General features: G+C 66.4%; 388 protein-coding genes, 2 tRNA genes and 6 pseudogenes (1 of these 396 cut by a window edge). 243 read left to right on the top strand and 153 right to left on the bottom strand.

Going from position 1 to position 461,373, the window contains the following annotated elements; all coding sequences use genetic code 11:
• Positions 1–85 precede the first annotated feature (85 nt).
• The 7 genes and pseudogenes from NFH66_RS03160 to NFH66_RS03190 all read right to left on the bottom strand — a co-directional run bounded on the left by NFH66_RS03160 (position 86) and on the right by NFH66_RS03190 (position 10,700).
• On the bottom strand, positions 86–1,492 hold the full coding sequence (locus NFH66_RS03160) for a sigma-54-dependent transcriptional regulator (protein ID WP_349608309.1): 1,407 nt from the start codon (positions 1,490–1,492) through the stop codon (positions 86–88).
• Entirely contained in the window at positions 1,489–2,931 is a 1,443-nt protein-coding gene (locus NFH66_RS03165) for a sensor histidine kinase (protein WP_349608311.1), read from the bottom strand. The genes NFH66_RS03160 and NFH66_RS03165 overlap by 4 nt, the downstream gene beginning before the upstream one ends.
• Before the next feature lie 51 nt (positions 2,932–2,982).
• A pseudogene (locus NFH66_RS03170) lies at positions 2,983–4,134 on the bottom strand (PQQ-dependent sugar dehydrogenase).
• 106 nt (positions 4,135–4,240) lie between these two features.
• Complete coding sequence (locus NFH66_RS03175) at positions 4,241–5,116, bottom strand: AEC family transporter (RefSeq protein WP_349608313.1); 876 nt, start codon at positions 5,114–5,116, stop codon at positions 4,241–4,243.
• A gap of 70 nt (positions 5,117–5,186) precedes the next feature.
• Positions 5,187–6,095, bottom strand: a complete 909-nt coding sequence (locus tag NFH66_RS03180; RefSeq protein ID WP_349608315.1) for a LysR family transcriptional regulator — start codon at positions 6,093–6,095, stop codon at positions 5,187–5,189.
• Between the two features lie 169 nt (positions 6,096–6,264).
• Complete coding sequence (locus tag NFH66_RS03185) at positions 6,265–8,394, bottom strand: TonB-dependent receptor domain-containing protein (protein WP_349608317.1); 2,130 nt, start codon at positions 8,392–8,394, stop codon at positions 6,265–6,267.
• 233 nt (positions 8,395–8,627) lie between these two features.
• Entirely contained in the window at positions 8,628–10,700 is a 2,073-nt protein-coding gene (locus NFH66_RS03190) for a TonB-dependent receptor domain-containing protein (protein ID WP_349608319.1), read from the bottom strand.
• 273 nt (positions 10,701–10,973) lie between these two features.
• On the opposite strand from NFH66_RS03190, the gene NFH66_RS03195 reads away from it, so the two are divergent.
• The 5 genes from NFH66_RS03195 to NFH66_RS03215 all read left to right on the top strand — a co-directional run bounded on the left by NFH66_RS03195 (position 10,974) and on the right by NFH66_RS03215 (position 16,767).
• Positions 10,974–11,912, top strand: coding sequence for an ABC transporter substrate-binding protein (locus tag NFH66_RS03195; RefSeq protein WP_349608321.1), 939 nt, complete (start codon positions 10,974–10,976; stop codon positions 11,910–11,912).
• A gap of 56 nt (positions 11,913–11,968) precedes the next feature.
• Positions 11,969–12,937 carry a FecCD family ABC transporter permease gene (locus NFH66_RS03200; RefSeq protein WP_349608323.1) on the top strand — a complete coding sequence of 323 codons (969 nt, stop codon included), beginning with the start codon at positions 11,969–11,971 and terminating at the stop codon, positions 12,935–12,937.
• An 88-nt stretch (positions 12,938–13,025) separates the two neighbouring features.
• Positions 13,026–14,093, top strand: coding sequence for a FecCD family ABC transporter permease (locus tag NFH66_RS03205; RefSeq protein WP_349608325.1), 1,068 nt, complete (start codon positions 13,026–13,028; stop codon positions 14,091–14,093).
• Complete coding sequence (locus NFH66_RS03210) at positions 14,090–14,893, top strand: ABC transporter ATP-binding protein (protein ID WP_349608327.1); 804 nt, start codon at positions 14,090–14,092, stop codon at positions 14,891–14,893. The genes NFH66_RS03205 and NFH66_RS03210 overlap by 4 nt, the downstream gene beginning before the upstream one ends.
• A gap of 71 nt (positions 14,894–14,964) precedes the next feature.
• Complete coding sequence (locus NFH66_RS03215; protein WP_349608329.1) at positions 14,965–16,767, top strand: ABC transporter ATP-binding protein; 1,803 nt, start codon at positions 14,965–14,967, stop codon at positions 16,765–16,767.
• Between the two features lie 685 nt (positions 16,768–17,452).
• Here NFH66_RS03215 and NFH66_RS03220 read toward each other — a convergent pair.
• The 22 genes from NFH66_RS03220 to NFH66_RS03325 all read right to left on the bottom strand — a co-directional run bounded on the left by NFH66_RS03220 (position 17,453) and on the right by NFH66_RS03325 (position 48,758).
• Positions 17,453–18,418 carry a tetratricopeptide repeat protein gene (locus tag NFH66_RS03220; RefSeq protein ID WP_349608331.1) on the bottom strand — a complete coding sequence of 322 codons (966 nt, stop codon included), beginning with the start codon at positions 18,416–18,418 and terminating at the stop codon, positions 17,453–17,455.
• On the bottom strand, positions 18,418–22,044 hold the full coding sequence (locus NFH66_RS03225) for an eCIS core domain-containing protein (protein WP_349608333.1): 3,627 nt from the start codon (positions 22,042–22,044) through the stop codon (positions 18,418–18,420). The genes NFH66_RS03220 and NFH66_RS03225 overlap by 1 nt, the downstream gene beginning before the upstream one ends.
• Before the next feature lie 2 nt (positions 22,045–22,046).
• Positions 22,047–23,948 carry an ATP-binding protein gene (locus tag NFH66_RS03230; RefSeq protein WP_349608335.1) on the bottom strand — a complete coding sequence of 634 codons (1,902 nt, stop codon included), beginning with the start codon at positions 23,946–23,948 and terminating at the stop codon, positions 22,047–22,049.
• 1 nt (position 23,949) lies between these two features.
• Positions 23,950–25,332 carry a hypothetical protein gene (locus NFH66_RS03235; RefSeq protein WP_349608337.1) on the bottom strand — a complete coding sequence of 461 codons (1,383 nt, stop codon included), beginning with the start codon at positions 25,330–25,332 and terminating at the stop codon, positions 23,950–23,952.
• A 139-nt stretch (positions 25,333–25,471) separates the two neighbouring features.
• Positions 25,472–29,134, bottom strand: a complete 3,663-nt coding sequence (locus NFH66_RS03240; RefSeq protein ID WP_349608339.1) for a hypothetical protein — start codon at positions 29,132–29,134, stop codon at positions 25,472–25,474.
• Between the two features lie 10 nt (positions 29,135–29,144).
• Positions 29,145–30,875 carry a hypothetical protein gene (locus NFH66_RS03245; RefSeq protein WP_349608341.1) on the bottom strand — a complete coding sequence of 577 codons (1,731 nt, stop codon included), beginning with the start codon at positions 30,873–30,875 and terminating at the stop codon, positions 29,145–29,147.
• Positions 30,876–30,937: 62 nt separating this feature from the next.
• Complete coding sequence (locus NFH66_RS03250; protein ID WP_349608343.1) at positions 30,938–31,837, bottom strand: hypothetical protein; 900 nt, start codon at positions 31,835–31,837, stop codon at positions 30,938–30,940.
• Positions 31,838–31,846: 9 nt separating this feature from the next.
• The gene (locus NFH66_RS03255; RefSeq protein ID WP_349608345.1) at positions 31,847–34,210 is read right to left on the bottom strand and encodes a phage tail protein; all 2,364 of its coding nucleotides are present in this window, start codon (positions 34,208–34,210) and stop codon (positions 31,847–31,849) included.
• A gap of 13 nt (positions 34,211–34,223) precedes the next feature.
• Entirely contained in the window at positions 34,224–36,416 is a 2,193-nt protein-coding gene (locus NFH66_RS03260) for a putative baseplate assembly protein (RefSeq protein ID WP_349608347.1), read from the bottom strand.
• A 174-nt stretch (positions 36,417–36,590) separates the two neighbouring features.
• On the bottom strand, positions 36,591–36,968 hold the full coding sequence (locus NFH66_RS03265; protein WP_349608348.1) for a GPW/gp25 family protein: 378 nt from the start codon (positions 36,966–36,968) through the stop codon (positions 36,591–36,593).
• 30 nt (positions 36,969–36,998) lie between these two features.
• Complete coding sequence (locus NFH66_RS03270; protein ID WP_349608349.1) at positions 36,999–38,654, bottom strand: hypothetical protein; 1,656 nt, start codon at positions 38,652–38,654, stop codon at positions 36,999–37,001.
• A 12-nt stretch (positions 38,655–38,666) separates the two neighbouring features.
• A complete protein-coding gene (locus tag NFH66_RS03275; protein ID WP_349608350.1) occupies positions 38,667–39,305 on the bottom strand; it encodes a phage baseplate assembly protein V in 639 nt (212 codons plus the stop codon).
• On the bottom strand, positions 39,302–40,354 hold the full coding sequence (locus NFH66_RS03280; protein ID WP_349608352.1) for a phage late control D family protein: 1,053 nt from the start codon (positions 40,352–40,354) through the stop codon (positions 39,302–39,304). The genes NFH66_RS03275 and NFH66_RS03280 overlap by 4 nt, the downstream gene beginning before the upstream one ends.
• A gap of 10 nt (positions 40,355–40,364) precedes the next feature.
• Complete coding sequence (locus NFH66_RS03285) at positions 40,365–40,532, bottom strand: hypothetical protein (RefSeq protein WP_349608353.1); 168 nt, start codon at positions 40,530–40,532, stop codon at positions 40,365–40,367.
• A gap of 40 nt (positions 40,533–40,572) precedes the next feature.
• Complete coding sequence (locus tag NFH66_RS03290) at positions 40,573–41,532, bottom strand: CIS tube protein (RefSeq protein WP_349608355.1); 960 nt, start codon at positions 41,530–41,532, stop codon at positions 40,573–40,575.
• Positions 41,529–42,026 carry a phage tail protein gene (locus tag NFH66_RS03295; RefSeq protein WP_349608357.1) on the bottom strand — a complete coding sequence of 166 codons (498 nt, stop codon included), beginning with the start codon at positions 42,024–42,026 and terminating at the stop codon, positions 41,529–41,531. The genes NFH66_RS03290 and NFH66_RS03295 overlap by 4 nt, the downstream gene beginning before the upstream one ends.
• Entirely contained in the window at positions 42,019–43,524 is a 1,506-nt protein-coding gene (locus NFH66_RS03300) for a hypothetical protein (protein ID WP_349608359.1), read from the bottom strand. Before NFH66_RS03300 ends, NFH66_RS03295 begins: the two co-directional genes overlap by 8 nt.
• A 10-nt stretch (positions 43,525–43,534) precedes the next feature.
• On the bottom strand, positions 43,535–43,996 hold the full coding sequence (locus NFH66_RS03305; protein WP_349608361.1) for a phage tail protein: 462 nt from the start codon (positions 43,994–43,996) through the stop codon (positions 43,535–43,537).
• Positions 43,997–44,023: 27 nt separating this feature from the next.
• Entirely contained in the window at positions 44,024–46,177 is a 2,154-nt protein-coding gene (locus tag NFH66_RS03310) for a phage tail sheath subtilisin-like domain-containing protein (RefSeq protein WP_349608363.1), read from the bottom strand.
• A gap of 21 nt (positions 46,178–46,198) precedes the next feature.
• Positions 46,199–46,990 (bottom strand): hypothetical protein, encoded by a 792-nt coding sequence (locus NFH66_RS03315; protein WP_349608364.1) that lies wholly within the window; start codon positions 46,988–46,990, stop codon positions 46,199–46,201.
• On the bottom strand, positions 46,990–47,577 hold the full coding sequence (locus NFH66_RS03320) for a Pvc16 family protein (protein ID WP_349608366.1): 588 nt from the start codon (positions 47,575–47,577) through the stop codon (positions 46,990–46,992). Before NFH66_RS03320 ends, NFH66_RS03315 begins: the two co-directional genes overlap by 1 nt.
• A 158-nt stretch (positions 47,578–47,735) precedes the next feature.
• Positions 47,736–48,758 (bottom strand): CNNM domain-containing protein, encoded by a 1,023-nt coding sequence (locus tag NFH66_RS03325; protein ID WP_349608368.1) that lies wholly within the window; start codon positions 48,756–48,758, stop codon positions 47,736–47,738.
• 152 nt (positions 48,759–48,910) lie between these two features.
• Here NFH66_RS03325 and NFH66_RS03330 point away from each other — a divergent pair.
• Positions 48,911–48,987: transfer RNA gene (locus NFH66_RS03330), tRNA-Ile, on the top strand.
• 115 nt (positions 48,988–49,102) lie between these two features.
• On the opposite strand, the gene NFH66_RS03335 is transcribed toward NFH66_RS03330, so the two are convergent.
• Both NFH66_RS03335 and NFH66_RS03340 read right to left on the bottom strand, forming a co-directional pair.
• Entirely contained in the window at positions 49,103–50,017 is a 915-nt protein-coding gene (locus NFH66_RS03335) for a nucleotidyl transferase AbiEii/AbiGii toxin family protein (RefSeq protein WP_349608369.1), read from the bottom strand.
• On the bottom strand, positions 50,007–50,828 hold the full coding sequence (locus tag NFH66_RS03340) for a type IV toxin-antitoxin system AbiEi family antitoxin domain-containing protein (protein WP_349608370.1): 822 nt from the start codon (positions 50,826–50,828) through the stop codon (positions 50,007–50,009). Before NFH66_RS03340 ends, NFH66_RS03335 begins: the two co-directional genes overlap by 11 nt.
• 265 nt (positions 50,829–51,093) lie before the next feature.
• Here NFH66_RS03340 and NFH66_RS03345 point away from each other — a divergent pair, with 265 nt between their 5' ends.
• The 5 genes from NFH66_RS03345 (at position 51,094) to NFH66_RS03365 (ending at position 60,072) form a co-directional block, all read left to right on the top strand.
• The gene (locus NFH66_RS03345; protein ID WP_349608372.1) at positions 51,094–53,073 is read left to right on the top strand and encodes a type I restriction-modification system subunit M; all 1,980 of its coding nucleotides are present in this window, start codon (positions 51,094–51,096) and stop codon (positions 53,071–53,073) included.
• A gap of 136 nt (positions 53,074–53,209) precedes the next feature.
• A complete protein-coding gene (locus NFH66_RS03350) occupies positions 53,210–54,190 on the top strand; it encodes an Abi family protein (RefSeq protein WP_349608374.1) in 981 nt (326 codons plus the stop codon).
• On the top strand, positions 54,187–55,599 hold the full coding sequence (locus NFH66_RS03355; protein WP_349608376.1) for a restriction endonuclease subunit S: 1,413 nt from the start codon (positions 54,187–54,189) through the stop codon (positions 55,597–55,599). The genes NFH66_RS03350 and NFH66_RS03355 overlap by 4 nt, the downstream gene beginning before the upstream one ends.
• Positions 55,600–56,200: 601 nt before the next feature.
• Complete coding sequence (locus tag NFH66_RS03360; RefSeq protein ID WP_349608377.1) at positions 56,201–59,437, top strand: type I restriction endonuclease subunit R; 3,237 nt, start codon at positions 56,201–56,203, stop codon at positions 59,435–59,437.
• Positions 59,438–59,745: 308 nt separating this feature from the next.
• Positions 59,746–60,072: a hypothetical protein gene (locus NFH66_RS03365; protein ID WP_349608379.1), complete on the top strand. Its 327-nt coding sequence runs from the start codon at positions 59,746–59,748 to the stop codon at positions 60,070–60,072.
• A 287-nt stretch (positions 60,073–60,359) separates the two neighbouring features.
• On the opposite strand, the gene NFH66_RS03370 is transcribed toward NFH66_RS03365, so the two are convergent.
• Positions 60,360–61,721, bottom strand: coding sequence for an IS1380 family transposase (locus NFH66_RS03370; protein WP_349608381.1), 1,362 nt, complete (start codon positions 61,719–61,721; stop codon positions 60,360–60,362).
• Between the two features lie 158 nt (positions 61,722–61,879).
• On the opposite strand from NFH66_RS03370, the gene NFH66_RS03375 reads away from it, so the two are divergent.
• Positions 61,880–62,506, top strand: a complete 627-nt coding sequence (locus tag NFH66_RS03375; RefSeq protein WP_349608383.1) for a hypothetical protein — start codon at positions 61,880–61,882, stop codon at positions 62,504–62,506.
• A 60-nt stretch (positions 62,507–62,566) separates the two neighbouring features.
• Positions 62,567–64,027 (top strand): hypothetical protein, encoded by a 1,461-nt coding sequence (locus NFH66_RS03380; RefSeq protein ID WP_349608384.1) that lies wholly within the window; start codon positions 62,567–62,569, stop codon positions 64,025–64,027.
• A 241-nt stretch (positions 64,028–64,268) separates the two neighbouring features.
• Here NFH66_RS03380 and NFH66_RS03385 read toward each other — a convergent pair whose 3' ends face one another.
• Positions 64,269–65,624 (bottom strand): IS1182 family transposase, encoded by a 1,356-nt coding sequence (locus NFH66_RS03385; protein ID WP_349608386.1) that lies wholly within the window; start codon positions 65,622–65,624, stop codon positions 64,269–64,271.
• Positions 65,625–66,628: 1,004 nt separating this feature from the next.
• Here NFH66_RS03385 and NFH66_RS03390 point away from each other — a divergent pair.
• A complete protein-coding gene (locus NFH66_RS03390; protein WP_349608388.1) occupies positions 66,629–66,799 on the top strand; it encodes a hypothetical protein in 171 nt (56 codons plus the stop codon).
• Between the two features lie 141 nt (positions 66,800–66,940).
• Positions 66,941–67,393 (top strand): META domain-containing protein, encoded by a 453-nt coding sequence (locus tag NFH66_RS03395; protein WP_349608390.1) that lies wholly within the window; start codon positions 66,941–66,943, stop codon positions 67,391–67,393.
• A 345-nt stretch (positions 67,394–67,738) separates the two neighbouring features.
• Here the strand turns inward: NFH66_RS03395 and NFH66_RS17710 are convergent, their stop codons facing one another.
• The gene (locus tag NFH66_RS17710) at positions 67,739–68,053 is read right to left on the bottom strand and encodes a GreA/GreB family elongation factor (protein ID WP_502878661.1); all 315 of its coding nucleotides are present in this window, start codon (positions 68,051–68,053) and stop codon (positions 67,739–67,741) included.
• A 318-nt stretch (positions 68,054–68,371) separates the two neighbouring features.
• Positions 68,372–69,178, bottom strand: a complete 807-nt coding sequence (locus NFH66_RS03400; protein WP_349608392.1) for a ribonuclease H family protein — start codon at positions 69,176–69,178, stop codon at positions 68,372–68,374.
• Between the two features lie 193 nt (positions 69,179–69,371).
• Here NFH66_RS03400 and NFH66_RS03405 point away from each other — a divergent pair, with 193 nt between their 5' ends.
• On the top strand, positions 69,372–70,544 hold the full coding sequence (locus tag NFH66_RS03405; RefSeq protein ID WP_349608394.1) for an ATP-binding protein: 1,173 nt from the start codon (positions 69,372–69,374) through the stop codon (positions 70,542–70,544).
• 36 nt (positions 70,545–70,580) lie between these two features.
• On the opposite strand, the pseudogene chrA reads toward NFH66_RS03405, so the two are convergent.
• From chrA to NFH66_RS03420, 3 genes and pseudogenes are all read right to left on the bottom strand, one after another.
• Positions 70,581–71,782 (bottom strand): annotated as a pseudogene (gene chrA / locus NFH66_RS03410) (chromate efflux transporter).
• 94 nt (positions 71,783–71,876) lie between these two features.
• Positions 71,877–72,200, bottom strand: a complete 324-nt coding sequence (locus tag NFH66_RS03415; protein WP_349608396.1) for an AzlD family protein — start codon at positions 72,198–72,200, stop codon at positions 71,877–71,879.
• A complete protein-coding gene (locus tag NFH66_RS03420) occupies positions 72,197–72,904 on the bottom strand; it encodes an AzlC family ABC transporter permease (protein WP_349608398.1) in 708 nt (235 codons plus the stop codon). Before NFH66_RS03420 ends, NFH66_RS03415 begins: the two co-directional genes overlap by 4 nt.
• Positions 72,905–73,290: 386 nt before the next feature.
• Here NFH66_RS03420 and NFH66_RS03425 point away from each other — a divergent pair, with 386 nt between their 5' ends.
• Entirely contained in the window at positions 73,291–74,331 is a 1,041-nt protein-coding gene (locus NFH66_RS03425) for an Ldh family oxidoreductase (protein WP_349608400.1), read from the top strand.
• A 27-nt stretch (positions 74,332–74,358) separates the two neighbouring features.
• On the opposite strand, the gene NFH66_RS03430 is transcribed toward NFH66_RS03425, so the two are convergent.
• A complete protein-coding gene (locus NFH66_RS03430) occupies positions 74,359–74,589 on the bottom strand; it encodes a hypothetical protein (protein ID WP_349608402.1) in 231 nt (76 codons plus the stop codon).
• Positions 74,590–74,927: 338 nt separating this feature from the next.
• Entirely contained in the window at positions 74,928–75,860 is a 933-nt protein-coding gene (locus NFH66_RS03435) for a LysR family transcriptional regulator (protein WP_349608404.1), read from the bottom strand.
• Between the two features lie 156 nt (positions 75,861–76,016).
• Here NFH66_RS03435 and NFH66_RS03440 point away from each other — a divergent pair, with 156 nt between their 5' ends.
• From NFH66_RS03440 to NFH66_RS03450, 3 genes are read left to right on the top strand one after another with little or no spacing between them, the layout of a single operon-like run.
• On the top strand, positions 76,017–76,229 hold the full coding sequence (locus NFH66_RS03440) for a hypothetical protein (protein WP_349608406.1): 213 nt from the start codon (positions 76,017–76,019) through the stop codon (positions 76,227–76,229).
• Positions 76,222–77,682 carry a sodium:solute symporter family protein gene (locus tag NFH66_RS03445; RefSeq protein ID WP_349608408.1) on the top strand — a complete coding sequence of 487 codons (1,461 nt, stop codon included), beginning with the start codon at positions 76,222–76,224 and terminating at the stop codon, positions 77,680–77,682. Before NFH66_RS03440 ends, NFH66_RS03445 begins: the two co-directional genes overlap by 8 nt.
• A 20-nt stretch (positions 77,683–77,702) precedes the next feature.
• The gene (locus NFH66_RS03450) at positions 77,703–79,025 is read left to right on the top strand and encodes an amidohydrolase (RefSeq protein ID WP_349608410.1); all 1,323 of its coding nucleotides are present in this window, start codon (positions 77,703–77,705) and stop codon (positions 79,023–79,025) included.
• A gap of 82 nt (positions 79,026–79,107) precedes the next feature.
• On the opposite strand, the gene NFH66_RS03455 is transcribed toward NFH66_RS03450, so the two are convergent.
• The 5 genes from NFH66_RS03455 to NFH66_RS03475 all read right to left on the bottom strand — a co-directional run bounded on the left by NFH66_RS03455 (position 79,108) and on the right by NFH66_RS03475 (position 85,650).
• Positions 79,108–80,487 carry an L-serine ammonia-lyase gene (locus NFH66_RS03455; protein WP_349608412.1) on the bottom strand — a complete coding sequence of 460 codons (1,380 nt, stop codon included), beginning with the start codon at positions 80,485–80,487 and terminating at the stop codon, positions 79,108–79,110.
• A 70-nt stretch (positions 80,488–80,557) separates the two neighbouring features.
• Positions 80,558–81,673 (bottom strand): glycine cleavage system aminomethyltransferase GcvT, encoded by a 1,116-nt coding sequence (gene gcvT, locus NFH66_RS03460; RefSeq protein ID WP_349608414.1) that lies wholly within the window; start codon positions 81,671–81,673, stop codon positions 80,558–80,560.
• A 325-nt stretch (positions 81,674–81,998) separates the two neighbouring features.
• Positions 81,999–82,313: a monooxygenase gene (locus tag NFH66_RS03465; protein WP_349608416.1), complete on the bottom strand. Its 315-nt coding sequence runs from the start codon at positions 82,311–82,313 to the stop codon at positions 81,999–82,001.
• An 80-nt stretch (positions 82,314–82,393) separates the two neighbouring features.
• A complete protein-coding gene (locus tag NFH66_RS03470) occupies positions 82,394–84,127 on the bottom strand; it encodes an isocitrate/isopropylmalate family dehydrogenase (protein ID WP_349608418.1) in 1,734 nt (577 codons plus the stop codon).
• A gap of 275 nt (positions 84,128–84,402) precedes the next feature.
• Positions 84,403–85,650 (bottom strand): threonine ammonia-lyase, encoded by a 1,248-nt coding sequence (locus NFH66_RS03475; protein ID WP_349608420.1) that lies wholly within the window; start codon positions 85,648–85,650, stop codon positions 84,403–84,405.
• Between the two features lie 181 nt (positions 85,651–85,831).
• Here NFH66_RS03475 and NFH66_RS03480 point away from each other — a divergent pair, with 181 nt between their 5' ends.
• Both NFH66_RS03480 and NFH66_RS03485 read left to right on the top strand, forming a co-directional pair.
• Positions 85,832–86,578 (top strand): tellurite resistance TerB family protein, encoded by a 747-nt coding sequence (locus NFH66_RS03480; RefSeq protein WP_349608422.1) that lies wholly within the window; start codon positions 85,832–85,834, stop codon positions 86,576–86,578.
• The gene (locus NFH66_RS03485; protein ID WP_349608424.1) at positions 86,578–87,051 is read left to right on the top strand and encodes a phosphatidylglycerophosphatase A family protein; all 474 of its coding nucleotides are present in this window, start codon (positions 86,578–86,580) and stop codon (positions 87,049–87,051) included. The genes NFH66_RS03480 and NFH66_RS03485 overlap by 1 nt, the downstream gene beginning before the upstream one ends.
• On the opposite strand, the gene NFH66_RS03490 is transcribed toward NFH66_RS03485, so the two are convergent.
• From NFH66_RS03490 to NFH66_RS03505, 4 genes are read right to left on the bottom strand one after another with little or no spacing between them, the layout of a single operon-like run.
• Positions 87,036–88,976, bottom strand: coding sequence for an alkaline phosphatase D family protein (locus NFH66_RS03490; protein ID WP_349608426.1), 1,941 nt, complete (start codon positions 88,974–88,976; stop codon positions 87,036–87,038). The two genes, NFH66_RS03485 and NFH66_RS03490, sit on opposite strands and share 16 nt — an antisense overlap.
• 14 nt (positions 88,977–88,990) lie before the next feature.
• A complete protein-coding gene (locus NFH66_RS03495) occupies positions 88,991–90,379 on the bottom strand; it encodes a sensor histidine kinase (protein WP_349608428.1) in 1,389 nt (462 codons plus the stop codon).
• A complete protein-coding gene (locus tag NFH66_RS03500; RefSeq protein ID WP_349608430.1) occupies positions 90,376–91,047 on the bottom strand; it encodes a response regulator transcription factor in 672 nt (223 codons plus the stop codon). Before NFH66_RS03500 ends, NFH66_RS03495 begins: the two co-directional genes overlap by 4 nt.
• Positions 91,044–91,421, bottom strand: coding sequence for a PepSY domain-containing protein (locus tag NFH66_RS03505; protein ID WP_349608432.1), 378 nt, complete (start codon positions 91,419–91,421; stop codon positions 91,044–91,046). The genes NFH66_RS03500 and NFH66_RS03505 overlap by 4 nt, the downstream gene beginning before the upstream one ends.
• Before the next feature lie 112 nt (positions 91,422–91,533).
• Here NFH66_RS03505 and NFH66_RS03510 point away from each other — a divergent pair, with 112 nt between their 5' ends.
• On the top strand, positions 91,534–92,001 hold the full coding sequence (locus NFH66_RS03510) for a PepSY domain-containing protein (RefSeq protein WP_349608434.1): 468 nt from the start codon (positions 91,534–91,536) through the stop codon (positions 91,999–92,001).
• Positions 92,002–92,098: 97 nt separating this feature from the next.
• Here the strand turns inward: NFH66_RS03510 and NFH66_RS03515 are convergent, their stop codons facing one another.
• From NFH66_RS03515 to NFH66_RS03530, 4 genes are all read right to left on the bottom strand, one after another.
• A complete protein-coding gene (locus NFH66_RS03515; protein WP_349608436.1) occupies positions 92,099–93,763 on the bottom strand; it encodes an FMN-binding glutamate synthase family protein in 1,665 nt (554 codons plus the stop codon).
• Positions 93,764–93,846: 83 nt separating this feature from the next.
• Positions 93,847–94,638 carry a TSUP family transporter gene (locus NFH66_RS03520; RefSeq protein ID WP_349608438.1) on the bottom strand — a complete coding sequence of 264 codons (792 nt, stop codon included), beginning with the start codon at positions 94,636–94,638 and terminating at the stop codon, positions 93,847–93,849.
• Positions 94,638–95,210, bottom strand: a complete 573-nt coding sequence (locus tag NFH66_RS03525) for a gamma-glutamylcyclotransferase (protein ID WP_349608440.1) — start codon at positions 95,208–95,210, stop codon at positions 94,638–94,640. Before NFH66_RS03525 ends, NFH66_RS03520 begins: the two co-directional genes overlap by 1 nt.
• 75 nt (positions 95,211–95,285) lie before the next feature.
• Positions 95,286–96,194: a LysR family transcriptional regulator gene (locus NFH66_RS03530; RefSeq protein ID WP_349608442.1), complete on the bottom strand. Its 909-nt coding sequence runs from the start codon at positions 96,192–96,194 to the stop codon at positions 95,286–95,288.
• Between the two features lie 164 nt (positions 96,195–96,358).
• Here NFH66_RS03530 and NFH66_RS03535 point away from each other — a divergent pair, with 164 nt between their 5' ends.
• The 5 genes from NFH66_RS03535 to NFH66_RS03555 all read left to right on the top strand — a co-directional run bounded on the left by NFH66_RS03535 (position 96,359) and on the right by NFH66_RS03555 (position 102,334).
• A complete protein-coding gene (locus tag NFH66_RS03535) occupies positions 96,359–97,870 on the top strand; it encodes a CoA-acylating methylmalonate-semialdehyde dehydrogenase (RefSeq protein ID WP_349608444.1) in 1,512 nt (503 codons plus the stop codon).
• Positions 97,871–97,941: 71 nt separating this feature from the next.
• A complete protein-coding gene (locus tag NFH66_RS03540; protein ID WP_349608446.1) occupies positions 97,942–99,588 on the top strand; it encodes a GMC family oxidoreductase in 1,647 nt (548 codons plus the stop codon).
• Positions 99,589–99,838: 250 nt separating this feature from the next.
• On the top strand, positions 99,839–100,045 hold the full coding sequence (locus tag NFH66_RS03545; RefSeq protein WP_213312394.1) for a cold-shock protein: 207 nt from the start codon (positions 99,839–99,841) through the stop codon (positions 100,043–100,045).
• Between the two features lie 148 nt (positions 100,046–100,193).
• A complete protein-coding gene (locus NFH66_RS03550; RefSeq protein ID WP_349608449.1) occupies positions 100,194–100,862 on the top strand; it encodes an alpha/beta hydrolase in 669 nt (222 codons plus the stop codon).
• Between the two features lie 134 nt (positions 100,863–100,996).
• Entirely contained in the window at positions 100,997–102,334 is a 1,338-nt protein-coding gene (locus NFH66_RS03555) for a sensor domain-containing diguanylate cyclase (protein WP_349608451.1), read from the top strand.
• A gap of 133 nt (positions 102,335–102,467) precedes the next feature.
• On the opposite strand, the gene NFH66_RS03560 is transcribed toward NFH66_RS03555, so the two are convergent.
• The 3 genes from NFH66_RS03560 to NFH66_RS03570 all read right to left on the bottom strand — a co-directional run bounded on the left by NFH66_RS03560 (position 102,468) and on the right by NFH66_RS03570 (position 105,928).
• Entirely contained in the window at positions 102,468–103,862 is a 1,395-nt protein-coding gene (locus tag NFH66_RS03560) for a PhoH family protein (RefSeq protein ID WP_349608453.1), read from the bottom strand.
• Positions 103,863–104,101: 239 nt separating this feature from the next.
• The gene (locus NFH66_RS03565; RefSeq protein WP_349608455.1) at positions 104,102–105,127 is read right to left on the bottom strand and encodes a patatin-like phospholipase family protein; all 1,026 of its coding nucleotides are present in this window, start codon (positions 105,125–105,127) and stop codon (positions 104,102–104,104) included.
• A 78-nt stretch (positions 105,128–105,205) separates the two neighbouring features.
• Positions 105,206–105,928, bottom strand: a complete 723-nt coding sequence (locus NFH66_RS03570) for a murein L,D-transpeptidase catalytic domain family protein (RefSeq protein ID WP_349608457.1) — start codon at positions 105,926–105,928, stop codon at positions 105,206–105,208.
• Positions 105,929–106,036: 108 nt separating this feature from the next.
• Here NFH66_RS03570 and NFH66_RS03575 point away from each other — a divergent pair, with 108 nt between their 5' ends.
• Positions 106,037–107,620, top strand: coding sequence for a L,D-transpeptidase family protein (locus tag NFH66_RS03575; protein ID WP_349608459.1), 1,584 nt, complete (start codon positions 106,037–106,039; stop codon positions 107,618–107,620).
• Here NFH66_RS03575 and NFH66_RS03580 read toward each other — a convergent pair whose 3' ends face one another.
• From NFH66_RS03580 to NFH66_RS03590, 3 genes are all read right to left on the bottom strand, one after another.
• Positions 107,621–109,477 (bottom strand): ABC transporter ATP-binding protein, encoded by a 1,857-nt coding sequence (locus NFH66_RS03580; RefSeq protein WP_502878629.1) that lies wholly within the window; start codon positions 109,475–109,477, stop codon positions 107,621–107,623. It abuts the gene before it with no gap.
• A gap of 89 nt (positions 109,478–109,566) precedes the next feature.
• A complete protein-coding gene (locus NFH66_RS03585) occupies positions 109,567–111,366 on the bottom strand; it encodes a peptidoglycan DD-metalloendopeptidase family protein (RefSeq protein ID WP_349608461.1) in 1,800 nt (599 codons plus the stop codon).
• 229 nt (positions 111,367–111,595) lie between these two features.
• Positions 111,596–112,453 (bottom strand): pirin family protein, encoded by an 858-nt coding sequence (locus tag NFH66_RS03590; RefSeq protein ID WP_349608463.1) that lies wholly within the window; start codon positions 112,451–112,453, stop codon positions 111,596–111,598.
• Between the two features lie 101 nt (positions 112,454–112,554).
• Between NFH66_RS03590 and NFH66_RS03595 the strand changes: the two genes are divergently transcribed.
• The 4 genes from NFH66_RS03595 to NFH66_RS03610 all read left to right on the top strand — a co-directional run bounded on the left by NFH66_RS03595 (position 112,555) and on the right by NFH66_RS03610 (position 117,326).
• Positions 112,555–113,469: a LysR family transcriptional regulator gene (locus tag NFH66_RS03595; RefSeq protein ID WP_349608465.1), complete on the top strand. Its 915-nt coding sequence runs from the start codon at positions 112,555–112,557 to the stop codon at positions 113,467–113,469.
• A 96-nt stretch (positions 113,470–113,565) separates the two neighbouring features.
• Complete coding sequence (locus NFH66_RS03600; protein WP_349608466.1) at positions 113,566–114,570, top strand: glutathione S-transferase family protein; 1,005 nt, start codon at positions 113,566–113,568, stop codon at positions 114,568–114,570.
• Between the two features lie 43 nt (positions 114,571–114,613).
• Entirely contained in the window at positions 114,614–115,489 is an 876-nt protein-coding gene (gene hslO / locus NFH66_RS03605; RefSeq protein WP_349608468.1) for an Hsp33 family molecular chaperone HslO, read from the top strand.
• Positions 115,490–115,772: 283 nt separating this feature from the next.
• Positions 115,773–117,326, top strand: a complete 1,554-nt coding sequence (locus tag NFH66_RS03610; RefSeq protein WP_349608470.1) for a phosphoenolpyruvate carboxykinase — start codon at positions 115,773–115,775, stop codon at positions 117,324–117,326.
• A gap of 391 nt (positions 117,327–117,717) precedes the next feature.
• On the opposite strand, the gene NFH66_RS03615 is transcribed toward NFH66_RS03610, so the two are convergent.
• Complete coding sequence (locus tag NFH66_RS03615) at positions 117,718–119,427, bottom strand: AMP-binding protein (protein WP_349608472.1); 1,710 nt, start codon at positions 119,425–119,427, stop codon at positions 117,718–117,720.
• A 205-nt stretch (positions 119,428–119,632) separates the two neighbouring features.
• Here NFH66_RS03615 and NFH66_RS03620 point away from each other — a divergent pair, with 205 nt between their 5' ends.
• From NFH66_RS03620 to NFH66_RS03635, 4 genes are all read left to right on the top strand, one after another.
• Positions 119,633–121,996, top strand: coding sequence for a Tex family protein (locus NFH66_RS03620; RefSeq protein WP_349608473.1), 2,364 nt, complete (start codon positions 119,633–119,635; stop codon positions 121,994–121,996).
• Between the two features lie 96 nt (positions 121,997–122,092).
• On the top strand, positions 122,093–123,703 hold the full coding sequence (gshA, locus tag NFH66_RS03625; RefSeq protein WP_349608475.1) for a glutamate--cysteine ligase: 1,611 nt from the start codon (positions 122,093–122,095) through the stop codon (positions 123,701–123,703).
• Positions 123,704–123,708: 5 nt separating this feature from the next.
• Positions 123,709–124,215 (top strand): disulfide bond formation protein B, encoded by a 507-nt coding sequence (locus tag NFH66_RS03630; protein WP_349611647.1) that lies wholly within the window; start codon positions 123,709–123,711, stop codon positions 124,213–124,215.
• 1 nt (position 124,216) lies between these two features.
• The gene (locus tag NFH66_RS03635; RefSeq protein WP_349608477.1) at positions 124,217–125,083 is read left to right on the top strand and encodes an alpha/beta hydrolase; all 867 of its coding nucleotides are present in this window, start codon (positions 124,217–124,219) and stop codon (positions 125,081–125,083) included.
• On the opposite strand, the gene NFH66_RS03640 is transcribed toward NFH66_RS03635, so the two are convergent.
• The 5 genes from NFH66_RS03640 to NFH66_RS03660 all read right to left on the bottom strand — a co-directional run bounded on the left by NFH66_RS03640 (position 125,068) and on the right by NFH66_RS03660 (position 129,746).
• Positions 125,068–125,748 (bottom strand): ABC transporter ATP-binding protein, encoded by a 681-nt coding sequence (locus NFH66_RS03640; protein WP_349608478.1) that lies wholly within the window; start codon positions 125,746–125,748, stop codon positions 125,068–125,070. The two genes, NFH66_RS03635 and NFH66_RS03640, sit on opposite strands and share 16 nt — an antisense overlap.
• 5 nt (positions 125,749–125,753) lie before the next feature.
• Positions 125,754–126,497, bottom strand: coding sequence for an ABC transporter ATP-binding protein (locus tag NFH66_RS03645; RefSeq protein ID WP_349608480.1), 744 nt, complete (start codon positions 126,495–126,497; stop codon positions 125,754–125,756).
• Positions 126,490–127,446 carry a branched-chain amino acid ABC transporter permease gene (locus NFH66_RS03650; protein WP_502878662.1) on the bottom strand — a complete coding sequence of 319 codons (957 nt, stop codon included), beginning with the start codon at positions 127,444–127,446 and terminating at the stop codon, positions 126,490–126,492. The genes NFH66_RS03645 and NFH66_RS03650 overlap by 8 nt, the downstream gene beginning before the upstream one ends.
• A 70-nt stretch (positions 127,447–127,516) precedes the next feature.
• Entirely contained in the window at positions 127,517–128,437 is a 921-nt protein-coding gene (locus tag NFH66_RS03655) for a branched-chain amino acid ABC transporter permease (protein ID WP_349608484.1), read from the bottom strand.
• 166 nt (positions 128,438–128,603) lie between these two features.
• On the bottom strand, positions 128,604–129,746 hold the full coding sequence (locus NFH66_RS03660) for an ABC transporter substrate-binding protein (RefSeq protein ID WP_349608486.1): 1,143 nt from the start codon (positions 129,744–129,746) through the stop codon (positions 128,604–128,606).
• Positions 129,747–129,996: 250 nt separating this feature from the next.
• Here NFH66_RS03660 and rsd point away from each other — a divergent pair, with 250 nt between their 5' ends.
• A complete protein-coding gene (rsd, locus tag NFH66_RS03665; RefSeq protein WP_349608488.1) occupies positions 129,997–130,500 on the top strand; it encodes a sigma D regulator in 504 nt (167 codons plus the stop codon).
• Between the two features lie 102 nt (positions 130,501–130,602).
• Here the strand turns inward: rsd and NFH66_RS03670 are convergent, their stop codons facing one another.
• Both NFH66_RS03670 and NFH66_RS03675 read right to left on the bottom strand, forming a co-directional pair.
• Positions 130,603–133,674: an efflux RND transporter permease subunit gene (locus tag NFH66_RS03670; protein ID WP_349608490.1), complete on the bottom strand. Its 3,072-nt coding sequence runs from the start codon at positions 133,672–133,674 to the stop codon at positions 130,603–130,605.
• Position 133,675: 1 nt separating this feature from the next.
• Entirely contained in the window at positions 133,676–134,794 is a 1,119-nt protein-coding gene (locus tag NFH66_RS03675) for an efflux RND transporter periplasmic adaptor subunit (protein ID WP_349608492.1), read from the bottom strand.
• A gap of 221 nt (positions 134,795–135,015) precedes the next feature.
• Here NFH66_RS03675 and NFH66_RS03680 point away from each other — a divergent pair, with 221 nt between their 5' ends.
• Positions 135,016–135,990 carry a malate dehydrogenase gene (locus NFH66_RS03680; protein ID WP_349608494.1) on the top strand — a complete coding sequence of 325 codons (975 nt, stop codon included), beginning with the start codon at positions 135,016–135,018 and terminating at the stop codon, positions 135,988–135,990.
• 139 nt (positions 135,991–136,129) lie between these two features.
• On the opposite strand, the gene NFH66_RS03685 is transcribed toward NFH66_RS03680, so the two are convergent.
• Complete coding sequence (locus NFH66_RS03685) at positions 136,130–136,786, bottom strand: histidinol-phosphatase (RefSeq protein ID WP_349608496.1); 657 nt, start codon at positions 136,784–136,786, stop codon at positions 136,130–136,132.
• A gap of 155 nt (positions 136,787–136,941) precedes the next feature.
• On the opposite strand from NFH66_RS03685, the gene NFH66_RS03690 reads away from it, so the two are divergent.
• Both NFH66_RS03690 and ptsP read left to right on the top strand, forming a co-directional pair.
• Positions 136,942–137,433: an RNA pyrophosphohydrolase gene (locus NFH66_RS03690; protein ID WP_349608498.1), complete on the top strand. Its 492-nt coding sequence runs from the start codon at positions 136,942–136,944 to the stop codon at positions 137,431–137,433.
• A 51-nt stretch (positions 137,434–137,484) separates the two neighbouring features.
• A complete protein-coding gene (gene ptsP / locus NFH66_RS03695) occupies positions 137,485–139,743 on the top strand; it encodes a phosphoenolpyruvate--protein phosphotransferase (protein WP_349608500.1) in 2,259 nt (752 codons plus the stop codon).
• A gap of 215 nt (positions 139,744–139,958) precedes the next feature.
• Here ptsP and NFH66_RS03700 read toward each other — a convergent pair whose 3' ends face one another.
• Entirely contained in the window at positions 139,959–140,720 is a 762-nt protein-coding gene (locus NFH66_RS03700) for an NRDE family protein (protein ID WP_349608502.1), read from the bottom strand.
• A gap of 107 nt (positions 140,721–140,827) precedes the next feature.
• Between NFH66_RS03700 and NFH66_RS03705 the strand changes: the two genes are divergently transcribed.
• From NFH66_RS03705 to NFH66_RS03745, 9 genes are all read left to right on the top strand, one after another.
• Positions 140,828–141,826: a response regulator gene (locus tag NFH66_RS03705; protein ID WP_349608504.1), complete on the top strand. Its 999-nt coding sequence runs from the start codon at positions 140,828–140,830 to the stop codon at positions 141,824–141,826.
• On the top strand, positions 141,823–142,617 hold the full coding sequence (locus tag NFH66_RS03710; protein ID WP_349608506.1) for a sulfite exporter TauE/SafE family protein: 795 nt from the start codon (positions 141,823–141,825) through the stop codon (positions 142,615–142,617). The genes NFH66_RS03705 and NFH66_RS03710 overlap by 4 nt, the downstream gene beginning before the upstream one ends.
• Positions 142,618–142,738: 121 nt before the next feature.
• Positions 142,739–143,527 (top strand): prolipoprotein diacylglyceryl transferase, encoded by a 789-nt coding sequence (lgt, locus tag NFH66_RS03715; protein ID WP_349608508.1) that lies wholly within the window; start codon positions 142,739–142,741, stop codon positions 143,525–143,527.
• A 20-nt stretch (positions 143,528–143,547) separates the two neighbouring features.
• Entirely contained in the window at positions 143,548–143,847 is a 300-nt protein-coding gene (locus tag NFH66_RS03720) for a nucleotidyltransferase domain-containing protein (protein WP_349608510.1), read from the top strand.
• Entirely contained in the window at positions 143,844–144,377 is a 534-nt protein-coding gene (locus tag NFH66_RS03725) for a hypothetical protein (RefSeq protein ID WP_349608512.1), read from the top strand. The genes NFH66_RS03720 and NFH66_RS03725 overlap by 4 nt, the downstream gene beginning before the upstream one ends.
• A 91-nt stretch (positions 144,378–144,468) precedes the next feature.
• Positions 144,469–145,242, top strand: a complete 774-nt coding sequence (locus tag NFH66_RS03730; RefSeq protein ID WP_349611649.1) for a thymidylate synthase — start codon at positions 144,469–144,471, stop codon at positions 145,240–145,242.
• On the top strand, positions 145,239–145,787 hold the full coding sequence (locus NFH66_RS03735) for a dihydrofolate reductase (protein WP_349608514.1): 549 nt from the start codon (positions 145,239–145,241) through the stop codon (positions 145,785–145,787). Before NFH66_RS03730 ends, NFH66_RS03735 begins: the two co-directional genes overlap by 4 nt.
• Positions 145,788–145,865: 78 nt before the next feature.
• A complete protein-coding gene (locus NFH66_RS03740) occupies positions 145,866–146,948 on the top strand; it encodes a ProQ/FINO family protein (protein ID WP_349608516.1) in 1,083 nt (360 codons plus the stop codon).
• Positions 146,949–147,351: 403 nt separating this feature from the next.
• Positions 147,352–148,404, top strand: a complete 1,053-nt coding sequence (locus tag NFH66_RS03745) for a porin (protein ID WP_502878663.1) — start codon at positions 147,352–147,354, stop codon at positions 148,402–148,404.
• Positions 148,405–148,576: 172 nt separating this feature from the next.
• Here the strand turns inward: NFH66_RS03745 and NFH66_RS03750 are convergent, their stop codons facing one another.
• Positions 148,577–153,220, bottom strand: coding sequence for an ExeM/NucH family extracellular endonuclease (locus NFH66_RS03750; RefSeq protein ID WP_349608520.1), 4,644 nt, complete (start codon positions 153,218–153,220; stop codon positions 148,577–148,579).
• 197 nt (positions 153,221–153,417) lie between these two features.
• On the opposite strand from NFH66_RS03750, the gene NFH66_RS03755 reads away from it, so the two are divergent.
• From NFH66_RS03755 to NFH66_RS03790, 8 genes are all read left to right on the top strand, one after another.
• Positions 153,418–155,760 (top strand): DUF4214 domain-containing protein, encoded by a 2,343-nt coding sequence (locus NFH66_RS03755; RefSeq protein ID WP_349608522.1) that lies wholly within the window; start codon positions 153,418–153,420, stop codon positions 155,758–155,760.
• Between the two features lie 176 nt (positions 155,761–155,936).
• Complete coding sequence (locus NFH66_RS03760) at positions 155,937–157,727, top strand: type I secretion system permease/ATPase (RefSeq protein WP_349608524.1); 1,791 nt, start codon at positions 155,937–155,939, stop codon at positions 157,725–157,727.
• Positions 157,728–157,765: 38 nt separating this feature from the next.
• Positions 157,766–159,121: an HlyD family type I secretion periplasmic adaptor subunit gene (locus NFH66_RS03765; RefSeq protein ID WP_349608526.1), complete on the top strand. Its 1,356-nt coding sequence runs from the start codon at positions 157,766–157,768 to the stop codon at positions 159,119–159,121.
• Complete coding sequence (locus tag NFH66_RS03770) at positions 159,121–160,614, top strand: TolC family protein (RefSeq protein ID WP_349608528.1); 1,494 nt, start codon at positions 159,121–159,123, stop codon at positions 160,612–160,614. Before NFH66_RS03765 ends, NFH66_RS03770 begins: the two co-directional genes overlap by 1 nt.
• Positions 160,615–160,628: 14 nt before the next feature.
• On the top strand, positions 160,629–162,008 hold the full coding sequence (locus tag NFH66_RS03775; protein WP_349608530.1) for an undecaprenyl-phosphate glucose phosphotransferase: 1,380 nt from the start codon (positions 160,629–160,631) through the stop codon (positions 162,006–162,008).
• Between the two features lie 18 nt (positions 162,009–162,026).
• A complete protein-coding gene (locus NFH66_RS03780; RefSeq protein WP_349608532.1) occupies positions 162,027–164,906 on the top strand; it encodes a putative bifunctional diguanylate cyclase/phosphodiesterase in 2,880 nt (959 codons plus the stop codon).
• A gap of 117 nt (positions 164,907–165,023) precedes the next feature.
• On the top strand, positions 165,024–166,478 hold the full coding sequence (locus NFH66_RS03785) for a mannose-1-phosphate guanylyltransferase/mannose-6-phosphate isomerase (RefSeq protein ID WP_349608534.1): 1,455 nt from the start codon (positions 165,024–165,026) through the stop codon (positions 166,476–166,478).
• 89 nt (positions 166,479–166,567) lie between these two features.
• Positions 166,568–167,710, top strand: a complete 1,143-nt coding sequence (locus NFH66_RS03790; protein ID WP_349608536.1) for a glycosyltransferase — start codon at positions 166,568–166,570, stop codon at positions 167,708–167,710.
• Here NFH66_RS03790 and NFH66_RS03795 read toward each other — a convergent pair.
• From NFH66_RS03795 to NFH66_RS03805, 3 genes are all read right to left on the bottom strand, one after another.
• Complete coding sequence (locus tag NFH66_RS03795) at positions 167,644–168,906, bottom strand: glycosyltransferase family 4 protein (RefSeq protein ID WP_349608538.1); 1,263 nt, start codon at positions 168,904–168,906, stop codon at positions 167,644–167,646. The genes NFH66_RS03790 and NFH66_RS03795 overlap by 67 nt on opposite strands.
• A 139-nt stretch (positions 168,907–169,045) precedes the next feature.
• Positions 169,046–170,194, bottom strand: coding sequence for a hypothetical protein (locus tag NFH66_RS03800; RefSeq protein ID WP_349608540.1), 1,149 nt, complete (start codon positions 170,192–170,194; stop codon positions 169,046–169,048).
• Between the two features lie 10 nt (positions 170,195–170,204).
• A complete protein-coding gene (locus NFH66_RS03805) occupies positions 170,205–171,653 on the bottom strand; it encodes an MBOAT family O-acyltransferase (protein ID WP_349608542.1) in 1,449 nt (482 codons plus the stop codon).
• A gap of 109 nt (positions 171,654–171,762) precedes the next feature.
• Here NFH66_RS03805 and gmd point away from each other — a divergent pair, with 109 nt between their 5' ends.
• The 8 genes from gmd to NFH66_RS03845 all read left to right on the top strand — a co-directional run bounded on the left by gmd (position 171,763) and on the right by NFH66_RS03845 (position 183,682).
• The gene (gmd, locus tag NFH66_RS03810) at positions 171,763–172,743 is read left to right on the top strand and encodes a GDP-mannose 4,6-dehydratase (protein WP_349608544.1); all 981 of its coding nucleotides are present in this window, start codon (positions 171,763–171,765) and stop codon (positions 172,741–172,743) included.
• Positions 172,743–173,738: a GDP-mannose 4,6-dehydratase gene (locus tag NFH66_RS03815; RefSeq protein ID WP_349608546.1), complete on the top strand. Its 996-nt coding sequence runs from the start codon at positions 172,743–172,745 to the stop codon at positions 173,736–173,738. The genes gmd and NFH66_RS03815 overlap by 1 nt, the downstream gene beginning before the upstream one ends.
• 7 nt (positions 173,739–173,745) lie before the next feature.
• Positions 173,746–174,522 (top strand): ABC transporter permease, encoded by a 777-nt coding sequence (locus NFH66_RS03820; protein ID WP_349608548.1) that lies wholly within the window; start codon positions 173,746–173,748, stop codon positions 174,520–174,522.
• A 9-nt stretch (positions 174,523–174,531) separates the two neighbouring features.
• Entirely contained in the window at positions 174,532–175,758 is a 1,227-nt protein-coding gene (locus NFH66_RS03825; protein WP_349608550.1) for an ABC transporter ATP-binding protein, read from the top strand.
• A complete protein-coding gene (locus NFH66_RS03830; RefSeq protein ID WP_349608552.1) occupies positions 175,742–177,199 on the top strand; it encodes a class I SAM-dependent methyltransferase in 1,458 nt (485 codons plus the stop codon). The genes NFH66_RS03825 and NFH66_RS03830 overlap by 17 nt, the downstream gene beginning before the upstream one ends.
• Positions 177,196–178,302: a glycosyltransferase family 4 protein gene (locus NFH66_RS03835; RefSeq protein ID WP_349608553.1), complete on the top strand. Its 1,107-nt coding sequence runs from the start codon at positions 177,196–177,198 to the stop codon at positions 178,300–178,302. Before NFH66_RS03830 ends, NFH66_RS03835 begins: the two co-directional genes overlap by 4 nt.
• Positions 178,303–178,416: 114 nt before the next feature.
• Positions 178,417–181,860, top strand: a complete 3,444-nt coding sequence (locus tag NFH66_RS03840; protein ID WP_349608554.1) for a glycosyltransferase family 4 protein — start codon at positions 178,417–178,419, stop codon at positions 181,858–181,860.
• Positions 181,850–183,682 (top strand): CHASE2 domain-containing protein, encoded by a 1,833-nt coding sequence (locus tag NFH66_RS03845; RefSeq protein WP_349608556.1) that lies wholly within the window; start codon positions 181,850–181,852, stop codon positions 183,680–183,682. Before NFH66_RS03840 ends, NFH66_RS03845 begins: the two co-directional genes overlap by 11 nt.
• Positions 183,683–183,759: 77 nt before the next feature.
• Here the strand turns inward: NFH66_RS03845 and NFH66_RS03850 are convergent, their stop codons facing one another.
• From NFH66_RS03850 to NFH66_RS03860, 3 genes are all read right to left on the bottom strand, one after another.
• Complete coding sequence (locus NFH66_RS03850) at positions 183,760–184,584, bottom strand: DUF4214 domain-containing protein (protein WP_349608557.1); 825 nt, start codon at positions 184,582–184,584, stop codon at positions 183,760–183,762.
• A 152-nt stretch (positions 184,585–184,736) separates the two neighbouring features.
• Positions 184,737–185,390, bottom strand: a complete 654-nt coding sequence (locus tag NFH66_RS03855) for a cyclic nucleotide-binding domain-containing protein (RefSeq protein WP_349608558.1) — start codon at positions 185,388–185,390, stop codon at positions 184,737–184,739.
• A gap of 2 nt (positions 185,391–185,392) precedes the next feature.
• Positions 185,393–186,811 carry a FecR family protein gene (locus NFH66_RS03860; protein ID WP_349608559.1) on the bottom strand — a complete coding sequence of 473 codons (1,419 nt, stop codon included), beginning with the start codon at positions 186,809–186,811 and terminating at the stop codon, positions 185,393–185,395.
• 260 nt (positions 186,812–187,071) lie between these two features.
• Here NFH66_RS03860 and NFH66_RS03865 point away from each other — a divergent pair, with 260 nt between their 5' ends.
• The 11 genes and pseudogenes from NFH66_RS03865 to NFH66_RS03915 all read left to right on the top strand — a co-directional run bounded on the left by NFH66_RS03865 (position 187,072) and on the right by NFH66_RS03915 (position 199,895).
• Entirely contained in the window at positions 187,072–188,334 is a 1,263-nt protein-coding gene (locus NFH66_RS03865) for a tetratricopeptide repeat protein (RefSeq protein ID WP_349608561.1), read from the top strand.
• A gap of 284 nt (positions 188,335–188,618) precedes the next feature.
• Positions 188,619–192,134: a DUF4214 domain-containing protein gene (locus tag NFH66_RS03870; protein ID WP_349608562.1), complete on the top strand. Its 3,516-nt coding sequence runs from the start codon at positions 188,619–188,621 to the stop codon at positions 192,132–192,134.
• 103 nt (positions 192,135–192,237) lie between these two features.
• Positions 192,238–193,014, top strand: a complete 777-nt coding sequence (locus NFH66_RS03875) for a SapC family protein (RefSeq protein ID WP_349608563.1) — start codon at positions 192,238–192,240, stop codon at positions 193,012–193,014.
• Positions 193,015–193,025: 11 nt separating this feature from the next.
• Positions 193,026–193,229: a DUF6447 family protein gene (locus NFH66_RS03880; RefSeq protein WP_349608564.1), complete on the top strand. Its 204-nt coding sequence runs from the start codon at positions 193,026–193,028 to the stop codon at positions 193,227–193,229.
• Positions 193,230–193,410: 181 nt separating this feature from the next.
• Positions 193,411–194,022, top strand: coding sequence for a hypothetical protein (locus tag NFH66_RS03885; RefSeq protein ID WP_349608566.1), 612 nt, complete (start codon positions 193,411–193,413; stop codon positions 194,020–194,022).
• A 31-nt stretch (positions 194,023–194,053) separates the two neighbouring features.
• Positions 194,054–195,127: a hypothetical protein gene (locus tag NFH66_RS03890; protein WP_349608567.1), complete on the top strand. Its 1,074-nt coding sequence runs from the start codon at positions 194,054–194,056 to the stop codon at positions 195,125–195,127.
• Between the two features lie 57 nt (positions 195,128–195,184).
• Positions 195,185–196,132 carry an Rpn family recombination-promoting nuclease/putative transposase gene (locus NFH66_RS03895; RefSeq protein WP_502878630.1) on the top strand — a complete coding sequence of 316 codons (948 nt, stop codon included), beginning with the start codon at positions 195,185–195,187 and terminating at the stop codon, positions 196,130–196,132.
• Between the two features lie 81 nt (positions 196,133–196,213).
• Positions 196,214–196,905 (top strand): annotated as a pseudogene (locus NFH66_RS03900) (IS3 family transposase); the annotation flags it as partial.
• 188 nt (positions 196,906–197,093) lie between these two features.
• On the top strand, positions 197,094–198,068 hold the full coding sequence (locus tag NFH66_RS03905) for an Rpn family recombination-promoting nuclease/putative transposase (RefSeq protein WP_349608568.1): 975 nt from the start codon (positions 197,094–197,096) through the stop codon (positions 198,066–198,068).
• A 201-nt stretch (positions 198,069–198,269) separates the two neighbouring features.
• Positions 198,270–198,746, top strand: a complete 477-nt coding sequence (locus NFH66_RS03910; protein WP_502878664.1) for a SapC family protein — start codon at positions 198,270–198,272, stop codon at positions 198,744–198,746.
• A 138-nt stretch (positions 198,747–198,884) separates the two neighbouring features.
• Complete coding sequence (locus NFH66_RS03915) at positions 198,885–199,895, top strand: Rpn family recombination-promoting nuclease/putative transposase (RefSeq protein WP_349608570.1); 1,011 nt, start codon at positions 198,885–198,887, stop codon at positions 199,893–199,895.
• Positions 199,896–200,133: 238 nt separating this feature from the next.
• On the opposite strand, the gene istB (NFH66_RS03920) is transcribed toward NFH66_RS03915, so the two are convergent.
• From istB (NFH66_RS03920) to NFH66_RS17715, 4 genes are all read right to left on the bottom strand, one after another.
• Positions 200,134–200,907 (bottom strand): IS21-like element helper ATPase IstB, encoded by a 774-nt coding sequence (istB, locus tag NFH66_RS03920; protein ID WP_133483961.1) that lies wholly within the window; start codon positions 200,905–200,907, stop codon positions 200,134–200,136.
• A complete protein-coding gene (istA, locus tag NFH66_RS03925) occupies positions 200,900–202,423 on the bottom strand; it encodes an IS21 family transposase (protein WP_349608571.1) in 1,524 nt (507 codons plus the stop codon). The genes istB (NFH66_RS03920) and istA (NFH66_RS03925) overlap by 8 nt, the downstream gene beginning before the upstream one ends.
• A gap of 36 nt (positions 202,424–202,459) precedes the next feature.
• The gene (locus NFH66_RS03930) at positions 202,460–202,588 is read right to left on the bottom strand and encodes a hypothetical protein (protein ID WP_349608572.1); all 129 of its coding nucleotides are present in this window, start codon (positions 202,586–202,588) and stop codon (positions 202,460–202,462) included.
• 199 nt (positions 202,589–202,787) lie between these two features.
• Positions 202,788–202,973, bottom strand: a complete 186-nt coding sequence (locus NFH66_RS17715; RefSeq protein WP_502878685.1) for a hypothetical protein — start codon at positions 202,971–202,973, stop codon at positions 202,788–202,790.
• Here NFH66_RS17715 and NFH66_RS17720 point away from each other — a divergent pair.
• Positions 202,947–203,024 carry a hypothetical protein gene (locus NFH66_RS17720; RefSeq protein ID WP_502878665.1) on the top strand — a complete coding sequence of 26 codons (78 nt, stop codon included), beginning with the start codon at positions 202,947–202,949 and terminating at the stop codon, positions 203,022–203,024. The two genes, NFH66_RS17715 and NFH66_RS17720, sit on opposite strands and share 27 nt — an antisense overlap.
• Positions 203,025–203,216: 192 nt before the next feature.
• Positions 203,217–203,771, top strand: a complete 555-nt coding sequence (locus NFH66_RS03940) for a UbiA prenyltransferase family protein (RefSeq protein ID WP_349608573.1) — start codon at positions 203,217–203,219, stop codon at positions 203,769–203,771.
• Between the two features lie 36 nt (positions 203,772–203,807).
• On the opposite strand, the gene NFH66_RS03945 is transcribed toward NFH66_RS03940, so the two are convergent.
• Positions 203,808–205,039 (bottom strand): IS3 family transposase gene (locus tag NFH66_RS03945; protein WP_502878658.1). Its coding sequence is split into 2 segments (ribosomal slippage): positions 203,808–204,772 and positions 204,772–205,039, totalling 1,233 coding nucleotides; the frame shifts between segments, so codons are not numbered across the junction.
• Between the two features lie 46 nt (positions 205,040–205,085).
• Between NFH66_RS03945 and NFH66_RS03950 the strand changes: the two genes are divergently transcribed.
• The 6 genes from NFH66_RS03950 to NFH66_RS03975 all read left to right on the top strand — a co-directional run bounded on the left by NFH66_RS03950 (position 205,086) and on the right by NFH66_RS03975 (position 209,815).
• Positions 205,086–205,430: a UbiA prenyltransferase family protein gene (locus NFH66_RS03950; RefSeq protein WP_349608575.1), complete on the top strand. Its 345-nt coding sequence runs from the start codon at positions 205,086–205,088 to the stop codon at positions 205,428–205,430.
• On the top strand, positions 205,427–206,398 hold the full coding sequence (locus NFH66_RS03955) for a lysylphosphatidylglycerol synthase transmembrane domain-containing protein (protein ID WP_349608576.1): 972 nt from the start codon (positions 205,427–205,429) through the stop codon (positions 206,396–206,398). Before NFH66_RS03950 ends, NFH66_RS03955 begins: the two co-directional genes overlap by 4 nt.
• On the top strand, positions 206,395–207,696 hold the full coding sequence (locus tag NFH66_RS03960; RefSeq protein WP_349608577.1) for an FAD-binding oxidoreductase: 1,302 nt from the start codon (positions 206,395–206,397) through the stop codon (positions 207,694–207,696). The genes NFH66_RS03955 and NFH66_RS03960 overlap by 4 nt, the downstream gene beginning before the upstream one ends.
• Complete coding sequence (locus NFH66_RS03965) at positions 207,693–208,448, top strand: SDR family oxidoreductase (protein ID WP_349608578.1); 756 nt, start codon at positions 207,693–207,695, stop codon at positions 208,446–208,448. Before NFH66_RS03960 ends, NFH66_RS03965 begins: the two co-directional genes overlap by 4 nt.
• The gene (locus NFH66_RS03970; protein WP_349608579.1) at positions 208,445–209,083 is read left to right on the top strand and encodes an HAD-IB family hydrolase; all 639 of its coding nucleotides are present in this window, start codon (positions 208,445–208,447) and stop codon (positions 209,081–209,083) included. Before NFH66_RS03965 ends, NFH66_RS03970 begins: the two co-directional genes overlap by 4 nt.
• An 84-nt stretch (positions 209,084–209,167) precedes the next feature.
• Entirely contained in the window at positions 209,168–209,815 is a 648-nt protein-coding gene (locus tag NFH66_RS03975) for a hypothetical protein (protein ID WP_349608580.1), read from the top strand.
• Between the two features lie 215 nt (positions 209,816–210,030).
• Here the strand turns inward: NFH66_RS03975 and NFH66_RS03980 are convergent, their stop codons facing one another.
• Positions 210,031–211,392 carry an IS1380 family transposase gene (locus NFH66_RS03980; protein WP_349608581.1) on the bottom strand — a complete coding sequence of 454 codons (1,362 nt, stop codon included), beginning with the start codon at positions 211,390–211,392 and terminating at the stop codon, positions 210,031–210,033.
• A gap of 238 nt (positions 211,393–211,630) precedes the next feature.
• Between NFH66_RS03980 and NFH66_RS03985 the strand changes: the two genes are divergently transcribed.
• Positions 211,631–212,011, top strand: a complete 381-nt coding sequence (locus NFH66_RS03985) for a hypothetical protein (RefSeq protein WP_349608582.1) — start codon at positions 211,631–211,633, stop codon at positions 212,009–212,011.
• A 164-nt stretch (positions 212,012–212,175) separates the two neighbouring features.
• The gene (locus NFH66_RS03990) at positions 212,176–212,433 is read left to right on the top strand and encodes a DUF4214 domain-containing protein (RefSeq protein ID WP_349608583.1); all 258 of its coding nucleotides are present in this window, start codon (positions 212,176–212,178) and stop codon (positions 212,431–212,433) included.
• Positions 212,434–212,601: 168 nt separating this feature from the next.
• On the opposite strand, the gene NFH66_RS03995 is transcribed toward NFH66_RS03990, so the two are convergent.
• On the bottom strand, positions 212,602–213,963 hold the full coding sequence (locus NFH66_RS03995) for an IS1380 family transposase (protein ID WP_349608584.1): 1,362 nt from the start codon (positions 213,961–213,963) through the stop codon (positions 212,602–212,604).
• Between the two features lie 85 nt (positions 213,964–214,048).
• Here NFH66_RS03995 and NFH66_RS17725 point away from each other — a divergent pair, with 85 nt between their 5' ends.
• Positions 214,049–214,225: a DUF4214 domain-containing protein gene (locus tag NFH66_RS17725; protein WP_502878666.1), complete on the top strand. Its 177-nt coding sequence runs from the start codon at positions 214,049–214,051 to the stop codon at positions 214,223–214,225.
• Positions 214,226–214,503: 278 nt separating this feature from the next.
• On the opposite strand, the gene NFH66_RS04000 is transcribed toward NFH66_RS17725, so the two are convergent.
• Positions 214,504–215,823, bottom strand: a complete 1,320-nt coding sequence (locus tag NFH66_RS04000) for an IS1380 family transposase (RefSeq protein ID WP_349608585.1) — start codon at positions 215,821–215,823, stop codon at positions 214,504–214,506.
• Between the two features lie 33 nt (positions 215,824–215,856).
• On the opposite strand from NFH66_RS04000, the gene NFH66_RS04005 reads away from it, so the two are divergent.
• On the top strand, positions 215,857–217,923 hold the full coding sequence (locus NFH66_RS04005) for a DUF4214 domain-containing protein (RefSeq protein ID WP_349608586.1): 2,067 nt from the start codon (positions 215,857–215,859) through the stop codon (positions 217,921–217,923).
• 215 nt (positions 217,924–218,138) lie between these two features.
• Here the strand turns inward: NFH66_RS04005 and NFH66_RS04010 are convergent, their stop codons facing one another.
• The gene (locus NFH66_RS04010) at positions 218,139–219,500 is read right to left on the bottom strand and encodes an IS1380 family transposase (RefSeq protein ID WP_349608587.1); all 1,362 of its coding nucleotides are present in this window, start codon (positions 219,498–219,500) and stop codon (positions 218,139–218,141) included.
• Between the two features lie 29 nt (positions 219,501–219,529).
• Complete coding sequence (locus NFH66_RS04015; protein WP_349608588.1) at positions 219,530–220,216, bottom strand: NUDIX hydrolase; 687 nt, start codon at positions 220,214–220,216, stop codon at positions 219,530–219,532.
• Positions 220,217–220,407: 191 nt separating this feature from the next.
• Here NFH66_RS04015 and NFH66_RS04020 point away from each other — a divergent pair, with 191 nt between their 5' ends.
• The 12 genes from NFH66_RS04020 to NFH66_RS04075 all read left to right on the top strand — a co-directional run bounded on the left by NFH66_RS04020 (position 220,408) and on the right by NFH66_RS04075 (position 231,400).
• On the top strand, positions 220,408–220,932 hold the full coding sequence (locus NFH66_RS04020; RefSeq protein ID WP_349608589.1) for a DUF6036 family nucleotidyltransferase: 525 nt from the start codon (positions 220,408–220,410) through the stop codon (positions 220,930–220,932).
• Between the two features lie 70 nt (positions 220,933–221,002).
• Positions 221,003–222,178: an RNA-guided endonuclease InsQ/TnpB family protein gene (locus tag NFH66_RS04025; protein ID WP_349608592.1), complete on the top strand. Its 1,176-nt coding sequence runs from the start codon at positions 221,003–221,005 to the stop codon at positions 222,176–222,178.
• A 175-nt stretch (positions 222,179–222,353) separates the two neighbouring features.
• On the top strand, positions 222,354–222,782 hold the full coding sequence (locus NFH66_RS04030; protein WP_349608594.1) for a hypothetical protein: 429 nt from the start codon (positions 222,354–222,356) through the stop codon (positions 222,780–222,782).
• A 144-nt stretch (positions 222,783–222,926) separates the two neighbouring features.
• The gene (locus NFH66_RS04035; RefSeq protein ID WP_349608596.1) at positions 222,927–223,292 is read left to right on the top strand and encodes an RpnC/YadD family protein; all 366 of its coding nucleotides are present in this window, start codon (positions 222,927–222,929) and stop codon (positions 223,290–223,292) included.
• A gap of 384 nt (positions 223,293–223,676) precedes the next feature.
• Positions 223,677–225,200: an IS21 family transposase gene (istA, locus tag NFH66_RS04040; protein ID WP_502878631.1), complete on the top strand. Its 1,524-nt coding sequence runs from the start codon at positions 223,677–223,679 to the stop codon at positions 225,198–225,200.
• Complete coding sequence (gene istB / locus NFH66_RS04045) at positions 225,193–225,966, top strand: IS21-like element helper ATPase IstB (protein ID WP_133483961.1); 774 nt, start codon at positions 225,193–225,195, stop codon at positions 225,964–225,966. The genes istA (NFH66_RS04040) and istB (NFH66_RS04045) overlap by 8 nt, the downstream gene beginning before the upstream one ends.
• Before the next feature lie 139 nt (positions 225,967–226,105).
• The gene (locus tag NFH66_RS04050) at positions 226,106–226,339 is read left to right on the top strand and encodes a DUF2281 domain-containing protein (protein ID WP_349608597.1); all 234 of its coding nucleotides are present in this window, start codon (positions 226,106–226,108) and stop codon (positions 226,337–226,339) included.
• The gene (locus tag NFH66_RS04055) at positions 226,336–226,686 is read left to right on the top strand and encodes a type II toxin-antitoxin system PemK/MazF family toxin (RefSeq protein WP_349608600.1); all 351 of its coding nucleotides are present in this window, start codon (positions 226,336–226,338) and stop codon (positions 226,684–226,686) included. The genes NFH66_RS04050 and NFH66_RS04055 overlap by 4 nt, the downstream gene beginning before the upstream one ends.
• A gap of 670 nt (positions 226,687–227,356) precedes the next feature.
• Entirely contained in the window at positions 227,357–228,226 is an 870-nt protein-coding gene (locus NFH66_RS04060) for an Rpn family recombination-promoting nuclease/putative transposase (RefSeq protein WP_349608602.1), read from the top strand.
• Between the two features lie 222 nt (positions 228,227–228,448).
• A complete protein-coding gene (locus NFH66_RS04065) occupies positions 228,449–228,688 on the top strand; it encodes a hypothetical protein (protein WP_349608604.1) in 240 nt (79 codons plus the stop codon).
• A 168-nt stretch (positions 228,689–228,856) separates the two neighbouring features.
• The gene (locus tag NFH66_RS04070) at positions 228,857–230,059 is read left to right on the top strand and encodes an ISL3 family transposase (RefSeq protein ID WP_349607353.1); all 1,203 of its coding nucleotides are present in this window, start codon (positions 228,857–228,859) and stop codon (positions 230,057–230,059) included.
• Between the two features lie 153 nt (positions 230,060–230,212).
• Entirely contained in the window at positions 230,213–231,400 is a 1,188-nt protein-coding gene (locus NFH66_RS04075) for a DUF4214 domain-containing protein (RefSeq protein WP_349608606.1), read from the top strand.
• 76 nt (positions 231,401–231,476) lie between these two features.
• Here the strand turns inward: NFH66_RS04075 and NFH66_RS04080 are convergent, their stop codons facing one another.
• Together NFH66_RS04080 and NFH66_RS04085 are read right to left on the bottom strand one after the other, a co-directional pair.
• On the bottom strand, positions 231,477–232,307 hold the full coding sequence (locus NFH66_RS04080; RefSeq protein WP_349608608.1) for a helix-turn-helix domain-containing protein: 831 nt from the start codon (positions 232,305–232,307) through the stop codon (positions 231,477–231,479).
• Position 232,308: 1 nt separating this feature from the next.
• Entirely contained in the window at positions 232,309–233,352 is a 1,044-nt protein-coding gene (locus tag NFH66_RS04085; protein WP_349608609.1) for an AraC-like ligand-binding domain-containing protein, read from the bottom strand.
• Between the two features lie 461 nt (positions 233,353–233,813).
• Here NFH66_RS04085 and NFH66_RS04090 point away from each other — a divergent pair, with 461 nt between their 5' ends.
• A complete protein-coding gene (locus NFH66_RS04090; protein WP_349608611.1) occupies positions 233,814–234,587 on the top strand; it encodes a hypothetical protein in 774 nt (257 codons plus the stop codon).
• A 200-nt stretch (positions 234,588–234,787) separates the two neighbouring features.
• On the opposite strand, the gene NFH66_RS04095 is transcribed toward NFH66_RS04090, so the two are convergent.
• Positions 234,788–236,107: an IS1380 family transposase gene (locus NFH66_RS04095; protein WP_349608612.1), complete on the bottom strand. Its 1,320-nt coding sequence runs from the start codon at positions 236,105–236,107 to the stop codon at positions 234,788–234,790.
• Positions 236,108–236,140: 33 nt separating this feature from the next.
• On the opposite strand from NFH66_RS04095, the gene NFH66_RS04100 reads away from it, so the two are divergent.
• The 11 genes from NFH66_RS04100 to NFH66_RS04145 all read left to right on the top strand — a co-directional run bounded on the left by NFH66_RS04100 (position 236,141) and on the right by NFH66_RS04145 (position 251,203).
• On the top strand, positions 236,141–237,043 hold the full coding sequence (locus tag NFH66_RS04100; RefSeq protein WP_349608613.1) for a hypothetical protein: 903 nt from the start codon (positions 236,141–236,143) through the stop codon (positions 237,041–237,043).
• A gap of 66 nt (positions 237,044–237,109) precedes the next feature.
• On the top strand, positions 237,110–237,466 hold the full coding sequence (locus NFH66_RS04105; RefSeq protein WP_162900037.1) for an IS5 family transposase: 357 nt from the start codon (positions 237,110–237,112) through the stop codon (positions 237,464–237,466).
• Positions 237,442–237,648, top strand: a complete 207-nt coding sequence (locus NFH66_RS17730) for a transposase (protein WP_502878632.1) — start codon at positions 237,442–237,444, stop codon at positions 237,646–237,648. Before NFH66_RS04105 ends, NFH66_RS17730 begins: the two co-directional genes overlap by 25 nt.
• A gap of 62 nt (positions 237,649–237,710) precedes the next feature.
• The gene (gene istA / locus NFH66_RS04110; protein ID WP_502878633.1) at positions 237,711–239,018 is read left to right on the top strand and encodes an IS21 family transposase; all 1,308 of its coding nucleotides are present in this window, start codon (positions 237,711–237,713) and stop codon (positions 239,016–239,018) included.
• Positions 239,018–239,812 (top strand): IS21-like element helper ATPase IstB, encoded by a 795-nt coding sequence (istB, locus tag NFH66_RS04115; RefSeq protein WP_349608615.1) that lies wholly within the window; start codon positions 239,018–239,020, stop codon positions 239,810–239,812. Before istA (NFH66_RS04110) ends, istB (NFH66_RS04115) begins: the two co-directional genes overlap by 1 nt.
• A 107-nt stretch (positions 239,813–239,919) precedes the next feature.
• Positions 239,920–244,302 (top strand): beta strand repeat-containing protein, encoded by a 4,383-nt coding sequence (locus NFH66_RS04120; RefSeq protein WP_349608616.1) that lies wholly within the window; start codon positions 239,920–239,922, stop codon positions 244,300–244,302.
• Between the two features lie 118 nt (positions 244,303–244,420).
• The gene (locus NFH66_RS04125) at positions 244,421–245,020 is read left to right on the top strand and encodes a peptidoglycan-binding domain-containing protein (RefSeq protein ID WP_349608617.1); all 600 of its coding nucleotides are present in this window, start codon (positions 244,421–244,423) and stop codon (positions 245,018–245,020) included.
• A 31-nt stretch (positions 245,021–245,051) separates the two neighbouring features.
• Entirely contained in the window at positions 245,052–245,645 is a 594-nt protein-coding gene (locus tag NFH66_RS04130; RefSeq protein ID WP_349611654.1) for a peptidoglycan-binding domain-containing protein, read from the top strand.
• Between the two features lie 14 nt (positions 245,646–245,659).
• Positions 245,660–246,382 carry a SapC family protein gene (locus tag NFH66_RS04135; protein ID WP_349608618.1) on the top strand — a complete coding sequence of 241 codons (723 nt, stop codon included), beginning with the start codon at positions 245,660–245,662 and terminating at the stop codon, positions 246,380–246,382.
• Positions 246,383–246,767: 385 nt separating this feature from the next.
• Positions 246,768–249,941 (top strand): putative bifunctional diguanylate cyclase/phosphodiesterase, encoded by a 3,174-nt coding sequence (locus NFH66_RS04140; protein WP_349608620.1) that lies wholly within the window; start codon positions 246,768–246,770, stop codon positions 249,939–249,941.
• 14 nt (positions 249,942–249,955) lie between these two features.
• Positions 249,956–251,203 carry a sensor domain-containing diguanylate cyclase gene (locus tag NFH66_RS04145; protein WP_349608622.1) on the top strand — a complete coding sequence of 416 codons (1,248 nt, stop codon included), beginning with the start codon at positions 249,956–249,958 and terminating at the stop codon, positions 251,201–251,203.
• A gap of 6 nt (positions 251,204–251,209) precedes the next feature.
• Here NFH66_RS04145 and NFH66_RS04150 read toward each other — a convergent pair whose 3' ends face one another.
• The 6 genes and pseudogenes from NFH66_RS04150 to NFH66_RS04175 form a co-directional block, all read right to left on the bottom strand.
• A complete protein-coding gene (locus NFH66_RS04150; RefSeq protein WP_349608625.1) occupies positions 251,210–252,208 on the bottom strand; it encodes a family 8 glycosyl hydrolase in 999 nt (332 codons plus the stop codon).
• A gap of 77 nt (positions 252,209–252,285) precedes the next feature.
• Positions 252,286–252,801, bottom strand: coding sequence for a cellulose biosynthesis protein BcsD (gene bcsD / locus NFH66_RS04155; RefSeq protein WP_349608626.1), 516 nt, complete (start codon positions 252,799–252,801; stop codon positions 252,286–252,288).
• Positions 252,801–256,952: pseudogene (locus NFH66_RS04160) on the bottom strand (cellulose biosynthesis protein BcsC). The gene bcsD and the pseudogene NFH66_RS04160 overlap by 1 nt, the downstream one beginning before the upstream one ends.
• The gene (gene bcsA, locus NFH66_RS04165; protein WP_349608627.1) at positions 256,949–261,418 is read right to left on the bottom strand and encodes a UDP-forming cellulose synthase catalytic subunit; all 4,470 of its coding nucleotides are present in this window, start codon (positions 261,416–261,418) and stop codon (positions 256,949–256,951) included. Before bcsA ends, NFH66_RS04160 begins: the two are co-directional and overlap by 4 nt.
• Positions 261,402–262,178, bottom strand: coding sequence for a cellulose biosynthesis protein BcsQ (gene bcsQ, locus NFH66_RS04170; RefSeq protein WP_349608628.1), 777 nt, complete (start codon positions 262,176–262,178; stop codon positions 261,402–261,404). Before bcsQ ends, bcsA begins: the two co-directional genes overlap by 17 nt.
• Before the next feature lie 843 nt (positions 262,179–263,021).
• A tRNA-Arg gene (locus NFH66_RS04175) sits at positions 263,022–263,098 on the bottom strand.
• Positions 263,099–263,221: 123 nt separating this feature from the next.
• Here NFH66_RS04175 and NFH66_RS04180 point away from each other — a divergent pair.
• Positions 263,222–264,049, top strand: coding sequence for a methyltransferase domain-containing protein (locus NFH66_RS04180; protein WP_349608629.1), 828 nt, complete (start codon positions 263,222–263,224; stop codon positions 264,047–264,049).
• Positions 264,049–265,104, top strand: a complete 1,056-nt coding sequence (locus tag NFH66_RS04185; RefSeq protein ID WP_349608630.1) for a methyltransferase — start codon at positions 264,049–264,051, stop codon at positions 265,102–265,104. The genes NFH66_RS04180 and NFH66_RS04185 overlap by 1 nt, the downstream gene beginning before the upstream one ends.
• Before the next feature lie 12 nt (positions 265,105–265,116).
• On the opposite strand, the gene greB is transcribed toward NFH66_RS04185, so the two are convergent.
• A complete protein-coding gene (gene greB, locus NFH66_RS04190) occupies positions 265,117–265,656 on the bottom strand; it encodes a transcription elongation factor GreB (RefSeq protein WP_349608631.1) in 540 nt (179 codons plus the stop codon).
• Positions 265,657–265,792: 136 nt separating this feature from the next.
• Between greB and NFH66_RS04195 the strand changes: the two genes are divergently transcribed.
• The 9 genes from NFH66_RS04195 (at position 265,793) to NFH66_RS04235 (ending at position 272,388) form a co-directional block, all read left to right on the top strand.
• On the top strand, positions 265,793–266,440 hold the full coding sequence (locus NFH66_RS04195; protein ID WP_349608632.1) for a tetratricopeptide repeat protein: 648 nt from the start codon (positions 265,793–265,795) through the stop codon (positions 266,438–266,440).
• Between the two features lie 71 nt (positions 266,441–266,511).
• Positions 266,512–267,153, top strand: coding sequence for an NUDIX domain-containing protein (locus NFH66_RS04200; protein WP_349608633.1), 642 nt, complete (start codon positions 266,512–266,514; stop codon positions 267,151–267,153).
• 1 nt (position 267,154) lies between these two features.
• The gene (locus tag NFH66_RS04205) at positions 267,155–267,604 is read left to right on the top strand and encodes a DUF1249 domain-containing protein (RefSeq protein ID WP_232912009.1); all 450 of its coding nucleotides are present in this window, start codon (positions 267,155–267,157) and stop codon (positions 267,602–267,604) included.
• A gap of 100 nt (positions 267,605–267,704) precedes the next feature.
• Positions 267,705–268,451 carry a metallophosphoesterase gene (locus tag NFH66_RS04210; protein ID WP_349608636.1) on the top strand — a complete coding sequence of 249 codons (747 nt, stop codon included), beginning with the start codon at positions 267,705–267,707 and terminating at the stop codon, positions 268,449–268,451.
• A gap of 112 nt (positions 268,452–268,563) precedes the next feature.
• Positions 268,564–269,529, top strand: a complete 966-nt coding sequence (gene cysD, locus NFH66_RS04215) for a sulfate adenylyltransferase subunit CysD (RefSeq protein ID WP_349608637.1) — start codon at positions 268,564–268,566, stop codon at positions 269,527–269,529.
• Positions 269,529–270,974 carry a sulfate adenylyltransferase subunit CysN gene (cysN, locus tag NFH66_RS04220; protein ID WP_349608638.1) on the top strand — a complete coding sequence of 482 codons (1,446 nt, stop codon included), beginning with the start codon at positions 269,529–269,531 and terminating at the stop codon, positions 270,972–270,974. Before cysD ends, cysN begins: the two co-directional genes overlap by 1 nt.
• Positions 270,975–271,182: 208 nt before the next feature.
• Entirely contained in the window at positions 271,183–271,857 is a 675-nt protein-coding gene (locus NFH66_RS04225; protein WP_349608639.1) for a zinc metallopeptidase, read from the top strand.
• Positions 271,858–271,889: 32 nt separating this feature from the next.
• Positions 271,890–272,132 carry a DUF4160 domain-containing protein gene (locus tag NFH66_RS04230; protein WP_349608640.1) on the top strand — a complete coding sequence of 81 codons (243 nt, stop codon included), beginning with the start codon at positions 271,890–271,892 and terminating at the stop codon, positions 272,130–272,132.
• Entirely contained in the window at positions 272,113–272,388 is a 276-nt protein-coding gene (locus NFH66_RS04235; protein ID WP_349608642.1) for a DUF2442 domain-containing protein, read from the top strand. Before NFH66_RS04230 ends, NFH66_RS04235 begins: the two co-directional genes overlap by 20 nt.
• Positions 272,389–272,460: 72 nt before the next feature.
• Here NFH66_RS04235 and NFH66_RS04240 read toward each other — a convergent pair whose 3' ends face one another.
• The 3 genes from NFH66_RS04240 to cmoA form a co-directional block, all read right to left on the bottom strand.
• Positions 272,461–272,709, bottom strand: a complete 249-nt coding sequence (locus NFH66_RS04240; protein ID WP_349608643.1) for a GlsB/YeaQ/YmgE family stress response membrane protein — start codon at positions 272,707–272,709, stop codon at positions 272,461–272,463.
• 71 nt (positions 272,710–272,780) lie between these two features.
• Complete coding sequence (cmoB, locus tag NFH66_RS04245) at positions 272,781–273,773, bottom strand: tRNA 5-methoxyuridine(34)/uridine 5-oxyacetic acid(34) synthase CmoB (RefSeq protein ID WP_349608645.1); 993 nt, start codon at positions 273,771–273,773, stop codon at positions 272,781–272,783.
• Between the two features lie 3 nt (positions 273,774–273,776).
• Complete coding sequence (cmoA, locus tag NFH66_RS04250; RefSeq protein ID WP_349608647.1) at positions 273,777–274,619, bottom strand: carboxy-S-adenosyl-L-methionine synthase CmoA; 843 nt, start codon at positions 274,617–274,619, stop codon at positions 273,777–273,779.
• A 93-nt stretch (positions 274,620–274,712) separates the two neighbouring features.
• Between cmoA and pgi the strand changes: the two genes are divergently transcribed.
• From pgi to NFH66_RS04290, 8 genes are all read left to right on the top strand, one after another.
• On the top strand, positions 274,713–276,395 hold the full coding sequence (pgi, locus tag NFH66_RS04255) for a glucose-6-phosphate isomerase (RefSeq protein WP_349608648.1): 1,683 nt from the start codon (positions 274,713–274,715) through the stop codon (positions 276,393–276,395).
• A 28-nt stretch (positions 276,396–276,423) separates the two neighbouring features.
• Positions 276,424–277,044 carry a YqiA/YcfP family alpha/beta fold hydrolase gene (locus NFH66_RS04260; protein ID WP_349608650.1) on the top strand — a complete coding sequence of 207 codons (621 nt, stop codon included), beginning with the start codon at positions 276,424–276,426 and terminating at the stop codon, positions 277,042–277,044.
• A gap of 21 nt (positions 277,045–277,065) precedes the next feature.
• Positions 277,066–278,946, top strand: coding sequence for a DNA topoisomerase IV subunit B (gene parE / locus NFH66_RS04265; protein WP_349608651.1), 1,881 nt, complete (start codon positions 277,066–277,068; stop codon positions 278,944–278,946).
• A gap of 176 nt (positions 278,947–279,122) precedes the next feature.
• Positions 279,123–280,163 carry an IS110 family RNA-guided transposase gene (locus tag NFH66_RS04270; protein ID WP_023006782.1) on the top strand — a complete coding sequence of 347 codons (1,041 nt, stop codon included), beginning with the start codon at positions 279,123–279,125 and terminating at the stop codon, positions 280,161–280,163.
• 381 nt (positions 280,164–280,544) lie between these two features.
• Positions 280,545–282,806, top strand: coding sequence for a DNA topoisomerase IV subunit A (gene parC, locus NFH66_RS04275; protein ID WP_349608652.1), 2,262 nt, complete (start codon positions 280,545–280,547; stop codon positions 282,804–282,806).
• 119 nt (positions 282,807–282,925) lie between these two features.
• Positions 282,926–284,155, top strand: a complete 1,230-nt coding sequence (serB, locus tag NFH66_RS04280; RefSeq protein WP_349608654.1) for a phosphoserine phosphatase SerB — start codon at positions 282,926–282,928, stop codon at positions 284,153–284,155.
• Positions 284,156–284,477: 322 nt separating this feature from the next.
• Complete coding sequence (locus NFH66_RS04285; protein WP_349608655.1) at positions 284,478–284,648, top strand: hypothetical protein; 171 nt, start codon at positions 284,478–284,480, stop codon at positions 284,646–284,648.
• Between the two features lie 6 nt (positions 284,649–284,654).
• Entirely contained in the window at positions 284,655–285,092 is a 438-nt protein-coding gene (locus tag NFH66_RS04290; RefSeq protein WP_349608656.1) for a type II toxin-antitoxin system death-on-curing family toxin, read from the top strand.
• An 87-nt stretch (positions 285,093–285,179) separates the two neighbouring features.
• Here the strand turns inward: NFH66_RS04290 and NFH66_RS04295 are convergent.
• Positions 285,180–285,494: pseudogene (locus tag NFH66_RS04295) on the bottom strand (IS1634 family transposase); the annotation flags it as partial.
• Positions 285,495–285,897: 403 nt separating this feature from the next.
• Between NFH66_RS04295 and NFH66_RS04300 the strand changes: the two are divergent.
• A complete protein-coding gene (locus NFH66_RS04300; RefSeq protein ID WP_349608657.1) occupies positions 285,898–286,722 on the top strand; it encodes an ion transporter in 825 nt (274 codons plus the stop codon).
• Between the two features lie 336 nt (positions 286,723–287,058).
• Positions 287,059–288,765 (top strand): 2-isopropylmalate synthase, encoded by a 1,707-nt coding sequence (gene leuA / locus NFH66_RS04305; protein ID WP_349608658.1) that lies wholly within the window; start codon positions 287,059–287,061, stop codon positions 288,763–288,765.
• Positions 288,766–288,933: 168 nt separating this feature from the next.
• Here leuA and epmB read toward each other — a convergent pair whose 3' ends face one another.
• Complete coding sequence (gene epmB, locus NFH66_RS04310) at positions 288,934–289,965, bottom strand: EF-P beta-lysylation protein EpmB (RefSeq protein ID WP_349608659.1); 1,032 nt, start codon at positions 289,963–289,965, stop codon at positions 288,934–288,936.
• A gap of 94 nt (positions 289,966–290,059) precedes the next feature.
• On the opposite strand from epmB, the gene efp reads away from it, so the two are divergent.
• Together efp and epmA are read left to right on the top strand one after the other, a co-directional pair.
• The gene (efp, locus tag NFH66_RS04315; protein ID WP_349608660.1) at positions 290,060–290,626 is read left to right on the top strand and encodes an elongation factor P; all 567 of its coding nucleotides are present in this window, start codon (positions 290,060–290,062) and stop codon (positions 290,624–290,626) included.
• A gap of 193 nt (positions 290,627–290,819) precedes the next feature.
• On the top strand, positions 290,820–291,806 hold the full coding sequence (epmA, locus tag NFH66_RS04320) for an EF-P lysine aminoacylase EpmA (protein ID WP_349608661.1): 987 nt from the start codon (positions 290,820–290,822) through the stop codon (positions 291,804–291,806).
• Here epmA and asd read toward each other — a convergent pair.
• From asd to rsgA, 3 genes are all read right to left on the bottom strand, one after another.
• Positions 291,803–292,639 (bottom strand): archaetidylserine decarboxylase, encoded by an 837-nt coding sequence (gene asd / locus NFH66_RS04325; RefSeq protein ID WP_349608662.1) that lies wholly within the window; start codon positions 292,637–292,639, stop codon positions 291,803–291,805. The genes epmA and asd overlap by 4 nt on opposite strands.
• Positions 292,640–292,903: 264 nt before the next feature.
• Positions 292,904–293,734 (bottom strand): sulfurtransferase, encoded by an 831-nt coding sequence (locus tag NFH66_RS04330; RefSeq protein ID WP_349608665.1) that lies wholly within the window; start codon positions 293,732–293,734, stop codon positions 292,904–292,906.
• A 16-nt stretch (positions 293,735–293,750) separates the two neighbouring features.
• Positions 293,751–294,779: a small ribosomal subunit biogenesis GTPase RsgA gene (rsgA, locus tag NFH66_RS04335; RefSeq protein WP_349608666.1), complete on the bottom strand. Its 1,029-nt coding sequence runs from the start codon at positions 294,777–294,779 to the stop codon at positions 293,751–293,753.
• Between the two features lie 94 nt (positions 294,780–294,873).
• Between rsgA and orn the strand changes: the two genes are divergently transcribed.
• A complete protein-coding gene (gene orn / locus NFH66_RS04340) occupies positions 294,874–295,479 on the top strand; it encodes an oligoribonuclease (protein ID WP_349608667.1) in 606 nt (201 codons plus the stop codon).
• Positions 295,480–295,829: 350 nt separating this feature from the next.
• On the opposite strand, the gene NFH66_RS04345 is transcribed toward orn, so the two are convergent.
• Positions 295,830–296,870, bottom strand: coding sequence for an IS110 family RNA-guided transposase (locus tag NFH66_RS04345; RefSeq protein WP_023006782.1), 1,041 nt, complete (start codon positions 296,868–296,870; stop codon positions 295,830–295,832).
• A gap of 218 nt (positions 296,871–297,088) precedes the next feature.
• Positions 297,089–298,192 (bottom strand): tRNA epoxyqueuosine(34) reductase QueG, encoded by a 1,104-nt coding sequence (gene queG / locus NFH66_RS04350; RefSeq protein ID WP_349608668.1) that lies wholly within the window; start codon positions 298,190–298,192, stop codon positions 297,089–297,091.
• A gap of 127 nt (positions 298,193–298,319) precedes the next feature.
• On the opposite strand from queG, the gene NFH66_RS04355 reads away from it, so the two are divergent.
• The 11 genes from NFH66_RS04355 to NFH66_RS04405 all read left to right on the top strand — a co-directional run bounded on the left by NFH66_RS04355 (position 298,320) and on the right by NFH66_RS04405 (position 311,651).
• Complete coding sequence (locus NFH66_RS04355; RefSeq protein WP_349608669.1) at positions 298,320–299,837, top strand: NAD(P)H-hydrate dehydratase; 1,518 nt, start codon at positions 298,320–298,322, stop codon at positions 299,835–299,837.
• A 17-nt stretch (positions 299,838–299,854) separates the two neighbouring features.
• Entirely contained in the window at positions 299,855–300,364 is a 510-nt protein-coding gene (gene tsaE / locus NFH66_RS04360) for a tRNA (adenosine(37)-N6)-threonylcarbamoyltransferase complex ATPase subunit type 1 TsaE (RefSeq protein ID WP_349608670.1), read from the top strand.
• Positions 300,361–301,809 carry an N-acetylmuramoyl-L-alanine amidase gene (locus NFH66_RS04365; RefSeq protein ID WP_349608673.1) on the top strand — a complete coding sequence of 483 codons (1,449 nt, stop codon included), beginning with the start codon at positions 300,361–300,363 and terminating at the stop codon, positions 301,807–301,809. The genes tsaE and NFH66_RS04365 overlap by 4 nt, the downstream gene beginning before the upstream one ends.
• 165 nt (positions 301,810–301,974) lie before the next feature.
• A complete protein-coding gene (gene mutL, locus NFH66_RS04370) occupies positions 301,975–303,936 on the top strand; it encodes a DNA mismatch repair endonuclease MutL (RefSeq protein ID WP_349608675.1) in 1,962 nt (653 codons plus the stop codon).
• A 169-nt stretch (positions 303,937–304,105) separates the two neighbouring features.
• Positions 304,106–305,044, top strand: a complete 939-nt coding sequence (gene miaA / locus NFH66_RS04375) for a tRNA (adenosine(37)-N6)-dimethylallyltransferase MiaA (RefSeq protein ID WP_349608677.1) — start codon at positions 304,106–304,108, stop codon at positions 305,042–305,044.
• 100 nt (positions 305,045–305,144) lie between these two features.
• Complete coding sequence (hfq, locus tag NFH66_RS04380) at positions 305,145–305,393, top strand: RNA chaperone Hfq (RefSeq protein ID WP_161431466.1); 249 nt, start codon at positions 305,145–305,147, stop codon at positions 305,391–305,393.
• 8 nt (positions 305,394–305,401) lie between these two features.
• On the top strand, positions 305,402–306,724 hold the full coding sequence (hflX, locus tag NFH66_RS04385) for a ribosome rescue GTPase HflX (RefSeq protein ID WP_349608678.1): 1,323 nt from the start codon (positions 305,402–305,404) through the stop codon (positions 306,722–306,724).
• Positions 306,725–306,807: 83 nt separating this feature from the next.
• Positions 306,808–308,034, top strand: coding sequence for an FtsH protease activity modulator HflK (hflK, locus tag NFH66_RS04390; protein ID WP_349608679.1), 1,227 nt, complete (start codon positions 306,808–306,810; stop codon positions 308,032–308,034).
• Positions 308,035–308,919 carry a protease modulator HflC gene (gene hflC, locus NFH66_RS04395; RefSeq protein ID WP_349608680.1) on the top strand — a complete coding sequence of 295 codons (885 nt, stop codon included), beginning with the start codon at positions 308,035–308,037 and terminating at the stop codon, positions 308,917–308,919.
• Between the two features lie 199 nt (positions 308,920–309,118).
• A complete protein-coding gene (locus NFH66_RS04400) occupies positions 309,119–310,294 on the top strand; it encodes an ATP phosphoribosyltransferase regulatory subunit (protein ID WP_349608681.1) in 1,176 nt (391 codons plus the stop codon).
• Positions 310,295–310,355: 61 nt separating this feature from the next.
• On the top strand, positions 310,356–311,651 hold the full coding sequence (locus tag NFH66_RS04405) for an adenylosuccinate synthase (RefSeq protein ID WP_349608683.1): 1,296 nt from the start codon (positions 310,356–310,358) through the stop codon (positions 311,649–311,651).
• Positions 311,652–311,727: 76 nt separating this feature from the next.
• On the opposite strand, the gene cobO is transcribed toward NFH66_RS04405, so the two are convergent.
• A complete protein-coding gene (gene cobO, locus NFH66_RS04410; protein ID WP_349608685.1) occupies positions 311,728–312,327 on the bottom strand; it encodes a cob(I)yrinic acid a,c-diamide adenosyltransferase in 600 nt (199 codons plus the stop codon).
• Between the two features lie 67 nt (positions 312,328–312,394).
• Positions 312,395–313,891, bottom strand: coding sequence for a RimK family ATP-grasp domain-containing protein (locus NFH66_RS04415; RefSeq protein ID WP_349608686.1), 1,497 nt, complete (start codon positions 313,889–313,891; stop codon positions 312,395–312,397).
• Between the two features lie 176 nt (positions 313,892–314,067).
• Here NFH66_RS04415 and NFH66_RS04420 point away from each other — a divergent pair, with 176 nt between their 5' ends.
• From NFH66_RS04420 to pepN, 4 genes are all read left to right on the top strand, one after another.
• Positions 314,068–314,571 carry a GNAT family N-acetyltransferase gene (locus tag NFH66_RS04420; protein ID WP_349608687.1) on the top strand — a complete coding sequence of 168 codons (504 nt, stop codon included), beginning with the start codon at positions 314,068–314,070 and terminating at the stop codon, positions 314,569–314,571.
• Between the two features lie 214 nt (positions 314,572–314,785).
• Positions 314,786–315,271, top strand: a complete 486-nt coding sequence (locus tag NFH66_RS04425; RefSeq protein ID WP_349608689.1) for a YajQ family cyclic di-GMP-binding protein — start codon at positions 314,786–314,788, stop codon at positions 315,269–315,271.
• Positions 315,272–315,378: 107 nt separating this feature from the next.
• Positions 315,379–315,750, top strand: a complete 372-nt coding sequence (locus NFH66_RS04430; RefSeq protein ID WP_349608690.1) for a YbaN family protein — start codon at positions 315,379–315,381, stop codon at positions 315,748–315,750.
• Positions 315,751–315,816: 66 nt separating this feature from the next.
• The gene (pepN, locus tag NFH66_RS04435; RefSeq protein WP_349608691.1) at positions 315,817–318,447 is read left to right on the top strand and encodes an aminopeptidase N; all 2,631 of its coding nucleotides are present in this window, start codon (positions 315,817–315,819) and stop codon (positions 318,445–318,447) included.
• A gap of 263 nt (positions 318,448–318,710) precedes the next feature.
• Here the strand turns inward: pepN and NFH66_RS04440 are convergent, their stop codons facing one another.
• Together NFH66_RS04440 and NFH66_RS04445 are read right to left on the bottom strand one after the other, a co-directional pair.
• Positions 318,711–318,998, bottom strand: coding sequence for a hypothetical protein (locus tag NFH66_RS04440; protein ID WP_161431478.1), 288 nt, complete (start codon positions 318,996–318,998; stop codon positions 318,711–318,713).
• Between the two features lie 80 nt (positions 318,999–319,078).
• On the bottom strand, positions 319,079–320,677 hold the full coding sequence (locus NFH66_RS04445; RefSeq protein ID WP_232912043.1) for a cation:proton antiporter domain-containing protein: 1,599 nt from the start codon (positions 320,675–320,677) through the stop codon (positions 319,079–319,081).
• 216 nt (positions 320,678–320,893) lie between these two features.
• Here NFH66_RS04445 and NFH66_RS04450 point away from each other — a divergent pair, with 216 nt between their 5' ends.
• The 3 genes from NFH66_RS04450 (at position 320,894) to NFH66_RS04460 (ending at position 324,194) form a co-directional block, all read left to right on the top strand.
• Positions 320,894–321,490 (top strand): LemA family protein, encoded by a 597-nt coding sequence (locus NFH66_RS04450; RefSeq protein ID WP_232912044.1) that lies wholly within the window; start codon positions 320,894–320,896, stop codon positions 321,488–321,490.
• 13 nt (positions 321,491–321,503) lie between these two features.
• A complete protein-coding gene (locus NFH66_RS04455) occupies positions 321,504–323,414 on the top strand; it encodes a M48 family metalloprotease (protein WP_349608693.1) in 1,911 nt (636 codons plus the stop codon).
• A gap of 63 nt (positions 323,415–323,477) precedes the next feature.
• Positions 323,478–324,194 (top strand): hypothetical protein, encoded by a 717-nt coding sequence (locus NFH66_RS04460; protein WP_349608694.1) that lies wholly within the window; start codon positions 323,478–323,480, stop codon positions 324,192–324,194.
• A 126-nt stretch (positions 324,195–324,320) separates the two neighbouring features.
• Here NFH66_RS04460 and NFH66_RS04465 read toward each other — a convergent pair whose 3' ends face one another.
• Entirely contained in the window at positions 324,321–324,527 is a 207-nt protein-coding gene (locus NFH66_RS04465; protein WP_349608696.1) for a cold-shock protein, read from the bottom strand.
• A 253-nt stretch (positions 324,528–324,780) separates the two neighbouring features.
• Here NFH66_RS04465 and NFH66_RS04470 point away from each other — a divergent pair, with 253 nt between their 5' ends.
• Both NFH66_RS04470 and NFH66_RS04475 read left to right on the top strand, forming a co-directional pair.
• The gene (locus NFH66_RS04470) at positions 324,781–325,197 is read left to right on the top strand and encodes a TM2 domain-containing protein (RefSeq protein ID WP_349608697.1); all 417 of its coding nucleotides are present in this window, start codon (positions 324,781–324,783) and stop codon (positions 325,195–325,197) included.
• Positions 325,198–325,207: 10 nt separating this feature from the next.
• Positions 325,208–325,852, top strand: coding sequence for a LysE family translocator (locus tag NFH66_RS04475; protein ID WP_349608698.1), 645 nt, complete (start codon positions 325,208–325,210; stop codon positions 325,850–325,852).
• Positions 325,853–325,964: 112 nt separating this feature from the next.
• Here NFH66_RS04475 and NFH66_RS04480 read toward each other — a convergent pair whose 3' ends face one another.
• Positions 325,965–327,911, bottom strand: a complete 1,947-nt coding sequence (locus tag NFH66_RS04480; RefSeq protein ID WP_349608699.1) for a transglycosylase SLT domain-containing protein — start codon at positions 327,909–327,911, stop codon at positions 325,965–325,967.
• Between the two features lie 162 nt (positions 327,912–328,073).
• Between NFH66_RS04480 and NFH66_RS04485 the strand changes: the two genes are divergently transcribed.
• From NFH66_RS04485 to sixA, 9 genes are all read left to right on the top strand, one after another.
• Complete coding sequence (locus NFH66_RS04485; protein ID WP_349608700.1) at positions 328,074–328,418, top strand: YkvA family protein; 345 nt, start codon at positions 328,074–328,076, stop codon at positions 328,416–328,418.
• A gap of 51 nt (positions 328,419–328,469) precedes the next feature.
• Positions 328,470–328,967 carry a PaaI family thioesterase gene (locus tag NFH66_RS04490; RefSeq protein ID WP_349608702.1) on the top strand — a complete coding sequence of 166 codons (498 nt, stop codon included), beginning with the start codon at positions 328,470–328,472 and terminating at the stop codon, positions 328,965–328,967.
• The gene (locus NFH66_RS04495; RefSeq protein WP_349608703.1) at positions 328,960–329,430 is read left to right on the top strand and encodes a PaaI family thioesterase; all 471 of its coding nucleotides are present in this window, start codon (positions 328,960–328,962) and stop codon (positions 329,428–329,430) included. The genes NFH66_RS04490 and NFH66_RS04495 overlap by 8 nt, the downstream gene beginning before the upstream one ends.
• A 106-nt stretch (positions 329,431–329,536) precedes the next feature.
• The gene (htpG, locus tag NFH66_RS04500; RefSeq protein ID WP_349608704.1) at positions 329,537–331,444 is read left to right on the top strand and encodes a molecular chaperone HtpG; all 1,908 of its coding nucleotides are present in this window, start codon (positions 329,537–329,539) and stop codon (positions 331,442–331,444) included.
• Positions 331,445–331,719: 275 nt separating this feature from the next.
• On the top strand, positions 331,720–333,255 hold the full coding sequence (locus tag NFH66_RS04505) for a catalase (protein ID WP_349608706.1): 1,536 nt from the start codon (positions 331,720–331,722) through the stop codon (positions 333,253–333,255).
• Between the two features lie 348 nt (positions 333,256–333,603).
• A complete protein-coding gene (locus NFH66_RS04510; RefSeq protein ID WP_349608708.1) occupies positions 333,604–335,175 on the top strand; it encodes a Re/Si-specific NAD(P)(+) transhydrogenase subunit alpha in 1,572 nt (523 codons plus the stop codon).
• Between the two features lie 16 nt (positions 335,176–335,191).
• Complete coding sequence (locus NFH66_RS04515; RefSeq protein ID WP_349608709.1) at positions 335,192–336,634, top strand: NAD(P)(+) transhydrogenase (Re/Si-specific) subunit beta; 1,443 nt, start codon at positions 335,192–335,194, stop codon at positions 336,632–336,634.
• Between the two features lie 122 nt (positions 336,635–336,756).
• Entirely contained in the window at positions 336,757–337,836 is a 1,080-nt protein-coding gene (locus NFH66_RS04520; protein WP_349608710.1) for an NAD(P)H-dependent glycerol-3-phosphate dehydrogenase, read from the top strand.
• Positions 337,829–338,305, top strand: a complete 477-nt coding sequence (gene sixA, locus NFH66_RS04525) for a phosphohistidine phosphatase SixA (protein ID WP_349608711.1) — start codon at positions 337,829–337,831, stop codon at positions 338,303–338,305. Before NFH66_RS04520 ends, sixA begins: the two co-directional genes overlap by 8 nt.
• A gap of 81 nt (positions 338,306–338,386) precedes the next feature.
• Here sixA and NFH66_RS04530 read toward each other — a convergent pair whose 3' ends face one another.
• Positions 338,387–339,334: an AEC family transporter gene (locus tag NFH66_RS04530; RefSeq protein WP_349608712.1), complete on the bottom strand. Its 948-nt coding sequence runs from the start codon at positions 339,332–339,334 to the stop codon at positions 338,387–338,389.
• Between the two features lie 205 nt (positions 339,335–339,539).
• On the opposite strand from NFH66_RS04530, the gene NFH66_RS04535 reads away from it, so the two are divergent.
• From NFH66_RS04535 to NFH66_RS04545, 3 genes are read left to right on the top strand one after another with little or no spacing between them, the layout of a single operon-like run.
• Positions 339,540–340,352: an alpha/beta fold hydrolase gene (locus NFH66_RS04535; RefSeq protein WP_349608713.1), complete on the top strand. Its 813-nt coding sequence runs from the start codon at positions 339,540–339,542 to the stop codon at positions 340,350–340,352.
• Complete coding sequence (locus NFH66_RS04540) at positions 340,349–341,245, top strand: alpha/beta fold hydrolase (RefSeq protein WP_349608714.1); 897 nt, start codon at positions 340,349–340,351, stop codon at positions 341,243–341,245. The genes NFH66_RS04535 and NFH66_RS04540 overlap by 4 nt, the downstream gene beginning before the upstream one ends.
• Positions 341,242–342,333 carry a patatin-like phospholipase family protein gene (locus NFH66_RS04545; protein WP_349608715.1) on the top strand — a complete coding sequence of 364 codons (1,092 nt, stop codon included), beginning with the start codon at positions 341,242–341,244 and terminating at the stop codon, positions 342,331–342,333. The genes NFH66_RS04540 and NFH66_RS04545 overlap by 4 nt, the downstream gene beginning before the upstream one ends.
• A 28-nt stretch (positions 342,334–342,361) precedes the next feature.
• Here the strand turns inward: NFH66_RS04545 and NFH66_RS04550 are convergent, their stop codons facing one another.
• Positions 342,362–342,931, bottom strand: a complete 570-nt coding sequence (locus NFH66_RS04550; protein WP_349608716.1) for a Smr/MutS family protein — start codon at positions 342,929–342,931, stop codon at positions 342,362–342,364.
• Between the two features lie 126 nt (positions 342,932–343,057).
• On the opposite strand from NFH66_RS04550, the gene prmB reads away from it, so the two are divergent.
• From prmB to phaC, 5 genes are all read left to right on the top strand, one after another.
• Positions 343,058–344,011, top strand: coding sequence for a 50S ribosomal protein L3 N(5)-glutamine methyltransferase (prmB, locus tag NFH66_RS04555; protein WP_349608717.1), 954 nt, complete (start codon positions 343,058–343,060; stop codon positions 344,009–344,011).
• 32 nt (positions 344,012–344,043) lie between these two features.
• Entirely contained in the window at positions 344,044–345,129 is a 1,086-nt protein-coding gene (aroC, locus tag NFH66_RS04560) for a chorismate synthase (RefSeq protein ID WP_349608718.1), read from the top strand.
• A gap of 101 nt (positions 345,130–345,230) precedes the next feature.
• Positions 345,231–345,662, top strand: a complete 432-nt coding sequence (locus NFH66_RS04565) for a hypothetical protein (protein ID WP_349608719.1) — start codon at positions 345,231–345,233, stop codon at positions 345,660–345,662.
• Positions 345,663–345,796: 134 nt separating this feature from the next.
• On the top strand, positions 345,797–346,219 hold the full coding sequence (locus NFH66_RS04570; RefSeq protein WP_349608720.1) for a phasin family protein: 423 nt from the start codon (positions 345,797–345,799) through the stop codon (positions 346,217–346,219).
• Positions 346,220–346,358: 139 nt separating this feature from the next.
• Positions 346,359–348,197 carry a class I poly(R)-hydroxyalkanoic acid synthase gene (gene phaC, locus NFH66_RS04575; RefSeq protein WP_349608721.1) on the top strand — a complete coding sequence of 613 codons (1,839 nt, stop codon included), beginning with the start codon at positions 346,359–346,361 and terminating at the stop codon, positions 348,195–348,197.
• A gap of 129 nt (positions 348,198–348,326) precedes the next feature.
• Here the strand turns inward: phaC and lnt are convergent, their stop codons facing one another.
• The 5 genes from lnt to miaB all read right to left on the bottom strand — a co-directional run bounded on the left by lnt (position 348,327) and on the right by miaB (position 353,770).
• Positions 348,327–349,796 (bottom strand): apolipoprotein N-acyltransferase, encoded by a 1,470-nt coding sequence (gene lnt / locus NFH66_RS04580; RefSeq protein WP_349608722.1) that lies wholly within the window; start codon positions 349,794–349,796, stop codon positions 348,327–348,329.
• Between the two features lie 23 nt (positions 349,797–349,819).
• Positions 349,820–350,689: a CorC family transporter gene (locus NFH66_RS04585; RefSeq protein ID WP_349608724.1), complete on the bottom strand. Its 870-nt coding sequence runs from the start codon at positions 350,687–350,689 to the stop codon at positions 349,820–349,822.
• Entirely contained in the window at positions 350,686–351,174 is a 489-nt protein-coding gene (gene ybeY, locus NFH66_RS04590) for an rRNA maturation RNase YbeY (protein ID WP_349608726.1), read from the bottom strand. The genes NFH66_RS04585 and ybeY overlap by 4 nt, the downstream gene beginning before the upstream one ends.
• Positions 351,171–352,274, bottom strand: coding sequence for a PhoH family protein (locus NFH66_RS04595; protein ID WP_349608728.1), 1,104 nt, complete (start codon positions 352,272–352,274; stop codon positions 351,171–351,173). The genes ybeY and NFH66_RS04595 overlap by 4 nt, the downstream gene beginning before the upstream one ends.
• A 152-nt stretch (positions 352,275–352,426) precedes the next feature.
• On the bottom strand, positions 352,427–353,770 hold the full coding sequence (gene miaB / locus NFH66_RS04600) for a tRNA (N6-isopentenyl adenosine(37)-C2)-methylthiotransferase MiaB (protein ID WP_349608730.1): 1,344 nt from the start codon (positions 353,768–353,770) through the stop codon (positions 352,427–352,429).
• A 442-nt stretch (positions 353,771–354,212) separates the two neighbouring features.
• Here miaB and NFH66_RS04605 point away from each other — a divergent pair, with 442 nt between their 5' ends.
• Together NFH66_RS04605 and NFH66_RS04610 are read left to right on the top strand one after the other, a co-directional pair.
• Positions 354,213–354,851, top strand: a complete 639-nt coding sequence (locus NFH66_RS04605) for a TIGR04211 family SH3 domain-containing protein (protein WP_349608732.1) — start codon at positions 354,213–354,215, stop codon at positions 354,849–354,851.
• 22 nt (positions 354,852–354,873) lie between these two features.
• Positions 354,874–355,515, top strand: a complete 642-nt coding sequence (locus tag NFH66_RS04610; RefSeq protein WP_349608734.1) for a class I SAM-dependent methyltransferase — start codon at positions 354,874–354,876, stop codon at positions 355,513–355,515.
• A gap of 3 nt (positions 355,516–355,518) precedes the next feature.
• On the opposite strand, the gene NFH66_RS04615 is transcribed toward NFH66_RS04610, so the two are convergent.
• Positions 355,519–356,109: a YajG family lipoprotein gene (locus NFH66_RS04615; protein WP_349608736.1), complete on the bottom strand. Its 591-nt coding sequence runs from the start codon at positions 356,107–356,109 to the stop codon at positions 355,519–355,521.
• Positions 356,110–356,227: 118 nt separating this feature from the next.
• Here NFH66_RS04615 and NFH66_RS04620 point away from each other — a divergent pair, with 118 nt between their 5' ends.
• Positions 356,228–356,656 carry a GNAT family N-acetyltransferase gene (locus NFH66_RS04620; RefSeq protein WP_349608738.1) on the top strand — a complete coding sequence of 143 codons (429 nt, stop codon included), beginning with the start codon at positions 356,228–356,230 and terminating at the stop codon, positions 356,654–356,656.
• Between the two features lie 58 nt (positions 356,657–356,714).
• Here the strand turns inward: NFH66_RS04620 and msrQ are convergent, their stop codons facing one another.
• The 6 genes from msrQ to cysP all read right to left on the bottom strand — a co-directional run bounded on the left by msrQ (position 356,715) and on the right by cysP (position 362,327).
• Entirely contained in the window at positions 356,715–357,356 is a 642-nt protein-coding gene (msrQ, locus tag NFH66_RS04625) for a protein-methionine-sulfoxide reductase heme-binding subunit MsrQ (protein ID WP_349608740.1), read from the bottom strand.
• On the bottom strand, positions 357,356–358,372 hold the full coding sequence (gene msrP, locus NFH66_RS04630) for a protein-methionine-sulfoxide reductase catalytic subunit MsrP (RefSeq protein WP_349608742.1): 1,017 nt from the start codon (positions 358,370–358,372) through the stop codon (positions 357,356–357,358). Before msrP ends, msrQ begins: the two co-directional genes overlap by 1 nt.
• 157 nt (positions 358,373–358,529) lie before the next feature.
• A complete protein-coding gene (locus NFH66_RS04635; protein WP_349608744.1) occupies positions 358,530–359,621 on the bottom strand; it encodes a sulfate/molybdate ABC transporter ATP-binding protein in 1,092 nt (363 codons plus the stop codon).
• Entirely contained in the window at positions 359,618–360,445 is an 828-nt protein-coding gene (gene cysW / locus NFH66_RS04640) for a sulfate ABC transporter permease subunit CysW (protein WP_349608746.1), read from the bottom strand. Before cysW ends, NFH66_RS04635 begins: the two co-directional genes overlap by 4 nt.
• A complete protein-coding gene (gene cysT / locus NFH66_RS04645; RefSeq protein ID WP_349608747.1) occupies positions 360,445–361,299 on the bottom strand; it encodes a sulfate ABC transporter permease subunit CysT in 855 nt (284 codons plus the stop codon). Before cysT ends, cysW begins: the two co-directional genes overlap by 1 nt.
• Before the next feature lie 17 nt (positions 361,300–361,316).
• Positions 361,317–362,327 (bottom strand): thiosulfate ABC transporter substrate-binding protein CysP, encoded by a 1,011-nt coding sequence (gene cysP, locus NFH66_RS04650; RefSeq protein WP_349608748.1) that lies wholly within the window; start codon positions 362,325–362,327, stop codon positions 361,317–361,319.
• Between the two features lie 190 nt (positions 362,328–362,517).
• On the opposite strand from cysP, the gene rpe reads away from it, so the two are divergent.
• Entirely contained in the window at positions 362,518–363,216 is a 699-nt protein-coding gene (gene rpe / locus NFH66_RS04655; RefSeq protein ID WP_349608749.1) for a ribulose-phosphate 3-epimerase, read from the top strand.
• 2 nt (positions 363,217–363,218) lie between these two features.
• Complete coding sequence (locus NFH66_RS04660) at positions 363,219–363,515, top strand: GIY-YIG nuclease family protein (protein WP_349608750.1); 297 nt, start codon at positions 363,219–363,221, stop codon at positions 363,513–363,515.
• Between the two features lie 115 nt (positions 363,516–363,630).
• Here NFH66_RS04660 and NFH66_RS04665 read toward each other — a convergent pair whose 3' ends face one another.
• Positions 363,631–364,929 (bottom strand): NAD(P)/FAD-dependent oxidoreductase, encoded by a 1,299-nt coding sequence (locus NFH66_RS04665; RefSeq protein WP_349608752.1) that lies wholly within the window; start codon positions 364,927–364,929, stop codon positions 363,631–363,633.
• Positions 364,930–365,035: 106 nt separating this feature from the next.
• On the opposite strand from NFH66_RS04665, the gene NFH66_RS04670 reads away from it, so the two are divergent.
• The 5 genes from NFH66_RS04670 (at position 365,036) to trpC (ending at position 369,964) form a co-directional block, all read left to right on the top strand.
• Entirely contained in the window at positions 365,036–365,701 is a 666-nt protein-coding gene (locus tag NFH66_RS04670; RefSeq protein ID WP_349608753.1) for a phosphoglycolate phosphatase, read from the top strand.
• A gap of 255 nt (positions 365,702–365,956) precedes the next feature.
• Positions 365,957–367,453 (top strand): anthranilate synthase component I, encoded by a 1,497-nt coding sequence (gene trpE, locus NFH66_RS04675; RefSeq protein ID WP_349611656.1) that lies wholly within the window; start codon positions 365,957–365,959, stop codon positions 367,451–367,453.
• A 22-nt stretch (positions 367,454–367,475) separates the two neighbouring features.
• Entirely contained in the window at positions 367,476–368,087 is a 612-nt protein-coding gene (locus tag NFH66_RS04680) for an anthranilate synthase component II (RefSeq protein ID WP_349608754.1), read from the top strand.
• A 10-nt stretch (positions 368,088–368,097) separates the two neighbouring features.
• Positions 368,098–369,117 carry an anthranilate phosphoribosyltransferase gene (trpD, locus tag NFH66_RS04685; protein WP_349611658.1) on the top strand — a complete coding sequence of 340 codons (1,020 nt, stop codon included), beginning with the start codon at positions 368,098–368,100 and terminating at the stop codon, positions 369,115–369,117.
• Positions 369,118–369,160: 43 nt separating this feature from the next.
• Entirely contained in the window at positions 369,161–369,964 is an 804-nt protein-coding gene (gene trpC, locus NFH66_RS04690) for an indole-3-glycerol phosphate synthase TrpC (protein ID WP_349608755.1), read from the top strand.
• Positions 369,965–370,072: 108 nt separating this feature from the next.
• Here the strand turns inward: trpC and NFH66_RS04695 are convergent, their stop codons facing one another.
• Complete coding sequence (locus tag NFH66_RS04695; RefSeq protein ID WP_349608756.1) at positions 370,073–373,291, bottom strand: FAD-binding and (Fe-S)-binding domain-containing protein; 3,219 nt, start codon at positions 373,289–373,291, stop codon at positions 370,073–370,075.
• 366 nt (positions 373,292–373,657) lie between these two features.
• Here NFH66_RS04695 and serS point away from each other — a divergent pair, with 366 nt between their 5' ends.
• Together serS and NFH66_RS04705 are read left to right on the top strand one after the other, a co-directional pair.
• Complete coding sequence (serS, locus tag NFH66_RS04700; RefSeq protein WP_349608757.1) at positions 373,658–374,935, top strand: serine--tRNA ligase; 1,278 nt, start codon at positions 373,658–373,660, stop codon at positions 374,933–374,935.
• A gap of 133 nt (positions 374,936–375,068) precedes the next feature.
• On the top strand, positions 375,069–376,172 hold the full coding sequence (locus tag NFH66_RS04705; RefSeq protein WP_349608759.1) for an AI-2E family transporter: 1,104 nt from the start codon (positions 375,069–375,071) through the stop codon (positions 376,170–376,172).
• Positions 376,173–376,245: 73 nt separating this feature from the next.
• Here the strand turns inward: NFH66_RS04705 and trxA are convergent, their stop codons facing one another.
• Positions 376,246–376,569 carry a thioredoxin gene (gene trxA, locus NFH66_RS04710; protein ID WP_305795743.1) on the bottom strand — a complete coding sequence of 108 codons (324 nt, stop codon included), beginning with the start codon at positions 376,567–376,569 and terminating at the stop codon, positions 376,246–376,248.
• Between the two features lie 244 nt (positions 376,570–376,813).
• Here trxA and cysB point away from each other — a divergent pair, with 244 nt between their 5' ends.
• Entirely contained in the window at positions 376,814–377,785 is a 972-nt protein-coding gene (gene cysB / locus NFH66_RS04715) for an HTH-type transcriptional regulator CysB (protein ID WP_349608761.1), read from the top strand.
• A gap of 114 nt (positions 377,786–377,899) precedes the next feature.
• On the opposite strand, the gene NFH66_RS04720 is transcribed toward cysB, so the two are convergent.
• Positions 377,900–378,520, bottom strand: coding sequence for a phosphoadenosine phosphosulfate reductase domain-containing protein (locus NFH66_RS04720; RefSeq protein ID WP_349608763.1), 621 nt, complete (start codon positions 378,518–378,520; stop codon positions 377,900–377,902).
• Positions 378,521–378,629: 109 nt separating this feature from the next.
• Positions 378,630–380,006, bottom strand: coding sequence for an aminodeoxychorismate synthase component I (pabB, locus tag NFH66_RS04725; RefSeq protein WP_349608765.1), 1,377 nt, complete (start codon positions 380,004–380,006; stop codon positions 378,630–378,632).
• 226 nt (positions 380,007–380,232) lie between these two features.
• Between pabB and NFH66_RS04730 the strand changes: the two genes are divergently transcribed.
• The 5 genes from NFH66_RS04730 (at position 380,233) to prpF (ending at position 387,100) form a co-directional block, all read left to right on the top strand.
• Positions 380,233–380,943: a GntR family transcriptional regulator gene (locus NFH66_RS04730; RefSeq protein ID WP_349608766.1), complete on the top strand. Its 711-nt coding sequence runs from the start codon at positions 380,233–380,235 to the stop codon at positions 380,941–380,943.
• Between the two features lie 31 nt (positions 380,944–380,974).
• Positions 380,975–381,880: a methylisocitrate lyase gene (prpB, locus tag NFH66_RS04735; RefSeq protein ID WP_349608767.1), complete on the top strand. Its 906-nt coding sequence runs from the start codon at positions 380,975–380,977 to the stop codon at positions 381,878–381,880.
• 43 nt (positions 381,881–381,923) lie between these two features.
• Positions 381,924–383,051 (top strand): bifunctional 2-methylcitrate synthase/citrate synthase, encoded by a 1,128-nt coding sequence (gene prpC, locus NFH66_RS04740; RefSeq protein WP_349608768.1) that lies wholly within the window; start codon positions 381,924–381,926, stop codon positions 383,049–383,051.
• A 2-nt stretch (positions 383,052–383,053) separates the two neighbouring features.
• Positions 383,054–385,684 carry a Fe/S-dependent 2-methylisocitrate dehydratase AcnD gene (gene acnD / locus NFH66_RS04745; protein ID WP_349608769.1) on the top strand — a complete coding sequence of 877 codons (2,631 nt, stop codon included), beginning with the start codon at positions 383,054–383,056 and terminating at the stop codon, positions 385,682–385,684.
• Positions 385,685–385,909: 225 nt separating this feature from the next.
• Positions 385,910–387,100: a 2-methylaconitate cis-trans isomerase PrpF gene (gene prpF, locus NFH66_RS04750; RefSeq protein ID WP_349608770.1), complete on the top strand. Its 1,191-nt coding sequence runs from the start codon at positions 385,910–385,912 to the stop codon at positions 387,098–387,100.
• A gap of 137 nt (positions 387,101–387,237) precedes the next feature.
• Here prpF and ettA read toward each other — a convergent pair whose 3' ends face one another.
• The 4 genes from ettA to NFH66_RS04770 form a co-directional block, all read right to left on the bottom strand.
• Complete coding sequence (gene ettA / locus NFH66_RS04755) at positions 387,238–388,899, bottom strand: energy-dependent translational throttle protein EttA (RefSeq protein ID WP_349608771.1); 1,662 nt, start codon at positions 388,897–388,899, stop codon at positions 387,238–387,240.
• An 89-nt stretch (positions 388,900–388,988) separates the two neighbouring features.
• Entirely contained in the window at positions 388,989–389,192 is a 204-nt protein-coding gene (locus NFH66_RS04760; RefSeq protein ID WP_161431032.1) for a PA3496 family putative envelope integrity protein, read from the bottom strand.
• Between the two features lie 190 nt (positions 389,193–389,382).
• The gene (locus NFH66_RS04765; protein ID WP_232912348.1) at positions 389,383–389,817 is read right to left on the bottom strand and encodes a PAS domain-containing protein; all 435 of its coding nucleotides are present in this window, start codon (positions 389,815–389,817) and stop codon (positions 389,383–389,385) included.
• A 158-nt stretch (positions 389,818–389,975) separates the two neighbouring features.
• Positions 389,976–391,289, bottom strand: coding sequence for an MFS transporter (locus tag NFH66_RS04770; RefSeq protein ID WP_349608773.1), 1,314 nt, complete (start codon positions 391,287–391,289; stop codon positions 389,976–389,978).
• 104 nt (positions 391,290–391,393) lie between these two features.
• On the opposite strand from NFH66_RS04770, the gene NFH66_RS04775 reads away from it, so the two are divergent.
• Positions 391,394–392,284 (top strand): DMT family transporter, encoded by an 891-nt coding sequence (locus tag NFH66_RS04775; RefSeq protein ID WP_349608774.1) that lies wholly within the window; start codon positions 391,394–391,396, stop codon positions 392,282–392,284.
• Here NFH66_RS04775 and NFH66_RS04780 read toward each other — a convergent pair.
• Genes NFH66_RS04780 through NFH66_RS04790 form a run of 3 tightly spaced genes read right to left on the bottom strand, consistent with a single transcriptional unit; the run spans position 392,269 to position 393,594 of the window.
• On the bottom strand, positions 392,269–392,616 hold the full coding sequence (locus NFH66_RS04780) for a type II toxin-antitoxin system RelE/ParE family toxin (RefSeq protein WP_349608775.1): 348 nt from the start codon (positions 392,614–392,616) through the stop codon (positions 392,269–392,271). The genes NFH66_RS04775 and NFH66_RS04780 overlap by 16 nt on opposite strands.
• On the bottom strand, positions 392,613–392,876 hold the full coding sequence (locus NFH66_RS04785) for a type II toxin-antitoxin system Phd/YefM family antitoxin (protein ID WP_349608777.1): 264 nt from the start codon (positions 392,874–392,876) through the stop codon (positions 392,613–392,615). Before NFH66_RS04785 ends, NFH66_RS04780 begins: the two co-directional genes overlap by 4 nt.
• 40 nt (positions 392,877–392,916) lie before the next feature.
• On the bottom strand, positions 392,917–393,594 hold the full coding sequence (locus NFH66_RS04790) for an arylesterase (protein WP_349608778.1): 678 nt from the start codon (positions 393,592–393,594) through the stop codon (positions 392,917–392,919).
• On the opposite strand from NFH66_RS04790, the gene NFH66_RS04795 reads away from it, so the two are divergent.
• The 17 genes from NFH66_RS04795 (at position 393,593) to NFH66_RS04875 (ending at position 411,571) form a co-directional block, all read left to right on the top strand.
• Complete coding sequence (locus NFH66_RS04795; RefSeq protein ID WP_349608779.1) at positions 393,593–394,309, top strand: ABC transporter ATP-binding protein; 717 nt, start codon at positions 393,593–393,595, stop codon at positions 394,307–394,309. The genes NFH66_RS04790 and NFH66_RS04795 overlap by 2 nt on opposite strands.
• Entirely contained in the window at positions 394,306–396,894 is a 2,589-nt protein-coding gene (locus NFH66_RS04800) for an ABC transporter permease (protein WP_349608781.1), read from the top strand. Before NFH66_RS04795 ends, NFH66_RS04800 begins: the two co-directional genes overlap by 4 nt.
• Positions 396,895–396,932: 38 nt before the next feature.
• Positions 396,933–398,093, top strand: coding sequence for a hypothetical protein (locus tag NFH66_RS04805; RefSeq protein ID WP_349608782.1), 1,161 nt, complete (start codon positions 396,933–396,935; stop codon positions 398,091–398,093).
• 128 nt (positions 398,094–398,221) lie between these two features.
• Positions 398,222–399,487: a serine hydroxymethyltransferase gene (gene glyA / locus NFH66_RS04810; protein WP_349608784.1), complete on the top strand. Its 1,266-nt coding sequence runs from the start codon at positions 398,222–398,224 to the stop codon at positions 399,485–399,487.
• 200 nt (positions 399,488–399,687) lie between these two features.
• Entirely contained in the window at positions 399,688–401,097 is a 1,410-nt protein-coding gene (locus NFH66_RS04815) for an MBL fold metallo-hydrolase RNA specificity domain-containing protein (protein WP_349608785.1), read from the top strand.
• A 78-nt stretch (positions 401,098–401,175) separates the two neighbouring features.
• Positions 401,176–402,147, top strand: a complete 972-nt coding sequence (locus NFH66_RS04820; RefSeq protein ID WP_349608786.1) for an arsenic resistance protein — start codon at positions 401,176–401,178, stop codon at positions 402,145–402,147.
• Between the two features lie 197 nt (positions 402,148–402,344).
• Positions 402,345–402,938, top strand: a complete 594-nt coding sequence (locus tag NFH66_RS04825) for a rhodanese-like domain-containing protein (protein WP_349611660.1) — start codon at positions 402,345–402,347, stop codon at positions 402,936–402,938.
• Positions 402,939–402,978: 40 nt separating this feature from the next.
• Entirely contained in the window at positions 402,979–403,467 is a 489-nt protein-coding gene (locus tag NFH66_RS04830; RefSeq protein WP_349608788.1) for a DsrE family protein, read from the top strand.
• A gap of 23 nt (positions 403,468–403,490) precedes the next feature.
• Positions 403,491–403,685, top strand: coding sequence for a YgaP family membrane protein (locus tag NFH66_RS04835; RefSeq protein ID WP_349608789.1), 195 nt, complete (start codon positions 403,491–403,493; stop codon positions 403,683–403,685).
• A 250-nt stretch (positions 403,686–403,935) separates the two neighbouring features.
• Entirely contained in the window at positions 403,936–404,802 is an 867-nt protein-coding gene (locus NFH66_RS04840; protein WP_349611661.1) for an MBL fold metallo-hydrolase, read from the top strand.
• Positions 404,803–404,806: 4 nt separating this feature from the next.
• Positions 404,807–406,621, top strand: coding sequence for a SulP family inorganic anion transporter (locus NFH66_RS04845; protein WP_349608791.1), 1,815 nt, complete (start codon positions 404,807–404,809; stop codon positions 406,619–406,621).
• 116 nt (positions 406,622–406,737) lie between these two features.
• Positions 406,738–407,211, top strand: a complete 474-nt coding sequence (locus tag NFH66_RS04850; protein ID WP_349608793.1) for a YeeE/YedE family protein — start codon at positions 406,738–406,740, stop codon at positions 407,209–407,211.
• Positions 407,208–407,651 (top strand): DUF6691 family protein, encoded by a 444-nt coding sequence (locus NFH66_RS04855; protein WP_349608794.1) that lies wholly within the window; start codon positions 407,208–407,210, stop codon positions 407,649–407,651. Before NFH66_RS04850 ends, NFH66_RS04855 begins: the two co-directional genes overlap by 4 nt.
• A gap of 159 nt (positions 407,652–407,810) precedes the next feature.
• A complete protein-coding gene (locus tag NFH66_RS04860; RefSeq protein WP_349608796.1) occupies positions 407,811–408,500 on the top strand; it encodes a response regulator in 690 nt (229 codons plus the stop codon).
• Positions 408,497–409,825: an ATP-binding protein gene (locus NFH66_RS04865; protein WP_349608797.1), complete on the top strand. Its 1,329-nt coding sequence runs from the start codon at positions 408,497–408,499 to the stop codon at positions 409,823–409,825. The genes NFH66_RS04860 and NFH66_RS04865 overlap by 4 nt, the downstream gene beginning before the upstream one ends.
• Before the next feature lie 44 nt (positions 409,826–409,869).
• Positions 409,870–410,520, top strand: a complete 651-nt coding sequence (locus NFH66_RS04870) for a c-type cytochrome (protein WP_349608799.1) — start codon at positions 409,870–409,872, stop codon at positions 410,518–410,520.
• Between the two features lie 13 nt (positions 410,521–410,533).
• The gene (locus tag NFH66_RS04875; RefSeq protein ID WP_349608800.1) at positions 410,534–411,571 is read left to right on the top strand and encodes a c-type cytochrome; all 1,038 of its coding nucleotides are present in this window, start codon (positions 410,534–410,536) and stop codon (positions 411,569–411,571) included.
• Between the two features lie 108 nt (positions 411,572–411,679).
• On the opposite strand, the gene dsbG is transcribed toward NFH66_RS04875, so the two are convergent.
• Positions 411,680–412,441, bottom strand: a complete 762-nt coding sequence (gene dsbG / locus NFH66_RS04880; protein ID WP_349608801.1) for a thiol:disulfide interchange protein DsbG — start codon at positions 412,439–412,441, stop codon at positions 411,680–411,682.
• Positions 412,442–412,493: 52 nt separating this feature from the next.
• Positions 412,494–413,315 (bottom strand): prolipoprotein diacylglyceryl transferase family protein, encoded by an 822-nt coding sequence (locus tag NFH66_RS04885; protein WP_349608802.1) that lies wholly within the window; start codon positions 413,313–413,315, stop codon positions 412,494–412,496.
• A gap of 183 nt (positions 413,316–413,498) precedes the next feature.
• Between NFH66_RS04885 and NFH66_RS04890 the strand changes: the two genes are divergently transcribed.
• The 10 genes from NFH66_RS04890 (at position 413,499) to lon (ending at position 423,640) form a co-directional block, all read left to right on the top strand.
• Positions 413,499–413,957 (top strand): copper chaperone PCu(A)C, encoded by a 459-nt coding sequence (locus NFH66_RS04890; protein WP_349608803.1) that lies wholly within the window; start codon positions 413,499–413,501, stop codon positions 413,955–413,957.
• Between the two features lie 74 nt (positions 413,958–414,031).
• Entirely contained in the window at positions 414,032–414,505 is a 474-nt protein-coding gene (gene nrdR, locus NFH66_RS04895; RefSeq protein WP_349608805.1) for a transcriptional regulator NrdR, read from the top strand.
• 13 nt (positions 414,506–414,518) lie between these two features.
• Positions 414,519–415,667, top strand: a complete 1,149-nt coding sequence (gene ribD, locus NFH66_RS04900; RefSeq protein WP_349608807.1) for a bifunctional diaminohydroxyphosphoribosylaminopyrimidine deaminase/5-amino-6-(5-phosphoribosylamino)uracil reductase RibD — start codon at positions 414,519–414,521, stop codon at positions 415,665–415,667.
• Between the two features lie 397 nt (positions 415,668–416,064).
• Positions 416,065–417,234: a bifunctional 3,4-dihydroxy-2-butanone-4-phosphate synthase/GTP cyclohydrolase II gene (ribBA, locus tag NFH66_RS04905; protein ID WP_349608809.1), complete on the top strand. Its 1,170-nt coding sequence runs from the start codon at positions 416,065–416,067 to the stop codon at positions 417,232–417,234.
• 89 nt (positions 417,235–417,323) lie between these two features.
• The gene (gene ribH, locus NFH66_RS04910) at positions 417,324–417,818 is read left to right on the top strand and encodes a 6,7-dimethyl-8-ribityllumazine synthase (RefSeq protein WP_349608810.1); all 495 of its coding nucleotides are present in this window, start codon (positions 417,324–417,326) and stop codon (positions 417,816–417,818) included.
• Positions 417,815–418,312, top strand: coding sequence for a transcription antitermination factor NusB (nusB, locus tag NFH66_RS04915; RefSeq protein ID WP_349608811.1), 498 nt, complete (start codon positions 417,815–417,817; stop codon positions 418,310–418,312). The genes ribH and nusB overlap by 4 nt, the downstream gene beginning before the upstream one ends.
• 11 nt (positions 418,313–418,323) lie before the next feature.
• Positions 418,324–419,289, top strand: coding sequence for a thiamine-phosphate kinase (thiL, locus tag NFH66_RS04920; RefSeq protein WP_349608812.1), 966 nt, complete (start codon positions 418,324–418,326; stop codon positions 419,287–419,289).
• Positions 419,286–419,759, top strand: coding sequence for a phosphatidylglycerophosphatase A family protein (locus tag NFH66_RS04925; RefSeq protein ID WP_349608814.1), 474 nt, complete (start codon positions 419,286–419,288; stop codon positions 419,757–419,759). The genes thiL and NFH66_RS04925 overlap by 4 nt, the downstream gene beginning before the upstream one ends.
• Positions 419,760–419,854: 95 nt before the next feature.
• Positions 419,855–421,096 carry a DUF945 family protein gene (locus NFH66_RS04930; protein ID WP_349608816.1) on the top strand — a complete coding sequence of 414 codons (1,242 nt, stop codon included), beginning with the start codon at positions 419,855–419,857 and terminating at the stop codon, positions 421,094–421,096.
• A gap of 99 nt (positions 421,097–421,195) precedes the next feature.
• The gene (gene lon / locus NFH66_RS04935; protein ID WP_349608817.1) at positions 421,196–423,640 is read left to right on the top strand and encodes an endopeptidase La; all 2,445 of its coding nucleotides are present in this window, start codon (positions 421,196–421,198) and stop codon (positions 423,638–423,640) included.
• A 124-nt stretch (positions 423,641–423,764) separates the two neighbouring features.
• Here the strand turns inward: lon and NFH66_RS04940 are convergent, their stop codons facing one another.
• Positions 423,765–424,493, bottom strand: a complete 729-nt coding sequence (locus NFH66_RS04940; RefSeq protein WP_349608819.1) for an SDR family NAD(P)-dependent oxidoreductase — start codon at positions 424,491–424,493, stop codon at positions 423,765–423,767.
• A 95-nt stretch (positions 424,494–424,588) separates the two neighbouring features.
• On the opposite strand from NFH66_RS04940, the gene NFH66_RS04945 reads away from it, so the two are divergent.
• The 4 genes from NFH66_RS04945 (at position 424,589) to ilvD (ending at position 429,863) form a co-directional block, all read left to right on the top strand.
• Entirely contained in the window at positions 424,589–425,554 is a 966-nt protein-coding gene (locus NFH66_RS04945) for a TAXI family TRAP transporter solute-binding subunit (protein WP_349608821.1), read from the top strand.
• A complete protein-coding gene (locus NFH66_RS04950; protein ID WP_349608823.1) occupies positions 425,554–427,365 on the top strand; it encodes a TRAP transporter permease in 1,812 nt (603 codons plus the stop codon). The genes NFH66_RS04945 and NFH66_RS04950 overlap by 1 nt, the downstream gene beginning before the upstream one ends.
• An 8-nt stretch (positions 427,366–427,373) precedes the next feature.
• Positions 427,374–427,922, top strand: a complete 549-nt coding sequence (locus NFH66_RS04955; RefSeq protein WP_349608824.1) for a transporter substrate-binding domain-containing protein — start codon at positions 427,374–427,376, stop codon at positions 427,920–427,922.
• Between the two features lie 96 nt (positions 427,923–428,018).
• The gene (gene ilvD / locus NFH66_RS04960; protein ID WP_349608826.1) at positions 428,019–429,863 is read left to right on the top strand and encodes a dihydroxy-acid dehydratase; all 1,845 of its coding nucleotides are present in this window, start codon (positions 428,019–428,021) and stop codon (positions 429,861–429,863) included.
• Positions 429,864–429,985: 122 nt separating this feature from the next.
• On the opposite strand, the gene nudE is transcribed toward ilvD, so the two are convergent.
• Positions 429,986–430,570: an ADP compounds hydrolase NudE gene (gene nudE, locus NFH66_RS04965; RefSeq protein ID WP_349608827.1), complete on the bottom strand. Its 585-nt coding sequence runs from the start codon at positions 430,568–430,570 to the stop codon at positions 429,986–429,988.
• Positions 430,571–430,643: 73 nt separating this feature from the next.
• Here nudE and yrfG point away from each other — a divergent pair, with 73 nt between their 5' ends.
• A complete protein-coding gene (gene yrfG / locus NFH66_RS04970; RefSeq protein ID WP_349608828.1) occupies positions 430,644–431,357 on the top strand; it encodes a GMP/IMP nucleotidase in 714 nt (237 codons plus the stop codon).
• Positions 431,350–431,736: a ribosome-associated heat shock protein Hsp15 gene (gene hslR, locus NFH66_RS04975; protein WP_349608830.1), complete on the top strand. Its 387-nt coding sequence runs from the start codon at positions 431,350–431,352 to the stop codon at positions 431,734–431,736. The genes yrfG and hslR overlap by 8 nt, the downstream gene beginning before the upstream one ends.
• Before the next feature lie 178 nt (positions 431,737–431,914).
• On the opposite strand, the gene NFH66_RS04980 is transcribed toward hslR, so the two are convergent.
• A complete protein-coding gene (locus NFH66_RS04980) occupies positions 431,915–432,364 on the bottom strand; it encodes a YaiI/YqxD family protein (protein ID WP_349608831.1) in 450 nt (149 codons plus the stop codon).
• A gap of 456 nt (positions 432,365–432,820) precedes the next feature.
• On the opposite strand from NFH66_RS04980, the gene NFH66_RS04985 reads away from it, so the two are divergent.
• Both NFH66_RS04985 and NFH66_RS04990 read left to right on the top strand, forming a co-directional pair.
• The gene (locus NFH66_RS04985) at positions 432,821–434,524 is read left to right on the top strand and encodes a DEAD/DEAH box helicase (protein WP_349608832.1); all 1,704 of its coding nucleotides are present in this window, start codon (positions 432,821–432,823) and stop codon (positions 434,522–434,524) included.
• Between the two features lie 113 nt (positions 434,525–434,637).
• Positions 434,638–435,621 carry a DMT family transporter gene (locus NFH66_RS04990; RefSeq protein WP_349608834.1) on the top strand — a complete coding sequence of 328 codons (984 nt, stop codon included), beginning with the start codon at positions 434,638–434,640 and terminating at the stop codon, positions 435,619–435,621.
• A 3-nt stretch (positions 435,622–435,624) separates the two neighbouring features.
• Here the strand turns inward: NFH66_RS04990 and NFH66_RS04995 are convergent, their stop codons facing one another.
• Entirely contained in the window at positions 435,625–436,341 is a 717-nt protein-coding gene (locus NFH66_RS04995) for a glutamine amidotransferase (RefSeq protein ID WP_349608835.1), read from the bottom strand.
• A gap of 35 nt (positions 436,342–436,376) precedes the next feature.
• A complete protein-coding gene (gene argE, locus NFH66_RS05000) occupies positions 436,377–437,531 on the bottom strand; it encodes an acetylornithine deacetylase (protein WP_349608836.1) in 1,155 nt (384 codons plus the stop codon).
• Here argE and NFH66_RS05005 point away from each other — a divergent pair.
• The gene (locus NFH66_RS05005; protein ID WP_349608838.1) at positions 437,530–437,679 is read left to right on the top strand and encodes a hypothetical protein; all 150 of its coding nucleotides are present in this window, start codon (positions 437,530–437,532) and stop codon (positions 437,677–437,679) included. The two genes, argE and NFH66_RS05005, sit on opposite strands and share 2 nt — an antisense overlap.
• A gap of 169 nt (positions 437,680–437,848) precedes the next feature.
• On the opposite strand, the gene NFH66_RS05010 is transcribed toward NFH66_RS05005, so the two are convergent.
• Positions 437,849–438,259 (bottom strand): DUF2442 domain-containing protein, encoded by a 411-nt coding sequence (locus NFH66_RS05010; RefSeq protein WP_349608839.1) that lies wholly within the window; start codon positions 438,257–438,259, stop codon positions 437,849–437,851.
• Positions 438,246–438,494: a DUF4160 domain-containing protein gene (locus NFH66_RS05015; RefSeq protein WP_349608840.1), complete on the bottom strand. Its 249-nt coding sequence runs from the start codon at positions 438,492–438,494 to the stop codon at positions 438,246–438,248. The genes NFH66_RS05010 and NFH66_RS05015 overlap by 14 nt, the downstream gene beginning before the upstream one ends.
• A gap of 246 nt (positions 438,495–438,740) precedes the next feature.
• On the opposite strand from NFH66_RS05015, the gene NFH66_RS05020 reads away from it, so the two are divergent.
• Positions 438,741–439,052: a hypothetical protein gene (locus NFH66_RS05020; protein WP_349608842.1), complete on the top strand. Its 312-nt coding sequence runs from the start codon at positions 438,741–438,743 to the stop codon at positions 439,050–439,052.
• A gap of 224 nt (positions 439,053–439,276) precedes the next feature.
• Here NFH66_RS05020 and istB (NFH66_RS05025) read toward each other — a convergent pair whose 3' ends face one another.
• Positions 439,277–440,050, bottom strand: a complete 774-nt coding sequence (istB, locus tag NFH66_RS05025) for an IS21-like element helper ATPase IstB (RefSeq protein WP_133483961.1) — start codon at positions 440,048–440,050, stop codon at positions 439,277–439,279.
• Positions 440,043–441,566, bottom strand: coding sequence for an IS21 family transposase (gene istA, locus NFH66_RS05030; RefSeq protein WP_502878634.1), 1,524 nt, complete (start codon positions 441,564–441,566; stop codon positions 440,043–440,045). Before istA (NFH66_RS05030) ends, istB (NFH66_RS05025) begins: the two co-directional genes overlap by 8 nt.
• A gap of 169 nt (positions 441,567–441,735) precedes the next feature.
• Here istA (NFH66_RS05030) and NFH66_RS05035 point away from each other — a divergent pair.
• The 11 genes from NFH66_RS05035 (at position 441,736) to NFH66_RS05085 (ending at position 457,117) form a co-directional block, all read left to right on the top strand.
• A protein-coding gene (locus NFH66_RS05035) for an IS3 family transposase (protein WP_502878658.1) occupies positions 441,736–442,967 on the top strand; the annotation gives its coding sequence in 2 pieces (ribosomal slippage) (positions 441,736–442,003 and positions 442,003–442,967; 1,233 coding nt in all).
• A gap of 343 nt (positions 442,968–443,310) precedes the next feature.
• Positions 443,311–443,715, top strand: a complete 405-nt coding sequence (locus tag NFH66_RS05040) for a hypothetical protein (protein ID WP_349608844.1) — start codon at positions 443,311–443,313, stop codon at positions 443,713–443,715.
• Entirely contained in the window at positions 443,708–444,577 is an 870-nt protein-coding gene (locus tag NFH66_RS05045; RefSeq protein WP_349608845.1) for a PhzF family phenazine biosynthesis protein, read from the top strand. Before NFH66_RS05040 ends, NFH66_RS05045 begins: the two co-directional genes overlap by 8 nt.
• A 23-nt stretch (positions 444,578–444,600) precedes the next feature.
• A complete protein-coding gene (locus NFH66_RS05050) occupies positions 444,601–445,053 on the top strand; it encodes a hypothetical protein (protein ID WP_349608846.1) in 453 nt (150 codons plus the stop codon).
• A 452-nt stretch (positions 445,054–445,505) separates the two neighbouring features.
• A complete protein-coding gene (locus tag NFH66_RS05055) occupies positions 445,506–446,606 on the top strand; it encodes a YkvI family membrane protein (protein WP_349608847.1) in 1,101 nt (366 codons plus the stop codon).
• A gap of 397 nt (positions 446,607–447,003) precedes the next feature.
• Positions 447,004–450,540 carry a type I restriction-modification system endonuclease gene (gene hsdR / locus NFH66_RS05060; RefSeq protein WP_349608848.1) on the top strand — a complete coding sequence of 1,179 codons (3,537 nt, stop codon included), beginning with the start codon at positions 447,004–447,006 and terminating at the stop codon, positions 450,538–450,540.
• A gap of 188 nt (positions 450,541–450,728) precedes the next feature.
• A complete protein-coding gene (locus tag NFH66_RS05065; RefSeq protein WP_349608849.1) occupies positions 450,729–451,889 on the top strand; it encodes a Fic family protein in 1,161 nt (386 codons plus the stop codon).
• The gene (locus NFH66_RS05070) at positions 451,886–453,553 is read left to right on the top strand and encodes a class I SAM-dependent DNA methyltransferase (RefSeq protein ID WP_349608850.1); all 1,668 of its coding nucleotides are present in this window, start codon (positions 451,886–451,888) and stop codon (positions 453,551–453,553) included. Before NFH66_RS05065 ends, NFH66_RS05070 begins: the two co-directional genes overlap by 4 nt.
• Positions 453,550–454,929, top strand: a complete 1,380-nt coding sequence (locus tag NFH66_RS05075; RefSeq protein WP_349608851.1) for a restriction endonuclease subunit S — start codon at positions 453,550–453,552, stop codon at positions 454,927–454,929. Before NFH66_RS05070 ends, NFH66_RS05075 begins: the two co-directional genes overlap by 4 nt.
• A complete protein-coding gene (locus tag NFH66_RS05080; protein ID WP_349608852.1) occupies positions 454,926–456,656 on the top strand; it encodes an SWIM zinc finger family protein in 1,731 nt (576 codons plus the stop codon). The genes NFH66_RS05075 and NFH66_RS05080 overlap by 4 nt, the downstream gene beginning before the upstream one ends.
• A complete protein-coding gene (locus NFH66_RS05085) occupies positions 456,653–457,117 on the top strand; it encodes a hypothetical protein (RefSeq protein ID WP_023006321.1) in 465 nt (154 codons plus the stop codon). The genes NFH66_RS05080 and NFH66_RS05085 overlap by 4 nt, the downstream gene beginning before the upstream one ends.
• Positions 457,118–457,146: 29 nt before the next feature.
• Here the strand turns inward: NFH66_RS05085 and NFH66_RS05090 are convergent, their stop codons facing one another.
• The 4 genes from NFH66_RS05090 to NFH66_RS05105 form a co-directional block, all read right to left on the bottom strand.
• The gene (locus NFH66_RS05090) at positions 457,147–457,464 is read right to left on the bottom strand and encodes a CcdB family protein (protein ID WP_349608853.1); all 318 of its coding nucleotides are present in this window, start codon (positions 457,462–457,464) and stop codon (positions 457,147–457,149) included.
• Entirely contained in the window at positions 457,464–457,709 is a 246-nt protein-coding gene (locus NFH66_RS05095) for a type II toxin-antitoxin system CcdA family antitoxin (protein WP_349608854.1), read from the bottom strand. Before NFH66_RS05095 ends, NFH66_RS05090 begins: the two co-directional genes overlap by 1 nt.
• Positions 457,710–457,804: 95 nt before the next feature.
• Positions 457,805–458,668 carry an SDR family oxidoreductase gene (locus NFH66_RS05100; RefSeq protein ID WP_349608855.1) on the bottom strand — a complete coding sequence of 288 codons (864 nt, stop codon included), beginning with the start codon at positions 458,666–458,668 and terminating at the stop codon, positions 457,805–457,807.
• A gap of 152 nt (positions 458,669–458,820) precedes the next feature.
• The gene (locus NFH66_RS05105) at positions 458,821–459,102 is read right to left on the bottom strand and encodes a DUF503 domain-containing protein (RefSeq protein ID WP_349608857.1); all 282 of its coding nucleotides are present in this window, start codon (positions 459,100–459,102) and stop codon (positions 458,821–458,823) included.
• Between the two features lie 141 nt (positions 459,103–459,243).
• Between NFH66_RS05105 and NFH66_RS05110 the strand changes: the two are divergent.
• Positions 459,244–461,169: pseudogene (locus NFH66_RS05110) on the top strand (ribonucleoside triphosphate reductase).
• A gap of 111 nt (positions 461,170–461,280) precedes the next feature.
• Positions 461,281–461,373, top strand: partial view of an anaerobic ribonucleoside-triphosphate reductase activating protein gene (locus NFH66_RS05120; protein WP_349608862.1) — the 5' portion only. It continues 633 nt past the right edge of the window; the window shows 93 of its 726 coding nt (coding positions 1–93); its start codon is at positions 461,281–461,283; the stop codon falls past the right edge of the window.

Genomic DNA, 461,373 nt, shown 5'->3' on the forward strand with positions numbered 1-461,373 from the left:
TATTCCCTTCCGAACGGCCCGGGATGTGACTCTTGGCCCCCGCCGCGGCGGGGGCTCTTTGCGCCTGTTCAGCGCATTGGCCTGGCTACTCCTCCTCGAGGCGACGGTAGAGGGTGCGCCGGGCGATCCCCAGCACCTCGGCGGTACGCCGCTTGTTGCCGCCCGTGGCCTCCAGCACCTTGCGAATATAGCGCTTCTCCACCTCTTCCAGGCTCGGCCAGTCCGCCCGCGCGGCTGCGTTCGCCAGCGTTCCCTCGGCTCGGGTCTCACGGCAGTGGTGCCGTTGTGCTTCGCCCTGATCGCGGATCCGCTGGGGTAGGTCGGCGTGGCAGAGCTGACCCGCCTCGGCCAGGGTCACCGCCCGCATGATGGCGTTCTCCAGCTCGCGCACATTGCCCGGGTAGGCGTAGCCGAGCAGGGCCCCCAGGGCGGCGGGCTCGATCCGCTGGATGCCCTTGTCCTGTTGGCCGGCATGCTTGTCGATCAGCGCCGGGATCAGTCGTGCAATGTCTCCCTCTCGCTCGCGCAGCGGCGGGATGCGCAGCGAGAAGGTTTCCAGCCGATAGAAGAGGTCGTTGCGGAAGCGGCCTTCCTCGATCTCCTGTTCCAGGTGACGGTGGGTAGCGGCGATGATGCGCACATCCATCGCTTCCTCCCGTTCGGCGCCTACCGGGCGCACGCTCCTCTCCTGCAGGGCCCGCAACAGCTTGGCCTGCAGCGCGACGGGCATCTCGCCGATCTCGTCGAGGAAGAGACTGCCGCCCCGCGCAGCCTGGAAGAGCCCCTGGCGGGACTCGTCGGCACCGGTGAAGGCGCCCTTCACATGGCCGAAGAACTCGCTCTCCATCAGCTCGGCGGGAATGCTGGCACAGTTCACGGCGATGAAAGGGCCATCGCGACGCGGGCTCTCGGCATGCACGGCCCGCGCCATCAGCTCCTTGCCGGTGCCGCTCTCGCCGAGCAGCAGCATGGGCGCGTCGCTGTCGGCCAGCCGGGCGGCGTCGCGGAACAGTGACTGCATGGCCTCGCTCTCGCCGACGATGCCGTGGAAGGTGTTCGCCGCCCCGTCGCTCGCCAGGTGCGGGGCCAGCCGGCTCTCCAGCACCCGGTAGACCGCCTCGCGCAGCCCCTCCAGGTCCAGCGGCTTGGTCAGGAAGTCGTCGGCACCCTGCTTGAGCGCCTCCACCGCCTGGTCGATGGTGCCGAAGGCGGTGATCACGATGAAGCCCACCGAGCTGCCCTCGCGCCTCAACCGCTCGAGCAGCTGCATCCCGTCGATGCCGGGCAGGCGCACGTCGCAGATCACCAGGGCCACCTCGCTGTGGCTGAGCGTGGCCAGGGCCTGCTCGGCACTGGTCGCGGTCAGGGTCGGGTAGCCGGCGTCGGCGAGCTCCTCCTCGAGCAGTTCCAGAATCGCCGGATCGTCCTCGACGACCAGCAGGGGCAGGGTGGGCGTGTCGTGTTCCGTGTCTGGCGTGGCGTGTCCATTCATGGGGGGGTGTCCTCGAGTGGCAGCAAGATCTCGAACCCGGCTCCTCCCAGCGCGCTTTCGAAGGTGCCGATGGATCCGCCGTGGTCGTTGATGATGCGATGGACCATGGAGAGCCCGAGGCCGCTGCCCTGGCCCACGGGCTTGGTGGTGAAGAAGGGGTCGAAGACGCGGGGCCGGTCGGCCTCGGCAATGCCGCGGCCATCGTCCTCGACGGTCAGGCAGAGGGTGTCATCGTGACGGCGGGCCGTGAGCCGCACGTGCCGGACGCCCTCGGCCTGGGTGGCGTTGCACAGCAGATTGGTAAGGACCTGGACCAGCTGCTGGCCGTTGACCAGCAGCATCAGCGGCGGGTTCGGCAGCACCGGCTCGAGATGAATATCGCGCGCCTCGAGGTCGGCCTCGACCAGTTGCCGGGCATCGTGGACGAGGTCGTCCAGGACGAGCCACTCCTTCTCGACATTGTGCTGGCGCCCGAGGTCCATCAGCTGGCGCACGATCTCGACGATGCGCTGTACCTCACCACGGACGCGCGTCAGGCGCCGCCGTTCGTGCTCCCCGATGCCATCGCAACGCGCCAGGCGCTGGGCCTGGCCCTCGATCACGGTGAGCGGCGTGCCGATCTCGTGGGCCACCCCGGCGGCCAGCACCCCGAGCTCGGCCAGCTTGCGCGACTTGCGCAGCCGCCGCTCCAGCTCGATCTCGCGCCGCTGGCGAGCCTCGATGTCGGCATCCTTTTCGGCCAGGGCGTCGAGCATGTGGTTGAGGGCCAGGCCGAGACGGCGGAACTCGTCCAGGCCGTGGATCGTCGCCCGTTGGCGGTGCTCGCCGCGGGCGACTCGCTCCATCACCTTGAGCAGCCGTCTCAGCGGGCGCTCGATATGGCGCCGGAACATCCACCAGATGCCCAGCACGATGCCCGCGGCACCGATGCCGAAGGCGACCAGGGCGACCTGGCTGAGAAAGCCGATGTAGTTCTCGATGCCGGTATTGAGGCGGTTGACCTGCAGCACGCCGAGGATATTGCCGTCGGGGGATCTCAGCGGCATCAGGGTCGAGAAGTAGGTCCAGCCGTCCTCCTCGCGATGGTCGCTGTGCATCTCCCCCTCGGCGACCACCGCCTGCAGCTCGGAGGCGTCGTAGAGCGCCTCGCCAAGCCCCAGGCCATTGATCTCGTTGCCCTTGATGTCGAAGACATAGGCACCGTAGATGCGGTTGTAGGAGAAGGCCGACTGCAGGGTCTCCTGCAGCGACTCGGGGCTCTCGCGAGTCAGGGAGTAGCCCAGGGAGGTACCGATGGCGCGGCTGATGGTCTGGACCTCGGTCTCCAGTTTGGAGCGTACGTTGTCCTCCAGCGACTTGATGGCCACCAGGCTGAAGACCATCAGCACCAGGAAGAGCGGCACGATAACCGTGACGATGATCAGGTTGCGCAGGCGCATGGGGGATCCCTGTGGTCGTCAGGGCCGCGTCCGGTGCGGCCCGTGGCATGGCTAGTCGGCGGGCATCAGGCGGTAGAGCCCGCCGTCGACGTGGTCGCTGAGCAGGTAGAGGGCGCCGTCCGGGCCCTGGCGTATGTCGCGGATGCGGCCGATCTCGCCCTCGAGGATCACTTCGTGTTCGACCACGCTGTCGCCATCCGGGACCAGGCGTACCAGCGACTCGCTGGCCAGGCCGCCGGCCAGCAGGTGACCCTACCAGGCGGGGAAGGTCTCGCCGGTGACCTCGGCTAGCCCCGAGGGGGCGAAGCGCCCCGCGAAGACATGCACCGGGTCGCGCATGCCCGGGGCGCTGTCGCGGCCGATGGGCAGGTTGGTGGCGTAGTCGTTACCGCGGCTGACTACCGGCCAGCCGTAGTTCTCGCCGGGCACCAGCCGGTTGAGCTCGTCGCCGGTGCGCGGGCCATGCTCCGTGGACCAGGCGGAGCCATTCGCCGCCACGGCCAGCCCCTGGGGGTTGCGATTGCCCAGGGTGTAGAGTTCGTCGAGCACCGCGCCGTCGGCGACGAAGGGGTTGTCCTGGGGCACGCCACCGCTCTCAGTTAGGCGCAGCACGCTGCCGGCGTGGTCGCCGCCATCCTGGGCCCGAGGCGGTTCGCGGCCGCGGTCGCCGATGCTCATCAGCAGGCTGCCGTCGGGTAGCCAGGCGAGCCGCGAGCCGTAGTGGCGGCCGGGGTCGGAGAAGCGGTCCTGGGCGAACAGCGTCTCGATGTCGGTCAGGGTGTCCTCGGCCAGGCGGGCGCGGGAGAGGGTGGTGGCGCTGCCGCCGCTCCCGGGCTGGCTCCAGGTGAAGTAGAGCCAGTTGTCCTCGCCCTCACCGCTGCCGAAGTCGGGATGCAGGGCCAGGTCGAGCAGCCCGCCCTGGCCGCGGGTGCTGACCTCGGGCACGCCGTCGAGGCGGGTGATCTCCCCCGCCTGGTCGATGCGAGCCAGGCGTCCGGGGCGCTCGCTGACCAGCAGGTCACCATCCGGAAGGAAGGCCAGTGACCAGGGGTGTTCGAGGCCCGTGGTGATCCGCTCCAGGCGCAGTTCGTGGTGGTCGCTCTCGAGTCGTTCGACCAGCGTCTCGGCGGCCGTGGCCTGGCCGCCGAGGGCGAGTCCGCCCGCAAGCAGCGCCGCGGACAGACGGTGCAGAGTGGCAGGCATGGCGTGTCCCCCTCGTCAGGTGGTGCTCTCGCTTGTGTGAGCTTGCCTCAACAGGGTAGGGACTGCGCCATGGAATCGATGTTCCCTGTCGCCATGCCGCGACGAGCTACATCAGCCAGGCCAGCAGCAGCGGCAGGTAGAGCAGCGAGAGCAGGGTCGAGCAGAACACCAGGCTCGCCACGTACTCTGGTTCACGCCGCGCCTGCTGGGCGAACAGGTAGTTGAATACCGCCACCGGCATGCTCATCTGCAGCACCAGGATGCCCTGGGCCATGGCCGGTAGCCCGAGCAAGGCGCCGATGCCCCAGGCCAGCGCCGCTGCCACCGGAATACGCAGTAGGCTGAAGCCGACCCCGGACTTGAGGCTGCGGACCTGGATGCTGGCCAGCGAGACCCCCAGAGTGATCAGCATCAGCGGCACGGTGAAGCCCGAGATCAGGTCGACGCTGTTGGCCAGCCAGCGCGGCAGGGCGGTATCGGTGAGCAGCAGCGCCAGCGAGATGACAATGGCGTAGACCGTGGGGGTTCGCGCCAGGGTGCGCAGCGGGTTGTCCCGGCTGGCCATCACCGAGCCCAGGGTGAACTGGAACAGCGACACCGTGACCATCACCGTGATGCCGTAGGCGAAACCGGCACTGCCGAAGGCGTAGAGCACCACCGGCAGGCCCATGTTGCCGGTATTGGGGTACATCATGGGGGCGAGCACGACCCGCCACTCCTTGCCCAGCAGGCGCGCCATCAGCGGAGTGGCCGCCGCCATGGCGGTGATCACCAGGGCGACGGCCAGCATGGTGCGGCCGACGTTGCCGGCATCGATCTCGGCATTGGCCAGCGAGGCGATGATCAGCGCCGGGGTGCCGATATTGAAGACCAGGCGGGTGACGAACTCTACCGGGTAGGGCTGACCCCGGCGGATCCAGATATAGCCCAGGCCGGCACCGGTGAGCACCGGGGCCATCACGGCGAAGAGTTCGGCAAGCATGCGGTCGTCCCTGAGGCGAGGAGTGGGAGACTATTGTCGGAAGCGGCAGCCGGCCTGGCAAGGCGAGTGCTCACTGGTGGGTCTGCCAGGCATCGGGCACGGCCCGGCGCAGGCAGTCGAGCAGGGCGTTGACCCGGCGCGGGCGCTGGCCGTAGGGGTAGAGCAGGGTCACCGCCAGCGGCGTCGGTCGCCACGCGGGCAGGCAGGCCACCAGTTCGCCGGGATGGTGGGCCTCGCGGGCGGCCACGATCCACTCCGGCAGCACCCCGATGCCCTGGCCGCGAGCGATGGCATCCACATGCAGCACCGGCAGGTCGACCCGCAGCCGTGAGCGTGGCGGACGGAAACAGAAGGCGCCCTGCTCAGGATGATGCAGCGTCAGCCCCGCGTGCGTCGCGCCCAGCAGGTCGATCCAGGGGTGATGCGGGAGGGTCTCGGGATGTGCCGGCGCCCCGTGGCGTGCCAGGTAGTCCGGGCTGGCATAGAGATGACGCGAGAGTCGCCCCAGCGGCTCTGCCCTGAGGCCGGCCTCGGTGGGCACCGCGCCCAGCCACACCTGCACACACTGGCTCTCCGGCGAGCACTCCGGTTGCTCACGCGTCTGCAGGGTCAGCTCTACCTCCGGATGGCGTGCCAGGAAGCTCTCCACTACCCCCGCCGCCCAGCTGCGCGCCAATCCGCAGTGCACCCCGAGGGTGAGGCGCCCGCGGACCGCCTCGGAGAGGTCGGCCAGCGCCTCGCGGCTGCGGCTGGCCAGGCGCAGCATCTCGCGGCAGTAGTCGTGGAACAGCAGCCCCGCCTCGGTGGGAATCAGGCGGTTGGCCTGGCGGCGCAGCAGGGGCTGGCCGAGCCGGCTCTCCAGCTGGCTGATACGCCGACTCAGGGTCGACTTGGCCAGGCCCAGCTCCCGCGCGCTGCGGGTCAGGCTGCCCGAGGCCATCACTGCATCGAAGGCGGCCAGCTCGTCGAAGTCATGCATGGCGGTAAAGGCTCGCGATGGCGATGGCGGCAGTATGGCATGCAAGCAAAATAATACAAATCATTGCCATTTGGCTTTGGGATGCATTCGTCTGTCATCAAAAAGCCCCGGCGTGGCCAGGGCGAAGGGACGGATCGATCGAAACAGCGAGACAGTGTCTCGGTCGTGCTCAGAACTCGTAGCGGGCGGAGAGCCAGAGGCGGCGACCTTCCTCGCTGTTGGCGTAGACGTTGCCGTAGCTGGCGCCGCCATCGTAGGCACGGTAGTCGACGAAGTCCTTGTCGAACAGATTCTGGACCGTGGCGCTGACGGTAAAGGCATCGGAGACCTGATAGCTGCCGCCCAGGTGGAACAGGGCATAGGACTCGAAGTCGCCCAGGTCATCGAAGGAGGGTGCGCCGCGTACCCGCTCACGGTTGCGGTAGCGTTCGCTGCGGTACTCGCCGGAGAGCCAGGTGCTGAGCCGTTCGGTAGTCTGCCAGCGCAGGGTGCCATTGACCGCATGCTCCGGGGTATCGGTCAGCGGCTCGCCCTTCTGTGCACCGCTCTTCTGCTCGCTGTCGGTATAGGTGTAGTTGGCGCTCAGGTTGACGCTCTCCGAGAGCTGGATGCGCGTGGAGAGCTCGATGCCCTGGGTCTCGGCCTCGTCGATATTGATATCCTGAGAGTAGGTGCCATCGGGGATCATCGGGTCACCGCTGACCACGATATCCGGGCCGGAGGCGATCTTGTCGTCGAAGCGGTTATGGAACAGCGTGGCGCTGGCCATGAAACCCTCGCCGTTATCGTACTGGGCGGCGAGTTCGCTGCTGGTGCTCGTCTCCGGCTGCAGGTCCGGGTTGCCGATGGTCAGGATGGTGCCCTGGCCGGTGACGCCGTTGACCCCATTGTGCAAGTCGTTGAGTGAGGGTGTCTTGTAGCCGCGGCTGATGCCGCCCTTGAGCGTCCAGTCGTCGGTAGCGCTCCATACCAGGTAGCCGCGCGGGCTGAACTGGCTGCCGAAGGCGTCGTGGTGGTCGTAACGGCCACCCAGGGTCAGGGCCCAGTCCTCGGCCAGCCACCACTCGTCCTCGGCGAACAACGCCCAGGTGGTCTGGGAGAACTCCTCGGTGGCTAGCCCATCGGTCAGCTCGGAATCCATCCACTGGCCGCCGAGCGTAGTCATATGGTCGCCCAGCGGCATCACGAACTTGCTGTCGAGCACGGTATTGGTGGTCTCAAGCTCGCGGGCCCCGCCACCGATGATGCTCGGGAAGCCGGCATAGGGTTGCCCAATGGTGCCGGGGATGGTGCGCCCGGTGGTCTCGGTGGTGTTGTGCATCAGGCTCGATTCCAGGGTGCCGGAGGCGAAGCGCCCGGTATGCCCGATGGCGAGCTGGTGGCGCTCGAAGCGCAGCTCATCGCTGTAGCCGTTGGCCTTGCCCGGGGCGGGTTCGCAGCTGCGGGTGCGCCCGTCCAGGGTGCCCAGCTGGCAGTCATCGTTGTTGAAGCGCTGGCGACTGGTCTCGCCATCGAGCCACAGCTCGTGATCCTGGTGGGGGGTCAGGGTCAGCTTGGCCCCCAGGCTATAGATGTCGCCCTCCACGGGGCTTGGACCGCGCTGACTGACCGGCACCTCGGTACCGTCCGCCTCGGTATAGGTGAGGCTCGAGGCATCACGCTCATAGAAGCGGCCGCGGACCTGTAGCCCCAGGGTCTCCTCGACCAGTGGGCCGCTGGCATAGACGCTAGTCTCGCGGCTGTCGCCGAACTCGTCGTGCTCGTTGAGGGTGGTTTCGGCCTGTACCGAGCCGCTCCATTCATCGCCCACCTTGCGGGTGATGATATTGATCACCCCGCCCATGGCATCGGAGCCGTAGAGGGTCGACATCGGGCCGCGGATCACCTCTATGCGCTCGATCGCCGAGACCGGCGGGAAGAAGCTGGTGGAGGTCTCGCCGAAGCCGTTGGGCGTCACGCTGCCGGCGGTGTTCTGACGGCGACCGTCGATCAGGATCAGGGTGTAGTCGCTGGGCATGCCGCGGATGCTGATGTTGCGACCGCCGGTCTTGCCCACCTGGCCGCCCACGTCGACGCCCTCCACGTCGCGCAGGGCATCGGCGATGCTGGTGACCCGCTTCTCCTCCAGCTCCTGGCGGCTGATCACCGAGATGCTGGCCGGTGCCTCGGCCATGGCCTGCTCGAAGCCGGCGGCGGTGACCACGATGTTATCCAGTTGCTGGCTCTCCTGGGCCAGGGCGGTGGAAGCGGTGGCCAGGGCCACGGCGCTGACCAGGGCATGAGGGGTGAAGCGGTTCATGGCATTCCTTGAATGATAGTGATTATCAGAAGTGTTGAGAGTCTATAAGAGAAAGCTCCCTAATTGATAGCCTTTCTCATGAAACGCCGTGTTGCAGGGAGTGGAACGTCTGGCGTAGGGGCGATACGAGCCACGACAACGCCCCGGCGTGGCCGGGGCGCAGCATCGGGGGGAGGTTGGGAGGATAGGAGGCCTGGCGGTGAGGCGGCGGGGACCGCGGCAGGGCGCGAGGCCTAGAAGTCCACGGTGAGTCCCAGGTTGAGCTGGCGACCATCGAGCACGACCTCGTAGTCGTCGTTGGTGACCTCCTTGTCGCCGATGTTGTAGAGGCCGGCCTTGACGCGGGCCTTGTCATTCAGGGCGTAGACCAGGCCGGCATCGACGAAGCCGTAGCCGGGGGTGCCGTCGCTCATGCTGCTGCGGCCCAGGTAATCGCTGGTCTCGCCGCGAATATTGTTCTGCACCCAGAGGTTGAGGTCGCGGGTGGCCTGCCAGTCGAGCAGCACGTTGAACATGTGCTCGGGGATCTTGTTGAGCGGCTCACCGGCGAACTCCCCGGTCTTCTGCTCGGAGTCGGTGTAGGTGTAGCTGGAGGTGAGGCTCAGCCGGGGCGTGATGTCATAGCCCAGCGCCAGCTCCACCCCCTGCATCTCCGCCTCGTCGATGTTCTTGCGGGTGCTCAGGAAGACGAATTCGTTGCCGGCGTAGGAGCAGGTCCAGGTGGCGGGGTCGTTGCGGTCGGCATCGGGGGTCTCGCAGAGGCGATCCTCGGCGATCTTGTCATCGAAGCGGGTGTGAAACAGCGTCGCGCTGGCGTTCAGGCGCCCTGCGGCATCGTTGTAGGCGACACCGAGCTCGTAGTTGGTGCTGGTCTCCGGGTCGAGGTCCGTGTTGCCGATGATCAGGGCGCGCGGATGCGGGGCGGGGGAGCCGCCGCCGCCGGTGCCGCGTCCGAAGCCTTCGGTGGCATCCGATAGGCTTGGCTGCTTGTAGCCGGTGGAGACGCCGCCCTTGAGGGTCCACTCCGGGGTCAGGTGATAGTTGGCGTAGACGCGGGGCGAGAGGTGGCCGCCGAACAGTTCGTCGTCGTCGTAGCGCACCCCGGTGGTCAGGTTGAGGTCGTCGGTGAGGCTCCACTCCATCTCCATGAACAGCGAGGCGAGCCAGCGATCCACGCGATTGACGGCGCCGGGCACGTTGGAAGAGAGCAGGCCATTGGTGTCGTCGGTCAGGTCCTCGTACTTGTACTGGCCGCCGAAGGTCAGCATGTGATCGCCCCAGAAGTAGGTCGACTGGGTGTTGAAGGTGGTCATTTCATTGGTCTTCTCCTCACCGGCCTCGCTGAGGTGGCGGTCGGAGATATCGTGCTGCAGGTAGGTATCGGTCAGGAAGCCGCCGTAGTTGCCTTTGTGCGACAGGGTGTAGACGTCCTTGTCGTAGCGGGTGGTGTTGGTTTCCGCCGGGTTGCCGCGGCTATCCACCAAGTCAATGCTACGCCCGGGCGTATGGGTGTACTCCTTGGTGGAGGAGGTATAGCCCAGGGAGAACTCGTTGCGCTCGTCGGGTGTCAGGATCAGCTCGATGCCGCCCTGGCGGGTATCGCTCTCGGGGGTGCTCTCGGCGTTGTCGCCGCCACCTATATGGTCGCTCTCCTCATGGCCGACCCAGCTGCCGTGGAAGCGGGCGCCGAGCAGCCCTTCGATCAGCGGGCCGCCGGTGAAGAAGTTGACCTGCTGGCCATTGTTGTTGATGTCGTTGAGCGAGTGGGTGTACTCGGTGGTGACCGAGCCCATCCACTCGTCGCTGACCTTCCTGGTGATGATATTGACGACGCCGCCCATGGCCTGGGAGCCATAGAGCGACGACATCGGCCCGCGAATGATTTCCACCCGCTCGATCATCGAGATCGGTGGCAGGCCGATCTGCTTGCCGCTGTCGGTGCCGTTGGTGTTGACCGTGCGGCCGTCGTTGATCGGGCGGCCATCGATCAGATACAGCGTATAGCTGTCATCCATGCCGCGGATGCTGATGTCCTGCGACAGTCCCCCACCGGTGACATAGACACCGGGAATGTTGTCCATGGCATCCACGATGCTCGAGTAGGACTGCTTGTTGAGCTCCTCGCCACTGATCACCGAGATGCTGGCCGGGGCATCGGAGATCGCCTGCTCGAAGCCCGAGGCGGTGACCACCACGGGCTCCAGCTCGGCGCCCTCCTGCGCCAGGGAGGCGCCACTGGCGCAGGCGGCGGAGATCGCCAGGGCCAGGCTGGAGCGTCGAAAGAGAAGGGGGGGTGAGGCTGACATTTGCGGGTTCCTTGCTCGTGGAGATTGTGTTGGTCGGTGACCTTATTCTCAAAAAACGATAAAGATTCGCATTTGTTTTTGAAAGTCTGTTTCATCGAAGGCCCTGTTCCGAGTGTTGCAACGCGTTAACGGGTATGCTTTCTCCAGTTGTTGCGACAAATTCCCATTAAGAGGTGGTCGTTGCACGATGCTGAACGACGTGTTGCCAATTCGGCTACATGCAAGAGATTCTGATAGTCATTATCATATCGGCCAGCCAAGGAGCCCCCATCGATGCACAAGTTACCCCCCATTGCCGCCGCGATCGCCGGCTTGACCACCCTGTTGACCCTGGCGACGGCCCAGGCCGCCAGCGTCACCACCGCCCACGGCGAGGTCGAGGTCCCCGAGGCCCCCGAGGCCCCCGAGCGGGTGGTGACCCTCTATGAGGGTGCCCTGGATGCAGCCCTGGCGGTGGACGTGACGCCGGTGGGTGCCGTTACCACCCGCGGCGGCGATGGCGTGGCGCGCTATATCGAGGCCCACCTCGAGAATGAGGCCCGCCCGGCCATCGTCGGAGTGGTGCGCGAGATCAACCTGGAGGCGGTGCTGGCCGAGCGGCCGGACCTGATCCTGGCGGCGCCGCAGCTCTCCGCCGAGCAGTACGCGCTGCTGTCGCGGATCGCCCCCACCGTGGTGCCCCAGGCCCGTGAGCTGGCCGCCGACAACTGGAAACATGAGGCACGCCTGTTCGGCGAGGCCCTGGGGCGTGGCGAGGCGCTGGAGAAGGCCATTACCGAGGTGGAGGAGCGCGCCGCCGCCCTCGCCGTGGACCTCGCCGAGGCGGGGGTGGACGGCAGCGCCAACCTGGTGCGCTGGATGCCCCAGGGGCCGCTGGTGATGTCCGAGGCGCTGTTCGCCAGTGGCGTGCTGGCGGCCGCCGGCCTGCCGGTCGACGCCGCCGGCCTGGTCAATCAGCGCGGGGTGCACAGCGATCCGCTGAGCCTCGAGAACCTCTCGCGGCTGGAGGGCGACTGGCTGTTCCTGGCTACGCTGAACGAGGAGGGCGACGAGGCCCTGGAAGCGGCCAAGCAGTCAGCCGCCTTCGCCCGCCTGCCGGTCGTGGAGAGCGATCGAGTGGTTCCGGTGGATGGTCAGCTGTGGACCAGCGCCAGTGGCCCGCTGGCCGCCCAGGCGATCCTCGACGATATCGAAGCCGCGCTGCTGCCCTGATGGCGGCGAGCGGCTTGTGTCTTCACCCCCGCCGCCCGGCGGGGCTTTGGCGTGTCATGATGTTTCTGCTGGTGCTGCTGGCAGCGGTTGCCATCGTCAGCCTGTTGCTGGGCGCCGGCGAGGTAACCCCGGGTCGCGCCTTGGCCGTGCTGACAGGGCACGGTGATGACGAGGCGACCTTCGTGGTGGGCGCGCTGCGTGCACCGCGCACCCTGATCGGCATCGTCATCGGTATCTCACTGGGGTTGGCCGGGGCGCTGCTGCAGGCCGTCTCGCGCAACCCGCTGGCCGAACCCGGCCTGCTCGGGGTCAGTGCCGGCGCCGCCTTCGCCGTGGGGGTGTCGCTATGGCTGGGAGCCAGCGCCGCCACCCTGCGTATCGCGGTGGGGCAGCTGGGGGCGCTGCTGGGCTGTCTGGCCGTGCTCGGCGTGGTGCGCCTGCGCGGCATGGGCGGCGACCCGGTGCGCCTGGTGCTGGCCGGTGCCGCCTTCTCGTCGCTGCTCGCCTCGCTCACCTCGCTGCTGTTGCTGTTCGATCAGCGTACCGCCGACGAGATCCGCTTCTGGGTGGTGGGCAGCCTGGCCGGGCGTCGTCTCGAGGAGCTGATCGCGGTGCTGCCCAGCCTGGCATTGGCGCTAGGGATCATCGCCGTCATCGCCCGCCCCCTGGCCGCCCTGGCGCTGGGTGAGCGGGTGGCATCGGGCCTGGGGCACCACCCGGGACGCGTGCGCCTGCTGGTGATCCTGGCGGTGGCGCTGCTGGTGGGGGCAGCCACCGCCGTGGCCGGCCCCATTGCCTTCGTCGGCCTGGTGGTGCCCTTCGCCGCCCGGGCCCTGGCCGGCCCCGACATCCGCCGCACCCTGTGGCTCTGTCTGCCGCTGGGGCCACTGATGGTGCTGGTCGCCGATATCGTCTCGCGCCTGGTGGTGGCCCCCTCGGAGCTGCCCATCGGGGTGCTCACCGCACTGCTCGGCGCCCCGGTGCTGGTGGCCGTGGTGCGTGCCCGGCGTTTGCCGACCCTGTGAGGAAGCAAGCATGAACACGGAGCTGAACTCGTGGGGGCAGCCCCCGGCCCAGTCTGCCTGCCTGTCGAGAGGTCCTTGGCGAGGGGGCTTGCCGCTGCCGGGGGCTGATCCCGGCAGCGGCGGGGTCCCTTCCGGCTACTGGCACCTCACCCTTGGGCGCGCCAGCCTGCTGCTCGAGCGCCGAGCCCTGTGGGTTGGCGTGCTGCTGCTGTCGGCCCTGCTGTCGGCGTCGCTGGCCTACCTCGTCCTGGGCACCGAGCGGCTGCCGCTGGCGGCGCTGTGGCCTGCCCTGCAGGGCGGCGGCGACCCCTTCGCCGCCTTCATGGTCCAGGAGCTGCGCCTGCCGCGGCTGGTCGCCGCCTGGCTCAGCGGTGCCGCCTTCGCCCTGGCCGGCTGCCTGATGCAGACCCTGGCCCGCAACCGCCTGGCCACTCCGGGCATCATCGGCATCGATAACGGCGCCACCGCCTTCGCGGTGGCCTCCATCGTGGGGCTTGGCGTCTCCCTGGCGCCGCCTGCCATGGCCCTGGCCGGGGGGGCCACCGCGGCCGCCATCACCTTCGGCCTGGCCAGCGGCGGCGACACCCGCGGCTACCGCTTCATCGTCGCCGGCATCGGTATCGGCGCGGCCTTCGGCGCCGTGACCCAACTGCTGTTGGCCCAGGTGGATATCGACAGCGCCAACGCCGCCTACCCCTGGACGGTGGGTACCCTCAACGCCCGCTCGCCGGGGGCGGTGACGGCGCTGGCCGCGGGGCTGGCGCTGGGACTACCGCTGGCTCTCGCCCTGGGCCGTTCGCTGGCCGGCCTGCGTTTCTCCGATGCCGTGGCCAGCGGCCTGGGCATTCCCCTCAAGCGCCGGCGACTTCAGGTACTGACCCTCGCGGTGCTGCTCACCGCGCTGGCGGTAGCGGTCGCCGGCCCGGTGGGCATGGTGGGGTTGATCGGTCCGGAGATCGCCCGCTCGCTCTCCCCGCCGCGTGGCGTGCCGCTGCTCGCCTCGGCCCTGGCCGGCGCCCTGGTGATGGTGCTGGCCGATCTGGTGGGGCGCCTGCTGCTGGCGCCCATCGAGCTGCCGGTGGGCATCGTCACCGCCATCGTCGGCGGCCCCTGGCTGCTGTGGATCCTGCTGCGCCCCTCGAGGAGCCCCGCATGAACGCTTCTGCCCACCCCCCCAACCTGCTGCAGGCCAGCGAGCTGTGCCTGGCCCATGGCCGTACCACTATCATCGACGACCTGGCCCTGACCCTGCCGCCGGGCCGGGTCACCGCCATCGTCGGTCCCAACGGCTGCGGCAAGTCGACCCTGCTGGCCGGCCTGGCGCGCCTGCACGCCCCCGTCGGTGGGGCGGTGCTGCTCGACGGCGAGGATATCCAGCGCCTGCCGGCGCGGGAGCTGGCGCGGCGCCTGGCGCTGCTACCCCAGGAGGCCAGCGCCCCCGAGGGGCTGAGCGTGGGCGACCTGGTGCGTTTCGGTCGCCAGCCCCACCAGGGCTGGCTGCGGCAGTGGTCGGCAGACGACCGCCATGCGGTGGCCGAGGCGCTGGCCGCAGCGGGCCTCGAGGCGCTGGCCGAGCGCCCCCTGGAGGCGCTCTCCGGCGGCCAGCGCCAGCGCGCCTGGATCGCGATGACCATTGCCCAGCAGACTCCGCTGCTGCTGCTCGACGAGCCCACCTCGGCGCTGGACCTGGGCCACCAGTTGGAGGTGTTCGAGCTGGTGTGCTCGCTGGCCAGCCGCGGGCGTACCATCGCCCTGGTGCTCCACGACCTGGCCAGCGCCTGCCGCTACGCCGACCACCTGGTGGCCATGCGCGATGGATGCATCGTCGCCCAGGGCGCGCCGGAGGAAGTGGTCACCGAGGCGCTGGTGGCGGAGCTCTATGGCGTCGCCTGCACCCTGCTCCACGACCCGGCGACGGGCACCCCCATCCTCACCGACCTGCGTCGGCTCCCCTAATCCCCCGGCGTTCATGTTGGAGGCGCGAGGGCGAATCGCTATCCTGACCGGGCCAACCACAAGGACACGCCATGACCACCGCCACTCCCAGCAGCTTCCAGGCACTCGTACGCCTGCTGCGCTACGCTCGCGGCTACCGCCGGCGCATCATCGCCGCCACCGGCTGCTCGATCATCAACAAGCTCTTCGATATCGCCCCGGAGATCCTGATCGGCGTGGCCATCGACGTGGTGGTCAACCAGGAGGCGAGCTTCGTGGCGCGCCTCGGCTTCACCTCGGCCGAGCAGCAGATCATGATCCTGGCCGTGCTCACCTTCTTTATCTGGGCCGGCGAGTCGATCTTCGAGTACCTCTACAAGATCCTGTGGCGCAACCTCGCCCAGCGGCTCCAGGCGGACATGCGCCTGGATACCTACGAGCATGCCCAGCGCCTGGACATGGCCTACTTCGAGTCGATGAGCTCGGGGCAGTTGGTCGCCACCATGAACGACGACGTCAACCAGCTGGAGCGCTTCCTCGACGGCGGCGCCAACTCGCTCATCCAGGTAGGGGTCACGGTGGTGGCGGTCGGTGCGGTGTTCTTCGTCATCTCGCCGCTGATCGCGCTGCTCGCCTTCACGCCGATTCCGCTGATTATCTGGGGGGCTTTCTTCTTCCAGCGCAAGGCGGGGCCGCTCTACGCCGACGTGCGCGAGAAGGTGGGCGACCTCGCCAGCCGGCTCTCCAATAACCTGGCCGGCATCGCCACCATCAAGAGCTTTACCAGCGAGGCCCGGGAGGCGGCGCGCCTGCGCGAGGTGAGCGAGGCCTACGTGGAGGCCAACCGCCGTGCCATCCGGGTCAGCTCGGCGTTCATTCCGGTGATCCGCATGGCGATCCTGGCCGGCTTCCTGGCCACCTTCACCGTGGGTGGCATGCTGGCGCTCTCGGGCGAGCTCAACGTGGGCGCCTACGGCGTGCTGGTGTTCCTGACCCAGCGCCTGCTCTGGCCGCTGACGGGCCTGGCCGAGGTGATCGACCTCTTCGAGCGCGCCATGGCCAGTACTCGGCGCATCCTCGACCTGCTGGCGGTGCCCATCGCCGTGCGCGACAACGCTACCACGCCGCTGGCCGAGCCGGTGCGTGGCGCGGTGGTCTTCGAGGGGGTGAGCTTTCGCTATGCGGCGAGCGACGTCGGGGTGGAGGACGTCAGCCTCCATGTCCCCGCCGGCAACACCCTGGCCCTGGTGGGCGCCACCGGCTCCGGCAAGTCGACCCTGGTCAAGCTGCTGCTGCGCTTCTACGATCCCGGCGCCGGGCGGGTGCTGATCGACGGTCAGCCCATCGACGCCGTGAGCCTCGCCTCCCTGCGTGGCGCCATCGGCCTGGTCAGCCAGGACGTCTACCTGTTCGAAGGCAGCGTGCGTGACAATATCGCTTACGGCAAGCCGGGTGCTTCGGAGGACGCGATTGTCGAGGCGGCCAGGACCGCCGAGGCGTGGGACTTCATCCAGGCACTGCCCCAGGGGCTCGACACCCTGGTGGGGGAGCGTGGCGTGCGCCTCTCCGGCGGCCAGCGCCAGCGGCTGTCACTGGCCCGGGCGCTGCTCAAGGACCCGCCCATCCTGGTGCTGGACGAGGCCACCAGCGCCGTGGACAACGAGACCGAAGCCGCCATCCAGCGCTCCCTGCGGCGCATCGGCCACGGCCGCACCGTGATCATGATCGCGCACCGCCTCTCTACCATCGTCCACGCCAACGAGGTCGTGGTGATCGAGGGTGGCCGAGTCGCCGAACGCGGCACCCATCGCAGCCTGCTTGCCGCCGACGGCCGCTATGCCGCCCAATGGCGGGTGCAGACCGGTGAGGTTGGGACGTGCGAGGTCGAGCCATAGGCTTTGTCTGAAAAGTCGCCGAGCGCAGCCAGTTTTCGGACATAGCCTAGCGTCTGGGGCGTGCTGGGGTCCCCGTGTCCTCGCGACATTCGCTATCGGCCGGGGACAATGTCCGAGCAGCGTGGCACAGGGAGGCGACAGGGAGGCGGGTGTCGCGGTGGTGGGGCAGGCCGCCCCGAGGCGCGGGGAGGATATCATCGGGCGCTCGTGTGTCGCCGTCAAAATTGAGCATGCCGGTGGACGTGAATCCACATTCACAGGGATCCGAACTGTCATCTGACCAGGCTCTGGGAGATCAACTGCTTCGAAAGTTGTGCCGCTTTACATGATGAGTCACTAACGTGTAGCGCTCTGCAAGCAGACACCTCGTCAGCAGCATCACTCGGTGAGCTGAATCGACCACAGCCGTATCGCCGATCGGTGGGCTCACCGGCTCCACCGGCCTACCGCCGATGCCGTTGACGGAAAAATCCTTGGGAAGCCGGAATGTTACCGTGAGGCACGAGTTCCATGTAGGAAACCGCTTGGTATGCCTCTTCGCGACTTCTTGCGGATACTATTGGACACGCAGTTGCTTAGTTGTTCCAGCCGTCATCGAGCCTGAAGGCGTTCACACCGCAGCAGTGCTCACTGAAAACTGTAGTCCCTCCCTGCAGGCCGCGCAACGGCGATGCCGAGCGTCACGTCAGTGCACCCGTTGCAGCATCTCCCGTGCTTTCCTGGCGTAGGCATCGGTGCCCTGTGCCAGGCTCGCCAGTATCGCCTGGCTCTCCTCGCATGACCGGCCCTGCTGCTTGCTGAGCGCCAGGTAGAAGCGGTAGCGGTTGCTGTCACGGTGCGCTTCCTGCACCTGGTCGAGCAGTTGCTGGGCCTGCTCGGTCTCGTGCCGGGACAGGTGCAGGACCGCCAGCTCGATCCTGGCTTCGTCCTCCTCCGGGAGCTGGTCGACGATCTGCCGCAGATACGTCATGGCCTGCTCCTGGTTGCCGAGACTCAGCTCCGTCAGCGCCAGGTGGCGCAGGGCATTGGCATCGGCCGGATTGAGGTGCAAGGCGTTGTGCAGGGCCTGGCGGGCATCGCCGAAGTTGTTGCTCAGGAAGCAGGTGATGCCGAACTGGGCCCAGGCTTCGGCATTGCGATCATCCAGCGACAGGGCGGTCTGGTAGCTGCGCAGGGCTTCCGGATAGCGTTTCTGCGCCGCCTGGGCGATGCCGAGACGAACATGCAGCGGGCTGCTGTGCGGCTGCAGGCCGATGGCCCGTTGTGCGGCGTACTCGCCGCTGGTGAAATCCCCCAGCAGCACCTTGAAGCGGGCCAGGGCGTCCCAGGCGATGGGATTGTGCGAATCTTCCGCCACCGCCTGTTCGATATGGTGCATGCCGTCCTGCACCTGCTGCAGCGCGATCAGCACCTGTCCCAGGTTGCAGTGCGCCATGGAGGAGTGGGGGTCCAGGGCGATGGCGCTGCGCAGGTGCAGCAGTGCCGGCTGCCACTGCTGCCGCTGGCTGAGCAGGAACCCCAGGTTGTTATGGGCGCTGGCGCTGTCCGGGTCGAGTTCCAGCGCGGCCCGATAGGCCTCGGCGGCGGCGTCGAGATCCCCCGCGCCGTGGGCCTGCAGTCCCTTTCTCAGAAAATCGGCAACGCTGTTCATCAGGCAATCCTCCCGATCAGGCCGCGCAGCAGTTGATTGGTATCGATATCCGGCACCTCGAACTGGACGTCGTCCAGCGAGATGTCGAAGGGCTCGCCCTCGTGATAATGCACCGGCAGGCGGATGCCGAAGCGGTAACCGGAGCCGAAGGAGTAGGACGCGAACTGCCAGCGTTCGTCGTAGACGCTGAAGCCCAGGGCGCGGACGCTGACGTAACCGCCGATGTCGAAGGTGAAGCTGGGCTGGGCGTGAATCGCCAGGTTGGCGCTGAGATCGAGGCCGTCGGAGGGTGTCCAGTCGATATGGACGCCGGCCTCGGCAGCGCCCTCGATGCCGAGGGTGCCGCCGATGTCCAGCCCCCCCGTGGCGCTGGCACCGGTGATGCCGAGGCCGATGCCGGCCCGTACCGACAGCCTGAGCCCGGCATCGGCCGGCACGCTCAGGTGCGCATCTCCGGTGACCCGGGTGTCCTCCTCGTGGGCCGGATTGTAGGTGATGCCGATGCGCATCTCGTCGATCATCCCGGGCCCGATGCCGGCGACGGCACCGAGCCCGCCGCCCACCTCGGCGACGATGCCGGGCACGATCGGCACCTGCACGGCGATGCTGAAGATCGACTTGTTGACCTCGCGGCGGGCGAAGATCTCCACCTCGTTGGGGATGCCGATCTCGCCGGAGACCGTCACCTCGCCGTTGGGGTCGAAGCGGATCCCGGCGGTGCCCTGCAGCCAGGGCGCGATCTGGATGGTAGCGGAGCCGGCGCCGTAGATATTCAGCGCCCCCTCCGGCAGCGGGTCGCCGCTTGGGCGGCCATCCTCGCCGACGGCACGGTTGGTGGCGCCGACGGTGACCCGGCCGGACAGCATGCCGCGCTGGTAGGCGCCGCTGAACTCGGCGGTGAAGGCGCCATCGTCGTAACCGACGGTGAGTTGGGAGTCGACCCCGGGAATGGCCGGCTGGGCGGTGCCAGTGGCGCTGACTCGCCAGTCGTCCCCGCGCTTGTTGACGGTCACCTCGATGGAGCCGGAGCGGATGGCCGGATTGGCCGTGAGCTGCAGGTTGCCGCCGATGGTGAGGCCCGCCTCCTCCGAGTAGTCGACGGCCAGGCCCACTTGCTCGACGCCGGGAATGTCGGGGTCCACGTCACCGCTAGCTGCGAATGAGTCGTCCGAAAACTCCACCGTGATTTCGGCGGAGTGAATGCCCCTGATCTTGTCCGGGTTGCTGATACGTAGTGTGCCGTCTCCACTAAACTGGTTGTTCTGATATCGCAGAGTTGCCGATGCTTCATCGAACAGCTTTGAGTCAAAATCGAAGCTGCCGGAAGCATGAAATCCCCTACTTTGGGTATAACCCGCGGTAAGGTTGCCGCTACCTAGATTCTCGATACCGAAATAGATGGTGCCATCCACCCCGAAGCCCTGTTGTCGACCGTAGGACAAGGCGATGGCGCCTTCGGTAATCGTTAGACCCGGTAATGGAAGGTTCAAGTCATCCGGTCGATATTCGGCACGTAGCAGAATGTCATTGCCGATCCAGCTCAGATTCAGTGCTGTGTTGGAAAGTAACGGGATCGACGGTGTTGGGATTTCGCCTTCGGCAACGAACCCCTCCGATCCTATCTCAAGCTCGCTGAAAAGGGCGGGACTGGTGGGGGAAAAATCCACTGCGGGTGGAGGCGGGGGCAGGGCATAACCCGCATAGGGGCCCAGACCGCCGATTTGCAGCGTAACCTGTGGGTTATCTGGTTGCCACAAGGGCGGTAAATCCCATCTTCCGGACAGGTTGCCGATAATTGGCCCCGGTGCTTCGCGGAAATTTAGTTCAGTCTGATCCGTTAATTGAACTGATTCGATAATGATACCGGACAGGCAACGAGCGCTGCGCTGACGTGGCTGAAACTCCAGGGCGCCGCGAGGATGTCCAAAGCGTCCGACCTCGATTCCGCCAGGTCCGGAATAAAGGACGAAGGAGCGATCGTCGCCCTCGTAGCTCATCGGAGGCACGCCGCGTATCGAGTCCAGCGGGTCGAGAGCCTGAACTTCAGCACGTGTCCACCAAGATGAATCGCCTTCTGACATCCCCATGCCACTATCGACCGATACTCGATCAAAAATGATATCGTGCGTTCTCAGCCACTCGCTCTTGGGCAGTCGCACTTCCTCGGGGATGGTGTCGAGGTAGTCATCAACCCGGCTGTAAATGCCGGACATAATGCTGCTTCCAGATGAGCTGTTGGATGGCTGGTCAAGCAACTCCATGTTTTCCAAGTTGTTACCGACGGCATTCCGGGTTCCGTGGGCGCCGGAAGTTTGTAGTTCTACGATATGGTCAACCTGATATTGCCGAACATAGTTGCCCTCTCGATCCCATTTCGGGACTTTAACAATATTGCGAAGAAACTTTGATTTGCTGAATGAAAGTTGTTCTGAGTGATTGGGTAGCGAGAAGGTTACGGCATGATTTCTGTTGGTGGGCCAGTTAATCGAAGGTTCGAGTGCCTGCAATTTAGCCGCCACATCGCTTTCGGATGGCTGTATATCACGTTTCCAGGCACTACTTTGCCGAGTTGTATTGCTGCCTCTGCTGGGGCGCGTGTAATTTCGTATCCTGGCCAACTGGCCGCTGTTGGCCAGTTGCGTGTAAAGCGGCAAATGTCGTTGCTTGATCGCCGGGATACGCAGATTGGAAAGGTTCTCCAGCGCTGTAGTGACATTGTCGTTGTCTGCCGGGGTATCGGCGGGATCGATTGAACGATGGATCTTGCGTGCCACATGGCGCCCCTGCTGGACCACATGGGTCAGTTCATGGGCCAGTAGTTCGCGACCGGTCTCGGTCTCCGGCGTGAACTCGCCGGGGGCGAAGTAGATATCGCTGCCGATGGTGAAGGCGCGGGCATTCAGTTTCTGGCAGAGCTCGGCGGCCTCGTTGTCGGTGTGGATGACGACACGGGAGAAGTCCTGGCCGAACTGCTGCTCCATGTCCTTCAGGACGGTATCCGGCAGCGGAGTGCCGTTGCCCCGGCTGTTCTGGATGCGTTGCTCGACCATCGCCGTGGCGGTGTCCTGCTGTCCCTCGCTGGGTGCCGTGGCTTGTGGCTCTTCCTCCTCCTGCCGCCACAGTTTCGTCATCAACGGCGCCTCTTCCTCGTCGGCCGCCTTTCGCCAGAGCTTGGTCTGGGCCTCCTCCTCTTCGCCCTTTCGCCAGAGTTTGGGGTGTGCCGTTTCCTCTTCCTCTGCGGGCTGGCGCATCAGCTTCGGTTGCGCGGCTTCCTCTTCTTCCTCGCGCTGCAGTTTCGGTTGCGCAGCCTCTTCTTCTTCCTGACGCCGAACCTTCGGCATCATGGCCTCTTCTTCCTCTTCGCCAGCCTGGCGCGCGACCGAACGGGCGACGACACGCTGGGCGGAGGCGAGCGGAGGCGTTGCCTCGTCGGGGGCCGGGCGGGCACGCCGCTTTACGTCCGCCGCCACGGCATCGGCCTCCTTCTCCTCGGCATCCTTAGGATCGCTGACCCGGAGCTTGCGCTGCAGGTAGGCCGGCGTGCTCGCCTTGCGTCGGGCCCTAGCTGGCCCCTGGGGCTTGTGCGGGTCTGCCGGCTTGGCCTTGTTGGTCTGCTTGCTGTCCATGATCAGCCCTTCAGGTTGTCCAGCGCCGAAGGCATGCTGCGACCGAGCTTCTGGTATTCCCGCTCTATCGCCTGCACCAGGCGCGGAGGCTCGATGGGGGCGTCGGCCGACTGGGTGCCGGCGGCGGCCAGCACCGCATTGCGAATCTGTCCGCCGGTCAGGTCGCAGTGGCTCGCCAGGCTGCGCACGACGTCGCCATCCGGCGCCCGCTCGCCGAGATGGCTGTGCCACAGGCGCTGGCGTTCGGCGAAGCCCGGCAGGGGAAAGTCGATGATGATCTCGATGCGGCGGTTGAAGGCGCTGTCGATGCGCTCGCGGCTGTTGGTGGTGAGGATGACGATGCCGGGATGGTTCTCGATGCGGGCCAGCAGATAGTTCGTGAGGTTGTTGGCGTAGCGTTCACCGGTCTGCTTGGCGTCGGTGCGGCTGCCGAACAGCGAGTCGGCCTCGTCGAACAGCAGGATGACGTCGCTCGCCGCGGCCTGGTCCAGCAGCAGCCCCAGATTCTTCTCCGATTCGCCGATGTACTTGTTCATCACCGCGCCGAGGTCGACGCGGTAGAGCGGGGTGCCGAGCCGGTTGGCCAGATAACTGGCCGCCAGCGTCTTGCCGGTGCCGCTCTCTCCGACGAAGAGCGCCCTGAGGCCACTGCTCCGGCTCGCCTGCAGGGTCGTGCCCAGGTTGCGCCACAGCGACTCGCGCTGCTGCGCCCGGGCGATCATCTCCTCGAGGTATTGATCGATCAGCGGCGGAAAGACGACCGCGTCACGGGAGACATGGCGCCGCACCGGTTGAGCCAGCAGCCGCAGCTTTTCCGTGCCATGGTCCTGGCGCGCCCGCCGGACATGATCGGCGCCGAGGGGTTCGCCGCTCTGCTCGGCATGGCGGCGAGCACTGTTTGCCAGCTGGACGATGGTGGGGCCGCTGAGCAGGACGCTGCCGCTGAGTTGGCGAGCCAGCGTTTCCTGTCCCAGGGCCTGTCGCCAGAGTTCGAAGCGCTGCTGCTGGTCCGGCAGGTCCATGAAGTGTTCGAGGCAGGCATCGTCGGCGACGGCACCGTCCGCGTTCAGGATGATGACGGCCGGATGATGGTGGGGGAGTGCCGGCAGCTGCAGGGCTTTGCCGGCGCTCAGTTCCACCTCGATCACCGGCAGCCAGGCGGCGTAACGGCAGGCGAGCGGGAAAGACGCCTGCTCCCGCCACAGCGACAGCGGCGTGGACAGCGGCTCCATGCCCAGTAGCTCGGCAAGGGCCCGGGCCATCAGGTGCCGTCCGCTGTTGGGGTGGCCGCGCAGGATCAGGTGTCGCAGCTGCCCGTCCAGCAGCGGCCGTGCCAGGGTCGGCAGCGCCTGGCGGGCGCTCTTCGGCAGCAGGCCGCGGTCACCGCCGGCGATCGGCCGGGTGCCTGGCCAGGGGCGGTCGCGGTCGTTCAGCACCGACCAGAAGGGCATCGGCATGCGCAGGGCCTGCAACGGCAGGGGACCCTCCCCCTCGAGCTCCAGCAGCGACTGCGTCAGCAGTGGGCTGTTGAGCAGATCCAGCGCGTTCCAGGCGGCCCCTTGCGGGAACAGGCTGTTGATCAGTTCCAAGGCCAGGTGCACGCCGACCGCGCCGGACCCGTCGGGGTGTTGCAGTTCGTTAAGCGCGAAGGTTATCTGCGGTCGGGTCTCCGCCAGTCCTACCAGGATCAGCACGAAGGCATCCGCTCGGCCGAGGCCCTGCTCGTCGATGCAGTCGGCCAGGCGGCCCCCCCGCGGCGGCCAGTGCTCGCGGATGGCACGCTCGGCCGTTTCCCAGTCAGCGTCCCGATCCGGGTTGCCGTAATGGGCAATGCCCGTCTCGACCCACTGCAGCAGGGTGGACAGGCTGGAATCCGGTATGGACAGCAGTGCCAGGTCCGTCATCTCAGGCTCCTCCCGGTGTGTGCTGCTCGAAGTGGAACTGTACCACCCGGCCCAGCCAGGGCAGCCAGCCCGGATTCAGGTCCAGCCCCGCCAGGCGCACCTCCAGCCGCGTCCGGGACAAGGCCGTATGCATGTCGAGATGGCTGGCGCTGAAGCGGATACGGGCGGGCAGCCTCAGCAACGATGGCTGCCAGAGCGAGGAGGGGCCATACCACTGTCGTGCCAGCGCTTCGATGCGCTCGCGTTCGGGCAACGGCGGCTGCGCCTCGAGATCCCGCCAATCGTCCAGTCCCAGTTGGGTGGCCAGGAAAGGCACCAGCGGGTCCCGGTCGTCCAGTGCCAGCAGTTGCGCCACCCGATAGAGCCACAGCCAGCCGCTGGGCAGGGCCTCGCGGTAATCGCCCATGAGGGACCGCAGCGGCGGACGATCGAGAAAGTTCAGCAGATAGAGCACGCCGCCCTGCGCTGTCTGGAACTCCGGCGCCGGCAGAGACGGCGCCTCGGCGCCGCTTTCCGTGCGAACCGCGACCCGGCTCAAGGGGTGCGCTGGCGGCGCCCCGCCGGGCGACTCGTCGCTTGCCCGGCCCGCAACCCGATGACGCTCCGCCGGCCGCGCCGGTCCGGGGGGGCCCGAGCCTCCCCGAGGAGGAGAGGAAGGGCTGCTGTGCTCCGGGCGTTCCGTCGCCTTGGACGCGGGCGGGTCTGGTGGCGAGGGCCGGTCTGGCGGCGGGAGCGGGGAGCGGTGCTCGCTGGCGCGCCGAGCCGGAGAGCTCCCGGGCGCACTCTCGCCGGTCAGCTGCTCGGTGATGGCGGAGAGCGTTGCCGACGCCGACTGCATCAGCATCAGCGGGACGCTTTCCTGCGCGATCAGCAGGGCAGCCAGGCGGAAGCGGGGACCGGCGGGAGGGAGCGTCGCCAGGGCCGGTTGCCAGCGCTCCCTGAGCCGTTGCGGCAGGCGCAGGGGGGCGGTGCCCGAAGGCGGCGCCGATGCCGGGTCGGCGATACGGTAATCATTATGCCAGCACAGTTCCTGCATCAGCTGTTCGGCGTCCGGGTCGGCGAGCGCCCGCCAGACGAGGGGCAGCTGTCGCCGCGCATGCAGCGACTCCGCCAGTCCGTTGAGCTGCGTCTGATGGTCCGCCAGCACCGAGCGGAGCGCCCGGCTCGGCGGCAGGGACAGCAGGCGTGACCAGCGCCGCCAGTACCAGTGCCGGGCCGCGACGCCCTGGGCCAGGTCGGCCAGCAGCGCCGCCAGCATCTCCAGCCGGTTGGCGAAGCGCATGACGTTGGCCGGGTCGGTGCCGTGGCGAAGACACTGCTGAACTTGCTCCCGGAGTGCCGTGCCGATGCGATCGGCGCTGCCCGTCACGTGGAGTCGTCGCACGAAGACGATCTCGTCCCCGCCGGCGTCGGGCCAGTCAGCCTGCTGCAGGGTCCGGCTAACCCGGTCCTGCGCACCGGCGGGGCCGCGAATGCGCAGGGTGCCGATGGTGGTGTCGCGGCCCGGGGTCGCCATGGCGGGGCTACCGGCGAGCCTTGCCGACCACCGCGAAGCGGGAGTCGACGGTCAGGTCGGGTTGCACCAGGTCGAGAATGCGCACCTGGGTGCTGTCGGGGCTGTGGTCCTCCACGGTCAACTCGGCCGCCACCTGCTGATTCAGGTCCAGCAGCTGCAGCTTGACCCCCGGCAGGACGGCGCGGTTGAGCTGGACCCGGAAGCGCTCGCCGGGCCGAGCCACCCGCGGCGGCACGAACACTGTCCCCCGCACGATCTCCTGGGGGTCGCCCAAAGAGGCGAAGATCAGGCTGGCGCGGATCATGTTGCGCATGGCGTGGTGACTGGCGGCGTCGGCGTCGTCGCTCAGCTGCCGGAACCACCAGTCGATCAGCTCGGCGATGGTCCGGGTGGCGTTGAAGTCGTCCTGTTCGGCGCGCTCCAGCCCCGGCCACCAGCCGACCTGTTCCACGCGGAGGCGGTCGTCTTCCGCCAGCTGCCCCCATTGCAGCCGCAGGGAGCCCGGCAGCAGGGCCAGCTTCTCCAACAGGCAGGCCTGGCACTGCTCCAGGCGTTCGCGCAGGGTCTGTGCCTGCTTGCGCAGCCCGCCCCGGCCACCCTGGGTCAGATCCTCCAGCGAGAAGACCTTCGCCGCCTGCTGCTGGGTCTGCAGGCTGCTGCGGGTGAAGGCGGGCAGCCTCAACCCGGCCCACTGCGCCAGCACCGCCTGGGTCTGCAACTGCACGGTATGCAGGCGGGCCTGTAGCGTGCCGGTCCCACTCTCAAGATCGGTACGGGCCGGACGGGCGGCGAAACGGGCCTGGCGAAGCTGGCCCAGATAATCGTACTTGTCGAACGGCGGCAGCTTGGCCCGCAGGGGCTTCAGGCCCGCCCAGTCGTCCATCGGGATCTCGGTCACGGCATCGAAGAAGCCATCCAGCTCCTGCGGCAGGCTCGCCTCGACGTCCCCGTCGCAGCCCGGCACGAGATCGTGTCGGCCGCGGTGGCGCAGTGCCAGTGGGTCCGGCAGCGCGAGGGAGACCGGCGTATTGCGCACTCGCACGTAGTAGAGCCCCTGTACCGCCGTGGTGAGAATGCGCGAGCGCTCGAGGTTGGCGTCATGGGCCTGGCGCCAGTCCTCCTCGAGCAGGCGCTGGGCCACGCCGTAGTCGCCTAGCTGTTCATCCAGGTAGCGATCGAGGTTTTCCAGGGTTTCTCGGGCCACCCGGATCAGGCCGCTGAGCTTCTCGATCTGCGCCTGCTTGCGGGTGTGTTCGCGTAGCTTGCCTTGCAACTTGCGCTCGATCTGGTTGTAGCGACCTTCGACGATCGAGATCCAGTGGGTCAGCACCTTGCCGGCGTTGAACAGGGCCTCGTAGCGCTTCTGGCTGGCCACCAGGCCACGCAGCCGTAGCCGCTTGCTTGCCTGGCTTTCCCCGTCTGTCGATTCTGCCTGCTGGTCCGCAAGCTGCTGGGTTCGGGTGTCGATCTCCTCTTCCAGGCGAGCGGGGGCGAGCAGGCCAAAATCCTTCTCGCTGACCCTGAGCCTCTTGCTGAGGGCGGCGGCGTCGGTGGGGTCGAAGAGGTCGCGGATGGTGGTCACCAGGTCCCGCATGCCGCAATACGCGGTTTGGTATTCACTGATTTCCGGGCTGATATGGTCAAGCACGCCGAACCGGAACTCCTGGGTATCGAAGGCCGGCTTGCTGACGGGGTTCTTGGCCAGGTTGGCCAGCAGGTCGAGGCGCTGCTTGTTGATGCCGAGCTCGAAGGCGGAGTACGTCTCGGGCTTGGTGGTCAGGTAAGTGGGGATGCTGTTGATGCTGGTGTTCAACGCGGATGACATCAGGTTGCTGCTGAGGCCCCTGCCGAGGCGGGGGGCGGTGTCGCCGGTTGGCGTGGGACTGGCAGCGCGAGTGGAGGTCGTCCGCACCACCGGGGCCGCCGCTCTGACGGTTGGCGCCGCGCTGGCGGGGGCCGCCGTGAGCTCCTCCGGGATCAGGTTGGTATTGAGGCTGGCATAGGGCAGCCAGCGCGCCACTTGCAGGCCATTGCCGTCGCCGGCGACGCCACCGGCGAGGGCGGAGAGCGCCACGGTCTGCGAGTCCAGCTGCTGGCGCTGCAGCAACACCAGGTCCCGGGTCTTCTCCAGCCGCGAGCGGATCGTCCTGATCTGGTTCTCGATGGCCTCCAGCTCCACCAGGGCCACCGCGTACTGGATCACCAGGCCGTCGTCTTCCGGTGTGGACACCGGCGGCGGTAGCGGGACCTTGTCGACCGTCACCAGCCAGTCGCGGTAGAAGGCCGGCTGCGCCGGGATCCCCCTGGCGTACGGGTAGGGGGGAGCTGTCTCGGGGTCGAGAGTGCCGAATGCCTGCCGTGCCCGCTGGATGACATTCTGGAACAGGCTGGCCGGGTCGATGGGCGGCAGGGTCGGCTTGGGCAGGTCCAGGTGCTTGAACTGCGCCGGGTCCAGCCCCCGGTGTTCGATGGCGGACAGGTCCTCGGGTGGGGGCAGCGGCTCCACGTGGTAGAGCCGGTCGAATTGCGTCCGCCAGCGATGCCAGGCGTTGTAGGCGCGCATGTAGAAGCGGTAGATATCGGCCTCGAGCCGCGCCTCCGTGGGAGGAATGTCCAGCAGGTCGGCGCGGTAATCGCGGCGCTCCAGCGCCAGCAGCAGGCGGATCCTGTCGCCGGCGGGGCGGCGCAGGTCGATCACCCGGCGCGGCAGGTGCCGGTCGATCAGTTCCGGCACCGAGTCCGCCGGCACCGGCACCATGTCGACCCCGAGGTGCGCGGGCAGCCAGAGCAGGTCGGGGGCGACGGCCGCCGGGCGCTGCAGCCAGTTGACGGGCAACTGGCCGGCGGCGGGCAAATAATCCAGGTGCAGGTTGGCGTCGAGGAAGTCCGCCAGCGGCGTCGCGGCATTGGCCGGTTCACTGGCGGCCTGCATCGTCCGGCGCAGCGTGGCGCTGGTCTGGTTCAGCAGGACCCGATAGCCTGAGTGGGGGCTGGCCTCGTAGCGGCCGGCGGCCTCCGACACCCAGGCCACGCTGTGGCTGTCACCGCTGGCCGTGATCGCCAGCAGGGCCAGCGGAATGGCCTGCTGGAAACCGCCCAGGAACTCGCCGTCGACGCGGTCCGCGGCCACCCAGTTCTGCAGCCGCTCCGGTGGCGTGGCGGTGACCACTTCCGAGGCGATGGCCAACCGCTTGAGCCGCACGCTGGTGACCGCCACCAGGCGTGAATCCCTGGTGGGGTCGAACTCCATCCGCTGGCAGGGTTCTACGCCGGGGGCGTCGATGGTGTCCAGTGCCTGCTGCAGCGTCAGGTAATAGACGCCGGTGGCATCCGACGTCGCCGTGCGGGTCAGGTAGTACTCGATCAGGGCCTGCCACTCGGCCTTCAGCGGCATCTGCAGGTTCAGTGTCTGGCCCTGCGGCGTGACGGCGAGTCCCGGGCTGACGACGAAGGTTGCATGGTCCGTGAGCCCACCGGCGCCGCTGCTGCCGAGACGCAGGCCATGGACCACGCCCGCGGGTCGGGTCTTGAGCAGCGGGGCCAGGCGCGCATCGGCATAGGCCTGCTGACGATCGAACTCTTCTTCCCCGAGGTGGCGTCCGGCAAACAGGTGCAGCCGTTCCAGTTCGGGCGCGCTGGCGATGGGGCGGTGCAGCAGGATCATCGACATGGTCGGCTCCTCAGTTGATCTGTCCCACCAGTGCTTCCCACTGGTCCGCGAGGTCGCCGTCGATGCCGAGTTCGGCGGCGGCCTCCACCACCCGCTTGCCGGTCACGGCGGGGTGCCGCTCGTCGGTCTTCCGCAACCTCTCCAGCAGCACCGGCAGCGTCTTCCGCTCGATCAGCACGCGCAGGGTCGGCCAGACCACGGCGTCGTAGTGGCGCTCCACCCGGATCAGGAATTCGTTGGCCTGCAGGACCAGCGGTGCGTCCTTGCCGACGCTGTCGATCAGCTGTCCCAGGGCCTCCTTGCCGCGACCATCCCGGGGCGGACGCATCTGCGCCAACCGCTCGAAGTCGATGAAGCGCAGCAGCACGCTCTCCTCATCCTCGATGACGCTGCCGGGGTCGGACGGCGTGGTCGGCGCCGAATCATCCGTCGGCGGGGGCTCGGCGGGTTCCGGCACGTGGCTGCCGAGCGCCAGCACGATCCCGCTCACCGCGGTTTCCGCCGTCCGGACCGGGCGCCGCACGTACATCAGCCGGCCGTCGGCCACGGCATCCCAGATGCTCTGCCAGACGCTGGCATCGGTATCGAGGCGGTGTACCGGCTGCATCGGGTAGAGCTTCAGGCGCAGCAGATCCAGCTGCGGCAGGCGTCGGCTCTCGGGATCGATATCGCGCTCCAGCTGGCTGGCGTAGAGGCCATAGTCCTGATTCGACAGCGGCGCCAGTACCACGATGTCGACGCCTTCGCGGCTGTTCAGGTCGATATTCGGCAGCCGCAGCGACTCGGCCCGGATCAGTTCCAGCTCCGACAGTCGGACCGGCGCGACATGGACGTTGAAATGCTCGGGGAAATAGCCCTGGTGGCCGCCGACCGCGTCGATGGCGTCGCGGGGCACGCTGCCCACCGGAGGCAGCAGGCCGAAGTAGTCACGGGCGGCGAAGTGGTTGTCGAGGCTGCCGCCGGCGCGGGCGGTGAGGATATCGGCGAGCAGGGCCTCGTACTGGCGCGACAGGTCCTGTTGCAGGTCCGTCGCGCCCCCCTGCGGCCGCGCCGGCTGGCGCAGCAGCTCGCTGTCCAGCCACTGCGGGGTGTCGTTCTGGATGGCGAGGACCCCCAGCGCCACGCTGTCCTCCGGCAGCAGCGCAGCGGCCTGTTCGCTGCCCAGCAGCTCGCGCATCAGGTTGGCCCGGACGTGCAGCGGGTCCTGCTGCGGCAACGCCAGGGGCAGGGGCACTAGGCCCAGCTGCACCGACTCCGTCACCAGGGCGTAATCGGCGCCGCGCCTGGAGGCCAGGTCCGTCGGGAACACCTCGGCGATGTCGGTGGCCACCTCGACGTATTTCAGCACCACGGCATAGAGCCCGCGGTTGAAGCGTCGGTACTTGCTGTCGTTGAGCTGGGCGATGAGGGCCCGGTCGCCGAGGCTGACCAGCAGCTGGCGGTTGAGCTGCAGCACCCGGCCGAGGGCCGTGATGGCCAGCCCCGGCCCCAGGGTCAGCAGGCCGGAAAAGGGGTCGTAGTCGAGCGCCAGGCCGGAGAGCACGCCCTGGCCCAGCACCTTGCCGATCTCCCGCAGGCGCTGGTCCAGGTAGATCTGGTCCCGCTCCAGGTCCTCGGCGGTGAGCAGGCGGCCGTCGAAGTAGTGGGTACGGGTCATGCGTGGGTCGATGTCGGCGATATGCTCCAGGCTCTCGCCGGCGGCGATGGGATCCCCCAGGGGTTGAAACAGAATCTCGCTCATGGTCCCTCCTCGCATGCTTGGTTAACCCGGCTTGTGAACAGGAGCGGCAGTGTCATGTCGGTTCACCCTTGGCGATGGAGCCAGGCCAGCTGGCTGGCGGTGGTGAGGAAAGGGCGCACCAGGTTGTTGATGCTGATCCGCTGCGGGTTCACCACGACGTTGACCGGGTCGGGGGTACTGATGCTGATCCGGGCCAGCAGCAGGCGGGCGCCGGCCTCGAGTTCGTCCGCCAGGTTGGTGGTGGCCACGCCGCCGGCGTCCAGCGCGTGCAGCAGCCTGGCGTGCAGGCTCAGTTGGGCGGCCGCGGCGGGGTTGTCCAGCTCCAGCGCGTCAAGGGTCTGCTGTTCGACGGCGGTGAGGCCGGGCACCGCATCCGTCACCGGGGGGTGACTGGCCCAGGGCGCGAAGCGCTCATCGGGCCCAGGCGGCAGTTCGGGGCTCAGCTCGAGCTGCACGCTGTCGGCGGTGCGGCTGGGCTGGACCGCATCGGTGCTGAGGTTGAGCTTGCGCGTCAGCACCGGTTGGCGTGCCAGCGGGCAATCCTTCTGGCGCACGGAGACCCTCAGCCACAGCCGCTCGGTGTCGCCATCGAAGCCTTCGAGCAGGTCGCCCTCGCTCTGGGCCTCCAGCCACTGGCGAAGGTTGATGCAGTAGGTTTCGTGCACCAGCACTTCCCGGCCGAGTCCGTCGATGGCGATCCCGGGACTCACCTGCAGCCGCACCAGCACATCGTCGGTGTCGTTTTCATGGCTGTCCGGGGCCATGCTCACGTGCAGCCCCGCCAGGGTGCCGTAACCGTGCAGCCAGTACTGGTGGCGGGTGAGGCGGCGCCGGTGGTAGGCCTGCTCGTCGCGGGTGGCCTCCAGCCCCAGCATCATGCCGGCCTCGTAGGACACCCGGCGCAGTGGCTCCGCCAGCTGGTCGTCCTGTTTCAGGGTCGGCAGGTCGTCCTGGTTACTCATGGGGCCTCCTCATGGTTCGTCTCCTTGCCAGGCGCCGGCGTTGATGTCCCGCGGCGAGAACGCCACCGGGTTATGCAGCTGGCCGTCCTGTCCGATGCGGGTTGTGTCGAGGACGACCGGCTCGGCGCCGGGGCGGCGTTCCAGATAGGTGTCCACGCCGAGCAGCGGCGAGGTGCCCAGGATGAAGGGCCGCTCGGTCTCGATGATGTGCCACTGCAGGTGCGCCGGTAGCTGCTGCGTGAGCATCTCCTCGACGGCGTGGCGCTGCTGCCGTGCGGGGCCGTGCAGCAGTACGCTGAGGCGGTGGCCGTAGCGCTCGAAGAAGGCCTCGACCGCCCGGGCTTCCTCTTCCGTTGCCAGCTCCGGCGCGAACAGCGCCAGGAATTCCCGTGCGTCCATGTCCGAGAGGATCAGGCTGTCGCCGACGATGCTGTTGCCGCTCATGCCGGTGCCGAGGGTGAGGGGGTGGTCGGCGTCGTCCATGTGGCGGCCGAGGATGGTCGCCAGGGTGCGGCGCAAGCGGAAGTTTTCCAGCACCACGACCTCGCCCCGCTGCACCCCGCCGTCGGTGAGGATGTCCAGCGCCAGGTTCACCGCCGGCAGGCTCCCCTTGTACTGCTGGATCAGGGTGACCTCCTTCAGCCAGCGCCGTCGCCGCGCCATGGGCCAGTGCTCCGGCAGGTCCGTGCCGAGGGCGCGGGCCAGCCAGTGCAGGTTGTGCGCCGGCGCCGAATCGGGATGGAGCAGTTGGTCGCTGGCGGCGATGCGGCCCTCGATCGGGGTGAGCATCCCTTCGAAGCTCGCCAGTAGCCGCTCGCGGGTATCGGCGCCGTTGGCCGGCCCACTGGCGTTGGCGGGGTCGTAACGCAGCTCCTGCCGAAACAGCTCCGGCAGGTAGGCCTCCTGGTAGGAGAAGCGTGGCTGATACACCCGGATGGCATGCAGGGACGGCGCCGCGCGCCCGTTGCCCTGCAGCCGCACCTGCAGCTGCAGATACCGGCCGGCAAGGCGGCGTACCGGGCCGCCGGGGCGCTGCAGCAGCAGTTCGAACAGCCCCCGCTGGCCGTGCTCGTGACCGGACAGGGCCTGCTGGAACGCCAGCTCCGAGGGGAGGGGGTTCCACACCGGCAGCGGTTGCTCGATCAGTTCGGCGCTGCCCCGTTGTTGCGGGGTGTCGAAGACCCTCACCGCCAGGCTGATGCCGCAGCCGGGCGGGATGCAGGCATCGAGGTAGACACGGTGCCAGAGGGTGTTGGGAGTGCCCGAATCCAGCACCTCCTGCAGCAGGGCCGTCGCCTCCAGGTGGTAACGGGGCTGGCGCAGGGCGTGCAGTTCCCGCGGCCGCGGGTCGAAGTTCGGGTAGTCCGGGTCAGGCTCCGCCTGGTAACGCAGCTGACCGTCGGCGCTGCTGGCGAAGCGGGGCACCGCCAGTGACAGCATGGGATAGCGCTCGTGGATCAGGTGCGCCTCGCCGCCGTCGCTGGCGGCATTTCGCTGCAGGCCGAGCACCGGGCAGTCGCGCTGGCGGAAACCGGCATCGTCCGCCTGGCGTGGCGCCAGGGCCGCGAGCCGGCCGGGGCCGACCATCTCGAGGTCGACGGCGAAGGGGACGTCGTCGCCCAGCGCATAGCCCCGGTACGGACGGTCGCGGACCGTCGAACGCGAGCGGCCGAGGATCCGCTGGTGGCCGGCGCCGTCGTGCACCAGGAGATAGAGCCGCTCCCGGTCGCCGCACAGCGCCAGAGCCTCCCACCCGGCCGGCAGCAGCTGCTGCCAGCGCAGGCCAAGGGCATCGGGATTGGGTGTCACCGGCTCGAAGCGGCTTTCGCGGGGCGCATAGGGCAGCGGCAGGGGCGCGCCCTGGCAGAGCATCAGCCGGTCGGCGGCGAGGCACCAGATGCGAGCGTCTGCATCCACCCAGGCGCGGCGCGGCGCCACCGGCAGGGCACACTGGGCCAGCCAGCGCTGGCGCAGGTGGAACAGCAGCAGGCCATGCTGGTCGGCATCGTCGCTGAACGGCACCGCGAGAAGGCCCTCGCGGTTCAGGCTCAGGTCCCGCAGGGTACCGGCCGGCGCGCGCAGGGTGTTCAGATCCCCATCCTTCAGCGGCCGCCAGCCCCGGCCGCTGTTGAACTCCACCGAGCGGGCATCGGCGCCGAGTCGCGCGACCTGATAGTGGGCGTCCACCGCCATCGGCGTCGCCGCTTGCCAGGCGGCAAGCGCTGATGTCGGGTCGCTGGCGGGCAGGCGCAGGTGCTGATTCTGCGCCAGGGTCAGGGCCTGCCGGCCGGCGTGCCACTGCAGCCGTCGCGAGCCTTCGGCGAACTCTGCTTCGCTGCGCAGCAGGAAGTAGGGGGTGTTGTTAACGTCCATCAGCGTCTATCCATCAACATAGGTCCGGTATCACCGGCACGGCGATACCGTCTCCATCGTCACCCGGGGCACCCTGCAAGGGGCCGACCCCGCCGGGCAGCGGGGGGGTGTCCCCGGCGCCGCCAATGCCTGCCCGCACGCCCATCAGTTCCGGCAGCTGGTAGCTGGTCAGGGCCAGGGCTTCCGCCTCGGGCAGCCGTCGCCACTGGGCCTGGCCGTCCCGGGAGGTCAGTTCGAACAGCGCCACGGCGTTGACCGACTGCACGCCCTCGACCCGCGCCACCCGGGTCAGCAGTTCGTTGGCCCGCACCGCGCGGCCCAGGGCCCAGCCGTCGCCGTTGGCCCCGCCGGGTGCCAGCGGCCAGAGGTACTCGGTCACGGCGGCCTGTACCGCCTTGAGGGTCTGCTGCTCGGTCTGCGCCTCCCGCACCTGCACCAGGATGCTGACCGCGAGGGGGACGAACTGCGGACTCAGCACGTAGAGCTCGGTGCCGACCAGGATGCGGCTCAGCAGGTAGTGGAACAGGTCCTTGAGCAGCGCCTTGTTGGGCTTGGGCCAGTTGCCGATGCCGACCTCGGCCGGCGGCAGCACGAAGACGCTGACCGCGCCGGGCACGTCCCGGCGCGCCGCATCCAGGGTGTTGCCCGGCAGGAAGCCTTCGATCACCTCGGCGCGCGCTACCGGGTTCACCGGATTGCCGCGACAGATCAGCTGGAAGTCGGTGGCGGTCACCGCGCGGTTGCGGTGGGTCAGGAACTGGGGGATGCGCTGCTCCGCCTGTTCCACGGTTTCGGCGTCGCGACCGCCGCGCAGCGGCCACTCATGGCGCAGCTTGAAGCGCGGGCTGGCGTCGACGATCTCCCTGATGCTGCCCGCGGGCAGGTTGCCGCCTGCACCGCCGCCATGGCGGTAGCGGGCGATGCGGATGCGGGCCCCGCGGGGCGGGCGCCGGCCGTTCTCCAGGCCATCGCCGAAGGAGACGTAGCCCGATGCCGGATCGAGGCGATAGACCCGGGCCTCCGGTCCCTGGCCGGCGAGGTAGTCCACCCCCTGCCACGGCACCCAGGCGCCCTCTTCCTCGACCTGCAGGTCCAGGCTGCCGGCGTCGATCTGCTGATCGGGCAGGGCCACGACCTGATCCGGCAGCCCGGTACCGAGCCCGACGATGCGGTCCCGCCGCAGGCCCTGCGCCACGACGTCGACGCCGTTCAGGCCCAGGTAGCCCAGTTGCAGGTCGGGGTCGTCCGGGCAGCGCAGGCGCAGCCACAGCGCCACCCGGGCCGCCTCGACCGCATCGTCCAGCGCCGGCGGCAGGTTCTTGCTGCCGTCGAACATGGGGTCGGCGTTGGCGAAGTCCTCGAACAGGGCGCTGTTGTTGGGCAGGCGTAGCCGCACCACGCCGGCCTGGCGCCCCCCCAGCGACGTATCGGACATGACGTCGAGCGGCAGGAAGCGGGTAGTGCCGTCGGGACCGGCGGCGACCAGTTCCCACAGCAGGTGGCGCGCCTCCAGGTCGCCCACGCTGTCGCCCTCCAGGTCGTCCGCCGGCGCGATGGCCAGGTTCAGGCGAATGCCCGCCAGGTTGTCGCGCAGCAGGTCCAGGTTGTCATCCAGTGGTTTCGGCGCGATGCAGGCCAGGTAGAAGCTGTGATCCAGGCTCCGGGCCAGGCTGAGCCGTTCGCGGCCCGGCGCGAAGCGCCGTGGCTGGAAGGGCTTCGGGGTCTCGCCCCTACGCAGGCCGAACTGCTCGTGCAGGTCCTGCAGCGTCATGCCCAGCGTTGCCAGGTCGTCGGGAGTCAGGCGCTGCTTGATCAGCACCTGCAGGGACAGGCAGGTGGGCTGCAGTTCGCCCTGGGTGGTCAGGCTCTGCTTGCCGCCGCGCAGCTGGCTGCCATCCCTCAGCAGGGGTGGCAGCGTCACGCTGGTGGGTCCGGCATCGACGCAGACGACCCCCCGGGCCGGGCGTGCCGGCCGCACCGGGATCTGCAAGAGGTTCAGCAGGATGCGCCGCTGCCGCTCGGGAATCAGGTTGGCGCGGTAGAGGATCGTCTCGGTGAGCCAGGCGAACAGGTCGATGAAACCATGCACCGGATCGCCGGGTGCTATCTGCGTCAATTCCGGCAGGTGGGTGGCGAGGCGCTCCCTGGCTTCGGCGACCAGGTCATCGAAGCGGCGATCATCCAGGTTGGGGACCGGTAGTGGCATGCTCTCTCGTCCTCCTTGGCAGACAGCTGACAACCTATCTGCATTGCCGAATGCTGCGTTAAAACAGGCTATAAAGGCTCATTTAGCCGACTAAACTGCGCTTTCTTGCCGGTTCTGGTTCTCGCCGGTTCTGGCCTCGCCTCGGCTGCCTCGGTTACGCTTTTCAGCCATCTGCTAGACGCCCAGGTTCAGGGTCAGCCCCAGTTCGGCGGGGGCCGGGTTGTGGCGCAGGCGATAGCGGATATTGATGTGCACCTCCGACGAGGCGTCAGGCCCCGGGCTGACGTCGACGGCATCCACCACCACCCGTGGCTCCCACAGCGCGAGGGACTTCCTCGCCACTCCGGCGATCAGGTTGCGGGTGGTTTCGTTGTTGGGCTGGTGGACGAAGTCGAGCAGGCCGGCGCCGAAATCCGGCCGCTGCAGACGCTCGCCGGGGCGGGTCAGCAGGATATTCAGCATCACCTCGCGCACGCTCTGGTCGTCCGCGGCCCACCTCAGGGCACCGTCCTCGTCGACGCCGCCCAGCGGCCAACTGCGAACATGGGGCATCGGGGTTCTCATCGCGGTGTCACCTCCTGCCTACTTGTCGACCTTGGGAAACGGCAGGCATATCCGCACCCAGGGCAGCCAGAAGAAGACGATGTTCAGCAGCGAGATCATGATCATCAAAAGGATCATGGCCACCAGGGTGATCACCGGCAGGCTGAACGAGCAGATCCACTGGACGCCCAGTTTCGGGCCCTTGCCGATGACGTCCTCGCTGGCCCCCTTCTTCAACCTCAAGCCGTTGATGAAATCGAAGGTGTCGCCGGGTGTCAGGACCGCGGCGCCCTTCGCCAGGCCCCGTTTCAGGTCCCTGAGGCTCGGCATGGGAATCAGCGATGGCCGGCTGGCTTCGGGGTCCAGCGGCGCGGCGACCCGGAACTGCAGGGACCGGCAGTGGCCATCCCCCCACTGGAGCTGCTCCTTGCCCTGGTCGTTGCGGGAGCGGACGAAGGGCAGGATCTGGTAGACGTCATGCTCGCCCTGGCCGAACTTGGGCAGCGGGATTTCGCGTGCCTGGGCCAGGGTCTGCTCGCGAAAACGCTGGCCCAGGCGGTGACGGATATCCTCGGCATCGCTGGCGAGCAGCTTCAGCGACAGGGCCAGGGTCCCGTTGCCGTCGGCAGCGGGCAGCGGCGCCAGCCGTGCCAGGCGGTCGAGGCCGCCGGCCTGGTCGGCGGCCTCGTCCTGCTCGATGAGCCATCGCACCAGGGGGTTGGCATCGCCGCGGGCGAAACAGTCCTGCAGGTAGGCGGTGAGAGGAAAGCGCCGTGCCCCCCTGATCAGCTCGCGGCTGTGCTCGGTGAAGGGGGCGCCGCGCAGCCGGGCGGGAATGCGAGCGTCGTCGTAGAACCAGATGTCGGCAAACAGGGCCTCGAGCTCGGCATTGGCCGTGCGCCCGGCCTCCCCCAGGTGATAGCGGTTGACCAGCAGGCGCAGCAGCTCGAAGAGCGAGGTGCTGGGCACGCCGTCATCCACCTGCACGCTGTCGTCCGTCCGCCATGCCGCTGGCACGTCGTCGCGGTACCCGAAGGGCCAGGGCAGGGAGCGGGCCGCGACGTCCTCGACCACCCGGCGGCTCTGGGCATCGAACAGGCCCTGGGGGTCGCGTTCGTAGTAGAAGCCTCCCAGCGGCACGTAACCGAACAGCAGCGTATGGCGCTTGCCCTTGGCGTCGGTCGTGTCGAGGACGTGCAGCGGATGGGTCTGCTCGCCGCTATAGGTGGCCTGGTTGGCGCGCGGGCGTAGCACGCCGTTGGCGCACAGCCGCCGGTCGAGGTCCGGGTCCTTGGGGCCGGCACTGGCGTCGCGCCAGCCCAGGGCTTCTCCTTCCTCGAGGGTCCAGGCCTGTTCCCGGCCGTCGCGCAGGCGTCGAATCACGAAGCCGGCCGAGGTGATGCGGGCAGGATCCAGCGCCGGGCGTCCGAAGCGTTCGCAGACGACTTCGCAGCACAGCAGGTGGAAGGCGCGATGGGTCGGCAGGCGCAATACCGGCTTGCTGTCGAACGGGCTGTGGGTCTCCTCCTGGGCCCAGTCGGCGAACTGCGCTTGCCCGAAGCGTCGCTGCTGTATGTCCTGCTGGAAGCGGGCGACGAAATCCGCATCCAGGTAACGCAGCAGCGTGGCCCGCTCTCCGTTCTCGAAGTACGGGGCCTTGAGGCGAACGTCGTGGAGCATCTGGACGCTGGTCATTGTCTCTCCTCGTTACCACATGTTGCCCGCACCGGGGGTGTAGGCGGTCCCCACTACCGAGGTGGCGATCAGGGTGTCGCACTGGACCACGCCGCTGAAGCGGGACATGCCCGCGTCCACCTGGACCAGGGCGGCGGACAGGTTGACCTGTGAGGCGCTGATGTTCACCGGGCCGGCGCTGTCCACGTTGATCTCGGCGGCGGTCATGGTGACGCTCTGGCTGCCGCGTTCGATCGTCACTTCGCCGCCGCCGCTCTCGGTGACGGTGACGCGGTAGCCGGAGCGGGTGCGCAGCTCCACCTTGGGGTCGTTGTCGTCGAACTCGAGCACGGTGTCGCCCGGGGTGCGCACCACATAGTGCTGCTCCTGGGGGTCGGCATCCTGCGGGCGGCTGCCGCTGCCACACCAGATGCTGCCCAGCACCAGCGGGGTGTCCTGGTCGACGAACGCCACCACGACGATTTCCTCCAGGCGGGGGACGAAGCTGGCGCCATAGCCGTGACCGGCCGAGGGGGCCACCACGCTGGCCCACATCTCCATCGGCGCGGCCTGCAGCCGGACCTTGACCCGGCCGCGGCTGTCTGGGTCGGCATTGTCGGTGACCTGCGCCAATTGCAGGCTGTGCAGGTGGCCAAGGGTATGGGCGTTCATGGGGCAGGGCTCCAGTCGGCTCGGTTCACTTTGAGATGGGTCTCGTAGCCGTTCTGGCTATCGAAGCGGTGGCAGCAATGCACCACCTGGTAGGTGCCGCGCAGGCGCGGCGACACGCCGCCGAGCCGGATCTCACGGCCGCTTTGCAGCGTTGGCTCCCCCAGGCAGACGATCTCGCCCTGCACGAAGCGCTTGGCCATGCGGTGGAAGTGGGCGTCGGCATAGGCATCCGCCTCCGCCTGGCTGCGGGCGAAGGGGTGGGGCACGGTTTCGTCGCCGGCCCAGCCCAGCCGGGCCAGGGTGTCGGCGGCGCTGGTCGCCTCGGGCGCGGGGGTCAGCCGGTCGCTGCTGTGGTCCACCGCCTCGGCCGTGTCGACGTTGTAGCCCTGGCTGCGGGAAGCCACCGGCTGGTGGTTCAGGTCGGCGATCAGCCGCACGCTGAGGGCACTGTCCTGGGCGCTGAGCTCGACCGGCGCGCCGTCGGGGGCTTCCGGCCGCGCGCGCAGGGTATCGTCCTCCAGCCGCAGGGCGATGTCGAAACGGCCGAGCAGGCGCAGCAGGAACGCCAGGTCGCTTTCGTTGAGCTGATGCCAACTCTGGGTGATGCTGGAGACCTGGACATCGGCGCGCAGCCCGGCGGCGTCGGCGATGGCGCGGACGATATCGTCGGGGGAGTGTTCCTCGTAGCTGCGATTCTGCCGCGTCCGGGCCAGCCGGTGCAGCCTGTCCTGCAGCAGCAGCGCCAGGCCGGGGGCGCCATCGCCGTACTGCTCCTCGATGGCGGTGATGTCCCCCCGGAAGATGCGCACCGGCTCCGGCTGGCCCATGGCGATCTCCAGTTCCGTCCCCAGGGCGATGTCGTCGAAGACAAAGGCCGGAGCGTCCCCGCCGGCCGGCGTGCCCCAGTTGGTGACCGTCAGCTCGGCATGGGCGCAGCCGTGCAGCGGCAGGTTCACCACCATGCCGATGAGCGCAGCGCTGAGGTCGTCGCGTCGTTGCCCGTCCACCTTGATGACCGGGCGGGCATTGATGAAGGCGTTCTCGGGCATGATCGGTCGCTCAATCCACGGTCAGGCGTTGCTGGCGCTGCCGGATCCTTTCCAGGCTCGCGGCCAGCTCGGCTTCGGTGTTATCCAGCGGCTGCTGCTGGTGTGCCGGCAGCGCCTCGGATGGCTGGGTGACCGGCTCCTGGATATCGGCGATGACTTCCTCGATGACGATGGGCATCTCCCTCTCCTGCGTTGTCCAGTGCGTGACGGTGTGGCCCTCAGTCGAAGCCGACGCCGGCATCCGCGCGGATGACCGGGCCTTCGCTCCCTGCCTCGACGTTCGATTCGACGGCGGCCGCCGTCGAGGCCCTGGCGCCGGCCCCGACACCGAACGCCCCCTCGACCCGGGTGCCGAGGCTCGCGGAGGCGCCGAAGGCAAACGCCGGCGGGGCGGAGAACGCTGCCTTGACGCCGATACCGACAGCGGCGCCGCCTTGCGCCTTGATCCCCAGCGTGGCGCCTGCCGAGGCGCCTGCCGAGGCGCCGGGCACCGCCAGCACCGAGGCGCCGGGCAGCCTCGGGTTCTCGATGCCGTTGTAGAGGGCGGTATCGCGCCAGTTGCCGGGCCCCACGCTGGCGCCGGACACGGGGCTGGCACCCTGGTCGGCCCCGGTGCCGCTGCTGCCGGTGGGGGAGAGCGTGGGCGTGTCCTGCTGCGCCGCGGCGACGCCATCGCTGCGCTGGCGGAACTGGTAGCGGTCTTCCTTCAGGCGCAGTACCACCTTGGCGCGCAGCGGACGGCCCTCCTTGGAGAAGTAGTCGAGGGTCTCCTCGTAGCTTTCCACCATGCCGACGAACTCGAAGCTGCCCCACTGGAACAGGCAGCGCCTGGGCGCTTCCATCTGCTCGCCGGACGCCACCGGTTTCAGGAAGCGCTCGGCGATCTTCTTCGTCTGGTCGCGGACGTCGGAGCCCTGCTCGATATCGTTCTGGGCTTCGCCTTTGCCGGCATCGATGTAGGTGGTATCGAAGAGCAGCTCGAGCGACAGGCTGGACGAGCTCTTGTCGACGAACTGGGCGGCGCGGCTGTTGCCGTTGCGCAGGTTCTCCTTCAGCGTGTTGGACAGCGACACCTTCAGCGACACCGGGTTGAACTGCACGTCGACCGCATTGTCCAGGTCCGGCGTGTTGTTGTTGCCGCTGACCGGTATCAGCTTGCCGCGCTCGGGGTTCATCATCTCGCTGCACTCCCTTCGCCGTTGCCGGCCGCCGCCGGCCGTTCCAGTTCCAGCCCTTCATGCACCAGGTGCAGCTCTTCGATGGCGACCTGGCTGGCGGTGGCGTTCAGGTCGGGGCCCTTGAACTTGGTCGCCATGACGCCCTCCAGGCGCCAGGTCATCACCGGATTCTCGCTCCTGTCCTCCGTGGGGTTGCCCAGCACGATGATTTCCCCGTGCAGGCGATAGCCGTAATTGGAGCCCCGGGTGCTGGCGTCGAACCAGCTCCACAGGTCGTTGACGCTGGTGACGCCTCGCTTGAGGATCATCGGCGCGAACTTGGTGACGCCGCTGCGCTGCAGCTCGCCCCAGTTGCGGCCGCCTTCCTGGATGGCCTTGGGCTCCATGCTGAGCTCGAAGCCGGTGACCTCGCTGAACCGGCCGCTGCACAGCAACTGGTTGTTGTCGCTGCTGTACAGGTTCACCTTGAAGCGGAACGGCACGAATTCAGACATCGTTCACCCCTCCTTGCCATTCGCCCTGGCGGTTGGTGAAGGTGAGGCGGATGCGGTCGATGGGAAAGGCCGGCGCGATCATGATCTCGAAGACCATCACGCCTTCCCGGGTCCGGCTCTCCTCGATGTGGAAGGCCTCCTGGGCCGTCGCCCCGCGCAGCGCGCCGCGTTGCTGCAGCTGCCGGAAGAAGCGCTCGAGCAACAGGCGCGGACGAGGGTCCCGGTAATCCAGGTTGAAGATCAGCTGCTCCCCCAGGGTGCCGAGCTGCCGCCGCAGGTAGCCCAGCAGGCGCATCACTTCCGCCGAACGGTAGCCGTCGAAGCGCCCCGGGGCGCTGGCGCGGGTGTAGTCGTCGGGATGCAGCGCCGGCACCACCAGCCGCTCGTCGTCCAGCTGCACGCGGCCGTTACGCTGTTGCAGCACGCCCACGCCGGGATCGCTGCGCAGCCGCACCTGGTCGACGCTGGCCAACGGCGGATAGGGCAGCCCTGGGCTTTCCAGCGGCTGGCCGGCGATGGAGCGCCAGGGGCCCCGCGCCTGCGCTCGGGCCGCCTGCTTGCCGGCGACCAGCCCGACCGGGCTGAGCAGGTCGAACCCGGGCCCGCGGAGGTAGGGAAACAGGAGTTGCACATGGCGCAGATGGGGGCCGCTGTCGCCGTCGCGGATAGCACGGATCCACTGCAGGGCCTGCTCGTCGAGCGCGGGAGTGTCCTGCTCGCCGCTGTAGGCCAGCGGCAGGGTCAGCAGGCACTGCAGGTCCGGACGGTGCTTCGCCAGCCACGGCAGGATGCCCTGCAGCATGCGGTTGAGCGCCGCCGGCGGGGGCATCTCGCCGAGCGCCACTTCCTCGCTGTAGCGCCGTTCGCGATGATCGTCGTCGAGCCCGGTGCCGCAGGGCACGAAGCGGGGGGCGGGGTTGTCCAGGCGTACCCGGGGGATGTCGGGCAAGCGGGCCGGGACCTGCAGCCGCTCCAGATCGGGAAGGGTGACCGCGCCCAGGGTGGGAATCACCAGCGCGCAGGCCAGCCCCCGCAAGGTGGCGACCTCGTGCAGGCGGGTGTCCTGGGCCGGCAGGAAGCCCGCCTGGCCCTCTTCCTCGGGCACCACGATCACCCACAGCTTCTCGCCGCCGTTGGCGAAGAAATCGTCGACGCAGCGGGGCAGCCAGGCTTGGCGCCCGGCCAGCAGGCTGACGTAGTGCGTGTCGGCGCTTAACGCCTCGGGGAAGATATCGTGGAACTCGGCGCTGGAGCGCAGCGGGATCGGCAGGTGCTGCAATGCCAACACCCGGGCATCGCCGCTGCCGGCCTGGAGCTGATCCACCGCTGCGCCGAAGTCCAGGGCGCGCAGCTCCGCCACGGCGCCATGCAGCGCCAGCAGGCGCTCCAGCCGCACCCGGCCCGGACAGTGGCCCAGCATGGCCACCTCGAGCACCGCGTTGCGGGGCAACGGTGGCCGCGGTGTCAGCGCGATTCGGGAAGCCAGCAGTTCCTGCATGATTCGGTGCCTACTCCTGCTCGATGTGTTCCACCGCCAGCACCAGCTCCTCGATGGCGACGTCGCTGCCGCCCTTGGCGGTCAGCGTGGGGCCGGTCCACTTGATCGGCATGGCGTTGATCAGCTTCCAGGTGACCACGGCGGTGGCGCTGGTCGGGTCCTCGCTCTTGAGCTTGACGGTGACGTTGCGCTTGGCGCCGATGTTTCCGGCCCGCACCTGGTCGAGCCAGCCGTAGATGTTGTCGGCGCCGATGACGCCGCGCTTGAGCGTGACGTCGCCGGCCTTGTGGATGGCGGGAATCTTGGTGACGTAGTTCACCGGCGCGTTGCCGTTGCGATACTCCGCCACCGTGACTTCGGCGTTGAGGCCCGAGACCTCCGAAAAGCCGCCGGCGATATCGCCCTCGGTGCCGTCGTCCAGGTTCACCAGGTAGTTGAAAACGCTGTAGGGTGTCTCACGAAACTGTGCCATGGCGTTGATTCCTCTTCGCTGCGTTCATCAGCTGTCGGCGGTTTTCTGTCCGATGCGGAAGATGACGAACTCCGCCGGTTTCAGCGCGGCCACGCCGACCTCGCACACCAGGCGGCCGTTATCGAGATCGTTCTGGGTCATGGTGCTGCGGTCGCAGCGCACGAAGAAGGCCGTCTTGGCGTTGCCCAGCAGCCGGCCGTTGACCCATTCGTTATAGAGGAAGCTCTCCACGGTGATGCGCACGTTGCTCCACAGCCGTTCGCCGTTGGGCTCGAACACCACCCACTGGGTCGACTTGTCGATGGAGCGCTCCAGGTAGAGGAGGTAGCGCCGCACGTTGACGTACTTCCATTCCGGGTCGCTGGACAGGGTGCGCCCGCCCCAGACCCGATGACCGCGCCCCGGGAAGGAGCGCAGGCAGTTGACGCCCTCGGGGTTGAGCAGCTCCTGCTGGAAGCGGTTGATGTCCTGGGCGAAGCCCAGGGCGCCGATCACCGTTTCGTTGGCGGGTGCCTTGTGCACGCCGTGCTGGACGTCGGTGTTGGCGTAGACGCCGGCGATGAATCCCGCCGGGGGCAGCGCGAGGGTGGTGCTGATGCCGCGCGGGTCCGCGGCCACCACCCAGGGGTAGTAGAGGGCGAGGCGGGAGTCGTCGAAGTTGGCGCGGAATTCGCGCACCTCCGACAGCGACATGCCCTCGCGGCTGTCGACGATGCCGACCCGGTAGCCCATCTTGCGACAGTGCTTCTGCATCTCCGCCACGATGGCCTGGTGGTGGGTGGCATCGGCCGCCGCGGCAGGCGTCATGACGATGGCGATATCCTCGATGTCCTCCAGCGCCGCGAAGCCGGTACTGCCGTTGACCTCGTCGCTGGCGCCGCCGTAGTGCACTGCCGCGGGCAGCTCGCCGTCGCTGCCGCCGCCGAGGGTGATCAGGTAGCGTGGGCCTTCCACGGAGGTCGGGCCGGGGTTCATGGCATCGTCGTCGAACAGTTCGAACAGCGCCGCCATGACATCCTCGCCGCTGATGCTGTCGGCGAGGGTGCACTGCACCGGGCTGGTGAGCTGGTCGTGGCGCTTCTGCGGTTCGGCGGCCAGGACGCCGGCGAGGCTGTTGTCGGCGTCGGGCGCGCTGGAGATGTTGCCGTAGCCGTAGATCACCGGGCCGTTGGCGCCGCCATTGTGCACGCTGATGTCGAAGGTGCGCTGTACCATCATCGCGCGCACGCTGTCCGGCGCCGCCGCCAGGGCCGACAGCTGCAGCGCGATCGCCGTGCCCACGCCGGGGTTCAGGCCGCTGCCATCGACGGTGAAGACGGTGCCGGTGGCATTCAGGGTGCCGCGCAGGGTGGTCAGGGTGCCCCAGTGACTGCCGCTGAAGAAGGCCGAGAGGTCGGTTTCCTCGCTCAGGGTCAGCACCGCCGAGGTGCCGTTGGACAGCGCGCCGCTGGTCGGTCGCTTGGCGACCACCCGGGTGAAGGTGATGCTGGTGTCGACGCCATTGACCAGGCCGGCACCGAGCAGGTGGTCGTCGCCGGAGACCAGGTCGGCGGCGGTGAGGCTAGTGGCGTCGTCCGCGGTGATGTCGCAGAGCCCGTCGACGATGCGGTAGTTGGCGCCGACCCGCTGCACCAGTCCGCGAATGGCCATCGGGAAGTGGGTGGCGGGCAGGGCGTTATTGGCGATGGCCTCGGCCGGCAGGCCCTCGGCCTCGAGGAACACCACGCTGCCTTCCGCCGGCGCGCTGGTGACGGTGGACTGGAGCAGGTTCTCGCTGTCGCGCCACTCCACCTCGAGGGTGAGGTTGCCCATGGCCCCGGGGAAGCGGCTCTGGAAGGTGACATTGTTGCCGCTGTCCGCCGCCGAGGCGAAGCCGTCGGTAGGCAGCGCATAGTTGGCGATACGCGACACGAAGAGCTGCTTGCCGCCGCCGTCGAAGAACGCCTTGGCCGCCATGGCGGTGTGATTGAGCACGCCGTCGCCGCCCAGGGAGAGGTCCTGGACGTCACCGTAGACGCGGGTGAAGTCGGCGAAGCTGGTGACGACCTCCGGCTTGCCGCGCAGTGGACCGAACCGGGTGGGACCCACGATACCCGCCACGCTGGTGCCCACGCCCTCGATGGACTTGGACCGGAAGCTGACCTCCTCGACATAGACCCCCGGCGCTAGATATTCAGGCATGATCTCCTCCTTCGGCTGCGGTCAACTGGGCTGCACGGCCAAATGATCCTTGTTTGCGGATCGGATTGATCGGATCTCACCGGGCACCATAGAGAGCCCGATGGGGTCGGAAAAGGTACCGGCACTGGTGAGGCTCTCCAGCTCCATGGCCGCCAGGTCGCCGGGGTCCAGCGGGGTGTGGGCGCTGGCGCTCTGCAGCGCCGCGACACCCAGGTTGAGGCTGTATTCGGCCACGCCCTCCGGCAGCGGCGGTAGCCGGTGGAGTGGAAGCAGCACGTCGCCGCGGTGATCCGCCTGGGCGGTATAGGTCTGCTGGCCGATGCCGGGTATGGCGACCACGGCGGTCAGCAGCGCCCAGGGCACGACGCGCCCATCGCCGGCGAAGCGCAGCGTCGCGACCAGGCCGCCGGCCTTGCCGAAGCGGGTTCCCAGGGGGCTGGGGTACATCACCAGCCCATGGCCCGGGATCGGGGCGCTGCCGGCGCCCGCCGTGACGGCAAAGGTGCGCGGGTTGTAGAAGCCGCGGCTGTCGTAGGCGGTGCCGGCCAATGTGAAGCTGCCGGCATCGAGGAAGTGCCTGTCCGCTTCGCTAGCGTCGCCGTCGATGATCTCTGCCGCCGACCGCCGCCACAGCGCGGTCTTGCCTGGCGCCTGGCGGACCTGTACGTCGCGGGGCTTGCTGCTCAGCTCGAGCTGGACAGGGTGGGGGAGCCTCAGCATTCGGGCCGGCACTTCTGCCGTGCTGCCGTCGAGCCAGTACAGGACATCGCTGGCGTGCATGATGTGGGTTTCGAGTATCTTCAGGGCACACATCAGAGGCGCCCTCCCGGCAGCACGCGGGTGACCACCTCGGGCCCTTCGGTGCGCTGGGGATTCAGCCGCAGGCGAACGGTCTTGGCGATATAGGCCATGGTGCTGGTATAGGGAGATTCGAAGACGTCCCAGATGCGCATCAGGTCTTCGGTGGTGATGTCCACCGGCGTGATATTGAGGAGCTCCGCCTGCCCCCACTCGGCGTCGATCTCCTGCATGTGGGAAATGTCCAACTGGCTGTGATTGGCCAGCTCCACCATGGCCCAGCTCATCAGGTCCGCCTCGACGGTGGCGCTGTTGGCGTTGGCGATCAGCAGGAAATGCAGGTTGACGGGTAGTTCCGGGCGGGGGGCGCTGTTGTCGGTGCCCTGGGGCTTGAAGAAGCGCGAACGACCATGGTCGTCGATGGTGATCCGGTGCAGATAGATGCCGAGCAGGTTGCCGGTCAGTCGGCTGGCGATATCGCTGCTGCCCAGCAGGCTGACCCGGGCATTGGTCGGCCCGCCGCTCAACTCCCCGGGCAACTGCGCCTTGAAGAATGCCTCCAGCGCATTCAAGGCGCCCTGTACACCCTTGTACGAAGCCATTCAACCTCCTGTCGCGGCGGCATCATTTTTTTTGTACCTAAGCGATAAAGGTAGTCGAAGCCTGTCTCTTGTCGATCTTTATTATGGCGCTATTTATGATGCTATTTATGGCGCTATTGCCGAGGCGGTAAGGGTTTTACACCACACGATACTCGCCATCACGGCGATTCCCGCTTCTTGAGCGACTTGGTCCAGCGCTGGCGAGCGTACTTGCGCAGGTTGGCGACGTTGTCGGTCTCGTCGACGATCTCCTGGCCGAGGATGGTCTCGATCACATCCTCCAGGGTGATCAGGCCCACCCAGGTGCCGTAATCGTCGTAGACCACGCACAGGTGCTGGCGATCCTGCACCATCGCCATGAAGACTTGCTCGACGCTCTCGCCGTCCAGCACCGTCTTGACCGGATGCATCAGCGTCTTGAGGTCGATGTCATCCTTGGCATTGTAGGTGTCGGCCCGGTGCACATAGCCCAGCGCCTGCTCCCCGCCATCCATCACCGGGAAGCGGGTGAACGGGGCGTCACCGCACGCCTCGTCGAATTCCTTCACCGTCATGCCGGCCCGCACCGTCACCGAGACGGTGCGCGGGGTCATCACGCTCCTCACGGTGATGTCGTGCAGGTTGAGGATATTGACGATGACCCGGGTCTCCTCGGGGTCCAGCGCCTTCTCCTCCTGGCCGATCTTCGCCAGTGCCTTGATCTCGCCGCGCATGTCGGTGTCCATGGCGTCCTTGCCGATGCGCTTGGTGATCTGTTCCGACATCCAGATGAACGGCTTGAGGCTCCACACCATGACGTTGAGCGTGGTGGCCAGCATGCCGGAGAGCTGGCGCCAGTAGGTGGCGCCGATGGTCTTGGGGATGATCTCGGAGATGAACAGGATCAGCAGCGTCATCAGCGCCGAGGCGACCCCCAGCCACGCCTCGCCGAACACCACCGTGACCTGGGCGCCGACGCCGGTGGCGCCCACCGTGTGAGCGATGGTGTTGAGCGTCAGGATCGCCGCCAGTGGCTGATCGATATTGCGCTTCAGATCGTTGAGCTTGGCGTGCAGCCTGGGGTTGGTCTCGCGCACCTGGGCCACGTAGCTCGGCGTCATCGAGAGCAGCGCCGCCTCGAGCAGCGAGCAGAGGAAGGAGACACTGATGGAAAGAACGGCAAAGGCAATCAGCAGGAACATGAGGTCTCGCAGGGTGGCCGGGGAGTGTCGCCGCAGGCGGCCATGGCATCTTCGCCGAAGGGCCGCTCCTCCAGCAAGCCGCATAGCTCTGGCCTCGGCCAACGGCATTCGCTATCATACGCCGCGGCGCCAATCTGGCGCTCCCGCCGCAAGGGCCTATAGCTCAGTTGGTTAGAGCAGGGGACTCATAATCCCTTGGTCGCTGGTTCGAGTCCAGCTGGGCCCACCAATTATCAACAAGTTGCGGCACCTTTTCCCCTTCCTTCCGCAGTACTCGACTGCACCTGTCTACATTCTGTCTACGGCGCTCTCTCGGGCCCGGTCGGTCAATTGGCAGAGTGAAATCAGAAAAGCGCTTCCAGCTCTTTTCGCTGGGCCATGTGCTTTTCTGTATTTTGCCTGATCAGTTTCTTCAGGTTGATCAGCTTCCAGCGCACCGCGGGGAGATCGGCAGCCTGCGGGCGGTCAATGGCTGAAAAGTCCGGTTTGCCGTCATGCAGGGTCAGCAGGAAGCGCTTGGTGTCATCATCGAGACGGGAGCGGATATCCGCAACCAACTGCGCGCGAATTTCCAGCAGTTCATCGAGGCTGATCGGAATCTTCGTCATGCCTTCGAATTCTTGCGTATAGGGTTGGTCAATCTCGATGAGGTTCGGGTTCAGCAGTTCATGCGCTGGGCGTGGTGAACCGGCGATATAGACCAGGAAGGTGCGGAAGAGGTCGCCGGTCAGGCCTTCATGATCGTAGAGCAGCTTTACGTCATAGAGGTCTCGAGGGTGCTGGCGGTCAACGGCCGCATGCAGCTTGCCCGCAAACAGGTCTTCAAACGAGACGACCTGCATTTCCGCATAGCCGAATTCATCCTCGACAGCTGCCGATACCGAACGGAGTTCAGGGTTGTGCACGACACCGCGTGCGACAGGTGAGGTTTCGATCTTGATCTCGGCACCGCCAAGACGTGCCAGTAAACGGGTGGCACCACCGCCGCCGCCTTCGATGCATTGTGCCGTTGCGCCCCTGATGCCGCGCTCGATGGCAGAGGCAATGCGCCCCATCGCTTCCTTGATCTCGGCGAGGCTTTCGGCACGGTCCTTGATCGGCAGATAGGTCAGGTCGATATCGACCGACAGGCGTGGCAGATTGCGGTAGAACAGATTGATGGCCGTCCCGCCTTTCAGGGCAAAGGTGTGCTCTTCGGCAACATGGGGAAGGATACGCAAAAGCAGGGCGACCTGTGCTTCGTAATCTTCACGCGCCATGGGCTGTTTCCGTTATCGCAAATGCTTCCGGCACCACAATACGGTAGCGCGGGTGTATCCTGCCGCCCTTGACCAGAGCGCGGTCGCCGCTTCCAAGGTGGTAGTCCTGCGGGTCGAGGCGTTTGCGCCACGGGTGGTTGTGGCGGTCGGCAAAGACGAAGAACAGCCGCTTGACCTTGATCTTCCTGCAGCTGTGCAACAACGCCGACAGGGTGCGCGGGCGCAGGGTCGTCAGGCTTTCAAACACCATGTCGAGGTTGTGGAAGCTCTCGTGGTCGGGCAGCTCATCCATGACTTCCAGTACCGCTCGTTCGGGCGATGACATCCTCAGTTGCCAGTTCCAGGGCAGGGTGCTTTCGGCCTTGGCGTTACCCTTGGTGAGGCCGAGCGCCGGGTCGGAGAAGAGGAGCGTGGTACGCGTGACCAGCGGGGCATTCAGCGGTAGCCGGCGCATCCAGCTCGGTATCGTTTCGCCATATACCCAAACCGGAGCGTTGCCGCCCAGGGGGAGATAATGCCCATGGCCTTGCAACGCGAGCGCTGTCATGCCGCCGAGGTGGACCTGATACTTCATGATGTGCTGTATCGAGAGCAGGCAGGTCTTCCAATCGACGGTATCGGGCTTTCCCGTACCCGGCGCCGGACGCAGGAAGACGCCGCGCGTCACGCGCACCAGCCAGCCGTGATCGACATACTTGCGAGCGAGAAAGCGGCTGACCCCATAGCGTTGCAGCCAGCCAGAATCGACCAGGAAGCCGGGAGGAACGGCTTTCAGGGTGCTCTTCAGCTTACCTTCTTTATGTGCACTCATGGTTCACAATTTAGCATTTCTCCAAAGAGATTCCCACAAACCTACTTTTTGATTTATTGTTATTGTGTACTTTTAGTACACTAAAATTGAAGATTTCAAAGAAGGTGAGGGGCCGTCCGCCCCTCCCCGGGTGGACCAGGTGCCGGGTTCACGCTCCGTCGGGTTGGCGAGGGTCCCGCAGCCTGGGCGACTTCGTGGCCATCCCCTCGCTGTGTATGATGTGCCCATCGATTTTCATCAGATTCAGCACACGCGGGGAAGCATCGTGAACACGGAGAGTCACTCTCAACTGGCGGCCTTCATCTGGTCCGTGGCGGACCTGCTGCGCGGCGATTTCAAGCAGTCCCAGTACGGCCGTATCATCCTGCCCTTCACCCTGCTGCGGCGCCTGGAGTGCGTGCTGGAGCCCACCAAGGCCGATGTGCTGGCCGCGGCCCACGCCCATCAGGCCAAGCCCGAGGCGGTGCGCGAGAAGCTGCTGCTGCGCGCGGCGGAGCAGCCCTTCTTCAACGCCTCACCGCTGGCTCTGGGCACACTCTCCGACACCCAGACCGCCGACGACCTGATGAGCTACGTGCAGTCGTTCAGCCAGGACGCCCGGGAGATCTTCGAGCACTTCGAGTTCGAGGGCTTCGTCCAGCAACTCTCGGCCAGTAACCTGCTCTATCAGGTGGTGCAGCGCTTCGCCGCCATCGACATGAGCCCCCAGCGGCTCACCAACTACGGCATGGGGCTGGTGTTCGAGGAGCTGATCCGCAAGTTCGCCGAGAGCTCCAACGAGACGGCGGGGGAGCACTTCACCCCGCGGGACATCGTCCACCTGACCACTTCGCTGGTGCTGACCGGCCAGGACGAGAAGCTACGCCCCAATGGCATTGTCACCGTCTATGACCCCACCGCGGGCACCGGCGGCTTCCTCTCCGAGAGCGACGAGTACATCCAGCAAGTCAGCCGGGACGTCACTGTCTCGCTGCATGGCCAGGAGCTCAACCCAGAGTCCTACGCCATCTGCAAGGCCGACATGCTGATCAAGGGCCAGGCGGTGGAGCGGATCAAGCTCGGCAACACCCTCTCCGACGACCAGCTGGCTGGCCAGCACTTCGACTTCATGCTCTCCAACCCGCCGTTCGGGGTGGAGTGGAAGAAGGTGCAGAAGGCGATCACCGACGAGCACAACCACAAGGGTTATGAGGGCCGCTTCGGCCCCGGCCTGCCGCGCGTTTCTGACGGCTCGCTGCTGTTCCTGATGCACCTGGTGAGCAAGATGCGCGCCCGCCAGGATGGCGGCTCGCGTATCGGCATCATCCTCAACGGCTCGCCGCTGTTCACCGGGGGCGCCGGCAGCGGCGAGTCCGAGATCCGCCGCTACCTGCTGCAGCATGACCTGGTGGAGGCGATCGTCGGCCTGCCCACCGACCTGTTCTACAACACCGGCATCGCCACCTACGTGTGGATCCTCTCCAACCACAAGCCCGCCGAGCGCCGCGGCCAGGTGCAGCTGATCAACGCCACCGGCCGGGCCAGCAAGATGCGCAAGTCGCTCGGCAGCAAGCGCCAGTTCGTCGCCGACCGCGACATCGAGGAGATCGTGCGCCTCTATGGCGCCTGCCAGGAGAGTGAAGAGAGCAAGCTGTTCCCGGTGGAGGCCTTCGGCTACCGGCGCATCACCGTGGAGCGCCCCCTGCGCCTCAACTTCCAGGCCTCCCCCGACCGCCTGGCCTTGCTCGATGACGAGAAGCCGATTCAGAGGCTCATTGATGCCGAGCGCGAGGCCCTCAAGGCCGCCTGCGCCACCCTGGACCCGGAGCAGCTCTGGACCAACCGAGACGCCTTCACCAAGGCGCTCAAGGCCGCCATCAAGGGCGCTGGCCTGAAGGTCGGCGCCCCGCTGCAGAAGGCCATCCTCAGTGCCCTATCCGAGCGCGACCCGGAGGCGGATATCTGCCTGGACAAGAAGGGCAACCCCGAACCCGACACTGGCCTGCGCGACAACGAAAACGTGCCGCTGGATGAGTCGGTGTTCGACTACTTCGAGCGCGAGGTGAAGCCCCACGTCCCCGACGCCTGGATCGACGAGGAGAAGCGCGACCCGCTGGATGGCCGTATCGGCATCGTCGGCTTCGAGATCCCCTTCAACCGGCACTTCTATAAATTCACGCCACCGCGCCCGCTCGAAGAGATCGACGCCGACCTCAAGGCTTGCACCGACCGTATCAAGCAGATGATCGAGGAGCTGTCGGCATGAGGAAGGGCGCCGTTCAGCCTTGTCTTGTACTGTCATTGACAATGAAAGAGTCATGCCCTAGAATGCCGGGTAACACACCCGCCATGCCTCTCATTGAAGCACACTTTGGCGGGTTTTTTGTGTCCGGAGGTCGAGCATGAGCGACTTCCACAAGCCTGCACACAGCATTGACGAGCAGATCGCGACGCTATGCAGCCGTGGCCTGGCGATACCCGACGAGGCTCGGGTGCGTCACTACCTAGCCAATATCAGCTACTTCCGCCTTTCAGCCTACACGCGTCCCTTCTACCAGCCAGGCCTCCAGGAGCATCGATTTCTGGAGGGCTCTTCTTTCGAGGATGTGCTGAGGCTCTATGTGTTCGACCGTGAACTCCGCCTGCTGCTGCTTGATGCCATCGAACGGCTCGAGGTCGCGCTACGCGCTCAGTTGACAAACACCCTGGCCGAGCACCATGGTCCCCACGGCTATCTGGATCCCGGAATCTTCGACACCCGCTACAACCATGGGTGGCTGTTGGAGAAGCTGGAGAACGCGGCCAAGGGACGAGATATCGAGACCTTCCTGGCTCACTATCGCAAGAAGTACCGCTCAGCCCCCAATCAGCCGCCTATCTGGATGGCGGTGGAGCTGCTGACTTTCAAGGAAGTCTCGACCCTATTGGCCAACCTACGGCTGCCCAAGGATACCCAGCGTATCGAGCGCCATTTTGGCTGGAAGATGCGGGTGCTGAGATCCTGGTTTCGCAGCCTGTCCGATCTGCGTAACGTCTGTGCCCACCATGGCCGAGTGTGGAACCGCGAATTCGGGAGCCGTCCAGAGATGCCGAAGAAGGTTCCGGCCGGCTGGCCGAGTATCCCTAGTAGCATCGAGACGGGCTCTAATGAGCACCCCGAGCAGCGTCTCGACCCGAGACGGCGGCTATATCTCCAGCTCGTGGTGATCGAGTCGCTGATGCAGGTCGTGTCACCCACCAGCCAGTGGGCCGAGCGGCTGGTGACACTACTGGATCACTACCCTCAGGCTTCACGCCCACATATGGGCTTCCCCGGGCATTGGGACACGGAGCCTTTTTGGCGAGAAGCAGTGATGAACGCAAGGGAGGGGGGAAAGGCATGAGTTTTCCGAAATACCCCAAATATAAGGACTCCGGCGTTGAGTGGCTGGGGGAGGTGCCGGCGCATTGGGTGGTCGGGCCGTTACGGTGGTATGCAACCATCCAGGGAGGAGTCGCCAAGGGGAAAAGCTACTCCAATGATACGCCCACGGTTGACCTGCCATATCTGCGTGTTGCCAACGTGCAGGACGGGCATGTCGATCTCTCGTCAGTCAACACTGTGACAGTTGCGTTATCCGAGGTTGACCGCTATCGCCTTCAGCCCGGCGATGTCTTGATGAATGAAGGCGGAGACAACGACAAGCTTGGGCGTGGGACTGTCTGGGAGGGAGATATTGCTGACTGTCTTCACCAGAACCATGTTTTTGCAATTAGGCCGAATCAGTATTTATTGCCCTACTGGCTGTCCATGTTCACTCGCACCAGTGCAGCCCGGTCCTACTTCTATCTGTATTCCAAGCAGAGCACCAATCTGGCCTCCATTTCATCCAGTAACGTGATGTCATGTCTGCTGCCTCTCCCCCCAGTAGGAGAGCAGCGCCAAATATTGGGCTTTCTCGACCGCGAAACCGCCCGCATCGACGCCTTGGTAGCAGAGCAGCAGCGCCTGATCGAGCTGCTCAAGGAGAAGCGCCAGGCGGTGATCTCCCATGCCGTCACCAAGGGGCTGGACCCTGATGTGACGATGAAGGACTCCGGGGTGGAGTGGCTGGGTAAGGTGCCGGCGCATTGGGAAGTTGGGCGCGTGAAGAATGTAGCCTCATTCATAACTTCTGGTCCGCGGGGCTGGTCTGATTATCTTACCGAATCTGGCGAGGAGATTTTTGTTCAGAGCGGTGACCTAGATGATCATATTGGCGTCAACTTTGAGAATGCGAAACGTATACGCTCTCCCATGGGTGCTGAGGGAGCCAGGACTCGAATAAACTGTGGTGATGTGCTTGTTTGTATAACCGGCGCCAACACAGGGCGAGTAGCAGTATCCGACCTCCCGCCAGTCTCAGCTTTCATAAATCAGCACCTGTCTCTTGTTCGGCTTAATCAGGTTAATGCTTTACCTGAATTTGTGGGCTATGCGCTGTCTTCAGAATCAATTCAGTCGTTTTTTAGGGTGGAGCAATATGGTTTGAAGGAAGGGCTAAGCCTGAGCGACGTTGCTGATGCCCCTTTGGTGCTTCCTCCGAAATATGAGCAAGAGCTGGTAATTAAGTACCTAAAAGACCAGACCCAGCGCCTGGATCGTCTAGTTATAGACGCAGAACGATCTGTTGAATTGCTCCAAGAACGTCGATCTGCCCTGATCTCCGCGGCCGTGACCGGCAAGATCGACGTTCGCGGGTGGCAAGCCGATCAACAATCTGAGCAGCCTGAGATATTGATGGCCGCTGAGACGCGGGCCACCTACGGCTAAGGCAAGGAGGCTATTGATGAAGTTTGAAACCTTGGAGGCCGGGCGCTGGGTGTCACAATGGACGAGGCAGTACTGGACAGCAGCCAGCTGCCCCCCGAAAAGCGTGATGACTGGCAGGAGGTGCAGAACTATGTCCAGGCGATCAACGAAGCGGTCGAGGGGCTGGATGCAGGGGGTGCGTGGCGAGCACAAGTCGCCCGGGGAGTTCCGTGTCAGCCAGAACTGGATCGGCGGGAGCAGCCTGGCCGATGCCGCCTTCATTCCGCCTCATCCCGATGAAGTGCCAGAGTTGATGGGAGATCTGGAGCTCTTTCGAGCGATACATGCGGCTATTCCGGACATGAACCTTATCGCTCGGCTTGCGTGTAAGGCACAGGGGCCTGAATTGACGCAGGCTTTCCCTTGTGTAAAGTAAGTGCCTGCAGCCTTACACATGTGCCTCCATGTGTAAGGCTGCCGTCAGTATCGACCTGACAATCGATGTCCGTTGACAACACCTCCCACGCCTGCCATGGATGCGCATCTTGGGAGGTTACTTTTTGTGTGCCCAACGCCAACGGCGTAGGCTAAGGGAAATAAAGCCTGATTCTCAGGGGATAACATGGCGGACAGCAGGGAAGCCCGCTTCCAGCAGGATATCATCGAGGCCATGACGGCCCACGGCTGGAAGACCGGCTCGGCCAGCGGCTATGACCGCACCGCGGCGCTCTACACCGAAGATCTGCTTGGCTATGTGCGGGAAGCCTGGCCCGAACGCTGGGAGAAGTTCTGCAAGGCTAACCCCCAGGCCCCGGAGCAGGTGTTCGTGCAGAAAGTGGTCCGCGAGCTGGACAGGGCCGGCACCCTGGAGGTGCTGCGCCACGGCTTCAAGGTGCCGGGGGTGAAGTTCGACCTGTGCAGCTTCCAGCCCGACCACGGCATGAACCCGGATTCGCTGGCCCGCTACCGCGCCAACCGGCTGCGGGTGGTGCCGGAGGTCTCCTATTCGCCCCACGCCCGGGAAGGGCAATACAACCCTCGCCTCGACCTGGTGCTGTTCGTCAACGGCATCCCCACCGCGACGCTCGAACTCAAGAGCCAGTTCAAGCAGACGGTGGAGAACGCCAAGCGCCAGTATCGCCAGGACCGGCCGATCAAGGACCCCGTCACCCGCAAGCCCGAGCCGCTGCTGACCTTCAAGCGCGGCGCCCTGGTCCATTTCGCGGTCAGCCAGGCCGAGGTGGCGATGACCACCAAGCTGGCGGGCAAGGACACCTTCTTCCTGCCCTTCAACCGCGGGACGGAGGAGGGCGGCGCCGGTAACCCGCCCGCGAAGGACGAGCAGAGCTACGCCACCGCCTACCTCTGGGAGGAGGTGTTTGCCCCGGACGCCTGGCTGAAGGTGCTCGGCCGCTTCCTGCACCTGGAGAAGAAGACCAGCGAGAACTTCCACGGCCGCCGCACCACCAAGGAGACGTTGATCTTCCCCCGCTATCACCAGTGGGAAGTGGTCAACCGCCTGGTGCAGGCCACCCTCGCCGAGGGGCCGGGGCGCCGCTACCTGGTGCAGCACAGCGCCGGCTCCGGCAAGTCCAACTCCATCGCCTGGTGTGCCCATCAGCTGGCCAACCTCTACGCTGAGGATGGCACCAAGCTGTTCAACTCGGTGATCGTGGTCACCGACCGCACAGTGCTCGACAGCCAGCTCCAGGACACCATCTATCAGTTCGAGCACGCCCACGGCGTGGTGCGGCCGATCACCCGCGATGTTGGCAACCAGAGCAAGTCTGAGCAGCTCGCCGAGGCACTCGCCAGCAACACCCGCATCATCATCGTCACCATCCAGACCTTCCCGGCGCTGTTCGACGCCCTGGACAGGCGCCCCCAGCTTGCCGAAGGCAACTACGCGGTGATCGCCGACGAGGCGCACTCCTCGCAGACCGGCAGCTCGGCCAGCAAGCTCAAGGCGCTGCTGGCGGCCGCAGGCGAAACCGTAGAGAGCGATAGTGGGAGCGAGGGCGGCGGCGAGCTGGAAAACCGCGAGGGCATCGGCGAGCTGGAAATAAGCGCCGAGGCGATGCTGGATGCCGCCGTGGCCTCGCGCCGCCCCAGCGAGCGCATCAGCTACTACGCCTTCACCGCCACGCCCAAGGCCAAGACCCTGGAGCTGTTCGGTCGCCCGCCGGATCCCGAGCTGCCGGCCAGTGGCGACAACCTGCCCGAGCCGTTCCATCTCTACTCCATGCGCCAGGCCATCGAGGAGGGCTTTATCCTCGATGTGCTCACCAACTACGTCACCTACACTACCGCCTGGAAGCTCGCCCATCCCGAGGGGGAAGACCAGGAAGTCGATTCCAAGAAGGCCTCGCGCACCCTGGCCAAGTGGGTGCGGCTGCACCCCTACAACATCGCCCAGCGGGTCGAGGTGATCGTCGAGCACTACCGCGACAACGTCCGCCACCTGCTCGATGGCCAGGCCAAGGCGATGGTGGTCACCGCCAGCCGCCAGGAGGCGGTACGCTACCAGTTGGCCATGCGCGACTACATCGCCGAGCAGGGCTACGGCGACGTTCACCCCATGGTCGCCTTCTCCGGCAGCGTGCCGCCCGACGAGGTGATCCCCGAGGAGGTCACCGAGACCAGTCAGCTGCTCAACCCCGGGCTCAAGGGGCGCGACCTGGCCGAGGCGTTCGACACCGACGACTTCAACGTGATGATCGCCGCCAACAAGTTCCAGACCGGCTTCGACCAGCCCAAGCTTTGCGCCATGTACGTCGACAAGAAGCTCCAGGGCGTGGATTGCGTGCAGACCCTCTCGCGGCTCAACCGGCTGTTCCCGGGCAAGCAGACCTTCATCCTCGACTTCTATAACGACGAGCAGGAGATCCTCGACGCCTTCGCGCCCTACTACCGCAAGGCCGAGCTGGCCGACGTCTCCGACCCCAACGTGGTCTACGACCTGCAGCGCACCCTGGACGCCAGCGGCATTTATCACTGGCCCGAGGTCGAGGGCTTCGCCAAGGCCTTCTTCGATCCCAAGGCCCCGGCCTCCAGCCTCAGCTACTACTGCCGGCCCGCCCAGGACCGCTTCAAGCAGCGCTACCAGCTGGCCCTGGAACAGCTCCAGGTCTGGAAGGAGGCTCGCCAGGTCGCCGAACAGAATGGCGACGACAAGGGCCTGAAGCGCGCCGAGCAGCAGCTCAAGGAAGCCGGCACCACCCGCGATGAGCTCGACCTGTTCCGCAAGAACCTGCAGAGCTTCGTGCGTACCTACGAATTCCTCAGCCAGATCGTCACCTTCGACGACGCCGAGCTGGAACAGCTCTGCGTCTATGCCCGCCATCTCCACCCGCTGCTGAGCACCGACCGGCTGTTGGAGGAGGAGAGCATCGACGTCAGCGAGTTGGAGCTGACCCACTACCGCCTCACCAAGCGCGAGGAGAAGCGTTTGCGCCTGGAAGAGGCTGAGGGCGACTACGGCCTCACCCCGGTCAGCGAGGTGGGCTCGGGCAAGCCCCACGACCCCGAGAAGCAACGCCTGGCCGAGATCATTGACCGGCTCAACGACCTCTATGGCGCCGAAGTCAGCGACGACGACAAGCTGCACTTCGCCAATGGCATCGCCGACCGCATCGAGCGCGACGAGGCGGTGATGGCCCAGGTTCGCAATCACAGCGAAGATCAGGTGATGCACGGCCTCTTCCCGAAGAAGGTCACCGACGCCGTACTCGACGCCCTCAGCGACCACGAGAAGCTCAGCATGCCGCTGCTGGAGAATGAGGGTACGGGGAGGCAGTTTGCGCTGTTGATCCTGAGGTTATTGGCGGGGAGGACGAGTCGTGATTTGCGCGCAGAATAGTAATCTACGGAAGGGATCTATTATGACTGCTAACGACCCAAAGCGGCTATGGGGGCAAAGGCAGCAGGCACATTCATTGGGGATATGCAGCATGCACGATGATTGGTGCTATACTGCCGAGCTATACTTAATATATAGGAATTTCAATAGGATGAGAGGGGGCGGGCGCGTAGCATAATATTGTTGAACGCGCGTGCGCGTTCAAGTGGAATATCAAGCATGCTACATAATACAACTGTTATGCGTCAATGCGACACATCTTGTCGTCTTGCTAGTGTAGCCTGAGAAAAAGGCCAGAAGGAAGCGATATGTCGAATTTTGATCAGAGTTTTGAAAGCACTCGCTTAGCTATGCTTGCTCAACAGCATCCAGAGATTGTGAAGGTAAAAGGCAAAATCGTTTTCAACGCTGAAGAGGATGAAGACCGCCTGAGCGGTACATCTTGGAAGCTTGAGGAAGATATATTCGATAAAATCACCGAATCGGATTTTAAGCTTCATATTATTGAGCTTCTTGATAACTTCATTCAATATCGAGGGCAGCACAACGAGCTCCCTAAAAAGGAAGGCGTTATCCACTTTGGTGATGGCAATCTTGATATTGAGTGGTTACCTAACGGCTCAATAAAACTGTAAGTGCTAACTTGATTAAATTAACTATATAAAATAATGGATAGGTAACGATTTGGGTATTACCTGAATCCGTGAAGCCGGCGCCGACACTTCCCCTATCACCGTTAGCGAGCATTTTTTTACCTCCGGCCCCGTCTCAACCGCCGAACGCATGCCGCTGATAGTCGACCATGGTGGCGTCGGCCGGCGCCGACGGCCCGTCTTGACATGCATTTCTACCCGCCGGGCATGGTGAGGCTGGCTGCCGGTGACGGTCAGCCCTTTATCAGGTGGCATTATCCGACAGGCGATCAGCATGGCGTGCCTCGCGGATAGCGCATCCGCCTTCGCAGGGTGTTCAATACCGTCATACGCCCGATGTCTTGCCCAAAGTCGAGGACGATCTGGCGTGCCTTGTGGATCACGAACGCTGCACGATGCACCAGCTCTTGTAGCACGGTGCGGATCCGGCGCCGCTTGGCGGGATGGCGCACCGGGCTCAGCTCGCCGGTCATGCCCAGCTGCCCCATCAGCCGCAGGATGTTGTAGGCCAGCTGGGCGAGGTGCAGGATCAGATCGTTGGTGGCGAACTTGCCCGACGGCAGCCGCTCCAGGTCGAGATCGGTCTTGATCTCACTGTGGAATTGCTCGTGGGTGGCATGCGCCTGGTAGCGTTTGATCACCGCCTCCGGCGCCTCGTCCAGGCTGGTCCACCAGCCTTCCAACTCATAGTCCGGTTCGAGCAGCAACTGGCCATCGCGATCGGCGGTGCGCTCTACCAGGCGCATCACGCGTTGGACGACGTATTCGGTCTTGTTGTCGTCGTGGATCGAGACGGTCTGCGTCCACAGCGCCTGGCGCTTGCCAGGACGCAGCTCTTCCCAGTAGTCCGCCGCCACAGCCAACCAGGTATCCTGATCGGCCGTGGCCGAGCCGCGCGGGTTCCATTTGACGACATAGTCGAGCCGGCGCCCCTCGTCGGCAAAGACCTGGCGCTGCTGTTCGAGAAGCGCCAGGTGCGCCTGGCTGTCGAAGCCGCTGTCCTCGCGTAACAGGATCGGTTGCTCGGTCAGGCCTTGGGCGCGAGGCAGTACCCGCTCCAGGAAGGCGTTGCTCTCCTTCATGGTGTGCTGCTTGCCAGGACGCAGTTCCAGACCCAGGCACCACCCTTCGTTGCCCAGATAGGCGGCGATCGGGGTGTAGCCATCGACCTTCTGGTAAGTCCGCGAGACGCCTTCCTTCTTCGAGTTGCTGTTGTCCATGACGAAGGTGTCGATGTCCAGGCAGACGTGCGTCGTCTCGGCGGTGATCGGTGCCTCGACCAGTGACAGCAGGGTCGTGGACCAGGTGGCGGTGCGCGCCTGCAGGTCGTTGGCGGCAAGTTTCTCCAGCCGCTGTCGCAGCGTCGCCGTGCTCGGCACCTTTTGCAGGGTCAGCAGCTGTTGGAAGGGCTTGTCGCGGCGGAAGTTTTCGATGGCGTCATAGTCGCTCATGCCCAGACACAGCAGGCCCAGGTAGCTTTTGACCACATCGCTGGTGCGCATGCCCAGCGTGGTGGGGAAGCGCCCGTCGATGCTATCGACGCCAGCGATCTCGAAGCACTGCCCGATGATGGACAGCCCGGCGTGGCTGGTGAGGGTGCGGCGACTGGCACGGAACTTGACGTTGGGCATGGCACTATCTGGGTGAATGGCGATATTCGCTATATTGCCATGCAGGTCAGTGGGTTAGAAGCATTCCAGGGGCCGGTCTCACGGATTCAGGTATTATTGAGAGTTATTGCGACACTAGTTTCGATGATCACCTGGTTGATATCGAAGGAATTAATAGATTGCCTTGGGTTGGGGTAAATTATAAAGATAAAAAACTAAAAACATTAGTTCTTGGTGAAAGTGTTTATGATTGGAATCCAAAGGATCCATCTAGTGCTGAGAGAATAGCTGACTCAAACAATCTAAGAAAGCTCCATAAAGCACATGCTTTTGATTTCAAGAGGAATTCAAAGTTTGTAAGAAATATAGAAAGGGCGATATACTCAAAGAAGAAGCCAACAAATGAGGAAAAGGCGGATTTTTGGAATTCTGTGGTTTATCACAACCTTGTAGGCAGAGTTATTAAAACGAAAAAGCATAGGCCATCGTATGATGATTATTATTTTGGATGGAAGGTTTTCGATAAATTAACATCGGTTTTTGATGTTGACCAAGTCATTGTTTATGGTTTGGAAGGTGTAAAGATTAAGGCGTTTAATAGTTATTTTAAGGATGTTGGTATTACTCCTGTGCAGTCAAGTAGTTTAGAAAAAGTTGGGCGATCCAGGCCTAAGAAATTTATTCTTGAGAAAGATGGAAAAAATATAGATATTCTTTTTATTCGTCATCCAAGCGCCTATTTTGGCTGGAAAAAGTGGTCGGCCGTCATTCAGTCAGAACTAGCTATTCCGGGTCAAGTTGCATAACAAGTGCAGGCACGGCGACGCCCATTACATTGCGCCTTCGGCTCCCTTCCATGGGCGCGCATGCTGCAAGCGTTAGATTTTTTTGTTGCCACTAAGGAGGTTGTTTTGACAAAAGAGATAAAAGTGCTTTCAAAAGACGAGGTGGCAACTGGCGTCGATCAGTTTACTTCGGGTTTAACTCAGTATCTGGGGGAGCTTGGCCTGCCGAATGATCAGGTCCTAGTCCCTGTGCAAGAGCGGCAAAGGGTAATTTCTAACGTGCCCGATGTGATTGAACTTATTGATGATAACAGGAAAATTACCTCAATTTATTTATCAAAGTTCATCGCCGCATGCGGAGCCGGTCTATTTGATGCCGCGCTCAATTTCATTTGGGATGAAACCGTTGTAAACCTTCGCAATAAGGTAGCTCGTTTTGATCTTGAATATTTTTACGATAGTGTGGTAACTGACACGAAACGTAGGTCGAAGCTAAAAGACGAAAATGATCTTCAAAAAATAGAAGAATGGGAGCTGATCCGAGGGTGCCACCTCACAGGGATACTTTCTGATATCGGGTACAAGCATTTAGATTACATAAGGGATATGCGCAACTGGGCCAGCGCAGCTCACCCGAATCAGAATGACCTCACAGGCTTTCAGTTAATATCGTGGTTAGAAACCTGCATAAGAGAAGTAATTGCAAAAGAACCCGAAGGGCCGGTCATTGAGGTTAAAAGGTTTCTCAATAATATCAGGAACACCGCGCTCACTGAGCAGGATGCCCAGTATATTAGAGCAGGGGTTGAGTACTTGCCGCCGGAACTCGCCACCTCTGTGCTGAGAACTCTTTTCGGCATGTACACAACTAAAGATGCCGCTGTTCAGGTTAAGAGCAACATTAAATTGGTGGCCGGCTCGGCATGGCATGTTGCTCCTGAAGAGGTGAAGTATGAGTGTGGGTTTAAATATGCAACTTTTGCATCAAATGGAGAAGTAGAGCGGAAAGAGGCGGCAAGCGAGTTTTTGTCTGTCGTAGGAGGGCTACCGTTTCTCCCAAAGGATACGTTAGCACTAGAAATGGCTGATAAGATCGACAGCCTTTTTGCCGCACACACAGGATTCAATAATTTCCATAACGAGCCTGCACATGCTCGCGCCCTCAATGCTTATGTTTCCTCAGCCGGGACGATACCAGATGCTGTCCGTAAGTCTTATGTCAAGACGTTGGTAATGGCTAGGATAGGAAATGGGCATGGCACCTCAGATATGGCCGTACCATATTATGATCAGCTAATAGATAAGTTTGGCGAATCTGAACTGCGAGAGGTCGTACATCTCTTGGCAGATCGAGAGTTCGCTTCTCGAGTCGGCTTGAGAGCTTGTATTTCAAATTTTCGAACGCTGGTGGGTAAATTAGCACCGAGAACTACTAATCAAGTGACGCAGCAAGCGTTTGCGCAGATTCAGGGTGCGACCGATTCCCAGATTCCAAACTTGGGGAAAGATAGCTCATATAAACGGCTGCTCGGGATAAAGTGAATCTAACCAATGCGTCAACGGGACCGGTTTTCCGCTGGCGCTCCAAACCGGCCCGTTACGCCAGCGTTCGGCGGCTATTTCCTAGCAGTCTGTCGGATTATGGGTGTCGCTCACAGTAACGACACCCACTTCTCTCCATTTTCGTATTGGCGCCGGCCATGTCAGCAACCTGGCGTCGTTCGGCGATCCTGGAGTGGCCTGAGCGCTTGTGACGCCGCCCTATCAGGCTAAGGGACGGCCCTCAGCCTGCTGCCAAGCGATGCATCCGCTTGATATTCCATGCCAGGGTGGCCAGTCGCCACTCACCGCTGACCTTATCCAGACCGCGTAGCGAGAACTGCCGGAATCCCATCACGTGTTTGATGATCCCGAAGACCGGCTCCACCGTGTGCTTGCGCAGCGCATAGAGCGCTCGGCCCGCCTGCGTCTTCAAGCGGTACGCCATGTGCTCGACAGGGTCCTCGCTCTCCGGTGCGGGCGGGTCCGCGGCGAAACGTTCGAAGACCGGAAGGTGATGGACATCACGCCTCATCGCCAATAGCGGTTCGATACCATGGTCATGGCAGGCCTGGATATTGGCGGCACTGAAGTAGCCGGTATCACCCAGCAGGTGGTCAGGCTTGCCCAGCGTCTCCGGGTAACCTTGCCAGGCCGTCAGTAACGGCATGACTTGCTGCTTGTCGTTGGTCGCCTGAGTGACGTGGACATGGGTCACCAGCAGACTCTCGGTATCGACGGCGGCCTGGGCGTTGTAGCACTGATCAAACCCCTGGCCGGTGACCGGCATGATGCGAGACTGCGGGTCGGTGAAGTTGATCTGGTCCTTGTCACGCGGGCCGCCAGTCGGCGGTTCGGGATCACGCCCACGAGGTTTCTTGCCGGCCTTGCGCTGCGCGTCTCGCCGCGCCACCTTTTCCTGGTAGGCGGCTTGCTCGGTGGCGTCTCGCTCCTCGGCACGCGCCTCGATCTTGGCCTTCGCCTCGGCGATGGCCGCCAGGCGTGCTTCACGGCGGGCAATCTCGGCGGGGATATCCATGCCATCGGCCGCGTCCTCCTTGTCCGCCGACTCGGCCCGCTGCGTCAGCGCTTTCACCTCAGCCCTGAACTGCGCCTCCAGCTTCTTGGCGTGGCCATACGATAGCGCCTTGTGCTTGCTGGCGTTGGCCTTGAGCTTGGTGCCGTCCAGGGCGATGGTGCCGAGCTTGAGCAGCTTCATCTCGCGTGCCAGCAACAGCACCTGCACGAACAACTGCTCCAGTTCCGGCAGAAAGCGGCGGCGAAAGGTGGCCAGCGTGTCATGGTCGGGATGGGTATTGGCGGCCAGGTAACGGAATGCCACCGAGTCATAGGTGGCGCGCTCGATCTTGCGGCTGGAGACCACCCCGGTGGCGTAGCCGTAGACCAGCAGGCTCAGCAGCACCGCCGGGTGATGCGCCTTGTGCCCACGGCCGGCGTAGCGCCGCGTCAATGCCGAGAGATCCAGTTGCTCGACGACATCCACCACGAACCGCGCCAAGTGATCATCGGGCAGCCACTCATCCACCGAAGGCGGCAGGAGATAGTCGGTCTGGCGGTCAACGGGGATGAAGCGACTCATGGCGACGTTCCAATAGTGGCGGCATACTGAGAGTATCTCACGGCATTATCGAAAACCCGACAGACTGCTAGAAGAGTTTATCCATGCAAATCGAAACGAGACGCTTCGCCGGATTCGAGTTCTGGAGCGTTGGAAGCTTGGAGATCCAGCGGAACACCGATGGCTCCTTGGCCGAGTACTCACACACGCTCCCGGAGGGTGTTCGTCCGAACCGGTACTCCGCCGGACCCTTCTGCCGGTTCGGACTACCCGGTGCCCCGAATGCAGCCGGTGTGTACGCAATCACCATTGGGGATGAGCTTCAATACATCGGCGAAGCGGTCGATCTTGCGCAGCGGTTCGGGCCATCGGGGTACGGGAAGATTCACCCGCGTAACTGTCATCACGATGGGCAGAGCACAAATTGCAAGCTGAATTCCCGGGTCTTGGAAGCAGCAAAGCGGGGTAGTGCAGCGCGCGTTTGGTTTCATCCGACTGATGATCGGTTGGTCATGGAGTCGCGCCTGATCGGCGTGCTGCTGCCCCCATGGAATGGACGTGGCGTCTCGACGCGTGACCCATCCGAGCAACGCGACCAGCCTCGCGTCGCTCGAGGTTCCGGGCCAGGTCGGCGGCCGGGAGTGGCGGAGCAGTTTCGTAATGCGCTTTCTGCGCTACTCGCAGATGCGGAAAGGAGTGGTGCGCCCTCCGTTCAAGTTCAAGCAGGCCAATTGCACCGGCTCGTTGGCGGTTACCCAGGACCGCATCATCGGATGCCGGTTTGCTGCTCCGCTATGCGGTCCCTTATGGTACCCGGTGACCGGTTCATTCAGCAGCCACCGAAAGGCAACGGCGCGAGCTTAACCATAGAGTATCGCCTCCCACGTCTCCCGGCTCTGAAGTGACCCCCTCCAGAGCTGCACAGGTTATATGCATCGCTCAGCTGGTCGATGAGGGTAGGCTGGTTTCAGAAGGGGGTGGGCAACCCTGTTCATGGCAGGGGCCACCGTCGCGCAACCGACTGGATGCAAGGCTTTCCACCACCGGAGGAGCGTATCATCCGCTTCACCGACGACGACTACTTCGCCGGCGACAAGCTCAAGTGGACGGTCTGCAGCGGCGTACACGGCCAGACCATCTGGATCGACCCTGCCGCGGAGATGGTCATCGTGCGCCTGCCCCCAGTGTCAGGATGAGTGTCGTGCCCTCTGATACCCTGTTCTTATAAACTGATCAGGGGGCGATAGGAGACCTTCAGGTAGATACCGCCTCTCCGCTGGAACCTTATGCCGTGGGCTGGTCTAACAAGGCTTCTTTATGGCAATGGAGTGACCACGATGAAACAGAAGTATTCGCTTGCGGCGCTGCTGGTCGGCACACTGGCCCTGGCGGGCTGCGCCGGGCGTGATGCGATCTCCGCTGGTGCCACCGTCAACGAGCCCCTGGAGAATACCTACTGGAAGGTGATGACGGTGGATGAGCGCAAGGCGGTGGCCATTGAGGGAGCGCGCGAGGCGCATCTGGTGCTGCATGCCGAGGATGCTCGCCTGGCAGGCTCCACTGGCTGCAACCGCATGATGGGCGAATACGAGCGTGACGGCGATCGGCTACGCTTCGGCCGGGTGGCCACCACCATGATGGCCTGTCCCGGGGAAGTGATGGGGCTTGAGCGCGAATTTCTCGATGCTCTCGGCGACGTCGCCAGCTGGCGGGTCGAGGGTGAAACCCTGACTCTCGTTGACGCTGAGGGGGAGGCGCGTATCCGCTTCGAGGCGGTACATCTTTACTGAGCGGAGGCGGTTGTCGAGCCGTCGGCCGCTGGCGATGCCGCTCGACCAGGTCTCGATGGTGGAGGCCTCCGTCTTCCGGTAGCGTCTGGCCGGTAAGGAGAAAGAAAGATGGCCGCCAGGGGCGGCCATCTTGATGGACGATTGACGAGGATTAACTATCGCCTTCACGCCCCTTTTTCTGCTTCTTCTCCTTGCGCTTTTCCTTGAGCGTTTTCTGGGGAGTCTTCTTGGCCTTTTCCTTGTTCATACGATCACTCCTCCTGATCAGAATCCGGAAAAATGCCGCCTTTTCCGGCAAGCTTTCAAGGCTGGGCTAGCCAGCATGTGCGGCAATTGAAGTGCGTATCAGCGGTGTACGTCGAGGACGCGGAGCTTCCGCTCCATGCCGAGAATCCGGACGCCCACCACCTCCTGCTCGGCAGATGAGAGCAGGGCGGAACCCAGTGGGGAGAGGATGGAGATCAACCCCGCCGAAGGGTTGGCTTCACTAGGGTTGGTGAGGGTGATGACTTGGCGCTTTCCCGAGGAGAGGTCCAGGTATCGGATCGTGCAGTTGATAGCCGCTCTCGTCAGGCCGCTTCCGGCCGCTAGACTCTCTATGCGATTGATGACGCATGCGTAGTCGGTGGGTCGCCCGCGAAAGAAGAAAGGGTGGCGCATTCCTTTGGTGAATAGGTAGTCAAGGTACCCTGATTTTTTCAGGATAAAACGTCTGCGAGCCAATTGGATGCCTCACAATAAATAATAGCGGTGCTGGGGGAATTGCCTGCTTTTATGGGCAGGATTACATGACCATACCCGAGAAAAAATAAAAAGCAAATCGGCGGCATAAAGAGTCTATACGCCGAATGAATTGATCGGAGAATGAGGCGGGCGAAGGAGCTGGACGAAGGAGCTGGACGCCGCGCCGCCGTGCTACACGACGGCGGCGTCAGCCCCAGTCGGCCGGGGTGATGCACGACCTGCAATCGCGCTACATCAGCCCCTTCTCAGCTGCAGGATATCCGCGACGGTGTAGTCGCCTGGGTAGCGAACGAAATCGCGCTCCTTCCGGTCGGCGCCATACATCGCCATGCGGTCGGCCAGTTCGTTGCCCTCCACCCCGGCATGGCCCTTGACGTGGGCGATGGTCACCTTCGACTTCAGGCTCTCGTAGAGCGCGTGGGTGCGCTGGATGATCTCGGGGTTCTTGATCGGCTGGCCATCGGCCTTCTTCCAGCCGCGCCGCTTCCAGCCACCGGCCCACTTGGTGATGGCATTGATGGTGTAGGTGGAGTCGCAGTGGATGCGCACGCTGGCGCCCCGGGCGATCTCCTCCTGGGCGACACGGAGGGCCTGCTGCATGGCGTTCAACTCTGCCGTGTTGTTGGTGCCCGCGGGGTTGTAGAGGCCGTACCAGAGTTCCGCGAGCTCGCCGTCGCGATAGATCGCCATGCCTGAGCCGGCATCGCCGGGGTTGGGCTCACAGGCGCCGTCGCAGTAGATCTCCGTGTCGTAGGTGTTGGCGGCGGCGGAGGTGCCCGGTGAGGCGGGCGGCTGGCGCCGTGCAGGTCGCTTCGCAGGCGTCACGCTCCTTCCGTTCGAGGGCTTGCCTTGCTTGGCGGGAGCGTTTCCGCGCGGGCCTGTCGAGAAGGCCGCTTCGGCCTCTTCCCGTGAGGGGAAGGACTTGAAGCGTGCCTTGGGGTAGCCCTTCACCTGGCGGCTGCACTCCTCCCAGGAGGTGAAGATACCGGTGTGCCGGCCGACCCATACGACATAGAACTTGGGGCCCTGTCTCGCTGCCATGGGCTGCTCCTTGCTGATGATGTGGTGGTGATGACTGTCCATGACCTGGAAGCGGAGGTGCGTGCCCGTCCGTGACGTGTCGGTCGCCTCGACGTCGGAAAGTAGCCCCAGGACAGAGGGTTGGCTGTGCATCCAGTCTATTATAATTGGAACTATAATTATCCAGCCGTAGCTTTAAATGGGTGTAAACACCATGGGGTTGCAGAAGTTTTTCTATCATCGCCAGGCCTTGGCCGAGTCGATCGCCCAGGGGCTGACCGGGGAAGGGCTGGTCGACTATAGCTCGGGGCTCTTCCTGGCGGCACCGCGACGCACGGGCAAGAGCACCTTCCTCAAGCAGGATCTGATACCGCTCTGCGCACAGCGAGGCTGGGAGACGGTGTATGTGGATCTGTGGGCCAATCGCCGGGAGGATCCCGGGCAGCTGATCGAGCGCATCGTCATGCGCTCGCTGAAGCGCCATGAGCCTCAGCTGAAGCGGTTGCTGAAAGCCGCGGGTGTGCACCGTATCTCGCTGGAACACATGCTGCATTGGGACCTTGATCGAGAGAGCCTGCCAGAGGGGGCATCCCTGGCGGAGGCGCTCGAGGCACTGCAGGCAGCCTCCGGGCGCATGGTGGTGATGATCGTGGATGAGGCCCAGCATGCCTTGAACACCGATGCCGGCATCAACGCGATGTTCGCGCTGAAAGCGGCCCGGGATGCCCTCAACCTGGGGGGCGACTCGCCGGGGTTGCGCCTTATCCTCACCGGCTCGAGTCGGGACAAGCTGGCGATGCTGGTATTGAGTCGTGACCAGCCGTTCTTCGGCTCCAGTGTGACGCCATTCCCGCTGCTCGGGGAGGACTTTATCGAGGCCTACACCGCGGACCTCAACACCAAGCTGGCGCCCGGCAACACTTTTGCCGCGGAGGAGGTGTACCAGGCGTTCCAGAGGGTCGGCCATCGTCCCGAGCTGCTGGGGGAGGTGGTGAGGCGGGTGGCGTTGGAGCTGGGCCAGGCACCCGATCTGGGGAAGCTGCTGGCGCAGGGGGCGGTGGATGTACAGAACGGGCTCTGGGCGGAATACGAGTCGGCTTATGTGGTGTTGTCGCCGCTGCAGCGTGCCATCCTGCGCGTCATGGCCGAGGCCGGGGCGGCAGGGGAGCGGTTGGCGATGTTTTCCGACACCACGGTAGCGCGTATCAATGCCGCGGAGCACGCCGAAGGCGGGAAGGGCAAGGTACGCCCCCAGTCGATCCAGGCGGGGCTCGATGCACTGCGCGACAAGTCGCTTGTCTGGCGCTCCGGCCGTGGCGCCTACGCCCTGGAAGACAGCGGGCTCGGGGAGTGGCTGCTGGAGACCGGGAAGACGCGAGCGGAGTAATCGGAATGTCCCTCGATTCTCGGTCGGGGTGTCGCGTCACATCGAGATCAGCACCCCGCCGCCTGCCAGCAGGATGACCACCGCCCAGGCGGGCAGCCTCCATACGCCGAGCAGCAGGCAGCCGGTGAGCGCCAGGGCGAACTCCTGGGGGCCGAGGATGGCGCTGGTCCATACCGGCTGGTAGAGGGCCGCGCCCAGGATGCCCACCACGGCGGCGTTGGCTCCGTGCATCAGCGCCTTGGCGCTGTCCCAGCGCTGGAAGCGGTTCCAGTAGGGCAGCACCGCCACCAGCAGCAGCATGCCGGGCAGGAAGACCATCGCCAGCGCCAGGGCGGCGACCGCCACGCCACCGCCCAGCGGCACCATCACCGAACCCAGGTAGGCGGCAAAGGTGAACAGCGGTCCGGGGATCGCCTGGGCGGCGCCGTAGCCGGCAAGGAAGTCGTCGGCGCTTACCCAGCCGGACTGCACCACCTCGGCCTCCAGCAGCGGCAGCACCACGTGGCCGCCGCCGAACACCAGGGCGCCGGCGCGGTAGAAGGCGTCCATCACCGCCAGCGTCGTGGAGGGCGTGGCCCAGGCGAGCAGCGGCAGGCCTACCAGCAGCGCAACGCAGGTGAGCCCTGCTAGGTGGCCGGCGCGGCGGGAGACGGGCAGTGTCAGGGGGGGGGCGTCTCGGCCTCGGCGTGAGTGCGGCAGAGCAGTATGCCGGCCAGGGCGCCGCCGACGATGGCGGCCACCTGTCCCAGCGGGCCGCCGATCAGCACCACGCTGAACACTGCGGCGAGCGCGATGCCGGCGCGGCGCCGGTCGGGGCAGAGGGTGCGCGCCATGCCCCACACCGCATGGGCGACGATGGCCACGGCGGTGACCTTGAGGCCATGGATCAGGCCCTGGCCGATGGGTCCCTCGAACATGGCGGCCCCCATGGCGAAGAGCACCAGCAGGAGCGCCGAGGGGAGGGTGAAGGCGGCCCATGCCGCGAGTGCTCCCCAGGGGCCGCCGCGCATCAGTCCCAGGGCGAAGCCCACCTGGCTGCTGGCGGGGCCGGGCAGGAACTGGCACAGCGCCACCAGGTCGGCGTAGGCGCGCTCGGTCAACCAGCGTCGCCGCTCCACGAACTCACTGCGGAAGTAGCCGAGATGGGCGATGGGGCCGCCGAAGGAGGTCAGGCCCAGCAGCAGGAAGGCGCGGAAGACCTCGCGGGCCTGGCCCCGGGGGGCGGAGGTGTCGGACATGGCGGCGCTCCTGAAGCCGGCGTGCAAGGCTGCCACCCTGCGGGAGGGGGATGACGTTAGCGTGACAGGGGGCCCGTGCCCAGGGTGCCGTGGGCTAGCCCACGGCGGGCAGTAGTTGCCGGCACAGCGCCGCCACCAGGATGCCGCCGGCGATGGCCGGCAGCGGCTTCTTCAGTATCAGCATGATCACGCCGGTGGTGAGCAGCGCCAGGCGGGCGCCGGTGTCGCCGGTCATCGCCATGGGCGCGAGCAGCGCCACCAGTACCGAGCCGGACATGGCGTGGATGAACTGCCGCACCCGGTAGCCGACGGGCACGAAAGACATCACGAAGATACCGCCCCAGCGGGTTGCCAGGGTCACCAGCGCCATGGCGAGGATGATGGCGAACGCGCCCATGCCGCCCGTCTCGAGGCTCATTCGCGCTTCTCCCACGCCAGCCCCGCCAGGCCGCCGGCGATGGCGCCCACTACCACGTGGCTATTCTCCGGCAGATGGTAGAAGGCCAGCAGTGAGGCGCCGGCGGCCACCGCCCAGATCAGCAGCATGCGCAGGTTCTTTTCGCCGCCCACCACCATGGCGAGCAGGAAGCAGCCCATGACCATGTCGAGTCCCAGGCTGGCGGGGTCGCTCACCGCGCCGCCGATGTTCAGGCCCAGCCAGGTGCCCAGTACCCAGAAGCCCCACAGCGCGATGCCGCCACCCAGCAGCAGCCCAAGCCCCGGCCGGCCGCGGCTGAAGTCCTGCATGGCCATGGCCCAGTTGGCATCGGAGACGAACAGCATGATGGCGTAGCGCCGGGCCGGCGGGAGCGGCTCAAGCCAGGGGTAGAGGGTGGCACCCATCAGCAGGTGGCGGGCGTTGATGGCGAACACCGTCACCAGCATAGTGAAGAAGGGGACCTGCGGCCCCCACAGCTCCAGGGCGGCGAACTGCGAGGCGCCGGCGAATACCAGGGCGCTCATCAGCACGATGGCGCCGTCGCCGAGCCCGGCCTGAATCGCCGCCAGGCCGAAGGCCACCCCGAACACGATGACGAATAGCGAGAGCGGCAGCAGTGCCTTGAATCCTTCCCACACCAGCGCCCGGTCCAGGCGGTGGGGGATCGCTTCCTTGCGTGTCATGGGGTCTCCGCTGGTGGGGGTGTCGTCGGGTCGGGGTGTGAATTTTTGATCTTAACAGATGGAGCCGCCGAAGGAGGCCAGCCCCACCGGCAGAGAGTCTTGGAAGAACTCTCGGAGGCGGGGGTGGGCCGTGGTTTCGTTCATTCTGGCTCCTTGCCGAAGCGAGAAGATGCGTGTCACTCTGTGGGCGCTGCTGCCCATCGTGGCGCGCTCGCCACCGTGCTGAGCACCATCCTTCGCGGCATCACCCCCCCCCCAATGTCTCGGCGATGGTCCTGCTGATCGTGCTGGCCCTCGTGCTCGCTTTCCCCACGCTGGCGACCTGGCTGCCCGAGCAGCTCAGTGGCCCCTCCTGGCGGTAAGCGTCGAACCTTCAAGGAGCTTCCATGAACAAGGCTACCAATTCACAGTCCCCGGTCATGCTGCGCCTCGAGCGTGAGGCGCTGCTGGCGCTCTGTCGGCGGGTGCTTACCCACCATGGATTCAGCGCCGAGCAGGCCGAGACCCTGGGCGTGACTCTGGTGGCTGCCCAGCTCGACGCCAGCCACTCCCACGGCCTCTATCGGTTGCTGGGCATCATCGACACCGTCCGCCAGGGGGGAGCGGTGCCCGATGCCGAGCCCGAGGTGGAAGACGTGGCCCCGGGGGTCGTGCGTGTCGACGCCGGCGGAGGCTTCTCGCCCTGCGCCTTCGAGCGCGGCATGCCGCGGTTGGTGGAGAAGGCGCGCAGCAACGGTATCGCCCTGATGGCGATCAACCGTTGTGTGCACGCCACCGCGCTGTGGGTCGAGCTGGAGCGGCTGACCGCCGAGGGGCTGGTGGCGATCGCCTGTAATCCCACCCAGGCCTATGTGGCGCCGTACGGTGGCAAGGAGCCGCTGCTGGGTACCAATCCCGTCGCCTTCGGCTGGCCGCGTCCCGGCGCAGAGCCGTTCATCTTTGACTTTGCCACCAGCGCCATCGCTCGCGGAGACATCGAGCTCCATCGGCGCGAGGGCAAGGCGATCCCCGAGGACTGGGGGATCGATCGCCACGGCGAGGCCTGCAACGACCCCGCGGAGGTGCTCGAGCACGGCGCCATGTCGCCTTTCGGCGAGCACAAGGGCTCGGCGTTGGCACTCATGGTCGAACTGATCGCCGGACCGCTGATCGGTGATCTGCTGAGTATCGAGTCCAGCGAGCATGACGCCGGCCGTCAAGGCTTGCCTTACCACGGCGAACTGATCATTGCCCTGGATCCGGTGCGGATTTCGGGTGCCGGCTCGGCGGCGCACATGGCGCGGGCCGAGCGTCTTTTCGAAGCCGTCCTGGGACAGGGCGCGCGCCTACCCTCCCAGCGCCGCTACCGGGAGCGGGCCGCAAGTCTTGCCCAGGGCGCGGAGTTGCCGGCCGCACTGGTCGAGGAGATCGAGGCGCTGCTGGACTGAGCGCCGCAATCTCCCACCGACGCGTCGTCACTCCACCTTCGGGTGCAACGGCTTTGGCAGGTTCTCGTCGCTGCCTCGCAGCCCAAAGGTGGCGCGGGGCGGGACAGGGTGCGAGCCTACGGCGCGCCGCCTGCGGTTGGTGAGGATGGCGTCGTCGCGAAGCTCCGGGCGCACGATGTCGTCCTGGCTCAGGTCGAGCGCGGCGAGTGTGGTGGAAGCCTGGCGTTGGCCGTGGGCGGCCTGGGCAAGATGGGTCATGTCGGTCTCCTGTTCCCCTATGGGCTGTGAAAAGCGTGGTTCGGCAAGCGCCGACCCAGGGGAGTGGAGCCGTGCGCCGCTTTAGCTGCATTTCTATCCCGCCCGCAAGTTGGTGCTTAAATCGGCGGTGGCCCGAAGGCCAGATACACGAAACCCGCTTTGCGAATGCTAAAGCGGGCTCTTGGCGTCGCTTTAGCTGGATTTGTAGAGCGCCCGCAAGCTGGGATTCAAATCGGCGCTTAGTTCGCATTCACAGTACGCTGCTGTGTGGGGGGTGTCAATCGCCGCGTCGGCACCCGACACCTCGACCCCCGCCCCGGGTTGCCGGAGGGCCGGCGTCAGCTGTTGTCGCAAGCGGGATCATCTGTTTGAGATCCGAACACCGGGGTGAAGCCCGCCGCCAGCGCCACCAGGTTGCGCAGCACCGGCGAGTCGTTGCCGCTGCGCCAGGCCAGCCACAGGGGCATGCCACTTTGTGTCAGTTCTTCCATCTCCAGGAAACGGATGCCGGGCATGGGGTGGCTGGCACTGGCGGCGGGCACGATGGCGATGCCCAGGCCTGCCGCCACCATGCTGAGGATGGCGATGTTGTCGGCGCCGAACTGCACCACCCGGGGGTGAAAGTCGAGGCGCTGAAAGTGTGCCATCACGCGGTCGTAGTAGACCGGCGAGACACTGCGGAAGCCCCAGATGAAGTCGGCCTGCGCTAGCTCCTTGAGGCGCCGTGGCGGTGAGCTTGCCCAGTGAGAGTCGGTGGGCACCGCCAGCATCAGGTAGTCGTCCTGCAGGCGGTAGGTTTCCAGGCCCTGCTGCTCGGCGCTGTCGAGATACAGGATGCCGGCGTCTAGGGTGCCCTCGCGTAGCCGGTCGAGCTGTGGCCCCGAGAGCAGCGGGAAGACCTCGAAGCCGACCTCTGGATAGCGGTCGCGATAACAGCGCAACAGCGAGGCCACCTCCGGTACCCATAGGTGGGTCACCGTGACCCCCAGGCCGAGCTTGCCGGTCAGGCCGCTACCCAGCGCAGTGAGGCGCGTCTTGATCCGAATGCGGCGATCGAGCAGCACCACGGCCTCTTCATACAGCGCCTTGCCGGCCACCGTCAGCCGCACACCGCGGGCATGGCGCTCCAGCAGGCCGACCTCCAGGTCCTCCTCCAATAGTCGTATCTGGCGGGTCAGCGCGGGCTGGGCCACGTGCACCCGGCGACTGGCGGCGGAGATGGAGCCGGTCTCGGCGACGGCGACGAAGTAGCTGAGCTGGCGGAATTCCATGGGTGTCGGGCCTGGAAAGGATTCAGTCCGAGACTCTACCCATACCGGTTTGGTATGTCAGCCATTCAAAAGCTATATTTTTTCTATCGGCGGCCGCGCTCCATAGTGGGGATACAACCCATAACAAGTCTCGCCCCGTGTGAGCCGGAACGACCCATGACCAAGACCTACCACTTGCTGACCGGGCTGCACTTCGCCTTGTGCACCCTGGCCATGATCTGGCCCGGCGCCCTGATCGCCAACCGTATCGAGCCCATGGTGCTGGGCCTGCCCTTCCTGTTCTTCTGGTACACCCTGTGGATGCTGCTGCTGTTCGTCGGCATGTGGGTGGCCTTCTCGATCCGTCACGGAGGTAGCCGCGATGAGTGATACCGCAATCGTCATCGGCATCACTCTGGCCTATCTGCTGGTGGTGCTGGCCGTGGGCCTGCGCGCCAGGGGGCAGGCGAGCTCCAGCCTCGAGGGCTACGTCGCCGGCGGGCGCCACGTGGGTGTAATCATCCTGTTCTTCATCCTCGGCGCCGAGATCTTCTCCGCCTTCGCTTTCCTCGGCACCCCGGGCTGGGCCTACCAGCGCGGCGCGCCGGCCTTCTACATCCTGGCCTACCTGTCGCTGGTGCCGATCACCATCTGGGCGCTGGGGCCGCGGGTGGCCAAGCTGGGCCGCGAGCGCGGCTACCTCACCCAGGGCGACATGATCGCCGACCACTACCGCAGCAAGCCGCTGGGGATGCTGGCTGGGGTGATCGGTGTGGTGGCGCTGGTGCCCTACCTGACCATCCAGATCGCCGGTGCCGGCCTGCTGTTCCAGGCCGCCACCGATGGGGCGGTGCCGTTCTGGTTGGGCGGTCTGCTGGCCTTCCTGGTCGTGGCGGCCTATGTCTTCGCCAGTGGGCTGAGCGGCATCGGCTGGACCAACCTGGTGCAGGGCGTGATGATGATCGTCATCGCCTGGTTCCTGGGCCTGGCCATCCCCGAGCGCCTCTATGGCGGAGTGGGGGAGATGTTCACCCAGCTCCAGCAGCAGGCGCCAGAGTACCTGACCATGCCCGGTGCCACCGGCATGGGCTGGGGTTACTTCAGCACCGCGGTGCTGGTCAGTGCCTTCGGCGGCGCCATGTGGCCGCACCTGTTCATGAAGTTCTACTCCGCCGACAGCGGCAAGACCCTGCGCAAGGTGAGTGTCTTCTATCCCCTCTACGCCTACCTGCTGGTGCCGCTGCTGTTCATCGGCTTTGCCGGCATCCTGGCCTTCGCCGACGCGCCCCTGGAGCGTTCCGACACCGTGCTGCTGCAGATGGTGATGAACGTGGCCAACTTCTCGCCCTGGGTGATCGGCCTGATGCTCTCCGGCGCCCTGGCGGCGGCGATGTCCACCGGCGCCAACCTGGCCCACACCGCCGCCGTGGTGCTGGTGCGCGACGTGATGGGCCCCACCGTGATGAAGAATGCCAGCGAGAAGGCGGCGGTGAATGCGACCCGCTGGAGCGTGCTGGGGTTGTCGCTGCTGGCCTACCTGATCGCACTGCTCAACCCCGGCTCGCTGGTCATGATCCTGCTGACTGCATACGGTTTGATCGTGCAGCTGTTCCCGATGGTGGTCGGGGCGCTCTTCATGCCTCAGCTACGGCGTGCCAGCGTGATGGCCGGCGCCCTGGCCGGCAGCCTCGCCTACCTGTTGATGGACTTCGTATGGAGCTCGCCGTTTGGCTGGCACGCCGGAGTCTGGGCGATCCTGTTGAATATTCTGGTAGTGGCGGCCTGGCAGTGCATCGGGCGCCCTGACAGCGATGCATCAAAAACCAGCCCGGCCAGTCGCTAAGCGGCAAGGAGACTCGACGAATGACGATGCGACACGATACGGCAGCAGCCACCGGCAGTGACAATGATCTCAGGGGCGCCATCGGCGCCCGGGTGGAGGCCGCCTTCGATGAAGTGCAGGCGCTCTATCGCCAGCTCCACCAGTACCCCGAGTTGCCGTTCCAGGAGCACCAGACCAGCGCTCGCCTCGCCGAGGCACTGGAGGCGCTGGGCTATGCGGTGACCCGTGGCGTGGGTGGCACCGGCGTGGTGGCCGTGCTCGAGAACGGCGAGGGCCCCACGGTGATGCTGCGTGGCGATATGGACGCCCTGCCGATCAAGGAGGACACCGGCCTGGACTATGCCAGCACGCGTACCGCGGAGACCGAGAGCGGCACGGTACCGCTGATGCATGCCTGCGGCCACGACCTGCACAGCAGTTGCGTGGTAGGCGCCGGTGCGGTGATGGCGGGGCTCAAGGAGCGCTGGTCCGGCACCCTGATGCTGATCTGCCAGCCCGCCGAGGAGATCTTCGGCGGGGCCCGGGCGATGCTCGACGACGGCCTTTACGAGCGCTTCGCCCGGCCGGATGTGATCCTCGGCCAGCACAACATGCCGGCACTTGCCGGCACCGTGGGGCATCGCCCCGGCGGTTCCATGGCCGCCTGCACCAACCTGGCGGTGACCGTTCACGGCGCCGGCGGCCACGGCTCCATGCCGGCCCAGACGGTGGATCCGGTGGTGATCGCCGCGCATATCGTGACCCGGCTGCAGACCATCGTCTCCCGTGAGGTGCCGCCGGAGGAGACGGTGGTGGTCACGGTGGGCAAGCTCGCCGCCGGCACCCAGGCCAATATCATCCCGCACTCGGCGGAGCTGGAGATCAACGTGCGCAGCTTCGACGACGCCCTGCACCGCCAGGTGGTGGCGAGCATCGAGCGCATCATCCGCGCCGAGTGCGCGGCGGGCCGCTCGCCGAAGCCTCCGGAGTTCCGGGTGCTCAACGAGACCATCGCCCTGCACAACGACCCGGCGACGGTGGCGCGAGTGCGCGAGGCCCACGCCGCCCAGTTCGGCGAGGATGCCCTCTACGCCATGCCGCGCCTGAATGGCAGTGAAGACTTCCCCTTCTTCGGCAACGCCGAGGCGGGGGGCTTCGGTGGCGAGGATATCCCCTATGTCTACTGGTTCATCGGTGCCACGCCGGCCGAGCGCTGGGCCGGGACCCCGGGGGAGGGCGTGGCACAGAAGATGCGCCACCTGGAGATGCCCCACTCGCCCTACTACTTCCCTGGCAACGCGGTCACCATGCGCACCGGCATGGCGGCGCTGGCCTCGGGAGCGCTGGCGTACCTGACGCCCTGACGCCTGACGTCGCCCAGAACGCAGCAGGCCGACCCCGAGGGGTCGGCCTGCTGCGCTTGTGCCCGGGGCGGAGGGCGTCGATTCAGCACTCGATGGCGTTGACGGCAAGCCCGCCGCGGGAGGTCTCCTTGTACTTGTCCTGCATATCGGCGCCGGTGTCGCGCATGGTGCGGATCACCTTGTCGAGCGAGATGAAGTGCTCTCCATCACCGCGCAGGGCCATCTGGGCGGCGTTGATCGCCTTCACCGAGGCGATGGCGTTGCGCTCGATGCAGGGCACCTGGACGAGGCCGCCGACCGGGTCGCAGGTCAGCCCCAGGTTGTGCTCCAGGCCGATCTCGGCGGCGTTCTCCACCTGGTCGATGGTGCCGCCCATCACCTCGGTGAGGCCGGCGGCGGCCATGGCGCAGGCCGAGCCGACCTCGCCCTGGCAACCCACCTCGGCACCGGAGATGGAGGCGTTCTTCTTGCACAGGATGCCCACGGCGCCGGCGGCCAGCAGGAAGTCGACCACGTCGCGCTCGTCGGCCCCGGCCTGGAACTGCATGTAGTACTGCAGTACCGCCGGGATGATGCCCGCGGCGCCGTTGGTGGGCGCGGTGACCATGCGCCCGCCGGCGGCATTCTCCTCGTTGACCGCCAGGGCGTAGAGGTTGACCCAGTCCATGGCCGACATGGTGGAGGCGATCAGCGAATGGTCGTCCTTGCTGGCCAGCATGTGCCGATAGAGGGTCTTGGCACGACGCTTGACGTTGAGCCCTCCGGGCAGGATGCCCTCGGCCTCCATGCCTTTCTCGACGCAGGCCTGCATAGCTCGCCAGATGCTGGCGAGGCCCTCGCGAATCTCCGACTCGCTGCGCCATGCCTTCTCGTTCTCCAGCATCAGCTCGCTGATACGCAGGTCGTGCTCGCGACACAGCCGCAGCAGTTCCTCGGCGCTGTTGAAGTCGTAGGGCAGCGGGGTCGTGTCCGCATCCAGGGAGCCCGCGGCGGCCTGGGCCTCATCGATCACGAAGCCGCCGCCCACCGAATAGTAAGTGTTGCGGTGGAGCTCCTCGCTGTGACCGTGGGCGATCAGGCGCATGGCATTGGGGTGGTGGGGTAGGCACTCCTCAAGCAACTGCATGTCGCGTGCCCAGATGAACGGCACGCTATGGCGGCCATCCAGGCGCAGCGCCTGGGCCTCCTGCAGCTCCTCGATGGAGGGGGCGATGATGTCCGGGTCGATGCGATCCGGACGCTCGCCCATCAGCCCCATGATCACGGCGTGGTCTGTGCCATGGCCGATGCCGGTGGCGGAGAGCGAGCCGAAGAGCTCTACCTCGACCCTTGCCACGCGGGTCAGCAGGTCGCGCTCCTTGAGCTCGCCGACGAAGTCGTAGGCGGCCCGCATCGGGCCCACGGTGTGGGAGCTTGACGGCCCCACGCCGATCTTGAACAGGTCGAAGACGCTGATGGACATGCCAGTTCCCCCTCTGTCGATAGGAGCGATGGGTGGCGCGCCGGGGCGACGGATCACCCCGAGCAGATGCCTACTTCCCGCGGTAGTAGCCCGGAGCAACGAAGGGGGTCTTGCTGATGGTCATCGGCAGGTGCTTGCCGCGTACCTCGGCGTAGACGGTGGTGCCCACCTCGGCGTGCTCCAGAGTCACATAGCCCAGTGCCACCGGCTTGCCGACGCTGGGGCCGAAACCGCCGGAGGTCACCGCGCCGATGGTGTTGCCCTCGGCGTCGAGTAGCGGGGCGCCCTCACGTACCGGAGCACGACCCTCGCCGAGCAGGCCGACCCGCTTGCGGGTGTGGTCCTTGGCTTCGACCTGGTGGAGGATCGCCTCGGCCCCCGGGAAGCCGCCGGGACGCTCGCCACCGTTGCGGCGTGGCTTGCCGATGGCCCAGATGAGGCCGGCTTCCACCGGCAGGGTGGTGGTGTCGATATCGTGCCCGTAGAGGCACAGGCCGGCCTCCAGGCGCAGGGAGTCCCGGGCACCCAGGCCGATCGCCTCGACCTCCGGCTCCGCCAGCAGGCGGCGTGCCAGGGCCTCGGTCTGCTCGGCAGCCACCGAGATCTCGAAGCCGTCCTCGCCGGTGTAGCCGCTGCGGCTGACCCACACCGGAATGCCGTCGATCTCGAAGTGCCCGTGCTGCATGAAGACCATCTCGGTGGCCTCCGGGCACAGCCTCTTCAGCATCTCGGCGGTCTGCGGGCCCTGGATGGCGATCAGGCCGCGATCCAGCTCCTCGATCTCGTGGCCGGCGGGCAGGTTGGCGCGCAGGTGGGCGATGTCCTGGTCCCGGCAGGCGGCGTTGACCACCAGATAGAGGTGGTCACCGGCGTTGACCACCATCAGGTCGTCGAGAATGCCGCCCGCCGCGTTGGTGAAGATGGCATAACGCTGCATGCCCTCGGGCAGGCCGACGATATCCGCCGGGACCAGGGTCTCCAGCGCCTCGGCAGGAGAGGGGCCGCGCAGCAGCAGCTGCCCCATGTGCGAGACGTCGAACAACCCGCAGGCCGTGCGCGTGTGCTCATGCTCCTTCTTCACGCCCAGCGGGTATTGCACTGGCATCTCGTAGCCAGCGAACGGCACCAGCTTGGCGCCGAGCTCGACGTGCAGTTCATGGAGAGGGGTACGCTTAAGCTCGCTCATGGGGGCCTCCGATAACAGGGAAAACAAAGCGGCGTGTCTCAAGGATAGCGGCAACCGGACAGCATGGCGTCTAGAGTAGACGATGTTTCCTATTGGAAACAATGGGCGTCATCAAGAATTGCTCCCGCCGTGCTGGCATGCCGGGGAAGAACCGGCCTTTTCATGGGGGCAGCGAGGAGATTGGCCGGCGTTGCGTGATGGGGTCGGGCAGCGAGACGCCGCTCGACGGGGCGGCGTTGGCGAAGGTCGGATTTTCTTATTGGAAACAGCTCGCTCCCGAGCTGTTTCCAGGTGAGCTGTTTCCAGGTGGCGAGCGGTCGGCGAGTCAGTGAGTCGGTGACAGCGGCCCGCCGTTGATCGCCGAGAGCGCCTCGTTGGCGTCGAGGATCTGGGCCTCGATGCCGGTCACGCCCATCCCCTCCAGGCGGGCGCTGTGCATCCGCCGATAGGCCTCGGCCTCATCGCGGGTGGCGAAGAGGTAGACGCCGCCGGCCCGCTTGCCCGCGGGATCCTCGGTCCAGATCTTCCACAGCAGGCCGGGCTCATCGTTGATGGAGCGGGCCAGCGGTGTCATGGCCTCGACCATGGCGTCGCCGAACGGGCCATCGAAGGGGAAGTGCACCTGTAGAATAACGGCCATGGAGGCGCTCCTTGTCATGCTGGTGAAGGTTGCGTGGCTGGGCTTGGGCGAAGCCGGCGTCGAAGCCGGCTGGCTGGCGCTTAGAGCCGGCTGGCCACGGCGTCCAGGAACCCCTCCATGTCGACCAGGGTCTCGGCCTCCGGGGCGGTGGTCTTGCCCTTGAGGTCGCCGGTGATGATGCCGGCGTCGACGGTGTCGATCAGCGCATGCTTGAGGCGCTGGGCGTAGTCGATCAGGGCGGCGTTCCCCTCCCGCTCGCCCAGGGTCTCCAGGGCGTTGGCCACGGCGAACAGCAGCGCGGAGGAGTTGAAGTGTGCCTCGCGGCCGTCCGTTTCCAGATACTTCAGGTAGAGGTCGTGGGCGGTGCCGTGGGGCGCCTCGAACAGCATGGTGCCGTCCTTGCTCTCGATGATCGAGCTGGCGGTGGCCAGGCTGCCGCCGAGGGCGGCGGAGATGTCCGAGAAGATGTCGCCGTCCAGGTTCTGCGCCGGATAGAGGGCGTTGCGGGGCGGGTCGGTGATCATCTTGATGAGCTGGCTGGAGGGCCGCATGATCATGAACGAGGGCGGCGGGGTGCCGCCGTCGGCCAGCTCGCGGCGCACGTCGGTGATGGCGGTGCTGAAGACCTCGTCGTACTCCATGTATTCGCGCTTGAGCCCGAAGTAGACCTCCTTGCCCTTGCGCGAGGCGTCGCGGAACACCTGCAGGATCCAGTCCTTGATCGCCACGCGGTCGTTGGACATCAGCAGGATGGGGTCGCCCTTGCTGACGTGGCGGGCGTGCCGCTCCTCGCCGTCGACGATCACCTTGAGGATGCCGTCTTCCTCGGCCGGGGCGTTGAAGCTGCCATACTGGTCGCCACCGCCGGCGCTCATGCGCGAGATCGAGACTTGGGCCTTGCGGTCCGGGATGCCGAACTGGCGCAACTGCTCCACCAGCTTGAAGAGCTTGCGTCCGGTGGTGTTGTCGGGCACGCCCCACAGCGCTCGTTCGGGCGGGTTGGCCACGAGGCGCGCGGCCTGGGCATCGATCAGCTCATAGAAGTAGTGGAGCCCCAGCGCCTCGACCTGCTCGCGGTAGTGGGTCTCGTAGATGCCTTCGATGGCGGCACGCATCACCCCGTCGTAGCCGGAGATCACGGTGTCCTTGAGGCCCAGGTAGATGTCGCGCTGCTCATCGATGGCGCGCTGGAAGAAGCGGTGGGCCCAGGCCTTGACGTCCTCCAGGTCGTTGGTGGCGAGCAGCCAGGGGTCGCCCTTCCTGACCTCGCGGCGGTGCAGCTCCACCGGGTTGCCGCTGGCGCCGACGAACATCAGCTTGACCACCCCGGTGGCGTCGGAGAGGGCGTTGTAGCTGTCCTTGATGCCGCCCACGTCCATGGTGTCGACCACGATATCGCGGCCGATCCAGGCCGGCGGGTCGAACTGCAGGTTGCGAAACGGGATGTCCTCGCGGGTGATATTGCCGCCGATGCCCTTGCGAATGGCGCCGTTGGGTGACTTGGTGGCCAGCGGATGCAGCTTGGTGCCGTCGAGCTCGGGGTGCTTGGCCAGCAGCTCGCCGAGCTGGGTCCGGTTGACCGTCATGCCGGCGTTCTTGATGCCGACGCCGTGCTGCTTGAGGGCCTCGACGGCGTCGATGATCACCTGGCCGTTGCTGGTCAGCCGCTGCTCGGCGGAGAGGTCGATCTCGACCAGCGGAATATCCAGCCGGGAGGTCACGAAGGTATCGAGGATCTTCTCGAAGGCTACCTGGGCCATCTCGTCACCGTGGAGGATGACCAGGGGGGCGTCGACTGTGATCTTGCTGCTCATCGCCTCGTCTCATTTTCAGCACGCTGGGAAGTGCGCCTAGGGTACGCCGGAAGCCCGGGAGGCGCCATTCCCCCAAGGGGGAAGGTAGGGCCATCGCCGATGGCAGCACCGATCAAGGCTGTTCCGGCGACAGGCCTTCGAGGGGGCGCTACGAGTACGTCCTTGTAGGCTACCTCGGCCATCCCTGGTCCTCGGACCCCCTCTCCGACCTGTCCCCGGCGCCTTTCGCTATCGCCCTGTCGGTAACCGCGATAGCCAGCAGTGGGAGAGGGCCCTTACCCCTCGCTGCCGGCCCAGCGCTCGTCGGGGTGGACCTCGTTGGCGGGCAGCACCGGGTCGTAGCCATCCTCGCGCAGCGCTTCGATCACCTCCCGGGTATGCTCGCTGCCCAGGGTCTCCAGGGTCGCCTCCACTTCGGTGGCGCGCAGCGAGAGGTCGGTGAAGGTGCGATGATGAGCGATCTGGATGACGTTGGCGTGGCATTCGGCCAGGCGCCGGGTCAGCTCGGCCAGGGCGCCGGGCACGTCGGGGATCGCCACGCGCACTCGCACGATGCGCCCGCTGCGTACCAGGCCGCGCTGGATCACCGAGGAGAGCGCCAGCATGTCGATGTTGCCGCCGCACAGGATCAGCCCCACCTTGCGCCCGCGGTAGCGTTCCGGGTCGGCCAGCACCGCGGCCAGGCCGGCGGCGCCGGCGCCCTCCGCCACGCTCTTCTCGATCTCCAGCAGCAGCAGGATGGCGCGTTCGATCTCGGGTTCGTCCACCAGCACGATATCACTCACCCGCTCGCGCACGATGGGCAGGGTCAGCTTGCCCGGCTGCTTGACGGCGATGCCCTCGGCCAGGGTGGCCAGGCCGCAGTGGATCGGCTCCCCGGCCAGCGCCTGTTGCATGGCGGGGAAGCGCTGGGTCTGCACGCCGACGACCTCGATGCCGGGCTTGAGCTCGGTGGCGGCGATGGCGTTGCCGCTGATCAGCCCGCCGCCACCGATGGGGATGACCAGGGCGTCGAGGTCGGGGGCGTCCTCGAGCATCTCCAGGGCGATGGTGCCCTGGCCGGCGATGATGCGCTCATCATCGTAGGGGTGCACGAACACCAGGTTGCGCTCGGCGGCGAGGCGGTGGGCGTAGTCGCCGGCCTCGGCGACCCCGTCACCATGGAGGTGCACCTCCGCGCCAAGCTGGCGGGTGTTGTGCACCTTGAGGTTGGGGGTATGGCGGGGCATGACGATGGTGGCGCGGATGCCCAATCGGGCGGCGTGATAGGCCACCGCCTGGGCGTGGTTGCCGGCGGACATGGCGATCACGCCTCGGGCGCGCTCCTCGGGAGACAGCGTCAGCAGGTGATTGAGCGCCCCGCGCTCCTTGAAGGCGGCGGTGAACTGGTGGTTCTCGAACTTGATGAAGAGCTCGCAGCCGGCGATTCGCGACAGGGTGTGGGAGTGCAGGCAGGGGGTGCGCTCCACACTTCCCCGGATGCGCTCGGCGGCGGTGCGGATGTCGTCGAGGGTCACGCTCATGGTGGGGGGCCTCCGGTTCTGGGCTGACCTTCATGATGCGTTGTCGCAAAGTTGATGTCGAAATGGACATCGCAACGGATGTCACGAGGCGCGTTGAAACGCATGTCGAAACCTTGGCGCCTGGGATAGAGTCCATCCAGGCACACCTTTTATCCGTGCATGTGATCACGAGGAGAACGCGATGAACGCCAGCAAGATACTGCAACAGCTGATGCAGCAGGCCGGTGGCCAATCCAGCGGCTCGTCCGGTGGTGCCGGTCAGGGCGGCTCGGGGCTGGATCTCAAGGGCATGTTCGATGGCCTGTCGCGCCAACTGGGCGGCGCTAGCCAGGGCGGCGGTTCGGGCGGAGGTTCGGGAATCGACGTCAAGAGCCTGCTGGGCGGTGGCGCCCTGGGGCTGCTGGTGGGCTCCAAGCGCGGACGCAAGCTGGGCGGCAAGGCGCTCAAGTATGGCGCCATCGCCGGCGTCGGCGCGCTGGCCTGGAAGGCTTGGCAGAGCTCGCGCAGCGGCTCAGGGGAGGGCGCCTCGGTGCCGGCGGAGGGTGAGCCGGTGGAGCGGCTGGGCGGCCAGGCCCTCGAGCGGCGCAGCCTGGAGCTGCTGCAGGCGATGATCATGGCGGCCCGCGCCGATGGCCATATCGACGACCAGGAGCGCGAACTGATCGCCGGCCAGATTGACGCCCTGGGAGCGGATCAGGAGCTGCATGCCTGGGTGGAGCGCCAGCTTCAGGCGCCGCTGGACGCCGAGGCCCTGGCGGCCCAGGTGGATTCGCCCCAGGCGGCCCGGGAGATGTACCTGATCAGCGTGGCGGTAGTCGATGAGCAGAATGCCATGGAACGGGCCTGGCTCGACCAGCTCGGTAAGGCACTGGCGCTGCCCGACGCGGTTACCGTCGAGCTGGAGCACCAGGCCCGGGAGGCCGGTTGATGGCCGAGCCATTGATGGTGCTGGCCACCGGGCTGGGCACGGGGCTCTCGCCCTGGGCCTCGGGCACGCTGGGCGCGCTGCTCGGCGTGCCGCTGGCCTGGTGGCTGCTGGGGCGGGCCCGGCGGGTGCAGGTGGCGGTGACGCTGGCGCTGCTGCTGGCTGCGGTGCCGGTGTGTCACCTGGCCGAGCAGGCCTTGGTCGCCAAGGATGACGGGCGCATCGTGCTCGACGAGATCGTCGCCTTCCCGGTGGCGGTGCTGGGGCTGGCGGCAGCGCGCCAGCCGCTGGCCATGGCCTCGGCTTTCGTGGTCTATCGGGTGTTCGATGCTACCAAGCCGCCGCCGGTGAGCCTGGCCGAGGCGGTGCCCGGTGGCGCTGGTGTCGTGCTGGACGACGTCATCGCCGCGGCCATGGCGTGGCTGGTGATGGCCGCCGGCCTCGCGCTGTGGCGGCGGCGTCAGGCCTCCTCCTGAGTCGGCGGCGGGAAGCGCACGTCGAAGCCGCGGGCGTCGAGCTGGCGGATCTCGCGGGGTCGGCCCTGGTCGTCGAAGTCGACCAGGCCGATCCCGCTGCCGTTCCACAGCCGCTCGCCGGCCTTGGCGTGGTCGGGATCGCGGGGCGTGATCGCCAGGCGGCGGCGCTTGGTGAACCAATTGAGCGGTGACCAGGGCGCATAGAGCCAGCGATTCAGGCGATCGAACCAGTCGAGCAGGGTGTCGGGGAAGGCGTTCTTGATGCCGCTGGAGGTGATCTGCCACAACCGCGGCCCCTGGCGGCGCTGGCGGATGCGGATGTCGTAGGCGAAGGAGTAGTGCACGTCGCCGGAGAGGATCACGTAGTTCCCCGGGGTGCGCGAGTGGCGGAAGATATTGAGCAGCACGCTGGCCGCGCCGCGGTGGGCCATCCAGTTCTCGGCGTCCACCAGCAGCGGCCTGCCGGCCAGGGTGAAGAGCTTCTGTATCACCTCGATCAGCTTGACCCCGAACATCGGCGCCGGCGAGACGATGATCACCGAGTGGTGGTGGAGCAGCGCCTGCTGGAACTCGCTTAGCGCCTCCCAGTCCATCAGGCCCGATGGGCGTCCGGGGCTGCGCTCGCTGCGCCAGCGCCGGGTACGGGTGTCGAGCACCACCAGCGGCGGTTCGCCGGGGATCTCGAACTCCCAGCCTTCGAAGCGCAGCAGCCGTGAGAGCTGGGCATCCCACGCCTCGCCGTCGAGCCAGCCGTCGCCGGCCTCGGCCCGCGCGAGCAGCTCGCTGGCCTCCTCCAGTGGGGCGGTCAGGCGTTCGGGGTCGTTGCCCCAGCCCTGGAAGAGCAGGTAGCCGAGCAGGGCGTTGCCGATGATGCGCCGCGAGAAGGGGTGGCCGTAGGCGGTGCGTTCCCAGTCGGCGGTCAGGTTCCAGTCGTCGGTGATGTCGTGGTCATCGAAGATCATCAGGGTCGGCAGCCGCGCCAGCAGGCGTGCGGCGGCGGGCAGGCCGGCCACGAAGCGTTCGATCACCGCCTTCTGCTCGTCGAACAGCGCGGTATTCTGGTCATCCAGCGCCGGCGCCTCCACCTCGGTCAGTGACCAGGGCGTGGGCGACCATACCAGCAGGTACATGGCCACCACCTCGGCGAACGTGACCAGGTGGTTGCGGGCGTTGGCCGAGGTGAACACCGGCTTGCGCACCCCGCCGAAGAAGCGTTCGCGCAGGTTCTCGCTGCTCTTGACATCGGGCAGCAGCGACTCGCGGTCGTAGTAGTGGGCGGCCTCGCCGTGCAACGCCTGGCTGTCGGCCACCACGGCGCCCTCCAGCGGCTCGTCGAACAGGCTCAGTCGGCGGATCAGCGCGTGAATGGCCACCAGCATGGGGCCGGCGACGTCGTCGGCGTAGACCTGGTCGCCGGTCATCAACAGCCAGGCGGGACGTTCCGCGGGGGCCGTGTGGCGCTTGGCCAGCCATGCCTCGGCGCGTGCCAGGCCATCGCCGCCGTCGTGGTGGGGCTTGCGACAGGAGCCGTGCAGCAGGCGATGGTGGCGGCCGGCCAGCACGAAGGCGGGCAGCTCGCCCTCGGCGTCGAGCAGGTGGGGGCCCCAGTCGGCGATGCCGCGTTGGCCCCCGCTGTCGTGAACACGGAGATCGTAGGCGATCAGGGTGTCGGTCGGCAGCGGCGTTGCGAGTGGCAGGTCGATCAGGTGCAGCCAGGCGTGGTGGCCCACCGGCACCCGACGGCAGTGCTCCTCGGTGAGGGTGACCCGGCGCGTGGCCTCGCCGGCCGGCGTGAGGACGAGGGTCAGCGCGAGGGGGCGGCTCGCCGCCAGCCACAGCACCAGGCGGTCGGGCGCGAGGCGACGCAGCAGCGGGCCGGCGAGTACGGGGGGCAGGGCGGTCTCTTCCATGGATGTGATCGTCATGCGGTTTCCTGGGGTCATCCCGAGACAGGTCTCGCGGCGACAGGTTCCTGCCTCGCCGATGGTGCGGCCAGCGGGCTTGACGGCAGCCAGACCCGGGCGGCGAGCCCACCGAGCGCCGAGCGCGCCAGGTTGAGCTCGCCACCGTGCAGCTCCGCGAGCTCGTTCACGATGGCAAGCCCCAGCCCGCTCTGGGAGCGCTGCTCGTCGAGCCGCGCCCCACGCGCCAGGGCCTCCCGGCGCTGGGCCTCGTCCATGCCGGGGCCGTCGTCCTCCACCGCCAACCACACCCCGTCGGCTGCCTCGCCGCCGCTCAGCCGCACCTCCCCCGTGGCCCAGCGCAGGGCGTTGTCGAGCAGGTTGCCGGCCAGCTCCTGGAGGTCCTGGGGGTCCAGGCGCAGGCGCAGCGTCGCCGGCAGCGCCACCGTCAGTGCAATGCCGCGTCGCTCGGCCAGGCGGCCCAGCCCCTCGACGATGGGGGCGAGCACTGCGGCCACCGCGATGCGCGGCGCCAGGCCGGCGTCGCCCGCCGCGGTGGCCCGCGCCAGGTGGTGGCGCACCGCGGCGTCGATGCGCGCGAGCTCCTCGCGGAGGCGCCCGCGCCGTGGCTCCTCGATGCCGTCGGCCAGGGTGGTCAGCACGCTGACCGGGGTCTTCAGGGCGTGGGCGAGGTTGCCGGCGGCGTGGCGGGCGTGGGCCATCAGTCGACGGTCGCGCTCCAGCACCCCGTTCATGGCCGCGGCCAGGCGGGCGAGCTCCTCCGGGAGGCGGGTGTCCAGGTGCTCGGCCTCGCCATCCTCCACCCGGCGCAGGTCGGCGCGCAGGCGGCGCAGGGGGGCCAGCCCCCAGCGGACCTGCAGCGCCAGGGTGGCCAGCAGCAGCACGCCGAGGCCGGCCAGGGAGAGCACCACCAGGCGGTTGAAGCGGGCGATCTCGGTGTCCAGCGGCTCCCGGGAGATCGCCACGGCGACGTGCAGCGGCGCGGCCAGCGGGGCGAGGCGGATGTCGCGCTCGATGGCGCGCAGCGGCGTGTCGCGAGGCCCCGGCAGGTCACGGAAGGTGACCTCAGGGTGAGCGGCCGTGGCCAGGCGCTGGTCCCACAGCGAGCGCGAGGTGAGGGTGTGATCGCCGCCGTCGCTGGCCTGCCAGTACCAGCCGGAGAAGACCCGGGTGAAGCGTGGCTCGCCCAGGTCGCGCTGCAGCACCAGTGCGCCCTCGACGTCGTCCCAGGCCAGCCCGGCGGCGACCACCTGCAGCAGCGATTCGAGGCGCTGGTCGAAGGCGGCGGTGGCGGTGGCCTGGACGTGGCGGGAGAGGGCGATGCCGGAGAGCGGCAGCGAGACCAGCAGGATCAGGAGCGTCGCCAGCATCAGCCGGCTGGCCAGGGAGAGGCGGTGCGGGATCATGGCGCACCGTCGGTGTCGACCAGGCGGTAGCCCTGGCCGCGGCGGGTCTCGATGCGTGCGGCCCCCAGCTTGCGCCGCAGGCGGCTGACCTGCACGTCGATGACGTTGGAGTCGGGTTCGTGGTCGCGATCGTAGACATGCTCGGCGAGTTCGCTGCGGCTGACCACCCGCGGGGCGGCGTGGGCCAGGTAGGCGAGCAGCCGTGACTCCTGGGCGGTGAGGCTGATCGGGCGACCGGCCAGGGTAACGCTGCCGCTGTGGGTGTCGAGGGCCAGCTCGCCGACCCGGATCACCGGGTGGGCGTGGCCGTGGCTGCGGCGCACCAGGGCGTGGAGGCGGAACAGCACCTCGGCGGTCTCGAAGGGCTTGGTCACGTAGTCGTCGGCGCCGGCGGAGAAGCCGGCGGCCTTGTCGGCCCAGCGAGTGCGGGCGGTGAGCACCAGCACCGGCAGCTCGAGGCCGGCCTCGCGCCACTGGGCGAGCCAGCGGCTGCCGTCGCCGTCGGGCAGGCCCAGGTCGAGGATCACGGCGTCGTAGGCCTCGGTGCGCACCAGGAAGTCCGCCTCGCCGCCGCTGGCGGTGTGCTCGAGCAGCAGGCCGGCATCCCGCAGCGCTTCACCCAGCGCCTCGGCCAGCGCCGGGTCGTCCTCCACCAGCAGTACTTTCACGGTGTCTCCTTGCGTCGCATGGCGTCGATCTTCACGCCCTCCATGCCGACCAGCTCGCCGCTTTCGGCAGCGAACTCGAACTCGACCTTCTGCCCCTGGGGGCCGAGCATCTCGATCTCGTAGACCAGGCGGCCGTCGTCGCGCTCCAGCTCCACCTCCAGCACCTGGCCGTCGTAGCGCGCCTCCAGCCAGTCGAGCAGACTCGGCAGCGCCACGATTTGCTCCTCGCGTACCGCCTCGTAGAGATCGTGCCAGTGCTCCTCCGCCGGTGCGGGGGCGGCGGCCAGCAGGATCAGCACGCCGGCCAGCGGCACCAGGCGGGGGCGAGTGCGGGGGCGAGGGTGGGTGCGAGTGTGAGGGTATCGTGTCAGCATGGGCTCAGGGTGCCAGGCGCAACATGAACAGAGCATGAACGCTGCCGTCACCTTCAGGCAAGGTGAGGGGGTGTGTAATGGCCCGGCAACCCGCAGAGATGAGGACACCACCATGCAACGCAAGATGATCCTGACCACTTCCCTGGCCGCCCTGCTGGGCGCCGCCACCCTGGCCCAGGCCGCAGATGATCGCCTGACCACCGAGCGCCTCGACGAGGTGCTGGCCCAGGCCAGCGCCTTCGGCTTCCAGACCTATGGGGAGATCGACGTGAAGCGCGACGACCGCGTCGAGGTCGAAGGCTGGCTCGACGACGAATGGCAGGCCGAGGTGAGCTTCGACCTGACCAGCGGCGAGAGCCTGAAGGAGGAGCGCAAGAAGCGCGACGGCGGCGCCTGGGGCCTCACCGAGGCCGAGGTGCGCGACGCCATGGCGCTGGCCGTGGCCGAGGGCCTGGTCGAGTTCGAGGAGCTCCAGGTCGACCGCGACGGCCGCATCGACATCGAGGGTTATGATGCCGATGGCCGCGAACTTGAGGTGAAGAGCCGCGACGGCGAGGTGCTCGAGGTCGAGCACGATTGATTCCCGGCCGGGGGACTCCCCGGCCACCGGTTCGGCCATCATGAACAGGGCCCGGCGCGATATGCGCCGGGCCCTCTGCCTTGTGCCTGGGGGGCGGCTAGTAGAGCTTGCTGTTTCTCAGCCTGGCGAGTGCCTCGGGTGGCTCAAAGCTGTCGGCGCGCGCACTTTCCCAGTAATCGCGGAACACCGGGTGGCGGTCGGCCCCGCCGGCCAGCAGCTCCCGCGGGGTCAGGAACTCGTGGAGTTCGGCGAAGCTTTTTACCTCGTGGCGCGACAGCCTGTGCAGAACATGCTCCGGGCCCAGTTGGGCGGGGTGCGACAGGCCCGCGGCGCCGAGCATCTCGGCCAGGGCGGCGAGGGTGTTGGTGTGGAAGGTTGCCACCCGCTGTGCCTTGGTCGGCACGTCCAGGCGGCTGCCGCGCAGGGCGTCCTGGGTGGCCACGCCGCTGGGACAGCGGTTGGTGTGGCAGGTCAGGGCCTGGATGCAGCCCAGGGCGAACATGAAGCCGCGGGCGGCATTGCACCAGTCGGCGCCCAGCGCCATGGCCCGGGCGATATCGAAGGCGCTGGTCATCTTGCCGGCCGCGGCGATATGCACTCGCTCACGCAGGCCGGCACCGACCAGGGTGTTGTGCACCAGCTGGAGCGCCTCGGTGAGGGGCATGCCGAGACGGTTGATGAACTCCAGCGGGGCGGCGCCAGTGCCGCCCTCGCCGCCATCCACGACCACGAAATCGGGATGCTCGCCGGTCTCGAGCATCGCCTTGACGATGGCGAACCACTCCCAGGGATGCCCGATGGCGAGCTTGATCCCTACCGGCTTGCCGTCGGCCAGGTCACGCAGCTCGTTGATAAAGGCGATCATCTCCAGCGGGGTGGTGAAGGCCGAATGGGCCGCGGGAGAGATGACGTCCTCGCCCAGGGGGACACCCCGGATCGTGGCGATCTCCGGGGTTATCTTGGCCGCCGGAAGGATGCCGCCGTGGCCCGGTTTTGCCCCCTGGGAGAGCTTGATCTCGATCATCTTCACGGCGTTCTGGCGGGCATGGTGACGGAAGCGCTCGGGGTCGAAGTGTCCCGCCTCGTCGCGGCAGCCGAAGTAGCCCGAGCCGATCTCCCAGACCAGGTCCCCGCCGCGACGATGGTAGGACGAAATCGCTCCCTCCCCGGTATCGTGGTAGAAGCCACCCTCCCGGGCGCCATCGTTCAGGGCCTTGATGGCGTTGGCGGAGAGCGCACCGAAGCTCATCGCCGAGATGTTGAACACGCTGGCCGAGTAGGGGCGTGGACGGCCCGCGCCCACGGTGATGCGGAAGTCTGTCTTCTGCGCATGCACTGGCGCCAGTGAGTGGCCTATCCATTCATAGCCGGGCTGGTTCATGTCGTAGAGCGAGCCGAAGGGCTTCTTGTCGCTGACCCCCTTGGCACGCTGATAGACCAGGCGTCGCTGCTCGCGGGAGAAGGGCACCTGCTCGGTGTCGGTCTGGATGAAATACTGGCGAATCTCGGGGCCGAAGGATTCCAGGTTGTAGCGCAGGTGGGCCAGGATCGGGTAGTTGCGGCTGACCGTTTGATGGCGCTGCAGCAGGTCAAAGGTGCCCAGGGCGGCGAGCAGGCCGAAGGCGAGCACGCCCCAGCCCCACTGGGGCGAGGAGATCATCACGCCTACCAGGCTGGCGGCCAGGCCCAGCAGGCTGGTTGCGTAGGCGCTGAAGCGCAGTGGCAGCGAAGCGAAGCGGGACAGGCGGGACAGGCGGGACATGATGCACTCCTTGGGGATGAGAACATTCATTGCACGGGTGCTCCGCCCCCGTGTCAACGCGCTCGAACCGCTGCGGCGTCGCGTCAGCGCGCGCCGCCGAGGGTGCTGAGCAGCCCCACCACGCTGACCAGGATCAGCACTGCGCCGAGCACCCGGAAGTAGAGGTTGGCACGGCTGCCCGTCAGGTAGCGGTGGGCGCGCTCGCCCAGCAGGTGGCCCACCAGGGCGCAGGGCAGCAGCCACAGCTGATGGATCAGCTGCAGGTCTACCCCGGCGATCAGGAAGGAGACCATCTTGATCAGTACCAGCAGGAACCACAGCACGAAGAGCGTATCGCGTAGCTGGCGGGCCGCCACATGGGTGGCGAAGACCGCCACGATCAGCGGGGCGCCGATCAGCGAGGTGCCGCTGACATAGCCACCGAGGGCCAGCAGCAGGGTGTCCACCCAGCGGCTTCTGCTGCGCCAGGGCCTGTCGAGCACGTAGCCCACCGCGTAGATCATCACGATCACGAAGATGATGCCGCTCATCACATGGCCGGGCAGGGTCAGCAGGCCCACTACCCCGACCAGCTTGGGCACGATCATCACCTTCATGGCCCGCCACAGGTAGGCCCAGTCGATGTTGCCCTCGGCCGGCGGGTGGCCGCCGTTCTCGGCCACCAGCTGGCGATGGCCGTTCCAGGCGATCCAACTGGAGAAGATCAGCAGCTGGATGGCGATGATCGGCAGGAACACCAGCGGCTGGTCGAGGACCAGCAGCAGGAAGGGCAGCGACAGCACCGCCCCGCCGAAGCCCAGGCTGGTGCGCACGAAGCCGCTCCACACGAAGGTCAGGGCGATTGCCAGGTACTGCCAGGCCGCGAGTTCCGCCATCAGGCACCTTCCCCGGGCAGTCGCGCGGCCAGGGCGAAGACGTGATCATCCTCGACCTCCAGGGCGCGTAGCGCCGCCGCCAGGTTGACCAGGTAGTCGCGATTGGGGCCGCTGGGGCCGTGGGCGGCGGCGATCTGCGTGGCGATGGCGTCCAGCGGCGCGTCACCCAGGTAGGCGGCGTTGTCGGCGCCGGCCAGGTAGACCAGCCCCTCGTCGCGGCCGCCGGCGGTATCGTCGAAGTGCAGGGTGATCACTTCGCGCAGGTAGCCGTTCTTCTCGCGCACATCCAGCGGTGACAGCACCTCGGGGGTGATGCGGTAGGCCATGCCGTGGCAGACCGTACCCTGCTCGCGCACCAGGGTGACTACCCGGCCCGGAGCCTCCGGGGTACCGCGATGGTCGTGGGAGCCTTGCCAGAAGCGTCGCACCCAGCCATGGATATGGGCCGGGCGGCGTTCGAGGTAGGGGAAGTCGGCTTTCCAGATCAGCGAGCCGTAGCCGAACAGCCAGATGGCGTGGTGGCCGGCGAAGTGGTTGCGCTGGCGATTCAGTTGGGTGGTGTCGTGACTCATGGCTGTGGTCGTGGCGATCGGTAGTCGGCAAAGTGTTCATGATGCGCCGCCGGCGGCGCGATGTCGAAGGCACCTTCAGGCGCCGGGGCGTCCCCATACCGCCTCCAGGGCCGAGAGGGCCTCGGCGATCACCGGCTCCTCCTCGCGCCCGCGGGGCCACAGGAAGCAGAGCGCGCAGGGCAGGCAGACCTCCTCGGCGAGCGCCAGGCCGCGCTCCTGGCGCTCGGTCATGGCCAGGGTGTCCCGCGCCAGGCTCAGTCCCACGCCGGCGCGCACCAGGTCGAGCATGCAGGCCTCCTGGTCGACCCGGGCCACCCCGCGTGGCGTAAGCCCCAGGGGGGCAAGTGCCCCCGCCAGCAGGCGGTGATGCACCGAGTCGGGAGGCGTGACGATCCACGGCAGGCCGGCCAGCCGTGTCCAGTCCGTCCCGGCCAGGCGACCGCCCCAACCAGGCGGGGCGATCACGCGGTAGGCGAAGTGGGTCAGCTCGCGGTAGGCAATGGCGTCGGCCTGCTCGTCGGGCCCCGCACCCGGCGGCGCCAGGTAGAAGCCGACATCGAGTTCGTCGCGGGCCAGGCGCCTCAGCACGCTGCCGCTCATGCCGTGGGAGAGCTCGGTCTCCAGCTGCGGGGCACGCTCCACCAGGCGGTGCAGGAAGGCGCCCAGGCGGATGAACTCGGGGTCGACGATGGTGCCGATGCGCAGCCGCCCGCGCAGGGTGCTGTGTAGCGCCCGGGCCTGCTGCTCGAAGGCGGTCACGGCGGCCAGCGCCTTCTCGGCGGCGGGCAGCAGCGCCTCGCCATCCTCGCTGAGGGTAAGCCCCTGGGGGCGGCGGCGGAACAGGGTCAGCCCGACCTCCTGCTGGAGCTGCTTGAGCTTGAGGCTGACCGCAGGCTGGGTCAGGTAGAGGCGCTCGGCGGCGCGCGAAACGCTGCCCGCGCGGGCCACGCCGACGAAGGCGCGCAGGGTCTGAAGATCCGCCATGGGGCGCTCCGGCTCGAGTGATATCAGTAAAACTTATATCGTGATTTTGAATTTATCAATTGATCCCGCCCGGCGGCACGCTAGTCTGACAGGGCTGCATCCCCATGATACGGCCCCCTAGACCCATCTCCCGGGGATACCCATACGACAAGACGAGGCGAGGCATGAGCACAGTCAGCATCCAGCATTATATCGATGGTCGAATCTCCGGCGGCGAGTCCGGCCGCACTTCCCCGGTCACCAACCCCGCCACCGGGGAGGTGACCGGCCGGGTGGCCCTGGCCAGCGCCGCCGACGTCGATGACGCGGTGGCCGCCGCCGTGGCGGCCTTCCCGGCCTGGGCCGACACCCCGCCGATCCGCCGGGCACGGGTGCTGTTCAAGTTCCTCGAGCTGCTCAACGCCAACCGGGACGCCCTGGCCGCGGCGATCACCCGTGAGCATGGCAAGGTGTTCACCGACGCCCAGGGCGAGGTGGCCCGGGGCATCGATGTCGTCGAGTTCGCCTGCGGCATCCCGCAGCTGCTCAAGGGCGACTACACCGAGCAGGTGAGCACCGGCATCGACAACTGGACGATGCGCCAGCCGCTTGGCGTGGTGGCCGGCATCACGCCGTTCAACTTCCCGGCCATGGTGCCGATGTGGATGTTCCCGGTCGCCATCGCCACCGGCAACACCTTCATCCTCAAGCCCAGCCCCCTCGACCCCAGTGCCTCGCTGATGATCGCCGACCTGCTCCAGCAGGCCGGGCTGCCGGATGGCGTCTTCAACGTGGTGCAGGGTGACAAGGAGAGCGTGGAGGCGCTGATCGACCACCCCGAGGTGCGTGCCCTCTCCTTCGTCGGCTCCACGCCCATCGCCAACCTGATCTATGAGCGTGGCGCGCGGCACGGCAAGCGGGTACAGGCCCTGGGCGGGGCCAAGAACCATATGGTGGTGATGCCCGATGCCGATCTCGACAAGGCGGTGGATGCGCTGGTCGGCGCCGCCTACGGCTCCGCCGGCGAGCGCTGCATGGCGATCAGCGTGGCGCTGCTGGTGGGCGACGTGGCCGACCAGGTGGTGCCGCGCCTGGCCGAGCGGGCCCGGGCCCTCAAGGTCAAGGACGGCATGCGGCTCGACGCCGAGATGGGGCCCATCGTCACCCGTGAGGCCCACGCGCGCATCACCGGCTACATTGCCAAGGGGGTGGAGGAGGGCGCCGAGCTGGTGGTCGATGGTCGCGAGTTCGACGCCTCCGCCACCGGCAAGGGCTGCGAGCAGGGCTTCTGGATGGGCGGCACCCTGTTCGACCACGTCACCCCGGAGATGACCATCTATCGGGAGGAGATCTTCGGTCCGGTGCTGGTCTGTGTGCGGGTCCCGGACGTGGCCACCGCCATCGAGCTGATCAATGCCCACGAGTTCGGCAATGGGGTGAGCTGCTTCACCGAGAGCGGCAGTGTGGCCCGTGAGTTCGGGCGGCGCATCCAGGTCGGCATGGTGGGCATCAATGTGCCGATCCCGGTGCCCATGGCCTGGCACGGCTTCGGCGGCTGGAAGCGCTCGCTGTTCGGCGATACCCACGCCTACGGCGAGGAGGGGGTGCGTTTCTACACCAAGCAGAAGTCGATCATGCAGCGCTGGTCCGACTCCATCCGCGGCGGCGCCGAGTTCGCCATGCCGACCCATAAGTAACTCCGGCCACCCAATGCCCAGGCAAGAGGCGCCGGTTTCGCCTCTCGCCGATTGCGACGTGAGAGCACGCCATGGCGGAACAAGAATTCGACTATATCGTGGTGGGGGCCGGCACCGCCGGCTGCCTGCTGGCCAACCGCTTGAGCGCCGACCCGGCCAACCGGGTGCTGCTGATCGAGGCGGGCGGCCGCGACAACTACCACTGGATCCATATCCCGGTGGGCTACCTCTACTGCATCGACAACCCGCGTACCGACTGGCGGTTTCGCACCGAGCCGGACGACGGCCTCAACGGCCGCTCGCTGATCTACCCGCGGGGCAAGACCCTGGGCGGCTGTTCGAGCATCAATGGCATGCTCTACCTGCGCGGCCAGGCCCGCGACTATGACGGCTGGGCCGAGTTCACCGGGGAGCCCGAATGGCGCTGGGAGAACTGCCTGGCGGACTTCATGCGCCACGAGGACCATCATCGCCTGGATGAGGACGGTGATGCCGACCCCGAGCACGCCGCCTTCCATGGCCACGGTGGCGAGTGGCGGGTGGAGAAACAGCGCCTCAAGTGGCAGGTGCTCGACGACTTCGCCACCGCGGCCGTGGAGGCCGGCATCCCGCGCACGCGGGACTTCAATCGCGGCGACAACGAGGGGGTCGACTACTTCGAGGTCAACCAGCGCTCGGGCTGGCGCTGGAACACTTCCAAGGCCTTCCTGCGTGGAGCCGAGAAGCGTGACAACCTGACCCTGTGGCACTCCACCCAGGTGCTGGGGCTGGAGATCGCCGGCGAGCGCGGCGAGCCCAGGGCGAGTGGGGTGCGTGTGCTGCGCGACGGAAAGGAGTCGCTGGCTCGCGCCGGGCGCGAGGTGATCCTGGCCGCCGGGGCGATCGGCTCGCCCCAGCTGCTGCAGCTCTCGGGCATCGGCCCGGCGGCGCTGCTCGCCGAACACGACATCCCGGTGGTGGCCGACCTGCCTGGGGTAGGGGAGAACCTCCAGGACCACCTGCAGATCCGTTCGGTCTACAAGGTAACCGGGGCCAGGACCCTCAACACCATGGCCAACTCCCTGGTGGGCAAGGCGAAGATCGGGCTGGAGTACGTCCTCAGGCGCACCGGCCCCATGAGCATGGCACCGTCGCAGCTAGGTGCCTTCACCCGCAGCAGCGAGGCCTTCGCGCACCCCAACATCGAGTACCACGTCCAGCCGCTGAGCCTGCCCGCCTTCGGCCAGCCGCTGGATACCTTTCCGGCGATCACCGCCAGCGTCTGCAACCTCAACCCCACCAGCCGCGGCACGGTACGCATCAGGAGCCGCGACCCGAGCCAGGCCCCGGCCATTGCGCCCAACTACCTGAGCACCCCCGAGGATCGCCAGGTGGCGGCGGATTCGCTGCGTGTCACCCGGCGCATCGTCTCCCAGCCGGCCTTCGCGAAGTACGCTCCCGAGGAGGTCAAGCCCGGCCTCGAGTACCAGAGCGACGCTGACCTGGCGCGCCTGGCCGGCGACATCGGGACCACCATCTTCCACCCGGTAGGCACGGCCAGGATGGGCCGTGACGACGACCCCATGGCGGTGGTCGACCCGCACCTGCGTGTGCGCGGGGTGGCGGGGCTGCGGGTGGTGGACGCCAGCGTGATGCCCACCATCACCAGTGGCAACACCAATTCGCCGACGCTGATGATCGCCGAAAAGGCGGCGGCCTGGATCCTGGCGGGGGAGTGAGTGGCATCGCTTTCGGCCATGCCATGTAAATTTCGGTCATGCCATGCAATTTTCGGCCATGCCATGTAAATAGTATTGACGTGCGCCCGGCGAGGGCGCATGCTGAGCACAGTTGGTTAGCAAGTCGTAACACCCCAGGTAGGCATCGAAGGCTCTAGCGCCTCGATTTTCCCGGGAACGTTTCTTGTTCTACCCACTGCAACTCGGGTATTACCCGGCAAAATCAAAACGCTATTAGAGGAATTCGATAATGGCTACCGGTACCGTCAAGTGGTTCAACGACACCAAGGGCTACGGCTTCATCTCTCCGGACGACAACGGCGACGACCTGTTCGCGCACTTCTCCGAGATCCAGGCCGACGGCTTCAAGACCCTGCAGGACGGCCAGAAGGTCTCCTTCGAGGTCACTCAGGGCAAGAAGGGCCTCCAGGCCTCCAACATCAAGCTCATCGACTGAACGTCGATCGATTATGATGTGACTGCCCTGCAGTCGATGAAAGGCTCGCCACGGCGGGCCTTTCTGCTGTCTGGGTCCCTGGCCCCGATGGCCAGCTCCGGCGCATTGCGCTAGGGTGAAGCCTTGTCCCCGCTGGAGACGAATTCCCATGAGCGAACCCGGTGAGCTGATCATCGACCCCCGCGGCAACAAGCCCGTCGACGCCTGCGTGTTCATCCTCCACGGCCTGGGCGCCGACGGCCACGACTTCGAACCGCTGGTGCCGGCGCTGGCGCTGCCACAGGATGCCAGCGTGCGCTTCATCCTGCCCCATGCTCCGCGCCTGCCGGTGACCATCAACGGCGGCATGGTGATGCCCGCCTGGTACGACATCAAGGAGATGAGCCTCGACCGGCGCGTCGATGAAGCGCAGCTGCACGCCTCCGCGGAGCGCATCCAGGCCCTGGTGCGCGAGCAGATCGGCCACGGCATCGACAGCCGGCGCATCATCCTGGCCGGCTTCTCCCAGGGCGGGGCGGTGGCCTACCAGGCGGCGCTCTCCTTCGAGCGGCCCCTGGGCGGGCTGCTGGCGCTCTCCACCTACTTCGCCACCGCCGAGAGCATCGCGCTGGCCGAGGCCAACCGCGAGCTGCCCATCGAGGTCCACCACGGCAGCTTCGACCCGGTGGTACCCGAGGCGCTGGGCAAGGCGGGCTTCGAGACGGTCAAGCGCCTGGGCTACCCGGCCCACTATCGCCAGTACCCCATGGCGCATGCGGTCTGCCCCCAGCAGGTGGCGGACATCGGCCACTGGCTGGGCAAGTGCCTGGGGCGCTGAGGCGCCTTCAAGGATCGCCACGGGCGTCGCCGGAGGTTGCTTCGCGTGGGGTGTGTCCCGGGGCGAACTGGGTTAGGCTGACAGCAGGGTCCGGAGAGGCCCGCCTACTGCACAGGGAACCTCGGAGTGAGGAGATGGCTGCATTCAGGGAGAGATGGCAACGCTGGTGGCGTGGCGGGGCGGCAGGAGAGCCAGGCCTCGACGCGTTGCTGCTCGAGCACTACCCCGGCGCCGTGATGCTGCTGGACGATCAGGGTGTGGTGCGTCGGGTCAATCCCGCCTTCGAACGCCATGCCGGCCATCCGCCCGAGCAACTGCTGGGCCGGCGTGCCGTGACCCTAGACATCGATCCGCTGCACGGCGACTTCGCCCGGGCATTGGAGCAGTGCGTGACGACCCTGCGGCCCTGGCAGGGCCTGTTGCTGTGCCGACGTGCCGATGGCTCCCTGCGCCATCAGACCACCATGATCCAGCCGCTGGTGCGTGACGAGGGGCCGCTGCGGCTGCTGGTGATGCAGTATGACGTGACCGGCATGCGCGAACGTGAGCTGCGCGACCGCCAGCTGCTGGGGCGTCTGGAGAGTACCGTCTCGCGGGTCCCCAGCGCACTGTTCCGGCTCCGGCAGGGCGGCAATGGACAGCTCGAGTTCCTCTATCTCAGTGAGGCCCTGCGCTCGCTCTTCGGATTGGCGCCGGAGCAGTGCATGGATGACCCCGAGGCCCTGCTCGGCCGGCTGGCCCGAGACGACCGGCAGCGCTTCGAGGCCAGCCTGGCCCAGTCCGCGGTGTCGCTTGCCCCCTGGCAGCTGGAGTTTCGGCTCTCGCTGCCCGAGGGAATACGCTGGATCGAGGCGCGTGCCACGCCCCTGGCACGCGGCCAGGGTGACCTGATGTGGGATGGGCTGCTTATCGACATCGATGAGCGCAAGCAGGTCGAGCAGCGGGTGCAGCGGCTGGTGGGGACCGACATGCTGACCGGGGCCCTCAACCGTCGTGCCTTCCTCGAGCAGGGCGAGGCGGCCCTGGCCCGCGCGACCCGCCACGGCGAGTCGCTGTCCCTTGCCATGCTCGACCTCGACCATTTCAAGGCCTTGAACGATACCTACGGCCATGCCGTGGGCGACCTGGCCCTGCAGGCCTTTGCCACGACCTGTCGTGAATCACTGCGCCCCTACGACCTCTTCGCGCGCATCGGTGGTGAGGAGTTCGTGGTGGTGCTGGTGGACAGCCGTCCCGAGGAAGCCTGGAGCGTGCTGGAGCGTCTGCGGCAGGCGGTTGCCGCCATCGAACTGGAGTCGGAGGGAGAGGTGGTGCGCTTCACTGTCAGCCTGGGGCTTGCGGTACTCGGGGGGGAGGGCTCACTGGAGTCGGGTCTCGCCCAGGCGGATCGCGCGCTCTATCGCGCCAAGCGCAGCGGGCGCAACCGGATCTGCGGCCCCGAGGAACTCATCCAGGACCCCAGGGCCCTGTGAGGAGGGGACGGTAGGTCACGTCACGCCGCTGCCGTCACGGCCAGGGAGGCCTGGCCCCAGGTTTGACCCCGGGCACACCGCGTATCGGGAGGCCCGGGCTCTGCGAGGCGGCCGCCTCTGAGGAGCGCCGCCCCTAGAGCAGCTCCTCGCCGGCCAGTGCCAGGCGCGAGCGTTCCACGCTCTTGAGCGTGACGTGGCCGGCGTGGGGCCAGTCGCGGAAGCGCTGCACCAGCGCCGCCATGCCGCAGGTGTTGGCGGTGAGGTAGGGGGTGTCGATCTGCCCCACGTTGCCCAGGCAGACGATCTTGGTGTTGCGCCCGGCCCGGGTGACCAGTGACTTGAGCTGCTTGGGCGTGAAGTTCTGCGCCTCGTCGATGATCAGGAAGGTGTCGTTGAGGGTGCGCCCGCGCATGAAGCCGGGAGCGCGGATCTGGACCCGGGCGCCGAGCAGCTGGCGGGTGGCGCCGTTGTCCCAGCTGGACTCGCCGTCCTCGTTGCGCAGCAGGTTGTCCATGTTGTCGTGGAAGGCGCCCATCCAGGGCGACATCTTCTCCTCCTCGGTACCCGGCAGGAAGCCGATATCCTCGCTCATGGAGATGGGAGCCCGGGTGAAGACGATGCGCTCGAAGCGCTTGCTGTCCAGGGTCTGCTGGAAGGCCGCGGCCAGCGTCATGAAGGTCTTGCCGGTACCGGCGCTGCCGGCGACGGTGACGAGGTCAATGTCGTCATCCATCAACAGGTTGAAGGCGAAGTTCTGGTGGCAGTCGCTGGCGTGGACGCCCCACACGCTGGGGCCATGGCGATAGTTGGTAATCAGCTCCAGGCGGGCGCGTCGGCCGCTCGCCTCGCGCACGATGGCCTCGAAGCTGGCATCGCCGTCGGCGACCAGCATGCCGGGATGCCAGTCGGCGGGGATCTCGCCCACCAGGTGGTAGACCACGCGTTGCTGGTCACGCTCCACCGTGACGTCCAGGGCCAGGCCATTCCACAGCTCGCTACCGGCATCCGGGTAGATCCGCACGCCCTCCAGCATGGCATCGCTGTCGTCGAAGGCGCGGTCGGTGAGGTAGTCCTCCACCGGCACGCCCAGGGCGGCGGCCTTGACGCGCAGGTTGATGTCCTTGGTGATCAGGATCACCGAGGCGTCGGCGCGTTCGCGGCGCAGGCGGCAGGTCTCGGCCAGGATGCGGTTGTCGGGGGTGTCGTCCAGCGGCTCCAGTGTGGCGAGGTCGGTGTAGCAGAGCAGGCGCAGGCGGCCCTCGGGGCCACTGAGGCGGCGGATGGGGATGCCGTCGCGGATCTGCTCGAGGCCGACGTCGGCGGTGAGGTCGGATAGGGTGCGGCTGACCTGGCGGGCGGTGCGGGCGATCTCGCGGATGCCGTTCTTGTGCTTGTCGAGCTCCTCGAGCACGGTCATGGGGATGACCACCTCGTGCTCGTCGAACTGGTAGAGGGCGGCGGGGTCGTGCAGCAGCACGTTGGTGTCCAGCACGTACAGCCGGGTGGCCTTCTTGTCGATGCGTACCATCGGCGCAGCTCTCCTGATTGTCGCGAGTCAGGCGTCATGTGACGGCCTCATGTCGACACTGTCAGCGCACGATGTCAGGAAGGTGACAGCGACCTGACAGCATCAGTAGCGCTGGTAACTCCTCCTGTGGCCTTGGGCAACTAGCGGCGGGCAATGGGGTGCCCCGCTGACTCGAGCATGGTCGGCGTGGCAGTGGCCGGCAAGGGCGCGTGGTCGGCGAAGGTTCAACGCAGCCGGGTTTACTCCGCGTGGTGGTAGACCCACTCGACGTCCAGGGTGGAGCGGTTGCCGAGATCCGTGAAGTGCTCGGCCAGCCAGGCCTCGGCGGTGTGCCGGCCCGCGTCGCGCAGGTGGCAGAGGAAGGGCCACTCGGCATTCATCTTGCTCGACACGGAGAGCTCGGCAAGTGCCTCGTCGCCGCTGATGCGGTGGAACAGGGCGCCGGCGTAGCAGCCGATGTCGATGCCGTGGTCGCCGAGCAGGCGCTGGAGCATGGCGATCATGCGCACCTCCTTGATCAACGAGGTATTGAAGGTAATCTCGTTGAGGCGGTTCATGATGCCCGCGGCGTCGGTGGGCACCTCGTCACGGTAGATGGGGTTGATCTGCACGATGACGATGTCCCGGGAGCCGCAGTGCTCCATCAGCGGCATCAGTGCCGGGTTGCCGGTGTAGCCGCCGTCCCAGTAAGCCTCGCCGTCGATCTCCACGGCATGGAAGACGCTGGGCAGGCAGGCCGAGGCCATCACCGCCTCGACGCTCATCTCTTCCCGGGTGAAGACGCGCTGCTTGCCGCTGCGCACGTTGGTGGCGGTGACGAAGAGCTTGAGGTCGGGGCAGCGGCGAACCCGCTCGAAGTCGACGCGTTCGGCGATGATGTCGCGCAGCGGATTGAGGTCGAAGGGGTTGAACTGGTAGGGCGAGACCAGTCGACTCATCAGGTCCATGGCCACGTAGCCGGGGGAGTGGTCCAGGCTCCAGTTGCCGGTGAGCATGTCCAGCGGGGTGCGGCGGATGGGGCTGGCCATGCCGGCGCGGCTCACCGCGGCCCAGAAGTCGTGCAGGGCCTGGCGGGTGGTGTCGCGGTCGCCGCGGGTCAGGGCGTCGGCCATCACCACGCCGTTCATGGCACCGGCGCTGGTACCGCTGATGCCCTCGATCTCGATGCGTGGGTCTTCCAGCAGGCGGTCCATCACGCCCCAGGTAAAGGCACCGTGGGCGCCGCCGCCCTGCAGCGCCAGGTCGATATGCTTGGTCTCGCTCATGCTCACCCTCGTTCGGTCGTCAGGCCATGATGCAGCGACGCATCATGGCAGCTTCTCGCCGCCGAGGGAAAGTGATGGCTACTGCATGGCGAGCTGCTGGTCCGGGGTGCGGTCGCAGTCGAGGTAGGCGGAGCTCGCCAGCCACTCGGGGTCGGGGTAGTAGGCAAACAGGTACTGCTCCTCCTTGAGGCTGTCGATCAGCGGATAGGTGACCTCCTGGCGCACCGCCGGGCAGCCGTGGCTGCGGCCCAGGCGGCCGGTCTGCTCGATGAAGGATTCGCTGACATAGTCGGCGCCGTGCATCACGATGGCGCGCTCATAGGCGAGATGGTTGACACCCGCCTCGAGGCCCTCGAGGCGCAGCGAATAGCCATTGCGTCCATAGTAGGTGTTCATGGTGCGGAACAGTCCCAGGCTCGACTGGTGGCTTTCCGGCGTGTTCGAGAAGCGCGAGGCCAGGGCATCGCCGGAGCCGCGGCCGTGGGAGACGAGTTCTTCGAAGAGCAGCGCCTTGCGGCGCAGGTCGAATACCCACAGCCGAGGCTCGCTGGAGGGCAGCGAGTAGTCGATCACCGCCAGGCGCTCGGCGTGCGGGTCGGCGCAGGAGAGGGCCTCGGCGGCCAGTGCCAGCACCTCGTGACTCGCCGCCGGCGCCAGGCGTGTCAGGGTGTCGACCAGCGCCTCGTCGCCGAGGAGACGGGGGTGCAGCGCCTGGGCCAGGGTGGTGTCGGCGCCGGCGGTGGCGCTGGTCATCAGGCCGGCCGCGCACAGCAGGCCGCCGAACAGGGTCGAACGCAGCATAGGGGGTCTCCTAGTTTGTCGCTATTATGTAGGGAAGGGGTGGGGCGGCCAAATTAGAAGTAAACGATTTTGGAGGCGAACATGCGGCGATCTGTCGCGATAGGTGTCATGGCGCTGGGTATCATGCTGGTGTCAGGCATGGCCCAGGCGCAGCAGCCCACGGCGCGGGAAGGCGCCGTGGGCGTGGTGGAGCAGGCCCTCGAGGGGCGTGATGGGGTCACGGAGGCCTTCTACGCGGCGCGTGACTTCCAGGCCGCCTGGGTTCGTGAGTCGCAGGTCGAGGCGCTGGTCGAGGCATTGCGGCAGCTGACCGAGGATGGCCTCGACCCCGCTGACTATGGCGCCGACCGCCTGCTGGCGGAGTTTCGCCAGGCCCAGGCTGGCGGCGATATGGCCAGGGGGCGTTTCGATACCCGGGCCACGCGTGCCCTGCTCACGGCGCTGCGCCATCTCCACCACGGCAAGGTCGATCCGCACAGCATCGATGCCGACTGGGAAGTGCCCGTCAACGTGCAGCTGCCTCCCGTGACGGCGATCGTGAGGGCGGTGGAGACGGGGGAGATCGCGGCGCTGCTCGATTCGGTACGCCCGGCCTATGCCCCCTACGAGTGGCTCCGCCAGGGCCTGGCCCGCTATCGCCATATCCAGCGCCTGGGTGGCTGGCCGATGCTGCCAGAGGGTGGGCCGACCCTGCGCCTGGGCGAGACGCACCCCGACGTGGCGATCCTGCGCGGGCGCCTGGCCCAGATCGGCGAGCTGGCGGTGGTGGCGGCGGATGCCTCGATCCTGCCCGCGGCCGAGCTGGAGGCTCCAGACCCACGGCGCTTCGATGCCGAACTGGAGGCGGCGGTGAAGCGCTTCCAGGACCGCCACCTGCTGGCAACGGATGGTGTCGTCGGGCCGCGTACCCGGGCCGCCCTCAATGTGCCGGTGGGCAAGCGCGTCGACCAGATCCGCCTCAACCTGGAGCGTGCCCGCTGGCTGATGCACGGCCTGCCCGAGGCCTTCGTGCTGGTGGATATCGCCGGCTACCGTCTCAGCTACTTCCGCCCCAATGGCGAAGTGTGGCGCTCGCGCATCGTGGTGGGCCAGCCCTATCGGCGCACCCCGTCGCTGCGTTCGGAGATTACTCATCTCACCGTCAACCCGACCTGGACGGTGCCACCGACCATCCTGCGCGAGGACGTGATCCCCAGCGTGCGTCGCGATCCGGGCTACCTGGCCCGGCGCAACATGCAGGTGCTGACCCCCTCCGGGCAGCGCCTCAGCCCGGGCCAGGTCGACTGGTCGAACCCGGGCAACGTGATGATTCGCCAGGCCGCCGGGCCCAACAACGCCCTGGGTCGGGTGGTGGTGCGCTTCCCCAACGACCACCTGGTCTACCTGCATGACACCCCGGCCCAGGGGCTGTTCGCCCGGGAGCAGCGGGCCTTCAGTTCGGGCTGCATCCGCGTGCAGGGGGTGCTGGAGTTCGCCCAGTTGCTGTTCGACGATACCGGCAGTGGCCGCGACCTCGGCTCCCTGTTGGCCGCGGGGCGCACCCGTAACGTGCCCCTGGCCGAGCCGATGCCGGTGATCCTGCACTACTGGACGGTGCATCCGTCCTCCGCTGGCCAGCTGGTCTTCCGGCCGGATATCTATGCGCGCGACGACGCCCTGTTGCGGGCGCTGGATCGGCCGCTGGCGCTGTAGTCACTCATACCCCTTGGCCTGCAGGCGGAACAGTCGCGCATAGCGGCCGTTGGCGGCCATCAGGCTGGCATGGTCGCCCTGCTCGAGGATCTTGCCGCCGTCGATCACCAGGATCTGGTCGGCGGCGCGCACCGTGGAGAAGCGGTGCGAGATCAGGATGGTCATCTTGCCCTGGCTGTGGTCGCGGAAATCGGCATAGACCGCCGCCTCGGCGGCGGCGTCCATGGCCGCGGTGGGCTCGTCGAGCACCAGGATATCGGCGCTCTCGCGCATATAGGCCCGCGACAGCGCGACCTTCTGCCACTGGCCGCCGGAGAGTTCCTGGCCGTCCTTGAACCAGCGCCCCAGTTGGGTGTGGTAGCCGCCGGGCATCTCGGCGATGAAGTCATCCGCCAGCCCACGCCGGGCGGCCTCGCGCCAGCGGGCCTCGTCCTCGAAGGCGGCCACGTCACCGGCGCCGAGGTTCTCGCCGACCTTCATCTGGTAGCGCACGAAGTCCTGGAAGATCACTCCGATGCGCCGGCGCAGCGCCTGGACGTCCCACTCGCGCAGGTCGTTGCCGTCCAGCAGGATGCGCCCCGTGCTCGGTTCATAGAGCCGGGTCAGCAGCTTGATCAGGGTGGTCTTGCCCGAGCCGTTGGCGCCCACCAGCGCCAGGCTCTCGCTGGGCCTGAGGTGCAGCGAGATGCCCGAGAGGGCGGGCGCCTCGGCGCCGGGATAGGTGAAGCCCACGTTCTCGAAGCGGATGCCGTCGCCGGGGTGAGTCCCTACGGTCAGGCGGCCGGCCTCCGGGGCCACCGGTTGCTCCAGGTACTCGTAGAGGTTGGAGAGGTAGAGGTTGTCCTCGTACATGCCGCTGATCGAGGTCAGGCTCGCCGAGAGTGCCGCCTGGCCCTGCTTGAAGACCATCAGGTACATGGTCATCTGGCCCAGGCTCAGGGTGCCGGTGATGGTCTCCACCACCACCCAGGCGTAGGCGCCGTAGAAGGCGACGGTGCCCAGCAGGCCGAGCACGAAGCCCCAGCCCTCCCGGCGCAGTGTGAGCCGGCGGTCCTCGGCGTAGAGCGTGTCGAAGATCTTCCGGTAGCGTGACAGCAGCAGCGGCTCGAGGCCGAACAGCTTGACCTCCTTGATGCTGTCCTCGCGGGCCAGCACGGTCTCCAGGTACATCTGCATGCGGGTCTGGGGGGAGCGCCAGCGAAACAGCCGGAAGGCGTCGCCGGAGAACTTGGCCTCGGAGATGAACACCGGCAGGGCGCCAACCACCAGCACCAGCAGTGCCCAGGGGGAGAACTGCACCAGCAGCACCCCGAAGCTGATCAGCGAGATGCCGTTCTGGGCCAGAGAGAAGGTCTTGTTGACCAGCCCCAGGGGGCGAATCGAGGCCTCGCGACGCGCCCGGGTGAGCTTGTCGTAGAACTCCGAGTCCTCGAACTGGGCGAGGCTGAGGGTGCCGGCCTTCTCGAGGATCATCACGTTGACCTTCTGGCCGAGCAGGGCCCGCAGCAGCGACTGCTGTGCCGAGAGCGTCCGCTGGGCCAGGGCGATGGCGGCGATCACCCCGCCTTCGGCCAGCACGTAGCGCAGCACTGGCCACCAGGCCACGCTGCCCGTCTCGGCATGCTGTTCCATGGTGGCCACCACGGCATCGACGATCAACTGGCCGAGCCAGGCCGCCACCGCCGGCAGCACACCGGCCACCAGGGTGGCGATCGCCAGGCCCACGGTGAGTGCGCGAGAGGTCTGCCACACCAGGATCATGGCACGGCGGCTGTAGCGGAATACGCCGAGGAAGGCCGCCAGGCGGCTCTCGGGCGGCGGGGCAGGGAGGGGAGAACGCGAGAGGGAGGATGACACGGGGCTCTCCGGGCGCGGGGGAGGCTAAATCGAGACGCCCCGCACGATGGCGGGGCGCAGCGGAACAGCGGGGATGGTACGACGCGCGATCAGCCCTCGTCGGCCTCCTCGTCGGGATCCGTCTCGGCGGTGCTGGCCACCACCGGGCCGACCTCGCCGGACTGCAGAGCGGCGAGCAGCGGCTCTGCCTCACGCTGGAAGGCCACCAGTCGATCGCCCGCGAGGCTCTTGTTCTCCGGCAGCTTGACCTTCATGGCGTCGACCTGATTGTCGCTGACCAGCACCTCGTAATGGAGGTGTGGTCCGGTGCTGCGGCCGGTGTTGCCGGAGAGCGCAATACGCTGCCCCATGGTCACGCGCTCGCCGCGGCTGACCAGCGGCTTGGAGAGGTGCAGGTAGCGGGTGCGGTAGCCGTTGTCGTGGCGGATCACCACGTAGCGGCCCGCGGCGTAGTGGCTACGCACCGACTCGACTACGCCGTCGGAGGGCGCGGTGATCGGTGTGCCGATCGGCATGGCGAAGTCGGTGCCCTTGTGTGGGCTGATGCGCCCGGTCACCGGGTGCTTGCGACGCGGGTTGAAGTTGGAGCTCAGCCGGTAGCGACCCTCGAAGGGGTAGCGATTGAAGGCGGGGTCGAGGCTCTCGCCCTCCGGAGTGTAGAAGTTGTTGTCGGCACTGTTGCGTACCAGGGTCAGCGCGGTGCGCTCGCCCTCATACTGAACTGCCAGGATGCGCGGATCGAAGCTCTCGCCGTTGATCACATCGGACTCGACCAGCACCTGAAAATGATCGCCGCGACGGGTGTCGCGGCGGAAGTCGAGTTTCTTGCCCAGCACGTGGGTCAGGCGCGAGACCTCGGTGCTGGAGAGGCCGGTGGCCTGGGCCGAGCGGGTGAAGCTGCCGCTGACGGTGCCGGCGAACAGGCGCTGGGCGGCTTCGCCGGTGTGCTCGATGCTGGCGACCTCGAAGGCCTCGCCCTCGCGCTCGGCGACGAAGCCGCTGCGGGCATCGCGCATCATGCGCAGCGAGAGCAGTTTGCCGTCCTTGTCCAGCTGGTAGTCGAGGCGACTGCCAACTCGCCAGCGCTCGAGCATGTTCCTGTCGGGCAGCTGTTCCAGCAGGGCCAGGACCTCGCTGTAACCCAGGCCCAGGCGGTTCTGGGCCATCGCCGCGAAGGCATCGCCGGGCTGGACGGTGTAGGTCTCCCACTCCGGCACATAGGGCTCGCGAGCGGCGATCTCACGCTCGAGAAGTACCGGCACGTCGTCGAGCACGCTCAACTCGCCCTCGGGGATCTCCTCGTAGGAGGTAGCATCGGCCACCAGGCTGCCGTCGTGGTCGAGCATGCCGCTGCCGATGGTGCCGATCACCGTGGCAATATGCAGGGCACCGCGATCCAGTCTGTCGGTCTCTCGAGCAGCGATCTCGCTGGCGATCCGCACGGCCTGCTCGTCCAGGGTGGCGTGAGTCGTCCCCTTGGCCATCATCAGGGGCGTGTCGCCTCCCAACGCGGCGTCATCGCCGCGACGGGCCAGCAGGGGAGGAGGAGTGCCTGCGCTGGCGGCGTCGGCCTCGTCGATCAGCTCGAGGTCGACCACCTCGCTGACCTTCAACTGGGTGATGGGCACACGCTGTCGCGTGGCGTCCAGCGCCTGGTTGGCCAGTTCGATGGCGTCACCCACGGGGCCGCGCTGAAGGCTCAGTGAGGGCAGACGGGAGGTGGCATCGGCGTCGAGGGGAATGACGACGGTCTCCAGCGACCGGGAGTCGCGCTGGACATCCTGATAGGTGGTGACGATCTTCTGTGCGCCCAGCACGGTGACCATGGTGGCGACCGGTAACAGCAATAACTTGTGCGTGCGGGGCAGCGAATGGAGGACTCGCAGCATGGATAAAGGCCAGTGAATAAAGATAAAGGTAGAAAAAGGCTTCTGAACCATAACCCATGATGGGGGGGCTGCCTAGTCTGTACGCATGCACAGTTGTGCCACCCCGAGCGGCTGTGGTGGCCGTGACGCGGGTGGCACAAGAGGAAAGTGAACGCTGTTTGCTAAGTATGCATTGGAACGAAGTCGGCCGGGGATTGCAACCCCCGGCCAATACGTCCCGGTGTGCCGCTCAGGCCATGCCTTCGGCGAAGTGGCCGTCGCGATAGTCACGCAGCGCCTGCTCCAGTTCGTGCTGGTAGTTCATCACGAAGGGGCCGTAGTGAGCGATGGGCTCGCCGTGGGGGATACCCGTCAGCAGCAGGGCGTCGGCGCCCTCGGCGCTGGTCAACGCGAGACGGCTGCCCGAGCCCAGCCGCGCCAGCTGGCCGGCCGGTACCCGAGTCTCGCCAATATCGAGCTCGCCTGCGAACACATAGACCAGCAGGGTCGGGGCATCGACCCGCAGTGCCAGTTCGCTTCCCGCTCCCAGGCGGGCATGGGCCACGCCCCCCTGGCCGGCCAGGGCATCCAGCGGCCCTTCGACGGCCTCGCCGTCGTCACGCTGCCAGCGGCCACCCAGGGCGACCAGCTCACTCGCCGCCACGCCGGCCAGTTTTGGCATCTCGGTGGCACGCACGTCGCGGTAGGTGGGGGCACTCATCTTCTCGCTGGCGGCCAGGTTGATCCACAGCTGGAAGGCGTGCAGGCCCTGGCTGTCGGTGAGTGGCATCTCCGAGTGGATAATGCCGCGGCCGGTGTGCATCCACTGGGCGTCGCCGGCGCGAATGGTGCTGGAGTGTCCCAGGTGGTCCTCGTGGGTCAGCCCGCCGTGTAGCACATAGGTCAGCGTCTGCATGCCGCGGTGAGGATGCGGCGGGAAGCCGCCGATATAGTCGTCGGGACGCTCGGAGCCCAGCTCATCGAGCATCAGGAAGGGGTCCAGGCCGCCGCCGAAGTCGTGGATCCGGCGAATCTTGACGCCGTCACCGTCCTGGCTGGGGCGGCTCGGCTGCAGCTGCTGGACTTGGCGGAGTTGTGATGCGCTCATGGTGATTGCCTTGTGATCTGTCGGGTCATGGCTGGTATTTTAGGTCGGTTTTTTCGAAACTTAAGCGCATAGTTTCGCTTTAAATATTCGAGGGGGTCGAAATGTCCCGCGTTACCCTGGCCCAGTGGCAGATGTTGGCGGCGGTCGTCGATCACGGTGGTTTCGCGCGTGCCGCCGAGGCGATCCACAAGAGTCCCTCCACCCTCAATCACGCGGTCCACAAGCTGGAGGAGCAGCTGGGCGTGCGTGTCCTGGAGCCGGCAGGCCGCCAGGTGCGCCTGACCGAAGCGGGCGAGATGCTGCTGCGCCGCGCGCGCCAGCTGATCGAGAGCGCGGCGGCCCTTGAGGAGGTGGCCGGCAGCCTCGCCGAGGGCCTCGAGGCCGAAGTGGTGCTGGCGGTGGACCAGGTGTTTCCCCCCGACGCCCTGGCCCGCGCCCTGGCCACCTTCTCGGCGGCCTATCCCCATGTGCGGGTACAGCTTCATGAGACGGTGCTCAACGGCGGCATCGAGATGCTCTATGACGCCCGAGCCGATCTGGTGATCTCGGGCCTTTCCGCCCAGGGGTTCCTGGGCGAGCCGCTGGCCACCGTGCGCTTCGTGGCGGTTGCCCATCCCGACCACCCCCTGCATCGCCTGGGGCGGCCGCTGGACCTGCGGGACCTGGTGCAGCACCGCCAACTGGTGGTGCGCGACTCGGCGTTGCGGCAATCCATGGATGCGGGATGGCTCAAGGCCGAGCAGCGCTGGACCCTGAGCCACCTGGAGACTTCCATCGATATGCTGGAGCGCGGCCTCGGCTTCGCCTGGCTGCCGGAGACGCGGATTCGCCAGGCACTCGATACCGGACGCCTCCAGCCGCTGCCGCTCACCGCCGGGGGTATCCGTGAGATTCCCGTGCAGCTGATCCATCGCGACCGCGACCGCGCGGGCCCGGCGACACGCTTCCTGGCCGGTGCCCTGACCAGTGAGGCGCAGCGTGGCACGGGCAGGGTGGAATTCGATGCTATCGAATGAAAGCGCCCAGAATATGCGCTGAAGCATCGATAGTTTCGTCTTACTCTGGGGGAATGACCCATCGCGGCGAAGGCCGCCCACCAGAGGAGGATTTCCATGGGCCTGTTGATCGACGGCAAGTGGCACGACCAGTGGTACGACACCGACAAGCACGGCGGCGAGTTCGTGCGCGAATCTGCCAAGCTGCGTGACTGGGTGACCCGTGACGGCGGGGCCGGCCCCGATAATCAGCCGGGGCTGCCCGCCGAGGCGGGGCGCTATCACCTCTATGTCTCGCTGGCCTGTCCCTGGGCCCACCGCGTGATGATCATGCGCAAGCTCAAGGGGCTCGAGGAGCTCGTCGGCCTCTCCCACGTCAGCCCGCTGATGCTCGACCAGGGCTGGACCTACCACCAGAATGAGGGCGCGAGTGGCGACCCCATCAATGGCGTGGCCTATCACCGCGAACTCTATACCCTGACCGACCCGCACTACACCGGGCGGGTCACGGTACCGGCGCTGTGGGACAAGGTGCAGGGACGCATCGTCAACAACGAGTCGGCCGAGCTGATGCGCATGTTCAATGGCGCCTTCGATGGGCTCACCGGCAACCGCCTCGACTTCTATCCGGCCGCGCTTCGCGAGACCATCGAGTCGGTCAACGCCGATGTCTACGACCACATCAACAACGGGGTCTACAAGTCGGGCTTTGCCACTGACCAGGCGGTCTACGAGAAGCATGTGGTGGCGCTGTTCGAGGCCCTGGACCGCATGGAGGCACGCCTGGCGGAGCATCGCTACCTGGCCGGCGAGTGGCTCACCGAGGCGGATATTCGCCTGTTCACCACCCTGGTGCGCTTCGATGCCGTCTATCACGGCCACTTCAAGTGCAACCTGCGGCGCATCGAGGACTACCCCAACCTCTCCAACTACCTGCGCGAGCTCTACCAGTGGCCGGGAGTGAAGGAGACCGTGGACTTCGACCATATCAAGCGCCACTACTACTACAGCCACGACACCATCAATCCCACCCGGATCGTGCCCCACGGCCCCATCCTCGAGCTTTCGCGCCCCCACGACCGCGAGCGCCTGTCGGGGCAGGGTATCCGCGAGAAGGGGTGAGGCTGGTAGAATGCGCCCAACTTCATATCCAGATACGAGTCCCATGACCGACCAGATCCAGCGCTTCCTGTTCGACAACACCAACGTGCGCGGCGAGCTCGTGACCCTCGAGCAGGCCTATGCCGATGTCCTCGATCGCCACGCCTATCCCCCCGCGGTGAATCACCTGCTCGGCGAACTGCTCGCCGCGGTGGCCCTGCTCACCGACACCGTCAAGCTCGATGGCACCCTGAGTATCGAGGTGCGCGGCAACGGCGCCCTGGCCCTGCTGATGGCCGAGTCCAACCCCGGCGGCGAGCTGCGTGCCATCGCCCGCATGGCCGAGGACGCGGCGATCCCCGACGAGAGTGCCGGCTTCCGCGAGCTGGTGGGCGAGGGGCAGATCATGATCACCCTGGACCCCCGCGAGGGGCACCGCTACCAGGGCATCGTCGCCCTGGACCGCGATAGCCTGGCCGACTGCCTGGCCGACTACTTCGCCCAGTCCGAGCAGCTGCCCACCCGACTGTGGCTTGCCGCCGATGGTCTGCGCGCCGGAGGCCTGCTGCTGCAGCGCATGCCTGACGAGTCGCAGAACCAGGATCTCGATGCCTGGGAGCGCAGCGTGCACCTGGCGGCGACCGTCAAGCAGGAGGAGCTGCTGGGCCTGGCCCCCGAGGCGCTTCTCCAGCGCCTCTATCACGAGGAGACGGTGCGCATCTTCCCGCCCAAGGCGCTGCGGTTCGGCTGTACCTGTTCCCGGGAGCGCATCGCCGATGCCCTGGTGACGCTGGGTGCCGAGGAACTGCGCGACGTGGTCGCGGAGCAGGGCGGCATCGAGACGCAGTGCCACTTCTGCCACACTCGCTACGCCTTCTCCGAGGAGGAGGTCGAGGCGTTGCTGGCCGGCGCCAGCGAGCCACCGGCGACCCTGCACTGATGACGAGGCTGGCGTCCGGCATGCCTAGCCGGCGCATTCTTTTTGCGGTGCACAAGTGAACGCGTGGCGAATTCCGCGCATGTTGTAGAAAAACTACATGAATTTCGCCCAAAAATGGCGTTCCCCGCCCTCGTCCTTTTTGCCATAATGGCGCCGCTTTCAGGCGCGATCATGGTCCACAGGCAGCCAGCCGCAGGGCCCGATCGCCATGCTACCCCCGGCTTTTCGCGTCTCCGGCGACGCCAGGCACACGAGAGAATCGGCCCACGGCCCAGGAATCGACATGACCACACCCCAAGCTTCCCACGCCCACGTAAACCTCAGCAGCGCCGAACTGATCGAGCGATCAGTGGCCAGCGGCGAAGGCCGCCTGGCAGCCAATGGCGCCCTGGTGGTGAGCACCGGCGTCCGCACCGGTCGCTCGCCCAAGGATCGCTTCATCGTCGACGAGCCGACCACCAGCGCCAAGATCGACTGGGGCAGCGTCAATCGTCCTTTCGACGCCGAGAAGTTCGGTGCGCTCTGGGGGCGTGTCGAGGATTACCTGCAGAGCCGCGAGCATTATGTCTCCGAGCTGCACGTGGGCAGTGACCCGGAGTACTACCTGCCTGTGCGCGTGCAGACCGAGACCGCCTGGCAGAACCTGTTCGGCCGCACCATGTTCGTGCGCCCCGAGGCCTACAACCCCTCCGCCAAGGAGGAGTGGACCATCCTCAATGCCGCCGGCTTCGAGTGTGACCCGGCTCGCGACGGCACCAACTCCGACGGCACCGTGATCATCAACTTCGCCGAGAGGAAGGTGCTGATCGCCGGCATGCGCTACGCCGGCGAGATGAAGAAGGCGATGTTCTCGGTACAGAACTTCCTGCTGCCGGAATTCGACGTGCTGCCGATGCACTGCTCCGCCAACGTCGGTGAGGATGGCGAGACCTGCCTGTTCTTCGGCCTCTCCGGTACCGGCAAGACCACCCTCTCCGCCGACCAGGCGCGCTACCTGATCGGTGACGACGAGCATGCCTGGGGCCCGGGCACCGTCTTCAACATCGAGGGTGGCTGCTACGCCAAGTGCATCGACCTTTCCGAGAAGAACGAGCCGGTCATCTGGAACGCCATCAAGTTCGGCACCGTGCTGGAGAACGTGGTCCTCGACGACCGTCGCGAGCCGGACTATGCCGATGATAGCCTGACCCAGAACTCGCGCGCCGCCTATCCGCTGGAGCACGTCGACAAGCGCGTTCCCGAGAACCGCGCCGGCGAGCCCAACGCCATCGTCTTCCTGACCTGTGACATGTCCGGCGTGCTGCCCCCGGTGTCCGTGCTCTCCAAGGAGGCTGCGGCCTACCACTTCCTCTCCGGCTACACCGCCAAGGTGGGCTCCACCGAGATGGGCTCCTCCGAGGGCCTGGCCGCCACCTTCTCTACCTGCTTCGGTGCACCCTTCTTCCCGCGTCCGGCGCGCGAGTACGCCGACCTGCTGATCAAGCGCGTGGAAGAGAAGGACGCCCAGGTCTACCTGGTCAACACCGGCTGGACCGGCGGCGCCTACGGCGAGGGCGGTGCACGCTTCTCCATCCCGACTACCCGCGCCATCATCAGTGCCATTCAGTCCGGCATGCTGCGCGAGGTCGAGACCCAGCGCCTCGATGGCCTCAACCTCGATGTGCCCACCGCGGTGCCGGGCGTCGATTCCAGCCTGCTCAACCCGCGCGAGACCTGGGAAGACAAGGACGCCTACGACCGTCAGCGCCAGGAGCTGGCCGCCAAGTTCGTCGACAACTTCAAGAAGTTCGAGGGCGTCAGCGATGCGATCGTCAAGGCCGGTCCCAGCCTGACCTGATCGCCTTGGCAGGGCCTGCTTCCGGCCCGATGTCATGACAAACAAGAACCCGGCACCGCCTTGGCGGTGCCGGGTTTTTCATATGGGTGGGCGTCCATTGTCAATGTATCAGGGCGCCCGGTCAGGGCTATCGCAGATAGCCTGGCTGCTCGATAGCTCGGGGCTGATCTGGCGACAAGCCTACGAGGAGGCGCTGTAAATACCTCCCTGTACGCTACCTCGGCCCTGCAGCGCTCTCGCGTCCCGCTCCGCTTGCAGGTCCGGTGCTGGCCATCCATGGCCAGCCCGTTCGGAGCAGTGCTCCTCACCCCTGGTCCTCGGACCTCCTCTTCGGCTTATCCCCAGCGCCCCTTGCCTCCGGTAACTGCGATAGCCCTGGGCGCCCGGTGATTCAGCCCTTCAAATCCGGAAAATCATCCTCGAAGAACTCCATTTCACCGCGCTGGTCGCTGGCCTTGTCGGCTTCGGCCTGACGCAGCTCCACGCGACGGATCTTGCCCGAGATCGTCTTGGGCAGGTCGGCGAACTCCAGCCGGCGGATACGCTTGTAGGGCGCCAGGCGCTCGCGGGTGAAGGCGAAAATGTCTTGGGCCAGTTCGGCGCTGGGTTCATGGCCGGCGGCAGGAATGATATAGGCCTTGGGCACCGAGGTGCGCACCGGGTCGGGGCTGGGCACGATGGCCGCCTCGCCCACCGCGGGGTGCTCGATCAGCACGCTCTCGAGCTCGAAGGGGCTGATGCGGTAGTCGGATGCCTTGAAGACATCGTCGGCGCGGCCCACGTAGGTGATGTAGCCCTGGTCATCCACGCTCGCCACGTCGCCGGTGAGGTAGTAGCCGCCCTGCATGGCGGCCGCCGTGCGCTCCGGATCGTTGGCATAGCCCACCATCAGGCCGGCGGGGCGCTCCTCGCCCAGCGCCAGCGCGACTTCCCCTTCTGTGGCCGGCTTGCCTTCGGCATCGAGCATTGCCACCCGGTAGCCGGGCAGCGGACGGCCCATGGAGCCCGCCTTGAGCGGCTGGCCCGGGGAGTTGCCGATCTGGGCGGTGGTCTCGGTCTGGCCGAAGCCGTCGCGGATGGTGAGGCCCCAGGCCCGACGTACCTGTTCGATCACCTCGGGGTTGAGGGGCTCGCCGGCGGCCACCGCCTCGCGCAGGGCGACCCGGTGGGAGGCCAGGTCCTGCTGGATCAGCAGTCGCCACACCGTGGGCGGCGCGCAGAGGGTGGTGATCTCGTAGTCTGTCAGCACCTTCAGCAGGGCGGCGGCGTCGAAGCGCGAATAGTTGTAGAGAAAGACGCAGGCGCCGGCGTTCCAGGGGGCGAAGAAGCAGCTCCAGGCGTGCTTGGCCCAGCCCGGAGAGCTGATATTGAGGTGGCGGTCCCCCTTCTGCAGGCCGATCCAGTAGAGGGTGGAGAGGTGTCCCACCGGGTAGGACTGGTGAGTATGGGTGACCAGCTTGGGCTGGGAGGTGGTGCCCGAGGTGAAGTAGAGCAGCATGGGGTCGTCGGCGGGGGTCGGCCCGTCGGGGGTGAAGGCGTCGCTTTCGTCTCGGGAGTCGGCGAAGTCGTGCCAGCCTTCGGCGGTGCCGCCCACGGCGATCCGCGTCAGAGTGTCCTTTCGGCCGGCAAACTTCTCCAGGTGCTCATGGCCGATCACCAGGTGTCTTACCTGGCCGCGGGTGATGCGATCCTCGAGGTCCTCCGGGGTCAGCAGGGTGGTGGCGGGGATGATCACCGCGCCGAGCTTGATGGAGGCCAGCATCACCTCCCACAGCGCCACCTCGTTGCCCAGCATCAGCAGCACCCGGTCGCCCCGCGCCACGCCCAGGGAGCGCAGCCAGTTGGCGGCCTGGTTGGAGCGCCGCGCCATCTCGGCGAAGCTGAGCCGCGCCTCCCGGCCATCCTCCTCGACGATCCACAGCGCCGGGGCGTCGTTGTCCCGGGCCATGACATCGAAGTAGTCCAGGGCCCAGTTGAACTCGCTGAACGTCGGCCAGCGGAAGTCGCGATAGGCGGTGTCGTAGTCCTCGCGATTCGCCTGCAGGAAGTCGCGGGCGGCGAGGAAGCGCTCCAGCGCCGGTGAGCTCGATGATGTCGGCATGTGCTGTCCCTTCGTGTTGTTGATGCATTGTGTAGAAGGTGTTGAGGCTAGAAACTCTAGCCAGATTCTGGCCTGCCTGTCCAAGAACCAAGCGAACGCTTGGACTAAAGTTATCTCCCCCAGGCGGCGGCGGCCGTGCGTGGCTCGTCCCGGCGTTTGTGATACCTTGTCGCGATCGTTTTTCGAGCATCAGTGAAGGGGTTACATGGACGCCACCAACCGCATCATCACGCGCCTCGCCGAGGAACTCTCCGTTCGCCCGCAGCAGGTCACGGCCACGGTGGAACTGCTTGACGGCGGGGCGACCGTTCCCTTCATCGCCCGCTACCGCAAGGAGGTGACCGGTGGGCTCGACGATACCCAGCTGCGCAACCTCCATGAGCGTCTGGGTTACCTGCGCGAGCTGGAGGAGCGCCGCGCGGCGGTGCTCGCCGCCATCGACGAGCAGGGCAAGCTCAGCGATGAGCTCAAGGGGCTGATTCAGGCCGCCGACACCAAGCAGCGCCTGGAAGACCTCTATCTGCCCTACAAGAAGAAGCGCCGCACCAAGGCCCAGATCGCCCGGGAGGCGGGTCTCGAGCCCCTGGCCGAGGCGCTGCTGGCCGACCCCACCCTGGAGCCCGAGGCCGAGGCGGCGAACTACCTGCGTCCGGCGCAAGGGGATATTCCGGCCGTCGAGGATGCCAAGGCGGCCCTGGATGGCGCCCGCCAGATCCTGATGGAGCGCTTCGCCGAGGATGCCGAACTGGTGGGCCGGCTGCGCGAACGGCTGTGGAGCGAAGGGGAGCTCTCCGCCCGGCTGATCCCGGGTAAGGAGCGCGAGGGCGCCAAGTTCTCCGATTACTTCGAGCACGACGAGACGCTGGCCAAGGCGCCGTCGCATCGCGCGCTCGCCATGTTCCGCGGCCGTAACGAGGGTGTGCTGACCCTGGCCATCCGCCTGCCCGGCGAGGAGGAGGCGCCGATCCATCCGGCCCAGGTGGCCATCGCCCGGCATTTCGAGATTCGAGACGATGGGCGCGCCGCGGACAAGTGGCTGCGCGACGTGGTGCGCTGGACCTGGCGGGTCAAGCTCTATACCCATCTCGAGACCGAACTGCTGGGCCGGCTGCGCGAGCGTGCCGAGCTCGAAGCCATCGAGGTGTTCGCCGCCAACCTCAAGGACCTGCTGCTGGCCGCCCCGGCGGGGCAGAAGGCGACGCTTGCCATCGACCCGGGCCTGCGCACCGGCTGCAAGGTTGCCGTGGTCGACGCCACCGGCCAGTTCCTCGAGCACGCCACCATCTACCCCCACGCCCCGCGTAATGCCTGGGACGCCTCGCTGGCCGAACTGGCCAGGCTGGTGGAGAAGCATGACGTGGCACTGATCGCCGTGGGCAACGGCACCGCCAGTCGCGAGACCGACAAGCTCGCCGGCGACCTGGTCAAGCTGCTGGCTGGCAAGCGCTCGCTCTCCAAGGTAATGGTCAGCGAGGCCGGTGCCTCGGTCTACTCTGCCTCGGAGTATGCCTCCCGCGAGCTGCCCGACCTCGATGTCACCATCCGCGGCGCGGTTTCCATCGCCCGCCGCCTGCAGGACCCGCTGGCCGAGCTGGTCAAGATCGAGCCCAAATCCATCGGCGTGGGCCAGTACCAGCACGACGTCTCCCAGGTGCAGCTGTCGCGCAGCCTGGAGGCGGTGATCGAGGACTGCGTGAACGCCATCGGTGTCGATCTCAACACCGCCTCGAGCGCGCTGCTCTCCCGGGTGGCGGGCCTCTCGCCGGCGCTGGCCGAGGCCATCGTCGCCCGGCGCAACGCCGAGGGACCATTCGCCAGTCGCCGGCAGCTGCTCGACGTCAGCCGCCTGGGCCCCAAGACCTTCGAGCAGTGCGCGGGCTTCCTGCGCATCATGAACGGCGACAACCCGCTGGACTCAAGCGCCGTGCACCCCGAGGCCTACCCCCTGGTGGAGCGCATCGCGGAGAGGAGTGGTCGAGAGCTTTCCAGCCTGATCGGCGACAGCGCCACCCTCAAGGCGGTCAAGCCCGCCGAGTTCGCCGACGAGCGCTTCGGGGTGCCCACGATCACCGATATCCTGGTCGAGCTCGACAAGCCGGGCCGCGACCCGCGGCCCGAGTTCAAGGCCGCCGAGTTCCGCGAGGGGGTCGAGACTCTCAATGACCTGGAGCCCGGCATGGTGCTGGAGGGCAGCGTCACCAACGTCACCCACTTCGGTGCCTTCGTCGATATCGGCGTGCACCAGGACGGCCTGGTGCATATCTCGGCGCTTTCCGACAAGTTCGTCGAGGACCCGCGCTCGGTGGTCAAGGCCGGCGATATCGTCAGGGTCAAGGTGATGAGCGTCGATCTTCCGCGTGCGCGCATCGGGCTCTCCATGCGCCTCGACGACCAGCCGGGCGAGGAGGGTGACAAGCCTCGGCGCCGACGTGAAGGGAATGGTGGCGAGCGCCAGGCCCGCGGCGGCAAGGCCCCGCGCAAGGGCGCCGGGCGCGGCAGCGATGCCAGCCAGGGCGGGCAGATGGGCGCCCTGGGGGCCGCGCTGCTCAAGGCCAAGCAGAAAGGCTGATACAATCAGGCCTTCTACGGGCGCCGCCAGGGCGCCCGTCTCACTATCAGCGAGGCGCGCCGCCTCGGCGCCGTAACCACCAGCAGGGGTGTTATCTTGTCCGACTCATTCGCTACCCTCATCGAACGCCTGGAGGCTTCTGCCCGCCGGGGAGAGTTCAGCCGACTGCGTCGCGGCCTCGAGAAGGAGGGGCTGCGCGTCGACCGCGAGGGGCGCGTCGCCCAGACGCTGCATCCCCATGCGCTGGGCTCCAAGCTGACCCATCCGCATATCACCACCGACTACTCCGAGGCGCTGCTCGAGTACATCACGCCGGTCACCTGTCGGCCCGCCGACGCCCTCGATTTCCTCGGCGACCTGCACCGCTTCAGCTATCGCTACCTGGGTGATGAATTGATCTGGCCGGCCAGCATGCCGGCACGCCTCGACGGCAACGACAGCATCCCGATCGCCGACTATGGCAGCTCCAACGTGGGCACCATGAAGCGGGTCTATCGCCAGGGGCTCGATGTGCGCTACGGGCGCATCATGCAGGCCATCGCTGGGGTGCATTACAACGTCTCGCTGCCCGACGACCTGTGGACGCTGCTGCGTGATCTCGATGGCGACCAGGCCACGCCGCTGAACGACTATCGCTCGGCGCGCTACTTCGGCCTGATCCGCAACTTCCGTCGCCACAGCTGGCTTTTGCTCTACCTGTTCGGCGCTTCGCCGGCCATCGACCGCAGCTTCCTGCCCGACGGCCGGGTCCCCGACAAGCTCGAGGCCCACGGCGAGGAGACGCTGATCTCGCGCTACGCCACCAGCCTGCGCATGTCGGACTTGGGTTACCAGAACAAGGTGCAGGAGCAGCTCAAGATCTGCTTCAACTCGCTCTCCAACTACGTCAACACCCTGCGCCACGCCATCTCCACGCCGTGGCCCGCCTACGAGGCGCTGGGCGTCAACGAGAATGGCGAGTGGCGCCAGCTCAACGCCAACATCCTGCAGATCGAGAATGAGTACTACAGCGATATCCGGCCCAAGCGGGTGGCCCGTCACGACGAGACCCCCAGCCAGGCCCTGGAGGCTCGCGGGGTGGAGTATATCGAGGTGCGCTGTCTCGACCTCAATCCGCTGCTCACCCTGGGCGTGGACGAGCCCCAGATCCACTTCATCGACACCTTCGTGATGTGGTGCCTGCTGTCCGAGAGCCCGTGGATCCCCGATGCCGAGTGCGACACCCTCGACGATAACCGGCGCCTGGTGGTGGAGCGCGGCCGTGATCCCGAGCTGCGCCTGTGCCACGCCGGCACCCCGCGCAGCGTGGCCGACTGGGGCGGCGAGATCCTCGGCGAGATGCGTCGGGTGGCCGAGCTGCTCGACCGCCTGGAGGAGGGTACGCCCCACGCCGATGCCGTGGCCGCCATGGCCCCGCGGCTGGAAGATCCGGCGTTGACTCCCTCCGGCCGGCTGCTGGCGCGCCTGCAGGAGGGTAACGAAGAGCTTTCCGGTGCCATGCTGAGCATCGCCCGGGAGCAGGCCGAACGGCTGCGCCAGGAGCCCATGGACCCTGGCCGCGAGAGGCTCTTCGACGAGCTGGTGGAGACCTCCCATCGACAGCAGGCGGAGATCGAGGCCGCCGATCGCGTCTCCTTCGCCGACTTCCTGAGCGACTACTTCGCCCGTGCCCGGGAATCCCGTGTTACCGATGGGGTCAGCCAGTGAGCGCCCTGGCCCGTCTCTCGGTGCGCCAGTGGAGCCTCGCCGGCCTGGCCTTCTGTGTGCTGATGATGGCGGTGGCCCTGGGCCTCGAGCATATCGTCGGCCTCGAGCCCTGCCCGCTGTGCATCTTCCAGCGGGTGGCGGTGATCGCGGCCGGCCTGGTGTTCGCGTTGGCGGCGATCCACAACCCCGCCGGCCGTGTCGGTGCCGCACTTTATGGTGTGTTGGGCCTGGCCGCGGTGGGTGGGGGCATCGGCGTGGCGGGCCGCCACCTGTGGCTGCAGTCGCTGCCCGCCGACGAGGTACCCAGTTGCGGCCCCGGCCTCGACTACATGCTGGAGATCCTGCCGCTGCAGGAGGTGATGAACATGGTGCTCTCCGGCTCCGGCGAGTGTGCCGAGATCGACTTCCTGTTCCTCGGCGTCTCGCTGCCGGGCTGGACCCTGGTGGGCTTCATCGTGCTGGCCCTGGCGCCGCTGGGGATGCTGCTGTCCGCCATGCGGGAGCGCGGCTGAGGTGCTCTACCGGGACTTCGCCACCCAGGAGGCGATCGACGCCGCCTACGACCCGATGGTCGGCCGCGACCCGGCGGCGCTGGTGGCCGACTGGCGCTCGCGCAGCGTTGCTGCGCGCGCCCGCCATCGGGTGTCGCTCGATGTGCCCTACGGGCCGACGCTGGCCGAGCGCCTGGATCTCTATCACGCCGAGCGCGCGGCGGGAGGCGGACCCGCGCCGCTGCACCTGTTCTTCCACGGCGGCTACTGGCGCTCGCTTGGCCACCGGGAGTTCGGCTTTGTCGTCGACGACCTGGTGGCCGCCGGCATCTCGGTTGGCGTGGTCAACTACGCCCTCTGCCCGACGGTGCGCTTCGCCGAGGTCGTGCGCCAGGCCCGCTCCGCGCTGGCCTGGGCCTATCGCCACGCCGCCGAACAGGGCTGCGACCCGGCCAGCATCAGCGTCTCCGGCCACTCCGCCGGCGGGCATCTCAGTGCCATGCTGCTGGCCACCGACTGGGAAGGCGACTATGGCCTGCCGGCGGACCCGATTCGCGGGGCGCTGTGCGTCAGCGGCCTCTTTGATCTCGGTCCCTTTCCCTGGTCCTGGCTGCAGCCCAAGCTGCGTCTCGATGGCCGCGACGTCGCCGAGTTCAGCCCCGCCTTCCTCCCCTGTCGTAGTACGGCCAGGGTCAGCCTGGTGGCCGGCGGTGAGGAGTCCGACGAGTTCGCCCGCCAGATGGTGGAATACGCCACCCACCTGGGCGAGCAGGGCATCGAGGTAGAGCAGGCTCTGCTGCCCGGCGACGACCACTTCTCGATCCTCGAGCACTACCTCGACGGCGGGCGGCTGGCCGAGACCATCCAGGGGTTTCATACCCCCAGGTAGCGGTCGCGCAGCGACTCGCTGAGCGCCTCGGGTGGCCCACTCCAGGCGCTGCGCCCCTTCTCCAGCAGTACGCAGCGGTCGGCCAGCGGCAGCAGCTCCGAGAGCGTCTTGTCGACGATCAGGATCGCCTGGCCCTGGCCCTTGAGGTGGCGGATCGCCTGCCAGATCTCCAGGCGGATCACCGGCGCCAGCCCCTCGGTGGCCTCGTCGAGCACCAGCAGGCGTGGATTGGTCATCAGCGCTCGGCCGATGGCCAGCATCTGCTGTTCACCGCCGGAGAGGGTCGCCGCGGCCTGGCGGTTGCGCTCGCCCAGCCGCGGGAAGAGCGCCTCGACCGCCTCCAGGCTCCACTCGCCGGGGCGGGCGGCCACCAGCAGGTTCTCGCGCACCGTCAGGTTGGGGAAGCAGCGCCGCCCCTCGGGCACCAGGCCCAGGCCCAGGCGGGCGATGCGGTGGGGCGCCAGGCCGCGCAGCTCGCGTCCCGCGAAGGTGACGCGGCCGGCGTGGGGCGGCGTGAGTCCGAAGATCGAGCGGATGGTGGTGGTCTTGCCCATGCCGTTGCGCCCCATCAGCGCCACCATCTGGCCCGCCTGGACCTCCAGGTCCACGCCGAACAGCGCCTGGGCAGGACCATAGCGGGTCTCGATGGCTTCCACCTTGAGCATGACGGTCACTCCCCCAGGTAGGCGTCGCGAACCCGCGGGTCGCGGCGGATGGTAGCGCCGTCGCCGTGGGCGATGACGCGGCCGGCGACCAGCACCGAGATGCGCTCGGCCAGCCGGAACACCGCCTGCATGTCGTGCTCGATCAGGAGTATCGGCACCTCCTCCTTGAGCCGCTCCAGCAGTTCGGTGAGGCGTGTCGAGCCCTCGGGGCCCAGGCCGGCCATGGGCTCGTCGAGGAGCAGCGCGCGGGGCTTGATCGCCAGGGCGCAGGCCACCTCCAGCGCACGGCGCTCACCGTGGGAGAGCTCTGCCACGGGGGTCCAGGCGCGGCTTGCCAGCCCCATGCGCTCCAGCGCCGCCAACGCCGGCTCGATCAGGCGCGGGTCGCGCTCCGCCGGCTTCCAGAAACGGAAGCTGTGGCCGGCCATGGCCTGGACGCCGATCATCACGTTGCGGATCACGGGCAGCGGCTCGGCCAGCGACGAGACCTGGAAGCTGCGGCCCAGGCCGCGGCGCGCGCGGGCGGCGATGCTCAACCCGCTGACCTCCTCGCCGCCGAGCAGGATACGCCCGCTATCGGGGCGCAGGCTGCCGGCGATCTGGGCGATCAGCGTCGACTTGCCGGCGCCGTTGGGGCCGATCAAGGCGTGGATCTCGCCGGGCCGCAGGGTCAGCGAGACATCGTCGGTGGCCGTCAGCGCGCCGAAGCGCTTGGAGAGCCCCTCCAGGGCCAGCACCGCCTCAGCCATGGGGCTCCCTCCCCGTCAGCCAGCCCATCACGCCGTGGCGGGCGAACAGCACCACCCCGAGCAGCACCAGGCCCAGGAACAGTTGCCAGTACTCGGTCAGCCCGCCGAGCAGGGTCTCCATGCTGATATACAGCACGGCCCCGGCTAGCGGGCCGTAGAGGCGCCCCACGCCGCCGAGGATGACGATCACCATCAGCTCGCCCGACATGTGCCAGCTGAGCATGCTGGGGCTGACGAAGCCGTTGAGGTCGGCATACAGCGCACCGGCCAGGCCGGTGATCATCGCCGAGATGACGAAGGCCACCAGGCGCACCGGGTAGGGATTGATCCCGGCGGTGGCCAGGCGGGTGTCGTTGAGTCGCGCCATGCTGAGTGCCGCGCCGAAGCGCGAGCCCATCAGTCGCGAGGTGAGTGCCATGGACAGGACGAGGCCGACGAAACAGACCAGGAAGAAGGTCAGCGGGTCCTGGGTGTCGAGCCCCGGCAGGGTGTTGCGAATATAGATCGGCAGGCCGTCCTGGCCGCCATAGGTGGGCCAGGAGTTGGCGAAGTAGTAGACCATCTGGGCGAAGGCCAGGGTGATCATGATGAAGTAGACCCCGGTGGTGCGCAGCGAGACGGCGCCGATCAGCAGCGCCAGCAGGCCGCAGGCCAGCATCGCGACTGGCCACAGTACCAGCATGCTGTCGCTGCCGGGCAGCACGCCCAGGAAGGCGCTGGTATCGAAGGCGTGGTAGGCGCCGATGCCAGCCACGTAGCCGCCCAGGCCGAAGTAGGCGGCGTGGCCGAAGCTGACCATGCCGCCATGGCCGAGAGCCAGGTTGAGGCCCACCGCGGCCATGGCGATCAGCGTCAGCCGCGAGGCCAGCGTGACGTAGTAGGGGTGGCCCAGCAGGTCGGCTGCCACCGGCAGCACCAGCAACAGGGCGAGCATGGCGAGCTGTACCATGCCCCGGCGGCCGAGGCGGCGCGGCGGGCAGGGGGCAAGGCCGCTCGGCACGGTGTCGGAAGGCGTCTGGTCAGTCATTGACGGCGAAGAGTCCCTTGGGCTTGAAGGCGAGGATCACGGCCATGAGGATATAGATCAGCATCGAGGCCAGGGCGGCGCCCACGTCGGTGGCCTCCGCGGGGGGCAGCACGGCGCGGAAGGCCAGCGGCAGGAATACCCGGCCCAGGGTGTCGACCACGCCCACCAGCAGGGCGCCGAGCAGCGCCCCCTTGATGGAGCCGATGCCGCCGATCACGATCACCACGAAGGCCAGGATCAGCACCGGCTCACCCATGCCCACCTGCACCGACTGCAGGGCACCGACCATGGCCCCGGCGAGGCCGGCCAGCCCCGCTCCCAGCGCGAACACCGCGGTGTAGAGCCGCGAGATGTCGATGCCCAGGGCGCCGATCATCTCGCGATCGCTCTCGCCGGCGCGCACCCGCATGCCCAACTGGGTCCGCGCGATCAGCAGGTAGAGGCCAATGGCCACGGTGATGCCCACGCCGATGATCACCAGCCGGTAGAGCGGGTAGCGGGCATCGCCCGGCAGGGTGACGAAGCCCGACAGCCAGGCCGGGGTGTTCAGCCACAGCGGCGAGGAGCCGAACAGCCAGCGGGTGCCCTCGGAGAAGATCAGGATCAGCGCGAAGGTGGCCAGTACCTGGTCCAGGTGCGGGCGGTGGTAGAGGCGCCGGATCACCACCAGCTCCACCACGGCACCCACCGCGGCGGCCCCCAGCAGGCCGGCCGTGAGGCCGAGCAGGAAGGAGCCGCTGGCCGCGGTCACCGCGGCGGTGAGGTAGGCCCCCACCATGTAGAAGGAGCCATGGGCCAGGTTGATCAGCCCCATGACCCCGAATACCAGGGTCAGGCCGCTGGCCATCAGGAACAGCATGGTGCCCAGTTGCAGGCCGTTGATCAGTTGTTCGAGAAGCAGGGTGGCTGACAAGCGCTGAGATCCGTGGATGGTGAGTAGTGAGTGGTGAGGTGTGAGGTGTGAGTGGTGTGGGGTGAGGCGTAAGGCGTGAGGCGTTACCCCTCACCAGCCGCGCAGCGGCGCTTACCCCTCACTCCTCACCAGCGAAGCGCTCACCCCTCATCAGAGCGAAGCGCGCTCACATCTTGCAGTCGGGGTAGTAGACGTCCTGGATGTCCTCCACCGCGACGCCCAGCAGGCGGTTGGTGGGTTCGCCGTCCTCGCCCGCGACCACCTCGCGGACATAGATGTCCTGGATGGGGTGGTGGTTGGGGCCGAAGCGAAACTCGCCACGCACCGAGTCGAAGTCGGCCTCGCGAAGCGCCTCGCGGAAGGCGGCCTGGTCATCGGGGTGGGCCTGCTCCAGGGCGGAGAGGATCAGGTTGGCGGTGTCGAAGCCCTGGGCGGCATACAGGGTCGGCATGCGGCCGTAGGCCTCGCGGAAGCTCTCGACGAAGGCGCGGTTGGTGGCGTTGTCGAGGTCGTGGGCCCACAGCGAGGTGTTGCGGGCGCCGATGGCGGCCTCGCCAACCGCCTTGATCAGGATCTCGTCGAAGGAGAAGGCCGCGCCGAACACCGGCATCTCGACGCCCGCGTTCTGCCACTGCTTCATGAACGAGATGCCCATGCCGCCGGGCAGGAAGAAGAACAGGCTGTCGGCATCGCTGGCGCGGATCTGGGCGATCTCGGCTGCGTAGTCGGTCTGGCCCATCTGGGTGTAGAGCTCGCCTGCCACCTCGCCCTCGAAGAGGTGCTTGAAGCCGGCCAGGGCGTCGGTGCCCGCCGGGTAGTTGGGGGCCATGATGATGGGGTTCTCGTAGCCCTGCTCGCGCATCCAGGCGCCCATGGCACCGTGCAGGTTGTCGTTCTGGTAGGCGACGTTGAAGTAGTTCTCGTGGCACATGCGACCGGCGAGGTCCGAGGGCCCGGCGTTGGGGGAGAGGTAGAAGGTCCCCTGGCGCACCACCGAGGGCACCACGGCCATGGCCAGGTTGGACCAGATGATGCCGGTCATGATGTCCACGTCATCGCGCTGCATGAACTCGTTGGCCAGGTTACGCGCCAGGTCGGGCTTGCGGGCATCGTCCTGCACCAGCACCTCGATATCGTCGCGGCCCGACTGCTCGATGGCCAGCAGGAAGGCGTCGCGCACATCGACACCCAGATGGGAGCCGCCCCCGGAGAGGGTGGTGATCATGCCGATCTTCACCTCTTCGGCGTGGGCGGTGGCAAGGCCGCCGGCGAGGAGCAGGCCGAGACCCAGGCGAGCAAGCTGTTTCATGGAGAACCTCGGGAGTGTTGTTGTTAAGCAGTGGCTTGGTGTTGTTGGCGTCGACATAGACTACCAAGTAAACGCCGGCGCCAGGCAATCGAAAAGGCCGCGATGGTCCTCTTGACGCCATGGGTTCTCCACGTTTGCGGTCGCAGGATTGACAGCCGTCGATGGTAGCGCGACTCTGAGGCTCACCCGGCCGGGCGCTGGACGCCCTCGGTACCCGCGAGCTTGCTCGACCAAACGAATGGAGGCCCCCATGCTGGAAGATTGCAAGAGCGCCCTGGAGCGCTGGGGCGGCGTACACAAGCTGATCGATCGTTGGCTGGATGAGCGCCGCGAGCTGCTGGTCAACTTCGTCGAGCTCAAGGAGGCCTGCGACGCCGAGCTGGAAGCGGTGACCAAGGAGCGCATCGACGGCTTCAGCGAACTGCTGATGGACTACATCAGCGCCGGCCACTTCGAGGTCTACCCCCAGCTGCGCGAGGAGGCCCGCGCCTTCGAGGATGAATCGGCTCTGACCCTGGCCGACCGACTGCTGGAGCGCCTGGAGATGTCCACCGAACTGGTGCTCGACTTCGATGCCGAGTACGCCAGTCCCGGCCGCGTGCGCCAGCACCTCGCCCGCCTGCCTGCCTGGCTGGAGCGCCTGGCCCACGGCCTCACCGAACGCTTCTCCCTGGAAGACCAACTGATCGGGCGCATTCACGCCCGCCATGCGCCCGATGCGGCCCGCGCCGAAGCCGTTTCCCGCACCACGTAGGAGGGATGCTCTGCATCGCGACTGGCGCCGTCAGGCGCCCGGGGGTATTACCGAAATCACCGGGAGGCCTTCGGCCTCCAGTCGCGAGACGCAGTCTCCCTCCTACTGCTTGGATTCACGCTTTTTCCTCCGCGGTTCCAGCACCAGCATGCAGGGCGTCAGCAGCAGGGTCAGGCCGGTGGCGAAGGTCAGGCCGCCGGCGATGGCGCTGGAGAGCTGGGTCCACCACTGGGTGGAGGGGGCCCCGAGCCCAAGGCTCGGGGCGAGCAGGTCGACGTTGACCCCCAGCACCATGGGCGCAAGGCCCAGCACCGTGGTCACCGCGGTGAGCAGCACCGGCCGCAGGCGCAGGCTGCCCGCCTCCAGGGCCGCCTCGAAGGGGGGGCGCCCCTCGCCGCGCAATTCGTTGTAGGTGTCGATCAGCACGATGTTGTTGTTCACCACGATGCCCGCCAGGGCGATGATGCCCATTCCCACCATCACGATGCCGAAGGGCTGAGCGTTGGCCAGCAGCCCCAGCAGCACCCCCGCGGTGGAGAAGACGATCGCCGAGAGCACCAGCCCCGCCTGGTAGAAGCTGTTGAACTGGGTCACCAGGATCAGTGCCATCAGCCCGATGGCCACCATGAAGGCGCCGGCCAGGAAGCGGCTCGCCTCCTGCTGATCCTCCTGCTCACCGGCGATGCTCACCTGCACCCCCTCGGGGGGCTCGCCGGCGGCCTCGAGCAGGGCGCGCAGCCGCTCGTCGGCGCTGGCGTCGCTGGTCACGTCGGCCTCGAGGGTAATGGCGCGGCGGCCATCGATGCGGTGCAGGGTGCCCACCTTGGGGGCCGGCTCCACCGATACGAAGTGCGATAGCGGCACCTGCCCCCGGGAGGTGTTGAGGCTCAGCCGGCCCAACTGGTCCAGGGTGCGGTCACCCTCCGGCAGGCGCACCCGGATATCCACCTCGTCGTCGACCCCTTCGGGACGGTAACTGGCTACCTGGACGCCGGTGGTCAGCAGTTGCACCGCGCTGCCCACGCTGGTCACGTCGGTGTCGAAGCGGGCCGCCGCCTCGCGGTCGACGATGATCCGCCACTCCACCCCGGGCAGGCTACGGTTGTCCTCGATGTCGCGGAAACCACCCAGCTCCCCCATCAGCTCGCGCAGCCGGTCCACCGCCTGGTCGGCGAGCCTGGGCGTCTGGCCACCGATCTCCAGCACGATCGGCTTGCCCTCGCCGGGGCCCGTCTGCTGCTGGCGGAACTCCAGCGTGAGGCCGGGTAGGTCGGCGGTCCGCTCGTGCATCTCGTCGAAGATGGCGCTCAGTGGCCGGCGCCGATGCCAGTCGATCAGCTGGAACTGCAGCACGCCGATGACGTCGGCGCCGAGCTGCTCGTTGGAGGTGGCGAAGGAGCGCGCATAGAGTGCCTCAACCTCGCTCATCCCGCCTAGCCTAGCCTCCACCCGGCGCACCATGGCGTCCTTCTCCTCGATGGAGAAGTCGCCGCGCGTGCGCACCAACACCTGGGCGCTGTCGGGCTCCACGCTGGGGAAGAACTCCACCCCATGGTTGAAGCGCGCATAGGCGGTGTAGATCAGCGCCATCAGTAGCACGGCGAACAGCAGGGTCAGCACCGGGTGGGCGAGCAGCCGTGACAGCGCCGTGCGATAGAGCCGGCCGCCGGCCGTGGCGTCCACCGGCGCCGAGCCCGCAGAGGCTGCGCGAGCGCCGAACACGCTGCCCAGGGTGGGCAGGAAGACCAGCGCCATGGCCAGCGAGGCGAGCAGGCAGAGGATCACCGTGGCGGGGAGGTACTTCATGAACTCGCCCACCATGCCCGGCCAGAACAGTAGCGGCACGAAGACCGCCAGGGTGGTGGCGGTGGAGGCGATCACCGGCCAGCTCATGCGGGTCGCCGCCTCGAGCCACGCCTGGCGTGGCGCCATGCCCTGGCGTAGATGGCGGTCGGCCAGCTCGCTGACCACGATGGCGCCGTCCACCAGCATGCCGGCCACCAGGATCAGCGCGAACAGCACCACGATATTGAGGGTGTAGCCCACCGCCCAGATCATCAGGATGCCGCTGAGGAAGGCGCCGGGGATGGTCAGCCCCACCAGCATGGCGCTGCGCGTGCCCATGGCGGCCAGGATCACGATCAGCACCAGCACCACCGCGGTGACCACGTTGTTGAGAAGCTCCGAGAGCATGTCCTCGACGAACTCGGACTGGTCGGTAATGGTGGTGATCGCAAGCCCCTCGGGAATCAGCCCCCCGGCCTGCTCGAACAGTGCCTGGACTTGCTCCACGGTGGCGATGATATTGGCCCCGGCGCGCTTGGAGATCTCCAGCACCAGCGCCGGCTGGCCATCGATCCGCGCATACCCCTCGGGGTCCTTGAAGGTGGGGCGAATGGTCGCCACGTCACCGAAGGTCACCACCCGGTCGCCGTCCACCTTCACCGGCATGGCCATCACGTCCTCCAGGGTCTCGATGACCCCGGGCACCTTCATGCCCAGCCGGCCGGCACCGGTGTCCAGGCTGCCGGCCGCCACCAGGCGGTTGTTGCGGTTGACCAGGTTGAACAGGGTGGCGAAGTCGATGCCATAGCTCGACAGCACCAGGGGGTCGACCACGATCTCCAGCAGCTCCTCGCGGTCGCCGCCGATATCCACCTCGAGCACCTCGGCGATGCCCTCGATCTCCTCCTTGATGCGCTGTGCAATGGCCACCCGCAGGCGCTCCTCCACGCTGCCGGAGAGGCCGATGGAGAGCACCGGGAACTCGCTGACGTTGACCTCCACGACGCGTGGCTCCTCGGCCTCGGAGGGCAGCTCCGCCTTGGCGATATCGACCTTCTCGCGCACGTCGGAGAGTGCCTGGTCGGCATCGAAGCCGGCATCGAACTCCAGGGTGATGGAGGCGTGGCCCTCACTGGACTGGGAGGTCATCTTGCGTAGCCCCTCGATGCTGCGCAGCTCCTGCTCCATGGGGCGCACCAGCAGACGCTCGCCGTCCTCGGGGCTGATCCCCTCGAGGCTCATGGCCACGTAGATCATGGGAATGGCGACGTCGGGGTTGGCCTCCTTGGGGATCGCCTGCCAGGCGCCCAGCCCCGCCAGCAACAGGGCGGTCAGCAGCAGCAGGGTGGTGCGGGCGCGCGCTTGAGCGGCCGCGATCAGCTGGCGCATCTCAGCGACTCCCCGCGTCGGCATCGGGTACGGTGGGCGCGCTGCCGTCGGCCACCACCGGCGTGACGCGTTCGCCGACCGCCACCATGCCGGCCCCCAGGGTGATCAGTCGCACCGGATCGGGAAGACCGGTCACCCGAGCGGTCTCGAGGTCGGCATCCACCAGCGTGACCGGGGTCTGTACCACCCGGTCAGCGGCGTCGAGGTGCTTGACCACCAGCTCCCCGTCGGGATCGAGTGCCAGCAGGGCGGGCGAGAGGCGCTGCACCCGGCGCTCGGGCAGGGTGATGATCAGGGTGGCGCTGGCGCCGGCCAGGCGACGACCCTCGGGGTTGTCGGCATTGACCTCGACCCGGAAGCTGCGGGTGGCCTCCTCGGCCTGGCGCGCCACCAAACTCACCTCGCCGGAAAGCCGCGAGCCGTCCAGCAGGCGCAGCTCCGCGGGGAGCCCCTCGCCGAGGACCAGGGCGTCACGCTGGGGCGCCCAGGCCACGGCGGTCAGCCGCGAGTCGTCCACCAGTCGCCCCCAGCTCTCGCCTACCTGCACCAGGTCGCCCGTCTCCACCTCGAGGCGGTCCAGGGTGCCGGGGAAGGGCGCCGCGAGGCGGGTATCGTCGAGTTGGCGCTGCAGCGTGGCCAGCTCTGCCGCGGCACGGCTCGCCTGGGCCTGCAGGCGCAGGTAGTCGGGGCGCGAGATCAGCTTGCGACTGAGCAGCGATTCGGCGCCGGCGAGCTCCGCCCGGGCCAGCGCCAGGTCGTCCTCGGCCTGGGCCAGGCGGGCGGGCAGCTCCTCCTGGGCCAGTGCCAGCAGCAGCTCTCCCGCCTCGACACGACTGCCCGCGGCTAGCGGCAGTGCTGCCACGCGGCCGGACTGGCGGGCGCGCAGCTCCAGCTCGCGGTATGCCTCGAGCTGGCCCTGGAGAACCAGGGTAGGGGCATGGGGCTCGGCAGCGCGGATCTCCACCTCGACGCGTGGCGCGTCGGGCTCGGCGGCCGGCCGGGCCTGTGGCGGGGCATCGCGAAACCCCTGGATGTCACCCAGCAGCAGCCAGGCGAGCAGGGCAATGACCAGACCGATGGCCAGCAGGGCGGGAAAGGGGGGAAGGCGACGGCGGGACATGCAGTGTGATCCATCAGCGGCATGAAGGCGTCAGCATACTATTCTGGAGAGCCGTTCTCATACAGCCGTTTGTCGCACCTCGCTCCCGCCCTACGTCGCATTGAGTTTTGTGCGGTGCAGGCATACCATCTTGGCGGTTTGTTCAGGCCAGTGCGGGCCCGGCGCCTGCCCGGCTCGTCCTCACGGCGACAACCCGCGCGTTGACAACCCAAGGAGCCACCATGAAAGACCCCGTTCGCATTGCCATTACCGGCGCCGCCGGCCAGATCAGCTACTCCCTGGCCTTCCGCATCGCCTCCGGCGACATGCTGGGCAAGGACCAGCCGGTCATCCTGCAACTGCTCGAGATCACCCCGGCCATGGACGCCCTGAACGGCGTGGTCATGGAGCTCAACGACTGTGCCTTCCCGCTGGTGCAGGACATCGTCGCCACCGACGATCCCAATGTCGCCTTCAAGGATGCCGACTTCGCCCTGCTGGTGGGTGCTCGTCCGCGTGGTCCGGGCATGGAGCGCAAGGACCTGCTGGAAGCCAACGCGGCGATCTTCTCCGTGCAGGGCAAGGCGCTGAACGACAACGCCAGCCGTGATGTGAAGGTGCTGGTGGTGGGCAACCCGGCCAACACCAACGCCCTGATCGCCTCCTGCAACGCGCCGGATCTCAATCCGGGCCAGTTCACCGCGATGATGCGCCTGGATCACAATCGCGCCAAGACTCAGCTGGCCCAGAAGGTCGGCAAGCATGTCACCGACGTGGAGTCGATGATCGTGTGGGGCAACCACAGCGCCACCCAGTATCCGGACCTGGCCCACTGCAAGGTGGATGGCAAGGCGGCCCTGGAGCTGGTCGAGCAGGAGTGGTACGAGAACGACTTCATCCCCACCGTGCAGCAGCGCGGCGCCGCCATCATCAAGGCGCGTGGTGCATCCTCCGCGGCCTCCGCGGCCTCCGCGGCCATCGACCACATGCGTGACTGGGCGCTGGGCAGCGACGGCATCGTCAGCATGGGGATCCCCGCCGACGGCAGCTACGGTGTCGAGCCGGGCATCATGTACTCCTACCCGGTGGTGTGCAAGAACGGTCAGTACGAGATCGTGCAGGGCCTGGAGGTCGGCGAGTTCAGCCGCGGGCGCATGAACGCCACCGAGCAGGAGCTGCGTGAAGAGCGCGCCGCCGTCGAGCATCTGCTGGGCTAAGCGCCGAGCTACAAGTGCCAAGCTACAAGAAAACCCGAAGGCCATGGCCTTCGGGTTTTCTTTTGCTTCGAGCAGTTTCACGCTATCGATTTGCAGCTTGCAGCTTGCAGCTTGCAGCTCCCGGCGAAGCCGGGCCGGCTCAGTCCCTCAGGCTGATGATCCGCCAGCCGCGGGCTTCGGCCACCTCGCGCAGGCTGGGGTCGGGGTCGACGGCCACCGGATACTCGACGGCCTCCAGCAGCGGCAGGTCGTTGTGTGAGTCGCTGTAGAACCAGGCCTGATCGAGGGTCTGGTCCTTGTCGGCCAGCCACTCCTCCAGGCGTATCACTTTGCCCTCGCGATAGCTGGGCGTGCCGCTCACCTTGCCGGTGTAGTGGCCGTCGACGATCTCGGGCTCCACCGCGATCAGGTCGTCGACGCCTAGCCGCTCTGCGATGGGGCCGGTAATAAAGCGGTTGGTGGCGGTGACGATCAGCAGGGTGTCACCCCGGGAGCGGTGGCGGGCCAGCAGCTCCTCGCCCTTGTCCAGGATGTGCGGCTCGATCTTGCTGGCCATGAACTGCTGGTGCCAGGCGGCGAGTTGCTCGGGGCTGTTCTCGGCCAGGGGCTTGAGCGCGACCTCCAGGAAGGCGTGGATATCCAGGGTGCCGGCCTCGTAGTCGGCCATGAAGCGGTCGTTGGCCTCGCGGTAGGCCGCCGGGTCGACGGCGCCCTGCTCGAGCAGGAACTCGCCCCAGGCATGGTCGCTGTCGATTGACAGCAGGGTATTGTCCAGGTCGAAGATGGCCAGGCTCACGGAAACTCCCCAAGATAGCTGACAAGGTGGGTGGAAAGCCGGCGATTATGGCAGATGATGGGGTCCCCTGCATCACTGCGGCGGAAGGCGTATTGATGCGCTTCACGGCCTTGTGGAAGAATGGCCACAATACTGGATTCAACAAGGTGAAGTCCGTGATCGACGCAGAGGGCTTTCGCCCCAACGTTGGCATCATTATCGCCAACGACCAGGGGCAGCTGCTTTGGGCGCGTCGGGTAGGGCAGAATGCGTGGCAGTTTCCCCAGGGAGGCATCAAGGCTGACGAGACACCCAAACAGGCGCTATTTCGAGAGCTCCATGAGGAGATCGGCCTGACGGCCGGTGATGTCGAGATTCTTGCCTGCACCCGGGGGTGGCTGCGCTACCGCCTGCCACGACGCATGATTCGCACGCATTCCCGGCCGGTGTGTATCGGCCAGAAACAGAAGTGGTTCCTGCTCCGGATTCGCTGCCAGGAGAGCCAGATATGCATGGATATCTCCGAGAAGCCGGAGTTCGACGGCTGGCGCTGGGTCAGCTACTGGTATCCACTGGCGCAGGTGGTGCCCTTCAAGCGAGAGGTCTACCGCCGTGCCCTGAAGGAGCTCTCGCCGCGCGCCCAGCGCCTGGCGCTGGGGCACGGCTAGCCGCGCGTCACCCACAACAACGTCCAATGACAACAGGGATACCCGCTCGACATGCTCGAGGTCTTGCGCCGCATCATCCAGGAAGTCAACGGGGCCCGCAGCCTGGACGCGGCGCTCTCCACCATGGTGCGCCGCATTCGCAAGGCGATGCAGACCGACGTCTGCTCCTTCTACCTGTTCGACGAGGAGACCGACCGCCTGGTGCTGATGGAGACCATCGGCCTGCGCAGCCAGGCGGTGGGGCAGGTGACCCTGCCCATCGGCGAGGGCCTGGTGGGCCTGGTGGCCGGGCGCGAGGAGCCGCTCAACCTGGAGGACGCGCAGGCGCACCCCCAGTTCCTCTATTTCGAATCCACCGGCGAGGAGCGCTACTCCAGCTTCCTCGGGGTGCCCATCATCCACCAGCGCCGCATGCTCGGCGTGCTGGTGGTACAGCAGGCCGAGAAGCGTCGCTACGGCGAGGAGGACGAGGCCTTCCTGGTCACCATGGCCGCTCAACTCGGCGGCGTGCTGGCTCATGCGCTGGCCACCGGAAACCTGGCGCGCCCGAGCCAGGAGGGCCAGGTGCAGTTCAAGGGCGTGGCGGCCTCGCCGGGAATGGCCATCGGCGAGGCGGTGGTGATCACCCCGCCCGCCGACCTCGACAGCGTGCCCGACCTGATTCCCACCGATGTCGACTACGAGATCACCCGCCTCAAGGAGGCGATCGGTCGCGTGCGCGAGGAGATCCGGGCCGCTGGGGCCCGTCTCGCCAACCGCATCTCTGCTCAGGAGCTGGCGCTGTTCGAGGTCTACCAGCAGATGCTCAGCGAGGCGGCACTCTCCCAGGAGGTGGAGAAGCGCATCCGCGAGGGGCAGTGGGCGCCGGGCGCCCTGGCCGATGTGGTCAAGCGCCACGTGCAGTACCTGGAGCGGGTCGATGACGACTACCTGCGCGAGCGTGCCGCCGATGTGCGTGACTTGGGCCGACGGGTGCTGGCCCATCTCCAGGAAGACACCCCCCAGAGCCCCAGCGTCTATCCCGAGCGCACCATCCTGGTGGGCGACGAGCTGAGCGTGGCGCTGCTCGGCGAGGTGCCCCGCGACAAGCTGGTCGGGCTGGTCTCGGTGCGCGGCTCCAGTACCTCCCACGTGGCGATCCTGGCCCGGGCCATGGGTATCCCCACGGTGCTGGGCATGGTCGACCTGCCGCTGCCGCGGCTCTCCGGTTCACAGCTGATCCTTGACGGCCACCGTGGGCGGCTGTTTATCCATCCCGGCCAGGATCTGCTGACCCACTACGCCAGCATGATCGCCGAGGAGGAGGCACTGGCCAAGGTGCTCGAGCACGAGCAGCACCTGCCCAGCCGCACCCCCGACGGCCACGATATGCCGCTGATGGTCAACACCGGCCTGGCGGTGGACGCGGTGGCCTCGCTCAAGCCGCGCGTCAGTGGGGTGGGGCTCTACCGTACCGAGGTGCCCTTCATGGTCACCGAGCGCTTCCCCGGCGAGCAGGAGCAGACCCGCCTCTACCGCGACCAGCTCGAGAGCTTCGCGCCGCTGCCGGTGGTGATGCGCACCCTGGATATCGGTGGCGACAAGGACCTGCCCTACTTTCCCATCGAGGAGGCCAACCCCTTCCTCGGCTGGCGCGGCATACGCGTGACCCTGGATCATCCCGAGGTGCTGATGGTGCAGTTGCGCGCCATGCTGCGCGCCTCCCAGGGGCTCGACAACCTGCAGGTGCTGCTGCCCATGATCACCAATGTCGACGAGGTCGATGCCGCCCAGCGGCTGCTCGAGCGCGCCATCGTCGAGTTGGGGGAGGAGGGCGTGGTGGTGCCGCGCCCCAGGGTGGGGGTGATGATCGAGGTGCCGGCGACGCTCTACCAGCTCGACGCCCTGGCCGAGCGGGCCGACTTCTTCTCGGTGGGAAGCAATGACCTGACCCAGTACCTGCTGGCGGTGGATCGCAACAACCCGCGGGTCGCCGACCTCTACGACGCCTGCCACCCGGCGGTACTCTCCGCCATGGCCACCCTGGCCAGCGAATCGCGGCGCCTCGACATGCCGGTCTCGGTGTGTGGCGAGCTCGCCGGCGACCCGGCCGGCGCGCTGCTGTTGATGGGCATGGGCTTCGGCGCCCTCTCCATGAACGCCCCCAGCCTGCCGCGGGTGCGCGCCGCCATTCGCCGCGTGTCGCTGGCGGATGCCCAGGCGCTGGTCGACCAGACCCTGCACCTCGACTCCCCCGGCGAGGTGCACCGCCATCTCGACCAGCGCATGAGCGAGTGGGACCTCGCCCACCTGTTGCCGCCGAGGGATTGACCCTGCCTCGTTGCCGTAGAAGCGCGATTTATCGCGCGATATTTTGCCCAACGCCGAATAATCGCTCCCACCATTCGGCCATGGGAGCCACCATCGAGGGTTAGCCCGCATTGTGGGAGCCCGATTTATCGGCGATGAGGGTTGGCACCGTTGTGTGGTCCTGTCGCGATCCTCTAAGCGCGTGGTGGCATTCGTATCGCGCAGAATCTGCGCTCCTACATGCTGAGCCTTGTCTCCCCCAGCGCCACTCCCCCGGGCCCGAAACGCCGTTCGCCGATCTCCATGCGTCCGCTGGCGTGCCAGTTCAGCCAGGTCATGGCTCGGGTGCCGTACTGCTCGCCGATGATGAAGGGCGAGGAGAGGGTGCGCTCCAGCGCGAGGCCCACGCCGGTATCCGGCAGGGCGCGGTCATCGGCGGGGCGGGGGTCGGCCATCGTCGCCAGGGCGTCGTCGGGCCAGCGGCCGTGGTGCAGGGCGGCGCCGAGCCCCTGGCGGGCATCGATCAGCTTCGGCCAGGGGGTGTCGAGGGAGGCGTTGGAGAGGCCATGGGTGCCGGGCGGTACATCGCGAAGCACGCACTCCTCACGCCCGCGGTGCAGGTGCCACAGCCGCTCGCCGTCGCCGGCCAGCAGGTTGAAGCCGGCATAGCGCAGCGCCTCGCCGCGTTCCAGTTGGGCCAGCCAGGCGGGCAGGTCGGGGTGGGTGAGGGCGGCATAGACCAGGCCGCCGCGGCTCGGCGCGCCATCCGGCACGCGCAGCTCGGGATCGCGCACGTTGGTCACCGCCGCGAAGCGCCCGCGGCGGTGCACCGCCAGCCAGGTGCCACCGGCCTCCAGGTCGCGCCCGCCAATGATCTCGGGGGCATGCTCCCAGGCGGCCAGCGGGGCGGCGGGGCGGGCGTGGAACTCATCGCGGTTGGCGACCAGGTGCAGGGGCCAGGCGCTGCCGGGGTGATGGTCGAAGGCAATCAGGCACATGGCGCCAGCTTAGCGGCTCGGCGCCGGGCGGGGAAGCTCCCGCGATGACAGCATGGCTGGCACGGCGTACACTTCAGTGCCACCTCGTTAACGGCCAAGGATGACGGATGCGAGACGAGTCACGGCGCCCCCGGCGCCTTCCAGCACTCATCATCATGGCGCTGCTGGCCCAGCTACTCCTGCTGCTGGCCGGTGGCGGTATCTTGTGGTTCGATGCCGCCGGGGCGGCCGCCTGGTTGATGGCCCTGCTGCTGGTCGCGAGCCTCAACCTGCTGCTGGTCGTGCTGCAGCCCGGCGGTTGGCCGCACGACCCGCAAGCCGAATCGCCCGCCGAGCCCCCCGCGCAACGCCGGATCGTGCGCGACTCGGTTGCCGAGCCCTCGGCGGCCAAGGAGCGGCTGCGGCGACGGGTGAGCGACCTGGAAGACGCCCTCGCGCATCGTGAACAGCGGATCACCCGCCTGGCGGCCGGGCGCGAGAGGGCCCGCGAGGAGTCACGCCTCAAGTCGGACTACCTGACACTGATGAGCCGCGAACTGCAGCGGCTATGCCAGCGTATCGACCAACTGGCCGGCGAGCAGGCGTCGACCCCGGAGGCCGGTCGCCACATGGCCGATGAACTGCGCGAGCGTCTCGCCGACCTGACCGAGCTGCTCGAGGGGCTGGCCGGTGAGCGCGAGCCGCCGTCGCGCCCGGCCGGGCGCCCGGGGCGGGTATTGATCGTCGATGATGGTCCGGTCAACCTGATGCTGGCGCGTCAGGTGCTGGAGCGCGAGGGGCTCGAGGTCACCGCGGTGACCTCGGGGGCCGAGGCCCTGGCCCTGCAGGAGCTGGAGCATTTCGATCTGGTGCTGATGGATATCTTCATGGAGGGCATGGACGGTATGGAGGCTAGCCGCCGCTGGCGCGAACATGAGCGTATTCGACACGTCGCCTCCGGCAGCGTGCTGGTGGCGCTGACCGCCAATGCCAGCGATGCCGACCGCCGGCGCTTCGCCGAGGCCGGGCTGGATGATTACCTGGCCAAGCCCTACCGCCCCCAGGAGCTGGTCGAGCGGGTCGTCCGCTGGCTGCCCGAGCGCCTGGAGGAGCGCGGCGTCTCATGAGCCTGTTGCCAGTGATTGTCGGCTATCTGGCGCTGGGGGCCGTGGCCGGGACCATGGCGGGGCTGTTCGGCGTGGGCGGCGGGCTGATCATCGTGCCGGCGCTGGTCTTCACCTTCGGTTTGCAGGGCGTGCCCGCGGAAGTCACCATGCACCTGGCGGTGGGCACCTCGCTTGCCACCATCGTGGTCACCGGCGCCTCCTCGGCCTGGGGCCACTACCGCCGCGGCAGCATCCATCGCCAGTGGTTCCTGGCCCTGCTGCCCGGGTTGTTGCTGGGGGCCGTGGCCGGGGTGTTCGTCGCCGATGGCCTCTCCGCAGGCAGCCTCGGCACGCTGTTCGGCGCCTTCGTGCTGGTAATGGCGGTGCGCATGGCGCTCTCCCGCGGGCCGCGCCCCGGCAGCGTGGCGCCGGGGCGGGCGGTGATGGCCGCCGCCGGCGGGGTGATCGGCGGTGTCTCGGCGCTGTTTGGGATCGGCGGCGGCACCCTCAGCGTGCCCTGGTTGACCCGCTGCGGTGCGTCGCTGCCCCAGGCCGTGGGTACCTCCGCCGCCTGCGGTATTCCCATCGCCCTGTTCGGGGCGGCCACCTTCATGGTGCTGGGCTGGGGCAATGCGCTGCTGCCCTCCGGGGCTGCGGGCTTCGTGATGTGGCCGGCCCTGCTGGGTATCGTGCTGGCCAGCGTGCCCTGTGCGCGCCTCGGTGTGTGGCTTGCCCATCGCCTGCCGGCCAGGGTGCTGCGCCTGGCCTTTGCCGCCCTGCTGGCGAGCGTCGGCCTGACCTTTGTTTTATAAGCTGAAAGCTTGAAGAGCGTCGCTTCGCTCCTGGAAGCTTGAAGCTGGAAGAAAGAAAAACCTTGACCTCAGAGTTAGCGGGACCATGCTGCTTTCCAGCTTCCATCGTTAAAGGACTGACATGCTTTCCTATCCGGATATCGACCCCGTTGCGATCTCCCTGGGCCCCTTCCAGGTCCACTGGTATGGCCTGATGTATGTGGTGGGCTTCGTCGCCGCCTGGTTCCTGGGGCGTCGCCGTGCCGCGCGCATCGGGCTTTCCGCCGACGATATCGGCGACTTGCTGTTCTACGCCGCCCTGGGCGTGGTGCTGGGTGGCCGGCTGGGCTATGCGCTCTTCTACGGCCTGGATCAGTGGCTGGCCGACCCGCTGTGGATCGTGCGGGTGTGGGACGGTGGCATGAGCTTCCACGGCGGCCTGCTCGGCGTGCTGGTCGCCGCCTGGTGGTTCGCCAGGAAAAAGGGGCTGGCCTTCTTCACCCTCACCGACTTCGTCGCCCCGCTGGTGCCCATCGGCCTGGGCGCCGGGCGCATCGGCAACTTCATCAACCGCGAGCTGCCCGGGCGCGTGACCGAGATGCCCTGGGGCATGCCGTTCCCCGGCCTCGGGTCCGAGCCGCGACACCCCAGCTCGCTCTACGAGGCGGCTCTGGAGGGGGCGGTACTGTTCGTGGTGCTGTGGTTCGTCACCGCCACGCCGCGCCGCCGTGGCCTGGTCTCGGGGCTCTTCCTCGCGTTCTACGGCGCCTTCCGCTTCCTGGTGGAGTTCTACCGCCTGCCCGACGCCCATATCGGCTACCTGGCCTTCGGCTGGTTCACCATGGGCATGCTGCTGACGCTGCCGATGATCGCCGCCGGCCTGGCACTGATCGCCTGGTCGCGCAGGCAGCAGGTGGATGCTCGAGTGTGATACGAAGCAAGAGGTGATGTATGAGACTGACCGACGAACAAGTTGTCATCATTAAGCAGGCAGCCCATGAGGTGTTTGGTGATGACGTCAGCGTTAAGCTGTTTGGGTCGCGACTCAACGACAGCGCGAGGGGAGGGGATATCGACCTTCTGGTGGAGAGTACGGCTAGCATCGAGGACAAGATGCAGAAGATGCTGACTCTCACGGCGCGCTTGCAGCTTCGCCTTGGCGACCAACCCATCGACATCCTGGTGGTAGACCCAACTACGTCTCTGAATCCCGTCCATCTACACGCAATAAAAACGGCACAGGTGTTATGAACGAGCAGCTACTGCCCATCGAACGCTTCCTGTGGACGCTGGACATCGTCCAGCGTGAAGGCAACCACTTGGCCTACAGTTGGCACACCCTGTTCGAAGGGGGCCAGGGGCCAAGCAGTGACTGGGTCGCAACTCTCGATCAGCGTCCGGAGGATGCCATTCGCCTGGAGGCATTTGTTTCCCGCTACAGCCGCATGCAGGACACCATCGCCGACAAACTGATCCCACGCTGGCTGCAGAGTCTGGCCGAGCGTGTGGGTAGCCAGATCGAAAACCTCAATCGGGCTGAGCGACTCGGTGTGCTGGAAAGTACCGAAGCCTGGCTGGCGGCACGTAAGCTGCGAAATCAGCTGGTGCATGAATACATGCAAGAACCCGATGCCTTCGCCGATGCCCTGCGGGAGGCGCGAGACTACTCTTTGATGCTGATGGCGACTTACAATCACGTCCGCTCCTACGCCGGAGAACGCATGTCGCTGGATGCCCCGTTGCCCGAGGAACTGGTGCTCCCCGGTCAACAACTCGGCTGAGTTCGGGTAGAATCCGCCACCCACCCGCCGCCTTGGTGATGCCGTGACCGACGCTACCCAGCCCGCCCTCGAACAGCCCTACCTCGACCTGATGCGCCAGGTGCTCGACCAAGGCGTGGAGCGTGGCGACCGTACCGGGGTAGGCACACGCTCGGTCTTCGGCCACCAGATGCGTTTCGACCTTTCCCTCGGCTTCCCGCTGCTGACCACCAAGAAGCTGCACACCCGCTCGATCTTCCATGAACTGCTGTGGTTCCTGGCCGGCGACACCAACATCGCCTACCTGAAGGAACACGGCGTGCGCATCTGGGACGAGTGGGCCGACGCGAACGGCGACCTCGGCCCGATCTACGGCTATCAGTGGCGCAGCTGGCCCGACCCGCGGGGCGGCCACGTCGACCAGATCGCGGGGCTGCTCGACCAGCTGCGCACCAATCCCCAATCGCGTCGGCTGATCGTCTCCGCCTGGAACCCCGCCCAGGTCGACGAGATGCAGCTGCCGCCGTGCCACTGCCTGTTCCAGTTCTACGTGGCCGAGGGGCGGCTCTCCTGCCAGCTCTACCAGCGCAGCGCCGATATCTTCCTGGGCGTGCCCTTCAATATCGCCAGCTACGCGCTGCTGACCCAGATGATCGCCCAGGTGGCGGGGCTCGCACCCGGCGAGTTCATCCATACGCTGGGCGACGCCCACCTCTACCTGAACCACCTGGAGCAGGCCGAGGAGCAGCTCACTCGCGCCCCGCGGCCGGCGCCTCGCCTGCTGCTCGACCCGAGCGTCAGCGACCTCTTCGCCTTTGGCATCGAGCATATCGCCATCGAAGGCTACGACCCCCACCCCCATATCAAGGCCGAGGTGGCCGTATGACCGACGAGACCCTTATCCCCGTCGCCATGATCGCCGCCATGGCGCAGAATCGCGTGATCGGCGTGGAGAACCAGCTGCCCTGGTACCTGCCCGAGGACCTCAGGTTCTTCAAGCGCATGACCCAGGCCAAGCCGCTGGTGATGGGGCGCAAGACCTTCCAGTCCATCGGCCGGCCGCTGCCCGGGCGGCTCAATATCGTGGTCACCCGCGACACCGGGTTCGCCCATGACGGCGTGCGGGTCTGCCACGACCTGCCCTCCGCCCTGGTCCTGGCCGACCAGCAGGCCATCATCGACGGCGTGGAGGAGATCATGGTGATGGGTGGCGCCGAGATCTATGCCCAGGCCTTGCCCCATGCCAGCCGCCTCTACCTCACCGAGGTGGCTATCGAGGTGGCGGGCGATGCCCGCTTCCCCGAGGTCCCCCCGGCCGAATGGGAAGAGGTGCAGCGCGTACCCGGCAGCCCCACCGAGGGGCAGCCCGCCTACGATTTCGTCGAGTATCGTCGTCGCGACGATGAGCACCGGGAGAGCGTCGGCGGCTGACGACATTTGTCATGGGCGCGCTTCTGGCACAGACTTGATGGCACGCCTGTACCACAGAGCCTGCGGGAGGAGACCGGTTTGGCCGAGCAACGCCTACACTCGCTGCTGGACGCCCTGGATGGGCGCACCCGATCGCTGCTGGAGCACCTGGCCCTCGAGCGCGAGGCGCGCCGTCACGCCGAAGCCGTGCAGGGCGAGCTGGCCCAGCGTCTCGCCGAACTGGAACGCCGCCTGGCCGAGGCCGAGGCCACCCGCCTGGAGCTTATCGAAGAGTGCCGCGAACTCGACGAGCAGAACAGTGAGCTGGAGGCCCATAACCGCCACCTCCACGAGCGCCTGGCCGGCGGCGAACCCGCCGAGGGCGGCTTCCGCCCCGGGCGTCGCTCCCAGGGGCTTTCCGCGCTGATCGGCCGGCGCCCGACGGCGCCAGGCAACGCTCCCGCCGAACCGCCAGCAGCGGCCGAACCCACCACGCCACCGAGCGTCTCCGCCACCAGCGATAACTCCGCCACCAGCGATAACAAGGCAGAAGCTCGGCATCATCGGGCGAAGGGTGATACCAGCGAGCCCCTATTCGCTGGCCATGCCGCCGGAAAACCCGAGCTTGCACAGGAGCCGTCGAGCGCCCGCCAGGATTCCCTGGCCATCGACGAGGCTCCCTCTCCCCAGGCCCTGCTCGAGGAGTGGTATGCGCGCTATCCCGCCGCCTTCTTCAAGGGCCATACCCGGCCGCTGATGGTGGGCATCCACGAGGTGCTGGCCCGCCGCGAGCCCTGGCCCGAGAAGCTGGTGCGAAGGGCGCTGGCCTGCTACGTCAACCTGCCGCGCTACCTCAAGGCGGTGCGCGACGGCGCCGAGCGCATCGACCTGGATGGCCAGCCCGCCGGCAAGGTCGACGCCCAGTCGGCCGATCACGCCCAACGCAAGCTCGACCGCCTGCAGGGCGAGAAGCGCACCGGCCAGGGCCGCACCCCCCAGGGGCGTGATCGCATGCGGAACGGCAAGCCGGCCAGGGTAGCGGCCCAGGGCCCAGCGAAGGGCCAACCCTCGCCGCAGGGGATGGGCGGTAACGCCGGGCCTGATCGCGAGCATACCGAGCCGGCACCCGCCACCATGGATGAGAAACTTTCGGCCCTGCTGGCCAAGCATAACGGCCGCTAACATCCTGATAGGCGGGTGTTTTTTTTAATCTCCATCGCTCGCCATGTCGCCATCGGGGCGGGTTGATGAGCGTTGACTTGTGTTCGTCATATCGGCAAGGCATTATTCAGCAACCGCCGTGAGGCGCGTGTTTGCATAATTGATGGAAAGTTCCGAGTGAAGGGGCAGCGCATAGGGAAACAGTGTTTTTTCTTCTTGCGTTCCCTCATGACCCGGTATAAGGTTGCTCCTGCGAGCATTGGAATATAACTAAGGCTTTGCCGAAGTGAGGCTCGCACCGGCACCCTCCGCGAGGAGGCCGGCCGAGTCGAGCCGGCGCAGACCGGCCAAGCCGCCGAATCGCCCAAGAGCGGTCGGCATAAAACGATCGAAACAGACTGCTAGTCAAAGGAACATCATCATGATGAAGAAGACACTGTTAGCGACTGCTATCGCCGCCACCATGGTCGCCTCCGGTGCCCAGGCTGCTACCGTTTATGACCAGGACGGCACCAAGCTCGACATCTATGGCCGTATCGCCATGGGCGTCGCCGGCGGTGGCCCGGAGTATAACTCCGCCGACGAGAAGATCGACAACGGCGCCGAGTTTGTCGATGTCTTCTCTCGTCTTGGCCTGCGCATGAGCCACGAGGTCACCTCCGACCTGACCGCCTTCGGTCGTCTGGAGTGGCGCTTTAAGGGTGATGAGCGCAGCGGCGAGTCTGTCAACGGCGTCGACGCTTTCAGCGAGATTCGCCAGAGCTATATCGGCCTGCGCAGCAACAGCTGGGGTACCATCCAGGGCGGTAACTTCGACTCCTTCTACAACCAGGCCGTCTCCGCTCCGTTCGATGTATACATCGATCGTGGCCTCGAGTTCGCAGGCCACCCGACCCAGTCGCGCGGCGACTCCGTCGGCTACATCACCCCGAACCTGTCCGGCTTCCAGGTCTATCTGCAGGGCAAGCACTACAGCACTCGCGGCGAAGTTGAGCCCACCGATGGCTCCACCGTTGCGGGTCAGGGTGGTGCGGTCTACGAGATCAACAACCTGCGTCTGGCTGCCGGTTTCGTCGACGATGTCGTCGAAGGCGGCGGCAACGACGAGATGCTCTACGGCGCGACCGTCTCCTATGAGTTTGTGCCTGGCTTCTCCGGCCGTCTGGGTTACGAGACTCAGGACGACAGCAGCACCCATGGTGGCGGCCATGACACCTGGGGTGTCGGCATGAGCTACTCCAGCGGTCCGTGGGCTGTCAACGCCGACATCTATGATGTCGATCCGGAAGGCGGTGACAGCCGCACTTCCTGGGCGCTGGGCGGCTACTACAACCTGACCAGCAGCTTCCAGACCTTCGTCGAGCTGCAGCAGGCCGATCAGCAGGCGATCAATGTCACCATCGATGGCCTGGACTCCGATGTCGAAGCCGATGGCGACGACATGTACTACCTGGTCGGCGCTCGCTACTTCTTCTAAGCGACGCTACCTCTCGCCCCAGGCGAGCGTAGTCTGAACGAAGCCGGCCCCCCGTGGGCCGGCTTTCTTGTTAGCCAAGGGCTCCAGAGGCTCCTAGCTCACTTTATCGGATACGCAGGAAACGGCCCCGACACGTCGGGGCCGTTTACCTTTCAAGATGCGACGATTGCGCTTAGGCGATGACGACCTCCTCGCCCAGGTCAAGGCCTACCAGGATCGGGTCGTGATCCGAACTGCGGAATGCATCCGGCGTGTAGAGGTTCTCATCCTGACGGTCGCTGGTGAAGTCGGTGTTGTAGTCCAGTGCTGAGGCCTCGTCAGCGTTGATATGCCAGGTAGTTGTGCCGCTGATCTGATCGAGCAGGGATTCGCTGGCCAGAGCATGGTCCAGTGAGCCCCAGGCACCATCGAACACATAGCTATAGTCATCGTTGAGTCGGGTATAGCCAGCTTCAAGCAGCGTGGTGATGGGATCCTCCATGGCATAGGCATTAAGGTCGCCGATGATCAGCACGTCGCTGTCGCCGCTGCCGGTGGGGTCGCTGGCCAACCACGCCAGCAATTCCTCGGCGGCCTCAACACGCGTCGGGTTGTTGTTGCCCTGGCCATCGCCGATGGCATCTTCGCCGTTGACCACGCTGCCCTTGGACTTGAAGTGGTTGACTACCGCCGAGAACACTTCGCCGGTGGCGTTCTCCTCAAAAGTCTGCAGCAGCGGGGCACGGTTGGCTGTGGCGAAGGCGCCATCGGTCTTGGTGGCGGCGGCGCCCAGGGGCGTAACCGCGTCGCTGTTGTAGAGCATGCCCACCGCGATGGCGTCGTCACCAGGGCTTGTGATAGTGCCCTCGGCATCCTCAGGCACGCTGTAGGCCCAGGTCACGTCATCGAGTCCTCGTGCTGCCGCGTCGGCGTTAAGCGCCGCCACCAGGGTGGCGATGGCGCTCACCTCGCCGTAGCCATTGTTCTCGATCTCCATCAGCCCCACCACGTCGGCACCGCTGGTGTTGATGGCCTCCACCAGTTTGGCCTCCTGGCGCGCCAGCTCCTCGGCGTTATCGGCACCGCGTGGGCCGTGGGTGCTGCCATCGAGCGTCACCGTCTGGTTGCCGTTTTCATCCAGGGTGGTGAAGTAGTTGAGCACATTGAAGGACGCCACGGTCAGGCCCGGGTTGCCAAGTGCTTCGGTGTCTGGAGTAGCGGGGCGCTCAGGACCACTGAAGTCCAGCCCCTCGACGTTCTGCACCTTCCACTCGCCGAAGCTGAAGTCGAGCACACCCTCCAGCATATCCAGTGCGTCGCCGCCACGCAGCGGGTTCTCGGCGGATAGCTCCTGACCGTTGCGGGCATAGATCACTGGGCCGGGGTTCTGGGCACTATTGGCGTCGTCGATCTTGATGGTGCGCGCCTCGGCGTCCGCTAGCCAGGCGGCATAGCCGTCGGTGTCCGGTGCATTGACCTCGGTGAACTGCTCCAGGCGGCCTCCGGAAGAGAGCGTCACCTCACCATAGCGGCCCAGCTCGTAGAGCTCGGTCACCACCAGTGGCTCGCCATCCAGGGCCTCGATAGTCACCCGCATGCCCTCGAAGGCCTCGAGGCCTGCCTTGTCGGTAAACGGCAGCTCGATACGCTGGCTTTGGGGCAGCGCCAGGCCGCTCTCCAGCACCTGCAGACTGTCGCGGTCGGCACTGAGCTGGGTCTTGTCGAAGTATTCCGAGACGCGGCCGTCGATACGGACCTGGTCGCCGGCGCTCAGGTTAGTCTCTAGCCAGTTGACGCTGCCTTCTCCCGTATAGACGAAGACCCCCTCCGAGGTGCTGGAGTCAGCATCGATATCGGTGTCCTCTTCTTGCAGGAAGAAGCCGTCTAGCCCCGGTGTCACCATAGTGACAACGGCTTCCACGGTAACCTCCTCATTTATCAGCGGACTCACGTCATCGCTGCCTTGAATCGCCGAGATCAGCGTGATGTCCGGCTCGGGATGGGAGGCAAAGCCCGGCGAGGCTAGCGCCGGCACATCGCCACCGTCGCCCCCCAGGGCCGTTGAGGCCTGGGCGCTTTCATCATCGAGAGTGACGAAGCGCTGGGCATCCACATCCCAGGCGGCGGCATCGAAGCCCTCGGTATCGGGATAGGCCTCGAAGGCGACCCGGTCACCGTCGATGCGCGGATCGCCCTGCCATAGCGTGACCGCATCGCCGCCGCTACCCAGGCCCGAGGCGTCCGGCGCATAACCGATGGCCAGCGACTCGATGCCCGGCAGATCGCGCCAGGCGTCACGGAACTCGGCCACCGCCTCGGGCCCGCCGTCGACGATCACGATGGCCGACTCGCCGGGTGCCAGTGCCGTAAGCCCCTGGATCTCTACCGCGTCCTGGGGGTCGGCACTATCGTCATCGTAGAAGAGTGCCGCCGTGGTAAAGTCGATCGCTGCCTCTGTGCGGTTGGTGATCTCGAACCAGTCCTCGGTCACGTCCGGGCCGCTCTGTCCGGACCAGATCTCGGTGATCGCCAGGCCAACATCGCGCTCGCCAGGCACATAGACGGCCTCCATGGTGCCGACTTGGAACTCTATCGTCGCCTCGCTCGGTAGCGCACTGTTATCGCCAGCCCAGTTGTCCGGATTACCGATGGCTGCCAGCAGCTCGCTGGCAGTGCCGGTGCCCGGACCCACATAGGCCACATTATCCCACTCTTCGCCGGCCCCTTGGCCTGCCGCCACGGCCGTCAGGCCAGCCTCCAGGCCTAAGGGGAGGGCGGAGTCATTGGAGCTTGACGCACTTTCCTGCCACTCACTGCTGTTAGTCTGCACGGCAAACAGGAAGGTGGGTGCCTCGGCGTCGCCGGTAAAGGCGATGACCTGGTCGCCGCTGGCCGAGAGATTGAAACCGTTATTGCCAACGGCATCGCTGTTGGCGTCGCGGAATTGGTCCGCCTGCTCGATGTAGGAGATCCGCGTCCCCGGTGCCACCCCGCCTTCTGGCGCCGTCCAGGTCACGGCGCCCTCGTTGGCACGGAAACCGTCGCCGGCCCAACCGGAATCCGTGAAGGTGATCTCGGCACCTGCCGCGATGCCCTTGAGCGCCACGAACTGGAAGTCATCGGGATTGTCTGTCCTGACCGCGGTGATGGCGATATCACCCGGCTGCGGGTCGAACGCCGGGAGGCTGGCGAAGTCGATATCGACGCCAATAAAGCGCTGCTGTTCGGCGGGCAGATCCTTGGACTCGCGGCCATCCTCCAGCCAGTCGACGGTGCCGCTGTCGTAGAGCACGCCGGCAGTAAAGCCATCGGCGCTCGCCTGAAGATCGAAGAGAGCCTCGGGCTTGGCGCCCAGGGCGTCGGGAATGGTGTTCAGATCGACGCCCTCGATCTGGCGAACGGCGTGGGCGCCGTCCCAGTGATAGAGAGCGAAGCCGGCATCGCCACCGTCCTGCTCGGGACCTGCCAGTATCAGGAAGCTGTCTTCCTCGGTGGGTTCGATGGAGCGGATCGCGCGGCCGCCCATATCCAGGCGCAGCGGCGCGCCGAAGTCGGCCTCGCTGTCTTCACCCGACACCAGCGCCGGGGCATTGATCACCGGAATGACCTGCGCCATGCCACCATCCAGCGGAGCGCGCAGGCCCAGCAGCAGGGTCTCGCCGACGAAGGCGGCCCCCTCGATATTGAGTCCTGCGCTCAGGCCGAGCGCATCGGCGCCTCGCCCATGGCCATTAGCGGCATCCCAGGCAGTGAGCTGGTCAGCCAGGTCGGCAAACTGTCCCGATACCTCGATACTCAGGGTGTCGGCCTGCTCGCCGGTGATCTGGGTGGCGAACAGCAGCGAGCGCTGGGCGCTCTCATGGGAGCCCAGCCAGTAGTGGGTGTCGCCCAGACTGGCGACTGCCTCGATATCGACCTCTTGGGTATCGGTCAGCCCCAGGGCCGTATTCAGGGGGAGCTCGGCCAGCGGCATGCCATCGTCATCACGGTCGAAGAGGCGCAGCACCTGGTCCTCGTCATCGCCCACCAGCATCAGGCGCTGGCCGATGGCGATGGCCGCCGAGGCGTCCGATGCGCCCGCATGGTAGCGCTCGCCGAGCCCCAGGTCAGGATTGATGGACTCGGACTCGGACTCGGACTCGGACTCGGACTCGGACTCGGACTCGGACTCGGGCTCGGGCTCGGGCTCGGGCTCGGGCTCGGGCTCCGGTTCCGGTTCGGGCTCAGGTTCGGGTTCCGGTTCGGGTTCCGGCTCTGGCTCTTGTGCCTCTTCCATCAGAGCCCCCAGATAGTCCGCTAGTGAGGGAGCGGGCGCATTGTCTTCCTTGAGCAGGGCACTAAGGGCACGGGACTGGCCCAAGCCTTGTGCCTCTTCGCTGGCGTGGATGGCGGAAGCGACATCGCTTCGCGAGGCGCCGGCGTCCAGCTGCTCGAGCCAGTAGGCGGATCCATCTGCATCCGGGGTGCGCTGTAGCAGGCTGGCATAGGCACCTTCAAGCCAGGCGGCATCGTCAAGCATCACCACCATCTCGCTGGCCTCTGCGGAGGCCTGCATGGCGCTACGAATGTCATCAACCGAGGCCCCTTGGCGCAGCTCGCCCACCCAGTAGCGCAAGCCTTCCGGATCGGCGGGGCGCAGCAGCTCTTGCTGGTAAAGCGCCAGTACCGGCTGGATCTCTTGCTGGAATTCATCGCTTACCAGAAAGTCACCGGCGACGTCCTCCAGCGTGCGGGCACCACTCTCTACAACCCCAAGCCAGTAGTTGAAGCCGGCGGTATCGGGTTCGCGGAGTAGCAGGTCGCGATAGAGCGAGGTCAAGACAGCGTGGTCAGACATGGGAAACGTCTCGGTCGAGGATGAACGCTGTATCGTTTCATTCGGATGTTGCGGTGCTCTGACGCTTCAATGACGTTGTCAAGGCAGGCGAGGGTCTGGCCTGGGCGTCATGTTTCAGTAGGAGAGCTGTCACCCCGTCGTCACCTTCCATGGCCATGGTAATGCCGTCCAGCCATCACACCCATGGAGCGAGTCCGATGAGCAATTACCGCCTGCAGCTGCTGCACGCCGCCGATATGGAAGGAGGCGGTGGTGACCTGCTGAACGCCCCCAACTTCGCCGCTATCGTCGATTACCTGGAGGATCAGGAAGCTAACTCGCTGTTCCTGAGTTCCGGTGACCTGGTGCTGCCGGGCCCGTACCTCGCCGCCGCAGGTGATAGCTCGCTACAGCCGGCGATTCAGTCCGCCGCCGAGGCGATCTATGGCTTGCCGGCCGGCACGCTCGATGGAGTGACCGCCGCCTCGGGGCGGGTAGAAACTCTACTGATGGACCTGTTGGGTGCCGAAGCCGTCACCCTCGGCAACCACGAGTTCGACCAGGGCACCGGCCTGATCGCCGACATGATCGCCCCGGTCCTGGGCGAGGGTGGCACCCTGGCGGATCTCGAGTGGATGGGATCTCAGTTCCCCTACCTCTCGGCCAACCTGGATTTCAGCGGCGATGCCAACCTGGCTCCACTGGCCACCACCGAGCTGCTTGAACGCGATGCTTTCCGTGCCTCTCCGGAGCAGGTCGTGGCGGGCGCCGATACGCCCAAGCTGGCGCCGGCCATCGTCACCGAGCGTGGTGGTGAGCAGGTCGGCATCATCGGCCTGACCACCCAGATCCTTGAGAGCATCTCCTCGCCGGGCAGCACCGAGGTGCTGGCCGGTGGCAGCAACGACATGCAGGCCCTGGCCGAGTTGGTACAGCCGATCATCGACCAGCTGGAGGCCCAGGGCGTCAACAAGATCGTGCTGGCTTCGCATCTTCAGCAGATCCAGTTCGAGGAAGAGCTGGCCACCCTGCTCGATGGTGTCGATATCGTGATGGCGGGCGGCTCCAACGCCCTGCTGGCTGATGCCGAGGATGTCGATCGGGGCCTTTACCCCGGCGCTCCGGCCCCCTACAACGCCTACCCCATCCTGACCCAGGACGCCGCCGGTGACGACGTGGCCATCATCAACACCGATGGCGGCTGGCGCTACGTGGGGCAGCTGGTGGTGGAGTTCGACGAGGAGGGGCGGCTGATCGCCGACTCGCTGGGTCCCGAGACCTCCGGTGTCTACGCCGCGACGGATGCGCAGGTGGAGGCACTGTGGGGTGACCTGGAGAGCGCCTTCGCCGAGGGCACCAAGGGCGATATCGCCGAGGAGCTGGTCGGCGCGGTCGCCGAGTTCGTCTCCGAGCAGGATGGCAACATCCTGGGCCTGACCGACACCTACCTGGTCGGTGAGCGCGGCGCGGTGCGCACCGAAGAGACCAACCTGGGTAATCTCACCGCCGATGCCAACCTCTGGTATGCACGCCAGGTGGATGACGAGGTGCTGGTCTCCTTCAAGAACGGTGGCGGCATCCGCGAGCCTATCGGTCGGGTGGTCGTGGAAGGTGACGACGGTGAGCCGCGTTATGAAGCGCCCGCCGCCGATGCCGCCATCGGCAAGCCGGAAGGCGGTGTATCGCAGCTGGACGCGGCCTCGGCGCTGCGCTTCAACAACGACCTTGCCATCATCAGCGTGACACGCGAGAAGCTCCTGGAGGTGCTGGAGCATGCCGTGGCGGCTTCCGCGCCTGGGGTCACCGCCGGCCAGTTCGCCCAGGTCGGTGGCATCCAGTACAGCTTCGACTGGGAGCAGCCCGCCGGCGAGCGTATACAGAGCGCCGCCATCGTGAGCGAGGAGGGTGAAACCCTCGATGTGCTGGCCGTGGATGGCCGTTTGGTGGGCAATGCCGACAAGCTCGTCAAGGTGGTGACCCTCGGCTTCCTGGCCGACGGCGGTGACGGCTATCCCCTTGGCGAGGGTAGCTATCAGCAGCGCGTCGACCTGGTCGAAACGCTGACCGATGACGGGGCCTTCACCTTCGCCCCGGCGGGCACCGAGCAAGACGCCTTCGCCGAGTACATGGCCGCCTTCCATGCAGAGACGGCGTTCAGTGAAGTGGAAACCCCGGCCTCGGAAGACACCCGCATCCAGAACCTGGCCGAGCGCGATGACGCGGTGCTTGAAGGCGATGCCGGTGTGCTGCTGCGGCTCTACGACGCCGCCTTCGACCGCGATGCCGACGGCGCCGGGCTGGGCTACTGGCTGGACCGCCAGGAAATTCTGCAGACAGAGCAGATCGCTGACTTCTTTGTCGTCTCAGACGAGTTCAAGCAGCTCCACGATTCGATCGAACATGCCGCCTTCGTTGATCTCATGTATCAGAATGTGCTGGAGCGCGAAGCCGATGCCGCCGGCCGTGACTACTGGATCGAGCAGCTGGCCGAGGGCGACAGTATGGGTGCGGTAATGGTCGGGTTCACCGAGTCTGATGAATCACAGGGGCTTATTGCCTGACACGCCTCTGTAGAGGTGTTACCGGCCCCGCTGACCATGCGGGGCCGGTTGTTTTTAGCATGCCGGTTGGCCTCCGCTACCGACATACGGGGGATTCTGGTATCCTCCCAAAGTTAATCGCTCAATTTCGATTGGTCAGCTTCAACGCATTTTTCCCTTCAACGGTGAATCGCCCCATGGCAAAGCAACAAGATGCCACGGATCTGCAGCGCGCCCTCCGTGCGTGTCGTGGTTCCTTCGTCTCGGTCGGCTTCTTCAGCATGTTCGTCAATATCCTTATGCTGGTCCCGCCGATGTACATGCTCCAGGTCTACGACCGGGTGCTGACCACCCAGAGCGAAGAGACGCTGCTGATGCTGACCCTGGTGGTCGTCTTCCTGTTTATGGTGATGGGTGGGCTCGAGCTGGTGCGCTCCAGGATGCTGGTGCGCGTCGGCAACCGGCTGGATACCAACATCAATGCGCGCCTCTATAGCGCCATGTTCCGGCGCAGCGTGGTCACTCAGGGCCAGCACAGCGCCCAGCCGCTTAGCGATCTGACCGGCCTGCGCCAGTTCCTCACCGGTAATGGTCTGTTTGCCTTTTTCGATGCCCCCTGGGTGCCGGTCTACCTTGGGGTGCTGTTCCTGTTTCACCCCTGGCTTGGCATCTTCGCTACCTGTGCCGGCATCGTGCTGCTGATCCTGGCCATCGCCAACGAGAAGGCCACCAAGGGGTTGTTGGCTGAAGCCAACAGTGAGCATATCAAGGCTCAGGATCTGGCAAACTCCAACTTGCGCAATGCCGAGGTGCTGCATGCCATGGGCATGTTGCCTGGCATCATGGGCCGTTGGGCCGAGAAGCATCACGAGTTCCTGGCCAAGCAGTCACAGGCCAGCGACCGTGCCGGCGCGCTGACCAATGCCTCCAAGGTGCTGCGCCTGCTGTTCCAGTCGATGATTCTGGGCCTGGGGGCCTATCTGGTGCTGCAGGCCGAAATGACGCCAGGCATGATGATCGCGGGCTCGATCATCATGGGTCGTGCCCTGGCGCCCATCGATCAGATGATCGGCAGTTGGAAGGGGTTTGTCAGTGCACGTGGTGCCTATGGGCGACTCAACGAACTGCTGACTCAGATCCCCGAAGATAATCGTCGCATGTCTCTGCCGGCACCCAAGGGTGATCTTGCGGTGGAGACCGTGGTGGCGGCCCCCCCGGGGGTGCGTATGGCGACCATCCGCGGCATCAATTTCGATACACCGGCGGGCGAGCATGTCGGCATCATCGGTCCCAGTGCCGCCGGCAAGTCGACTCTGGCGCGTGTCCTGCTCGGCATCTGGCCGACCCAGGTGGGCAGTGTACGCCTGGATGGCGCCGAAATGATGCATTACAACCGCGACGAACTTGGCCCTCATGTGGGCTACCTGCCCCAGGACATCGAGCTCTTTGACGGCACCATTAGTGAGAACATCGCACGCTTCGGCGAGGTGGACCCCGACAAGGTCGTCAAGGCTGCCAAGAAGGCCGGCGTTCACGAGATGATCCTCGAATTGCCGAACGGCTACGACACCTACATCTCCTCCACCAGTGGCGCGCTCTCCGGTGGTCAGCGTCAGCGCGTGGGACTGGCCAGGGCACTGTATGGTAATCCGGTCTTCATCGTGCTCGATGAGCCCAACTCCAATCTGGATGAGGCTGGCGAACGCCATCTGAGCCAGGCTATCCAGCATCTGAAGCAAGAAGGGGTGACACTGTTCGTCATCAGTCACCGCACCAGCGTGCTCAAGAACATGGACAAGCTGCTGGTCATGAAGGATGGCCAAGTCAGTGCCTACGGGCCCCGCGATCAAGTGATGGCACAGTTTGCAAAGAAGGGGGTACAGCGACAGGGGCAGGTTAGTCAGGCATCTAACGCGCGACTAGCAGCGATCCGTGGTGGCCGTGGCGATACAAACTCTGCAGCAGGTATCACCGAGGAGCAGAAGTAATGGCTGACAAGCATGAAACTGATGCAGGCCAGCAAGCCGTGTCACGTCCCGAAATCGATGTCACCCCCCAGCCACAAACTCTTGAAGGGGAGTATAGCGAGAAGCTACCCACCAGCGACAAGGGCTATCGTCGCCTGGGCATCATCATCCTGTTGATCGCCTTCGGTGGCTTCGGTACCTGGGCCCTGACCGCTTCGCTGGCGATCGCCGTGGTAGCTCCTGGTAATGTCTCCATGGAGTCCTTCAAACGCACCGTGCAGCACCTGGAAGGTGGTATCGTCCGGGAGCTGCTCGTCGAGGATGGCGACAAGGTAGAGGCGGGCGATCCGCTGGTGATCCTCAGCGATACCCAGGCACGCTCCCAGCTTGACATCGCCCGCTCCCAGTATCTTATCAACCGCGCCATGGAGGTTCGTCTGCTCGCCGAGCAGCAGGGTGCCGCCGAGGTCCTGACGTTTCCTGATGAGCTTACGGAGAGCGAACGTGACCGCGTACAGCAGGTGCTGGCCGTTCAGCGCAGCCTCTTCGTGGCCCGTCGTGAATCGCTCCAGGGTGCGCTCGACTCGCTGGATGAGCAGGTTCAGCAGATGCGCAACCAGATCGAAGGGCTCGAGAGCCAGATCGGCATCAACCGCCAGCGGGTCAGCTCGCTGAAGTCCGAAGCCGAAGATTTCCGGTCTCTCTTTCGTGAGGGGTTGGGCGACAATCAGCGTTTACGTGAACTAGAGCGCCAGGTGCTGGAATACGAGGGGCGTATCGCCGAGCACCGTTCCCAGATCTCAAGCCTGAAGTCCCAGATCAGCGAGAACCAGCTGCAGAAGGAGGTTCGCCGCCAGGAGTTCCAGTCCGAGGTGGGCGAACAGCTGCGCAACGCTCAGGCCCAGATCGCCGAAGCCGAGGAGCGCATCACCTCGCTGACCGACCAGGTCAACCGCACCACCATCGAGGCCCCTGTCTCCGGCACCGTGGTGGGGCGCCAGGTACATACCATCGGAGCGGTGATCCGCGGTGGTGACCCCATCATGGATATCGTGCCGGCAGGGGATGGCTTTGTGGTCGAGGCGCGCGTTCCCAATCGCGATATCGACAACATCTTCATCGGCCAGTCGGCGACCATTCGCTTCTCTGCATTCAATCAGCGCCTCTCCAACGAGATTGATGGCGAGATTATCCATGTCAGCGCCGACAGCTTCGAAGATGAAGCCACCGGCCAGATGTACTATAGGGCGCGGGTTCGGGTGACCGAAGAGGGAGAAAAGGACATGACCGAACAGATGCAGCTGCTTTCCGGCATGCCCGCCGAGGTGCTGATCCGCACCGGAGAGCGCACCTTCGCCAGCTACATTGCCAAACCGATCACCGACATGCTGGCGCGTGCCATGAGGGAAGAGTGATGCGTCGAGATCGAAGCCGCCGCCTGGTCGCCCTGACGCCTCTGGCCCTTGCCGTCGCGCTTTCCGCCCAGGCCCAGGAACCAGGGGCCCAGGAGCCAGCAGCACAGCCGCCGGCCGGCGATGAGGCGCTTTCCGCCCTTGCCGAACTGGAGGCCGCCGCGGAGCAGTCTGCACAGCGCCCGCTGCCGCAGCTGCCGCTGCTGGTCGAGCGAGCCATGCAGAACGATGTTGACCTCTCTCGCCAGCGCTATGAGCTGCAGGCCAGTGAGCGCGAGATCGACAAGGCCTGGGCTCAGCTCAAGCCGCAGCTGTCGGCCAGTGCCAGCTATCAGTATCAGCAGGGCGACAACTACTACACCGACAACCCCAGCTATGACCCGTCCAATGAGCGCGTCGACCCGGATAACGAGGCGCGCTACGAGGGCACCACACGCGACACCCTGTGGCAGGTCAGTCTCAGCCAGCCACTGTTCAGCCTGGAGCGTTGGCGCGGGGTGGATCGTGCCGAGCAGCAGGTGGATGCCGCCGAGCTGGACCTGGCCCTGGTCGAGCGCGATCTGGCCCTGTCGGTCAGCGAGGCCTACCTCAACGCCTTCACCGCCTCCCGCAAGCTGGCCACCCTCAATGCCCAGCAAGAAGCGCTCGACCTCCAGGTTCGCCAGGCCCAGCGTGCTTATGAGCTGGGGGTCGGCGATCGCATCAACCTGCTGGAGGCGCAGTCGCGATTCGACCAGGCCATCGCCGATGCCGTGCAGGCCGAGAACGAGCTGGATGACGCCCTCAGCGAGCTCGAGCGCCTCACCGGCCTGCGTCCCGATTTCGGAGAGGCCCAGCTCGGCGAGGTGGATGACGTAAGCCTGGATGAGCTGGCTCGGGATGAGCAGGAGTGGCTGGCCTCCATCGGTAATAACCTTGACGTCTTGCGCGCCCAGGCCGAGCAGGCCATCGCACGCAGCGACACCCGGGTGAGGCGCAGCGGCTACTACCCCGAACTCAACCTCAACCTCAGCTACAGCGATCGTGCCTCCAACGACCCGTTTCGGGAGAGCCAGGATGCACGGGCCAGTGTCCAGCTGGAGGTGCCGATCTATCGGGGTGGCTATACCACCGCCAATGTCGAGCAGGGCGAGCTGAGCGCCATGGCGGCGCAGGAAGCGCTGGACAACCAGCGTAATCTCACCGCCCAGGAGGTGCGCAGTCGTCTGCGTTCGCTGAACGGCAACAGCCGACGCATGGAAGCCCTCAAGCAGGCCATCGAGTCCAGCCAGCTGTTCCTCGAGGCCGCCGAGCGTGGTGAACAGCTTGGCCTGCGTGACCTGGTCGATGTGCTCGACGCCCGCTCCAGCCTCTACGATCAGCGCATTCAATTCATCGATACCCTTGGCCGCTATGCTCAGGACCGCCTGGCGCTGGAAGCCGCCATCGGCAACCTGGGCACCGACGACCTTCAGCAGACCATGCGGCTACTGGCGCAGGTCGTGCCGACCGACTGACGAGGAGCCCGGGCATGGCAAGCGCATCCGCCGCGAGTGACTGGCTGCGTCGCGGCATGCGCAGCTTCGATGCCACCATCGCGCTGGCGGTGTCATGGCTCACCATGCATGCCATGCCCTACCTCGATCACACCCAGGGGGTGGAGTATCCGCTGCTGATCGTGGTGGGCAGCCTGTTGCTACCCGCCTGCGGGGAGTTGCTTGGCCTCTATCGCCCCTGGCGCGGGCGCAGCCTGTTCACCATGCTCGGCGTCTATGCCGCGGGGTGGCTGCTGACCATCACCATCATCAGCCTGTTCCTGGTGGTCACCCACAGCGCGACCGTCTACTCACGCGCCTGGATGGGTGCCACCGCGCTGGGTGTGCTGGGGGTAGGTGCCCTGCTGCGTAGTGTGCTCTATCTGGTGTTGCGCCGCATTCGGTCCCGTGGACGTAACCTCAAGCGGGTGCTGGTCATCGGCACACCCGAGAACATCGCGCGCATCCAGCAGCGTCTCGACCAACAGCCCTTCTTGGGCTACCGCATTACCCGCTCCCTCGATGACCACGCCGGCGAGGGGGACACCCACTTCAAGAGCGTTGAGGAACTGGTCAGGCGCAGCATCTTCAGCCGCGATTTCGATGAAGTCTGGCTCGCCTACCCGCTGGCTGAGGGCGAGCGCGTCAAGCGACTGGCCGGCGCCCTGCAGGCGATGCCGGTAGATGTGCGGTATTTCCCCGACCTCAGCGATGTTCGTCTGCTCAACCACCGTGTCACCCAGGTGGCCGACATGTTCTCGCTAGACCTGAACCGCTCGCCGCTGGGTGGACCCATGCGCTGGGTCAAGGCCGTCGAAGACAGGCTGCTGGGTGCCATACTGTTTATCATGTTCTTGCCTGTCATGCTGATCATCTACGCTTTGGTGCGCTGGAAGATGGGAGGGCCGGTGCTCTTCAAGCAGTACCGACATGGCCTCGACGGTAAACTCTTTCGCATCTATAAGTTTCGCACCATGGTGCATCACCCTACGAAAGGTACTCCACAGGCGCGGCCTGGTGACCCAAGGGTGACGCCGCTCGGCAGCTTTTTACGACGCACAAGCCTGGATGAGTTGCCACAACTCTATAATGTACTGCAGGGGCGTATGTCACTGGTGGGCCCTCGCCCGCATGCAGAAGGGCACAATGAATATTATAAGGATGAGATCGACATCTACATGCAGCGGCATCGGGTCAAACCCGGCATGACCGGTTGGGCGCAGGTCAATGGGTTGCGCGGCATCACCCAAGACATCAGTATCATGCGCAAACGAGTCGAATATGACCTTTACTACATAGACAACTGGTCGCTTGCCTTCGATATCAAGATCCTTTTCATGACGGTGTCACGCGGCTTTATCAACCATCAGCCGTGAACCAGTGGAACTTTACGTATGATGACCGACCAGCGTGACACTCTGCTACAGGCCGGCCTCTACATCCTGCTGCTGGCGTCGCTGATGCTGGGCGGTGTCGAGCTCCTGCTGCTCTCCCCCTGGAGCCGCACAAGCACCTTGCCACAGCTCATGTCTGCCGGCTTTGCCGCCAGCATCATCCTGATCAGCCTGGGGCTTCTTGCGGTGGCCTGTGGCCGGCCCGCCGTGCAGCGTGCCCTGAGCCTGGTGCTGGCGCTGTATGCCCTGGCGCTCGGTCTGCTGGTGGCCACCGGCGAGCCTTCCTGGTGGATCGACTCCTCGCGTGTCGCCCTGGGCATCATTCCGCTGCTGCTGAGCCTCGCCTGGGCCGTCTGGTGCCCGCCGGATACTCCCGCTCGGCGGCGCATCTGGGGCCTGGTGGCGTTGGGCTGTCTCGTGCTGGGCGCTGCCGCCTTCCTGCGCTCGCTCACCGGCTGGTATGTCACGCCGGGTGAGCTTCAGGGCAACGGCTGGCTGATGCATATCGCCCTGGTGGTGCTGGGAGTGGGCATGATCACCCTGTTGCAGATCCGTACCCGGCCGCGCCTGCGGCTGCCGGAATCGGCCATCGTCGTCGGTATCATCGCCGTGGCCTTCAGCCTGCTGGGTTGGCTGGGGGCAGGCTGGCTAGTGGCCTATGCGGCGGGGCGCCCCGAGGAGTGGCAGCAGTGGCTGGTGGTTTATCACAGCTCCGGCATCCTGCCGGCGTTGCTGGGGCTGAGCGGGCTATGGTTCTCCTACCATCTGGTGGTCAACCGTGCCCTGCTGATCGGGCGCGTCACCCAGGCGCGGCGTCTCGAGCTCAGCGAACAGCGCTTCCGCTCGCTGTTCAGCCAGAGCCCGGATGCCGTCTTCGCCCTTGACCCCAAGGGCCGCCTCACCGATGCCAACCCCACCGCCGTCGCCCTCATGCGGCTGGACAAACCCGCATGGCAGGGCCAATACGTTGGCGACCTGCCCATGCTCGAGGCCGCCGAGCCCTGCGAGCGTGAGGCCCTGACCGCCGCCTTCCGTCGCACGCTGGAGGGCCAGGCCACCGAGCAGGTGTTAAGGCTTGCCTCGCCCCGCGGCCGGCGCGTCTTCTCGGTGACGCTGATGCCGATCCTGGTGCGTGGTGGGGTAGAAGGGGCCTTCAGCGTGGTCAAGGACCTCACCGAACGCGTGCACACCGCCGAGCGCCTGCGCCTGCTGGAGCGTAGCATCGAGGCCAGCCACAATGCGGTGATGATCGTCGATGCCCGTCACCCCAACTACGCCATCACCTACGTCAATCCTGCCTTCACCCGCATGACCGGCTTCGTCGAGAGCGAGATCCTCGGGTCTTCACCCGAGGTGCTGCGGGGTCGCGGCACCCGCGACATCGACGTCACGCGCATCTGCCAGGCCCTTGACGGCGGCGAGCCCCTGGGGCTGACCCTGCGCACCCATCGCCGCGACGGCCAGCCCTTCTGGAATCAACTCTACCTCTCGCCGGTTACCGACGAGGGCGGCACCCTGACGCACTTCGTCGGCATCATGAGCGACGTCACCGAGCACAAGGAGCAGCAGAACCAGCTTGCCTACCAGGCTACCCACGACACCCTCACCGGGCTGCTCAACCGCGCCACCCTCAACAAGCGTTTGAGCCGCGCGCTCAACCAGCCCCGTAACGCCACGACCCAACTGGCGGTGATGTTCATCGACCTGGACGAGTTCAAGCCCATCAACGACACCCTGGGTCACCAGGTGGGCGACGAGATGCTGGTGCAGGTCGCCACGCGCCTCAACCAGGAGCTGCGCGGTGGTGACCTGCTGGCGCGTATCGGTGGCGACGAATTCATCCTGTTGCCGAGCCCGCTGGAATCCGTGCGCCACGTCGAGGCCCTGGCCGAGCGCCTGCTGCGCGTGCTGCGCCGCCCCTTCAGCGTGCACGGCCAGCTGCTCCACGTCACCGCCAGCATCGGCATCAGCCTCGCCCAGGACCCCGCCAGCGACCCCGAGCGACTCATCCAGCAGGCCGATATGGCCATGTACAAGGCCAAGCAGTGGGGGCGCAACACCTACCAGTTCTTCAGCGACGACCTCGACACCGCCCTGGTTCAGCGTGTCACCCTGCGCAACGAGCTGCAGCGGGCCATGGAGCACGACCAGCTCGAGGTGCATTACCAGCCGCAGGTGGATGCCCAGGGCCAGGCGGTAGGCGTGGAGGCGCTGGTGCGCTGGCAGCACCCCGAGCGTGGTCTGGTGCCCCCGGCCGACTTCATCCCCCTGGCCGAGCAGACGGGGCAGATCGTCATGCTCGGCAACCTGGTGCTGGAACAGGCGTGCCGCGATGCCGCCGCCTGGCATCGCCAGGGCTGCCTGCCCGGGCGCATCTCGGTCAACCTCTCGCCCACCCAGTTTCACCGCGGTGGCTTCCTCGAGCACCTGCAGACGCTGCTGGCCGCCACCCAGCTGCCCGGCAGCTGCCTGGAGATGGAAATCACCGAGAACAGCCTGCTTCAGGACACCGAGTCCGCCATCGGCGTCTTGCAGGCCCTCACCGAGCTGGGCATCGCCACCGCCATCGACGACTTCGGCACCGGCTTCTCCAGCCTCAGCTACTTGAGCCGGCTGCCCATCGACAAGATCAAGATCGACCGTACCTTCATCGAGGCGCTCGCCGATAGCCCTCGCGATGCCGCCATCTGTCGGGCCATCGTGCATCTGGCCAGCGAGATGTCGCTGCGCCTGGTTGCCGAGGGCATCGAAACCGCCGACCAGTTCCAGGCGCTTGAGGCCATGGGCTGCCCGGCCTATCAGGGTTACTACTTTGCCCGCCCGATGACGGCCCCGGCGATGCAGGCCTTCCTCAAGCGGCGCACGCTGACCGCCTCCTGAGCGCAGGCCGAGCGCTACCCGCTCACCACTCCTAAGCCCAGTCGCGAAGTGGTATCATCCTGCGCCATCGATTCACGCCACTGTCAGGCCGTGGCTTCGCCCGGCAAGGAGCGCCCGTTGCCCACTCCCACAAGGAACGCCCCGCTAACGCCCGTGATCCTCTCCGGGGGCAGCGGCTCGCGGCTGTGGCCGCTCTCCCGCGAGCACTACCCCAAGCAGTTCCAGTGTCTCAACCGTGACGACGTAAGCCTGCTCCAGGAAACTGTTTTGCGCCTGCACGGCGAGACGGGCAGCGCCCCGCCGCTGGTGATCTGCAATGCTGCCCATCGCTTCCTGGTCGCCGAACAGCTCCAGCAGATCGGCTGCACGCCTCAGCGCATCCTGCTCGAGCCCTGCGCGCGCAACACCGCCCCGGCGGTGGCGCTGGCCGCGCTGCAGGCCGCACCCGAGGCGCTGCTGCTGGTAATGCCCGCCGACCACGCCATCGACGACCTCGATGCCTTCCGTGCCGCGGTGGAGAGTGGCAGCGTCCTGGCCGAAGCCGGCCGGCTGGTCACCTTCGGCATCACCCCCGAGCGCGCCCACACCGGCTACGGTTATATTCGCCGTGGCGAGGCGCTGGGGGAGGGCGGCTACCGCGTCGACGCCTTCGTCGAGAAGCCCGATGCCGAACGCGCCCGCAGCTACCTGGAAAGTGGCGACTACCTCTGGAACAGCGGCATCTTCCTGTTTCGCGCCGAGCGCTTCCTCGCCGAACTGGAGCGCCTGGCGCCGGCCATGCTGACAGCCTGTCGTGCCGCCCTGGCAGCGGGGCGCGAGGACCTCGACTTCCTGCGCGTGGACGCCGAGGCCTTCGCCGCCTGCCCCAGCGACTCCATCGACTACGCCGTGATGGAGCATACCCGGGAGGCTGCCGTGGTTCCCATGGCCCCGGGTTGGAGCGATATCGGTGCCTGGGATGCAGTCCATGAACTCCAGAGTCGTGACGCTCCGGACGGCAATGCAGTGCATGGCGACGTTCTGCTACATGCCACGCGCAACAGCCTGGTACACAGTCATTCGCGACTGGTGGCTACAGTGGGCGTGGATGACTTGGTGGTGGTGGAGACCGAGGATGCCGTGCTAGTGGCCGATCGCCACGCCACCCAGGACATCAAGCGCATCGTCGAACGCCTCAATCAGGCCGGACGCAGCGAGTCCCGAGCCCTGCCCCAGGTCTATCGCCCCTGGGGGCACTATCGCACCCTGGCGCTCACCGAAGGCTTCCAGGTCAAGGAAATCGTGGTCAACCCCGGCCAGCAGCTCTCGCTGCAGATGCACCACCACCGCGCAGAGCATTGGGTCGTGGTACAGGGGACTGCCAAGGTCACCCAGAGCCAGGGTCACGGTGATACCGAACAGCTAAGCAGTTTTCTGCTCTGTGAAGACGAATCGACCTATATCCCCCAGGGCACCCTGCACCGCCTGGAAAACCCCGGGGTCATACCGTTGCGCCTTATCGAAGTGCAGACCGGTAGCTACCTCGGCGAAGACGATATCGTGCGTTTCGACGACGCCTATGGTCGCTCATGACCTGCCGGCAGCAGCGAGAAGCTAGTATCGAACAGGAGGGGTGGCAGCCGCCGGCTGCACCTAGGGTTGCTATTGTTCACGACTGGCTGGTGACCTGGGCAGGTGCGGAAAAGGTCCTTGATATCCTGCTGGCACGCTTCCCCCATGCCGAGTTGTTCACTACCGTCTGCTTTCTGGATGAAACGCAGGTAACGGCGCTACGCGGTCGCACCATCCGCACCAGCTTTATCCAGCGCCTACCGGGGGCGCGTCGTCACTACCGCCGCTATCTGCCGCTGATGCCCCTGGCGGTGGAGCAGTTTGACCTCAAGGGCTTTGACCTGATCCTGTCGAGCAGTCACGCCGTGGCCAAGGGGGTCATTCCGGATCCCGGAGCGGTGCATGTTTGCTACTGCTACAGCCCCATGCGCTACGCCTGGGACATGCAGCATCAATATCTGCGCCAGACTGGCGCCCGGGGCCTCAAGGGGGCGCTGATGCGTTGGCAGCTGCATAAGCTGCGCCTGTGGGACTTTGCCAGCGCCCAGCGCGTCGACCACTTTATCGCCATCTCGCACTATATCCAGCGGCGCATCGAGCGCTTCTATCGACGTGAGGCTGAAGTCGTCTACCCCCCCGTCGAGACGGACCGCTATCGCCATGATCGTCCCAGGGAAAACTTCTACCTGGCGGCGTCACGGTTGGTGCCCTACAAACGCCTGGACCTGGTCATCGAGGCCTTCAACCGGATGCCTGAGCGAGAGCTGATAGTGATCGGCGACGGCCCGGAGCGACGTCGACTCGAAGCACTGGCCGGTCCCAATGTCAGTCTGTTGGGCTACCAGGAAGATGCTGTGCTGATCGACCATCTCGAGCGGACCCGTGCCTTCGTGTTCATGGCCGAGGAGGATTTTGGCATCCTCCCGGTGGAGGCCCAGGCCGCCGGCGCGCCTGTCATCGGTTATGGCGTCGGAGGCGTGGCCGAGACGGTTATCGACGGCGTGACCGGGGTTCACGTCCCGCGCCAACAGGCAGGCGCGCTTTGCCAGGCGGTAGACATGTTCGAGGGGCGTCAGACCGAGGATCCTGGCGCCTTTCCGTCGCTCGCGTGTCGTGAAAGCGCTTTGCGCTTCGCTCGGAGCGTCTTCGACGCGGAACTGGGCAAGCATCTCGATGAGTGGCTGCCTCAGGCCCCGTATGCTCCCCCTTTCAGCGATGCCAACAGCGCCTCGGCAGACCTCTGCCAGTCATAGTATGCGGCGCGCGCGATGCCCTGCCTTCCCAGCCGTCGACGGGCCTCGGCATCCTCCAGCGCCGTCTCGAGTACGGCCCGAATGCTTTCGGTCTCGCCCGGCTCGACCAGGAACGCCGACTCGCCGGTGATTTCGTGCATGGAGGTGTTGCGGCTGGTCAGTACCGGCACGCCGCAGGCCATCGCCTCTACCACCGGCATGCCGAATCCTTCGTACAACGAGGGGTAGGCCATCAGGCCGGCGCTGGCGGTGATCAGGGGAAGGTCCTGCTGCGCCACATAGCCGAGTCGCAGCAGTTCGCCACGGGCTTCGAGTCGCCGCAACTCCTGGCTTAGTGAGGTGTCGTTCCAGCCCTTGGCGCCCACGCAGACCAGCGGCCACTCCCTCCTCAGCGCTCCGGGCAGGGCGGCGTAGGCCTGGGCGAGGCGCTCCAGGTTCTTGCGTGGTTCCAGGGTCCCGACGCTGAGGATATAGCGCGGTGGAAGGCCTAGTCGTTGCCGCACCGCGTCCCGGGTGGCGGCCTCCAGCGGGCGGAAGGCGGCAGCCGCGGCCGGTGGTGCCACCGCAATATCCGCCTCTTGCAGCCCGGCGTAGACGGCGATCTCGCGGCGCATGGTACGGGAGATGGTCACGATGGCATCGGCGTGGCGCAGGGTATGGTCGATCTGGCGTCTCAGGTAGGCGATCCGTGCCGGCGGGTGAGAGGCCCGCACGGCCAGATGGGAGAGGTCGTAGACCGTGGCCACGCGTCGGCCGGCAAACGGCATCAGCTCGAGTCCCGGCTCCCAGTACACATGGTCGGCGTAACGGCGCGTCAGGCTGGCGAATCGCAGAGTGCGAAGCCGATGGCGCAGCCCGTAGCTACCCGGTATCCGGCGCAGCCGCTGGCGCAGCGCAGCGGACCCGCCGCCCCCGGCAAGGGCCGGGTCCCCGGTCGGTGGCCAGTCGTGCAATTGAGCGCCGTCGAGCCATCGGCTACGATACAGCCCTCGAAAGGCCTCCACCTCGGGGTGCCCCGCCAGGCGAGCGGCCAGCTGTTTCGTGTAGTGGCCGATCCCCGTCAAGGGGGGCTGCAGGCAGTCAAGGTTGGTCAGCAGCTTCATGGCGGCGAAGGTTACCTCATCGATATATGACGCGCGGCGCCAGGGGATTGCCGTTATCACCAAGGAGACGACAGTGTCGGAACGCCACGCCACCCGGCCCTTCCTGGTCGACAACAACCCGCGGCTCGACATCGCGGTGCTGGAGCGGCGCCTGGAGGAACTCCTCGCCGAGTGCCCGACCCTGCCCGCCGCGCCGCGGCCGCTGCCCAGCCTGCAGCCCGCCGTCAGGCCGTCAGCGCTGCGCCGGCTGTTGATTCGACTCAAGGCCAGCTATCTGATCAGCCAGTGGCTGCCGCGTCACCCCGGACTCTACCGTCGCGCGCGGACACTCTATCACTGGCTCAGAGGGATTGCCGGGCGCCGCTAATGCCTCGATCAGTCGCCGGGTGTTGCGCCGCCGCGCCTCGTCGACCAGATGGAAGTCGGTATCGAACATGTCCTCCGCCGGGTACATGAAGTCATAGGGCCGCCCCCGATAGGTCAGGCCGTGGCGGGCTGCCTGTTCCGGCAGTGTCGAATAGAAGCGCCGTTCCACCGGATCCTCCCGGTAGTGGGGGTGGAACAGGAAGGCCGGCGGTACCAGCACCAGGCAGGCACCGCGGTCTTGCAGTCGCTCCTGGAAATGTCGCAGCAGTGCCCAGCCGGGGGCATTATCTGCGTGGTCTGCACCGTACTGGCGGGGCGCCTCGGCCGTGGCCTGCTGCGCCATCCAGGCTTCCCGATGCCGGCGAGACGTCGCCGTCTGATCACCGTGGGCGTCCAAGCGGTGGGCCCCATAGGTGCCCTTTACCGTGAAGCCATCGGGCAAGCCGCGATAGCCCTGCACGACTCGGCTGAGCGAGGTCTGCATCACGATCTGCAAGGCTTCCCCAGCCACCAGGGGCAGCCAGCGGTGCAGCGGCAGGGCCGCGTGGCTCAGCCGCCAGGCCTGCAGCAGTTCCTCGGGCTGGCCCAGGTAGAAGTCGTTCATCACGTGGTTGATCTCGCCGCGGTAGCCGAGCAGCGGGTACTCCAGGGCCAGGATCACCAGGTCGCCCGCCTCCGCTATCGCCAGGGTCTGGTTGAGGATCACCGGCAGCCCCAGCCCGGCATTCACGCCGAGGTTCACCGCGGGCCGCCGGAAGCTCTCTCCCAGCTGCGGCGAGTCGATGCCGAACATGGCGCTGGAGCCCCCCGCCACCAGCAGCCGAGGGGGCGGTAGGGCCTCGGCGCGGGCCTGCTTGTGGGCCCGGGCCTCGAGCACCCATTGATGGTCGGGATGGGGGTGGCCCAGCTGACCCGCCAGCGCCAGCAGCCAGGCGCCCAGCGCCAGGCCGATGCCCAGGGCGACGCCGCTCAGCAGTCGCCAGAGGGTGCCTTGGCCGGCTTCCGGTCGGCGCATGGATCGGCTCCTAGAACTGGAAATAGAGAAAGGCCTGCTCGGGCTGGGCATACAGCTGCTTGAGCACCAGGAACAGCAGCACGCCGCACAGGACGCCCACGCCCAGCAGGCAGTGGCGCGCCTGTCGCGGATCGTGACTCTCCATGGCCGCCCGCCAGCGTGCCGTCCACTGCTGGGAGTTGGGCAGCAGCAGGGCGATGCCCAGCCCCAGCGCTATCAGGCCGGTCAACCGGCCGTGCTCGCCGCTCAGCGGCCAGCCCGGCCACTGCAGCGACGGCGACCACTGCCAGGGCGCCCCCAGCGCCTGATAGAGCCGCAGGGCGCTGGCCACGGAGTCGGCCCGGAACGGAATCCACGCCAGCATCACGAAGCCCAGGGTCAGCGGCAGGGCGATCCAGCCGGGCCAGCGTTGGCCGCCCAGTCTCATCCAGCCATGAGCCAGGCAGAGAGCCGCGCCATGCAGCCCTCCCCACAGCAGAAACTGCCAACCAGCGCCGTGCCACAGGCCGCCCAGCAGCATGGTCAGCATCAGGCTGAGATAGCGTCGCTCGCGCCCGCCCAGTGGAATATAGAGATAGTCACGCAGGAAATGGGAAAGGGTGATATGCCAGCGGCGCCAGAAGTCGATGGGCGAGCGGCTCTTGTAGGGCGAGTCGAAGTTGACAGGCAGCTTCAGACCCAGCAGCAGCCCGAGACCGATGGCCATGTCGGCATAGCCGGAAAAGTCGAAGTAGAGCTGTACGCCGTAGCCGAAGCCCGCCAGCCAGGGGGCCTCGCCGCCCAGAGCGGCGCCGCTTGCGGCCTGGGCGTAAAGCACGCCTACGGGAGCATCCAGGGGGTCGGCGATCAGCACCTTCTTGACCAGGCCGAGACACAGTAGCGCCAGACCGGCGGCGAAGGTGCTCATGCGCCAGGCCGGCCAGCGCTGGCGCACCTGCGGCAGGATCTCTCGGGCATGCACGATGGGGCCGGCGATCAGCTGGGGGAAGAAGGTCACGAAGAACGCATATTCGGTGAAACGCGGCAACGCCACCTGTCGCCGCCATAGATCCACCAGCCAGGCGATCTGCTGAAAGGTGAAGAAGGAGATACCCAGCGGCAGCACCACCTGAAAACTCGGTACGGCCCACTCCGGCACCAGAACGGTATGCAGCGTTTCGGCGAAGAAGAGTCGATATTTGAACCAGCCCAGCAGGCTCAGGTTGAATGCCACCCCCAGCACCAACCAGGTGCGACGGCGACATGTGTTCAGGCGTTGGCCAAGTGAGTAATTTACCATCACCGAGCCTACCAGCAGGGGCAGGTAGTGCCAGTCCCAGGCCGCGTAGAAGATTAGCGAGGCGACGATGAGACCGCGCATCAACAGCGCCGAGGAGATCCGGTCGCGTACCTGCAGCGCGTACAGCATCAGGACCAGCGGGAGAAAAAGCAGCAGGAAGGAGTAGGAACTGAAAACCATCGCGATCCATCGCAGTGCCTGGCGGCTGTGCTGGCCTATGGGCTGTGATAATATGCGCCGCTGGTATGACCATGCCACGCCACGGAAAAATATACAGGAAATGGCAGGAATGCACAGTAAAACCGCGCTGATCACCGGCGTCACGGGCCAGGATGGGGCCTATCTTGCACAGTTGCTGCTGAACAAGGGGTATCGTGTCTGTGGGATTGCGCCGCGGCGCAGTACTTCGGATGTCAATCTGTCGCGCCTTGAGTGGCTCGGCGTCAAGGAGCAGGTCGAGCTCTTCGATGGCGACCTTGGCGACCTTGGCGGCTTGATCCGTAGCGTGCAGGAGTGCCAGCCAGACGAGGTCTATAACCTTGCAGCACAGTCCTTCGTGCAGACTTCCTGGAACCAGCCGGTGCTCACCGGCCAGGTGACCGGTATTGGTGCGGTCAATGTCCTGGAGGCAGTACGCATCGCTCGCCCCAACGCGCGGGTCTACCAGGCCTCAACCTCCGAGATGTATGGCCTGATCCAGGAGCCGCGCCAGAGCGAGACTACCCCCTTCTATCCGCGTTCGCCCTATGCGGCAGCCAAGCTCTACGCTCACTGGATGACCGTCAACTACCGCGAGAGCTTCGGCTTGCACGCCTCCAGCGGCATCCTCTTCAATCATGAGTCGCCGCTGCGCGGCCTGGAGTTCGTCACCCGCAAGGTGACCGACGGCGTGGCGCGCATCAAGCTGGGCTTGGCCAGCGAGCTGCGCCTCGGTAATATCGACGCCAAGCGTGACTGGGGCCATGCGCGCGACTACGTCAAGGCCATGTGGCTGATGCTGCAGCAGGAGATCCCGGATGACTACGTCATCGCCACCGGCGTCACCACCACGGTGCGAGATATGTGCCGCATCGCCTTCGCGCACGCCGGCCTCGATATGGACGACCATGTAGTGATCGACCCTCGCTTCTACCGACCCGCCGAGGTCGAGGTGCTGCTGGGCAATCCGGACAAGGCACGTCAGCAGCTGGGCTGGCAGGCCGAGACCTCACTGGAGACGATGATCCGCGAGATGGTCGACGCCGATCTTCAACGCCTGGAGCGGCTTTGATGACGGAGGGTGAGGCCGTGCCACCAGCGGCATCACTGCTGGTCACTGGAGCTGGTGGCTTCGTGGGACGTCACCTGTTGGCAGCGTTGCGGCGTCGTTGGCCGCAGGTGGTATTGCATGCCACTACCCATGGCGAGCACCTCAATGTGTATCAGGGCGTAACCTGGCATCGGCTGGATATCCGCCGCGCGGGTCGCGTGAACGCACTGATGGCGCTTCTGCAGCCCAGTGCCATCATCCACTTGGCAGCTCAATCCCATGTGCCTACCAGCTTCCGTGACCCGGCGCTGACCTGGCGGGTAAACCTGCAGGGTACCCTCAACTTGCTGGAGGCCGTCAAGCATGAGAGCCCGCAAAGCCTGGTCGTCAACGTGGGCTCCTCGGACATGTACGGTGGCGCCTTTCGCGACGGTCTGCCGGCCACTGAGCAGACCGCCTTCCAGCCGCTGAACCCCTATGCTGCCAGCAAGGCGGCGGCTGATCTGGCGGCTGGCCAGTATGCTGCCAGCGAAGGGCTGCGGATCATCCGCGCCCGGCCCTTCAACCACACCGGTCCCGGACAGCGCGACGATTTCGTGCTGGCCGCCTTCGCCACCCAGGTCGCCCGTATCGAGGCCGGTCTGCAGCCCCCCATGGTCGAGACCGGCAACCTGGACGCGGAGCGTGACTTCCTCGATGTGGAGGACGTAGTCGCTGCCTATCTGGCGCTGCTGGAGCTGCCCGAGGCCGAGCAGCGTGGCCAGGCCTATAACATTGCCTCCGGGCAGGCGGTGCCAGTGGGCGAACTGCTCAACGGCCTGCTGGCCCGCGCCCGTTGCCCCATCGACCATCGCTTGGATCCAGCCCGACAGCGCCCCGCCGATATCCAGGCCGTGCGCGCCGACACCACGGCGCTGCGTCAGGCGACCGACTGGCGACCGGCCATCTCCCACGGCGCCATGCTCGACCGGCTGCTGGATGACTGCCGTCGGCGCGTGGCCGCTGCTGACCAGTGAGCCTTCCATGAACCTTTCGCTGCTCTATCATCTGACCCGACAGGACCTGGTCGACCGCTACGCCGGCTCCATCCTCGGTGCGGCCTGGACCTTCATCATGCCGCTGGTCAATATCCTGATCTTCACCTTGATTTTCTCGCGCATCATGGGCATGCGGCTGGGCGAGCTGGGCGTTGAACTGGGGCAGTACAGCTACAGCGTCTACCTGGTAATCGGCGTGCTGGCCTGGAACCTCTTTGCCAATACCCTGACGCGGGTCACCCATGTTTTTCACGATAAGGCCGCCATCATCGGCAAGGTCAACGTCTCACTGTTTGCCCTGCCGCTCTATCTCTTGTTCAGCGAGATGACCGTCTACCTGATCGCCAATGGCTTCTTTCTGGTCTTCCTGTTCGCCATCGATTTCGATTTCACCTGGCATTGGCTTTGGTGGCCGGTCATCCTGCTGGTGCAGCAGACCCTGGCCTATGCCATTGGTCTCATCTTCGCCACGCTCAGTGTCTTCATTCGTGACATCAAGCAGTTCGTGGGCGTGCTGACCCAGCTGTGGTTCTGGTTGACCCCCATCGTCTATGTCATCACCATCCTGCCGGAGAATTGGAAGCCGCTGTTCCTGCTCAACCCCTTCTTTCACATCGTCAACGCCTTGCGCGATGCGCTGATGCTACAGACCGTCCCCGCGCTGCTGCCGCTGGCGCTGCTGCTGGTCTTCGCGCTGCTGCTGCTCGCTTTCGGCCTGTGGCTGGGGCAGCGTCTCGAGCGTGATATCCGCGACTTCATCTAGGGCTCTGTCATGATCCACGCGCAGGACATCACCAAGTACTTCCGCTTCTACGCCAAGCCCTCGGATCGGCTGCGCGAGATCATCACGCGTCGGCCGCGTCATCACTCCCACAAGGCCCTGGATGGCATCAGTTTCGAGGTAGCCAGCGGCGAGACCTTGGGGATCCTGGGGCGCAATGGCGCCGGCAAGTCGACCCTGCTCAAGATTCTCACCGGCGTACTGCTGCCCGACAGTGGCGACTTTCGCATTGAAGGCCGCATCACCGGGCTGCTGGAGCTGGGCACCGGCTTCGACAGCAACCTCACTGGTGCCCAGAACATTCTCGCCAACGGTCTTCTGCTGGGCATGACGCGTCAGGAAGTTGAGTCGCGTCGCCAGGCGATCGTCGACTTCAGCGAACTGGGCAGCTTTATTGACGAGCCGCTACGTACCTACTCCTCGGGCATGGTCATGCGCCTGGCCTTCGCCATCGGCATCCATGCCGATCCCAGCTGCTTCGTGATCGATGAGGCGCTCTCGGTGGGCGATGCCCACTTCCAGCAGAAGTGCATGCGTCGTATCCGTGAGTTCCGCGCCCAAGGCGGCTCGATCATCTTCGTTTCCCATGACATCAATGCGGTCAAGATGCTCTGCGACAAGGTGATCGTGCTTGAGGGCGGCAAGGCGGTCTTCGAGGGTGAGCCGGAAGCCGGTGCCAATCACTACAACCGGCTGCTGGCTGAGGAGACCGACCTTGATGGTCAGGCAGTACTGGAGGCTCGCTACGGTAGTGGTGAGGTCGTGGTGAGCGCCTGCACGCTGGCCGGCCGTGATAGCGGCGGCACCACCCTGACCAGCGGCGAGACGGCGGAGATCCTCGTCGACCTGGAGGCCCAACAAGACCTCGACGATATCACCCTGGGGCTGATGATCCGCGACCGCTTTGGCCAGGACATCTTCGGCACCAACACCTGGTATCTTGGTCAGTCGCTGGCCATGCGGGCCGGGGAGCAGCTTCGCTGCCGGCTGGAACTGGAGGTCTGGCTGGCACCGGGCAAGTACACCCTGACCCTGGCGTTGCATGAGGGCAGCGACCACACTCGGCGCTGTTACCAGTGGTGCGACAACCTGGTGCGCTTCGATGTGGCCGGTATCCGCGGGCCCACCTTTGGCGGCATTTGCCGGCTGCCGCTGGACTGTACCTTCGAACCGCTGGCTCCGCCGAGTAAGGAGGCTCTCCATGCTGCGTCACAATAACCCGCACTTGGACACGCGGCGCCTGGGCAAGTACATCCGCCAGCGCAGCGAGGCCGCCGAGACGCCGCCCGCCTGGCCGGGCGAGGCGCGCTGGCGCGAGAGCCTGCAGGGGCGCGCGGTGGAACTGGGTGCCAGCCGACAGCGTGGCAGCTTTCCGGTCGCCGACTATGCGGCGTTGCTGGGGCGACCCGACAGCGACTTCCTGGATAACGCCTACCGCCATCTGGTAGGCCGACTGCCAGATGACGAGGAGCGTCACCACGACCTGGCGCAGCTGATGGCAGGCCTACCGCGGGAGCGTCTGCTACTGAGGCTGGCCAGCCGAGGGGAGCACGGCGGGGATGAGCTGCCTGGTCTGGCGCGCGGGCTCTCCCGGGCGCGGTGGATGTACCACCCCCGAATCGGGCGTGGGGTGCGCTGGCTGCTCGGCGCGCTGCGCCTGGATCGACTGCGCGAACGCCTTGACCAGACGGCGCGCCTGCAGGATACCCGCTATCAGGCGCTGCTTGAGATGCTTCGCGAGCAGGGCGAGCGCATCAATGCGCTGGAGGACGAGCAGCGTCGCCTGATGGCCGACAGCCGACGGCTGTGCCAGCGGCTGGATGCGCTCCCCGCTGATGATGCGCCTCCGCCGAGCATGGCGCCGCGGCCGTCGGAACCCGCGGTACATGCCGAGGCTGCGGGCGTCACTGTACCTTCGGGGGGGAGGAAGCCCCCCCAGCAGGACGCCACCGGGCAGGACTTCTATCGTGCCCTGGAGGCACGCTTCCGCGGTGCGCCGTCGGCCATCACCGCGCTGATGCGCGAGCACCTGCCCGAGGTGCATTCAACCGTCCCGCTGGCCGAGGGCCTGCCGCTGCTCGACCTGGGCTGCGGTCGCGGCGAATGGCTAGCATTGCTGCGCCAGGAGGGCATCGCCGCCCGGGGAGTGGACCTCAATGCCGCCAATATCCGCGCCGGTCGCGAGCAGGGGCTCGAGGTACGCTACCAGGATGCCCTGGCGGCCCTGTGCGACAGCGCCGATGCGAGCCTGGGCATGGTCAGCGCCTTTCATCTGGTGGAGCATCTCGACCACGACCAGCTGCGCCTGCTGCTGCACGAGGCCCACCGCGCCCTGGCGCCGGGCGGGCGCCTGCTGCTCGAGACCCCCAATCCCCAGAACCTGATCGTGGGTAGCTGCAACTTCTACCTCGACCCGACTCATGTGCGTCCGCTACCGCCCGATTTTCTGGTGTTCCTGGCTGAATTTGCCGGCTTCGAGGGCGTCGCGGCGCGTCCTCTGCATCCGGTGGGCGAGCAGCACCACCTACACGAGGAGAGCGAGACCGCGCGCCGGCTCAACCACTACCTCTACGGGCCCCAGGACTACGCACTGCTGGCCACTCGGCCCGCCGCCCTCGACAGCCAGGCCCTCCGTACCGGCCAGGAGCAGGACGCATGACCCAGCCGATCACCGCCATTCACCAGTTCCATCACGGCGTCGACGTCGGCGACGGCGTCACCAACAGCCTGCTGTTTATCCAGCGTCTCCTTCAGGAGCTTGGTTTCGACTCACACATCTACGCCGCCAGCATTCCCGCCGCCATGGCGGAGCGCGTGCGGCCCTGTCACGCCCTGGAGCGCTGCGACCCCGAGGACACCCTGCTGCTGCAGCATCACTCCATGGGGCATGACCTGGGCGACTGGCTGAGCCGGCTGGGCGTGCCGCGGGCGCTGGTCTATCACAACATCACCCCGGCGGGGTTCTTCTCCCCGGGCAGCGACCTGCACCACTACGCGACCCTGGGGCGCGAGCAGCTGGTGCAGTGGCGGGACGAGTTTCGGGCAGTGCTGGCAGTCTCTGAATACAACGCCGAGGACCTGGTGGCCCTGGGCTATGCGCGCGAGGCGATCACCACCCTCCCGCTGCTGGTGGATCTCGAGCGTCTCGCCGAGGCGCCCGAGAAGCTGCCCGAGCCGGCCGCACGGCTGCATCCGGCCCTGGCCGAGCGCCCCTACCTGCTGTTCGTGGGGCGCCTGGTGGAGAACAAGCGCCAGCACTTGCTGCTGGAAGCCCTGTGGCACCTGCAGCGCATGCAGGCGCGCCATGGTGGCGGACCCCCGGCCATGCTGGTACTCGCCGGTGGTGGGGAGCGTTCCGACTACGGGCATTTCCTGCGCCAGCGCCTGCATCAGCTGCAGCTCGACGACAGCGTGGTGATGCCCGGCAAGGTGGATGATGCCCTGCTGCAGGGGCTCTATCGGCGCAGCGCCGCCTTCGTCTGCGCCAGCGCCCACGAGGGCTTCGGCATGCCGCTGGTCGAGGCCATGCTGGCCGACTGCCCGGTGGTGGCCATGGGGCTGACCAATATTCCGCATACCCTGGGGGAGGGCGGCCTGGTGCTGGACAGCGAAGACCCGGCAGTGATGGCCGCCAGCCTCTCGCTGCTCCTCGAGGACGAGGCATTACGCAACGAGGTTATTGCCGGCCAGCGGCGCTCCCTCGAACGCTATCGCCCCGAGGTCCTGGCCGACAGCCTGCGCGACTGGCTCGAGACCTTCTAGGCGCCCCGGCAGAACCCGCTCTGCGCGGTGCGCTGGCGCTGACCGTGCCTACGGCCGGATAAGCGAGGCCGTGAGCGCATTCGGCCTAACGTAGCGAAAGGAGTTCATATCATCATGCCATCCCTCTCGGCCATCCATCAGTTCGCGGTCACCTGCGCCAGCGGCGACGGCATCACCAACGGCATGCTGTTCACCCAGCGGTTGGTACGGGCGTCGGGGCTGGCCTCGGAGATCTATGTCATCGACGCGCCAGGGGACATGGCGGAGCGGGTACGCGACTACCGCGACTACCTGGCGCGGCCCGACGAGCTGCTGCTGATTCATCACGGCAGCGGAAACCCTCTGGAGAGCTGGCTGGAGGGGCTGGCCTGCCGCAAGCTGCTGGTCTACCACAACATCACCCCGGAGCGCTTCTACTCGCCGGATGACCCGGCGGTACCGGTGCTGCGTCACGGCCGCGAGCAGCTGACCCGCTGGCACACCTGGCTAGACGGCGCCATCGCTGACTCTGAGCACAACCGCCGCGAGCTGCTCGAGGCGGGTTTTCTGCCCGAGACCACCCGGACTCTACCACTGTTGGTCGATCTTGCCCGGCTGTCGCCGGGCCAGCCGGCGGCGGCGCCGCCGCCCCAGCCGGCCACCGATGCCCCCTATCGTCTGCTGTTCGTCGGCCGTCTGGCCGCCAACAAGAACCAGGCGGGGTTGATCGCCGCCCTGGCGGCCATGCAGCGGCGCAGCGCCTGGCCAGTTGAGCTGACCCTGGTGGGTGGCGGCGATGACGGCACAGTCCACCGTCTGCAAAGGTTGGCGGAGGATCTCGGCGTGGCCGCGAGCGTGATACTCACCGGCAAGGTCGACGATGCCGAATTGCAGCGCCACTACCAGCAGGCGGATCTTTACCTGAGCCTTAGTGAGCACGAAGGCTTCGGCATGCCGCTGATCGAGGCCATGGCCCATGAGCTTCCGGTGCTTGCCTACGCCGCCCCTGACAGCAGCATTGGCGACACTGTGGGGGCGGGCGGGTTACTGCTCAACGAGGCGGAGCCCGAGGTGGCGGCTGCCGCGGCACTGATGATGCTGCGTAATCCGGGGCTCCGGGCGAAGCTGGTCGAGGCCCAGCGTGAGCGCTTGGCCCGGTTCGAACCGGCCCGGTTGTTTGAGGAATTACGCGGGTTTCTTGCCGAGCGGGGCATGACCATGCCAGCGCTGCCTGATGAGAGGGCATGTCTGCCGGTGCGTCGCCGCTGGCGGATCGAAGGCCCCTTCGACTCAAGCTATAGCCTGGCACTGGTTAACCGAGAACTGGCATTTGCCCTGCAAGGCATCGACGGTGAAGCTCAGGTAGCTCTGCATAGTACCGAAGGCGGCGGCGACTTTGCCCCGGATCCAGCCTTTTTGGACGGTGAGCCAGGACTTGCCGATGCCGTTGGGCTTGCCGCCGAGCCGGCCTGGTACGATGCCAGCCTGCGGCTATGTTATCCGCCACGCACGACAGGCCTTGTCGGGCGACATCGGTTAATACACAGCTATGGCTGGGAAGAGTCGGTGTTTCCCCATGAGCACGCCCAGGCCTTCAATGCCCGGCTCTCGGCGGTGACCACCATGTCGCGCTATGTGTCCCGGGTTCTGGCCGACAGCGGGGTGGGGCTGCCGCTGCCGGTGGTCGGCGTGGGCACTGATCATCTGTGCGATATCGAACCGGACCCCGCGGCGTTGGCTGACTGGTTGCCTGCGCCCCAGGCCGGCGAGGCACCGATGACCTTCCTGCATGTCTCCTCCTGCTTTCCGCGCAAAGGCGTCGACGTCCTGCTGGCCGCCTGGTATCGCAGCTTCGCCGCCGATGACCACGTACAGCTGATACTCAAGACCTTTCCCAACCCCCATCATGATATCGAGGCGGAACTCGCCGAATATCGCCGACGTTATCCCCGGGGTGCGCCCGTCCAGTTGATCAATGCCGATCTCGGCGCCGGCGCGGTGCGTGCCCTCTACCATCACGTCGATGCCCTGGTGGCGCCCAGCCGCGGCGAGGGCTTCGGCCTGCCCATGGCCGAGGCGATGTGGTGTGACGTGCCGGTGATCACGACCGGAAGCGGTGGCCAGTGCGAGTTCTGCACTCCCGAGACCGCCTGGCTTATCGACTATCAATATGCTCGCGCACGCACCCATATGGAGCAGTTTGCATCCGTCTGGGTAGAGCCCAGTGAGGAGCATCTTGCGGGGCTGATGAGCGAGTTCACCTCGCGTCACCAAAACGGCGAGTTGCGCGACTGGACTGCCTCGCGGCGCCAGGCGGCTCGTGCCCTTGTGGCGCGTGAGCATAGCTGGGCTGCCGTGGCGCAGCGCACTCGGACGGCGGTAGAAGCCCTGGACACTCTCCCCGTGTTGACGCCGCGAACTCGTATCGGTTGGGTAAGCACCTGGAACAGCAAGTGCGGCATTGCTACCTACTCGAAACTGCTGGTCACGCCGGCCTTGGCTAATCAGGTCACAGTGTTGGCCAACCGCGATGCCGAGCTGATCGCCGAGGATGGGCCCGAGGTAGTGCGCTGCTGGGAGCAGATTGCCGCAGATGGCAAGGGGGGTTATCTGGAGGACGACCTCGAGGCGCTGCATGCGGAGATCCTTCGGCGTGGCCTCGACACCGTGGTGGTACAGTTCAACTTCAGCTTCTTCGGCCTGGCGCCGCTGGCCACCTTACTCAAGCGTCTGCAGGGTGAGGGCGTGCAGACATTGGTGTTCTTCCACTCCACCGCCGACGTGGAGTGGGGCGGGCTGCCCAAGAGCCTGCTGCAGATGCGCGAGGCGCTGGCCGGCTGCTCACGGCTGATGGTTCACGGTATCGATGACCTCAACCGGCTCAAGGCCATGGGGCTCGACGCCAACGCCACCCTCTTTCCCCATGGGGTGATGGCCGCGCCCGCGGTCACGCCGCCCGCGGACCCGCGCCATGCCGCCCTGGAAGGCAAGCGGGTGATCGCCAGCTACGGCTTCCTGCTGCCCCACAAGGGGGTGCACGAGCTGATCGAGGCCTTCGCCATGCTGGCGGAGGAGGACCCCGGCCTGCATCTGCTGCTGCTCAACGCCCTCTATCCGGCTCCCCCGTCCGAAGCAGAGGCGGAGCGCTGCCGGCAGACCATCGCCCGCCTGGGGCTGGAAGGGCGGGTCACCCTGATCAACGACTTTTTGCCCGACGACCAGACCCTGGGCTGGCTGCAGGCGGCGCAGCTGCTGGTGTTCCCCTACCAGCACACCCAGGAGTCCTCCTCGGCGGCGGTACGCTGGGGGCTGGCCAGCGGCCGCCCGGTGGCCTGCACGCCGCTGGGCATCTTCGACGACGTGGCCGAGGCGGTGGCCTTCCTGCCCGGCACGGCGCCGGCCGAGCTGGCATCGGGCATCCGCGAGCTGCTCGACGATCGCCGGCGCCGCGAACGGCTGCAGCAGGACGCCGCGGCCTGGCTGGCTGCCCACGACTGGCCGCGCCTCTCCCAGCGACTGCATGGGTTGATGACAGCACTGGCCTGGGACGGTATCAAGCAGGAGCGAGATGAGGGCTAGAGGGCTAGGCGGCGGACGTCTCGCGCTGCTGGTTCTGCTGTTGGCAATTGCCGGCTGGCTACTGCAGGCCGACCCTGTGGCGCCCTTCGGAAGGCTTTCCTGGCTCACCTATGATGCCGTAATGGAATGGCGTCAACCTCGAGAGCGGCTTGACTCGCGCATCGTCATTGTTGATATCGATGACGCCTCGCTCCAGACCATGGGCCGCTGGCCTTGGCCGCGAACGCACCTGGCTGAGCTTCTTGATGCCATTCTGGACGCGGGCCCTGCCATGGTGGGGTTGGATATTTTGTTGCCAGAGTCTTCCACATTCGCGGATGACCACGCGCTGGCGCAACCACTTGCGGCATCACAAGTCGTCACTGCTACGGCCTTCGGTGATGTAGTCGAAGATGAGTCGGGGCTGCCGCGTGCCCACCGGGAAGTGGCTCCTCACCCTTCGCTGTATTATCAGGAAATACCGCCGGTGCAGGGGCATATCACTCCAGAGTTTGAGAGTGACGGTCGCATTCGGCGCCTTTACCCCAATATTGTTACGCCCGATGGACAGACGCGCCCTACACTGGCGCTGGCGATGCTGCAAGAGTGGGCAGCGTCGCCACTGCGTCGTAGGGAATCCCTCGGCAGTACACAGCTCTGTGTGGTCAACTTCTGTCAGTGGGTAACGCCGGGTCACGGGTTGCTGATTCCCTATCACCACCCCAGTCGCTTTGACTATTTGAGTGCGAGTGAAGTGGCTGCCGGCCAACACCGTGAGCGCTTGGCTGACCGTTTGGTGCTGGTGGGTACCTCGGCGGCGGGACTGGGGGATTTGGTGGCTACCCCCCGTGGTCCCCTAACGCCAGGAGTTGAGTTGCACGCCGTGTTACTGGCGGGGTGGCTCGATACGCTGGCATGGCGCCCTGTGCCACATGCCCGCCTGTGGCTGCTGGGTGGGTTACTGCTATTGGGCTTGGCAGTATTTCCGTTGCTGGGCAGCACGCGCAGCGCCCTGTGGACTCGGACACTGGGTGTCGGCGTTGCCGTGATACTGGTAATTCTGCCGCCGCTGCTGCTGGTCAACGGCTGGTGGCTAGCGCCCTGGGCATGGTGGAGTGGAGTGGGCGCCTTGTTCGTCATATGGATGGGGCGGGAGCGCTGGCGGCTGTGGCAGCGACACCGCCGACTCTACCGGGCCTTTGGCGCCTATGTGCCGCGCAGTGTTCTGCGTCAGCTGGCAGAGGAGGATGGCGAAGCACGCTTCGCTCCACAGCGAAAGCCATTGGTCATCATGTTTGGTGACATCGTGGGCTTCACGGCCATTAGTGAAGAGCTGGAGCCGGAACGCCTGGCCATGCTGACCAATTATATCTTTACCGAGTTGACCGAGGTGGTGCATTACCACGGTGGCACCCTGGACAAATATATTGGTGATGCGCTGATGGCCTTCTGGGGAGCGCCGCTGAGCAGCGAAGAGGACGCCACGCGCGCACTTGCCTGTGCGCAAGCCATGCAGCATCGGCTGGATACCATCAACCACTGGGCCAAGTCACAAGGCTACCCACCCATTGCCTTGCATATTGGCATGGAGGCTGGCGAAGTAACGGTCGGTAATCTTGGCTCCCAGCAGCGGCTTGCCTATACGGCCCTGGGCTCCGCGGTGAACCTGGCCGCCCGGCTGGAGGAGCACGCCGGCCAGATCGACCAGCCCGTGCTGATTGGCCCGGGACTGGCCGACGCCCTGAAGGTGGAAGGCGAGGAGCGGCTAGAGCCCCTCGGGGCAGTGTCGCTCAAGGGCATCAGCCAGCCGGTGGCGCTATGGCGGCCGGGGGGTGAATGGTGAGTGGTGAGGGGTGAGGAGTAAGGAGTAACTACTCACTATTCACCATTCACCAGCCGCGAAGCGGCGCTCACCCCTCACTAAAGCACCCACTCATCCGTGCCGGTATCGAACTGCAGCCCAGCCAGCCAGGCATCGGCATTGCTGCGGTTCTCCTCGGACTGGGCGAAGCTCACCAGCACCTCGGCGTGGGAGCGGCCATTGTTCTGGATATCATTCAGCCAGTAGTCGATCCCGGCTCGGTCGGCCTGTCGTCCCAGCACATTTTCGTAGAGCTGGTTGATATAGTTGGCGTCATCGAAATCATCAAACTGGCTGCGGAACTCGTCGGCCTGATAGAAGCTGCGTGCTATGTCCTGAAGGGATTGGCCATCGCGCATGTTGCCGACGAAATAGTTGAGCCCTGGTTCATCAGGCTCTCGATCCAGGGCGGCCTCGTAGAGAAGTGCCATGTCCTCTACCTGCCCGCGGTTTAGCCTGGCCTGGAAGGGTGGTCCGTCAGGCGTATCATCGAAGAGGTCATCGCCACTTCCGTCGAACAGGCTGGCGAAAAGAGCGTCTAGTCCGACATCTCCCTGCGCGGCGTCATCGCTGAATAGCTCATCGAAGGCGGCATCGTCATCACCTGGCTCCCAGCCGTCATTCGGATCGTAATCGGGCAGCGTGGCGAGATACTCCTGAAAGAAGGGCTGTGAATACAGTGCCTGAGCATAGTGATAGACGTTATCTGGATTTGACGCCCAGGCCTCCACGCGGGCTTCTTCGCCGGCGGTCAACGCGCCATCCATCAACGTGATGCCAAGGTTCTGCTGGAAGTAACTGTCGACCCACTGGGTCAGCTCTTGCCAGAACGTCTGGTTGAGCGCGTTGTTGTTCCAGAACTCTTCATAGTCGGTCTCGTTCATTGTTCTCTCTCCGCGTTGACGTTGCCACACGACCGGTGCCGAGTCCGGTCGTCCTCTGGCAGTCTAGTCGGAGCGGGAAGGAGGGTGCCCCCTGCAAACGAAGGGGTCGATGAGGGGGCAGTATCGGGAGGGGGAGCGCTCGAGGCCGGCCGCTAGGCCTCGCTGTCGGCGGTCTGCTGCATCAGCTCCCTGCTGACCTGAATGCTCTTGCCGTGCACCCGCACCAGGCCGCCCTGCTCCAGCACCTTGAGGGCACGTCCGGCCATCTCGCGGGTACAGCCGGCCATCAGGGCCAGCTCCTGGCGCGTGTAGTGGATGGTCACGCCGTCGTACTTGGCCTTGGCCGCCAGCTGCGAGAGTTCCTGCAGGCAGCGTCGAATGCGCCCCACGACATCATGGAAGGCAAAATCGCTGGCGCGCTGGGTGGTCTTGAGCAGACGTACGGAGAGCTGGCGCCCCAGCGCATAGAGGAGTTTGGGATGCTCTTCGGCCAGTTGATGAAACTCGGTGTGAGGCAGCATGCCCACCTCGCAATCGCTATGGGCCACTACCCAGGCCGAGCGTGGCAGCTCGGGGCAGAAAATGCCTACCTCACCGGCAAACTCACCTGGGCCAAGGTAGGTCACGATCATCTCCTGGCCCTGAGGGCTGATCAGCGCAACCTTGGCGACTCCCTTGATAAAGTAGAGCAGGGTGTCGGCTTGGCTACCGCCGTTGAGTATCCTCTCTTTGCGGGAGAAGCAACGACGATGGCAGTGGGCCAATAGCAGCGATTCCAATGCGTCATCCAGGTAGGGTGATGGCATGTTTAGTCGTGCTCCAGCACCCAGTGTGTTGCTCCTACTGCATCGACGCCTGGCTCGATCTGATACTCGAATAGCAAGCCCGCTTCCGCGGCGGCATTACCTAGTACCCCGGCAAGTTGACTGGGCGATTGGCTATCGCTGAGCAGATAACCGTCTTGCGTCAGTTTGCCGCCACCTACCACGGGAATGGCGCCAGGCAACGAATCGGCATGCACATCCAGTCGTGCGGCAAAGCGCTGCTGCTCAAAGTCCACTACCAGGCCAGGGTGGCTGATGGAAGCGGTTTCCAGCTGCTCACCCCGCTTCACATACGCCTCGTAGCGGTTGAGGTCGAAATAGGCCTTGCCTGCATCGGGCAGTTGAGGTCTGTGCAAGGAGTTTTCCACCATGCCGAAGACACTGTTGACCGTGGGATAGCGGCGCGGCTGATGGTCACCGTGCAGCAGGCGTGCGACTTCACGGGTTTCATCGTCAACAAATTCACTCCAGCGGCCCCAGAGGATGGTGGGCTGGGCGACTCGCCCCTGGTCACGGGGCTGAATCTCACTGGCCGCGTTGCCACGCTCCACCGCTTCGGCAATGAGCCCGGTCTGCTCCATATAGCGGTTTGCCTGCTCCAGGGCCTCCTCGTAGTTGCGCGAGCCGGGCAGGGAGTCGCCGGTCAGCAACTGGACGCCCTCCTGGTGGGGCATGGCCGTTTCGATAGGACTTAACGTGGACTCCGCGGGGTGGGGGGGGCGCAGCTCATCCGGGGTAATGCCATCACGGGTAAGCTGGGCCGCCCTGTCGCCCAGGCGGGTCTCCAGCAGCATGTTGCGCTGGGTGTCGAACAGCTCAACTGCGCCACTGCTGTCGCAGGGGCCCACGCCTCCGCGCCGGCACTCGCTGGAGAGCGGCGCCATCACCACGCCGCCACGGGCCAGGCTCAAGCGACTCACCTCATCCAACGACAGAATGCTGAAATCGGTGCCGCGGATACCAATCGCGGCGATGGGTGTTTCAAGGCGGAAGTGCTCACGGCTGCGGGCGCCGATCTCGCCGCTGATCGAACGCACGACACCATGGTGCAGGGTCAGGTTAACGCGAGATGCATCTGGCTGATCGGGGGTGTAACGGTAATGGGCGATGGTGATGGCGCTATCGCTACGCAGACTGAGCAGAGCGCCGTCGACCATGCGCAGATGCACGAATCCATCGGCTCCCGTGGTGAGCCTGTCTCCTTCATGAATGGGGTCGGCAGCTGCCAGGGAGTGGGCTGTGGCATCTCGCCATACGGTGGCATCACCGCTCACGAAGGTGACCTTGCCAGACAGCTTTTGGCCAGCCCATGCCCAGGAGGGCAATAGCAGGCATAGCAGCATCAGGCTTGATAGCAGCACCATTACGCAAGGGTAAACGGAGCGTGGTTTGGCTCGTTGCATGGCAAGATCCATCCTCCATAGATAGGGGAAAGGTACAGCCTTCGGCGTAGATACACGTCGTTTGGGCAGCAAGGCAACAAGCCATGCGGCCTGGAGTCGCTAGGGCCGGCGGGCTTTTCTTCATGATAAGCTACGACTTTCCTTTCACCAATGATAATGCAACCTTGTACCTCCTGACGACAGTGACTCGGTGCCCGGTATGGCGCCGCGGTGCCGCGGTTTGCGCGCTATTGGCAAGTCTAGGACTGGCAGCTCCTGTCTTGGCCCTGGATGAAGCGCGTCTGGCTACACGCCTGGAGCAGCAGCCTCTGCCCAGCGTATACCGCTGGCTACAGCGGCAGCCCAAGCCGGCCATGGCGGTCGAGGCCGCTCGCTATCACCAGTGGCTGGGCCAGATCGCCATGCGGCTGGGGGATGCCGCCGCCGCCGTGGAACATTTCGAAGCCGCTGTGCTGGCGTATCCCTACGCGCTGGGGGCACGGCTGGAGCTGGCCCTGGCCTATGCGGAGCTGGGCAACCCTGAAGCGGCACGCGCCAGCCTGCGTGCGCTGCACGCGTATCGAGGGGGAGCCGAGTTGCCGCCCGAGGCGGCGGACACCCTGGATTGGTTGGAGCAGCGCCTGGAGCAACAGCCGGCACCGGCGAGCTCGCAGGACGCGGTGGAGAACACTTTTACCCTGGCGCAGGGGTTCGATAGCAACGCCAACCTGGGGTCACGTCACCGCTCCATTCCGCTCAACCTCTTCGGCCTGATACCCGATGAGGCCGTGCTGGCCGACGCCAGCCGTGCCCAGGCGAGCCACTTTACCCGTCTCGCAGCCACCACGCGGCTTCCCATCGGAGAGCTGGTCGAAAGTGACCACGCGGCCCTTGATGACTGGCAACTGCTGGGGGGGCTGGGAGCGCAGGAGTATCACGATCTCGATCGCTTGCAGCGCCGAGATGCCTACCTGGGAGCTGCCTGGCAATCACCCAGGCGTCATGAGCGCTTAACCTCCCTGCTGCAGTATCAGCACGTGGAAGGTATCGGTACCGCCTGGTATCTGGATGCCGACTATCGATGGCTGGTAAGGAACCACTGGCTGCTCCAGCTGGGTGGGCAGTGGCAACAGGAGCCCACTGGCCGCAACAGCCTGCGGGTCACCGGCGGCGTATGGCGCGAATGGCAGGGCATGCTGCTATGGGGACAGGCCAGCTGGCAGGAGCGTCGCGGTAGGCCGGCTGGCGATACCTGGCGATGGCGGCTGGGGGGGCAGGGGCCGACCTGGCTGGCAGGGCCGCTGGAGGCGACGGCTTATGCCCATCTTGAGCAGAGGGGGGATACGGAAAATTACAATTTCGCCTTCTTCGGGAATACTCAACGCCGCGAGACCACCACGACACTGGGGGTGCATACAAGGCTGCCGCTGCAGTCACGGCTTGAGCTGGGCATGGACGCCCGCTGGGAGCGCACCAAGGCGAATCTGGCGCTATTTGAAGCCGATCGCTGGAGCCTGGAAGCATCTCTGCGGTGGCGCTGGTAGGCACCGCTATTGGCATGCCGTGTGGCTATGCTAGGCTAGAGTCCGTTGCCGGCGGGGTGCGCCCTGCTTTCGCATGCCTTCGGGGAAGTGGCGAGTTTTTTTGCAAAGTGTGAACTGCTTCACAGTTTTGCCAGGAAGATGGTTCACAATGCAGCCTACCCCTTGAAGGGTAATTGTCCCCACAGCGGGACTGTACTGCAGACCGGGCTGACGGGCCCAGGTAGCCCACCAGGGCCGCCGAGCGTCTGCACTGTCGATTCGACAACCAAATGGAGTTTGAACACATGGCAACTGTTGCTGAACAGATCCAGAAGCTCTACATCGGCCTGCTGGGCCGCGCCGCCGACCAGGCTGGCCTGGACTACTGGACCAACGAAATCGAAAGCGAAGCGCTCACCCTCGAGCAGCTGCGCGCCAACATTGTGGAAGAGCAGGACGAGTACCAGAGTGGCATCGGTGACATGACCCGTGCCCAGGCGGTCAACCAGCTCTACCAGAACCTGTTCAACCGTGACGCCGAAGCCGAAGGCCTGAACTACTGGGTTAACGGTGGCGGCGCTGAAGTCAGCTTCGACCAGCTGGTACTCGCGCTGATCGACGGCGCTTCTGCCGGCGACACCCTGGTGCTCGACAACAAGACCGAAGTTGCCCAGTACTACACCGAGCAGACTGGCGCCGACTATGTGCCGGCCGAAGCGCGCTCTGCCGTTGAGGATGTCGACGCCACTTCTGCTTCCGTCGCCCAAGCCAAGGCCGACATCGACGCCGGCAACCTCGACAGCTACACGCTGACTAACGGCATCGACGAAGCGACCGCCAATGTCTTCAACGCGCATCGCGTCTATGATCCGGAAGGCGACGATCAGAAGCCTTCGCTCGACGATGATGACGTCTTGACCGGTGAAGGCGAGAACCCCACGCTGAACCTCACCTTCGTCGACAATGCTGATACAGGCATCAACATCATTGCCCCGACCCTGAACGGTATCGAAACTATCAATACCGATGTCGTGGGTGCCGCGCCCAAGGTCCTGGATCTCCAGGACGCGACCGGTGTCAACGAGCTGAACGTCTCCCGTATCAGCAACACCAACTACACGACGCAGAATATTGCAGGCGCTGTTGAGAGCATGTCTGTCAACAACACCAATGCGCCGGGTAACAACGTTACCTTCGTTCATCTGGCATCAGCACTGAACGGCGATGACGACAGCACTGACCTCACGCTGAACAATGCCCAGGTAGGCACTCTGCGCGTTGATGCGGGTACCGCTGGCGCTACCACGGCGGGTGTTGGCTACGAAACCATCAACCTGGAAAGCGCTGGTTCCGCCAACTCCGTGACCGCGCTGAGCATCGAGGATGCCGAGACGCTGAACATTAGCGGCGACCAGAACCTGATGATCGGCGCCTTCGCCAACGCTGGTGGCTCCCTGAGCACCATCGATGGCAGTGCGCTGGCTGGCGATCTCGATATCAACCTGAACGGCGTTCTGAGCGCCACTCAGGACGGTACTTCCGGTACCAACATTGCGCTGTCCACCGTGACCGGTGCCGGTGACGACACCATCCGTATCACCAACGATACCATCGGTACGACCGACAGCATCGATGCTGGTGAAGGTACCGATACGCTGGCGCTGCAGGCCGACACCACCAACAACTTCACCCCGGCCACCACTGGCGCGGCACTGGTGACAGGTGTTGAGAATGTTACGGTTACTCATACTGCCGATAGCGCTGCAACAGCTGATACCCTGACCCTTGACCTTGCCCGCATCGAGGGTGATCAGGCCACTCGTCTGTTCAATAATGGTGATGCTACTGACACTCTCACCACTTTCAATCTGAACAATGCCTCCGAGGGTGATGCGGCTGCCATCAGCATTCAGCACAGCTCCACAGGCAACAATGGTCTTGCCAACAACGTCGTCAACGTGGATGTGGAAGCCGGTGTCGACACTGTGGGTGTAGCCATCGAAGAAGGCGCCAACAGCGATCCGCGCTTCAACTTCACGTTGAATGCCGACAGCGATGGCAACGCAGCCAACTCCACCAACAGCGTGACCAACATCACCCTGGCGGACAACGACTCCGAGTCCAACACGGTCGAGCTGACCCAGGCGGCGCGTCACACCGGCACCATCAGCGTCACCGGCGGCACGGCAGGCACCTTCCTCAACCTGGACGCGACTTCTGCTGTTGGTACTGCAGTAGGCGGCTACGGCCACGTGCTGACCGGCGCTGCAGGCGATGCCACTACTGCCGCTGCTGCGACTGCGGAAACTCGTGACACGGCCGTGGATCGCGTGTTCAACTCCGTCAACGGCGACCAGGTGCTGACCGCCTCCAACATCGATGCTGCTGACTTCGCCGGTAACTTCGAAGCGCGTCTGGGTGTGTCCAACACCAATGCCCAGCTGGGCTCCGGTGATGACACCCTGATCTTCGCCGATCGCGCAGGTATCTCCGCTGCGACGTCCGGTCTGACCATTCAGGACACCGTTTCCGGTGGTGCTGGCTACGACACCATCCTTCTGGACGGCGCCGCGGCTGCCATCACCCTGGGCGCATCTGAGTGGACCAACCTGTCTGGCGTCGATGAGGTACGTGTTGCCGGTCAAGCGGGTGGTAACTACACCCTGCGTCTGACCGATCAGCTGGTGACTCAGTCTGATGACGGTGGCCGCATCACTATCGTGAACAACGACGGTGACCTCACCTTCAACTCTGAGAACATCCTGACCGTCGACACCCGTGCGCTGGCCGCGTCCAGTTCGGTGACCTTCACCGGTGCCAATGGTGATGGTTCCTTCGCTCTGGGTATCCGTAACGCACAGACGGTCATTCTGGACGATGTGACTGCGAACGGTAACAACATCCTCGACGGCGGCGACGTCAACGTGGTGTCCGAGTACGTTGTCAACGGTCGAGACGCTACTAACGTACTGCCGGGGGCAACCTTCGCTACTCAAGCAGCTGCCGATGCACAGTACGTGGCTGACGTCGCCGCAGGTAACGAAGGCAACAACAACGTCCTGCAGGTCTTCAATACTGCAGAAGTGACCGTGGGCGATCTGGCCAACACCCAGAACTTCAGCACCATCAACTTCACCAACGACCAGGCGGCGGTTCAAACACTGAACCTGACCCTGGACAGTGCCACGGTGGATGCCCTGGTTGACGCCAGCCACACGGCGACCGCTGACCAGGTGGAAACGCTGACCATCACAGCCAACGACAACCCGGTTGTTGGTGCTGCCACCTCCAACCTGAACGTCCAGGCCGCAACCGTCGGTTCTCAGTTCAGCCTGAACGTGACCGGTGATGGCGGCGCAGACGTCATCGTTGCGGGTGCTGGTGACGACGTCCTGACTGGCGGCGGCGGTGCCGACACCATTATCGGCAACGGCGGTGCCGACACCATTATCGGCAACGGCGGTGCAGACACCCTGACCGGTGGCGCGGGTGCTGATACCTTCACCTACGTCGCTGCAACTGACTCTTCTGCTGGATCCTTCGATACCATCACTGACTTCACAGCTGGTACCGATGTGGTCAACTTGGATGCACTGTTTGCTGGTGGTCCTGCTGCACCGGCTGCCATCACTACTGCTGTTGCTGCACTGAGCGGTGTTGCTGCTGAGTTTGGTGGTAACGAGATTGCGATCCATGACGATGGTGCTAACACCACCGTCTATGTGGACGTTTCTGGTGACAACGCCTTCGGTGCTGGTGATATGCAAATCGAGCTCACCGGTACTGGTCTGGGTCTTACGACTGCAGACTTCCTGGTCTAATCCCTCTCCCAGAGAGCGGATGCCTATCGTCCGATAGGTCAAGGCAAGCACAGAACCCCCGACTTCGGTCGGGGGTTTTTTCTCATCCGATTCGGGAGGCGAGATGACCCAATGGATCGCCCTGTCGCGCAGCGATCACGCCGAGGCGCACTATCGGCCGCGCGACGCTTTTCATGTCACTGCGGGGCAGGCGGTGGCGCCCGTGTTGCTCGCCGAGCTGGGCCGCCTGCTGCCCCACTATGTGCTGGGCTTCATCGCCCAGGGTGATGGCTATCAGCCCGTCGCCCTGCTGAGCCTGGACGGCCAGCGCAACCTCTACCTGAATGCCGACGGCCGCTGGCTGGCCGGCTATGTGCCCGCCTCGCTGCGCGGCCATCCCTTCACCCTGGCCCAGACCGAGCAGGGTCAGAAGCAGAAGGTCCTGGCCATCGCTGCCGACCACCTGGTCGACGAGGGGCAGCCGCTGTTCGATGAGGCCGGCGAGCTGAGCGAGCCCGTGGCGCGCACGCTGCAGTTCCTCAATCAGTGCGACCGCAACCGCCAGCCAACATGGCAGGCCGCCCAGGCGTTGGGTGACGCCGGGGTGATCGAGCCGTGGCCCCTGCAGTTGAGCCGCGGCGAAGGGCAGGAGCCGCTCAAGGTGCAGGGCCTCTATCGCGTGAGCGAGCAGGCCCTCAACGGCCTGGAGGCCGAAGCCTTCGCCACGCTGCGCGGCGGCCCGCTGGCCCTCGCCCATGCCCAGCTGTTCTCGACCCACCAGCTCAACCAGCTGACGGAGCGCGCCAAGCTCCATGCCCAGCAAAGCGAGGTCCCGGAAAACCTGGACAGCCTTCTGGATGGCATGGAGGATGACGACCTGACGTTCGATTTCGATACCTGAGGAGATACCCCATGAGCAACGAGCAGACCCTGACCATCGACGGCACCGAGTACAACGTCGCCGATCTCTCCGAGAATGCACGCACCCAGGTGATGAACCTGCGTGTCACCGACCAGGAGATTGCCCGCCTGCAGCAGCAACTGGCCATCCACCAGACCGCGCGCACCGCCTATGCACGGGCACTGAGCGACGAACTGCCGAAGACCGAGCAGTGATGCGTGCCGTACTGGTCGCCGCCCTGGGGCTCGCCCTGGGCGGCTGCGTGCCGTTCGTGCCGATTATTTGCAAAGAAAGGACACCACCAAAGAAAGGACACCCACTTACTTGCCCACTTACTTGACGGCGCACCGGCACCGACTAATTTGAAAGAAACGCCACTCGCCGAGGGCTTCTGCCATGACTCTTCCCCGCGCTGCGCTGGTGTCGCTCGACGCCACGCCCTGGTACCACCTGATCAACCGCTGTGTGCGCCGTGCCTTCCTGTGCGGCACCGATGCGGTAAGCGGCCAGTGCTACGAGCATCGCCGCGGCTGGATCGCCGACCGGCTGCGCCAGCTGGCCGGGGTGTTCGCCATCGATGTGGCGGCCTATGCGGTGATGAGCAATCACTACCATCTGGTGGTGCGGGTGGATGCGGCGCGTGCTGCGAAGTGGAGCGACGATGAGGTGCTGCGCCGTTGGACGATGCTGTTCACCGGCCCGCTGCTGGTGCAGCGCTATCGGGCCGGTACCGATCTGCTGCCGGCGGAGATGGTGGCGGTGAAGGAACTGGCTGCGACCTACCGTGAGCGGCTGGTCGATGTTTCCTGGTTCACACCAAAGAAAGCACACCAAAGAAAGGACACCCACTTACTTGCCCACTTACTTGCCCACTTACTTGACGGCGCACCGGCACCGACTAATTTGAAAGAAACGCCACTCGCCGAGGGCTTCTGCCATCAAACGGAAAGAAAGGACACCCACTTATTTCCCACTTATTTGACAGCGCATCGTATCCCGCTAATCTAAAGGCAACGCCGACTCGCTGAGGGCTCCCGCCATGACCCTTCCCCGCGCTGCGCTGGTCTCGCTTGACGCCACGCCTTGGTATCACCTGGTCAACCGCTGCGTGCGCCGCGCCTTCCTGTGCGGCACGGATTCGGTCAGCGGCCAGAGCTACGAGCATCGCCGCGGCTGGATCGCCGACCGGCTGCGCCAGCTGGCCGGGGTGTTCGCCATCGATGTGGCGGCCTATGCGGTGATGAGCAATCACTACCATCTGGTAGTGCGGGTGGATGCGGCGCGTGCTGCGAAGTGGAGCGACGATGAGGTGCTACGCCGTTGGACGATGCTGTTCACCGGCCCGCTGCTGGTGCAGCGCTATCGGGCCGGTACCGATCTGCTGCCGGCGGAGATGGTGGCGGTGAAGGAACTGGCTGCGACCTACCGTGAGCGGCTGGTCGATGTTTCCTGGTTCATGCGCGTGCTCAACGAGGCGGTCGCCCGCCAGGCCAACGCCGAGGACGGCGTGAAAGGGCGCTTCTGGGAAGGGCGCTTCAAGAGCCAGGCGCTGCTCGACGAGGCGGCGATCTTCAGCGCTATGGCCTATGTGGACCTCAACCCGATCCACGCCTGCATGGCGGAATCTCCTGAATCCTCGGACTTTACCTCGTTATCCGAACGGCTGGCCGAGTTGCATGGCGATCATCAAGCGGCGGAGGGAGCGGCGCCTGAGCCGGTGAGTGCTTCGCTTGATGCACCCACGTCCGGTCGCCAAGCAGCCGCCTGGTGCGAGACCCTGCCGCTGCAGCCGCTGATGCCGTTCGACGCCACTGCGCAGTTACCCAACGCCATTCCCTTCGGCTTCGAGGATTACCTTGAACTGGTCGAGACCACCGGGCGTTGCCAGCGCCCCGATAAGCGCGGGCTCATCGAAGGCCGCGTACCCAAGCTGCTCGACCGGCTGGGCATTGATCCCGAGGCCTTCATCGCCGCCTCCACCACGCTGCTCACGCGCTTCGGTAGCGCCGTGGGCACGCCCGAGAGCCTGACAGCCTGCTGTGCCGCCCGCCAGGCCCGCCACCTGCGCGGGATGCGCGCCGCCCGCGAGCTGTATGAACGCCGGGCGGCGTGAGGGTGGTAGTACAGCCGGCTTGCCGGCATCGACGCGTGGTAAACTACCGGCAGGCGATTGCAAGGACGCCCCATAGCCAATCACCACGACCACAGCTACAAGCTCCTGTTCTCCCATCCGGAAATGGTCAGGGATCTGCTGACTGGTTTCGTCAAGGAGGACTGGGTGGCTCAGCTCGACTTCTCGACACTGGAGAAGGTCAGTGGTTCCTACGTCACCGATGAGCTGCGTGACCGCGAGGATGACATCATCTGGCGGGCGCGCTGGGGAGACGACTGGCTCTACGTCTACCTCTTGCTTGAGTTCCAGTCGAGCGTCGACCGCTTCATGGCGGTGCGGATCATGAGCTACCTGGGACTGCTGTATCAGGACCTGATTCGCCAGAAAGCCCTGACGCCCAGTGGCAAGCTGCCCCCGGTGCTGCCCGTGGTACTCTACAATGGCGAAGAGCGCTGGCGTGCCGCACACAACGTCAGCGAGCTGGTCGAACGGGTACCGGGTGGCCTGGAGCGCTACCGGCCCGAGCTGAGCTACCTGTTGCTGGACGAAGGCGCCATCGTCGAGGCGCCCGACTGGTCGGACGAGACGCGCAACGTGGCGGCGGCGCTGTTCCGGCTGGAGCACAACCGCGACGAACAGGACATGCTCGAGGTGCTGGGCCGGCTGGTGGAGTGGCTCAAGGCCCCGGAGCAGACCGGACTGCGACGTGCCTTCGTGGTGTGGATACGGCGCGTGATGCTGCCCTATCGGGCACCAGGGGTGGAGCTACCCGAGTTCAACGACTTGCAGGATCTACACGAGGTACATGACATGCTGGCTGAGCGCATCAAGAAGTGGCCCGAACGGTGGATTGAGGAAGGGCGAGAGGAAGGCGAGAAGCTGCATGCCGAGAAGACCGCCCGCAACCTAATCGCCCGCACCGAGATGCACGATGCGATGATTGCTGAGATCGCCGGGCTTCCGGTCGACGAGGTGACGCGGCTGCGTGGGGAAGCCAAGCACTGACCGTCTGGATAGCGCCAGAACGCCCAGCGCCGCTCCGTGCGGCGCGCTACGCCCCGGCTCGATGGGAAACCCTGCCCACGCCGGAAGCGCGGCAGCTATGGCAGCCGCCGCATAGCCAAAGAACTGCGACGCCGTGGCTACGACGTCGGCCGTTACCAGGCTCGTAGCCTGATGCAGGAAGCCGGTGTGGAGGCACGGCAGCGGCGGCGCTGGCGTCATACGACCGACAGTCAGCACACCCTGCCGGTGGCGCCCAACCTATTGAACCGCCAGTTCATGGTAGCGACACCGAACCGGGCCTGGGTGGCCGATATCACGGCGATCTGGACGCTGGAAGGATGGCTCTATCTGGCGGCGGTGCTCGACCTCCACGATCGGCAGTTGGTGGGCTGGGCGATGGCGGGCCATATGCGCACGCAGTTGGTTCTTGACGCCCTGGAGATGGCCATAGGTCGTCGCCAGCCCAAGAGCGGGGTGATCCACCACAGCGACCGCGGTAGTCAGTACGCGTCTCGTGATTACCGTGCCACGCTGGACCGGCACGGGTTCCAGGCCTCGATGAGCCGGAAGGGAAACTGCTGGGACAATGCCGTCATGGAGTGCTTCTTCGGTTCACTGAAAAGCGAGTGGCTGGCAGGCCAGCGGTATGTGAGCCGACAGGCAGCGCGGCGTGACGTGATCGAGTACATCGAGATGGAGTACAACAGCTGCCGACTCACTCGACCCTGGGCTACCAGACGCCGAGGGAGGTTGAATTGGCAGCTGTGGCTTGAAAATGTGTCCGCTCTGACTTGACCAGAACAGCATGGCGTGGTCTCGGAACCGGAAAGCCACCAGATTAGCCCGAGGGGGTCGACATCGCCATGGAATCAGGGGGTTAGTCTGTCGGTGTGCCGCCGTGACTCCCGCCCGTCCGGCGAGGCGTGGTATCCTCTCATCCAACGATGACGTGAGGCGGCACATGGTTACCCACCACCACGACACTGGCTACAAGGAGCTGTTCAGCTACCCCGAGTTCGTTCAACAGCTGATCGAGGGCTTCGCGCCGCCCGAGATCGCCGGGCTGATGGACTTCTCGACGCTCAAGCAGCACAGCGGCCACTACATCACGCCGATGTTCGAGGAGAAGATTGAGGATGTGGTGTGGTCGGTGGAGGTGACCTGGGACGGCATCACCCAGCGGGTCTTCCTGTATCTGCTCCTGGAGTTCCAGTCCGCCGTCGATCGCACTATGCCGATCCGGTTGATGCACTACGTTGCCTGTTTCTACAGCGAGTTGCTCAAGCAGAAGGTCGTCACCCCCGGCGACGGCCTGCCGCCGGTGTTCCCGATCGTGCTCTACAACGGGTCACGGCCCTGGACGGCGCCACTGGATATCTACGCGATGGTGACCCCGGAACCGCCCGCGTTCCTGCAGGTCTATCAGCCGCACCTGCGCTACTACCTGATCGATGAAGGGCGCTACACTGATGCCGAACTGGGGCTGCGCCAGACGCCGCTAAGCGGCGTGTTCAGCGTCGAGAACGCCGGGGAGAGCTGGGAGGCTCTGCAGCGTGCCGTGGACCGGATCGTGGCGATCATCCAGGCTGACCCCAACAAGGAGCGCATCGACCGGATCATCACCCGCTGGCTCAAGCGGCATTTGTATCGACTGGGGGCCGGGATCAACCTGGACCAGCTCGACAGCCTCGTGGAGGATAAAGACATGTTGGCAGAGAATCTGGAAAATCTGGTGAAGAAAGAACGGCTGGAAGGGCGCCAGGAAGGGCGCCTGGAAGAAGCTCGCGAGGTTGTGCGGACTCAGCTTACCTTCAAGTTTGGTGAGGTGCCTGATTGGGTCGAGGCGAGACTCGTAAAAGCCGACCACGATCAGCTCAAAGGTTGGATGCGCGACGTGCTGTTCGCCAACAGCCTGGAAGAGATGTTCAAGCACTGACCCCCTGGCGGATCACGTCTCGACCCTTCCGCTCCACCCTTGGCGATCAGCTCGCCTTCCAGCAGGCGTTCCGCTGCCAGGAGCGCCAGCTTCATCACCTCCTGTCGCGTTTTGCCGTGGGCCTGGGCCAGGCGGCGTAGGCGTGCCTGGCTATTTGCATCGAGGCTGATCGTCACTTCCTAAAAGAAAGGACACCCATTTATTTGGCACCTGGCGGAAACCCTGCAGGCCATGCAGCGCCAGCAGCCGGCGCTGGAACGCATCGTCGAGCGGCTGCAGCATCACGGGCTGGTGGTCAAGCAGGAGCTGAAGGTGCGCCTGCCCGGCGGCGAGCTCCGCGTGGTGCGCGGCGTGAACCTGGTGGATGAAAAGCGCTTCAATGCCCTGGATGACGACGCCTTCCACGAACTGCGCCGCTGCAGCACCTCGCCGAGGCGCGTGATCGGCACCAGGCTCACCGCCTGGCTCTCCCAGCCCATGGCCTCGGCCGGCTGCCATGGCGACAGCGCCAGCCCGTTCAGGCGCGCCGGCAAGGGCCCGTCTGGCACCATCCTGGCGATCGCGGTGGGGTCGTCCCAGCAGGCCAGGGGCGTTGGTGTGGAAGGTGTTGCCAGGATCACCGGCTGTGCGGTGTCATCACGGCGAGGGTGCAGCACGGGCATGGCGTGGCCTCGGTAGTCGAACGCCACCAGACTAGCCTGAGCCGGTCAGCATCGCCATGGAATCAGGGGGTTAGCCTATCGGTGCGCCACCGTGACTCCCGCCCGTCCGGCGAGGCGTGGTATCCTCTCATCCAACGATGACGTGAGGCGGCACATGGTTACCCACCACCACGACACTGGCTACAAGGAGCTGTTCAGCTACCCGGAGTTCGTTCAGCAGCTGATCGAGGGTTTCGCGCCGCCTGAGATCGCCGGGCTGATGGACTTCTCGACGCTCAAGCAGCACAGCGGCCACTACATCACGCCGATGTTCGAGGAGAAGATTGAGGATGTAGTGTGGTCGGTGGAGGTGACCTGGGACGGCATCACCCAGCGGGTCTTCCTGTATCTGCTCCTGGAGTTCCAGTCCGCCGTCGATCGCACTATGCCGATCCGGTTGATGCACTACGTTGCCTGTTTCTACAGCGAGTTGCTCAAGCAGAAGGTCGTCACCCCCGGCGACGGCCTGCCGCCGGTGTTCCCGATCGTGCTCTACAACGGGTCACGGCCCTGGACGGCGCCACTGGATATCTACGCGATGGTGACCCCGGAACCGCCCGCGTTCCTGCAGGTCTATCAGCCGCACCTGCGCTACTACCTGATCGATGAAGGGCGCTACACTGATGCCGAACTGGGGCTGCGCCAGACGCCGCTAAGCGGCGTGTTCAGCGTCGAGAACGCCGGGGAGAGCTGGGAGGCTCTGCAGCGTGCCGTGGACCGGATCGTGGCGATCATCCAGGCTGACCCCAACAAGGAGCGCATCGACCGGATCATCACCCGCTGGCTCAAGCGGCATTTGTATCGACTGGGGGCCGGGATCAACCTGGACCAGCTCGACAGCCTCGTGGAGGATAAAGACATGTTGGCAGAGAATCTGGAAAATCTGGTGAAGAAAGAACGGCTGGAAGGGCGCCAGGAAGGGCGCCTGGAAGGGCGCCAGGAAGGGCGCCAGGAAGGGCGTCTGGAAGAAGCTCGCGAGGTTGTGCGGACTCAGCTTACCTTCAAGTTTGGTGAGGTGCCTGATTGGGTCGAGGCGAGACTCGTAAAAGCCGACCACGATCAGCTCAAAGGTTGGATGCGCGACGTGCTGTTCGCCAACAGCCTGGAAGAGATGTTCAAGCACTGACCCCCTGGCGGATCACGTCTCGACCCTTCCGCTCCACCCTTGGCGATCAGCTCGCCTTCCAGCAGGCGTTCCGCTGCCAGGAGCGCCAGCTTCATCACCTCCTGTCGCGTTTTGCCGTGGGCATGGGCCAGGCGGCGTAGGCGTGCCTGGCTGCCCACATCGAGGCTGACGTATGCGACGTCAACTACTTTGGCCGCTTGGCGACAATTAAAATGGCCGGTTGGGTGGGTAGTTGTCGTCAGTCCGACGACCCAGCTTTTCCTCCTTGTAATTGTCGTTGATAAGCACGCTTACGGTAGCTCTCCCCGCTCAGCTCCATCAGCGTGGCGTGGTGCACCAACCGGTCGATGGCGGCCACTGCCATCATGCTGTCGGGGAAGATACTGTCCCAGGCGCTGAACGGCTGGTTGGCGGTGATGATCAGGCTGGCCGACTCGTAGCGATGGGCGATCAGCTCGAACAGCACTGACGTCTCGGCCTCGCTGCGTTGGACGTAGCCGATATCGTCGATCACCAGCACGGCGTACTTGTCGAGCTTGATCAGGGCGTCGCTCAGGCGCAGTGCCTGCTTGGCAGCCTGGAGCTCCTGGACCAGGCTTGAGGCGGTGGCGTAGCGCACCCGGTAACCCTGGTCGACCAGCGTATGCCCGAGCCCGGCCGCCACGTGGCTCTTGCCGACGCCGGAGGGCCCAAACAGCAGCAGGTTGTGAGCCTGGTCGACCCACTGCGTGTCGCCGGCCAAGGCGCTCAGTTGCCGGCGCTGCTCGGCCGCGATGGCGTCGAACTCGAAGGACTCCAGCGTCTTGCCCACCGGCAGCCGGGCCTCCTTGAGGTGCCGGGCCAGCCGGCGTCGCTCACGCTCGGCCAGCTCGTGCTCGCATAGGGCGGCCAGTGTTTGTGGCAGGCTCCAGTTTTCGGCTCGGGCGCGGGTTTCCAGCTGGGGCCAGCAGGCGGCCATGGTGGGCAGGCGGAGCTGTCGCAGTAGCAGCGGCAGCGTCTGGGCATCAGGCATGGCAGCCCACCTCTGTGGTCGGCACGCTGGGCACCAGATGGTTGTAGCTGGCGATGTCATGCTGAGTCACCTGGGGGAAAACCAGCGTGGCGCTCGGCGTGGCGGCGAAGCGGGCCTGGAGCTCGGCCAGCGTCGGGCTCTTCCCGCGCGCCAGGGCGCCCAGCCAGTAACTGGCGATTGCTTCGGCCTGGTCCTGCTCGGCGGCCAACGCCAGAGCGCCAACGATGCGCTTGCAGGCCTCGGCGACCGGCAAGGCGGCGGTCAGCCGGGCGTACAGCTCGCGCCACTCCGCACTCGGCAACAGGTCGTCGCGGAACGTCAGCCCCGCCAGCGCCCGGGGCTTGCGGACCAGCCAGCCGATCACATGGCGGTAGTCGATGACCCGCAACCGGCCGCTTTCCGGCGTGGCATGCAGCCGCCTCAGCGTCAGCAACTCCTGCTGCGCGTGGTGCAGCACCAAGCGATCGTCGTAGAGGTGTACACGCAGCAGCTCGCCGATCAACCGGGACGGCACCGAGTAGAGCACCTTGCGCACCTGGATAGTGCTGGAGGTGGTGACGCGCACCGTCACCTCGCTGTAGTCGGTACCGGGCCGGCTGGGCAGTGGCTGCAGCGCGCCACGCTCGACGGTGATCCGGGCCGCGTTGCGGCGGTTGATCGCGGCGGCCACCTCATCGAGGAACGCCTGATAGTCATCGATGCTGGCGAAGTCCTGGGAGCCACGCAGCGCCAGGCGCTGCTGCAGGCGCCGCTTGAAGTGACCATGCGGCGACTCGATGCTGGCGTTTTCATGGCCGCGCCCTGGGTTATTACGGGTGGCCGTCATGCCGTAGTGAGCGCACAGGGCAGCATAACGCTCGGTGAGGTCGGCTTCCGCCTCCCGGCCGAGGTTGCGGAAGGCCGCCGACAAGCTGTCGGTGCGGTGCTCCGCGGGGACACCGCCAAGCCGCTCCAGCGCACGGGTCAGGCCTTCAGCCAGCGCGGGGTAGCTCTCGCCACCGAGCACCACCCGGACATAACACCAGCCGCTGTAGGCCAGGCGGAAGTGGTAGAGCCGGTGATCAAGCAGCTCCCCTGCCACGGTAATGACAATCCCCTTGAGCTCGGTGAAGTCGGAGAGGCCGCGCAGCCCGGGGCCATGGGTTTGCGGGAACATTACCTCTTTCTCCGGGCCGTGCGCGGCTCGCCAGCCCTTGACCCGGCGCTGCAGGGTTCGCAGCAGGCTGTCCGGGTACTGGCCGGGGTGCTGCTCCTGCAACCACTCCAGCAGGGTCAGTGCCTGCAAGCCCGGGGCGGCGGCCAGCTGGGGGACGAGCGTGGTCTCCCACACATCGGCGAAGGGGTCGGGCCGGGTTCGCCAGTGCCGTGATGCCGGCGGCTCGGAGGACTCGGCCCGGCGTTCGAGGCGGCGAGCGGTTCTGACGGAGAGGCCGGCCTTGGCGGCGGCGACCTCCTGGGTCTGGCCTTGTTGACGTTGCGACATATAGAGCGTGACCTGTTGGCTGGTGACCGCCATACCGGCTCCCTGGTGGGTCGGGACAAGCGGTCAAGCTTAGGGCAACCGGTCACAGTAGTTGTCGTCGGCCGGCCAGAGTAATTGTCGCTCTATACTGACGGTCACTTCCTTGAATCCCTGCGCCTGGCGGCGCTGGCGATAGCGTTGCTGGTGGCTGGCGGCCATGGTGTTGCCTCACGACGTGATGGGTTGACCTGAGTTTCGCGTCACGACGTGAGACTGCCCGTCGCTCATTATTGAGCGATGCCTGGGGTGATAAGCCTCGGCAGCTACTCGCCAACCACCGCCCGTCGACCCGGGAGGGGATACCTGATGACGTGGCCACTATCCCCTGATATACCGCCAGCGTCTCGTCCTCAGGCGGTCAACACCGGTGGCGCCACATTGCTCCCAGCAGGGTGCCGACATGGTTGCTGGCCTCGAGCAGCTTGGCCTCCGACAGGTGGGCATAGCGCTCGGTGGTGGTGACCTGGCGGTGGCCCAGCAACTTCTGCACCTCATAGCGGTAATCAACCGCTGGATCCTGTACTACTACGAAGAACGGCCACATCAGTCGTTGGGCTATGTGGCACCCCGAGCATACCTTTCATTAGCGGCGTAGGGTGTTCAGAAACTAGGGGGCACTACCCATGCCGCTCAACGTCCCCTGGATCGGGGAGCGCCACGGTAGCCTTGCCACCTGCTGTTGCATCTGCCCATGCATCTGAATCAGACTTCGACATGGCTGACGCTCCCTCGTGTCTCGGCTTGGCGAAAGGGGCAATCAGCTCCTCCCTGCAAGGATGTTCATTTCATGCTTCCGGCGTTGGCACTGGCCCGTCCCCACCAGTATCTGAAAAACGGCTTCGTGCTTCTGGGGCCGCTGTTCGCCCACCAATGGGATCTCGTCACGCTCAGCCAGGCGCTGCTGGCCTTCTTGGCTTTCTGCTGCATGGCCAGTGCGGTCTATGTGCTCAACGACATCATGGACATCGAGGCGGACCGGGCGCACCCCGTGAAGTGTCGTCGCCCGTTGCCCAGCGGGGCCATCTCGCTGGGCACCGCCAAGCGTCTGCTGGCCGGCCTGGTGGTGGGATCGGTGGCTCTATCGCTGCTGGTCAGTGGCTGGGTCACGCTGTTCGTGGCGAGCTACTTCGTCATCAATATCTTCTACTCCTGGCACCTCAAGCACGTGGTGATCCTGGACGTGTTCCTGATCTCCTCCGGCTTCATGCTGCGCATCCTGGCCGGCACAGTGGGCCTGGGCATCGCACCGTCCGCCTGGCTACTGCTGTGTGGCCTGATGGTCACGCTGTTCCTGGGCTTCGCCAAGCGCCGCGCCGAGCTGCTGATGCTGGAGGCCACCTAAAGTGGACCCCATCGTCAAGACAGAAAACGAACGGGTTTAAGTTATCGTCTCAGCCATGGTTGCAGCTGCACAGCGCTGCCCTGTGTTTTGGTTCTGTGCGGCATCCTTCTGACGACCGAAGTGGTCAGGAATGGAAGCGCCGCCCCCGAGGCCCGACTGATAAACGTCGTCCGGGGTCTGGTTCTCCAGCGACTGGTGAGGGCGCTGGACGTTGTAGAACGCGAAGTAGTCGGATAGACCGAGGGTCAGCTCGCCGAGGCTCGCATAGCCCTTCAGGTACACGTCTTCATACTTGACCGTCCGCCATAGCCGCTCGACGAAGATGTTGTCGAACGCCCGGCCACGGCCGTCCATGCTGATGGTGACGCCCGCGTCCTTGAGCACTCCCGTGAAGGCCTGGCTCGTGAATTGAGAGCCCTGGTCGCTGTTGAAGATCTCCGGCGCGCCATGCAGCCGCAGAGCGCTTTCCAGAGCATCGACGCAGAAGCCGGCGTCCATGGTATTGCTCAGCCGCCAGCTCAACACCTTGCGGCTGTACCAGTCGATGATCGCCACCAGATACACGAAGCCATGTGCCAGCCGAATGTATGTGACATCGGTGCTCCACACCTGATTCGGGCGTGTGACCGATACGCCGCGTAGCAGGTACGGATAGACCTTGTGGTCTGGGTGCGATTGGCTGGTCATAGGGCCTGGCGCCATGCCTGCCAGCCCCATGTGGCGCATTAGACGCTGAACACGCTTGCGGTTGACCCGAAAGCCACGCCGCCCCAGCTCCACCACCATCCGACGGCTGCCATAGAACGGCCAGCGCGTGTAGATCTCATCGAGCGCGTGGCATAGCTCGATATTCAGATCCGCTGGCACCTTCGGCTGTCGCTGAGCATAAACCGTTGATCTGGCGACGTCTGCCAACGCGCACTGTCGAGCCAGGGGCACCTGGTCGGTCGCATCGATCCAGCTGCGGCGGATCATGGCAGGTTGATCCCGGACTTTTTTTTCAGCCAGTCGAGCTCCATCTTCAGGCGGCCGATCTCCCCGTAGAGCTTCTCGTCGGTCTGATATTCAGGCTTGGGCTTGGGACCCCGCTTCTTGTCGAACAAGGTGGCCGAGTCAGCCAGCAGCGCCTTCTTCCACTGGCCGACCTGGACAGGGTGGACCCCGAATTCCTGCGCGATTTCGTTGGCCGTCTTCAAGCCACGGACCGCCTCCAAGGCGACCTTGGCCTTCAGCTCCGGCGAGTGGGTGTTACGTTTCTGCTTCGACATCTCTGGTCCCTTCGAAATCGGCCTCGGCATATCTTAAACCAGTGTCTTGTTTTCAGGGTCCACTATAACCGTCGGGGCCAACAACGGCCTCACGCGGCGCGTGCTGGACGACTACAGCCCCGAGATGCTGGAGCAGTTCATCGCGGTGACCGCCGCCTGCACGATCATCTCTTATGGCCTTTACACGGTCTCCCCGAAAACCGTGGCCATCCACGGCAGTGACGACCTGATCGTGACGCTGCCCTTCGTGGTCTACGGCATCTTCCGCTACCTGTTCCTGCTGCACCGGCGCGCCAAAGGCAATGACACCGCCAAGGACCTGGTGCAGGACCGCCACCTGCTGGTGACGGTGGCCGCCTGGGTGGGCACCACCCTGTGGGTGCTCACATGACCTCGGCGGTGAACCACCTGGAGGGGTGGCGTCTGCGCGCGCTGATCCTCTCCATCGTGGTGGCGACTGCCGGCTACCTGGCGTTTTCCCTGTGGGGTGGCTGGGAGGAGGTGGTCGCCGCCTTCGTCCAGATCGGCCTGCTGGGCACGCTGATCGCCCTGAGCCTGTCCCTGGTGAACTATGGCCTGCGCTTCGGGCGCTGGCAGCTCTACCTGTCGCAGCTGGGCCATCGCGTGCCCTGGTCACCGAGCCTGCGCATCTACTTGAGTGGCTTTGCCCTGACCACCACCCCCGGCAAGGCGGGCGAGGCCTTCCGCGGCGTGCTCCTCAAGCAGCGTGGCGTACCGTTCCCGGCGACCTTCGCCGCCTTCATCAGCGAGCGGCTCTCCGATCTCGTCGCCATCGTGCTGCTCACCCTGGTGGGGCTGGCCCAGTACCCCCAGGCGCGGGGTATTGTGCTCGCCGGGGTGCTGGGCATCGGGGTGGTGCTGGCCTGCCTGTCGAGCCAGACGCTGCTAGACCGGCTGCACCGCTGGGCCTCGGCCCGCCAGGGCAAGCTGATGGCCCTGGTCGCCCATGCCAGCGAGATGCTGGGCGGCGCGCGGCGCTGTCACCGTCCGGGCCTGCTGGGCGTGGCCACCGTGATCAGCGTGGTCGCCTGGGGCGCCGAGGCACTGGCCTTCTACTGGATGCTGGGCTGGCTGGGCGCCGACATCTCGTTGTCATTCGCCATCTTCGTCTACGCGCTGTCGATGCTGGCCGGCGCGCTGAGCTTCCTGCCGGGCGGCCTGGGCGGCGCCGAGGCGGTGATGGTCTCGCTGCTGGTCCTCAAGGGCATGACGATGCCCGCCGCCATCGCGGCGACGGTGTTCATTCGCCTGGCCACGCTGTGGTTTGCCGTGGTGATTGGCCTGGTGGCCCTGATCCGTAGCCGTCACGGGGAAGTCCCGGCGGAGGAGGCTGCATGAGCGCCCCGCGTTCCTGGAACCGCCTGCCACGTGTGGCCCCCGACGCGGTACATGCGCTGACCCAGCGCACGGCGGGCGTGCCGGGCCACCTGCCCAGGCCGCTGCTGGCCCACGGCAACGGGCGCAGCTACGGCGATGTCTGCCTGACCGAACAGGGCACCCTGCTGCTGACTCGCGGGCTCGACCGCTTCATCGAGTTCGACCCGCAGCGCGGCGTCGTGCGCTGTGAGGCGGGCGTGACCCTGGCCGAGGTTCTCGCCCTGGTGGTGCCGCGAGGCTGGTTCCTGCCCAGCACGCCGGGCACGCGCCTGGCCACCGTGGGCGGCGCCGTCGCCAACGACGTGCATGGCAAGAACCACCATGCCGTGGGCAGCTTCGGCCACCATGTGCGTGCCCTGGAACTGTGGCGCAGCGATGGCAGCGTCATCGAGTGCCGACCGGAGGATGACAATGGCTGGTTCTCGGCCACCGTCGGCGGGCTGGGCCTGACCGGGCTGATTCGCTGGGTCGAGCTTCAGCTGATGCCCATCCAGAATCCCTGGATGTGGGTCGAGTCGCAGCGCTTCGCCAACCTGGAGGAGTTCTGGACGCTCAATCGCCGCGCCGAGGCCCGTTGGCCCTACACCGTGGCCTGGATCGACTGTCTGGCCAAGGGCAAGGCCCAGGGCCGGGGCATCCTGCTGGCCGGCCAGCATGCGGCGGCACAGGCCGACCTGCCGACCTTCAAGGAGGGCGGCAAGCGGATTCCCGTCGATCCACCGTTCTCGCTGGTCAATGGCCTGAGCCTGCGCGCCTTCAATACCCTCTACTACCGACAGCCGGTGCGGCCCCAGGGGGCGCTGACTCACTATGTGCCGTACTTCTACCCGCTGGATGCCATTCAGGACTGGAACCGCATCTACGGGCGGCGGGGCTTCTACCAGTATCAGTGCGTGATCCCGCCCCGCGAGGCCGAGGCCGCCACGGCGGCGCTGCTCGACACCATCGCCAGGCGCGGCGAGGGCTCGTTTCTCGCCGTGCTCAAGACCTTCGGGCGCAAGCCGTCGTTGGGCATGCTGTCGTTCCCGCGCCCCGGTACCACCCTGGCCCTGGACTTCCCCAACCGGGGTGACAAGACCCGGCGCCTGTTCGAGGCGCTGGATGCCATCGTGCGTGAAGCCGGTGGCACCCTCTACCCCGGCAAGGACGCCCGCATGCCGGCGAACCTCTTCCAGTCCGGCTTCCCCCAGTGGGAAGCCTTCAGCGAGTACGTCGACCCCGGCTTCTCTTCCCGATTCTGGCAGCGTGTGACCTCATGAACTCCCTAAAGCGTGTGATCCTCTTCGGGGCGACCTCCGCCATTGCCGAGCAGACCGCCCGGCAACTGGTCGCCCAGGGCGCCTCCCTCTACTGCGTGGGGCGCAATCGCGACAAGCTGATGGCCCTGATCGACGACCTCAAGGTACGGGCCAGCAGCCAACAGCGCATCGATGGCTGCGTGGCCGACCTGACCGACAGCGCCCAGCATGCCCACCTCATCGATGCCGCCGAGCACCTGCTGGGCGGCATCGATGGCGTGCTGATCGCCCACGGCACCCTGCCGGACCAGCAGGCCTGCCAGGCGGATACCACCCTGACCCGCCAGGAAATCGAGACCAACGCCCTGAGCGTGATTAACCTGCTCACCCTGCTCGCCAACCGCCTTGAGCAGCAGCAGCGCGGCGTGATCGCCGTGATCAGCTCGGTGGCCGGTGACCGGGGGCGGCAGAGCAACTACGTCTACGGCGCCGCCAAGGGCATGCTCTCCATCTTCCTGCAAGGCTTGCGCAACCGGCTGGCCAAGGCCAACGTCGATGTGGTGACTATCAAGCCCGGTTTCGTGGATACCCCCATGACCGCCGCGTTCGACAAGGGCGGACCGCTATGGGCCAAGCCCGAGCAGATCGCCAAGGGCATCATCACGGCCATGCAGAAGGGCAAGGGCGAGGTATACCTGCCGTGGTTCTGGTGGGGGATCATGCTGATCATCAAGCATATCCCCGAGGCCATCTTCAAACGGATGTCGCTATGAGCCACAACGACACTCCCAACGCCCGCCCCGTGGCGTTTTTCGACTTCGACGGCACCCTGACGACCGGCGATACGCTGATGCCGTTTCTCAAGTTCGTCGTCGGCACGCCGACCTACTACGCCAAGCTCGCCCTGGTCAGCCCGGTGCTGGCGGCCTACTTCGCCAAGCTGCTGCGTAACGACATCGCCAAACAGATCGTGCTCAAGCAGTACCTGGCCGGTTATCACATCGATGATCTCTTCGAGCGGGGCCAGCGCTTCAGCGACGAGGTGATCCCCGCCATGCTGCGCCCAGAGGGCATGGAGCGACTCAGATGGCACCAGCAACAAGGGCATGCCTGCGTGTTGATCAGTGCCTCACTCGATCTCTATCTTTCGCCGTGGGCCCGCCGATACGGTTTCGATGCGCTGTTTTCCAGCCAGCTTGCGACACGGCGTGATGGGCGAGCCAGTGGCGCCCTGCAGGGAGCCAACTGCCATGGCGCTACCAAAAGGGTAAAACTCATGCAGTATCTGGCCGGCAGGAATGCCCAGTGCACCTTCGGCTATGGCGATAGTACAGGCGATGACGCCATGCTGGGCGCCACGGACAACGGGTATCGGTGGAATGGCAAGCGCTTTGCTGCTGTTTCTTAAAGCAAACAGTAGCAAACCGCATCGGTAGGGTTGTTGTTCCATCGTGTTCGAGGTACCGGTTAGCGTTGGAGGGGGAAGAGGGCTTTGGTTTATCACACGTTCGAGCGTCTGCCGGGGCAAGGGCTGCCGGCAAGAGTCGTTCATAGCCTGGCAGCGCTCGCCGTGATGCTGCTGTCCGGCGGGGTGGCCATCTATGCCTTGCATGGCGCCGCCATACTGGCCGGGCTGGGACATGGCCCATTAGATGCAGGTCACTGGCCGTCCTGGTGGGTTGTCGTAACACTCTGCGCGCTGTGGGTGATCGCCCTGCAAGCCTACTGTTTTGATGGCCGCGTTTGGGCACCGTTTGTCGCCTTAGGCATAGGCATCCTGACGGTGCTGATCAATACCCTGGGCGGTGGTGTGTCCTTGGTCTCCTATGGGGACGCGGGGTATCTGCCCATGGTGATAGCGGAGGGGGAGAGGTTTTCACGCTGGCTATTGGGTACCGCTGTGCTGTCGGATGCCTATCCCGCCGCCCATGCGCTGCTGGGCGTCAGCGCAGCGCAATGGGTCGAAGTGCTCGGTGGCCTGGTAATGGCCGCTTTCACGGTCGCAATCATGGTCACCAGTCGTGGGCGGCTGGCCTACCTGTTTCCCTTGATGACACCGATGTGGATGGTATTTTCATCAGGGTACGACGAGTATTATCCCTTTATTGCGGGTGTGTATGTCTATTTCCTGAATCCGTGAAGCCGGCGCCGACACTTCCCCTATCACCGTTAGCGAGCATTTTTTTACCTCCGGCCCCGTCTCAACCGCCGAACGCATGCCGCTGATAGTCGACCATGGTGGCGTCGGCCGGCGCCGACGGCCCGTCTTGACATGCATTTCTACCCGCCGGGCATGGTGAGGCTGGCTGCCGGTGACGGTCAGCCCTTTATCAGGTGGCATTATCCGACAGGCGATCAGCATGGCGTGCCTCGCGGATAGCGCATCCGCCTTCGCAGGGTGTTCAATACCGTCATACGCCCGATGTCTTGCCCAAAGTCGAGGACGATCTGGCGTGCCTTGTGGATCACGAGCGCTGCACGATGCACCAGTTCTTGTAGCACGGTCCGGATCCGGCGCCGCTTGGCGGGATGACGAACCGGGCTCAGCTCGCCAGTCATGCCCAGTTGTCCCATCAGCCGCAGGATGTTGTAGGCCAGCTGAGCGAGGCGCAGGATCAGATCGTTGGTGGCGAACTTGCCCGACGGTAGCCGCTCCAGATCGAGATCCGTCTTGATCTCGCTGTGGAATTGCTCGTGAGTGGCATGCGCCTGATAGCGCTTGATCACCGCCTCCGGCGCCTCGTCCAGGCTGGTCCACCAGCCTTCCAGCTCATAGGCCGGTTCGAGCAGCAACTGGCCATCGCGATCGGCGGTGCGCTCCACCAGGCGCATCACCCGCTTGACGACATATTCGACCTTGGTGTCGTCGTGGACCGAGACGGTCTGCGTCCACAGCGCCTGGCGTTTGCCTGGGCGCAGTTCTTGCCAGTAGTCCGCCGCTACGGCCCGCCAGGTATCCTGATCGGCCGTGGCCGAGCCGCGCGGGTTCCATTTGACGACATAGTCGAGCCGGCGCCCCTCATCGGCAAAGGCGTGGCGCTGCTGTTCGAGAAGCGCCAGGTGCGCCTGGCTGTCGAAGCCGCTGTCCTCGCGCAGCAGGATCGGTTGCTCGGTCAGACCCTGGGCGCGAGGCAGTACTCGCTCCAGGAAGGCATTGCTCTCCTTCATGGTGTGCTGCTTGCCGGGTCGCAGCTCCAGGCCCAGACACCACCCTTCGTTGCCCAGATAAGCGGCGATCGGGGTGTAGCCATCGATCTTCTGGTAGGTCCGCGAGACACCTTCCTTCTTAGAGTTGCTGTTGTCCATGACGAAGGTGTCGATGTCCAGACAGACGTGCGTCGTCTCAGCGGTGATCGGTGCCTCGACCAGTGACAGTAGGGTCGTGGACCAGGTGGCGGTGCGCGCCTGAAGGTCGTTGGCGGCCAGTTTCTCCAGCCGCTGTCGCAACGTTGCCGTGCTCGGCACCTTCTGCAGGGTCAGCAGTTGCTGGAAGGGCTTGTCGCGGCGGAAGTTCTCGATAGCGTCATAGTCGCTCATGCCCAGACACAGCAGGCCCAGGTAGCTCTTGACCACATCGCTGGTACGCATGCCCAGCGTGGTGGGGAAGCGTCCGTCGATGCTGTCGACGCCGGCAATCTCGAAGCACTGCCCGATGATCGACAGCCCGGCATGGCTGGTGAGGGTGCGGCGACTGGCGCGGAATTTGACGTTGGGCATGGCACTGTCTGGGTGAATGGCGATATTCGCTATATTGCCATGCAGGTCAGTGGGTTAGAAGCATTCCAGGGGCCGGTCTCACGGATTCAGGTATGTATCAGCACTTTACCTTGATTTGAATCTTGGTGAAGTCAATACAGCCTATGCTCCCTACCAGGGGGTGTCAGCCTCTGACTACTCGCCCTTTTTTAGTGTCTCCTATGCGTTATCTCTTCAGCATGGCCGGGAGTTGCTCTATATGCTACTGGCTGGTGCTGGTGTCGTGATCCCACTTCTGCTGCTGGTTGGTTTGTCACTTTTTGCCGTAAAGAGAAGGTGTTTTAAGTTCACACTCAAGCCAAGTCTGCCTCGCGCGCTATTTATCGCCTTCTTGCTATGGCAGATTTACTATTTTGTTTTCATGATTCCCAAGTTGGGTCCGTTCGTTGATATTGATCTTTTTTTCAGCGTTTATTTTGCACTAGCGCTGCTCGCCGGTGCGATATGTGATAAATGGATCTCTCAGGCGTCAGCCAGAGTTGCACAGCTGGCATACTATTACCTAGTGGCTGCCTGTCTAGGAGCAGGCCTAGGAAGTGGCTATCTGATCCTGGTAATAGGGATGTTGCCGAAGGGGTAACGAAAAAATGTAGCATGGCCCACTTCGTTGCCTGGACTCAGGTATGTCTAGCCAACCGTGGTTAAGAGAAATTTGTTCGCACCCTTGCGAATTTTTTCATCTCAGGTACTCTGCGAAGTAGGCACCTGTGGCGTGTTGCCGGTTGCCGCACAATCCGAGACCACATGCAGTTCTTCATGCCTTCAACTGCATCTCTGCAAACTGTACAGACGTTATACATTGCCTACTATGGTCGACCTGCAGATCCGAAAGGTCTGCAATTCTGGGCTGATCAGCTTGACCAAGCCGATGGTGACTTGACGGCTATCCTTGAAGATTTCGGCAACTCGTCTGAATTCATCGACGCGTTTGGTGAACTTGATCCTGATTCCGTGAAGCCAGCGCCGACACTTCCCCCATCACCGCCAGCGAGCATTTTTTGACCGCCGATTCCGTCTCAACCGCTGAACGCATCCCGGGGAGGACCAACCATGGCGACGCTGACCGACGAGAGCAGCCCATTTTGACAGGCATTTCTACCCGCCGGACACGGTGATACTGGCTGCCGGTGACCGTCAGCTCTCTGCGTGGTGCCTTTGTCCGACAGACGATCAGCATGGCGTGCCTCGGGGATAGCGCAGGCGGCTTCGCAAGGTGTTCAATACCGTCATGCGTCCGATGTCCTGCCCGAAGTCGAGGATGATCTGCCGCGCCTTGTGAATCACGAGCGCCGCACGATGCACCAGCTCTTGTAGCACGGTGCGGATCCGGCGCCGCTTGGCGGGATGGCGCACCGGGCTCAGCTCGCCGGTCATGCCCAGCTGCCCCATCAGCCGCAGGATGTTGTAGGCCAGCTGGGCGAGGTGCAGGATCAGATCGTTGGTGGCGAACTTGCCCGACGGCAGCCGCTCCAGGTCGAGATCGGTCTTGATCTCACTGTGGAATTGCTCGTGGGTGGCATGCGCCTGGTAGCGTTTGATCACCGCCTCCGGCGCCTCGTCCAGGCTGGTCCACCAGCCTTCCAACTCATAGTCCGGTTCGAGCAGCAACTGGCCATCGCGATCGGCGGTGCGCTCTACCAGGCGCATCACGCGTTGGACGACGTATTCGGTCTTGTTGTCGTCGTGGATCGAGACGGTCTGCGTCCACAGCGCCTGGCGCTTGCCAGGACGCAGCTCTTCCCAGTAGTCCGCCGCCACAGCCAACCAGGTATCCTGATCCGCCGTGGCCGAGCCGCGCGGGTTCCATTTGACGACATAGTCGAGCCGGCGCCCCTCGTCGGCAAAGACCTGGCGCTGCTGTTCGAGAAGCGCCAGGTGCGCCTGGCTGTCGAAGCCGCTGTCCTCGCGTAACAGGATCGGTTGCTTGGTCAGGCCTTGGGCGCGAGGCAGTACCCGCTCCAGGAAGGCGTTGTTCTCCTTCATGGTGTGCTGCTTGCCAGGCCGCAGTTCCAGACCCAGGCACCACCCTTCGTTGCCCAGATAGGCGGCGATCGGGGTGTAGCCATCGACCTTCTGGTAGGTCCGCGAGACGCCTTCCTTCTTCGAGTTGCTGTTGTCCATGACGAAGGTGTCGATGTCCAGGCAGACGTGCGTCGTCTCGGCGGTGATCGGTGCTTCGATCAGTGACAGCAGGGTCGTGGACCAGGTGGCGGTGCGCGCCTGCAGGTCGTTGGCGGCAAATTTCTCCAGCCGCTGTCGCAGCGTCGCCGCGCTCGGCACCTTCTGCAGGGTCAGCAGTTGTTGGAAGGGCTTGTCGCGGCGGAAGTTCTCGATGGCGTCATAGTCGCTCATGCCCAGACACAGCAGGCCCAGGTAGCTCTTGATCACGTCACTGGTGCGCATGCCCAGCGTGGTGGGGAAGCGGCTGTCGATGCTATCGACGCCAGCGATCTCGAAGCACTGCCCGATGATGGACAGCCCGGCGTGGCTGGTGAGGGTGCGGCGACTGGCACGGAACTTGACGTTGGGCATGGCACTATCTGGGTGAATGGCGATATTCGCTATATTGCCATGCAGTTCAGTAGGTTAGAAGCATTTCTGGGGGCTGGTCTCACGGATTCAGGTTGATAACACGGCATTGGTTAACAACCTGTATCAGCAGCTGTTTGGCCGTGATGCTGAGCCGGAAGGTCGAGATGCTTACGTCGCCGCATTGGAGAGTGGAGAGGTAAACCTCGCCAGATTGCGGCTGAGATCGCTGGCGGCGCCCAGAACGGGGATGCCGAGGCGCTGACTGCCAAGCGGGAAGCGGCGGATCGCTTCACCGAGAGCCTGGAAGAAACACTGGGTGGTGAACAGGCCTATGGCAGCGATGGTGCTGCGGCCGCGGCACGCGACTATCTAGCCCGGATGTTGCACCGGGTCAGTCAGAAGTCCCCAGATGCCAGGCTCGGTGGGGATAAAAGGGATCTGGGGTGGAGTTTGGCTGCTTTTTGATCAAGTTCCTGTGCTCAGGGCGCACCTCCCCCAACCCCCTTGTGTTTTCTGTGCCGGGGACAGCACGCCGCGGCGCTATCCCGGCACCAGCTTGCTGGCCAGCTTCAGGAAGAGGTCCTGCTCCGGGTACTGGCTGCTCAACATCAGCCGAATCGTGCGCGTGTTGCGGGTGATGACAGCGCCGATCTTCAGCAGCTTCAGGCGGAGGGTGTTGACCTGGGCCTGGGCGAAGGCGGTGCGCTTGAGGTAGATCCGGCGTAGCCGCTCCAGCAGCAGGTAGGCCAACCCCGACAGCAGCAGTCGGTACTGGTTGGGCCACCATTCGTGGCAGCTGGTGCGGTCGGAGAACAGGAACTGCTGCTCCTTGATACGGTTCTCCATCTCGCCTCGGGCACAGTAGCGGTGGTCATAGAGCCACTCGGCGCTGCAGCCGCGCAGGCTGGTGACCACATAGCGGGTGTTGAAGCCACGCCAACTGGTCTCGGATTTGACGACCACCTTTCGTCGGCGCTTCTTCCAGCTCTTGGCGGCGTACTCGATGAAGCCGAAGACTCGCTGCTTCTCACGGGTCTTCTCGAAGCGGATAGCTGACTCGTAGTCGATATCCAGGGCTAGCTTGGCCAGCCGCGGGTTGCCGGCGAGGCCGACGATGTAGTCGACACCGTGGCGCTCGCACCAACTGAGGATCAGCGGGCGGCAGAAGCCGCTGTCGCCGCGGAATACGACCTTTACCTCAGGCCACGCCTGGCGCAGCCGCCGAACCAGCAGGGCAAGAATGGCGCCGGCGTGGTGGGCGGCATCTCGGTAGGCCGGGCGAAGGTAGCTGACCAGCAGCTGATCGCCACAGAACACGAACAGCGGCAGAAAGATGTAGTGGTTGTAGTAGCCGTTGAAGTGCCGCCCGAGCTGCTGGCCGTGCACCCGGTCGTCGGTGGCATCGAAGTCGAGGTAGAGCGGCTTCTTGGGTGGCCGCCGGAACGAGCGGATGAACTGCTCGATCATTTCCTCGTGGATGGTGACCGCCCAGTCCCGATCGGCTTGCTGCTCGAAGCGACACAGCGTGGACTGGCTGGCCAGCACGCCGTCGGTATCGACGGCGGTCTGCAGGGCGATGTCGTGACGCAGCGCCTGGTGGTCGTTGAGATCCTCGTAGCCCAGCGCCAGGCCAAACACGCGCTGCCGAACCAGGGTTTCGGTGCGATGCAGGCAGCGTTGAGGATCGCGGTCATCACTCAGCCGGCGAGCGATAGCGCGGGTCAGGCCCATCTCGCGGTCGAGCTGCCGCAGCAGCAGGATGCCACCGTCAGAGGTGACCTCGCCGCCATCGAAGCTGGCGGTGATCTGACGGCCTTTGCAGCGTGGAAAGGTGGCGGTGGGCGTGGTACATTTTGTCATGGCGGCTGTGTCGGCTAATTCTTGGTTAGGCTCTTGAATTATAACCGATTTTCAGCCGCTTTTTTCATGCCTGGTGCAATATTCGGGCTAGCCCAGGTCACCACCTCGCAAGAGGCGGATGAAGCGGCCCCGCAGGAACTGGTGGGTCAGTTGGTTACATCAGCTTCGGATGCCTATGCGGATGCCATCCAGACCTTGTACATCGCCTACTATGGCCGGCCCGGTGATCCAGATGGCATGGCATTTTGGACGGCTCAGGCACTTGCCAATGATGGCGATCTTGAAAGCCTCGTAGCAGCGTTCGGCAGCTCCGAAGAGTACACCGAGGGTCTGGCTCAGCTCGAGCCTGAAGCTCAAGTCGAAGCGCTATACCTTCAGATATTTGGCCGCGATGCGGACGAAGAAGGTCTTGATTTCTATTCTCAAGCCCTCGCCGATGGTGACTTAAGTCTTGCCGAGATCGCCCTGACGATCGTCAACGGTGCCGCCGAAGACGACCGAGAGGTGCTCGATGCGCGTCTCGACGTCGCCAAGGCAGTCACCGCGGCACTCGACTCCCCGGAAGAGCTGGCCGAGCTTTCCAGCGAGGAAGGTCTCCAGGCCATGCGCGACCTGTTGGGTGGTGTCACCAGCCGGGAGCAAGCGGATGCAGTGCTGGAAGATGTCGACAAGGCGGTTGGTGATGCGCTGGATACGCCGCTTCCCGAGCCAACCGTGACACTGGCCGCAGCGCTGGAAAACACCCCTGAGTCAGCCTATCGCTTGGATACCGAAGCGCAGCTGCAGGCTGGCACGCTCAGCGTAAGCGCGGCTCAGGACCTCTTTGCCGACGCCCAGAGCCTGGTAAATGGCGCTGAGAACGCCGCTGCGGTGGATCTCGACAACCTGCTGGCATGGCAGATCCAGGATAGCGCACAGGCTCTTATTGATGCCGCCGATGAGGCTGTCGTTCAGGAGGCGGACGCCGTCGGGGTGACCGATGAGCAGGTCACGCTGGCACAGGCTACCGCGCTGGAGGCACTGGCTAATTTCGACGGTGATCTGCCCACGGTGAGCTACATCCTTCAAGAAGCCCTCGACGCGGGCGAGAACCGTTATAGCGACTATGCCATCCAGGTGGGCAGCGCCGTGGATGCCGGCACGCTTAGCGTTGATGAGGCGAGCCAGGCGCTGAGTGACCTCGAAGCGCTCATCGGTGGTGCCCAGAATGCCGGTGAACTAGAGGCTGGCGAGCTGCTGAACTGGTCCATCGAGGATGGCGTTGCCGCGATTCTCTCCGCCAGCGATGATTTGGCGATCAGCGGTGCCGAGACAGTCTCCGTTACCAGCGATCAGGTCACCCTGGCCCAGGCCGAGGAGCTCCAGGCGCTGGAGAACTTCGATGGCGAGTTGCCCACCGTGCTCTATACCCTGGAGCAGGCGCTGGACGCCGAGGAACTCCCCGGGGACTATGCGCTGCTGGACCTCCCGTATGCAGCGGAGGAGCTCAGTGTCGATGAAGCCGAGGCGATGCGTAGCGAGGCGCAGTCGATCCTGTCGGGGGCGGCCAACGCCGATGATTTAGAACTGGCGGACCTGCTCTCCTGGACGCTGCTCGACAGCGGGCAGTCCCTGTTGGCCGCCGTGGAGAGCGAGGCCTTCCAGCAGGCCGATAGTTTTGCCTTCGACAGCGGTAATCAGGTCTACGTTGACAACGACGGCGAGGTGAGTGGCTATCAGACCCTCCAGAAAGCCATCGCTGCCGCCGATGATGGGGCGACTCTGCTCGCGGCTCCGGGCGAGTATGCTGAGGATGTCGACTACACGGGGGCCGTGTCGGTTAACGTTACCGGCATGACACTCAACGGTGCCAATGCTGGTGTAGCAGGTACAGATCAGGGCCGCGTCACCGAATCCATCATCAATGGCAAGCTGGATGTCGCGGCCAGCGACATCACTATCGACGGTTTTACCATCGACCATGACGATGGGTACGCGCTTTCGATGTCGGCAGGCACCAACCTAGTGTTCCAGAACAACATCGTGACTGGGGCCGAAGGAACCCAGTTGGACTACCATGGTGGACCCAACGATACCTTGACGTTCCACCTGAATCCGTGATGCCGGCGTCGACACTTTCCCTATCGCCGTCAGCGAGCATTTTTTGACCTCCGATTCCGTCTCAACCGCCGAATGCATATCTGCCATGGCCAACCATAGCGGCATCGGCCGGCGACGATGACCCGTTTGCTCATGCATTGCTACCCGCCGGGTACGGTGATGCTGGCTGCCGGTGACCGTCAGCCCTCTGCGTGGTGCCTTTGTCCGACAGACGATCAGCATGGCGTGCCTCGGGGATAGCGCAGGCGGCTTCGCAAGGTGTTCAACACCGTCATGCGTCCGATGTCCTGCCCGAAGTCGAGGATGATCTGCCGCGCCTTGTGAATCACGAGCGCCGCACGATGCACCAGCTCTTGTAGCACGGTGCGGATCCGCCGCCGCTTGGCGGGATGGCGCACCGGGCTCAGCTCGCCGGTCATGCCCAGCTGCCCCATCAGCCGCAGGATGTTGTAGGCCAGCTGGGCGAGATGCAGGATCAGATCGTTGGTGGCGAACTTGCCCGACGGCAGCCGCTCCAGGTCGAGATCCGTCTTGATCTCGCTGTGGAATTGCTCGTGAGTGGCATGCGCCTGATAGCGCTTGATCACCGCCTCCGGCGCCTCGTCCAGGCTGGTCCACCAGCCTTCCAACTCATAGTCCGGTTCGAGCAGCAACTGGCCATCGCGATCGGCGGTGCGCTCGACCAGGCGCATCACGCGTTGGACGACGTATTCGGTCTTGTTGTCGTCGTGGATCGAGACGGTCTGCGTCCACAGCGCCTGGCGCTTGCCAGGACGCAGCTCTTCCCAGTAGTCCGCCGCCACAGCCAACCAGGTATCCTGATCGGCCGTGGCCGAGCCGCGCGGGTTCCATTTGACGACATAGTCGAGCCGGCGCCCCTCGTCGGCAAAGACCTGGCGCTGCTGTTCGAGAAGCGCCAGGTGCGCCTGGCTGTCGAAGCCGCTGTCCTCGCGTAACAGGATCGGTTGCTCGGTCAGGCCTTGGGCGCGAGGCAGTACCCGCTCCAGGAAGGCGTTGCTCTCCTTCATGGTGTGCTGCTTGCCAGGACGCAGTTCCAGACCCAGGCACCACCCTTCGTTGCCCAGATAGGCGGCGATCGGGGTGTAGCCATCGACCTTCTGGTAAGTCCGCGAGACGCCTTCCTTCTTCGAGTTGCTGTTGTCCATGACGAAGGTGTCGATGTCCAGGCAGACGTGCGTCGTCTCGGCGGTGATCGGTGCCTCGACCAGTGACAGCAGGGTCGTGGACCAGGTGGCGGTGCGCGCCTGCAGGTCGTTAGCGGCAAGTTTCTCCAGCCGCTGTCGCAGCGTCGCCGTGCTCGGCACCTTTTGCAGGGTCAGCAGCTGTTGGAAGGGCTTGTCGCGGCGGAAGTTCTCGACAGCGTCATAGTCGCTCATGCCCAGACACAGCAGGCCCAGGTAGCTCTTGATCACGTCACTGGTGCGCATGCCCAGCGTGGTGGGGAAGCGGCTGTCGATGCTGTCGACGCCAGCGATCTCGAAGCATTGCCCGATGATGGACAGCCCGGCGTGGCTGGTGAGGGTGCGGCGACTGGCGCGGAACTTGACGTTGGGCATGGCACTGTCTGGGTGAATGGCGATATTCGCTATATTGCCATGCAGTTCAGTAGGTTAGAAGCATTCCTGGGGGCTGGTCTCACGGATTCAGGATACAGCTCCGCCAGCAATGGCTTGTCGTTGGGGTGATGCAGCACCTCGTGAAGGCGTGCGATGGGCACCAGGCTCACCGCCTGGCTCTCCCAGCCCATGGCGGCCGGCGTGCCGCCCAGCCGGCGTGCCAGGAAGTAGCGGGTCACGCTGGTGGAGCGTGGCACGTCGACCAGCCAGCGGGTCAGGGCGATGACCAGGCCGGCCTCCTCGAAGGTCTCCTTGATGGCGGTCTGCTCGAGGCTCAGCCCCGGTTCCCGCTTGCCCTTGGGGAAGGTCGCCCGGTAGCCGCCGAAGGCATTACTGGGGTGCACCACCCACACCCGGCCGTCGGGCTCCATGACCACGGCACCCGCGGCGGGGGCCTTGCCCGGTGAGACCACCAGCGGTGGTGTTTCGCCCGGGAGTTCGCTGGCTGCAAGCCATGGCGCGGCGGTGGGCGCGTTGCCGGCCGCGCGCCACGGCGCGAGTGCCAGCCCGTTGAGCTGCGCCGGCAGTGGGCCTTGCGACACCACGCTGGCAATCGCCGTGGGGTCGTCCCAGCAGGGCAGGGGGCTGGGCGTGGAGGGCGCCTTCAGGATCACCGGTTGCCCGGCGTCGTCGGGAAGGGGGTGGCACACTGGCATGGCAGGGTCTCGTCGGCAGCAAGCCGTCAGATTAGCTCAGGGTGATTAGCATCGCCATCGAATCAGGGGGTTAGCCACAGACAAGCTAGTGGGACTCATCGCAGTGGGTAGGGGTATGGTATTCTCGTGATCATAAGTGGCTTGTTGCCAAGCCTCAGCGACACGGAGAGCACATGCCCATAGAGCCGCGGATGTATCCGACCATCGAGCCTGATACTGCGCTAGGACGTGCGCTTGTGGCCTTTTTCGATGTGCTGGAGCCGTTGTATGCCAGCGGCGAGAAGGGCGTTTTCCAAGTGATTGTTTTCGGTGGTTGTGCGGTCCATATCCACACGAAGGCACGAGGTAGTGCGGATGTTGACGCTGAGATAGCGTCCCACGGCTATGCCGATAGATCCGACATCGTTGCGCTGCTGGATGAAGAAGCCTATGTGTTTGCGGACGAAGAGGGCGTGACGCAGATGCTGGAGCTGGATGCCAGCTTCAACACAACACTCGCTCCGCTGCACGAAGACTACGAGGACCGGGTCCTTCGGCTGGTGACGCAAAGCAACATCCCCAACGTGGAGGTCTACGTCGCCAGTGCGCTGGATGTGGCCATCTCCAAGCTTGGCCGTTTTGGCGAGCGTGACCAGCACGACATCCAGGTGCTGCTCAGCAAAATCCGCGTGAACCCTCGCCCACTCGGGCGGGGAGGTAAGCGGGCAGTGCGATAGCGCTGCTGGGTTTGCGGTATGGGGCACGGCGGCATAAGCTGTACATACATCCATGCATCAATGGCGCGCCATGCTGAAGGCTACCAAGGTACGACTCTACCCCACGACCGAGCAGGCGGAATTTTTGAACCGCCAGTTCGGCGCGGTGCGTTTCGTCTACAACACCGGCCTTCGCATCATGTCGCATCGCTACAAGCGCCACGGCCAGTCGCTGAGCGCCAAGCACGACATCAAGAAGTTGCTGCCGGTGGCCAAGAGGTCCCGCCAGTATGGCTGGCTGAAAGACGCGGATTCCATGGCTCTCCAGCAGTCGTGCATCAATCTCGACCAAGCCTTCCAGCGTTTCTTCGACCCCAAGCAGAAGGCCGGCTATCCGCGCTTCAAGAGCAAGCGGGGCAAGCAGTCCAGCTATCACTGCGTCGGCGTCAAGGCCGGCGACAACTGGATCAAGGTGCCCAAACTGGGGCCGATCAAGGCCAACGTTCACCGGCCTGTTGACGGCAAGCTCAAGAGCATCACGCTGTCGCGCACGGTCACCGGCAAGCACTACGCCTCGCTGCTCTTTGATACCGACCAGGCGGCCCCCGCGCCGACCATGGACGTTGATACCTCTCGCGTCGTCGGACTGGACATGGGGCTATCCCATCTTGCTATCGACTCAAATGGTCGCAAGGTCGCCAATCCACGCTTCCTCAAGAAGGCGCAAGAGAACCTCAAGCGCAAGCAGCAGGCGCTGTCCCGCACGAAGAAGGGCAGCGCCCGCCGGGCCAAGGCACGGTTACTCGTCGCCAAGGCGCATGAGCGGGTCGCCAATGCCCGCAACGACTTCCAGCACAAGCTCTCTCGACAGATCGTTGACGATAACCAAGCGGTGATCGTCGAGACGCTGAAGGTCCGCAACATGATGAAAAACGCCCGCCTCGCCAAGCACATCGGCGATGCGTCTTGGCATGCCTTGATGACCAAGCTGGACTACAAGGCCAGGGAGCAGGGCAAGCATCTGGTCAAGATTGACCCGTGGTTTGCCAGCTCCAAGACCTGCCATGTCTGCCAGCACAAGATGGACGCCATGCCGTTGAGCGTCCGGTCGTGGGAGTGCCCCGCCTGCCACACACAGCACGACCGGGACATCAACGCGGCGTTGAACATCAAGCAGCAAGGCATCATCCAGTTGAAGGCGGAAGGGCTGTCCGTCTCTGCCCATGGAGGCTTGCGTAAGTCCGGCACATCGTCGGCAGCTGCCTGAGAAGTGGGAAGCCTCGCCCGCTAGGGCGGGGAGCAGTCACGCTTTCTTATGTTGACATCGGTGAGTTTGAACGATTAGCTCGGGAGGCGATTAGCTACTATGTCGGCGATGAACCCCGTATTTTGGGCAATCTGAACGTGGTACTCGACGACTATCATCGCACCGAGGGCGAGTCATGATGGTTTCCTTCAAACGTAAACGGTTGTATCGGGTCGGCTCACGCCCTCTCGAGCTTGCAGTCGATGACGTGAAGCAGCTGGCTGAAGCCGTCTGGTACCGGGGCTATCGGCCGACGCTGGCAGAGCTGGATCGGTTGCGCGACGTGATGTCTCGTGAGGAGTTCCAGCGGGCGCTCTGTGTGCTCGAGCTGCTAAGCCAGTACCCGGTATGCCGCAGAGATACCGCACGATACCTACAGCAGCTCACCCGGCATTTCCATCGACAACTGCTGGGAAGCGACGACACACCCACCCAAGGGCGATATTCTCCCAGCAAGCGATGGGGCCTGAGGGATGCCACCGCTCCACTGCGCAAAGCGCTGCTTCCCATGCAGACACGTACCTATGCCGATGCGACAGGGCACCGGCATGGTCTAAGCACTTGAAGACTTTCCCTCGTGTATTGCCCTCGTCATGGCTCATACGCTACGGCCCCCTTTGGCGATCACCAGACGCCACTGAGCGGCGTATTCAGCGTCGAGAACGCCGGGGAGAGCTGGGAGGCCCTGCAGCGTGCCGTGGACCGGATCGTGGCGATCATCCAGGTCGACCCCGACAAGGAGCGCATCGACCGGATCATCACCCGCTGGCTCAAGCGGCATTTGCATCGACTGGGGGCCGGGATCAACCTGGATCGGCTCGATAGCCTCGTGGAGGATAAGGACATGTTGGCAGAGAATCTGGAAAATCTGGTGAAGAAAGAACGCCAGGAAGGGCGCCAGGAAGGGCGCCTAGAGGGTTTCGCCGGGCTGCTCCGTATGCAGCTGGCTTTCAAGTTTGGCGACCTGCCGCCGTGGGTGGACGAGCAGCTCGCGTCGGCCACCGATGCGCAGCTTGGTGAGTGGGGAATGCAGATGCTGACCGTCACCTCCCTCGACAAGCTGTTCACACACTGACGCCTCTGGCGGACCACGGCTCGCTCCGCCATGTCCTTCCCTTGGCGACCAACTCGCCGTCCAGAAGTCGCTCCGCGGCCAGCAGCCTCAGTGTAAAACTCTCCACCCGCCCCCTGCGCCTCGGTGGCCAACAGTCCCTCGGCGGTGAACAGCGTCACCGGCGTCGTCGGGAAGGGGGTGGCACACTGGCATGGCGCAGTCTCGTCGGCAGCAAGCCGTCAGACTAGCTCAGGATGATTAGCAACGCCATCGAATCAGGGGGTTAGCCACAGACAAGCCAGTGGGACTTGTATAGAGCGACAATTACTCTGGCCGGCCGACGACAACTACTGTGACCGGTTGCCCTAAGCTTGACCGCTTGTCCCGACCCACCAGGGAGCCGGTATGGCGGTCACCAGCCAACAGGTCACGCTCTATATGTCGCAACGTCAACAAGGCCAGACCCAGGAGGTAGCCGCCGCCAAGGCCGGCCTCTCCGTTAGAACCGCTCGCCGCCTCGAACGCCGGGCCGAGTCCTCCGAGCCGCAGGCATCACGACACTGGCGAACCCGGCCCGACCCCTTCGCTGAGGTGTGGGAGACCGCACTCGTCCCCCAGCTGGCCGCCACCCCGAGCTTGCAAGCCCTGACCCTGCTGGAGTGGCTACAGGAGCAGCACCCCGGCCAGTATCCGGATAGCTTGCTGCGTACCCTGCAGCGTCGAGTCAAGGGCTGGCGAGCCGCGCATGGCCCGGAGAAAGAGGTGATGTTCCCGCAAACCCATGGCCCCGGGCTGCGCGGCCTCTCCGACTTCACCGAACTCAAGGGGATTGTCATTACCGTGGCAGGGGAGCTGCTTGATCACCGGCTCTACCACTTCCGCCTGGCCTACAGCGGCTGGTGTTATGTCCGGGTGGTGCTCGGTGGCGAGAGCTACCCGGCGCTGGCTGAAGGCCTGACCCGTGCGCTGGAGCGCCTTGGCGGTGTCCCCGCGGAGCACCGCACCGACAGCTTGTCGGCGGCCTTCCGCAACCTCGGCCGGGAGGCGGAAGCCGACCTCACCGAGCGTTATGCTGCCCTGTGCGCTCACTACGGCATGACGGCCACCCGTAATAACCCAGGGCGCGGCCATGAAAACGCCAGCATCGAGTCGCCACATGGCCACTTCAAGCGGCGCCTGCAACAGCGCCTGACGCTGCGCGGCTCCCAGGACTTCGCTAGCCTCGATGACTACCAGGCCTTCCTCGATGAGGTGACCACCGCGATCAACCGCCGCAACGCGGCCCGGATCACCGTCGAGCGTGGCGCGCTACAGCCACTGCCCAGCCGGCCCGGTACCGACTACAGCGAGGTGACGGTGCGCGTCACTACCTCCAGCACTATCCAGGTGCGCAAGGTGCTCTACTCGGTGCCGTCCCGGCTGATCGGCGAGAACCTGCGGGTGCACCTTTACGATGATCGCTTGGTGCTGCATCACGCACAGCAAGCATTGCTGACGCTGAGGCGGCTGCATGCCACGCCGGAAAGCGGCCGGTTGCGGGTCATCGATTACCGCCATGTGATCGGCTGGCTGGTCCGCAAGCCCCGGGCGCTGGCGGGGCTGACGTTCCGCGACGACCTGTTGCCGAGTGCGGAGTGGCGCGAGCTGTACGCCCGGCTGACCGCCGCCTTGCCGGTCGCCGAGGCCTGCAAGCGCATCGTTGGCGCTCTGGCGTTGGCCGCCGAGCAGGACCAGGCCGAGGCGATCGCCAGTTACTGGCTGGGCGCCCTGGCGCGCGGGAAGAGCCCGACGCTGGCCGAGCTCCAGGCCCGCTTCGCCGCCACGCCGAGCGCCACGCTGGTTTTCCCCCAGGTGACTCAGCATGACATCGCCAGCTACAACCATCTGGTGCCCAGCGTGCCGACCACAGAGGTGGGCTGCCATGCCTGATGCCCAGACGCTGCCGCTGCTACTGCGACAGCTCCGCCTGCCCACCATGGCCGCCTGCTGGCCCCAGCTGGAAACCCGCGCCCGAGCCGAAAACTGGAGCCTGCCACAAACACTGGCCGCCCTATGCGAGCACGAGCTGGCCGAGCGTGAGCGACGCCGGCTGGCCCGGCACCTCAAGGAGGCCCGGCTGCCGGTGGGCAAGACGCTGGAGTCCTTCGAGTTCGACGCCATCGCGGCCGAGCAGCGCCGGCAACTGAGCGCCTTGGCCGGCGACACGCAGTGGGTCGACCAGGCTCACAACCTGCTGCTGTTTGGGCCCTCCGGCGTCGGCAAGAGCCACGTGGCGGCCGGGCTCGGGCATACGCTGGTCGACCAGGGTTACCGGGTGCGCTACGCCACCGCCTCAAGCCTGGTCCAGGAGCTCCAGGCTGCCAAGCAGGCACTGCGCCTGAGCGACGCCCTGATCAAGCTCGACAAGTACGCCGTGCTGGTGATCGACGATATCGGCTACGTCCAACGCAGCGAGGCCGAGACGTCAGTGCTGTTCGAGCTGATCGCCCATCGCTACGAGTCGGCCAGCCTGATCATCACCGCCAACCAGCCGTTCAGCGCCTGGGACAGTATCTTCCCCGACAGCATGATGGCAGTGGCCGCCATCGACCGGTTGGTGCACCACGCCACGCTGATGGAGCTGAGCGGGGAGAGCTACCGTAAGCGTGCTTATCAACGACAATTACAAGGAGGAAAAGCTGGGTCGTCAGACTGACGACAACTACCCACCCAACCGGCCATTTTAATTGTCGCCAAGCGGCCAAAGTAGTTGACGTCGCATACATCAGCTGACGGCGGCGAGCAGGCCATATGCTATTCTGATCGCGGTAACAATGCTTCCATGGGTAAGCGCGATGCAGCTTGAAGAACTCATTGCCAAGGTTAGTCGTCTATCGGCCGCTCGCCAGCAGGAGGTGCTTGATTTCGTTACCTTCCTGGAACAGCGCTACGCTGATGAACAGGTCGCTGAGCAAGCCGACTGGTCAGATCACCAGTTTCATGCGCTGAGCATTGATCAAGCTATGCGTGGGCTGGAGTTCGAGCCTGACCTCTACTCTGAGGATGATCTCAAGGAACGTTGGCAATGAAGCGTGCTGGCCACATTGCCTTGATGCCCTTTCCCTACACCGATCTCACTCACAGTAAGAAGCGCCCTGTGCTGTTGCTGCGGCGGCTGGATCACGCCCGTGACGACTGGCTCGTCTGCATGATTTCCTCTCGCCTGCAGCAGACCGAGACAGGTCTCGACTGGGTGCTGACGTCGGAGAGTGATGAGTTTGCTGCCTCCGGCCTCAAGGTTTCCAGTGTCTTTCGGCTGTCACGCGTCGCGGTGCTGGACGGTGCCTTGCTTCTGGGGCAAATGGGAGCGGTGAGCGAGACGAGGCTGCACGACCTGAGGCGCCGGCTGAGTCGCTGGATTACCTGCACAGAGTGAGTGGCCAGGCTACGGCGTGCCTTCGTGGTGTGGATACGTCGCGTCATGCTTCCCCACCTGGCACCGGGGATGGAGTTGCCCGGGTTCAATGACTTGCAGGATCACTACGAGGGTCATGACATGCTGGCCGAACGCACCTTATCCCGCCTCAATGCGTCAGCGTCGTCTGGGGGCATGCCGGTGGTGTGACGCCGCCCTCGGTCATCCCACACCCTACACCCCACACCCCGTGCACCTGACGTCCACGGCGGTGAACAGCGTCATCTGGGTATTATCGGTGATCTCCCCCACGCGACCGTAGGCCGTCAGGTAGTCGGTAATGCCAGGTTCGCCAAAGCGGTCGATGTTCTGATGGCGGCGCCAGCCCGTTCAGGCTCGCCGGCAACGGTCCGTCCGGCACCACCCGCGTGATCGCGGTAGTGTCGTCCCAGCAGGCCAGAGGCGTCGGCGTCGAGGGCGTGGCCAGGATTACCGGCTGGCCGGCTTCATCACGGCGAGGGTGCAGCACAGGCATGGCGTGGCCGCGGCAGCGGAAAGCCATCAGACTACCCCGAGGCGGGATGCATCGCCATGGAATCAGGGGGTTAGCTTGGCGTGTGGCTGGATCGTCCTGCCTGGCGACACCCAAAGCGTGGTATCCTGCAGCAAGACCATTTGGCAAGGGCACTTCATGGCCAACCTACTCGACCCCAAGAACGACTACGTCTTCAAGCGACTGTTTGCCGAAGCGCCGGATCTGCTGATGGCGCTGATCAACGATTTGCGGCCGGACCTGCCCGATATCACAGCTGTCGAAGTGCTCAACCCCAACATCGAGCCCAGCGAGCTTACCGGCAAGTACATCATTCTCGATGTGCTGGCTCGTGATGCCGACGGTCACTGCTACAATGTGGAGATTCAGGTTCGCCGTTACGGCGCCTGGCACAAGCGTGGCCTGTTCTACCTGGCGCGGACCCTCGGCCTTCAGCTGGATGCTGGCGAGGACTATCAGCACCTCAAGGCGTCTGTCGGCATCCACCTGTTGGACTTCGATCTGTTCACGGCCACCGAGGCCCAGAAGCGGCAAGCTGTATGGCGGTTTGAAATGCGCGACGAGTCCCAGCCTGACGTGACGCTGGGGAACATCTTGCAGATGAACCTGATCGAACTAGGAAAGGCCGACCGCCTGAACCTTGCCCCCGGCCCGATGGCTGCCTGGGTGACCTTCTTCGAGCACTGGCAGGAGGAATTGACCATGGCAAATGTTGCCCATGAGCCCGTCAAGCAGGCCATGAGCCGTATCCGGCAGCTCAGCGCTGACGAAGAGGCACAGCGCCTGGCGTTTGTGCGCGAGCGGGCGCTACGGGATGAAGTGTCATTCCTTAATGATGCTCGGCGTGAGGGCGAGGTTCACTTGCTTTCCAAGCAAACAAAAATCAAGTTTGGAGAGCTACCTGAGTGGGTGCAGCAGCGTTTGGACCAAGCGACCCCCGGGCAGTTGGAAGACTGGTCCGCTGCGATCCTGACGGCCAACTCCCTAGAGGAGCTGTTCAAGCATTGACCCCCGGCGGATCACGGCTCGATATGCCACGCCTCGCCTTGGTGATCTACTCGCCGACCAGCAGGCGCTCCACTGCCAGCAGCCCCAGCCTAAAGCTCTCTATCCGCCTCTGGGTCTCGGTTGCCAACAGTCCCATGGCGGTGAACAGCGTCATCTGGTTATCGTCGGTGATCGCCTCCCCCCCACGCGACTGAACTGGTCTAATTGGAGCGGACCCTCGGCTTGCAGCTGGACGCTGGCGAGGACTACCAGCACCTCAGGGCTTCCGTCGGTATTCACCTGCTGGACTTCGACCTGTTTACGGCAACCGAGGCCCAGAGGCGGCAGGCTGTTTGGCGCTTTGAGATGCGCGATGAGTCTCAGCCTGATGTGACGTTGGGGAATATCTTGCAGATGAATCTGATCGAATTGGGAAAAGCAGATCGCTTGAGCCTTGCCCGGGCCCACTGGCCGCCTGGGTGACCTTCTTCGAGCACTGGCAGGAGGAACTGACCATGGCAAATGTTGGGTTCTTCGCAGACTGGCGTGAAAGCGAAGCAACCTTAGGCAGAGGCGGGATAGAGAAACGGCGGTAAATCCGAGTAAACTGATGTTCACCACAAACCCCAGCCTACGGATACCGCCGTTGCCATGGATGCTACCCCGCTCTGCCTGTTCTGGAAAGGTTTCACCGTCGCCCATCACGAATTCCTGGATGAGCAAACACTACGGCTCCAGTTGGCGCCTGATGACCTGATCCCGCCAGTCTGCAGCGGCTGTGACCATGCCTGCTTTCTCGTCCATGACGTGCATCACCGTCGCGTCCGAGAGGCGCCGTTGCTGATCTACCGGGTGGAGCTGGAGGTGCCGGTACGTCGCCTGCGCTGCCCCGTCTGCGGCCCGACACGCGAGCGCATTGACTGGTTGCCGGGTCGTTCACCGGTGACCACCACGCTGCGCCAGTGGGTGGAGCGTCTGGTCGAGTTGCTGCCGATCCGGCATGTCGCCGACTTGGTCGGCCTGCACTGGCATACCGTCAAGGCCATCGATAAGCAGCGCCTACAGCGTGACCTGCCGGCGCCGGACCCGACGCGGCTGCGTCGCCTGATGATGGACGAGTTCGCCCTCCACAAGGGGCACCGCTACGCCACGGTGATTGCGTGTGCCGACACCCAGCAGGTGGTGTGGATCGGCGAAGGTCGCTCCCGGGAGGCGATCCGCCCGTTCTTCGAATGGTTGGGTGATGCGCGACAGCAGATCGAGGCCGTCGCCATGGACATGAACGCGTCTTTCGATCTCGAAGTGAAGGACCAGTGCCCTAACGCCGAGGTGGTCTACGACCGCTTCCATGTCGTGGCCAAGTACGGGCGTGAAGTGATGGACCGGGTGCGCGTCGATCAGGCCAATCAGCTGCGCGACGACAAGGCGGCCCGCAAGGTGATCAAGGGCAGCCGCTGGCTGCTGCTGCGCAATCAAGACAACCTCAAGCCTGAGCAAGCGGTGAAGCTGGAGGAACTGCTGGCCGCCAATGCCTCACTGACCAAGGTGTATCTGCTCAAAGACCAGCTCAAGACACTGTGGTTTGCCGAGGACGAGGCGACGGCACGCAGCGGTTGGCAAGAGTGGGCCGGTATGGCGTTGAGCAGCGGTATCGACGCCTTGGTGCGCTTCACCAAGAAGCTGGAGCCCTACTTGGATGGCATCGTATCCAGTGCTCGCCACCGGCTAAACACCAGCGTGCTGGAAGGTATGAACAACCGAATCAAGGTCATCAAGCGGATGGCCTACGGGTACCGCGACACGGCGTACTTCTTCCTGAAGATCCGTGCCGCGTTTCCCGGCAAAATGCGATGAACCATTTTTCGCGCCTTGGCCTATTATCCAGTTTGTTACGTCGTGTGAGTGTGGCGTAGTGACGCAGGGTCTCGCGTGCCTCGCGCGCGAGCCTGGGGGCAAGCGGCAATCGCCTGAGCATTCCCGGGGAAGACCAACAGCCCCGAGGAAGACGTGCAGCCGCATGAAGAACAGTCGAAGAAGAACATCAAGGGAGCCATCTTCATGGTCGATCTGAACAACGAACTACGCAGCACCCTGCTGGACAGCGGGGTCACCATCAGTGCGGACCTGGCCAATCGCATCATCGAGTGGGGCATCGGCTACCTGGAAGACAACACCGGCGTGGCGCTGCGCGGCCGCGACGAGATCACCGAGGCCGAGCAGGCGCAGATCGAGGAGTGGCTTGCCGTACCGGAGAACGCCCTGGCCTATGGCATGGCGTTCATGCAGCAGCCCTTCTACCAGGAGTATCTCGAGGCGTTGCAGAACATCGAGATTCCCGATGTCGACCCGCCCGCCGAGGAGCCCGATACCGAGACACCGCCCGATACCGACCCCACGCCGGACCCGGCACCGCCGCTGGATATCGACAGCGTGCAGGAGTGGGTGGAAGCGGTGGCCAGGCTCTACGCCGGCCTGCTCGAGACCACGCCCAGCGATCAGCTTATCGAGCTGTGGCGTGCCCAGTACGACACCGCGGTCGCGCTTACCGAGAAGGCGCTCACCTTCCTCGGCCAGGCCGGGCTGCCCGACCCCGAGAGCGATCCGGATGCCTTCTTCCAGCAGCTCTACCTCGACGTGCTGGGGCGCGAGGCCGACGAAGACGGCCTGGCCTACTGGACCGGCCTGCTCGAGCAGGGGCGTGCGCTTTCCGATCTGCTGATCGAGTTCACCTCCTCCGAGGAGGCGCGCGATGCCCTGCAAAGCCTGCTGGAAAGCGCCCTGCAGGGCGTGGACTACACCCAGCCAGCCGGCAACGGGCTCTCCGACGAGGCCTCGGTGGACAGCATCTACCAGGCCATCCTTGGCCGTGACCCCGACGACGAAGGGCGCGACTACTGGCTCGAGCAGCTGGCGGCGCAGGAAGACCCCGACGACCTCTCGCCGTTGATCGAGAGCTTCCTGACCAGCGACGAGTTCCAGCAGGCCAATGCCGACCTGGCCGATGCCGACTACCTGGCCATGCTCTACCTGCAGGTACTGGGGCGCGTGGCCGATGCCGGTGGGCTGGCCTACTGGCAGGGCGTGCTGGAGGAGGGCGGCGATCGCGCCGAGGTGGCCGAGGCCTTCATCGAGAGCGACGAGTACCTGATCCTGCTCGCCGGCACCAGCGCCGAGGGCGACGTCAGCATCGCCTGAGGCCACGCCAACCCGCCGTCACACCGCCGCCCACCCGGGCGGCGGTGTCATATTCGGGCTATGTCGTCGAAACACGCTATGACAGGTTGCCGGGCAGCGCCTCGAAGCGCCAATCGCCCAGCAGCGGCGACAGTGCGCCCTTGCGGAAGGCGCGGGCGGCCACGCCGAAGCGCTGGCGAAACAGCCGCTGGAACTGTTCGGTAGAAGAGAAGCCGTTGTGGAACAGTAGCCCCTTGATCGCCTTGCGATCCTGCTGGGGGTTGCGCAACAGCTGGGCGACGCGGTCCAGGCGCAGCGCGTGCAGGCAGGTCTTGAAGCCGCCGCAGGGTGTCAGCACTCGGTAAAGCCCCGCCCGTGACATGCCCATGGCCTGGGCGATGTCCTCGGCGCGCAGCGTGTGCTCCGCCAGGCGCCGGCGCATCAGCGTATCCGCCTCTGCCAGCAGGGAGCACTCACCCGTCTCCCCCAGGGCCGGGGCGGGGCAATAGAGCAGGTCGCTGATCGCCTGGGCGATGTAGCGCTGGCTCTCCGGGCTGATGCGCTCGATACGCAGTGTCAGCTCCTCCAGCAGCGCCTGCACCAGATGTCCCTGTTCGTGTTCCAGCAGGCGATGCTGTCCTCCCGTCAAAGGCGACACCGCCAGCCGGTAGGACGGCACCTCCAGGGCGATGGCCGCGCCCTCCAGCGCTACCACCTGCGACCCCGTCGGGCCCAGCAGCAATGGCGTCGTGTCGCTTTCCAGGCCCTCTTCGGGCACGTTGATGCGCCCGTCGCGCGGTACCAGCAACCACTGGGTGTGCGGGTCGTGCAGGGTGCAGGGGGGCGGCAGGGCCTTCATGCGTGCCGGTGGCATCTGCCACAGGCGGATGTCATCCAGATGGGCGAGCAGGCGCGGGGCTAGCGGCATGTCACACCTCCAGGCGCTGCAGCAGATCGCCGGCCTGGCCCTGGGGCAGGCGCGCGAACAGCTGGGGCAGCGGGTCGTCCTGAATCGGGTTGAGGTGCTCGCGCGAGAGCTGGTTGAAGTGCTCCAGCGACATCTCGAAGGTCTGCTCGAAGGCCTGACGCAGCGCGGTTTCCGACGGGAAGCACAGCTGGTCGGCCAGCGTCGCCCAGTCCGTGGCCTGGCCGCGCTGCTCGGTCATCTGCTTGGCCACCCAGCACAGGCGCCGAAAGCGAATGAACGCCGAGGGCCCGCCGGCATCGCGAAACAGCCGGTAGAGTTGCGAGCGCGAGATCTGGAAACGCTGTGCCAGGTGCCCCGCCGACAGCGCCGGATCATTCAGGTGGGCGTCGATATAGCCGAGGATCTCGCGGCGAATGGCCTGATGCACATGGGAAAGCCCGGGCGGCTGACGCTGCGAGGTCAGCGCGGCGAGGATCAGCGCACGGCTGACCCGCTGGCAACACTCGAACTGCTCGCGGTTGAGCCCTTCCACCAGGTCGCGGGTGGCCACCAGGTGCCGGGCCAGCAGCCGCGTGGCCGGGTGCCGCGGCATCAGCCGCGTGCCGTGCAGACCGGGCGGCAGCGGCAGTTCCTCATCCTCCTGCGGCACAATCAGCTGCAGCGATACCAGCCCGTCGGTGACGATCTGGCGTGGCCGGCTCATGTCCTCCAGCAGGATGTCACCGGCCCCCAGGCTCAGGTCATGTTCGCAGTCGTGATAGCGCACACGCCCGCGGATCACCAGCATCACCAGGTACAGCGGTGCACCACCCAATGCCAGTTGGGTGGCATCCCGCCGTGTGATCTGCGCCGAGGCATGGATGTCGCACAGCATGCCCGTACCGCCTAGCCAGGCATCGATACGCCCGCCGAACGGGCGCCGGTGCAAACGATCGGGCGAGGTGACCGGGTTGAGCACCTCGCGCCAGGTGTCTTCGCCCTGCGCAGGAACGAGTGGGCGGGTGTCGATGCGGCGGTAAGCGACGTCGTCTGGCTTAGCCGACATTGAGCTACCCTTTGTTAATTATCGATACGTGCTGTTACATTACTCTCTTGATCAGCGCTTGCCAATGTTTCGCCAATATCTTGGCAATGGCCGGCTGGCCCTGTCACCGCCTGAGACAGAATGCCGGGTTATCTGGGAGCGTCATGTCGTGCAGAACGCGGGTATATCGGCATAAGCTTGATTCACATCCAGCGACGAAAGCCTCGACATACCGCGGCCAGTGCCTGGTAAAAGCGTAGCGCAATGGCTTGTTTTACGGTCATACGACTGTTCGAAAGCTAAGCAAAGTAAGCTTTCTGTTGCATCGGGATAACTTTCTTTACAAGCCGCCTGCGCTTGCTATGTTCAAGAGAGCCTTGCCGGGTTCGAAAAAAGCCAAGCCGCATGGCATGACAGGGCATCGGCATCGACTTTCGTCGCGCATTTCATCGCAACGCGCAACATCACTGGGGACACGAATCATGAAGCGTCGAGCAAGCACGACCGCCTCGACGGCGGGCAAGGTACTGATGGCGGCGACTCTTGCCGCGGCCATCGGGCAGGCGGCCGTGGTGCAGGCCAACGGCTTTGGCGAGAATAGCTCCTGGCAGTTCAAGAGCGCCAACGACCGCATCGCCGATGTCAATACGCTGGATCTCATCGAGCGCAAGAAGGGCGGTTACTACGACTCCTTCGACGTCACCAACAACTACACCACCAACTTCGCCGGCGACCAGATCAACTGCTATCAGAGCGCCAGTACCACCGGTAATTCCGGTTCCAACCAGATGGACGCCGTCACCTCGTCGCCCACCACCGGCACCCAGGGTTCCGGCATGGATTCCATCACCGTGGGCAACGACGCCGCCACCGATGTCTCCGGCAGTAACCCGCCCTACAGCAACGACTCCACCTCCAACGTGGCCTCCACCCAGGCGGATCAATACGCCAACGTCGGCCAGAGCAACAGCAACAGCTCGCAGAGCTCCTCGCTCTCCGATTCGGCCATCTCCAGCAACGTGGGCAGCGTGGACGCCAATGGCGGGCTGACCGACCAGGCGCTCAACTCCAACCAGCAGAACCAGGACAGCATGCTCACCGCCGCCATCAACGACAGCACCGGCTGTACCTTCAGCGGCGGTGGCAGCGGCGGTTACAACAATCAGCCCAGCAGCTCGGTAGGCAGCTCGGGGAATTCCGGTAATAACTCCGGCAACACCAACGGCAATTCTGGCAACAGCACCGGGTATTACTGAGCCGACGCAGCGCAACACGCAGCGCGGTGCTAACCCGGATGTTGCACCGGGTCAGTCAGAAGTCCCCAGATGCCAGGCTCGGTGGGGATAAAAGGGATCTGAGGTGGAGTTTGGCTGCTTTTTGATCAAGTTCCTGTGCTCAGGGCGCACCTCCCCCCACCCCCATGTCTTTTCTGTGCCGGGGACAGCACGCCGCGGCGCTATCCGGGCACCAGCTTGTTGGCCAGCTTCAGGAAGAGGTCCTGCTCCGGGTACTGGCTGCTCAACATCAGCCGAATCGTGCGCGTGTTGCGGGTGATGACAGCGCCGATCTTCAGCAGCTTCAGGCGGAGGGTGTTGACCTGGGCCTGGGCGAAGGCGGTGCGCCTGAGGTAAATCCGGCGTAGCCGCTCCAGCAGCAGGTAGGCCAACCCCGACAGCAGCAGTCGGTACTGGTTGGGCCACCATTCGTGGCAGCTGGTGCGGTCGGAGAACAGGAACTGCTGCTCCTTGATGCGGTTCTCCATCTCGCCCCGGGCACAGTAGCGGTGGTCATAGAGCCACTCGGCGCTGCAGCCGCGCAGGCTGGTGACCACATAGCGGGTGTTGAAGCCACGCCGGCTGGTCTCGGACTTGACGATGACCTTTCGTCGACGCTCCTTCCAGCTCTTGGCAGCGTACTCGATGAAGCCGAAGACACGCTCCTTCTCCCAACTCTTCTCGAAGCGGATAGCCGACGTGTAGTCGATGTCCAGAGCCAGCTTGGCCAAGCGCTTGTTGCCGGCGAGGCCGATGATGTAATCGACGCCGTGGCGGTCACACCAGTTGAGGATCAGTGGACGGCAGAAGCCGCTGTCGCCTCGGAAGACGATCTTCACCTCAGGCCACGCCTGGCGCAGCCGCCGAACCAACAGGGCGAGGATGGCACCGGCGTGGTGAGCGGCATCCAGCGAGGCCGGACGCAGATAGCTGACCAGCAGCTGGTCGCCACAGAATACGAACAGCGGCAGGAAGATGTAGTGGTTGTAGTAGCCGTTGAAGTGCCGCCCGAGCTGCTGGCCATGCACCCGATCGTCGGTGGCATCGAAGTCGAGGTAGAGCGGCTTCTTGGGTGGCCGCCGGAACGAGCGGATGAACTGCCCGATCATCTCCTCGTGGATGGTAGCCGCCCAGTCCCGATCGGCCTGCTGCTCGAAGCGACACAAGGTGGACTGGCTGGCCAGCACGCCATCGGTATCGACGGCGGTCTGCAAGGCGATGTCGTGACGCAGGGCCTGGTGGTCATTGAGGTCCTCATAGCCCAGCGCCAGGCCGAAAACGCGCTGCCGGACCAGGGTTTCGGTGCGATGCAGGCAGCGTTGAGGATCGCGGTCATCACTCAGCCGGCGAGCGATAGCGCGGGTCAGGCCCATCTCGCGGTCGAGCTGCCGCAGCAGCAGGATGCCACCGTCAGAGGTGACCTCGCCGCCATCGAAGCTGGCGGTGATCTGACGGCCTTTGCAGCGTGGAAAGGTGGCGGTGGGCGTGGTACATTTTGTCATGGCGGCTGTGTCGGCTAATTCTTGATTAGGCTCTTGAATTATAACCGATTTTCAGCCGCTTTTTTCATGCCTGGTGCAATATTCGGGCTAGCCGTGGCCAAGGCCGCCGATCTCACCACTCTGAATTTTAATCTTGATGGCTCTGCAATCCCGCCAACACCCAATGAAATCAATGCCATTACGCTAACGGCGAACTCTCAGCTTAATGAGGAGAATCGTCAGGTATCAGAATCTGACCTGACCGTTAGCACTCAGAATGCCAATGTCACCGAGACAGGGTCTCCGCTAAGCCCTGAGGTCAACAATAATTTGATTTTCGCCGAGGGCATCGGTAACGAATTCGAGAGCACCAACTTCGCGGGCCCTCTTGACCTGAATGACCTTAATCCGGCAGGTGGCGATGGCCTGATCGCCTCCGGTCAGCTCTTTGCGCCCACGACGACCTCCAGTGTTAGCACTACTAACGGCGCAGTCAGTGCCAGTATTGACTACACTAGCACCCCGGTGACCATCGAAGGCAACCGCATCACCGCCGCGGCCATGGGCAACACCGTCGATATGAGCATGTCGGGTGATATTCCCAGCGGCTTCACTAGTTCTGATACTGGCTCGTTTAATCTGAACCTGAGTGGCGCCAATTCTGAGCTGGAAGGTACTGCGACCCTACAGCTGGCCAGCCAGCAGGCAACGGTGGGGCTTAGCAATGGCGGCTCAGACCCCATCGCCTCTACCAGTGATTCCCAGGTTCGCTTGAATCTTAGAAATAGCGCCAACATGGCTGATACGGTGAATGTGAACCGTAATCAGATCGATGCCAGCTTTATGGCCAACGATGCCAGCCTCAGCATCAATCTTGGCGATGATGAGCGCAGCGTCTTCCTTGGCACCCTCTCCGCGGCGAGCGTGCAAAACAATATCGGAGCTAGGCTGCGTTAACAATTGCTGATGGAGATCGGGCTGATTTAGAATATCAGCATTTTTCGGTGATCTATGCCTCGGCTAATGCTACGTGATGACCAATGGGAGCGCATCGAGCACATGCTCCCCGGCAAAGCTTCAGATCGCGGGGTGACGGCCAAGGACAATCGCTTGTTCGTGGAAGCCGTCCTGTGGATCGCCCGGACAGGCGCTCCCTGGCGTGATCTGCCCGACGCCTTCGGTCGCTGGCACACTGTCTACATGCGCTATAACCGGTGGTCTAAGAAGGGGGTCTGGCAGCAGGTTATCGACACATTAGCCGATGATCCCGACATGGAGCAGCTGATGATAGATGGCAGTATCGTCAAAGTTCATCAGCATGGGGCGGCAAAAAAACGGCTCAGAGCACCGAAGCCATGGGGAAATCGCGTGGGGGATTGAGCACCAAGATCCACGCGGCGGTCGATGCCCTCGGCAACCCGGTACGGCTAATCCTCACACCGGGCCAAGCGTCTGAGTACGGAGCCGCCCCAGCGTTACTGGCGGGCTTTTCTCCAGCGGCGGTGCTTGGCGACAAGGGGTATGATTCCACCGCTTTGAGGGACATGTCAGGCGACACGTAAAACTGACCCCCAGGCGACACGGAAAATTGACCCCTCCGTGAGCTCATCAGGAGGGTCCGCCCATGAAGAAATCCGGATATAACGTTCCCCACACTCAGGTACGAGGGGAACCGATGCAGAGCCCAGAGGATGTCGCCGCCATGCTGCGCCTGAAGGCCTGTGGCTGGGGCACCAAGCGCATCGCCGATGAACTCGGTGTCAGCAGGAACACCGTCAAGCGCTACCTGCGCCAGGGCGGCTGGGCGCCCTACGCGAGCCCGCAGCGCAGCAAGTCGCTGGAAGGGCTGGAGGAATGGCTGAAGGCCCGCTTCCTGCAGCATGCCGGCAACGCCGCCGTGGTCCTGCAGGACCTGCAGCTCGAACACGGCATCACGGTCAGCCTGCGTACGGTGGAACGCGCCTGCGCGCCGTTCCGCCAGGCACTGGCCGCCGAAGCCAAGGCCACGGTGAGGTTCGAGACGCCGCCCGGGAAGCAGCTGCAGATCGACTTTGGCAGCCGCCACATCACCATCAATGGGGAGTCGGTCAAGGTCTTCCTGTTTGTCGCCACCCTGGGCTACTCCCGCCGCCTCTACGTCCGTGCCTTCCGGCACGAGCGGCAGTCGGCGTGGTTCGCCGGCCTGGAGGGCGCCTTCCGCCACTTTGGCGGGGTGCCAGAGCAGGTGCTGCTGGATAACGCCCGGGCGCTGGTCGACCACCACAACGCGGCGACCCGCGAAGTCGTGTTCAACGAGCGGCTGGCGGCCTTTGCCCGCTACTGGGGGTTCCGGCCGGTGGCCTGTGCGCCGTACCGTGCCCGCACCAAGGGCAAGGACGAGCGTGGCGTCGGCTACGTGAAGCGTAACGCCATCGCCGGCCGGACCTTCGCCACCTGGGCGGCGCTGGAGGCCCACCTGAGCTGGTGGATGCGCGAGATCGCCGACCAGCGGGTGCATGGCACCACCGGCGAGCTGCCGGCGGTGCGCTTCATCGCCGAACAGGCCAGCCTGCAACCGCTCAACGATCGGGCGCCCTTCGAGCAGGCCCGGGAGCTGAACCGGCGGGTTCAGCGCGACGCCACCGTGGAGGTCGACACCAACCGCTACAGCGTGCCCTGGCGCCTGGTCGGTGAGCCTGTCCAGGTCAGCGTGACCGACGGCGAACTGCGGGTGCACCACGCCGGCCGCGAGGTGGCCCGCCACCCGGAGCTGGGCGGGCGCCGCCAGGTGCGCTGCCTGCCGGAGCATCTGCAGGGCATCGTCGGCTACCGATCACCCAAGGCGGACACCGAGGAGGTCGTGGCGTCCAGCGAGATCGTGACCACCTTGCCGCCGGCCGCGCTGCAGCGCGACCTGACCGAGTACGAAGCCGTGGTGGGAGGTGGCTGGTGATGACGACGCCGGAGACTGAGCGCCTGGACGCCATGCTGACGCGTCTCAAGCTGACCGCCATCCGCGAGCGGCTCGACACGCTGCTCGACGAAGCCGCACGCCGGGAGCTGACCCTGCGCGAGACGCTGGCCTACCTGTGCGAGCAGGAGGTGGCCCATAAGGAGCAGCGGCGCATCCAGATGGGGCTGAGCATCGCCCGCTTCCCGTTCCTGCGCACTCTGGAAGGGTTCGACTTCAGCGCCCAGCCTGCCGTCGACCCCGGTCAGATCCGTGAGCTGGCCTGCGGGCGCTGGATCGCCAACGGCGACGCCCTGCTGCTGCTCGGCCCGCCGGGCGTGGGCAAAAGCCATCTCGCCGTGGCACTGGGCCGGGAGGCGGTCAAGGCTGGCTACTCCGTGCTGTTCACCACCGCCACGGCACTGATCACCCAGCTGGTCCAGGCCCATGCCAACGGCGCCCTGGAGGAGCGGCTGAGGCACTTCGCCAAGCCCAAGCTCTTGATCATCGACGAACTGGGCTACCTGCCGCTGGAGCCGGGGGCGGCCAACCTGTTCTTCCAGCTGGTCACCCGGCGTTACGAACGCGGAAGCCTACTGGTGACCAGCAACCGGGCGGTCAGCGAGTGGGGCGAGGTGTTCGGTGACGCCGTGGTCGCCACGGCGATCCTTGACCGACTGCTGCATCACAGCCACGTCATCACCATCCGCGGCGACAGTTACCGACTGCGTGCCAAACGCAAGGCCGGGCTGATCAAGCCCGACACCATCCACCATCACGAGCAGGTCGTCAGGTAAGGGGGTCAGATTTCACTGTCGCCAGGGGGTCAGTTTCTGATGTCGCTTGACACACGTCCCGTGGCAACCAGTCGTCAATTGATTTGCAAGGTGGCAACGGTATTGCCATGTCCGGTGGTGGCACCACCATCGTTCGTGCACTGGATGATACCACCGCTCCGCAAATTGATATTGATTCTGATATCACCGGTGTGACGGTTCAAAACAATGTCAATAGCGAATTTAGCGCTGAGGCTACAGGTGTAGACCAGCGTGTGCTGCTGGGTGGCATTGTTAACGACGGCACGCTGGATATGAGCCGCAATCGTATTGCAGCTCAGGCCGACGGCAATAACGCTGCAACCGAGATGGACTTCGCAGGTGGCAGCTTCGATAACAGCCTGACTGCGTCCACATCCCAGTTCAATAGCGGACAAGGGGGTGAGGTAAGCGTTACGGCCACCTTGGGTGATGGTGCTGATCTTCCTCGTGTCGCAGCAGGCTTTGGTGGAGCTGTGGTTACCATCGATGGTGCCTTGACACTGGACGATAATACTCTAGTGGCCCAGGCCCGCGGCAATGCCGCCGATACGTCGGTCTCGCTGACTCCCGACGGCAATGTGTCTAGCCCCGCCCAGGCAGCCGATGGTGCTTCGGTATCCTCCGTCACCTTCAATCCGGGTGCAGAGACGGTTGACGTTGGCTCCAGTGACACGGCGCTGCTGACCACTCAGGAGAACACCACCAACCAGCAGACCTTCTCCGCCACTATCAATGACGGTGAAGTCGCGGTAAGCGGCGTCGCTGCCGGTAGCACCGTGACCGGCACCGTCTCGCTGGATGATAACGCCATTCTGGCCGAGGCCCGCGGCAACACCGCCGGGTCCGAGCTGATTATCGATGCCGGCAGCGTCGGTTCACGTAATGTGATTGGCACCGCACAGCTCACTGGGGTGGGCCCTGGCGGCGCAGCCGAAGTGTCTGCTACCTCCACCGGGTCACTTAGCGTGCGTGCGGGGCTTAACGCCGATGCGACCGATGCCGCGTTGAGCCTGGACGGCAACCTGGTCGGTGCCCAGGCAGTCGCCAATGAGTCGGATAACAGCCAGAGCATCACCGCCGATACCAGCATCCTGTCTGCTCAGCAGCAAGGCTATGAAGCCTCCGCCACGGCTGCTGGAGAATTCACCGCGGCGGGCAGCTTTGCCGTCAGCAATCTGCAGATCGCCAATAATACCCAGGCGACGGCAAACTCCTCGGCCTCGGAAGATCGCGTACTGCTCGATATGACCGATGGGTCCTTGACCGATTCCAGCGCGTCATTGAATGAAAACACCCTGATCGCTGAGGCGCGCGCCAACCGCACCAGCAACAGCGTCGAGTTGGAAGCCGGCACCAGTATCGGCGGTGACGAGGTCCCGGCAGGTGCTACCAGCGCCGTGATCCAGAACGCCCAGACCATGCTGCGTGACGGCGGTGACTCATCGGCTACGGCCACCATGGCAGATGCCCGCGTGCAGCTGGCTGGTGGTGCAGACGTCACGGATTCCACCATCCAGGTGAATGACAACCTGCTGGCGGCCGTTGCCGAGGGTAACGGGGCGACCAATACGATCGAGGCCAATGCGGGAACCAGCATCCTCTCGCGGACGTCTGGCACTTTCGCCGCGGATGCGGTGTCGGGTATCCAGCCTAATGGTGACGTCAGCGCCAGCGGCAATTTCGCCATCAGCAACGTTCAGGCGGCCGACGGTAATATCCAGGCGACAGGCAGCGATGCCGGCGTGGACGTAGCGCTGGGCGCGCTGACCGGTGAGGCCAACGTCTCCGCCTCCGATAACGCCCTGCTGGGCCAGGCACGCGGCAACAGTGCCACCAACCGCATCTCGCTGGGCACCAACGATGACGATGCCGGCAGCGTGGGCGTGGCCATCAACACCACCGGCGCCATCACCAGCAGCCAGTTCCTGACCCAAACCGGTGCTAATGACACCCTGTCGGGCAGCATGACCGGCTCCAACGTCAGCGTGACCAGCGGCGATATCGAATCCGCCACCCTGGCAGCGGATGGCAACGTGATCGGCGGCCTGGCCACCGGCAACACCCTGACCAACCGTATCGACTTGGCTGCCGGCACGGGCCTTGAGCGCGTTGGCGCGACCTCGGCCAGTGCGGATACCATTTTCGATGTGGATGCCAGCGGCAGCTTCACCATCGCCAGCTTCCAAGCGGCAGGGCTGGTGGCCGGGCCGGTTAACGAAACCGTTACCATCTCGGCGGCGGCTGACGATAACCTGGTCAACGTCGACTTCGGCGCCCTGACCAGCGACGGCAACGTCAGCGTGACCGGCAATGCCATCCTGGCCGAGGCGCGGGGGACTCGCGGCACCAACCTGATCGGGGTGGGCGACAACGGCGATCTGAATGCCGGTACCTCTATCGCCTCCACCGCCGGCATCGTCAGCGACCAGACCACCTTCGGCGACCTGACCTCGACGGCTAACGACAACACCCTGAGTGTTGACGGCGGTGCGCTTAACAGCGGCAGCGTGGCGGTGGATAACAACCTGGTGGCGGCTCAGGCCACGGCCAACAGCAGCCAGAACGTGATCGATCTGGATGCCGGTACCGGCTTCGATCTGGATGCCGGCCAGGCCAGCGCAGTGGTGTCTGGCGCCACCAACCTGGCGCCCAATACCACGGCCAACGGTGCCAGCTTCGTGATCGCCGATCGCCAGACGGCGGATGGCACCATAAGTGCCACTTCCAATAACGCGCTCACCGAGATCAGCCTGGCTAGCGTGGATGACGACGGCGCCCTGCAGGTCAACAATAATGCCACCCTGGCTGAATCGCGTGGCAACGTGGCCAGCAACGCCATCTCGCTGGATGCTAGCAACACCGTGGATGCCTCCGCCGGCATTGCCAGCTCCCAGGCGCAGACCGGCGCCATGGACGCCACCGTGAACAGTGCCACGACCCGCCTGATCGTCGGTGGCGGCATCAACAGCGGCAAGGCGGTGGTGGATGGCAACGCCATCGGCAGCCTGGCGGTCGGCAACACCGGCGCCAATACCCTGCTGGCCAGCGGTGGGCGTATTGAGCTGGGCAATGGTGGAACCGCGACATCGCTGACCAACGGTCTTATCACCGCGGCTTCTGGTGTCACCATCAGCAGCAGCGTGGCGGACTACGTCATTACCTCCCAGCAGGAGGTGGTGCGTGACAATCAGTCCAGCACGGCGACTACTAATGAGTCGCGGATCGACCTGCAGGCCAACGGCCTGACCGAGTCGGGCAGCCTGGCGGCGACCAATAATACGGTCAGCGCCGAGGCGGGCCTCAACCGGCAGACCAACACCCTGCAGTTGCTGGCCGGTGATGATGCCAACCCCGGCACCTCCATCACCAGCAGCGGTGCCATCACCAACCTGCAAACTGGCGTATTGGAGAGTGGTTCCGACCTGTCGTCTATCGTCAATGCCAGCAGCGATGATACTGGCATCTTCCTGAATAGCGGCGTGGTTGACACGGATGCCAGCCTGCAGGTGACCGGCAACGAGGTCTATGCCGATACCGCCGGCAACGTGGCCGCCAACCGGCTCAATGCCCAGGCTGGCACCACGCTGGGTTCCACCGGTGGCGCCATGGTGGCAGCCAACATCGACGGTACGGTGGATACCGCCACCGGCGATTTCGTGGTGCAGAACCGTCAGAGCCTCGAGTTGATTGAATCTGGGCTCTCATCAGAAGTAGGAGGCGGTAATGTCAGGCCGGTCATCTCGGTGACCACGGATCTGGCCAACGGCAATGTTGCGCTTAACGACAACGCCATTCGCGCCAGCGTCGACGGCAACGATGCCAGCAACGTGCTGACCATGGGCGCAGGAACCTCGCTGGGTACCAGCGGCGCGGTGGCCAACCGTCAGGATGTCACCGGTGGTTCGCTGTCGGCGTCTATCCAGAACCCGAGCATCGAGCTCAACAAGACCGGTAGCACCGATGATGGCCGCCTGAGCGTCAACGGCAACGCCATCGAGGCTACGGCCAGCGCCAACAACGCGCTGAACGCCATGGGCGTCACCGCCGGCACCCGTGTCAACGGCTCCGGTACCGATGCCACTGGCAGCAACGCCACCATGACGGCCGACTTCGCGGTGCTCAACAGCCAGCGCAGCACCGCGGGTGTGGGCGCCTCGATCAGCGATGCCAATGTCAGCCTGGATAACCAGGGCAGCTTCAACGGCATGAACACCGCCAACAACAACCGCATCGTGGCCTCGGCCTTCGGCAACCAGGCGGTCAATCAGGCCAGCCTGTCCAGCGCCGGGCCCAACGACGCCAGTGTCGGCATCACCAACAGCCAGTACAACGGAGGCTCCATCACCGCCAGCATCAACGGCGCGTCCGTCAACGCCAACATCAGCGGCGGCGTGTCACGGATGAACGGCAACTCTATCGGGGCTCGCGCGGTGGGCAACAGCGCCACCAGCCGTCTGAGCAACCGTTAAACGCTGAGGATTGCATGGTATCGAGCTAGCCGGTTTGCTGCTGGATACCATGCCACTCGCCGAGGTGGCAGTCTGACTGCCCCTCGGCTTTTTCTCGTCAGGAAGGAAACCTATGACCATGAGGCTACGCACCAGAACCGGGCTGGCGGCCGCCGCCCTGGCCGTGTTGACGGTGTCGCCGGTGCACGGCGCCGACTCGCAAGGCAACTATGCGGTGCTGGGCGCGGGAAGTTTTGCCTGCGAGCGCTTCATTGCCAGCGCGGAGTCGCAAAGCCGTCAGGAAATCAATCAGTTCATGTCGTGGATGCAGGGCTATCTGACGGCACTCAATCGCGAGCGCGACGGCATCTTTTCCGTGTCGCCGTTCGTTTCCGCTTCGGATACCGCGGCCATGCTGCTCAATGTGTGCCGTCAGCAGCCGGAGCTGCGGCTGGAGAACGCCCTGCGGGAGCTGGCCGACTTCCTGGCCGGCTATCGCATCGAGCAGGCCAGCGAGGTGGCCCAGATTGCCTCGGGAGATGCCACGGTGGCCGTGCGTGCCTCGGTGCTGGGCGATGTCCGCCAGCGGCTGGCGACACTCGGCCACGACGTGGGCGACGGTGATGCGCTGTTCGATGATTCGCTGCAGCAGGCACTACGCGAGTTCCAGCGCGAGCAGGGCCTGACCGAAAGCGGCGTCCCCGATGCCGATACCTTGTTACGGCTCTTCTACCAGTGAGTCGCGTCTGCAGGAGGTGCATGTGAAATGGATGATCGGTGCCCTGGGCACCCTATGCGTGGCGGCCACCCCGCCTGCCGCCCTGGCCGCCAATGCCGATGGAGACTATGCCGTCAGCGGTGCCGGCAGCCAGAGCTGCGAGCGTTTCGTTACGGCCGTGGAGCAGAACGATGAATCGGCTGCCCTGTTCACGCGTTGGATAGAGGGCTATGCCACGGGCCTGAATGCCAACCTCGATGAGACCTTCGATGTCTCGCCGTTTGCCTCGGCCAACCCGCTGACGCAGCTGACCCTGTGGGTCTGCCGTAACAACACCGAGGCGCTGGTGGAACAGGCGCTGGCGGAAGTGATTGTGGCGCTGGAGCCGGTGAAGACCCGCGAGGCCAGCGAGCCACGTGAAATGAGCCACCAGGGGGAGAGCGTGATGGTGCGCCCCGCCACCCTGCGCCTGGCCCAGCAGCGGCTGACCACGCTTGGCCACTACGCCAGCACCATCGATGGCCTCTACGGCCCCGGCACCCGCCGCGCCTTGATTGCCTTCCAGGAAGAGGCGGGGCTTGACACCACGGGCCTGCCGGATGCGGCCACGCTGATCGCCCTGTTGATCAATCAGGACGACAACTGAACCAGGAGCACGAAATGTTCAAGACGTTGGAAGCGCTGGATCTCCAGCAACACGCCGAGCTCAAGTATCGCCCGGTGACCGGTTACGCCTTCGCCCGCGAGCTGACCACCGCGCCGCTGTCGGCCAGCGAGGTGGTGCCGGCCTCGCGCCAGATGATGGTGGTGTTTGCCGGTAGCGATGCGATCAAGCCGGTGGTGCTGCTCTCCGCCCGCCAGGCCAGCAACCCCTTCGTGGCGGAATCGGGCGAGTGGCAGGGCGACTATATACCCGCCCACATTCGCCGCTACCCCTTCATCCTGGGTGAGAGCGGTACCCAGGGGCGCTATGTGGTGATGATCGACCGCGCCGCGCCCAATTTCGATGACCAGGCCCAGCAGGAGGGCGAGGCGCTGTTCGTGGATGGTAAGGCACCGGAGGGCGGCATGGTAGCGCGCGCCCGCGAGTTCCTGCTGCGTTTCCAGAACGAACTGGAGCAGACCCAGCGCCTGCTGCAGCCGTTGGTCGACAAGGGCGTGCTGGTGGAGCGCCAGCTCAACGTCACCCGCAACGGCAAGAAGGAGGTCGCAGTTAACGGCTTCAAGGTAGTGGATGCCGAGAAGCTCAAGGCGCTGGACGATGCCACCCTGGCGGCCTGGGCGCGCAGCGGCCTACTCGGCCTGGTCTATGCACATCTGCATAGCCAGGGCAACACCCAGGCGCTGCTGCGTGGTATGCAGCAGGATGCCGAGGCGGCGTGAGCCCTGGCCTTTCGCCCATCCCGCTTGCCGTGGCCTGAAAGGGCCATGGCCAGCCCGAAAAAACCCGGCCGTTCAGGCCGGGTTCAAGGGACAGGGTTCTCACACGGGGTCGCCACCGGCTGACGGCAGGGGCACCCCGTACCGCGTCGTTTGCATGCGATGGTCATCACCTCCTTGCTCGTGGGCTTGTGTTGCCTGAAGTGTAGTCCCGCGCCCTGAGCCTTGCACGCGTGAGGCTGCCCTTCTCGCACAGTGGCAGGTACGCTGGGTCACCGGTGTTGGCGTGCTCTGGCCGTGCGTTGTTGTCCTGTTATGCCACCCACTCACTGGCGCGCCCCGTGGTGTCATGCCATGGTGTGTTGTTTGCGCTGACAAGGATCTCCCCATGCCCAAGATGGAACCGCCCGGCCCGCCGGCGGCGCTGGTATCCGGCTACCGCGCGGGGGCGCTGGTGCTGGATGTGGGCATGATGGTGGTGGCCATCACCTTCATGGTGCTGGGCGGCTATGGCCTGGTGGTGTGGGCGCTGGCGGTGCCCTTTCCCCTGCAGGCGCCGCTGGTGCCGGATGCTGCCCTGGCTGGCCTGCTGGCCGGGGTAGCCTTCTTCGCCTGGCGGCAGGGCTGGTGGCTAGCGCGCTGGGCGGCGGCGTTGCCGCTGATGGCGCTATGTCTCTATACCCTGTGGCACAACGCCTTGGCCGGCGGCCCCTGGCAGCAGGGCTCGTGGCTCAGCGGTGGGCCGCGCATCCTGTCGCTGGCGGCGGTGTTACTGCTGCTGTGGGCGCTGTGCTGCCTGCTGGGCATGCGCCGCCGGCTGTGCCGCCAGGTGGCGCTGGCCAGCGCTGTGTTCATGCTGCTGACCGCCCTGGCGGGCATCGGCTGGCTGCTGCTGCCGGGGAGCCGCCTGGGCTGGCTTTCCGGCTTCGTCTCCTCGCCGCTGGTGGCGATTACCTTTGCCCTGCTGGGGGGCCTGGCGCTATTGGCCGCGGCGTTGAGGGGCGCGGCACCGGCGCTGCCCCTTGGCGGGCTCTCGCGGCTGGCGGCGCTGGCGCTGCTGGTGCTGAGTTGCGTGGGCTGGTATGTGCTCAGTGCCAATGCCCAGCAGAGCGTGGCACGCCAGGCACATATTCTGCTCAGCAACCTGGAGCTCAATGCCCAGCAGTTGATGGGCCAGCATATCGCCCTGCTGGAGCGCTTCGCGGCGCACAGCGAGCGCCAGGCCGGGGGCGAGCGTAATCCCGAGTGGCCCATGGATGCCAGCCTGCTGGTGGAGCGCCTGGGCTACCTGCAGGGGCTGGCGCTGGTGGGGCGTGATGCCAGCCCCCAGGCGCTGCGTGCCAAGCATGATGACGCCACCCTCACGCTGCTGCGTCAGCTGCGCAGGCCGGCGGTGCGTGCCTGGCTGGCGCTGCCGGGGGCGGAGGCGCGCGCCATGCCGCTCGCCGCGGTATCGCCTTCGGCGCTGCTGGTGGCGGTGCCGGTGGGCGAGCGTGGCCGCCGCCTGGTGGCCTGGGTCAGCCTGGGGCGCCTGCTGGATGAGCGGCTGATGGTGGAGCTGGGCGGGCTACGCGTGACCCTGGGCCTGGCCGAGCCCTTCCTTACCCTGCGTGCCCCCGGCCTGCCCACCTTGGCGGCCTCGGCACCGCCCATGCCGCATCTGGCGCGGCGCCATGTGGGCCTGCCGGGGGGCGGGCGGCTGGTGCTGGATGCCTACGTGGATTCGCCGCGCCTGCTGTGGCATGCCGAGCTGCTGCCGGCCGCCTTCGCCCTGGCGGGGCTGATCGTGAGCTTCCTGCTGGCGCTGAGCCTGGGGTTCAACCGCCTGGCGCTGCGCCATAGCCAGACGCTGCGGCTGTTCAAGCGCGGCCTGGATGCCAGCGCCAATGGCGTGGTGATCGCCGACGCCGCCAAGCCGGATTATCCTCTGGTGTACGTCAACCCGGCCTTCGAGCGCATCAGCGGTTACGCGGCGCACGAGGCGCTGGGGCGCAACTGCCGCTTCCTGCAGGGGCCGGAAACCGATGCCGCCGAGCTGGCTCAGCTCAGCCAGGCGCTGCGCCAGCGCCGCGAGGTGCGCACGCTGCTGCGCAACCGTCGGCGCAGCGGCGAGCTGTTCTGGAACCGGCTGAGCATCAGCCCCATGCGCGATGCGCGCGGCCGCTGCACGCACTTCATCGGCGTGCAGGAGGATGTCACCCTGGAGCAGGAGCAGGCCCGGCGGCTGGCCTACCAGGCCAGCCATGATGCGCTGACCGGGCTACCCAACCGGGCCTATCTGGTGGAACGGCTGAACCACGCGGTGGCGCTCTGCGCGCACCAGGGAGCGCCGCTGGTGGTGCTCTACCTGGACCTGGACGACTTCAAGCCCATCAACGATGCCTTGGGCCACGAGGCGGGCAACCAGCTGCTGGTGGCGGTGGCCCAGCGCCTGGGCGAGCGCCTGGCGGCCAGCGATACCCTGGCGCGCCTGGCCAGTGACGAATTCGTGGTGCTGCTGCCGGGCCTGGCGGAGCCCCAGCAGGCCGAGGCGGTGGCCGAGCAGCTGCTGCTGGCCCTGGCGGTGCCCTTCACCTTGGCCGGCGAGCAGGTGCAGATCAGCGCCAGCATCGGGCTGGCCAGCAGCGCGGCCGAGGTCAAGCAGCCGGAGGAGCTGCTGCAGGTGGCCGACCTGGCCATGCAGGAGGCCAAGCGGCGCGGGCGCAATACCTGGCGCTGGTTTCGCGGCGGTGGGCTGGGCGCCACCGGCGAACAGGTGGCGCTGCGCCATGAGCTGCAGCGTGCCCTTCAGGAAGATCAGTTTGCGCTATATTATCAGCCGATTGTGGAGGCGCGCTCCGGCGAGCGGCAGGGCATGGAGGCGCTGATTCGCTGGCAGCACCCCACGCGGGGCTTGGTATCGCCGGATGCCTTCATCCCGCTGGCCGAACAGACCGGGCAGATCATCGCCCTGGGGCGCTGGGTGCTCAAGCGCGCCTGTCGCGACATGGCCAGCCTGCGGGAGGGCCCAGGGGCGCCGCATTCGGTGGCGGTCAACATCTCGCCGCTGCAGTTCCGCCGCGAGGATTTCGTGGCGGACGTGCGCCAGGCGCTGGCCGCAAGCGGCCTGCCGCCCGAGTGCCTGGAGCTGGAGGTGACCGAGGGTGTGCTGCTCTCCGGGGTGGAGGAGGCGGTGGCCCAGCTGCGCGAGCTGCGTGAGCTGGGCGTGCGCATGGCTATCGATGACTTCGGCACCGGCTTCTCGAGCCTCAGCTACCTGCGCGACCTGCCCATTCACAAGCTCAAGCTGGACCGCGCCTTCGTGCAGCAGGTGCTGACCAGCCGCGACAACGCCGCCATCGTCAAGGGCGTGATCACCCTGGCCCACGAAATGGCACTGGTGGTGGTGGCGGAGGGGATCGAGACGCCCGAACAGCGCCAGGCGCTGATCGGCTACCACTGTGATCTGCTGCAGGGCTATCTGTTCGCCAAGCCGGTGCCGCTGGCCACGCTGCGAGTATTGCCGATGACCCTGCCCGCGCCCGCCGGCGAGCCAACCTGCTCCGGCGATGCCGGGCATTGAAGGAAGGATGCAAAATGCCAGTGCCGTATGAGGTAACCGGCTGGTTGGAGGAGTTCACCATCGCCGTGGAGCAGAGCCCCGCGGCCACCGCCATCACCACGACCGAGGGCGTGATCCGCTTCGTCAACCGCCGCTTCGAGGAGGTGACCGGCTACACCCGCGAGGAGCTGGTGGGCCAGACCCCGGCGATCATTCAATCCGGCCATACCGAGCAGCGGGTGTATGACGAACTATGGGCGACCCTGCGCGCCGGTCAGGTATGGCGCGGCGAGATGCTCAACCGGCGCAAGAACGGCGAGCTCTACTGGGAGCACGAGGTGATCACCCCGGTGCGCAACGCCGCCGGCGAGATCGTCAGCTTCGTGGCGGTGAAGGAGGACATCACCCAGCGCAAGCGCCAGGAGCAGGAGCTACGCCTGCTGGCGGTGGCCTTCGAGACCGGCCAGGCGGCGCTGATCACCGATGCCGAGCAGCGCATCGTGCGGGTCAACGGGGCGTTCAGCGAGATCACCGGCTACCGCGCCGAGGAGGTCATCGGCCAGACACCGCGGCTGTTCCAGTCCGGCCGCCACGACGAGGCCTTCTATAACCGGCTGTGGCAGTCGCTGGCCGAGCAGGGCCACTGGCAGGGCGAGATCTGGAACCGCGACCGCGCCGGCAATCTCTTCCCGGTGTGGGAGTCGATCACCGTGGTCAGCGACGACAACGGCGCGGTCACCCACTATGTGGCGCTGTTCCACAACATCAGCGAGCGCAAGCAGCGCGAGCAGGAGCTCAACCGCCAGGCGCTGGTGGATCACCTCACCGGGGCCGGCAACCGTCGTGCGCTGGATCACGACCTGGTGCGTGTCATGAGCCAGCACGACTGCGGCCGGGCGCCGGTATCACTGGTGTTGCTGGATGTCGACCACTTCAAGCGCATCAACGACACCCTGGGCCACGACCATGGCGACCGCATCCTGTGCGCGCTGGTGGCGCGGGTGCAGGCCTGCCTGCGCGCCGAGGACGCCCTTTACCGCTGGGGCGGCGAGGAGTTCTGCATTTTGCTGTCGCATACCTCGGCGGCGGGTGCTCGCATCCTCGCCGAACGCGTGCGCCAGCTGATCGGCGCCGACCCCCTGGAGGGCCTGGCGATCACCGTCAGCCTGGGGGTGGCCACGCGCCTGCCGGGCGAGAGCGCCGAGGCGCTGATGGCGCGCGCCGATGAGGCGCTCTACGCCGCCAAGCGCGCCGGTCGCAACCGGTGTGTGGTGGCGGAGTAGACCTGATCACTCCTGGGAGCCCCGCGCCAGCCTGGCCAGCAGCAGCAGGGTGGCGCTGTAGTAGTCCTGTTCGGTCAGCTGGGCGGCGTTCACCGGTGCCGGGCCAGGCGATGTGGCCAGGCCGGCGATGGCACGCACGCCCCGCGAGGCAAGATAGGGCGCGCGCTCCTCGCTGAAGACATCGATCCAGGCGGCGGGGGGCTGGTGCGCGGGGTCCTGCCAGAAGGCCTGGATGCTGCCCAGCCCTTCGGCGTGGGCGAGCCCCGCCCAGCGGAAGTAGAGCGGAATGCGCACAGCGTCGAAACCGAAACGCGGCGGCCACTCCGGCGAGGGCACGAGTTCGCCCTCCGGCGTTAGCCGTATCCAGTCGGTGGGCAGGCGATAGCGGCCGAAGCGGGCCTCGTCGAGCAGCCGCTGGCCGCTGTCGATCAGCGCCTGCCAGGGGCCCTGTGGCTCGCGCGCGGCGAAGTCGACCAGCGCCGGCATGAACCAGTAGGAGAGGTTGAGATCCAGCGCCTCGCCATGCTCGAAGCCGTTGGCGCCGGGCAGCAGCAGGGTCATGCCGTGCGCTTGGCGCACCAGGCGCGCGGCGATGGCCTCGCGAATGGCGCGTGAGGCGGAGGCGTAGCCGCGTTGCTGCCAGCGCTCGGCGGCGAGCTGCAACGCCCAGGCGATGAACAGGTCGCCGTCGCTGGCGTTGTTGGTGTCGGCCACCGGCGGGCTGGCGAGCGACTCGTAGCGCCAGGCGAACAGCGCATCGTCGGGGCGCGAGAGGTGCTGACGCGTCCACTGCCACAGGCGCCGGAAGGTGGCGCGGTCGTCGTGGGCCAGGGCCAGCAGCATGCCCCAGCCCTGGCCCTCGGAGTGGCTGATGTTGCCGTTGCCGGTATCCACCACGCGCCCCTCGGGGGTGATGAAGCGCGTCTGATAGGCCTGCCAGGCGTTATCGGCGTTGGCAGCGGCGCTGGCCAGCGGGCTAACCAGGGCCAGGGCAAAAGCCGCCACGATGGCCCACCAGACGGGGGGGCGCGCTGAAATACGCGCCGCGCTGTGTGTAGCTGGCTTGATGGAGGAGTGTGCACTCATGGGCTGGCCTGGGTCTTGGCATGGCCATAGCGCAGGCTGAAACTGCCTGGGAGGTCCTCGGCTGCTGCAGGTAGCGTGTGGATCGGCACGCTGGCCGCGCCACCCTGACCCTGCAGCCACTGGCCGTAACAGCCTTCCAGCAGGGCAGCCATGGCGCGGCGACTGCTGGCGTCGCTCTCTGGCGTTGGCCCGGCGGGGGTGGGGCAGGCGGCGTGGTGGATGACGATGCCCGTGGCGTCGCTGCCCAGGCGCACATAGCCCCAGTCGATCTCGTTCCAGCGCCGGTTGATGGCGCGCTCCAGCGCCTCCAGCGTGGCCTGCTCTTCCAGCGGTAGCTCGCCGGCAAGCTGGCCGCCCAGATGGCGCAGGAAGGCGTCGGCGTCGGCCTGGCTGGTGTTGCGGTAGAGCTCGGTGAACAGCAGCGGCAGGAAGGCGCGCCACTGTGGCGAGCAGTGCCGGCGGGCGTGATGGGTCAGCAGTGCCTGGCTGTCGATGGCGTCGCCTTGGGGCATCACGGGGTTCCTCCCAGGTGGTAGCGCAGATAGAGGTTGGCGGAGGTGTCTTCGTAGTCGCCGAAGCTGTTGTAGTTGAGCCCGCCACCGACGCTCAGCGCGGGGTTGAGTCGGTACTCCACGCCGCCGCCGGCGGAAAGGCCCAGGCCGCTCTCGTCGGTGGCAGGGTAGCGCGATTCGGCCAGGCCGCCGAGCTGTACCAGGGTGTCGGCCACGGCCTGGGCATCGGGGTCGGTTGGGAAATAGGCGTTGCCGTCGGTGGAGTAGGCCTGGTAGCCGGGGGTCAGGTGGGCCTCGTAGCTGAGCTTGCCCTGTTCGGCCTGATAGCGGATCGGGAAGGAGACGCTGACGTACTCCTAGGGGCTGAAGTAGCCGCCATGGCCGTAGGTGAAGCGGCTCAGATCCTCGTCATAGGCCATCAGCCCGAGGTGGATGCCGGTCTGCAGCTGGTGGTGCTCGCTGTTGATGGGGCGCACATAGCCGCCCGCCGCGAGCTCGACGCTGCTGTTGTCGGCGACGTTGTGGCCGGTGTAGCGGTAGGCGCCCAGTTCGGCATACAGGCCGCCGTCGTCGCTGTCGTGGCTGATGCCCAGGCTGCCGCCGGTCTTGACCACGCCGCCCCAGCTGTCGCCGGTGAAGGCGTCCTGGGTGCCGGCGTAGGAGAGCAGGCTGTCGGTCACCGCGCGCTGCTCGGCCTTGAACGACAGCCGGGTGGTGTCGTTCAAGGCCGGGTGCCATTCGATGCCGCCCACCAGGTTGGTGCGCTCGAAGCCGAGTGGCGTGGAGCCGATATCCATCGACAGGCTGTCGCCGGCATAGCCCAGGGCGATGCCGGTGCCGGTGTCGCGTTGATGTTCGGGGTCGGCGGCGCTGCCCACCGCCTGCAGGCGGCCGCGTAACAGGGCGACCTCGTCCTCCAGGCGGGCGCGGCTGGCCTCCAGGGCGGCGGCGCTGTCGCCATCCAGCTGGCTGGCCTGGTCAAGCGCCGCCAGGTCGAGTTCGTCGCCGAGGAAGCGTTGCAGCAGGTCGCGCTGGCTCTCGGTGAGGCTGACCAGTTCGAAGCCGCTTTCGAATAGCGGGTTGCGCGCCAGGGCGTCGTCGAACAGCTCGCGGGCGGCCTCGGCCTCGCCCACCAGGCGCTGCTGTTCGGCGGCGGGCAGGTTGGGGTCCTCCAGCGCCAGGGCGGCGCGCTGATCGGCCTGGAAGTAGGCCGACCCGGTCTGTTCGATCTGATCCAGTATCGGGCTGATGTCCGACAGCGAGGCATCCAGCGTGCGGGCGCCCTCGCTGAGGGTGGTGCGTCCCAGGCGCTGGCGCAGCGAGGCGGTGTCGGCGGTGCCGGCATCCAGGCGCACCGGGGTGATCTGCAGCGAAAGGCGGGCGTCATCCAGCGGCACCCAGGAGATCTCCAGCGGCATGGAGAGGGTGTCGAGTTGACTGAGCCCGGAGTCGCCGTTGCGCATGGCCAGGGAGACGCCGCCATCGAAGCGTGGCGCGCGCTCGCGCTGGATCTCGGCGATGCGCGTGTCGATGCGTGCCGCAAGGCTGGTGCCCGCCGTGGCCGTGGTGCCGAGGCCCGAGCCGCTTGCGTCGGCCACGCCCACGCCGCCCGGCAGCCAGCCAGGGCGCGCGCTGCCCTGTGTACCTGCGCCGGTACTGGCCACGCTATCCCGGAAGGGGTTGCCGGGTTCGCCACCGCCGCCCCCTGCGCCCAGGCTGGCCACCGGGGTCTGGCGGGGCAGGGCGCGTCGCGCCGCCTGCAGGTAACTCAGCGCCTCGCGGTTGTTGCCGCTGCGCTGGGCGATGTCTGCCGCCACCATCAGCAGCTCGGGGGAGTCGTTCAGGCGGTTGCCATGCCGGCCCAGCAGTTGCCGGGCCCGCGGCAGCTGGCCGCTGTCCAGGGCGGCCTGCAGGGCGCCGGCCAGCGCCTCGTCGCTTTGTGGATGGCGGCGCAGGGCGTAATCGAACACCTCGGCGGCCTGGCTGGGCTTGTCACCCTGGGCGTAGAGCCTGCCCATGGCGAGCAGCAGGGCTTCATCGTCGGGGGCCTGGCGCAGCGCCGGGGCGAGCACGTCGTAGGCGCTGGCCAGGCGGCCCTGCTGGCGCAGGCGGTCGGCGCTGATCACGGCGATGCCCCGGGCAAGCTCGTCGAGCTGGCGGCGCTCGCCCATCGACAGCGCCGGGCTGGCCTGCCAGGTGTCGAGAAGGCCCTGGGCCTCGGCCAGCTGGCCGTGGCGGGCCAGCACCAGCAGGTGCGGCGCGAACTCGGCCGGCGCGTCCGGGGTGCCGGCGCCGAGATCGCGCCGAACCCAGTTGAGCGCCTCCTGCTGCCTGCCGGCATCGCTGAGCATCAGGGCGATCTCGCCGGCGCTGGCGGCGTCCAGTTCGGGGTCCTGATAGAGCTGTTGCAGGCGGGCATCGGCGGCGAAGCTGCCGGTGGCCAGCATGTCGGCGAGGCTCGCCAGCTGCTCCGGGCGGCGGCTGCGTTGCAGCAGCTCGGTGAGCTCCTGGTCGCGCTGCGCGGCGGGGATGCCGCTAACCAGGCGCTCGGCCTGGCGCCAGCGCCCCTGCTCGGCGGCCAGCAGCGCCGCGGCATGGCGCTGTGCGACGCTGGCATTGGGCCCCAGCAGGGGGCTCATCAGCCATTCGGCCTCGCTGTCGCGATCTTGCTGCACCAGCAGGCGCGCCAGGTCCAGGCGCACCCAGGGGTCCTGAGGGGCGATGGTGATGGCCTGGCGCAGGGTGGCCTCGGCCTCTTCACGGGGCTGCTGGGCGGCCTGGTCGCGCAGCACCTGGGCGCGGCTCTGGCTGAGGTCGCCAAGGCTCTCCTGGGCGGGGGCCGGCAGCGATTCGGCCATCGCCATGGCCTCGTCCCAGCGCTGTTGTTCGCGCAGCACCTGGATCATGCCCAGGCGCGCCTCGACGTTGCCGGGGGCGTCATCCAGCACGCCAAGGTAGGCCTGTTCGGCGGCCCCCACCCGACCCAGGCGGCGCAGGATGTCGGCCTCGAGCAGGCGTGCCGAAAGGCCGGCCTCGCCGCCTTCCTGGGTCAGCGGGCGCACCGTGGTCAGGGCTCGCTCCAGTTCGCCACCTTCGCTCTGGCGTCGCGCCTGACCCAGTCGCGCGTAGAAGTTGGCGCTGCGGTAGGCCCCCAGCCATTCGGCACGCCGTTCGGGGGCCAGCTCCATGGCCTGGCCGAGCAGTTGGCGTGCCTCGTTGAAACGCTGGCGTCGTAGTGCCGCCAGCCCCAGGCCGGCGATGGCCTCGGCGTCTTCGGGGTTCTCCTCTCGCGCGCGGGCGAAGGCCTGCTCGGCCTCGCTGAGCCGCCCCTGGTTCAGCGCCTGGTAGCCGGCGCTGCGACTGCCCTGCACCATGCGCTGCTCGAAGGTGGCGAGCATGGCGTCGTCGCCGGTGGCCTGGGCGAAATCGGCATACAGGGCTTCGTCGGCCGGGGTGGCATCCAGCCACTCCAGCGCCTGGCGCCAGGCGCCCTGCACGTCCTGGCCCTGGGCGTGCAGTTCGGCCAGGCGCTCGATGCCCTGGCGGCGGGTGCCGTCCCGGTAGGTCAACACTTCGGCATAGGCGCGGGCCAGGGCACGGTTGCCGGGCTGCGCCTGGTGGCGGCGCTCGAGTTGCTGGCGGGCTTCGTCCCAGCCGCCCTGGGTGCCGGCCAGGGTCTGGTAGTACTCCAGCGCCAGGTTGGGCGGCGGGGTATCGCCGCCGAACAGCTGGCGGTAGCCGGCCACTGCCTGCTCGGCCTGGCCCTGGCGAGCCAGGGTACGCACGCGTTCGAGTTCGGCGGCGGGAATCTGGCGCGCCATGCGCCCAAGGGCCAGGCTTTGCACGCGTTCGTCGTCGCCATTCAGCCGCTCCAGGCGCGCCGAGAGCCGGGCCGCCTCGTCGGTATCCCCCTGCTCGAGCGCCAGCGCCGCCAGGCGATAGAGGACCTCGCTGTCGTTGGGTTGGCTGTCGAGGTAGCGGCTCATGACCTGGCGGGCGAGGTCGGGGCGCTGGTTCTCGATCCAGAAGTCGGCCTGGTCGAGCAGCGCCTGTTGAGCCGGTGTACGCGTGGCGTCCGTCTGCGCCAGCAGCGGTGCGGTGCTGCCCAGCAGCATCAGCGTGAGCAAACCGATCAGCGGCTTGTGTGTCATGTGGCCACTCTCCTCTTGGCGCGCCGCTCCAGCCAGCGATGCAGGGTGATGACGGCGAGGCCCATCAAGAGCCCCATGACGATCAGCATGAGGGTGCCGTACTGTCGCACCCACCAGCGCAGCTGGCGGTGCCAGGCCATGTCGCTGAATGCCTGCAGATGCCCCACGCGGTAGCTGGTGACGGCGTGAGAGGCGTCGATCACGGCCAGGTCACCGTGGATTCTGCCCTCACGGTCGGCTTCCATCAGCGCCTGTGCCTGGCCTGGCAGGCGTTGTGGTTCACTGCCGGTGAAGATGACCACGCTGCGCTCGGCGCTCCAGGGAGAGGGGAAGCCGAGGGCGGCGCCTCCCGTCTGACCGCTGGTCAGGATGGTGTTGCCCGTGAGCCGGGGTTGGAACCAGGTGTCGGGTCGCAGCCAGCGGCGCAGGTCGTCCACCAGGCCGCGCTGACGCAACCGTAGCTGCTGGCCGGTGACCTGGAAGGGGGAGCTCGCCAACAGCGAATGGTCGGAGAGGTCCGCCAGCGGTGCGACCACCAGCAGATGCTGGTCACGCTGGGGGGCGTTGGCCGACAGCGCGGTGGTGACGCCGAGCCCCAGCGCCGGGGTCTGGCTGGCGGCGCCCAGGTGTGCCAGCAGTTCAAAGGCGGTCTGGATCAGCGGGCTTGGGGGTGTCTCGGGCAGCATCAGCGTGGTGCGGCTGAGGTCCGGCTGCTGGGTAAAGGGAAAGCCGGCCTGGGCCATCAGGCGCAGGTCGGGCTGGACGTACAGTCGACTGGCCTGGCTGACATCCAGGTGCGAGTCGGTGTCGATGCGTGCGCTGATATTGAGCGGCAGGTCGGGGTTGCAGGCCTGTTCTTCCCGCGGGCGGTGGCGGAAGTAGAGCTGCAGCCGATTCTCCACGTAGAGGCGCTCCTCGGGGATGGGGATGGTGGCGTGCTGTTCCCGGGGGGCACCCCCGGGCTGCAGGAGGTCGCGCAGGGAGCGCCACAGGCTGCGTTCGGCGGCGGGCAGCGAGGTGATGTACTCGCCATTCAGGCTCACCTCCAGCTCGGAGCGGTAGGGGTCGAGCCATTCGGCATCGGGAAACGCGTATGTCAGTTCTAGTTCGGGACGCTGGCCGGGCCAGAAGTAGAGGTCCGGCGGCAGGGTAAAGGGAATGTCCAGCGGCTCAGGGCGGGCGCCATCGACGATGAGGGGCTCATCCTGCGCCCCCATTAACTCACCGAGCGCCAGGCGCGAGCGGGTCAGTTGCCAGCTGGAGGATGGCGCTTGCGCTGGCTCGGCGGTGTCCTCGGGGGTCACCGGGACCACGTTGCTTTCCATGGAGGCGAAGCGGGCGGCCAGATGGCGGGCGGCGACGCCCAGTTCCCAGGCGTCGCGGCCGGTGACCCACAGCAGGCGGTGCTGGTTGCCGGCGGGGTGAGGCAGGCTGGCGATCAGCGGTCCGGGTACCGGCGGTAGCGCCAGTCCGGCGATTTCGGTCTCCGGCGTGGCCAGCAGGATGCTGTGCTGGGCCGGGAGCTCCCCCAGGTGCACCGGCAGCGAGAGGCGGCGGTAGTCGGCCAGGCCGCCGAGCATGGCGGCGATGATGCCGCCGGCTTCCAGCACGGCGTCTTCCGGGGCCTGCGGCAGCACGATGGGCAGCTGCCAGTCATCCATATCGGCGGGGTCGAGGAAGGGCAGCGGGAAGTCAGCCAGGTGCTGGGTGGCAGGCAGCACCATGCCATCGATCGTCAGCTGGGTGCGGGGTTCCAGCTCCAGCCAGATGGCATCGTTGAACAGCGTGTTGCACTGCTCGCGGGTGGCGCCGCTCAGGCTGACCAGCAGGGTGTTGTAGGGCACCATCAGTTCGGGCGGAATCTCGACCTCTACATCGGTGCCTTCGGCGGAGTAGCGGTCCAGCGGTATCCGCTCCAGGGCGATGCCGTTGAGCTCAAGGTCGAGGTAGCTGCCATCCACCAGCAGTTCGGGCGAATGGCGAAGGGCCAGTGTCAGGCGAGCCGCGGTGGCCAGCTGGGCCTGGGGAAGCGAGAACGCGATGCCGGCCTGGGCACCATGCCCGCTCAGGCGCAGGCTGTCGCGACCGGTCAGCTGCTCCAGGCTCAGGGTGTGGGTGAGCATGGCCCCTTGCGCGCTGGCTTCGACGCCAGACAACGTGTCGTCGACGATGCCCAGCGATGCCAGCGGGGCGGAGGGCAATACCTGTTCCGCGCCGGGGACTGGGTCGGCGTCGGAGCCGCTGGCAGTCGGCTGCGCGGTGGTCGCCGGCCGAGGCTGGGGGGAGGTCTGGGCCTGGGCCTGCAGGGAGTGCAAGATGCCGGCGGCGAGTAGCAGCACCAGCAGCAGCCACCATAGCCAGGCGCGGCTGCGCTTGGTGGGTTGCGTTCCCCGCCCCGGGCTGCCGTTGAGGCGGGCATCGCGCCAGCGGGAGAGGAACAGCCCGAAGATGGACTGCAGCACCATGCCCAGCGAGTGCAGGGGGCGATCATGGGGCGTGCGCGTGCGCTCCAGCCAGCCGTCGGAGCTGCCCATGACAAGCCCCACCAGGCGTCGCCTCTGGCGTACCTTCATCTCCTCGAAACGCAACCGCAGCGAGCGTCCGTCCTGGCACACCTTGTGCACCGGGATGATGAGCAACTCATGGTCGTTGGCGATCTCGACATGCTCGATATCGCCGGCGGGTGGCTGCTCTGCCCCCAGTCGGACGTGGGCACCGGTCATGGAGATATCCACCGTGGTGGCGTGCAGGGTATGGCCGTTGCTTAGATAGAGCACTGCTTGCCGCTGCAGGGGCAGCCTGACGGCCTGCCGGGCCTGCTTGCGTTCGCTGCCCACGGCGATGGCGGCGAGCAGGAACAGTGAGCTTAACGTTGCCCAGGAGACGTTGAAGATCAGCACACCGACTTCGGTGGCATCGGCATCCCACCAGTAGAGCCGAAAGATGCCCCAGAGCGTGGCAGAGAAGGTCAGCGCCACCACGAAAATCTGTGGTCGGGTGGTGTGGAAGTCGAAGTAGTTGTGCGTCAGTACACCGCCCTTTTCGGTGACGTTGAAGCTCCCCCTGTTGGGAGCAAACAGGGTGACCAGTGCCGGTTTGAGCAGATGAAAGGCCAGCACCGTTTCGTAGATCTCGTTCCACAGGGTGTAACGATAGCGGCCGTTGATCCAGGAGTTGGCATAGACCACGCAGAACAGGTGAGGCAGCACGTAGACCGCGACCATGCCGGGCGAGGCTTCGATGATGTTCAGGCCGAACAGCAGGTAGGCCAGCGGCGCGGTAAGAAATACCACCCTGGCCAGCGGGAACTGGAAATGCAGCATGGCACTGAGGTAGCAGAGGCGCTGGGCGAGGCTGAGCCCGCGACCGAACAGCGGATTGTCGCGCCGGAAGATCTGGGTCATGCCGCGGGCCCAGCGGGCGCGCTGGCCGATATGCAGGGCGAGGCGTTCGGTGGCGAGGCCCGCCGCCATGGGTTCCTTGATGAAGGCGGTCGACCAGCCCCGGCGCTGCAGTTTAAGCGCGGTGTGGGCATCCTCGGTGACCGTTTCGGTGGCGAACCCGCCGATATCGTCCAGCGCCTTGCGCCGAATGACCGCACAGGAACCACAGAAGAAGCTGGCATTCCAGAAGTCGTTGCCCTGCTGAACCGGGCCATAGAAGAGGTCGCCTTCGCGGGGCATCCGTCGCCCGGCGACCAGGTTGCGTTCGAAAGGGTCTTGTGAATAGAAATAGTGCGGGGTCTGCACCAGGGCCAGTGTGGGGTCGGTCAGGAACTGGCCGACGGTCTTCTGCAGAAAGAAACGCGTGGTGATGTGATCGCAGTCGAAGATGCAGATCAGCTCACCATGGGTTTTGCCCATGGCGTTGTTGAGGTTGCCCGCCTTGGCATGGGTGTTGTCCTCCCGGGTGATATAGCCCGCCCCGCAGGCAGAGGCGAAAGCCCCGAACTCGGGGCGATGACCATCGTCTAGCAAGTAGATCTTGAGAAGATGGCGCGGGTACTCGAGGTTCTGCGCGGCCAGGACCGTATCCTTTACCACGCTGAGGGGTTCGTTGTAGGTAGGGATATAGACGTCGATGCTGGGCCAGTGCTGGGTGTCTGCCGGCAGGTTGACCGAGCGCCGCTCGATGGGTCTGGCCATCTGGAAGAAGCTCACCACCAGTACCAGCCAGGCATAGAGCTCCGCCGCCAGCAGCCCGGCGCCGAGCGCACTTTCGAGCCAGCTTGACGTGACGATGGTTTCCGAGAGGCGCCAGTAAAGGTAGCGGGTGGAAGAGAGTACGGTGATCAGGATGATGAACAGCCTCACCCGCTGGGTTCTGACCCGTGCAGCGATCAGCAGAACCACACAGATCGCTATGCCCAGCACCAGTTGGTGCTCGATCGGCAGCGGCGTGCTGACGAATATCGCCGCCGCCAGCAGAAAGAGGATGGCTACCAGCCAGTTAACCAGACGTCCCACTCTCGGCTCCTTGAGATGCGAGTAGCCACCGGTACAGGTTCTGGGCCAGGTGCTCGAAGTCGACCAGCGCCGCGGAGCCTGGTGAATAGAGCCTCAGCGGCTGCTGTGCGGCGAGGGCCTCGGGCAGCGCCTCGTCGCGATGCACGGTGCCCAGCAGCCTGGGCCCCAGGCGTTGGCGAAGGTATTGGGTGATGTCCTGGGCCAGGTGATGGCGCAGGTCCATCAGGTTGAGAACAAAAAAGCGACGACTCTCAGCCGCCGGCGGCAGGAAGTCACCCGATTCCAGCTCCGGGAGTACGCTCAGTGAGGCGCTGTCGGGCATCAGCACCACGCAGTAAACCGGCGACAGCGCTTTGACCGCTTGCAGCGCGGCGCTGTCGCCCGGGGGGAGGTCGGCCAGCAGTACGGCATTCGGAGCATCGGCGATGGCCTTGAGATTACGCGACAGCAGATCGCTGTGGAGAATGGCGTCGTTGAAGCGCTGCCTTTCGGCACGTGAGGTGGTGCCGAACGGCAGTAGCGCGATGCCGCTGTCGGTTTCCAGCAGGGCGCTTTTCCAGTCGGCGCCGGGGGTCACCAGGCCGGCAATGCCGTTACGCTGGGCTAGCGATAGCCCGAAATGCAGGCGCAGGGCGTTCTGGGGATCCAGATCCACGGCGCTGACCTTGAGGCCGAACTGCTGAATCGCCATGGCGAGGTTGGCGGTGAGGGTCGTCTTGCCGACACCACCCTTGGGGGACACCACACAGATGCAGCTCATGAACCACCCTGTTGCGCAATGGCGTGCAGTAGGGGCTTGAGCGGTGTTTCTTCACCTGTCTGGGGCGCTGGCGCGGGTTGGCTATATCCGCTGAAAAGTTTGCCGAAGGCCGGTTCGCCAGAAGTGCCGCCTGCCTGAGGTGATGTGTTCTGGGCTGCGTGAGGCGCCGGTTCGGTCGCCGAGGATGCCGCCGGCAGTGGCGTCGGTTCATGCGCGACAGGCGTTGGTGTGTCGAGGGGCGCTTGCCAACTGGAAGCCGTCGCTGGGGGCGCCGAATCAGGTTCGCCAACGGGTGGCACCGGTGGTATTGATCTGGTCAAGGGGGTAACCGTGGAGAGGTGCCCGTACCCCGGCGTTGGTGCCTGGGCATGAGTAGCCTGCTGGGGGAGCTGTTCGAGTTCGCTGATAAGCGACCAGGACGAGGCGACCTGCTGGGCCGACGCCTGCTCGGAGAAGTGATGCAGGGCGGGCGTTTCGCCTGCCTTGTCAGCGCTGCTCTTGTCGTCTGCCATGGCGTGCCCCCCTGTATTGGCCACCCTCTTGACCCCTTCCCGTGATCCCATGAGACGGCGCGAGATTACCCAGCTGCTTGCGCCAACTTTGGGGCATCTACGCTGAGGGACGCGCCCGATGGCAGGCGATTTGCCGGGGTCTCGGGCATCGATGGGGTCGGCTTCACATAATTAATATTTCGTTACTGGCTGTAACATAGCCTGTTTTAGACTGAAGAGTCAAGGGATTCCCGTTGCTCGAGGAAAGTACTATGGTCCCAGTTGATGGTGGTCAACCAGATGCTGGGCAGGGGGAATTTGCGGCGAAGGCTGGGGATAACGGGGAGGGGGGTGGCGCCCCCATCAGGATTCGAACCTGAGACCTTCCCCTTAGGAGGGGGACGCTCTATCCAGCTGAGCTATAGGGGCGCTGCGGGGCAGCATTATAGGGAAACCGGCCGCGGAGGGGAACCGGTGACACCGGGCGGATGCGGGCATGAGCCCGATGCGGCTTGCGGGTAGAATGCCGGTATCTCCGTTCAAGGTAGCCCGATGACCACGCCCGCGTCCCCGCTCTCCGCCCATGGCGACCGCCACTTCGATGGCCTGGCCGACAAGTTCGCCGCAAGCCTCTACGGCGGTGCGCGCGGCGAGCTGCGCCTGGCGCTGCTCGACCGCCTGCTGCCGGAGGTGCTCGACCTCGCGGGCCAGCCGGTGCTCGACGTGGGCGGCGGCCTGGGGCAGCTGGCGGCGTGGTTCGCCGGGCGCGGCCATGCGGTCACCCTCGCCGAGCCCTCCCTGGAGATGCTGGCGCATGCCCGGGAGGCGCTCCTGGCAACATCGGGTGAACGCGAGGTCACCTTCCTGCCGGTGCCGCTGCAGGCGCTGCCCGAGCAGGCTCGCGGCCCCTGGTCGCTGATCGCCTGCCATGCGGTGCTGGAGTGGCTAGGCGACCCGCGGGCTGCACTCGCCACCCTGGCCGGGCTGCTGGCGCCGGGCGGCCAGCTCTCGCTGATGGTCTTCAATCGCGACGCGCTGCGCTTCTCCAACGTGATCAAGGGCAACCTGGAGAAGGCCCTGGCCGACCGCCTGGAGGGCAAGGGGCTGCGCCGGCGGCTGACGCCGATCTCGCCGCTGACCCATGCCCAGGTCATGGCCTGGTGCGACGAGCTCGGCCTGGAAGTCCGTGCCGTGGCCGGCGTGCGGGTCTTCCACGACTACCTGCGCCAGCCGCCGGATCGCGACGACGAGCGCGAACGCTTATTGGAACTCGAGTGGCGCTACTGCCGGGCCGAGCCCCACTGGCGGCTGGGCCGCTACCTGCTCCACACCCTGGTGCGCCCCGACGCACCGCCTTCCCCCGCCGAGGAGCCCCTGTGATGACACACCCGACCCCGCCTGCCGAGAGCCCGGTCTGCCAGCTGCTGGAGCGCCAGGCCGCCGACTATCGCGGCTGGTGGTGGGTGGCCCCACCCCAGGATGCCTGGTTGGCGTCGGGGCAGGGGGTGGCCGTCAGCGCCGACCTGGCGCTGCGCCAGGCGTGGCAGGCCGCCGGGCGCGCGGCGCTCTCGCCCTTTGCGGCGGGATCCGCAGGTGATGTGGGTACGCCGGCCGGGGCGGTGCTGTTCTGGCCCAAGAGCCATGCCCTGGGCGAGTGGTGGCTGCTGTGGCTGTGCGCCACGCTACCCAAGGGCACGCCGCTGCAGCTAGTGGGTGAGAACCAGGGCGGCATCAGGCGGGTGCTCAAGGTGCTGGCGGCACTCGGGCTGGGCTGTCGCAAGCTCGACAGCGCGCGGCGCTGCTCGCTGTTCGAGACCCGCCTCGGGCGTGTCGGCATCGACCCCGATGCCGCCTGGACCACCTTCGATGCCGAGCTGGGCAGCGAGCGGCTGACCCTGACCAGCCATCCCGGGGTATTCGGCCACGGCAAGCTGGATGACGGCACCCGATTGCTGATCAAGACCCTGTCAGGAGAGGGGAGGGCGCCCATTGGTCTTGCGGGCGATGTCCTCGATCTGGGCTGCGGCGACGGCATCCTGGCCGCCTGGCTGGCGCGTCAGGGGGCAGGAGTCACCGCGGTGGATGTCAACGCCTTCGCGGTGGAGGCGACCCGGCGCAGCCTGGCGGCTAACCAACTCGCCGGCGAGGCCTTGTCTGGAGAAACGCTGGAGAGTGATGTCTTCTCGGCGCTGGATGGTCGGGTCTTCGATGCCATCGTCAGTAATCCGCCGTTCCACCAGGAGCGTGCCATCGACTACGGGCCGGCGGCACGGTTGATCGGTGAGGCGCCGGAGCACCTGCGGCCTGGTGGCGCGCTGGTCATCGTAGCCAACGCCTTCCTGCCCTATCCCGACCTGCTCGAACGCGCCTTCGGCGGCTTCGAGATCCTCGCCGACGACCGCCGCTTCCGGGTCTACCGGGCGGTCAGGCGCTGAAAGGGCGGCCCCTCACTGCGTCGGATCGCGGTAGTCGATCTGGGTGATGATCCAGGTGGTCTCGCCACCCGGGGCGGCTACCGTCACCTCCTCGTCGAGTGGCTTGCCCAGCAGCGCCTTGGCCAGGGGGGAATCGACACTGATCCAGCGCTTGTCCGGGGCGATCTCGTCGTGGCCGACGATGCGAACCTTCATCTCCTCGCCTTCCTCGTCCTCCAGGGTGACGAAGGCGCCGAAGTAGACCTTCCCGGTATCCGCCGGCAACCGATCCACCACCGTCAGCTCGTCGAGGCGCTTGGTCAGGTAGCGGATGCGCGCGATGACCCGGTTGAGCTCCTTCTTGTTGTAGGTGTAGTCGGCGTTCTCGGAGCGGTCGCCCAGGGCGGCGGCCTCGCCCACCTTGGCGGAGAGGGCGGGGCGCTTGACCCGCGAGAGATGGTCGAGGATGCCACGCAGCCGCTCGGCGCCCTCGGCGGTGATCAGGTTGCTCTTGGGCTCCTGGCGCGGGTCCTTGGCCGGATCGCGCCAGCGGGTCATGTTGCGGCCTTTCATGGTATTCCTCGCTAGATTGCGTCTGGCGGGACCATACGCCATGCGCTCGGGGTGGCCAAGCCGCTGGCCAATCATTCAAACGTTCGTTACATTTCAGGGCGGGAGCACAATACCAACACCCCGAAGGAGATCCGATATGCCGCGTCGTCGTCTGCTGAATACCGCCATGGGCCTGGGGCTGAGCCTCGGTCTCGCCGTCCTGCCGCTGGCCGCTGCCCATGCCTGGGAGGCCCGCGTGGAGGGCATGAAGAACCACTGGGAACGCCTGATTACCGAGCAGCCCGAGGGGCAGCGCAGCGATGGCTTGAAGGCCCTGGCCGGCCAGGCCGAGCGGCTGGTGGCGGAGCACCCCGACGCGGCGGTGCCGCTGGTGTGGCAGGGCATCATCGAGGCCTCTTGGGCCCGCGAGCGCAGCGGCTTGGGGGCGCTCTCCAGCGCCAAGCGTGCCCGGGAGGCGCTGGAGCGCGCCGTCGAGCTCGATCCCCGGGGCCATAATGGTTCCGCCTACGTCACCCTGGGCGCCCTCTACGATCGCGTGCCGGGCGGGCTGATGGGTTTCGGTGACAGCGCGACCGCCGAGGCGATGTTTCAGCAGGCGCTTTCGATTCGCCCCGACGGCATCGACGTCAACTTCTACTATGCCGCCTTCCTCGAGGAGGAGGGGCGCCTGGACGAGGCTCGCGAGCATGCCCGCCGGGCGGTGGAGGGCGAGGCCCGCCTCGATCGCCAGGCCTCCGACGAGGCGCTGCGCGAGCAGGCGCGCGAGATGCTCGCCCGGCTCTGACGCCGCGGCGGCGGTTGGCATCCACGCCTCGGGTCACGATAATGGGTGTCTTTGCGCCAGCGGAGGCCGCCATGAGTGACACGCCAGAGGTACCCGGCCCGGCAACGGCGGCGCCTTACACCCGCGCCGATGTGGAACTGCTGGAGCGGCACTGCCTGCATCAGGGCTTCTTCCGGCTCGAGGAGCTGCGCCTGCGCCACCGCCTGTTCGAGGGAGGCTGGAGCCAGCCCATGGTGCGCGAGGTGCACCATCGCCACGATGCCGTGGGGGTGCTGCTCTACGACCCCGAGCGCGACGCCGTGGCCCTGGTGGAGCAGTTCCGCGCCGGCGCCCTGGAGGACCCCGAATCGCCCTGGAAGCTCGAGGTGGTGGCGGGGCTCGTCGAGCGTGGCGAGAGCACCGCCGAGGTGGCGCGCCGTGAGGCGCTGGAGGAGGCCGGCTGCGAGGTGGGCGAGCTCATCGAGCTTCACACCTACTACCCGAGCCCCGGGGCCTGCGACGAGCGGGTCACCCTCTACTGCGGCCTGATCGACAGCCAGGGCCTCGGTGGGGTGCATGGCCTCGACGAGGAGCACGAGGACATCCGCGTGCATGTGCTGCCGTTTGCGCGGGCCTGGGAACTCCTGCAGGCTGGACGACTCGACAATGCCATGTGTCTGATCGCCTTCCACTGGCTGGCGGGCGAGCGGGCCTCATTGCGAGCGAGGAGGTAGCGTGCCGAACAGAAACGCCTATGTGACCGACCTCAAGAGCCTGCAGGGCGAGTGCAGCGTCAACTACCTGCGGCTTGTGCGCCTGATGGGCGAGCTGGAGCCGGGCGAGACCCGTGAGGTGGAGCTGGTGAGCCATGGCCGCCGGGTGGGCGAGCTGTGTCTCAAGCTCCAGGAGCGTGCGCCCTATACCAGCATCGTGCGCGTCTCCCAGCGCGGCATCCTCGACGACTACCTCGAGACGCCACGCATGCGGGTGCACCTCTACCACGACGTGCGCATGGCCGAGGTGACCGACTTCCAGCGCCAGCGCCACTTCCACGGTCGCTACCGCTATCCCAATGCCCAGATGCACCAGCCAGACGAGAAGCTTCAGCTCAACCGCTTCCTCGGCGAGTGGCTGGAGCATGGCCTGGCCCACGGCCACTCCCTGGACCTGCCCGAGCTTCCCTGACTGAAGCCCTGAAGCGCTGCCCTGAAACATCGCCTCAAGCGTCGCCGCGAAACTGCCTCCCGGATTCACCCCGAGCCATTGATGCCCCCGGAGTCCTGCCATGCCCCGCCTGATCCAGATCAGCGACTGTCACCTGTGTGCCGACCCTCGGGCCCGCGGCCGGCGCGGTGTTCCGCTGCGCCAGCTGGAGGCGGTGGTGGCGGCCGTCAACCATGAGCGGCCGGATCGGGTGCTGGTTACCGGGGACATCAGCAACGACGACAGCCCTGCCTCCTACGCCCTGGCCAGGCGCACCCTGGACGCCCTCGAGGCCCCCTGGGAGTGGTTGCCCGGCAATCACGATGTGATCGAACCCATGGCCGCCACCCGGCCGTTGCCGGCGGAGCTGACACTCGGCAACTGGCGCATCCTGCTGCTCGATACCCACCTGCCCGGCAAGCCCCATGGCGAGCTTGGCGCGGCGGCCCTGGAGGCGCTGGCCCGGCGCCTAGCCGCAGACCCGGTGCGGCCGGTGCTGATCGCCATGCACCATCCACCCCTGGAAGTGGGCTCCGCCTGGCTGGATGCCATCGGCCTGCGGCATGCCGAGGCGTTCTGGGAGACCCTGGCACCCTTTACCGGGGTGCAGGCGATCCTCTGCGGGCATATCCACCAGGCCTTCGTGGGCCGCCATGCAGCGGGAGAGCGCGAGATCATGGTCTACGGCTGCCCCTCCACCATCGACCCCTTCCTGCCGGGCAGCGAAGATTTTGCCGTCGACCCGGTCGCCCGACCCGGCTATCGCGTCGTCGACCTGGACGGCGTGGGCCTTGCGACCCGGGTAGAACGGGTCGATATCCATAGATAAGTTATAAAAAGATAGATATTAATTCTTTTGGGTTATTATTGGGTCGGCGTTACCCTGCTTGGCATCGACATGTTTCACGTCATCTTTGCCACGTCATGCGAGGTAGCCAGCCATGACCCTTCTTCAAGCTCCCCAGCGTGCGGCGTCGCCCGCGACAGGTGTCACCGCGCCCGACCCACGGCGGCTCACCCACCTCAAGCAGCTCGAGGCGGAATCGATCCATATCATCCGCGAGGTGGTGGCCGAGTTCGCCAACCCGGTGATGCTCTACTCCATCGGCAAGGACTCGGCGGTGATGCTGCACCTGGCCCGCAAGGCCTTCTATCCGGGCCCGCCACCCTTTCCGCTGCTCCATGTGGACACCACCTGGAAGTTTCGCGAGATGATCGCCTTCCGTGACCGCATGGCGAAGGAGGCGGGCATGGAACTGCTGGTGCACACCAACGAGGAGGGGCGCGCCGCGGGCATCAACCCCTTCGACCACGGCTCCAGCGGCTATACCGACGTGATGAAGACCCAGGCCCTCAAGCAGGCCCTGGACAAGTACGGCTTCGATGCCGCCTTCGGCGGGGCGCGTCGCGACGAGGAGGCGAGCCGCGCCAAGGAGCGAGTGTTCTCCTTCCGCGACCGCTTCCATCGCTGGGATCCCAAGAACCAGCGCCCCGAGCTCTGGAACCTCTACAACGCCCGGGTCAACAAGGGCGAGTCGATCCGCGCCTTCCCGCTCTCCAACTGGACCGAGCTGGACATCTGGCAGTACATCTACCTGGAGGGCATTCCCATCGTGCCCCTCTACCACGCCGCGCCGCGTCCGGTGGTGGAGCGTGACGGCATGTTGATCATGGTCGACGACGAGCGCCTGCCGCTGGCGGCGGACGAGGTGCCCGAGGAGAAGTGGGTGCGCTTCCGTACCCTGGGCTGCTACCCGCTCACCGGGGCGGTGGAGTCGACGGCTGCCTCCCTGCCCGAGATCATCCAGGAGATGCTGCTGACCCGCACCAGTGAGCGCAGCGGCCGCGCCATCGACCACGACCAGGCCGGCTCCATGGAGAAGAAGAAGCGCGAGGGCTATTTCTGATGTCACACCAATCGACACTGATCGCCGACAACATCGAGCAGTACCTGCACGAGCACGAGAACAAGGACCTGCTGCGCTTCATCACCTGCGGCAGCGTCGATGACGGCAAGTCGACCCTGATCGGCCGGCTGCTGCACGACTCCAAGATGATCTTCGACGACCAGTTGGCGGCGATCACCCAGGCCTCGAAGAAGAGCGGGACCACCGGCGAGGAGGTTGACCTGGCGCTGCTGGTCGACGGCCTGCAGTCCGAGCGCGAGCAGGGCATCACCATCGACGTGGCCTACCGCTTCTTCTCCACCGACCGGCGCAAGTTCATCATCGCCGACACCCCGGGCCACGAGCAGTACACCCGCAACATGGCCACCGGCGCCTCCAATGCGAGCCTCGCCATCATCCTGATCGACGCACGCCACGGCGTACAGACCCAGACCCGCCGGCACAGCTTCATCGCCGACCTGCTGGGCATCCAGCACCTGGTGGTGGCGGTCAACAAGCTCGACCTGGTGGACTACTCCGAGGCGCGCTTCGAGGAGATCGTCGCCGAGTACCAGGCGATCGCCGAGAAGCTCTCCGCCCGGGACATCCGCTGCGTGCCGATCTCGGCCCTCAAGGGCGACAACGTGGTCAATCGAAGCGAGGCCATGCCCTGGTACACGGTCGACGGGAAGCCGGGGCCGACGCTGCTCGAGCTGCTGGAGACGGTGGAGGTGAGCCGCGACCGCAACCTCAGCGACCTGCGCCTGCCGGTGCAGATCGTCAACCGTCCCGACCTCGATTTCCGCGGCTATGCCGGCACCCTGGAGGCGGGATTGCTGCGCCCCGGCCAGGCGGTCAAGGTGCTGCCTTCGGGCAAGCGCTCCACGGTCGAGCGCATCGTCACCTGGGAAGGCGACCTGGAGGAGGCCTTTCCCGGCCAGGCGATCACCGTGACCCTGGCCGATGAGCTCGATATCTCCCGCGGCGACTGGATCGTCGCCGATGATGCCGAGGTGGCGCTCTCCCACGCCTTCGAGGCGGATATCGTGTGGATGCACGAGGAGTCCCTCGCGCCCGGGCGTCAGGTCGACATCCGCCTGGCGGGACGCTCGGTGGCGGGGCAGGTGAGCGCCATCGACTATCAGGTGGACGTCAACACCCTGGAGCGTCACCCTGCCGAGAATCTCGAGCTCAACGCCATCGCCCGCTGCCGGGTGACGCTCACCGCCGAGGTGCCACTGGATGAGTATGCGCGCAGCCCCGGCACCGGCAGCTTCATCGTCATCGACCGGCTGACCAACGTCACCGTGGGGGCGGGGATGATCCGCTCCATCGTGGAGGGTGAGGGCGAGCCGGCGAGCGCCACCGAGGTGGACTGGGCCGGTTTCGAGGTCGAGCTCAACGCCCTGGTGCGCAAGTACTTCCCGCACTGGGAAGCCAAGGACCTGCGCGAGCTGCTGCGTTAATGTCCTGCATGTCCCGCTTAAGGAGACCCGGGGGCAGGTCGTAGAGGGGGTCCTATGCCATGGATGGCATCGGTAGCGTACATGGAGGTATTTACAGCGCCCCCTTGAGACCTGTCGCCGGGGGTGCTCCGTGTGACTGGCTCGCGAAGGAAACCGGCTCTGGTAGGCTGTGTCCAAAGCGTCACAGTCGCCCCGGAGCCCACCCTCGATGATCGTTCTCGGCATTGCCCTGCTGCTGGCCCTCTTCCTGTTGCCCAACGTCTGGGCCCAATGGGTGCTCAAGCGCCACGCCCGCGGCCGCGACGACTACCCCGGCACCGGGGCGGAGCTGGCCGACCACCTGCTGCGCCGGCTGGGCATCGAGGGGGTCAAGGTGGAGCCCACTGAGCAGGGCGACCACTACGACCCCGCGGCGCGCCGGGTACGGCTCTCGCCGGCGGTCTACGCTGGACGCTCGCTTACCGCGGTGACGGTGGCGGCCCACGAGGTCGGCCACGCCATCCAGCACCATCGGGGCTATGCGCCGCTGCTGGCGCGTTCGCGGCTGGTGGCTGTGGCCCAGAAGGCCGAGAAGCTCGGAGCGCTGTTGATGATGGCGGCTCCGTTCCTGTTCCTGCTCACCCGCCTGCCCGGCGGACTCGCCATCGTCGTGGTCGCGGCGGTGATCAGCTTCGGCACCGCCGCGCTGGTCCACCTGGTGACCCTGCCGGTGGAGTTCGACGCCAGCTTCCAGCGCGCCCTGCCGCTGCTCAAGGAGTACATCCCGCCGGGCGACATGGCCGCTGCCCGGCATGTGCTGACCGCCTGTGCCTTCACCTACGTGGCGGCGTCACTCTCGAGCATTCTCAACCTGGGGCGCTGGCTGGTGATCCTCAGGCGTTAGGCTGTGATCAGGTTGACGTGAGGAGAGCCTCGATGCCCACACTGTTGCGCGAAGGGTCGTATCGTTTTTTCTTCTATAGCGATGAAGGCGATCCTCGAGAGCCACCACACGTTCACGTGACTGCCGGCGAACAGGTTGCGAAGTTCTGGCTGGAGCCCGTTGAGCTACAATCTAGCAAGCGTTTGCGTGCCCATGAGATCAACCAGTTACAAAAGCTGGTGGAGCGGCACCGAGAGGAGTTCCTGGAGGCATGGTATGCACACTTTGAACCTTGAGTCCGAACCGATTGCCGTCGATGTGAAATTCACCGCGGATGCCTTCCACGTCACACTCGAAGATGGTCGGGAACTGTCGATTCCGCTGGCCTGGTTCCCTCGACTGCTGCATGCCGCACCCGAGCAGCGTGCGCAGTGGGAGCTGATCGGACGGGGCGAGGGGCTGCATTGGGAAGCCCTGGATGAAGATATCTCCGTAGCTGGGCTGCTCGCTGGGCGTGGTGACCAGACGCGACGGAGCAAGCCGGCCGCTTGAAAGGCGGTAAGAACGCAGAAACCGCTCCGAGGAGCGGCTTCTGCGTGTCTGCCCAGGGTGCTGGCCTACGCATCACTTCCTGATCATGCGGTAGGCGAACAGCAGCACCAGGGCACCGAGGATGGCGGTGACGAAGCTGCCCAGGCTGAAGTCGCCCATGCTGCCCATGCCGACCATCGAGCCCAGCCAGCCGCCCACGAAGGCGCCGCCGATGCCGATCAGGATGGTGACGATGATGCCACCGGGGTCCTTGCCGGGCATGATCCACTTGGCGAGGACACCGGCGATCAGTCCGAACAGAATCCATGCGAGTACGCCCATGTTGGCACTCCTTGCTTGGGGAAGGGAGTAGCGAGTCTGCCATATTTTGCAGTCCAACCCTAATCCCGTGGCTATCCCGCCCGGTTGGCGATGACCACCGCGCGGCGCGGGGCGGGGTAGCCCTCGCGGGTTCGGGTGGGGTCTGCGGGGTCGAGGAAGTCGGCCAGCGACTGGAAGGTCATCCAGGCGGTGGCGCGCTGCTCGTTCGTGGTGGTCACCGCCTCGTCCACTACCCGCACGTTCTCGAACCCGCAGCGCTCGAGCCAGTGGCAGAGCGCGGCGGAGGAGGGCAGGAAGTAGACGTTGGGCATGGCGGCGTAGCGCTCGCCGGGTAGCAGCACCGTGGTGGTGTCGCCCTCGACGACCAGGGTCTCGAGCACCAGCTCGCCACCGGGCCGGAGCGCCTCCTTGAGCTGCTGCAGATGCTCCAGCGGGGAGGGGCGGTGGTAGAGCACCCCCATGGAGAACACCGTATCGAAGAAGCCGAGCCGCTCGGGCACATCCTCGATGCCCACCGGCAGGAAGTGGGTGCGCTGGCCATCGGCGTCGCCCACGAAGTGGCGTACCGCCCGGAACTGCCAGAAGAAGCGCGGCGAGGGGTCGATCACCAGCACGAAGGCGGCGCCGGCGCCGGCCATGCGCCAGGCGTGGTAGCCGCTGCCGCCACCCACGTCGAGCACCTTCCTGCCGGCCAGCGGCGCCAGGTGCGGCGCGACGCGCCGCCACTTCCAGTCGGAACGCCACTCGGTGTCGATAGGGATGCCGCCAAGGGAGAAGGGCCCCTTGCGCCAGGGCGCGAGCTTGCCGAGCAGGTTCTCGCACTGGCGGCGACGGCTCTCGTCGAGGGGGCAGTCGACCGTCACGGTATCGGCGTCCAGTCGCACCTGGCGTGCGGTGGGCAGCGTCGGCAGCTTGGCCACCGCTTTCTCCCAGGCGGGCAGGTCGCCGTAGCGCTTGCGGTCGAGGCCGGCGGCGAGCTGCTCCGGAAGCCGGGCCAGCCAGGTGTCGAGGCCCTGGTCGAGGAAGGCGCGGTAGAGGTCGCGGTGTTCGGCGGGTATCGGCACGCCTCAAGCCTCCTGTGGCGGGGGTGGTGCGTCGGCCTCGAAGGCCTCGCTCTTGAAGGCCTCGCTCTTGAAGGCCTCGCTCTTGAAGGCCTCGCTCTTGAAGGCCTCGCTCTTGAAGGCCACCAAGGACGCGAAGTTGAGGAGCTGGAACCAGGTGTGGCTCCGCGAGAAGCCGGCCCGGGCCAGGCGCGCATGGTGTTCGGCCAGGGTGTCGGGCACCAGCACGTTCTCCAGCGCCGTGCGCTTCTGGCTGATCTCCAGATCGCTGTAGCCGTTGGCGCGCTTGAAGTCGTGGTAGCGCTCCACCAGCCAGGCGTTCTCCTGCTCGTCCTCCGCGCGGATCTTCTCGGAGAGCACCAGCACGCCACCGGGTTCCAGCGCCGCGAAAAGCCGCGTCATCAGCGCCTCGCGGTCCTCCGGGGGCAGGAACTGCAGGGTGAAGTTGAGCACGATCATGCCCGCGGGGGCGTACTCCAGGGTGCGGATGTCGCCCTCGACCACCTCCATGGAATGCCCGGGACACTCGGCGGCCAGCGTCTCCCGGGCGCGGGTGACCATGGCCGGCGAGAGGTCCACACCGGTGTAGCGGAAGGCATCGGGGGCCAGCCGGCCGGCCAGCGCCAGGCCGCCGGCGCCCAGCGAGCAGCCCAGGTCGTAGACCCGCGCACCGTGGCGCAGGTGGCGGGCGGCGATCAGCCCCAGCATGCCCAGGATCTGCCCGTAGCCCGGCACCGAGCGGCGGATCATGTCGGGAAAGCAGGCGACGACGCGCTCGTCGAAGGAGAAGCGTGCCACCCGGTCGAGGGGTGTCGAAAAGATCGCGTCGCGGTAAGATGCGTCACTCATCGTCGAGCCAGTCATGCAGGGAAATCCGTCATTCTACGTTGTGATGTAGGGCGGTGCACGGAGGCCCGTTCATACGACGTCCAAGGAGGAGCCATGATCGATCAGACCCCCGCCTGGCAGGCTTTGCAGGCGCATGCCAACACCCTGGGCCAGACCCATCTGCGCGAGCTGTTTGCCGCGGAACCGGACCGTCAGTCACGCTTCACTCGTCACGCCGCGGGCCTGACCCTCGACCTCTCCAAGCAGCGCTGGTCCGCCGAGACCCTTGAGCACCTGCTGGCGTTGGCCGAACGGGCCGACGTGGGCACGGCGATTCAGCGCCTGCTCGACGGCGAGCGGGTCAATGTCAGCGAGGATCGACCGGCGCTGCACACCGCCCTGCGACTGCCCGCCGACGCCTCGCTGGTGGTGGAGGGCGAGGACCTGGTGCCGGGGGTGCACCGCACCCTGGAGCGCATGGCCGCCATGGTGGAGCGCTTCCACGCCGGCCAGTGGCGCGGCGCGACCGGCAAGGCGATCCATGATGTGGTCAACCTGGGGGTCGGCGGCTCGGACCTGGGGCCGGTGATGGTGACCCACGCCCTGGCCGACTATCGTCCACGGGAGGTCCACCCGGTCGAGGTGCACTTCGCCTCCACCATGGACGGCTCCCAGCTGGCCGACTACCTCCGCCGCTTGAGCCCCGAGACGACACTCTTCGTGCTGTCATCGAAGTCCTTCACCACCATCGACACCCTCTCCAACGCCAATACCGCCCGCGACTGGCTGATGGGGCGCCTGGCGGGAGCGGAGGGCGTCGACGCCGAGCTGATCATGCGTCAGCACTTCATCGGCGTCTCGGCCAGCGCCGAGAAGATGGGCGAGTGGGGCATCGCCCCGGCCCACCAACTGGAATTCTGGGAGTGGGTCGGTGGGCGCTATTCGCTATGGGGGGCGATCGGCCTGCCCATCGCGCTGATGGTGGGCATGGACAACTTCCGCGCCCTGCTGGCCGGGGCCCACGCCATGGATCGCCACTTTCGCGAGGCGCCCCTGGTCGAGAACCTGCCGGTGCTGCTGGCCCTGGCGGGGATCTGGAACGCCAACTTCCTGGATATCCGCGCCCACTCCATCCTGCCCTACGACGGTCGCCTGGAGTACTTCGCCGCCTATCTCGAGCAGCTGGAGATGGAGTCCAACGGCAAGTCGGTGACCCATGACGGTCGCGAGGTGAATTACGCCACCTGCCCGGTGCTCTGGGGACAGCTCGGGCCCAACGCCCAGCACGCCTTCTATCAGCTGCTGCACCAGGGCACCCAGGCGGTGGAGTGCGACTTCATCGCCCCGCTCCGGCGCTATGACGATGTTGAAGATGCCGCCACTCGCGAGCACCTCAAGGGCCAGCACCGACTGACGCTGGCCAACTGCTTCGCCCAGTCTCGTGTGCTGATGCTGGGCGACGACGCCATCGCCGACGATGGCCCGCGCCCGGGCCACAAGCGCTATCGTGGCAACCAGCCCTCCAGCACCCTGCTGCTCGACGAGCTCACTCCTGCCACCCTGGGGGCGCTGATCGCGCTCTACGAGCACAAGGTGTTCGTCCAGGCGACCATCTGGGGCATCAACCCCTTCGACCAGTGGGGCGTTGAACTGGGCAAGAAGATCGCCGGGGAGACCCAGCGCATCCTCGAGAGCCACCAGGGCCTCGCGTCCATGGACGCCTCCACCCGGGCGTTGATCGAGGCGGCCTGGGCGGCCGAGAAGGGCGACGACGGCGCGACCGAGGCGAGGGCATGAGGCTGGTGTTTCATACAGTAGCTGCGCTATGCTAAGCGCGCCGTGGCGAGCGCAACCGGCCAGCGGCGTGCTCTACCTGCATGGCTTCAATAGCGGGGCCGCCTCGCCCAAGGGGGTGCTGGTGCGCCGTGCCTGCGAGGCCCTGGGCGTGCCCTGCCTCACGCCCCAGCTGCCGCATCGCCCCGGCGCGGCGCTGGAGCTGGCAGAATCACGGCTGGCCGAGCTGGGCAGGCGCCCGCTGGTGGTGGGCAGCTCCATGGGGGGCTTCCTGGCCACCTGCCTGGCCGAACGCCACGCCCTCGACGGCGTGCTGATCAACCCGGCGGTGCGCCCGGCGGACCTGGTGGCGGAGTGGGTAGGCGAGCGCTTCGAGAACGATTACACCGGCGAGCGCTTCACCGTCGAGGCGGACCACCTGGCCGAGCTGGCGGCGCTGACGCCCGCGACGGTGACGGCGGAGCGCTATCTGCTGCTGCTCGGCACCGCCGACGAGGTGCTCGACCCGGCCCATGCCTGCGCGCTCTATCGTGGCGCAAGAATGCTGCTGCACCCCGGGGCCGATCACGCCTTCACGGTACTCGCCCGATACCTGCCGGCGGTGCTGGCGCAGGGTGGCCACGCCCTGCCGGCGGAGTGGCAGGCCAGCTAACACTAAGGAACCGGACGACCCATGACGCAATACAGTGCCAGCTCGATCGAGGTGCTTTCCGGCCTGGAGCCAGTGCGCAAGCGCCCGGGCATGTACACCGACACCAGCCGGCCCAACCACTTGATCCAGGAGGTGGTCGACAACAGCGTCGATGAGGCGTTGGCCGGCCACGCCAGCCGCGTCGGCGTGCGCCTGTTCGAGGATGGTGGCATCGAGGTGTCCGACGATGGCCGCGGCATGCCCATCGACATCCATCCCGAGCACGGTGTCTCCGGGGTGGAGCTGATCCTTACCCGGCTCCACGCCGGGGGCAAGTTCTCCAATGCCAGCTACAAGTTCTCCGGTGGCCTGCACGGGGTCGGCGTGTCGGTGGTCAACGCGCTCTCCCGGCGCCTCGAGGTGGAGGTGCTGCGCGACGGCAGCCGCCACGCCGTCGCCTTCGAGCATGGCGAGCCGGTCTCCAAGCTGGCGGTGATCGGCAGCGTGGGCAAGCGCAATACCGGCACGGTGCTGCGTTTCTGGCCCGAGGCGAGCTACTTCGATAGCCCGCGCCTGGCGCTGGGGCGCCTGAAGCATCTGCTGCGTGCCAAGGCGGTGCTCTGCCCGGGGCTCAAGGTGAGCCTGGTGGAGGCCGATGGCACCGAGAGCGAGTGGCAGTACGCGGATGGCCTGCGCGACTACCTGGCCCAGGCCACCGATGGCTATGAGGTGCTGCCCGCCTCGCCCTTCATCGGCCACTTCGCCGACGACGAGCAGGCGGTGGACTGGGCGATCCAGTGGCTGCCCGAGGGCGGCGAGCCGTTGCTGGAGAGCTACGTCAACCTGATCCCCACGCCCCAGGGTGGCACCCACGTCAACGGCCTGCGCGCCGGCCTGCTCGAGGCGCTGCGCGAGTTCTGCGAGTACCGCAGCCTGCTGCCGCGGGGCGTCAAGCTCACCGCCGAAGACCTGTGGGAGCGGGTCAGCTATGTGCTGTCGGTGAAGATGCTCGATCCCCAGTTCGCCGGCCAGACCAAGGAGCGCCTCTCCTCGCGCACCGTGGCGGGTTTCGTCTCCGGGGTGGTCAAGGACGCCTTCTCGCTGTGGCTCAACCACCACGTCGACCAGGCCGAGGCCCTGGCGGAGCTGGTGATCAGCGCCGCCCAGCGTCGCCAGAAGAGCTCGAAGAAGGTGGCGCGCAAGAAGGTGACCCAGGGGCCGGCGCTGCCCGGCAAGCTGGCCGACTGCTCCGGCCAGGATCCCGCCCAGAGCGAGCTGTTCCTGGTGGAGGGGGACTCCGCCGGGGGCAGCGCCAAGCAGGCCCGCAACCGCGAGAGCCAGGCGATCCTGCCGCTGCGCGGCAAGATACTGAATACCTGGGAGGTGGAATCCCACGACATCTACGGCTCCCAGGAGGTCCATGATATCGCCGTGGCCATCGGCATGGATCCGGGCAGCGACGACCTCTCCAAGCTGCGCTACCACAAGGTCTGCATCCTCGCCGACGCCGACTCCGATGGCCTGCACATCGCCACCCTGCTGTGCGCGCTCTTCGTGCGTCATTTCCCGGCGCTGGTCGACGCCGGTCACGTCTACGTGGCGATGCCGCCGCTCTACCGCATCGACCTGGGCAAGGAAGTGTTCTATGCCCTGGACGAGAGCGAGAAGGCCGCCATCCTGCGCAAGCTGGAGGGCAAGCGGGGCAGCGTGAACGTGCAGCGCTTCAAGGGGCTGGGCGAGATGAGCCCGCTTCAACTGCGCGAGACCACCATGGCCGTGGAGACACGCCGCCTGGTGCAGCTCACCCGCGCGGCCGACGACGGCACCCTGGAGATGATGGACATGCTGCTGGCCAAGAAGCGTGCCGCCGACCGCAAGAGCTGGCTCGAGGACTACGGCAACTTGGCGGATATCGAGGTATAGCCACAAGCCACAAGCGCCAAGGGCTAGCGGCGCCGGGGACAGGTCGGAGGGGAGGTCCTATGCCAGGGATGGCATCGGTAGCAATGGGATGGAGTCCTCCCCACCCTATATCGGCGTCGTTGCGCCACACTGGTGGGCGAGAACACCAACCAGCCTGAGGGTGAGGAGAACTCGTCATGAACATTACCCGTGTCGGCGTCGATATCGCAAAGTCTGTTTTTCATGTCCACGGCGTCGATCGCCATGATCAGGTGCAGTGGCAAGGTAAGTACACCCGCGAAAAATGGCTGAATGCGGTCAGCAAGCGGGTGCCGGCGGGAGCCGAGATCGGCATGGAAGCCTGTGCCTCGTCTCACTTCTGGGCGCGGGCCCTGCAGGCGCGGGGCTATCGCGTCAAGTTGATCGCCGCACAGTTCGTGACGCCCTACGTGAAGAGCAACAAGAATGACCGGGTCGACGCCGAAGCGATCTGTGAAGCCATGGGGCGGCCCAGTATGCGCTTCGTGGCCGTCAAGAGCGTCGCTCAGCAGGATACCCAGGCGGCACACCGCATTCGTGAAGAGCTGGTACGGCAGCGCACGGCCAAGGCCAACCAGATACGCGGGCTGGTGGGGGAGTATGGCCTGGTCGCTCCGGTGGGTATCGGTCAGTTGCGTGCCGCCCTGCCTCGCTGGCTGGAAGCGGCAGACAACGGGCTGACGGATGCCTTTCGTGTCCTGCTTGCCGGCCTTGCCGAGGATCTGCGCCACCTGGATGAGCGCATCGCGACGGTCACGGCAAGCCTCGAGCGACAGGCCAAGACCGACCCCGTGGCCAAGCGGCTGATGACGCTGCAGGGTATCGGTCCACTGACCGCCACCGCGCTGGCCGGCGCCCTCGGCGATGGCAAGAGCTTTCGGCGCGGGCGAGATTTTGCCGCCTCGCTCGGCTTGACGCCGCGACAGCACAGCACCGGGGGGCGAGACCGCCTGCTGGGCATCAGCAAACGCGGCGACAGTTACCTGCGCAAGCTACTGGTGCATGGCGCGCGCTCGGTGCTCCGGCATGTGGGCACCAAGGACGACGGCCTGAGCCAGTGGGTCAGGCACCTGGCCGAGCACAAGCATGCCAATGTGGCGGTCGTCGCACTGGCCAACAAGACGGCACGGATCGCCTGGGCGGTAACCCGCCATGAGACGGCCTATGATGCGTCGCTGGCGTCGCGGCTGTCGGCATGAAAAACGATTGGATTTAGCACGTTAGTGTAATATTGAGCATCGTCCACCACGATTGCTGAGCATGCTGCAGGATGGCGAACAGGTCGAACCGACGTCAGACAACCCCTTCTGGACGCTGAGCCTTTTGAGCTCGAGGTAGCGATTGGGAGCTGACGTGCGGATAGCCCATCAAGGTCCGATGCTCATCAGAGCATCATTAACGAGACCGGATATACGTGTGCAGTCGTACCTACCGACCATCGTGCCTCGTGCTTGCAAACGGGGAGGACTCCATATACGCCCAGGGAAGGGTTCACAGCGCCTCCCCGAAGGCCTGTCGCCGGATCAGCCGCAAGGTAAGAAAGCCAACGATTTTGGACACCCTGATCAGGGGCATACCGTATGACCATGGATATCCAGGTAGCGGAGGGCGACGTCGAGCGCCTCTCGCTGCGCGAATACACCGAGAAGGCGTACCTCGACTACTCGATGTACGTCATCCTCGACCGGGCGTTGCCGCATATCGGCGACGGCATGAAGCCGGTGCAGCGCCGCATCGTCTACGCCATGCGCGAGTTGGCCCTCAACGCCAGCGCCAAGTACAAGAAGTCGGCGCGTACCGTCGGCGACGTGCTGGGCAAGTTCCACCCTCACGGCGACAGCGCCTGCTACGAGGCGATGGTGCTGATGGCCCAGCCGTTCAGCTACCGCTACCCGCTGGTGGATGGCCAGGGCAACTGGGGCAGCCCCGACGATCCCAAGTCCTTCGCCGCCATGCGTTACACCGAGGCGCGGCTGTCGAAGTTCGCCGAGGTGCTGCTGGCCGAACTGGGGCAGGGCACCGTGGACTGGACGCCCAACTTCGACGGCACCATGAACGAGCCGGTGGTGCTGCCGGCACGGCTGCCCCATGTGCTGCTCAATGGCGGCACCGGCATCGCCGTGGGCATGGCCACCGACATCCCGCCCCATAACGTGGGCGAGGTGGTGGAGGCCACCTGCCACCTGCTGCGCCATCCCGAGGCGACCACCGCCGACCTGGTGCAGCACCTGCCGGCCCCGGACTTTCCCACCGAGGCGGAGATCATCACGCCCCGTGCGGACCTGCGCAAGCTCTACGAGAGCGGGCGTGGCTCGGTGAAGCTGCGCGCCCGCTACGCGATGGAGGAGGGCAGCATCGTGGTGACCGCGCTGCCCTACCAGGTCAGCGGCGCCAAGATCCTCGAGCAGATCGCCGCCCAGATGCAGGCCAAGAAGCTGCCCATGGTGGCCGACCTGCGCGACGAGTCGACCCACGAGGAGCCGACCCGGCTGGTGATCGAGCCGCGCTCCAACCGCGTGGATATCGAGGCGCTGATGGCGCACCTGTTCGCCACCACCGATCTCGAGAAGAACATTCGCGTCAACATGAATGTGATCGGCCTCGATGGCCGCCCGCGGGTGATGGCGTTGCCCGACCTGCTCGGCGAGTGGTTGCGCTTTCGCCGCTCCACGGTGCGTCGGCGCCTGGAGCACCGCCTGGGCAAGGTGGAGGATCGCCTGCACCTCCTCGAGGGCCTGTTGATCGCCTACCTCAATATCGACGAGGTGATCCGCATCATCCGCGAGGAAGACGCACCCAAGCCCGCGCTGATGGAGGCGTTCGGCCTCAGTGATCGCCAGGCCGAGGCGATCCTCGAGCTGCGCTTGCGCCACCTGGCCAAGCTCGAGGAGATGAAGATCCGCGGCGAGCAGGAGGAGCTCGAGGCCGAGCGTGCTCGCCTCCAGGAGCTGCTTGGCAACGAGGCCAAGCTCACCGACCTGATCGAGGAGGAGCTGCGCGCCGCCGCCGAGGCACACGGCGACCCCCGCCGCTCGCCGATCGTCGAGCGCGAGGAGGCCCGGGCGCTCTCCGAGGTCGAGCTGGTGGGCGCCGACCCGATTACCGTGGTGCTCTCCGAGAAGGGCTGGATTCGCAGTGCCAAGGGCCACGAGATCGATCCCGCCGGGCTCTCCTACAAGGCCGGCGACCGCTTCTCCCTGGCCTCCCGGGGCAAGACCAACCAGCCGCTGGTGCTGCTCGATGATACCGGCCGCGCCTACACCCTGCAGGCCCACAACCTGCCCAGCGCCCGGGGCCAGGGCGAGCCGGTGACCAGCCGGGTCAACGTGGTGGCCGGCGCCCATATCGCCGGGGTGATGCTGGCGCCGCCGGCGACCCGCTACCTGCTCTCCTCCGATGGCGGTTATGGCTTCGTGGCCCGGCTCGAGGAGCTGGTCGGCAAGAACAAGTCCGGCAAGTCGGTACTGACGGTGCCCAAGGGGTGCAATGTGCTGCCGCCGGTGGCGGTGCCGGAGGGCGAGGGAGCGCTGGTCGCGGCGGTCTCCAACGAGGGGCGTCTGCTGCTCTTCCCGCTGGCGGAGCTGCCGGAGATGGCCAAGGGCAAGGGCAACAAGATGATCGATATTCCGGGGCCCCGGGCGGCGCGGCGAGAGGAGTTCGTGCGCGACCTGGTGGTACTGCCGGCCGAGGCCAGCCTGGTGGTGCACGCCGGCAAGCGCCACCTGACCCTCAAGGCCGACGATCTGGCGTATTATCTCGGCGAGCGCGGCCGACGCGGCAGCAAGCTGCCCCGCGGGCTGCAGAAGGTGGATCGACTGGAAAGCTTGAAGCCGGAAGCTTGAAGTCCCCGGCTTCGCCGGAAGCTGTAAGCCATAAGCTATAAGCTGTAAGTAAACCCATGATAGGCACGTCTTTCTTACAGCTTACGGCTTAAAGCTTACAGCTCATCAAAGGGGTTAACATGACACGACGAATCCTGATCCGCGCCACCGGCGCGGCGCGGCCGGGCCAGCTGGCCGGCCTGGGCCGGGCCCTGGCGGCCAGCGGCGCGAGGCTGCTGGACATCAACCAGAGCGTGACCTTCGGCATGCTCTCCCTGGAGGCCCTGGTCGGGCTCGAGCGGGAGGCCGAGCTCGAGGCGGCGCTCGCGGCGGCGGGGGACGAGCTGGGCCTCGACGTCCAGGCGATCCAGGTCGCCGCCGAGGACTACCAGCGCTGGAGCAGCCAGGCCAGCCAGCCGCGGCTGATCCTGACCCTGCTGGCGCCGCACCTGCCGGCGGGTATCCTCGCCGAGGTGGGGGCGCTCACCGCCGAGCATGGCCTGACCGTGGAGCTGATCCATCGCCTCTCCGGCCGCGAGCCGCTGGACGGCGGTGTGCCCGGCGAGCGCGATGCCATCCAGGGTGCCTGTGTGGAGTGCTGGCTGCGTGGTGAGGAGATCGACCTCGATGCCCTGCGCGAAAAGGCCCTGGCGCTGGGCGCCATGCACGGCGTGGATATCGCCATCCAGGAGGACTCCATCTGGCGCCGGCACCGCCGCCTGGTGTGCTTCGACATGGACTCCACCCTGATCCAGGCCGAGGTGATCGACGAGTTGGCACGCCGCCACGGCGTCTATGCCGAGGTGGCCGAGGTCACCGAGCGGGCCATGCGCGGCGAGCTCGACTTCCAGCAGAGTTTCCGCGAGCGCATGGCGAAGCTCCGTGGCCTCGACGAGTCGGTGCTGGCCGAGATCGCCGCGCAGCTGCCATTGATGGACGGCGTCGAGCGCCTGATGGCCCAGCTCAAGCGGCTGGGCTATCGCACCGCCATCCTCTCCGGCGGGTTCACCTACTTCGCCCGCTACCTGCAGGAGAGGCTCGGCTTCGATGAGGTCCACGCCAACGAACTGGTGATCGAAGACGGCAAGGTGACCGGAGAAGTGCGCGAGCCGATCCTCGACGCCAACCGCAAGGCACAGCTGTTGTGCGAGATTGCCGCGCGCGAGGGCCTGGCCATGGAGCAGACCATCGCCGTGGGCGACGGCGCCAACGACCTCAAGATGCTGGCCGCCGCCGGGCTCGGCATCGCCTTCCGCGCCAAGCCGCTGGTGCGTGCCCAGGCCCAGCACTCGATCTCGACGCTGGGCCTCGATGCGGTGCTCTACCTGATCGGCTATCGCCAGGGCGACCTGGAGGAGCCGGTGTCGTGAGTTCGGTCTTCCAGACCTGGCGCGACCGCTTCGAGCGGCTGCGCGCCAATCAGGCGCTCCGTGCCTAGAAAATCAACCGCTTAGGCTGTTTCAATGTACGTCGTCAGGGCGCTTGCATTTCTTATAGATCAACATGTTACGTGAGAGATGTACGTCGAATCTGTGCGTGAAACCTGTGCGATCTATGTGTGCGAATACGCTATACGCGTTGCTTAACGAGACAGGGGTACGTATCATGAAGACGTGAGCTTCCAACGTGTCCCTTGGCTATCTATCTGGCTAAGGGTTTTTTTGTCGGAAGCCGCCGATTAAGGAGGTCATTATGAATCAGGCACTTAAAAAGCAAGAGCGGCTCATCATCCCTCCGCGCAAGGAAGGAGAGGTGGCTAAGGCTCGCCCGTGCCTGGGTGACCACTATGAGCAGCTTGAAAAAGTGCGGGCTCGCTCCTTCGCACGCTACGAAAGCGCATACCGTGAGCTGGCAAAGGTGTGACTTTGGGTGTCTTCTTGCGATGACCAACACGCAGACGGCATCCGATATTTGCCAGTAGATGACATCGTCAGCATGAATGAACGCATGCTGGCTCTTACTCCCGAAGAACCATTTGGCATTCTGAATCATGGGGCGCTAGAAAGCGCACAGCAGCGCCCCTGTCTCTATCGCTACTACCAACAGACCGACGACATGTTCATCCTCGCGGCGGTCTTTGGCTCCTCTCTTGTCCAGAACCACTGTTTCATGAACGCCAACAAACGCACCGCCGCTGGCTGCGTTTTCGACTTCCTGATGCTGAATGGTTGGGAGTTGACTGCGCCTAGCGATGATGTGGTGCAGATGTACGAAGGCTTGGCAACGCATGAGTACAGTGAGAAAGAGTTCGCAGACTGGTTGGCCTACTGGTCGCGAGAGTATGATACTTCTCAGTTGAATGATTGAAGCCCCGCCATGCCGCGGGTCTCCCGAGTTCGACAGATAGAAGCGTAAAGCACTGATTAACCTGGAAGCGCGTTTTCAAAATTGGCACTACAAGTGAGATGCAGTCGGTGCCGGCAGGCCAATCGCTTCGAAAAGGTCGCGTTGTTCAGGCTTCAGTTTGGTCAAGCCGCTCGCCGTCTTGCGACGGTGCAGCAGGACCTGGTGGAACTGAATCTTGCGGGCAATTTCCAGTGCCCGCGTCGGCGAAAGCTTGTGATCACTGGCCTTCAGCCGCAGCCGCAGCACCCGGTAAGGCACCAGGGCGAGGAAGCAGATCAGCGCATGGGCACGGATGCGATCCGGCAGCCGGTGATAGACCGGCGCGATCTCGATGTCGCTCTTCAGCACCCGGAAGCCGCACTCGCCCGCTGACCAGCTGCCCCTCCCAGGCCATGTGATATTCGATGACCCGGCCCCGAGGCGGCCGCGCCCGCCGCAGGCTCGTCCAGCCACGGCGTTCGAGCCGCTTTCTCCAAGTGGTGATCCGGTAGAGGGTCGCGTCGTTCATGCTTGCACGATGCCGGGGGTGGGGTGGCAAGGGCTGGTTCGTTGCTCGAAAAGTAGCGCACCAAGCCCCTGCAACTGCCCCGCCCCAGATTTCGCGTAGCGCCGTCGTGCCGCGTGGTAACATCCACCGCGCTTGGCGGCCTGGTTTGTACGTCGAATTGTACGCGGTGGGCTCTTTCTGCCTGCCCCCGGCGCATCACCTGCTGGCCGCCAAGCGTGAACTCCTGACAACTCAAACGCTTATGAGAGACGCGACAACATGAGCGGTACCTTCCAGACCTGGCGCGACCGCTTCGAGCGGCTGCGCGCCAACAAGCTGTTCGAGACGGCGGTCATCGCCATCATCATCGTCTCGGCCCTGCTGATCGGCGCCAAGACCTACGAGGAGAGCAACCGCTTCCAGCAGTGGCTGCTGGTCATGGATGTGGCGGTGACGGTGTTCTTCCTGGTGGAGATCCTGATCCGCATGGCTGCCGAACGGCGCCTGCGCGATTTCTTCCGCCGCGGCTGGAACGTCTTCGACTTCCTGATCGTCACCGCCAGCCTGATCCCCCTGGACGACTCCGAAATGGTGCTGCTGGCGCGGTTGCTGCGCATCTTCCGGGTGCTGCGCCTGGTGTCGATGATTCCCGAGCTGCGCCTGCTGATGGCGGCGCTGGTCAAGTCGATTCCGCGCATGGGCTATGTGGCGCTGCTGATGTTCATCATCTTCTACATCTACGCGGCCATCGGCAGCTTCCTGTTCGTGGATGTCGACGACTTCCTGTGGGGCAATATCTCCATCGCCATGCTCACGTTGTTCCGCATCGCCACCTTCGAGGACTGGACCGACGTGATGTATGCCACCCAGGAGGTCTATGCCTGGAGCTGGCTCTACTACCTGACCTTCATCTTCCTGACCGCCTTCATCTTCCTCAACATGATGATCGGCATCGTGCTCGACGTGATGCAGAAGGAGAGCGTGCAGATGGAGATCGAGAGCGGGGAGGGGGAGGCCGCCGAGCTCCACGGCCTGCGCAGTGACGTGCGCGAGCTGCGCGACCAGCTCTCGCGGATGGAGGCACTTCTGGAGCGTCGGAGTTGACAACTCTCTCCAGGACTGATTCTCTAGGCACATGAACCTGACCGCGTACGACCTCGACCTACGACTACTAGCGCTAGCCTGAGCGCTGGCGATGCCGCCTGCATCGCCGAGTCACTGCTCCCCCGTTGGAGCTCCGGTCGTCAAGAGGTCGTACCATGTCATCCATCCCCGTCGTCACAGCTTGTTTCCAGACCGTACCGGTATCGTCCCAGCGGGTCGCTGCCCGGTGGTCACTGATCCTTCGTACAGCGCCCCGACCGGCCCCCGGCCGTCGGGGCGCTGACGTTTCCGAACGCCAGCACGCCTGACACCCCGTATCCAGAGGAGAACGCCGCCATGATGCTCGACAACCCCGCCGCCAAGTACCGCCCCTTCGTCGCCGTGGACCTGCCCGATCGCCAGTGGCCCAATCGCCGCATCGAGCAGCCGCCCATCTGGACCAGCGTCGATTTGCGCGACGGCAACCAGTCGCTGATCGACCCCATGGACCAGGAGCGCAAGCAGCGACTCTTCGACCTGCTGGTGAAGGTCGGCTTCAAGGAGATCGAGGTCGGCTTTCCCTCCGCCTCCCAGACCGACTACGACTTCGTGCGCTCGCTGATCGAGAATGACCGCATTCCCGATGACGTCACCATCCAGGTGCTGACCCAGGCCCGAGACCACCTGATCGATCGCACCTTCGAGGCCCTGGAGGGGGTCAAGAGTGCCATCGTCCACGTCTACAACGCCACCGACCCGATGTTCCGCCGGGTGGTGTTCGGGGTCGACAAGCCCGAGTGTATCCAGATCGCCGTGGACGCCACGACGCGCATCCGCCAGCACATGGAGAAGGCCCCCGAGACCCACTGGACCTTCCAGTACTCGCCGGAGCTGTTCACCACCACCGAGATGGAGTTCGCCCGGGAGATCGTCGAGGCGGTGATGGACACCTTCGGGGCCAGCGCCGCCAAGCCGATGATCGTCAACCTGCCGGCGACGGTGGAGGTCGCCACCCCCAACAACTACGCCGACCAGATCGAGTGGTTCTGCCGCAACGTGAAGAATCGCGAGGCGCTGATTGTCAGCGTGCACCCCCACAACGACCGCGGCACCGGCGTGGCCGCCGCCGAGCTGACCCTGATGGCCGGCGCCGATCGCGTCGAGGGCACCCTGTTCGGCAACGGCGAACGGACCGGCAACGTGGATATCGTCACCCTTGCGATGAACATGTACACCCAGGGCGTTCACCCGGGGCTCGACTTCTCCAACATCACCCCGGTCATGCGCGAGGTGGAGTACTGCAACCAGCTGCCGGTGCACCCGCGCCACCCCTATGTGGGCGACCTGGTGTTCACCGCCTTCTCCGGCTCCCACCAGGATGCCATCAAGAAGGGCATGGCCGAGCGCCGCGCCCACCCCGAGGCTGCCTGGGATGTGCCCTATCTGCCCATCGACCCGCTGGACGTGGGGCGCAGCTACGAGGCGGTGATCCGCGTCAACAGCCAGTCCGGCAAGGGCGGGGTCTCCTACCTGCTCGAGCAGGAGCACGGCATCGAGCTGCCGCGGCGCCTCTCCATCGAGTTCAGCCAGGTGGTGCAGGAGGTGGCCGACCGCACGGGTAAGGAGATCACCTCGCAGATGATCTACCAGGCGTTTGCCGACGAGTACCTCGAGCAGACCTCACCCTTCGGGCTGGTCAGTCATCGTCTCTCCTCGGAGCCCGACAGCCCCACGGTTACCCTCGAGGCCACCATCGAGGAGCGCGGCGAGCGGCGCACCATTCAGGGGCAGGGCAACGGCCCGCTGGCCGCCTTCATCAAGGCGTTGGCCGCCGCCGGCCACGACGCGGAGATCATTGACTACCACGAGCACTCCCGCGGCCAGGGCTCCGACGCTGAGGCGATTGCCTATGTGGAGGTGCGTATCGACGGCGAGGCAGTATTCGGCGTGGGTACCGACGAGAGCATCACCAGCGCCTCCATGAAGGCGGTGATGAGCGCCATCAACCGCAAGCTCTCGACCCAGGCGCCGGCGGCCAACGTCACCGCAGCGTCACTGGCTTAACAGCGCCAAGCTACAAGCGCCGAGCTACAAGGAAACCCGAAGGCTGAGACCTTCGGGTTTTCTTTTGATTTGAGCAATCACACGCTTCTGACTTGCCGCTTGCCGCTTGCCGCTTGCCGCTTGCCGCTTGCCGCTTGCCGCTTGCCGCTTGCCGCTTGCCGCTTGCCGCTAGAGCGGCGTCTTGCTCCCCTCGCCGGGGATCTCCCTGGCGAGCCGCGGCATCAGGAATCCCGGCAGTACCTCCCTGAGGCCCGCGACCAGTTCGCGGGCCTCGTCGTCGGGAACGTCGAAGTGGGCCGCGCCCGCCACCGGGTCGAGCACATGCAGGTAGTAGGGCAGCACGCCGGCCTCGAAGAGCCGCTCGGAGAGCGCGGCCAGGGCCTCCACCGAATCGTTGACCCCGCGCAGCAGCACGCTCTGGTTGAGCAGGGTCACCCCGGCATCGCTCAGGCGGCGGCAGGCGGCAATCACGGCGTCATCGATCTCGTTGGCGTGGTTGATATGCAGCACCATCACCTTCTGCAGGCGCGTGGTACCGAGCCAAGCGAGCAGGCCGTCGTCGATACGCTCGGGAATGACCACCGGCAGGCGGGTATGGATGCGCAGGCGCGTCACATGGGGGATTGCCTCGAGGTGCGCCACCAGCCAGGCGAGGTGGCGATCGCTCGCCGCCAGCGGGTCGCCGCCGGAGAGGATCGCCTCGCGGATCGTCGGATCACCGCGCAGGTGGTCGAGGGTCGCCTCCCACTGGGCCCGGGAGGGGGAGTTCTCGGTGTAGGGGAAGTGGCGGCGGAAGCAGTAGCGACAGTTCACCGCGCAGGCGGGACTGGTGATCAGCAGCACGCGTCCCGCGTACTTGTGGATCAGCCCACGTGCCCTGGTGTGCGAGGCCTCTTCCAGTGGGTCGGTGACATAACCCGGTGCGGGGCGGCGCTCTTCATCCAGCGGCAGCACCTGGCGCAGTAGGGGGTCGTGGGGGTCGCCTGGGCAGATGCGCGCCAGGAACGCCTCGGGCACGCGCACCTCGAACAGGGCGTGCCCCGCCTCGGCGCCGGGCAGCCAGCGCTCGTCCAGCCCCAGGCGCCGGCACAGCTCGCGCGGGTCGCGGATCGCGCCGGCCAGTTGGGCCTGCCAGGGTGCACGCTCCTGGGGAGGGGCAAGGGGGACGCTCTGCACATCGGCCAGGCTTCGGGTTATCATGCGGCACACCAATTGCGGACAGGCGCGATGGCGCCCGTCGATTCATTTCCTGCGCCACCGCCAAGGCGGGGCGCCGATCATTCAGCGAGGAATCATGGCGAACTATTCTACCAACGAATTCAAGGGCGGTCTGAAGGTGATGCTCGACGGCGACCCCTGCTCGATCGTCGAGAACGAGTTCGTCAAGCCCGGCAAGGGCCAGGCGTTCAACCGCGTCAAGCTGCGCAACCTGATGACCGGCCGCGTCTGGGAGCGCACCTTCAAGTCCGGCGAGAGCCTGGAGGGCGCCGATGTCCTGGATCTGGAGATGGAGTATCTCTATAACGACGGCGAGATGTGGTACTTCATGAAGACCGATGGCTCCTTCGAGCAGTATCCGGTGGAGAAGAAGGCCCTGGGCGACACCGACAAGTGGCTCAAGGAGCAGGTGGTCTACACCATCACGCTGTGGAACGACAACGCGATCAGCGTGACCCCGCCCAACTTCATCGAGCTCGAGGTCACCGAGACCGACCCCGGCCTCAAGGGCGACACCGCCCAGGGCGGCTCCAAGCCGGCGACCCTCTCCTCCGGCGCGGTGGTGCGTGTGCCGCTGTTCATCAACGAGGGCGAGGTGCTGAAGATCGATACGCGCAGCGGTGAGTACGTCTCCCGCGCATAAGGTGAGGCCCTTCCTGCGCTCGCTCATACGTCGTTGAATCCCGAGACGGCTTGCTCATTTAGCGCTGCTAAACTCCGCCGCCTTACTCGGGATTCGCCTCGTCTGAGCGTCGCTCGGAGAGGGCTAACACTGGGCTGATACTGCTCCAAGGCCACGCCGCGGCGTGGCCTTGTTGGTTCTTAGAGGTCAGGATATGACAGACGACTGGCGGCCCACGGCTGAGATCGCCACCCTGCGCGAGCGCGCACGCCTGATCGCCGAGGTGCGGGCCTTCTTCGCCGAGCGCGGCGTGTGGGAGGTGGAGACCCCGGTGCTTGGCCATGGCGGCAGCACCGACGTGCATCTCGCTTCGCTCTCGGCCGAGGCCACCACGCCTGCCGGGCACGAGCGGCTATGGCTGCAGACCTCGCCGGAGTTCGCCATGAAGCGGCTGCTGGCGGCAGGCTCGGGGCCGATCTACCAGTTGGCGCGCTGCTTTCGCGACGGCGAGGTGGGGCGCCGCCACAACCTCGAGTTCACCATGCTGGAGTGGTATCGCCCCGGCATGCCGCTCGAGGCGCTGGTCGACGAGACCGCCGCCTTGGTTCATGGCGTGCTGGGGCGAGAACCTGGGGATAATCCGGGACCGCTGCGGCGGCGCCGCTATCGCGAGCTGTTTCGCGACGCCCTCGGCCTCGATCCCTTGCATGCCCCCCTCGACACCCTGCGCCGCCTGGCCGGCGAGCGCGGTGGGCTCGACATGGGCGACAGCGATCGCGACGGCTGCCTCGACCTGCTGATGAGCCTGGTGATCGAGCCACAACTCGGCCGCGACGGGCTCGACGCGGTGGTGGACTACCCCGCCAGCCAGGCGGCGCTGGCGCGACGCCACCGTGACCCCGAGGATGGCGAATGGGTGGCTTCGCGCTTCGAGCTCTATCTCGAGGGGGTGGAGCTCGCCAACGGCTACGACGAGCTGACCGATGCCGCCGAGCAGCGCGCGCGCTTCCACGAGGACAACGCCGCCCGGCGCGCACGGGGCCTGCCCGAGGTCGACGTCGACGCACGCCTGCTGGCGGCACTCGAGGCCGGCCTGCCCGACGGCAGCGGCGTGGCCCTGGGGCTGGATCGCCTCATCCAACTGGCGCTGGGGAAGGAGCGCGTGGCGGAGGTGATGGCCTTCGCCACGCCGCGTTGTTAGAGCCTGCCCAACGACTGCCCCATCTGCACCTTGGCGCCGGGCTCGAGGCCATCGGCGAAGGCCACTGGTTCGGCGAAGGCCATCACCACCGTGGAGCCGAGCTTGAAGCGGCCCATCTCCGCGCCCTTCTCGAGGCGCACCGGGGTGTCGAGGCGGATGCGCTGCACATCGCTCCGCGGCAGTGGGGTGATCTGCCCGGCCCACACCGTCTCGATGGCGGCGACGATCATCGCCCCCACCAGCACCAGGGCCATGGGGCCGTGTTCGGTGTCGAAGTGGCACACCAGGCGTTCGTTGCGGGCGAACAGGCCGGGCACGTGTTCGGTGGTGGCGGCGTTGACCGAGAACAGTCGGCCCGGCACGTAGACCATCTCGGTCAGGGTGCCGGCCAGCGGCATATGCACTCGATGGTAGTCGCTGGGGGAGAGGTAGACCGTGGCGAAGCTGCCGCCGAGGAAGCGGTTGGCGGCGTCCACGTCGCTGCCCAGCAGCGCCTCGGCGGAGAAGCGGTGCCCCTTGGCCTGCAGCAGCTGTCCCGCCGCGATGGCCCCAAACTGCGAGAGCCGCCCGTCGGCGGGGCTGACCATGCCCGCGCCGATGGGGCGGGCATCGGCCACAAGCGCGCGGGTGAAGAAGTCGTTGAAGGTGGCGTAGGTCGTCGGGTCGGGCTCGGCGGCCTCGGCCATGTCGACCCTGAAGCGGCGAATGAAGGCGCGGATCAGGGCGTTCTTCAGCCACGGCGTGCGACACTCGGCCAGGCGCCCCACCAGTCGCGACAGGGCGTGGTGGGGCAGGGGGTACTGGATCAGGGCAAACAGCTTGGCTAGGGGCACGGACGGGAGGTCTCTTTAGGGGGCTTTGGGTAGATGATCGGGAGGGTGGGCTAAGCGCCTGTGAGCTTGAAGCTGGAAGAGCGCCGCTTCGCGGCTGGAAGCTTGAAGCAAAACCTTGACCCCAGGGGCGGGGGGATCATATTGCGTTCCAGCTTCCAGCTTCCAGCTTCCAGCTTCCAGCTTCCAGCTTCCAGCTTCCAGCTTCCAGCTTCCAGCTTCCAGCTTCCAGCTTCCAGCTTCCAGCTTCCAGCTTCCAGCTACCAGCTACTTCTCCACCGGTGTATCGTCGCGGTTGCCCCACTCCTTCCAGGAGCCGGCGTAGCCGCGGATCTTCTCGAACCCCAGGGCGCGACCGACCAGCCAGGTGAAGCCGCTGCGGTGGTGGCTCTGGCAGTGGGTCACCACCTCCATGTCCGGGGTCAGTCCCAGCGCCTCGAGTTCGGTGATCAGCTCCGCATAGTCGCGGATGCGCAGGCCGCGCTCGCGGTCCATGGCCTGGGTCCACTCCAGGTTGAGCGCGCCGGGGATATGGCCGAGGCGCCTGTTCTCGCCCTTTTCGCCGCGGTACTCCTCGGGTGAGCGGGCATCCCATACCGCAAAGCCCTTCTCGCCCAGGCGCTCGGCAAGCTCGATCCAGTCGATCGCCACCTCGGGGTTCAGGATCTCGGCCCGGTAGTCGCTGGCCGTGGGGGCGCAGGCCTCGGTGGCAGTCGCCAGGCCCGCCTCGCGCCAGGCGTGGATGCCGCCGTTGAGGTAGGAGTAGCGGGTGTGGCCGATCAGCTCGAGGGTCCACAGCAGGCGCCCCGCCCAGCCACCGCCCTCGTCATCGTAGGCGACCACGTGGGTGTCCCGGGTCAGGCCCAGTTCGCTGAATAGCGCCGAGAGCTGCTCGACGCTGGGTTCGCGGCAGGGCGCCTCGCCCGTGCCGCGCATCAGGCGGGCCTTGTCGAGGAACAGCGCACCGGGCACATGGCCCTCGGCGTAGCTCTCTGCGCGCATCGGCACGTCGATAACCATCAGCGACGGTGTGTCGAGGTGCTCGGCGAGCTGTTCCGGCTCGACGATCAGCGGCAGCAGGTTGGCTTCGGAACTCATGGTGGTCTCCTTATGCTTATTCCAACGAGTCGAGGATGCGCCGGTAGCTGGCAAAGCGTTCGGGGTGGATCTCGCCACGCTCCACCGCCTCGAGCAGGGCGCAACCGGGCTCCTGGCGGTGGCGACAGTCGCGAAAGCGGCAGTGCCCCAGCAGTTCGCGAAACTCGATAAAGCCCTGGGCCACCTGGGCCTCGTCGAGATGAATCAGGCCGAACTCGCGGATCCCGGGTGAGTCGATCAGCTTGGCACCCGCCGCCTCCGGGAGATGATAGAGCCGCGCGGTCGTGGTGGTGTGGGTCCCCTTGCGTGAATCCTTCGACAGCTCGCCGATGCGGAGTTCCTCATCGGGCAGCAGGCGGTCGATCAGCGACGACTTGCCCACGCCGCTCTGGCCCACGAACACCGAGGTGCGGCCGGCGAGGCGGGCGTGGAGGAGGTCGAGCCCCCCTTCACGCTCGGTGGTGGTGGTCACCACCGGGTAGCCCAGTCCCTCGTAGCGGCGCAGCAGCGCCAGCAACTCGCCACCGTCAGCGGGCAGCAGGTCGACCTTGTTGAGCACCAGCACCGGGGGGATCCCGGTGGCCTCGGCGGCCACCAGGTAGCGGTCGATCAGGTTGGGGTATGGCTCGGGCTCCACCGCGAAGACGATCAGGATCTGATCGATATTGGCCGCCACTGGCTTGAGCTGGCCGCGGGCATTGGGGCGTTCTAGCACGCTTGCGCGCTCACCGCGGGCCACGACCACGCCCTCCACGGTGCGTCCCTCGGTATCCGTCCTGCCGCGCCAGACCACCCGATCGCCCGTGACCAGGCCTTCGAGGTTGGCGCGCAGGTGGCAGCGTACCGCCTCGCCGTCGTCGTCCGGCCGCACGTCCAGGGTACGGCCGAAGTGGGCAATCACGCGTCCCGACCGCTCGGGGCCGTACTCCCCCGCGGCCAGCAGTTCGCCTTCCTGGACGTCATGTCGGGTCGCACGCGCGGCGCGTTCGGCCTGGATCTTCTCGATACGCCAGCGCTGCTGGCGACTCAGCTTGCGTTTGCTCATGAGGCCCTGATGCTCGGTACAATGATGGCATTGTACTCACCCATGACACCGGCTGTCGCGACGTTGCGAGCCGGCCCGCAGGAGAAGGCTTACCATGAGCTTGAAAGCGCCAGTGCAGGACGACAGGCAGGATCCCCGCAAGCAGCGCCTGGTGTGGATCGATCTGGAGATGACCGGGCTGGACCCGGAGAAGGAGCGGATCATCGAGGTCGCCACCCTGGTCACCGACGCCGAGCTCAATGTCATCGCCGAGGGGCCGGTGATTGCGGTCAGGCAGCCGGACAGCCTGCTCGAGGCGATGGATGAGTGGTGCACCAGGACCCACGGCGAGTCCGGGCTGACCGCGCGGGTGCAGGCCAGCAGCGTCGATACCGCCGCGGCGGAGCGCCGCACCCTCGGGTTCCTGGCCGCCCACGTCGAGGCCGGTGCCTCGCCGATGTGCGGCAACAGCGTCCACCAGGATCGCCGCTTCCTGGAGCGCGAGATGCCCGCGCTGCTGGCCTTCTTTCACTACCGCAACCTGGATGTCTCCACCCTCAAGGAGCTGGCCAAGCGCTGGAACCCCGGCGCCCTGGCCGGCTTCAAGAAGCGCAACGTCCACCTGGCCATGGAGGACATCAAGGAGTCCATCGCGGAGCTGGCCCACTACCGCGAGACCTTCCTGCGCCTGCCGGGCCAGTGGAGCGATGAGGAGGAGTAGGCGACTGAGGAATAAAGCACGGCTTTTCCGGCGACAGGCCTGATCGGGGGCGCTGTGAACCCATCCCTGGGCGTATATGGAGTCCTCCCCGTTTGCAAGCACGAGGCACGATGGTCGGTAGGTACGACTGCACACGTATATCCGGTCTCGTTAATGATGCTCTGATGAGCATCGGACCTTGATGGGCTATCCGCACGTCAGCTCCCAATCGCTACCTCGAGCTCAAAAGGCTCAGCGTCCAGAAGGGGTTGTCTGACGTCGGTTCGACCTGTTCGCCATCCTGCAGCATGCTCAGCAATCGTGGTGGACGATGCTCAATATTACACTAACGTGCTAAATCCAATCGTTTTTCATGCCGACAGCCGCGACGCCAGCGACGCATCATAGGCCGTCTCATGGCGGGTTACCGCCCAGGCGATCCGTGCCGTCTTGTTGGCCAGTGCGACGACCGCCACATTGGCATGCTTGTGCTCGGCCAGGTGCCTGACCCACTGGCTCAGGCCGTCGTCCTTGGTGCCCACATGCCGGAGCACCGAGCGCGCGCCATGCACCAGTAGCTTGCGCAGGTAACTGTCGCCGCGTTTGCTGATGCCCAGCAGGCGGTCTCGCCCCCCGGTGCTGTGCTGTCGCGGCGTCAAGCCGAGCGAGGCGGCAAAATCTCGCCCGCGCCGAAAGCTCTTGCCATCGCCGAGGGCGCCGGCCAGCGCGGTGGCGGTCAGTGGACCGATACCCTGCAGCGTCATCAGCCGCTTGGCCACGGGGTCGGTCTTGGCCTGTCGCTCGAGGCTTGCCGTGACCGTCGCGATGCGCTCATCCAGGTGGCGCAGATCCTCGGCAAGGCCGGCAAGCAGGACACGAAAGGCATCCGTCAGCCCGTTGTCTGCCGCTTCCAGCCAGCGAGGCAGGGCGGCACGCAACTGACCGATACCCACCGGAGCGACCAGGCCATACTCCCCCACCAGCCCGCGTATCTGGTTGGCCTTGGCCGTGCGCTGCCGTACCAGCTCTTCACGAATGCGGTGTGCCGCCTGGGTATCCTGCTGAGCGACGCTCTTGACGGCCACGAAGCGCATACTGGGCCGCCCCATGGCTTCACAGATCGCTTCGGCGTCGACCCGGTCATTCTTGTTGCTCTTCACGTAGGGCGTCACGAACTGTGCGGCGATCAACTTGACGCGATAGCCCCGCGCCTGCAGGGCCCGCGCCCAGAAGTGAGACGAGGCACAGGCTTCCATGCCGATCTCGGCTCCCGCCGGCACCCGCTTGCTGACCGCATTCAGCCATTTTTCGCGGGTGTACTTACCTTGCCACTGCACCTGATCATGGCGATCGACGCCGTGGACATGAAAAACAGACTTTGCGATATCGACGCCGACACGGGTAATGTTCATGACGAGTTCTCCTCACCCTCAGGCTGGTTGGTGTTCTCGCCCACCAGTGTGGCGCAACGACGCCGATATAGGGTGGGGAGGACTCCATCCCATTGCTACCGATGCCATCCATGGCATAGGACCCCCTCCAGCCCTGTCCCCGGCGCCGCTCACTTGAACAGTACCTGCTGCCTCCAAAGGGTTAAGTCGCCGGAAAAGCCGCGACCAAGGGCGGCAAGTCAGCTGATGGCAATTATTTGCCGGCGCTTTTCCCGCTGGCGGGCCAGCGCCCAGCGCACATGCTCGCGCACCAGGTCGGAGGGGTAGGGCAGGCGTGCTTTCAGCGCCGCTTCGATGGCCTCGCTCCAGGGGGCGTTGCCGAGCCCCACGGCGAGGTTGCGCAGCCAGCGCTCGTAGCCGGTGCGGCGCAGCGGGCTGCCGGCAGTCTTGTCGAGGAACTCCTCCTCGCCCCAGGCGAACAGCGCGAGCAGGCTGGCGCGGTCGAGGTCATGGCGAGGCGTGAAATCCGGCTCGGTGGTGGGGGTGGCGAAGCGTGTGAAGGGGCAGACCAGCTGGCAGTCGTCGCAGCCGAACACGCGGTTGCCCATGGCCTCGCGGTAGCGCTCGGGAATGGCGCCGTGAAGCTCGATGGTCAGGTAGGAAATGCACGCTCGCGCGTCCACCACGCGGTCCTCGACGATGGCGCCGGTCGGGCAGGCCGTGCGGCAGGCGCTGCAGCTTCCGCAGTGCTCGGAGGCGAAGGCCTCATCCACCGGTAGCGGCAGGTCGGTATAGAGCTCGCCCAGGAAGAACAGTGAACCGGCCTGGGGGTTGAGCAGCATGGCATTCTTGCCGACCCAGCCGAGCCCCGCCTTGCGGGCGAGGGCGCGCTCCATCACCGGAGCCGAGTCGACGAAGGCGCGGTAGCCGAAGGGGCCTGTCTCGGCCTCGATCCACTTGGCCAGCGTCGCCAGGCGCTTGCGCATCAGCTTGTGATAGTCGCGGCCGGTGGCATAGCGCGATACATAGGCCGCCTCGGGGTTCTCCAGCGTGGCCAGGGTTTCGACCTCGGCGGGCAGATAGTCCAGGCGCACACTGATCACCCGCACGGTGCCGGGCACCAGCTCGGCGGGGCGGGTACGCTTGGTGCCGTGCTTGGCCATGAAGCCCATCTCGCCATGCCGGCCGGCGGCCAGCCAGCGCGCGAGGCGCGCCTCGTCCTCGCCGAGGTCGACGTCGGTGATGCCGAGCTGCTGGAAGCCGAGCTCGCCTCCCCAGGCCTTGATGCGCTCGGCCAGGGCGTGCAGGTCGGGGGCGTCGGCGTGGGCAGGCGAGGAAGACATGATCGCGGAAACACCGTGCAGGGGGGCCTGTGCCACTTGGCGCAGGCCACGAAGGCTTTACACTGTTCGATAAGTTCGTTCATCGAACCATCGCCATGATAAAGCATTGCCACCCGGGAGACACTGCATGGCCGACAGCCATCCTGCCGTTTCGCAGCACCCGCTCTACCGTGCCGAGCAGGTGCGTGAGCTCGACCGGCGCACCATCGCCGGGGGCATCGCGGGCTTCGCCCTGATGCAGCGTGCCAGCGCTGCCGCCTGGCAGTGCCTGAGGGAGCGCTGGCCCGATGTGCGCTCGTTGACGGTGCTGTGTGGCGCCGGCAACAACGGCGGCGATGGCCATGTGCTGGCCGCCCTGGCCGCCGGCGAGGGACTCGTCGTGCAGCGTGTCCTGCTCAAGGGCATCGAGGAGCTCGCGGGCGATGCCCGGCGCGCCGCGGATATGGCCACGGCGGCCGGCGTTGGCGCCAGGCCCTGGCGTGCCGGCATGCGCCTCGAGGGCGAACTGCTGGTGGATGCCATGCTGGGCACCGGCCTCGCTGGCGAGGTGCGCGGCATCTACCGTGAGGCGATCGCGGCGGTCAACGCGAGCGCTCGGCCGGTGCTGGCCATCGACATCCCGTCGGGGCTGCATGCCGATAGTGGTGCGGTGCTCGGCGCTGCGGTGCGGGCGGCCGCCACCGTGACCTTTATCGGCGACAAGCTGGGGCTTTATACCGGTGCCGCCGCCGACCACGCCGGCGAGGTGCTCTTCCGTGACCTGGGCGTGGATGCCCGGGCCGAGGTCGACCTGGTGCCGCCAGCGCAGTTGCTCGACGAGAGCCCGCTGACGGCGCGGTTGCCGGCCCGTCGGCGAGGCGCCCACAAGGGCGACTGCGGCCATGCGCTGATACTGGGCGGGGCGCCCGGCTTCGGCGGGGCGGCGCTGCTGGCCGCCGAGGCCTGCGCGCGCCTGGGCGCCGGCAAGGTGAGCCTGGCGACCGTGCCCGAGCACGTTACCGCCAGCCTGGTGCGCCGTCCCGAGGTGATGGTGCATGGCGTTCGTGGCGCCGCCGATCTCGGCGCGCTGCCCACGCTTGCCGATGTGCTGGTGGTAGGGCCGGGCCTGGGGCAGGGCAGTTGGGGGCAGGGCGTGCTGCAGGCGGCACTCGATGCCGGCAGGCCGCTGGTGGTGGATGCCGACGGGCTCAACCTGCTGGCGGCGCGCTACCCCGGGACGCGCCGCGACGACTGGATCCTGACGCCGCACCCCGGCGAGGCGGCCCGCCTGCTGGGCTGCAGCGCCGCCGAGGTGGAGGCGGATCGCCCCGCGGCGGCGCGGGCACTGCATGAGCGCTGGGGTGGGGTGATCATCCTCAAGGGCGCGGGCAGCCTGGTCGTCGGCCCCGGCGGGATGGCCGTCTGCCCCTTCGGCAACCCGGGCATGGCGAGCGGCGGGATGGGCGATGCGTTGTCCGGGATGCTCGGTGCCCTGCTGGCCCAGGGCCTGCCACTGGAGATGGCCGCCCGGCTGGGCGTGCTGGTGCACGCCCGGGCCGCGGATTTCGCCGCGGCGGACGCCGGGGAGCGTGGTCTGCTGGCCGGCGATCTGGCATCCTATGCGCGAATTCTGGTCAACCCGACAGGGCTTGATGGCGACGTGTGATGGAAAGGGCGAGGGCAATGTGGCTGCGACTCGATGACGAAGCGTGCCAGGTGGGCCTGGGCGAATGCCTGGGGCGTGCCCTGGAAGGGCGTGGGCGGGTCCATCTCGTCGGTGAGCTGGGGGCCGGCAAGACCACCCTGGCCCGTGGCGTGCTGCGCGCCTATGGCCATTGCGGTGCGGTGAAGAGCCCCACCTATACCCTGGTGGAGCCCTACGAGCTCGACGGGGTGCGGGTCTATCATTTCGATCTCTATCGGCTGGGGGATCCCGAGGAGTTGGAGTTCATCGGTGGCCGCGACCTGCTCGGCGACGACGCCCTGAGCCTGATCGAGTGGCCCGCCCGCGGGGCCGGCTGGCTGCCCGACCCCGACCTGCGCGTCGAGCTGCGCGTGGTGGGCGATGGTCGCGAGGCGCGGCTGGAGGCACTCAGTGCCCATGGTCGCGTGGCCCTGGAGCGCCTGGGCGCCATGCCCGCCGTCGCCGAGTGGCGGCTCGCCGATGACCGCAGCACAGGGAGCGCCCCATGAGGCTTGCTGCCCTGCATCGCCTGCTGGCGCTGGGTGTGCTGGCGCTGGCTCCGGTGGCCGGGGTCCAGGCCGGCGAGGTGGAGAACCTGCGCCTGTGGGCGGCGCCCGACCATGCGCGGCTGGTCTTCGACCTGGCGTCGCCCACCCGGGCCGAGGTGTTCTCCCTCGACAACCCCCGTCGCCTGGTGATCGACCTGGATGATAGTCGCATGCGGGCCGACCTCGCCGGGCTCGACCTGACCGGCAGCGCCATCAGCCGCATCCGCTCCGGCGTGCGGGACGGCAGCGGCCTGCGCGTGGTGCTCGACCTCGAGCGCGAGGTGGACCCGCGGCACTTTGCCCTGGCCCCCAATGACCAGTATGGCCACCGCCTGGTGGTGGACCTCGAGTATCCCGGGGAGAGCGCGGTGGAAGACCCCATCGACCCCATCGAGGCGATGATCCGCGAGCAGGAGATCGCCGCCAGGCGTGCCCAGGCCCAGGCCGACCTCGGCGGGGCGGCCGCGGTGCCCGAGCCCGAGACGCCACTGCAGCGTGCCCAGCCGCACCCCCGGCGCGATATCATCATCGCCATCGATGCCGGCCACGGTGGCGAGGATCCTGGTGCCATCGGCCCCGCGGGGACCCGCGAGAAGGATGTCGTGCTGCAGATTGCCAAGCACCTCCAGCAACGGGTCAACGCCACCGAGGGCTTTCGCGCGGTGATGATCCGTGACAGCGATTACTATGTAGGGTTGCGCCAGCGTACGCGCATCGCCCGCGAGCAGAAGGCGGACTTCTTCGTCTCCATCCACGCCGATGCCTTCAACAGCCCGCGGCCCAACGGCAGCTCGGTCTACGCCCTCTCCCAGCGCGGTGCGACCTCCGAGACCGCCCAGTGGCTGGCCGAGAGCGAGAACGAGGCCGACCTGATCGGCGGTGTGGACGGCAACCTGTCGCTCAAGGACAAGGACGAGGTGCTGCGCGGCGTGCTGCTCGACCTGACCATGACCGCGACGCTCAACGACTCCCTCGCCATCGGTGGGCAGGTGCTGGATCGCATGGGTCGCGTCAACCGCCTGCACAAGTCGCGGGTGGAGCAGGCTGGCTTCGTGGTGCTCAAGTCACCCGATATCCCCTCGTTGCTGGTCGAGACCGGCTTCATCTCCAATCCCGAGGAGGAGCGGCGCCTGCGCGATTCCGGGCACCAGCAGCGGATGGCCCAGGCCATCTTCTCCGGCCTGGAGGAGCATTTTCGCACCAACCCGCCACCGGCCAGCCTGCTGGCCTGGCAGCGCGACAATGGGCGGCGCACCGCCGGCAACGAGTACCGCATTCGCCCCGGTGATACCCTGTCGGAGATCGCCGCGCGTCACGATGTGCCGGTGGGTCGCCTCAAGCAGGCCAACGAGCTCAATGGCGACGTGATCCGGGTCGGCCAGGTGCTGCGCATTCCCCGTTCATGACCCCTTCGGGAAGCTGTAAGCTTTAAGCTGTAAGAAAAAACCGTGTCGTGAGTTTCGGCGGCGACATCATGGCTTACGGCTTACGGCTTACGGCTTACGGCTTACGGCTTACGGCTTACGGCTTACGGCTTACGGCTTACGGCTTACGGCTTAATTTGGAGTGATATGTCACAACAGCGTCGTATCCGGGTCCTGGACCCGCGCCTGGCCAACCAGATCGCCGCCGGCGAGGTGGTCGAGCGCCCCGCTTCGGTGGTCAAGGAGCTGGTCGAGAACGCCATCGACGCCGGCAGCTCACGCATCGAGGTGGAGCTGGAGTCCGGCGGTGCCCGGTTGATCCGGGTGCGTGACGACGGCAGTGGCATCGGCGAGGATGACTTGCCGCTGGCGCTGTCGCGCCACGCCACCAGCAAGATCGTCTCCCTGGAGGAGCTCGAGGGCGTGGCCAGCCTGGGGTTTCGCGGCGAGGCGCTCGCCTCGATCAGTTCGGTATCGCGCCTGGAGCTGGTCTCCAATCCCGCGGAGGACCCCACCGCCGGCTGGCGGGTGGTGGCGGAGGGCCGCGACATGGAGGCCCGTGTCTCCCCGGCACCGCACCCCCGGGGTACCTCGGTGACGGTGCGCGACCTGTTCTTCAATACCCCGGCGCGGCGCAAGTTCCTGCGCACCGAGAAGACCGAGTTCGGCCACGTCGAGGAGGCTTTCCGCCGCCAGGCGCTCTCTCGCTACGATATCGGCTGGACCCTGCGCCATAATCACAAGGCCGTCCATCAACTGCGTCCCGGGGAGGACGTGGCCAGCCGCGAGCGGCGTATCGCCGCGCTACTCGGCAAGGCGTTCCTCGAGCACGCCCTGTACCTGGACCTCGAGGCCTCCGGCCTGCGCCTGTGGGGCTGGGTCGGCCTGCCCACCCACTCCCGGGCCCAGGCCGACCAGCAGTACTTCTTCGTCAACGGCCGCGTGGTGCGTGACCGCCTGGTGGCCCATGCCGTGCGCCAGGCCTACCGCGACGTGCTCTTCCATGGTCGCCACCCGGTGTTTGTCCTCTACCTGGAGGTCGACCCGTCGGTGGTCGATGTCAACGTGCACCCCACCAAGCATGAGGTGCGTTTCCGCGACGGGCGCCTGGTCCATGATTTCCTCTTCTCCAGCCTGCACCGCGCGCTGGGGGAGACGCGGGCCGGCCAGTCAGGCAGCGTCGGCGTGGGTGTCGGCGAGAGCGAGGAGGGCGGCGAGGTCGAGGCGGGTGGCGAGGACGCGGCAGATGGCCCGCCGCAGCGGGTCGCCGAGGCCCCCGGGCGCTGGCAGCAGCAGCCCATGGCGTTGCCGCATCGCGAGGAGGGGGGCAAGGTGACGCCCGACAGGGTGCGGGCCTTCATGGAGGGCTATCGCAGCCTGCACCCGGACCACGAGGAGAGCCTGCTCACGCCCCAGCCCGCGGCGCCCGGTGCCGGTGGTGCCGCGGCCGGCCAGGCCCTGGCCGAGCGCCAGGCGACGCAGGCCGCGTCGCGCGGGCCGTTACCCGAACAGGATGACACCCGGGCGCCGCCGCTGGGCTATGCCGTGGCACAGTTGCATGGCGTCTATATCCTCTCCCAGAGCGAGCGCGGCCTGATCCTGGTGGACATGCATGCCGCCCACGAGCGCATCGTCTACGAGCGCATGAAGGCCCAGGTCCATGGCGGGCGCCTCGAGGCCCAGCCGCTGCTGGTGCCGGTCTCGCTGGCGGCCAGCCATGCGCAAGTGGCCGTCGCGGAGAGCGAGCGCGAGGCCTTTGCCCGGCTAGGCGTCGAGCTCGATGTCGCCGGCCCCGAGACCCTGCTGGTGCGCCAGGTACCGGCGCTGCTTGCCGATGCCGACGTGGAGTCGCTGGTGCGCGAGATGCTCACCGAGCTCGAGCGCTATGGGCGCTCCGACCGCCTCGAGGCGCATGTCAACGAGCTGCTCTCCAGCATGGCCTGCCATGGCAGTGTGCGTGCCAACCGCCGCCTGACCCTGGCGGAGATGAACGCCCTGCTGCGTGACATGGAGCGCACCGAGCGCAGTGGCCAGTGCAACCATGGGCGCCCCACCTGGACCGAGATGAGCATGCAGCAGCTCGACCGCCTCTTCATGAGAGGGCAGTAGAAAAATAGAAGCCACCCGAACTCCGAGAAGCGCCGGGGGCAGACCGCAGAGGAGGTCCTATGCCATGGATGGCATCGCTAGCGCCCAGGGAAGGGGTCACGGCGCCTCCTCGTAGGTCTGCCGCCGGATAAGCTTCCCGGTTCAAAGCCCGACAGACCTCGAGAACTAGATGCCTGATAAGCGTCCGCCCGCCATCCTGCTGATGGGCCCCACCGCCGCCGGCAAGACCGACCTTGCCATCGAGCTCCACGAGCGCCTCGGTGTCGAGCTGATCAGCGTCGACTCGGCCATGGTCTACCGCGGCATGGACATCGGTAGCGCCAAGCCCTCGGCGCAGGAGCTGGCCCGCGCGCCGCATCGGCTGATCGATATCCGCGACCCCGCCGAGCCCTACTCGGCGGCGGAGTTTCGCCAGGACGCCCTGCGCGAGATGCGTGAGATCAGTGCCGCGGGGCGGGTACCGCTGCTGGTGGGGGGCACCATGATGTACTTGCGCCAGCTGCTCTGCGGGGTCGCCAACCTGCCGAGCTCTGACCCCATGGTGCGCGCCGGGCTCGAGGCCGAGCTCGAGGCCCGCGGCATGGCCGCCCTGCACCAGGAGCTCGGTCGCATCGACCCCGCCTCGGCGGCGCGGATCCACCCCAACGATCCCCAGCGCCTGCTGCGTGCCCTGGAGGTCTTCCGCATCAGCGGGCGCACCCTCAGCGCGCTGTGGGCGGAACAGCGCCCGGAAACCTTTCCCTGGCGAACGCTGTCGATAGGGCTCGCGCCCGGCGAGCGGCGGGTGCTGCACGAGCGCATCGCCACGCGCTTCGCGGCCATGCTCGAGGGTGGCCTGGTCGAGGAGGTTGCCGCGCTGCGCGCGCGCAACGATTTGACGCCGGCACTGCCCTCGATGAAGAGCGTAGGGTATCGTCAGGTGTGGGAATACCTCGATGGTGAGGTCGACCGCGCCGGACTCACTCAGCGCGGCATCGTGGCAACCCGGCAGCTGGCCAAGCGGCAGCTGACCTGGATGCGCAGCTGGGAGGCGCTGCACTGGGTAGACACCCAGGGCGAGGCGCCCCTGGCCCAGGTGCTGAAACTGGTGCGCCATTTCGGCACTTAGCGTAAGATACGGCGTTCCTTAGGCCGCTGGCCGGGCCGCTTGAAAAGGGCCCTGAAAACCCCAATAACCCAACCCCAGAGACACATCCAGGGAGAGTAAAATGTCCAAAGGGCAGTCGCTTCAAGATCCGTACCTGAACATCCTGCGCAAGGAGCGCATCCCGGTATCGATCTTCCTGGTCAACGGCATCAAGCTGCAGGGCCAGATCGAGTCCTTCGACCAGTTCGTCATTCTGCTGCGCAACACCGTCAGCCAGATGGTCTACAAGCACGCCATTTCCACCGTGGTGCCGTCGCGCAATGTGCGTCTGCCGGCCCAGGATCCTGCCGCGCCGCAGGAAGATGAGTGAGGTTGTGATTGTTTTTTGAACGCCCCGACGCCGGTGAGACGGCGGTACTCGTCCATGTGGACTTCCAGGACGAGAAGGAGCGCGAGGATCCAGGTGAATTCCTGGAGCTCGTGCGTTCGGCCGGTGCCGTGCCGGCCATCCTGCTGACCGGCAGCCGCAAGCGCCCCGACTCCCGCACCTTCTTGGGCTCCGGCAAGCTCGAGGAGCTGCGCGAGGCGCTCGGCGTCCATGGCGCCGAGCTGGTGATCTTCAATCACGGCCTGAGCCCCTCCCAGCAGCGCAACCTCGAGCGTGAGCTCGAGTGCCGCGTGATCGACCGTACCGGCCTGATCCTCGATATCTTTGCCCAGCGTGCGCGTACCCACGAGGGCAAGCTGCAGGTGGAGCTGGCCCAGCTGGAGTATATGTCGACCCGCCTGGTGCGAGGCTGGACCCACCTGGAGCGCCAGAAGGGCGGTATCGGCCTGCGTGGCCCCGGTGAGACCCAGTTGGAGACCGACCGACGGCTGCTGCGTGGGCGCATCAAGGCGATCAACAAGCGTCTCGACAAGGTGCGTGGCCAGCGTGATCAGAATCGTCGCTCCCGGGCCCGGGCCGAGATTCCCAGCGTCTCGCTGGTGGGCTACACCAACGCCGGCAAGTCAACGCTGTTCAACGCCCTGACCGAAGCGAAGGTCTATGCGGCCGATCAGCTCTTCGCTACCCTCGACCCCACGCTGCGGCGCCTGGAGATCGAGGATGTGGGGCCGGTGGTGATGGCCGACACCGTGGGCTTCATCCGTCACCTGCCGCACAAGCTGGTGGAGGCCTTCCAGGCGACCCTGCAGGAGGCCGCCGAGGCCAGCCTGCTGGTTCACGTCATCGATGCCGCCGATCCCGATCGTGAGCTCAATGTGGAGCAGGTCGAGACGGTGCTCGACGAGATCGGAGCCCTGGGGGTCCCGACGCTCAGGGTGATGAACAAGATCGACCTGCTGGACAGCGCCCCGCGCATCGAGCGCGATGGCGAGGGGCGCCCCGAGATGGTCTGGCTCTCGGCCCGGGAAGGCAAGGGGCTCGGGCTGCTTGAGCAGGCACTCTCGGAGTGCCTGGCCGACGATGTCATCGATTTCTCGCTGAGCCTGGGGCCCGAGCAGGGACGGCTACGCGCCGGCCTGCACGAGCTGGGTGCGGTGCGTGAGGAGAGCTTCGACGAGCATGGCCAGACACGCCTGCAGGTGCGCCTGCCGCGTCGCGATTTCCTGCAGCTGATGGCGCGGCTCGGCGAGCGGGCCGAGGACTACCTGCCGGCCTCGCTGAGCGAGCGCGAGGCGTGGGAGGAGTCTCCGTAGACGGGACATGGACAGACAGGATCGCAATCGAGGCCCCGGCCGGCATCACCGGCCGGGGCAGCAACGTATAGTGGAGAAGACCTATGGCCTGGAATGAGCCTGGTGGTGGTGGCAACCAGCACGACCCCTGGAGTGGGGGCGGTCGTCGCGGCGGCGGTAACGGCGGCGGTGGCAAGGGCGGTGGCAATCAGCCACCGGACCTGGATGAGGCCCTGAAGAAGTTTCAGGACAAGCTCAATGGCATGCTGGGTGGTCGCGGGGGCAAGAAGGGCGGGGCCGGCGGCAAGGGCGGTGGTGGCAAGCCACGCAACGCCTTCACCCTGCCGGGCCTGCTGGTGGTGGTGGCCCTGGCCATCTGGGCGGCCTCGGGCTTCTACCTGGTCGACCAGTCAGAGCGCGGCGTGGTGCTGCGCTTCGGCAAGTTCCAGGAGGTTGTCACGCCCGGCCTGCAGTGGAACCCGCCGCTGATCGACGACGTGCGCATGGTCAACGTGACCCGTGTGCGCTCGCTGACCCAGACCCAGTCGATGCTGACCCGCGACGAGAACATCGTCGAGGTCGAGATCTCGGCCCAGTATCAGGTCGCCGACCCGCGCGACTTCGTGCTCAACGTGCGCAACCCGCAGCTCTCCATCGAGAACGCCCTGGACAGCGCCCTGCGCCACGTGGTCGGCGGTACCGACATGATCGATATCCTGACCTCCGGTCGCGAGATCCTCGGCAGCTCGGTGGCCAGTCGCCTGCAGACCTACCAGGATAGCTACGGCACCGGCATTCGCCTGCAGACCATCAACATCGAGTCCACCTCGGCGCCCGACCAGGTCATCGATGCCTTCGACGACGTCATCCGTGCCCGCGAGGATCGCCAGCGCACCATCAACCAGGGCATGGCCTACGCCAACGCCATCATTCCCGAGGCCCAGGGCCAGGCACAGCGCATCGTCGAGCAGGGCCAGGGCTATCGCGAATCGGTGGTCGCCGAGGCGCGTGGTCAGGCGAGCCGCTTCAATGCACTGCTCGGCCAGTATGAGGATACGCCTTCGATCATGCGTGAGCGCCTCTACCTCGATGCCGTCAGCGATGTCTTCGGCAGCACCCCCAAGGTGCTGGTCGATGTCGCCAACGATGCGCCGCTGATGTACCTGCCCCTCGACCGGATGGGCAGCGGCGGCAGCGCCGGGCAGCAGGAGGGTGAAGGCGAGCTCGACCCGCGGGTGCTGGAGCGCCTGCGTGGCACCCAGGGCGCCTCGTCGTCCGGCAACACCAGCAACAGCAGCAACACCGGTGGTATCCGCAGGGAGGGCCGCTAAATGATCAATAATCGTTCCCTGCTCATTGTCGGCGGCCTGGCAGCCGTCGCCTGGCTGGCCAGCAACAGCCTCTACGTGGTCGACGAGACCGAGCGTGCGGTCAAGCTGCGCTTCGGTGAGATCATCGAGGAGAATATCCAGCCGGGCCTGCACTTCAAGGTGCCAATCACCCAGACGGTGCGCACCTTCGATACCCGGTTGCTGACCCTGGATACCGACCCCAGCCGCTACCTGACCCTGGAGCAGAAGGCGGTGATCGTTGACTCCTACGTCAAGTGGCAGGTGATCAACCCGACCCAGTACTACGAGGCCACGGCGGGTGACGAGCTGATGGCCAGCCGGCTGATCCAGCCGCGGGTCGACGAGAGCCTGCGTAACGAGTTCGGTCGCCTCGACCTGCAGCAGATCATCGCCGAGCGTCGCGATGACCTGATGACCGGCCCCACCGAGGAGCTCGACCAGCTGCTGCGCGATGAGCTGGGGGTGGCCATCCGTGATATCCGCGTCAAGCGTATCGACCTGCCCGAGGATGTCTCCTCCGCGGTTTACGAGCGCATGCGCTCCGAGCGCGAGCGCGAGGCCCGCGAGTGGCGCGCCCAGGGTCAGGAGGAGGCCGAGCGGATCCGCGCCAATGCCGACCGGCGTCGGCAGGTGCTGCTGGCCCAGGCCAACGAGCGTGCCGAGACCCTGAGGGGTGAAGGCGACGCCGAGGCCGCGGCCATCTTCGCCGAGTCCTACGGTCAGGATGAGGAGTTCTTCAGCTTCTGGCGCAGCCTGAATGCCTATCGCGACAGCTTCGCCGGCGACGACAACATGCTGGTCCTGGACCCCTCCAGCGACTTCTTCCAGTACCTGAAGAGCCCCGCGGTAGTTGGCGGGGAGTAAGCCATCCGGCCGGGCCTGCGGGCCCGGCCGGGGTTCACCCCCGCCGCAAACGTGGTAGACTCCTGACACCGGGCGAGGCCCGGTTTTTTTGTGGCCGTCTATCCACGAGACCGCGCCAGCCCGTTGCACGCCAGACGCTCGCCGGGCCACGGAAAAGTGTCTTTATCACGGCCATTCACCGCCTTGCAGGATGATTGACATGACCATCGCTGACCGCTGGCTGCTGCCCGACGGCATGGACGAAGTGCTGCCACCCCAGGCGAGCCGCATGGAGGAGCTGCGTCGCGCGCTGCTCGACCTCTATCACCGCTGGGGCTACGACCAGGTGATGCCGCCTACCACGGAGTTTCTCGATTCCCTGCTGACCGGCACTGGCTCCGACCTGGCGCTGCAGACCTTCAAGCTCACCGACCAGCTCACCGGCCGCATGATGGGTATCAGCGCCGACGTCACTCCCCAGGTGGCGCGCATGGATGCCCACTCCCTCAAGCGCCAGGGGCCGGTGCGGCTCTGCTACTGCACCAATGTGCTGCGCGCCACCCCCGACCAGCACCAGGGCGGCCGCAGCCCGGTGCAGGTGGGGGTGGAGTTGTTCGGCCACGCCGGCCTCGAGGCCGACCAGGAGATCCTCAACCTGGCGCTAGCCTCGCTGTCCGCCGCCGGTGCCGAAGAGATCCACCTGGCCCTGGGCCATATCGGTATCTATCGCAGCCTGGTGGAGGCCTCGGGCCTCGAGGGCGACGCCGAGCGGGCGATGTTCGAGGCCCTGGAGCTGAAGTCGCCGGGGGAGTTGGCCGCCCGCGTCGAGGCGAGCGTCGGCGATCCGGCACTGGCCGAGATGTTCATGGCGCTCGGGCGCCTGCACGGCGGCGTCGAGGTGCTGGATGAGGCCCGCGAGGCCTTCGCCGAGGCGCCCGCCGCCGTGGGCGCCGCCCTGGAGCAACTGCGCGCCCTGCTGCGCGGGGTGCTGGCCGCCCGCCCGGAGGTGGCGCTCTACCTCGATCTCGGCGAGCTGCGCGGCTATGCCTACCATACCGGCATGATGTTCGCGGCCTATGTGCCCGGCTACGGCCAGGCACTGGCCAAGGGGGGGCGCTATGATGATACCGGGCGCGCCTTCGGTCGGGCGCGTCCGGCCACCGGCTTCTCCATGGACCTCAAGCAGTTGGCCACGCTGGCCCACGCCGAGCCGCCCCGCGAGGGCATCTGGGCGCCCGCCGAGGGCGAGGGGCTGGGCGAGGCCGTGATGGCGCTGCGCGCCCGGGGCGAACGGGTGGTGCAGGCGCTGCCGGGACAGCGCACCGGACCCGAGGAGCACCGCTGCGACCGGCAACTGGTGCTTCGCGATGGCCACTGGCAGGCCGTGACACTGTAGACTGGGATACCACCTTGGCGCGACGGCCCGCCGCCGCGCGGCAACGAGAGATGAGAGAGCAATGGGCAAGAACGTAGTCGTACTGGGCACCCAGTGGGGTGACGAGGGCAAGGGCAAGGTCGTCGACCTGCTGACCGAATCCGCCGATGCGGTGGTGCGCTTCCAGGGCGGTCACAATGCTGGCCATACCCTGGTGATCGACGGCGAGAAGACCGTCCTTCACCTGATTCCCTCAGGCATCCTGTGGCCCGGCAAGATGTGTGTCATCGGCAACGGCGTGGTGCTGTCTCCCGAGGCGCTGATCAAGGAGATCCGCGAGCTCGAGGCCAGGGGCGTGCCGGTGCGCGATCGCCTGCGCCTGTCGCCGGCCTGCCCGCTGATCCTGCCCTATCACGTGCGTCTCGATCAGGCGCGCGAGAAGGCCCGCGGCATCGCCAAGATCGGCACCACCGGGCGTGGCATCGGGCCGGCCTACGAGGACAAGGTGGCGCGCCGCAGCCTGCGCCTGGGCGACATGCTGCACCGCGAGCGCTTCGCCTCCAAGCTCGGCGAGGTGCTGGATTACCACAACTTCGTGCTGGTCAACTACCACGGCGAGCCGCCGGTGGACTTCCAGGAAGTCCTCGACAGCGCCATGCAGATGGCCGATGAGCTGCGTCCCATGGTGGCCGATACCGTAAGCCTGGTGCATGGCGTGCGCCGCGCCGGCAACAATATCCTCTTCGAGGGGGCCCAGGGCTCGCTGCTGGATATCGACCACGGCACCTACCCCTACGTGACCAGCTCCAACACCACCGCCGGCGGCACCGCCACCGGTTCCGGTGTCGGCCCGCTCTACCTCGACTACGTGCTGGGCATCACCAAGGCCTACACCACCCGTGTCGGTTCCGGCCCGTTTCCCACCGAGCTGTTCGACGAGCACGGCCGTCACCTGGCCGAGAAGGGCCACGAGTTCGGCGCCACCACCGGCCGCCCGCGGCGCTGCGGTTGGTTCGATGCCGTGGCGCTGCGCCACGCGGTGCAGATCAACTCCGTCTCGGGCATCTGCCTGACCAAGCTCGACGTGCTCGATGGCCTGGAGAACATCCGCGTCTGCGTGGGTTACCGCGGCAAGGATGGCGAGGTGCTGGATAACCCGGTGGACTCCGAGGGCTACGAGGCGATCGAGCCGCTCTACGAGGATCTCCCGGGCTGGAGCGAGTCGACCCTGGGCGCCAGGTGCGTCGAGGACCTGCCGGCCAACGCCCGCTCCTACATCAGCTTCCTGGAAGAGAAGGTGGGCGTGAGCATCGATATCATCTCCACCGGCCCCGACCGCAACGAGACCATCGTGCTGCGTAACCCCTTCGACGGCTGAGCCCGGCTGACCCGCCGAGATCCAGCAGGCCCCGCATCGCGGGGCCTGCTGCGTTTATGGGGTACCCTCCGGGAGATCAGTAGTCGATGCCGCGTCGCGCCTGGAGGCCGGCATTGAAGGCGTGGCGCACCTCCTGCATCTCGGTGATGGTATCGGCCATGGCGAGCAGCTCGCGGTGGGCATTGCGCCCGGTGACGATCACGCTCTGCTCCGCTGGACGGTTCTCGATGGCGCGCCTGACCGTCGCGATGTCCAGGTAGCCGAACTTGAGCATGTAGGTGATCTCGTCGAGCACCACCAGATAGACCTCGGGGTCGGCCAGCATGCGCTCCGCCGCGGCCCACACCTCCCGGCAGGCGGCGGTATCCGCCGCGCGGTTCTGGGTCTCCCAGGTGAAGCCGGTGCCCATGATGGCCACCTCGAGGTTGGGATCCTCGACCAGGCGTTCGCGCTCGCCGCACTCCCACTGTCCCTTGATGAACTGGATCACGCCGACCCGGTAGCCATAGCCCAGAGCGCGAGTCACGGTGCCCCAGGCGGCGGTGGTCTTGCCCTTGCCGTTGCCGGTGAAGACCAGCAGCAGGCCGCGCTGTTCGGTGGCGGCGGCGACCTTCTCGTCGACGTGGGCCTTGAGTTTCTGCATCGACTGCTTGTGGCGGGTATCGCGATCACTCATCGGGGTATCATGTCCTTTGCAATATTTTTTAATAAAAACAAAAGTATATGTGAGCCGCGGAGCCGCGTCAGCCTCCCTGGCGTACTCGCGCTTCCAGGCGTGACAGGAACACCGCCATGATGCGCTCATAGAGGCCCCGGCCGAGCACGGCGTCCTCGATCCCCGCGTCGATATTGGGGTTGTCGTTGACCTCGATCACCACGACCCGCTCGCCGGATTGCTTGAGGTCAACGCCATACAGGCCGTCGCCGATCAGCCGGCACGCCTTGAGAGCCGCCTTGATCACCACCGATGGCACCTCGGCGGGGTCATGGGTGGTGAAGCCGCCGCTCTTCACGCCGCCGGCGGAATGGTCGTAGATCTGCCAGTGGCCGCGGGCCATGTAGTAGCGGCTGGCGAACAGCACCTGGCCATCGAGCACCCCGATGCGCCAGTCGTATTCGGTGGGCAGCCACTCCTGGAGCAGCAGCAGGGCCGAGTCGTGGAACAGGCGGTCCGCCTGGTGTTCCAGCTGGGCCAGCTCCGTGACCTTGACCACGCCGCGGGAGAACGAGCCGTCGGGGACCTTGAGCACCAGCGGGAAGTCGAGGCCGTCGGGGCGTTCGGCCAGCGGGCGACGGTCGCCGCGCTTGAGCAGTACGCCCTCCGGTGCCGGCACCCCGCGGGCGCGCAGCAGGGCGTGCAGGTAGACCTTGTTGGTGCAGCGCAGGATATCCCGTGGCGAGTCGATCACCACCAGCCCCTCGTGTTCGGCACGGCGCGCCATGCGATAGGTGTGGTGGTCCAGGGCGGTGGTCTCGCGAATGAACAGGGCGTCGAACTCGGCGAGCCGTCCGGCATCGCGGCGGGTGATCAGCGAGACATCGATGCCCAGCCGTCGTCCGGCACGGATGAAGGCCTTCAGCGCCCCGCGGTTGCTGGGGGGCAGTGCCTCCCCGGGGTCGACCAGGATCGCCAGGTCGAAGCGGTAGCGGCGTCGCGCCCGGGGGGTGCGCCATACCTGGCGCGAATGGCGGTTCAGGGCGCTGGCGAAGAGATCTTGCTCCTCCCTGGCCAGGTCGCGCAGGCGCAGCGGGCGCAGGCGGGAAAGCCGCCACTGGTCGTGGCGCCGCACCAGCCTGGCCTCCAGCAGCGGACAGGGCAGGCGCTCGAAGAGCTTGCGTGCCAGGCGCTCGAGGCCGGGCTCGCGACACTCGCCGAACAGCACGCGCAGGGTCACGGCGTCACCGGAAAGCCGTCCACGCCGTGCCAGGTCGCCGAGCAGCGTGGCCAGGGTGTCCAGTTGCAGGTCGATCAGCGCCTTGCGCGACAGCTCGTTGAGGGTCTCCACCGTGGGCAGTACTCGCTGGCCGCGGGCCTGGGCGAGCAGCGACACGTAGTAACCGGTGCCCAGGTAGTCGAGCTCGCTGCACAGGTTGATCACGTGGGTGGTGCGTTCGCTTTCGGGGCCGCTGCGGTGGCGCCGGTCCAGCGACAGGTAGTCGTCGGCGCTGATCAGGTCATCGCTGGGATAATAGGGTTGCCAGTCGGCGAGGCGGTCGACGACGATTCTCAAGGGGCACATGGTGGCGGCTACCGGGTAGAGGAGAGGGCGGCCGGGGCGGGCCGAACTGCGCCAGAATGCGCCGGGCCCGCGACCACGGCAAGGCGGGAAGTGGGTGAAAAGATTTCATGCTGTTGCCTCGCTGACAGCGGCGTCAAGCACGCTCAGAATCGTTCGGGTATCTTCTGGAGAATCCCATGACCATTCAGTTGCGTCGGGCCACCGGCCACGACCTCGACGCCCTCTTTCGCCTGGAGCAGAGCGCCTTTACCGGCGACCGCTTCAACCGTCGCCAGCTCTGGCACCTGCTCAATCGTGCCCACGCCGAGACCTGGACCCTGGAGCGTGCCGCCGCGGCGCTCACGCCGGCGCGGCTGCTGGGTTACGGTACCCTGCTTTTTCGCCACGGCAGCACGCGTGCCCGGCTCTACTCCTTCTGCGTGCACCCCGAGTTCCGCGGCTCCGGCCTGGGGCGTCAGCTGCTCGAGGCCCTGGAGGGGGCGGCCAGGGAGCATGGCAGTGACCGACTGGGCCTGGAGGTGCGCGCCGACAACCGTGCGGCCCTGGCGCTTTACCGGCGCATGGGGTTTCGCCTTGAGCGCTGGTTGCCGGAGTACTACGAGGATGGCTGTGCCGCCTGGCAGATGGCCAAGGCACTGGAGACCAGGGCTATGGCAGATGGCAGCACCGCTCAAGGCTGACCCGGCGACAGGCCTGCGAGGGGGCGCTACGAGTACGTCCTTGTAGGCTACCTCGGCCATCCCTGGTCCTCGGACCCCCTCTTCGACCTGTCCCCGGCGCCTTTCGCTATCGCCGCATGGCTAACTGCGATAGCCCTGCACTGGAGACGGCGGCGTTGGAGGCTCGGGACTGATAGAATCCAGGCAACCATCCCCCACTTTGCCAGGAGCCGCCATGCCCTCCTTCGATATCGTCTCCGAGTTCGACAAGCACGAGGCCAGCAACGCCGTCGACCAGGCCAACCGCGAGATCCAGACCCGCTTCGACTTCAAGGGGGTCAGCGCGAGCTTCGAGCTCAATGGCGAGACCGTCGCGCTGGAGGCCGAGGCCGATTTCCAGCTCAAGCAGATGCTCGATGTGCTGCGTGGAAGGCTGATCGCACGTGGCATCGACGCCCGCTGCATGGACATCCAGGAGGCGATTCTCTCCGGGGTTCGCGCCCGCCAGGAGGTGACCCTCAAGCAGGGCCTCGACCAGAAGGAGGCCAAGGACATCGTCAAGCGCATCAAGGAGAGCAAGCTCAAGGTCCAGGCCCAGATCCAGGGCGAGAAAGTGCGCGTCACCGGCAAGAAGCGCGACGACCTCCAGTCGGTGATGGCGCTGTTGCGCGGAGAGGGCGGCCCCGAGCTGCCGCTGCAGTTCGACAACTTCCGCGACTGAGCCCGTGGGCCGAGGCTCGCGGCTAAGGGTCCCATAGCCATCCTCGATTGGCGCCCCCGGTCTGCCTGCGCTTCAATGAACTCATTGCCGGGTAAAGGGAGCGCCGGATGTCCGAGCTCAAACGCCTCGTCTACCTCGCCATCGCCGGCGTCAGCTTCGCGCTGGGGCTGGTCGGCGTGTTCGTGCCGTTGATGCCCACCACCTGCTTCATGCTGCTGGCGGTGTGGTCGGCCACCAGGAGCTCACCGCGCCTGGCCCGCTGGATCCGTTCTCACCCGCGTTTCGGCCCCGCGGTGGTGGCCTGGGAGGGGGAGCGTGCCATCCCGCGCCACGCCAAGTGGCTCGCCGCCGCCATGCTGGCCCTTTCCATGCTGGTGCTGGCGCTCTCCGTGACCCTTCTGTGGCTCAAGCTGGTGCTGATTGTCGGCCTCGCCCTGCTCGGGGCCTGGATCCTGACCCGGCCGGAGCCGGCGCTCTGAAGGTGCTTTGAGCTCGAGGGGCGCGGCGCCGTACAATGGTCGCAATTCTCGACAGGAGCATCACGCATGTCTGACCCCCAGGCGACCTACCTGAGCGACTATCGTCCCCCTGCCTACCGCGTCACCCACACCGAGCTCACCTTCGATCTCGATCCCGCTGCCACCCGGGTCAAGGCGCGCCTGCACCTCGAGCGCCATCCCGAGCGTGAGGCCGGCGAGCCGCTGGTGCTCGACGGCGAGGGCCTGACCCTGGAGGCGATCGCCCTGGATGGGGAGCCGCTCGCGGCGGACGAGTACGCCCAGGCGGCGGCGCACCTGACGGTGCACCGGGTGCCCGAGCGCTTCCACCTGGACACCGAGGTGACCATCGCCCCCGAGGCCAACACCGCCCTGGAGGGGCTCTACCTCTCCAGCGGCATGTACTGCACCCAGTGCGAGGCCGAGGGATTCCGGCGTATCACCTTCTACCCGGACCGCCCCGATGTCATGGCGACCTTCTCCACCACGGTGATCGGTGGTACCGGCGAGCCGGTGCTGCTCTCCAACGGCAACCCGGTGGAACGCGGCGAGTTGCCGGGCGGCCGCCACTTCGTCACCTGGGAGGACCCGCATCCCAAGCCCAGCTACCTGTTCGCCCTGGTGGCCGGCGACCTCAAGAAGGTCGAGGATGCCTTCACCACCGCCAGCGGGCGCGAGGTGACCCTGCAGATCTGGGTCGAGGAGGAGAACCTCGACAAGACCGATCACGCCATGGCCTCGCTGAAGCGCGCCATGGCCTGGGACGAGCAGGCCTACGGCCGCGAGTACGATCTCGACCTGTTCATGATCGTGGCGGTCAACGACTTCAACATGGGCGCCATGGAGAACAAGGGGCTTAACATCTTCAACTCGGCGGCGGTGCTGACCCATCCCCACACCGCCACCGACGCCGCCTTCCAGCGGGTCGAGAGCATCGTCGCCCACGAGTACTTCCACAACTGGTCGGGCAACCGCGTCACCTGTCGCGACTGGTTCCAGCTCTCCCTGAAGGAGGGCTTCACGGTGTTCCGTGACCAGTGCTTCTCCGCCGATACCAACTCCCCGGCGGTCAAGCGCATCGAGGACGTCGCCTTCTTCCGCACCGCCCAGTTCGCCGAGGATGCCGGCCCCACCGCCCACCCGGTGCGCCCCGACCACTACATCGAGATCGGTAACTTCTACACCCTGACCATCTACGAGAAGGGCGCCGAGGTGGTGCGCATGCTCGCCAACCTGGTGGGCGAGGCAGCCTTCCGACGTGGCAGCGACCGCTACTTCGAGCGCTTCGACGGTCAGGCGGTGACCATCGAGGACTTCGTCGACTGCATGGCCGAGGCCTCGGGACTGGACCTTTCCCAGTTCATGCACTGGTACTCCCAGTCCGGTACCCCGGAGATCGATGCCTTCGGCGAGTATGACTACGCCAGGGCCGAGTATCGCCTGATCCTGCGCCAGCGCACCCCGGCGACCCCCGACCAGCTCGACAAGCAGCCGCTGCACATCCCGGTGCGCCTGGGCCTGGTGGGTACCAAGAGCGGCCGTGACCTGCCGCTGACCCTGGATGGCGAAACGCTGGGGAGCGACGCCGTGATCCACCTGCGCGAGGCGGAGCAGGAGTTCCTGTTCACCGACGTCTCCGAGGCCCCGGTCCCCTCGCTGTTGCGTGGCTTCTCGGCCCCGGTGAAGCTGCGTTTCCCCTATGGCCGCGAGGACCTGGCCTTCCTGCTGGCCAACGACTCCGATGGCTTCAACCGCTGGGATGCCGGCCAGCGCCTGGCCATGCTGGCCCTGGACGATCTGATCGCCGCGCACCGCAACGGTGTCGAGAAGGTGATGGATCCGCGGGTCACCGAGGCCTTCCGTGGCCTGCTGGAGGGGGAGCCCGAGGACCGCGCGGTGCTGGCCGAGATGATCACCCTGCCCAGCGAGGCCTACATCGCCGAGCAGCAGCCACTGGTGGACGTCGACGCCATCCACGCCGCCCGGGAGTTCATGCGTCGCGGGCTGGCCACGGCGCTGCGGGATGACTTCCTGCGCGTCTACCGCGAGAACCAGAGCGACGAGCCCTATGCGCCCACGCCGGAACAGATCGCCCGGCGCAGCCTGAAGAACGTGGCGCTCGCCTATCTCATGGCCATCGAGGACGAGGACGGCGTGCAACTGGCCCGCGAGCAGTTCGAGGCCGACCACAACATGACCGACGTGCGCCATGCCCTGACCCTGCTGACCCACAGCAGTCGCGACGAGCTCAGCGAGCCGGCGCTCAAGGCCTTCGGCGAGAAGTGGGCCCATGACCCGCTGGTGATGGACCAGTGGTTTGCGATCCAGGTATCACGCCCGCAACCCGACGTGCTCGAGCGGGTGAAGTTCCTGATGCAGCACCCGGCCTTCTCGCTGAAGAACCCCAACAAGGTGCGCGCACTGATCGGCACCTTCGCCGGCCAGAACCGGGTCAACTTCCACCGTATCGACGGCGCGGGCTACCGCCTGCTGGCCGACACCGTGATCGAGCTCAACCGCCTCAACCCGGAGATCGCCGCACGGCTGATCACCCCGCTGACCCGCTGGGCGCGCTTCGACGAGGAGCGCCAGGCGCTGATGAAGGGCGAGCTCGAGCGCATCCGCGCCGAGCAGCTCTCGCCCAATGTCTATGAGGTGGTGGAAAAGGCCCTGGCCTGAGGAAAGGAAAATTTCCCTGAATGGCAGAAAGGTTGGCTTGTCGCAGGCCGGCGTGAAAGCGAACGGTAGGAGGGAGGCTCCGCCTCGCGACTGGAGGCCGAAGGCCTCCCGGTGAAGTGCTCTAGGTTCGCAACACCACCAGGGCGCCTGACGGCGCCAATCGCGATGCAGAGCATCCCTCCTACATCCTGAATCACGCCAAAGTGCCAAGATCGTTAAAAAGCGCCGCCCCTCGGGGCGGCGCTTTCACGTCGGGATGTCGGTCAATAGATCAGCCAGCTCAAGACGACAAAGCCCAGCAGCAGCCAGACCAGGGTGGCGACGATGGCGCGGCGGGTGAGGGCGCGGAACGCCTTCCACAGCATCCACAGGCCGACCACCAGGATCAGCAGGCTGACGATGGAGGTGGAGATGCCCAGCGAACCGGCCAGCCCCTGGAGGAAGCCGCGGGCGGAGTCGCCGATATTGGCGAAGAAGCCGGTCAGCAGGTCGACGACGAAGCGGATGATCTCGCCGAGGGTCCTGCCGATCCAGGTGAAGAACTCTTCCATGTCAGGTTCCGTGGCAGTTCGAGAAGTAGCTCAAGGTAACCACGCCGGGAGCGATTGTCATCTTCGGGGTGCGGCATGAATTAGCCGAGCTGGCTTGAAACCGGCTCGATGCCTGACTCCTCGGCGGCGCTGTCGGCCAGGGCTCGGCCCGCCTCGTCATAGACATGGAAGACGGCGCTGGCACCCAACTCGCGGATCGGATCGATCTCCTCGGGAAACTCGACCACGGCGGTGATCTTTCCGGGGAACTGGCGCGACCGCAGCTGCTTTATGGCAAACAGGTTGCCTGCGTGATGCGGCATGGCCAGTACCACCATGTGCACATCGGGAGACATCAGCAGCTTGTCCCAGAAGTCGGAGTCGAGAGCGTCACCTTCCACCACGTTGAAGCCACGTTCCGTCAGCATCCTGACGCTGGCCGGGTTGCTGTCGATGCCGAGGATTCGTAGCCCGTATTCCTTCTGGAGTCGCTGGTAAACGCTGCGTCCGATGCGCCCCATGCCCAGCACTACTGCCTCGGCATCCCCCACCTCGATGGGGCGGTCGCTGGGTGTGAGTTGCATGGAGTCGCGTCCTGGCAGTCGCTTGGCCAACCAGCGATAGATTCCCTCGCTGACGGCGTTGATCATCGCCGAGAGGCCGAAGCTCAGTGCCACCGCCAGCGAGATGACCACCAGCCACTCTTCCGTCAGCAGCCCGCCGGAGACTGCGATGGCGCCCACGATGAGGCCGAATTCGGAATAGTTGGAGAGGCTCAGGGTGGCCAGAATCGAGGTGCGGTTGCGCATCGGGAAACGCATGAATACCAGCAGGTAGAGCAGGCTCTTGAGCGGCAGCAGCGCCAGCAGCAGCAGCGCCATGGCCAGGTGCGAGCTATCCGGCATGGCGGTGAGGCCGATGGCCAGGAAGAAGCCCACCAGCAGCAATTCCTTGATGTTGAACATCGAGCGAGCCAGGGTCTGAGCGGCTGGATGTGGGGCCAGCAGCAGACCGATGATCAGGGCGCCGAGATCCCCCTTGACGCCGAGTGCTTCGAACAGGGAGTAGCCCAGCACCAGGGCGAGCAGCATGCCGAAGAGGATCTGCATCTCGCCATGACCGAGACGGTCCAGCAGTCGGCGCAGCAGCGGGGCGAGGGGGATCAACAGCACCAGGCCCAGCGCCCAGGGGCTTGGAAGCTTGCCGGTAGAGCCGGTGATGAAGAGCACCGCGAAGATGTCCTGCATGATCAGTACGCCGATGGCCAGGCGGCCATAGGCGGTCTGGGTCTCGCTGCGCTTCTCCAACACCTTGATCACGAACACCGTGCTCGAGAAGGAGAAGGCGAAGCCAAGCAGCAGGAGTGTCTGCCACTGGCTGTCGGCCAGCAGGCTCAGTCCCCAGCCCTTGAACAGCGCCAGCAGACCGAAGAACAGCAGCGACGAGCCCAGCATATGCAGGGTGGCACCGCCCCAGACATCTCCGCGAAGCAGGGTGCGTACATCGAGCTTGAGGCCAATGGTGAACAGCAGCAGGGTGACCCCGATGTCGGAGATCAGCTCGAGCAGCGGGGTATTTTCATAGCCCAGGGCGTTGAGGGCGAAGCCGGCGACCAGGAAGCCCACCAAGGGGGGCAGGCGCAGGGCCAGGGCGGCAAACCCGCCGATGAAGGCGGCGAGAAGAAAGGCCGGTTCGATCATGGACGCTCCCTGTTCTATGCATCGTACGTGATGAGTAGTTTACGGAAGCCGGTGCTTGAATGGCATCGTTGCATGAGAAGGTTACCGCTCGAGGATGATTCAACCCCGCCGAGCGCTCCTGGCTGGCCCGCCGTGATCGCCATCGGCACCGTCTGCGGCTAAGGTTAGGCAAGGACGCCGGTGGTCGGCGTCGCCTACATGCTACATGAGGACGCCATGGACCTTTCGCTGATCCTGCCTGTCGTGTTGCTGGTTGCCCTGCTGATCTATGCCGTCAGCATCTACAACCGCCTGGTGGCGCTGAAGAACCGCTTCCAGAATGCCTTTGCGCAGATCGAGGTGCAGCTCAAGCGGCGCCATGACCTGATCCCCAATCTGGTGGAGACCGCGCGGGCCTACATGGCCCACGAGCGCGAGACGCTCTCCGCGGTGACCGAGGCGCGCAATGCCGCCGAAGTCGGCCTGAAGCATGCCGCCGCCGCTCCCGGCAATGCCGCCGCCATGGCCGAGCTGGCCGGTGCCGAGGGAGCGTTGGGTGCCGCCCTGGGGCGCCTCAACGTGGTGATGGAGGCCTATCCGGATCTCAAGGCCTCGGAGAACATGCAGCAGCTCTCCGAGACCCTGACCAGCACCGAGAATCGCGTCGCCTTCGCCCGCCAGGCCTTCAACGATGCCGTGATGCAGTACAATACCTACAAGCAGAGCTTCCCGCCGGTGATCCTGGCCGCCTCCTTCGGCCACAAGCAGGACGCCGCCCTGCTGGAGTTCGAGGACAGTGCGGAGATCCAGGCCGCGCCCCGCGTGAGCTTCTGAGCGGAGGCCCCGCATGGACTTCTTTACCGCCCAGGACCGTGCCCGGCGGCTCTCGGCTCGGCTGGTCCTGCTTTTGCTGCTCTCCGTCGTGGTCCTGGTGGTGCTGACCTGCGTGCTGGTGGCGCTGGCCGTGGTGGTGATGAACCCGGAGCGGATGGGCGCCGGTGACCCGCTGGCGGCGGCGCTGGAGCCCAGGCTCTTCGCCCTGGTGGCGGGGGGCGTGGTGGCCATCGTGGTGCTGGGTGGCCTGGTGCGTCACCTGCAGCTGCGTGTCGGCGGCTATGCGGTGGCCGAGGCCCTGGGCGGGCGCCCCCTGGCACTGGATACCCGGGATGAGGACGAGCGGCGCCTGCTCCATGTGGTGGAGGAGATGGCCATCGCCTCGGGGATGCCGGTGCCGGCGGTCTACCTGCTGGATGACGCCGCCATCAATGCCTTCGCCGCCGGGCATGAGCCCCATGATGCGGTGATCGGCGTCACCCGCGGCGCCATCGAGCACCTCGACCGCGACCAGCTGCAGGGCGTCATCGCCCACGAGTTCAGCCATATCCTGCATGGCGACATGCGTCTCAACCTGCGCCTGGTGGCGCTGCTTCACGGCATCCTGGTGATCGGCCTGGCGGGGCGCTTCCTGTTGCGCGGCATGACCCGGGGGCGCCGCCGGGGTTCCCGGCGCGGTGGCCATGTGGCGATCATGGGCCTGGGGGTGGCGCTGATGGCGGTGGGCTATGCCGGTACCCTGTGCGGCAAACTGATCAAGGCGGCGGTAAGTCGCCAGCGGGAGTTCCTGGCCGATGCCAGTGCCGTGCAGTACACCCGCAACCCCGAGGGCATCGGCGGGGCCCTCCAGACCCTGGCCGCCTACCGCCTCGGCTCGCACCTGCTGGCGGCCAATGCCGCCGAGTTCAGCCATCTCTATTTCGGCAGTGGCGTGCGCAGCCTGAGCCGATTCACGGCGACCCACCCGCCGCTGGAGGCGCGCATCCGTCGCGTGCTGCCGCGGTGGGACGGCCGCCTGCCCGAGCCCTTCGCACCGACGCCCAGGGCCGCTCCTGAGCCTCCGTCCTCGCCGGCCACGCCCTCCCATGCCACTCCCCTCGGTGGGGCGGCACTGGCCGGGGCCGCACTGGGGGCTGCCGCGGTGGCCAGCGTCGGCCGCCCCGACGATGCGGCGCTGGCAAGCGCCCGCCGGCGCCTGGCCGGGCTCGATGCGCGGCTGATCGAGGCGGCCCATGAGCCCTTCGCGGCCAGGGCGCTGGTCTATGCCATCCTGATGGGGGTCGACCCGGCCAGCCGCGACGCCCAGCGAGAGGTGCTCGAGCGCCAGGCGCTGCCCGAGGTGCTGGCCGAGCTGGAGGCCCTGACCGAGCCGCTGGCAGGCCTGTCGCCCGGCGACCGGCTGCCGCTGATCGAGCTGGCGCTTCCCGCACTGCGTGCCTTGAGCCCCGCCCAGGGGGCACGCTTCCGTGCCTGCCTGGATGGGCTGATGGCCGCCGAGGAGGCGCCGGGTGCCCTGCAGTGGGCGCTTCACCGGCTGGTCAGGTCGGGGCTGGATGGGGAGCGCCGAGCCCACCGTGACCGGCGCCTGGCCGACCTGGCTGGTCCGCTCTCCCGCCTGCTCTCGACCCTGGCCCTGGCGGGGCAGCCCGAGCAAGATGCGGCACAGGCGGCGCTGGAGCGGATCGCCTCGGCGCTGGGCGTGTCGCTGGACCTGGTCGTAGAGCCGGCCACTCCCCGCGAGCTGGACTGGGCGCTGGAGCGCCTGGCGCGGCTGCGCAACGAGGCGCGGGCACCGCTGCTTGCCGCCATGGTCTGCTGTGTGGAACAGGATGGGCGGGTCGAGCCCCGGGAGGCCGAACTGCTGCGAGCGGTGGCCTGGACCCTGGGGGTCCCGCTGCCGCTGGGCGCACTCGATGAGGCATAAGTCGGCTTGCGAGGGATGGGCCGCTCTGCTGCAATGAGCCCTTTTCGTGACGGAGACGCTTAGATGATGACTACATTCTGGAAGCCGACCCTGCTGGCCACGCTGCTGGTCCTGGGGCTGGCCGGCTGCGGCAACGGCGATGAATCGGCCGGGGGTGGCGATGCGTCACAGTCGGCGGAACAGGTGCCGGAGGAGCAGGCGGCGGAGGAGCAGGCGCCGGCCGTCGCGGAGTCGGATGACTCGAGTGCGGATGGGCAGGCCGCGGAAGAGGCGCCTCCCGCCGAGGAGGGGGAGTCCGAGACCATGTCGGCCGACGCCGAGGTCTCCGCCGATGTCGACTCCCTGGGAGAGTCCCCCGAGGACGCCCTGGAGGAAGAGGGCGCCCTGCCCGGCGAGGCCACTCGCGAGGATGTCGATGCCATCATCGAGGAGACCGAGCGGCGCTTCGAGGAGGCCCAGCAGCGCATCGACGAGCAGTTCGAGCAGGCCGAGCAGGAAACTTCGGTGCCCGAACCCATGGAGGGCGATGACTTCGAGAGCAGCATCGACATCGACTCTTCCCTCGGTGAGGATCCGCTGGCCGGTGAGGGTGCGGGCGAATCGGACATCGACGCGATCATCGAGGAGCAGGAGCGCCGCTTCGAGGAGGCCCAGCGTGAGCTGGAGCAGCAGTTCGAGGAGATCGAGCGGGAGGTGCCTGAGCTGGAGGGCTTCGATACGGAGCCCATGAGCAGCGAAACGCCGGCACCCGCGTCTGCCGAAGAGGCCGCCGAGGAGTAGCATGCGGCTTGCATGTGGTCCCGTAGTCGCGCGGTATACAGACAATGGCGCCGTCACCGACAAGAAGGCCCACCATGCGGTGGGCCTTGCTCGTTGGTCCGGCAGTGCCGTTCCTCGAGTGTACGCTCAGTCGGCGGAGCGGATATTGGAGGCCTGAAGGCCCTTCTTGCCCTGGGTCACCTCGAAGGTGACCTTCTGGCCATCCTGCAGGGACTTGAAGCCTTCAGCCTGAATCTCGGAGAAGTGCGCGAACAGGTCATCGCCGCCGTCGTCCGGGGAGATGAAGCCGTAGCCCTTGGTGTCGTTGAACCACTTGACAGTGCCAGTTGCCATTGATCAATTTCCTTAACATACGGATAGTGTTGCCGGCGCAAGCGCGTGGATCGCACTCTTGCCGCGGTGCACGGCGGGGAAGGTCATGGCGACCGCTCGCCTGCCAGTGCATCGATTGCGGTGCCCCGACAAGACTTGCGCACGCTGTGTGACGCAGGGAGACTATGTCGAGCCCACAAGATCACTCTAGTTGGAAACCCCCTAGGCGTCCAGCGCGCTCGGCGCTACTGTTCCTACCTCACTCGAGATCATCATGACTGCCACGCCTCTCTCCTCTCGCGATACCCACAGCATGCTGCTCGGATACCTGCTGTGGCTGTTCGGCTTCCTCGGTGCCCACCGCTTCTACTACGGCAAGCCGGTGACCGGCACCATCTGGTTCTTTACCCTCGGCCTGCTGGGGATCGGCTGGCTGATCGACCTCTTCCTGATTCCGTCCATGGATCGCCAGGCGGACCTGCGCTTCACCTCGGGGCCGATCAACTACTCCCTGGCCTGGCTGTTGCTGACCTTCCTCGGGGTGTTCGGCCTGCACCGCTTCTATCAGGGCAAGTGGTTGACCGGACTACTCTACCTGCTGACCTTCGGTCTGCTGGGACTGGGCGTGCTCTACGATTTCTGGACCCTCAACGACCAGATCTCGATGCGCCACGCACGCCGCGCGGCCTAGATCAGGCGGTATGCTGATCGACGCCCAGTTCTGGCCCTTCCTGGTGGCCATCACCCTGCTCTCGGTCACCCCGGGGGTCGATACCCTGCTGGTGATCCGCAACACCGCCCGGGGCGGGGTGCGAGATGGGGTGCTGACCAGCCTGGCGATCTGCTGCGGGCTCTTCGTGCATGCCGCCGTCTCGGCCCTGGGCATCTCGTTGATCCTGCTGCAGTCGGCCTGGGCCTTCGGGTTGCTCAAGCTGGCCGGCGCCGCCTACCTGATCTGGTTGGGGGTTCAGGCCCTGTTGGCGGCCCGCCGCGGCCGGGGCCTGCCGGTGGCCGGGGTGAACAGCGAGCGCCGTGCGTTGCCCGCCTGGAAGCCCTTGCGCGAGGGGCTGCTCTCCAACGTGCTCAACCCCAAGACCGTGGTCTTCTACATGGCCTTCCTGCCGCAGTTCATCGCGCCCGGGGATCCGGCGCTGGCCAAGTCGCTTTTTCTGGCCGGGGTGCACTTCGTGATCGCCAATATCTGGCAGGTGGGGGTGGCGCTGATGGTGGGCGGGGCTGGGCGGCTGCTGGCCAGCCCCGCCTTCGCGCGTTGGCTCAACGGGCTGACCGGGGTGGTGCTGATTGCCTTCGGCGTCAGGCTGGCGCTCGAGCGCTCACCCGGCTGAGCCGGACTGCGTCCGGAGCTGTAAGCGATAAGCTTTACGCTGTAAGGAAACCTTAGCCGCAAGCCCTGGTGGCTACACCCTGGCTTACGGCTTACGGCTTGCGGCTTGCGGCTTACTGGCGGGCCAGCAGCGAGCCGTCATAGCGCACTCGCTTCTCGGCGGGAGTCAGCATCGAGACGCCCTCGCTGTTGCCGCCGTTGGCCAGGCTGTCGAAGATCGCCCGATAGGTGAGCACCGCCTGCACGTAGTTGCGCGTCTCGCGGAAGGGGATGCTCTCCACGAAGAGGTCGAACTCCTGGGGAGCGCTCTGCGTGAGCCAGCGATCCACCCGGCCGGGGCCGGCGTTGTAGGCTGCCGTGGCGGCCAGGCGGTTGCCGCTGTAGCGCTCGAGCATGTCGCGGATATAGGTGCTGCCCAGGCGAATGTTGGTCTGGGGGTCGAGGACGCCGTAGGGGCCCGGGTCGGCGATACCCAACTGGCGAGCCAGTTGGGTGGCGGTGCCAGGCATCACTTGCATCAGTCCGCGGGCCCCGGCCGGCGATACCGCCTCGGGGTTGTAGGCGCTCTCGCGCCGCGCGATGCCCATCAGCAGGTAGGGATCGACCCCGGTCCGACGTCCCCACTCCAGGAAATGGTCGCGATAGGCCTCGGGGAAACGCCACTCGAGGGCGTCCCACAACTGGCCGACGATGGTGGTCTGCACCAGCTTGGCATGCCAGCCGCGCTGGCGGGCGTAATCGCCCAGCGCGCGGGCGTCCCGCGGGCCGGCGCGGCGCACCGCTGCGTACCACTCGCTGGCGGCGAGTCCCGGTTCGTCGATGCGCAGCAGGGCCTCGGTGCGCCTCACCGCGGGCCAGCGGGACACCTGCTCGAGATAGGCGCTGTCGAAGCCGTTGCGCTCCATGTTGAGGGCGTAGGGGCGACCCAGCCGATCGGCGGCAGAGAAGCCGAAGAAGCTTCGTCCCTCGGCGGCGGCCACATAGGCGCGCATGGCGCTGGCCTCGTCGCCGAGCTGCTCGTGGGCACGCCCCAGCCAGTATTGCCAGCGCTCGTCGCGACGGGTCTCGTCCGGCATGCGCTGGACCCAGTCGATGACGCCTCGCCAGTCGCGGTCGGCCAGGGCGCTGCGCACCCGAAGCTCGAGCAGCTCGGGATCCGGCAGATCGGGGAGGACGGCGTCGACCCAGGCGCGATTGGCGCGCACGTCGCGCACCAGCGAATAGAAGATCAGGTCACGCTGGATGGCCTGGCGGTGCTCGGCATCGAGCTCCAGCCGCGGGGCGAGCTGGCGCCAGGCCCCCAGCGCCGCTTCGGTATCGGCGCGCACATAGCCGTGCATGGCGGCCGCGAAGAAGGGGCCGCTGCCGCGGCAGTCGGGGCCGAGGCACTCCGGGACCCGGGTGATCGCGGCGTAATCGTTCTGAACGCGGGCCATGGCATCCTGGGCGGATTGCCAGCGGCTGCCCAGTTGGCGTCCCAGATAGCTCGCCAGCCCGCTCTCGCCGGCCTGCCAGGCAAGCATCCGACGCTCCCAGACCTGCGGCTCACCAATCTCGCCGCGGCTGCGCAGGGTGTCGAAGAGGGTGTCGCAGGCTGTGGGCTGGGAACGGCCGACGCGCCACAGCTCGCGGCCCCCGGCGGCGGCCGTGGCCGGCTCGCGGCCGAGCAGGGCCGTGTAGTAGTAGCAGCGTCGAGCGGTGCTTTCTGGCTCACCATCGGCGACCTCCAGCACGTAGGCATGGCGTTCGGCCTGGCCATAGCGGTCGATGGCCTGGTTGCGTATCCAGTCGGCGAGGGGGGAGTCGGCGTGGCGAGAGATGAACGCCAGTACCCGCTGGGGCTCGACATCGGGCAGGCGGTCACGCAGGCGGTGATAGGCGACGTAACCGGCCAGCTCGTGGTCATGAATAGCCGCCTCGTCGACCTTGTGCCAGTCGCCGGCGCGGGCGGCCTGCAGGGCCTCGCGCATGCTGCGGTCATCCGCTTGGCCCAGCAGTGGCAGGCAGGCCAGGGTGGCGACGGCCAGGGTACGCCAGGGGCCGGGGAAACACAGGGACATGGGAACCTTCCAGCGTCGATTTTCGTATACACCACCATCCTCGCCGATGGGGGGACTCGGGGATAGTGTCGCTCGCTCACGACAGCGCGTCGAGACTGTCGCCGCGAGCGGGAATCGCCTATCGTGGAGTCCTGATCGACAAGAGTGGCGAGGAGGGTGCCGATGGCGGGCAAGGGCGCAAATCTGAAGACGCGGCTGCGCGGGCGTTCCCGGCTGATCGGTCGGATCACCCGAGCCTTGCGGCTGTTCGCACCGATGCTCGCCGACGTCATTCGAGGGCGCTATCGCCCGGTGCCCTGGTCGGCCATCCTGTGGATGCTCGCTGCACTGGCCTATCTGGTCTCGCCCCTGGACCTGATCCCCGACTTCCTGGTGCTGGTGGGCGTGCTCGACGACGCGGTGATCGTCGGTTGGCTGCTGACCCGGGTGGACGCCGCCCTGGCGCCCTATCGTGCCTGGCGGGAGGGCGGCGTTGATTCGGGCGAAGACGGCGCCGCCGGGGCCTGATACGATCGTTTGATCACTGAACCTCCGCCCACCGCCCTAGCGAGCCGCGCCATGCACGTCGATTCATCCCCTGGCAGTGCCGACTGGCGTCGTGCCCTGACCCGTTTCGTCAACGTGATTCCGCATACCCAGGAACTGGGCCTCGAGGTACTCGAGGCATCGCCACGCTTGACCCGCATGCGCTTGCCCTGGCACGAGGAGCTGCTGGGCGACAGTGCCCGTGGCCTGATCCATGGCGGGGTACTGACCATGCTGCTGGATACCGCCTGCGGCTCGGCGGTGTTGCCCGCGCTGCCCGCCCCCGAGGTGTGCCCGACCCTGGACCTGCGCGTCGATCACTTCCGCCCGGCGCTGGCCGGCCGGGACCTGCTGGTGGAGGCGCGCACGCTGCGGGTCACCGCCTCGGTGGTGTTCACCGAGGGGCGGGTCTGGCAATCGGACCATGGTGACGTGGCCCGGGCCGTCGGCAACTTCGTGCGGCTGGGGCCGCGCAACACCCCCGCGGAGTTTGCCGAAGCGCTGTTTGCCGAGGAGGGTGATCATGCCTGAAGGCGTGCATGGTGTGGAGTGGCTGGCGAGGACCCGTGACGACCGTGACCTGGCGGCGTGGCTTGCGCTGATGCCCTATGCGCAGCGTATCGGGGTCTCGGCACAACCGGACCCGCGTGGCGAGGGCCTGCTGTTCCGCCTCGACCCCCGTGCGGGCAATGTCGGCAATGTGATGCTGCCGGCACTGCATGGCGGCGTGGTGGCCGCCTTCATGGAGACCGCGGCGACCCTGGACCTGATGCTGGCTGCCCGGGAGCCGCGCCTGCCGCGTATCGTTGATATCTCCATCGACTATCTGCGTACCGCGCGTCTGGTGCCCACCTATGCCCACTGCTCGCTGCTGCGCGAAGGGCGGCGCCTGGCCAATGTCACGGTCACCGCCTGGCAGAAGGATGAGGCAGCGCCGGTGGCCACCGCGCGGCTGCATTTCGTGCTGGGAGACCCCGGCGGTCGCCGGGAGTGAGCCACCCGAGGCTTGAAAAGCGGCAATGCAGCCCCATATCGATTGCCAGTTCCGAGTCGGTGGCCCGCCCACCGTCGGCATATCGAAATGAAGGGGTTCACGCGACATGACTACCGCCACGCAACATGAAGAGACCCTCGGCTTCCAGACCGAGGTCAAGCAGCTGCTGCACCTGATGATCCACTCCCTGTACTCGAACCGGGAGATCTTCCTGCGCGAGCTGATCTCCAACGCCGCCGACGCCTGCGACAAGCTGCGTTATCAGGCGCTGGACAACGACGCGCTCTATGAGGGTGACAGCGAGCTGCGCATCGAGATCGAGCACGACGCCGAGGCGGGCACCGTGACCGTGCGCGACAGCGGCATCGGCATGAGCCGCGATGAGGTGATCGCGAATCTCGGCACCATCGCCCGCAGTGGCACCGCCGAGTTCCTCAAGCAGCTCTCCGGCGAGCAGCAGAAGGACGCGCGACTGATCGGCCAGTTCGGGGTCGGCTTCTACTCCGGCTTCATCGTCGCCGACGAGGTCGCGGTGCGCACTCGCAAGGCGGGTAGCGACAAGGCCGAAGGCGTCGAGTGGCGCTCCCGGGGCGAGGGCGAGTTCACCGTCGCCGATATCGAGCGCGAGGCTCACGGCACCGAGATCGTGCTGCATCTCAAGGCCGATGCCCAGGAGTTCGCCGACGACTTCCGCCTGCAGAGCCTGGTGCGCAAGTACTCCGACCATATCGAGGTGCCGGTACGCATGCCCAGGGTCGAGAAGGCCCACGATGAAGAGGGCAACGAGATCGAGGGCAGCGAGACCACCACCTGGGAGACCGTCAACGAGGCCACCGCGCTGTGGGTGCGCCCCAAGAGCGAGCTCACCGACGACGAATACAAGGCGTTCTACAAGCACGTGGCCCACGACTTCAGCGACCCGCTGACCTGGAGCCACAACAAGGTCGAGGGCAAGCTCGAGTACGTAAGCCTGCTCTACGTGCCGGGCCGCGCGCCCTTCGACCTCTATGAGCGCGACGGCGCCCGGGGCGTGAAGCTCTATGTGCAGCGTGTGTTCATCATGGACGACGCCGAGCAGTTCCTGCCGCTCTACCTGCGCTTCGTCAAGGGTGTGCTGGACACCCGCGACCTGTCGCTCAACGTTTCCCGGGAGCTGCTGCAGCAGGATCCCCAGGTCGACAAGATCAAGTCGGCCCTGACCAAGCGCTCGCTGGACATGCTCAAGAAGCTGGCCAAGGATCCCGAGGCCTACCAGACCTTCTGGAACACCTTCGGCAGCGTGCTCAAGGAGGGCCCGGCGGAGGACTTCGCCAACCGCGAGAAGATCGCCGGCCTGTTGCGCTTCTCCACCACCCATACCGACAGCGCCACCCAGGACCAGTCGCTCGCCGACGTCGTCTCGCGCATGAAGGAGGGCCAGGAGAAGATCTACTACATCGTCGCCGACGGCTTCAATGCGGCCAAGAACAGCCCGCACCTGGAGATCTTCCGCAAGAAGGGCATCGAGGTGCTGCTGCTCCACGACCGCATCGACGAGTGGCTGATGAGCCATCTCCAGGAGTTCGAGGGCAAGGCCTTCGTCGACGTGGCCAAGGGTGAACTCGACCTCGGCGAGATCGAGGACGAGGAGGAGAAGCAGGCCAAGGAGGAGACCGCCAAGGCCAAGGAGGCGCTGGTCAAGCGCGTCAAGGAGGCGCTGGGCGATGCCGTCCAGGAGGTCAAGGTGACCCACCGCCTGACCGACTCGCCGGCCTGCGTGGTACTGCCCGAGCATGAGATGGGCTTCCAGATGCGCCGCATCATGGAGGCCGCCGGCCAGGCCATGCCGGAGGTCAAGCCGATCCTCGAGCTCAATCCCGAACACGCCCTGGTGGCGCGCCTCGAGGCAACCGAAGACGCGACCTTCAGCGACTTGGCCCATGTGCTGCTCGATCAGGCGATCATTGCCGAGGGTGGGCACCTCGACGACCCCGCCGCCTACGTCAAGCGCCTCAACGCCCTGCTGAGCGCTTGAATCATGCCGGGCCTGGACTAATATCCCTGCAGAACCCCGCTAGAATGGCGGGGTTCTGCGTTTTACACCAACTGCGATATCAACCCCGCCCCTGTGAGGGCAAGGCTTGTAAAGCGAAGCGTATTGAGTACAAGGTAGATGGTGCTGAGCACGAGACGTGGAGCCGTTGGCGCTATAGCTAATGTTTATTGTCTTGATGCTTTTGATTATCGTGACTGACCGGGTGGCAGGAAATACATTAAAGACACAACATTGAGATCAATCGGAGACAAGCGATGAGCGACTCAAGAAAACAAGCACAGTGTCCGGTGACACACCTCACCACGAATGCCGGTGCGCCGGTGCCTACCAACCGCGACAGTCTGACAGTCGGGCCACGTGGACCACTGCTTGCTCAGGATAACTGGCTCAATGAAAAGCTGGCCAATTTCGTACGAGAAGTCATCCCCGAGCGTCGCATGCACGCCAAGGGGTCGGGTGCCTTTGGTACTTTTACTGTCACCAATGACATCACTCAGTACACTCGAGCCAAGCTGTTCAGTGAAGTCGGCAAGCAAACTGAAATGTTCGCGAGGTTCAGTACGGTAGCCGGGGAACGGGGGGCGGCGGATGCTGAGCGCGATATTCGTGGTTTTGCGCTCAAGTTTTACACAGAAGAAGGCAACTGGGACATGGTGGGTAACAACACCCCGGTATTCTTTCTGCGTGACCCGCGTCAGTTTCCTGACCTGAACAAGGCCGTCAAGCGTGACCCGCGCACCAACATGCGAAGCGCCGACAATAACTGGGACTTCTGGACCCTGCTGCCCGAAGCGCTGCATCAGGTGACCATCACCATGAGTGAGCGTGGTATTCCGCGTAGCTATCGTCATATGCATGGTTTCGGCTCACACACCTACAGCTTCTGGAACGACCAGGGTGAGCGATTCTGGGTCAAGTTCCATTTCAGGACGCAGCAGGGTATTGATACCCTGACTGACGCTGAGGCAGCTGATATCGTCAGCACCGATCGCGAAAGCCATCAGCGCGACCTGTATGATGCCATCGAGCGTGGCGATTTCCCCAAATGGAAGATGTACGTGCAGGTCATGCCTGAGATGGAGGCGGATCAAATGCGCAATAACCCCTTTGACCTGACCAAGGTCTGGTACCAGGGGGATTATCCGCTGATTGAAGTGGGCGAGTTTGAGCTGAATCGCAACCCGGAAAACTACCACGTGGATGTTGAGCAGGCGGCATTTTCTCCAGCTAATCTGGTGGCGGGTATCGGCGCCAGTCCAGATCGCATGCTACAAGCCCGTCTTTTCAATTATGCTGATGCGCAGCGCTACCGGGTGGGTGTCAATCACTATCAGGTGCCGGTCAATCAGGCACGCTGCCCGGTATTCAGCAATCAGCGTGATGGCACAGGTCGGGCTGACGATAATTATGGCAGCTTGCCGCATTACGAGCCCAACAGTCATCAGCAGTGGCAAGGGCAGCCCGAATTCGCCGAGCCGCCCCTGAAGCTGAAAGGCGAAGCCAGACACTGGAGCTTTCACGAAGATGATGACAATTATTTTGAGCAGCCCGGCAAGCTGTTCAATCTGATGTCGGCTGAGCAGCAACAGGCTCTGTTCGACAACACGGCACGGGCCATGGGGGATGCCGCTCAGTTCATCAAGTTCCGTCATATCCGTAACTGCCATGCCGCAGACGCGGCCTATGGCGCCGGTGTGGCCAAGGCCCTGGGGCTTGATCTTGACCAGGCGCTGGCGTCTAAGAAAGACGACCCCATGTACGGCAACCCTCTGGTGGCCTTGCCTGCTTGACCAGGCGATCATTGCCGAGGATGGGCACCTCGACGAGCCTGCCGCCTACGTCAAGCGCCTCAACGCCCTGCTGAGCGCCTGACTCCCCCTCCACCAGCGCCATCGCCGCATGGCGCTCTTTACAACCACCGGCCGCCCCTAGGGGCGGCCGGTGCGTGACTATCACGCGGCTTCTTGCGCCCTTGCCGTTAACGTCAACTCGATGCCTTTCTTCTCGCCGGCGCGCCAAACTGCTTGCGTTTTCATCGCCGCCGCCGCAACGTCGACGGTTGTGCAATACGGCATTGTCAGGTATGAATAAAAAGACTGCCCTATGCATGATTTCAATAACCAACCGGGAGATCCAACGTGAAGATTGGTGCACCCAGGGAACTCGCCAAGGGCGAGGCGCGCGTCGCGCTGACCCCTGACAGCGCGAAGTTCATCCACAAGCTTGGACATGAGTGCCTGGTTGAAAGCGGGGCCGGCGTCGCCGCTGGCTTCGACGACCAGGCCTATCGCGATGCCGGCGTCAGCGTGGTCGAGAGCGCCGAGGCGCTGTGGAACCAGGCCGAGGTGGTGATCAAGGTCCGTGAGCCCGAGGAAGCGGAGACCGCGCGCCTGCGCCAGGGCCAGACCCTGATCAGTTTCTTCTGGCCGGCCCAGAACGAGGCGCTGCTCGAGAAGTGTCGTGCCCAAGGCGCCACCGTGGTGGCCATGGACATGGTGCCGCGCATCTCGCGGGCCCAGAAGATGGATGCCCTGTCGTCCATGGCCAATATCGCCGGCTACCGGGCGGTGATCGAGGCGGGCAACAACTTCGGACGCTTCTTCACCGGCCAGGTGACCGCCGCCGGCAAGGTGCCGCCGGCCAAGGTGCTGGTGGTCGGTGCCGGCGTGGCGGGTCTTGCCGCCATCGGTACCGCGACCAGTCTGGGGGCGGTGGTGCGCGCCTTCGACGTGCGTCCCGAGGTGGCCGAGCAGATCGAATCCATGGGCGCCGAGTTCCTGTTTCTGGACTTCGAGGAGAGCCAGGACGGTGCCGAGACCGGCGGCTATGCGGCCCCCTCCAGCCCCGAGTTCCGCGAGAAGCAGATGGAGTGCTTCCGCGAGCAGGCGCCGGATATCGATATCGTCATCACCACGGCGCTGATCCCCGGCCGCCCCGCGCCCAAGCTGTGGCTCGCGGACATGGTCCAGGCCATGAAGCCGGGCTCGGTGATCATCGACCTGGCCGCGGAGAAGGGCGGCAACTGTGACCTCACGGTGCCCGACGAGAAGGTGGTGACCGACAACGGTGTGACGGTCGTCGGCTACACCGACTTCCCGTCGCGCATGGCGACCCAGTCGTCGCTGCTTTACGCCACCAATATTCGCCACATGCTCACCGACCTGACGCCGGAGAAGGATGGCCAGATCGTCCACGACATGGAGGACGACGTCATCCGCGGTGCCACGGTGACCCATCAGGGCGAGGTCACTTTCCCGCCGCCGCCGCCCAAGGTGAAGGCCATCGCCGCGGCCAAGCCCAAGCCCAAGGTGAAGGAGCCGACCCCCGAGGAGAAGAGGGCCGCCGAGCACGCCGCCTTCAAGGCCCAGACCAAGCGCCAGGTGACGCTGCTGGGCGTCGGTGGCGCGCTGATGCTGCTGCTTGGCCAGGTGGCCCCGGCCTCCTTCATGCAGCACTTCATCGTCTTCGCCCTGGCCTGCTTCGTCGGCTTCCAGGTGATCTGGGGGGTCAGCCACTCCCTGCATACGCCGTTGATGGCGGTGACCAATGCCATCTCCGGGATCATCATCCTGGGCGCTATCCTGCAGATCGGCTCGGGCAGTGGGCTGGTAACGCTGATGGCGGCCATCTCGGTGCTGGTCGCCACCATCAATATCGTCGGCGGCTTCCTGGTGACACGCCGGATGCTGGCCATGTTCCAGAAATCGTGACCCGCGGAGACAACCCATGCTGAGTCAAGGATTCGTGTCTGCCGCGGCGATCGCGGCAAGCGTACTGTTCATCCTCTCCTTGGGGGGGCTGAGTAACCAGGAGAAGGCCAAGCGGGCGGTGTGGTACGGCATCGTCGGCATGGCGGTGGCGGTGTTCTTCACCGCCTTCGGCCCGGGTATCGGCGCCTATGGCTGGATGATCCCGATGATGATCATCGGCGCGGGCATCGGCATCTATGTGGCCAAGAAGGTCGATATGACCGAGATGCCGCAGCTGGTGGCGGCGCTGCACAGCTTCGTCGGCCTGGCCGCGGTGTTCGTGGCCTGGAGCGCCGACCTGGAGCGGCGCCGGGTGCTGGCGGCACGCGCCATCGAGGCGAGCACCGACCAGTTCTCGGCCTTCGCCGGCCTGGTGGCCACCAAGGCGCCGGACGAGCTGATGTTCCTGCAGGTCGAGGTGGTGCTGGGCGTGTTCATCGGTGCGGTGACCTTCACCGGCTCGATCATCGCCTTCGGCAAGCTGGCCGGCAAGATCGACGGCAAGCCCCGTCAGCTGCCCGGCGGGCATATGCTCAACGCCGGCGCCGCGGCGCTGTCGCTGCTGCTGGCCATCCTCTATCTCAATGGTGCCGGCTTCTGGACCCTGCTGCTGATCGCCGCCCTGGCGTTCTTCATCGGCTACCACCTGATCATGGGCATCGGCGGCGCCGACATGCCGGTGGTGGTGTCGATGCTCAACAGCTACTCCGGCTGGGCCGCGGCGGCCATCGGCTTCACGCTCTCCAACGACCTGCTGATCGTGACCGGTGCCTTGGTGGGCTCCTCGGGTGCCATCCTGTCGTACATCATGTGCAAGGCGATGAACCGCAACTTCCTCAACGTCATCCTCGGTGGCTTCGGCGGCGCCCAGGGCCCGGCGGCGGAGATCGAGGGCGAGCAGGTCGCCATCGACGCGGCTGGCGTGGCCAGCGCGCTGAACGATGCCGACAGCGTGATCATCGTGCCGGGCTACGGCATGGCCGTCGCCCAGGCCCAGAATGCGGTGAGCGAGCTGACCCGCAAGCTGCGCGCCGCGGGCAAGAATGTGCGCTTCGGTATCCATCCGGTGGCGGGCCGCCTGCCCGGGCACATGAACGTGCTGCTGGCCGAGGCCAAGGTGCCCTATGACATCGTGCTGGAGATGGACGAGATCAACGATGACTTCCCCACCACCGACGTGGTGATCGTCATCGGCTCCAACGATATCGTCAACCCGGCCGCCGAAGAGGATCCCAACAGCCCCATCGCCGGCATGCCGGTGCTGAAGGTGTGGGAGGCCAAGCAGGTGTTCGTCAGCAAGCGTGGCCAGGGTACCGGCTACTCCGGTATCGAGAACCCGCTGTTCTTCAAGGAGAACACCCGGATGTTCTATGGCGACGCGCGCAAGAGCATCGACGACCTGCTGCCGCTGGTCGACTGACGCCCTCGTCAATCGCGGCCCCGTCCGGGGCCGTACTCCGGGACGCCCGGGCCGGTCACGGTCCGGGCGTCTTTTTCGCTACAATCCCCACATTCATCCAACCATCTCCTGCGGGGTTCATCATGGCAGAGGAACGCATGCGGGTGGCGGTGCTGGGCGGTGGCAGCTTCGGCACCGCCCTGGCCAGCATCGCCGCCGACAACGGTGCCGAGGTGCGCCAGTGGCTGCGCGACCCGGCGCTGGCCGAGCAGATCAACCGCGAGCACGTCAACGGACGCTACCTGCCCGACTACGCCATCAACCCGGCGGTGGTGGCCTCCACCGACATGGCCGAGGTGTTGCCCGGTGCCGGCCTGGTGCTGGTGGCGATCCCCTCCAAGGCGTTTGGCGACGTGGTGCGTCGGGCACGCCCCTGGCTGACTCCCGACCAGATACTCGTCAGCACCACCAAGGGCATTCAGGAAAACGGCTTCAAGCTGATGAGCCAGATCCTCGAGGAGGAGACCGGCTTCGCCCATATCGGCGTGATCTCCGGGCCCAACCTCGCCTCCGAGGTGGCCGACAAGCAGCTCACCGCCACGGTGATCGCCAGCGACGACCCCGAGACCCGCACCCGGGTGCAGACGGCACTCGGCTGTGACTACTTCCGGGTCTATGCCAGCAACGACCGCTTCGGCGTAGAGCTCGGCGGGGCGCTGAAGAACATCTACGCCATCGCCGCCGGCATGGCCGCGGCCCTGGGCATGGGCGAGAACACCCGCAGCATGCTGATGACCCGGGCGCTGGCCGAGATGAGCCGCTTCGCCGTCTCCCAGGGTGCCAATCCCATGACTTTCCTGGGGCTGGCCGGGGTGGGCGATCTGATCGTCACCTGCTCATCGCGGCTTTCGCGCAACTACCGGGTCGGCTACGCCCTGGGCGAGGGCAAGGGCCTGGACGAGGCGGTGGAAGCCCTGGGCCAGGTCGCCGAGGGGGTCAACACCGTGCGCCTGGTGCGCGACAAGGCCCGTGCCGAGGGCATCTACATGCCGCTGGCCGAGGGGCTCTACCAGGTGCTGTTCCAGGGAGTGCCGGCCGGGCAGATGGCGCGGCTGCTGATGCTGGGCGAGCAGAGCAGCGACGTGGAGTTCGTGTTGGCGCGGGAGGACGTGCAGCGCGCCCATCGTGAGCGCGCCGGCGACGCGGGAGGCGGGCATGGTTGAGCGGCTCTGGATCATGCGCCACGGCGAGGCCGCCCCGGGGGCGCCGGACCCCGGACGCGAGCTCACCGCCCACGGCCGGGAAGAGGCGAGGCGCATGGCGTCCTGGCTGGCCGGCCAGGACGGGGTGGGCGAGGCGCGCCTGCTGGCGAGCCCCTACCACCGCGCCCGGCAGACCGCCCAGCTCGTCGGCGAGGCGCTGGCGCGCGAACCCGAGACGCTCTCCCTGATCACGCCGGATGACGCGCCGCGGGCGGTGGCCGACTGGCTGCTCGCCCAGCCGGCGGGTCGGCCGCTGGTGCTGGTCAGCCATATGCCGCTGGTGGGGGCGCTCGTCGGGCTGCTGGTGGAGGGCAGGGCGGATCGTGGCCTCGGCTTCCCCACCGGCGGCGTGGCGGCCCTCGAGGCCGAGGTATGGGCAGCGGGGTGTGCGCGGCTGGCAAGGTTTGTCACCCCTGCCGATCTCGGCTGAGCCAGGTTCAGGGGGGCTTTGCAGAACGCTTGCCGACAGATCAGTCCCGAGCGATGAGGCTGCCTGTCATGTGGGGCATCGCTAGATCAGTCCGATTATCTGTAGCCCGAACACGCCCAGGGTGATGGTGACGCTGGCCATCAGGGTGGTCAGGGCGATGATGTTGGCGGTGAGCACGGCATTGCCGCCCATCGCCTTGGCCATCACGAAGGCCGCCGCCGCGGTGGGACTGGCGAAGAACAGGAACATCACCCCCAGCTCGCGCCCCTCGAAGCCGGCGAGCCAGGCCGCCGTGGTGGCAAGCACGGGAATCGTCACCATCTTCATCAGGCTGGCGCTCAGTGCCACGGCCCCGGACGCCTGGAGGGCGCTGAAGGAGAGGGTGGCCCCGACACAGATCAGCGCCAGCGGCAGGGTCAGGGAGGCGAAGTACTCCCCCGAGGTGATCACCCAGTCGGGCAGACTCAGTCCCGACAGTGCCACCGGCATGGCCAGGACGACCGCCAGGATCAGCGGGTTGCGCACGATCTGCATCAGCATCTGATGCCAGTCGGTCGTGACCTTCTCCTGATGGTAGGCCAGGGCGATCACCGAGAAGGCGTTGTAGGTCAGGATCACCACGCCGAGCAGCAGGCCGCCGGCGGAGAGACCGTAGTCGCCGTACATTCCCGCCGCCAGCGCCAGACCGACGATACCGCAGTTGCCGCGAAAGGCGCCCTGGATATAGCTGCCGCGGTCGGCCAGGGGGACGCGCAGCCGGGCCCAGGCCCAGGCGAGGAGGAAGCTGCCCAGGGTGGCGAGGGCGAACACCCCGAGCATCCGCGGGTTGAGGGTGGCCTCGAGGTCGGCGCGGGTGATGCTCAAGAAGATCAGCGTGGGCAGGGTGGCCTTGAACACCAGCTGGGAGGCGGTGGTGACGAAGGCCGCATCGATCCAGCGGGCGCGCTTGAGCCCCAGGCCGATGAAGACCATGGCGAAGACCGGCAGGGTGATCTCCAGGGTCGCCTGGAAGATCGCCAGGGCCTCCATCAGCGCACCAGCCAGAAGCCGACCACCACGGCGGCGAGCACGGTAGCGAAGAACAGACGGTTGCGGGTACGGGTATCGCGGGGCTTGCGGGCGTTCACGGAGGCTCCGGGGCTGGGGTGACTTGGCGAAACATGGTAATCCCGTTAGCCTGCTACCACCAGGCGCCCTACCTGCGCCGCGCTTCTCCCCGGATCAGGAAACGCCGATGACGCCCGCCGAGACCGACCGCTCCACGCTGCTGTTCGCCCACGCCAATGGCTTCCCGGGGCAGAGCTACCGCAGCTTCCTGGCGCCGCTGGGCGAGCGCTTCGATGTGCATCCCCTGGACCGGCTCGGCCATCACTCCGACTTTCCGGTGGGGCACAACTGGCTGGCGCTGCGCGACGAGCTGCTCCACGCCCTGGAGAATCTCGATACACCGGTGATCGGCGTGGGCCACTCCATGGGCGGCGTGCTGATGGCCATGGCCGCCGAGGCGGCGCCGGCACATTTCCGCTGCGTGGTGATGCTCGACCCGCCGCTGATGCTGGGCATGGATGCCTGGGGGATGAAGGTCGCCAAGCAACTGGGCCTGGCGGATCGCGTCACCCCCGCCGGCAAGAGCCTGGGGCGGCGCACCACCTGGCCGGATCGCCAGGCGATGCGCCACTACCTGCGCCAGCGTGGGCTGTTTCGCCGCTTTACCGAGCAGGCCCTGGAAGACTACATCGAGGGCGGCACCCGGCTGCTCGACGACGGCCAGGCCGTGCTGCTCTACGACCCGGATATCGAGGTGGAGATCTTCCGTCACTTGCCGGACCACCTGGGGGATCTGCCGCGCCGGCTGCGGGTGCCCCACGCGGTGCTGGCCGGTGAGGACTCCGACCTGTTGACGCCGCGTCGCTGCCGTCGCCTGCGGCGCCATGGGGTACCGGTGCGCACGGTGCCCGGTACACACATGTTCCCCATGGAGCACCCCGATGCGGTACGCCAGGGCCTGCTGGCTGTGTTGGATGAGCTGCTCGGAGAGGCATCTTGAGCGCGCCGCAGCCCCTGCGCCTGGCCGAAGGACGCCTGGCGGCGCTGGCCTGGGGCGAGGAGGGCGCCCCGCTGTGGTTGGCGCTGCACGGCTGGCTGGACAACGCGGCGAGCTTCGCGCGTCTGGCGCCGTTGCTGGTCGAGCGCCTCGGTATCCGGGTTGTCGCCATCGACTTCTCAGGCCACGGCCATTCTGCCCACACGCCGGGGGACTATGCCATCTGGGACTACTGCGACGACGTCCTCGACGCCGCCGAGGCGCTGGGCAGCCCGCGGCCGACCCTGCTGGCCCACTCCATGGGCGCCGGGGTCGCTTGCCTGACCGCCGCTGCCCTGCCCGAGCGGGTCGCACGGCTGGCGCTGGTCGATGGCCTGGCTTCAGTGACTACCCCCGCCGACGAGACTCCCCAGCAGCTGCGTCGTGGCCTGTTGGGACATCGCCGCCTACCCTCCCGCGGTGCGCGCTATGCTGACGAGGAGGAGGCCGTGATGGCACGGGTCAAGGGGGGCGCGACCGCGGTGGATGCCGCGACGATTCGCGCGGTGGTCGCTCGCAACCTGGCGACGCTGCCGGATGGGCACCTGGGCTGGCGCAGCGATCCTCGCCTGGTCCGCCCCTCGCCGGTGAGGTTGACGCCCGAGCAGGTCGTGGCCTGCCTGGCGGGGATCGAGTGCCCGGCGCTGTTGATCGAAGGGGAGGCGGGCATACTCGGCGAGAAGGCAGCGGCGCGGGTGGCGCGCAATGCGCTGCCGGGACTCGAGCGCCGGGTGCTGCCGGGTGGCCACCACCTCCATCTGGAACCCGGCGCGGTGGCGGCGGTGGCCGACGCCATCGGCGCGTGGGCGTCACGCGACATCGGCCAGCCGGACAGACGAGGGGGCGCAGGCGCATGAACAACGGGGCGACAGCCACTGCCGAGGGGAAGCGAGTAGCGCTGGTGCTGGGCAGCGGGGGCGCGCGCGGCTACGCCCATATCGGCGTGATCGAGGAGCTCGAGCGACGCGGCTACCGGATCGTGGCGATTTCCGGCTGTTCCATGGGCGCCCTGGTCGGGGGAGTCTACGCCGCCGGTCAGTTGGCCGCCTATCGTGACTGGGTATGCCAGCTCGACTATTTCGATGTGCTGCGCCTGGTCGACGTCACCTGGAGCCCGATGGGGGCGATGAAGGCCAACAAGGTGATGGCCAAGCTGGAGAGCCTGGTGGGAGACGCGCGCATCGAGGATCTGGCGATACCGGTGACCACCGTGGCCACCGACCTGAAACGCCAGCGCGAGGTGTGGTTCCAGAGCGGTCCGCTGCTGGAGGCGATCCGCGCCTCCATCGCCGTGCCCGGTGTGATCACCCCGGTGCATCGCGGCGAGCAGGTGCTGGTGGACGGTGGCCTGCTCAATCCGCTGCCGATCATCCCTACCGTGTCGGCCCGTGCCGACCTGGTGATGGCGGTCAACGCTACCGCCCACAGTTCGCGCCCGGTGACCCTGGAAGAGCTGCTGCCGCCGGAGGCGGCGCGAGAGGAACGCGAGCGTGAGGCGGCTCGCGACGCCTCGGGGGTCGACTTCAGCAGCTGGGTCGAGGAGGTGCGCAGCGCCGCCAGCCGCTGGGTCGACGGCCTGGGCACCGCGGGGCGAGAGGCCGACGCGGGGCGTACGCTAGCCCAGGATGAGGCCAGCAGTCGGCGCCGCCAGTGGGGGCGCCTGGACACCATGCTGGCCTCCTTCGACATCACGCAGGCGGCGCTGGCCAAGTACAAGGTGGCGGGCTATCCGCCAGACGTGCTGATCGAGGTGCCCAAGACGGTGTGTGGCGCCTACGAGTTTCACCGTGCCGAGGCGCTGATCGTGCTCGGGCGCCAGCTGGCGTCGGAGGCGCTGGACCGCTTCGAGGGGCACCGTTATCCGAGGCAGGGCGGCCGCAGCATCGTGGTCGATCCGGTGGCTCCCGACGACGCGGAGGACGATGCGGAGAGCGATGCGGAGTAGGCGAGGCGCCGGCGGGGGGGAGTGTTGGTTAGCCTTCGCGGCGGCGCAGCAGCACGTAGACGGCGCCGGTTCCGCCTTCGGCCTCTACCGCCGAGCAGAATGCCAGCACGCCAGGCCACTCGCGCAGCCAGGCGTTGACGTGGCTCTTGAGCACCGGGTAGTTGCCGTCCACGCCCCAGGCCTTGCCATGCACCACCAGCAGGCAGCGGCGTCGCTGCGCGGCGGCATCGCGCAGGAACCCCTCCAGCTCCTCGCGCGCCTCCTCCAGGGTGTAGCCGTGCAGGTCGAGCCCCGCCTCCCAGGCCATCTCGCCGCGCTTGAGGCGGCTGCGGGTGCGCCATGGCAGGTCGGGCAGGGCGAAGTCGAGGTATTCCGTGGGGCGCACCGCCTCCACGCGGCCGTCGGAGGTGCGTCCCCTGGCGCTGTCGTCACCCGCCGCCTGGGCGGCGGCCCGGCGCGCCGCGGCGGACGGGTCCTCGCGTTGCGGGCGTCCCGGGTCGGCGCGGTTTCGCGTGATCGGCCTTACCCCGGCCTGGCGCAGGGCCTGACGGAAGGCGCTGATCTCGTCATCATCCGGGCGGTGGCGATTTTTGCTCATGGGGCAGGGCTCATGGGGCGCTGTCGGTTGGCGTGCAGGCGACCAGTATACCCGGCGCGGCGTGGCTGTGAACCGGCGGGCCGGGTTACAATCACTCTCCCCACATCTTGACGCTCAGGTGCTCCCTTGGCCGATCAGCACGCCCCGCACGCGACCTCCACGCTTACCCTTGCCGACGACCGGCTCGCCGCTGAACTGGTCACCCTGCGTGACTACCTGCGCTGGGCGGCCAGCGAGTTTCACCTGGCCGGCCTGTTCCACGGGCATGGCAGCGACTCGCCCTGGGATGAGGCGGTGGCCCTGGTCCTGGGCGCGCTGCATCTGCCCTGGAACGTCGACCCCGCGGTGCTCGATGCCCGCCTGTTGCCCATGGAGCGCCGCCGCATCGTCGCCCTGGTGCGGGAGCGGATCACCAGCCGGCGTCCGCTGCCCTACCTGCTCGGCGAGGCGTGGTTCGCCGGCCTGCCCTTCGCTGTCGACGAGCGGGTGCTGATCCCGCGTTCGCCCATCGCCGAGCTGGTGGAGACGGGCTTTGCCGCCTGGTTTCCCGAGGAGCCGCCAGAGGGGGTACTCGACCTGTGCGCCGGTTCCGGCTGCATCGGCATCGCCACGGCACTGCACCTGCCCACCTGCACGGTGGATCTCGCCGATATCAGCCAGGAGGCGCTGGCGGTGACCCGCCAGAACATCAGTCGCCACGATGTCGGTGCGCGGGTGCGTGCGGTGCTTTCGGACCTCTTCGAGGCGCTGCCCGGCCGCTATGACCTGATCGTCTCCAACCCGCCCTACGTGAATGCCCGCGACCTCGCCTGCATGCCCGCCGAGTTCCGCCACGAGCCCGCCCTGGCGCTGGGCGCCGGCGCCGATGGCCTGGACATCGTGCGGCGTATCCTGCGCGAGGCTCGCGAGCACCTGACCGACCGCGGCGTGCTGGTCGTCGAGGTGGGCAACTCCGACCACCACCTGGAGGCCGCCTTCCCGGAGGTGCCCTTCCTGTGGCTCGACTTCGAGCGCGGTGGCCAGGGGGTGTTCGCCCTCACCGCCGATGAACTCGACGCTCATGCGGCGTCCTTCGTCTGAATTCACCGACCCCGATTCCTCGAGGAGCGCCTATGTCCGGCAACACCTTCGGCAAGCTGTTTACCGTCACCACCTTCGGCGAGAGCCATGGCCCGGCGCTGGGCGCCATCGTCGATGGTTGTCCGCCGGGACTGCCGCTCAGCGAGGAGATCCTGCAGCGCGACCTCGATCGACGTCGGCCGGGAACCTCGCGCCACACCACCCAGCGCCGGGAGCCCGACCGGGTGCGGATCCTCTCCGGGGTCTTCGAGGGGCTGACCACCGGCACCTCCATTGGCCTGTTGATCGAGAATACCGACCAGCGCTCCAAGGACTACTCCAAGATCAAGGATCAGTTCCGCCCCGCCCACGCCGACTACAGTTATCACCACAAGTACGGTATCCGTGACTACCGCGGGGGCGGTCGCTCCAGCGCCCGGGAGACCGCCATGCGGGTGGCGGCCGGGGCCATCGCCAAGCAGTACCTGGCTGCCCAGGGGATTAGCGTGCGTGGCTATATGAGCCAGTTGGGGCCGATCGAGATCGATTTTCGTAGCTGGGAGGCGGTGGCCCAGAACCCCTTCTTCTGCCCCGACCCGACGCGCGTTGCCGAGCTCGAGGCCTACATGGACCAGCTGCGCCGGGACCAGGACTCGGTGGGCGCGAAGATCACCGTGGTGGCCGAGGGCGTGCCCCCGGGCCTCGGCGAGCCGGTGTTCGACCGCCTGGACGCCGAGCTGGCCCATGGCCTGATGAGCATCAATGCGGTGAAAGGGGTGGAGATCGGCGACGGCTTCGCCGCCGTGGCCAGCCGCGGCAGCGAGCACCGCGACGAGATGACCCCCGAGGGGTTCCTCTCCAACCACGCCGGAGGGGTGCTGGGGGGGATCTCCAGCGGCCAGGCGATCATCGCCCACCTGGCGCTCAAGCCGACGTCGAGCATCACCATCCCGGGGCGCAGCATCGACGTCCACGGCGCCCCGGTCGAGGTGGTCACCAAGGGGCGTCACGACCCCTGCGTGGGGGTCCGTGCCACCCCCATCGCCGAGGCGATGATGGCGTTGACCCTGATGGATCACCTGCTGCGCCACCGCGCCCAGAACGCCGAGGTGAGCGTGGCCACGCCGGTGCTGCGCTGAGTGTCGTGACGCCATGGGTATGGCGCAGGGGCCATGCCGTTGAGGGCCGGCCCGCAGGGTCTGCTACACTGCGGGACAGACCAACGGACAGGGCTTGAAATATGAAGATCAATGTCGAGTTTGACCTCACTCCCGACGAGTTCCGCCAGGCGCTGGGCCTGCCGGATGTGGCGGCTTTCCAGAAGGACCTGCTGGACCGGATCCAGAAGCAGATGGAGTCCGGAGTCGAGGGGTACGACCCGATGAGCCTGATGCAGCCCTTCCTGCAGCAGGCCGGCATGGGACAGGGCATGACCCAAGGGCTCACCCAGGGCCTGTCCCAGGGGCTCTCCAGCTTCGGCACCTACCAGCAGATGATGCTCGACATGCTCAAGCAGGCCGGCCAGGCCAGGCCATCGGAAGCCGAGGGCAAGGGCGAGTCCGGCTCGAAGGCAACAGGCACTTCCGGCTCGGGTAGTGGCAAGGCCTCCAGCCGCGGCAAGACCAGCACCTCGACCTCCAGTGCCCGCTCGCGGGCCAAGCGCGAGGGCTGACGGCGACGAGTCGCCCTTCATCGTCTCGCTGCCATGATCTTGCAACGAGGGCGGTGTCAGACTACTCTTTGTGCAGTGCAGCATGGTGGGCGGGCCGCCCACCCACCATTGACCACCGTTCAGGAGGACGACCCATGCAAGACAAGATGATCGAGAACTTCAACGAGCAGACCCGTCAGCTCTTCGAGCCGATGCGCAAGCTCAACTCCCTGATGTTGAACAACATGGAGAAGCTCTCCCAGTACCAGATGGAGTCGTTGAAGCGCTACAGCCAGATGGGCACCGAGCGCATGCGGGATGCCAGCGACGTTCAGGATGCCGATAGCCTGCGTGATTTCGGTACCCGCCAGGCCGAGATGATGAACGAGCTCTCCCAGCAGATGATGGCGGATGCCAAGGCGCTCTCCGAGATGAGCCTGGAGTTCAAGGCCGAGATGGAGACGCTCTTTAGCGAGCAGGCCAAGGCCATGGGAGAGGCTGCCAAGCAGGCGTCCGCTGCGGGCAGCAGCGGGACGGCCAAGGCGAGTTCATCACGCAGCGGCTCCAGCAAGAGCTGAGGCCGTTAGCCAGACGCTGTCACATAGCACAACTGGGCTCCTTGCGGAGTCGCTGTCCAATCCGCCGCCCTCCGTGTGAGGGTGGCGGAGCATGTTATCTGATGTCGGCATGACGTGGCCGACGGGCCAGGAGAGTTCAATGCAGCCAGGGGTTCAAGCACCGACACAGGCCGAGCTGGAGGCGTGGAATGCACAGCTCCAGCAGATCGGCGAGGAGTATCGTCACCTGATGGGCGATCTGCTGGAGCGCATGGTGCCCAGCGATGCCGCCGATTCGGTCTATGGGGACATGCGGGAGAGCTTCCAGGCGGCGGCCGAGTCGCTGATGGGCAATCCGTCCCAGCTCTGGCAGACCCAGGCGCGACTGATGCAGGATCAGGTCCAGTTGTGGCAGAACGGGCTGCGGGCCATGGCGGGCGAGCAGGTCGAGCCGCTGGTAACGCCGAGCAAGGGGGATCGTCGGTTCAAGGATGAGGCCTGGACCAGCGACCCTCACTATCTGGCGATCATGCAGCAGTATCTGCTCTTCTCGCGTCTGGTCGAGGAGCTGGTCGGTGGCCTGGACCTGCCCGCCGAGCAGAAGAGCCGGCTGGGGTTCTATGCTCGCCAGATGGTCAATGCCATGTCGCCCACCAACTTCGTGGCCACCAATCCCGAGGTGATGCGCAAGACGTTGGAGACCCGGGGCCAGAACCTGGTCGATGGCCTGGCCCGGCTGCGCGAGGACCTGAGCAACTCCGCCGAGGGGCTCAATGTCACCATGACCGATCGCAGCGCCTTCGAGGTGGGCAAGAATATCGCCGTGACGCCTGGCTCGGTGGTCTATGAGAACGAGCTGATCCAGCTGATCCAGTATGCCCCCACCACCGAGCAGGTCTACAAGACGCCGCTGCTGGTCATGCCGCCCTGGATCAACAAGTACTACATCCTCGACCTGCGCGAGGACAACTCCCTCGTCAAGTGGCTGGTCGGTCAGGGGCATAGCGTCTTCTTGATCTCCTGGCGCAACCCGGGCCCGGCCCAGCGGGACCTGACCTGGGCAGACTACATGCAGTTGGGGCCCATCGCCGCCAGCGAGGCGATCGAGCGGGCCACCGGCGAGAAGTCGGTCAACCTGCTCAGCTACTGCGTCGGCGGTACCCTGGCGGCCTCCACCGTGGCCTATCTCACCAGCACTCGCCGTGGACGTCGGATCAAGTCGGCGACCTACATGACGACGTTGCAGGACTTCCGCGACCCGGGCGAGATCGGCACCTTCCTCAGCGAGCCGGTGCTTGAGGGCATCGAGGCGAAGATGGAGCGTGACGGCTATCTGGATGGCCGCGTGATGGCCTTCAGCTTCAACCTGCTGCGCGAGAACGATCTCTTCTGGTCCTTCTATATCAGCAACTACCTGAAGGGCGATGTGCCGGCGCCCTTCGACCTGCTCTACTGGAACACCGACGGCACCAACCTGCCGGCGGCAACCCACGGCTGGTACCTGCGCCACATGTATATGGAGAACAAGCTGGTCGAGCCCGGTGGCATCGAGCTCGACGGGGTCAAGATCGATCTACGCAAGATCTCCACGCCCAGCTACTTCCTCTCGACCCGGGAGGACCATATCGCCAAGTGGAACAGCACCTACTATGGGGCGCTGCTGCCCAAGGGGCCGGTGACCTTTGTGCTGGGTGGATCGGGACATATCGCCGGGGTGGTCAATCCGCCGCACAAGAACAAGTACGGCTACTGGACCAACGATTCGTTGCCCGAGACCCATGAGGAGTGGCTGGCCGGTGCCGAGCAGCACGAGGGCTCCTGGTGGCCGCACTGGCAGGCGTGGATGACCGAGAACGGCTACGCCGATGCCGAGAAGATGGTGCCGGCACGCCAGCCCGGCGACGGTGAGCTGGAGATCCTCGAGCCGGCCCCGGGACGCTACGTCAAGATGACCATCCCCGAGGTGCTGGGGGAAACCCCGGCTTCGCCGGAAGCGTAAAGCTACAAGCTGTAAGCTGTAAGCTGTAAGTAGAAGCGCCCAGCCGATGAGTCGGCTGGGCGCTTCTTGTTGGGCTCCCAATGTATCGCCAAATATCCGGCTTCCAGCTTCCAGCTTACGGCTTACGGCTTACGGCTTACGGCGCAGCCGCAGGCCCGGCAGCACCATCAGTGCGGCCAGCAGCCAGGCGGGCCAGCTGCCGGTGCGGGTGAAGGGGGTGAGGCCCTGCATCGGGGTTACCTCGCCGGAGAGGCTGGCCATCTCGAACTGGGGCGCCCGGGCGGTGATATTGCCGTGCTCATCGATGATGGCGGTGACGCCGTTGCTGGTGGCGCGGATCACCTGGCGGCCGTTCTCCAGGGCACGCAGGCGGGCCATCTGCAGGTGCTGCAGGGGGCCGATGGAGCGTCCGAACCAGGTGTCATTGGAGACCGTCAGCAAGAGCTCGGCGTGGCGCGCCTGGGCGGCCACCCGGTCCGGATAGATGATCTCATAGCAGATGGCGTTGCCGATGGTGGTGCCGGCGGCCAAGAGCGGCGCCTGCTCTTCCGGCCCCGGGGTCATGGCTGGCATCGGCAGGTCGAAGAAGGCGATGGTATCGGCGAGCAGGCTCTCCAGAGGCAGGTATTCGCCGAAGGGCACCAGGCGCGTCTTGCGATATTCGCCCTCCACGTCGCCCAGCCCGATCACGCTGTTGTAGTAGAGCCCCTCGCCATCTCTCTGCAGGATGCCGGTGAGCAGGGCGGTGCCGGGGGCGAGATTGGACTGTACCCGTTCGAGGATCGGTCGCGCTTCGCGTTCGAACATCGGCAGGGCCGCCTCGGGCCAGACGATCAGGTCTGGGGCGTTGTCGCTGTGTGCTCGGGTCAGCGCGTTGTAGCGGTTGGCGGCCTCGCGTTGGCCCTCGGCGGTCCACTTGATGGCCTGGTCGAGGTTGCCCTGCAGCAGCGCCACCCGCAATGGCTCGCCGGCGGGGCTGGTCCACTGGGTGGGCAGCGCCAGGGGCACCAGCCACAGTGCGGCGAGGGGGAGTGCGGCCCAGGCGCGGCGCCGCAGCAGTTCGACCCCCAGGCTGCCGGTCAGCGCGGTGATCAGCGAGAGCAGGTAGACGCCGCCCAGCGGGGCCCAGGGGGCCAGCGGCGAGTCGACCTGGGAGGTGCCCAGCAGCAGCCAGGGAAATCCGGTGAACAGCCAGCTGCGCAGCCACTCGCCAACCACCCAGGCCCCGGCGAAGCTGAGCCAGGCCAGGCGTGGGCCGGTGAGGCGGCGGTAGAGCCACAGGGTCACGGCGGGAAAGAGGGCCAGGCCCGCGACGAACAGCGTGGTGAGGAGCAGCGCCAGGGGTACGCCGGTATAGCCGTAGTCATGGATCGATACATAGACCCAGGAGGCCCCGGAACCAAACAGCCCGAGGCCGTAGCTCCAGCCGCGCAGGGCGGCCTGAGCGGGCGTCAGGGCGTGGATGCCGAGATAGACTAGCCCCGCGGCCAGCGGGCCGAGCCACCAGAGCTCGAAGGGCGAGGCGGTAAGCGTGGTGAGGATGCCGGCCGCGACTGCCAGCAGGCAGCCGACGGCGGGGGAGAGGGGAAACGCTGGCATCTTGGCCCTCCGTGGCTGGCGTGTCAGAAGCCGTCGTCTGCGGCGCAGGGCTCGGCTTCGAGCAGCCGGATACGGCGGTTGTCGGCATTCAGCACCGTGAAGCGCCAGCCGCCGATGACGGTATGCTCGCCCCGTGCAGGCAGGTGGCCGAAACGCTGCATCACCAGGCCGCCGAGCGTGTCGAACTCCTCGTCGGAGAAGTGGGTCTCGAAGCGCTCGTTGAAGTCCTCGATGGGCGTCAGGGCGCGGATGGCGTAGCGCCCCTCGCCCAGGTCGCGAATATCTTCCTCGTCGTCGGCGTCATGCTCGTCCTCGATCTCGCCGACGATCTCCTCGAGGATATCCTCGATGGTGACGATGCCGGCGGTACCGCCGTACTCATCGACCACGATCGCCATATGGTTGTGGGTACTCTGGAACTCCTTGAGCAGGCTGTTGAGGCGCTTGGACTCGGGCACGAACAGCGTCGGCCGTACCACCTCCTCGAGGCGGAAGGGCCGGCCGCTCTCCTGGCCGTTGCGCAGCAGCGGCAGCAGGTCCTTGGCCAGCAGGATCCCCTTGACCTCATCAAGGTTCTCGCCGATGACCGGGTAGCGGGAATGACCGGTCTCCAGGATCACCGGCAGATACTCATCCAACGGCTGGTCGATGGCGATGGCGGTCACCTGGGAGCGCGGAATCAGCACCTCGCGAACCTGCTGGTCGCTGATCTTCAGCGCCCCCTCGATGATCATCATGGCGTCCTGCTCGAGCTTCAGGCGGCCCCCCGCCTGGCGCAGGAACTCCAGCAGTTCGTCCCGTGAGCTGGGTTCGTCGCTGTCGCTGGAAAGCGCCCCCAGCAGTTTCTCGAGCCAGGAGCGGTTGCCCTGGCTACTCGATCGGTCTTCGCTCATGAGTCGGTTCTCTCGTCCTCGGGTGCGGTCCGGTAAGGGTCGACGATGCCCAGCTCGGCCAGGATCTCGCGCTCCAGCGCCTCCATTGCCTCGGCCTCGTCATCCTCGAGATGGTCGAAGCCGAGCAGGTGCAGGGTACCGTGAACCACCATGTGAGCGTAGTGATCGTGCAGCGACTTGTCCTGCTCGGCGGCCTCGGCGGCTACCACGGGGTGGCAGATCACCAGGTCGCCGAGCAGTGCCAGGCTGATCCCGGGCGGGTTCTCGAAGGGGAAGGAGAGCACGTTGGTAGGCTTGTCGCGGCCGCGGTAGTCGCGGTTGAGGGCCTGGCTCTCCGCGGCGCCCACCAGGCGCACGCTGAGTTCGCTGTCGGGGTCGACCGCAAGTCGCGACAGCACCGTGCCCACCCAGGCCTCCAGCTCCGCCTGGCTCGGCAGCCCTTCGGCATCGGTGGCCACCTGGCGGTCGACCCGGGGATCGCTCATGGCTTGCCTCGCTCGCGGTCGAGGCGCTCCAGGCGCTCCTGGTCCAATCGCCTTTCCTGACGTAACGCCGCGCGCTCCTGCTCCCTGGCCTCCTTGCGGGCGCGTTCGGCGGCCTCCTGCTCGGCCTCGAAGCTGTCGTAGGCCTCGATGATGCGCTGTACCAGGGGGTGGCGTACCACGTCCTTGGCGGCGAAGTGGGTGACGCCGATGCCGGGGGTCCCCTTGAGCACCTCGAGGACCTGGATCAGCCCCGAGCTCTGGCCGCGGGGGAGGTCGACCTGGGTGACGTCGCCGGTGATCACCGCGGTGGAGCCGAAACCGATACGGGTCAGGAACATCTTCATCTGTTCGCGGGTGGTGTTCTGGCTCTCGTCGAGGATGATGAAGGCGTTGTTGAGGGTGCGTCCGCGCATATAGGCCAGCGGGGCGATCTCGATCACCTGGCGCTCGATCAGCTTGGCCACCTGCTCGAAGCCGATCATCTCGTAGAGGGCATCGTAGAGCGGGCGCAGGTAGGGGTCGATCTTCTGGGCCAGGTCGCCGGGCAGGAAGCCGAGCTTCTCACCGGCCTCCACCGCCGGGCGTACCAGCAGGATACGGCGGACCTCCTGCTGGTTGAGGGCCTCCACCGCCGCGGCGACCGCCAGGTAGGTCTTGCCGGTACCCGCCGGGCCGATGCCGAAGTTGATGTCGTGGGCGCGGATGCTCTGTACATAGCCCTGCTGGTTGAGGCCGCGGGGCTTGATCAGGGTGCGCGGGGTGCGGATCAGCACCTCGGCGGTGTCGGCATCTCCCTCGTCCTCCTCGAGCGCCTGCTGGCCGGACTCCTGCAGGAAGAGGTGCACGGTATCGGGCTCCAGGTCACTGGCCTCGGTCTCGCGGTAGAGGTGTTCGAGCACGTTGGCGGCGGCCTTGACCCGGTGGATGGGCCCGGCCAGCTGGAAGATGTTGCCGCGGTTGCGCAGGGTGATGCCCAGGCGCGACTCCACCAGCTTGAGGTGCTCATCGCGCTGGCCGCAGAGGTTGGCCAGGCGGTGCGGGTCGTTGGGTTCGAGGGTCAGGGTGATGATGCGGTTGGCCTGGGAGGCTGGCTGGCTCAAGACGGGCGGGTCCCCTGGATGATGAATGTGTAGGTTCAGCTTACTGCCCCGGTGTTTGCCGGGGCAATGTGTGAAGGGCTATCGCGTCCGGAATGTGGTGCTCGAGCCTAGGGCCGCCGGATCAGCCCCGGCAGCAATACCCCTTGTCTGTCTCAGTAGATCTCCGGCGAGGCGAGCTCGCCGCGCAGAGAGTTGGGCAGTGCCTCGGTGATCTCCACGTCGACGAAATAGCCGATCAGCTCGGTGGGGTTGGGGGCACGGAAGTTGACCACCCGGTTGTTCTCGGTGCGACCGGAGAGCTGGCCGGGGTCCCGGGGCGAGAAGCCGGTGACCAGGATGCGCTGGGTGGTGCCTACCATGCGCCGGCTGATCTGCATCGCCTGCTGGTTGATGCGCTCCTGGAGGATCGCCAGGCGCTGCTTCTTGACCTCCTCCGGGGTGTCGTCCTCGAGCGAGGCCGCCGGGGTACCGGGGCGTGCCGAGTAGACGAAGCTGAAGGAGTGATCGAAGCCGATGCGGTGGATCAGGTCCATGGTCGACTCGAAGTCCGCCTCCGTCTCGCCGGGGAAGCCGATGATAAAGTCCGAGGAGAAGCTGATGTCGGGACGCAGGGCGCGGATGCGCTCCATCTTCGCGACGTACTCCTCCACCGTGTGGCCGCGCTTCATGGCGGCGAGCACCCGGTCGGACCCCGCCTGCACCGGCAGGTGGAGGTGGCTGACCAGCTCCGGGATCTCGCCATAGGCCTCGATCAGGCTGTCGGAGAACTCCACCGGATGCGACGTGGTGAAGCGGATGCGGTCGATGCCCTCCACCGCCGCCACGCAGCCGATCAGCTCGGCCAGGTCGATCTCGTCGCCCAGCTGGTTCTCGCCGCGGTAGGCATTGACGTTCTGGCCCAGCAGGTTGATCTCGCGCACGCCCTGATCGGCCAGGTGGATGACCTCGTCCATCACCCCCTCGAAGGGCCGTGAGACCTCCTCGCCGCGGGTATAGGGCACCACGCAGAAAGTACAGTACTTGGAGCAGCCCTCCATGACCGAGACGAAGGCGGTGGCGCCGTCGGAGCTCGGCTTGGGCAGGTGGTCGAACTTCTCGATCTCGGGAAAGGTGACGTCCACCACCGAGATCTGGCCCTGCTGCCGCGAGTCGAGCATGGACGGCACCCGATGCAGGGTCTGGGGCCCAAACACCATGTCGACGTGGGGCGCGCGCTTGCGCAGTGCCTCGCCCTCCTGGCTGGCCACGCAGCCACCTACGCCGATCACCAGGTCGGGCTTGGCCTCCTTGAGCTTCTTCCAGCGACCCAGCTGGTGGAACACCTTCTCCTGGGCCTTCTCGCGGATGGAGCAGGTATTGAGCAGGATGACATCCGCCTCCCGCTCGTCGTCGGTGAGTTCGAGACGGTGAGATTCGCCGAGCAGATCCGCCATGCGGGCGGAATCGTACTCGTTCATCTGGCAGCCGTGGGTCTTGATGAAGAGTTTCTTCGCCATAAGGATTGGGTCGTGGCGCCTGGCGCCCGACGTCTATCACCGGTGGGTTCAGGGATGCGCGACACTCGCGACGGCGGACCGCCGGCGACGCGGCAATGGATGGCGGTGGCCGCCTGGGCCATCGTGGAAAACAGGCGGGTATTATACGTCTCGTACCCGTGTGGAGCCAGCCCGGCACCCGGCGCGGGCGAGTGTGCTAACCTAGCGGCCCCGGCCATCGGAGTGGGCCGCCGGCCCCGGAGGCGCCCTCGGTGCTGGTCACGTAATGACCAGCAGCCTGGAAGTGGCGCTGTGGCGGCACCGGCGGGTGACTTTCCCGGAGTTGTCCCGACGGTTGTCCACAGGAGCTGTGCATAACCGTCGAGGGGGCGGCGCTTCCTTTCGGCCGAGGTGGCATATCGACGCCACGCTTCATTTGGGACCCTTAAGTCAGGATCATGGCATGACGACACACCACAGCACACGAACCGGCCTGGGCATCGGCCTGGGGGCGCTACTCGGCTTGCTGGCCCTGCCGCTGGCAGCGCAGGAGCAGAACGACACCGTCTGGGTCTCCGACGCCTTGACCACCTATGTGCGCAGCGGCCCCACCGATGGCTATCGCATCGTCGGCACCCTCACCGCCGGCGAGCCGGTCGAGCGGCTGGAGACCAGCGGCGACTATACCCGCGTCCGGGGACCGGGTGGCGATGTCGTCTGGATCCTCAGTCGCGAGATCCAGGAGGAGCCCAGCGCCCAGGTGCGCCTGCCCGAGCTTGAGCAACGAGTGGCCGAGCTCGATGCCGAACTCGACGGCATCGATGAGGCGTGGGAGCAGCGTACCGCCGCACTGCGTGAGACCCTGGAGGTGCGCGAGGCACGTGTCGCCGAGCTGGAATCGCGCAATCACGAGCTGGATGTCGAAGCGCAGCGCTCGCTGCAGGCCGCGCGTGAGCTCGAGGCGCGCCTCAACACCCAGGAGCAGGACCTGCTGATGCGCTACTTCATGTATGGCGGTGGGGTGGCCGGTGCCGGTCTGCTGGTCGGCCTGATCGTCCCCCACCTGCCGCGCCGCCGCCGCAAGCGCGACCGCTGGTTCTGAGCGCATGAAGGACGAGGCGAGCATGGAGAACGAATGGCTGGCGCGCTGGCGCGAGGGGCGCATCGGCTTTCATCGTGATGCACCGCATCCCGCGCTGCGCCATCACTGGCCGCTGCTGGGCGTGCGGCCCGGCGTCAAGGTGCTGGTGCCGCTATGCGGCAAGAGTCACGACATGCGTTGGCTGGGGCGTCATGACCACCCGGTGCTGGGTATCGAGCTGGCGCCGCAGGCGATCGAGCAGTTTCTCGCCGAGGGGGGCGAGCCCGTCTCGCGCTATCACCAGGCGGGATTCGAGATCTGTCGCCAGGGTAATGTCGAGCTCTGGTGCGGCGACTTCTTCCACTTCCATATCGCTCAGGCGGCCGAGATCGGCGCCTTCTACGACCGTGCCGCCCTGATCGCCCTGCCGCCCGCCACCCGCCAGCGCTATGCCTTCCATCTAGCGCAGCTGATCCCGCCCGGGGCCAGGGGGCTGTTCATCGGCCTCAACCGAACGGCTGGCGAGGAACAGGCCGGGCCGCCGTTCCACGTGCCGGAGGAGGAGGTGCGCGAGCTGTTCGAGCCCAACTTCCGGATCACCCTGCTCGAGCGGGGCGCCCCGGAGCCGGGCAGCGGCTTCCAGGAGCATGTCTGGGCCATGGTCCGCCGCGGCCCGGTCGAGTGATCCTCAGCGGGCCAGCAGGCGGCCCAGTTCGGGGTCCCGGAAGGCGCGGTCCAGGCCGTCGGAAAGCAGCTCATTGACCATCCGCGCATTGGCCTCCTGGTCCGGGCGCACGGCAAAGCTCTGGGTGCGCCGCGAGGTGTAGGTGCCGGTATAGGTGTTGCCGCCATTGGTCGCCTCGGCGACGAGCACCGCCTCCAGGCGTGCCTCGCCGACCACCGGGCGACTCTGGCCGCGGCCATACCCCAGATGGTCGAGGGTCAGGATGAGACTGGGGCGCCCCTCGGCGCGCTGGGTGGTGGGTGCGAAGCCCATCTCGCGCACCGCCCGCTCGGCCTCGCGCTGCAGCCTGGGTATCAGTTCGTGGGCGTAGACGGTAATGGTGGCGGTGGACATGGCACTGCCGGTGCGGGTGCCGATCACCTCGCTGTCGCGGCCATCCGCGGCGATTACGGTCACCGACTGACCGCTGCCGGTCACCGGCACCTCGGCGCTGCGCTGCGGGTCAAGCTGCAGGGTCTGGGGAGCAGCGCAGCCGGCCAGCCAGCCGGTGGCGACCAGGGCCAGGGAAAGGCGAAGAAAGCGTCGACGCAGCATGGGGACCTCCCGTGTCGATGGGGTGAAGGCGGGGCGCAGTATAGCGTCTGCTATCCGCCCAGAGTACAGGCGTCGCCCCCTCGGTTACACTGTCGGTATAGGCCGAAGGAGCCGCGACATGATCCGTTCCGCCACCAGCGAGGAGATTCCAGGGCTGGTCGACATCTGGCTACGAGCCTCCATCCGTGCCCACGACTTCATCCCCGAGGCGTTCTGGACCTCCCGTGCCGACAGCATGGCGCGGGAGTACCTGCCCCAGGCCGAGGAGGTCGTGGTACTGGAGGTCGAGGGCCGAGTCATCGGCTTTAGTGCCCTCAACGGCGACCATCTCGAGGCGCTGTTCATCGACCCGAAGGTTCAGAGCTATGGCCATGGCTCGCGGCTGATGGCCCACGCCATGGCCGCGCACGGGCGCCTGACCCTGTGTGTCTATTCACGCAACGTGCGTGCGGTCTCCTTCTACCATCGGCTGGGTTTTCGGGCCGTGGAGGAGCGCGTCGAGCCGCTCACCGGCGAGTGCGAGACCCTGATGGCATGGGAGCATTGAGCGTTCGGCCCGCGTGTCGACCCGCAGCCTGCGGTGATGCGCGACCGGGAAGCGAACTCTAAGCGCAGCCGAGCCGGTAGCGTATCCTGGGTAGCGTGCGGGCCACCGGCGGCAGGCGGGTCGCCATGACCAGCGCCGCGATGGCGGCATACATCGCCCACTCCCCGAGGTCGGCGCGCACCACCCAGAAGAAGTGCAGCAGCACCAGTCCCAGGATGGGATAGGCGAGCCGGTGCAGGGTCTTCCAGCGCTTGCCCAGGCGGCGCATCGACCAGCGGTTGGAGGTGGCGCCCAGCGCGCCAAGGCCGAGCAGTGCCAGCATGCCGACGATGATGTAGGGCCGTTTCACCAGTTCGCTACCCAGCATGGCCCAGTCGAGCCCCAGGATGAACAGTGCGTAGCTGAGCATGTGCAGGGTGGCGTAGGCCAGCGTCCACAGGCCTAGCTGCCGGCGGATCAGGGTGAAGCCCTTCCAGCGCGTGAGTCGGGTCAGTGGGGTAAGGCTCAGGGTCAGCAGCAGCATCCACAGCGCCCCTATGCCGATATTCAGCAGCAGGTAGCGCCCCGGCTCGGGTCCGGCGGCGTGACTGGCCACCTGCCAGCCCCATGCCACCAGCGGTGCCAGCGCCGCCAGGAATACCCCCAGGCGCCAGAGCTGCCAGCGGTTCGGGAGGGGCATCAGGCGGTTCAGGGTGGCCATTAATAGTGCTTCCGTAGATCCAGCCCCGCGTACAGCTCGGCGACCTCGTCGGCATAGCCGTTGAACATCAGGGTGTCGATGGTGTTGGGGCTGAAGAGGCTGTTGGGCAAGCGACGCTCGGTGGCCTGGCTCCAGCGCGGGTGATCGACCCGGGGGTTGACGTTGGCGTAGAAGCCATACTCGTCGGGTGCGATCTGCTGCCAGGAATTGACCGGTTGCTCGGCCACCAGCGAGATGCGCACGATCGACTTGATGCTCTTGAAGCCATACTTCCAGGGCACCACCAGTCGCAGCGGGGCGCCGTTCTGGTTGGGTAGTTCGCGGCCATACATGCCCAGGGCGAGCAGGGTCAGCGGGTGCATGGCCTCGTCCATGCGCAGCCCCTCCACGTAGGGCCAGTCGATCAGCGAGAAGGCGGAGCGCTGCCCCGGCATCTGCTCGGGGTCGACCAGGGTTTCGAAACGCACGTAGCGGGCCTTGCTGGTGGGCTCGGCGCGCCTGATCACCTCGGCGAGGGGAATGCCCAGCCAGGGGATCACCATCGACCACGCCTCGACGCAGCGCAGGCGATAGATGCGCTCCTCGAACTGCGAGGGGCTGGCGAGATCCTCCAGGGCAAGGCGTCCACCGTTGTTGACTTCGCCATCCACCACCACGCTCCACGGCTGGGTTTCCAGGCTGCCTGCATGGCGGGCGGGGTCGGACTTGCCGGAGCCGAACTCGTAGAAGTTGTTGTAGCCGCTGGCGTCGTCGAAGGGGGCGAGCTTGTCCTTCTCGGGGTCGCTCGGGGTGACGGCTTGCCAGCGGGTGGCGTCGATCTTTGCCTTCAGCCACGCCGGCGCATCGCCCGCGGGGACATCCGAGTAATCGGCAGCGGCGTGGGCCTGGTCGGCCAGGGCAAGCCCCGCACCCAGGCCCGCCATGCCACCCATGAAACGCCGTCGGGAGAGGTAGGTGGATTCCGGTGTCACATCGGATTCGTGCAGGTCACCGGGCTTGGCAATCTTGATCAGCATGTGGAGCCTCCGCTGGCGGTGAGTGCTGAGTCATGTTGAATGTGACAACACGCCAGCAGATTCATCACCGCCGACCACTGAATTGGCGTCGACTCGCCGGGGACGAGCCCGGCGAGTCGACGCCAACGGTGGGTGAGGGGGCGGGGCGGGCGGTGGCTCAGGCAGCGGTGGGCTGGCGGTGCTGGCTGGCGTCGGCGCTGAAGCGGTGCCAGCGGCGCGGAATCACGAACAGCCGCTGGCCGCGGCGCAGCTCGAGGCGCTCATAGTCGGAGTGACGCAAGGCGGCCTGCCAGGGTTCGACCAGCCAGTCTGCGGCGATCTCCACCCGCACCTCGGCCCCCACCGGGGAGATGGCGGTGACGGTCACCGGGAGCCGGGCCTCCGGCGTAGGGGCCTGCGCCAGGCGTACCTCGTGGGGCCGCAGCAGCAGCTCCTCGGGGCCATCGGGCAACGCCACTGCCAGGTGCGCCTCGCCGCAGGTGAGAACCCCGTTGCGCACCTCACCCTCGAGATGGTTGACATCGCCCAGGAACTCGAAGACGAAGCGGTTGGCGGGTGTCCGGTAGAGGGCATCCGGGGTGTCGATCTGCTCGATGCGCCCCTGGCTCATCACCGCGACCCGGTCGGAGACCTCCAGCGCCTCCTCCTGGTCGTGGGTCACGAACAGGCTGGTGAAGCCCAGCTCGTCGTGCAACTGGCGCAGCCAGCGACGCAGCTCCTGGCGCACCTTGGCGTCCAGCGCCCCGAAGGGCTCGTCGAGGAGCAGCACGTCGGGGCGCAGGGCCAGCGCCCGGGCCAGGGAAACCCGCTGCTGCTGGCCGCCGGAGAGCTGGGCCGGGTAGCGCTCGGCGAAGCGTTCGAGCTGCACCATCTCCAGCAGGCGGTGGACCCGGGCACGGATCTCGCCGCTGGAGGGGCGCTCGCGGCGCGGCAGCACGCTCAGGCCGAAGGCGACGTTGTCGAACACCGTCATATGGCGAAATAGCGCGTAGTGCTGGAAGACGAAGCCGATGCGCCGGTCGCGCACATGCACGTTGGTGACGTCACGGTCGCCGAACAGGATGCGTCCGGCGGGATTGCGGTCCGGTGCCTCCAGGCCGGCGATGATGCGCAGCAGGGTGGTCTTGCCCGAGCCCGAGGGCCCCAGCAGGCCCACCAGCTCGCCCTCGGCGATCTCCAGGTTCACCGGTTCCAGGGCGCGCCCGGCACGACCATAGTGCTTGGCGATATCGGTCAGGCGGATGCTCATGGGGAAACCTCCTGGCGCGCGATGCGCCATTCCAGGCTGGCCTTGGCGGCCAGGGTGAACAAAGCGATCAGTGCCAGCAGGGCGGCGCTGGAGAAGGCGCCCACGGCGTTGTAGTCCTGGTAGAGCTGCTCCAGGTGCAGCGGCAGGGTCATGGTCTCACCGCGGATGGCGCCGGAGACCACCGAGACCGCGCCGAACTCGCCGACTGCCCTGGCGTTGGTGAGGATCACCCCGTAGAGCAGTGCCCAGCGAATATTGGGCAGGGTGACCCGGCGGAAGATGGTCCAGCCCGGCGCGCCCAGGGTCACGGCGGCCTCCTCCTCGCGGGAGCCCTGGGCCTGCATCAGCGGGATCAGCTCGCGGGCCACGAAGGGGCTGGTCACGAATATCGTCACCATCAGGATGCCCGGCCAGGCGAACATCAGCTGGATGTCCTGGGTGTCGAGCCAGCCACCGATCCAGCCGTTGCGGCCATAGAGCAGCAGGTAGATCAGGCCTGCGACCACCGGCGAGACCGCGAAGGGGATGTCGATCAGGGTCTGCAGCAGGCGTCTGCCGGGGAACTGGAAGCGGGTCACCAGCCAGGCCAGGGCCACCCCGAACACCAGGCAGACGGGGATGGTCAGCACGGCGATGAACAGCGTCAGGCCGATGGCCGCCAGGGTGTATTCGTCGCTGACGCTGGACCAGAACACGCCGACGCCCTGGGAGAAGGCCTGGGCGAAGATCGCCACCAGTGGCAGCAGCAGGAATAGTGCCGCCAGCAGCACGGCGGCGACCACCAGGACGCGGCGTACCGCCGGGGCATCACCGACTCGTTGCATCAGCCGCGTCCTCCATGCAGTCGTTTGATGAAGTGGCCCTGCCAGACGTTGATGGCCAGCAGCAGCGCGAGGGAGACGGCCAGCACCACCGAGGCGATGGCCGAGGCGCCGGCGTAGTCGTACTCCTGCAGCTTGACGAAGATCATCAGCGCGGTGATCTCGGTCTCGAAGGGGGAGTTGCCGGCGATGAAGATGATGGCCCCGAATTCACCCAGCGAGCGCACGAAGGCCAGGCCGGTGCCGGTGACCAGTGCCGGCCACAGGTAGGGCAGGATCACCCGCCGGAAGGCGGTGGCATCCGAGGCGCCAAGGGTCATTGCCGCCTCATCGACCTCGGGGGGCAGGTCCTCGAGCACCGGCTGCACCGTGCGTACCACGAAGGGAATGCTGGTGAAGGCCATGGCCAGGGCGATGCCCACCCAGGTATAGGCCACCTCGAGCCCCAGCGGCTCGAGCAGCCGGCCGACCCAGCCGTTGCCGGCATAGAGGGTGGCCAGGGTGATGCCGGCGACCGCGGTGGGCAACGCGAAGGGCAGGTCCATCAGGGCATCGAGAAGGCGCTTGCCGGGGAAGTCGTAGCGCACCAGCACCCAGGCCAGCAGCAGGCCGAAGGCGGCGTTGGCCAGCGCCGCCACGGCGGCGGCGGCGATGGTCACCGTGTAGCTGGCCACCACCCGGCCGTCGCTGACGATCGCCCAGTACTCGGCCAGGCTGAGCCCCTTGAGCTGGCCCACCAGGCCGGTCATCGGCAGCAGCAGCACCAGCGACACGAAGGTCAGGCTGATGCCCAGCGACAGGCCGAAGCCGGGCAGCACGCGGCGACGACGGGGCAGGGCGAGGGCCAGGGTGCTCATCGATCGACTCCCGGCGCTCAGCGACGCTGCAGCTGGTCGAGCTGGCCGCCACTGGCGAAGTGGGTCTCCATGGCCGCATCCCAGCCGCCGAAGACCTCCTCGACACGCAGCAGCTGGGTCTCGGGGAACTGCCCGGCGAACTCCTCGACCACCGCCTCGTGATGCACGCGGTAGTTGAAGCCGGCCAGTTGGCGCTGGGCCTCCTCGCTGTAGAGGTACTCCACGTAGGCGCGGGCCAGCTCCTCGGTACCGTTGCGCTCGGCATTGGGCTCCACCACCGCTACCGGGAACTCGGCCAGGATGCTCACCGGCGGCACGACCACCTCGTAGTCATCGCTGCCGTATTCGCCGCGGATGTTGTTGACCTCGGACTCGAAGCTGATCAGGACGTCGCCGATGCCACGCTCGATGAAGCTGGTGGTGGCACCGCGACCGCCGGTATCGAACACCTTCACGTTGCCGAGGAAGTCGCGCATGAAGTCCTGGATCTGTGCCTCATCCCCGGCGAACTGATGATCCGCGAAGCCCCAGGCGGCGAGATAGGTGTAGCGGCCGTTGCCCGACGTCTTGGGGTTGGGGAAGACGATCTCCACGCCCTCGTCGTCCAGGTCGTCCCAGCCCTCGATGCCCTTGGGGTTGCCCTTGCGCACCAGGAAGGCGGTGGTGGAGTAGTAGGGCGAGGCGTTGTTGGGCAGCGCCTGCTGCCACTCCTCGGCCACCAGGCCATCATCGGCCAGTACCTGGACATCGGTGACCTGGTTGTAGGTCACCACGTCGGCGCGCAGTCCCTGGAGGATGGCGCGGGCCTGGGCCGAGGAGCCGCCATGGGACTGCTGGATGGCGATCTCCTCGCCCTGGGTCGCCTGCCAGTGGGCGATGAACTCGGGGTTGATCGCGGCGAACAGCTCGCGGGCAATATCATAGGAGGAGTTGAGTAGCTCGCGTTCGGCGGCCACGACCGGGGAGGCCAGGCCGGCACCCAGGGCGATGGCGAGCAGCGAACGAGGAAAGCGCAGATCGAGGGTCATGGCGAGACTCCGCAAGGAGAAGGAGGATGGGGAATGTTGTGAGAAGGTTATGGCCCATCAAAGGTAATTACAATAGTGTTTTTTATTCAATTATAGAATATGTCTCTGCGCTCCGGTCATCCTGTCGCCTGCCGGCGGCGGGAGGGTCTGGTAGAATGCGCCCTCTCGTCATCGACCCGGGAACCCTGCCATGACCGACGCGACCCGCGATTTCCAGATCGCGCCCTCGATCCTTTCTGCCGACTTCGCGCGGCTGGGTGAGGAGGTGGACGACGTCCTCGCCTCCGGCGCCGATATCGTTCACTTCGATGTGATGGACAACCACTATGTGCCCAACCTGACCATCGGCCCCATGGTCTGCTCGGCACTGCGCAAGCACGGCGTCACCGCGCCCATCGACGTGCACCTGATGGTACGCCCCGTCGACCAGCTGATCGGCGACTTCATCGACGCCGGCGCCAGCATCATCACCTTCCACCCCGAGGCCTCCGACCATATCGACCGCTCCCTGCAGCTGATCCGCGACGGCGGCTGCCGGGCCGGCCTGGTCTTCAATCCGGCCACCCCGCTGGCGTACCTCGACTACGTGATGGACAAGCTCGACATGGTACTGCTGATGAGCGTCAACCCCGGCTTCGGCGGCCAGTCCTTCATTCCCGCTACCCTCGACAAGCTGCGCGAGGCGCGCCGGCGCATCGACGCCTCAGGCCGCGATATCCGCCTCGAGGTCGACGGCGGCGTCAAGGTGGACAACATCGCCGAGATCGCTCGCGCCGGCGCCGACACCTTCGTGGCCGGCTCGGCGGTGTTCAAGGCGCGCAACGATTCGGACCCGCACCGCTACGACAGTGTGATCGGCGATTTCCGCCGGGCCCTGGCCGAGGCCTGAGCGTGACGGACGAGGCCGCTCCTCGCTGGCACCTCTATGTGATCGAGACGGCCGCCGGCGCGCTCTACACCGGCATCACCACCGACGTGGCCCGGCGCCTGGCCGAGCACGCCGCCGGGCGCGGCGCCAAGGCGCTGCGCGGCAAGGGGCCGCTGCATCTGGTATATCACGAATGTATCGGAGCGCACGGTGAGGCGCTACGCCGGGAGGCGGCGATGAAGCGCCTCACCGCCGCGGCCAAGCGCCGCTGGCTGGCCGAGCGGCGAGCCATTCAGGCGAACGGGGAATCCTTCCCCTAGGCGGTGTCGATAGCGTCGGGCGGGCGCGGCGAGCGCTGAGCGCCACGCCGCCCATCCTGATGCGGGCCGCCGGAGAGAGCCGGCGGCCCGCGTCGTTCGGGGAAGAGGGGGCGCCTCAGTGTAGCTTCAGGCGCGGCTTCAGGAAGCGGTTGAGCCCGTCCACCACGATCATCAGGCCGGTCTTGACGGTGCCGTGGATGGCGCGCTGGTGCAGGCGATAGAGCGAGGCGTAGAAGAGCTTCGCCAGGTGCCCCTCGATGAACAGGCTGCGCGCCGAGGCGCCGCGCATCAGGCTGCCGATGGCGTCGAAGTGCGCCAGCGAGATCAGCGAGCCGCGGTCCCGATAGGCGAAGGGCTTGAGCGGCTTGCCGGCGCGCTGGGCCTGCAGGTTGCGGTAGAGCGTGGCGACCTGCTGATGGGCGGCCTGGGCCCGCGGCGGCACCGTGCCGCCGTCCGGCTGTGGACAGCTGGCGCAGTCGCCCATGGCGAAGATCCGCGGATCCTCGATGCTCTGCAGGGTGTCGCGGACCTTGAGGCGGTGGTTTTTCTCCGTCGGCAGGCCCAGCGTCGAGAGCAGTGCCGGCGCCTTGATGCCTGCCGCCCAGACCCCGAGGTCGATCGCGATGCGCTGGCCGTCGGCGGTGTGGATCGCCGTGGCCTCCACCCGGGTCACCCGGGTCTCGGCATGGATCCTCACCCCCAGCCGCTCGAGCTCCCGGTGCACCGCCGCACTGATCCGTTCCGGCAGCGCCGGCAGTACCCGCGGGGCGGCCTCGATCAGGTGCACCTCGAGCCGGTCGCTGTCCAGTGCGGTGACGCCGTAGCTGTGCAGCATCCGCGAGGCCTCGTGGAGCTCCGCGGCGAGTTCGACCCCGGTGGCGCCGGCGCCGACGATGCCCACCGCCATGCGCGCCGGCTGCTCGAGGCGCGGGTCGTTGTGGCGCAGGAAGGTGTTGAGCATCTGCTGGCGGAAGGCCTCGGCCTGCTGGGGGCTGTCGAGGAAGTGGCAGTGCTCGCCGACCCCGGGGGTGTCGAAGTCGTTGCTGACGCTGCCCAGGGCCAGCACCAGCTGGTCGTAGGCGAGCTCGCGGGCGGGCAGCACCTCGTCGCCGGCGGCGTCGAGCACCGGGGCGAGGGTCAGGGTGCGGGCCTCGCGATCGATGCCGCTCAGGGTGCCGTGCTGGAAGCGGTAGCCGTGCTGGCTCGAGTGCGCCTGGTAGGAGATCTCGTCGAGCCCAGAGTCCAGGGCGCCGGTGGCGACCTCGTGCAGCAGCGGTTTCCAGATGTGGGTGGCGTTGCGGTCGACCAGCACGATCTCAGCGCGACCGCGTCGCCCCAGCTTGCGGCCGAGCCGGGTGACCAGCTCGAGGCCGCCGGCGCCTCCGCCGACCACGACGATGCTTGGCAGGTTCATGTCATTCTCCCCCAAAGACTGGAGGCTCCAGCATAAGCGCCCGGAGATTTCCTGCCCATGGCCGCTTGGGCATAATGGATATCCGATTCATCCGACGAGAGGCGTCATGCACCCCATCCTCCACGACATCCGGCTGGTGGCCTTCGACCTGGACGGCACCTTGATCGACTCCGTGCCCGAGCTGGCAGCCGCCGTCGACATGACCCTGAACGAGCTCGGCCTGCCCGAGGCGGGCGAGCAGAAAGCCAGGCTGTGGGTCGGCAACGGCGCGCTCAAGCTCGTCGAGCGTGCGCTGGCCGATGCCCTGGGCGAGGCGCCGTCGCCGCAGCGACTGGAGCCGGCACATCAGCGCTTCCTGCATCACTACGGTCGGGAGGTGGGGGCGCGCACGCACCTCTATCCCGGCGTTCGCGAGTGCCTCGATGCCCTGCGTGAGCGCGGCCTGCCCCTCGCGCTGGTGACCAACAAGCCAAGCGCCTTCATTGCCCCGCTGCTCGAGAAGCTGGGACTTGCCGGGTACTTTGCGCTCTGCCTGGGTGGCGACAGCCTCCCCGAGAAGAAGCCTCACCCGGCACCGCTGCTGCACGTCGCGGCCCACTTCGATGTCCCGCCGTCGGCGTGCCTGATGGTGGGGGACTCGCGCCACGATATCGCCGCCGGCAAGGCGGCCGGTTTCCGCACCCTGGCGGTGCCCTACGGCTACAATCACGGCGAGCCGGTGCGCGACAGTGGCCCGGAGGGCGTGGTTGAATCGCTGGCAGAACTCGTTTAACGTGAGTTCGGCTATTACTATAAGGTAGAGCTTTTTCAATATGTTATTGTTATAAGACGCGGACGCCCCTCGATGACCACCCGCATTTCCACGGACAATACCCGTTCCATCGGCGCCCCGCGTGCCGCTTTCCTGGCCGCCCGGTCGCCCGTCCTGGGCAGCTGGCGATGGTGACGCTCGCTCCCCCTGCTTGAGCCGCGGTGCCTGTGTGTGCCCGCCATTGCCAACCCGTCTTATCGAGGAATTCCGGGCATGATGACCCCCGAACGCTTTCATGAGCTGGCCGATGCCGGCTATAACCGCATCCCGGTCACCCGCGACGTGCTGGCCGATCTCGACACCCCGCTTTCCACCTACATGAAGCTCGCCAATGCGCCCTGGACTTTCCTGCTGGAGTCCGTGCAGGGTGGCGAGAAGTGGGGGCGCTACTCGATCATCGGCCTGCCCTGCCGCGAGCGCATCGAGGTGCGTGGCTTCAGCGTCAGCCATATCGTCGATGGCGAGCTCCACGGCGCCGCCGAGGTGAAGGACCCGCTGGCGTGGATCGAGCAGTTCCAGGCGCGCTTCAAGGTGCCGCGCCTGGACGACCAGCCACGCTTCGACGGTGGCCTGGTGGGCTACTTCGGTTACGACACTATTCGCTATATCGAGCCGCGCCTGCGCAGCGAGGTCGCCGCCGCCAAGCCCGACCCGCTGGGCGTGCCGGATATCCTGCTGATGGTGTGCGACGAGCTGGTGGTGTTCGACAACCTCTCCGGGCGGCTGACGCTCTGGACCCACGCCGACCCCGCCGAGCACGGTGCCTATGCCAACGCCGTGGAGCGCCTGGAGGCCCTGGAGATCCGCCTGCGTAGTGCGACCCTGAACAGCGTCAGCTCCGGCACCGGCAGTGCCGCGGTGGAGGAGGGCGACTTCACCTCCGGGTTCACCGAGGCGGGTTTCAAGGCCGCGGTGGAGAGCATCAAGGAGTATGTGCTGGCCGGCGACGTCATGCAGTGTGTGCCCTCCCAGCGCATGTCGATCCCCTATCGTGCCGCGCCGCTGGACCTCTACCGGGCACTGCGCAGCCTCAACCCCTCGCCCTATATGTTCTTCCTCGACCTGGGCGATCACCAGGTGGCCGGCTCCTCGCCGGAGATCCTGACCCGCCTGGAAGAGGGCGAGGTGACCGTGCGCCCCATCGCCGGTACCCGCAAGCGTGGCCGCAGCGAGGCCGAGGACCGGGAGCTCGAGGAGGAGCTGCTGGCCGATCCCAAGGAGCGCGCCGAGCATCTGATGCTGATTGATCTCGGCCGCAACGACGTGGGCCGCATCAGCGAGACCGGCTCGGTGAGGATCACCGAGGAGATGGTGGTGGAGCGCTACTCCCACGTCATGCATATCGTCTCCAACGTTACCGGGCGCCTCAAGCCGGGGCTCACCGCCATGGACGCCCTGCGCGCCACCTTCCCGGCGGGCACCGTCTCCGGCGCTCCCAAGATCCGCGCGCTGGAGATCATCGACGAGCTGGAGCCGGTCAAGCGCGGGATCTACTCCGGTGCAGTGGGCTATCTCTCCTGGCACGGCAACCTGGATACCGCCATCGCCATCCGCACCGCGGTGATCAAGGATGGCGAGCTTCACGTCCAGGCCGGGGCCGGCATCGTCGCCGACTCGGTACCCGAGATGGAGTGGCAGGAGACCCTCAACAAGGGGCGGGCGTTGTTCCGCGCCGTGGCCATGGCCGAGCGCGGCCTGGACAACCTCGAATAGCCCGGTGGTGGAGAGACGAGCCATGACAGTCTGCATGATCGACAATTACGACAGCTTCACCTTCAACGTGGTGCAGTACCTGGGTGAATTGGGCGCCGAGGTGGAGACCCATCGCAACGACGCCATCACCCTCGCCGAGATAGAGGCCATGGCACCGACCCACCTGGTGGTCTCGCCGGGGCCCTGCACCCCAGACCAGGCCGGCATCTCCATGGACGCCATCCGCCACTTTGCCGGGCGACTGCCGATACTGGGCATCTGCCTTGGCCACCAGGCCATCGGCCAGGTCTATGGCGGCGCGGTGGTGCGCGCCCCCCAGGTGATGCACGGCAAGACCTCGGCCATCCGCCACGCCGGCAAGGGGGTGTTCGCGGGCCTCGAGGATCCGCTGGAGGTGACCCGCTACCACTCCCTGGTGGTGGATCGGGCGACCCTTCCCGAGTGCCTGGAGATCACCGCCTGGACCGGGGACAATGACATCACGCCGGGGTTGATCATGGGCCTGCGCCACCGCGCGCTCGACGTGGAGGGCGTGCAGTTCCACCCCGAGTCGATCCTGACCCGCCAGGGCCACGAGCTGCTGGCCAACTTCCTCAAGCGTCGTGCGCAAGCGCCGCTGGGCCGTGCCGAATAGGAGAACCATGATGCAGATGCGAGATGCCCTCGGTGCCCTGATGCGCCGCGAGAACCTCAACTTCGCCGAGACCCATGAGGTGATGCGCCAGATCATGACCGGGGAGGCCAGTGACCCCCAGATCGCCGCCTTCCTGATGGGCATGGCCATGAAGGGCGAGACCGCCGAGGAGATCAGCGCCGCCGCCCAGGTGATGCGCGAACTGATGAAGCCGGTGCATCTGAAGGCCGACAACGTGGTCGACATCGTCGGTACCGGCGGCGACGGTGCCAACCTGTTCAATGTCTCCACCGCCTCCAGCTTCGTGGTGGCGGCGGCCGGCGGCCACGTGGCCAAGCATGGCAACCGCGGCGTCTCCTCCTCGTCGGGCAGTGCCGACCTCTTCGCCGTGGCGGGGATCCACCTCGACCTCGATGCCGAGCAGGTGGCGCGCTGCATCGAGCAGGTGGGGGTCGGCTTCATGTTCGCCCCCAACCACCACCCGGCGATGCGCTACGCGGTGGCCCCGCGCCGCGAGATGGGCGTGCGCACCCTGTTCAATATCCTCGGCCCGCTGACCAACCCCGCCGGTGCCCCCAATCAGGTGCTGGGCGTCTACGCCCCGGAGCTGGTGCCGCTGATGGCCGACGTGCTGCGCCGCCTGGGCAGTCACCACGTGCTGGTGGTGCACGCCGAGGATGGCCTGGACGAGATCTCCCTGGCCCAGCCCACCCTGGTGGCCGAGCTCAAGGAGGGCGAGATCCACGAGTACGTGATCACCCCTGATGAGCTCGGCATACAGCGCCAGCCCCTGGATTCGCTGCGGGTCGCCTCCGCCGAGGACAGTCTGCGCCTGGTCGAGCAGGCACTGGTGGGCGAGGGGGCGGCGGCGGACATCGTCGCGCTTAACGCCGGTGCGGCCCTCTACGCCGCCGACGTGGCCGACAGCCTCAAGGAGGGAGTGGCCCTGGCTCAGGATGCCCAGGCCTCGAGGCTGCCCCTGGAGAAGCTCAAGGAGCTGGCCAACTTCACTCGTGTCTTCCTGCAGTGAGCGGTCCACGCTCACTCGGCTCACCCTCAAGAGGAGTTACCCCATGAGCGGTTCCGCTACCCCGACCATCCTCACCCGCATCCTCCAGCGCAAGGAGGAGGAGGTCGCCGAGCGCGCCCGCGCCGTGCCCGAGGCCGAACTGCTGCGCCTGGCCGCCGAGCAGGGGGCACCGCGGGGCTTCAATGCGGCGCTGGCGCGCTGCATCGCCGAGGGCGACCCGGCGGTGATCGCCGAGGTCAAGAAGGCCTCGCCCTCCCGCGGGGTGATCCGCGAGGATTTCAGGCCCGGTGAGATCGCCGCGAGCTACGCCGAAGGCGGGGCCGCTTGCCTCTCGGTGCTCACCGATGCCGACTTCTTCCAGGGCCACGAGGACTTCCTGATCGAGGCCCGCGACGCCTGTGGCCTGCCGGTGATCCGCAAGGACTTCATTACCCACGGCTACCAGGTGAGTGAGGCGCGTGCCATCGGCGCCGACTGCATCCTGCTGATCGTCGCCGCCCTGGAGGACAAGCAGATGGCCGACCTTCATCGGCAGGCGCTGGAGCTGGGCATGGACGTGCTGGTGGAGGTCCATGATGCCCACGAGCTCGAGCGGGCGCTGGCCCTGGACCTCGACCTGGTGGGCATCAACAACCGCGACCTGCACACCTTCGAGACGACCCTGGACACCACCCTGGAGCTGCTGTCGCGCGTTCCCGCCGGCGTCACCGTGGTCACCGAGTCCGGCATCCACACCCCCGGCGACGTGCTGCGCATGCGCGAGCACGACGTCAACGCCTTCCTGGTCGGTGAGGCCTTCATGCGCGAGCCCGACCCCGGCCAGGCGCTGCGCCGGCTGTTCTTCTGAGCCAGCTACGGGAAGCGTCAGAGGGGCCAGCATTCGCTGGCCCCTCTGGTTTTCACAGGCGGTGCGCCCCTCGGTGGCTTGCCGCGGTGGGCGCCTCGCGTTGCGGGGTCAGCTAGCCACCCGCAACACTTCCAGCAGCCCTTGCAGTGGGTGGGGCAGGGCCTGCTCGGAGAGCCGCTTCACCTGGCTGCGGCAGGAGTAGCCGGTGGCCAGCAGGCGGCCGGCGTTGGCGTCGTCTTCCACCAGCGGCTGCCACGATTGGGCGTAGATCGTCTTCGAGGTCGCGAGGTTACGGGCCTCATGGCCGTAGGTGCCGGACATGCCGCAGCAGCCGGTGGCCACCAGTTCGAGCTCCAGGCCGAAGGCGGCGAACACCCGCTGCCACGCCGTCGGGCTGCCCGGGGCGGTGGTGGCCTCGGTGCAGTGGGAGAGCAGCCGGAAGCCGGGGTCCGTGAGGCTCAGGCCGTTGGGGGCCAGGGTGTTGGCCCGGGTCACCAGCCACTCCTGGAGCAGCTGCACCTCGGGCACGGCGTCCGGCCCCAGCGCCTTCACGTACTCCTGGCGGTAGGTGAGGGTCATGGCCGGGTCGATGCCCACCAGCGGCACGCCGAACTCGGCCAGGGCGCGCAGCCGCCGGGCCTGCTTCGCGGCGGTGCGCTCGAAGGCCCCCAGGAAGCCCTGGACGTTGAGCGGCTTGCCGTTGGGGGAGAAGGGGGCCACGAAGACGCGCACGTCGAGGCGGCCGAGCAGCTCGACGATATCCATCACCAGCCGGGCCTCGAAGTGGCGGGTGAAGGCGTCCTGGACGATCACCACGCTGTTGGCTCTCTGCGCCTCGGTGAGCCGGCCGAGCGCTGTCGGCGTCGCCTCCGCCACGCCCCAGGCGGCGAGCTGCTGCTTCAGGCTGGCGCGGGAGAGGCGCGGGCTGTCCACCATGCCGACGGGGCCGGCCAGCAGGCGCGCCACCAGGCGGTTGCCGAGGGCGGCGTTGTAGAGCGGCGCGACCCGGGCGAGGGCGGGGAGCAGGAACTCCAGGCCGCCGACCAGGTAGTCGCGCACCGGGCGCAGGTAGCGGCCGTGGTAGGCCTCCAGAAACTGCGACCGCGAGTCGGGGACGTTGACCTTGACCGGGCACTGGCCGGCGCAGGACTTGCAGGCCAGACACCCCGCCATGGCGTCGTAAACCTGGTGGGAGACGTCGTCCTCGCCGCGCCGCCTGGCCAGGGTGTTGCCGAGTCGCCTGGGGAAGTGCCTGACGAACCCCCAAGCCCCCTCGGCGCGGCGCGCTCGCGCCTCCTCGATCAGGTCGACCCCCGCCTCGCCCTGCAGGCGCAGCCACTCGCGGATCAGGCTGGCGCGCCCCTTGGGCGAGTGGACGCGGTCGCGGGTCGCCTTCCATGACGGGCACATGGCGTCGTTGGGGTCGTAGTTGTAGCAGGCGCCGTTGCCGTTGCAGTAGACGGTGGCGGAATGGGCCTGCCACACCCGCGGATCGATGGTGCGGTCGAGCTGGCCGCGGGTCGGCACCCCGTCGATGGTCAGCAGTCCCGGGTCGACCCACCTGACCGTCTCCGCCCGATCGGCGGCGCTGGCTTGCGAGGTTGTTCCCGCGCCGCCGGGCGGGATAGACGCTGTACCCGCGGCGTCGGGCGGGATGGAGAGCGGCGTGGCGATCTTGCCGGGGTTGAGCTGGTTGTGGGGGTCGAAGGCCGCCTTGATCCGCTGCAGGCTGGGGTAGAGCTCGCCGAAGAAGGCCGGGGCGTACTCCGAGCGCACGCCCTTGCCGTGTTCACCCCACAGCAGGCCGCCGTACTTGCGGGTCAGCTCGGCCACCGCGTCGGAAACCTCACGGATCAGCCGCTCCTGGGCCGGGTCCTTCATGTCGATGGCGGGGCGCACATGGAGCACCCCGGCGTCGACGTGGCCGAACATGCCGTACGCGAGGCCGCGGGCGTCGAGCAGGGCGCGGAACTCACCGATGAAGTCGGCGAGGTGCTCGGGGGGCACCGCGGTGTCCTCCACGAAGGGGATGGGGCGCTTCTCGCCCTTGGCATCGACCCTGGCGTTCCCCAGCAGGCCCACGGCGCGCTTGCGCATGGCGTAGACCCGGGTGATGGCCTCGCGCCCCTCGGCCAGGGTGAAGCCGAGGCGCTCGACGCTGTCGTCCTGCTCGAGGTGGCGACAGAAGGCATCAACGCGCTCGGCCAGCCGCGCCGGGTCATCGTCGTTGAACTCCACCAGGTTGATGCCATGCACCGGCGTCTCGCCCTCGGGAAAGAACTCGCCGACGCTGTCCCACACGAAGTCCTCCATGGCCAGGCCCAGCACCCTGTCGTCGACCGTCTCGATGGAGGTCGGGCGCGCCTGCGGCTGGTCTTGTGAAGAGCCACCGCCGGCCATCAAGGCCTTGGCATCGCGCAGCGCGTCCATGAAACCGGCGTAGCGTACGTTGACCAGGGTCGAGTGCCTGGGGATCGGCAGCACGTTGAGCACCGCCTCGTCGAGCAGGCCCAGCGAGCCCTCCGAGCCGCACAGCAGGCTGTTCATGTCCAGCCGCCCCTGGTCGTCGCGCAGGTGCGCCAGGTCGTAGCCGGTCAGGCAGCGGTTGAGCGGGGGGAAGGTCGCGGCGATGCATTCGGCCTGGGTGTCGATGATCTCCCGGGCGGTGCGAACGACGCGGCCGGTGACATCGTCGCGCCCGCACAGCGCCTCGAGCTCGGTCGCCTCCAGCGGCCGGCTCACCAGGCGCTCGCCGCCCAGCAGCAGGGTCGAGAGCTCGAGGACGTGGTCGCGGGTCTTGCCGTAGGTGCAGCTGCCCTGGCCGCTGGCGTCGGTCGAGATCATGCCGCCGAGCGTCGCGCGGTTGGAGGTGGAGAGCTCCGGCGCGAAGAACAGCCCGTGGGGCTTGAGTGCGGCGTTGAGCTGGTCCTTGACCACCCCGGCCTGGACCCTGACCCGGCGCTTCTCGACGTCGATCTCGAGAATCCGGTTCATGTGGCGGGAGACGTCCACCACCAGGCCGTCGGTGAGCGACTGGCCGTTGGTGCCGGTGCCGCCGCCGCGGGGGGTGAGCACCACCCGGCGGTGCTCGACCTGGCCGGCCAGGTGGGCGATGCGCGCCAGATCCTCGCCGTGGCGGGGGTAGAGCGCGGCCTGGGGCAGGCGCTGGTAGATGGAGTTGTCGGTGGCCAGCACCGTGCGGGCGGCGTAGTCCGGGGCGATCTCGCCCTCGAAGCCGGCCGCCTTGAGGGCCTCGAGGAAACGCAGATAGGGGGCGGCAAGCCCGTGGGCGGTGCCGGAGTCGGTGGTGTCCAGTCGAGCAATCATGGCATCTTCAAGGGGAGGCGTGAATGGGCCTACTTTACCGCGCGGGGCCTGGTGACGCATCCCGGTAATCCAGGGCTATCGCAGATAGCCTGGCTGCTCGATAGCTCGGGGCTGATCTGGCGATAAGCCTACAAGGAGGCGCTGTAAATACCTCCCTGTACGCTACCTCGGCCGTCCCTGGTCCTCGGACCTCCTCTTCGGCTTATCCCCAGCGCCCCTTGGTTCGGTAACTGCGATAGCCCTGCCCGGTATATCGGTGCGCGTGGCGCCACTTTCGCCTTTTGCCTACAATGGTCGCCCTGTTTCCTGCCGCCGCCGCCGCCGCGCGGCCAAGACCCCAATCACCGACTGCAACGGACCGATTCCATGCTCGACCCCAAACTGCTGCGCAGCGACCTCGAGACGGTCGCCCAACGACTCGCCAGGCGAGGCTTTCCCCTGGATACCGAACGCCTCTCGGCGCTGGAGTCCCGGCGCCGGGAACTGCAGGCCGAGACCGAGGCGCTGCAGGCCGAGCGCAATACGCGCTCCAAGGCGATCGGCAAGGCCAAGGCGGCGGGTGAGGATATCCAGCCGCTGCTCGACGAGGTGAGTGACCTGGGCGAGCGCCTGGATGGCGCCAAGGCGCGCCTGGTCGAGGTCCAGGCCGAGTGGGATGATGTGGTCAGCGGCATTCCCAACCTGCCTCACGACAGCGTACCGGAAGGCCAGGACGAGAACGACAACGTCGAGCTGCACCGCTGGGGCACCCCCCGCGAGTTCGATTTCGTGGTTCGTGACCACGTCGACCTGGGCGAGCTGAAAGGCGATCTCGACTTCGACCTGGCCGCCAAGCTGACCGGGGCGCGCTTTGCGGTGATGCGCGGGCCCATCGCGCGGCTGCACCGGGCGCTGACCCAGTTCATGCTCGACACGCAGACCCAGGAGCATGGCTACGAGGAGTGCTATGTGCCCTACATGGTCAACGAGGCCTCGTTGCGCGGTACTGGCCAGTTGCCCAAGTTCGGTGAAGACCTGTTCCGCCTCGACGATGAGCGTGGCTACCATCTGATTCCCACTTCCGAGGTGCCGCTGACCAACTTCGCCCGGGACGAGATCCTCGAGGCTCAGGTGCTGCCGGTGAAGCTTACCGCCCATACGCCCTGTTTCCGCAGCGAGGCGGGCTCCCATGGCCGCGACACCCGCGGCATGATCCGCCAGCACCAGTTCGACAAGGTCGAGATGGTGCAGATGGTCGAGCCGGAGCACAGTTATGCGGCGCTGGAGGAGATGCGCGGTCACGCCGAGGCGATCCTCCAGGCCCTCGAGCTGCCCTACCGCGTGGTGACCCTGTGTACCGGCGACATGGGCTTCGGTGCTGCCAAGACCTACGACCTCGAGGTGTGGATTCCCAGCCAGGCCACCTACCGCGAGATCTCTTCGGTCTCCAACTGCGAGGAGTTCCAGGCGCGCCGCATGCAGGCTCGCTTCCGCCATCCCGAGCAGAAGAAGCCCCAGCTGCTGCATACCCTCAACGGTTCCGGTCTGGCGGTGGGGCGCTGCCTGGTGGCGGTGCTGGAGAACTACCAGAACGCCGACGGCTCGGTGACCGTGCCCGAGGCGCTACGCCCCTACATGGGTGGCCAGGAAGCGATCAATCTGTAGTCTCGCCCCAGTGCCTGGTGGCATCGAACCCCCGCCGCCGGCGGGGGTTCGGCGTTTTGGAGACATGACTGTCGATTGTTGCCGCGCTGGCGAGGGGGCATGATGAAGACCATGAGCAGTTTGGGAGAAGCCGATGAGTGACGCTAATGAGGGTGAATCGGGCATCATTCCGCTGAACCTGGTAATGGGGCTGGCGGCACTGGTGGTCATCGTGGCCGGCATGCGGGCCGGTTCCAGCCTACTGGTGCCCATCCTCCTGGCGGCCTTTATCGCGGTGGTCTGCACCGCGCCGGTGCTGTGGCTCAATCGCCATGGCCTGAGGCTGCGCCTTTCGGTATGGCTGACCCTGGTGGTGATCGGCGGGGTGATCTCGCTGCTGGGGCTGCTGCTGGTCAACAGCTTCGGTACCTTTGTCGATGCCTTGCCGGGCATCGAACAGAAGCTCTATGACTATTACCTGGGGCTGCTGGATGGATTGTCGCGCCTGGGGCTGGCCATTGATACCGACCGCCTGGCAACGCTGCTGGATGTCGAGCAGTTGGGCGGCTGGGTTCCGGCCCTGATCGGGGAGGTGGGCAACCTGTTGATGCAGAGCGTCGTGGTCGGGCTGCTGGCGGTATTTATGCTCTTCGAGACCCTGAGTTTCCGCGACAAGCTCTTCCGCGTACTGGCCAACCCGGCCCCCAGCCTGGATCGCTTCAGCGAATTCAGCCTGACCCTCAAGCGCTACCTGGCGGTGAAGACGGTGGTCAGCCTGGTGACCGGTGCCCTGGTCTGGATCGCCTGTCTGCTGGGGGGGGTGGACTTCCCCCTGCTGTGGGCGGTGCTCGCCTTTGCCCTCAACTATATTCCCAATATCGGGTCGGCCATCGCTGCGGTGCCGCCGGTGATGCTGCTGCTGGTCTCACCCGGAGGCGGCCTGCTCGATGCGCTGCTGCTGGCGGCGGCCTATCTGGGCATCAACTTCCTGATCGGCAATATCGTCGAGCCGCGCATGATGGGTAAGGCGCTGGGCCTCTCCACGTTCGTTGCCTTCCTGTCGCTGGTGGTGTGGGGTTGGGTCTTCGGCGTGGTGGGGATGTTGCTGTCGGTGGTGCTGACCATGACCCTGAAGATTGCCCTGGATAGCCACCCCCAGACGCGCTGGATCGCGCACCTGCTGGGGCCGGGTGACGAGCCGGCACTGCTGGAGGCGGATCGGCCGCCTTCCGAGCGCGACGGAGAAGAGGGCGGCTGAGCCTGGAGGAGGGAGCCTGAAACGACATCGCCCCGGCCGAAGCCGGGGCGATGTCGTCGGCGGACGGTGCCGCTCAGGCGTTCTGTTCGATGAACTGGCTGAGCTGGGACTTGGACTGGGCACCGACCAGTGAGGCAACTTTGGTGCCGGACTTGAACAGCATCACGGTGGGGACGCCGCGGACGCCCTGTTCGGCGGCGATTTCGGGAGCATCGTCGACATTGATGCTGACGACCTTGAGGTTGCCGCTGCGCTCTTCGGCGACCTCGTCGACCACCGGTGCCATTACCTTGCAGGGACCGCACCAGGGGGCCCAGAACTTGAGCAGTACCGGCGTTTCGGCCTTGAGGACTTCCTGCTCGAAGTTGGCATTGGTGACATCGACGTTATTGGCCATGGGGTTCTCCAGTTACGTTGCGCTGCATCGAGCGGATCAGGTAGGCAGGCGACGCCTGGGAGTCGCCTGTCCGGTCGGAGGATGTTAGCGGTCGACCGGAGTGCTGGCAAATCGGGAATGCCTATCGGCGGCCCGTGCGCTGTCCGGCATTATATGCTATTAATGCATTAATAATCGTTTTGTTATTCCATTGCATTCCGCTTCGACGCCCTCCAGCCGGATGGGGCGGCATGGGAGAGTCGCTATGAAACTACAGCAGCTGCGTTACATCTGGGAAGTCACTCGCCATAACCTCAACGTCTCGGCTACCGCCCAGAGCCTGTTCACCTCGCAGCCCGGGATCTCCAAGCAGGTACGCTTGCTCGAGGATGAGCTGGGCGTCGAGATCTTCGCCCGCAGTGGCAAGCACCTGACCCGGGTCACCCCGGCGGGACAGGCGATCGTCGAGCTGGCCGGCGAGGTGCTACGGCTGACCGAGAATATCAAGGAGGTCGCTCAGGAGTTCAGCGATGAGCGCCGCGGCAGCCTGTCGCTGGCCACGACCCACACCCAGGCGCGCTACGCCCTGCCGCCGGTGATTCGTGAGTTCACCCGCCAATATCCCGAGGTGGCCCTGCATATGAAGCAGGGCACGCCCAAGCAGATCGCCCAGATGGTCAGCGATGGCCAGGCCGATTTCGCCATTGCCACCGAGTCGCTGGAGCTGTTCAACGACCTGGTGCTGCTGCCCTGCTATCGCTGGAACCGCTGCATCCTGGTGCCCAAGGGGCATCCGCTGACGCAGGAGGCCGAGTTGACCCTGGAGGCCATTGCGCGCCACCCGCTGGTGACCTACGTGTTCGGCTTCACCGGCCGTTCCCAGCTCGACGACGCCTTCCGCGACAAGGGCCTGACCCCCAGCGTGGTGCTGACCGCCGCCGATGCGGATGTGATCAAGACCTATGTGCGCCTGGGGCTGGGGGTGGGCATCGTCGCCCATATGGCGGTGGATCCGGAGCAGGACACCGACCTGGTGGCGCTGGACGCCGGCCACCTGTTCGCGAGCTCCACCACCAAGATCGGCATTCGTCGCGGCACCTTCATACGCGGCTATATGTACGACTTCCTCAAGGGCTTCGCGCCCCACCTGGAGCGTGAGGTGGTGGATGCCGCCCTGGCCGCCGGGCCGCGCCACGAGCGGGCGCTGTTCGATGGGGTCGAGCTGCCGCTGCGCTAGGCGGCGATTGCTACGCCGTCATGCCGTCACGCGGTGGCGCACAGGCGCGGAGCATGAAGGGAGCATGAAGACGGCCGCCCGGAACACCGGGCGGCCGTCCTGCATTCGGCAGGCTCAGTGCTGCAGGTGCAGGCCACACTCGCGCTTGGCTTCGACCTTGGTGGGGTCGAAGTAGTCGAACTCGTTGGGCAGGTCGTGGCGCTGCAGGTAGGCGTAGAGATCCTTCGCCGTCCAGTTCAGCAGCGGTGCTACCTTGAGCAGGCCGGCGGCGTTACGGCTGGCCGGGGTCATGCGCGAGCGTTCCGGAGTGTCCTCGGCGCGCAGGGCAGTGAACCAGACATCCGGCGCCATCTCGCCGAGGGCCCGCTCGAAGGGCTCGATCTTCACTTCCTGGGTAAAGGCGCCATGATGCGGGTCGTCGATGCCGGGGAAGGGGCCCTCCAGCGCCTCGCGATGAGCGCGGGTGCGCCGCGGCAGATAGCTGATCAGGTTGAGGTCGAGGCGGCGCACCAGGGCGTCGGCGAAGCGGTAGGTGGCCTCGGTATTGTAGCCATGGTCCATCCACACCACCGGGATGTCCGGCCGCTGGCGAGACACCATATGCAGGATGACCGCCTCGAAGGGGCGGAAGTTGGTGGTGCAGATCGGCCGGGTTCCCTGGTCCAGGGCCCAGCGGATCAGGGCTTCCGGATCCTGGCCGAGGTCGCGGTTGATGATGTCGAGCGTCTCAGTCATGGGGCATCTCCTGGTGCGTATGCCGCCTACCCTAGCCGAGCCGCGGGGCGCGCGACCAATACCGATTTCTTGCGTTGTTATTACACAAAAGGAATAAGTGATGATTTTCTTATTCCTTTTTTCCGATCTCCGTGAGTGCCGACATCAGGTGGCGGATCTTGTCCCACGTCTCCTGGTACTCCGCCTCGCCCTCCGAGTCGGCCACCAGGCCGCCGCCGCCCCATAGGTGGAGGTGACCGCGGTCCGCCACGGCGGTGCGGATGGCGATGGAGGTGTCCATGTGCCCGCGGATATCCACGTAGCCCAGGCTGCCGCAGTAGGCGCTGCGCCGGCTCGGTTCCAGTTCGTCGATGATCTGCATGGCGCGCACCTTGGGCGCACCCGTGATGGAGCCGCCGGGGAAGGCCGCCGCCAGCAGCTCCAGGGGCGTGCGCCCGGCGGAAAGCGTGCCGGTGACCACGCTGACCAGGTGGTGGACGTTGACGTAGCTCTCCAGGCCGCAGAGCTGGGGCACTCGCACCGTGCCGGGGCGGCAGCTGCGCCCCAGGTCGTTGCGCAGCAGGTCGACGATCATCACGTTCTCGGCACGATCCTTCAGGCTGCCCTCGAGCTCGCCGGCCAGGCGGGCATCGCTCTCGGGGGTGTCGCCCCGCGGGCGGGTGCCCTTGATGGGGCGGGTCTCCACCTGGCCGTCGCGGCACGCCAGGAAGCGCTCCGGTGATAGCGAGAGGATCGCCTGCTCGCCATGTGCGGAGGGCCAGGCCATGAAACCGGCAAAGGGCGTCGGGGTTGCCTGACGCAGACGGCGGTAGGCGTGCCACAGATCCCCCCGGTAGGGCGCGCTGAAACGCTGGGCCAGGTTGACCTGGTAGCAGTCGCCGGCACGGATATAGCGCTGCACGGCGGCGAAGCGTGCCAGGTAGGCGTCGCGGTCGAGTTCGGCGACAAACGGGGCGGTCAGCCGGCAGGGGATCTCGGCAACCGAGGCGCTGCTCAGCCACTCGAGTACCTGGCGACGGCGCGCTGGGGTGGCCACCAGCCAGGCCTCTTCGCGCTGGTGATCCTGGATCAGCGCCCAGTCGTAGAGGCCCACCCGGCTGGCCGGCAGCGCTACGGCGGCCCGGGCGCGTTGACCCACTGGCTCCAGGAGTGAGCCGAGGTCGTAGCTCCAGTAGCCGATCAGTCCGCCGAGGAAGGGCAACTCGCTCTCGGGCAGCGACCGGGTCGCGGTAAGGCGCTCGAGTAGCGCCTGCTGGGCGGCGAAGGGGGGGAGGCCCCGAAGCTCCGGCACGCCGTCGATGTGGCCAGCCGCATCCACCTCCAGCACCGCCAGCGGGTCGCTGGACAAGATGTCATAGCGCCCCCCTGGTGCCTCCGGGCGGCCACTGTCCAGCAATACGGCGCCGGGCCTTCCACGCAGGCGCGTGAAGGCGGGGAGTGGGGTGGGCCGGTAGGGGTGCGGCGTGATCTGGAGTGGTGCGGTCATCGATGGGCCTATGCAGATGGGGTGCCCATTCTAGGCGTCGGAAGCGCCGCTGTCCTCGTCATGGCGCGCCGAAGGTCTCAACGTTGCCGGCTGCATTGTCGACACTCCCTGCCGCAAGGGTCGAGTTGTTTACAACCAAAGGCGTATCGATCGGTCGTGACGCCATGTTGACCCGAGCTCAGCCAATGGCTACTCTTCACTCACCTCTTAATTGTCGACAATCACCATGAAGCCAGCCGAAGCCGAAACGTCCAGTCCCGAGGTGCGCACCCTGGCCGAACGCGTATTCCAGCAGCTGCAGGATGCCATCGTCCGCGGCGAGCTGGCGCCGGGCAGCAAGATCACCGAGCCCGGCCTGGCACGGACCTATGGCATCTCCCGCGGACCGCTGCGCGAGGCGATGCGCCGCCTGGAGGCGCATCGCCTGATCGAGCGGGTGCCCCACGTCGGTGCACGGGTGGTGAAGCTCTCCATCAAGGAGCTGCTCGAGCTGTTCGACGTGCGCGAGGCGCTGGAGAGCATGGCCGCCCGCCTGGCGGCCGAGCACATGACCGCCGAGGAGATCGCCGGGCTGCGCGAAGTGCTCGCGATGCACGAGCGCCAGGCCGACCTCAAGAAGGGCGAGGCCTACTATCAGCGCGAGGGTGACCTGGACTTTCACTATCGCATCGTCCAGGGCAGCCACAACCACATGCTGGTGACCATGCTCTGCGACGACCTCTACTACCTGGTGCGGCTCTACCGCACCCAGTTCAGCGCCACTGGTTCGCGCCCGCAGCGCGCCTTCGTCGAGCACCACCGCATCGTCGACGCCATCGAGGCCGGCGACGCCGAACTCGCCGAGCTGCTGATGCGCCGCCATGTCAGCGCCTCCCGGGCCAATGTTGTCGATCGCTATGCCGCTTCCCTCCGGGAACAGGAAGAGACCACGGCCTGACCCGTCATCGGATACCACCAGGAGAAACACCATGACCCAGCAGACCCCCGGCGCCCGCTTCCGCGCCGCCCTCGAGGCCAATCGCCCGCTCTCCATCGTTGGCACCATCAACGCCTATACCGCCATGATGGCCGAGCGTGTCGGCCACCAGGCCATCTACCTCTCCGGCGGTGGCGTGGCCAACGCCTCCTTCGGGCTGCCGGACCTGGGCATGACCACCATGAACGACGTGGTCGAGGACGCCCACCGCATCTGCGGCGCCACCGACCTGCCGCTGCTGGTGGATATCGACACCGGCTGGGGTGGCGCCTTCAACATCGCCCGCACCGTTCGGGAGATGCAGCGCGCCGGCGTGGCCGCCGTGCACCTCGAGGACCAGGTGGCCCAGAAGCGCTGCGGTCACCGTCCCAACAAGGCGATCGTGTCCCAGCAGGAGATGGTCGATCGCGTCAAGGCCGCCGCCGATGCGCGCATCGACCCTGACTTCTATCTGATCGCGCGCACCGATGCCTTCCAGAAGGACGGTCTGGATGCCGCCATCGAGCGCTCCCAGGCCTGCATCGAAGCGGGTGCCGACGCCATCTTCGCCGAGGCGGTGCACACCCTCGACGACTATCGCGCCTTCTGCCAGCGCGTCGATGCGCCGATTCTTGCCAATATCACCGAGTTCGGCGCCACGCCGCTGTTCTCCCAGCAGGAGCTGGCCGAGGTGGGCTGTCGCATGGTGCTCTACCCGCTGTCCGCCTTCCGCGCCATGAACGCCGCGGCGCTCAAGGTCTACCAGAGCATCCACGACAATGGCCATCAGCGCGATGTGGTCGAGCTGATGCAGACGCGCGATGAGCTCTACGACTTCCTCAACTATCACAGCTTCGAGCAGAAGCTCGACGCCTTGTTTGCCGAGAACGAGATCGCCGAGAAGGGCAGCGACGCCTGACGCGCGCTCTACGCCGGAAACACCACTCAAGAGGAGAGATGACATGGCTGATAAACCCATTAGCGGCGCAGGCCTGCGCGGCCAGAGTGCTGGCGCCACCGCCCTGTGTACCGTCGGCAAGACCGGCTCCGGCCTGACCTACCGCGGTTTCGACATCAAGGAGCTGGCGGAGAAGGCAAGGTTCGAAGAGGTGGCCTACCTGCTGCTCAAGGGCAAGCTGCCCAACCAGACCGAGCTCGACGCCTACATCGCCAAGCTCAAGGGACTGCGTGGCCTGCCTTCGGCACTCAAGACCGTGCTCGAGCAGATCCCCCGGGACGCCCACCCCATGGACGTGATGCGTACCGGCGCTTCCATGCTCGGCAACCTCGAGACCGAGCAGAGCTTCGACGAGCAGCAGGACGTCTCCGACCGCCTGCTCGCCGCGCTGCCGTCGATCATCTGCTACTGGTACCGCTTCAGCCACGATGGCGTGCGCATCGAGACCGAGACTGACGACGACTCGGTGGGCGGGCACTTCCTGCACATGCTGCGTGGCGAGCCGGCCTCCGAGCTGCACGCCCGGGTGATGAACGTCTCGCTGATCCTTTACGCCGAGCACGAGTTCAACGCCTCTACCTTTACCGCACGCGTTTGTGCCTCGACGCTCTCCGACATGCACTCCTGCGTGACCGGCGCCATCGGCTCCCTGCGTGGCCCGCTGCATGGCGGTGCCAATGAGGCGGCCATGGAGATGATCGAGGACTGGCAGTCCGCGGATGAGGCCGAGAGCAAGATCCTCGGCATGCTCGAGCGCAAGGACAAGATCATGGGCTTCGGCCACGCGATCTATCGCGAGTCCGACCCGCGCAACGCGATCATCAAAGAGTGGTCGAAGAGGCTGGCCGAGGACGTGGGTGACAGCGTGCTCTATCCGGTCTCCGAGCGCGTCGAGGCGGTGATGTGGCGCGAGAAGAAGCTGTTCTGCAACGCCGACTTCTTCCACGCCAGCGCCTACCACTTCATGGACATCCCGACCAAGCTGTTCACCCCGATCTTCGTCTGCTCGCGGGTCACCGGCTGGTGTGCCCACGTCTTCGAGCAGCGCGCCAACAACCGCATCATCCGTCCCAGCGCCGACTATATCGGCCCGGAGAAGAGCGAGTGGGTGCCCATCGAGCAGCGGGGGTGAGCATGAATACCGACTACCGTAAACCGCTTCCCGGCACCGAGCTGGACTACTTCGACGTGCGCGCGGCCGTCGAGGCGATCCAGCCCGGTGCCTATGACACCCTTCCTTACACCTCGCGGGTACTCGCCGAGCAGCTGGTGCGCCGTTGCGATCCGGCGCTGCTCACCGCTGCGCTCACGCAGCTGATCGAGCGTCGCCGCGACCTGGACTTCCCCTGGTACCCGGCGCGCGTGGTGTGCCACGACATCCTCGGCCAGACGGCGCTGGTCGACCTGGCCGGCCTGCGCGACGCCATCGCCGAGCAGGGCGGCGACCCGGCCAAGGTCAACCCGGTGGTGCCCACCCAGTTGATCGTCGACCACTCCCTGGCCGTCGAGCACGCCGGCTTCGAGCCGGACGCCTTCGACAAGAACCGCGCCATCGAGGATCGTCGCAACGAGGATCGCTTCCACTTCATCGAATGGACCAAGACCGCCTTCGAGAACGTCGATGTGATTCCCGCCGGCAACGGCATCATGCACCAGATCAACCTGGAGAAGATGTCGCCGGTGGTGCAGGCGCGCCCCGACGAGAACGGCAAGCGCGTGGCCTTCCCGGATACCTGCGTGGGCACCGACAGCCACACCCCGCATATCGACTGCCTGGGCGTGATCGCCATCGGCGTCGGCGGCCTCGAGGCCGAGACCGTGATGCTGGGCCGCCCCTCCATGATGCGCCTGCCCGACATCGTCGGCGTGGAGCTGACCGGCAAGCCCAACCCCGGTATCACCGCCACCGACATCGTGCTGGCGATCACCGAGTTCCTGCGCAAGGAGCGCGTGGTGGGGGCCTACCTGGAGTTCTTCGGTGAGGGGGCCAAGAGCCTCACCATCGGCGACCGCGCGACCATCTCCAACATGACCCCGGAGTATGGGGCCTCGGCGGCGATGTTCTACATCGACGAGCAGACCATCGATTACCTGACGCTGACCGGCCGCGAGCCGGAGCAGGTCGAACTGGTCGAGACCTACGCCAAGCAGATCGGCCTGTGGGCCGACTGCCTGGAGCAGGCCCAGTACGAGCGGGTGCTGACCTTCGACCTTTCCAGCGTGGAGCGCAACCTGGCGGGCCCCTCCAACCCGCACCGTCGCCTGCCCACCAGCGCCCTGGCCGAGCGCGGCATCGCCGTGAACTATGAGCGCGCCCAGGCGGAGGAGCGGGAGGGCAGGATGCCCGATGGCGCGGTGATCATCGCCGCCATCACCAGTTGCACCAACACCTCCAACCCGCGCAATGTGGTGGGTGCGGCCCTGTTGGCCAAGAAGGCCAATGAGCTTGGCCTGACGCGCAAGCCCTGGGTGAAGTCGTCGTTTGCGCCGGGCTCCAAGGTGGCACGCCTCTATCTGGAGGAGGCCGGCCTGCTGCCGGAGCTGGAGAAGCTCGGCTTCGGCATCGTTGCTTACGCCTGCACCACCTGCAACGGCATGTCCGGCGCTCTCGATCCGAAGATCCAGCAGGAGATCATCGACCGCGATCTCTACGCCACCGCCGTGCTCTCCGGCAACCGCAACTTCGATGGCCGCATCCACCCCTACGCCAAGCAGGCCTTCCTGGCCTCGCCGGCGCTGGTGGTGGCCTACGCGATCGCCGGGACCGTGCGCTTCGACATCGAGAAGGACGTGCTGGGTACCGATCACGACGGCAACCCGGTGACGCTCAAGGACCTCTGGCCCTCCGACGAGGAGATCGACGCCATCGTCGGCGAGTTCGTCAAGCCGGAGCAGTTCAAACAGGTCTACATCCCGATGTTCGACCTGGATGCCTTCGAGAAGGCCGAGAGCCCGCTCTACGACTGGCGTCCGCAGAGCACCTACATCCGTCGACCGCCCTACTGGGAAGGCACCATGGCCGCCGCGCGCGAGCTCAAGGGGATGCGCCCCCTGGCGATCCTGCCGGACAACATCACCACCGACCACCTGTCGCCGTCCAATGCCATCATGATGGACAGCGCGGCGGGGGAGTATCTGCACAAGATGGGCCTGCCGGAGGAGGACTTCAACTCCTACGCCACCCACCGCGGCGACCACCTCACCGCCCAGCGGGCGACGCTCGCCAACCCCAAGCTCTTCAACGAGATGGTGCGCGACGAGAAGGGCGAGGTGGTGCAGGGCTCACTGGCGCGCATCGAGCCGGAAGGCAAGGTGACCCGCATGTGGGAGGCCATCGAGGCCTATATGGAGCGCAAGCAGCCGCTGATCGTCATCGCCGGCGCCGATTATGGCCAGGGCTCCTCCCGTGACTGGGCGGCCAAGGGCGTGGCCCTGGCCGGGGTCGAGGCGATCGCCGCCGAGGGCTTCGAGCGCATCCACCGCACCAACCTGATCGGCATGGGCGTGATGCCGCTGCAGTTCCAGGAGGGCACTACCCGCCACACCCTGCAGCTTGACGGCACCGAGACCTATGACGTGGAAGGGACGCCTGAGCCGGGTGCGACCCTGGAGCTGGTTATCCACCGCAAGAGCGGAGAGGTCGATCGCGTGCCGGTGACCTGCCGCCTGGATACCGCCGAGGAGGTCACCGTCTACTCCGCCGGCGGCGTTCTGCAGCGCTTCGCCAAGGACTTCCTGGAGTCCTCGGACGAAGCGGTCAGCTGAATCGGGCGGCGGGGTCAAGGTCTTGCCGCCTTGTCGACAGCTCGAAGCTTCTCCGGCGACAGGCCTACGAGGGGGCGCTGTGAACCCTTCCCTGGGCGCTACCGACGCCGTTCCTGGCGTAGGACCCCCTCTCTGGCCTGTCCCCGGCACTTCTCGCTTCAGGTAGCTACACCATTTGCTGCCGCGCTTTACGGCGCGGCAGCTTTCCTTCCGGAGTCATTTCTCATGGCACACGTTCCCCAGATTCGCATTCCCGCCACCTACATGCGCGGCGGCACCAGCAAGGGCGTCTTCTTTCGCCTCGACGACCTGCCCGAGGCCGCCCGGGTGCCGGGCGAGGCCCGCGACCGCCTGCTGATGCGGGTGATCGGCAGCCCCGACCCCTACCAGAAACAGATCGACGGCATGGGCGGGGCGACCTCCAGCACCAGCAAGACCGTGATCCTCGCGAAGAGCGAGCACCCCGGCCACGACGTCGACTACCTGTTCGGCCAGGTCGCCATCGACAAGGCCTTCGTCGACTGGAGTGGCAACTGCGGCAACCTCTCCGCGGCGGTGGGGCCCTTCGCCATCAGCAACGGCCTGATTGATCCCGCGCGCATCCCCGAGAACGGCGAGGTCGAGGTGCGCATCTGGCAGGCCAACATCGGCAAGACCATCGTCTCGCGGGTGCCGATCACCGACGGCCAGGTGCAGGAGACCGGCGACTTCGAGCTCGACGGCGTGACCTTCCCGGCCGCCGAGGTGCCCGTGGCGTTCAAGGACCCCGCGGATGGCGAGGGCGCCATCTTCCCCACCGGGCAATTGGTCGACGACCTGGAGGTGCCGGCCGAGGTGGTGGAGGGGGGCATCCTCAAGGCCACGATGATCAACGCCGGCATCCCCACCGTCTTCGTCAACGCCGCCGATCTCGGCTACACCGGCAGCGAGCTGCAGGAGGCGATCAACGGCGACGCCCAGGCGCTCGAGCGCTTCGAGGCCATCCGCGCCCATGCCGCCCTGCGCATGGGACTGATCAGTGAGCTCGGCGAGGCCGCCAATCGCCAGCACACGCCCAAGGTCGCCTTCGTGGCGCCGCCGGCGAGCTACACCGCCTCCAGCGGCAAGGCGGTCGAGGCCGACGCGATCGACCTGCGGGTGCGGGCGCTCTCCATGGGCAAGCTGCACCACGCCATGATGGGCACCGCCGCGGTCGCCATCGCCTCGGCGGCCGCCATCGAGGGCACCCTGGTCAACCTGGCCGCCGGCGGCGGCAAGCGCCGCGCCGTCACCTTCGGCCACCCCTCCGGCACCCTGCGGGTCGGCGCCGAGGCGAGCCTGGTCGACGGCCGCTGGGTGATCGACGAGGCATTGATGAGCCGCAGCGCCCGGGTGCTGATGGAAGGCTTCGTGCGGATCCCCGGCGACAGCTTCTGAGTCCACGCCATGCGCCGGAACGCCGCCTCGGGTCGAAAGTGAACTGACCCCGCATAGAAACACCCCGAAGGTTGGATTGGGTGTCCAACTCTCGGGGTGCAGTTCTTGGCCTTGGGGGGCAGCTCCGGCGCAGCCGGTCAGGCGTCGATGCGCTTGTACTTCATGCGGTGTGGGGTGTCGTCGCCGACGCGCTTCCGGTGGTCTGCCTCGTACTCGGCGTAGTTGCCCTCGAAGAACTCCACGTGGGAATCCCCCTCGAACGCCAGGATGTGCGTGGCGATCCGGTCGAGGAACCAGCGGTCGTGGGAGATCACCAGGGCGCAGCCGGGGAAGGCCAGCAGGGCCTCCTCGAGGGCGCGCAGGGTCTCGATGTCCAGATCGTTGGAGGGCTCGTCGAGCAGCAGCACGTTGGCGCCCTGCTTGAGGGTCTGGGCCAGCTGCAGGCGACCGCGCTCACCGCCGGAGAGCTCGTTGAGGCGCTTCTGCTGGTCATTGCCCTTGAAGTTGAAGCGACCCACATAGGCTCGCGAGGAGACCTCGTAGCCGTTGATATTGAGCATGTCCTGGCCGCCGGAGACCGCTTCCCACACCGTCTGCTTGTCATCCAGGGCGTCACGCAGCTGTTCGACGTAGGCGATGTCGACGGTCTCGCCGACCACCACCTCGCCGGCATCGGGCTGCTCCTTGCCGGTGATCAGCTTGAACAGCGTCGACTTGCCCGCGCCGTTGCCGCCGACGATACCGACGATGGCACCCTTGGGCACGCTGAACGAGAGGTCCTCGTAGAGCAGCTTGTCATCGAAGGCCTTGGAAACGCCGTGGAACTCGATGACCTTGTCGCCCAGGCGCGGGCCGGGCGGAATGTAGATCTCGTTGGTCTCGTTGCGCTTCTGGAAGTCGCCGGACTGCATCTCCTCGAAGCGGTTGAGGCGCGCCTTGCTCTTGGCCTGGCGGCCCTTGGCGTTGCTGCGCACCCACTCCAGCTCGTGCTTGATGGCCTTGTTCCTGGAGGCCTCCTGCTTGGCCTCCTGTTCCAGGCGCTTCTCCTTGGCCGCAAGCCAGCCCGAGTAGTTGCCCTCGAAGGGGATGCCCTGGCCGCGGTCGAGCTCGAGGATCCAGCCGGCCACGTTATCGAGGAAGTAGCGGTCGTGGGTGATCGCCACCACGGTGCCGCTGTAGTCGTGCAGGAAGCGCTCCAGCCAGGCCACGGATTCGGCATCCAGGTGGTTGGTGGGCTCGTCGAGCAGCAGCATGTCGGGGCTGGAGAGCAGCAGGCGGCAGAGTGCCACGCGGCGCCGCTCACCACCGGAGAGGTTGCCCACGCGGGCCTCCCAGGGCGGCAGGCGCAGGGCCTCGGCGGCCACCTCCAGCTTGCGGTCCAGGTTGTGGGCGTCGGAGGCCTCGATGATGTTCTCGAGACGCGCCTGTTCGCTGGCCAGGGCATCGAAGTCGGCGTCCGGCTCGGCATAGGCGGCGTAGACCGCATCGAGCTTCTCCTGGGCGTCCTTGATCTCGCCCAGGGCCTCTTCCACGGTCTCGCGGACGTTCTTGTCGTCGTCGAGCTGCGGCTCCTGGGGCAGGTAGCCGACATTGATGCCCGGCATGGGGCGTGCCTCGCCCTCGAACTCGGTGTCGACGCCGGCCATGATGCGCAGCAGGGTCGACTTGCCCGCGCCGTTGAGGCCCAGCACGCCGATCTTCGCGCCCGGGAAGAAGGAGAGGGAGATATCCTTGAGGATCTGCTTCTTGGGGGGCACGACCTTGCCCACCCGGTTCATGGTGTAGACGTATTGCGCCATGGAGTTCCACTTGGTTGAAGGATTGGCTGACCCAAGGATGATAGAGCCCGCAACTGGCAAAGGCTAGCCACCCGCCCCCTCCGGCGGGGCTACTCCTCTTCGTCGATGGCCCAGTCATCCTCGATGGCGCGGCGCAGCCGGCGCTCCTCGAGCAGCGCCTCCACGCGGCGGCGGGCGCGCAGGGTATCGGCACGACTGGAAGCGCGGGGGCGCGCGTAGTCGTCATCGTTCATGGCGTCGGAGAGTTCCTGGTCGTCATCGTATCCAGGATCGAGAAGGTGTTCACGGCCCATGTGGTGTTCCTCCCATGGCCAGTGGTCGACGGGCGTCGACCGCTTACGTATCGCTTCTCATCCCCTGTGCGTCTGTGGAATCCGAAGCGCCCAGGCAACGGGGTTGCCTGGGCGCTGTATATATGCAACGCGCGAGGAGTACAAGCCCCTCGCGTGAATTTCCTGATTTACCTCACGCCTGTCGCCGGGCTCACTCCAGGCCGTGCTCGGCCTTGAGGCGCTCCAGCTCCTGCTGGGCCTCGACCCGCTCGGTGACATCCTTCTGCACGCCGATGTAGTAGGTGAGGTTGTCGTCGTCGTCATGCACCGGCGTGATCGAGAGCTCGTTGTAGAACAGGGTGCCGTCCTTGCGGTAGTTGCGCAGCACTGTGCGGCAGGGCCGTCCCTCGGCCAGCGCCTTGCGGATGGCCACCAGGCCCTCCTGATCGCGGTCGTCGTTCTGCAGGAAGCGGCAGTCCTGGTAGAGGATCTCGTCGGCGCTGTAGCCGGTCAGACGCTCGAAGCCCTGGTTGACGTAGATCAGGATGTTCTCGTCGCCCTCCTGTTCGGCGACCACGATGCCGTCCTCCGAGGCGTCGATGATGCGCTCGAGCAGGTCCGGGCTGATCAGTGGGGATCGTTTCATATCGGGTGTTCCATTATGGGCGTTCCTGTCGCGGATCCGGTCCTGGCCGCCTGGGTGACGACGTGCGTATTGCACTCGATTGTGCCAGATAGCATGGCCAGTAGCCGGCGGGATTTCAACGCGACCCAAGGCTCGTCGCCGATAGCCGTCGCAGTCGGTCACTCCACCTCGGGAAGCCGGCTGGCGCTGGCGGCGGCGGCCAGCGCCATGCCGGCGAGCACCACCAGCAAGGCGGGGCTGCCCAGCCACTGGCCAAGGGCGCCGACCGCGCCGCCCACCACCAGCAGCAGCACCCCGGTGATGGTGTTGGAGAGCGCCACGTAGAGGGCGCGGTTGTCGCCACCGGCCATGTCGACCACATAGGTCTTGCGGCCCAGGCGAACGCCAGCGTGGACGATCACCAGCAGCGCATAGACCAGCGCATAGGGCCAGACCGTCTGGGTCCAGCCGCCCGGCAGCCAGGCGATGGCGGCGCCGAGCAGGCAGCATGCCGCCGCCCCCAGGCCGGCGTCACGCATCACCCGCCGGCTCGAGGTGTCGGCGCGCTTGCCCCATACCGGGCTTGCCAGCATGCCGGCGAGCCCCGAGACCACGATCAGCACCCCCAGGCCGCCCAGTTCGGTACCGCTCTGCTGCTGGCCGAGCAGTGCTACCCAGGGCAGTGCCAGGGCGCTGGCGAGCAGCAGGGTGCGGGAGACGTTGAAGTGCAGGAAGGCGCGATCCTCGCGCAGCAGGCGTAGGCCCAGCTTGATGCTGTCCCAGGCGTTCTCGCCGCCTTCGACCGCTCCGGGAGCCTCGCGGATGCGCGCCGCGCACAGGGCATTCAGCGCCCAGCCCAGCGCCGCCACCCCGAGCAGCACGGCCAGCGCGATCTCGCCAGGGCGATCCTCGAAGAGCATCAGTACGCCGCCGGCGGCCAGGGTCACGGCCCCCGCTACGCTGCCGCTCCAGCCCATCAGGGTGCCGCGGCGCTGCTTGGCGATGGTCTTGCCCAGCACGTCCTTGGTGGCGATGGAGGAGAGCCCCCGGGCCAGCGAGAGTGCCACCAGGGCGACGAGTACCAGGCCCCCGCCGACGGCGCCTGCGCCGAACAGCGCGAGCAGGGCCAGCACCGCGGCGGCGGCGGCCTGGAGCAGTCCGCCGGCCACCCACACCCACTTGCGCTGTGGCTTGAGGCGGATGAAGCCGGCCACGAACAGCTGCGGCAGCAGGGCGCCGGATTCGCGGATCGGCACCAGCAGGCCCACCATCCACAGCGGTGCACCGATCACCCCCAGCAGCCAGGGCAGCACCAGGCGTGCGCTGGATAGCTCGTCGGCCAGCTTGTTGCCCAGCGAGGCGACCAGGTGCAGGAAGAAGCTGCGCGGCTGCTCGTCGCAGGCCTCGTCGGGAATGTCCTTGCACATCCGGCTGTCGTCGTCGCCGGTCAGCCACTCGTAGAGGCGGCGCTGGCTGATCTCGGGTGCGGCCATGGGGGCTCCTCGCTGGTAGGATGGGCCCCCTATTGTCGCGACAGGGAGGCCGCCGTGTCACCTATAAGACTTCTCGACTGCACCAGCCACCGTAGGCCGGCCTCATGACCCGCGATGGCCAGGCAATGCTTTACGGCCTCGGCGCGGTGGCGCTGTGGTCCACCGTGGCCACCGCCTTCAAGGTGGCGCTGGGGTACATGAGCCCGCTTGCGCTGATGTGGCTAGCCTCGCTGGTCTCCTGGGCGCTGATCGGCGTGCTGGTGACCCGCCAGGGGCTGCTGGGCCAGGCGCTACGCCACGGCTGGCGCACCGCCGCCTGGGCGGGGCTGATGAACCCGGTGGCCTATTACCTGGTGCTGTTCGGCGCCTATGACCGCCTGCCGGGCCAGGAAGCCATGGCGCTCAACTACACCTGGGCGCTGGCCATGGCCTTCCTGGCCGTTCCGATCCTCGGTCAGCGGCTGACCCGCATGGACGTCGCGGCCGGGCTGATCGCCTATGCAGGGGTGTGGGTGATTGCCACCCGCGGCGCGGTGTTCGACGTGGCCTTCGCCGACCCGCTCGGCGTGGGCATGGCGCTGGCCTCGACGCTGATCTGGGCGCTCTACTGGCTGCTCAACGCCCGCGACCACCGCCCGCCGCTGGTGGCCCAGTGGCAGAACTTCAGCGTCGGGGTGCCGGTGCTCACGGCGTTGTTGCTGGCCGGGCCGGGTCTGGCGTGGCACGGCTGGCCGGCGCTGGGCGCCGGGATCTACGTGGGGCTGTTCGAGATGGGCATCGCCTTCGTGCTGTGGCAGCTGGCCGTGCACGGAGTGTCGCGCACGGCCAAGGTCTCCAATCTGATCTTCCTGTCGCCACCGGTGTCGCTGCTGTTGCTTTACCTGGTGGTGGGCGAGCCGATCCTCGCCTCGACGCTGGTCGGCCTGGTGCTGATCCTCGCCGGGTTGGGACTGCAGCAGTGGCAGAAGGCGCCGGTGCCTCAGGAGAGCAGCTGATACTCGAAGAGCAACTGCTTGAAGTCCTGGCGCTGGTGGCAGAAGAGGTAGATCGAGACCTGGCCCTGCTCGGGCCAGTATCGATAGATGACGCGATAGCCCTCGATCAGCAGCTCGTGGTACTGGCTGATGCCGAGTTCCAGGGCCAGCCGGCAAGTCGGGTAGATGCCGGGCTGCTCGGAGAGTCGTTGCAGGGCGCCAGCGACGAGTCGCTGGGTGTAGGCGTGCGCCTCCGCTGGTGCCCACTGCTGATGATCGATCAGGGAGTGACGACAGCTGCGCAGCGACCGCAGCGCAGTATCCTCGAGGGTGACGGGCAGGCGAGGGGTCACAGCGTTTCGCCCAGCTCGTCCCTTTCATCTTCCTTCAGCTGGGCCATGAATTCGTCGGCGCTCATGGTTTTGCCCTCCTCGCGGCTCTTCTCGCCCAGGCTCAGCAGCTTGAGCAGAGCGATGGCCTGCTCGCGGCGCTCATGGGCGGCGTAGGACTCCACCACGTAGGTAGGCTTGCCCTTCTGGGTGATGACCAGGGGCTCCTGGACATCCAGGGTGGCGGCATTCTGCTTGAGGTAGCTGATGGTTTCCGTGCGCATGACGGTTCCCCGCAGAGGATGGTGGACCAATTTTAGTCCATCAATGGTCTTCCTGCGAGCCACTGGCGAGTGCCAGACCGTTCTCCTCGAGCAGGGGCGCGAGTTCGGACCACACCGTGTCGAGGATCATCGGCTGGGCGGCGGCGGTGGGATGGATGCCGTCGTCCTGCATCAGGTTGGCGTCAAGCGCCACGCCCTCGAGCAGGAAGGGCACCAGCGGTAGCTCGAAGTCGTCGGCCAGGCGGCGGTAGACCCCGGTGAAGGCATCGCGGTAGGCGCGTCCATAATTGGGTGGGATATCGATGCCCAGCAGCAGCACCTCGGCCCCCGCGGCCTGGCTGGCCTCGATCATGCGCCGCATGTTGGCCTCGAACTGGCCGGGCGGCAGGCCACGCAGGCCGTCGTTGCCGCCGAGCTCGAGAAGAACGATGTCGGGAGCATGCTGTCCGAGAAGCCCGGGAAAACGACTGGCCCCGCCGCTGGAGGTCTCGCCGCTGATGCTGGCGTTGATCACGCGCGCCTTCCCGTCCAGTCGCGCCTGGAGCAGACTGACCCAGCCCCGGTCGGCCTCGATGCCGTAAGCGGCACTCAGGCTGTCGCCCATCACCAGCAGGGTGGGGCGTCCGTCGGACGACACCGGACCCGCGCCCAGTGCAAGCGTCAGGGCCAGCAGCCAGCCCAGGGTCCAATGCCATGTCACCTCAGGGAGTCCCTTCATGAATGCTACCTCTCGCAAGGATACGACGCCGATTCTACACGCCGAGCAGCTGAGCAAGCAGGTTATCAGCGGCGAGCGGCGGCTCACCATCCTGAGCGACCTGGCGATCTCGGTGTTCCCCGGCGAGACGGTGGCGATCCTTGGCCAGAGCGGCGCCGGCAAGTCGACCCTGCTGGGGCTGCTGGCCGGGCTCGACCTGCCCACCGCCGGCGACCTCGAGATGTTCGGCCATCGGCTCGCCGACCTCGACGAGGATGGCCGGGCGCGGCTGCGCGCCGGCCGCGTGGGCTTCGTGTTCCAGAACTTCCAACTGCTGCCAACCCTCACCGCCTTGGAGAACGTGCTGCTGCCGCTGGAGCTCTCGCCGCGCTCCGACAGCGAGCAGCAGGCTCGGGAGTGGCTTACGCGGGTGGGCCTGAGCGAGCGTCTCGACCACCTGCCCAAGCAGCTCTCCGGCGGCGAACAGCAGCGCGTGGCCCTGGCGCGGGCCTTTGTCACCGGCGCCGAGCTGGTGTTCGCCGACGAACCCACCGGCAACCTCGACCCCGACACCGGTGAGCGCATCATCGACGCCCTGTTCTCGCTCAATCGCGAGGCGGGCACCACCCTGGTGCTGGTTACCCATGATCACGCCCTGGCACGACGCTGCGACCGTTGCCTGCGCCTGGCGCATGGCCGCCTGGAGGAGTTGCAGCTCGATGAGGTGAGCGCATGAGCCTCTCGGTCCTGCGCCTGGCGCGCTTCTCGGCCCGGGGGCTCGCCCGCGACCTGCGCGCCCCCGACGTGCGTGCGCTGTTCGTGGCACTCGCCCTGGCGGTTGCCGCCTCCACCATGATCGGCTTCTTCCTCGACCGCCTGGACCGCGGCCTGAGCCGTCAGGCCAGCCAGCTGCTGGGCGGCGACCTGGTGCTGGAGCAGGGGAGGCCCTTCGCGAGTGAGCTGCGTGCCACTCTCGAGGAAGCGGGCCTGGTGCTCAGCGATCAGGTGGACATGGTCTCCATGGCCAGCCTGGGGGACGCCTTCCAGCCTGCCAGCCTCAAGGTAGTGGATGGACGCTATCCGCTCTATGGCGGGGTACACGTCGACCTGGGGGAGGGCGTCGAGGTGGTGGCCAGGGGGCCGGCCCCCGGCGAGGTGTGGCTGGCGCCGCGCCTGGCGCTGCTACTCGAGGCCGAGATCGGCGACCGCGTGCGCCTGGGCGAGAGCGAGCTGCTCGTCGCCGGGCTGGTGGAGCGCGAGCCCGACCAGTCCGCGGGCTTCGGCAGCTTCAATCCGCGGCTGATGATGCATCGCGACGACATGGAGGCCACCGAGCTGGTTCAGGATGGCTCGCGGGTGGAGTTCGAGCTGCTGGCCGCCGGGCCGCCGGACATCCTCGATGACCTGGCGCCGCTGCTGGAGCGCTTGCGTCGCGATGGCGTGGAGGTCCGCGACGTGCGCCGTGACCGCCCCGGGCTCGGCAGCGCCCTGGAGCGCGCCGAGCGCTACCTGAGCCTGGCGGGGCTCGCCGCCGTGCTGCTGGCCGGGGTGGCGGTGGCGATGTCCACCCGCCGCTATGTCGACCGCCACCTGGATACCGCCGCGCTGCTGCGCTGCTTCGGCGCTACCCAGGGCGAGCTGACCCGGCTGTTCGGCCTGCAGCTGCTGTGGCTGGCATTGGCGGCCTCGGTGCTGGGGGCGCTGCTGGGCCTGGCCGGTCAGGCCGTGCTGCTGGCGTTGCTGACGGCGTTGTTGCCCATGGAGCTACCGGCCCCGGGCATGTTGCCGCTGTGGCTCGGGGTGTTCACCGCCTTGGCGGTGCTGGTGGGTTTCGCCGGGCCAACCCTGCTGCGTCTCAAGAGGGTCAGCGCCCTCAAGGTGTTGCGCCGCGAGCTCGACCCGCTACCGGTTGCGGCCTGGCTGGTGGTGGCGGTGGCCAGCGGTGCCTTCGGCGGGCTGCTGTGGCTCTACTCCGGTGACCTGGCCCTGGCGCTGGGGCTACTGCTGGGTGGCCTGGGGATGCTGGTGGTGTTGTGGGGGCTGGGTTCGTTGCTGCTCGGCGGCGTACTGCGCCTGGCCGGGCGCCTGCCGCGTGACGGGGCACAGGCAGGCATCTGTCAGGTGCTGCGGCTGGGCGGTGCCCAGCTGGCACGCCGACGCACCGCGAGTCTCGGCCAGCTGCTGGCCTTCGCCGTGACCTTCTTCGCCATGGCGATGATCGCCCTGGTGCGAGGCGACCTGCTGTCGACCTGGCAGACGCAGCTGCCCGCGGACACACCCAACACCTTCGCCATCAATATCCAACCCCACGAGCGCGACGCCTTCGAAGCCTCGCTCAGCGGTGCCGCCGATGCGCGCAGCGCCCTCTATCCCATGGTGCGTGGACGCATCACCGCCATCAATGGCATGGTGCCGCGCGAGGCGGTGCCCGCGGAGGCGCGCGGCGACAACGCCCTGCGTCGCGAGCTCAACCTCACCTGGCGCGAGACGCTGCCCGAGGGCAATCGCCTGGTGGCGGGGGAGTGGTTCGATGCGGCGCAGGGTGCCGAATCCGGCGGCTGGTACGATGAGGTGGCCGCCGAGTCCGGCACGCAGCGCGCTGCCGAGCGGGTGCCGATCTCCATGGAGGACGGCCTGGCCGAGCGCTTCGGCTTGGCGCTGGGCGACACCCTGACCTTCACCATCGGCGCCGCCGACGTGGTCGGTGAGGTGACCAGTCTGCGCGACCTCGACTGGGACAGCTTCCGTCCCAACTTCTTCATCATCTTCCCGCCCGGCGTGCTGGAGCGCTTCGGTCACAGCTATATCACCGCCTTCCACCTCGGCGAGGCGGAGCGCGAGGTGCAGCGCAACCTGGTGCGCGACTTTCCCGGCGTCACCCTGCTCAACGTCGACGCCATCCTCGCCCAGGTGCGCGACCTGCTTGCCCGGGTGACCCGTGCCGTGGAGGTGGTGCTGGCCTTCGTGCTGCTGGCCGGAGTCAGCGTGCTGTATGCGGCGCTGACCGCCAGCCGTCCGGTGCGCGCCCACGAGAGCGGCCTGCTGCGCGTCTTCGGCGCCAGCAATCGGCTGCTTTCCCGGGTGCAGGGTGCCGAGTTCGCTATCCTCGGTCTGGCCAGCGGCCTGATGGGGGCGCTGCTCGCCGAGCTGGCCAGTGCCGCGCTCTACCTGGCCTGGCTCGATTTGGCTCCGCGCCTGCACCTGTGGCTGTGGTTGGTGTTGCCACTGGGCGGAGCGTTGCTGATCGGTGCCATCGGCCACCTGCTCTCCCGGGGCCTGCGCCGTCAGGCTCCGGCGACGAGCCTGGACCTGCTGGGCTAGACTGCTGCCAATCCCATGATCACACAGGAGGTGATCCCATGCGTTTCCCGAATCCTGTCCTGTCACGCCTGGCACTGCCCCTGGCGCTTTCCCTGCTGGTCAGTGCCCCGGCATTCGCCGATGCCGAGCGCCTCGAGAGCGACCTGCGGGCGCTGGTTGCCAAGCATGGCGAGCTCTCCATCGGCGACCTCTCCACCTCGCTGCTGGGGGGAGAGACCCGCGCCGAGGATCTGCGTTTCGAGAGCCTTGATGGCGAGATATTGCTGATCGAACGTTATGTGGTAGAGGGGGACTACGAGCATCCGGATACTGTCACTCTCGAGGGCATCCGTGTTGAAGGCATCGAGCTGGAGGACGCCCCCCAGGAGCTCGAGGTTGACCTGCTGCTGAGCATCGGCAGCATCGTGGTGGAGGCGCCCGGCAGTGCCGTGCCGCCGCTCGACGACGAGACGCTGGCGGAGGAGTGGCTCGATGTGATGACCCTCACTGAGCTCAGCCTGGAGCACCCCGAGGGGATGCTCGCCTCCCTGGCCAGTCTCGACCTGGATGGCGACTTCGAGGAGGGCCAGGGCGGGCTTGCCCTCGAGGCCCTGGCGGTCGACCTGGACCGGCTGATCACGCTCTCCCCCGAGGAGGAGCGCACCCGCCTGCGCATGGCCAGCAATGTGCTCACCGACGGCAGCGGCCAGCTGCACCTGGATGCCGGTTTCGATGCCCGCTGGGAGCCCGAGGACGAGCAGACGGGACGGCTGTTCAGTGACGGTGAGCTGACCCTGCGCGATGCCCTGGTCATGGCGATCGACCTTGAGAGTCTGCTGGCCCTGCCCGAAGGAGCGGAGGTCGCCACGCTTCTGGCCGACGGGACGCTGCTGGAGGAGGCGGCCCTGGGTGGCGGCCAGTTCGAGCTGCGTCTCACCGAGCGGGGGCTCTTCGCCCGGTTGGCGACCCTGGGCGCCACCATGGAGGGGATCAGCAAGGCCCAGTATCTCGAGCAGGCGCGTACCCAGGCCGAGGGTTTCGGAATGATGTTCGGTCCCCAGGTGCGCGACCTGCTCAACGGCCTGGTCGACCTCATGGCCGGCGGCGCCGAGGAGTTGGTGGTCACCTTCGACTTGCCCGCCGAGGAGCGTCTCGAAGGCTTCGCCGAGGATCCCCTGGCACTGCCTGAACGGTTCGCCATGCAGGTGGAGACACGCTGAGTCCGGTAGCCTGCCGTGAAGATGAGCGAGCCGCGGGCGACGATGACACCGATTCATGTGAAAGGTGCGGGGGGCTGGGGTATCATGCCGTGACTCACCTTACCCCCGTGATATGAGGTTTTGCGCCGATGTTCAGCCGTGATATGACGATTGCCGGTTTCGATGACGTCCTCTTTGATGCCATGCAAAAGGAAGTGCAGCGCCAGGAGGCCCATATCGAGCTGATCGCTTCCGAGAACTACGCAAGCCCTCGGGTGATGGAAGCCCAGGGCAGCCAGTTGACCAACAAGTACGCAGAAGGCTATCCCGGCAAGCGGTATTACGGCGGCTGTGAGTACGTTGATGTCGTCGAGCAGCTGGCCATCGATTATGCCAAGGAGCTGTTCGGCGCCACCTACGCCAACGTCCAGCCCCACTCCGGCTCCCAGGCCAACGGCGCCGTTTTCCAGGCGTTGGTCAAGCCCGGCGACACCGTGCTCGGCATGAGCCTCGACGCCGGTGGCCACCTTACCCATGGCGCCAAGCCCAACTTCTCCGGCAAGCACTACAACGCCGTGCAGTATGGCATCGACGAGAGCGGTCGTATTGACTACGCCGAGGTGGCCAAGCTCGCCCGCGAGCACCGGCCGAAGATGATCATCGCCGGCTTCTCCGCCTACTCCCAGGTAATCGACTGGGCCAAGTTTCGCGAGATTGCCGACGAGGTGGGCGCCTACCTGCTGGTCGACATGGCCCACGTGGCCGGCCTGGTGGCTGCCGGTGTCTACCCGACTCCGCTGCCCCACGCCCACGTGGTGACCACCACCACCCACAAGACCCTGCGTGGCCCGCGTGGCGGCCTGATCCTCTCCAGCGAGGGTGACGAGGCCATGGAGAAGAAGCTGCAGTCCGCAGTCTTCCCGGGCATCCAGGGCGGCCCGCTGGAGCATGTCATCGCCGCCAAGGCGATCTGTTTCAAGGAAGCCATGGCCCCCGAGTTCAAGGCTTACCAGCAGCAGGTGGTCAAGAACGCCCAGACGATGGCCTCGGTGTTCCTCGAGCGCGGCTATGATGTCGTCTCCGGCGGCACCGAGGACCACCTCTTCCTGCTGTCGTTGATCAAGCAGGAGCTGACCGGCAAGGATGCGGACGCTGCCCTGGGCCGCGCCCATATCACCGTCAACAAGAACGCCGTGCCCGGTGATCCGCAGAGCCCCTTCGTCACTTCCGGCCTGCGCATCGGCACCCCGGCGGTGACCACTCGCGGCTTCGGCGAGGGCGAGTGTCGCGATCTGGCCGGCTGGATCTGCGATATCCTCGACGTGATGGCGAAGGGCGAGGATTCCGCCGCCATCGAGGCCGAGGTCAAGGCCAAGGTCGAGGCCGTCTGCGCCGAGTTCCCGGTCTACCGCTGATCACCGGTTGGCAGATGCCTGACGGCGTTTGCCTGGGATGAGAGAAGTGGAGTACGCCCCGCGCCGTGGGAACGGCGCGGGGCGTACTCGTTATGGCCACGGGTCTCGCTTAATATGGCTTGCCTTCGGTGGCGCAGCCTCGTTCCTGATCCATTATGCTGAAAGTGGTGGAAATACATCTGGTCAAGGAGTGCACCACCATGTCGACACTGACGTTTCTGGGCGCGGTGGGAGAAGTCACCGGATCTCGCTACCTGCTCGAGGTGGATGGCGAGAAGGGGCTCCACCGGCTGCTGCTGGAGTGTGGCCTTCGCCAGGGCGGGGCGGACGCCGACCGCGCCAACGAGAAGCCCTTCGGCAAGCTGGTGACGGAGCTCGAGGCGGTGGTGCTCTCCCACGGCCACCTGGATCACTCGGGCCTGCTGCCCAAGCTGGTGCGAGAGGGCTATCGAGGCCCCATCCACTGCACCCGCGGCACCCGCGACCTGTTGGAGATCATGCTCCAGGACGCGGCCTTCGTGATGGCCAAGGACATCGAGTGGGAGAACAAGTGGCGCCATCGGCACGGCAAGCCCCTGGTGGAGCCACTCTACGCTCTCGACGACGTGGTGCAGACGTTGGCCCAGTGTGTCTCCCACCCCTACGGCCAACCGGTCAACCTGCCCGGCGGCGTGACCCTGGTGTTCCGCGACGCCGGCCATATCCTCGGCTCGGCGATCGTCGAGCTCAAGGTGCCCTCCGGCGGCCAGGAGAAGCACCTGGTGTTCTCCGGCGATCTCGGTAACCCCTGTTCGGTGCTGATGAAGGATCCCGAGAAGCTCTATGAGGCCGATCTGGTACTGATGGAGAGCACCTACGGCGATCGTGACCATCGGCCCCTGGAAGAGACGATCGAGGAGTTCGCCAGCGTGCTGGAGGAGGCCCACGCCGCCGGCGGCAACGTGCTGATCCCCGCCTTCGCGGTGGGGCGCAGCCAGGAGATCCTCTACCACCTGAGCATGCTCTACCACGAGGGACGCCTGCGCCAGCAACTGGTGTTCCTCGACAGTCCCATGGCGATCAAGGTCACCGAGCTCTACCACCGGGCGCGCAAGGCGCTGGACCCCGAGGACCTCAAGGTGCTCAACAAGGCCGCCAGCGGTGACCCCGGCCAGTACCTCCCGGTGCTGCGCATGACCCGCACGGTGGAAGAATCCATGGCCATCAACCGCATCCACGGTGGGGCGATCATCATCGCCGGCGCTGGCATGTGCAACGGCGGGCGTATCGTCCACCACTTCCGCTACAACCTCGAAAGGCCCGCCACCCGCCTGGTGATCGTCGGCTTCCAGGCCGGCGGTACCATCGGCCGCCAGATCGTCGACGGCGCCGAGCATATCCGCGTCCTCGGTCAGGACCTGGCGGTCAAGGCCAAGGTGCACACCATTGGCGGTTTCTCCGCCCACGCCGGGCAGAGCCAACTGATCGGCTGGGCCGGGGCCTTCCGCAACCGTCCTCGCTTCTACCTGGTCCACGGCGAGCCCGAGACCCAGAAGGTGCTCCAGGCGGCCCTGGCCGAGAGCGAGATCGCGGCGGAGATACCGGCGTACGGCGAGCGTATCGAGCTGTAGCGCCGCGACATCCTGTCCTCTTGCCGTTGTGTCGTCCCGCGGGCAGCGTAATGGCATCGAGGAGCGGGAGGGGCAGGCATGATGAGGGTGATTCAGGCATTGACGCGCCATCTGGTGGTGGCGATTCCGGCGGCCCTGCTGCTGGGGCTGGCGTTCGGGGCCTTGGCGCCGGTGGCCTGGCTCTCGACGTTGGTGATACCGCTGACGCTGCTGATGATCTACCCGATGATGGTCAACCTGCGCCTGCGTGAGCTGCTGACGGGCGGCGATGGCCGTGCCCAGGGGCTGGCTCAACTGATCAACTTTGCTGTGATCCCCTTCGTGGCCTTCGGGCTGGGTGCCTGGTGGTTCGCGGATGCGCCTTACTTGGCGCTGGGGCTGCTGCTGGCCGCACTGCTGCCGACCAGCGGCATGACCATCTCCTGGACCGGCTTTGCCAAAGGCAACCTGCCCGCGGCGGTGAAGATGACGGTGGTCGGGTTGATCCTGGGTTCGCTGGCCACGCCGCTCTACGTGAAGTGGCTGATGGGGGCGGCGATCCCGGTGGATCTGGTGGCGGTGTTCCGCCAGATCATCCTGGTGGTGGGCATTCCCATGCTGGCCGGCCAGCTGACGCGACACCTCCTGGTCAAGCGCCATGGCGCCGAGGGCTTCCGCAAGCAGTGGGCGCCGCGCTTTCCGCCGCTCTCTACCCTGGGGGTGCTGGGGATCGTCTTCGTGGCCATGGCGCTCAAGGCCGATGACCTGCTGGCAAGCCCGGGGCTGCTGCTGCAGATCGCGCTGCCGCTGCTGATCCTCTATGCCGTCAACTACCTGCTCAGCACCCTGGTGGCCCGGGCCTGGCTGTCGCGAGGCGACGGCATCGCCCTGGTCTACGGCACGGTGATGCGCAACCTTTCCATTGCTCTGGCACTGGCGATGAACGCCTTCGGCGAGGCGGGCACCGATGCCGCCCTGCTGATCGCCCTGGCCTACATCATCCAGGTGCAGTCCGCGGCCTGGTACGTGAAGCTCACCGACCGACTGTTCGGGCCACCGGCGACGGCGTAGGCCCAGGCCCAGGCCCGCTACGGCTGCCGGCACGCGCGATCCATCCTGCCTCCATCCTGCCAGTCGTATGGCGCCTGGATCGAGGTGACTTGACCCATATCAAGGTGCGGCCAGATGCCCCATGGCAAAGCGGCCCGAGTGGACTATCCTTCAATTACGCTTAATTTGTAATTAGCTTAGAGGGTTTTGTTATGAAAATGGCGTTGAAGGATCTTCTGGCCTCGACCGCCCTGGCGGCGCTGCTCGCGGCGGGCCCGGCCCTGGCCGAGGAGGCCGCGGCCTATCGCGAGACCCAGCTGGGGCTCTACGTCAATGCCGCCGAGGCCTGGGAGCTGATGCAGGAGAACGAGCGAGCGGTGCTGATCGACGTGCGCGATCCCGTCGAGATCAAGTTCACCGGCTTCGCCGAGCCCACCGATATCCATGTGCCCTGGGTGCTCGCCGACCGCGACGGTTTCGACGCCGAGGCCAGGACCTGGCCCATGGTCAAGAACCCCGACTTCGCCGAGCAGATGCGTGCCGAACTGGAGGCGCTGGGCGTGGCCGAGGATGACCCGATCATCGTCATGTGTCGCTCCGGCTCCACCCGCAGCGCGCCTGCCGCCGACGCCATCGCCGAGATGGGCTTCAGTGAGGTCTACTCGGTCACCGATGGCTTCGAGGGGGGCAAGCTCGAGGAAGGTGACTCCAAGGGGGTGCGGGCGGTCAATGGCTGGCGTAACTCCGGACTGCCCTGGAGCTACGAGGTCGACCCCGATGTGGCCTGGCGCCCGGCGCAGTTACGACGCTGAGTCGGTTTCCTTCACTACCCAATGACAGCGAGGTGATTGTATGAGCATCAAGACGACCCTGAGTGCGGCGCTGGCCGCCGGAACCCTGGCCGCGGGCGGTGCCGCCCTGGCCGACAGCCATGGCGGCGAGGCCGAGGATGGCCAGGCCATGGACGACAAGGCGCTGATGATCCTGACCAGTGGCTCTCTGGAGACCCAGGGCATGGCGATGATCCTGGCCAACGCCATGCAGCAGCAGGGCACCGACCTGCAGCTGCTGCTCTGCGACCAGGCCGGTGACCTGGCGGTGGAGGGCTACCAGAGTGCCCAGCCGATCAACACTCCGCCGAGCAACCCCGCCGGTCAGGTGACGCCCGAGGGCATCATGCAGATGCTGATGAGCAAGGGGGCCCAGGTGGACGTCTGTGCCATCTACCTGCCCAACCGCGACTATGGTGAAGAGGCACTGCGCGAAGGGGTCGGCATCGCCGCACCGGGCCCGATCGCCGAGCTGATGCGTGATCCGGCCGTGCCGGTCTTCCATTTCTGAACCGACCCATCGAGGAGCATGACATGACAAGCAACGTGGGTGGCATCGACAAGACCCTGCGCATCGCCGTCGGCCTGCTGCTGATCGTGCTGGCCCTGACCGGCACCATCGGCGCCTGGGGCTGGATCGGCGTAGTGCCGCTGGCCACCGGTATCTTCAACTTCTGTCCGGCCTACAAGTTGCTGGGCGTCAACACCTGCAAGCTGAAGAAGAAATAGCCACTCTTGCCGAGCCGATCGGCTACGACATGCCGACGCCCGCGGCCAGCGCCGCGGGCGTCGCGTCTTGATGGCAGGCATGCCGCCCGCCACGTCTGCCGGAACGGGGGGAACACGATGCTGAGGCAGGGTGTGCCTGGCGCGCTCATATTCTAAAATAGTCTATGCTTAGAACTTAGATTGAGGTATACTGTTAGCATACCGCCACGCGATACCCGACGGAGGCTGCTCTTCCATGTCCACGACACACGTGTCCCGACCCATCGTGACCCACTTCTTCGACGCGCCCACCAACACCTTCAGCTACGTGGTGCAGGATCCCGACAGCGCGTCCTGCGCGATCCTCGACTCGGTGCTCGACTTCGACTACGCCGCCGGCCGCACCGCTGTGCGCTCCGCCGACGAGATCATCGCCTTCGTGCGCGACAACGACCTCGAGGTGGCGTGGATCCTGGAGACCCACGTGCATGCCGACCACCTCTCTGCCGCCCCCTACCTGCACGAGACCCTGGGCGGGCTGACCGGCATCGGCGCCAATATCACCGTGGTCCAGGAGGTCTTCGGCAAGGCCTTCAATGCCGGCACCGAGTTCGCTCGCGACGGCAGCCAGTTCGACCGCCTCTTCGAGGAGGGCGACACCTTCGCCATCGGCAATCTTGAGGGGCGAGTGCTGCACACCCCGGGGCATACGCCGGCCTGCCTGACCTATGTGATCGGCGATGCCGCCTTCGTCGGCGACACCCTGTTCATGCCAGACTACGGCACCGCACGCTGCGACTTCCCAGGCGGCGATGCCCGCACCCTCTATCGCTCCATTCACAAGGTCCTGGCGCTGCCCGGCGAGACACGCCTGTTTCTGTGCCATGACTACAAGGCGCCGGAGCGTGAAGAGTTCCAGCACGAGACCACGGTGGCCGAGCAGCGTGCCCGCAACGTGCATGTCCACGAGGGCGTCAGCGAGGAGGCGTTCGTGAGGATGCGCACCGCGCGCGACGCCACCTTGGAGATGCCGAAGCTGATCATCCCTTCCGTGCAGGTCAACATGCGTGCCGGCCAGATGCCGCCCGCCGAGGACAACGGCCAGGTCTACCTCAAGGTGCCGATCAACACGTTCTGAGGCCATGGCTTTGAACCCGAAACGCTACCTGCCGATCCTGCAATGGCTGCCCGACTATGGGCGTAGCGCCCTGACCAGCGATCTGCTGGCCGCGGTGATCGTCACCATCATGTTGATTCCGCAGTCGCTGGCCTACGCCATGCTGGCCGGGCTGCCGCCGGAGGTGGGGCTCTACGCCAGCATCGCGCCGTTGGTGGTCTATGCGGTGTTCGGTACCAGCCGCACCCTGGCCGTGGGGCCGGTGGCGGTGGTGTCGCTGATGACGGCGGCGGCGGTGGGGCAGGTGGCGGCCCAGGGCACGCCGGAGTATCTCGGTGCGGCCCTGGTACTGGCGCTGATGTCAGGCCTGATCCTGACCCTGATGGGGGTGGCGCGGCTGGGCTTCCTGGCCAACTTCCTGAGCCACCCGGTGATCTCGGGATTCATTACCGCCTCGGGACTGATCATCGCCACCAGCCAGCTCAAGCATGTGCTGGGGGTCGAGGCTGGCGGCCACAATCTGCTGGAGCTCGTGGCCGGATTGGGTAGTCAACTGGGCAGCGTCAGCCTGCCGACCCTGGCGATCGGCCTTGCGGTGCTGGCCTTCCTCTGCGCCGCGCGGCGCTGGCTCATGCCCGCCCTGCGCCGGCTGGGGGTGCCGCCGCGTCCGGCGGACATGCTCACCAAGGCGGCGCCGATCCTGGCCGTGGCAGTCACCACCCTGGCCAGCTGGGGGCTGGGCCTGGACCAGCAGGGCGTGGCGGTGGTCGGCGCGGTGCCCGCGGGCCTGCCGCCACTGACCCTGCCCGGCTTCGACAGTGGCCTGTGGAGCGAGCTGTTCGTGGCGGCGCTGCTGATCAGCATCGTCGGTTTCGTGGAGTCGGTATCGGTGGGCCAGACCCTCGCCGCCAAGCGCCGCCAGCGCATCGACCCCGACCAGGAGCTGGTGGGCCTGGGCACCGCCAATATCGCCGCCTCGCTGACCGGCGGCATGCCGGTGACCGGTGGCTTCTCGCGCTCGGTGGTCAACTTCGACGCCGGCGCCGAGACGCCGGCCGCCGGGGCCTTCACCGCGGTGGGGATCGGCGTGGCGGCGCTGCTGCTGACGCCACTGATCGCCTACCTGCCCATCGCCACCCTGGCGGCCACCATCATCGTGGCGGTGCTTTCACTGGTCGACTTCGCGGCGATCAAGCGCACCTGGGACTATTCGCGCGGTGATTGCGTCGCCATGCTGGGTACCATCGCCATCACCCTGGGTCATGGCGTGGAGAGCGGTATCGTGGTCGGCGTGGGGCTGTCGTTGGCGCTGCACCTCTACCGCACCAGCCGGCCGCACAGCGCCGTGGTAGGGCGCGTGCCGGGGACTGAGCACTTCCGCAACGTGCAGCGTCACGCGGTGGAGACCGACGAGCGCCTGGCCATCCTGCGCGTCGACGAGAGCCTCTACTTCGCCAATGCGCGCTATCTGGAAGATACCGTGATGGCGCTGGCCGCCGGCCAGCCTGGCCTCGAGCACATCGTGCTGGCCTGCCAGGCGGTCAACGTCATCGACGCCTCGGCGCTGGAGAGCCTGGAGGCGATCAACGCGCGCCTCAAGGACTCCGGCGTGGCACTGCACCTGGCCGAGGTCAAGGGCCCGGTGATGGATCGCCTGCAGCACACCGAGTTCTGCCACGAGATGACCGGCAAGGTGTTCCTGAGCACCTATGACGCCTGGCAGGAGTTGCGTGGCGTCGGTGGCGGCCACCCGTCGCGGCGCTGCGTCGAGATGCAGGTGGGCAGCGTGCCGGTTGACACCTTCGACGACGAGGCACAGCCGCATCCACGGGTGCCCTGACGACAGGGCCCCGGTGTTACAGGGGCCCTGGTGACAACAGCCAGTGAGGGGCGCCGGGTAAGCCCCGAGAATTTGAAGCTAACCAAAGACGTTATGAGACCATAGGAGAAGCAAGCGTGGATTGGAGTTCATCCCTGCAGGGACTGGCCGGCGGTGTGTTGATCGGCCTGTCCGCGACCTGGCTGATGGCTACCCTGGGCCGCATCGCCGGCATCAGCGGCATCGTCGGGACCCTGATCGCCGCCCGGCCGAAGGGCGACAGCGCCTGGCGCGTCACCTTCCTGCTCGGCCTGATCAGCGGCCCGCTGGTGGTGATGTGGCTGGGCGGCGGCCTGGGCAACGTTGCCGGAGGTGCCGTCGACGTGACCGGTCGAGTGATCGGCGGGCCCGCCGGCGGCGTGGCGCTGATGCTCGTCGCCGGCCTGCTGGTGGGCCTGGGCACCGGCCTGGGCAGTGGCTGCACCAGCGGCCACGGGGTCTGCGGCCTGTCGCGCCTCTCGGTGCGCTCGATGGTGGCGACCGTCACCTTCCTGGTGATGGCGATCGTCACCGTGTTCGTGGTGCGTCATGTGATCGGAGGTGGCGCATGAAGACCGAGACCCTGAAGACGCTGGATGTGAAATCAGTGGCGGGTTATCTCGCCGGGTTGCTGTTCGGGCTGGGTGTCGCCATCTCCGGCATGACCGACCCGGCGCGGGTGCTGGGCTTTCTGGATATTGCCGGTGCCTGGGACCCGACCCTGATGTTCGTGCTTGGCGGTGCCGTGGTGACCAACTTCATCGGCTACCGCCTGGTCTTCAAGCGCACGGCCCCGATCTACGGCGAGGCCTTCCAACTGCCCACCCGCCAGGATCTCGATGCCCGGCTGATCGGTGGCTCGGCGCTGTTCGGTATCGGCTGGGGGCTCTCTGGCTACTGCCCGGGCCCGGCGATCGCCTCCATCGGGGGGCTGAGCGCGCCGCTTGCGGCGATGCTGGTGGCGATGGTCGCCGGCTGGTTCCTGGCCAGGGCGATTCCGGCCCGCAGTTGAACTTGTCCTGTATCAAGCGACTCCCCCGCAGGCCTCGCCTGTGGGGGAGTCGTCGTATACGACCAATGGATCGCCGGCATTGGTTTATAAGTTCATAACCATTAACGCAGGCTTAATGGCCTGCTGACAGGATGTTGCATAACGAGAGGACCCGATGCCATGCACGTACTACTGATCGAGGATGACGCCCTGGTGGCCTCAGGCATTCGCGCCGGGCTCGCCGTGCACGACTATGTCGTCGATCATGTGGCCTCCATTGCCGAGGCACGTCGCGCCCTGGAGAGCGTCAACAGCGATGTGGTGATCCTCGACCGCGGCCTGCCCGACGGTGATGGCCTGAGCCTGCTGGAGGAGTGGCGCGACGGCGGAGTGACCACGCCGGTGCTGGTGCTGACCGCCCGGGATGCGGTCAGCGACCGGGTCGCGGGGCTACAGGGCGGCGCCGACGACTACCTGATCAAGCCCTTCGACCTCGACGAGCTGGTGGCCCGGCTGCAGGCACTGCTGCGGCGGGCGGCGGGGCGCTCGCACCCGCTGATTGAGCACGGTGCCCTGTGCCTGGACCCGGTGGCCCGGGAGGTAAGCCTCGACGGTCGCCCGATCACGCTCTCGCGCCGCGAGCTGGTGCTGCTGGAGGCCTTCCTGCAGGCGCCGCGCTGCGTGCTCTCGGCGGACCAGCTCAAGGACAGCCTCTACGGCATGAGCGAGGACGTGGAGAGCAACGCCCTCAATGTGCATATCCACCATCTACGCCGCAAGCTCGGCAGCGAGCTGATCGAGACGGTGCGTGGCCTCGGTTACCGGCTGGGGCCGCCGCTGGGTGAATCCGGCGAGAAGGAGCGTTCGTGAGCCTGCGCACGCGACTGTTGCTGACCCTCGGTGTCACCCTGGTGCTGCTCTGGGGACTGGCCGCCGCCTGGTTGCTGCGCGACCTGGAGGAGCAGTTCGTGGCCACCCTCGACCAGCGTCTCGCCCAGTCGGCACGCATGGTCGCGGGGTTGATGGCCCAGTTGCCCCAGGAGACGTGGCTCGAGGCCGACCGGCGGGCGCTGTCGATCCCGCCCATCGAGGGGCTGGCCTGTCAGGTGCACTCGCCGCGCGGCGAGATCATGGCGCAGACCCACACCGACCTGGAGTCGATCCTGGCGGTGGGCGAGGTCGGCGGGCACGCCTACCGCGAGGAGGGTGGCGTGACCTGGCGGGTGTTCACCTACGAGCGGGGCGGGCTGACCATCACTACCGCCGACCGCATGGATGAGCGCGATCAGTTGCTCGGCAACGTCATCAAGGTGGCCACGGTGCCCTTCGTGGTGGCCATGCTGGGCAGCCTGGTAGCGCTGTGGATCGGCGTGGTGCGGGGCCTGTCGCCCATCGCCCGGCTGCGTGACTCCCTGGCGCGGCGTCATCCGGATGCCCTGGCGCCGGTGGCCACCTATGGGGTGCCCAGTGAGCTGCGCCCGCTGGTGGAGACCCTCAACGGCCTGCTGGCACGCGTCCAGCAGGCCATCGTCCGCGAGCAGCGCTTCACCAACGATGCCGCCCATGAGCTGCGCACGCCGCTCACCGCCATCAAGACCCACCTGCAGGTGGCCAGCCGGGTGGAGGGCCAGGCCGCGCGTGATGCCGTCGGATACGCGGAGGAGGGCGTCGAGCGCCTGGCGCGGATCCTCGACCAGTTGCTGATGTTGGCGCGGGTGGAGGGGCGGCTGGCCTTCGAGGACGGCAGCCTGTGCCGCCCCGCCGAGGTGGTGGCCCTGGCGCTGCGCGACAGCGGTGCGCCGACCTCGCGCTTCGCGCTGCCCGAGGCGTGGCCCGAGGCGCCACTGGCGCTGCCGCGGGAGCTGGCGGTGACAGCGCTGCGCAACCTGATCGACAACGCGCTCCGGCATGGTGGCGAGGGGGCGGGTGTGACCCTCGACGTGGAGTGCCATACCCACAATACCCTGACCTTCCGGGTAATCGACCAGGGGCCCGGCGTCGATGACGAAGCCCTGGAACAGATGGCCAGGCGTTTCTGGCGTGCCAGCAAGCAGCATGGCAGCGGCCTGGGGCTGGCCATCGTGGTGGCCATCGCCGAGCGTTTCGGCGGCGACCTGGAGTTTGTCCGTCCCGCAAGGGGCGGGCTGGAGGCTCGCCTGACCTTCCCAGTTCAGGCCAGTAGCGTTGCCCCTTGAGGGCCATGACACAAGACAGCGCGATACGAAAGAGGGGAATACCGATGACCAGCAAGAGGATCGCCAGCGGGCTTGGCCTGCTGCTGGGTGCCGGCCTGGCCGCCGGCCAGGCCGTGGCGCTCGAGGGGAGCGCCGAGCGCGGCGAGGCGGCGGCGGGCACCTGCGTGGCCTGTCACCAGGCCGATGGCAGCGGCATGAACGTGCCGGGCGGTCAGTCCTGGCCGCGCCTGGCGGGGCTCGATGCCGACTATCTCGCCAAGCAGCTGCATGACATGCAGGCGGGGCATCGCGAGAGTCCCATCATGCTGCCCTTCGCCAATATGCTCGATGACCAGCAGATCGCCGACGTGTCGGCCTACTACAGCCAGCTCCCGGCCACCGGGGCGGATGGTGGCGACGCCGAAGAGGCGGTACTGGCCCGCGGCGAGCAGCTCGCCCTGCGTGGTGACTGGGACGAGTACATCGTCTCCTGCAAGAGCTGTCATGGGCCCGGCAACCAGGGCGTGGGCAGCATCTTCCCGGAGATCGCCGGCCAGCACGCCGGCTACATCGAGGATCAGCTGCACGCCTGGCAGGAGGGGCGTCGTGCCAACGACCCGCAGAACCTGATGGGGGCGATTGCCAAGCGCATGAGCGACGAGGACATCAGTGCCGTGGCGGCCTGGCTGGCCAGTCAGCCGGCGACCGACGAGTAAGGGGGAATAGACCATGATCAATCGCAGGAAGACGCTGGCGCTGGCCGGTGTGACCCTGGCCGCCAGCGCAAGCCTGGCCGCCTGGGCAGAGGCTGACGGCCATCCCTACGACACGCTGGTGGAAATGGGCTACCCGGCGCCCCAGGAGGGCGAACTGGTCCACGTGCCGCCGACCATGGCGGACCTCGAGGCCGCCGATATGAAGCCGGCAACCAAGGCCGTCATTCGCCGCGGCTACGACCTCTTCACCAACACTCAGCAGTTGCGCGGCACGAACGTCTTCAACGACATGAACTGTTCCAGTTGTCACCTGGGCGAGGGGCGTCAGCCCTTTAGCGCCCCGGTGTGGCCAGCGGCGGTGACCCTGCCGGACTTCCGCGGCAAGAACCAGCACGTCAACAACCTGGAGGAGCGCATCGCCGGCTGTTTCGCCTACTCCATGAACGGCACCCCGCCGGCATACGGCAGCGATGACATGCTGGCGCTTTCCGCCTACCACCAGTGGCTGGCCAAGGGCGCGCCCGTGTACCCGGACCAGCCCATCTACGGGCGCGGCTTCCCGGCGCCGGAGCGTCCCGAGACCCTCAGCTACGCGAACGGCGAGGCGCTCTACGTGGAGAACTGCGCGGTGTGCCACAGCGGGGATGGTTCGGGCCTCTACCAGAACGGCGAGTACGTCTTCCCCGCCCCCTGGGGCGACGGCTCCAACAACTGGGGTGCCGGCATCGTGCGCACCCACACCGCGGCTGGGTTCATCAAGAACAACATGCCGCTGGGCCAGCCCCTCTCGCTCTCCGACCAGGAAGCCTGGGACATCGCCTACTACATGACCCAGCAGGAGCGGCCGCAGGACCCGCGCTACGCCGGCAGCGTGGATGAGGTGCTGGAGAGGTTCGGCCCCACCTTCCACAAGCACTCCAGCTACGGCCAGGAGCGTGAGGTCGACGGTCACCGTCTCGCCGATCACGCCAACTGGGGCGAGAAGGGCGAGGAGGTCACGCCCTGGAACGTCGGTGTGCCGCGCTTCGAGGACCTCGACGCCGCGGAGTGATCCGACCCCTGGTGCCGAGCGTTCGGCACCAGGGTGAAAAAGCGCACAGGCCCCGCCCGGTGGATACCGGGCGGGGCCTGTCTCGTCTCGGCGAGCCGCGCCAGAGGGTCAGGGCCGGGGGCCGCCCATGGCCTCCTCGAGGCGCTCGGGGCCGGGGACTCCCTCGATGCGATCGACCCGGTCACCGTCGCGGAAGAGGGTGGTCGGCGTGGCCATGAAGCCCAGCGAATCGAACAGCTGGTTGTTGGCGTAGACCTGCTCCTCGATCTCGCGTGACTGGGGCCCCGCCGCGACCTCCTCGCCGTCGCCGCTATGGGCGTTAAGGGCGGCGGCAGGATCGTCGGCGCCAAGCAGGGCGGCGGCCTTGGCTGGGCTGTCCGAGGCCAGCACGCCGATCATGATATGGCGCAACTGCACCTTGCCGGCCTCGATCCAGGGCCGCGCCTCTTGCCAGAACTGGCGGCAGTAGGGGCAGTTGGGGTCGGTGAAGGTGTAGACGATGCGCTCGGCGTCGGGGGCGCCGTCGGCGATCCAGTGGCTCGCCTCCAGGTCTTGCCACACCTCGGCGAACTGGGCGGCGCGCACGTGCTTGTCCAGCTCGGGCTCGGAGAGGTTGTTGCCCTCGGCATCGACCAGGGTGCCGACGATGGCGTGCTCGCCGCCGGGCAGCAGGTAGATGGCCACCTCGCCGGCGGAGTGACTGGCGCCGTAGCCGGTCATGCCGGCCGGTGCCTCGAACTCACCGTGAATGGTCAGCCCCTGCTCGACGAGGGCATCCACCGGGGCGGGCCAGTGGTCGTCGGCCAGCACGGGGCCCGTGAAGGCTAGGGTGAGGGCGCCGATGGCGGTGGTCCTGACGGGGTATCGCATGGTGATGTCCTTGTGCGGTCGTCGTGAAGCAGGAAGGGAGTCGCCCCGGGCGTTAGTGCAGGCGCTCGAGGCCCTGGCGCAGGGTAGCGCGGGAGAGCTCGCCGAAGTGAGTGTCCACCAGCCGTCCCTCGGCGTCGTAGAACAGCGTGGTGGGCATCGCCATGGCGCCGGTCACATCGCCCAGGGCGGTGCGTGCATCGAGCAGCACGTGGTCGAGTTCTAATGACTGCTCATCGAGGAACCGGTTCACCAGTGCCGCGTGCTCGCCCTGGTTGACGAAGACGAAGGTGATGTCGGTGATCTCGTCCTGGGCCTGCTCGAATACCGGCATCTCACGCCGACACGGCGGGCACCAGGTGGCCCAGAGGTTGACCACCAGCGGCTTGTCCTCGCGCTCGGCCAGCCCAGGCAGGTCGATGATATCGCCTGCCAGGGTGGTCAGGGGGGTATTGGGGAGCGGGCGTCCCTGCTCCTCGAGCAGCAGCAGGGGGCCGGCGGTCAGCCCCCAGGCGAGGGCTCCGGCCAGCAGGGCGCCGCCCAGCGGCAGGCGCTGGCGCGGGGTGCGCCACAGGCGCCAGGCGGCATAGCCCAGGCCGGCGGCGAGGCCACCTATCGGGTCGAAGCCGCCGTCGCGGATGTCCAGCAGCGACAGCGCTCCGGCGTAGCTCCCCCAGTAGCGCACCACGAACACCAGGCGAGCGCCGATCAGGGCGACCAGCAGCAGCGTGAAGAGGCTATCGGCCGTGGGGGTGCGGTGACGGCGGCCGATCAGCGCCCCGCTCAGCACGGCGATGACGAAGGCCAGCACGATCAGGAGCTGGCCGATCGAGAAACCCATGGGACCCACGGCGACGCTCTGGTTCAGTGCTTGCATGGGGAGGGCTCCTTGCCGTTGAATCCGTGGGCGGTCATGCCGCCATGCGCCGAGACTGACACCCGGTGATTAGCGGTGCATTAATCGGCAGCCGGCTGGGACGTTATGTCGCAAGCGCAAACAGGCGGCGATCGCTGGCTTATGCTGTGACATCAGACTCCCACGACCGAGAGGATCCACCACATGCTGCCACCTTGCTCACTCCCCTGGCGCGCCCCACTGCTCGCCCTTGCCCTGGGCCTTGCCAGCGCCTCCGCGCTGGGCGACACATTGAGCGTCGAGGGCGCCCATGTGCGCGCCGTGCCGCCGGTCTCCACCACCACGGCCGCCTTCATGCAGCTTCACAACGCCGGTGATGCCGATCGCGCCCTGGTGGCGGCGAGCACCCCGGCGGCCCGCGTGGCGGAGCTCCACAACCATGTCGATGTGGACGGGGTGATGCAGATGCGCCAGGTGGAGATGATCCCGGTGCCGGCCGGTGAAAGCGCCACCCTGGCCCCGGGCGGCTACCACCTGATGCTGATCGACCTCGCCGAGCCGCTGCACGAGGATGGCGAGGTCACGCTCTCGCTGACCTTCGACGACGGCCAGACCCTCGAGGTGGCCGCCCCGGTGCGTCGCATCGAGACCATGGGTCACTGATCGGCACCGCTGGGCGGGCGGGACGCGAGTCGCTACAATGCGTCGAGTCCCGTTTCCCGTTCTGGAATCCTGCCATGCACTGTCCCTTCTGCGGCACCCATGACACCAAGGTCACCGACTCGCGCCTGGTCGCCGAAGGGGATCAGGTGCGCCGGCGTCGCCAGTGCGTGGCCTGCGGTGAGCGCTTCACCACCTATGAGACCGCCGAGCTGATCATGCCACGGGTGATCAAGGGCGACGGCTCCCGCGAGGCCTTCAACGAGGAGAAGCTGCGCGCCGGCATGTTGCGTGCCCTGGAGAAGCGCCCGGTCAGCGCCGAGGCCATCGAGGCCGCGGTGCAGCGCATCCGCCAGACGCTGCGTGCCCGCGGTGAGCGCGAGATCCACGCCCGTGATATCGGCGAGGCGGTGATGGCCGCGCTGCGTGGCCTCGACCAGGTCGCCTATATCCGCTTCGCTTCTGTCTACCGCCGCTTCCAGGACATCGACGAGTTCCGCGCCGAGATCGAACGCCTCGCCCAGGATCCCGACCAGACGCCCCCACGCTGACCCGGAGCGCCCCATGACCCACCCCACGCCCCCGGAAACCTGGATGGCCCGAGCCCTCGAACTGGCCCGGCGCGGCCTCTATACCACGCATCCCAACCCCCGCGTCGGTTGCGTGCTGGTCAAGGACGGATGCCTGGTGGGGGAGGGTTACCATGCCCGCGCCGGCGAGCCCCATGCCGAGGTGCATGCGCTGAATGCCGCGGGCGAAGCGGCCCGCGGCGCCACCGCCTACGTGAGCCTGGAGCCTTGCTCCCACCAGGGGCGCACCGGGCCCTGCGCCGTGGCGCTGATCGAGGCCGGCGTGGCTCGGGTGGTGGTGGCCATGGAGGACCCCAATCCGGCGGTGGCCGGCCGCGGCATCGCGATGTTGCGCGAGGCCGGCATCGAGGTGGAGGTCGGCGTGATGACCCCACAGGCTCAGGCGCTGAACCCCGGCTTTGTCCTGCGCATGGACCATGGTCGCCCCTTCGTGCGCTTGAAGATGGCCATGAGCCTGGACGGCCGCACCGCCATGTCGTCCGGCGAGTCGCAGTGGATCACCGGCCCCGAGGCACGGCGCCAGGTGCAGCGCCTGCGTGCCCGCTCCAGCGCCGTACTCACCGGGGTGGAGTCGGTGATCTTCGATAACTCACGACTCACCGTGCGTGCCGACCAGCTCGGCCTGCCCGACGCCGAGGCCATCGCCGCTCGCCAGCCGCTGCGGGTGATCGTCGATAGCCGCCTGCGCCTGCCCGAGGCGGCGGCATGTCTCACCGAGCCGGGACGCACCCTGGTGGTGGCGGTGGAGGGAGTGGAGCCCGAGCGCATCGCACGGCTCACCCGCGCCGGGGCCGAAGTGCTCACCCTGCCCGCCGGCGATGACGGTCGGGTCGACCTGGATGCCGTGCTTCGCCACCTGGCCGAGGTCGAGCAGGCCAACGAGGTGCTGCTGGAGACCGGCGCGACCCTGGCCGGCGCCATGCTCGATGCCGGCCTGGTCGATGAGATGCAGCTGTTCGTGGCGCCCACCCTGCTCGGCGGCGACGCCCGGCCGCTGTTCCAGCTCGCCGGTATCGAGACCATGGCCCACCAGCGCGGCCTGGAGATCCTCGATATCCGCGCCGTCGGTCAGGACTGGCGCATTACCGCCCGCCCGCGGCGACGTATCAAGGCGCAGGAGTAGCGCCCGTCACGGTGCCAATGCAGGGCCATCATCATTAGCTATGTTGCAATAGCGAAGGGCGCCGGGGACAGGCTGGAGAGGGGGTCCGAGGACCTGGGATGGCCGAGGTAGCGTACAGGGACGTATTTACAGCGCCCCCTCGGAAGCCTGTTGCCGGGGAAGCCTTGAGCGGTGCCGCCTCTGCGATGGTGCTGCGCGCCAAGGTGCAGTTTACTGGCGCCCGTTGCCGCGCCAAGATGCAGTTTACTGGCGCCCGTTGCCGCGCCAAGGTGCAGTTTACTGGCGCCCGTTGCCGCGCCAAGGTACCCTGACGCCGTTTCGAGGCGAGGCGACGCCTGTGGACGACGTGACTGTCGCCGCCTGCGGACGCCTGCCGCGTAGAATTTCTGGAGATCTCATGGTGCACGCCACTGCCGGGGGCCTGGCCCCTATCGAAGACCTGGTCGAGGACATTCGTCAGGGCAAGATGGTGATCCTGATGGATGATGAGGATCGCGAGAACGAAGGCGACATCATCATGGCCGCCGAGAAGGTGCAGGCCGAGCACATCAACTTCATGGCCCGTCATGCTCGCGGCCTGATCTGCCTGCCGATGACCCGCAGCCGCTGCGAGCGCCTCAAGCTGCCGCTGATGGTCAACGACAACGGCTCCGGCTTCGGCACCAAGTTCACCCTCTCCATCGAGGCCACCGAGGGCGTCACCACCGGCATTTCCGCCGCCGACCGCGCGCGCACCGTCCAGGCCGCCGTGGCCCGCGATGCCCGTCCCGAGGATATCGTTCAGCCGGGGCATATCTTCCCGCTGATGGCCGAGCCCGGCGGCGTACTGCGCCGCGCCGGTCATACCGAGGCCGCCTGCGACCTCGCCTCCCTGGCCGGCCTCGACCCCAGTGGCGTGATCTGCGAGATCATGAACGACGACGGCACCATGGCCCGCCGCCCCGAGCTTGAGCGCTTCGCCGCGGAGCACGGCCTGAAGATGGGCACCATTGCCGACCTGATCCACTACCGTATCCACAACGAGCAAACCGTGGATCACGAGGAGTCGACCACGGTCAACACCGCGTATGGCGAGCTCGTCCTGCACGTCTTCCGCGACAGCATTCAGGGCGTCCACCACCTGGCGCTGGTCAAGGGGCGGCCGAGTCCCGAGACACCGACCACGGTTCGCGTACACCTTGCCGACACCATGCGTGACCTGCTCTGTCTGCACAAAGATGAGGGCGGTCACTGGACCTCCCACGAGGCCATCGCCGAGGTGGCGCGTAGCGAGCGTGGGGTCTTTGTGCTGCTCGATCATGGCCGGCCGCGCCTCGATCTGCGTGACCAGCTTGATGTCTTCCTCGAGCGTCGCCGTGCCCCGCGTACCAGCGATTCCGATGGTGCCGGCAACTACCTGACCATCGGCACCGGCTCGCAGATCCTGCGCCATCTTGGCGTGGGACAGATGCGCCTGCTCAGCTCGCCCTGGAAGTTCTCGGCGATCTCGGGCTTCGACCTGGAGGTGGTGGAGCGCCTGGGCCCCGAGGACGTGCCTGCGTCCGCCAGCGCTGTCGAAGGCGAGTGACTCGGCTCTCCTCCAGTACTCCATCCCATATTCTCATTCAATGCCGGGCGCGACATGGTCGCGCCGCTGAGCCTCAGCAGGAAACCGACATGGAACCCATTTCTCAACTGGAAGGCAGCTTCGTCGACGTCGACGGTCGCTATGTGATCGTGGTGGGGCGCTTCAACCACCATGTGGTGGACAGCCTGGTAGAGGGCGCCGTGGATATCCTGGTGCGCCATGGTGTGGATGCCGAGAACATCGACATCGTCCACGTGCCCGGCGCCTGGGAGCTGCCACTGGCGGTCAAGCAGGTGCTCAAGGTGGCACGCCCCGAGGCGGTCATCGCCCTGGGCGCAGTGATCCGCGGCGGCACCCCCCACTTCGAGTACGTGGCCGGTGGCTGCAACGCGGCCCTGGGCAACCTGCAACTGGAGTTCGAGACCCCCATCGCCAATGGCGTGCTCACCGTCAACTCCATCGAGCAGGCCATCGAGCGTTCCGGCACCAAGGCGGGCAACAAGGGTGCCGAAGCGGCCATGGCAGCCATGGAGATGGTCTCGCTGATGCGCCAGCTGGGTGGTGGCGTCGAGGAGGAGGCATGAGCCGCGAGCGCACGCCCTCGAAGGCGCAGCAGGGGCGGCGTGCCGCCCGCGAACTGGCGGTGCAGTGCCTCTATCAGTGGCAGATGACCGGCAAGTCGATGAGCGCGGTGGAGGTGGAGTTCCGTAGCCAACTGGCTGATGACGACCTCGCTGACCACGAGAACTGGCACAAGGTCATGGAGATCGCCGACCAGGCGCTGTTCCACGAACTGGTTCACAACGTGGCACGCTTGCGCGCCGACCTCGACGCGTCCATCGCGCCGCTGCTCGACCGCAAGCTCGAGGAGCTCGATGCCATCGAGCTGGCCATCCTGCGCCTGGGCGCCTACGAGCTCTCGCGGCGCATGGAGGTGCCGTATCGGGTGGCGATCAACGAGGGCGTCGAGCTGGCCAAGTCGTTCGGGGCCACCGACGGCCACAAGTACGTCAACGGCATCCTCGACAAGCTCGCCGGGCGTCTGCGCGGCGCCGAGGTGGCCGCCCGCCGCCGCTGAAGGGTGACCGGATGCACAGCGAATTCGATCTCATCGCCCGCTATTTTACCCCCGCCACCCCCGACCCCGAGTCCGGCGTGGTGATGGGCGTGGGTGACGACTGCGCACTGCTGGCCCCCAGCCCGGGCCAGCGGGTGGCGGTGAGCGTCGATACCTCCGTGTGTGGGGTGCACTTCCCCCCCGATGCCCCACCCGAGGCGGTAGGCCATCGGGCCCTGGCGGTCAGCCTCTCCGACCTGGCCGCCATGGGCGCCAGGGCGCGCTGGTGCTTCATGTCGCTGTCGCTGGAGGAGAGCGAGGACGCCTGGCTGGAGGGCTTCTCCCGCGGCTTCCTGGCGCTCTGCAAGGCGACCGGCACCAGCCTGGCCGGGGGCGACATCACGCGCGGTGAACTGGCCATCGGCGTCACCGTGATGGGTGAGGTGGCCCCCGAGGCGGCCATGAGTCGGGGCGGCGGTCGTCCCGGCCACCTGCTGGCGGTGACCGGGGCCCTTGGTGGCGGCGCCGGTGGCCTGGCGGTATGGCAGGCGGGCGAGCGCGACTCCGGCCATCCGCTGCTGCGTCGCTATCTCACTCCCCAGCCGCGGCTGGCCGCCGGCGAAGCCCTGGCTGGGCTGGCCACGGCCGCGGTGGATATCTCCGATGGACTGCTGGCCGACCTGGGACATATCCTCGAGCACTCCGGGGGCGGCGCCCATCTCGACCCCGCGACGCTGCCCCTGGCCGAGGGGCTGGTCGCGGCGCTGGGCGAGGAGGGCGCGCGTCAGGCGGCGCTGACCGGCGGCGATGACTACGAGTTGCTGGTGTGCCTGCCCGTCGAGCATCTGGACGAGGCCCGGCGTCGGCTGGCGGCGCTTGGGGTGCCGCTGACCGTGGTCGGCCGGCTGACCCGCTCACCCGGCGTGAGCGGCGTGCCGGCAGCCCGGCGCACCGGCTGGCAGCACTTCTGCGGCGCCACCCCGGGAGGCACCCCATGAATCGAGCCCCGTCCAGCGTCTGGCATCGCCCATCGCACTTTCTGGCTTTCGGTCTGGGCAGCGGCGCCGTGCCCTGGGCACCAGGCACCTTCGGTACCCTGGCGGCCATTCCCTTCTACTGGCTGCTCGCTGAGCTGCCGCTCTCCTGGTACTGCGGCGTCGTCGTCATCGCCTTTGTGTGGGGGGTCTGGCTCTGTGAAAAGACCTCGCGGGACCTCGGTGTCCACGACCATTCGGGTATCGTCTGGGACGAGTTCGTGGGCTACTGGATCACCATGGCGGCCATCCCCTTCTCGTGGGAGTCGGCGCTCTGGGGATTCCTGCTCTTCCGGGTGTTCGACGTGATCAAGCCATTCCCCATTCGCTGGGCCGACCGTCGTGTGGCCGGGGGCTTCGGGATCATGATCGACGACGTTCTCGCCGGTATCTTCGCCGGAAGCCTCATGCACCTCTGGTTCTGGTTGCACTAGGGTTCTGGTTGCACTAGGCCGGTACGGTGGTACTTCGCGGATGCCATAGCAGGCGATGCAGGGAAAGGAAGGGAAAAGAAGGGAAGGGAGTCACCATGCGCAAGGAACGACTGATCGTGCCGGTGGTGGTAGGGCTGGCACTGGTCTGGGCGGTGGCCCAGTATGCTGCCTCGCTGCTGTTCGAGCGCGAGATGGTGCGCACCCTGGCCGACCTGGAGGCGCGCGGCGAGCTGGTGGTCGAGCGCGAGGACGTCGAGCGTGGCTGGCTCTCCTCGTCGGGGCGCGTATTGATCGCCCCGCTGCTGGGCGATGGCTGGCAGCTCGCCTTGACCTACACCGCCCGCCATGGCGTGCTCAGTACCCGCCTGGACGGCGAGATCGAGCCCTTCCTGGGCCCCGAGCGCCAGCGCCTGTTCGGCGATGCGCTGCCCTCGTCGGCACCGCGCTGGCACGCCCGCTACCAGACGCTGGGTGGTTCTTTCAAGGGTAGCGTTGGCCTGGCCCCCTTCCTGATTCGCCAGGGTCAGCGCGAGCTCGACTTCCAGGGCGGGCAGGCCACCTTCGGCGGCGAGTATGGCGACTGGTGGTTGCGTGCCCGGCTCAAGCCGCTGCGCCTCACCGATGGCGTCGTCAGCCTGGAGGCTGGCCCGGGCAGCCTGGAGAGCCGCTACGCCTACACAGCCGGTGCCCACCATTTCACCCAGCATGACCTCTTGCGCCTGGAGCGGGCTGCCTGGCGCCAGCAGGACCTCGAACTGGATGCCAGCGACCTGCTCTACCGTAGTCGCATGGAGCTCGACGACAGCGAGTTGCGCATCCACGGTGAGCTCCAGCTGGGAGAGCTGGTAGCCGCCGAGCAGGTGCTGCTGACCGGAAGGCTGGAGGCACAACTCTCGCGCCTGCATGCCGAGGCCCTGCGCACCCTGTTGAGCCGGCTGCGCGAGGAGGTGATGACAGGGGGTAGCGACACCCCGACACCCCGCGAGCTTATCGCGAGACTGGAGCCGGAGTTCAAGGCGCTGCTGCGGGATTCGCCGCGCCTGGATATTGCCACGGTGGATCTCGATAGCCCCATGCTGGGCCTTTCCGCCCAGGGGGAGGGGGCGCTGATCTTCGACCCGCGGCGTCTCGATGAACTCAGCGTCGCGCGTCTCGATGATCCCGCCGAGCAGGCGCGCTGGCGCACCCGGCTGGACGGTGACTTCGTATGGCGTGAGGTGCCCACCGTAGTGGCACTGTGGCTAGGGCTGCCCCTGGATACCCAGGAGCTGGCGGTGGACGTGGTGCGTGGCAAGGTGCGGGTCAATGGCCGCCCGCTGCCGCCGCTGTGGCGCTAGCGGGAGGTGGCAAAAGGCCGTCAGGCTTGAAGTTACCGGTCATCGCCCGCATCCCTGACTCCATCGGCATATGCCCAACCGCTTGGATAGGGAGACCCCATGAGCGACGACCAGGACCGCCACGATTCAGGCGAGCCGGAATGGATCCACGACGAGCACGAGCAGGACGATAGCCTCGACCTCGGTGAATCGTCCGACGACAGCAAGCGTTCCGTGGTGCCGGCCCGTGAGCCGTTGCCCGAACGCATCTACCTGCTGCCCATCCACAACCGCCCCTTCTTTCCCGCCCAGGTGCAGCCGCTGGTGATCAACCGCGAACGCTGGGAAGAGACCATCGAGCGTGTCGCCAAGACCCCCCACCATACCGTGGGCCTGGCCTTCGTCGGTGACGCCGCTCTGGAGAGGCTGGACCACGACGACTTCCCCGAGATCGGCACCGCGGTGAAGATCCACAAGCTGCAGGGTGAGGATGACCAGCTGCAGTTCATCGCCCAGGGCCTGCAGCGCTTCCGGATCCAGCGCTGGATCTCCCGGGAGCCACCCTACCTGGTGGAGGTGAGCTACCCGCGTGAGCCGGTGGATGCCGAGGCCGACGAGGCGCGGGCCTACGCCATGTCGCTGATCAACGGCATCAAGGAACTGCTGCCGATCAACCCGCTCTACGGCGAGGAACTCAAGCACTACCTCAACCGCTTCAGCCCCCACGAACCGGGGCCGCTCACCGACTTCGCCGCGGCCATCACCTCGGCCAAGGGACACGAGCTACAGGACGTGCTGGCCACCCTGCCGGTGCTGTCGCGCATGCAGAAGGTGCTGCCGCTGCTGCGCAAGGAGATCGAGGTCGCCCAACTGCAGAGCGAGATCAGCGATCAGGTCAACGCCCAGATGCAGGATCGCCAGCGCGAGTTCTTCCTGCGCGAGCAGCTCAAGGTGATCCAGCGTGAGCTGGGTATCTCCAAGGACGACCGCGAGAATGACGTCGACACCTTCCGCGACCGCCTCGAGGACCTGGTGGTGCCGCCCAAGGTGCTCACCCGCATCGAGGAGGAGCTCGACAAGCTCGCGGTGCTCGAGACCGGCTCGCCGGAGTACGGTACCACCCGCAACTACCTGGATTGGCTGACCAGCATGCCCTGGGGCGTGCGTAGCCAGGACCAGCTCGACCTGGCCCACGCCCGCACGGTGCTCGACCGCGACCACGATGGCCTGGCCGACGTCAAGGAGCGCATCGTCGAGTTCCTCGCCGAGGGCACTTTCAAGGGCGATGTCGGCGGCTCCATCGTGCTGCTGGTGGGCCCGCCCGGGGTGGGCAAGACCTCCGTGGGCCGCTCCATCGCCGAGGCCCTGGGTCGCGAGTTCTACCGCTTCTCGGTGGGTGGCATGCGCGACGAGGCGGAGATCAAGGGGCATCGGCGTACCTATGTCGGTGCCATGCCCGGCAAGCTCGCCCAGGCCCTCAAGGAGGTCGAGGTCGAGAACCCGGTGATCATGCTCGACGAGATCGACAAGATGGGCCAGTCGTTCCAGGGCGACCCCGCCTCGGCGCTGCTGGAGGTGCTCGATCCCGAACAGAACGTCGACTTCCTCGACCACTACCTGGACGTGCGCCTGGATCTCTCCAAGGTGCTCTTCGTGTGCACCGCCAATACCCTGGACTCGATCCCGCCGGCGCTGCTCGACCGCATGGAGCAGATCCGCCTCTCCGGCTACATCGCCGAGGAGAAGGTGGCCATCGCCAAGCATCATCTGTGGCCTAAGCTGCTCAAGCGCGCCAACATACCCAGGAAGAGTATCAACCTCACCGACGCGGCGCTGCGCCAGGTGATCGAGGGTTACGCCCGCGAGGCCGGGGTGCGCCAGCTCGAGAAGCAGCTCCACCGCATCGTGCGCAAGGCGGCGGTCAAGCTGCTGGAGAATGACCAGCAGTCGGCGAAGGTGTCGGTGAAGAACCTCGAGGAGTACTTGGGGGCGCCGCTGTTCCGCAAGGAGCAGGTGCTCAAGGGCGAAGGAGTGGTCACCGGCCTGGCCTGGACCTCCATGGGCGGTGCCACCCTGCCCATCGAGGCGGGCAAGGTGCACTCCCTGACGCGCGGCTTCAAGCTGACCGGCAAGTTGGGCGAGGTGATGCAGGAATCGGCCAACATCGCCTACAGCTATGTGCTCGGTCACCTGGCCGAATATGGCGCCGACGCCGACTTCTTCGACTCCGCCTTCGTGCACCTGCACGTGCCGGAGGGCGCCACCCCCAAGGATGGTCCCTCGGCGGGGGTCACCATGACCACCGCGCTACTGTCCTTGGCCAGACACCAGGCCGTCGAGCGCAGCCTGGCGATGACCGGCGAGCTGACGCTGACCGGTCATGTGCTGCCGGTGGGGGGCATTCGCGAGAAGGTGATTGCCGCTCGGCGCAGTGGCATCTTCGAGGTGATCCTGCCCGACGCCAACCGCCGCGATTACGACGAGTTGCCCGAGCACCTCAAGGAGGGGATCAGCGTACACTTCGCCAAGCGTTACCAGGACGTGGCCAAGGTGGTGTTTGGCTGATCCGTTTTCGCCGGAGCCGTAAGTTATAAGCGGGTCGATAACCCCGGGGGCGGTGGCAGTGTCGACCCGGGGAGCACTTATATCGTTCGACTGTCTCGTAAGGTCCAAAGAGGTAACGCTAGAGTTAGATCATGGCGGTCGCGCCGCCATCCACCAGCAGGGTGTCGCCGGAGATGAAGGTATTCTCCGCCGAGACCAGGAAGGCAACGGCGCGGGCGACCTCCTGGGCCTCGGCCACTCGGCCCAGGGGGGTGGCGGCCTGCCAGCGACGTCGGGATTCCGAGGCCGCATCCTGCATGCCGGCGCTCACCGGACCGGGTGCCACGGCGTTGACGAGAATGTTGCGTGGCCCAAGCTCCACGGCCAGCGCCCGGGTCAGGGCCAGGATGGCGCCCTTGCTCATGGCATAGGCGCTGCGTTCGGGGCCGGTGCGCAGGCCATGGGCCGAGGCCACATTGACGATGTGGCCGCCCCGTGGCATCAGCGTCACCGCCTGCTGCAGTGCCAGGAAGGGCCCCGTCACATTGATGGCCATGACTCGCTCCAGGTCCTCCAGGGCGGTGTCCGTGAAGCCGGCGCGATGGATCACCCCCGCCGCATTGACGCAGGCGTCCAGGCACGCTGCCTGCTCGCCGAGCGTGGCGAAGGCGGCGGTGATGGTGCCGGGATGGCGGAAGTCACAGGCCAGAACGGAAGCCTGGTAGGGCGAGTGCCTGGCCAGCGACATGAGCGCATCATGGCGTTCGGGAAGGTCCAGCAGCCAGACGCGGTGGCCGCGGGTCAGCAGGGTCTCGGCGATGGCGCCACCGAGGCCGCCGGCGGCGCCCAGCAGCGCAATGCGGTGCGTCGGCATGGGGTATGGTTCCTCGGCTGCGCGATCGGCATTATAGTGATTGCTGAAGTACCTAACCATAACATACCGATTACCGGACACCTTGGGAGTTGCTCATGCCCCGTCTTACTCGCACCCTGCTGGCCACGACCACGGCGATCCTGATGGGGGCAGCCGCCCTTCAGGCCCAGGCCGAGACCCGCGTGACCTACAAGTCGGCCTCCGCCGGTACCGCTTACTACCAGATGGGCGTCGAGTTGGCCGAAGCCATTCGCCAGGGCACCGAGGGCGACGTGGTGGTCACTCTCGAGGAGAGCCAGGGCTCGGTGCAGAACGTCATGGAGGTCATGGCGCGCCAGGGCAACTATGTGTTCACCACGCCGCCTGGCCTGGTGGAGAGCGCCCTGGCAGGCAGCGGCCCCTTCGCCGAGCGTCACAGCCCACGCTTCGAGGAGATTCGCGGCCTCTTTCCGATCCCGGCCATCACCATGCACTTCGTGCTCGCCGGTGACCAGGGCGTGGTCGATATCGAGGCCCTGGAGGGCAAGGAGATCCTGATCGGTCAGGGCACCTTTGGGGCGCGCGAGGCCCAGCGCTACCTGGAACTCTTCGAGCTCATCGACCGGGTCGAGGTCGCCAACGCCAGTATCGGCAGCGGCCCCGATGCCCTGAAGAACGGCCAGATCGATGCCTTCGTCACCGCCAGTTCCTTCCCCACGCCCAATGTCATCGAGACCGCGGCCAGCATGCCGATCAGCCTGGTCAGCCTGAGCGATGCGCAGATCGAGCAGACCGGGGCCGCGCGTCAGACCATCCCGGCGGGAACCTATGCCGGCATCGACGAGGACGTGTCGACCACCTCGCTGCCGGTCATCGCCTACACCACCACCGGCATGGATGACGACACCGCCTACACCCTGACCCGGACCTTCTGGGAGCGTCGCGATGCCATGGCCGAGGAGACCGCCTGGTGGGGCGGCATCACCCACGACATGATCGGCAACATCGCGGGCACTCTGCACCCGGGGGCCGTGCGCTATTACGATGAGGCTGGCATCGAGATCCCCGACGAGCTGCGCTGATGTCTCCGATTCCATCGTCCACTGCATCGCCGGCCGCAGCCGGCGATGCCGCGTCTGGCTCCCTGCATCCGGCCTGGGTGACGCTCGGTGCGCTCAGCGTCGTCTTCCACCTGGGATTGATCTTCTATGGACTGGCACCGGCGCTGGTCAGTCGCCCCGTGCACATGGCGCTGGCGCTGCCCTGGATCCTGATCTTCATGGCGCGCACCTCCTTCGAGCGCTGGAGCGGTTGGGTGCTGACCCTGCTGGGCGTGGCCGGCTGTGCCTACATCGCCCTCGGCCACCAGGCCCTGATGCAGCAGTACGGGTTTATCGACAGTCCGCTGCAGATGGCCATCGGCGGTTTCCTGGTGTTGCTGGCCCTGGAAACGGCGCGCCGCGCCATCGGTTGGCCGCTGCCGTTGGTCGCCCTGGTGGCGCTGCTCTACGGCCTGTTCGGTGACCGAGTGCCCGGCCAGTTCGGCCACCCCGGCATCCCGCTGCCAAGCTTCATGGGCACCCTGACGATCTCGGAGGGTGGGCTGTGGGGCTCCTTGACCGGCGTCAGCGTGGGCGTGGTGGCGATCTTCGTGATCTTCGGTGCCGTGCTCAACGCGGGGGAGGCGGGCCGTGGCTTCATGAACCTGGCGAGTGCCATGGCGGGGCGCCTGACGGGCGGTGCTGCCAAGGTGTCGGTGATCTCCTCGGCGCTGATGGGCTCCATTTCCGGTTCCGCCTCCGCCAATGTCGCCTCCACCGGGGCGATCACCATTCCCTCCATGGTTCGCCTGGGATATCCGCGCTCCCTGGCGGGCGGTGTGGAGGCGGTCGCCTCCTCCGGCGGGCAGATCATGCCGCCGCTGATGGGGGCCGGGGCCTTCGTCATGGTGGAGCTGACCGGCACGCCCTACACGCAGATCATGGCGGCGGCGATGCTGCCGGCGATTCTCTACTTCGCCACCGTCTGGGTCGGCATCAACGCCTACGCTACCCGTCACGACCTCAAGCCGCTGGATGACGCCGACAGGCCCTCCCGGCGCGAGGTGCTGATCACCTCGCTGTTCTTCGCGGTGCCCTTCGTGATCCTGCTGGAGCGCATCTTCCTGGGCGGCTACACCCCTCAGTACGCCGCCAGCCTGGCGATCTTCGCGGGCCTTTTGCTGCTCTTCTTCGATGTGACACTGAGCTTCTCGTTGCGCGGCTTCGCCTCGCGGCTGGCCGAGGCGCTGGTCACCGCGGGGCGTCAGGTGGCGGTGATCGGCGCCATCATCATCTGCGCCTCCCTGGTGATCGGCGTGCTGGCGATGACCGGGCTCGGGGTCAAGATCACCTCGGGCATCCTCTCGCTCTCCGGCGAGATGCTGTGGCCGGCGCTGCTGCTGACCGCCCTGGCCTGCCTGGTGCTGGGCATGGAGGTGCCCACCACCGCGGCCTATGTGATCTGCGTCTCGGTGGCGGGACCGGCGTTGACCTCCCTGGGCCTGGAGCCGCTGCTGGCCCACCTCTTCGTGTTCTGGTTCGCCCTGCTCTCCACCATCACCCCCCCGGTCTGCGGTGGCGTCTTCATCGCCGCCGGGATGGTGGGGGAGAGCTGGTTGAAGGTGGCCTTCAAGGCAATGGCCCTGGGCATCGGGCTCTACCTGATCCCGCTGGCGATGGTGGCCAACCCCGATGTGATCCGGCTGGCCATCTCGCCCGCCACGGCGCTGTTCGACATGCTCAAGATCGGCGCCGGGCTGGCGGCCATCTCCTTCGGGGTAATCGCCCGGCGCGCGCTCTGGCTGCGGCTGCTGCTGGTGGTCGTCGGCGCGGTGGTCGTCTTTGTGATCTAGGAGGCTGTATGCGTATCGCGACGCTGGGACCCGAGGGCAGCAACCATGCGCTGATCGCAAAGCGCTACCTGACACAACGCGCTGGTGCCGAAGGTGAGGTCTGCCTTTACGCCACCTTCCCCGAGGCCTTCGAGGGGCTGCTCGCGGGCCGGGTCGACCGGGTGTTGCAGTGCACGGCCCACTTCAGCCACGCCGACTGCGTGGGACGCACTATGCACCGTGCCTTCCCGGTGGATGCCTTCGTCGCCGGGAGCCGACCGCTGGCGCTGCTGGCTCGGACCGAGGTGGAAAGTCCGTCGCGGGTGGGCCTGCAGCCGGCGACCCGCTACTACACGGGCCTCGCCGCCTTCGCCGAGCAGCACGACTACCCGTCCATCGTGGCCGTGGAGGAGGCCTTGCTGGCGGGAGAGGTGGAGGCCGGCATCTGCGCGCGGGAGGCACTGGAGCGCCACCCCGGGAGCCTTCGCCTGATGGAGGACCTGGGGCCGGCGCTGGATGTCTGGGTGCTGTATAGCATCCGGCCACTGCCAGGTGGCCATCCACTGCTGCTGGGCTGAGCCACTGGCCTGACGGCCGGGCGCGTGCCAGAATCGTGGGCTGACCTGGACACCGAGCCGCCGGCAGAGGCGGCCGCCCGCATAAAAGAGGACACCATGCCCGAGTATCGTTCCCGCACCACCACCGCCGGTCGCAACATGGCCGGCGCTCGCGCCCTGTGGCGCGCCACCGGCATGAAGGATGACGACTTCCACAAGCCGATCATCGCCGTGGCCAACTCCTTCACCCAGTTCGTGCCGGGGCACGTGCACTTGAAGGACATGGGGCAGCTGGTGGCCCGCGAGATCGAGAAGGCCGGCGGGGTGGCCAAGGAGTTCAACACCATCGCCGTGGACGACGGCATCGCCATGGGCCACGACGGCATGCTCTACTCGCTGCCGAGCCGCGACCTGATCGCCGACAGCGTCGAGTACATGGTCAACGCCCATTGCGCCGACGCCCTGGTGTGCATCTCCAACTGCGACAAGATCACCCCCGGGATGCTCAACGCCGCCATGCGCCTGAACATCCCGGTGATCTTCGTCTCCGGCGGCCCCATGGAGGCGGGCAAGACCAAGCTGCTCGACCACAACATCGACCTGATCGATGCCATGATCTACGCCGCCGACGACCAGTACAGCGACGAGCAGATCGAGGAGATCGAGCGCAGCGCCTGCCCCACCTGCGGCAGCTGCTCGGGCATGTTCACCGCCAACTCCATGAACTGCCTGATGGAGGCGCTGGGCCTGGCGCTGCCGGGCAACGGCACGGTGCTTGCCACCCACGCCGACCGCCGCCGGCTGTTCGAGGAGGCCGGCCATCGCATCGTCGAGCTGGCCAAGCGCTACTACGAGGGGGACGAGGCGCACCTGCTGCCCCGCGCCATCGGCTCCAAGGCGGCGTTCCGGAACGCCATGACCCTGGACATCGCCATGGGCGGCTCCACCAACACCATCCTGCACCTGCTGGCCGCCGCCCAGGAGGGCGGGGTGGACTTCACCATGGCCGACATCGACCGCCTGTCGCGCGAGGTGCCGCAGCTCTGCAAGCTGGCGCCCAACACCCAGCAGTACCATATCGAGGACTGCCACCGCGCCGGCGGCATCATGGCGATCCTCGGCGACCTGGACCGTGCCGGTGTTCTCGATACCCGCGTGCCCACCGTCTACGGCGACACCCTAAAGGCGGCGCTGGAGGAGTGGGACATCATGCGCAACCCCAGCCCCGAGGTGGTGGAGTTCTACAAGGCCGGCCCCGGCGGCATCCCCACCCAGACCGCCTTCTCCCAGGCCGCGCGCTGGCCGAGCCTCGATGGCGACCGTGCCAACGGCTGCATCCGTGACCTCGAGCACGCTTTCTCCCGGGAGGGCGGCCTGGCCGTGCTGTTCGGCAACATCGCCGAGGATGGCTGCGTGGTGAAGACCGCCGGCGTCGACGAGTCGATCCTGGTCTTCGAGGGCCCGGCCCACGTGGTGGAGTCCCAGGACCAGGCGGTGGAGCATATCCTCGGCGGCCAGGTGAAGGAGGGCGATGTGGTCGTCATCCGCTACGAGGGGCCCAAGGGCGGCCCCGGCATGCAGGAGATGCTCTACCCGACCTCGTATCTCAAGTCCAAGGGGCTGGGCAAGGCGTGCGCGCTGCTCACCGACGGCCGCTTCTCCGGCGGCACCTCGGGGCTCTCCATCGGCCACGTCTCCCCGGAGGCCGCCGCCGGCGGTGCCATCGGCCTGGTGGAGCAGGGCGACATCATCGAGATCGACATCCCCAACCGCGCCATCAACGTCAGGCTCTCCGCCGAGGAGCTGGCCGAGCGCCGCGCGGCGGAGGAGGCCAAGGGCGCCGATGCCTGGAAGCCCAGCATCCAGCGTGACCGCAGGGTCTCCGCGGCGCTCAAGGCCTATGCGCTGCTCGCCACCTCCGCCGACAAGGGCGCGGTGCGCGACCTCACCAAGCTCGACTGATACACCTTCGACTGATACATCCCCGACGCCCCGGCCCCGGCCCCGGCCGGGGCGTCGGCGATTCACTCAGGGCATGGAACTCGCCGCCCAGCGGCTGCTGCGCCGCTGGGCCTTGCGCTGAGCTACCAGCGCAGTGCCGTTTCCGCCCCGCGCTCGAGCAGCTTGTCCCGCGCGATGTACAGCGCGGCGATGGCCCGCGCCTCGTGGAAGTCCTCCCGGGCGAGCAGGGCGGGCAGCTCGAAGAGCGCATGGGTCTCGACGATCAGCGGCTCGGGCTCGTCGCCGGGCAGGCGCCTGGGGTAGAGGTCGGTGGCCAGCAGCACCTGCATGCGGTGGCGCATGTAGTTGGGCGCCAGCGACAGCTCGACCAGCGGCTCGATGCTGTGGGCGCCGAAGCCGCACTCCTCCATCAGCTCGCGGTTGGCCGCGGTGATGATGTCCTCGCCGGGGTCCACCAGCCCCTTGGGCAGGGTCAGCACGTAGTCCTCGAAGCCCGCGGCGTATTCGCGGATCAGCAGCACGTGCTCGGGGTCGGGCATGGCCACGATCATCACCGCGCCGCTGTCGCTGCCGGTGAGGCGCTCGAAGGTGCGCTCCTCGCCATTGGAGAAGCGCAGGTCCAATGACTCCACGTGGAACAGATGGCTTTTGGCGACCGAGCGGCGTTCGAGGATGGCGGGCTTCTGCGGCCAGCTGGGCGAGGTCATGGCGGCTCCGTTTCAGGGGGGAGGGGTCGCCTGTTACCATATCACCTCCCGCAAGCCACGACCCGGAATCCCCATGATCGACTGGCGCGCCATCGACACGGTCCTGCTGGACATGGACGGCACCCTGCTGGACCTGCATTTCGACAGCCATTTCTGGCTCGAGCACCTTCCGCGCCGCTACGTGGAGCTCCATCAGCTCGACGAGGCCACCCAGGAGGTGGTGCGCTCGAAGGTGCTCCACGAGCAGGGCACCCTCAACTGGTACAGCCTCGACTACTGGAGCCACGAGCTCGACGTCGACGTGGTCGCCCTCAAGCGCGAGGTCCAGCACTTGATCGGCCTGCGCGGCGACGCCCTGGACTTCCTCAAGTGGCTCAAGCAGGCCCACCCGCGGGTGGTGCTGGCCACCAACGCCGACCGCGGCAGCCTCGGGCTCAAGCTGCCGCTCACCGGTCTGGAGCAGTACCTGGATGCCATCGTCTCCTCCGCCGACCTCGGCGTGCCCAAGGAGGAGCAGGCGTTCTGGTGCGCGCTGCAGGAGGTGGAGCCCTTCGACCCGGCCCGCACCCTGTTCATCGACGACAACCCCAGGGTGCTGGAGAGTGCCCGGACGTTCGGCATCCGCCATCTGCTGGGCATCAAGCAGCCCGACAGTCGGCGCCCCGAGCGTGAACTGGAGGAGTTCGTCGCCCTGGATACCTTCTCCGCCATCCTGCCCGGCAGCCAGCCAGCGCTGGCCCCGGGGGCAGAGGCGGAGGCGAATGGAGGAAAGAACGCCGATGGATAGCGTACGGCTCGACAAGTGGTTGTGGGCAGCGCGCTTCTTCAAGACCCGCGGCCTGGCCAAGAAGGCCATCGAGGGGGGCAAGGTGCACTACAACGGCGCCCGGGCCAAGACCAGCAAGACCGTGGAGGTGGCAGCCATCATTCGCGTGCCCCAGGGCTGGGATATCCTCGAGGTGGAGGTCGTTGCGCTCTCCGACCAGCGGCGTGGCGCCCCGGAGGCGCGCGCCCTCTACCGCGAGACCGAGGAGAGCGTGGCCCGTCGCGAGCGCGAAGCCGAGGCGCGCCGGCTCACCAACCAGGCCATGCAGCACCCGCTCAAGCGACCCGACAAGAAGCAGCGCCGCGACATCCAGCGCTTTCAGCGCAACCAGGGGGAGTAGGCGCGCGGCTCCTGCGTGATTGGCGCCTTGTAGGAGGGAGGCTCTGCCTCGCGACTGGCGCCGCCAGGCGCCCCGGCCGCTTTGCCGATCTTGCGGGCGTCATCTGGGGAGGCCTTCGGCCTCCAGTCGCGATGCGTAGCATCCCTCCTACCAACCCCATGCAGGGCAAGCAGTTTGACTACCGCTGCTTCGCCAGCCAGCGATCCAGGGCGTTGGCGAATTCGCGGCGATCGCCGTCGGAGTAGCCCTTGGGGCCGCCGGTATGCTCGCCGCTGGCGCGCAGGGTTTCCATAAAGTCCCTCATCTGCACCCGCGCGCGTATGTTATCGGCGTCGAGTGTTTCGCCACGGGTGGTCATTACCTTCGCCTGCCGCTCGATGGCGGCCATGGCCAGTGGCAGGTCCGAGGTGATCAGCAGGTCGCCCGGCTGGATACGCTCGACGATCTTGTCGTCGGCGGCATCGAAGCCCTGGCTTACCGCCAGCGACTTCACCCACGCCGAGCGCGGCAGCGGTACCGTATGGTTGGCCACGAACCAGGCCAGCGTGCGGGTGCGTTCGGCAGCACGCACGATGATCTCGCGGGCCACCTTGGGGCAGGCGTCGGCATCGACCCACAGGCAGGGCATGGCATCTCCTCGATCAACAGCATTCGATCAACATTAGTAACAGGACAGCCGAAAAGGCTGGCCAGGGCAGGTCGACGATGGTAGCATGCGCGCTCCTCGCATGTGTTGACCCCACCATCATGTACGACGCCATCGCCGCCGGTCACCGACTGAGCACAGGATGGGCGCCGCAACGCCAGGCCCAGCGCCATCGCTGATGGCCGCAAGCGTTCGAATTGTGTAGATGGAGCGCCACCGAAATCCCGCCACTCTGGCGAGATCGGCGCAAACGGTCGCCACAGGGTTCCTGCCCGCCATCCCCGATGGCCCGGAACCGATGCCAGGTGCGACCGGCGTCCCCGACCCCGATGTCACGTGCTGCCCCTCCTCGAGGGCCTGCGCGCCTGACCGTGCTGCTGCGCGTCAGGGACGCCAATGAATTTACGCCGGTGATCCCGGCCTACCAAGGTGTGATTGATGACCTCTTCTTCTGTCGCTTCGCCGCGCTTCGGCGATCTCGCTCTGCTGCCTGCCGTTCTCTCTGCCGTCGAGTCTCTGGGCTACCAGGCCCCCTCGCCGATCCAGGTCGAGACCATTCCGGCACTGCTGGAAGGGCGCGACATGCTGGGCCAGGCCCAGACCGGCACCGGCAAGACCGCCGCCTTTGCCCTGCCGCTGCTGTCGCGTCTCGAGCTGACGCGTCGCGAGCCCCAGGTGCTGGTGATGGCGCCGACCCGTGAGCTGGCGCAGCAGGTCGCCGTCTCCTTCAGCCGCTATGGCCAGAACCTCCAGGGCCTGGAAGTGGCCACCCTGTGTGGCGGCCAGGAGTACCGTGAGCAGCTGGGCGCGCTGAAGCGTGGTGCCCAGGTCGTGGTGGGTACCCCCGGCCGGATCATCGACCACCTGGATCGCGGCAGCCTCAAGCTCGACGGCCTCAGCGCCCTGGTGCTGGACGAAGCCGACGAGATGCTGCGCATGGGCTTCATCGACGACGTCAAGCGCGTGGTCGCCGACACCCCCAAGAACGCCCAGCGGGTGTTCTTCTCCGCGACTCTGCCGGCCGAGATCGAGCGCATCGTCAATCGTTACCTGGTGGACCCGGTGAAGGTGAGCATCGAGTCACGCACCACCACCGGCGAGAACATCGAACAGCGCCTGGTGCGCGTCGACGGTGGCGCCAAGCTGGAGGCGCTGGCCCGCATCCTCGAGGTGGAGCCGGTAGACGGCGCCATCGTCTTCGTGCGGACCCGTGCGGCCTGCACCACCCTGATGGAGCAGCTCTCCGCCCGCGGCCTCAACGTGGCCAGCCTCTCCGGTGACCTGGACCAGAGCCTGCGCGAGCGCACCATCCAGCGCCTCAAGCGTGGCAAGGTCGACGTGCTGATCGCCACCGACGTGGCCGCCCGTGGCCTCGACGTGCCGCGTATCACCCACGTCTTCAACTACGACCTGCCCCAGGATTCCGAGGCCTACACCCACCGCATCGGCCGTACCGGGCGTGCCGGGCGTACCGGTATCTCGATCACCTTCGTGGGCTTCCGCGAGGGCCGCAAGGTGGGCTGGATCGAGCAGGCCACCGGCCAGAAGATGAGCGAGATGGAGGTGCCCGACGAGGCAGCCATCCGCGCCCATCGCGACGAAGCCTTCCACCAGAAGGTGATCGCCGCCCTGACCGCCGGTGCCGAAGAGCAGCAGGCCCTGGTCGAGCGCCTGATCGGCGAAGGCTACGACCCCGTCGAGCTGGCCTGCGCCTTCGCCCGCCTGGCGCGTGCCGACGAGGCGCCCATCGGTCGCCTGCAGGCGCCGCGCAAGGAGCGCAGCGATCGCACCCCGCGTGACGGCCGGCCGGCACGTCGCGAGCGTGGCCCCAGCGAGGGCATGACCCGTTATCGCGTCTCCGTGGGTCACAAGGACGGCGTCAAGCCGGGCCAACTGGTCGGCGCTCTGGCCAACGAAGGCGGCATCGAGGGGGCCCGTATCGGGCGCATCGATATCCGCAACGCCTTCTCGGTGGTCGAGCTGCCCAACTCGCTGCCCGCCAGCATCCTGGCCAAGATGGCCCGCGCCCGCGTGGCCGGCCGTGCGCTGGAGATCAGCGAGGACCGTGGCGCGCCGGAGCGTGCACCGCGTCGTCGCAGCGATGACGGCGAGGCGCCGATTCGCCGCCAGTCGCGCGCGTAACGCCCCGGGTACCGCCCCTGCGGGCGGCACCCCACCCAACAACAGGTCGGAGCCTTGCTCCGGCCTGTTGTCGTTGGTAACCACACTATTTCGCCAGCAAGGAGGACTCCCCGATGTGGAAACGGCTGCCGTTTCGCCTACGCGGCTATCTGATCACCATGAGCGGCGTGCTGTTGCTCTCGCCGGACGCCCTGCTGGTCAAGGACACCACGGTAGACGTTGCCACCTTCATGTTCTGGCGTGGGCTGATGCTGGGCCTGGTGCTGCTGGTGATCGCCGTCGCGCGCTACCGTCAGCGCCTGGGCCAGGCGGTGCGCGCCTGCGGCCCGGCGGCGCTATGGTGTCCGCTGGCCTTCGCCGCCAGTGCCTGGGCCTTCGTGGGGGCAACCCGCCTGACCTCGGCGGGCAACGTGCTGGTGATGCTCAACCTGGCGCCGCTGGTGGCCGGGCTGATCGGCATGCTGTTCTTCGGCCAGCGCCTGCGCCGCCAGACCTGGGTGGTGATCGGCGTGTGTATCGTCGGGGCCAGCCTGATGGCCGCCGGCGAAGTGGGGCAGGGCAGCCTGCTGGGGCTGGGGGTGGCGCTGATCATTCCGGTCTCCATCGCGGTCAACACCAGCGTGGCCAGCTCCCGGCCCGGCAGCGGCAAGCGTGGCCTGGATACCACCGTGGTGCTGCCGCTGGGGTGCCTGGCGATGCTGCTGCCCGCCGCCCTGATGGGGGGTGCCCAGTTGCCGGGGTACGAGGACATGCAGCGGCTGCTGCTGATGGGACTGCTGCTGCCGCTGGCCTACTTCCTGATCCAGACCGGGGCCCGCTACCTGCCCGGCGCCGAGGTCAGCCTGGTGATGCTGCTGGAGACCCTGGTGGGCACGCTGTTGGTGTGGTGGTGGGTTGGCGAGGTACCGGCGCCGCTGGCCTTCGTGGGTGGCGGCATGATCGTGGTCGCCATGCTGGCAAGCTCGCTGCGCGATCTCGCTCGCCAGCGCCGGAAGGTCGCCGAGGGTGCGCCGGATACCCGCCGGCTGCGTGACGCCGCCGCCGAGGCGAGCATCGCGCGTGGCGAGCCCGCCCCGCCGGTGGGCGAGCGCCACTGATCCCTAGGAGGCCATCGCCACCATCTGGGCGAAACGCACCAGCAGCGAGCGCGCCTGGGGGGTATCGGTGACGCGGCGCATCAGGGCATTGGCATCCTGGCCCTGGTCGCGCAGCGTGTCGACTTGGCGGGCCAGGTAGGCGCGCATCACCTCGGGGGTGAACTCGGGGTGGAATTGCACGCTCCACTGGCGCGGGCCGTAGCGGAGCGCCTGGAAGGCGTCGTGGGCGTTGCGAGCCAGCACCACCGCGCCGCTGGGGGCGGCGAGTACCGACTGGGCATGGGTGAGCTGGGCGGGGAAGTGGCGGGGCAGGGTGCCCAGCAGCGGGTCCTCGCGGCCCGAGTCGGTGAGCGACACCTCGTGGGTGCCGGACTCGCGCCCCGCCGGGTGGTAGCCGCTCTCCCCGCCGAAGGCCGATGCCATCAGCTGGTGGCCGTAGCACACCCCGAGCATCGCCAGGTTGCGCTCCCGGGCCGAGACCAGCCAGGGCTTGAGCGCCTCGCTCCACGGCTCGGCGTCGCTGACCATGGCGTGGGAGCCGGTAATGAAGAGGCCGTCGACGCCGGCCAGGTCGGGCAGCGCTTCCACGCGGGCGTCGAACACCTCGGCGGTGAAGCCGGCCTCCGCCAGGGCCCGCCTGAACAGCGCCTCGAAGTCACCGTGTTGCGCGATCACCTCGGGGAAGGCATCGCCGGTCTTGACGATCAGCAGGCGGGTCATGGCGGCTCCTGGCATGGGGGATGGAGGCGCCTATTCTACTTTCGTTGCAGCCGCTCGCCCAGCGCCGCCATGAAGCGCGCCCCCGCCTCGAGCTGCTCGTGCTCGATGTACTCGTCGGGCTGGTGGGCCTGAGCGATGCTGCCCGGGCCGCAGATCACCGTGGGCAGCCCCTGGCGCTGGAACTGCCCCGCCTCGGTGGCGTAGGCCACCGCACCGGCGGGGCGCTCGCCGAGCAGGTCATGGCATAGCGCCAGCACCTCGGCGTTGTTGTCGTCGGCCAGCGCCGGCACCGTCTGGTTGAGCGGCTCGGTGACGATGCTCGCCTCCGGCGCGCGGCGGCGCATCTCCGCCTCCAGCGCCTCGGCACGGGCGTCGACCCGGCCGATCAGGTCCTCGAAGCGGTCCGAGGGCAGGTGGCGTATCTCCCACTCGAAGGTGCACTCCCGGGCCATGATGTTGATCGCCGTGCCGCCCTGGATCCTGCCCACGTGCAGGCTCGAGTGCACCACGTTGAAGGCCTCGTCGACGCGCCCCTCGGCGCGCAGCTCCGCCATCACCTCCTCGATGTAGGTGACCAGCCGCGCCGCCACATGGATCGCCGAGACCCCCTGGTTGACCTGGCTGGAGTGGCTGGCGCGACCGGTGACGGTGGTGCGCAGGTTGGTGGCCCCCTTGTGGGCCACCACCGGGTGCATCAGGGTCGGCTCGCCGACGATCACCGCCGCCGGCCGCGGGTGCTCGGCCATCAGCCGCTCGATCATGCGCGGCGCGCCGATGCAGCCCACCTCCTCGTCGTAGGAGAGCGCCAGCCAGATCGGCGTTGCCAGCTCCAGGGCCACCCAGCGCGGCACCTCGGCCAGGGCGCAGGCGATGAAGCCCTTCATGTCGCAGGTGCCGCGGCCGTAGAGCCGGCCGTCGCCCTTGTCGACCAGGGTAAAGGGGTCGGTCGTCCAGGGCTGGCCCTCCACCGGTACCACATCGGTATGCCCGGAGAGCACCACGCCGCTGGCCACGTCCGGGCCGATGCGCGCCAGCAGGTTGGCCTTCTTGCCATCGTCGCTCTCCACCCGCCAGTGGGGCACGTCGTGCCGGTCGAGCAGCGCCTCGACGAAGGCGATCAGCTCCAGGTTGGAATCTCGCGAGACGGTGGGGAAGCCCACCAGGCGGTCGAGCATCTCGGCGGCGGTCATGGCGCACTCCTGGGTCAAGGGGGAAGCGAGGGGAGTCCTCGAGCAGAGGCAGACTAGCACGCCTGGAGAGCGGGTCGAAGGCGGCGGCCTGATCTACTGCGGCGGCTACGGCACCGAGCTCGATAACGGTCACGACCGCCTCGGCTGAGCCGGCGACCACCCTTGAAGCTACAAGCCTGGCCCGCAGCGAGGTACGCAACACCGACAACAGGAGCTACCGTAGCGCTATCGCTCAGCTCCGTGAGCTGCATGGCACGCTCGAAACGCTGGAGCAGCACCGAGCATTTGCCGCGGCACTGGAGGAGTTGCGTACCGAATTACGCCTGTACCTTGCGCGGTCGTCCCCCTTTGGAACCATTCTCCCTGGAAGCATGGCTCTTGGCCTGGCTACGGCTGCGCCCCCCTGCGGCGCCCAGCTGGCGAGCCATCCACTGTTTGGAGCCAAACTGGCCTTCCAGGAGGGCGGGCACGTAGAGGTCGGCATCGAGCTGAGGCCAGTGCAGGCCAAGCCCGGAGGGTGAGACCTCGATCTCGGCTAGGGCATCAGGGGTGGCATCGGCGAGGCCTTCGACAAGGTGCGGGGGGATTGCGAGCTCGAGCCCTGAGTGCAGGCGCACGATCACCCGGTTGGTGCGGCGGTCGTAGCGGGCGGCAACAGCATGGGCATGGTCGCGCTCGGCAGCCATGCGAGCTTCTGCCTGCTGGATGACATCATCAGTAATGGCCATGAATCTCCCTCCATTTGGCACATAACGCCAACAGCTCTTCCGACAGTGCCGACGCGATACGGTTGAGGTCCGGCGAGTTAAAGCGGTAGCTCTCGCGCAGCTCGGGCGGTCCACTTGGACAGTGCAGGATAAACACCGCTTCACCGCCCTTGCCGATGACGTGCATATGCGCCGGTCGATGGTCGTTGGGGTAGATGACAGCTCTCAGGCCATCGAAACGGAGAATGGTTGGCATAGGGGCAGTTTAGCATAAAAACCTAACCGCTTGGGTTTATGCTAGACCGGCATGGGTCGGGAGAAGGAGTACACTGTCCGTCTTTTAAGTGAAACCCGGACAGTGCGCAGTCGCGCTGCCAATGACGCGGCCCGTGGCCGAGCGCACCGCAGATGATCTTTCGATTCGCATCGCGGGAGAGGCAGTGATCGTGGGAAGCGGCACGCTGCACCTGCCAGACTGATGATCACCAGATTGGGAGCCACTATGAAACCCTTCTCCATCCTGCTGACTCGCCTGCTGGGGCTGTATCTCTTCCTGAGCACGCTTTTCGCCATCCTTCCGGCGCTGCTGGTTCCCAGCGCGGGTGAGCTTTGGTCGGCCGAACTGCTGCCGGTGCTGATCGCCACGCTGGCGGTACCGCTGGTGGGCGGCGTGCTGCTGTGGAGCTTCGCCGGCCGGTTGGCGGGGAAGCTGCATGGCGGCGGCGAGGCCGATGTTCGGATCCGCCGCGGCGCTGCTGGAACGGATCAGGGCGGAGAAGGAGAAGCAGAAGCCGACCAAGACCCGGCGGGGTAGCCGAAAGGCAACGGTGACATCATGAAGGGAAAATCGGGGACGTACCCCTGTTTCCTATTTTACCTGATGTTGTTTTTATAGAAATGGGAGGGCGCGAGGTTGTCTGGAGGCGTTGAGATTGAAATTTCGGGGAGAGAGGCGAGCCTGATTCTGCGGTATGCGACGTCAACTACTTTGGCCGCTTGGCGACAATTAAAATGGCCGGTTGGGTGGGGTAGTTGTCGTCAGTCCGACGACCCAGCTTTTCCTCCTTGTAATTGTCGTTGATAAGCACGCTTACGGTAGCTCTCCCCGCTCAGCTCCATCAGCGTGGCGTGGTGCACCAACCGGTCGATGGCGGCCACTGCCATCATGCTGTCGGGGAAGATACTGTCCCAGGCGCTGAACGGCTGGTTGGCGGTGATGATCAGGCTGGCCGACTCGTAGCGATGGGCGATCAGCTCGAACAGCACTGACGTCTCGGCCTCGCTGCGTTGGACGTAGCCGATATCGTCGATCACCAGCACGGCGTACTTGTCGAGCTTGATCAGGGCGTCGCTCAGGCGCAGTGCCTGCTTGGCAGCCTGGAGCTCCTGGACCAGGCTTGAGGCGGTGGCGTAGCGCACCCGGTAACCCTGGTCGACCAGCGTATGCCCGAGCCCGGCCGCCACGTGGCTCTTGCCGACGCCGGAGGGCCCAAACAGCAGCAGGTTGTGAGCCTGGTCGACCCACTGCGTGTCGCCGGCCAAGGCGCTCAGTTGCCGGCGCTGCTCGGCCGCGATGGCGTCGAACTCGAAGGACTCCAGCGTCTTGCCCACCGGCAGCCGGGCCTCCTTGAGGTGCCGGGCCAGCCGGCGTCGCTCACGCTCGGCCAGCTCGTGCTCGCATAGGGCGGCCAGTGTTTGTGGCAGGCTCCAGTTTTCGGCTCGGGCGCGGGTTTCCAGCTGGGGCCAGCAGGCGGCCATGGTGGGCAGGCGGAGCTGTCGCAGTAGCAGCGGCAGCGTCTGGGCATCAGGCATGGCAGCCCACCTCTGTGGTCGGCACGCTGGGCACCAGATGGTTGTAGCTGGCGATGTCATGCTGAGTCACCTGGGGGAAAACCAGCGTGGCGCTCGGCGTGGCGGCGAAGCGGGCCTGGAGCTCGGCCAGCGTCGGGCTCTTCCCGCGCGCCAGGGCGCCCAGCCAGTAACTGGCGATCGCCTCGGCCTGGTCCTGCTCGGCGGCCAACGCCAGAGCGCCAACGATGCGCTTGCAGGCCTCGGCGACCGGCAAGGCGGCGGTCAGCCGGGCGTACAGCTCGCGCCACTCCGCACTCGGCAACAGGTCGTCGCGGAACGTCAGCCCCGCCAGCGCCCGGGGCTTGCGGACCAGCCAGCCGATCACATGGCGGTAATCGATGACCCGCAACCGGCCGCTTTCCGGCGTGGCATGCAGCCGCCTCAGCGTCAGCAATGCTTGCTGTGCGTGATGCAGCACCAAGCGATCATCGTAAAGGTGCACCCGCAGGTTCTCGCCGATCAGCCGGGACGGCACCGAGTAGAGCACCTTGCGCACCTGGATAGTGCTGGAGGTAGTGACGCGCACCGTCACCTCGCTGTAGTCGGTACCGGGCCGGCTGGGCAGTGGCTGTAGCGCGCCACGCTCGACGGTGATCCGGGCCGCGTTGCGGCGGTTGATCGCGGTGGTCACCTCATCGAGGAAGGCCTGGTAGTCATCGAGGCTAGCGAAGTCCTGGGAGCCGCGCAGCGTCAGGCGCTGTTGCAGGCGCCGCTTGAAGTGGCCATGTGGCGACTCGATGCTGGCGTTTTCATGGCCGCGCCCTGGGTTATTACGGGTGGCCGTCATGCCGTAGTGAGCGCACAGGGCAGCATAACGCTCGGTGAGGTCGGCTTCCGCCTCCCGGCCGAGGTTGCGGAAGGCCGCCGACAAGCTGTCGGTGCGGTGCTCCGCGGGGACACCGCCAAGCCGCTCCAGCGCACGGGTCAGGCCTTCAGCCAGCGCCGGGTAGCTCTCGCCACCGAGCACCACCCGGACATAACACCAGCCGCTGTAGGCCAGGCGGAAGTGGTAGAGCCGGTGATCAAGCAGCTCCCCTGCCACGGTAATGACAATCCCCTTGAGCTCGGTGAAGTCGGAGAGGCCGCGCAGCCCGGGGCCATGGGTTTGCGGGAACATTACCTCTTTCTCCGGGCCGTGCGCGGCTCGCCAGCCCTTGACCCGGCGCTGCAGGGTTCGCAGCAGGCTGTCCGGGTACTGGCCGGGGTGCTGCTCCTGCAACCACTCCAGCAGGGTCAGTGCCTGCAAGCCCGGGGCGGCGGCCAGCTGGGGGACGAGCGTGGTCTCCCACACATCGGCGAAGGGGTCGGGCCGGGTTCGCCAGTGCCGTGATGCCGGCGGCTCGGAGGACTCGGCCCGGCGTTCGAGGCGGCGAGCGGTTCTGACGGAGAGGCCGGCCTTGGCGGCGGCGACCTCCTGGGTCTGGCCTTGTTGACGTTGCGACATATAGAGCGTGACCTGTTGGCTGGTGACCGCCATACCGGCTCCCTGGTGGGTCGGGACAAGCGGTCAAGCTTAGGGCAACCGGTCACAGTAGTTGTCGTCGGCCGGCCAGAGTAATTGTCGCTCTATACTGCGGTATATAGTGGACCCTGAAAACAAGACACTGGTTTAAGATATGCCGAGGCCGATTTCGAAGGGACCAGAGATGTCGAAGCAGAAACGTAACACCCACTCGCCGGAGCTGAAGGCCAAGGTCGCCTTGGAGGCGGTCCGTGGCTTGAAGACGGCCAACGAAATCGCGCAGGAATTCGGGGTCCACCCTGTCCAGGTCGGCCAGTGGAAGAAGGCGCTGCTGGCTGACTCGGCCACCTTGTTCGACAAGAAGCGGGGTCCCAAGCCCAAGCCTGAATATCAGACCGACGAGAAGCTCTACGGGGAGATCGGCCGCCTGAAGATGGAGCTCGACTGGCTGAAAAAAAAGTCCGGGATCAACCTGCCATGATCCGCCGCAGCTGGATCGATGCGACCGACCAGGTGCCCCTGGCTCGACAGTGCGCGTTGGCAGACGTCGCCAGATCAACGGTTTATGCTCAGCGACAGCCGAAGGTGCCAGCGGATCTGAATATCGAGCTATGCCACGCGCTCGATGAGATCTACACGCGCTGGCCGTTCTATGGCAGCCGTCGGATGGTGGTGGAGCTGGGGCGGCGTGGCTTTCGGGTCAACCGCAAGCGTGTTCAGCGTCTAATGCGCCACATGGGGCTGGCAGGCATGGCGCCAGGCCCTATGACCAGCCAATCGCACCCAGACCACAAGGTCTATCCGTACCTGCTACGCGGCGTATCGGTCACACGCCCGAATCAGGTGTGGAGCACCGATGTCACATACATTCGGCTGGCACATGGCTTCGTGTATCTGGTGGCGATCATCGACTGGTACAGCCGCAAGGTGTTGAGCTGGCGGCTGAGCAATACCATGGACGCCGGCTTCTGCGTCGATGCTCTGGAAAGCGCTCTGCGGCTGCATGGCGCGCCGGAGATCTTCAACAGCGACCAGGGCTCTCAATTCACGAGCCAGGCCTTCACGGGAGTGCTCAAGGACGCGGGCGTCACCATCAGCATGGACGGCCGTGGCCGGGCGTTCGACAACATCTTCGTCGAGCGGCTATGGCGGACGGTCAAGTATGAAGACGTGTACCTGAAGGGCTATGCGAGCCTCGGCGAGCTGACCCTCGGTCTATCCGACTACTTCGCGTTCTACAACGTCCAGCGCCCTCACCAGTCGCTGGAGAACCAGACCCCGGACGACGTTTATCAGTCGGGCCTCGGGGGCGGCGCTTCCATTCCTGACCACTTCGGTCGTCAGAAGGATGCCGCACAGAACCAAAACACAGGGCAGCGCTGTGCAGCTGCAACCATGGCTGAGACGATAACTTAAACCCGTTCGTTTTCTGTCTTGACGATGGGGTCCACTTTAGTATGGATATCCGTTCCCGGACCAGGTGCCCGCCTTCGAAGCGGTAGCAAACAAGGCAGGCTTTCATCGGCTGATGATCGAAAGGTTTTGGCTCGAGATGCTGGTTGGGGACCTGAGTAGGTCAATAAAAGAGATCAGGAGTGCGGCATTGCAGGAGGAGCTGGATTCCCTGTGCGTTACACTGGAAGTCGCCATGAGGTATTCTGCATAATTCGTAATAATCTTATGTATGTGGAAGGCCGAAGAGAAAGGGCCCATACCACTGGCTGGAACGGGCTTGTTGTCATTAAAACCAGGAGGCGCAATGCTGCATCCGGATCAGTTTCAGGTCAACGAGGCCTGGATCGCGTTCAAGCTGAACGAGTGGCCAGTCCATACGGCGCAAGATGGTGATTTCGATATCGTCGCGTTCATGGATGCGGCAAGCTGTTTTCTCCTGAGCTCCAGGCCGGTGCCGGCAACGGGTGAGGGACCTGGAAAGCTGGAATCCCGGCGCTTGTTGAAGCAGGCCAAGGCCCATAAGAAACGCTGGCCCAAGAAGCTTTTCGTTCCCAAGGAGTGGCCGGCGTCGTCAATTGTCGCCGAGGCGAAGAGGCAGGGTATTGCCGTGGTTCATGTTCCAGAAGATCAGCTGCTTTCCTTTATCAGTGATGCGAGAGAGGGATTCAGGGAGAGTGTAATCGGGCCTCGGGTGGGGCCGCATGACTGACTACTTTCTGCTCGATGTCTTCACCAACCGAGCCTTTGCCGGCAACCCGCTGGCGGTATTCCCCCGGGCAAAGGGGCTGGATGACGGCATGATGCAGGCTATCGCCAACGAGCTGAACCTCTCCGAGACGGTGTTCGTCGGTGGGGCAACCGGCCAGCATCGCTACCCCATCCGCATCTTCACACCCACGGAGGAGCTGCCCTTCGCAGGCCACCCGACGATTGGCACCGCCCACCTGCTGGTGGAACTGGGTATGGCAGAGCGTGACCGTCCTCTGGTTCTCGAGGCTGGCGTCGGCCCACTGGTAGTGGAGTTCGAGCACGAACTGGCTCGATTTACCACGGCGGCGCCGTTCAGCAGCCTGCCGAGCACCTTGACCCGGGCCTCCGCGGCCGAGCTGCTGGGGTTGGAGGCGCATCAGGTCCTTGGCGAGCCAGTGCTCGCCTCCTGTGGGCTTCCTTATCACCTGATCGAGCTTGCGTCGCTTGAGGCCATCGCGCGGGCACGGCCATCGCCGGGCGTCTGGTCGGATTGGATCTCACCCAGCGGCCACGAGCAGGTCTATCTCTATGCGGCCGGCAAGGAGGTTGGTGCATCACACATCGTGAGAACCCGGATGTTTTCCACCCCGGGTGGCGTGCGCGAGGATCCGGCTACCGGCAGTGCGGCCGCGGCCTTGGCTGGGCACCTGGCACAGAACAGAGGAGTTGGTCGATGGCGCTGGCGGATCGAGCAGGGCAGCGAGATGGGCCGCCCGAGCCGCATTCTTGCCGAGGCCGAGCGCACCGCAGATGATCTTTCGATTCGCATCGCGGGAGAGGCAGTGATCGTGGGAAGCGGCACGCTGCACCTGTCAGACTGATGATCACCAGATTGGGAGCCACCATGAAACCCTTCTCCATCCTGCTGATTCGCCTGCTGGGGCTGTATCTCTTCCTGAACACGCTTTTCGTCATCCTTCCGGCGCTGCTGGGTCCCAACGCTGGTGAGCTCTGGTCGGCCGAGCTGCTGCCGGTGCTGATCGCTACGCTGGCGGTACCGCTGGTGGGCGGCGTGCTGCTGTGGAGCTTCGCCGGCCGGTTGGCGGGGAAACTGCATGGCGGCGGCGAGGCCGATGTTCGGATCAACGACCATGACCTGGTGCGTGCCGGCACCTTCCTGATCAGCGTCTATCTGGTGGTGCGTCATCTCGGCCTGCTGGTGGGGCGCTATGCGAGCTCGGGTGACGTGGCCTATGGCGCCCTGGTCGTGGTGGTCGCGGGCCTTGGCATGATGCTGGGCGGAGGGGCTCTCGCGGTGCTTTACCGCCGGGTCAAGTATCTGGGGGCAGGCCACTAGCGAAGGGCGAAAGCTGCGGGGTCGAGGTGAGGGGCGGGGTGTCCTGATATCCCCTTCAGGCGTGATAGCGCAGCTTGGCGATCAGGCTGGCATCGTCGTTGATCTTGTATCCGTTGGCAGTCGGTAAAAATAAAAAGCAGGAAACATGCCAGATATAATGTGATTGCTGTATATCCATTGATTCGCAGCAAGATCATCTGGACAGCTCCTTATATGTCGCTTAATGCATTAAGACTAAAGGCTAATATCCTGCCATTTATTTCTAGAGATAGAAGAAATTCCCGATAATAAACTAGGTTTCCTATCGTATACTTCCTCGCATCCTGGCGGGTGAGCGGCCCTGGCTGCCTGTTCTGCACCGTGGCAGCTCGCAACGCTGGCCAGAAACAGTTCATGGCTTCCGGTCGCCTCTGGGCGCCGGGGCCCGTTGTATATAGTGAGGTATCGAGATCATGACCAAACAGCCCTTCCTGATCGCCATGACCTTCATGTCGATCATCATCGGCGGCGGCTTCGCCTCCGGTCAGGAGGTCCTGCAGTTCTTCACCGGCTACGGCCTGATCGGCGTGGCCGGCACCCTGGTCAGCGGGCTGCTGTTCGCCTTTCTGGGCATGCAGATCGCGCGCATGAGTTCGAGCATGCAGGCACGTTCCCACAAGGAGGTGCTGGTGGCGCTCTTCGGCCGTCGGGCCGGGCTTGCCATCGACCTGGTGCTCTCCTTCTTCCTGTTTGGCGTGGGCGTGGTGATGCTCGCCGGCAGCGGTTCCATCTTCGCCCAGCAGTACGGCATGCCGCCGCTGTTCGGCGGCGTGCTGCTCAGCGTGCTGGTGGTCGCCACCCTCTGCCTGCGGGTGCGCGGCATCATCAACCTGATCAGCGCCATCATGCCGGTGCTGCTGCTGCTGGTGATGACCATCACCGTCTACTCCTTCTTCTCCAGTGATGCCTCCCTGGAGTCGCTGAACGCCGCCTCGGGCGAGTTCGCCACTATCAGCGACGGCTGGCCGGTTTCCCACTGGTTCATCGGCGCATTGCTCTACGCCTCCTTCAACATCGCGGTGGGCTTCCCGATGCTGTCGGTGATCGGCGGGCTGACCTCGGATACCCGCCAGGCGGCGTTGGGCGGCATCCTGGGCGGCGTGGGCCTGGGCGTGCTGATCTTCCTGCTCAATGTGGGACTCTTTGCCAACCTCGACCGCCTGGTGGGCGTCGAGATGCCGTCGCTGATGCTGGCCAGTGCGCTCTCGCCGGTCGTGGCATTGCTCATGTCCCTGGCCCTGATCTGCATGATCTACAGCACCGCAGTGGGCATGTTCTTCGCCTTCACCGCCCGTTTCGCCGCGCCCGAGACCTCCCGCTTCAAGGTGCTGAGCGTGATCTTCACCGCGGTGGGCCTGGTGCTCAGCCAGTTCGGCTTCAGCGCGCTGATCGGCACCGTCTATCCGATGCTCGGCGTGGTCGGCCTGATCCTGATCCTCGCCCTGGGCTACCGCTGGCATCTCTCGCGTCGCGAGGCCAAGGCGCAGCTGGCGAGCACCGCCAACCGCCGATAGCGCTGGCTCCTGGCACTCCAGGAGGTGCCGGGGGCTGGTTGCGGTCAGTTCTTCCCTCGGCGAGAAAGGCCGGCCACGGGCAACCGTGGCCGGCCTTATTCACATCTGGAGAACAGGTCGAGTATCCGGCATGGGAAGCGTGGCCACTGCGGGTCTATCCGGTGGCCGCGGGTTCAATCAGATGCCGGTGATCAGGAAGTCGACGGCGGCCATGATGCGGTCGAGGTACGGCTGGATGCTGCGCGAGCACCTGACCGACTGAAGTGTCCGGTTGGATCCGTTACCTTCGCCCGCTGGCCCCTTCCCCGAATTAGTGGCAGGCTGAGGGAATATCGGACCCACCCTGCCGAGAGAGTGGGGGAGTCGCGCTCAGGCAATCCGGGAACGGGTACCACCTATGCAGGGACCACCAGGCCGCGGGGATGGCGGCAGCGCCGGGCAGGATGCCGGCGGCAACTTCGCCTTTCTGGCCGGCCACGACCCAGTCTTTCTCGAGCTCGCCGCCAGCGCCGAGCGCGCCTTCAGTCACGACCCCAACACCACCCTGATCAAGCTGCGTCAGCTCGGCGAGGCCATGGCTCAGGACATCGCCGCTCGCCTCGGCATCGAGGTGGACGAGCGTACCGGCCAGCGCGACCTCCTCTATCGCATCGACAGCGCCCTGGGCCTCGACCCCACGGTGCGCGAGCTCTTCCACACCCTGCGCATCGAAGGCAATCGCGCCACCCACCAGTTCCGCACCCAGCACCGCGAGGCGATCCAGGGGCTCAAGGTCGCCCGCAGCCTGGCGGTCTGGTTTCATCGCGCCTTTGCCGACCCCGACTTCAAGCCCGGTGCCTTTCGCCCGCCGCAAGACCCCAGCCGTGAGCTGCGCGAGCTCCAGGCCCAGATGGCGCGCCTGCAGGGCGAGCTGGTTACTGCCACCGAGCAGGCCGATGCCCAGCGCCAGCTGGCCGAGCTGGAAGCCCGCGAGAAGCAGGAGTACGCCGAGCTGGCCGAAGCCATGGACGAGGAGGCCCGCGCCTTGGCCGAGCAGTCGCGGGCCCAGCAGGCCGAACTCGAGCGCCGCGAGCGGGAGTTCCAGCGGCGCCTGGCGGAGCAGGCCCGAGAGGGTGTCGAGGGCGAGCCGCCCCGGGCGCTGCGCCGGCGGGTCGGCCAGGCCGACCGGGCCCTCAACGCCCAATTGGGCCTGGATGAAGAGCTCACCCGCCTGCTGATCGACCAGCAACTGCAGGAGGCCGGCTGGGAGGCCGATACCCTGGAACTCACCTGGCAGAAGGGCGTGCGCCCCGAGGCCGGCCGGACCCTCGCCATCGCCGAGTGGGAGCTGCCCAACGGCCAGCGCGCCGACTATGTGCTGTTCCACGGGCTGGTGCCTATCGGCGTGGTGGAGGCCAAGCGCCAGAACATCGACGTGGCCGGCAAGCTTGCCCAGGCGGAGCGCTACGCCCGTGGCTTCGACCGGCGCGGCTTTGCCGGCGGCATCACCCCGGCGTGGGCGGAGGAGGGGCGCACCGTCGCCTGGCCCGACGACGCCGAGGGCCATTACCATGTGCCCTTCGTCTTCTCTTGCAACGGCCGGCCCTACCTGCCGCAGCTGGCCGAGAAGTCCGGCATCTGGTTCCGCGACGTGCGCGAGCCCGGCAACCTGGCCCGGGCGCTGCCGCACTTCCACAGCCCGGAAGGCCTGCTCGACCGCCTCAAGCGCAGCCGTGCCCTGGCCGAGCAGCGCCTGCGCGAGGAAGGCTTCGGCTACCTGCGCCTGCGCGACTATCAGGAGAGCGCCATTCGCGCCGTGGAGGCCGCCCTGGAGGCGGGCGCGCCCTGTGCGCTGCTGGCCATGGCCACCGGCACCGGCAAGACCCGCACCATCATCGGCCTGATCTACCGCTTCCTGAAGACCGAGCGCTTCCGCCGCGTGCTCTTCCTGGTGGATCGCACCGCCCTGGGCCAGCAGGCCCAGGACGCCTTCGACGAGGCGCCGCTGGAGCAGAACCATACGCTTTCACAGATCTACAACGTCGCCACCCTGGGCGATATGGCCGCCGAGGCTGAGACCCGGGTGCAGGTCGCCACGGTGCAGGCCATGGCGCGGCGGCTCTTCATGGCCGATGCCCCGCCGCCGGTGGACGCTTATGACTGCATCATCGTCGACGAGGCCCACCGCGGCTATACCCTGGACCAGGAGATGACCGAGGGGGAACTGGCCACCCGCGACGCCGGCCAGTACCTCTCCCGCTACCGCCGCGTGCTTGACCACTTCGACGCCGTGCGCATCGGGCTCACCGCCACCCCGGCCAGGCACACCAGTGAGATCTTCGGCCGCCCGGTCTTCACCTACTCCTACCGGGAGGCGGTGGCCGACGACTGGTTGATCGACCATGAGCCGCCGATCCGCTACGAGACCCTGCTCAGTCAGAAGGGCATCCACTTCGCGAAGGGCGAGACGGTCAGCCTGATCGATGCGCGCACCGGCGAGGTGGAGAGCGCCGAGTTGGAGGATGAGCTCGACTTCGAGATCGAGGCCTTCAACCGGCGGGTGATCGCGCCGGAGTTCAACCGCGTGATCTGCGAACAGCTGGCTCGGGAGCTCGACCCCTTCGGCGAGGAGAAGACGCTGATCTTCTGCGCCACCGACCTGCACGCCGACATGGTCAAGCGGCTGCTCGACGAGGCCTTCCACGCCCACTACGGCGACGCCTACCGCCAGGCCGCGGTGGCCAAGATCACCGGCAAGGCGGACAGGGTCGACGACCTGATCCGCCGCTACAAGAACGACAAGTACCCCAACATCGCCATCACCGTGGACCTGCTCACCACCGGCATCGATGTGCCGCGCATCTGCCACCTGGTGTTCCTGCGCCGGGTGAAGTCGCGGATCCTCTATGAGCAGATGATCGGCCGCGCCACCCGTCGCTGCGACGAGATCGGCAAGACGGTGTTCACCATCTACGACCCGGTGGATCTCTACGCCGCCCTCGCCGAGGTCAACACCATGCAGCCGCTGGTCAAGGACCCCGGCGTGACCCTGGAGCAGCTGCACGAGGAGCTCAGCGACCCGGAGCAGTTGGCGCGGGCCCTGGAGGCCCCCGGCCAGGCGGCCGGAGAGAGCCACGCCGATGACGTCCTCGACCAGTACAGCCAGATGCTGATGCGGGTGATGCGCAAGGCCACCAAGCGTGCCGAAGGGCGCGACGACCTGCGCCAGCAGTTGGAGGCGCTGGAGCAGAGCTGGGGCGTGGCGCCGGAGAGGCTCCACCAGCACCTGCGCGAGCTGGGTCCCCAGGCCGCGGCCAGCTTCCTGCACCAGCATGCCGGCCTGCTCGGTCAGGTGGCCGAGGTGAAGGCGCTGCTCGGCAGCGAGCGCCTGCCGCTGATCTACGAGGGCGCCGACGAGTTCAAGAAGCGCACCCAGGACTACGGCGTGCACGAGAAGCCCGCCGACTACCTGGAGAGCTTCGAGGCCTTCATTCGCGAGCGGCTCAACGACTCAGTGGCGCTGGGCGTGGTAGTCAATCGTCCCCGGGACCTCACCCGCGGGACCTTGAAGGAGGTGCGCCTGCTGCTCGATGGCGCCGGCTACAGCGAGGCCCGGCTGGAGAGTGCCTGGCGCAACGCCACCAACCAGGAGATCGCCGCCAGCATCGTTGGGCATATCCGCCGCGCCGCCCTGGGCGAGGCTTTGGTGCCTTTCGAGCAGCGGGTGCGCGACGCCATGCAGCGCATCTACGCCCTGCACGGCTGGACCCCCGCCCAGCGCAAGTGGCTCGACCGCCTGGCCAGGCAGCTTACCCACGAGGTGGTGCTCGACCGCGACTTCATTCACCAGCGCTTTGCCGAGCAGGGGGGAATCAAGCGCCTGGATGCCGTGCTCGACCATCACCTCGACGAGGTGCTCGAGGCCCTCAACGACGCCCTCTGGGAAGCGAGCTGATATGTTTACGAAATGCCGTTTTTTCGACACGTCCCGCGAATATGTCGATGGCATCGACATGACAGCCACTGTGGAGCGGCACGAAGTTAAAATAGCGGCAGGCCTTATTTTAATTTCAGGCCTAAATTAAAATAACGCGCGACGCTATTTTACCCAAGCCCGTTTTCGAGCGGTGAGGTGGAGCCCCAATGGAACGCGGACTCACAGGCCACTATGTAGACAGCATCGCCGGCGGCATGCGGTGTCAGGCCTTCATCCCCGACCCGCTGCCGCCACGGCCGGCGCTGGCGCTGGATGGCAAACTGCAGAGCCGCATCAATCAGGCGATGCTGGCGCTGGGTCGTCTCGACGCCATCAGTACTTTGCTGCCGGATGCATCACTCTTCCTCTACAGCTATGTGCGCAAGGAAGCCGTCATGTCGTCCCAGATCGAGGGCACCCAATCCTCGCTCAGCGACCTGATGCTCTACGAGATGGAGGGCATGCCGGGCGTTCCCATGGACGACGTGCAGGAAGTCTCCTGCTACGTGAACGCGCTGATGCTGGGCGTGCAGCGCATCCGCGAGGGCTTTCCCATCAGTCATCGCGTGGCGATGGAAATGCACACGGCGCTGATGACCTCCGGGCGCGGTATAAACCGCGGGCCAGGGGAGTTTCGCAGTAACCAGGTGTGGCTGGGTGGGCACCGCCCCGATGAAGCGGTCTTCGTGCCGCCTCCGCCCCATCAGTTGGCCGAGTGCTGGGCGGCGCTGGAGCGTTTCATCAACGACATGCCCGAGGCCACCGACCCGCTGATCAAGGCCGCCCTGACCCACGTGCAGTTCGAGACCATCCACCCCTGCATGGATGGTAATGGGCGCTTGGGTCGCCTGCTGATTCCGCTGATCCTGGTCGAGTCGGGCATCCTCAACGAGCCCTTGCTCTACCTCTCGGTATTCTTCAAGAAGCATCGCCAGGTCTACTACGAGCGCCTGCAGCAGGTGCGGGTCACCGGCGACTGGGAGGCCTGGCTGCTGTTCTTCGTGGACGCCGTGGCTGAGACCGCCAATCAGGCGGTTGCAACAGCTCGGCGGCTTAACCAGCTGCGCGAGCAGGATAAGGTGCGAGTGGCCGAGCTCGGCCGCCAGGCAGGGTCGGCGGGGCTGCTGCTCGACGCGCTCTTCCAGCAGCCCATCGCTAATGTCGCCCACTTGAGTGAACGCACCGGGCTGACGCCTGCCACTGTAGGGCGTGTGCTGACCCCCCTCGAAGACACCCTTGGCATCGTCCACGAGCTCACCGGACAGAAACGCAACCGGATCTACGCCTACCGGACCTACATCGACATACTCAATCAGGATCCCTCATGACCCAGAACGACATCGTCCAGAAGCTGTGGAACCTCTGCGATGTGCTGCGCGACGACGGCATCAACTACTCCGATTACGTCACCGAACTGGTGCTGCTGCTGTTCATCAAGATGGAGTACGAGAACACCCAGGCCGGGCTGCTCAACGCCCACGCCCTGCCCGAGGGCGCCCGCTGGCCGGACCTCACCGGGCGCTCGGGGCTTTCACTGCTCAACTACTACAAGCAGATGCTGCTCGACCTCTCCAAGAGTAGCGACCGGCTGATCGCCGCCATCTACGCCGACGCCCAGACCCGCCTGCGCGAGCCGCGCCACCTGGAGCAGCTGATCCGCGACCTGGACCGCATCGACTGGTTCAGCGCCCAGAAGGATGGCCTGGGCGACCTCTACGAGGGGCTGCTGGAGAAGAACGCCAACGAGACCAAGTCCGGCGCCGGCCAGTACTTCACGCCCCGCGCCCTGATCAACGCCATGGTGCGCTGCCTGCGCCCCCGGCCCGGCGAGGTGATCCAGGACCCCGCCGCCGGTACCGCGGGCTTCCTGATCGCCGCCGATGCCTACATCAAGCAGCAGACCGATGAACACTTCGACCTCGACGCCAAGGCCCAGGCCTTCCAGAAGCTCAAGGCCTTCGTCGGCATCGAGCTGGTGCCCGGCACCCGCCGCCTGGCGCTGATGAACTGCCTGCTGCACGGCATGGAGGGCGACGACGAGGGCGTGGTGCACCTGGGCAACGCCCTGGGCGAGGCCGGCAAGGCGCTGCCTCGTGCCGATGTGATCCTCGCCAATCCGCCCTTCGGCACCGCCAAGGGCGGCGAGGCCAGCATCACCCGCGACGACCTCACCTACCGCACCAGCAACAAGCAGCTCGCCTTCCTGCAGCATATCTACCGCGGGCTCAAGCCCGGCGGCCGCGCCGCCGTGGTGCTGCCCGACAACGTGCTGTTCGAGGCCGGGCAGGGCACCGAGATCCGCCGCGACCTGATGGAGAAGTGTCACCTGCACACCCTGCTGCGGTTGCCCACCGGCATCTTCTACGCCCAGGGCGTGAAGACCAATGTGCTGTTCTTCACCCGCGGCGCCGCCGAGAACCCCCATCAGGACGAGGGCTGCACCGACGACGTGTGGGTGTATGACCTGCGCACCAACATGCCGAGCTTCGGCAAGCGCACCCCCTTCACCGAGGCGCACCTCACGCCCTTCGAGCGCTGCTACAACCCGGCGGGCAGTGACGCCCTGGGCGAGCAACTGGCCGCCCGGGAGGAGGGCGACTGGAGCTTTGGCGCCGAAGAGATTGAAACCGCGAATTCAACCAAGAGTACCGCCGGGGCCGATGAGGCGAATGCGGGGGTTGGCGTCGTTGATGAAGAGCGGCTGCAGACCTCCCGCTGGCGCAAGTTCAGCCGCGAGTGGATCCGCGACACCAAGGGCGACTCGCTGGATATCAGCTGGCTCAAGGACGCCGACAGCCTCGCCGCCGAGAACCTGCCCGAGCCCGACGTGCTCGCCGCCGAGGCGATGAGCGAGCTCACCGAAGCCCTGCGCGAACTCGATGGCCTGATGGCCGCCCTCGGCAGCCAGGATGAGGCCGCCGCCCAGAAGCGGCTGCTGGCCGACGCGCTGGGGCTTGGGGATGACGCCGCAAGCGATGAGGTGAAGGCATGAGCGAGCGGGTATTGCCGGAGGGGTGGGTGGAAACCACGCTTGGTCAGGTTGTGGAGTATGGCAAGGCGGAAAAGGCGACCCGTGAGCAGGTTGATGACGATACCTGGGTGCTCGAACTGGAGGATATCGAGAAATCCTCCTCGAGAATTATACAGCGCCTGAATTTCAGCGAGCGTCAGTTCAAGAGTACAAAGAACCGCTTCAAAAAGGGGGATGTTCTCTATGGCAAGCTGCGTCCCTACCTTGAAAAGGTCGTGATTGCTGACCGGGATGGAGTTTGCACCACCGAAATCGTACCGCTTGACGCACGCCCTCACCTGGATAATCGATACCTTTTCTACTGGCTGAAGTCGTTGGACTTCCTCTCCTATGTCAATGAAGTGGGGTATGGCGTCAATATGCCTCGCCTGGGGACAAAGGAAGGAAAGGGAGCCCCATTCGTTCTGGCGCCGAAGGCAGAGCAGAAAGTCATCGCCGATAAGTTGGATGAGCTGCTGGCGCAGGTCAACAACCTGAAAGCCCGCCTGGATGCCATTCCCGCCATCCTCAAGCGGTTTCGCAAGTCCGTGCTGGCAGCGGCGGTGAGTGGAGGATTGACGGAGGGATGGCGGCAAACTCACAAAAAAAAGCAGTGGGTGTTTCGTCCGTTAGGCGAACACCCTGTTGATGTTCAGATTGGCCCGTTTGGAAGTTTGCTTCATAAATCAGACTATGTGCATGGTGGCGTTCCGCTTGTCAACCCAATGCATATTAATGACGGGGCGGTGACGCCATCGCAGAGTATGACGTTAACAGAAGGGAAGGCAAAAGAGCTCTCAAGGTATTCTCTTAGGGTGGGCGATGTAGTGCTCGGGCGAAGAGGTGAAATGGGGAGGTCTGCCGTAATACAAGGAAGTCAGCCTCTATTGTGTGGCACCGGATCTCTGTTCTTAAGGCCTGATGTGTCACGGATATCCTCTTGTTTTTTATCTCTATTTTTGCGCTCTCCTAAGGCAGTCTATGCGTTAGAGGCTGGGTCGGCAGGGTCTACCATGGTCAACCTCAATCAAAAAGTATTGAAGGGAGTTCCGTATCCTGATGTGGAGCTCGAAGAGCAAGAGGAAATCGTCCACCGCGTCGACCAGCTCTTCGCCTTCGCCGACCAGATCGAACAGCAGGTCGCGAACGCCCAGGCCCGCGTCGACAAACTGACCCAGTCCATCCTCGCCAAGGCCTTTCGCGGCGAACTCACCGCCGAATGGCGTGCCGCCCATCCCGAGCTGATCGGCGGCGAGCATTCCGCCGCGGCGCTGCTGGAGCGGATCAAGGCGGAGAAGGCGAAGCAGAAGCCAACGAAGACACGGCGGGGCGGCAGAAAGGCAACGGTGACACCATGACGCGACACAACGAGACAACGCTGCTTGCCGACGAGCAGCTCATGCGGCTCGCCGGCGAGGCCGCCTTCGAGCGTGGCGTGGCCTATTTCCGCCAGGGGCAGGTGCTGGGCTGGAGCCGGCAGGGGAATACCGTCACCGCCCAGGTCGCGGGCAGCGAGAGCTATCGGGTGACCCTGCATCTCAATCCCCGTGGCCTGGAGGGCGGCTGTGACTGTCCGGCCTCCGAGGGCATCGATTTCTGCAAGCACTGCGTGGCCACCGCCCTGGTCTATCGGGCGGAACAGGAGGAGCAGCAGCGCTTGATGGCGGGAGGAGAGCGTGGCCGCCTGCTCGCCTACCTGCAACAGTTGGATAAGGCCTCGTTGGTGGAGGCGCTGGCCGAGTTGATCGAGGAAGATTCGGTGCGACGGCACCAGTGGTCGCTGCGCGCCGATGCGGTGCTCGGTGTACTCGATCACAAGGCCCTGAAGAAGCGCATCACCGCGGCCTTTCCGCTAAAGCGCCACCTGCATCGCTATGGCCAGGTGCGGCCCTATTTCGCCAAGGCGGAGGCGGTGGTCGACCAGCTTGTCGAGCAGGCGCCGCAGTTGCCGCCCGATACCTGCCTGACCCTGGTGGAGTACGCCCTGTCGCGCCTGGCCAGAGCGCTCGAGACCATCGACGATTCCGGCGGCTTTCGCTTCCACTGCGAAGAGACGCTGCAGAGGTTGCACGTGCAGGCCGCCCAACGGCTCGACTGGCCCGGCGAGAAGCTCGCAGCCCACCTCTACGAGATCGCCTTCGGGGAAAGTCATGATCTCTACCCGAAGATTCCCGATGCCTACACCGAGGCCCTGGGCAGCAAGGGGATGGCGGCTTACCTGGCCCTGCTGCAGCGGGTCTGGGATGCCTTGCCGAGCCTGACCGCCGAGGCGCAGTGGTCGGAGCAGTTCCGCTACCGGCGGCTGCGCGAGCCCCTGCTGAAGCGCGCCGAGGCGCACGGCGATGTCGCCACCATCCTGGCGCTGCATCAGAAGAGCGCCACCGGGGTGCAGGACTACCTGAAGATCGCTGAGCTGTGCATCGCGCACGACGCCTGGGATCAGGTGGAGCTGTGGCTGGCCCGGGCGGCCAAGGCCGAGGACAAACGCTACCCTCACTGGCGGCGCGAGCGCGAGCGGTTGCAGATACGCCTGCTGCTGCATCGCGGCGAAGCCGAAAAGGCGGGGCAGCTCCAGTGGCAGATCTACCAGCAGACGCAGCAGCTGGAGGATTACCGACAACTGCTCGCACTGGCCGATGAGCATGGCCTGGCCACCGATTATTGGCAGCGTGTCCACGATTGGCTCAGGGAGGAGATCGACCAGGCGCCGGAGGCGCCCTGGGGCTATGCGCCGAAGGTGGTCAATAGCCTGCTGGAGATCTACCTCTACGAGAACCGTCTGGAGGAGGCGCTGGCATTCAGCTCGGACCGACCGGTGGCCGCTGGCCTGCTGCTGAAGCTGGCCCAGCAGCTGGGCAACCCGGACCAGAGCCTGCCGCTCTATGTTCGCCTGGCCCGCAGCGAAGTGCGCAACACCGACAACAGGAGCTACCGCAGCGCCATCGCCCAGCTTCGTGAGCTGCATGGCACGCTCGAAACCCTGGAGCAGCAGCGGGCATTTGCCGCGGCGCTGGAAGAGTTGCGCACCGAATTCAGACAGAAACGCAACTTCATCAAGTGGCTGAACGAGGCCTTTCCGCCATGAAACCCTTCTCCATCCTGCTGATTCGCCTGCTGGGGCTGTATCTCTTCCTGAACACGCTTTTCGCTATCCTTCCGGCGCTGCTGGGTCCCAACGCTGGTGAGCTCTGGTCGGCCGAACTGCTGCCGGTGCTTATCGCCACGCTGGCGGTACCCATGGTGGGCGGCGTATTGCTGTGGTGCTTCGCCGGCCGCCTGGCGGAGCGGCTGCATGGTGCAGGGGGAGTGGGTGATGGGGCGAGCGGCCGCATCCCGGACAACGACCTGGTGCGTGCCGGCACCTTTCTGATCGGTACCTACCTGGTGGTGCGGCATATCGGCATGCTGGTGGGGGCCTATTCGACCTCCGGCGCCGTGGCCTATGACGCCCTGTTCATGGTGGTGGCGGGTCTCGGCATGATGCTGGGCGGTGGTGCTCTCGCGACGCTCTACCGCAGGGTCAAGTATCTGGGGGTGGGCCGGTAGGCCGGCCATGGTGAAGCCCGCTGGCCGGGTCAGATGCCCGTCACCAGGAAATCGACGGCGGCGATGATCTGGTCACGATACCGGCCGAGATCATGTACCGCCTTACCGAGACGCTTCCTTTCCATCCCGGCGAGCTCCTGCGTCAAGGCGATATAGCGTTCGTCGTCGATCTCGATACTGGGGTTCAGGTGGGAGATTTGCAGGCTTTCGGCTTGAGCCGCAGGGCTGAGTGGCACGACCACGGTGGTGCGGAGCTCGCCGAGCAGGTTGCTCTGTATATCGAGAAGGTAGGGGTAACGATGCCGCGAGGCTGGATTCCGGTTCTCGTAGGCGTGGAACTGGGCCATCAGAACTGCCGTTCGCCATCGCCGAAGGTGCCGTGATCTTCCACGGTCCGATTGTAGGCTTGGATGGCCGTGGCATTTTCCCGCCTCCACTGTTCCTGCTGTTCGGTACGCACCGTTTCTGTCAGCGCCCTCTCGAAGGTGGCCGAGAGGTTGATCCCCAGTTGCCTTGCGCGTTGGAGCAGGTCGCTGTTGATGCTGACATTGGTGGCCTTCTTGGGTGCCGTGACGTCGAAGAGTGGCGACATGCTGCGATCTCTCGTCGAGATGGGCGATGCGTATAGCGTATGCGCATCATGGTTGTGCGGCAAGGCATGCTCAGCGTGGCGGATTGCCCGGGCATTCATTCCCGTTCATCACGCGTCGCGCGCAGCAGCACCCGGTCCATGCCGCGGGTGCTGAGTACCCGCCGGAGGGCGGCGAAGAGGTGGGTGGGCAGGGTCACCGCGTAGCGGGGCCTGGGTCGCGGGTGCTCCAGGGCGTGGATCAGCTTGGCCACCACCGCCTCGGGGCCCAGGGTGAAGGGGCCCTTGCCGTCCTGGCTGGCCAGGCGCGCCTCCACCTTGTGGTAGGTCTCGGCGTGGGCGCTGTGCTCGGGGTCGATGTTGGCCCGGAAGGCGCGGTGCGCGTTCTCGCGGAAGCGACTGGTGATGGGGCCGGGCTGGATCAGGCTGACGTGGATGCCGCTGCCGGCGAGCTCCTGGCGCAGGGTGTCGGTGAGGCCTTCGAGGGCGAACTTGGAACAGACGTAGGCACCACGGTAGGGCAGGGCGGCGAACCCCAGCACCGAGCTGTTGTGCACGATGCGCCCGTGCCCCTGGGCGCGCATCATCGGCAGTACCCGGGTGGTGAGCTCGTGGGTGCCGAGCAGGTTGGTCTCGAGCTGCTGCCTCAGCACCTCCCGGGAGAGGTCCTCCACCGCACCGGGCTGGCCGTAGGCGCCGTTGTTGAACAGCGCTGTCAGGCGGCCGCCGGTGCGCTCTGCCACCTCAGCGACCGCTGCCTCGATGGAGGCGCTGCTGTCCAGGTCCAGCGCCAGCGCCTCCAGGCCCTCCTCCCGCAGCCGGGCCACGTCCGCCTCGCGCCTGGCGGTGGCGAAGACCCGCCAGCCACGCTCTGCCATGGCGTGGGCCGCAGCGTGCCCGATCCCGCTGGAGCAGCCGGTGATCAGCAGGCTGCGCGACGTGTGCGAGGCGGGAGCTGGCATGCGGGTCTCCTCTCTGCCCTGGGGGCGGGTTGGGGGCTTCGACCATAGGGCGCGAGAGCCGATTCGGCAAGATGGTTGTCACCCGCATCGGTCACGGGGCGGCGGGTGGGCACGCGGGACGGTAAGGGCGGCGGCCGCATGGCGGCTCGCCGTTACAGGAGCTCCCGGGTCGCCTCCATCACCCGGCCGTCCACGCTGCGCTGGACCTTGTCCTCGATATCTGCGAGCAGCGCCTCCACCCTGGGGCCCTCGTTGGCCACCGCCACGAAGGTCCACTCGCTCGCCTCCAGCCGGTCGTGTTCGCCGCTCTCGCAGACCGCCACCGCCGGGTTGCGCCCGAAGCGTTCGTGGAGGCCACCCATGCGCTGGCGCTTCTCCTTCAGCGAGCGGCAGCCGGGCAGCGAGATGTGCAGCGTGAGAATCCCCATATGCATGCTGATCCCTCCTTCGTCCCTTTCCTGACCTGGATCATGTTCCTGCTCCGTCCGAGTGTCTATCCTTCCTTGGCACAACATATGGTGTTTGAAAATTTAACAGACACCATATATGGATAATCGGCCAGTGAAGGAACACCCATGCAACGCCAGCCGACCGGCGCCGTCAACGTCGCCTCGACGGTCAACGAATACCTGCAGCGCGCCGACTGGCGCGTCAACGCCAACGCCAACCAGGGCTACTCCCTGGGCGGGCTGATCCTCAACGCCTCGGGCAAGCTGATCGCCAACTACTGGCTGGATGAAGTCTATCCCGCCGCGGTAGGCGAGGCCCACCGGGAGGGCGACCTGCATATCCACGACCTGGACATGCTCAGCGGCTACTGCGCTGGCTGGTCGCTGCGCCAGCTTCTGATCGAGGGCTTCAACGGCGTGCCGGGCCGGGCGGAGAGCGCGCCGCCCCGGCACCTCACCAGCGCCCTGGGGCAGATGGTCAACTTCCTCGGCACCCTGCAGAACGAGTGGGCCGGCGCCCAGGCGTTCAGCTCCTTCGATACCTATCTCGCCCCCTTCGTGCGCCACGACGCCCTCGACTACCCGGCGGTGAAGCAGGCGGTGCAGGAGTTCATCTACAACCTCAACGTGCCGTCGCGCTGGGGCAGTCAGACCCCCTTCACCAACCTCACCTTCGACTGGACCTGCCCGGCGGACCTGTGCGATCAGGTGCCGATCATCGGCGGCGCGGAGCAGCCCTTCACCTACGGCGAGCTGCAGGCCGAGATGGACCTGCTCAACCGCGCCTACCTGGAGGTGATGGAGGAGGGCGACTGCCAGGGGCGGGTGTTCACCTTCCCGATCCCCACCTACAACATCACCCCGGACTTCCCCTGGGAGAGCGACAACGCCGAGCGGCTCTTCGCGCTCACCGCCAAGTACGGGCTGCCCTACTTCCAGAACTTCCTCAACTCGGACCTGGAGCCGCACATGGTGCGCTCCATGTGCTGCCGGCTGCAGCTCGATCTCAGCGAGCTGCTCAAGCGCGGCAACGGCCTGTTCGGCAGCGCCGAGCAGACCGGCTCGCTCGGCGTGGTGACCATCAACTGCGCGCGCCTGGGGTATCGCTTCGCCGGCGATCGCACGGGGCTCTTCGAGGAGCTGGACCGGCTGCTTGCGCTCGGCCGCGACAGCCTGGAGATCAAGCGCGGCTGCATCCAGCAGTGGATGGACGACGGCCTCTACCCCTACAGCCGTCGCTATCTGGGCACCCTGCGCAACCATTTCTCCACCCTGGGGGTGAACGGCCTCAACGAGATGGTGCGCAACTTCTTCGAGGACCGCTTCGATATCGCCAGCCCCGAGGGGCAGCGGCTGGCCATCGAGCTGCTGGAGCATGTGCGCGAGCGGATGCGCGAGTTCCAGGCGGCCACCGGCCACCTCTACAACCTGGAGGCGACCCCGGCGGAGGGCACCACCTACCGCTTCGCCAAGGAGGACCAGAAGCGCTACCCCGCCATCCTCCAGGCGGGCACGCCGGACTCTCCCTACTACACCAACTCCAGCCAACTGCCGGTGGGCTATACCGACGACCCCTTCGAGGCGCTGCTGCACCAGGATCCGCTGCAGACCCGCTACACCGGCGGCACCGTACTGCACCTCTACATGGGGGAGCGGCTCTCCTCGCCGGCGGCCTGCCGCAAGCTGGTGCAGGCCGCGCTCTCCCGCTTTCGCCTGCCCTATCTCACCGTGACGCCGACCTTCTCGATCTGCCCGGTGCACGGCTACCTGGCTGGCGAACATGAGTTCTGCCCGAAGTGCGACGACGCCCTTCTGGCAAAACGCGCCCAGGCCGACGCCACGGCCTGAGGCCTTTCCCCGCAATACCACCAACCTGAAAAGGAGCATCCCATGCGTCATAGCATCGAGAGCCTGCCCAGCGAAGAGCGCCAGCGCTGCGAGGTCTGGACCCGGGTGATGGGCTATCACCGCCCCGTCAGCCAGTTCAACCGCGGCAAGCAGTCCGAGCACCGCGAGCGCCGCCACTTCAGCGAGCAGGCCGCCACCTCCTGACCCACCGCCACGCCGAGCGCCTCCCTCCAGAGCGCATCTCTCCAGAGCGCTTCCCTCTAGAACGCTTCCCTCTAGAACGAAAGGGGGCGGGCGCTCGGCCGGATGACCGCCATGCCCCATCCTGAATCTCACCGGCCGCGGCTGCCCGTGGCCGGCCTCACCCCCATGACCACCCTGGACTACCCGGACCACCTGGCCTGTGTG

The organism is Halomonas sp. H10-9-1 (assembly GCF_040147005.1).
Taxonomy (GTDB): domain Bacteria; phylum Pseudomonadota; class Gammaproteobacteria; order Pseudomonadales; family Halomonadaceae; genus Halomonas.

Excerpts from the sequence above, each read along its gene's own strand:
- NFH66_RS04480 (WP_349608699.1), bottom strand. The coding sequence starts at position 327,911 with ATGTCCCTGTGTTTCCCCGGCCCCTGGCGTACCCTGGCCGTCGCCACC.
- leuA (WP_349608658.1), top strand. The coding sequence starts at position 287,059 with ATGATGCTCGACAACCCCGCCGCCAAGTACCGCCCCTTCGTCGCCGTG.
- NFH66_RS04235 (WP_349608642.1), top strand. The coding sequence starts at position 272,113 with ATGCACACTTTGAACCTTGAGTCCGAACCGATTGCCGTCGATGTGAAA.
- ptsP (WP_349608500.1), top strand. The coding sequence starts at position 137,485 with ATGCTCGAGGTCTTGCGCCGCATCATCCAGGAAGTCAACGGGGCCCGC.
- NFH66_RS03515 (WP_349608436.1), bottom strand. The coding sequence starts at position 93,763 with ATGTCCCGCCTGTCCCGCCTGTCCCGCTTCGCTTCGCTGCCACTGCGC.
- NFH66_RS03930 (WP_349608572.1), bottom strand. The coding sequence starts at position 202,588 with ATGGCCGCCAGCCACCAGCAACGCTATCGCCAGCGCCGCCAGGCGCAG.
- NFH66_RS04485 (WP_349608700.1), top strand. The coding sequence starts at position 328,074 with ATGGCGGGCAAGGGCGCAAATCTGAAGACGCGGCTGCGCGGGCGTTCC.
- NFH66_RS04520 (WP_349608710.1), top strand. The coding sequence starts at position 336,757 with ATGGCAGAGGAACGCATGCGGGTGGCGGTGCTGGGCGGTGGCAGCTTC.
- trpC (WP_349608755.1), top strand. The coding sequence starts at position 369,161 with ATGAGCGGTTCCGCTACCCCGACCATCCTCACCCGCATCCTCCAGCGC.
- NFH66_RS04830 (WP_349608788.1), top strand. The coding sequence starts at position 402,979 with ATGAGCATCAAGACGACCCTGAGTGCGGCGCTGGCCGCCGGAACCCTG.
- NFH66_RS04805 (WP_349608782.1), top strand. The coding sequence starts at position 396,933 with ATGCGTTTCCCGAATCCTGTCCTGTCACGCCTGGCACTGCCCCTGGCG.
- NFH66_RS05070 (WP_349608850.1), top strand. The coding sequence starts at position 451,886 with ATGACCCAGAACGACATCGTCCAGAAGCTGTGGAACCTCTGCGATGTG.
- NFH66_RS03710 (WP_349608506.1), top strand. The coding sequence starts at position 141,823 with ATGAGCCTGTTGCCAGTGATTGTCGGCTATCTGGCGCTGGGGGCCGTG.
- cmoA (WP_349608647.1), bottom strand. The coding sequence starts at position 274,619 with ATGAGTGACGCATCTTACCGCGACGCGATCTTTTCGACACCCCTCGAC.
- NFH66_RS03645 (WP_349608480.1), bottom strand. The coding sequence starts at position 126,497 with ATGGCTGAGGCGGTGCTGGCCCTGGAGGGGCTCTCCAAGCGCTTCGGC.
- NFH66_RS03370 (WP_349608381.1), bottom strand. The coding sequence starts at position 61,721 with ATGCCCAACGTCAAGTTCCGTGCCAGTCGCCGCACCCTCACCAGCCAC.
- cysP (WP_349608748.1), bottom strand. The coding sequence starts at position 362,327 with ATGACCCTCGATCTGCGCTTTCCTCGTTCGCTGCTCGCCATCGCCCTG.
- NFH66_RS03770 (WP_349608528.1), top strand. The coding sequence starts at position 159,121 with ATGCGTCGAGATCGAAGCCGCCGCCTGGTCGCCCTGACGCCTCTGGCC.
- NFH66_RS04620 (WP_349608738.1), top strand. The coding sequence starts at position 356,228 with ATGATCCGTTCCGCCACCAGCGAGGAGATTCCAGGGCTGGTCGACATC.
- NFH66_RS03280 (WP_349608352.1), bottom strand. The coding sequence starts at position 40,354 with ATGCCCGAGAACGCCTTCATCAATGCCCGCCCGGTCATCAAGGTGGAC.
- NFH66_RS03455 (WP_349608412.1), bottom strand. The coding sequence starts at position 80,487 with ATGTCCATCAGCGTCTTCGACCTGTTCAAGATCGGCGTGGGGCCGTCA.
- NFH66_RS04070 (WP_349607353.1), top strand. The coding sequence starts at position 228,857 with ATGGATGCTACCCCGCTCTGCCTGTTCTGGAAAGGTTTCACCGTCGCC.
- NFH66_RS04770 (WP_349608773.1), bottom strand. The coding sequence starts at position 391,289 with ATGGCCGCACCCGAGATCAGCCAGCGCCGCCTCTACGAGTGGCTGACC.
- NFH66_RS03525 (WP_349608440.1), bottom strand. The coding sequence starts at position 95,210 with ATGAGTCACGACACCACCCAACTGAATCGCCAGCGCAACCACTTCGCC.
- NFH66_RS03705 (WP_349608504.1), top strand. The coding sequence starts at position 140,828 with ATGCGAGACGAGTCACGGCGCCCCCGGCGCCTTCCAGCACTCATCATC.
- NFH66_RS04990 (WP_349608834.1), top strand. The coding sequence starts at position 434,638 with ATGTGGAAACGGCTGCCGTTTCGCCTACGCGGCTATCTGATCACCATG.
- NFH66_RS03355 (WP_349608376.1), top strand. The coding sequence starts at position 54,187 with ATGAGTTTTCCGAAATACCCCAAATATAAGGACTCCGGCGTTGAGTGG.
- NFH66_RS03175 (WP_349608313.1), bottom strand. The coding sequence starts at position 5,116 with ATGCTTGCCGAACTCTTCGCCGTGATGGCCCCGGTGCTCACCGGTGCC.
- NFH66_RS04610 (WP_349608734.1), top strand. The coding sequence starts at position 354,874 with ATGGAGAACGAATGGCTGGCGCGCTGGCGCGAGGGGCGCATCGGCTTT.
- NFH66_RS04775 (WP_349608774.1), top strand. The coding sequence starts at position 391,394 with ATGACCCGCGATGGCCAGGCAATGCTTTACGGCCTCGGCGCGGTGGCG.
- phaC (WP_349608721.1), top strand. The coding sequence starts at position 346,359 with ATGCAGCCAGGGGTTCAAGCACCGACACAGGCCGAGCTGGAGGCGTGG.
- istB (WP_349608615.1), top strand. The coding sequence starts at position 239,018 with ATGACGACGCCGGAGACTGAGCGCCTGGACGCCATGCTGACGCGTCTC.
- NFH66_RS05080 (WP_349608852.1), top strand. The coding sequence starts at position 454,926 with ATGACGCGACACAACGAGACAACGCTGCTTGCCGACGAGCAGCTCATG.
- NFH66_RS03600 (WP_349608466.1), top strand. The coding sequence starts at position 113,566 with ATGGGCCTGTTGATCGACGGCAAGTGGCACGACCAGTGGTACGACACC.
- istA (WP_502878634.1), bottom strand. The coding sequence starts at position 441,566 with ATGGCGGTCACCAGCCAACAGGTCACGCTCTATATGTCGCAACGTCAA.
- yrfG (WP_349608828.1), top strand. The coding sequence starts at position 430,644 with ATGATCGACTGGCGCGCCATCGACACGGTCCTGCTGGACATGGACGGC.
- msrQ (WP_349608740.1), bottom strand. The coding sequence starts at position 357,356 with ATGGCCACCCTGAACCGCCTGATGCCCCTCCCGAACCGCTGGCAGCTC.
- NFH66_RS04085 (WP_349608609.1), bottom strand. The coding sequence starts at position 233,352 with ATGTCGGCTAAGCCAGACGACGTCGCTTACCGCCGCATCGACACCCGC.
- NFH66_RS04835 (WP_349608789.1), top strand. The coding sequence starts at position 403,491 with ATGACAAGCAACGTGGGTGGCATCGACAAGACCCTGCGCATCGCCGTC.
- NFH66_RS03835 (WP_349608553.1), top strand. The coding sequence starts at position 177,196 with ATGACCCAGCCGATCACCGCCATTCACCAGTTCCATCACGGCGTCGAC.
- NFH66_RS04890 (WP_349608803.1), top strand. The coding sequence starts at position 413,499 with ATGCTGCCACCTTGCTCACTCCCCTGGCGCGCCCCACTGCTCGCCCTT.
- NFH66_RS05040 (WP_349608844.1), top strand. The coding sequence starts at position 443,311 with ATGCTGCATCCGGATCAGTTTCAGGTCAACGAGGCCTGGATCGCGTTC.
- NFH66_RS03870 (WP_349608562.1), top strand. The coding sequence starts at position 188,619 with ATGGCAACTGTTGCTGAACAGATCCAGAAGCTCTACATCGGCCTGCTG.
- NFH66_RS04050 (WP_349608597.1), top strand. The coding sequence starts at position 226,106 with ATGCAGCTTGAAGAACTCATTGCCAAGGTTAGTCGTCTATCGGCCGCT.
- NFH66_RS04450 (WP_232912044.1), top strand. The coding sequence starts at position 320,894 with ATGGACCTTTCGCTGATCCTGCCTGTCGTGTTGCTGGTTGCCCTGCTG.
- NFH66_RS04815 (WP_349608785.1), top strand. The coding sequence starts at position 399,688 with ATGTCGACACTGACGTTTCTGGGCGCGGTGGGAGAAGTCACCGGATCT.
- NFH66_RS03615 (WP_349608472.1), bottom strand. The coding sequence starts at position 119,427 with ATGCCGACATCATCGAGCTCACCGGCGCTGGAGCGCTTCCTCGCCGCC.
- NFH66_RS03550 (WP_349608449.1), top strand. The coding sequence starts at position 100,194 with ATGAGCGAACCCGGTGAGCTGATCATCGACCCCCGCGGCAACAAGCCC.
- queG (WP_349608668.1), bottom strand. The coding sequence starts at position 298,192 with ATGTCTTCCTCGCCTGCCCACGCCGACGCCCCCGACCTGCACGCCCTG.
- NFH66_RS03415 (WP_349608396.1), bottom strand. The coding sequence starts at position 72,200 with ATGAGCCTCGAGACGGGCGGCATGGGCGCGTTCGCCATCATCCTCGCC.
- NFH66_RS03275 (WP_349608350.1), bottom strand. The coding sequence starts at position 39,305 with ATGAACGCCCATACCCTTGGCCACCTGCACAGCCTGCAATTGGCGCAG.
- cysD (WP_349608637.1), top strand. The coding sequence starts at position 268,564 with ATGACCCTTCTTCAAGCTCCCCAGCGTGCGGCGTCGCCCGCGACAGGT.
- NFH66_RS03420 (WP_349608398.1), bottom strand. The coding sequence starts at position 72,904 with ATGACACGCAAGGAAGCGATCCCCCACCGCCTGGACCGGGCGCTGGTG.
- NFH66_RS03290 (WP_349608355.1), bottom strand. The coding sequence starts at position 41,532 with ATGATGAACCCCGAGCGCGGCAAGCTGATACCGGTCAGCGGCAACAAC.
- dsbG (WP_349608801.1), bottom strand. The coding sequence starts at position 412,441 with ATGCGATACCCCGTCAGGACCACCGCCATCGGCGCCCTCACCCTAGCC.
- NFH66_RS03825 (WP_349608550.1), top strand. The coding sequence starts at position 174,532 with ATGATCCACGCGCAGGACATCACCAAGTACTTCCGCTTCTACGCCAAG.
- NFH66_RS03475 (WP_349608420.1), bottom strand. The coding sequence starts at position 85,650 with ATGAGCGTGACCCTCGACGACATCCGCACCGCCGCCGAGCGCATCCGG.
- NFH66_RS04505 (WP_349608706.1), top strand. The coding sequence starts at position 331,720 with ATGAGCGACTCAAGAAAACAAGCACAGTGTCCGGTGACACACCTCACC.
- NFH66_RS04785 (WP_349608777.1), bottom strand. The coding sequence starts at position 392,876 with ATGCGCACGGAAACCATCAGCTACCTCAAGCAGAATGCCGCCACCCTG.
- NFH66_RS03590 (WP_349608463.1), bottom strand. The coding sequence starts at position 112,453 with ATGAGCGCATCACAACTCCGCCAAGTCCAGCAGCTGCAGCCGAGCCGC.
- NFH66_RS04925 (WP_349608814.1), top strand. The coding sequence starts at position 419,286 with ATGAATCGAGCCCCGTCCAGCGTCTGGCATCGCCCATCGCACTTTCTG.
- NFH66_RS04200 (WP_349608633.1), top strand. The coding sequence starts at position 266,512 with ATGAGTGACACGCCAGAGGTACCCGGCCCGGCAACGGCGGCGCCTTAC.
- NFH66_RS04425 (WP_349608689.1), top strand. The coding sequence starts at position 314,786 with ATGCCCTCCTTCGATATCGTCTCCGAGTTCGACAAGCACGAGGCCAGC.
- NFH66_RS03285 (WP_349608353.1), bottom strand. The coding sequence starts at position 40,532 with ATGCCCATCGTCATCGAGGAAGTCATCGCCGATATCCAGGAGCCGGTC.
- NFH66_RS04440 (WP_161431478.1), bottom strand. The coding sequence starts at position 318,998 with ATGGAAGAGTTCTTCACCTGGATCGGCAGGACCCTCGGCGAGATCATC.
- NFH66_RS05075 (WP_349608851.1), top strand. The coding sequence starts at position 453,550 with ATGAGCGAGCGGGTATTGCCGGAGGGGTGGGTGGAAACCACGCTTGGT.
- NFH66_RS04845 (WP_349608791.1), top strand. The coding sequence starts at position 404,807 with ATGGCTTTGAACCCGAAACGCTACCTGCCGATCCTGCAATGGCTGCCC.
- hslO (WP_349608468.1), top strand. The coding sequence starts at position 114,614 with ATGACCGACCAGATCCAGCGCTTCCTGTTCGACAACACCAACGTGCGC.
- NFH66_RS04760 (WP_161431032.1), bottom strand. The coding sequence starts at position 389,192 with ATGGGCCGTGAACACCTTCTCGATCCTGGATACGATGACGACCAGGAA.
- epmB (WP_349608659.1), bottom strand. The coding sequence starts at position 289,965 with ATGATAACCCGAAGCCTGGCCGATGTGCAGAGCGTCCCCCTTGCCCCT.
- orn (WP_349608667.1), top strand. The coding sequence starts at position 294,874 with ATGAGCTTGAAAGCGCCAGTGCAGGACGACAGGCAGGATCCCCGCAAG.
- NFH66_RS03485 (WP_349608424.1), top strand. The coding sequence starts at position 86,578 with ATGGCCGAGCCATTGATGGTGCTGGCCACCGGGCTGGGCACGGGGCTC.
- miaA (WP_349608677.1), top strand. The coding sequence starts at position 304,106 with ATGCCTGATAAGCGTCCGCCCGCCATCCTGCTGATGGGCCCCACCGCC.
- NFH66_RS03735 (WP_349608514.1), top strand. The coding sequence starts at position 145,239 with ATGACCGACGAGACCCTTATCCCCGTCGCCATGATCGCCGCCATGGCG.
- NFH66_RS03875 (WP_349608563.1), top strand. The coding sequence starts at position 192,238 with ATGACCCAATGGATCGCCCTGTCGCGCAGCGATCACGCCGAGGCGCAC.
- NFH66_RS05085 (WP_023006321.1), top strand. The coding sequence starts at position 456,653 with ATGAAACCCTTCTCCATCCTGCTGATTCGCCTGCTGGGGCTGTATCTC.
- NFH66_RS03260 (WP_349608347.1), bottom strand. The coding sequence starts at position 36,416 with ATGCCACTACCGGTCCCCAACCTGGATGATCGCCGCTTCGATGACCTG.
- NFH66_RS04495 (WP_349608703.1), top strand. The coding sequence starts at position 328,960 with ATGCCTGAAGGCGTGCATGGTGTGGAGTGGCTGGCGAGGACCCGTGAC.
- istB (WP_133483961.1), top strand. The coding sequence starts at position 225,193 with ATGCCTGATGCCCAGACGCTGCCGCTGCTACTGCGACAGCTCCGCCTG.
- NFH66_RS03805 (WP_349608542.1), bottom strand. The coding sequence starts at position 171,653 with ATGGTTTTCAGTTCCTACTCCTTCCTGCTGCTTTTTCTCCCGCTGGTC.
- rsgA (WP_349608666.1), bottom strand. The coding sequence starts at position 294,779 with ATGAGCAAACGCAAGCTGAGTCGCCAGCAGCGCTGGCGTATCGAGAAG.
- NFH66_RS03530 (WP_349608442.1), bottom strand. The coding sequence starts at position 96,194 with ATGGCGGATCTTCAGACCCTGCGCGCCTTCGTCGGCGTGGCCCGCGCG.
- NFH66_RS03855 (WP_349608558.1), bottom strand. The coding sequence starts at position 185,390 with ATGCCATCACCCTACCTGGATGACGCATTGGAATCGCTGCTATTGGCC.
- NFH66_RS03505 (WP_349608432.1), bottom strand. The coding sequence starts at position 91,421 with ATGCTGACACGATACCCTCACACTCGCACCCACCCTCGCCCCCGCACT.
- serB (WP_349608654.1), top strand. The coding sequence starts at position 282,926 with ATGACACGACGAATCCTGATCCGCGCCACCGGCGCGGCGCGGCCGGGC.
- NFH66_RS04950 (WP_349608823.1), top strand. The coding sequence starts at position 425,554 with ATGTCTCCGATTCCATCGTCCACTGCATCGCCGGCCGCAGCCGGCGAT.
- NFH66_RS03245 (WP_349608341.1), bottom strand. The coding sequence starts at position 30,875 with ATGAGCGAGATTCTGTTTCAACCCCTGGGGGATCCCATCGCCGCCGGC.
- NFH66_RS04345 (WP_023006782.1), bottom strand. The coding sequence starts at position 296,870 with ATGAACATTACCCGTGTCGGCGTCGATATCGCAAAGTCTGTTTTTCAT.
- ilvD (WP_349608826.1), top strand. The coding sequence starts at position 428,019 with ATGCCCGAGTATCGTTCCCGCACCACCACCGCCGGTCGCAACATGGCC.
- NFH66_RS04615 (WP_349608736.1), bottom strand. The coding sequence starts at position 356,109 with ATGCTGCGTCGACGCTTTCTTCGCCTTTCCCTGGCCCTGGTCGCCACC.
- NFH66_RS03780 (WP_349608532.1), top strand. The coding sequence starts at position 162,027 with ATGATGACCGACCAGCGTGACACTCTGCTACAGGCCGGCCTCTACATC.
- NFH66_RS04010 (WP_349608587.1), bottom strand. The coding sequence starts at position 219,500 with ATGCCCAACGTCAAGTTCCGCGCCAGTCGCCGCACCCTCACCAGCCAC.
- NFH66_RS03470 (WP_349608418.1), bottom strand. The coding sequence starts at position 84,127 with ATGAGCAGCAAGATCACAGTCGACGCCCCCCTGGTCATCCTCCACGGT.
- NFH66_RS04605 (WP_349608732.1), top strand. The coding sequence starts at position 354,213 with ATGACGACACACCACAGCACACGAACCGGCCTGGGCATCGGCCTGGGG.
- NFH66_RS04120 (WP_349608616.1), top strand. The coding sequence starts at position 239,920 with ATGTCCGGTGGTGGCACCACCATCGTTCGTGCACTGGATGATACCACC.
- NFH66_RS04135 (WP_349608618.1), top strand. The coding sequence starts at position 245,660 with ATGTTCAAGACGTTGGAAGCGCTGGATCTCCAGCAACACGCCGAGCTC.
- acnD (WP_349608769.1), top strand. The coding sequence starts at position 383,054 with ATGAATACCGACTACCGTAAACCGCTTCCCGGCACCGAGCTGGACTAC.
- NFH66_RS17715 (WP_502878685.1), bottom strand. The coding sequence starts at position 202,973 with ATGTGGCCGTTCTTCGTAGTAGTACAGGATCCAGCGGTTGATTACCGC.
- NFH66_RS03985 (WP_349608582.1), top strand. The coding sequence starts at position 211,631 with ATGCTACTGGCTGGTGCTGGTGTCGTGATCCCACTTCTGCTGCTGGTT.
- aroC (WP_349608718.1), top strand. The coding sequence starts at position 344,044 with ATGTCCGGCAACACCTTCGGCAAGCTGTTTACCGTCACCACCTTCGGC.
- NFH66_RS03585 (WP_349608461.1), bottom strand. The coding sequence starts at position 111,366 with ATGCTGCGAGTCCTCCATTCGCTGCCCCGCACGCACAAGTTATTGCTG.
- hslR (WP_349608830.1), top strand. The coding sequence starts at position 431,350 with ATGGATAGCGTACGGCTCGACAAGTGGTTGTGGGCAGCGCGCTTCTTC.
- NFH66_RS04330 (WP_349608665.1), bottom strand. The coding sequence starts at position 293,734 with ATGAGTTCCGAAGCCAACCTGCTGCCGCTGATCGTCGAGCCGGAACAG.
- istA (WP_349608571.1), bottom strand. The coding sequence starts at position 202,423 with ATGGCGGTCACCAGCCAACAGGTCACGCTCTATATGTCGCAACGTCAA.
- greB (WP_349608631.1), bottom strand. The coding sequence starts at position 265,656 with ATGAAAGGCCGCAACATGACCCGCTGGCGCGATCCGGCCAAGGACCCG.
- NFH66_RS04185 (WP_349608630.1), top strand. The coding sequence starts at position 264,049 with ATGACACACCCGACCCCGCCTGCCGAGAGCCCGGTCTGCCAGCTGCTG.
- NFH66_RS03425 (WP_349608400.1), top strand. The coding sequence starts at position 73,291 with ATGAACAAGGCTACCAATTCACAGTCCCCGGTCATGCTGCGCCTCGAG.
- NFH66_RS03225 (WP_349608333.1), bottom strand. The coding sequence starts at position 22,044 with ATGGACAGCAAGCAGACCAACAAGGCCAAGCCGGCAGACCCGCACAAG.
- NFH66_RS04875 (WP_349608800.1), top strand. The coding sequence starts at position 410,534 with ATGATCAATCGCAGGAAGACGCTGGCGCTGGCCGGTGTGACCCTGGCC.
- NFH66_RS03755 (WP_349608522.1), top strand. The coding sequence starts at position 153,418 with ATGAGCAATTACCGCCTGCAGCTGCTGCACGCCGCCGATATGGAAGGA.
- NFH66_RS04635 (WP_349608744.1), bottom strand. The coding sequence starts at position 359,621 with ATGAGCATCCGCCTGACCGATATCGCCAAGCACTATGGTCGTGCCGGG.
- NFH66_RS04550 (WP_349608716.1), bottom strand. The coding sequence starts at position 342,931 with ATGAGCAAAAATCGCCACCGCCCGGATGATGACGAGATCAGCGCCTTC.
- NFH66_RS03520 (WP_349608438.1), bottom strand. The coding sequence starts at position 94,638 with ATGGCGGAACTCGCGGCCTGGCAGTACCTGGCAATCGCCCTGACCTTC.
- NFH66_RS03490 (WP_349608426.1), bottom strand. The coding sequence starts at position 88,976 with ATGACGATCACATCCATGGAAGAGACCGCCCTGCCCCCCGTACTCGCC.
- NFH66_RS03960 (WP_349608577.1), top strand. The coding sequence starts at position 206,395 with ATGAGCGCCCCGCGTTCCTGGAACCGCCTGCCACGTGTGGCCCCCGAC.
- NFH66_RS05020 (WP_349608842.1), top strand. The coding sequence starts at position 438,741 with ATGAAACCCTTCTCCATCCTGCTGACTCGCCTGCTGGGGCTGTATCTC.
- NFH66_RS03730 (WP_349611649.1), top strand. The coding sequence starts at position 144,469 with ATGCGCCAGGTGCTCGACCAAGGCGTGGAGCGTGGCGACCGTACCGGG.
- NFH66_RS03240 (WP_349608339.1), bottom strand. The coding sequence starts at position 29,134 with ATGTCGATGATCCTGCTGCACCGCCCCATCGCCAGCGCGCCCGAACTG.
- NFH66_RS03380 (WP_349608384.1), top strand. The coding sequence starts at position 62,567 with ATGCTGCAAGCGTTAGATTTTTTTGTTGCCACTAAGGAGGTTGTTTTG.
- pepN (WP_349608691.1), top strand. The coding sequence starts at position 315,817 with ATGTCTGACCCCCAGGCGACCTACCTGAGCGACTATCGTCCCCCTGCC.
- NFH66_RS03350 (WP_349608374.1), top strand. The coding sequence starts at position 53,210 with ATGAGCGACTTCCACAAGCCTGCACACAGCATTGACGAGCAGATCGCG.
- NFH66_RS04445 (WP_232912043.1), bottom strand. The coding sequence starts at position 320,677 with ATGATCGAACCGGCCTTTCTTCTCGCCGCCTTCATCGGCGGGTTTGCC.
- gcvT (WP_349608414.1), bottom strand. The coding sequence starts at position 81,673 with ATGAGCGAGCTTAAGCGTACCCCTCTCCATGAACTGCACGTCGAGCTC.
- NFH66_RS03430 (WP_349608402.1), bottom strand. The coding sequence starts at position 74,589 with ATGACCCATCTTGCCCAGGCCGCCCACGGCCAACGCCAGGCTTCCACC.
- NFH66_RS03250 (WP_349608343.1), bottom strand. The coding sequence starts at position 31,837 with ATGAGTAACCAGGACGACCTGCCGACCCTGAAACAGGACGACCAGCTG.
- NFH66_RS04545 (WP_349608715.1), top strand. The coding sequence starts at position 341,242 with ATGAACAACGGGGCGACAGCCACTGCCGAGGGGAAGCGAGTAGCGCTG.
- NFH66_RS05100 (WP_349608855.1), bottom strand. The coding sequence starts at position 458,668 with ATGCCAGCTCCCGCCTCGCACACGTCGCGCAGCCTGCTGATCACCGGC.
- NFH66_RS04400 (WP_349608681.1), top strand. The coding sequence starts at position 309,119 with ATGACCATCGCTGACCGCTGGCTGCTGCCCGACGGCATGGACGAAGTG.
- NFH66_RS03860 (WP_349608559.1), bottom strand. The coding sequence starts at position 186,811 with ATGCAACGAGCCAAACCACGCTCCGTTTACCCTTGCGTAATGGTGCTG.
- NFH66_RS04870 (WP_349608799.1), top strand. The coding sequence starts at position 409,870 with ATGACCAGCAAGAGGATCGCCAGCGGGCTTGGCCTGCTGCTGGGTGCC.
- NFH66_RS03445 (WP_349608408.1), top strand. The coding sequence starts at position 76,222 with ATGAGTGATACCGCAATCGTCATCGGCATCACTCTGGCCTATCTGCTG.
- NFH66_RS04000 (WP_349608585.1), bottom strand. The coding sequence starts at position 215,823 with ATGACAAAATGTACCACGCCCACCGCCACCTTTCCACGCTGCAAAGGC.
- lon (WP_349608817.1), top strand. The coding sequence starts at position 421,196 with ATGAGCGACGACCAGGACCGCCACGATTCAGGCGAGCCGGAATGGATC.
- NFH66_RS04430 (WP_349608690.1), top strand. The coding sequence starts at position 315,379 with ATGTCCGAGCTCAAACGCCTCGTCTACCTCGCCATCGCCGGCGTCAGC.
- hsdR (WP_349608848.1), top strand. The coding sequence starts at position 447,004 with ATGCAGGGACCACCAGGCCGCGGGGATGGCGGCAGCGCCGGGCAGGAT.
- NFH66_RS03440 (WP_349608406.1), top strand. The coding sequence starts at position 76,017 with ATGACCAAGACCTACCACTTGCTGACCGGGCTGCACTTCGCCTTGTGC.
- NFH66_RS04985 (WP_349608832.1), top strand. The coding sequence starts at position 432,821 with ATGACCTCTTCTTCTGTCGCTTCGCCGCGCTTCGGCGATCTCGCTCTG.
- NFH66_RS05045 (WP_349608845.1), top strand. The coding sequence starts at position 443,708 with ATGACTGACTACTTTCTGCTCGATGTCTTCACCAACCGAGCCTTTGCC.
- hflC (WP_349608680.1), top strand. The coding sequence starts at position 308,035 with ATGATCAATAATCGTTCCCTGCTCATTGTCGGCGGCCTGGCAGCCGTC.
- NFH66_RS03885 (WP_349608566.1), top strand. The coding sequence starts at position 193,411 with ATGACTCTTCCCCGCGCTGCGCTGGTGTCGCTCGACGCCACGCCCTGG.
- NFH66_RS03970 (WP_349608579.1), top strand. The coding sequence starts at position 208,445 with ATGAGCCACAACGACACTCCCAACGCCCGCCCCGTGGCGTTTTTCGAC.
- NFH66_RS04460 (WP_349608694.1), top strand. The coding sequence starts at position 323,478 with ATGATGACTACATTCTGGAAGCCGACCCTGCTGGCCACGCTGCTGGTC.
- NFH66_RS03325 (WP_349608368.1), bottom strand. The coding sequence starts at position 48,758 with ATGTTCCTGCTGATTGCCTTTGCCGTTCTTTCCATCAGTGTCTCCTTC.
- NFH66_RS03160 (WP_349608309.1), bottom strand. The coding sequence starts at position 1,492 with ATGAATGGACACGCCACGCCAGACACGGAACACGACACGCCCACCCTG.
- NFH66_RS03850 (WP_349608557.1), bottom strand. The coding sequence starts at position 184,584 with ATGAACGAGACCGACTATGAAGAGTTCTGGAACAACAACGCGCTCAAC.
- NFH66_RS04195 (WP_349608632.1), top strand. The coding sequence starts at position 265,793 with ATGCCGCGTCGTCGTCTGCTGAATACCGCCATGGGCCTGGGGCTGAGC.
- NFH66_RS04285 (WP_349608655.1), top strand. The coding sequence starts at position 284,478 with ATGAATCAGGCACTTAAAAAGCAAGAGCGGCTCATCATCCCTCCGCGC.
- NFH66_RS03185 (WP_349608317.1), bottom strand. The coding sequence starts at position 8,394 with ATGAACCGCTTCACCCCTCATGCCCTGGTCAGCGCCGTGGCCCTGGCC.
- NFH66_RS04415 (WP_349608686.1), bottom strand. The coding sequence starts at position 313,891 with ATGTGCCCCTTGAGAATCGTCGTCGACCGCCTCGCCGACTGGCAACCC.
- rpe (WP_349608749.1), top strand. The coding sequence starts at position 362,518 with ATGACCGACGCGACCCGCGATTTCCAGATCGCGCCCTCGATCCTTTCT.
- NFH66_RS04585 (WP_349608724.1), bottom strand. The coding sequence starts at position 350,689 with ATGAGCGAAGACCGATCGAGTAGCCAGGGCAACCGCTCCTGGCTCGAG.
- NFH66_RS04475 (WP_349608698.1), top strand. The coding sequence starts at position 325,208 with ATGCTGATCGACGCCCAGTTCTGGCCCTTCCTGGTGGCCATCACCCTG.
- lnt (WP_349608722.1), bottom strand. The coding sequence starts at position 349,796 with ATGCCAGCGTTTCCCCTCTCCCCCGCCGTCGGCTGCCTGCTGGCAGTC.
- argE (WP_349608836.1), bottom strand. The coding sequence starts at position 437,531 with ATGACCGCCGCCGAGATGCTCGACCGCCTGGTGGGCTTCCCCACCGTC.
- NFH66_RS03990 (WP_349608583.1), top strand. The coding sequence starts at position 212,176 with ATGCAGTTCTTCATGCCTTCAACTGCATCTCTGCAAACTGTACAGACG.
- NFH66_RS04565 (WP_349608719.1), top strand. The coding sequence starts at position 345,231 with ATGAAGATCAATGTCGAGTTTGACCTCACTCCCGACGAGTTCCGCCAG.
- NFH66_RS04145 (WP_349608622.1), top strand. The coding sequence starts at position 249,956 with ATGCCAGTGCCGTATGAGGTAACCGGCTGGTTGGAGGAGTTCACCATC.
- NFH66_RS04825 (WP_349611660.1), top strand. The coding sequence starts at position 402,345 with ATGGCGTTGAAGGATCTTCTGGCCTCGACCGCCCTGGCGGCGCTGCTC.
- NFH66_RS04230 (WP_349608640.1), top strand. The coding sequence starts at position 271,890 with ATGCCCACACTGTTGCGCGAAGGGTCGTATCGTTTTTTCTTCTATAGC.
- NFH66_RS04490 (WP_349608702.1), top strand. The coding sequence starts at position 328,470 with ATGCACGTCGATTCATCCCCTGGCAGTGCCGACTGGCGTCGTGCCCTG.
- NFH66_RS04210 (WP_349608636.1), top strand. The coding sequence starts at position 267,705 with ATGCCCCGCCTGATCCAGATCAGCGACTGTCACCTGTGTGCCGACCCT.
- bcsD (WP_349608626.1), bottom strand. The coding sequence starts at position 252,801 with ATGCCCCAAGGCGACGCCATCGACAGCCAGGCACTGCTGACCCATCAC.
- pgi (WP_349608648.1), top strand. The coding sequence starts at position 274,713 with ATGATCGATCAGACCCCCGCCTGGCAGGCTTTGCAGGCGCATGCCAAC.
- NFH66_RS03215 (WP_349608329.1), top strand. The coding sequence starts at position 14,965 with ATGACCACCGCCACTCCCAGCAGCTTCCAGGCACTCGTACGCCTGCTG.
- NFH66_RS03660 (WP_349608486.1), bottom strand. The coding sequence starts at position 129,746 with ATGAAACAGCTTGCTCGCCTGGGTCTCGGCCTGCTCCTCGCCGGCGGC.
- NFH66_RS03385 (WP_349608386.1), bottom strand. The coding sequence starts at position 65,624 with ATGAGTCGCTTCATCCCCGTTGACCGCCAGACCGACTATCTCCTGCCG.
- epmA (WP_349608661.1), top strand. The coding sequence starts at position 290,820 with ATGACAGACGACTGGCGGCCCACGGCTGAGATCGCCACCCTGCGCGAG.
- NFH66_RS04055 (WP_349608600.1), top strand. The coding sequence starts at position 226,336 with ATGAAGCGTGCTGGCCACATTGCCTTGATGCCCTTTCCCTACACCGAT.
- NFH66_RS03560 (WP_349608453.1), bottom strand. The coding sequence starts at position 103,862 with ATGGTACGCATCGACAAGAAGGCCACCCGGCTGTACGTGCTGGACACC.
- NFH66_RS04405 (WP_349608683.1), top strand. The coding sequence starts at position 310,356 with ATGGGCAAGAACGTAGTCGTACTGGGCACCCAGTGGGGTGACGAGGGC.
- NFH66_RS04025 (WP_349608592.1), top strand. The coding sequence starts at position 221,003 with ATGCTGAAGGCTACCAAGGTACGACTCTACCCCACGACCGAGCAGGCG.
- NFH66_RS04240 (WP_349608643.1), bottom strand. The coding sequence starts at position 272,709 with ATGGGCGTACTCGCATGGATTCTGTTCGGACTGATCGCCGGTGTCCTC.
- efp (WP_349608660.1), top strand. The coding sequence starts at position 290,060 with ATGGCGAACTATTCTACCAACGAATTCAAGGGCGGTCTGAAGGTGATG.
- NFH66_RS03220 (WP_349608331.1), bottom strand. The coding sequence starts at position 18,418 with ATGAACAGCGTTGCCGATTTTCTGAGAAAGGGACTGCAGGCCCACGGC.
- NFH66_RS04060 (WP_349608602.1), top strand. The coding sequence starts at position 227,357 with ATGGCCAACCTACTCGACCCCAAGAACGACTACGTCTTCAAGCGACTG.
- trpE (WP_349611656.1), top strand. The coding sequence starts at position 365,957 with ATGACCCCCGAACGCTTTCATGAGCTGGCCGATGCCGGCTATAACCGC.
- NFH66_RS05015 (WP_349608840.1), bottom strand. The coding sequence starts at position 438,494 with ATGCCAACCATTCTCCGTTTCGATGGCCTGAGAGCTGTCATCTACCCC.
- NFH66_RS04860 (WP_349608796.1), top strand. The coding sequence starts at position 407,811 with ATGCACGTACTACTGATCGAGGATGACGCCCTGGTGGCCTCAGGCATT.
- NFH66_RS03745 (WP_502878663.1), top strand. The coding sequence starts at position 147,352 with ATGAAGAAGACACTGTTAGCGACTGCTATCGCCGCCACCATGGTCGCC.
- NFH66_RS03830 (WP_349608552.1), top strand. The coding sequence starts at position 175,742 with ATGCTGCGTCACAATAACCCGCACTTGGACACGCGGCGCCTGGGCAAG.
- htpG (WP_349608704.1), top strand. The coding sequence starts at position 329,537 with ATGACTACCGCCACGCAACATGAAGAGACCCTCGGCTTCCAGACCGAG.
- gmd (WP_349608544.1), top strand. The coding sequence starts at position 171,763 with ATGCACAGTAAAACCGCGCTGATCACCGGCGTCACGGGCCAGGATGGG.
- NFH66_RS03190 (WP_349608319.1), bottom strand. The coding sequence starts at position 10,700 with ATGTCAGCCTCACCCCCCCTTCTCTTTCGACGCTCCAGCCTGGCCCTG.
- NFH66_RS04515 (WP_349608709.1), top strand. The coding sequence starts at position 335,192 with ATGCTGAGTCAAGGATTCGTGTCTGCCGCGGCGATCGCGGCAAGCGTA.
- hflK (WP_349608679.1), top strand. The coding sequence starts at position 306,808 with ATGGCCTGGAATGAGCCTGGTGGTGGTGGCAACCAGCACGACCCCTGG.
- NFH66_RS04105 (WP_162900037.1), top strand. The coding sequence starts at position 237,110 with ATGCTACGTGATGACCAATGGGAGCGCATCGAGCACATGCTCCCCGGC.
- serS (WP_349608757.1), top strand. The coding sequence starts at position 373,658 with ATGCTCGACCCCAAACTGCTGCGCAGCGACCTCGAGACGGTCGCCCAA.
- NFH66_RS04270 (WP_023006782.1), top strand. The coding sequence starts at position 279,123 with ATGAACATTACCCGTGTCGGCGTCGATATCGCAAAGTCTGTTTTTCAT.
- NFH66_RS03435 (WP_349608404.1), bottom strand. The coding sequence starts at position 75,860 with ATGGAATTCCGCCAGCTCAGCTACTTCGTCGCCGTCGCCGAGACCGGC.
- istB (WP_133483961.1), bottom strand. The coding sequence starts at position 440,050 with ATGCCTGATGCCCAGACGCTGCCGCTGCTACTGCGACAGCTCCGCCTG.
- tsaE (WP_349608670.1), top strand. The coding sequence starts at position 299,855 with ATGTGGCTGCGACTCGATGACGAAGCGTGCCAGGTGGGCCTGGGCGAA.
- NFH66_RS03300 (WP_349608359.1), bottom strand. The coding sequence starts at position 43,524 with ATGCAGGAACTGCTGGCTTCCCGAATCGCGCTGACACCGCGGCCACCG.
- cobO (WP_349608685.1), bottom strand. The coding sequence starts at position 312,327 with ATGAGTGATCGCGATACCCGCCACAAGCAGTCGATGCAGAAACTCAAG.
- NFH66_RS04125 (WP_349608617.1), top strand. The coding sequence starts at position 244,421 with ATGAGGCTACGCACCAGAACCGGGCTGGCGGCCGCCGCCCTGGCCGTG.
- ettA (WP_349608771.1), bottom strand. The coding sequence starts at position 388,899 with ATGGCGCAATACGTCTACACCATGAACCGGGTGGGCAAGGTCGTGCCC.
- NFH66_RS04180 (WP_349608629.1), top strand. The coding sequence starts at position 263,222 with ATGACCACGCCCGCGTCCCCGCTCTCCGCCCATGGCGACCGCCACTTC.
- NFH66_RS03210 (WP_349608327.1), top strand. The coding sequence starts at position 14,090 with ATGAACGCTTCTGCCCACCCCCCCAACCTGCTGCAGGCCAGCGAGCTG.
- NFH66_RS03845 (WP_349608556.1), top strand. The coding sequence starts at position 181,850 with ATGAGGGCTAGAGGGCTAGGCGGCGGACGTCTCGCGCTGCTGGTTCTG.
- NFH66_RS03305 (WP_349608361.1), bottom strand. The coding sequence starts at position 43,996 with ATGGCACAGTTTCGTGAGACACCCTACAGCGTTTTCAACTACCTGGTG.
- rsd (WP_349608488.1), top strand. The coding sequence starts at position 129,997 with ATGCTGGAAGATTGCAAGAGCGCCCTGGAGCGCTGGGGCGGCGTACAC.
- NFH66_RS04940 (WP_349608819.1), bottom strand. The coding sequence starts at position 424,493 with ATGCCGACGCACCGCATTGCGCTGCTGGGCGCCGCCGGCGGCCTCGGT.
- NFH66_RS03640 (WP_349608478.1), bottom strand. The coding sequence starts at position 125,748 with ATGCTCAAGGTGGAAGCCATCGAGACCCGCTATGGTCCTGCCCAGGCG.
- NFH66_RS03815 (WP_349608546.1), top strand. The coding sequence starts at position 172,743 with ATGACGGAGGGTGAGGCCGTGCCACCAGCGGCATCACTGCTGGTCACT.
- NFH66_RS04365 (WP_349608673.1), top strand. The coding sequence starts at position 300,361 with ATGAGGCTTGCTGCCCTGCATCGCCTGCTGGCGCTGGGTGTGCTGGCG.
- NFH66_RS05055 (WP_349608847.1), top strand. The coding sequence starts at position 445,506 with ATGACCAAACAGCCCTTCCTGATCGCCATGACCTTCATGTCGATCATC.
- thiL (WP_349608812.1), top strand. The coding sequence starts at position 418,324 with ATGCACAGCGAATTCGATCTCATCGCCCGCTATTTTACCCCCGCCACC.
- NFH66_RS04665 (WP_349608752.1), bottom strand. The coding sequence starts at position 364,929 with ATGAACCTGCCAAGCATCGTCGTGGTCGGCGGAGGCGCCGGCGGCCTC.
- NFH66_RS03230 (WP_349608335.1), bottom strand. The coding sequence starts at position 23,948 with ATGACGGACCTGGCACTGCTGTCCATACCGGATTCCAGCCTGTCCACC.
- NFH66_RS03670 (WP_349608490.1), bottom strand. The coding sequence starts at position 133,674 with ATGCGCCAGCTGATCGCGGCCGCTCAAGCGCGCGCCCGCACCACCCTG.
- NFH66_RS04455 (WP_349608693.1), top strand. The coding sequence starts at position 321,504 with ATGGACTTCTTTACCGCCCAGGACCGTGCCCGGCGGCTCTCGGCTCGG.
- NFH66_RS05105 (WP_349608857.1), bottom strand. The coding sequence starts at position 459,102 with ATGCATATGGGGATTCTCACGCTGCACATCTCGCTGCCCGGCTGCCGC.
- NFH66_RS03400 (WP_349608392.1), bottom strand. The coding sequence starts at position 69,178 with ATGGCAGCGAGACAGGGCCCCAAGTTCTATGTCGTATGGGTCGGCCGG.
- NFH66_RS03310 (WP_349608363.1), bottom strand. The coding sequence starts at position 46,177 with ATGCCTGAATATCTAGCGCCGGGGGTCTATGTCGAGGAGGTCAGCTTC.
- NFH66_RS03545 (WP_213312394.1), top strand. The coding sequence starts at position 99,839 with ATGGCTACCGGTACCGTCAAGTGGTTCAACGACACCAAGGGCTACGGC.
- NFH66_RS04955 (WP_349608824.1), top strand. The coding sequence starts at position 427,374 with ATGCGTATCGCGACGCTGGGACCCGAGGGCAGCAACCATGCGCTGATC.
- NFH66_RS04820 (WP_349608786.1), top strand. The coding sequence starts at position 401,176 with ATGATGAGGGTGATTCAGGCATTGACGCGCCATCTGGTGGTGGCGATT.
- NFH66_RS04885 (WP_349608802.1), bottom strand. The coding sequence starts at position 413,315 with ATGCAAGCACTGAACCAGAGCGTCGCCGTGGGTCCCATGGGTTTCTCG.
- NFH66_RS03750 (WP_349608520.1), bottom strand. The coding sequence starts at position 153,220 with ATGTCTGACCACGCTGTCTTGACCTCGCTCTATCGCGACCTGCTACTC.
- NFH66_RS04570 (WP_349608720.1), top strand. The coding sequence starts at position 345,797 with ATGCAAGACAAGATGATCGAGAACTTCAACGAGCAGACCCGTCAGCTC.
- lgt (WP_349608508.1), top strand. The coding sequence starts at position 142,739 with ATGCTTTCCTATCCGGATATCGACCCCGTTGCGATCTCCCTGGGCCCC.
- NFH66_RS03840 (WP_349608554.1), top strand. The coding sequence starts at position 178,417 with ATGCCATCCCTCTCGGCCATCCATCAGTTCGCGGTCACCTGCGCCAGC.
- NFH66_RS04080 (WP_349608608.1), bottom strand. The coding sequence starts at position 232,307 with ATGCCGCTAGCCCCGCGCCTGCTCGCCCATCTGGATGACATCCGCCTG.
- NFH66_RS03995 (WP_349608584.1), bottom strand. The coding sequence starts at position 213,963 with ATGCCCAACGTCAAGTTCCGTGCCAGTCGCCGCACCCTCACCAGCCAC.
- mutL (WP_349608675.1), top strand. The coding sequence starts at position 301,975 with ATGTCACAACAGCGTCGTATCCGGGTCCTGGACCCGCGCCTGGCCAAC.
- NFH66_RS03180 (WP_349608315.1), bottom strand. The coding sequence starts at position 6,095 with ATGCATGACTTCGACGAGCTGGCCGCCTTCGATGCAGTGATGGCCTCG.
- istA (WP_502878631.1), top strand. The coding sequence starts at position 223,677 with ATGGCGGTCACCAGCCAACAGGTCACGCTCTATATGTCGCAACGTCAA.
- NFH66_RS04095 (WP_349608612.1), bottom strand. The coding sequence starts at position 236,107 with ATGACAAAATGTACCACGCCCACCGCCACCTTTCCACGCTGCAAAGGC.
- NFH66_RS03265 (WP_349608348.1), bottom strand. The coding sequence starts at position 36,968 with ATGCCCCATGTTCGCAGTTGGCCGCTGGGCGGCGTCGACGAGGACGGT.
- parC (WP_349608652.1), top strand. The coding sequence starts at position 280,545 with ATGACCATGGATATCCAGGTAGCGGAGGGCGACGTCGAGCGCCTCTCG.
- ybeY (WP_349608726.1), bottom strand. The coding sequence starts at position 351,174 with ATGAGCGATCCCCGGGTCGACCGCCAGGTGGCCACCGATGCCGAAGGG.
- NFH66_RS03725 (WP_349608512.1), top strand. The coding sequence starts at position 143,844 with ATGAACGAGCAGCTACTGCCCATCGAACGCTTCCTGTGGACGCTGGAC.
- NFH66_RS03680 (WP_349608494.1), top strand. The coding sequence starts at position 135,016 with ATGAAAGACCCCGTTCGCATTGCCATTACCGGCGCCGCCGGCCAGATC.
- NFH66_RS04465 (WP_349608696.1), bottom strand. The coding sequence starts at position 324,527 with ATGGCAACTGGCACTGTCAAGTGGTTCAACGACACCAAGGGCTACGGC.
- NFH66_RS04705 (WP_349608759.1), top strand. The coding sequence starts at position 375,069 with ATGAGTGACGCTAATGAGGGTGAATCGGGCATCATTCCGCTGAACCTG.
- NFH66_RS04020 (WP_349608589.1), top strand. The coding sequence starts at position 220,408 with ATGTATCCGACCATCGAGCCTGATACTGCGCTAGGACGTGCGCTTGTG.
- trxA (WP_305795743.1), bottom strand. The coding sequence starts at position 376,569 with ATGGCCAATAACGTCGATGTCACCAATGCCAACTTCGAGCAGGAAGTC.
- NFH66_RS04300 (WP_349608657.1), top strand. The coding sequence starts at position 285,898 with ATGAGCGGTACCTTCCAGACCTGGCGCGACCGCTTCGAGCGGCTGCGC.
- trpD (WP_349611658.1), top strand. The coding sequence starts at position 368,098 with ATGCAGATGCGAGATGCCCTCGGTGCCCTGATGCGCCGCGAGAACCTC.
- NFH66_RS03335 (WP_349608369.1), bottom strand. The coding sequence starts at position 50,017 with ATGGCGCGTGAAGATTACGAAGCACAGGTCGCCCTGCTTTTGCGTATC.
- NFH66_RS04720 (WP_349608763.1), bottom strand. The coding sequence starts at position 378,520 with ATGACTGAGACGCTCGACATCATCAACCGCGACCTCGGCCAGGATCCG.
- NFH66_RS04980 (WP_349608831.1), bottom strand. The coding sequence starts at position 432,364 with ATGCCCTGCCTGTGGGTCGATGCCGACGCCTGCCCCAAGGTGGCCCGC.
- NFH66_RS03480 (WP_349608422.1), top strand. The coding sequence starts at position 85,832 with ATGAACGCCAGCAAGATACTGCAACAGCTGATGCAGCAGGCCGGTGGC.
- NFH66_RS04930 (WP_349608816.1), top strand. The coding sequence starts at position 419,855 with ATGCGCAAGGAACGACTGATCGTGCCGGTGGTGGTAGGGCTGGCACTG.
- NFH66_RS04790 (WP_349608778.1), bottom strand. The coding sequence starts at position 393,594 with ATGAAGGGACTCCCTGAGGTGACATGGCATTGGACCCTGGGCTGGCTG.
- nrdR (WP_349608805.1), top strand. The coding sequence starts at position 414,032 with ATGCACTGTCCCTTCTGCGGCACCCATGACACCAAGGTCACCGACTCG.
- NFH66_RS04030 (WP_349608594.1), top strand. The coding sequence starts at position 222,354 with ATGATGGTTTCCTTCAAACGTAAACGGTTGTATCGGGTCGGCTCACGC.
- NFH66_RS03200 (WP_349608323.1), top strand. The coding sequence starts at position 11,969 with ATGATGTTTCTGCTGGTGCTGCTGGCAGCGGTTGCCATCGTCAGCCTG.
- cysN (WP_349608638.1), top strand. The coding sequence starts at position 269,529 with ATGTCACACCAATCGACACTGATCGCCGACAACATCGAGCAGTACCTG.
- NFH66_RS04855 (WP_349608794.1), top strand. The coding sequence starts at position 407,208 with ATGAAGACCGAGACCCTGAAGACGCTGGATGTGAAATCAGTGGCGGGT.
- NFH66_RS04470 (WP_349608697.1), top strand. The coding sequence starts at position 324,781 with ATGACTGCCACGCCTCTCTCCTCTCGCGATACCCACAGCATGCTGCTC.
- NFH66_RS03165 (WP_349608311.1), bottom strand. The coding sequence starts at position 2,931 with ATGCGCCTGCGCAACCTGATCATCGTCACGGTTATCGTGCCGCTCTTC.
- bcsQ (WP_349608628.1), bottom strand. The coding sequence starts at position 262,178 with ATGAGCTGCATCTGTGTGGTGTCCCCCAAGGGTGGTGTCGGCAAGACG.
- NFH66_RS03940 (WP_349608573.1), top strand. The coding sequence starts at position 203,217 with ATGCTTCCGGCGTTGGCACTGGCCCGTCCCCACCAGTATCTGAAAAAC.
- NFH66_RS03700 (WP_349608502.1), bottom strand. The coding sequence starts at position 140,720 with ATGTGCCTGATTGCCTTCGACCATCACCCCGGCAGCGCCTGGCCCCTG.
- NFH66_RS03555 (WP_349608451.1), top strand. The coding sequence starts at position 100,997 with ATGGCTGCATTCAGGGAGAGATGGCAACGCTGGTGGCGTGGCGGGGCG.
- NFH66_RS05010 (WP_349608839.1), bottom strand. The coding sequence starts at position 438,259 with ATGGCCATTACTGATGATGTCATCCAGCAGGCAGAAGCTCGCATGGCT.
- NFH66_RS03195 (WP_349608321.1), top strand. The coding sequence starts at position 10,974 with ATGCACAAGTTACCCCCCATTGCCGCCGCGATCGCCGGCTTGACCACC.
- prpF (WP_349608770.1), top strand. The coding sequence starts at position 385,910 with ATGGCACACGTTCCCCAGATTCGCATTCCCGCCACCTACATGCGCGGC.
- NFH66_RS03965 (WP_349608578.1), top strand. The coding sequence starts at position 207,693 with ATGAACTCCCTAAAGCGTGTGATCCTCTTCGGGGCGACCTCCGCCATT.
- NFH66_RS03595 (WP_349608465.1), top strand. The coding sequence starts at position 112,555 with ATGTCCCGCGTTACCCTGGCCCAGTGGCAGATGTTGGCGGCGGTCGTC.
- msrP (WP_349608742.1), bottom strand. The coding sequence starts at position 358,372 with ATGCTGATCAAGATTGCCAAGCCCGGTGACCTGCACGAATCCGATGTG.
- istA (WP_502878633.1), top strand. The coding sequence starts at position 237,711 with ATGAAGAAATCCGGATATAACGTTCCCCACACTCAGGTACGAGGGGAA.
- NFH66_RS04695 (WP_349608756.1), bottom strand. The coding sequence starts at position 373,291 with ATGATTGCTCGACTGGACACCACCGACTCCGGCACCGCCCACGGGCTT.
- NFH66_RS03905 (WP_349608568.1), top strand. The coding sequence starts at position 197,094 with ATGGTTACCCACCACCACGACACTGGCTACAAGGAGCTGTTCAGCTAC.
- istB (WP_133483961.1), bottom strand. The coding sequence starts at position 200,907 with ATGCCTGATGCCCAGACGCTGCCGCTGCTACTGCGACAGCTCCGCCTG.
- NFH66_RS04800 (WP_349608781.1), top strand. The coding sequence starts at position 394,306 with ATGAGCCTCTCGGTCCTGCGCCTGGCGCGCTTCTCGGCCCGGGGGCTC.
- NFH66_RS04670 (WP_349608753.1), top strand. The coding sequence starts at position 365,036 with ATGCACCCCATCCTCCACGACATCCGGCTGGTGGCCTTCGACCTGGAC.
- NFH66_RS03495 (WP_349608428.1), bottom strand. The coding sequence starts at position 90,379 with ATGATCCCGCACCGCCTCTCCCTGGCCAGCCGGCTGATGCTGGCGACG.
- NFH66_RS03880 (WP_349608564.1), top strand. The coding sequence starts at position 193,026 with ATGAGCAACGAGCAGACCCTGACCATCGACGGCACCGAGTACAACGTC.
- NFH66_RS05090 (WP_349608853.1), bottom strand. The coding sequence starts at position 457,464 with ATGGCCCAGTTCCACGCCTACGAGAACCGGAATCCAGCCTCGCGGCAT.
- prpC (WP_349608768.1), top strand. The coding sequence starts at position 381,924 with ATGGCTGATAAACCCATTAGCGGCGCAGGCCTGCGCGGCCAGAGTGCT.
- NFH66_RS04015 (WP_349608588.1), bottom strand. The coding sequence starts at position 220,216 with ATGCCAGTGTGCCACCCCCTTCCCGACGACGCCGGGCAACCGGTGATC.
- NFH66_RS03365 (WP_349608379.1), top strand. The coding sequence starts at position 59,746 with ATGTCGAATTTTGATCAGAGTTTTGAAAGCACTCGCTTAGCTATGCTT.
- NFH66_RS03565 (WP_349608455.1), bottom strand. The coding sequence starts at position 105,127 with ATGAGCGAGACCAAGCATATCGACCTGGCGCTGCAGGGCGGCGGCGCC.
- prpB (WP_349608767.1), top strand. The coding sequence starts at position 380,975 with ATGACCCAGCAGACCCCCGGCGCCCGCTTCCGCGCCGCCCTCGAGGCC.
- NFH66_RS03540 (WP_349608446.1), top strand. The coding sequence starts at position 97,942 with ATGGCGGAACAAGAATTCGACTATATCGTGGTGGGGGCCGGCACCGCC.
- NFH66_RS03650 (WP_502878662.1), bottom strand. The coding sequence starts at position 127,446 with ATGGTACAGCTCGCCATGCTCGCCCTGTTGCTGGTGCTGCCGGTGGCA.
- NFH66_RS04355 (WP_349608669.1), top strand. The coding sequence starts at position 298,320 with ATGGCCGACAGCCATCCTGCCGTTTCGCAGCACCCGCTCTACCGTGCC.
- nudE (WP_349608827.1), bottom strand. The coding sequence starts at position 430,570 with ATGACCTCGCCCAGCTGGCCGCAGAAGCCCGCCATCCTCGAACGCCGC.
- nusB (WP_349608811.1), top strand. The coding sequence starts at position 417,815 with ATGAGCCGCGAGCGCACGCCCTCGAAGGCGCAGCAGGGGCGGCGTGCC.
- NFH66_RS04530 (WP_349608712.1), bottom strand. The coding sequence starts at position 339,334 with ATGGAGGCCCTGGCGATCTTCCAGGCGACCCTGGAGATCACCCTGCCG.
- NFH66_RS03760 (WP_349608524.1), top strand. The coding sequence starts at position 155,937 with ATGGCAAAGCAACAAGATGCCACGGATCTGCAGCGCGCCCTCCGTGCG.
- NFH66_RS03535 (WP_349608444.1), top strand. The coding sequence starts at position 96,359 with ATGAGCACAGTCAGCATCCAGCATTATATCGATGGTCGAATCTCCGGC.
- sixA (WP_349608711.1), top strand. The coding sequence starts at position 337,829 with ATGGTTGAGCGGCTCTGGATCATGCGCCACGGCGAGGCCGCCCCGGGG.
- NFH66_RS03340 (WP_349608370.1), bottom strand. The coding sequence starts at position 50,828 with ATGAGTGCACATAAAGAAGGTAAGCTGAAGAGCACCCTGAAAGCCGTT.
- NFH66_RS05065 (WP_349608849.1), top strand. The coding sequence starts at position 450,729 with ATGGAACGCGGACTCACAGGCCACTATGTAGACAGCATCGCCGGCGGC.
- hfq (WP_161431466.1), top strand. The coding sequence starts at position 305,145 with ATGTCCAAAGGGCAGTCGCTTCAAGATCCGTACCTGAACATCCTGCGC.
- NFH66_RS04765 (WP_232912348.1), bottom strand. The coding sequence starts at position 389,817 with ATGAAACGATCCCCACTGATCAGCCCGGACCTGCTCGAGCGCATCATC.
- glyA (WP_349608784.1), top strand. The coding sequence starts at position 398,222 with ATGTTCAGCCGTGATATGACGATTGCCGGTTTCGATGACGTCCTCTTT.
- NFH66_RS03610 (WP_349608470.1), top strand. The coding sequence starts at position 115,773 with ATGACCACACCCCAAGCTTCCCACGCCCACGTAAACCTCAGCAGCGCC.
- NFH66_RS03360 (WP_349608377.1), top strand. The coding sequence starts at position 56,201 with ATGGCGGACAGCAGGGAAGCCCGCTTCCAGCAGGATATCATCGAGGCC.
- cysW (WP_349608746.1), bottom strand. The coding sequence starts at position 360,445 with ATGCAACGAGTCGGTGATGCCCCGGCGGTACGCCGCGTCCTGGTGGTC.
- NFH66_RS03405 (WP_349608394.1), top strand. The coding sequence starts at position 69,372 with ATGGGGTTGCAGAAGTTTTTCTATCATCGCCAGGCCTTGGCCGAGTCG.
- NFH66_RS03320 (WP_349608366.1), bottom strand. The coding sequence starts at position 47,577 with ATGGCTTCGTACAAGGGTGTACAGGGCGCCTTGAATGCGCTGGAGGCA.
- NFH66_RS04260 (WP_349608650.1), top strand. The coding sequence starts at position 276,424 with ATGCTAAGCGCGCCGTGGCGAGCGCAACCGGCCAGCGGCGTGCTCTAC.
- NFH66_RS03955 (WP_349608576.1), top strand. The coding sequence starts at position 205,427 with ATGACCTCGGCGGTGAACCACCTGGAGGGGTGGCGTCTGCGCGCGCTG.
- NFH66_RS04420 (WP_349608687.1), top strand. The coding sequence starts at position 314,068 with ATGACCATTCAGTTGCGTCGGGCCACCGGCCACGACCTCGACGCCCTC.
- NFH66_RS04535 (WP_349608713.1), top strand. The coding sequence starts at position 339,540 with ATGACGCCCGCCGAGACCGACCGCTCCACGCTGCTGTTCGCCCACGCC.
- NFH66_RS03510 (WP_349608434.1), top strand. The coding sequence starts at position 91,534 with ATGCAACGCAAGATGATCCTGACCACTTCCCTGGCCGCCCTGCTGGGC.
- NFH66_RS03570 (WP_349608457.1), bottom strand. The coding sequence starts at position 105,928 with ATGCTGCGTTCGACCCTGTTCGGCGGCCTGCTGTGCGCGGCCGGCCTG.
- NFH66_RS05050 (WP_349608846.1), top strand. The coding sequence starts at position 444,601 with ATGAAACCCTTCTCCATCCTGCTGATTCGCCTGCTGGGGCTGTATCTC.
- NFH66_RS04130 (WP_349611654.1), top strand. The coding sequence starts at position 245,052 with ATGATCGGTGCCCTGGGCACCCTATGCGTGGCGGCCACCCCGCCTGCC.
- NFH66_RS03395 (WP_349608390.1), top strand. The coding sequence starts at position 66,941 with ATGAAACAGAAGTATTCGCTTGCGGCGCTGCTGGTCGGCACACTGGCC.
- NFH66_RS03890 (WP_349608567.1), top strand. The coding sequence starts at position 194,054 with ATGACCCTTCCCCGCGCTGCGCTGGTCTCGCTTGACGCCACGCCTTGG.
- cysT (WP_349608747.1), bottom strand. The coding sequence starts at position 361,299 with ATGAGCACCCTGGCCCTCGCCCTGCCCCGTCGTCGCCGCGTGCTGCCC.
- NFH66_RS04225 (WP_349608639.1), top strand. The coding sequence starts at position 271,183 with ATGATCGTTCTCGGCATTGCCCTGCTGCTGGCCCTCTTCCTGTTGCCC.
- NFH66_RS17730 (WP_502878632.1), top strand. The coding sequence starts at position 237,442 with ATGGGGAAATCGCGTGGGGGATTGAGCACCAAGATCCACGCGGCGGTC.
- NFH66_RS03915 (WP_349608570.1), top strand. The coding sequence starts at position 198,885 with ATGGTTACCCACCACCACGACACTGGCTACAAGGAGCTGTTCAGCTAC.
- NFH66_RS04140 (WP_349608620.1), top strand. The coding sequence starts at position 246,768 with ATGCCCAAGATGGAACCGCCCGGCCCGCCGGCGGCGCTGGTATCCGGC.
- pabB (WP_349608765.1), bottom strand. The coding sequence starts at position 380,006 with ATGACCGCACCACTCCAGATCACGCCGCACCCCTACCGGCCCACCCCA.
- miaB (WP_349608730.1), bottom strand. The coding sequence starts at position 353,770 with ATGGCGAAGAAACTCTTCATCAAGACCCACGGCTGCCAGATGAACGAG.
- NFH66_RS04945 (WP_349608821.1), top strand. The coding sequence starts at position 424,589 with ATGCCCCGTCTTACTCGCACCCTGCTGGCCACGACCACGGCGATCCTG.
- NFH66_RS03775 (WP_349608530.1), top strand. The coding sequence starts at position 160,629 with ATGGCAAGCGCATCCGCCGCGAGTGACTGGCTGCGTCGCGGCATGCGC.
- NFH66_RS03390 (WP_349608388.1), top strand. The coding sequence starts at position 66,629 with ATGCAAGGCTTTCCACCACCGGAGGAGCGTATCATCCGCTTCACCGAC.
- NFH66_RS03295 (WP_349608357.1), bottom strand. The coding sequence starts at position 42,026 with ATGTCTGAATTCGTGCCGTTCCGCTTCAAGGTGAACCTGTACAGCAGC.
- NFH66_RS03255 (WP_349608345.1), bottom strand. The coding sequence starts at position 34,210 with ATGGACGTTAACAACACCCCCTACTTCCTGCTGCGCAGCGAAGCAGAG.
- NFH66_RS04680 (WP_349608754.1), top strand. The coding sequence starts at position 367,476 with ATGACAGTCTGCATGATCGACAATTACGACAGCTTCACCTTCAACGTG.
- ribBA (WP_349608809.1), top strand. The coding sequence starts at position 416,065 with ATGGTGCACGCCACTGCCGGGGGCCTGGCCCCTATCGAAGACCTGGTC.
- NFH66_RS04995 (WP_349608835.1), bottom strand. The coding sequence starts at position 436,341 with ATGACCCGCCTGCTGATCGTCAAGACCGGCGATGCCTTCCCCGAGGTG.
- NFH66_RS03465 (WP_349608416.1), bottom strand. The coding sequence starts at position 82,313 with ATGGCCGTTATTCTACAGGTGCACTTCCCCTTCGATGGCCCGTTCGGC.
- NFH66_RS03315 (WP_349608364.1), bottom strand. The coding sequence starts at position 46,990 with ATGTGTGCCCTGAAGATACTCGAAACCCACATCATGCACGCCAGCGAT.
- NFH66_RS03675 (WP_349608492.1), bottom strand. The coding sequence starts at position 134,794 with ATGTCCCGCCGTCGCCTTCCCCCCTTTCCCGCCCTGCTGGCCATCGGT.
- cysB (WP_349608761.1), top strand. The coding sequence starts at position 376,814 with ATGAAACTACAGCAGCTGCGTTACATCTGGGAAGTCACTCGCCATAAC.
- NFH66_RS04730 (WP_349608766.1), top strand. The coding sequence starts at position 380,233 with ATGAAGCCAGCCGAAGCCGAAACGTCCAGTCCCGAGGTGCGCACCCTG.
- NFH66_RS05095 (WP_349608854.1), bottom strand. The coding sequence starts at position 457,709 with ATGTCGCCACTCTTCGACGTCACGGCACCCAAGAAGGCCACCAATGTC.
- NFH66_RS03620 (WP_349608473.1), top strand. The coding sequence starts at position 119,633 with ATGGACGCCACCAACCGCATCATCACGCGCCTCGCCGAGGAACTCTCC.
- NFH66_RS04795 (WP_349608779.1), top strand. The coding sequence starts at position 393,593 with ATGAATGCTACCTCTCGCAAGGATACGACGCCGATTCTACACGCCGAG.
- NFH66_RS03720 (WP_349608510.1), top strand. The coding sequence starts at position 143,548 with ATGAGACTGACCGACGAACAAGTTGTCATCATTAAGCAGGCAGCCCAT.
- ribD (WP_349608807.1), top strand. The coding sequence starts at position 414,519 with ATGACCCACCCCACGCCCCCGGAAACCTGGATGGCCCGAGCCCTCGAA.
- NFH66_RS03450 (WP_349608410.1), top strand. The coding sequence starts at position 77,703 with ATGACGATGCGACACGATACGGCAGCAGCCACCGGCAGTGACAATGAT.
- NFH66_RS04090 (WP_349608611.1), top strand. The coding sequence starts at position 233,814 with ATGAAGCGTCGAGCAAGCACGACCGCCTCGACGGCGGGCAAGGTACTG.
- NFH66_RS03270 (WP_349608349.1), bottom strand. The coding sequence starts at position 38,654 with ATGACCAGCGTCCAGATGCTCCACGACGTTCGCCTCAAGGCCCCGTAC.
- NFH66_RS03820 (WP_349608548.1), top strand. The coding sequence starts at position 173,746 with ATGAACCTTTCGCTGCTCTATCATCTGACCCGACAGGACCTGGTCGAC.
- NFH66_RS03800 (WP_349608540.1), bottom strand. The coding sequence starts at position 170,194 with ATGCGCCGACCGGAAGCCGGCCAAGGCACCCTCTGGCGACTGCTGAGC.
- NFH66_RS05005 (WP_349608838.1), top strand. The coding sequence starts at position 437,530 with ATGGCGCACTCCTGGGTCAAGGGGGAAGCGAGGGGAGTCCTCGAGCAG.
- parE (WP_349608651.1), top strand. The coding sequence starts at position 277,066 with ATGACGCAATACAGTGCCAGCTCGATCGAGGTGCTTTCCGGCCTGGAG.
- ribH (WP_349608810.1), top strand. The coding sequence starts at position 417,324 with ATGGAACCCATTTCTCAACTGGAAGGCAGCTTCGTCGACGTCGACGGT.
- NFH66_RS03980 (WP_349608581.1), bottom strand. The coding sequence starts at position 211,392 with ATGCCCAACGTCAAATTCCGCGCCAGTCGCCGCACCCTCACCAGCCAT.
- NFH66_RS17710 (WP_502878661.1), bottom strand. The coding sequence starts at position 68,053 with ATGCGCCACCCTTTCTTCTTTCGCGGGCGACCCACCGACTACGCATGC.
- NFH66_RS03575 (WP_349608459.1), top strand. The coding sequence starts at position 106,037 with ATGGCGCTGGGTATCATGCTGGTGTCAGGCATGGCCCAGGCGCAGCAG.